Below are 461373 nucleotides of genomic sequence, written 5' to 3'. Positions count from 1 at the left end.
CCATGCCCGGCAACGGTCTTCTTTGATAGAAGTCGGGAAAGCCGCATAAATCAAGTGATTGACTGACGGAATTTGCATTTGCCTTTAACCTGGCAATCAGGATTCCCATTGCCGCATGCGCACCCGGCAGTGCTTCATGGCATTGACGATGTGCTTTTCCACCAGGCTGCGGGAGATGCCCAGCCGCTCGGCGATCTGCAGATGTGAAAGGCCTTCGATCTTGCGCAGCAGGAAGCATTCGCGGCAGGGGCCGGTCAGTTCGTCAAGCGCCCGCTGCATGAGGGCCAGGCGTTGGTTGAGCTGCAGTTCCTGCGCCAGCGCCGGCACATGCCCGCCCTCATCACTGTCGAGTATCTCAAGCGGTTCGGCCTGACGCACCCGATGGCGACGATGACGGTCGATCACCAGGTTCAGGGCGATACGGTACAGGAATGCGCGCGGATGCTCGATCTGCCCGTTGTCCGTTCGCTCCAGTACCCGCAGGTAGGCATCGTGGGCAACATCCTCTGCCGCCTGACGGTTACCCAAGCGCGCGGACAGGAAACTCACCAACTCACGATAGTAACGTTCCACAAACACACCTGGAATCGTCTGCACACCCACGCTGGGGCAGATGCAGAACTGAGTGATATCAGCGTGCGATCTTACAAAATATAATGATTCTCAGCAACGCACACCTGCGCTGTGCTTACCGTCAACCCGACGCCCGTACAACCTTGAGATTGCGGGCATACCAGGGGCGCTGCGGCACCCGTGGTTGCAGCCGGGCAAAGAGGTCTTCGTTGCCATAAATGATGCGCAACGCCAGCTTCATGGTTTCCGGGTCCATTTCGACGCTTCGACCGGGCCGCAAGCCCGGCACCGTCGAACAGCCATGGGTATCGGGACCCAGCCACGGGTCAGCCACCGCCACCCAACGCCCGGGTGCGAACCAGGGCACGCCGTTCACCTGCAAGCGGCGGATCTCACCCGGGTGGACCCGCTCATGGGCTCGGAACCAATCGTCGACTCGGTCGTCGATCCAGCCATGAAAATGCCAGAACACCGGGTTTACATGTGACGAGAACGGGTCGCCGAGAAAATCGTTGCGTGCTTCGAACCAGCGCTCAGCGAAATCACCCGGGGTACGTGCAGCAGGCACCGGCATACCGTTGGACGGGTCGCGCGGCACCGCCGCCCAACGCATGTGCAACCAGTCATGCAGGCCCAGCTCCAGTTCTGAGCCGAACTGCCCCAAGGTCAGCTTGCTCAGATATTGCGGATCACTGTAGCGCGACTCCCAGACCTGAAAGTTGCCGTGGAAGGTATCCGGGCTTTTGATGTCGCGTACCCACTGGGTGTACTCCTGGTCGTCATGGGCCAGCCAGGTCGGTGGCAAGGCATTGCCGTCGTGGTTGTCGAAGTAACGGGCAAAACCGATGCGGTCACGCTCGAGCTCCGGCTGAGGCAACGGGAACCGCGTCCACGAAGGCAGGTCCTGCAGGGCCCTGGCACTGCCGAGCATGTGCCGGTGCATGAACAGGAAGTCCTCTCCGGAACCGTTGCGATCCTTGTGCCGGCCACGCGCATCACGCTCCTGGCCACGCGGCCCGGGTTGCCAGCCCAAGCCACGCAGGGCGGATTGCTTGTCCTCTTCCAGCTTGTGCCACTTGTCCCGCGATGCGTGCCATAGCTGGTGGAACAGCCGATGCTCCGGCGAAATGAGCCAAGCCAGCAGCTGTGGCGACAGCGGCGTACGTTCGCGAGCCTCCGGGAAAGGCCGCTTCAAGGCCAGGAAGCCATTGTCCAGAACAGGCAGAGACAGGGCGCGGTCCAGGGCCGAGATACGACCATTGAGCGTTGCCGGCCCGGCATTGCCATAGGCGCCCCAGACCTCATCGAGCACCACATGGCATTCATAGCGCGCCTGCCCTGCACCGGGCTCGGTTGAAAACAGCCGCCAGCGCAACATCCCGGGCTTGTCCGTCAGCAAGTCACCCATGACCCGATAACGGGGTTCCTGCTCACTGCGCAGGCGTTCGGCGGTGTCCAGGTAACCTCGCAGCCCCCGGCCATTGCTGGCGACATCCAGAAACAATTCCAGCTCCCCGTCGGGCAAACCCAGCAGTTGGGCATCCTTGCCCTGTGCAGTCCAGCGCCAGATGCCCCGCAGGATGTCACCCAGCTGCTGCAGGCGGGTATCGGCCAACTCGACAACAGCCTCGCCAGGCGTTTCCGGAAACGCCTCGGCATCCCGCTGGCGCTGTATATACAGCGCTCCGGGTACCGCTACGCCCGTCAATGCCACAGCAGCGATGAACCCGCGTCGAGAAATCGTCATTGCAACTACCTGCGCCTTCATTGCGGCCATGGAGCACGGCCCGTCCAAGGCTAGAACGTTGTACCTGCACTGAAATTTAACGCCGCGGCCGGGGCGGCTAAATTTCCTCCGTGTCGACTCGTTCACCCCAGGTAGCGACGGCCTCTGTGCCCTCCCTCGACGGCGAACCTACCGAGACCAAGATGACGACACCACGCTGGAAAAAAGCCCTGTACATCAGCCTGGCTGCGGCAGTCGCCGCGGGTGCCGGTCTGGCTGCCTGGTACCATTTCGCGGCCCCTGGCGGCTACTCCCGGGAAGTCGTTCGTCAAGCCAACGACTTGCAGGAACGCATCATCTCGTTCGACAGCCATGTCACCTTGCCGCTGGACTTCGGCAACGAAGGCAGCGAGGCCGACAAGGACGGACCGGGCCGCTTCGACCTGGCCAAGGCTGCCCAAGGGCGGTTGTCTGGCGCGGCGCTGACCATCTTTGCCTGGCCCGAATCCTGGACGGGCGCAAACAGCCCGCATCGCCCCACGCCAGGTTTCGTCGAGGCCGCCCGCCACACCCAGGAAGTGCGCTACAACGCCATCACCGCAATGGTGCGCGACTTCCCCGAACGCGTCGCCATCGCCTACACCCCACAGGACATGCGGCGCCTGCACGGCGAAGGCAAGTTCGCGGTGTTCCTGAGCATGCTCAATGCGTATGCGCTGGGGGACGATATCGACCAGCTCGACCGCTGGGCGGCACGCGGGGTGCGCATGTTCGGCTTCAGCTACGTCGGCAACAACAGCTGGGCCGACTCGTCTCGCCCCTTACCGTTCTTCAATGACACTGTCGATGCGCTCGAGGGTCTGTCCCCCATCGGCAAGCGCGCCGTACAACGGCTCAATGACCTGGGTGTGATCATCGATGTCTCGCAGATGTCCAGCAAGGCGCTGAACCAGGTCATTCAGCTCAGCCGTACTCCGGTGGTGGCGTCGCACTCGGCACCACGGGCAATGGTCGATATCAACCGCAACCTGTCCGACAAGGAAATGCAGTTGATCAAGGAAAGCGGCGGGGTCGTGCAACTGGTCGCGTTCTCCAGCTACCTCAAGCCGCTCAGCGCGCAGACCCAGGAAAAGCTCAATGCCTTGCGTGCCCGCTACGCGCTGCCGCCACTGGCTGACCTGAACTACGCGCTGATGCCTGGCGACCCGGTCATAGCCGGCTGGCCCGAGCAGAAGGTCGGGCAATATGCCAACGAACTCTATGCAATCCTCGAACAGGAGCCGCCAGCGACCCTGAAGGACTACGGTGATGCCATCGATTACACCGTGCGCAAGCTCGGCATAGACCACGTAGGCATCAGCTCGGACTTCAACGAAGGCGGCGGCATCGACGGCTGGCACGACGCCAGCCAAGCACGCAACGTAACGGCCGAACTCATTACCCGCGGCTACTCCGAAGCCGACATCGCCAAGCTTTGGGGTGGCAACTTCCTGCGCGTCTGGGCACAGGTACAGAGCGCCGCCCGCGGTACCGACACTTCTCTGCGCTAAGCCATTGGGCACCTTTATGAACGACCGCCGCAATTTTCTCAAAAGGGCCGGCATCCTCGCCGCCGGCCTGCCCCTCGCCAGCCATCTGCTACCCGTTGCCGAGGCCGCCACGCCGATACCGAGCGCCGGCAACCAACGATGGGCCGATTTTCGCCGCCTGTTCGAACTCGACTCAAACTATGCGCACTTCGCCAACTTTCTGATCACCTCTCATCCAAGGCCGGTACGCGAAGCCATCGAGGCCCTGCGTGCACGTTTCGACCGTCACCCGGCGCTGATGGTCGACTGGGATGCCCAGTCGGAGTGGAAGCACGAGGCTGAGGTACGCCAATGGGCGGCACGCTACCTGGAGGTGGCGCCACGCCAGATTGCCCTGACGGGCAGCACTACCGAGGGCCTGGGTTTGATTTATGGCGGCATCAAGCTGGCGCCCGGCCAGGAAATCCTGACCACGGTGCACGAGCATTCCGCCGCACGGCAGACCATGAACTACCGCAGCGCCCGCGATGGCAACCCGGTACGCAGGCTACGCCTGTTCGAGCAACCCTGGCAGGTGAGCACCGACCAGGTGCTGGGTACCGTGCGGGCCGCCATTTCCCCACAAACGCGCGTGCTGGGCATGACCTGGGTACATTCGGGCAGCGGGGTGAAACTGCCGGTTGGCGAAATCGGTGCGCTCGTACGCGAGGTCAATCAGAACAGGGACGAACGCGACCATATCCTGTATGTCATCGACGGGGTTCACGGTTTTGGCGTCGAGGACATGCGCTTCGCCGACCTGAACTGCGACTACTTCATATCCGGGACCCACAAGTGGATGTTCGGCCCCCGCGGGACAGGCATCATCTGCGCCGCATCCTCGGCACTGGGGCAGCTGCAACCGAGCATCGCCACCTTCTCGGAAAACGAAGACTTCGCCACCATCATGAGCCCGGGTGGTTACCACGCCTTCGAGCACCGCTGGGCCCTGGGCAAGGCGTTCGAACTGCACCTGCAAACCGGCAAGGCTGCCGTGCAGGCACGCATCCACGCCCTCAACGACTACCTGAAGCAACAGCTGGAAAGCCTGCCTGCCATCGAACTGGTGACGCCGCGCAGCAGCACCCATTCGGCGGGCTTCACCTTCTTTCGCGGCAAAGGCCAGGATGCCGACGCGCTGGCCAGGTACCTGACTAGCCAACGCATCATCGTCGACGCCGTCTCGCGCGATGCCGGGCCAGTGGTGCGCACTGCGCCGGGTTTGCTGAATACCGAAGCGGAAATCGACCGCTTGGTCGACGTACTGCGCCAGCGCCCGCGCGCCTGACAACCCGGGCCCGACCACACGCGCCCATGCCAACCCCGAACAACGACAACCGACGAGGCTTACCGTGGACCTTCAGCGCATACTCGAAAAACTGTTCGTCAATGCCCATGCCGTCGGCATCGAAGGCGTGTTCCAGTTCGACTTCGGCCAGGGACTCGCCTACTGGTCCGAGGTATGCGACAACCCCTGCACGGGGGGTGGCCGGCATGAGGCTCCGGACGTCACGATCGAAGTGGCTCAAGATGACTTCCTCGGCATCATGGCGGGCGCTGTCGACGTAGAGGAGCTTTTCGCCAGTGGACGCCTGAAAATAACCGGCAACATGGGCCTGGCGACCCTGCTGCCGCAGGTTATCAGCAGCGCGCGGCAAGGCGCGACCACCAGCAAGGCAGCAATGAACCAGCGCTACCCCACGCCAGGACGCTACAGCGAGGAGGTCTCGGCAGCCCAACCCGTGCTGTATGAGGTACAACGCCTGTCACGGGCCGAAATGCCGCCGTCGCGGTTTCACCATGAACACCTTTCAACGGGCGTGCCGGTGGTGCTGAGCGATGCCCTTGGCGACTGGCCGCTGTTCACCATGGGCCGTGACGCTTCGCTGGCCCACTTTGCCGAGCTGCAGGGCATCACCCGGCATGGTGACTACGTGAAGAAGACCTTCTCTACCGACCGCGACTTCCGCGCCACCTCCATGGCCGACTTCATCGCTTCGCTCGACAAGCCGGCCAAGCCCGGCGAGCCGCCCGCCTACATGGGCAACAATATCGTGCCGGAAAAGCTGCAGGCTCTGATCCGCTACCCGGACTACTTCGATCGCCAGCGCTTCATTCCACCGCGCATCTGGATCGGTCCCAAAGGCACCCTTACACCCCTGCACCGGGATGACACCGACAACCTGTTCGCCCAGGTCTGGGGGCAGAAATCGTTCATTCTGGCAGCACCGCACCATCGCGCCGCACTGGGCACCTGGTCAACCAGCCCGAAGGGCGGCCTGGACGGCTGCGATTTCAACCCCGATGCCCCCGACTACGAGCGCTTCCCCGAAGCCCTTAAGGTGCCCTTCCTGCGTGTGGTATTGCAGGCCGGCGACTTGCTGTTCCTGCCCGAGGGCTGGTTCCACCAGGTAGAGTCAGTGTCCACGTCGCTGTCCGTGAACTTCTGGGTAGACTCCGGACGCGGCTGGTAACCGGCGTGACGGCAACCTGATCTTGATGGGCCATTGGCGCAGGCGATGGGCCGCAACGCGGCCCTGACAAAGGTTCAGACTGCCGCGATCAACGCCTCTGCAAAGCGCTGCGCCACGTCATCGATCTGCTCAGCGCTGATGATCAACGGCGGCAGGAAGCGCACCACCGCGCCATGCCGCCCGCCCAGTTCCAGGATCAACCCGCGCTTGAGGCACTCGCGCTGCACCTTGGCCGCCAGCTCTCGGTTGGCCTGTGGATACCCCAAGGCATCACGCTCGCCCTGCGGCTCCACCAGTTCGACCCCAAGCATCAAGCCACGCCCGCGTACATCACCCAATTGCGGATAGTCACGTTGCAATTGCTGCAAGTGCTGACGCAGTCGCAGCCCCATGGCCTCGGCATGCTCGGCCAGGCGATGCTCGACCAGGTAGTGGATCACCGCCGAACCCGCCGCCATGGCCATCTGGTTGCCACGGAAGGTACCGGCATGGGCGCCCGGCTTCCAGGTGTCCAGCCAGTCGCGATAGACGACTACCGCCAGCGGCAGGCTGCCACCGATGGCTTTGGACAAGGTGACCACATCGGGCACGATGCCGGCGTGCTCGAAGGCGAACATGCGCCCGGTACGGGCGAAGCCGCTCTGGATCTCATCGACGATCAACGCCACGCCCGCCTGCTCGGTAATGCGCCGCACGCCCTTGAGCCATTCGATGTCGGCCGGAATTACCCCGCCCTCACCCTGTACCACTTCGAGGATCACGGCGGCGGGCAGCGGCACGCCGCTTTCCGGATCGAGCAGCAGGTTTTCCAGGTAATGCAGGTTGGCCTTGACCCCGGCCTCACCACCCAGGCCGAACGGGCAGCGGTAGTCGTAGGGGTACGGCATGAACTGCACGCCGCTGCTCAGCAACGCACCCAGTGGCTGCTTGGGGCCAAGGCTACCCATCAGACTCAACGCGCCCTGGCTCATGCCATGGTAGGCGCCGTGGAAGGCCAGCACGGTGCTGCGCCCGGTTGCACCACGCACCAGTTTGAGCGCCGCTTCAACGGCGTCGGTACCGGTTGGGCCGCAGAACTGCACCTTTGCCTCGCGACGCAGCGCCTCGGGCAGGATGCCGAACAGGTCCTGGACGAAACGGTCCTTGACCGGTGTGGTCAGGTCGAGTGTATGCAGCGGCAGTTCGTCAGCCAGCACGCGCTGGATTGCCTCGACTACGACCGGGTGATTATGACCCAGCGCCAAGGTGCCAGCGCCGGCCAGGCAGTCGATGAACTGGCGGCCTTCGACGTCTTCGACATGGATGCCCCGGGCGCGCTTGAGCGCCAGCGGGATGCGCCGCGGGTAGCTGCGGGCGTTGGACTCTTGCTGTTGCTGGCGTTGCAGCAAAGGCGAATCGGTGAATTCGTACAAGGGTTGCGGCAAGCTGGCCGGTGCAACCTGGGCAAGGCTGGAAGCGGTGGACATGGGTGAATCCTCGCAAGCAAGCGGATGGGCGGTTATCGCTTTGGAAACGCTTGAGTGGGGGGAGGATTTAGCGGTTGTTACTGGATTTTATTTTTGTCTGTGCCGGCCCTTTCGCGGGTAAACCCGCTCCTACAAGGACCGCACCGCCCGTAAGAGCGGGTTCACCCGCGAAGAGGCCAGCACAGGCAAACCCGCCCCACAGACCGCACCCCCCGTAGGAGCGGGTTCACCCGCGAAGAGGCCAGCACAGGCAAACCCGCCCCACAGACCGCACCCCCGTAGGAGCGGGTTCACCCGCGAAGAGGCCAGCACAGGCAATAAACATCAATGCACCGGACGCGCCGGTACCCGCAACAAGACCCGCAAGCCGTCACTACGGCTGTCAAAGCGCAGGCTACCGGCACACCGCTGCACGATTGCCTGCACTATCGCCAGCCCCAATCCGCAACCACCACTCTGCCCATTACGCCAGAAGCGCTCGGTCAGGTGCTCCAGGTCCGCTTCGGCAATCCCTGGCCCATGGTCACGCACCATGAAGCCCACTTGGCCGTCTGCCATCTGCACGTCCAGCTCTACAGCTTCATCACCGCCATGACGCAAGGCGTTGTCCAGCAGGTTGCGCAGTGCTGCCACCGCCAACGGTGCCGGCATGCCCAGGTAGATTTGCGTAGCCTCCTCAGGCAGGCGCAGCACGATACGCCGGTTGTCGCCGCCGCCCGCATCCTGCATCGCCTGCCGCGCCACCTGCTCGGCGCTGCACTGCACGCCATCCTCGAACGACAGGCTGCCTTCTACCCGCGCCAGCATCAGCAACTGCTCAAGCGTGCGGTGCATGCGGTCGGTGCCCTGCTCGGCATGTTCCAGCGCCTGCTCGCGCACTGCACCGTCGGTCATGCGCGCCACCTGCAGGTGGGTCTTGATCGCGGTCAACGGGCTGCGCAGTTCATGCGCGGCATCGTCGGTCAGGCGCCGCTCACGCTCGAGGGTCTGAGCAATGCGCAGGAACAGCTGGTTCTGGGTCTCCAGCAACGGCTGTAACTCGCTGGGCATGCCCGCCACCTGCAGCGGCTCGACACTGTCCGCACGCCTGCGGCGCAAGGCATCACGCATGCGGTTGAGCGGCTCCAGGCCCTTGCCAAGGCCGATCCACAACAGCCCCAGGCTGCCAAGCAGGGCCATCAATACCGGCGCCGATGCCGCCAGCAGAATCGACTGGTTCAGCGCCTCGCGCTCCATGTGCCGGTCGGCCGTGGTGATGCGCACATCGCCGTGGTTGTAGGTAAAGGTGCGCCAAAGCGCATCGTCGATGGTCTGGTCACGGAACCCGCTGCGCTCGTCGTCCATGGCGCCATCGTGCTTGTGGTTGCTGGCGAGGATCTCGCCACGCAGCGAGCTGACCTGGCAGGCCATGCCGTCCGGTACGCTGAACTGGTCGGCGGAAAAATGCGCCTCCCCGCCCTTGGCAGTCAGCGGCTGCGGCAACTGGTCGATCAACCCGGCGACCATACGCGCCGACGCCACCAGGCGCTGGTCGAGGGAAAACATCATCTGCTGGCGCAGGTCACGCAGCATCCACGCCGCGGCCAGCGCCCAGATGATCACGAAGGCGCTGCCGAGGATCAGGCTCAGGCGCACCCGAAGGCTCATGATGCGGCCTCTTGCGGTGCCTGCGCCGGGCCCAGCCGGTAGCCCAGGCCACGCACGGTCTCGACAATGCCGTTACCCAGCTTGCGACGCAGGTGGTGGATGTGCACATTCAGGGCGTTGCTCTCGACCTCGTCGCTGAAACCGTATACGCAGTCCTTCAGTTGCTCGCTGGACAGCACGCGCCCGGGGTTCTGCAGCAGCGCCTGGAGCAGGGCCTGCTCACGGCGGGACAGGTCGACATGCTGGCCGGCCAGGGTCGCCTCGCAGCTACTCGGGTCATAGCGCAGCGGGCCGTGCTCGATCACGTTCACCGCCCGCCCGGCCACCCGCCGCAGCAAGGTATGCAGGCGTGCGGCCAGCTCGCGCAGATCGAAGGGCTTGAGCAGGTAATCGTCGGCACCGGCCTGCAGGCCATCGACACGATCAGTGACGGCATCGCGGGCGGTGAGCACCAGTACCGGCAGGGTCTCGCCTTTTTCGCGCAGGCGGCGCAGCAGCTTGAGGCCATCTTCGTCGGGCAGGCCGAGGTCGAGGATCATCACGTCGAACTGCGCGGCCTGCAGCATCGCCCGCGCAGCGGCGGCGTTGCCAACCCGGTCCACGGTCAAGCCCTGAGCGGTGAGGCCGGCGCAGATGCCGGCGGCGATCAGGTCGTCGTCCTCGCAGAGCAGAACGTGCATGGTGGGGCTCCCGGAGTGGTGTGGCTGGTATTGCACCTTGGGCGGATTAAGGGGGGATTATGGACCTTTTGGGGTGGGTTGGGGGGAGATCGAGCACCGCGCGGGTCGCCACCCTGCCCCTCGCAGCCTCAACCCCAATTCCCGAGCTTCTCGAACACTACAGAAACGAAGTCGCCTTTTCCTACAACTAACCCAGAAACCTCTGATCCGAATCCATGATGGGATTTCCCCCTGCACACGTTGTCAGGGAGACACCTCATGTACCTGGATTACCTCGTGCCCTCCTGGCACGAGATCGAGTCACGTGTCATCGCCATGGTGGGCTACCCAAGCGGTGGCCAGTTCCGCACCGGCCTCAAGGAAGAGGTCGCCTCGCTGGGCCTCAACCTGCGCCGGATCGAAGCTGTCCGCACAGCCTTCTACCACGCCGAATGGCAGGCGGCGCACCTGCTACGCCAGCGCTTCGCCGACCTCGACATCAACAGCATCGTCGACGAACTGCTGAGGGTCGTGCAGCAGATGGCGATGATCGTCGCCGGCAGCACCATTACCGGTGGTTTGCTTGGCGCGGGGGTAGGCGCATTCGCCGGCGGCGCCGGAACCATTCCGTTCGCTGGCGCAGGCGCGGCCATAGGCCTCAAGGTCAGCGGCTGGATCCTCGGTGCGCTGGGGCTGGCCTCCATCGCCGAGTTCTTCATCGACGGCTTGCCGCGGATCGGCGAGTACTACGTCGATGGCATCCGCTTCGCCTGGGAAGGCACCTGCGGCAATGAAGGCACCGGCCCGTTCTGCCGGGACGACCCCTATGCGATATCTCGGGCCGCGCATCAGATTGCCCAAGGCCATGTGGAAGTCGTGGTGCTGTTGTTGGGGGCGATCGTGTCATACCTCACCCGCGGACGCGGCGATGCCCGAGTGCTGGCCCAGGAGATGGCGGCCAGCCGCAAAGGCGCGCGGCTGGGGCAATGGATGCTCAAGCATGAAGAGGGGTTGAAGAAACGGCCGGATCTGCAAGTGCCGGAGCGGCGCAAAGGGACGATGGATGATCCGCAGCCAGTTCAGCCGAATCGGCAGGCGGGAAAAGACAAGGACCCTCGACAGCTAAGCCCGGTAGGATGCCGTTGCATACGGTGGCGTGTTTCAAGGCGGATAAATTGCCAGCGTCGAAGCATGGCGAGTTTGAGCGGCAGTTAAAGGAACAACAAGATGGACTCAATCGGCTGACGGTTGAAGAGTTCCTGGAAAATATTGCAAATCCCATAAAGCGAGATCCGAAAACCGCGAGAAAAGCAAGACAAAAACTGTATGACGACCTAAGGAAAAGAGCTTATAGAAAACTGCCCAAGGACATGAACCCAGTTGAAGCAAGAAAAATTTCAACGATGCAGGCTAAGGAAACGATGTCCTCTCTTGCTGCGCTGCACAATCCAGATCTAATCGCCGGCGGCAAGGATGTCATCTCTGACTTCGGGGATAGGCAAGTAAATTCCACTATAGGTCCCCAATGGAGAAGCAGGGTAGGAGAGCTGACAAGATCAGTCGAAGAGCAAGCCAAAGATGGCCGCGCATCAGGCTTTTTAAATATCAGACTGCACAAATGCTAACAAGATAAGGAGCGCGACAATGGACGAATTTTTCTCCCTCTTCATAGAAGAAATGGGCGAGCCGATTTTCAGGCAGGAGGTGCCACCTTCTAGCATCGAGCGCTACAGCGGTAAATTGCCGAAGAAACTGTTGGAATACTGGGCCGAGCACGGATGGTGCGGATATGGTGATGGAATATTCTGGACGGTCAATCCGCAAGACTACGAGGGCGTAGCCGCCTCCTTCATAGAAGGCACTGCGCTCGAAGGGCGAGATACCTATCATGTCATCGCTCGGGGCGCCTTTGGTGATCTCTATCTGTACGGAGAAAATTCCGGGTTTTCATTAGACATCGTAGCCCACACTTCACAATACTCCGGCAGAGTGAATGAACTTGATGCAGGCAACATGGACAAGGAGGTGCAAGATTTCTTTCTATTGATCGAACGGGAGTCCAACGACTTTGGCGATTTATTCGAGCCTGCATATAACAAATTAGGCAAACTCAATCATGATGAGATGTATGGTTTCGTTCCAGCCTTGGCATTCGGTGGCCCCTGCGATCTTGCTCACCTAAAAAAAGTCAAAGCTGTCGAGCACTTAATACTACTTGCACAGATCTCCACCCTCGAGCCCTATAGCTTTTCTGACTTCTAAACACAGTATTGGCCGTGAAAAGCGGCGGATGAGATGCACGGCTTCGTCCCGGCGCTGATGCTGGGCGTGTCTGCCAGCCTGGCCAATCTTCAGCGGCTGAAGGTCGACGTGCATCTGATTCTGCTAGCGTAGACGGGCGAACTGGGACCCTACGAACTCGATGAAAAGGAAGATGATTAGCACGCGCTTACAACGCTCACTGGCGCAGCGCATCGGGCGAATCGACATCCCGCAGCACACCGGCATCCTCGACATCCAGCCGGACGCAACGGTCCGCATGGGCCTTCAGCACCGAACGCGCCCCTTCATCACCCTTCAACCGGGCAAGCGCCGGCCAGAAATCGCGCCCGAACAACACCGGATGGCCCTGTCGTCCAGCATGACAAGGCAGGATTATCGTTGACCCACTGGCCTCGCGCGCAAGCAAATCCAGGGTCGCGGACGCCACCCAGGGCATATCACCCAACAGAATCGCTACTGCCTGCGCCTCGCTGTCAGCCAGCGAAGCGGCACCGGCCGCCAGGCTATGGCCCATGCCCAATGTGAAATCCGGACTGGAGACCACCCTGCACCGCGCAGGCAACCCCAGGTCCACGCCTCGCTCCCCTTCACGCAACACCACCCGCACATCATCGAACACTGCGCAGGCGCTCTCTACGCTGTGTACCAGCAAGCTTCGACCGTCAGCCAGCAGCGAACGGCGCTTGTCAGCGCCGAAACGCACACTGCTGCCTGCCGCCAATACCAACGCAACCACGCTCACAGCGTCGCCCGCTCGATGCCATTGCGCGCACGAAGGATATCGGCCAGTACCGCCAGGGCGATCTCGGCCGGGGTCTTGCTGCCCAGGTTCAGGCCAATCGGCGCATGGATGCGCGCCAGCTCGTCGCAACCCAGGCCACCAATTCGCTGCAAGCGTTCGCGACGCTTGTCGGAGGTGGCCTTGGAGCCCATCACGCCGATGTAGAACGCTTCGGTCCGCACGGCTTCAAGCATGGCCAGGTCATCGATTTTTGGATCATGGGTCAATGCAACCACTGCCGTATCGGCATGGCAACCGCCATTGGCGATGAATTCCGACGGCAGCTCGCGGCGCACCTCTATGCCATTCAGCACTACGCCGTCGAGTACTTCGTCACGCGGCTCGCAAAGGATGACCTCAAAACCCAGCCCCCTGCCGAATTCGGCGCAAAAATGCGCCACGCTGGAATAGCCGGCCAGCAGCAGCCGTTGGGCGGCGCCGACACGCAAGCGCACCCGGGCATTTTCCCGTTCGACCCGTGGCCCCTGACTATGGTCATCGAGCAGCTGGCGGGTACCCGTTGGCAGGCTCACCTCACGCAGTACCCGGCGCTGGCCCAGCAGCGCACGTTCCAACTCACGCAGATGCGCCTGCACCTCGCATTCAACCGGCAGGTTCTCCACCAGCACTTCCAGCACACCGCCACACGGCAGGCGAACGCGCGAACGCGGGTCGCTGCCGTCGCCATAACGCACGATGGCAACCGGCTCCGGGAATTCCCCGAGGGCCACGCGTTCGAGAAAGTCGTCTTCGACACAGCCACCGGACAGCGAGCCCAGCCACTGGCCGCTGGCGTTCACCGCCAGCAGCGAACCCGGCGCACGCGGCGCCGAGCCGTAGGTGGCGAGCACCGTGCACAACCATACCCGCTGGCCGTTGCAGGACCACTGCAAAGCCTGACGGACCACCTGGAGATCGAGATGCTGCACGCTTTACTCCGCCTTCAGCTCGGCGAGCTGCTGTAGGTTCAGGTCGCCGGGCAATCCACCCCAGGCCTGGCGCAAGTAGTTGACCATATCTATCACCTGTTGGTCATCAAGCTTGTCGGCAAAGCCCGGCATCGGCTGCATGCGCTCGAAGCCGGTGAACTGCTGTTCACGGATGCCCTCGAGGACCACCTTGACCAGATTGCGCGAGTCGGCCTGACGCAGCACGGTGTTGCCGCGCATGGCTACGGCGATGTGCGGCTTGCCCTCGCCGTCCACCCCATGGCAGCCGGCGCAGACGTTCAGGTACTGCTGGTGGCCCCGCTTGGCACTGTCGCTCATCCGCTCCAGGGCAACGGCATCGATAGCCTTGGCCGGCGGCGGCTGGTCGCCCAGCAGGTAGGTGGCCATTGCCGCAAGGTCTGCATCTTCAAGGTGCTGGGTGCTGTGGTGCACCACCGGGAACATCTCGTTGAACATGCTGCCTTGGGCGCTGATGCCGTGCTTGAGGAAGGTGGTCAGGTCCGGCTGGGTCCAGCCGCGCTCCGCCAGGTCCTGGGCCAGCAGGCTTGGCGCCAGGTAGCCACCCAGCAGGCCGCCGCTCAGGCGTTGGTCCTGCTGCAGCGCACCGATCGGGTTGCGCGGGGTATGGCATTCGCCACAATGGCCCATGACCTCGACCATGTACTGGCCGCGCTGCCAGGCCGGGCTTTTGCCCTCGGTCGGCTGCAGTTGCACGCTCTTGCCATACAGCATGTTCCAGCCGCTGAGCCCCATGCGCACATTGAACGGGAAGCGCAGCGCGGTCTGCGGTGCCGGGCGGTTGATCGGCGGTATGGTCATCAGGTAGGCGAGGATCGCGTCCGAATCTTCACGCTTGATCAGGTGGTACGAGGTGTAAGGCATCGCAGGATAAAGGTTGGCGCCGTCCTTGCGCTTGCCCTCGGTGACTGCGGCGAAGAACTCGTCGGCGCTGTAGTTGCCGATGCCATACTGTTTGTCCGGGGTGATATTGCTGCCATAAATGGTGCCGAACGGCGAATGGATCGGCAGGCCGCCCGCATACGGCGCGCCGCCTTCGGCGGTGTGGCAGGCCATGCAGTCGGCCGCGCGGGCCAGGTATTCACCGCGCTTGACCTGCGCATCGTCGGCCGCCAAGGCAAACGAACTGACAGCCAGCCCGAGGGCCAACGCCGAGGCGCTACGTACGAAGCCCATGTTCAACCCTCCTTGACCAGGCCGAGATCGTTGAGCACCTTGCGGGTGGCATCGTAGTAACGCACATAGCCTGTGCAGCGGCAGATGTGGTGACCGAGGCTGGCCTCGATGCGGTCTTCCACTTCGCTCTTCTTCAGCGGCTGGCGCTGGGCCGTTTCCACCAGCACGGTAGCGGCGTTGACGAAGCCTGGTGCGCAGTAGCTGCACTGGAAGGCGAACAGGTCGACGAACTTCTGCTGGATCGGGTTGAGCGTCAGGTTGCCGGCCTCGTCTTTCTTGGCATGGCCTTCGATGGTGCGAACCTTCTTGCCTTCGAAGTAATGCGCACCGGTGATGCAGGTGCGCACTTCTTCGCTGGTGCCGTCGGGGTTGTCGACGATCACCACGCAGGCGTGGCAGATGCCCTGGCCGCAACCCAGGCGCGAGCCGGTGAGGTTCTGGTGTTCGTGCAGGTAGTCGATCATCGCCAGGTCCGCGGGGACCTCGACCGGCCCGACCGGTTGACCGTTGAGCGTCAGTTGCAGTGGACGGTTAGCCATTGAGGGCCTCCTTGATACGGGCTGGGGTGATGGGGAGATCGCGCACGCGCTTGCCGATGGCATGCGCGACGGCATTGCCGATGGCACCGACGACCGGGATCATCACCACTTCGGCGATGCCCTTGGAGGGGTCGGTCGGTGACAGCGGCGGGAGGATTTCGCTGGTCTGCTGCCACACCGCCACATCGCGCGCATGCGGCAGGCGGTAGCGGTTGAAGTTCCAGTCGCCCTCCCCGGGCCCACCCTCGTACAACGGCATTTCTTCGGTCAGTGCATGGCCAATGCCCATGGCGATACCGCCTTCGAGCTGGCCCTTGACCAGTTCCGGCACCAGCACCCGGCCACACTCGACCCAACTGTGGTGGTTGAGCACCTGCGTCTCCAAGGTGCCTTTGTTGACCTTGACCTCGACGATGGTCGCCACCGGGCTGTAGTAGGTGACCATGGCGTTGTTCAGCTGGGTGTCGGGGTAGGCCGCATTCTGCCGGTCGAGCAGGTGATAGCCATGGCTGCCCATCTGCGCCTTCTTGGCATTCACCGCACCATCGCCGTACTTCACCGCCATGGCATCGAGCGGGAAGCGCTCGCGCACGCCATCGATGACAAAGTCGGCCTCGGCCCAGCTCCAGCGGTTGAAGCCGTGCACGCTCACGCCGGTAACCAGCCCCATGTCGTGGGCCTTCTGCGCCAGCTGGGCAAACGGAATCGGCGCCAGGCCGTTGCCGGTCAGCTCACCGTTGACCCACACCGCATTTTCACGGCGCACCACCAGCGGGTTGGCCTGGCCGCCGTGCGGGCCTTGGCTCCAGATCGCCATGGCCGCCGGCCACAACCCATGATTGAACAGCACACGCGCCGCTTCGCGGGTGGCATGGCTGAAGTAGAACGCCGAGTTGGTCGCCGACGATGGCGACGCCAGCTTGCCGACCCAGCGCGGGTTGCGCAGCGCGGCGTCCTGCTCCGGCTGGCTGATCAGGTACGGGTTTCCGCTGGTGCTCAATTGCAGCTCTGGCCATTCGGTGACTGCAGTCTTCACCTCGTCGGCCGAACGGCCGAGGAAATCGCTGACCACCAAAGCCTGGGAGGTGGACATGCCGGTGCCCAGCTCGGTGCCGATATGGCGCAGGCTGATGCGGCCATCGGCGCTGAACTCGACACTGGCCATCGGCGCCTCGGAACCTGTGCCGAAGTCCTTCTGGCAGATGGCGAAGCCGACGCCGTACCAGTGGTCCGGGTCCTTGGCGTCCATCTGTTGCTTGCGCGCATCGCGGTTGCGCCACCACTCGTGCACAGCGGCCTTGTCGAGGATCTCGTACAGGCGCAGGGCGCCGGCCGGGACCGCACCCTGGGTGTTCTTCATGCCCGACTTCAGCGCGTTGGCGCGGCGCAGGTCGATGGCATCGACGCCCAGGCGGCCGGCGATCTCATCCACCATCATCTCGGTGGCCGCCATGCTCTGCAGGGTGCCGTAACCGCGCATGGAGCCGGCCTCGACGCCACGGGAATAGTAGGCGGTCACCGACAGGTCGTTCTGTGGCATGTAGTAGATCGACTGCGCTGCCGTGGCGCCCACGGCTGCCACCGACGGGCTGTAGTTGATGCGCCCGCCGCCGTCGCAGCTCATGTCGGCGCGGAAGATCTTGAAGCTGTTGTCCTTCTTGTCCACCGCCAGCTGGTAGCGGATATCGAAGGCATGGCGCTTGATACCGCTCTGGAACTGCTCGTAACGGTCGTTGGCCAGGCGGATCGGCACGCCGGCGCCGTAAAGCGCAGCCACCGCGGCATAGAAGACGAAGATGTTGTTGTCTTTTGAGCCATAGCCCACGGTATAGCCCGGGTGCATGTTCAGCGTGTTCAGGGCAAAGCGCGACGGCTTGATCATGTGCACGCATTCCTGCGCCACTTCGAACGGGCACTGGGTGGCGACCACGAAGTGCAGCGTGCCCGTGGCCGGGTCATACCAGCCGTTACCGTTGTCCGGCTCCAGCGCGGCAGGTTCGATGGACGGCGTCTTGTAGCGCTCGTCGAACACCAGCCAGTCCTCGGGCGGGTTGTCCAGCTGCTCGGCCATACGCTTGGCGTAGAACAACCCCTGCTCGGTCAGGTCGCCGTGCTGGTTGGGCTGCTTCGACCACACCGGCTTGCGGTTGAGAATGGTGGGGAACAGCATGGCGTTCTTCAGGCTGGAGAACTCATCGTCGTCGAACGGCGTGGCGCCGCCCACCCGCACGAAGCGGAAGCTGCCATAAGGGTCGCGCTGGTACAGCGGCGCCTGGGCACCGTAACGGATCGCCTGCTGATTGAACTGCAGCTTGCGCTTGGCCTGGCGGAAGCGCTCGAAGTCGTGCCAGATCAGGATCGCCACCGGGTGGCCGATGAACATCGGCACCTTGCCGGGCGGCAGCAGCGGGTCGGGCGAATGGGCCTCGGGCCAGGCAATGCCGTCCTGTTCGAGGTCGGCGGCGGTGACGATGCGGTCCGGCTGCAGGTCGGTGCCGAGCAGGCTGAGGTCATGCCCGGCATAGATACGATCAACCGTGGTGGCCTTGAGCAGCAGCGCATGGCCCTGCTGCGCGGGCCACCCGGGCATGTCCTTGGCGCGGATGTCGCGGGCGAACACTTTGTCGCCGCAGACCTTGGACAAGGCATCGTTACGGAAACGCGCCTTGCCGTCGTGGTTCATCCACTTCTGCGGCGAAGTGGTAACGCGCTCCTCCATCAACGCGGCGAAGGCCTGGCTGCCAAGTGGCGCCATGGTCACGCCGACACCAGCGATCAGGCCGCCTTGCAGGAAGGCGCGCCGGGAAATATCACGGTTGGACATGCTTGATCCTCTGGGCAGTTGGGGCCTGCCCTTTCTTTTGATTCTTGGCCTGGCTTGATAAAAGCTGACCTTGGCGTCAATTTTACAGCAATTGGGTGGATATAGGCAAAGTCAAGCCGACAATGTGTCGCGGTGTGTATAGGGCAAGAGGCGGAATTCGCGCTTTGGCGGGTAGGTGTTTGGCGGGAGAGTTTCAGCGCCTGGTAGGTGTTCGCCGCGAGAGTTTCAGCGCCTGGTAGGTGTTCGCCGCGAGAGTTTCAGCGCCCGGTAGGTGTTCGCCGGGAGAGTTTCAGCGCCCGGTAGGTGTTCGCCGGGAGAGTTTCAGCGCCTGTGAGATCGAGCGCCGCCCGCGCGGCGCTTCGCGGGTAAACCCGCTCCTACGTTTGTTTCGGGCCAATTATTCCTGTGAGATTTGCGCGCGACCGCCTTGGCGCATGTCTCGATATCGCGTCGTACAAACAAGGCGGTCGCGCGCGACTGGTGCAGGAGGGACTGGCCCGAAACAAACGTAGGAGCGGGTTTACCCGCGAAGCGCCGCGCGGGCGGCGCTCGATCTCACAGGCGCTGAAAATCTCCCGGCAAACACCTCGAAATTCCAACGCCGCCCCCTCGAAAATCCAACAACGAAGACCCTGTAAATCCAGAACAAACTCTTACTACTCCTGATCCACCCCCCCAACCCCACCCCCACCCCCAACACCCGCGTTAACCTTCATTTAATCAACCCCAGCCAGCATGGCCCCATTCCCAGATCTGCCAAGGCGAAGACATGCGCGTTCTCCTGCTCTTCCTCACACTCCTACTGGCCGGCCCGTTGCAAGCCAACCCGTTCGATGTGAAACCAGACTTCCTGCCGGTTGACCAAGCCTTCGTGCTCACCCACGACCGCCAGGCCGACGGCCAGATGCGCCTGTACTTCCAGATCAAGCCGGGCTACTACCTGTACCAGAAGCGCCTGAAGTTCGATGGCCTGCCCACCGAGCAACACCCGCAACTGCCACCGGCACTCAACCATCACGACGAGTTCTTCGGCGACAGCGCGGTATACCGCGACCAGCTTGAACTGCTATTGCCTGCCAACGCCCAGGGTCAGTTGCGCCTGGGCTGGCAGGGCTGCGCCGACGCCGGCCTGTGCTACCCGCCGCAGACCACCTCGATCGACTTGGGTGGCAGCGTAACGCCCGCTGCCGAGCAAGCCAGCGACCAGGCCCTGGCCAGCGGCCTTCAGCAAGGCCACCTGGCCTGGAGCCTGCTGGCGTTCTTCGGCCTTGGCCTGCTGCTGGCCTTCACCCCCTGCTCGCTGCCGATGCTGCCGATCCTTGCCGGGCTGGTGCTGGGTAATGGCGCCAGTGCCCGGCGCGGCTGGCTGCTGGCCGGGGTCTATGTGCTGAGCATGGCCCTGGTGTACGCCGGGCTCGGGGTGGTTGCTGCCCTGCTGGGTGCCAGCCTACAAGCCTGGCTGCAGCAACCCTGGCTGCTGGGCAGCCTGGCGGGGCTGTTCGTGCTGCTGGCACTGCCGATGTTCGGCGCCTTCGAACTGCAACTGCCTGCCGCCCTGCGCGACCGCCTGGACCGCGCCGGGCAAGGTACCCGTGGCGGCAACCTGTATGGCGCGGCATTGCTCGGGGCGTTGTCCGGCCTGTTGCTCGGCCCGTGCATGACTGCGCCGTTGGCCGGTGCGCTGCTGTACATCGCGCAGAGCGGCGACGTGCTGCAAGGCGCGCTGGTGCTGTTCAGCCTCGGCCTGGGCATGGGCGTGCCGCTGCTGTTGCTGGTAACCCTGGGCAACCGTTATCTGCCGCGCCCGGGTGCGTGGATGAACCGGGTCAAGGGTGTGTTCGGTTTCGTGTTCCTGGCCATGGCGCTGTACACCGTGCGCAGCCTGCTGCCTGCGACCTTGCTGCTGGCACTGAGCGGCGCCTGGCTGATCGCCCTGGCCTGGGCTGCCTGGCCGGCCCTGCAGCGGCTGCCGGCATTGCGTGCAGTGCCGTTGCTCGGCGCGCTGTGGGGCGGCCTGTTGCTGGTCGGTGCGGCAGCAGGCGGCGACGACCTCTGGCAGCCACTAAGCCCGTTCGCCGGTGGCGTCGCCGCGACAGCCCCAAGCCAACACGCCGAAGACCGCTTCGTCACCGTCAGCCGCCCCGAAGACCTGCAACGTGAGCTGGATGCGGCCAAAGCCCGCGGCCAGTGGGTGATGCTCGACTACTATGCCGACTGGTGCGTGTCGTGCAAAGTCATGGAAAAACAGGTGTTCGCCCGCAGCGACGTGCAGACCGGCCTGGCCGGCGTGCACCTGCTGCGCCTGGACGTGACCGCCGACAGCCCGGCCAGCAAAGCCCTGCTGCAGCGCTACCAGGTACCCGGCCCGCCCAGCATCATCTGGATCGGCCCGGAAGGTGAAGAACGCCGCGCGCGGCGCATCACCGGTGAGGTGGACGCAGCAGCGTTCCAGCAACACTGGGGCCAGACCAGGAGCCAAGGCTGATGCTGACCGTAACACTCGGGCCACTGACCATGGCCCTCAACCATCTGCTGATGCTCACCGCCCTGGTGATCGCCAGCGTGGTCGGCTGGTGGGTCGCCCGACGTGGCGGCGAGAGCCCGGAATCGGCGCTGTTCAACCTGTTCCTGATCGGCCTGCTGTGTGCCCGCGCCGGCTTCGTGCTGGCCTACTGGCCGATGTATCAGGACGACCCGCTGCAAATCATCGACATCCGTGACGGCGGCTTCCTGTTCTGGTCGGGCCTTGCCGGCATCGTGCTCGGAGCCCTGTGGCAGGGCTGGCGCCACCCCGGCCTGCGCCGCCCGCTAGGCTGGGCTCTGTTCAGCGGCGCGCTGTTCTGGGGCCTGGCCAGCCTCGGCGGCCACCTGTACAGCAAAGGCACCGAGCTGCCCGAACTGAGCCTGCGCAGCGCCGGCGGCCAGGCCGTGGCATTGCACAGCTACCGCGGCAAGCCGCTGGTCATCAACATCTGGGCCACCTGGTGCCCGCCGTGTCGGCGTGAGATGCCAGTGCTGCAACAGGCACAAAGCGATTACCCGCACGTGACCTTCCTGTTCGTCAACCAGGGCGAGACCCCGGAAAACGTCAGCACCTTCCTCGCCACCACCGGCCTGAGCCTGACCCACGTGCTGTTCGACGGCACCGGCCTGCTGGCCCAGCGCGTCGGTTCCATGGCCTTGCCCACCACCCTGTTCTACGACGCCAACGGGCGGCTGGTTGGCAGCCACCTGGGCGAGCTGTCCCGGGCCAGCCTGCGCCACGCCCTGGAACCTTTCGACCGGGCCATTGCGCCCGCCCCTGCCGCACAAGGAAACTGACATGCGATTGACTGCACTGCTGCCCCTGTCCCTGGCCCTGCTGGCCGCCCCTGCCCTGCAGGCCGAAGAACTGCCCAAGGCGGTTCAGCAACTGCAAGCCAAAGGGGCCGTGATCAAGGGCAGCTTCGATGCGCCCAACGGCCTGCGCGGTTATGCCGCCGAGTACCAGAACAACGCCCTGGCCCTGTACCTGACCCCCGACGGCAAGCACGTGCTGGTCGGCAGCCTGTTCGACGAGCAGGGCAAGGACCTGAGCGCCGAGCCGCTGCAAAAGCTGGTATACGCGCCGATGAGCAAGGAAATCTGGGCGAAAATGGAAAAGACCGCGTGGATCGCCGATGGCAAGGCCGACGCGCCGCGCAAGGTGTACCTGTTCAGCGACCCGAACTGCCCCTACTGCAACATGTTCTGGGAACAGGCGCGGCCATGGGTGGAGTCGGGCAAGGTGCAGTTACGCCATATCATGGTCGGCATCATCCGCGAAGACAGCCCGGGCAAATCGGCGGCACTGCTGGCAGCGAAAGACCCGGTCAAGGCACTGCAACAGCATGAAAAGGCCGGCAAGGCCAGTACCCTGAAGGCGCTGGAACAGGTGCCAGAGGCTGTGCAACAGAAGCTGGCGGCGAACATGGCGTTGATGGAAGAGATGGGGTTGCAGGCGACCCCGGCCATTTTCTACCAGGATGAGCAAGGCAACCTGCAAAGCCAGCAAGGGGCACCACGGCCGGAGATGCTTGGGAAGATTCTGGGCAAGCGCTAGTGCATGTGGTGGGGCACAGATCGAGCGCCGCGAAGCAGGTGACGCGGGGCATGGCACCGGCTACGCCGGTGTTCGCGGGTGAACCCGCTCCTACGGGGCTCGCGCTAACGGCTGGGTTTTGCGCCAGGCTCGTGATCGCAAGGCCTGCGCGGTCGGGCGTAGGAGCGGGTTTACCCGCGAAAGGGCCGGACCTGCTGGCCAATTTCCACCAGCCGTTCACCGTTGCCGCCGCCACTGTATTCGCGGGTAAACCCGCTCCTACGCTGATCGGGGGTGGAGACACATTGGTGATTGGACGCAGGCCGTTCTTTCGCAAGCAGTAAATCTCCCGGCCCGGCAAATCTACCCCGCGCAGATTTCAATCTGCCACTCAACAAATCTAGCAACAATTATTCGGCACCCCCTGTCGTTAAACATCGTCTGCTTGCTTCCCTTACTCAAATCCCACACACACGCACAACAAAGAACACTCGGGCGCTCACAACAGAGCGTTCGAGCATCAAAAACAGAAACTTCTTACACAATTAGAAGAAAAAATAAGCCCCAAAAAACATTATCAGGTTTAAGTAAGACCCTTCTGAAGAATTTTCCCACAAAAATAGCTTTAAACCGAACACTCCAATATCACGTCCAACCACGCCATCCCCACCGAAAGATTGACTTGAAACAGCCGAACGCCTAAACCTCCATACCCATACATTTCAGACCACGCCAAAAACCAGGAGACACTCATGAAAAATCAATATGGCATTAGCCTCATGGCATTGGCTTCGACACTCACTGCGAAATCAAATAACACGCAACCATGACACCAAAATGGTCTACTCATGAATCCAAACCACTGTATCCGTAGCGCAAAAAAAATCACGACAATCACAAAAATCTTGACCACTGAGCACTTGAGGGAGCCCACATCGCTTCTTTGGTCAGCGCTGGCCCCTTGCATACTCTTCGTCATCACCCAGCCAACGTATGCAGCCTCGACCTATACCGCTTCAGCCGCCTGGTTCTACTCATACATCTCTGCCACCCTCGCGTTCTTTGGATTCAGTTTCTACCTCATCGGCAGGAGGGAAAGTGGCTTCACGCGGTCCTTCATCTACCAACACAGCGCAATCAAGCTATTCCTGACTGCCCACACACTCAGTTATTTTTTATTGAGCTCGCTTTACGCCACACTATTCTACCTCTTGACCAAACCCTTACGAGGTCACTACTCACTTCCTGAATACCTCTATCTGATGGCATGCTTTTACACCAGCTACCTCATGTTCACCTGTATCGGCCTGGGGATCGCTGCGCTGCCGATAAAATTCAGCACAGCCAGCACACTTTTCTCACTCATGTCATTTCTCATGCTGGTCTCCGGATACACCGGTGCCACGCTGGGGCACGATGCTTCGCATACGCTAACGCTGATCAACCCGCTCTTTCTAAGCGCGCAGATCTTCCATGGCGAAATGCCCCTTCTCAACAGTTTCCTGATTGCACTTTCGGCCTCTGCAGCCTCGACATACCTGACCGGAAGGTATTTCAGAATCCAACCCATATGGAGCCGATACTGATGGACATTTTAACTATAAACAACCTTCACTTCGGATACAGCGGAAACCCGCTGCTGAACGACATTGAACTCACTATAAAAGCGGGGGGACTGGTCGGCATTCTGGGCAACAACGGGGCCGGAAAGACAACCCTTTTCGACCTCATCTGCAAAATAAAAAAACCGGCAAAAGGTGCCATTTCCAATTTATCCAGGCGTCAGGCCTATTTGACCCAAATCCTTACACCGCCCCCATTACTGCGTATGAACGAAGCGGGCAAGCTTATCACCAGCCTAACCCCCAACGCTTCCCCAGATCACACAGAGATTCTCTCGAAACTAGCCAAATGGTCCCCATCACTGTCCAAGCGATATGCGGAAATCGCCAAGAAAAAGGCCGCCAATTGCAGCTACGGTGAAATTCGCAGCTACTTCACGCTGACCTTGCTGCTTTTAAACAGTGACTTGATCATTCTTGACGAGCCAACGGCTGGCGTAGACCCTGAATTTCGACATTATATATGGCTCGGTATAAAAAGCGCGTGCGCGGAAGGTGCGAGCGTGCTGATATCTTCTCATTACACAGAGGAAATCACGAAAAACTGCCAGCGCTTTTATATGCTCGCAAACAAACGACTGGAAGCATTTGACAGTGGTGGACAGTTCATGGAACGCCACCGTGCCAAATCGCTGGATGAAGCCTTTATCAATGCTTCGGTCTAAGTACCGTGGCCATCGAGAGGGGGCGCCAAGCGCCCCTGCCCATCACAACCCCTCCAGTTCCGCCATCAGGTCACTGAGCCGGTCGACCTTGTCATCATCCAGCGCACTGCCCTGCAGCCCCTGAACATACTCGGCCAACGCCTCCACCGTGCTGCACTCGAACATCGCCCGCAGCGGCACGTTCAGCTGTAGCTGCTTCTGCACCCGCGAAGCGATCTGCGTGGCCAGCAGCGAATGCCCGCCCAGCTCGAAGAAGTTGTCGTGCACCCCCACCCGCTCGGCTTTGAGCACATCGGCCCAGATGCCCGCCAACAGGTCCTCCAGGTCGTTACGTGGCGCCTGATAGGCCTGGCTATGCTGCACGCCGATGTCGATGGCTGGCAGGGCCTTGCGGTCGAGCTTGCCGTTGGCGTTGTGCGGCAAGCTGTCGAACCAGCCCCAGTGCAAGGGCACCATGTACTCCGGCAACTCGGCACGCAGTCGTTGCTTGACCTGCTCCAGCAACGCGGCATCGGCACTGACGCCTTGGTGCGCCACCAGGTAGCCAACCAGATGCTTGCCGTTCACACCCTCCTGCACCGCCACGGCAGCATCGCGAATTTCCGCCTGCTCATGCAGCCGGGCCTCGATTTCGCCCAGTTCGATGCGATAGCCGCGAATCTTCACCTGGTGGTCGATGCGACCGACATATTCCAGCACGCCGTCCGGGCGTTGCCGCGCCAGGTCACCGGTACGGTACAGGCGTTCGCCCGGCGCCCCGTAAGGGTGAGGGATGAACGCCAGCGCCGTGCGCACCGGGTCACCGACGTAGCCACGGCCTACACCCGTACCCGCCACGCACAGCTCGCCCACCGCACCCAGCGGCACCAGCGCCTGGTCCTCACCGAACAGGTACAGCCGGTTGTTATCGGTTGGCGTGCCGATTGGCAGGTAGCTGCCTTGGGTCGAGGCGGCATCGACGCGGAAGAACGCCACGTCATCCGAGCACTCCGCCGGGCCATAGGCATTGACCAGGCCGATCTGCGGGTAGCGCTGCAGCCACTGCGCCGCCAGCTCCGGTGGCATGGCCTCGCCGGTCGGCAGCATCCAGCGCAGGCCGTCGAGGGCCTGGTGGTCGCTGGCCAGCATGCCCTGGATCAGGGACGGCACGCTCTCCAGCACGGTGATGCCGGTGGCCTGCACGTGCGCCAGCAGGCCTTGCGGGTCGTGGGCGATGGCGTTAGGCACGATCTCAACCTTGGCGCCGAACAGCGGCGCAGCCAGGAACTGCCAGACCGAGATGTCGAAGCTTTGCGAGGCGGTCTGGGCAATCACGTCCTGCTCGCTCAGCGCCAGGTAAGGCACCTTGCTCAGCTGGTTGTTGAGCATGCCGCGCTGCTCGACCATCACCCCTTTCGGCAGACCGGTCGAGCCTGAGGTGTAGATCACGTAGGCGAGGTTGTCCGGGCCACTGTGGATACCCGGGTTGTGGCTTGCGATCGGGTTGGCCTGGACGTCTTCCCAGACCAGCAGTCGCGGCCGCAGTGCAGTCTCCAGCTCACCGAGCAACTGCCGCCCCTGCTCGGCGCAGGCCGCGCTGCACACCAACACTGGCGTGCGGCTGAGCTGGATGATGCTTTGCAGGCGCGCCGCCGGCAGGCCCGGGTCCAGCGGCAGGTAGCCGGCGCCGGCCTTGAAGCTGCCGACAATCATGCCCAGCAGCGGCAACCCACGCTCGGCAAGCAGTGCCACTGGCTGGTCCACGCAGACGCCGGCAGCCACCAGCGCATGGCCCAGGCGGTTGGCCGCCAGGTTCAGCCCGGCGTAATCATAGGATGCCTCCAGGCAGCGGGCCACGGTACGCTGTGGATGCGCCACGACCTGCGCTTCGAACTGCGCGATGTAGCTCTGTTCCAGCGGATAAACCCGCTCGGTCCGGTTGCAGTCCTCCAGCAGGAAGCCTTGCTCCTGGGCGCTCAGCAGCGCTAGCTCGCTCACCTCCCCTTCAAAACCTTGTACCAGCGCCAGCAGCAGGCGCTTGAACTCGGCCAGCAGGCGCTCGACGGTCGGGTAATCGAAGTAACGCTGGTCAAACGACAGGTGCAGGCCCAGGTCATCACCCGGGTAACACACCGCCGTCAGCGGGAAGTTGGTGTGGGTACGGCCCGAGTCGGAGCTGGCGTTCAGGTGCTGGGCGTGATCGAGCACGGCGGTTTCAACCGGCGCATTCTCGAACACGAACAGGCTGTCGAACAGCGGCTGGCCCTTGGGCAGCTCGCTGCACGCCTGGATCGCCACCAGCGGCAGGTATTCGTACTCGCGCAGCTCCATGTTGCTTTGCAGCAGGCCTTGCAGCCACTGGCGCACACTGCAGCGCTCACCCGCCGCGGGCAACTGCACGCGCAGGGCCACGCTGTTGATGAACAGGCCGACGGTGCGCTGCATCTGCGGCATGCTCACCGGGCGCCCGGCCACGGTTACGCCAAAGGCCACGTCGCGGTCGCCGCTGTAGCGCGACAGCACCAGGGCCCAGGCCGCCTGGGCGAAAGTGTTGACGGTGAGCTGATGGGCCTGGGCCAGTTCGCGCAGACGCACGCCATCATTCACCTCAAGGCGGGTATAACAATCGCCGACGACCATGCCGCTACCGGCGTGGTCATGGCGCAGCGGGCGGTCGCTCGGGATGGCTGTGGCACGTTCGAAGCCGGCCAGGTTGGCCTGCCACCAGGCGCGTGCGTCGTCCAGACCCTGGCGTTGCAGCCAACCGATGTAATCGCGGTAACGCGGTGGCACCGGCAGTTGGGCCTGACGGCCTTCGCCAAGGGCCTGGTAGACCTCGAAGAAATCGTTCATCAACAGCGAGCGGCACCAGGCATCGATAAGGATGTGGTGGTTGCTCATCATGAACCAGTAGCGTTCATCGGCCACGCGCACCAGGCGCAGGTGGAACGGTGCCTCGCTGAGCAAGGCAAAGCCGGCCTCGCGCTCCTGCTTGTGCAGGGCCTGCAGGCGCTGCTCCTGGGCATCGTCGGCCAGGCCGCGCCAGTCCTGGTAGTCCACCGCCAGGTTGCCCGGCTTGTGGATGATTTGCAGCATCGCCTCGCCGCTGTTCCAGCTGAACGAGGCGCGCAACGCTTCGTGGCGCGCCACCACGGCCTGCCAGGCCTGGGCGAAACGCTCGGGGTCGAGGGCGCTGTTGATGCGGTAGCGGTCCTGCATGTAGTACAGGCCAGTGCCCGGCTCCAGCAGGGTGTGCAGCAGCATGCCTTCCTGCATCGGCGTCAGCGGGTAAACGTCCTCGATCTGCGCGGCCGGGACCGGCAATGCGTCGATCTGCTCCTGAGTCAGGTGCGCCAGCGGGAAGTCCGATGGGGTGAAGCTGCCATTGCCATCGGCCAGGCAATGCGCGACCAGCGCCAGCAGCTCCTGACGATAGCCCTCAGCCAGACGCGCGATGGTCTGCTGGTCGTAGCGCTCGGCGCTGAAGGTCCAGCGCAGTTGCAGAGCACCGCCATACACCTGGCCATCGACGCTCAACCAGTTGGGCAACGGCGCATCGAGATCATGCGCCAACCCGGCCGGGGCTTCCAGGGGCTGGAACAAGGCCGCACTGTCGAACTGCTGGTCGAACTGGCCCAGGTAGTTGAAGGTGATGCGCGCCTGCGGCAAAGCCGCCATCTGCTCGCGCCCGGCGGCATCCGCCAGGTAGCGCAGTACGCCGTAGCCCAGGCCCTTGTGCGGTACATGGCGCAGTTGTTCCTTGATGCGCTTGATCGAACCGGCCCGCGCCGCGTCGTCTTCACCTGGCAGCGGACGCAGGCTCAGTGGGTAGGCATTGGTAAACCAGCCGACGCTGCGGGTCAGGTCCATGTCTTCGAACAACCCGTCACGGCCATGGCCTTCGAGCTGCACCAGCACTTCTTCATCGCCACTCCAGCGGCACAAGGCCCGTGCCAGTGCAGTCAACAGCAGGTCGTTGACCTGGGTGTGGTAAGCCGCCGGGGCCAGTTGCAACAGCTGCCGGGTTTGCTCCACGTCCAGGCCGATGGCCAGGGTTTGAGCGTGGCGATGCAAATTGCCGCCCTGCGGATGGTCGCACGGCAATTCGCGACGCACACCGCCCAGCTGGCCTTGCCACCAGGCCAGTTCGTCACGCAGCGAATCGCTGCCGGCGTAGCTGGCCAGGCGCGCCGCCCAGTCGCCGACGGCGTGGGTCTTGGCCGGCAGAGGCTGGCCACGGTACAGCGCCTGCAGGTCTTCCAGCAGCACCCGCCAGGACACGCCATCAACCACCAGGTGATGAATCGCCAGCAGCAACCGCTGGGTGCCCTGCCCGTCACGCACCAGCAAGGCGCGCAGCAGCGGCCCCTGTTGCAGGTCCAGGCTGCGCTGCACGTCAGTGTAGAGGGCCTGACAATCATTGAAATCGGCGACAGTGGCGCTCCACAGCAGTTGCTCGGCGCCAGGCTGCGCGTACTGTGCCTGCCAGCGGCCCTGGGCGTCGCTGAAGCGCAGGCGCAGGCTGTCATGGTGCTGCACCAGCGCAGCCAATGCCTGTTCAAGGGTGGCCTCAACCAAGGGTTGGCGCACCTCCAGCAGCACAGCCTGGTTCCAGTGTTGCGGCTGTGGCAGGTCACTGTCGAAGAACCAGTGCTGGATCGGCGTCAGCCCGGCCTGGCCCTGGCGCAGGCCTTGCTCGACGGTGCTCGCGGCTTCGCTGAGCTGAACCACAGTTGCCAGGGTCTGGATGGTCTGATGCTGGAACAGGTCGCGTGGGGTGAATTGCAAGCCGGCCTGCCGGGCGCGGCTGACCACCTGAATCGACAGGATCGAGTCGCCCCCCAGCTCGAAGAAGTTGTCCTGCACGCCGACCCGGGCAACGTTGAGCACATCGCGCCAGATCTGCGCCAACTGTGCTTCCACCTCATTGCCAGGGGACTGGTATTGCTGGCGCGCCTGCTCAAGGTCCGGCAGCGGCAGCGCACGGCGGTCGAGCTTGCCGTTGCCCATCAGCGGCAGGCTATCGAGCAGCACCAGGTGCGCAGGCACCATGTAGTCGGGCAGGTGCTGGCGGGCATCGGCTTTCACCGCTTCGCGCAGCAGTTGTTGCACGTCGTTACCGGCGGTGGCCTGCCTGCACACCAGATAGCCCACCAGTTGCTTGCCGCCCGGCAAGTCCAGCGCCAGCACGACGGCCTCGTCGACAGCCTCGTGCGCTTGCAGGCGGCTCTCGATTTCGCCCAGTTCGATGCGGAAGCCGCGGATCTTCACCTGCTGGTCGGCACGGCCGACATACTCCACCAGGCCATCGGTACCCAGACGTACCAGGTCGCCGGTACGGTACAGGCGCCCGCCTTCGGCACTGAACGGGTCGGCGACAAAGCGCTCGGCAGTGAGGCCTGGCCGGTCGTGGTAACCCTGGGCCAGGCCGGCACCGCCGACGTACAGTTCGCCAATACCGCCTTGCGGCAACAAGGCCAGATCCTCGTCGAGGATGTAGGCCGTACGGCTACCGATGACGCGGCCGATCGGTACGCTGCCAAGGTCTGCTGGCAAGGCCTCTGGGGCCAGGCACGCCAGCGGCATGACCACGGTTTCGGTCGGGCCGTAGGCATTGAAGCACTGCTGCGGCGCAAAGGCCTGGCGAATACGTTGCAGGTGCTCGCCGGTCAGCGCCTCGCCCCCGGTAATCACCAGGCGTACCGGCAATTGTTCGCCCCGCCCGCCCAGGTACTGCGCCAACTGGCTGCCGTAGCTGGGGGTAAAGCCCAGAATGCTCACCTGCTGCTCGCGCACCAACTGGCAGATGTCCTCGGCGCCCCACTGCCCCTGGGCGCGCAACACCACGCGCGCGCCACACAACAGCGGCACCCATAGGCGCTCGCTGGCAGCGTCGAAGTTGATGGAATAGAAGTGCAGCTCGCAGTCATCGCTGCGCATGCCGAATGCAGCGATCACCGCCTGGCAGTGCATGGCGAACTCGCCATGGCTGACCACCACGCCCTTGGGTTTGCCGGTAGAGCCTGAGGTGTAGATCAGGTAAGCCTGGTGCTGCGGCAGGCTGAGGTTGTCCAGCGGCGCATCGCTGTAGGCCGCCAGGCTGGCGGCATCGTCTTCCAGGCTCCAGCTGGCCACGCCTTCAGGCAGCTCGCCCAGGGTGCGCAGCAGCGCACGCTGGCTGAGCAGCAAGCCGATGCGGCTGTCTTCGATCATGTAGCGCAGGCGGTCGAGCGGGTACTCGGGGTCGAGCGGTACATAGGCGCCGCCGGCCTTGAGGATGGCCAGCAGGCCGACGACCATTTCCAGCGAGCGCTCCAGCGCCAGGCCCACCCGCACCTGCGGGCCGACACCTCGTTCGCGCAGGGCACGCGCCAGGCGGTTGGCCTGCTGGTCGAGCTCGGCGTAGGTCAAGTGCTGGCCGGCGAAGGTCAGCGCGCCAGCCTGTGGCGTGCGCGCGGCCTGGGCGGCGAACAGACCGTGGAGGGTCTGGCCAAGGACGAAATCGTGTTCGCCCTGCAATTGGCCTGTAAGCACTTGTTGCTCGGCACTGCTCAGCATCGGCAGTTCGCACAGGCGGTGTTGCGGGTTGTCGAGCAAACCGACCAGCAGTTGTTGCCAATGCTCGGCCATGCGCGCGATACGCGGCGCGTCGAACAGGTCGCGGCTGTAGGTCAGGCAGCAGCCCAGCCGGCCGTCCAGGTCGGTCACCTCCAGGTACAGGTCGAACTTGGTGGCGCTGGCATCGTTGACCAGATAGTCCACCTGCATGCCGGCCAGCGTGCGGCTTTGCTGGAAGGCCCAGCGCTGCACGTTGCACATCACCTGGAACAGCGGGTTGTAGGCACTGCTGCGTGGGGGCTGCAGGGCCTCTACCAGTTGGTCGAATGGCAGGTCCTGGTGCGATTGGCCTTCGATGGCAGCCTGGCGAATCTGCTCCAGCAGCGCGCTGGCGGTCATCTGGCCGTCCAGCTCGCAGCGCAGCACCTGGGTGTTGAGGAAAGCGCCGATCAGGCCTTCGCTTTCCGGGCGGATGCGATTGGCCACCGGCGCGCCGATACGCAGGTCGCGCTGGCCACTGTAACGGTGCAGCAAGGCGGCCAGGGTGGCGGTCATGGTCATGAACAGGGTCAGGCCGCGCTGGCTATTGAAAGCATGCACGCGGGCCACCAGTGCCGGATCGAGTTCGAAGCGGTACAGCGCGCCACGGTGGCTCTGGACTGCCGGACGCGGGCGGTCGGCAGGCAACGCCAGCACCGGGTGCTCGTCGCCCAGGCGGTGCTTCCAGTAGGCCAGTTGACGAGCGCCCTCGCCGCTTTCCAGCCATTGCCGTTGCCACACGCTGTAGTCCAGGTACTGCACCGGCAGCGGCGCCAGTGGCGATTCGCGGTCATCGACAAAGGCTTCGTACAGCTCGCCCAGCTCGCGGGCGAAGATGTCCATGGCCCAGCCTTCGGTGACGATGTGGTGCAGCGTCAGCACGAAGAAGTGCTCGCGCTCGTTTGCCTTGACCAGGCAGGCGCGCAGCAGCGGCCCCCGCTCCAGGTCGAAGGGCTGGTGCGCCTGGTCGTCGGCCAGTTGTTGCAAACGTTGCTGGCAGGCATCGTCTGACAAAGCGCTGAAGTCTTGCCAGTCCAGATGCAGGCCGCTGTCTTCGGCCACGCACTGGTACGGCACGCCGTCGATGCTGGGGAACGTGGTGCGCAAGGTTTCGTGGCGCACGATCAGCGCCTGCAGCGCACGCTCGAAGGCGTCCACATGCAGGGTGCCGCGCAGGCGTGCCATGCCGCCGACGTTGTACGCCGGGCTGTCCGGCTCCATCTGCCAGAGGAACCACATTCGCTGCTGCGAGTACGACAGCGGCACCGCCTGACGGCGGTCGACACGGGCGATTGCACCTTGCAGATTGCGCTCGCCGGCCGCGCGCAGGCGGGCGATCTCGGCACAGAAGGCGCCCAGCTCGCTGGTTTCGAACAGGGCCTTGAGCGGCAGCTCGACATCGCAGGCCTGACGGGTGCGCGAAACGATCTGAGTCGCCAGCAACGAGTGGCCACCGAGGGCGAAGAAGTCGTCCTGCAGGCCAATGCGCGGCAGATTCAACACGTCGCGCCAGATGGCTGCGACCTGTTGTTGCAGCTCGGTTCGTGGCTCGACATGCTCACGCTGCTGCCACACTGGGGCAGGCAGTGCCTTGCGGTCGACCTTGCCGCTGGGGCCCAGTGGCATCTGTGCCAAAGGGATGAGTTGCGCCGGCACCATGTAGGCTGGCAATTGCTCAGCCAGCACGGCCAGCACCTCGGCAGGCTGAGCGCTGCCACTGTAATAGCCGACCAGTTGCGCGCCAACGACGTCCTTGTGTATCAGCACCAGCGCCTGTTCCACACCCGCCTGTGCCAGCAGGCAGGCCTGCACTTCCTCGGGCTCGACGCGGAAACCACGCACCTTTACCTGCTGGTCGAGGCGGCCAAGGTATTCCAGGGCCTCCAGCTGAACCTGCCAGCGCGCGCGATCGCCACTGCGGTACAGACGCTGACCGTTGCCGTCGGCCTGGGGTACGAAGCGCTCGGCAGTGAGGCCGGGGCGGCCCAGGTAACCACGGGCCAGGCCCGCGCCACCGAGGTACAGCTCGCCCGGCACACCGGGGGCGCTCAGTTCCAGCTCATCGTCCAGCACGCGGCACAGCACATTGCCCAGCGGGCGGCCGATGGGCGAGCGCTCGCCGTCCGCCACCTGGCAGTGCCAGTGGGTGACGTTGATGGCGGTTTCGGTCGGGCCGTACCGGTTGTGCAGTTGCACCTGCGGCAGCACCTGCAGCAAGCGGTCACGCAGCGCGGCGGACAACGCTTCACCACCCGAGAACACCCGGCGCAAGCTACTGCAGGCACCTGCCTGCGGCTCCTGGACGAACACCTGCAACAGCGGCGGTACAAAGTGCAACGTAGTCACCCCATAAGCCTGCACCAGGGCAGCGATACGCTGTGGGTCGCGGTGTTCACCGGGGCCGGCGAGCACCAGCTTGCAGCCGGTGACCAACGGCCAGAAGCATTCCCACACCGAGACATCGAAACTGATCGGCGCCTTCTGCATCAGCACGTCGCTGTCATTCAGCGCATAGGTCGTCTGCATCCACTGCAGGCGCTCGGCCAGCGCCGCATGGGTATTGCCTACGCCCTTGGGCTGCCCGGTGGAGCCGGAGGTATAGATAACGTAGGCCAGGTTGTCGCCGTGCAGGTGCAGGCCGGGGGCATGGCTGGGCCAGCTGTCCAGGTGCAACTGGTCGAGGGCAATGGCGCTGACACCGTCGACCTGCGGCAGCTTGCCCAGCAGGCTGCTGTGGCTCAATAGCAAACGGGCGTCGCAGTCGGCCAGCATGTAGGCCAGGCGTTCGGCAGGGTAATCGACATCCAGCGGCACGTAGGCACCGCCAGCCTTGAGAATGGCTAGCAGGCCGACCAGCAATTGCGGTGAGCGCTCGATGGCAATGGCCACACAGGTATCGGGGCCGACGCCTTTGTCACGCAGGTAGTGGGCCAGGCGGTTGGCTTGCTGGTGCAGCCCGGCGTAATCCAGGCTGCCTCCGTCCCAAACCAGGGCGGTGCGTTGCGGCATCAGGCGTGCCTGCTCATTGAGTTGTTCGACCAACAGGTGCTGCGCTGCGGCGGCCGGTGCCTGGCCCCAACCCAGCAGTTGCGCACGGCCGGGCTCATCCAGCAGTTGCACGTCGCCCAGCGCCTGCTGCGGCGCGGCACACACCTGTTCCAGCAGCGCCAGCAGGTGATGGGCCAGACGTTCGACGGTGCTGGCTTCGAACAGCTCCGTGGCGTAGTCGAAGGCCAGGCTCAGGCGGCCCAGATGGTCCTCCTCACTGTGCAACTGCAAGTCGAACTTGGCTTCGCGGCTGTGCCACGCCAGCTCTTCGGCCAACAGCCCCGGCAGACGCCGCAGGGCTGACAGGTCGCGTTGCTGGTGGTTGAACATGACCTGGAACAGGCCCTGCTCGCGCGCATCGGGCAGGGCTTCGACAAGCTGTTCGAAGGGCAGGTCCTGATTAGCCTGGGCTTGCAACGTGGCCTGTCGTACCTGGGTCAGCAACTGGGTAAACGAGTGACGGCCATCGAATTGCGCGCGCAGCACCTGCGAATTGATGAAGAAACCGACCATGCCTTGGGTTTCCAGGCGCGGGCGGTTGGCGTTGGGCACGCCGACGCGGATATCGGCCTGGCCGCTGTAGCGCTGCAGCAGCGCCTGCCAACCTGCCAGCAGGACCATGAACAGGCTGGCCTGCTGCTGGTGGGCAAGGCCCTTGAGCGCTTCGCCAAGCCTGGTCGGCACCTTGAGGTTGAAGCGCGCAGCGCTGTGCTCGCGCTGGCTGGTGCGCGGATGGTCAGTGCACAGGTCGAGCGCCGGCAGCTCACCACCAAGGTGTGCCTTCCAGTACTGCAACTGGCGTTCGGCTTCACCGTCAGCCAGCCATTGCCGCTGCCAGCTGCCGTAGTCGGCGTAACCCAGGGGCAGCGGCGCCAGGTTGGCCTCCAGGCCTTGGCAGCGAGCGGCATACAGCTTGGCGAACTCTTCGAGCAGGATGTTCAGCGACCAGCCGTCGGCAACGATGTGGTGCAGGGTCACCCACAGCTGATGCTCTTCGTCGCCCAGGCGCACCAGGGTTACCCGCAACAGCGGCCCCTGGGTGAGGTCGAACGGCTGGCGGGCCTCGGTTTCACGCTGCGCGGCAACCTGCTCGGGCGAGTGCCCTTCAAGGTCCAGGCGGTGCAGGCTGAATGGCTGCTGCGGCAGGATACGCTGCAGCGCCTGACCGCGCTCTTCACTGAACACGGTACGCAGCGACTCGTGGCGCGCCACCAGCGCCTGGAAGGCGACTTGCAGAGCGTTGATATCCAGCTCGCCATGCAGGTGCAAGCCGGCAGGAATGTTGTAGGCCGCTGATTGCGGTTCCAGCTGCCACAGCAGCCACAAGCGGCTTTGCGCCAGCGACTGAGGCAACGCCTGGGCGCGATCCAGCGTGGTGATGGCCGTTGTGGCTGCAGCGCCATCGGCGATGATCTGTGCCACAGCCTTGCTGTAGTCGGCCAGTACCGGCGCCTCGAACAGGGTACGCAGGCTCAGGTCGATACCCAACTCATCGGCCAGGCGCGCTGTGGCCTGGGTGGCGGCGATGGAGTTACCGCCCAGCAGCAGGAAGTGGTCGTCCGCGGCCACCGCCTCTACCTTGAGGATGTCGCGCCACACAGCGGCGATGCGTGCTTGCAGGTCATCGCCAGCGGTTGCACGGGTACCGGCTTCGCTCACCTCAGGGAAACGGGCATAGCAGTCCAGGCTGCCATCGTCCATGCGCAGGCGGCAGGCAGAGCGCTGCAACTTGCCGCTGGAGGTCTTCGGCAGCGCGCCGGGGTTCAGCAGCAGGACCACGGCCGGGGCCTGTCGGCAGGCGTCGGCAATGACCTGGCGCAGGGTCTTGATCAGGTCCTGGGGCTTGAGTGCCTTTTGCACGTTGCGGCTGATCTCCACCGCGACACCGATGCCCTCCTCGCCTTGGTGCTCGACGGCGAACACCGCCACACGGCCTTTACGCAGCACCTGAACTTCGCGCTCGAGGTTTTTTTCCAGGTCCTGCGGGTACAGGTTCTGTCCGCGCACGATCAGCATGTCTTTCAGGCGCCCGGTAACGAACACCTCGCCCTCACGCATGAAACCCAGGTCGCCGGTACGCAGCCAGGTCTGGCCGTCCATTTCGACGAACGTACGGGCGCTGGCTTCAGGGTTGCGCCAGTAACCCAGCGCGATGCTCGGGCCACCGGCCCAGATTTCGCCGATCTGGTTGTCGCCCAGCACCTGCAAGTGCTGCGGCTCGACAATGCGTACCGCATGCCCGGGCTGCGGGTAGCCACAGCTCATCAGCACGCTGCCTTTGCCTGGCTCGGCGCGGTTGCCAGCGAAGGCTTCGGCGTCCAGCTCCAGTGCAGCGATGCCCTGGCCACGACGGCTGCCGCTGACGAACAGGGTGGCTTCGGCCAGGCCATAACTGGCAAAGAAGCTCTGCGGGTCGAAGCCGCAGGCCTGGAACTTGTCGGCAAAGGTGGCCAGGCTGTCCTGGCGGATCGGCTCGGAGCCGGAATAGGCGACGCGCCAGCGGCTCAGGTCGAGCCCGGCCAGCGAAGCCTCGCTGACCCGCTCGCTGCACAGGCGATAAGCGAAGTCGGGACCACCGCTGATGGTGCCACCGTATTCGCTGATGGCCTGCAACCAGCGCAATGGCCGGGCCAGGAAGTACCCCGGCGACATCAGCACGCAAGGCACGCCACTGAAGATTGGCTGCAGCAGGCCGCCGATCAGGCCCATGTCATGGTACAGCGGTAGCCAGCTGACGATCACGTCGTCGGGGTTGAGGTCGATGCCAAAGCCTTGGCGGATCAGCTGCTCGTTGGCCACCAGGTTGCCATGGCTGACCTGCACCCCCTTGGGCAGCGCGGTGGAGCCGGAGGTGTACTGCAGGAAGGCGATGTCATCGCGTTGGAGCTCGGGCGCGTGCCAGCTCGAGGCCAGCAACGGGTCCAGGCCATCCACGGCAAGCAGCTCGGGCGCGTTATCTGCCGCCAGTGCCTCCAGGCCGTTCAGGTTGTCGTGCAGTGCCGCCACGGTCAGCAGCAGGCGCGGCTCGGCATCGGCGATGATCGACAGCAAACGCGCCTGGTGATGCTGCCGCGCGGACTCCGGCGGGTAAGCCGGCACTGCGATCACGCCCGCATACAGGCAGCCAAAAAACGCCGCCACGTAGTCTGGCCCGCTAGGGAACAGCAACACGGCACGGTCACCGAAGCTGGCGCGCGCCTGCAAGGCAGCGGCGATGGTGCGTGCACGCTGGTCGAGGTCCCGGTAGCTGAGCACGGCCTGCTCGCCGGGGGTGTCGGCGAGAAAGCGCAGGGCAATCCTGTCCGGGGTCTGCGCGGCGCGTTGCGCCAGGGCCTGGACCAGCGAGAGCGGGAGTTCGAAGGCGTCCGTCATGGGGTGTTCCTGCCAGTGTCTGTTAGGGCGTGCCGGCTACGCCGCGAACATGGGCGGGCAGCGAGCGGCGACCGGGGATGTACACAGGGGAACGGATGGATGGGGGCAGAAATTAGCGGGGGTGAGGGTTTTGCGCTGCGTCAAGGTTGGGGGCATACCTTGAGGTATGCCCCCTTAGAACAGAAACACCCAATAATAATTTAGTTTCGCATTTGACAATCATTATCATTCTGAATAGCTTGTCGCACGTCGTAGGAAGCGACCCACCCCTGGGCGCCTCCTTTCCCCTCTGTGACAAGGTGATTTCCATGGCGGAACAACTATCCACAAGTAAGTGCGATTCACCATTACTGCAGGCCTTCGTCGACAACCGCAGCATCCTGGTCAAGATTGCTGCCCGCATCACTGGCTGCCGCTCCCGCGCCGAGGATGTGGTGCAAGACGCCTTCTTCCGGCTCGGCGCTGCCCCGCAGATCACTTCGTCGTTCAAGGCGCAACTAAGCTACCTGTTCCAGATCGTGCGCAACCTTGCGATCGACCACTACCGCAAGCAGACGATGGAGCTGAAGTACTCCGGCAGCGAGGAGGAAGGCCTGAATGTGGTTATCCAGAACGCCTCGCCCGAAGCCACCCATATCAACCTTGCCGCGCTGGACGACATTGCCGAAGCGCTGAACGAGCTGCCGCAACGTACCCGCTATGCGTTCGAGATGTACCGCCTGCATGGGGTACCGCAAAAGGACATTGCCAAGGAACTGGGGGTGTCGCCGACTTTGGTCAACTTCATGATCCGCGATGCACTGGTGCATTGCCGCAAGACCGCCAACCGGCAGGTCTGAGTCATTCTTCGAGAACATTGGCGAGGCCGTCGGGCGGGAATCAAGGCCTGCGCGTGCTGACTGTGATGCGGTAGGGCTCGAAAATCCGTGCCAGTTCACCGCTGTCACGCAGGCCACGCAGCAGTGCAGCGAACGTCTGCTCGCCGATAGGCGCCCCCGGGCGCAGCAAGGCGTAGTGGTGATAGACCTGGTCAATGCGTTGCGAAGGCACCAGCTGCGCCCTGCTCGCCGGGTTGCGTGCCAGGAAATCGCTGAGGTAGGAACGCGTGACCAGGGCGATATCGGCGCGGCCGGCCTGCACCATCAGCAGGTTGCTGTCGTGGGAATAGGTCAGGGTCGCGTTGTATGTCTTGCGCAGGTAATCGGGGTCAGCGTTGAAGCTGGCGAACGCATAGTGGTAGCCGTTGAACAAGGCCAGGCGTTTGCCGCGCAGGTCGTCGAAGTAACGCGGATCACTGCCGTTTGCCTTGCGGGAGACGAACACTTCGGCATCTTCCAGGCCCATGTCTACGGTCTGATGGGCAATCTGCTCCCAGCCCCATTGTGGGTTCTCGAAAATGGCCATGTCGGTGCGGCCCTGCTGGAAGTCACCGAAGCGCCGCTGGATAGACGTAGGTACCAGAACGAAGTGATAGTGCTGCTGCGCCCGGTTGAGTGCATCGACCAACTGCGGCAGCAAACCGGTATCGGCACCTTGCTCGGGGCGCACTGTGTAAGGCGGGAAATGGGCTGCGCCAATCTTCACTTCAACCGCTTCGCCAGCCCATACCGGTGCCGCCAACCAGAACACGGCCAGCAGCATCAGGGTGGACAAGGCCTTGAGGCCGGGCGCTGGAGTCAAGACGGACACTCATCACGGTTTATGCCTGTATGCGCTTAAGCTAGGCGTTTTCCAGGGGCGGCACAACTACTGGCGTCTGCTCTTTGTGCCAAAGCAGGCGGCAAAATGCCATAGGATGCCGTATGCCCGTACATTGGCTACGCTCTAGCAGGATCTGCATGGGAGCCTGGTATGGGCCATTGGTTGGTGATCGACCTGGAAGCCACCACCGACGATGGTGGGTGGCCGGTCACAGAGATGGAAATCATTGAAATCGGCGCAAGCCTGGTGACCCGCGAAGGCCGCGAGGTCGACCATTTCCAGCGTTTTGTAAAGCCACGGCGGCGGCCGCAGCTGACCCCGTTCTGCCGTGAGCTGACCCACATCAGCCAGGCCGACGTGGACAACGCCGCGCCGTTTCGCGAGGTGTGGGCAAGCTTCGAGCGCTGGCTGGGGCACCACCGCGGGCAGCTTCAGGCCTGGGTCAGCTGGGGCGACTACGACCGCCAGCAATTGCACCAGGAGTGGCAGCAGCACGGCCTCGACAGCCTGCTGCGCACATTGCCGCACATCAACCTCAAGCAACGCTTTGCCAAGGCCCGCCACCTGCAGCGCCCCACCGGCCTGAACGGCGCCCTGCAACTGGCCGGCATGCACTTTTGCGGGCAACAGCACAGGGCCCTGGAAGATGCGCGCAACACGGCGCGGCTATTACCGTTGACCCTGCCCGCCCACAGCCCCTGAAAGCAGATGACGAGGCCTGTGGCCTTGGGCATACTGGCCAGCCCTTTTTCAGCACCTCTTTTCAGGAGTCGCCCATGTTCCAGGTCAACGAGTACTTCAACGGCACCGTCAAGTCGATCGCATTCTCGGGCGAAGAAGGCCCGGCCACTGTCGGCGTCATGGCTCCGGGCGAATACGAATTCGGCACTGCCAAGCGTGAGATCATGCATGTGGTATCGGGCGCGCTGACCGTGAAACTGCCAGGTAGCGACAACTGGGAAACCTTCAACGCCGGTGACAAGTTCAACGTGCCGGCTGACAGCAAGTTCCAGCTGCAGGTGAAGGTGGATACCGCTTACCTGTGCGAATACCGCGACTAAGCGCCGGCCTGTTCCGGCCTCTTCGCGGGTAAACTGATCCTACAGGGTGCTGAGCCGACCTTCGATGGTGTGCGGTCCTTGTAGGTGCAGGTTTACCCGCGAAGAATCCACCACTAATCCTTCAGGAAATCAGCAACACGTTCAGCCGCCGCCTGCAAATGCTGCTCATGGCTGAACCCCGAAGCCTTCAACGGCTTCAGGTCATGGTCCCCCGCCACTAACCAGCTCACCTCGATCGCCGGCGACAACGCATACCCCGCCACCGCCTCGCGGTTACCCAGCGCATCCCGCTCGCCCTGCACGATCAACGTCGGTGTTTTCAACTCGGCCAGGTGCTCTACCCGTGGCTTCTCGGGTTTACCCACCGCGTAGAACGGATAGCCCAGGCACACCAGCGCATCCGCGCCCAGTTCGTCGGCCAGCAGGCTCGCCATGCGCCCGCCCATGGACTTGCCCCCGACGGCCAGCTTGCCCGCGACCAAAGGTCGCACTTGCCGGTACACCTCGCGCCAGCATTCAAGCAACACCTTCTGCGGGTTCGGCGGCCGCTTGCCACCGGTAACCCTGCGCTCGGCCATGTACGGGAACTCGAAGCGCACTACCGCTACCCCAAGCGCCGCAAGCCTTTGCGCCATTTCGTCCATGAACCCGCTGTCCATCGGCGCACCCGCGCCATGGGCCAGAATCAGGCACCCCTTGTAGTCATCCTGACCTGCAACCCGCGGAGGATCGCAGCGCAAGCCTGGGACATTTGCGACCTTCGCCCATTGATCCCCGTCAATACCGGCACTTTGCCCATTAATCATGCTTGCCTCGCTGTAAAGCCTGCCAAATAACCGTGGATGGGAACCCATACATGAACACAACCAGCAGTACCGCCTATAACTACAAGGTGGTCCGCCAATTCGCCATCATGACGGTGGTGTGGGGAATCGTCGGGATGGGGCTCGGCGTCTTCATCGCCGCCCAGCTCGCCTGGCCGTCCCTCAACTTCGACCTCCCCTGGACCAGTTTCGGCCGCCTGCGCCCCCTGCATACCAATGCGGTGATCTTCGCGTTCGGCGGCTGCGCACTGTTCGCCACCTCCTATTATTCGGTGCAACGCACCTGCCAGACCACCCTGTTCGCACCGGGCCTGGCCGCGTTCACGTTCTGGGGCTGGCAACTGGTTATCCTGCTGGCGGCCATCAGCCTGCCGCTGGGCTACACCAGCTCCAAGGAATACGCCGAACTGGAATGGCCGATCGACATTCTGATCACCATCGTCTGGGTGGGCTACGCCATCGTGTTCTTTGGCACGCTGATGAAGCGCAACACCAAACACATCTACGTCGGCAACTGGTTCTTCGGCGCCTTCATCCTGACCGTGGCGCTGCTGCACATCGTCAACAACCTGGAGCTGCCGGTCAGCCTGACCAAATCCTATTCGGTCTACGCAGGCGCCACCGATGCCATGGTGCAGTGGTGGTACGGCCATAACGCGGTGGGCTTCTTCCTGACCGCAGGCTTCCTGGGGATGATGTACTACTACGTGCCCAAGCAGGCCGAACGGCCGGTGTATTCGTATCGCTTGTCGATCGTGCACTTCTGGGCGCTGATCACCCTGTACATCTGGGCCGGCCCGCACCACCTGCACTACACCGCCCTGCCCGATTGGGCGCAGTCGCTGGGCATGGTGATGTCGCTGATCCTGCTGGCGCCAAGCTGGGGCGGCATGATCAACGGCATGATGACCCTGTCGGGCGCCTGGCACAAACTGCGCAGCGACCCGATCCTGCGCTTCCTGGTGGTGTCGCTGGCGTTCTACGGCATGTCCACCTTCGAAGGGCCAATGATGGCCATCAAGACGGTCAACGCCCTGTCCCACTACACCGACTGGACCATCGGCCACGTCCACGCCGGCGCCCTCGGCTGGGTAGCGATGATCTCGATCGGCGCGCTGTACCACACCATCCCCAAAGTGTTCGGCAAAGAACGCATGTACAGCCTCGGCCTGATCAATGCGCACTTCTGGCTGGCCACCATTGGTACCGTACTGTACATCGCCTCGATGTGGGTCAACGGCATCGCCCAGGGCCTGATGTGGCGCGCGGTCAACAGCGACGGCACGCTCACCTACTCGTTCGTGGAAACCTTGGTGGCCAGCCACCCAGGCTTCGTCGTGCGCTTCGTCGGCGGCGCGATCTTCCTCAGCGGCATGTTCCTGATGGCCTGGAACACCTGGCGCACCGTGCGTTCGCCAGCGCTTGACGTCGCCCCTGCGAACGCCCAGTTGGCTTGAGGAGAAACGCCTGATGAAACATGAAGTCATCGAGAAAAACGTCGGCCTGATGGCCCTGCTGATGGTATTTGCCGTCAGCATCGGCGGCCTGACCCAGATCGTCCCACTGTTCTTCCAGGACGTCACCAACAAACCGGTCGAAGGCATGAAGCCCTATACCGCGCTGCAACTGGAAGGCCGCGATGTCTACATCCGCGAAGGTTGCGTGGGCTGCCACTCGCAGATGATCCGCCCGTTCCGTGCCGAAACCGAGCGGTACGGCCACTACTCGGTGGCCGGTGAAAGCGTGTGGGACCACCCGTTCCTGTGGGGCTCCAAGCGCACCGGGCCGGACCTGGCCCGGGTCGGTGGCCGCTACTCGGACGACTGGCACCGTGCGCACCTGTACAACCCGCGCAACGTGGTACCGGAGTCGAAGATGCCGTCCTACCCGTGGCTGGTTGCCCAGCAGGTCGACAACAGCCACACCGACGTCAAGATGCGCACCCTGCGCACCCTGGGCGTGCCGTACACCGACGACGACATTGCCGGCGCCCGTGAAGCGGTCAAAGGCAAAACCGAGATGGACGCTCTGGTCGCCTACCTGCAGGTGCTCGGCACCGCGATCAAGAACAAGAGGTGAGTGCGATGGAAATGGACATCGGCATGATCCGCGGTGTGGGCACCCTGGTGGTGATGATTGCCTTTATCGGCCTCACCCTGTGGGTCTTCAACCGCCGCCGCGACCGTGATTTCGCCGAAGCGCGCCTGCTGCCCTTCGTCGACGACCGCCTGCCCCCTGCCGGGCAGGAGCCTGCTGCAAAAAGGAGTAACGGGCAATGACCACCTTCTGGAGTACGTACATCAGCGTACTGACCATCGGTAGCCTGATTGGCCTGACCTGGCTACTGCTCGCCACACGCAAGGGCCAGAGCAACAACACCACCGACGAAACCATGGGCCACAGCTTCGACGGCATCGAGGAGTACGACAACCCGCTGCCCAAGTGGTGGTTCTGGCTGTTCGTGGGCACCTTGGCGTTCTCGGTCGGCTACCTGATCCTCTACCCGGGCCTGGGCAACTGGAAAGGCATCCTGCCGGGCTATGAAAATGGCTGGACTGGCGCCAACGAATGGCAGAAGGAAATGGACAAGGCCGATGCCAGGTTCGGTCCGATCTTCGCCAAATACGCCGCCATGCCCGTAGAAGAAGTGGCGAAGGACCCGCAGGCGCTGAAAATGGGCAGCCGCCTGTTCGCCTCCAACTGCTCGGTGTGCCACGGTTCCGACGCCAAGGGCGCCTTCGGCTTCCCCAACCTCACCGACAATGACTGGCGCTGGGGCGGCGATCCGGACACCATCAAGACCACCATCATGAGCGGTCGCCATGGCGTGATGCCGGCCTGGGCCGAAGTGATCGGTGACCAGGGCGTGGCCGACGTGGCTGCGTTCGTGGTCAGCAAACTCGACGGCCGCACACTGCCTGAGGGGGCAAAGGCCGATGTGGAGAACGGGCAGAAGATCTTCGCAGCCAACTGCGTGGCCTGCCACGGGCCGGAAGGCAAAGGCACGCCCGCCATGGGCGCACCGAACCTGACCCACCCGCAGGCGTTCATCTACGGCTCGAGCTTTGCCCAGCTGCAGCAGACCATTCGTTATGGTCGCCAAGGGCAAATGCCGGCGCAGGCCGAGATCCAAGGGAATGACAAGGTGCACCTGCTGGCGGCTTATGTGTATAGCCTGTCGCAGGATGGTTCGGCTGAGACCGTGACGGCCAAGTGAGTTTGCCGAAAGGGATTTGCCGCCTGTGAGATCGAGCGCCGCGCGGGCGGCGCTCGATATCCGCCCCACCATAACCATCAAACCTTACACCCCCGCCCCACCATCCCCCTCAAACCATGCCCCCACCGCCGCCCCCCTTCCCTTGCACCCCCACCGAACAGAACTAAGCTTGTTGCCTCAGTGGGCTTCGCTCCGAAAGGACCGATGCAGACACGGCGCGTAGCCTGACGCCGCCCCGAAAAAGCTTGACCGATCGATCAGAAAAATATGAAAAACGGTACACATTACAAATATTTATTTGTGTACAATCGCCCAGACCCGATCCCTGCGGGACATCAGTGATCGGACCTGGACACGGGTCGGCGTACCAAAGTTGCGTTGCGGTAACCTTGCTGGTTATCAATACTGGCGCCGATTTTTCGACCAACAAGAACATCAAAACCGTGGAACCTTAGAATGAGCACAGCAATCAGTCCGACTGCTTATAACTATAAGGTCGTCCGCCAGTTCGCCATCATGACGGTGGTCTGGGGGATCCTTGGCATGGGCCTCGGCGTCTTCATCGCCTCGCAGCTGGTGTGGCCGCAGCTGAACCTGGACCTTCCCTGGACCAGCTTCGGCCGCCTGCGCCCGCTGCACACCAACCTGGTGATCTTCGCCTTCGGGGGCTGTGCGCTGTTCGGCACCAGCTACTACGTGGTGCAGCGCACCTGCCAGACCCGGCTGATCTCCGACAGCATGGCCGCCTTCACCTTCTGGGGTTGGCAAGCCGTGATCGTCGGCGCGCTGATCACCCTGCCGATGGGCTACACCACCACCAAGGAATACGCCGAGCTCGAGTGGCCGCTGGCGATCCTGCTGGCGATCGTCTGGGTTACCTACGGCCTGGTGTTCTTCGGCACCATCGTCAAGCGCAAGACCAAGCACATCTATGTCGGCAACTGGTTCTACGGTGCGTTCATCGTGGTCACCGCGATGCTGCACATCGTCAACCACATCTCGCTGCCGGTGAGCCTGTTCAAGTCGTACTCGGCCTACTCCGGCGCCACCGACGCGATGATCCAGTGGTGGTACGGCCACAACGCCGTGGGCTTCTTCCTCACCACCGGTTTCCTGGGGATGATGTACTACTTCGTGCCCAAGCAGGCCGAGCGGCCGATCTACTCGTATCGCTTGTCGATCGTGCACTTCTGGGCGCTGATCACCCTGTACATCTGGGCCGGCCCGCACCACCTGCACTACACCGCCCTGCCTGACTGGGCGCAGTCGTTGGGCATGGTGATGTCGATCATCCTGCTGGCGCCAAGCTGGGGCGGCATGATCAACGGCATGATGACCCTGTCGGGCGCCTGGCACAAACTGCGCACCGACCCGATCCTGCGCTTCCTGGTGGTGTCGCTGGCGTTCTACGGCATGTCCACCTTCGAAGGCCCGATGATGGCCATCAAGACCGTGAACTCACTGTCGCACTACACCGACTGGACCATCGGCCACGTCCACGCCGGCGCTCTCGGCTGGGTGGCAATGATTTCGATCGGCGCCGTGTACCACATGATCCCGAAACTCTACGGCCGCGAGCAGATGCACAGCATCGGCCTGATCAACGCGCACTTCTGGCTGGCCACCATCGGCACCGTACTGTACATCGCCTCGATGTGGGTCAACGGCATCACCCAGGGCCTGATGTGGCGCGCCATCAACGATGACGGCACCCTCACCTACTCCTTCGTCGAAGCCCTGCAGGCCAGCCACCCCGGCTACATCGTCCGCGCCCTGGGCGGTGCGTTCTTCGCCAGCGGCATGCTGCTGATGGCCTACAACGTGTTCCGTACCGTACGTGCCGCCAACCCGGCACAGGCTGAAGAGGCCGCCAAGATCGTCGTTGTGGGAGCGCACTGATGAAGCATGAAGCCGTCGAGAAGAACATAGGCCTGCTGGCCTTCTTCATGGTCATCGCCGTGAGCGTCGGTGGCCTGACCCAGATCGTCCCGCTGTTTTTCCAGGACGTCACCAACAAGCCGGTCGAGGGCATGAAGCCGCGCACCGCGCTGGAGCTGGAAGGCCGCGATATCTACATCCGCGAAGGCTGCGTAGGCTGTCACTCGCAGATGATCCGCCCGTTCCGTGCCGAAACCGAGCGGTACGGCCATTACTCGGTAGCCGGTGAAAGCGTGTGGGATCACCCGTTCCTGTGGGGCTCCAAGCGTACCGGGCCGGACTTGGCCCGCGTCGGCGGCCGCTACTCCGATGACTGGCACCGTGCGCACCTGTACAACCCGCGCAACGTGGTACCGGAATCGAAGATGCCGTCCTACCCGTGGCTGGTCGAGAACAAGCTCGACGGCAAAGACACCGCGAAGAAGATGGAAGTGCTGCGCACACTCGGCACCCCGTACACCGACGCCGACATTGCCGGCGCACGTGACGCGGTCAAGGGCAAGACCGAAATGGACGCCATCGTCGCGTACCTGCAGGGTCTTGGCACCATCATCAAGAGCAAACGGTGACGCTGATGGATATCGGGATGATTCGCGGCCTGGGCACCGTCGTGGTGATGGTGGCCTTCGTGGGCCTGGCGCTGTGGGTATTCAACCCACGGCGTAAAAAGGACTTCGACGAAGCGACCCAACTGCCCTTCGCGGATGACCCCGAGGCCACTCGGCACGTCGAGCAAGCAAAAGCTTCTAGGAGCAAACAACAATGACAACCTTCTGGAGTCTGTACGTTACCGTCCTGACCCTGGGCACCATCTTCTCGTTGACCTGGCTGCTGCTGTCGACCCGCAAGGGCCAGCGCGAAGAGGTTACCGACGAAACCGTCGGGCATGCCTTCGATGGCATCGAGGAATACGACAACCCGCTGCCGAAATGGTGGTTCTGGCTGTTCGTCGGCACCATCATCTTTGCCCTCGGCTACCTGGTGCTATACCCGGGCCTGGGCAACTGGAAAGGCGTCCTGCCGGGCTATTCGTACCTGGATAACGACAAGCAGACCGAGTTTTCCAACGGCCAGCCGGGCTGGACCGGCGTGCACGAATGGGAAAAGGAAATGGCCAAGGCCGACGCCCGCTTCGGGCCGATCTTCGCCAAGTTCGCGGCCATGCCGATCGAAGAAGTGGCCAAGGACCCACAGGCATTGAAAATGGGTGCGCGGCTGTTCGCCTCCAACTGTTCGGTGTGCCACGGCTCCGACGCCAAGGGCGCCTTCGGCTTCCCCAACCTGACCGACAACGACTGGCGCTGGGGCGGCGAACCGGACACCATCAAGACCACCATCATGGGCGGTCGTCATGGCGTGATGCCGGCCTGGGCCGAAGTGATCGGTGACCAGGGCGTGGCCGACGTGGCTGCGTTCGTGGTCAGCAAACTCGATGGCCGCACATTGCCTGAGGGGGCTAAGGCCGATGTGGAGAACGGGCAGAAGATCTTCGCAGCCAACTGCGTGGCCTGCCACGGGCCGGAAGGCAAAGGCACGCCCGCCATGGGCGCACCGAACCTGACCCACCCGCAGGCGTTCATCTACGGCTCGAGCTTTGCCCAGTTGCAGCAGACTATCCGTTATGGCCGCCAGGGGCAGATGCCGGCCCAGGAACAGCTGCAGGGCAACGACAAGGTGCACTTGCTGGCAGCTTATGTGTACAGCCTGTCGCACCAGGCTGAGCCGGCCAAGGCTGAGTAAGGCAGGCCTGGCCTGTTCGCGGGTAAACCCGCTCCTACACAGGATCCTTGTAGGAGCGGGTTTACCCGCGAAGAGGCCGGTACTGGCACAGCATTTCTCGCAGGCTGATGACCTGGATCAATTGACACCCGCCATAACACGTTTCATACCACGAACCCAACGCGACTAAAGGTCGCAGTGCGATCCCATGCTGCCCTCAGCGGCGTATCATGGACCGCAGAGCGCTAGCAGATTGCGCGAGACTGCGGCCCGCACGCACAGGCCGCGGCGTTTCTCCACTGCCGTGGGACTTGATGATGAGCAAGCAAATTCCGGTACATGATGTCACCCCGCCTGCCAGCAAAGGGAAGGATTCCGTCGACCTCTACGCTTCCCGGGAAAAGATCTACACCCGCGCCTTCACCGGCCTGTTCCGTCGTCTGCGCATGGTCGGGGGTGCCGCACTGTTCCTGCTGTACTTCGGCACCGTGTGGCTGAACTGGGGAGGGCACCAGGCCGTGTGGTGGAACCTGCCCGAACGCAAGTTCTACATCTTCGGCGCCACCATCTGGCCGCAAGACTTCATCCTGCTCTCGGGCATTCTCATCGTCGCCGCCTTCGGCCTGTTCTTCATCACTGTGTTCGCCGGCCGGGTGTGGTGTGGCTACACCTGCCCGCAAAGCGTGTGGACCTGGATTTTCATGTGGTGCGAAAAGGTCACCGAGGGTGACCGCAACCAGCGCATGAAGCTCGACAAAGCCCCCATGAGCGGCAACAAGTTCCTGCGCAAATTCACCAAGCACAGCCTGTGGCTGCTGATCGGCTTTGTCACCGGCATGACCTTTGTCGGCTACTTTTCGCCGATCCGTGAGCTGGTGGTCGAATTCTTCACGGGCCAGGCCGATGGCTGGGCCTACTTCTGGGTCGGTTTCTTCACCCTCGCCACCTACGGCAACGCCGGCTGGCTACGCGAACAGGTGTGCGTGTACATGTGCCCCTATGCCCGCTTCCAGAGCGTGATGTTCGACAAGGACACGCTGATCGTGTCCTACGACCCACGCCGTGGCGAAACCCGCGGCCCGCGCAAGAAAGATACCGACTACAAAGCCCAGGGCCTGGGTGACTGCATCGACTGCACCATGTGCGTGCAGGTCTGCCCGACCGGCATCGACATCCGTGACGGCCTGCAGATCGAGTGCATCGGCTGCGCCGCCTGTATCGACGCCTGCGACAGCATCATGGACAAGATGAACTACCCCAAAGGCCTGATCAGCTACACCACCGAACACAACCTGTCCGGGCAGAAGACCCACCTGCTGCGCCCGCGTCTGATCGGCTATGCCGTGGTACTGCTGGTGATGATGATCGGGCTGGCGACGGCCTTCGCCACCCGTTCGCTGGTCGGTTTCGACGTCAGCAAAGACCGCGTGCTGTACCGCGAAAACGCCCAGGGCCGGATCGAGAACGTGTACAGCCTGAAGGTAATGAACAAGGATCAGCGCGATCACGTCTACGTGCTGGACGCCGCCGGCCTGCCGGACCTCAAGCTTGAAGGCCAGCGCGAGATCCGCGTGGCCGCCGGTGACATCGTCAGCCTTCCCGTGCAGCTGTCGGTTGCCCCCGAGAAGCTGCCATCGACCACCAACGAAATCACCTTCATCCTCAAGAGCGCCGACGACAGCGACGCCCAGGTTGAAGCCAAGAGCCGTTTCATCGGCCCACAGATCCGCTAAGAGAGATAACGCACAATGCCTGCCGCCACCGCCGCCAGCCCCTGGTACAAGCACCTCTGGCCCTGGATCATCATCGGCATTCTCACCACCTCGGTGTGCCTGAGCCTGACCATGGTCAGCATCGCTGTGCACAACCCGGACAACCTGGTGAATGACAACTACTACGAGGCCGGCAAGGGCATCAACCGCTCGCTGGACCGCGAGCTGCTGGCGCAGCAGCTTGGCCTGAAAGCCAGCGTGCATCTGGACGAACTGACCGGCGAAGTGGACCTGCGCCTGACCGGTAGCAGTGGCCCGCAAAACCTGGAGCTGAACCTGATTTCGCCAACCCAGCCAGAGAAGGACCGCAAGGTGCTGCTGAGCCGTGTCGAAGCAGGACGCTATGTGGGACAACTGGAGGACAAGGTCGACGGGCGGCGCTTTGTGGAACTGCTGGGCAGCGAAGGGGGCCAGGTGTGGCGCCTGTTCGAAGAGGAAAAAGTGGCGCATGGTGTGACCTTGCAGTTGGGTGACGAAGCCCTGCAAGGCGCCGAACACCAACAGTAGCAACACCGCAAATCCCTGTGGGAGCGGGCACGCCCGCGAATGCGATAGCTCAGGCAAAGGTATTTTCAGGTCTGACGCATTCGCGGGCGCGCCCGCTCCCACAGGGTTTCCTATCTGCCTGAGCAGTGTCTGCCCTATGACCCAACCGACCCCCTGCTACCACTGCGCCCTGCCCGTCCCCACTGGCAGCCGCTTCACCGCCGTGGTCCTCGGCCAGCCGCGGCAGTTCTGCTGCCCCGGTTGCCAGGCGGTGGCTGAGTCGATCGTCGCGGGTGGCCTGGAACATTACTACCAGCACCGCAGCGACAACAGCGCCAACCCCGAAGCCCTGCCCAAGCAACTGCAGGACGAACTGGCCCTGTACGACCGCAGTGACGTGCAGCAAACCTTCGTCCGCCACCAGGGCGAGCTGGCCGAAACCACCTTGCTTGTCGAGGGCATCAGCTGCGCCGCCTGCGGCTGGCTGATCGAAAAGCACTTGCGCAACCTGCCCGGTGTCGCCGAAGCCCGTTTGAACCTGTCCAACCACCGCCTGGCGCTGAACTGGGACGACAAGCAACTGCCGCTGTCGCGCCTGCTCGCCGAACTTCGCCAGATCGGCTACGCCGCCCACCCCTACCAGCCTGACCAGGCCGCCGAGCAATTGGCCCGGGAAAACCGCAGCGCCCTACGCCGCCTGGGCGTGGCCGGGCTGCTGTGGTTCCAGGCGATGATGGCGACCATGGCCACTTGGCCGGAATTCAACATCGACCTGACACCCGAGTTACACACCATCCTGCGCTGGGTGGCGCTGTTCCTGACCATTCCCATCGTGTTCTACAGCTGCGCGCCCTTCTTCAAGGGCGCGGCGCGCGACTTGCGAACGCGCCACCTGACCATGGACGTTTCGGTGTCGCTGGCCATTGGCCTGGCGTTCGGCGCCGGCATCTGGACAGCCATCACTGGCAGCGGCGAGCTTTATTTCGACACGGTGGGCATGTTCGCCCTGTTCCTGCTGACCGGCCGCTACCTGGAGCGCCGCGCCCGCGAGCGCACAGCGGCGGCCACTGCGCAGCTGGTCAACCTGCTGCCCGCCTCATGCCTGCGCCTGGACGCCATCGGGCGCAGCGAACGCATCCTGCTCAGCGAGTTACAGTGCGGCGACACCGTGCAGGTGCTGCCCGGCGCGGTCATCCCTGCCGACGGGCGCATCGTCGAGGGCCGCTCCAGCGTCGACGAATCGCTGCTGACCGGCGAGTATCTGCCGCAACCACGCCGGGTGGGTGAGCGGGTCACTGGCGGTACGCTGAACGTTGAAAGCGCGCTGAATGTGGAAGTGGAAGCCCTCGGCCATGACTCACGCTTGTCGGCCATCGTCCGCCTGCTGGAACGCGCCCAGACTGAAAAACCGCGCCTGGCGGAAATTGCCGATCGCGCCTCGCAGTGGTTCCTGCTGTTCTCGCTGCTGGCCGCCGTTGCCATCGGCCTGTGGTGGTGGCACCTGGACCCGACAAGGGCGTTCTGGATCGTGCTGGCCATGCTCGTGGCCACCTGCCCTTGTGCCCTGTCTTTGGCTACGCCAACCGCACTGACCGCCGCCACCGGAACCCTGCACAAGCTTGGCCTGCTGGTGACCCGCGGCCATGTGCTGGAGGGCCTGAATCAGATCGACACGGTGATCTTCGACAAGACCGGCACACTGACCGAGGGCCGCCTGACCTTGCGCAGCATCCGCCCGCTCGGCAGCCAGGCCGCCGACCGCTGCCTGGCCCTGGCCGCGGCGCTGGAAAACCGCTCCGAACACCCCATCGCTCGCGCCTTTGGTCGTACCGCCACGCCTGCCGATGACGTACAGAGCGTACCCGGCCTGGGCCTGGAGGGGCTGGTCGACGGCCAGCGCCTGCGCATTGGTCAGGCTACCTTCGTCTGCGCCTTGAGTGGTGCGGAAATCCCCGCTGTGCCCGAGCCTCGCGGCCAGTGGCTGCTGCTGGGCGACCGCCAGGGCCCCATGGCCTGGTTCGGCCTGGATGACCGCCTGCGCGACGATGCCCCGGCCCTGCTCGCTGCCTGCAAGGCGCGGGGCTGGCACACCCTGCTGCTGTCGGGCGACAGCTCGCCGATGGTTGCCGAAGTGGCCGCGCAGCTGGGTATCGAGCAGGCCATAGGCGGCCTGCGCCCGGATGACAAACTGGACCGCCTGAAAGCCCTGCAGGCTGACGGGCGCAAGGTGCTGATGCTCGGCGACGGGGTCAACGATGTACCGGTACTGGCCGCCGCCGATATCAGCATCGCCATGGGCAGCGCCACCGACCTGGCCAAGACCAGTGCCGACGCCGTCTTGCTGTCCAACCGCCTGCAAGCGCTGGTGCAGGCGTTCGAGCTGGCCCGCCGCACCCGCCGCAACATCCTCGAGAACCTGCTGTGGGCGACCCTGTATAATGGCCTGATGTTGCCGTTCGCCGCGCTCGGCTGGATCACGCCGGTGTGGGCCGCCATCGGCATGTCGGTCAGCTCGCTGATCGTGGTGCTCAATGCCCTGCGCCTGACCCGGATGCCCGTGGCCTCGGGCCCGCTGCCCCACGAAGCCCCTTTACCCGGGAGGAAGTCGCCATGCCCGCCCTCTATGTCATGATCCCGGCAGCGCTGCTGCTGGTCGGCGTGGCCGTGTACATCTTCTTCTGGGCGGTCGACAGCGGTCAGTACGATGACCTTGAAGGCCCCGCCCACAGCATACTGTTCGACGATCAGGACCCGCGCCACCAGGCGGCAGTGAAGCCTGACGATGCCGCAGCCGACACCGACAAGGAACCACCACCCCGTGCCTGACCTGCTTGCGCTGCTGGGCTCGGCACTGGTCCTTGGCCTGCTAGGGGGCGGTCACTGCCTGGGCATGTGCGGCGGCCTGATGGGCGCACTGACCTTGGCCATCCCCCCCGAACAACGCGGCAAGCGCCTGCGCCTGTTGCTGGCGTACAACCTGGGGCGCATTTTCAGCTATGCCTGCGCCGGCCTGTTGCTGGGCCTGGCCGGCTGGGCCGTGGCCAGCAGCCCGGCAGCGCTGGCGCTGCGGGTGGCTGCAGCGCTGCTGCTGATTGCCATGGGCCTGTACCTGGCCGGCTGGTGGAGCGGGCTGACCCGTATCGAGGCGCTGGGCCGCGGGTTGTGGCGGCATATCCAGCCAGTGGCGTCGCGATTGCTGCCAGTGTCCAGCCTCCCTCGGGCATTGCTGCTGGGCGCCCTTTGGGGCTGGCTGCCGTGCGGGCTGGTGTACAGCACCCTGCTGTGGGCGGCCAGCCAGGGCAATGCCGGCTACAGCGCCGGGTTGATGCTGGCGTTCGGGGTGGGCACCTGGCCGGTGTTGCTGGCAACCGGGCTGGCTGCCGAACGGGTAAACGCCCTGTTGCGGCGACGCAGCGTGCGCGTGGCGGGCGGTGTGCTGGTGATGCTATTCGGTGTCTGGACCCTGCCGGGCCCACACCAGCACTGGCTGATGGGGCATTGACGGGGGCTGCAAAGCAGCCCCAATGCCCTTGATACAAATCAACACAGTTTCCTACAGACGGCCATAGACTCCGGTGCACTGCTGCTCTTTCCGGGGACTACCCTCATGCTCGACGACCTCCGTTGGGATACCGACCTGATCCGCCGCTACGATCTCGCCGGGCCACGCTACACCTCTTACCCAACCGCCGTGCAACTGCACAGCGAGGTGGGTTCGTTCGACCTGCTCAACGCCCTGCGCGAGAGCCGACGGGCCGTGCGCCCGCTGTCGCTGTACGTGCATGTGCCGTTCTGCGCCAACATCTGCTACTACTGCGCCTGCAACAAGGTCATCACCAAAGACCGTGCGCGCGCTGCGCCCTACCTGCAGCGCCTGGAGCAGGAAATCCAGCTGATCGCCTGCCACCTGGACCCTAAACAACGTGTTGAACAGCTGCATTTTGGCGGCGGCACACCGACCTTCCTCAGCCATGTGGAACTGCGCCAGCTGATGGCCACCCTGCGCCAGCACTTCCACCTGCTGGACGACGATTCCGGCGACTACGGCATCGAGATCGACCCTCGCGAAGCCGACTGGTCGACCATGGGCCTGCTTCGCGAACTGGGCTTCAACCGCGTCAGCCTGGGTGTACAGGACCTCGACCCGGCCGTGCAGCGCGCGATCAACCGCCTGCAGAGCCTGGAACAGACCCGCACCTTGATCGAGGCTGCGCGCACGCTGCAGTTTCGCTCGGTCAACCTCGACTTGATCTACGGCCTGCCCAAGCAAACCCCGGAAGGCTTTGCCCGCACCGTCGAAGAGGTGATCCGCCTGCAGCCCGACCGCCTGTCGGTGTTCAACTACGCTCACCTTCCCGAACGCTTCATGCCGCAACGGCGCATTGACAGCAACGATCTGCCCAGCGCGGCCGCCAAGCTGGAGATGCTGCACGCCACCATCGACCAACTGACCGCCGCCGGTTACCGCTACATCGGCATGGACCACTTCGCCCTGCCCGACGACGAACTGGCCATTGCCCAGGAAGAAGGCACCTTGCAGCGCAACTTCCAGGGCTACACCACCCACGGGCACTGCGACCTGATTGGCCTGGGCGTGTCGGCGATCAGCCAGATCGGCGACCTGTACTGCCAGAACAGCAGTGACCTCAACACCTACCAGGACAGCCTGTCCAACGCCCAGCTGGCCACCCAGCGCGGCTTGCTGTGCAACCACGACGACCGCATACGCCGGGCAGTGATCCAGCAACTGATCTGCCATTTCGAGCTGGATTTCGAACCCATCGAACAGGCTTTCACTCTGGATTTTCGCGGTTACTTCAACGACCTCTGGCCCGAGCTGCTGACCTTGCAGCGCGACGGCCTGATCAGCCTGGACGACAAGGGCATTCGCATCCTGCCCGCCGGCCGGCTGCTGGCGCGCTCGGTATGCATGGTGTTCGACGCCTATCTGGCGATGCACAACCGCCAGCGCTTCTCGCGAGTGATCTGAAAAACAAGGCGTTCAACCGCATGGACAAGCTTCCTTGTCAGGCACACTATGAGCACACAAGGACTCCCGGCAGGCCACCTGCCGGGGTTTCGCCAGCGCGCACCATCACCGCGCACACTGGCCTACACCCTGTGTCGTGAGTTACCCTTACGACTTATGTGTGCTTTCCCACAAGGATCGATTCAAATGTCCGAGCCAGTCAAACTGCGCCCACACAACCAGGCCCATTGCAAGGATTGCAGCCTGGCCCCTCTGTGCCTGCCTCTTTCGCTGAACCTGGAAGACATGGACGCGCTGGATGAAATCGTCAAACGCGGGCGGCCGCTCAAGAAAGGCGAGTTTCTGTTCCGCCAGGGTGACAGTTTTGGCTCGGTCTACGCAGTACGGTCCGGGGCCCTGAAAACCTTCAGCCTCAGCGACAGCGGCGAAGAGCAGATCACAGGCTTCCACCTGCCCAGCGAATTGGTCGGCCTGTCAGGCATGGATACCGAAGCCTACCCGGTATCGGCCCAGGCCCAGGAAACCACTTCGGTGTGTGAAATCCCCTTCGAGCGGCTGGACGAGCTATCGGTACAACTGCCACAGCTACGCCGCCAGCTGATGCGGGTAATGAGCCGTGAAATCCGCGACGACCAGCAAATGATGCTGCTGCTGTCGAAAAAGACCGCCGACGAGCGCATTGCCACCTTCCTGGTCAACCTGTCGGCGCGCTTCCGCGCCCGCGGCTATTCGGCCAATCAGTTCCGCCTGAGCATGTCGCGCAACGAAATCGGCAATTACCTTGGCCTGGCGGTAGAAACCGTGTCGCGGGTGTTCACCCGCTTCCAGCAGAACGGCCTGCTGCGCGCCGAGGGCAAGGAAGTGCACATCCTCGACCCGATCCAGCTGTGCGCGCTGGCCGGTGGTGCAATCGAGGCCTGACGCTGGTCTTTAGCGGGTATACTTGGGCATTCGTTTTCCCAGGATACCCGCAACAATGCACAGCGAAGCCTTCGACCTCAAAGCCCTGATCCGCCCGGTAGTGGACTTCCCCAAACCGGGTGTGATCTTCCGCGACATTACCCCGTTGTTCCAGTCGCCACGCGGGCTGCGCTATGTGGCCGACCAGTTCATCGAGCGCTATGTCGAGGCTGAATTCAGCCACATCGGCGCCATGGACGCGCGGGGTTTCCTGATCGGCTCGATCATCGCCCACCAGCTGAACAAGCCGCTGATCCTGTTCCGCAAGCAGGGCAAGCTGCCGGCCGACGTGTTGAGCGAGGGTTACCAGACCGAGTACGGCGAGGCCTTCCTGGAAGTGCATGCCGACAGCCTGTGTGAAGGCGACTCGGTGCTGATCTTCGATGACCTGATTGCTACTGGCGGTACGCTGCTGGCGGCGGCCAACCTGGTGCGTCGTACTGGGGCGCAGGTGTTCGAGGCGGCAGCGATCATCGACCTGCCGGAACTGGACGGGTCGCGCCGGTTGCAGGCGGCCGGGGTGCCTACCTTCTGCCTGACCGAGTTTTCCCTCAGCGAGTACTGAGCGGGCTGTTGGGGCTGCTTTGCAGCCCATCAGCGGGTAAACCCGCGCCTACAAAGGCCGCGCATTTTTTGTAGCCGCGGGTTTACCCGCGAATGGGCCGCCAAGCGGCCCCAATGAATCAGAGCGAAATGGGCCGGCGCCCTGCAAAGGCATGGGCCAAGGTACCACCGTCCACCATCTCCAGCTCACCGCCCAGCGGCACACCATGGGCAATGCGAGACGCCACCAAGCCTTTCTCGCTCAGCAACTGGGCAATGTAATGCGCCGTCGCCTCCCCCTCCACCGTCGGGTTGGTCGCCAGGATCACCTCGGTAAAGGTGCCCTGCTCTTCGATCCGCGCCATCAGCTGCGGAATACCGATCGCCTCAGGCCCCAGGCCATCCAGCGGCGACAGGTGCCCCTTGAGCACGAAGTAACGGCCACGGTAGCCCGTCTGCTCCACCGCATACACATCGGTCGGCCCCTCGACCACGCACAGCTGGGTGTCGTCACGGCGCGGGTCGGCGCACTGCGGGCACAGTTCCTGCTCGGTGAGGGTGCGACACTGGCGGCAATGCCCTACCCCTTCCATGGCCTGGGTCAAGGCCTGAGCCAGGCGCAGCCCGCCACTGCGGTCGCGCTCGAGCAGTTGCAGGGCCATGCGCTGGGCGGTTTTCTGGCCAACGCCTGGCAAGATGCGCAGGCCGTCGATCAGTTGGCGGATGAGAGGGCTGAAGCTCATGGGAAAGGCCTGACAATTCAATAAGAGGCGGTTTATACCCAGCGGGGGCGGTGGCGTCAAATCACCTCGCCCAAAGCCTGCAAGGTCTGCTTTTTTGTGGGAGCGGCCTTGTGTCGCGAAAGGGCTGCTAAGCAGCCCCGGCACTCTATGCTGCAAAGCTGGAATCCGGGGGCCGCTTCGCGCCCCTTTCGCGACACAAGGCCGCCTCCACATAAGGAGCAGACCGCAGCCGGGTGAAATCTACGCAAAAAAAAACGCCGCTGATATCAGCGGCGTTTTTGAGTACCTCAATGCCTTAGAACGGCATCTTGAAGCCTGGCGGCAGTTGCATGCCGGCGGTCATGCCGCCCATCTTTTCCTGGCTGCTTTGCTCAACCTTGCGCACGGCGTCGTTCAGCGCAGCGGCAATGAGGTCCTCCAGAACTTCCTTGTCGTCTTCATCAGTCGACATCAGGCTCTGGTCGATGCTGACGCGCTTGACGTCGTGACGACCGGTCATCACCACGCTCACCAGACCGCCACCGGACTGACCGGTGACTTCGGCGTTGGCCAGTTCTTCCTGCATCTTCTGCATTTTTTCCTGCATCTGCTGGGCCTGCTTCATCAGGCCGGCCATGCCACCTTTCATCATGGGGTATACCTCGATTGGGTCATGTGATGCGGCCCGGCACCGGGCCGGCCGCATGGTTATCCGTTACTGGCCCTGACTGGCCAGGGCTTCTACAGGCTCAATAGTATCCTGCCGCACCTTGGCGCCGAACAACTTGATCATCTGCTGGATCAACGGATCCTGCTCGATCGACGCGACGGCGTCCTGCTGGCGCTCGGCACGCTTGCGCGCTGCGGCCTGAGCCGGGGTTTCCTGCTCGGGCAGGATCAGCTCGATGCGCAGGTTCAGCGTGCGCCCCAAGTGCTGGTTGAGCGCTTCGTTCAGGCGCCGCTGCTGGGTGGCGTTGAACAACGCACCCTGGCCCGGGTCCAGATGCAGCAACCAGTCGTCGCCATCGGCGGCAATCAGCGTACAGTTTGCCGCGATGTTGCCTGTCATCCCGGACACAGGCAACTGTGGGAATAATTCCAGCCATTGCAGGGCCAGACCGGTGGCCGGTTTGGCTGCCGGCAACGGTTCGGCCGCCGGTTTGGACACGTCTTCCTGAACATGTTCGGCCAGCTCGTCCAGGTAGCTGAAGCCTGCCGGATCGCTTTCGCCGCCGTAATAGTCTTCGTCAAGCGGCGGCTCATCGTCGCGCTCCATCCCCACGGCAGCGTAGGCAGACGGGTCGAAAGGCGGCTCGTCGTGTGCCGGGGTGGCCTGTGGGGGCGCCACCGGGGCAACAGGCTCGGGCTCGGGCGCGGGTGCCGGTTCGGGCGCGAGTTCAGCCGCTAACGGCGCGGGCGCAACGGCAGGCTCTTCCCACGGCAAGTCGACCACTTCGGCAACAGGCTCAGGTACGGAGATGGCCTCGGCCTCGGCTTCGGCCTTCAGCTCAACATCTGCCTCGGCCTCCGGCTCATGATCAGCCGTCGCGGGTACAGGCACCTCCAGTTGCGGGGCTTGCGCTACAGGCTCCGCCGGCACAGCCGCGACAGGTGATGAAGGCTCGACCGGCGCCGCGGCTGCCACCTGCCCTGCAGGATCAGCTGTGGCCTGGCTGATCCCCGCTGGCTTTAGCACCGGCTTCGGTGCGTCGTCCGTGTCTGCCGGGCGGAACGCCAGCATGCGCAACAGCACCATCTCGAAGCCACCGCGCGGGTCCGGCGCAAGGGGCAGGTCACGGCGGCCTATCAGGCCCATCTGATAATAGAACTGCACATCCTCGGCCGGCAGCGCCGAAGCCAGCGCCAATACCCGCTCGCGATCACCCTGGCCGTTGTCTACCGCTTCGGGCAGCGCCTGGGCAATGGCTACACGGTGCAGCACATTGAGCATTTCGGCCAGAACGCCCGACCAGTCCGGCCCTTGCTCGGCCAGATTACGCACGGCCTCCAGCAAAGCTCTGGCATCGCCTTCGAGCAGTGCCTGCAAGACTCCATACACCTGGCCATGGTCGAGGCTACCCAACATGGCACGTACATCGGCAGCCAGTACCTTGCCTTCACCAAAGGCGATGGCTTGGTCGGTCAGGCTCATGGCATCACGCATGGAACCATCGGCCGCACGGCCCAGCAGCCACAGGGCATCTTCCTCGAACGGTACATTTTCGGCGGCCAGTACGTGGCTGAGGTGCTCCACCACCCGCTCCGGGCTCATGTTCTTCAACGAGAATTGCAGGCAGCGCGACAGGATAGTGGCCGGCAGCTTCTGCGGGTCGGTGGTGGCGAGGATGAACTTGACGTAGGGCGGTGGCTCTTCCAGCGTCTTGAGCAAGGCGTTGAACGAGTGGGTCGAGAGCATGTGCACTTCGTCGATCAGGTAGACCTTGAAGCGCCCACGGCTAGGGGCGTACTGCACGTTATCGAGCAGTTCGCGGGTGTCCTCGACCTTGGTACGGCTGGCGGCGTCGATCTCGATCAGGTCGACAAAACGGCCTTCGTCGATTTCCCGGCACACCGAACAGGTGCCACAGGGCGTGGAGGTGATGCCGGTTTCACAGTTCAGGCACTTGGCGATAATACGGGCGATGGTCGTCTTGCCCACGCCGCGGGTACCGGTGAACAGGTAGGCATGGTGCAGGCGCTGGTTGTCCAAGGCATTGATCAAGGCCTTGAGCACATGGGTCTGGCCGACCATTTCGCGGAACGAGCGCGGACGCCATTTTCGTGCAAGAACCTGATAACTCATCGAAAAACCATCGTAGCCTGATCGAGCGGAAGATCGCTAATGCTAGCGGAGCGGGGGCAAAATTGCACCCTGCGCAACTCGTCTAAGCTTGGAATGGCGCATTGTCCAGGGAGGATTGCCTTTGCGAAGACTGCTGGCCCTGTTACTGCTGTGGTCTACAAACAGCCTGGCTGACCAGCCGGTGCTGCGCTTTTCCGTAGCCGAGAGCTGGAGCATGCCGCTGGTACGCATCGAAGGCGATCAGCCAGTGGAGGGATTGCTTTACGACCTGATGCAAGCCGTTGCCAGGCAAGTGGGCGCTCGCCCCGAGTTCCACGTCATGGCCCGCCTGCGCCTGGAGGAGGCCATGAGCAACGGCGACATTGATGTCCGTTGCTACGTCAGTACCCAATGGCTCAACGACCGCCCAAGGGATTTTGTGTGGAGTATCCCGCTGATTCATCAGCGTGACGTACTGGTCGGCCGCGCCGGTGACAGCACCCCGATACCCCCCGAGCAACTGCCACCTCAGGCGATCGGCACGGTGCTGGGCTACACCTATTCAACCCTTCAACCGCTGCTGGACCACGGCCAGCTGCACCGTGAGGACAGCCGCAGCCAGTTGCTGGTGCTGCAAAAGCTGCAGGCAGGCCGGTATCGCCATGCGGTGAGCAACCAGTTGTCGTTGCAGTGGTTTAACCAAGGGTTGCCAGCGGAGCAGCAATTGCAGGCGCTGACAGTGCTGGAGGAACAGGATTTGGGGTGCATGGTGCGCAACGATCCGGCGATACCGACACAAGGGCTGTTGCGGGCGTTGGTAAGAATGAAGCAGTCGGGGGAGATCGAGCGGATTTTGCAGCGGTATGGAGGGACGGGCGACCCGGACAGTATGTCTGTGGCCCGGCCCGAAATACCCAGCAAAATGCCGGCACACAGCCAGCGCAACTAACGCCCTGCTCATTTCGCGAACGCTTGCGCAAACACTGTGGGAGCAACTGTCTTGCTCAATTTCTAAAAGCGATCCCTGTGGGAGCGGGCTTGCCCGCGAACACGGGCGAAGCCCGTGCCATCCACCGCGCTATATTCTTCGCGGGCATGCCCGCTCCCACAGCGTTGTGCGGCACACTCACAATCGCTATCACAAACTCAATGTCACCGGCCTTTACGTTCAAACGCCAAGCTGACAGCATCCGCCTGCCCCCAGGCAATCTGCATGGCCCGCAACCCATGCTCCAACAACTGCCTGGTTTCTTCGTCCTGAATGCGCTCAAGCGCCCGCCGGATATCGCTGTAGGCGAACATCAGGTAGTGGGAAACATTCATCAACGCGAACTCCATCGGGACGATGCCTTCGCTGATCGCGCGGGAAAGGGATTTGCCTTGGGGAAGATCAAAGACGTGGGGCGGATCGGGGACCAATTTTTTCATGAGCTCACCATACCGGGCTGAGAGCACCCTTTTGCTTCCACACTTAGGGTGACAGTTGTACGCGGGGTGGAAGACCAGGGGTATGGCAAACCCGGCAGGCCCGAAGGCCTCCCACGCACAACTGTCATATCGACAGCCGCCAAACCACCCAGGCTTCCACACCCGATCGCTGAACTGACAGCGACCGCGAAAGCCTAGTGGGCGAGGTTGACCGGGACAATCAGACGGGAGTCGACGGAACACGTAGGATAATTCGCTATGCCTGCCTGACGTGTAGGGGCTTTCCTAGACTGTTATCAGACCTATCTTAAAGTGGGCACTCTGATCATGTGCTTACTGTTATCGGGATCCCTGTCTTCACACCAAAGCCCGTAAATACGCACTCAAGAATAACCCCACACCAAACACAAAATGCGTGGCCAGGCTCTTCAGACAGTTCCGCGCAGGTGTCGGCGTTCTGGACGCAAAGAACCCTGCCCCCATCGCCGGCTGCATGAAGCACAGCGGCGCCACGACTGTACCCACACCCACAACTACCGCAGGTAAAAGAGTTGGCGATCGCAACCAGCCCTCCCCTACGATCACAAGCAGCAGCATCGCGAAAAGCACGCCGGTGGCGTAGTGAATCACCCATCCCCACGCCAACTCATTTCGCACCGGTTCCGCTTTGGAAATCGCTTGGTGCGAAACACGCCCACCTAGGGATGCTCCGATCAACTTGTCGTGCAGCCGCGGCAAGTTGCAATTTTCCAGGCACCTACAGCGTCATTGGACGAAAAGTGACCGAAAAATCATGTACGGAGAGCTTTTTCGACCGGTTCTCCGTGTTAAACGCGAACCTCACCCATACCCATGAGCTGTTTTCGAACCCTCCACAGGTTTGCCAGGGCGAACAGCGTGGTCAACTGAGCCGTGTTTTTCATCAGCCCACGAAAACGTATTTTCACGTAACCAAACTGCCGCTTGATCACGCGAAACGGATGCTCGACCTTGGCCCGTGTCTGAGCCTTGCAGAACTCGATCTTGCGCTTGGCTTTGTACAGTACGCTGCGCTGGTTCAGCTTGGAATAGGTGCTGCGACGCGCTGCAATCTGCCAGATCACCCCCCGATTTTCATGCTCTTCGCGCCTTTCGACACCGGTGTAACCGGCATCTGCATACACGGCGTTTTCTTCGCCATGCAGCAGTTCAGCCACCTGCGTGACATCGGCCACATTGGCAGCGGTGCCATGGACGTGATGCACCAGGCCGGACTCGACATCGGCACCGATGTGCGCCTTCATCCCGAAGAAATACTGACCGCCTTTCTTGGTCTGGTGCATCTCGGGATCACGCTTGCCTTCTTTATTTTTGGTCGAGCTGGGGGCATGAATAATGGTGGCATCGACGATGGTGCCTTGGCGCAGCGACAGGCCTTTTTCCTGCAGATAACCATTGATGACCGCAAGGATTGCCGGTGCGAGCTGATGCTTCTCCAGCAAGTGCCGGAAGTTCATGATCGTGGTGTCTTCGGGGATTGGCGCGCTCAGCGTCAGGCGTGCGAACTGGCGCATGGGCGTGATTTCGTAGAGCGCTTCCTCCATGGCCGGGTCGCTCAGGGAGAACCAGTTCTGCAACAGATGGATGCGCAGCATGGTTTCCAGAGGATAGGGTTTTCTACCGCCGCCGGCCTTGGGGTAGAACGGTTCGATCAGCTCCAGCAGGCCTGCCCAGGGCACCACCTGATCCATTTCGGCGAGGAAGCGCTCTCGGCGGGTTTGCTTGCGCTTGCCGGCGTACTCAAAGTCGGAAAAGCTCATCTGGCTCATGGGCGGCTCGGATCAGGTGTTGCGGGGATTCTCGCATAACTGAAGGCTTGTTCGGAGATTCCCTAGCAAGTGCCCCGCCCAACGCCCGACCATGGCAAAGTTCAGCGTTGCCACACCCAACCGCCTCAGCAGCAGCCCCCACAGGTCCATCACTACAGTGGCAGCTATGCCAATCGGCAATGCAGCTAAAAACATCGCAGTAAACGTCATTTGAACAAGCCCTCGAAGGTTGACGGTCATTACCATGCCGCGCAGCATAGAAGTTGAAGTCAACTTCAAGTCAAGGGCCCGAAATGGACATTGCCGACGTCGCCAAACGCACAGGCGTACCCGCATCGACACTGCGTTACTACGAGAAGAAAGGCTTGCTCAAGTCGCTTGCCGGGCACGGTCAGCGTCGACAGTTTGCAGCCGACGTGGCGGACAGGCTAGCGCTGATCGCCCTGGGGCAGGCTGCGGGGTTTTCGCTGGATGAAGTGGGGGCGATGCTGGTGGACCTGCAGGTCGACCGGCAGATGCTGATGGCCAAGGCGGACGAGCTGGATGCGCGGATCAAGCGGTTGCGGGCGATGAGCAAGGGGTTGCGGCATGCCGCACAGTGTCCTGAGAAAGATCATCTGGCATGCCCGAAATTCCAGCAGCTGATGAAGCTGTCGGCGGCAGGAGCATTGGGCGAAAAGCAGAAAAGAACGAAGACGTTCGTTACAGATTGAGGTTTTCCGACCCCAGAAATGGAGGCAGCCCCACCAGCCACACCCCGGCACTCGATGTTCCCGCTATGGCTGCTCCCTTCCGGGCCTGACCAGGTACGCATGCAAGCATGCTCGGGAATCAATGCGAGCCTTATGGGGCAAGGGTTTCAGGCTGATGAGGTAGATCGCCATCTACCCATGCAAACACCAAGTACGCTCGCTCAAGACTCGGGGTGTGACCAGAATTGTTCCACTCAATTGGTCCACTTTACTGGTCCACTCTGGTGTTCCCTCATGGCCTACATCGTCCGCCGCCAGTCCGTTTACTACCTCAACCTTCGACTGCCAAAGCACCTATTCCCCAACCGGCACACCCTGCGTATTTCCCTGCGAGTGCGAGAGCGGCAGGCAGCCTTGTACCTTGCAACCTCACTGGCTCAGCGAGTGAGCAGCCACTTGAACGAGCACCCCCTAACGCCTCCTGAAACGCTGCGTGTGCTTTGCGTGCAATGGCGCGACTCATCCCCCAGGCCATTACCCTGCACTGCATCAAAGCAAGCTGTGGCGCCCACAGCGAAGCCAGCAAGTAGCGGTCCTACCCTGGCAACCCTTTCCAAGCTTTATATAGAGGAAGGCAAACGCGGTGGTACATGGCGGCAAGGCAGTATCGACGATGTGGAACGTGCACTAGCCGACCTGTTCGAGCTGATGGGTGACATGCCTGCGGCAGCCTTCGATCCACAACAAGCTCGCCTACTAAAAGAGCGGCTGAGCCAGTGCCCCCAATACTTCGGGCTACGCCCCGAGTTCAAGGGGAAGACTCTGCGAGAAGTGGTCGAATCGGGTAGCAGTTACAAGACCATCACCGCCGTCACGGTGAACAACCGACTACGCAAGCTCACCGCCTTTGTGAACTGGTGCAAAGCGAACGGGTACGTTACTGACAACCCTCTGGCTGGCATGAAGGTCATGACGGGATCGGCAAAGGAAGCACGCCTGTCATTTGACCGCCACGACCTGGTAGCCCTACTGGATCATGAGGCATTGCGAAAAGAAGCCCGCAAGAATCCCTGGCGCTACTGGCTTCCGTTGCTGGGGAGAGCCACGGGGGCGCGATTGGAAGAACTCTGCCAATTGCGAGTCGATGACTTTATCGAACAACAGGGAATCCAGTGCATCCGCATTGATGACAACGGTGCGGGCCAAAACCTCAAAAACGCCAGCAGTCGTCGCGTGATTCCTTTACACCCTAGCCTGCTAGATATGGGCCTGCTCCAGCACATTGAATCGGTCAAGGCTACCGGTGCTGATCGGGTGTTTCCTGAACTGGAAGCCGTTCGAGGCAAGCTGGGCCATGCCCCATCAAAGTGGTTTGGTCGTTACAAGACCAAACAGGGCGTCACCGATGGTCGCAAGACGTTCCACAGCTTCCGCCATACCCTTATCGATGACCTACGGGATGCCGGGGTGCAGGATTCTCTAATCAAACGTATCGCTGGACACGAAGATGCAGCGGTGACGTTCAGCGTCTATGGGAGCCGTAACCCCATCAGGGCGATGCTGGAAGCGTTGTCGCATATCAGCTTGTAACGCTCACTGGCGTATGACATAGCGGTGGCGGCTTCCTAGCTGCGAATCCCGCTAGGTAAATGATGGGAAACCGCTGGCGCCGATACCAAGAACGTCGGCTTTTCTGGCTGCCCACAGCGGCGCTGCCGGTCCCAACCAGACAGAGATAAACCACCCCATGACAACACCAGAAATCTAATCACATGACACAACCAATGCAGCTAATCAGCCGTCAGAAAACCAATATAAACATTAAAGCCAGACTAAAGTAATAACTTTACATGTTCACATTCAGGCCGCAACTACACCATTAGATTCTTGTTGACGCCCAAAACCAAACCCGTATCATCAGCGCCAACAGGACTACCGCACTTAAGTCCCGCCCCACACTTAGATTCATTATTCACCCCATGCCCACCAGGCATTGCGGAAAGACTTCACCTAAAGAACACGTAAAACATATTACAGAACCACACGAAATCAGACGCACCCATACAATATGCAAGTCAAAAAAATCATTTACACCGCTATCGCAGCACCAGGCTCAGGCAAAACGCAAAAACTTCTCGACAACATCCCCAAACTAACCCTAGACGGAAAGCTGCTAGTCCTCGCACTACCTACCATCGCTTTAATCAAGGAAGTAGCATTTCGAGCATCTGACGCCGGGCTGTCATACCAAGCCATTTACCATGGTTGCGATACTCGCGTAGTTGATTGCCTAGAGCAGGCACTATGGGAAAAGAACGATTACCTTATCATATGCACACAAGAATCATTAAAAAAGGCGAACCCAAAGTTACTAGCTTGCTGGACGGTTATCATTGACGAACTTCCAAAGGTCGTCGAGTACCACGACTACCCCTTGGACCCTTTAGAGCTTAAACGCCTATTTGATTACCTTTACGAAAAAGGCGGACAATTATTTATCAAAGAGGGCGAGAAAGAGAAGGTGGAAAAGCAATTAGCGACAAACAGGTCAGACGCTAATGGCACAGACTGCTCGACACTTGGAAACTCAGGAGCACAAGTATTCCGCCTATTACTAATGGGTGTTGAAGTTTTCATTGATGAGATGCAGCACAATAAAAAGCGACATGTAAGGGCAGTGGAGGAAATTAAGTCCTGGTGGAGGATTTTCACATCAGCTAGAGAGAGTCACATTCTTGCCGCCAATGTATTGAAGACTGAGTTCCATGTGCTTGCCAAGGCCAATAACTTTGAATTTGCAGATTCGCCCCTCACACCCGACCATTTGCCCTACAAATGCAGGATTAAAATCTACCCCATTATGCGTAAGGGAGAAATTTTCAGCAAAGCCAAAATGCTTCACCCCCACAATGATGAGACGAAAATAAACATTGCACTCAAACTAATCATGAAACACGTCAAGTCCACCCCATTACTCTTAGCAAATAAATGGGCCAAACTAGAACACACACCCGATGTCTGCTACCTGCCCAAAGATTGCAGAGGCCTGAACCAGTATACACATGCCACAGAAGCAATCATCATGTTCGGAGGCAATCCAAGCCCATCGGACAGCAAAGGAATAGCATACCTGGAAACCAAATACGGAATTGAGTTCGAAAGTGCATTTATCACTACCAGACTGCTGGAGCCAGCTTTACAAGCAGCGGCTCGCTCAGCTGTACGCATTCCGAGCAACACCGATGAGATCACCTTTTACGTCCCTGATTACCGAGTTGCAGAATACTTTAAGTCCACTTACTTTCCAGGAGCCACTGTTGAATGGTCCCTAGCAGACTCGATACCCATGCAAAGTGACGGGAGAACACTCTGCAAGAAAAAAGAAGCAGAGGTTCAGAGGCGTCTGGAACTAAATGAAAGCGCCGTAGCAATCAACAAAGCAACTGGTGTTTCCAGGGCAAAAATTGCTCTAATAAAAACCGCCCTCGAAGCAGCGTGACCTGTAACATATCCTAAAAGACTTCTTAGGAAAGGTTACACCCCAAGCACTATCCAATTTTTATAGCCCCCATCTCAGCACATGGTCATACAGAGCATGGAGGGTGCCCCCTTCACCCTTGAAACTTACGAGTTTTATTTAACCATATGTAACACGCATGCCAAAATAAAACAAACCCGTGCCGAAGGCACGTTGAACAACTTTATATCCAGCAGGGGACGGAGGGCAGCACCCCTCCCTCACCTTAAAATAAAATCAATTTAACGTATTAACCGTAACGCACGTCACGACGAAGTTAACCTGTGCCGCAGGCACATCGCGTAACGTTACATTAAGCAGGGGAAGGAGGGTGATACCCCCTCCTCCACCTCAAGATTAACCCACTTAAACAAATTGATCCGTGACGCACTGCGTCACAATTAACATACTCAGATTTGCAATCCAGAAAGATGGTGGGGCTTTGGCTCCTGCCCCACACCCTCCAACACAAAGTTAATTTAATACTTAATGTGTACCCGCAACGGTACGTTGCAATTCAATCAGGGTGGGCGGACGTGCCCCAACCACCCCTACCATTCAACTTAGACTTTACACTGCATCCTCTACTAGAACATCCACTGGGAGGAAAACCAACTTATACCAGCCACCACTGCCATTGAGTAACCTACAACTTGAGTAGACTTCTTATTCTTGAACGGGCCTAGGTATCCCTTACCTGCCTTCGAAACTATGACCTTGTAGCCTAGCTTATTCAGCTTAGTTACATCCTCGAGGTTCAGGACGCCATGGTCATCTGGTGATGGAAGCAGCATGACATACCACCCCTTCTCCGACTCTGGCAAGACTTCTGCCCTGTACAACTCAATCGGTGACTTTGCACATAGGGGACTAACGTAATCAAAATTCTTATCATCCATAACCACCGCCTCCCAATCATCCCCATCCATTGGAAACGCAATATACGGAGTAAATCCAATGTAACCACCAGCGTAGTTTTTTACGTTTGCCTCACCGCATACAACACCCCATGGCTTCACCTGCTCGTTCCGGTATTGAGCGGACTGGGGGTCAGTCATCTGCGCCTCCAACGCAATACGCGCCTTGGAGGTTGAATCATCACAACCTGACAGCAGCAGTGCACCAACCACAAACACGCTTTGGAACGTCACTCTCATCGTTTACTTCCTGTGTATTGTCGAAGGCTCGCCAACGCTCGTTCCTGCCGTACCGTAAGGCACGAATGGAACGGTTTCGTCGTGAGCACGGGATGGGAATTAAGCCAGCAATGGCTTTGGCAATACTCCATTGCGGAGACGTCATAGCCACTGCTGGATACTGCTTATCTGACTACCCCATATTGCCGAGGCAAGTCAGGGTGCACTTATCAAACCCCGAACAAAAATCGGTGGTTGGCTAGAACCATTTTCAAAGTCTGGAAATCCGAGTCAGTGAATGCCGAATGGACTACGCATTTGAGAAATCCAAGCCGCAGTGCTTTTTCATCAACCGACTCCACCCAGCCGTACTCGATGAGGCTTGAGATTGCACGGTGCACCCGCTCCTCCCTGAACGTAAGAAAATCAGGTAGCAGCGTGGTGTCGACACTCACCGCACGGCTACTGTCCATACGCATAAGGAGAAGGAGCATCACTGCCACCTTATCCTCGTTCAGGGCGCTGTACGCCGCCAATGCCTCAAATGCGTATCGTGGAACACAAACCGTTTGGTCATTGGCTACATTTTGATCAGTCATGAGTCGTCCTCTGCTAAGCAGCTTGTTGAATAAGCATGGTTTTAGGTCTTGCGGGACTTGCTCAACTCGCTGGACTTGCCGACTAACTGGACTCGCTGACTTACCCGACGACTGCCTTTGACTGGGCATCGACGCCGTACACCGTGGACTGACTTAGAGGGTCCGTGTGGGGCACCGCTTTGGATGCCTAACTGACCTGCATGTCACGATTAGTGTGTTCACGATTAAAGCACACTCGCTGACCATTGGGGAATGCCTGCACCTCCCCCTTCACCAGCGCTCCAGAAGCAATTCGGCACCCGAGTCAGGGTGCTCCGCATGGCTATGGGCATGAGCCAGGAAGCGTTCGCAGATCGGTGCGGCTTCGCCCGAACCTACATGTCTCGCATCGAAACGGGTGGTGCCAACCCATCCATCAATGCCATCAAGGTGTTAGCTGACGCCCTGGGCGTGAGTATTTCAGCCCTTTTTGAAGGCCTGTGATTCGGTCAAAAACTAATTCGGTAACTACCAGTTAACTACCGTCGGTACTGGCAGCATGCGCCCCTACGACCAGCAATTTTCATCGCACGCCCTGAATTCATTGGCATTGCGGAGGATTGGGTTTAGCCATACCCCCCCCCCGCTAGCCTTTAACCACAGAAAAAACATGGTTATGCGGTACTTACTTGCTACTCTGCCCGCTGCTTTCAGAAGTCAGTCTTGGTAAAGGTTTGAGTAAGGCCTGTTTCAGACGAAGTTACATAGAGGGTTTCACCCGCCACCTGAAACGTTAGCGCAGCATCCCACTCACCTTCACGCCAACGCCCCCAACTGGCAGTGTCAGTAAAGAAGGCTGACCAGATGATCCGATCCCCGACTACCTTGCATCTGTAACGAAAACGATCACCATCAGGGCGACTATAGCTTATTTCGGGCATATCACCCCGTCGCATAGTTTTCATGGTGTCTGCTGGTCGGCCCATCTCCATCGCTATCGCTGCCTTGCAGAGTTGATCAGAGCTGAATCCACCCGCGTGGACATAGCCTGGTAGAGCGATGGCAACAGCTAGAAGTGCTTTATGCACATTCATGAGAATGCTTCCTTTCCTATTGCCAGGTTGATGCGTTCTAGCACATCCACGACCTACTGTTCACTGTGTGGTTTAGGGTGTGCTTCATGCACCACAAGCGAAGTGGCTGGAAACCCGCTCAAAGCATCCTTGAAATTGTGTCATTAAATACCTTTACCGACCTTATGTGACACAGTAGTATGTGACACACCCAAACTGTCACAGAGCAACCTACTATGTTCATCCGTGCTTATCTTCGGGCATCGACTTCCGAACAGGACGCGACACGGGCAAAGCAATCATTGATCGATTTCGCTGCTGAACAAGGTCATAAGATCGCAGCCTTCTACATCGAGAACGCTAGCGGCGCCAAACTTGAACGCCCACAGTTGTTCCGCCTTCTGGATGACAGCCACGAAGGTGACGTGCTGTTGATCGAAGGGGTAGATCGGTTATCCAGGCTGAGTCAGGATGATTGGGCACTTTTGAAGGCCAGAATAGCGGCCAAGAAGGTAACTGTAGTGTCCCTCGACCTAAGCACCAGTCACGCGGTCTTGAAGCCCGCCGATGGAATGGACGACTTCACGAAGGGGATGATTGCAGCTGTGAACGGCATGTTGCTGGACATACTAGCCGTAGTAGCACGCAAAGATTACGAAGACCGTCGCCGTCGTCAGGCCCAGGGCATCGCTACAGCCAAGGCAGAGGGTGCGTACAAAGGCCGCCCAGCTAACCTTGATCTGCACAAGCGGGTTAGTGAACTACTGGCAGACGGAAAGAGCATCCGGAAGGTGGCCGAGCTGTTGAAGTGCAGTACCACGACGGTACAGAAGGTTCGCCAGTTGAACGCCCTGGACGCAGCACACGAAGCGTTCAGAAAGGAATACGCAATCCTCGATGAGAAGATTGAGCAATCCCACATGCCCAACGGCCGTGATCTCACTGAGGCGGATTACCAATCCTGGATGGACAAGAAAGAGGCGCTGGAGAAGGCCGGCCAAGTACCCCAGGAGTAAGGGGGGTACATTCAAACACAACTGGAACAGGGTGCTGTAAACCCCTACGCTGCGGTATCAGCCCCAGAGTGAGCACACCATGGAAGACCGGGACGCAACAATAGCAAACACGTTGGAGTTGCTGCATATGAACCACACTGCCTTACGGGCAGCGATAGAGGAAGTCAGTACATGGGTTAGGCAGCGAGGTTCCGTGAATGTACACGACAGCACAATGACCCGCCTCCAGGCCCTTGATGACAACGCCGATGCCATCGCCACAGCGATAGAACGCCTTCGTAGCTAACCCCGTAACGGCGGGGTTTTCTTCGCCTCAGATATTTTGGATAAATAACCGATGCCAGTGAGTTGGTACGGGAATGGCTCTTAACCTCGACCGCCTGTTATACGGCTCTTTCAAAGGGCGCAATGGTAATCAGCAGAAGAAAAAATGATAAGGCCCCGCAGATTAGAATCTGCGGGGCCTAAGGGTGCATGGCTCATGCATTAAACGATTACGACAACCAGCCAACTGAAACATCCAGTTCTAGTCTGTGCGGTTAGCCAGCGGAAACTTGACTATGCACCCAAATCGTTTACATACTCCAAAACTTTCGAAAGCAAATATTGCTGAATGTGGCCGACAGTCATAGAGCTTTGCTGCTCGGGGATTTCTCCAACTATACCTACGCCAGTGGTACGCCAGGTAGGCTCAATACAAACCAACCTACCATCGGCAAGATCAATCATAATATCCGGCTGGAGATTACTTTTAGGATCAAGCTTCCGCTGCTCCGCAGTTACCACACCCCCAATACCGACATCTTCAAGGCCTCGCGCAATACATGCGGCAAGAGCTTTATTCATGGCCTTGTCTGACTTGGACGCTAGCTGTTGCACGCGCTTATATTCATCCGCGGTTTCAACAGATGCTGCCCTAATCGTTGCAGCATTCGATGACTGAGCACCAGTCAACAACTGAAAGAACCTGGCAACTTGAATAGCAGAACTAGCGTTAGCTGCGGATTCCTTTTTCTTATTCAGCTTATCAGTGATAGCAGCATCACCAAATGCACGAATGGCACTGACAGCTACGTTAGGAGTTAGCTCGAAAAGCCTCACATCCAAATGCCGCAGCAAAAATGCCACTTGATGACGTTTCTTTCGCCACTCACCCAGATAGCCAGTAGTCGAATCACCCGCATCAAGTACAGCAATCATGCGGTCAATATCAATTCTCTTTTCCGTCCCCTGGGTAAGGTTAGCAACCGTGAGGCTCAATTCACGGGTATCATCCCCACCCACGAGAATCCAGACACTTGGCAGCCGACGCTCTTTAAGAGTGTCCCCGAACTGGTTATTAAGCTCTTGCGATTTAGCTTCCAACAAGCTGTAAAACTGACTAATGGTGGCACTTCTCTGCAGCATGGGCTGAACAACCTCAACACCAAGCCCGAAAGCCTCGAGCCCCTGCCCAGAGTTCAATGAGCGAGCTGTAATATCAGCTACCTCAAAATAGGCAGACTTGGGCAAGCCTGTAAATTCGTAACGCCCACGAGACGCAAAGTCAACAATACTGTCACTGCCGACAGCCCAAGCAGTTGACTGGATCAATTCCGCTGAAGTTTCATCCGTTATTGGCCAAATTACAAGCACACGCCCTTCACGAGTCCTGAAAGTACGACGTAGCTCCTCGAAGAAGCTACGAAGCTCCGACTCTACCAGGTTTGGATTATCACGCTCCAGCATTACAAAAACTTGGCCAGAAACGGGTGAACTGCCAAGACTACGAATTTCGGCAGCTGCCTCAGCAAGAGAGAACTTGTCTGAAATGGGTGTTACATGTGCACCTGCATAGAACCGAGGCAGAGTACTCAAAAATGTTGTTTTGCCGGAGCCTGAGGGCCCGACAAATAGCTCAAATCGGCCAAGCCCGCCATTAGACACTTGCCGAAGAAGCTGCTCGATTCGAGCCGTAGCATCAGGCACTTTCCGAACGATTTGAGTGAGGTCAGCCTCTTTCTCGACGGCGGCATCCTGCAAGCTTTCATAGCGTTTGGGGAGAAGAAGGTTGGTAATCACTTAATCATCCTGAATCACGTGGGCTAATTCGTACGGAGCATTTGCTAGCTCGACTGTAACCCCTGATGCAACCGCAAGGCCGCCGGGGCAGCGTATCTTACCAAAAAATGCTCAGCATTCCTGCTTACGCATGATGAGCTGGCTACGTTGCGCAGCCCTAATGGCAAGGGGCTTGGAGTCAGAAGGCGCCGAAGATAACATAGGACTATTGTGCACCACTCCGGTGTACCTAAGCACTGTTCCACTTCGAGATTTTCAGCGAGAAAAGTCCTTTAAAATCAAGGACTTACGTAATGGAGGCGGCCCCACCAGCCACACCCCGGCACTCGATGTTCCCGCTATGGCTGCTCCCTTCCGGGCCTGACCAGGTTAACGGGTAATCAATGCGGGGGGACCGATGGGGCCACCACTACATGCCTCGCTGAGCAGCGAGTGGCGCCATTGTACCGGTCTTTGGGGCAGATACAACCACTGCGACAGAAAAAGTCATCATTTCTCAATGACTTGTCAGGGTCGAGACGGCCTGGACGGGCCTCTTCGCGGGTAAACCCGCTCCTACGGGCGACCGCGCAGGCTTTTCAAGTATTGAGCAAGACAGTTGCCCCCCACAGGGGGGCACGGATGCCTAGACCGCTATGCCCTGTTCGGCCAGGAATGTGACGAAGGCATCTTCGTCCAGTACCTTCACACCCAGCTCAGCAGCCTTGGCCAGCTTGGAACCTGCCCCCGGCCCTGCCACCACGCAGTGGGTCTTGCCGGAAACGGAACCGGCAACCTTGGCCCCCAGGCTTTCCAGCTTTTCCTTGGCAATGTCCCGGCTCATGCGCTCCAGCGTACCGGTCAGCACCCAGGTCTGGCCGGCCAGCGGCAAGCCTTCGGCCACCTTCTTCTCGCTGCTCCAGTGCATGCCGAACGCCAGCAACTGCGCTTCGATGTCCCGGGCCAGTTTCTGGTTTGCTTCATCCTTGAAGAACTCACGCACTGCGTCGGCCTGCTTGGCCGCCAGGGCTTGGCGCAGGTCAATGCCGTCGGCGGCGATGATCTTGTCCAGGCTGTCGAGCTTGGCCACCAACTTCTCGGCACCGGTCGGGCCGACGGAGGCAATGTCGAGCTTGGCGATCATCCCGGCCAAGGTGGTGCTGGCGGCAAATTCGGCAGCCAGCTCACCTTCGTCCTGCAACTGCATACCGCTGTCGAGCAGCTGCTGGATAACCTTCTGGTTGTGCTCGTCTTCAAAGAAATTGTGGATCTCGTAGGCCACTTCGAGACCAATGTCCGGCAAATAGGTCAGCACCTGCGGCAATGCCTGCTGCACGCGCGCCAGGCTGCCCAGCGAGCGGGCCAGCACCTTGGCAGTCTCCTCGCCGACATCCGGGATGCCCAGCGCGTAGATGAAGCGCGCCAGGCTCGGGCGCTTGCTGGCTTCGATGGCATCCAGCAGCTTCTGGGTCGACACCTCGGCAAAGCCTTCAAGGCCGACGACCTGCTCGAACTGCAGCTTGTACAGGTCAGCCGGCGAGCCGATCAGGCCCTCATCCACCAACTGCTCGACACTCTTCTCACCCAGGCCGTCGATGTCCATGGCACGGCGCGACACATAATGAATGATCGCCTGCTTGAGCTGCGCGCCACAGGCCAGGCGGCCGACGCAGCGGTACACCGCCCCTTCGCTGGTGGTTTCCTTGCCTTTGCTGCGTTTGACCAGCTGGGTGCGCTCGACCTGCGAACCACACACCGGGCACTCGCTTGGCACCTCTACCGGGCGGGCGTCTTGCGGACGACGCTCCAGCACCACCTGCATCACCTGCGGAATCACGTCGCCGGCCCTGCGAATGATCACCGTGTCGCCGATGCGCAGGCCCAGGCGGGCGATTTCGTCCATGTTGTGCAAGGTGGCGTTGGACACGGTCACACCGGCCACCTTGACCGGTTTCAGCCGCGCTACAGGCGTTACGGCACCCGTACGGCCAACCTGGAACTCAACGTCCAGCACCTCGGTCAGCTCTTCCATGGCCGGGAACTTGTGGGCAATCGCCCAGCGCGGCTCTCGGGCGCGGAAGCCCAGCTCGCGCTGGGCGGCCAGGCTGTTGACCTTGAACACTACACCGTCGATCTCATACGGCAGGCTGTTACGCCGCTCGCCAATGTCGCGGTAGTAGGCCAGGCATTCTTCGATGCCCGCCGCATGCTTGAGCTCGCGGCTGATCGGCAGGCCCCAGGCCTTGAGTTGCTCGAGTATGCCGATGTGGCTGTCGCCGATGCTTTCGGACAACTGGCCGACGCCATAGCAGCAGAACTCCAGCGGGCGGCTGGCGGTGATTTTCGAGTCCAGCTGGCGCAAGCTGCCAGCGGCGGCATTGCGCGGGTTGGCGAAGGTCTTGCCACCGGCCTCGGCCTGGGCGGCATTGAGCCGGTCGAAACCGGCCTTGCTCATGTACACCTCGCCGCGCACCTCCAGCACTGCCGGCCAGCCCTTACCCTGCAACTTGAGCGGGATGTTGCGCACGGTGCGTACGTTGGCGCTGATGTCTTCGCCAGTGGTGCCGTCGCCCCGGGTGGCGCCCTGCACCAGCTGTCCGTCGCGGTACAGCAGGCTCACGGCCAGGCCATCGAGCTTGGGTTCGCAGCTGTAGTCGACCGCACCCGGCTGATCGAGGCCTTCTACCACGCGGCGACCGAACTCACGCAAATCGGCTTCTTCGAAGGCGTTGCCCAGGCTGAGCATGGGCACTTCGTGGCGCACCTGGCTGAACGCAGCCAAGGCAGCGCCGCCAACGCGCTGGGTGGGCGAGTCGGGGGTTACCAGGTGCGGGTGTTCGGCTTCCAGCGCCTTGAGCTCGTTGAACAGGCGGTCGTATTCGGCATCAGGCACGCTGGGCTCGTCGAGCACGTAGTAGCGATAGTTATGCTGATCGAGCTCGGCACGCAGTTCGAGGATACGGGTTTCGGCGGTCATGGGATTTGTCTTCTCTTGCAAAGCAAAAGAGCAGCTTGGGGTGTGCGTGGAGTTTTAGGTGTCTATTGACTGTGCCGGCCTCTTCGCGGGTAAACCCGCTCCTACGAGGGCATCACATGCCTTTGTAGGAGCGGGTTTACCCGCGAAGAGGCCGGCACAGGCAACGACGATACCCGAACCGGCCAGCACGCCCTCAGGCTGCTCTTTCGTCTGGATCTGTCAGCGTTTCTGGGTCAGCGCACGGCGCTCGAACTCGACGATACGCTGGCGGTAGTGCTCGATGGTCTGGGCAGTTAGCACGCTGCGCTGGTCATCCTTGAGCTCACCGTTCAGTTCGTGGGCCAGCTTGCGTGCCGCGGCAACCATCACGTCGAAAGCCTGCTTCGGATGACGCGGGCCCGGCAAGCCGAGGAAGAAGCTCACAGCGCGAGTGCTGAAGTGATCGATGTCGTCCAGGTCGAACACGCCAGGCTTGACTGCGTTGGCCATCGAGAACAGCACCTCGCCGTGACCGGCCATGCTCTCGTGGCGGTGGAAGATGTCCATTTCGCCGAAGCGCAAGCCGCTTTCCAGGATGTTCTGCAGCAGCGCCGGGCCCTTGAAGCCACCCTCGTCGCGAGAGATCACGCTGATGACCAGCACCTCTTCGGCGGGTGGCAACTCCTTGACGCTGCTGCTGGCAGGCGCTGCGCCGCTGCTACGGTTGTTGTCGGCGGCAAAGTCGTCATCGCTGTCGGCAAACAGGTCGGGCTCGCGCTGCTCGGCGCTCAGGTTCAGGTCACCCTGCTGCACATCGGCAGCCGCACTGGCACGCTTGCCGCGCTTGCTGGCCTTGACCGGCTTGGGCTCACGCTCGCGATCACGCGCAGATGCGCTGAGCGACGGCAGGTCGCTTTCGTCCAGCTCAGGCTCCTTGTGGGTATCGAGCACGCGCGACGGGCCGAGCACTTCGGCACTGCCACCCTCTTCGTCCGGCAGGTTGGAATAACTGCGATCCAGACGGAATTTCAACTTGCCTTTCCCGCCGCGCATGCGGCGCCAGCCGTCGAAAAGAATCCCGGCGATAACAATGATGCCGATGAGGATCAGCCACTCGCGCAGACCGATTTCCATGTAATCCCGTGCCTCTATAAAAATATGCTTGAAAACAAAGGGTTCAAAGCCCTTTAACACGTGGCGCCAACTCTATGTTCTGACAGGCGTTTTACCCACGCAAAAAACGAGTGACATTAAGCTAGCACGACCAAAGACAACTTTACACCGTCTGTCGCACACGGCGGGGGCATTTCGCTGCAGAATGTGCCCCTATCGTCGTGCATCAAGCGTCGACCATGGCCATGGCCGCCTCCACATCAACTGCAACAAGGCGTGAACAACCCGGCTCATGCATGGTTACCCCCATCAATTGGTCCGCCATCTCCATGGCAATCTTGTTATGGGTGATGTAGATGAACTGCACGCTTTCACTCATTTCCTTGACCAGACGCGCGTAGCGCCCGACGTTGGCATCGTCCAGCGGTGCATCGACCTCGTCGAGCATGCAGAACGGTGCGGGGTTCAACTTGAAGATGGCAAACACCAGCGCCAAGGCGGTCAGTGCCTTCTCGCCGCCGGACAGCAGATGGATGGTGCTGTTCTTCTTGCCCGGCGGTCGCGCCATGATCGTTACCCCTGTATCGAGTAGATCTTCGCCCGTCAGTTCCAGATAAGCGCTGCCACCACCGAAAACTTTTGGGAAAAGTGCCTGTAATCCGGCATTTATCTGATCAAAGGTATCCTTGAAGCGGTTGCGGGTTTCCTTGTCGATTTTGCGGATGACGTTTTCGAGGGTCTCCAGCGCTTCGACCAGGTCGGCGTCCTGAGCGTCCAGGTATCGTTTGCGCTCGGACTGCTGCTCGTATTCTTCGATGGCCGCCAGGTTGATCGCCCCCAGGCGCTGGATGCGCGCTTCAAGCTGCTCCAGTTCCTGTTCGGTACCCTGCTCGCTGGCCTCGGTTTCCAGGGTGGCGAGCACGCCTTGCAGGTCATAGCCGTCGGCCAGCAACTGCTCTTGCAGGGTCTTGCGCCGCACATCCAGGCCCTGGCACTCCAGGCGCAGCTGCTCCAGTTGACCACGCAGCAGCTGGGCCTGCTGCTCGGCCTGGGTGCGGCGTTTTTCGGCATCGCGCAGTTCGCGGTCAGCTTCGTCCATGTGCAGGCGAGCCAGGCGCATTTCCTCGTCGACGCTCATGCGCCGCTCCAGCAGCTCCTCCAGCTTCAGGCGCAGTTCTTCCTGCGGGGCTTCACCCTCCTCCAGGTTCAGGCTTAGTTGTTCCTGGCGCTCGGTCAGGCGCGCAGCTTGCAGTTCCAGGCGCTCCAGCGCCTGGCGGGTAGAGTCGTGCTGGGCACGCAACGACCCCAGGCGCACCGCCAGCTGGTGAGCGTGGTCCTTGTGCTGGCGGGCCTCCTGACGCACCCGGTCAAGGCTTTCGCGCAGGGTGTCGCGGCGGGCCATCAACTGTTCGCGCTGCTCGGTGTCCTGGGCCATGAGCTCCAGAGCCTCTTGCAGCAGCAGGCGTGCTTCGCCCAGTTGCTCGTGTTCCAGGGCGCGCTGCTCTTCCAGCTCGCCCAGCTCTTCGTGCAGGCGGCGGCGGCGCAGCTCGACCTGCTCGGCGCGCGCGCGGCTGGCCGAAAGACTGGCCTTCAGCTCGCCGTGCAGGCGGTTTTCATCCTGTGTGCGGCGGCGCAACTGTTCGCGCTGCTCCTCCAGGTCCAGTTGCTGCTCGCGCAGGGCCTGCAACTGTTGATCGAGCTGTTCCAGCGCCGCTTCCTGCTCCAGTTGTTCCTGGCTCAGGCGTTCGATTTCCTGGCCGCGCGCCAGCACGCCGCCTTCGGCCTCGCCACCTCGGCGTACCCGCAGGAAGTGCCGGCCGACCCAGTAGCCATCACGACTGACCAGGCTCTGCCCTTCGCCGAGCGACGCGCGCTGCTCCAGTGCCTGAGCCAGGTCTTCCACAGGCCTGACCTGGCCCAGCCAGGGCGCCAGGTCGATACGGCCCTCAACCTTCTCCAGCAAGCTGCCGGGCAACGTCGCCCCCGCGCCGACGGCCAGCAGCAAACGCAGCTCACCCTGTTCCAGGCCCGCAAAATCGAGGTCGTTGAAATCGTCCACCAGCACAGCCTGCAGATCGGCGCCAAGCACCGTCTCTACCGCCAGCTCCCAACCCGGCTCCACCCGCAAGCCTTCGGCCAGCCGCGGCTGTTGCTCCAGCCCTTGGCCGTGCAGCCATTGCGCAGCACCTGCGCCCGGCTCCAGGGCGGCCTGCTGCAAGGCTTCAAGCGAGGCCAGGCGCCCGCCCAGGCGCTGCAGGTCGCCCTGTGCCTGCTGTTGCGTCCGGGTGGCCTGCTGCAGTTGCTCGCGCGCGCTTTCCAGGCGCTCGATCACCTGCTCTTCGCAGAGCTGCAGTTCTTCCAGCAGCATTTCGCTGCTGGCCAATTGCTCGGCCAGTTCGAACATGGCGGCATCCTGCGGGTCGCTGCCCAGTTGCTCGCGCTCCTCGACCAACTTGCGCTGGCGCTCGGCCTGGCGCTCAAGGCTGGTTTCCAGCTGCTGCAGGCGCGCTTGCTGCACTTCGGCCTGGCGGCGCGGTTCGGCGGAGCGGCTGTTGAAGCTGTCCCACTGCTCCTGCCAGCCGTGCATGCCCAGCTCGGCCTCTTCAAGCGCGGCAGCGGCTTCCTCGGCAGCCGCCAGGGTCATTTCCTGCTCGGGTTCGAGCATGACCAGCTCTTCGCCCAGGGTTGCCAGCAAAGTACGGTCGTGCCCCAGGTGCGATTCGGTTTCCAGGCGTGTGCGCTCGGCTTCCTTGAAGTCGTCCTGCAACTGCCGCAGGCGCTGCTGGCCATGCTGAATGCTCTGCTCGACCCGGGCGATGTCACCGGCCACCGAATAGAAACGGCCCTGCACCTGGTTGAAGCGTTCGGACAGTTCGTGATGACCGTCGCGCAGGCGTTCGATACTGGCATCGGCATTGCGCTGCTCGGCCACCAGTGCCTCATGAGAAACGCCCTGGTCGCCGATCACCGACTCGCGCTGGCGGACTTGTTCGTCCAGGCCTCGCCAGCGCAAGGCAGACAGGCGCGCTTTCATCTGCCGCTCCTGAGCCTTGTACTCACGGTACTTCTCGGCGGCCCGGGCCTGGCGATGCAGACGCTCCAGCTGGCGCTCGAGCTCTTCGCGCAGGTCGGTCAGGCGCGCCAGGTTTTCCTGGGTGCGGCGGATGCGGTTCTCGGTTTCGCGGCGGCGCTCCTTGTATTTGGAAATGCCCGCCGCTTCCTCGATGAAGTTGCGCAGCTCCTCGGGCTTGGCCTCGATCAGCTTGGAGATCATGCCCTGCTCGATGATCGAGTAGCTGCGCGGCCCCAGACCCGTCCCGAGGAAGATATCGGTGATGTCACGCCGGCGGCACTTGGTGCCGTTGAGGTAATAGCTGTTCTGCCCGTCGCGGGTAACCTTGCGGCGGATCGAAATCTCGGCGTAGGCGGCATACTCGCCGACCAGGGTGGTTTCGCTGTTGTCGAACACCAGTTCGATACTGGCCTGGCTGACCGGCTTGCGGCCACTGGAGCCGTTGAAGATGACGTCGGTCATCGACTCGCCGCGCAGGTTTTTCGCCGAACTTTCGCCCATCACCCAACGCACCGCGTCGATGATATTGGACTTGCCGCAGCCGTTTGGGCCGACCACGGCCGCCATGTTGCTGGGGAAGTTGACCGTGGTCGGGTCGACGAACGACTTGAACCCGGCCAGGCGAATGCACTTCAGGCGCATCGGTCAGCCTCTGGCCAGTGCCGCCAGCACCAGTTCGCAGCTGCGCTGGCCATAGGCGGTGAGCACCTCGCGAATGCGCGGCAGGTCGCGGGAGACCACGGCTTCGAGCAGGCGGGCGAACAGGTCGAGATAGTCGATCATGTTGGCCTGGCGCTGGTCCAGCGACAGGTAATAGGCACGGCTCATGGCCGGTTGCAGGTTTTCCACGGTTTCCTGCAGGAACGGGTTGTCGGCGAACGGATAGGCCGCACGCATGACCGCAAAACTGTCGGCGACGAAGGTCTTGATGTCGAGCTGGTCATGGGCACGCTGCAGCCGCTGCTGGATCTCCAGAAACGGGCGCAGGTCGGCTTCGGTGCGCCATTTTTGCGCAACCGCATTGCCCAGCAGGATGTAGAACTCGCCCATCAGCGAGCACAGGCTACGAACGCTGCGTTCGTCCAGTTCGGTGACATGGGCACCACGTCGCGGCAGGATCGCCACCAGATGGCGGCGTTCGAGGATCAGCAGTGCTTCGCGCACCGAGCCGCGGCTGACGTTGAGCGCCTGGGTAACCTTCTGCTCCTGGATACGTTCGCCCGGCGCCAGCTCGCCGCGGATGATGCGTTCGGCCAGGTAATCGGCAATCTGCTCGGAGAGGCTGTCCGGGGCCTTGAACGTCATGGTTTTCCTTCAAAATCATTGAACTGGGCACAAGGGGCGAATTGTAGCGTACTTGGGCGGTAATCGCGCAGAGGGGCCAGGTGGTTTATTTGACCTGTCAGACAGCCACGCGCTCGGCGCGATCTATGCTTGGAATAGAGGCAGTGTGTGCAGCTGGGCATGGATACGTGCATTTTCTTGACCTTTGAGTCAGAAAAATATTGACCTGCCAGACAGGTCTTGCTTAGAGTCCGCCCAACAACAATAAAACCATTGCGAGGCCATCCCCGTGATCCAGTTTCTCGTCAACCAGGAGCTGCGTAGTGAGCACGCCCTGGACCCTAACATGACAGTGCTGCAGTACCTGCGCGAGCACCTGGGCAAACCCGGCACAAAGGAGGGCTGCGCCAGTGGTGACTGCGGTGCGTGCACCGTGGTGGTCGGCGAACTGAGCCAGGACGACCAAGGCAACGACAGCCTGCGCTACCGCAGCCTCAATTCGTGCCTCACCTTTGTGTCGTCGCTGCACGGCAAGCAACTGATCAGCGTCGAGGGGCTCAAGCACCAAGGCCAACTGCACAGCGTGCAACAGGCCATGGCCGATTGCCATGGATCGCAGTGCGGCTTCTGCACCCCCGGCTTTGTCATGTCGTTGTTCGCCCTGCAAAAGAACAGCAGCGGCCCTGACCTGCACCAGGCCCAGGAAGCCCTGGCTGGCAACCTGTGCCGCTGCACCGGTTACCGGCCGATCCTCGACGCCGCCGAGCAGAGCTGCCGCCAGCCCTGCCGCGACCAGTTCGATGCCCAGCAGGCGCAAACCATCAGCCGCCTCAAGGCCATTGCCCCGACCCAGACCGGCGAGCTGAACAGCGGCGACAAGCGCTGCCTGGTGCCGCTGACCGTGGCGGATCTGGCCGACCTGTACAGCTCGCACCCCGAAGCGCGGCTGCTGGCCGGTGGTACCGACCTGGCGCTGGAAGTCACCCAGTTCCACAAGACCTTGCCCGTGATGATCTACGTCGGCCACGTGGCCGAGCTCAAGCGCATCGAGAAAACCGCCAGCCACCTGGAAATCGGCGCCGCCACCCCGCTCACCGACTGCTATGGCGCGCTTAACGAGGAGTATCCCGACTTCGGCGCCCTGCTGCACCGCTTTGCCTCACTGCAGATACGCAACCAGGGCACCCTCGGCGGCAACATCGGCAACGCCTCGCCAATCGGCGACTCGCCACCCCTGCTGATCGCCCTGGACGCGCAGGTGGTGCTGCGCCAGGGTGAACGCCAACGGGTGATGCCACTGGAAGACTACTTCATCGACTACCGCATCACGGCTCGCCAGGACAGCGAGTTCATCGAGAAGATCATCGTACCGCGCGCCTCCAGTGACTGGGCGTTCCGCGCCTATAAAGTGTCCAAACGCCTGGACGACGACATCTCCGCCGTGTGCGCAGCCTTCAACCTGAGCATCGAAGACGGTGTGGTCAGCGGTGTGCGGATCGCCTTCGGCGGCATGGCGGCGATACCCAAGCGCGCCCGTGCCTGCGAGGCAGCGTTGCGCGGCAAGCCGTGGAACCAGGCCGCCATCGAGCGCGCCTGCCAGGCCCTGGCCGAGGACTTCACCCCGCTCAGCGACTTCCGCGCCAGCAAGGAATACCGCCTGCTGACCGCGCAGAACCTGCTGCGCAAGTACTTCATCGAACAGCAAACGCCGCACATCGAAACCCGGGTGACCGCTTATGTCTAACCATCACGTAGCCAAGAGCCAGGCCGAGATGGCCGAACTGTTCAGCCAGGACCTGACCACCGGGGTCGGCCGCAGCGTCAAGCACGACAGCGCCGACAAGCATGTATCCGGCGAGGCTGTGTACATCGACGACCGCCTGGAATTCCCCAACCAGTTGCACGTCTACGCCCGCACCGCCGACCGCGCCCATGCGCGCATCCTGCGCATCGACACCACGCCGTGCTATGCCTTCGAGGGTGTGCGCATTGCCATCACCCACGAAGACATCCCCGGCCTGAAGGACATCGGCCCGGTGGTGGCCGGCGACCCATTGCTGGCCATCGACAAGGTCGAGTTCTTCGGCCAGCCGGTGCTCGCTGTCGCTGCCCGCGATCTTGAAACCGCACGTAAAGCGGCCATGGCCGCCATCGTCGAGTACGAAGACCTGGAGCCGGTGCTGGACGTGGTCGATGCACTGCGCAAGAAGCACTTCGTGCTCGACAGCCACACCCACCAGCGCGGCGATTCGGCTGCCGCCCTGGCCAGCGCCCCGCACCGCATTCAGGGCACCCTGCACATCGGCGGCCAGGAGCACTTCTACCTCGAAACGCAGATTTCCTCGGTCATGCCCACCGAAGACGGCGGCATGATCGTCTACTGCTCCACGCAGAACCCCACCGAAGTGCAGAAACTGGTCGCCGAAGTGCTCGACGTGCCGATGAACAAAGTGGTGCTGGACATGCGCCGCATGGGTGGCGGTTTTGGCGGCAAGGAAACCCAGGCCGCCAGCCCGGCATGCCTGTGCGCGGTAGTCGCGCGCCTGACCGGCCAGCCAACCAAGATGCGCCTGCCGCGGGTCGAAGACATGACCATGACCGGCAAGCGCCACCCGTTCTACGTCGAGTATGACGTGGGCTTCGACGACAACGGCCGGCTGCACGGTATCAATTTCGACCTGGCCGGCAACTGCGGCTATTCGCCCGACCTGTCCGGTTCGATCGTCGACCGCGCCATGTTCCACTCCGACAACGCTTACTACTTGGGCGATGCCACCGTCCACGGGCACCGCTGCAAGACCAATACCGCCTCCAACACCGCCTACCGCGGCTTTGGCGGCCCACAGGGTATGGTCGCCATCGAGCAGGTGATGGACCATATCGCCCGTCATCTGGGCTGTGACCCACTGGCCGTGCGCAAGGCCAACTATTACGGCAAGACCGAACGCAACGTCACCCACTACTACCAGACCGTCGAGCACAACATGCTCGAGGAGATGACCGCCGAACTGGAAGCCAGCAGCGACTACGCCGAACGCCGCGAGTCGATCCGCCGCTTCAACGCCAACAGCCCGATCCTGAAGAAAGGCCTGGCACTGACACCGGTCAAGTTCGGCATTTCGTTCACCGCCACCTTCCTCAACCAGGCCGGTGCACTGATCCATATCTACACCGACGGCAGCATTCACCTGAACCACGGCGGCACCGAAATGGGCCAGGGCCTGAACACCAAGGTGGCCCAGGTGGTGGCGCAGATCTTCCAGGTGGACTTCAGCCGCATCCAGATCACCGCCACCAACACCGACAAGGTACCCAACACCTCGCCAACCGCAGCGTCGAGTGGTGCCGACCTGAACGGCAAGGCGGCGCAGAACGCGGCCGAAATCCTCAAGCGGCGCCTGACCGAGTTTGCCGCACGGCACTATCAGGTGACCGAGGAAGACGTCGAATTCCGTAACGGCCATGTGCGGGTGCGCGACCAGATCGTCAGCTTTGAGCAACTGGTGCAGCAGGCTTACTTCGCTCAGGTGTCGCTGTCCAGCACCGGGTTCTACCGCACACCGAAGATCTTCTACGACCGCAGCCAGGCCCGCGGCCGGCCGTTCTACTACTTCGCCTTTGGCGCTGCCTGCGTGGAAGTGATCGTCGATACGCTGACCGGCGAATACAAGATGTTGCGCGCCGACATCCTGCACGACGTGGGCGATTCGCTGAACCCTGCGATCGACATCGGCCAAGTGGAAGGCGGTTTCATCCAGGGCATGGGCTGGCTGACCACCGAAGAACTGGTGTGGAACGCCAAAGGCAAGCTGATGACCAACGGCCCGGCCAGCTACAAGATCCCGGCCGTGGCCGACATGCCACTGGACTTGCGGGTGAAGCTGGTGGAAAACCGCAAGAACCCGGAGGACACCGTGTTCCACTCCAAGGCCGTGGGCGAGCCGCCGTTCATGCTCGGCATTGCCGCCTGGTGCGCGATCAAGGATGCCGTGGCCAGCCTCGCCAACTACCGCGTGCAGCCACAGGTGGACGCGCCGGCAACACCGGAGCGGGTGCTGTGGGGCTGTGAGCAGATGCGCAAGGCGGTGGCTGCCACTCAGTCCGCAGAACCGGAGCTGGAAACCGTCACCCAGTAACGCCGCGCTCCGCTTTTTCTGTGGGAGCGGCCTTGTGTCGCGAAAGGGCTGCGCAGCAGCCCCAAATATGTATGTTGCTTTAAATATTCTGGGGCCGCTTCGCGCCCCTATCGCGACACAAGGCCGCTCCCACAAAGAAGCGGACCGCGTTGACCTGAAGAGGATCTGCATCATGCACCAATGGATCAACGCCCTCGCCGACCACCAGTCCCGTGGCGAAGCCTGCGTGCTGGTGACCATCATCGAGGAACGCGGCTCGACACCGCGCAATGCCGGCTCGAAGATGGTGGTCAGCGCCAGCGGTCTGTTCGACACCATCGGCGGCGGCCACCTGGAATACAAGGCGCTGCACATCGCCCGGCAAATGCTCGAAGCGCAGCGCACCACGCCGCACCTTGAGCGCTTCAGCCTCGGCGCCAGCCTGGGCCAGTGCTGCGGCGGCGTGACCGTGCTGCTGTTCGAACCCATGGCCGCCGTGCAGGCTCAGATCGCCGTGTTCGGCGCGGGCCATGTCGGCAGGGCTCTGGTACCCTTGCTCGCGGCGCTCCCCTGCCGGGTGCGCTGGATCGACTCGCGTGAACAGGAATTCCCCGAGCTCATCCCCAACGGGGTGACCAAGGTGGTCAGTGAAGAGCCGGTCGACGAAGTCGCAGACCTGCCGCCCGGCAGCTACTGCATCGTCATGACCCACAACCACCAGCTCGACCTGGAACTGACCGCCGCCATTCTCAAGCGCAACGATTTCACCTGGTTCGGCCTGATCGGCTCGAAGACCAAACGGGTCAAGTTCGAGCACCGCCTGCGCGAGCGAGGCTTCGACGAGGCCGTCATGGCACGCATGCGCTGCCCGATGGGCCTGGCCGAGGTCAAGGGCAAGCTGCCCATCGAGATCGCCGTGTCTATCGCCGGTGAAATCATTGCCACTTACAACGCCTGCTTCGGCCAGCACGACGCTGCCGCCAATGCCGGCCCCATTGCCCAATTGCTGCCGCCCTCCCGCCGCAGCCAAGCCATTTGACGAGTGTGTTATGACCGTTACCCGCAAAGCCTACCGTGCCGCCATCCTGCACAGCATTGCCGACCCGGCCGAGGTGGGCCTGGAGGCTTCCCATGAATACTACGAAGACGGCCTGCTGGTGGTCGACGATGGCCGCATCAGCGCCGTTGGGCACGCCAGTGAACTGCTGCCGACGCTGGATGCCGGCATCCCGGTCGAGCACTACCAGGACGCGCTGATCACCCCGGGCTTCATCGATACCCACATCCACTTCCCGCAGACCGGCATGATCGGTTCGTACGGCGAGCAGTTGCTGGACTGGCTGAACACCTACACCTTCCCGTGCGAAAAGCAGTTCGCCGACAAAGGCCACGCCGACCAGGTGGCGAAGATCTTCCTCAAGGAACTGCTGCGCAACGGCACCACCACTGCGCTGGTATTCGGCAGCGTGCACCCGGAATCGGTCAACGCCCTGTTCGAAGAGGCCGAGCGCCTGGACCTACGCCTGATCGCCGGCAAAGTGATGATGGACCGCAATGCCCCAGACTACCTGACCGACACCGCCGAGTCCGGCTATGCCGAAAGCAAGGCACTGATCGAGCGCTGGCACGGCAAAGGCCGCCTGCACTATGCAGTCACCCCGCGCTTCGCCCCGACCAGCACGCCGCAACAGTTGACCCTGGCCGGCCAACTGCTCAAGGAGCACCCGGGCGTATACATGCACACGCACCTGTCGGAAAACCTCAAGGAAATCGACTGGGTCAAGTCGCTGTTCCCCGAGCAGAAGGGTTACCTGGACGTCTACGACCACTTCGAGCTGTTGGGCGAGCGCTCGGTGTTCGCCCACGGCGTGCACCTGTGCGACGACGAGTGCCAGCGCCTGGCCGAAACCGGCTCGGCCGTGGCCTTCTGCCCCACCTCCAACCTGTTCCTCGGCAGCGGCCTGTTCAACCTGCCCCAGGCCGAGCGGTTCAAGGTCAACGTGGGCCTGGGTACCGACGTGGGCGCCGGCACCAGCTTCTCTCTGCTGAACACGCTGAACGAGGCATACAAGGTGATGCAGCTGCAAGGCGCGCGCCTGCACCCGTACAAATCGCTGTACCTGGCCACCCTCGGCGGCGCTCGCGCGCTACGTCTGGACGACCGTATCGGCAGCCTGCGCCCGGGTAACGATGCCGACTTCGTGGTGCTGGACTACAAGGCCACGCCACTGCTGGACTATCGCATCCAGCAGTCCAACAGCATCGAAGAAACCTTGTTCGTGCTCACCACCCTGGGCGATGACCGTACCGTGCGTGAAACCTACGCCGCCGGGCGCTGCGTGCACCAGCGCTAAGGTTCTTTCGCCAGGCCCCGATACAGCGCGCCGCCGATTGCAGCACCGATCAGCGGCGCCACCCAGAACAGCCACAGCTGCTGCAGGGCCCAGCCACCGACGAACAAGGCCGGCCCCGTGCTACGCGCGGGGTTGACCGAGGTATTAGTCACCGGGATCGAGATCAGGTGGATCAGGGTTAGGGCCAGGCCGATGGCGATCGGTGCAAAACCTGCCGGTGCGCGGGCGTCGGTCGCCCCCATGATGACCACCAGGAACATCGCCGTCATCACCACTTCACTGACAAAACCCGCACCCAGCGTATAGCCACCGGGCGAATGGTCGGCGTAGCCGTTTGAAGCCAACCCCGAAGACAGCTCGAACCCGGCCTTGCCGCTGGCGATGAGGTAGATCACCCCGGCCGCCAGGATGGCACCGATCACCTGGGCGATCACATAAGGCAGCAGCTCTTTGGCCGGGAAGCGCCCGCCAACCACCAGCCCGAACGACACGGCAGGGTTTAGATGGCAACCCGAGATATGGCCGATGGCAAAGGCCATGGTCAGTACGGTGAGGCCGAAGGCGAAGGCGACACCGAGCACACCGATGCCGAGAGGGGAACTGGCTGCGAGTACCGCACTGCCACAGCCACCAAGGACCAGCCAGAAGGTGCCGATCAGTTCGGCACCCATGCGTTTACCGAGGGACATGCTCATGAATCCATTCCTCAAGAAGTTGAACGCAACGAATGCGCAAGCCCAACTGCTTGATGAAGGTTTGCTCACAAGAATTTAGCAGACCTTTGGGTTATGGCCAGTAGTGGCTAGGGGCTGATTTGCAGCCCCTCGATCACACCGGCAAACGTTCAACCCTTGACGGAAACCTTGGGCTTTTTCAGCAAATGCGAGAACACCGCATGCAAATCGTCGGAGGCGCTCTCCTCGTCCAGGTTCAGCTTGCTGTCGATGTGGTCCATGTGATGCATCATCAGGCTCACGGCCTGCTCGGCATCGCGCGCCTCGATGGCATCGATGAGCTGCATGTGCTCATCGTAAGAGCAGTGCGAGCGGTTGCCGCTTTCGTACTGGGCAATGATCAGCGAAGTCTGCGATACCAGGCTGCGCTGGAAACTTACCAGCGGTGCATTGCCCGCCGCTTCGGCCAGCTTGAGGTGGAACTCACCGGACAGGCGAATGCCGGCACCCCGGTCACCGCGCGAAAAGCTGTCGCGCTCCTCACGCACCATCTGCCGCAGCTCGTTAAGCTGATCGGGGGTGGCATGCTGCACCGCCAGCTCGGTGATGGCGCGTTCGACCATGCGCCGCGAGAAGAACACCTGGCGCGCCTCTTCTACAGTCGGGCTGGCCACCACCGCGCCGCGGTTCGGCCGCAGCAGCACCACGCTTTCGTGGGCCAGGCGCGACAAGGCGCGGCGGATGATGGTGCGGCTGACGCCAAAGATCTCGCCCAGCGCTTCCTCACTCAACTTGGTGCCCGGAGCCAGACGCTGCTCGAGGATCGCCTCGAAAATATGCGCGTAGACGATGTCGTCCTGGGTACCGCTGCGGCCGGCCTTGCCGACTCGTGCAGGTTTTTTCAGAGGTTGCAGCTGTTCGTTCATGGGCTCTCGAGGCACGAAGAGAAAGTATGGCGCCATTGTACACAGGCTGAGGCGATTCCGCAGGGGGCGTTTTACCTATATAGCCGTTGTACGACGCATTGCGCATACAAAACATAAAACATTATTTGCTTTATTTGTACACAAAAGCATAATCCACCGAGCAACTTCTTGACCCTTGAGTCAACAAAAAAGGTCAGACGTCTGCCTTCCCTCGCGGAGCCGCCAAGTGCATTGCGCAGGAAACTGGCTCCATAACAACAAGAAAGACTTGAGGAGTACCCGCTGTGGAAAGCCGCAAATCCGAAGCCCCTACGCTGGATCTCGCCCCGCCGCTCGAAACGAGCTGGCTGGAGCGGATTTTCAAACTCAAGCAACACGGCAGCACTGTCAAAACCGAAATGATCGCTGGGGTGACCACCTTCATCACCATGGCCTACATCATCTTCGTCAACCCCAACATCATGGCCGACGCCGGCATCGACCATGGTGCCGCTTTTGTCGCCACCTGCATCGCCGCCGCGCTGGGCTGCCTGCTGATGGGCCTGTACGCCAACTGGCCGGTGGGCCTGGCGCCGGGCATGGGGCTCAATGCTTTCTTTACCTACACCGTGGTCGGCACCATGGGCTACAACTGGGAAACGGCGCTCGGGGCGGTATTCGTCTCCGGCGTGTTGTTCATGTTCCTGACCTTGTCGAAAGTGCGCGAATGGCTGCTCAACAGCATCCCGGTCAGCCTGCGCCATGCCATGGGGGCCGGCGTCGGATTGTTTCTCGGGCTGATCGGCCTGAAGACCGCAGGCATCATCGTCGACAGCCCCGCCACCCTGATCAAGCTGGGCTCGTTGCATGAGCCGGGGCCGCTGCTGGCGGCCGTGTGCTTTCTGCTGATCGCCATCCTCAGCTACAAGCGGGTATTCGGCGCGATCCTGATCAGCATCATTGGTGTCACCCTGGCGGGCTGGGGCCTGGGCCTGGTCAAGTTTGGCGGGGTGATGTCGATGCCCCCAAGCCTGGCACCGACCTGGATGGCCATGGACGTGGCTGGCGTGTTCAATGTCAGCATGATCAGCGTGGTGCTGGCGTTCCTGTTCGTGCACATGTTCGACACTGCCGGCACGCTGATGGGGGTTGCCCAGCGAGCGAACCTGGTAGCGCCGGACGGGCGTATCGAAGGCCTGTCACGCGCCTTGAAGGCCGACAGTGCTTCCAGCGTATTCGGTGCTGTGGTCGGCGTGCCCCCAGTGACCAGTTATGTGGAGAGTGCCGCAGGTGTCGCCGCAGGTGGCCGTACCGGTTTGACGGCCGTGGTGGTCGGCTTGCTGTTCGTCGCAGCGATGTTCTTCGCCCCGCTGGCGGGGATGATCCCGGCCTACGCGACAGCAGGCGCACTGATCTACGTGGCAATGCTGATGATGGGCAGCATGGCGCACATCCATTGGGACGAAGCCACCGACAGCATTCCGGCGATTGTCACGGTCATCATGATGCCGCTGACCTTCTCCGTTGCCGATGGTATCGCGCTGGGTTTCATCACCTACGTCGCGTTGAAGGCAGGTACCGGCAAGTACAAGGAAATCTCGGCCAGCCTGTGGGTACTGTGCGCAATCTTCATTGCCAAGTTCGTGTTCCTCTGAGCAAGGGCGCTTGGCTTTAGATTTCCAGTGTTCTCGAAATCGAGCGCCGCACGCGCGGCGCATCGCGAGCAAGGTCGCTCCTACGCTTGTTCCGGCCCATTAATGCCTGCGAGGGACGCGCGAACGCCTTGTTGGGACGCCACGATATGGCGCCCTTGCTCAACATTTGAAAGGCCTGCGCGGTCGCCCGTAGGAGCGGGTTCACCCGCGAAAGGGCCGGGCCTGCTGGCCAATCTCCACCCGCCGTTCACCGTTGCCGCCGCTACCGTATTCGCGGGTAAACCCGCCCCTACACCTGATCGGGGGTGGACACACATCGGTGATTGGGCGCAGGCCGTCGTAGGAACGGGTTCACCCGCGAAGAGGCCGGCACAGGCCACACAAAAACAGCAGACGAAAAAAAGCCCGCCAGTGTGAGAGCGGGCCAAAGGACCTACGAAGATTCTTCTAGCGACCAACTAGCTTCCACGATAGGTCGAATAGCTGTACGGCGAAATCAGCAGCGGCACATGGTAGTGCTCCTGCGACTCGTCGATGCCAAAGCGCAGCACGACAACATCCAGAAACGCCTGGGCCGGCAATTGCACGCCACGGGCGCGGTAGTAATCCCCAGCGCTGAACTGCAACTGGTAAACGCCAGTGCGGTAATCGTCCCCCTGCAACAGCGGCGCGTCGACGCGGCCATCGCTGTTGGTCAGGGCGGTGTTCACCAGCTCCAGCTGCTGGCCTTCGACGCGGTACAGCTCGACCTTGATCGAGCTACCCGGGCAGCCATGCGCGGCATCCAGTACGTGTGTGGTCAAACGTCCCATTGCGTGTCGCCTCTTGTTCAATCTGTGGGCAAAAAATACTCAGCCATCGCACCAGCTTAGCGCCTGCGGCAGGCGGGAATGACGTTATTAAGACATTCCAGCCAAGGATTGTACACAATTTTTTGATCCCCTCTGTCACACCCTCCCTTTGCTGCCCATAAACGACCCATCGGTCGCAAATACACGCACCATAACGATGCCAACCTCATTAGCTGACCAAACAGGCAGGTTTCTTGCACTGTATTTCCAGGTCGCTGTCAGGCGACAAAAGGGAAGAAATGCGGAAAAACAGGCTTACAAAAGATTTCAGAAGTTGTATACAATCAGCCCATCCGGTGGTGCGACATACCGACGCGGCCCGCCCACCCCCCGCACTAACGCACAAGAAGGAAGACTGCAGTGAGCGCTGATTACCCTCGCGACCTGATCGGTTACGGCAACAACCCTCCTCACCCGCAATGGCCGGGCAACGCCCGCATCGCGCTGTCTTTCGTCCTCAATTACGAGGAAGGTGGCGAACGCAACATCCTGCACGGTGACAAGGAATCCGAAGCCTTCCTGTCCGAGATGGTCGCTGCCCAACCCCTGCAGGGCCAGCGCAACATGAGCATGGAGTCGCTGTATGAATACGGCAGCCGTGCCGGTGTATGGCGCCTGCTGAAGCTGTTCAAGGACAGCGGCGTGCCACTCACCGTCTTCGCCGTGGCCATGGCCGCCCAGCGCCACCCCGACGTGATCCGCGCCATGGTCGAAGCCGGCCACGAGATCTGCAGCCACGGCTACCGCTGGATCGACTACCAGAACATGGACGAGGCCCAGGAGCGCGAGCACATGCTCGAAGCCATCCGTATCCTCACCGAACTCACCGGCGAGCGCCCGCTGGGCTGGTACACCGGCCGTACCGGCCCGAACACCCGCCGCCTGGTGATGGAGGAAGGTGGTTTCCTCTATGACAGCGACACCTACGACGACGACCTGCCCTACTGGGAGCCGAACAACCCCACCGGCAAGCCGCACCTGGTGATCCCCTACACCCTGGACACCAACGACATGCGCTTCACCCAGGTACAGGGCTTCAACTGCGGCGAGCAGTTCTTCCAGTACCTGAAAGACGCCTTTGATGTGCTGTACGCCGAAGGCGCCGAAGCACCGAAAATGCTTTCCATCGGCCTGCACTGCCGCCTGGTCGGCCGCCCGGCACGCCTGGCTGCACTCAAGCGCTTCGTCGATTACGCAAAAAGTCATGACCAGGTCTGGTTCGCCCGTCGCGTGGATATCGCCCGCCACTGGCACACCACCCACCCGTACAAGAAAGAGAACGCCTGATGACCGCCTTCAATACCCTCAAACCATCCGCCCTCGACCGCGACGCCTTCGTCAAGGCCTTCGCCGACATCTACGAGCACTCGCCGTGGGTTGCCGAAAAAGCCTATGACCTGGGCCAACTGGGCGAGCTGGACGAGATCGAGGCGCTGCACCAGCGCATGAGCGACATCCTGCTCAGCGCCAACCACGCTGACCAGCTCGCGCTGATCAATGCTCACCCGGACCTGGCAGGCAAGGCCGCCATCCAGGGCGAACTGACCGAATCGAGCACCAACGAACAGGCCGGTGCCGGTATCCACCAGTGCACCGCCGAAGAGTTCGCCCGGTTCACCGAACTGAACGATGCCTACAAGGCCAAGTTCCAGTTCCCGTTCATCATGGCGGTGAAGGGCAGTAACCGGCACCAGATTCTCGCCGCCTTTGAAAAACGCATCCACAACGATGCCGATGCCGAATTCAAGGAAGCCCTGGCGCAGATCAACCTGATCGCCCTGTTCCGCCTGCTGCAGCTGTAAGCAACAGCCGAACCTTATTCAGAAAACGAACAATAGAAGAGATAACCGCATGCGCACCCTGATGATCGAGCCCTTGACCAAAGAAGCCTTCGCCCAGTTCGGAGACGTGATCGAAACCGACGGCAGCGACCACTTCATGATCAACAACGGCTCGACCATGCGCTTTCACAAGCTCGCCACGGTCGAAACCGCCGAGCCTGAAGACAAGGCGATCATCAGCATCTTCCGCGCCGACGCGCAGGACATGCCGCTGACCGTGCGCATGCTGGAACGCCATCCGCTGGGCAGCCAGGCTTTTATCCCGCTGCTCGGCAACCCCTTTCTGATCGTGGTCGCGCCCGTTGGCGATGCACCTGTATCAGGCTTGGTCCGAGCCTTCCGCAGTAATGGCAGGCAGGGCGTTAATTACCATCGCGGCGTCTGGCACCACCCGGTGCTGACGATCGAAAAGCGGGATGATTTCCTGGTGGTTGATCGCAGTGGTTCTGGCAACAACTGCGATGAGCATTACTTCACCGAGGAACAGATGCTGATCCTCAATCCCCACCAATAAGAAAAGGTCAGTCATCTTCTCGGTGACTGGCAGAGGTACATACTGTGGAAGCACACCTTCACGAATGGCTGAACCTGAGCATTCGCTGGGTTCACATGATCACCGGCGTCGCCTGGATCGGTGCATCGTTCTACTTCGTCTGGCTGGAGAACCACCTGAACCGAAGCAACCCGCGCGATGGGTTGTCAGGTGATCTCTGGGCGATTCACGGCGGTGGTATCTACCACCTGGAGAAATACAAGCTCGCCCCCCCGAAAATGCCCGAGAACCTGCACTGGTTCAAATGGGAAGCCTACTTTACCTGGATGTCCGGTATCGCCCTGCTGTGCGTGGTGTTCTACTGGAACCCGGCGCTGTACCTGCTGGCGCCTGGCAGCACCCTGAGCGGTGCCGAAGGCGTGGCTATCGGTATCGGTTCGCTGATCGCTGGCTGGTTCATCTACGATTTCCTGTGCGACTCGCCCTTGGGCAAGAAGCCAGCGCTGCTCGGTGGTGTGCTGTTCGTGCTGATCATCGCTGCCTGCTGGGGCTTCAGCCTGGTGTTCAGCGGCCGTGGTGCCTACCTGCACACCGGCGCGATCATCGGCACCATCATGGTCGGTAACGTGTTCCGCATCATCATGCCGGCCCAACGCCAGCTGGTGGCGGCGATCGAGAACAACCAGACGCCCGACCCGGTACTGCCGGCCAAGGGCCTGTTGCGCTCGCGTCACAACAACTACTTCACCCTGCCGGTGCTGTTCATCATGATCAGCAACCATTTCCCGAGCACCTACGGTAGCCAGTACAACTGGCTGATCCTGGCCGGTATCGCAGTAGCCGCGGTTCTGATCCGCCACTACTTCAACACCCGCCACGACAGCAACAAGTACGCCTGGACCCTGCCCGTCGGCGCCTTGGCGATGATCTGCCTGGCCTACGTTACCGGCCCGAAACCGATAGCCGTAAGCCCTGAGCAAGCCGCAGCGAAGATCGAGTACCAACCGCTGCCGGCAACTGCCGTAGGCGGCAAGACCGCTGCCGAGCAGCGTGCCGAGGACGCCGCCAAGGCTGCCGAAGCACCCGCCGCACCTGCGCAGGCACCGGCCCAGGCCGCTGCCCAGGCCGGTGGTGGCGACTTCGACAAGATCCACAATGTCATCCAGGAACGCTGCACCGTGTGCCACTCGTCCAAGCCGACCAGCCCACTGTTCAGCGCCGCTCCTGCCGGCGTGATGTTCGACACTCCGCAGCAGATCCAGGCCCAGGCCGCGCGCATTCAGGCGCAAGCGGTTGCCAGCCAGATCATGCCGCTGGGCAACATCACCCAGATGACCACCGAAGAGCGCAAGCTCGTCGGCGACTGGATCGCCAAAGGCGCCCAGGTCAACTGACAGCACCTCGCCAGGCAACCCGCCCCCCAAGGGAATCACCGTCCCCTGTAGGAGCGGGCTTGCCCGCGAAGAGGCCGGTAGCCCCGGCCTCAGGCTTCATGTGTAACGCAACAAGCAAGCATCGAGCGCGCAGGCATGAGGCCTGCCGCTTGGATCCGAGAATAAAAACAAAACTCGAGGTGCTGCATGTCCGAGTCACGCAAGGCGTATATCCCCATTGCGCCGCCGCGAGAACCCTTGCCCCTGTTCCAACTGTTCCTGGTTGGCCTGCAACACGTTCTGCTGATGTACGGTGGCGCGATCGCCGTGCCGTTGATCATCGGCCAGGCCGCCGGGTTGTCCCGTGAAGAAGTCGCTTTCCTGATCAACGCCGACCTGCTGGTCGCTGGCGTCGCTACCATCATCCAGTCGTTCGGTATCGGCCCGGTGGGCATCCGCATGCCGGTGATGATGGGTGCCAGTTTCGCTGCCGTCGGCAGCATGGTGGCCATGGCCGGCATGCCCGGCGTGGGCCTGCAGGGGATCTTCGGCGCGACCATCGCTGCCGGGTTCTTCGGCATGCTGATCGCGCCGTTCATGTCCAAGGTTGTCCGCTTCTTTCCCCCACTGGTCACCGGTACGGTGATCACCTCGATTGGCCTGTCGCTGTTCCCGGTGGCCGTCAACTGGGCCGGTGGCGGCCAAGACGCTCAAACGTTCGGCTCGCCGATCTACCTGCTGGTGGCCGGCCTGGTACTGGCCGTTATCCTGCTGATCAACCGCTTCATGCGCGGTTTCTGGGTCAACGTGTCGGTACTGGTGGGCATGGGCCTTGGCTACATCCTGGCCGGCTCCATCGGCATGGTCGACCTGTCGGGCCTGAATGAAGCACCGTGGTTGCAGGTGGTCACCCCGCTGCACTTCGGCATGCCGACCTTCAGCCTGGCGCCGATCCTGTCCATGTGCCTGGTAGTGGTGATCATCTTCGTCGAGTCCACCGGCATGTTCCTGGCCTTGGGCAAGGTGACCGATCGCGAAGTCACCCCTGGCATGTTGCGTCGCGGCCTGCTGTGCGATGCCGGTGCGTCGTTCATTGCGGGCTTCTTCAACACCTTCACCCACTCCTCGTTCGCCCAAAACATCGGCCTGGTGCAGATGACTGGGGTGCGCTGCCGCTATGTCACCATCGTGGCCGGTGCACTGCTGATCCTGCTCAGCCTGCTGCCCAAGGCGGCCTTCCTGATTGCCTCGATCCCGCCCGCAGTACTGGGCGGCGCGTCCATCGCCATGTTCGGCATGGTCACTGCCACCGGGATCAAGATTCTTCAGGAGGCGGACATCGGCGACCGCCGCAACCAGCTGTTGGTTGCCGTGAGCGTCGGCTTCGGGTTGATCCCCGTGGTGCGTCCGGAGTTCTTTGCCCAGATGCCACAGTGGATGGAACCCATCACCCACAGCGGTATCGCCATGGCCACGGTCTGTGCCCTGGTGTTGAACGTTCTGTTCAACATCCTTGGCGGTGCCGACCGCGCAATGCACAACGACGTCTGTCACCAGCATTGAGCCAAAAGGGGCGGTGCATGACCGCCCCTCATCACCTCTGCAGTAACCGCTACGCCGTCGACCCGCCGGAATGGGTCGCCCGGGGCGCCTGCGCGCCAAAAAAACCGCCAACAAAAACAATAAGTCCGGGAATCACAACATGAAGCGCATCACCACGTCCCTGTTGTTGGGCAGCAGCCTGCTGGCCACCCTACCCTCGCACGCAGGCGAATGGCTGCAATGGCACGGCGAAAGCCTGACCTACCTGTACGGCAAGGACTTCAAGGTCAACCCTGATATCCAGCAGACCATCACCTTCGAGCACGCCAACAAATGGAAGTACGGCGACACCTTCATGTTCGTCGACAAGATCTTCTACAACGGCAAGGCCGACCCCGGCAAAGGTGTGACCACCTACTACGGCGAGTTCAGCCCACGCCTGTCATTGGGCAAGATCTTCGACCGCAAGCTTGCCTTCGGTCCGATCAAGGACGTGCTGCTGGCCATGACCTACGAGCGCGGTGAAGGCGACAACGAGGCCTACCTGATCGGCCCAGGCTTTGACTTGAACATCCCCGGCTTCAACTATTTCACCCTCAATTTCTACGTGCGTAACACCGAAGGCAGCCGCCCCGGTGACAATGTCTGGCAGATTACCCCCGGCTGGTCGTACACCCTCCCTGTCGGCCGGTCAGATATTCTGATCGACGGTTACATGGACTGGGTTACCGACAATGACCAGACCCGCCGTGGCACCTATCACGCCAACCTGCACTTCAACCCGCAGGTCAAATACGACCTGGGCAAGGCGCTGAACCTGGGTGCCAAGCAGCTCTACGTCGGCTTTGAATACAGCTACTGGAAAGACAAGTACGGCATTGACAGCCGCGGCAACCTGGACAGCAACCAGAGCGTGGCCAGTGCGCTGATCAAGGTGCACTTCTAGGAAGTTGACCAAACGCACAAGTTTGAATCACCCCGCTCCAGGACGGAGCACTTGAGGCGCGGCGCGCAAGCCAGTAATCTGCGCGCCCCCTCGATCAGGGCAGAACGGATTCTGCCTGCGTTTACTGACCGCTCAGTCAATGAATACGGGCGGTTGGCCAACGTGTTGCCAGCCTGAAAGACCCTTTTCATCCGTTCAGAACGAAGTCGAGCAGGAAGGTTTTGCCAACCCGGAAAAGTTGGCTCGACCCTTGCCAAACAGCTGTGGCCTATCGAAAAAAGCTGACTCAAAAGACAAAAAAAGCGCCGACACCGAGCGCTGACAACAGATCAATCAAGGGAGCGACACTCGCAATGCGTACTATCAAGAGCCTGATCCTCGCCGGCGGCCTGCTGGCCTGCGGCACCACCTTCGGCGGCGACCTGCTGCAATGGCAGAACAACAGCCTGACCTACCTGTGGGGCAAGAACTTCAAGGTAAACCCGGCGATTCAGCAAACCGTCACCTTCGAGCACGCCGATGGCTGGAAGTACGGCGACAACTTCATTTTCGTCGACAAGATCTTCTACCAGGGCCAGAAAGACGCCGGCAACGGCCCGAACACCTACTACGGTGAGATCAGCCCACGCCTGTCGTTCGGCAAGATTTTCGACCAGAAGATCGAGTTTGGCCCGGTCAAGGACGTGCTGCTGGCGATGACCTACGAGTTTGGCGAGGGTGACACCGAGTCTTACCTGATCGGTCCGGGCTTCGACCTGGCCATCCCGGGCTTCGACTACTTCCAGCTGAACTTCTACAACCGCACCACCGACGGCAGCCGCGCTGGCGACAACGTGTGGCAGATCACCCCGGTGTGGTCGTACACCATTCCGGTCGGTGATTCCGACGTGCTGATCGACGGCTTCATGGACTGGGTGGTGGACAACGACGAGAACCGCCGCGGCACCTACCAGGCCAACCTGCACTTCAACCCGCAGATCAAGTATGACCTGGGCAAGGCGCTGCACCTGGGCGAGAAGCAGTTGTATGTGGGTGTGGAGTACGATTACTGGAAGAACAAGTACGGCATCAAGGACAGCGATGCTTTCACTACCGACCAGAACACCATGAGCTTCTTGGTCAAGGTTCACTTCTGACCTGAGTTAGCGGGGCCGCTTTGCGGCCCATTCGCGGGTAAACCCGCTCCTACAGGGGACGCGCCGGGTTCAAGGCAAACGCGGTACCTGGTAGGAGCGGGTTCACCCGCGAACCGGGGCAAAGCCCCGGCAAAGCGCCTCAATTGGCCGGCCGAACCGCCCGCCACAATTTCCCCGCAACGCTTACCACCGCCAGCACCACAGCACCTGCGAGGACTCCGACCCCGCCGTTGAGCAACGCGCCGGTCAACGCCCCGCCACGCCCTTCGCTGAACGCCTCGATGGCATGATGCAGCGGCTCGATGCCATGCACCAGGATCCCACCGCCCACCAGAAACATCGCCGCAGTACCAATCACCGACAGGCTTTTCATCATGTACGGCGCCGCCCGCAGGATGCCGTTACCCACTGCCTGAGTCAGCCTGGAGGTTTTGCGGGCCATCCACAGCCCAAGGTCGTCAAGCTTGACGATCCCGCCTACCAACCCATACACACCAATGGTCATGACCACCGCAATGCCCGACAGCACGATGATCTGCTGGGTCAGCGGCGAGTCAGCCACGATACCCAAGGTAATGGCGATGATTTCCGCCGACAGGATGAAGTCGGTACGCACCGCCCCCTTGATCTTGGCTTTTTCAAAAGCCACCAGGTCAACACTGGCATCGGCAACAGCCTCCTTGCGCGCCGCGTGCTGTGCCTCATCCTCATCCTTGCTGTGCAAGAACTTGTGCGCCAGCTTCTCGAAACCCTCGAAGCACAGGAACGCGCCACCCAGCATCAACAACGGCGTAACCGCCCACGGTATGAACGCACTGATCAGCAGCGCGGCCGGTACCAGGATCGCCTTGTTGACGAACGACCCCTTGGCCACCGCCCAGACGACCGGAAGTTCACGATCGGCGCGCACGCCGGTGACCTGCTGAGCATTCAGCGCCAGGTCGTCACCCAGCACACCCGCAGTCTTTTTCGCCGCGACTTTAGTCATTAGCGAGACGTCATCCAGCAACGTGGCGATGTCGTCGATCAGTACCAGTAGACTGCTTCCTGCCATGTTTGCTTGTATCCAAATAAGTCAATGTGCCGGATTCTAGCCCAAAGCCGCTGCCTTGAGCGCCCGTCGAGGCCGGTGCTACCATGCCCGATCCCCCTTAGAGGTGGCCAGACACGAGGAAGATCCCTGACCATGAGCACCATTCGCGAGCGCAACAAGGAATTGATCCTGCGCGCGGCCAGCGAGGAATTCGCCGACAAGGGCTTCGCCGCCACCAAGACCAGCGATATCGCGGCCAAGGCCGGCCTGCCCAAGCCGAACGTGTACTACTACTTCAAGTCCAAGGACAACCTTTACCGCGAGGTCCTGGAAAGCATCATCGCGCCGATCATGCAGGCATCCACGCCGTTCAATGCAGACGGCGACCCGAAGGAAGTGCTGAGTGCGTACATTCGTTCGAAAATTCGCATTTCGCGTGACCTGCCCCATGCGTCCAAGGTGTTCGCCAGCGAGATCATGCATGGCGCGCCGCACCTGTCACCGAACCAGGTCGAGCAGTTGAACGAGCAGGCCCGGCACAACATCGAGTGCATCCAGCGCTGGATCGACCGCGGGCAGATCGCCCATGTGGACGCGCACCACCTGATGTTCAGCATCTGGGCGGCGACCCAGACCTATGCGGACTTCGACTGGCAGATTTCTGCGGTGACCGGCAAGGCCAAGCTGGCCGACAGTGATTATGACGCGGCGGCCGAGACCATTATCCGCATGGTGCTCAAGGGTTGTGAGCCAGAGGTGGCCTGACATGGCCAATGGGGACCGCATTCCACTGGGGTCGCACGCCCCTGTGGGAGCAACTGTCTTGCTCAATTTCTGAAAGCTGGCGCGATCCGTGTGGGAGCGGCCTTGCGTCGCGAAAGGGCTGCACAGCAGCCCCGGGGTTTCAGCGTCGATGCAAATAATGCCGGGGCCGCTTCGCGGCCCTTTCGCGACACAAGGCCGCTCCCACAGGCCGGTGTTCAGCCTCAGCCCAGCGCAGTGTCGAGAAACATCATCACCGCAAACCCGCCCATCAACCCTGGGTAATGGAGCTGGGTGCAGCGCTGGGCATCAAGGTCGAGCCGGCGCTGGAAGCCCTGAAAGTCGCCGTACACATCTAAAGCCTGGCGCAGTCCTTGTGGGGCCTTGTGTCGCGAATGGGCCGCAAAGCGGCCCCAGCTGACTTGAGCCTTACGCCGCTACCCCGGCATCTGCCCGCAACCCCACCTCCTCGATCGCACTGATCGCACACTGCTCGTCGATATCCGACGTATCGCCGCTGATCCCCACGGCACCCAGCACCTTGCCGTCCTGATCACGAATCAGCACCCCACCTGGCGCCGGCACCACCGGCCGCTCACCCATCCCGTTCAACGCGGCAAAAAAAGCCGGCCGCTGCTGCGCATCCAGCGCCAGCAAGCGCGACCCCTTGCCCAGGGCAATCGCACCCCAGGCTTTGCCAGTGGCCACTTCAGGGCGAATCAGGCTCGCGCCATCCTCGCGCTGCAGCGCCAGCAGGTGCCCGCCGGCATCCAGCACCGCCACGGTCAGCGGCGCGGCATTGATCTTGCGGCCCGCCACCAGCGCGGCATTCACCAGGCTGACGGCGACTTTCAGGTTAAGAACGTTCATGGAAAGGTCCTCTTCTTGTTGTGAGAAGCCCTAAGGGCAGTTGAAAACCGATTGGACAAATAGAACACAACGAGAGATATTTTTGTATACAATATTTTGAAAAGATCGTATGCGATGGCGCAAACCCTCGTTTTCACGGGCGCTCTGACGAAAGCCAACTTACCCGATGAAAACCCATTGACCTAAACCATCAGGCGTGAATACACTCTGTCGCAAAGCAAGTTGTATACAATTACAAAATCGATGAGGCACAAACCATGAGCAAAATGAGAGCAATCGATGCAGCCGTTCTGGTCATGCGCCGTGAAGGTGTAGATACCGCGTTCGGCATCCCGGGGGCTGCCATCAACCCGTTGTATTCGGCCCTGAAGAAAGTCGGTGGCATCGATCACGTCCTCGCTCGTCACGTCGAAGGTGCCTCGCACATGGCCGAGGGCTACACCCGCGCCAACCCGGGCAACATCGGTGTGTGCATCGGCACTTCCGGCCCTGCCGGCACCGACATGGTCACCGGCCTGTACAGCGCCTCGGCCGACTCCATCCCGATTCTGTGCATCACTGGCCAGGCGCCACGTGCCCGCCTGCACAAGGAAGACTTCCAGGCTGTCGACATCACCAACATCGTCAAGCCAGTGACCAAGTGGGCGACCACCGTTCTGGAGCCAGGCCAGGTGCCTTACGCCTTCCAGAAGGCCTTCTATGAAATGCGTACCGGCCGCCCAGGCCCGGTGCTGATCGACCTGCCGTTCGACGTGCAGATGGCCGAAATCGAATTCGACATCGATGCCTACGAACCACTGGCAGTCAACAAGCCATCCGCCACCCGCGTACAGGCCGAGAAAGCCCTGGCCCTGCTCAATGACGCCGAGCGCCCACTGCTGGTAGCCGGTGGCGGCATCATCAACGCCGATGCCAGCGACAAGCTGGTCGAATTCGCCGAACTGACCGGCGTACCCGTGATCCCGACCCTGATGGGCTGGGGCACCATCCCGGACGACCACGCCCAGATGGTCGGCATGGTCGGCCTGCAGACCTCGCACCGCTATGGCAACGCAACCCTGCTGAAGTCCGACCTGGTATTCGGTATCGGTAACCGCTGGGCCAACCGCCACACCGGTTCCGTCGATGTCTACACCGAAGGCCGCAAGTTCGTGCATGTCGACATCGAACCGACCCAGATCGGCCGCGTGTTCACCCCGGACCTGGGCATCGTTTCCGATGCTGGCAAGGCACTGGACGTGTTCCTGGAAGTGGCCCGCGAGTGGAAAGCCGCCGGCAAGCTCAAGTGCCGCAAGGCCTGGCTGGAAGAGTGCCAGGAGCGCAAGTCGAGCCTGCAGCGCAAGACCCACTTCGACAACGTGCCGGTCAAGCCGCAGCGCGTCTACGAAGAAATGAACCAGGTATTCGGCAAAGACACCTGCTACGTCAGCACCATCGGCCTGTCGCAGATTGCCGGCGCGCAGTTCCTGCATGTGTACAAGCCTCGCCACTGGATCAACTGCGGCCAGGCCGGCCCGCTGGGCTGGACCATCCCTGCTGCGCTGGGCGTGGTCAAAGCCGATCCGAAGCGCAAGGTTGTGGCGCTGTCCGGTGACTACGACTTCCAGTTCATGATCGAAGAACTGGCGGTGGGTGCGCAGTTCAACCTGCCGTACGTGCACGTGCTGGTCAACAACGCCTACCTGGGCCTGATCCGTCAGGCGCAGCGTGGCTTCGACATGGATTACTGCGTACAACTGGCGTTCGAGAACATCAACTCGACCGACGCTGCCACCTACGGTGTCGACCACGTCGCCGTGGTCGAAGGCCTGGGTTGCAAGGCCATCCGTGTGTTCGAGCCAGCAGAAATCGCCCCTGCCCTGATCAAGGCACAGAAGATGGCCGAAGAGTTCCGCGTGCCGGTGGTGGTTGAAGTGATTCTCGAGCGTGTGACCAACATTTCCATGGGCACCGAGATCAACGCGGTCAACGAATTCGAAGACCTGGCCCTGGTCGGCAACGACGCGCCAACCGCCATCTCGCTGCTGGACTGATCGCCTGACGCCCCCAGGCACGCCCTGGGGGCCTTCATCGCAAGGAGACAACTCATGCCTCGCTTCGCTGCCAACCTGTCCATGCTGTTCACCGAACAGGACTTCCTGGCCCGCTTCAAGGCTGCCGCCGATGCTGGTTTCAGCGGCGTCGAATACCTGTTCCCGTACGACTTCAGCGCTGCCGACATCAAGCAGCAGCTGGAAGCCAACGGCCTGACCCAGGTGCTGTTCAACCTGCCTGCCGGCGACTGGGCCAAAGGTGAGCGCGGTATCACCTGCCACCCTGACCGCGTCGAGGAATTCCGCGCGGGTGTCGACAAGGCCATCGAATACGCCAAGGTGCTGGGCAACACCCAGGTCAACGCCCTGGCCGGCATTCGCCCACAAGGCCCGGACTGCGCCACTGTGCGCAAGACCTTCGTCGAGAACCTGCGCTACGCCGCTGACAAGCTCAAGGGCGCCGGTATTCGCCTGGTCATGGAAATGATCAACACCCGCGACATCCCAGGCTTCTACCTGAACACCACCCAGCAGGCCCTGGAAATCCAGGCCGAGGTGGGCAGCGACAACCTGTTCCTGCAATACGACATCTACCACATGCAGATCATGGAAGGTGACCTGGCTCGCACCATGGAAGCCAACCTGAAACTGATCAACCACATCCAGCTGGCCGACAACCCCGGCCGCAATGAACCAGGCACCGGCGAGATCAACTACCGCTTCCTGTTCGAACACCTGGACCGCATTGGCTACCAGGGCTGGGTGGGCGCGGAGTACAAGCCCAAGACCACCACCGAAGCAGGCCTGGGCTGGCTAAAAACCCACAACGCAATCTGAGGAACAACTCGGGACCCTGTGGGAGCGGGCTCGCCCGCGAACACCGGCAAAGCCGGTGCCATCCACCGAGTTGTCTGCTTCGCGGGCGAGCCCGCTCCCACAGGGGGCCAAAGCTTGCTTGAGATATCACAATTACAAAGAGGTAATCTCTCATGGCTAAAATCGGTTTCATCGGCACCGGCATCATGGGCAAGCCCATGGCCCAGAACCTGCAAAAAGCAGGTCACAGCATCTTCGTTTCCACCCACCACGACGCCGCGCCAGCCGACCTGATCGCCGCCGGTGCCGTGGCCCTGGCCAACCCGAAAGAAGTTGCCCAGGAAGCCGAATTCATCATCGTCATGGTTCCCGACACCCCGCAGGTCGAAAGCGTCCTGTTCGGTGAAAACGGCGTGGCCGAAGGCGTTGGCCCGAACAAGGTGGTGATCGACATGAGCTCGATCTCCCCTACCGCTACCAAAGCCTTCGCCGAAAAAATCAAGGCTACCGGTGCCGCCTACCTGGACGCCCCAGTGTCCGGTGGTGAAGTCGGCGCCAAGGCCGCGACCCTGAGCATCATGGTCGGTGGCTGCCCGAAAGCCTTCGAGCGCACCCTGCCGCTGTTCGAAGCCATGGGCAAGAACATTACCCGGGTCGGTGGCAACGGTGACGGCCAGACCGCCAAGGTCGCCAACCAGATCATTGTCGCCCTGAACATCCAGGCTGTGGCCGAAGCCCTGCTGTTCGCCGCCAAGAACGGCGCCGACCCTGCCAAGGTGCGTGAAGCACTGATGGGCGGCTTTGCTTCGTCGAAAATCCTCGAAGTGCACGCCGAGCGCATGATCAAGGGCACCTTCGACCCAGGCTTCCGCATCAACCTGCACCAGAAGGACCTGAACCTGGCCCTGCAAGGCGCCAAGGAACTGGGCATCAACCTGCCCAACACCTCCAATGCCCAGCAAGTGTTCAACACCTGCCAGGCACTGGGCGGCGGCAACTGGGACCACTCGGCGCTGATCAAAGGCCTGGAGCACATGGCCAACTTCTCGATCCGCGACGACAAATAAGTCGTTTTTAGCCTTCACTGGCCTCTTCGCGGGTAAACCCGCTCCTACCAAAGACCGCACAATCGCTCAGAGCTGTGCATGTAGGAGCGGGGCTTGTCCGCGAAGAAGCCAACGCCGTTGAACCTGCGACCACAGGCCCAATGGTGGCATCGAGCAACACCCGCCCCTGGTTCGGCCTGCACGGAGGCAGTTCCAGGGGCGTTTTTGATTCTGCAGAACAACAATAATTGGGAGCCTGCCATGTCGGTCGATCCGCAAAAACTTCTCCGCGAACTGTTCGACACAGCCATCGCCGCCGCCCACCCCCGTCAAGTCCTCGAACCCTACCTGCCCGCCGATCGCAGCGGCCGGGTTATCGTCATCGGCGCCGGCAAGGCCGCAGCTGCCATGGCCGAAGTGGTCGAGAAAAGCTGGCAGGGCGAAGTCTCCGGCCTGGTCGTGACCCGTTACGGCCACGGCGCCAACTGCCAGAAGATCGAGGTGGTCGAAGCCGCCCACCCGGTCCCGGACGCTGCCGGCCTGGCGGTGGCCAAGCGCGTGCTGGAACTGGTCAGCAACCTCAACGAAGAAGACCGCGTCATCTTCCTGCTGTCTGGCGGTGGCTCGGCGCTGCTGGCCCTGCCTGCCGAAGGCCTGACCCTGGCCGACAAGCAGCAGATCAACAAGGCGCTGCTGAAATCCGGCGCCACCATCGGCGAGATGAACTGCGTGCGCAAGCACCTCTCGGCGATCAAGGGCGGGCGCCTGGCCAAGGCCTGCTGGCCGGCCACGGTCTACACCTATGCCATTTCCGATGTACCGGGCGACCTCGCCACGGTCATCGCTTCCGGCCCCACCGTGGCCGACCCTAGCACCTCGGCCGACGCCCTGGCCATCCTCAAACGCTACAACATCGAAGCGCCCAAAGCGGTCATCGACTGGCTGAACAACCCGGCCTCGGAAACCGTCAAGGCCGATGACCCGGCCCTGGCCCGCAGCCACTTCCAGTTGATCGCCAAACCCCAGCAGTCGCTCGAGGCCGCCGCGGTCAAAGCCCGTCAGGCCGGTTTCAGCCCGCTGATCCTCGGCGACCTGGAAGGTGAATCGCGCGAAGTGGCCAAGGTGCATGCCGGTATCGCCCGGCAAATCGTTCAGCACGGCCAGCCGCTCAAAGCGCCCTGCGTGATCCTGTCGGGTGGCGAAACCACCGTGACCGTGCGCGGCAATGGCCGTGGCGGGCGTAACGCCGAGTTCCTGCTCAGCCTCACCGAAAGCCTCAAAGGCCTGCCGGGCGTGTACGCCCTGGCCGGTGACACCGACGGCATTGATGGCTCGGAAGAAAACGCCGGCGCCTTGATGACCCCAACCAGCTACGACCGCGCCGAAGCATTGGGCCTTTCGGCCAGCGACGAGCTGGACAACAACAACGGCTACGGCTACTTCGCCGCGCTGGATGCGCTGATCGTCACCGAACCGACCCGCACCAACGTCAACGACTTCCGCGCCATCCTGATCCTCGAGACTGCCCAATCATGACGCCTGATAAAAAAGTTAAGATCCTCGCCACCCTTGGCCCTGCGATCAACGGCATCGACGATATCCGCCAGCTGGTCGAAGCCGGGGTGAACATCTTTCGCCTCAACTTCAGCCATGGCGAGCATGCCGACCACGCCCTGCGCTACCAGTGGATCCGCGAAGTCGAGCAGCAACTGAACTACCCGCTGGGCATCCTCATGGACCTGCAAGGGCCGAAGCTGCGCGTTGGCCGCTTCGCCGAAGGCAAAGTGCAGTTGCAACGCGGGCAGGCCCTGCGCCTGGACCTGGACAAAACCCCGGGCGACAGCCGCCGGGTCAACCTGCCGCACCCCGAAATCATCGCCGCCCTCGAGCCCGGCATGGACCTGCTGCTGGACGACGGCAAACTGCGCCTGCGCGTGACCGCCAAGCACAGCGACGCGATTGACACCGAGGTGCTGAACGGTGGCGAGCTTTCCGACCGTAAGGGCGTCAACGTACCGCAAGCGGTGCTCGACCTCTCCCCACTCACCGAAAAAGACCGCCGCGACCTGGCCTTTGGCCTGGAGCTGGGTGTGGACTGGGTCGCCCTGTCGTTCGTGCAGCGCCCTGAGGACATCGTCGAAGCGCGCCAGCTGATTGGCGACCGCGCCTACCTGATGGCCAAGATCGAGAAACCATCGGCCGTCGAGCAACTGCAAGCCATCGCCGAGCTGGCAGACGCGATCATGGTGGCCCGTGGTGACCTGGGCGTGGAAGTACCGGCCGAGAGCGTGCCGCAGATCCAGAAGCGCATCATCGGCACCTGCCGCCAGCTGGGCAAACCCGTGGTGGTGGCCACGCAGATGCTCGAGTCGATGCGTTTCTCGCCAGCGCCAACCCGTGCCGAAGTCACCGACGTGGCCAACGCGGTGGCCGAAGGTGCCGATGCAGTGATGCTGTCGGCCGAAACCGCCTCGGGTGATTACCCGCTCGAAGCCGTGCAGATGATGAGCAAGATCATCCGCCAGGTGGAGAACGGCCCGGACTACCAGGCCCAGCTCGACGTCGGCCGGCCAAAGGCCGAAGCGACCGTGTCGGATGCCATCAGCTGCGCCATCCGCCGCATCAGCGGCATCCTGCCGGTGGCGGTGCTGGTCAACTACAGCGAGTCGGGTGCCTCGACCCTGCGCGCGGCACGCGAGCGGCCACGGGCACCGATCCTCAACCTGACGCCGAACCTGAACACCGCACGCCGCCTGAGCGTGGCTTGGGGTGTGCATTCGGTGGTCAACGACCGCCTGCGTCAGGTCGACGAGGTGGTTTCCACCGCCCTGGAGATTGCCCAGGCGCAAGGCATGGCCAGCCGTGGCGACACGCTGCTGATCACCGCTGGCGTGCCTTTCGGCAAGCCGGGTACGACTAACACACTGCGGATCGAGACTTTGATCTGAGATTGCCGGGGGCGCGTTGCGCCCCTTTCGCGACACAAGGCCGCTCCCACAGGGCCACGCTGGCACAAGGGAATGCGATCCCTGTGGGAGCGGCCTCGTGTCGCGATTGGAGGGCAAAGCCCTCCCCGAATACCGCTCTACCCGACCGCGGAAAACCGAGGCCCAAAGAGGCCCACCGCTCCCCCATCAACCTCACTGACTGCCCCATGTACACCAAAAATTTCGTCAACCCGTGCCCCGACTGGGCCACGGCGTTACTCAACGGTTTCAGCCAGGTGCTGCTGCTGCGCAACCCCCTGTGCGGCCTGTGCTGCCTGCTTGCCATCCTGCTGACGGCGCCCAACCTGGTCGGCGGCGCGCTGCTTGGCGCCCTGGCCGGCCTGCTCACCGCCCAGGCACGCGGCTATGACCGTGCCGACCGCCAGGCCGGGCTGTACTGCTACAACGGCGTGCTGATCGGCATCCTGATCAGCGCCGTGCTGCCCTGGTCGGTCATATTGCCCCCCCTGATCATCGCCGCCGGCGGCCTGTCCAGCATCATCACCCACCAGTGGCGCAAGCGCGGCGGCAAGTTGCTGGTCGCCTACACCGCGCCATTCGTGCTGCTGGGCTGGGGCACACTGCTAGTCGTCAGCCCCTCACCCAGCGGCTTCGTCGAAGCTGACCCGCTGTACGCGTTGGCCCGCGGCGTGGGCCAGATCTTCCTGCTCGACCAGCCCTTGGCCGGGTTGCTGATCATCGTCGGCATGTTCATCGCCAACCCCTATGCGGCGCTGTGGGCGGTGATCGGCTCGGCCATTGGTGGCGGCGTGGCGTTGCTCGCCGACCAGGCGCAGGCCGCCTGGTTAGGCCTGTACGGCTTCAATGGCGCACTGGCGGCACTGGCCTTCAGCAGGCAAGGTGAAAAGCCCTGGGTGACGGTGCTGGCCATTGCCCTGGCGCTGTTGCTACAACCGCTGCTCAACTTGATGCCCATTGCAGGGCTGACAGCGCCGTTCGTACTGGCCTGCTGGCTGATGCATTCGGGCAACCACTTCTGGCAGCTTCTGCTGCGTCGGAATATATGGCGTCTACATAACTGAAGGCCAAAACACATCGGATGTGCAGGACTCTGTCAGCCACGCTGTGCCACTTACCCATGACCAAAGGATGCCAGCGCCTGGATATCCAATACCTGGCGTGCGCCCTGCTCCCTGATAAACGCCATGGAGTGCTCGATATCGGCAATCTGAGTGTTCTGGGCCCGCTGATGATTGGGAATCATCTGGTCCAGACTCATTGGCTGAGTGCCCGGCCTGTGTTCCCAGTGCCAATGGTTATGCCAAGGCGCTCCAAGCTCATCGATAGTTGGCCCTTGTGACGGAACGCCTGCTACTGTCGCTACGGGACGTATCTTCACAGGCGCGCCACTGAAATCTTCGGTGGTGCCAGAGCCGCTAAAATCAACGACTTCACTCGAAACAGTGCGCGCAAGCTGATACTTGCCGGGACCATTTTTGAACGCCGGTGAAACTCGATCATCTATCGCTTTTACAGGACTGACCACGGCCACTCGCCTTGCCCGCCCCGGCAAACGTTTCAAAATGCCTGTTCCACCAGTCGGGTCCAAGCGATTGACCGGATCACCTTGGCAATAGGAATACGTGTTGACCCCACCCTTACCGAACGGACTCAACACGTCAGGGCTGAAAAAGCGCATAAGTGCAGGGCAATAGAACCGATACCCGTTGCCCAGAGCATAGCCTTGCAGCACCTCTTCCTTCCTCTCGCCATTGAACCCCAACGCAGTGCCCGACCCCTTCTGCAAAAAGCCGTAAGCGTTATATGACAGTGTTCGCCCAGCCAAGCCCCGTGGTTCAGTTACCCTTTTCATGACCATCTCACACACTTTCCCGTGCCTGACGCTATTCTGCGCCCACCACTCAGATACCTAGAACTGGCATTTTTGCCAGTTCAGCCTGTTGCAGGCCCGGACACTGACCTTTTAGGCTTGTTGCTTACGCATCCGGATCACAAGCCATGCAAACCCCGCAATCAATACGCGAGCGGCTCTTCGTCATCGTCTTCCAGACCGACACCGTAGCCGGTCGCCGCTTCGACAAGATCCTGTTGCTGATCATCCTGGCCAGTCTGGTCACGGTGATCCTCGACAGCATCGATGAGGTGCACCAGGGCTACGCGGGCCTGCTGGCCGGTATCGAGTGGGGCTTTACCGCGATCTTCCTGGCCGAATACATCACCCGCCTGTACTGCTCGCCCAAGCCACTGCGCTATGCCTTCAGTTTCTACGGCCTGGTCGATTTACTGGCGATCGTGCCGGGGATCCTCGCGCTGTACTACAGCGACGCCCAGTACCTGCTCATCATCCGGGTCATCCGGATGCTGCGGATCTTCCGTGTACTCAAGCTCAGCCCGTACCTCAAGCAGGCCCATTACCTGATGGAGGCGCTACGCGGCAGCAAGCAGAAGATCATCGTGTTCCTGGTGACGGTATCGACGCTGGTGACCGTGTTCGGCACGCTGATGTACGTGATCGAAGGGCCTGAGCATGGTTTTACCAGCATCCCCAAAGGCATCTACTGGGCTATCGTTACCCTGACCACCGTGGGCTTTGGCGACATCGTGCCGAAGACGCCGCTGGGGCAGGTGCTGTCGTCGCTGGTGATGATTACCGGTTACTCGATCATTGCCGTGCCGACCGGCATCTTTACCGCCGAGCTGGCCAATGCCATGCGTGGGGAGCAGCTGCAGCATGATTGCCCGACCTGCCACAAGAAGACCCACGAGCATGGGGCAGCGTTCTGTTCTCGCTGTGGGAATGGGTTGTTTCCCAAAGCGTGACAGCGCCTGCGCCGGCCTCTTCGCGGGTAAACCCGCCCCTACAACAGGCCCGGACCGTGCGCGGTCCCCGTAGGAGCGGGTTTACCCGCGAAGAGGCCGGCACAGGCAGAAGCATAACCAAAGCATTTTTTGTTCTTTAACCCGTATAAACCCACCCGCTATAGTCGCAGGCAATCTGCCCCAACACCCTTCAAGAACAAGGAAGCAACGTGAAAAAACTCTTCACCGCCTCGCTGCTCGCCGCAGGCCTGGCCCTGGGCAACCTCGCCCAGGCCGCCCCCACCCTGCTCAACGTTTCCTACGACGTGATGCGCGACTTCTACAAGGACTACAACCCGGCCTTCCAGAAGCACTGGGAAGCCGAGCACAACGAGAAGGTCAACGTGCAGATGTCCTTCGGCGGTTCGAGCAAGCAGGCCCGTGCGGTGATCGATGGCCTGCCGGCCGATGTCATCACCATGAACATGGCCACCGACATCAACGCCCTGGCAGACAACGGCAAGCTGGTGCCCGACAACTGGGTAACCCGCCTGCCGAACAACAGCGCGCCGTTCACCTCGGCCACTGTGTTCATCGTGCGCAAGGGCAACCCGAAAGCCCTGAAAGACTGGCCCGACCTGCTCAAGGACGGTGTCCAGGTGATCGTGCCCAACCCGAAAACCTCGGGTAATGGCCGCTATACCTACCTGTCGGCCTGGGGCTACGTACTCAAGCAAGGCGGCGATGAAAGCAAAGCCCGCGACTTCGTCGGCAAGCTGTTCAAACAGGCACCCGTGCTGGACACCGGTGGCCGTGCCGCCACCACCACGTTCATGACCAACCAGATCGGTGACGTGCTGGTCACCTTCGAGAACGAAGCCGAGATGATCGCCCGCGAGTTCGGCCGCGACCAGTTCGAAGTGGTCTACCCAAGCGTATCGGCCGAAGCCGAGCCACCGGTGACGGTGGTCGACAAGGTAGTGGACAGGAAAGGCACCCAGGCCGTGGCCGAGGAATACCTGAAGTACCTGTGGTCACCCGCAGCCCAGGAGATCGCCGCCAACAACTACCTGCGCCCGCGTGATGCGACGGTACTGGCCAAGTACACCGACCGCTTCCCGAAAGTGGACTTCCTGTCGGTGGAGAAAACCTTCGGTGACTGGCGTACCGTGCAGAAGACCCACTTCAATGACGGTGGGGTGTTTGACCAGATCTATACCGGTCAGTAACGCACAAGCAACATCAAACCCGGCGGAACACCAAGGCCTTCAGCCCCCCCGCCGGGTCAACGTCCGGAAACTCCGGCGGGTTTTCCAGGCGTTCGACATAAGCCAACGAAGGCGCCTGCTCTGCCATGCCTTCAATCAGAAACTCAGGCCCGATCCCCGGGTCGTTGACACACGCCAGCACCGTCCCGCCTTCGCTCAACAACTCAGGCAAACGCCGCAGGATCTTTGCGTAATCCTGGGTCAGCACAAAGCTGCCACGCTGGAAGGTTGGCGGGTCGATGATGATCAGGTCATAAGGCCCGTACTTGCGCACCTTGCCCCACGACTTGAACAGTTCATGCCCCAGGTACGCCACCCGTGATGCATCGTGGCCATTGAGGCGATGGTTGTCCCGGCCCCGCGACAGGGCCGACTTGGCCATGTCCAGGTTCACCACCTGCTCAGCGCCACCGGCAATCGCTGCCACGGAAAAGCCGCAGGTATAAGCGAACAGGTTCAGCACGCGCTTGCCCGCCGCCTGCTCGCGCACCCAACGGCGGCCATAGCGCATGTCGAGGAACAGGCCATTGTTTTGCCGCACGCCCAAGTCCAGCAGGTAGGTCAGGCCGTCCTCGATCACTTCGCGTTGCTGGCACGGCTCACCCAGCAGCCACTGGCCCGGGCTGTCGGGCAGGTAGCGGTGCTGGATGATGACCGCCTGCCCCGTCCACTGCGGACGCGCGGCCAAGCTGCGCAGCATGGCTTCCAGTTCGGCGAGCTGGCCTTCGGGCGGCTCACGGAACAAGGCGACCGACAGCACGCCCTGCAGCCAGTCGACGGTGACCTGCTCCAGGCCCTGCCAGCAGCGGCCACGGCCGTGAAACAGGCGGCGGGTTTCCTGTGGGGCAGGGTCGAGGGCGGCAAGCAGGTGTTGCTCAAGGGTGTCGATGGGCGAGGTCATGGCGGATCGCAGGCTGGCAAAAAGCGGCATTCTACCTTGCGGGCCTCTTCGCGGGTAAACCCGCGCCTACAGGATGCCGCGCCGAGCGGAACCACCACCCCTGCTGCATCCCCGCCGCCGCCAACAGGATCAACCCCACCCCCAGCCACTGCAGCGGCGCCAGGCGGTGCCCGAACGCCACCCAGTCCACAAGAATTGCCGCAATCGGGTAAATGAACGACAGCGCACCGGTCAAGGCCGTGGGCAAACGCTGGATGGCGCTGTACAACAGCACATACATCAGGCCGGTGTGCACCATGCCCAGTGTCAACAAGCTGGCCAACGCCGGCACTTCAACCGGCAACCCGCCAAGCGTGACCCATGGCGCTAGCAGCAACACACCCGTGGTTACCTGAATCAACGCAATCAGGTGCGGGGGCGTGCCACTCAGGCGCTTGATGATCAAGGCCGCGATCGCATACAGAAACGCCGCCCCCAGCGCCAGGGCAATCCCCAGCAGATAGTCCTCGCCATTACTTTGCCCAGCGCCATGGGCACTGACGATGGCCAGCATGCCGAGGAACGCCACACTCAGCCAGGTCACCTTGGCCAAGGTGATCTTTTCGCCCAGAAACAGCGCCGCCAGCCCCACCAGCATGAACGGCTGCACGTTGTACACCGCCGTGCCGATGGCAATCGACGCCCGTGCGTATGAAGCGAACAACAGCAGCCAGTTGCCGACAATGGCCACCCCGCTGGCAATCGCCAGCAAAAATGCCGTGCGGCTGATCACGCCCGGTCGCAGAAAGCCAAACGCGGCGCAAATCGCCAGCAAGGTCACGGCACCGAACACGCAGCGCCAGAACACCACATCCAGCACCGGCTGGCCGGACACCAGCACGAACCAGCCAATGGTCCCGGAAATCAGCATGGCGGTGACCATTTCCAGCGAGCCACGGCGCAATGAACTGTCCATCTCAAACCTCCTTTTGATAATGGCAACAGTATGCAAAGGCTGCAGGCTGGCCATCCAGCGGATAACCAAGGCATTTTCGCCAACCTGCCTTTACTATCAAGGCAGATAACACGAATTACCTGATGAGGTGAGCATGACCGATGCCATTGACCAATTATTGATCAACGCACTGATGGAGGACTCGCGCCGCTCGCTCAAGGCGCTGGCGCAGGTCAGCGGGCTGTCCGCACCTAGCGTCAGCGAGCGCCTGCGCCGGCTGGAGGAGCGTGGCGTGCTGCGCGGCTACACCGTGGAGGTCGACCCGCGCGCCTTTGGCTACCAGTTGCAGGCGATCGTACGCATCCGTCCGCTACCGGGGAAGCTGCAGGAGGTGGAGCGCCAGATCATTGCCATCCCTGAGTTCACCGAATGCGACAAGGTCATTGGCGAAGACTGCTTCGTCGCCCGACTGCATGTGCGCTCGATGGAGCAGCTGGACACCCTGCTCGACCTCATGAATGTGCTGGCCGAGACCAATACCGCGATCATCAAGAAGACCCCGGTCAAGCGGCGGTTGCCGCCAATGGATTGATTGGCTCCATGTGCTGGCCTCTTCGCAGGCGTGCCCGCGAAGAGGCCAGCACAGGAAAAGCTGACTATTTTTTGTACACAAAAACGTAACCATAGGTGCCATTTTTGTGTGCACTTTCTTCAGTGGCGCCCCAATTCGTTACACACTTTCCACCCGTTATTTTGACCAAATGATCAACTAATCAATCTTTCAAAAAATATAACTTGTTCATTTGGTCAACTTATATTCTCTGTATTTCATTAACTTACCTTTTAACAAGATAAGTTCGAAATGATCGCCTGATGAAACCTGCTCTTCCCTTGGCATGGAACTCGCTTTTGTGTGTTCGTGTTTTGTATACAACTTAAACAAAACATAGATACACAAGAATCCGCGACGCCGACCCAATGTCGGCCGCCGCGCCCACAACCCTGTGATGCCAACGCTGCACCGACGAGATGGCGAGCCCGTGCGCATGCCCGCTCATCGCAGTCCATGTGCATCAGGAGCCCGCCGGAATGGGTAGCAGCCTCGACCTTGCCCCTGAACTATCCGTCGCCAGCACACACCCCGCGTCCACGCTTGCCGGCCACCAGCCGGACCTTGTTCTCAGCCCGCGCCTGCATAACCGCGACCTGGCGCCCACGCGTATGGAAGGCCGTCGCTGGGGCGGCTACAGCATCTTCGCGCTGTGGACCAACGATGTGCACAATATCGCCAACTATTCGTTCGCCATGGGCTTGTTCGCCCTCGGCCTGGGCGGCTGGCAAATTCTGTTGTCGCTGGCCATCGGCGCGGTCCTGGTGTACTTCTTCATGAACCTGTCGGGTTACATGGGCCAGAAAACCGGGGTACCGTTCCCGGTCATCAGCCGCATTGCCTTCGGCATCCACGGCGCGCAGATCCCGGCGCTGATCCGTGCCGTCATCGCCATCGCCTGGTTCGGCATCCAGACCTACCTGGCATCGGTGGTGCTTCGGGTGCTGCTCACCGCCGTGTGGCCGCAAATGGCAGCCTACGACCACGACAGCATCCTCGGCCTGTCGAGCCTGGGCTGGGTGTGTTTCGTGTCGATCTGGCTGGTGCAGCTGGTGATCCTGGCCTACGGCATGGAGATGGTGCGCCGTTACGAGGCCTTTGCCGGCCCAGTGATCCTGCTGACCGTCGCCGCCCTGGCGGTGTTCATGTACTTCAAGGCCGACGCGCGCATTGCCTGGTCGGTGGCTACCCCGCTGACCGGCTACGAGATGTGGCGCAACATCTTCGCCGGCGGCGCACTGTGGCTGGCGATCTACGGCACCCTGGTGCTGAACTTCTGTGACTTCGCCCGCTCCTCGCCTTGCCGCAAGACCATCCGCGTCGGCAACTTCTGGGGCCTGCCGGTAAACATCCTGGTATTCGCCGTGATCACCGTGGTGCTGTGCGGCGCGCAATTCCAGATCAACGGCCACATCATCGACAGCCCTACGCAGATCGTCGCCGCCATACCCAGCACGCCATTCCTGGTGCTCGGCTGCCTGGCCTTCCTGATCGTCACCGTGGCGGTGAACATCATGGCCAACTTCGTCGCCCCGGCCTTCGTACTCAGCAACCTGGCACCGCGCCACCTGAACTTCCGCCGTGCCGGGCTGATCAGTGCCACCCTGGCGGTGCTGATCCTGCCGTGGAACCTGTACAACAGCCCGCTGGTGATCGTGTACTTCCTGTCGGGCCTGGGCGCCCTGCTCGGCCCGCTGTACGGCGTGATCATGTCCGACTACTGGTTGCTGCGCAAAGGCTGCATCAACGTGCCAGAGCTGTATACCGAGCACCCGGCCGGCGCCTATCACTACAGCAAGGGCATCAACCTGCGCGCCGTGGCCGCCTTCGTGCCGGCCGCACTGCTGGCCATCGTGCTGGCCCTGGTGCCCAACTTCCAGGGTATCGCGCCGTTCTCCTGGCTGATCGGTGCCGGCATCGCCGCCGCCCTGTACCTGCTGATCGCGCCACGTAACCGCCATTACCACGACGTCAGCGGCGAGTGCATCGCCGTCGATCACAGCAGCCATTAGTCAGGGAGGACTGCCCATGCGCATTCTGATCGCCAACGTCAACACCACCGAAGCCATCACCCACGCCATTGCCGAACAGGCCCGTGCGGTGGCCGCACCCGGTACCGAAATCGTCGGCCTCACACCCTGGTTCGGCGCCGAATCGGTGGAGGGCAACTTCGAAAGCTACCTGGCGGCCATCGCGGTGATGGACCGGGTCCTGGCCTTTGAAGGGCCCTACGATGCCGTGATCCAGGCCGGTTATGGCGAACATGGCCGCGAAGGCCTGCAGGAACTGCTCAACGTGCCTGTGGTGGACATTACTGATGCCGCCGCCAGCACGGCAATGTACCTGGGCCACGCCTATTCCGTAGTAACCACGCTTGACCGCACCGTGCCATTGATCGAGGACCGCCTGAAGCTCTCGGGCCTGTATGACCGCTGCGCCTCGGTGCGAGCCAGCGGGCTGGCGGTGCTGGAACTGGAAGCCGACCCGCTGCGGGCCGTGGAGGCGATTGTCGAGCAGGCCGAACGCGCCGTGCGTGACGACAAGGCCGAGGTGATTTGCCTGGGTTGTGGCGGCATGGCCGGGCTGGACGAGCAGATTCGCCAACGCACCGGCGTGCCGGTGGTGGATGGTGTGAGTGCAGCGGTGACCATTGCCGAATCGCTGGTGCGCATGGGTTTGAGCACGTCCAAAGTGCGCACCTATGCGACGCCACGGGCGAAGAAAGTGGTGGGCTGGCCGATGCGCTTCGGCCGCTAGACATCCTTCGCCTGTACCGGCCTCTTCGCGGCTAAAGCCGCTCCTACCGGTCCAGCGCAAGCCTGAATACCGTGGGGTCCTCGTAGGAGCGGCTTTAGCCGCGAAGAGGCCGGCCCGCTTAACACATCATCCTGGCCAAACGCTGCGCACTGCCACAGGCCAAGGTGAACCCCAACGCCCCATGCCCCAGGTTCAGCCACAGGTTGCGGTACACCGTCCCACCTATGATCGGCACCCCGGTAGGTGTCGCTGGTCGCATCCCCGCCCACTCCACCGCCTGGCCATAATCCGCCGCCCTCGGCAGCGTCTCCAGCGCCAGCCGCCGCATGCTCTGCAAACGGCGCATGTCCACCGACTCGTCGAAGCCGACAATGTCCACCATCGCCGCTACCCGCAGCTGCTGCCCCAGGCGTGCATAGACAATTTTGCGCTCATAGTCGGTAAGGCTCACCTCCGGGGGCAGGTGCCCGGCGCTGATCGGTGCGGTCAGGCTGTAGCCCTTCAGCGGGTAAACCGGTATCTGCACCCCCGGTAATGCCAAGCCTGGGCCGCGATGCCCGGCACACAGCACCAACTGCTCCACGTCCAGCTGCAGATCGCCCAATTGCAGTGCCACGACCTGGCCCTGGCGCTGAACCAATTGCGTCACTGGCCGGCCAAGCAGGAAACGGCACTGGCCCGACGCGCGCAACAGCGCCTCCAGCCGCAAGCAAAACACGTGGCAATCGCCAACCTCTTCGCCCGCCGTGAACACGCCCCCCACAAACGGTGCGCCATCCAGGGCAGGCTCCAGCCCGCGCAGCTCGGCAGCCGCCAGCACCTGCTGACTAGCCGGGTCCGTCAACTGTTCCCGGCCTTGGGCAAAGGCCCGTTCACTGCGAAAAGCCACCAGCTTGCCATTGCGCCGCCAGGCGAAATCCCCCAGGTTCTGGTGTTCGCGCCACTGCGCCAAAACGGCCTGGCTGTACAGCGCCAGCTCAAGCAAGTGCCCGGCATTACGGCGATTGACGCTACGCCTGCAAGCCAGGGTGAATGCCAGCAGCCAGCGCCACTGGGCCGGGTCCATGCGCAAGCGCAAGCGCAATGGCGACTCGCCCTGCAACAGCCAGCCCAGCGCCTGCCACGGCACCCCGGCATCAGCCAGCGGCGCCACATAGCGATAGGACAATTGCCCGCCATTGGCAAAGCTGGTGGCCGACGCCAGGCTGTCGCGGGCCTCGATCAGATCAACCGACCACCCTTCCCGAACCAGCGCGTAGGCCGTCGCCAGGCCCACCACTCCGCCACCGATCACCGTTACCCGCTGCTTCATCGCTCATCCCTGTTCCGGCTTCCTTGCCAAACAGTACCAGCGGATCAGGTCGGGCAGCTATGCGCACCGTCATTCAGGCCCTGGCGCACATTGCGGCTCAGCAGACTGGCCTTGCCATCGTGCCAGGTCAGGGTCAGTACGTAGAGGGTGTCGAAGTCTTCGCCGCTCCAGTCCTCGGTGATCACCCGCTCCTCCCCCAAGGCCTTGCCGGCCACCGTGTTGATCAGTTCCGGCAGGTAGCCGTGGGACCAGGCGGTATAGATGGTCGCATTGCGGTATTTGTCGCTCAGCAACTCATCGGCCAGTTCAGCGGTGTCGTTGGCGCCGTAGTCGATATTCACCGGTAAGCCGAGGCGGATGGCACTGGGGGTGATGGTCATCAATGGGCGGATGTAGCTGTAGCTTTCATCCCGGCTGCCTTCCTCGACATGCCGCGTGGGGTTGGCGGCAAACACATAGTCGGCCTTGCCGAAGCGCTCGGGCAGTACAGTGGCCAGGTCCAGCGCACGGTTGAGGCCCTGGCAATTCAACTGCCCGAGCCCCTCGCCCGGCTTCTCGCCATGACGCAGAAACACCAGGGTCTGGGTGCCATCCACCGGTTGCGCCCGGCTTTCGACAGCCTCCAGCGCCAACGGCGCGGCGATGGCAGTGAGCACCAGGCTCAGCAGCAAGTGACGGCGACGGCGAAAGAATGTTGGCAACTTCATCAAGGCAGGCTCGTGTGGCAGAGAAAATCGGGTTTACCCGCCACATCGCCACCCGTTAGAGGGCGTCCTAGTAGTGAATGCCATCCTTGGCACGAGTGAGGGTCAGAGTGCCCTGAACCCGTTTGGTTCCTCCCTGGAGGTGGATGCCGTTCCCTAGGCAAGGCCTAGATTAGGGGCTGGGTGTTGCGCAATTGTGTAAGGTGCAAGAACCTCGGGTTGCAACGCGAACACTCAATCATCCCGCGTGAGCACTTCCAGCAGTTCAATCTCGAAGGTCAGGTCCGAATTCGGCGGGATCGCCCCCACGCTGCGTTCGCCATACCCCAGGTGCGCCGGTACCAGCAGCTTGCGCTTGCCACCTACGCGCATGCCCATCAGGCCTTGATCCCACATTCTTTGAATGTGACCCTAAGAATGCTATGCTGCCCACCATCAAGGAGGGCACATGCCACAGGCTATCTCGTACGTCCGGTTCTCCAGCGTCCGCCAACATGGCGGAACCTCAGTTGAACGCCAAACAGCCATGATTGCCGACTGGCTAAAGAACAACCCCACCTTCTGGTTGAGCAGCCTGAAATTCCAGGACCTAGCGAAGTCCGGCTACCACGGCGACCACATCAAAGAAGGGGGTGGCTTCGCAAAGCTACTTGCAGCGGTCAAAGCTGGCGCCATTAAAGAAGGCGATGTTGTCCTGGTCGAAGCCATTGACCGGACAGGTCGAATGGACACAGTGGATATGCTCGGCATCCTTACCCCGATTCTTCAAGCGGGCGTATCCATCATCACCCTTAACGATGGCAACGTTTACAACCGCACCAGCGTCAACGGCTCTCACATCTATATGCTGGTGGCACAGATCCAAGCTGCTAATCAGTATTCTGAGAACCTATCCCGCCGAACCAAGGCGTCTTATCGCATACGTGAGGAAAGAGCAAAGTCGGGTGAACAAGTGAAGCGGTGGACACCTGTCTGGCTTACTACAGATGGGGCTGTTATTGAACGTATCGCCAAGCACGTTAAAGCCGCATTTGAGCTGTACACCGCAGGGGTGGGCAAGGCCACTATTGGCGTGAGGATGCGGGAGACTGGAGAACCTGAGTTGGCGACTTGTTCCGGCCCAACCGTGGAGGGTTGGCTCAGGAACAAAACTGCCATTGGATACTGGAACGATATCCCGAACGCTTACCCTCCGATCATTGAGCCGGAGCTTTTCATACTCGCGCAACAACGCGGTAAAGACGCAAAGACCAAGCGCCCCGCAAAGACTGCGAAACACTTCCTCGTCGGGCTAGTCAAATGCGGTCACTGCGGCGGTAACTACATTATGCAGAACAAGGAAGGGCGACCCCATAGCATGCGGTGCCTTAACCGGCAGCGGCTGAAAGATGCAGGGTGCGACAACACACGTACCATCCCGAAACCGGTTCTTGATCACATCCGCGTCAACACATCGCTAGCAGCGGTCGAAGCCGCGTTCCAGCGTCAGCAACTGACCGTAAATCAGAAACGAATACTCGCCATCCAAGGAGAACTGGATGCCGTTGGACAGAAGATCACCACACTGGTAAAGCTGGCCGATGCTGCGGGAGACTTGGACGAAATCACGGCTCAGCTCAAAGTCTTGAAAGCCGAGCGGGAAGCACTGAATGCCGAACTGATATTGATGGAGCGAACCGAGAGCCCGGTGGATACCCTCGGCGCCGTCAAGGTGGAAGATGACCTGCTAGAGAACGATTCAGTAAAACTAGCCGCCCTGCTTAAAGGGGTAGGCTACGCGATCAACGTGTTTGTCGATGGACGGATGACGGTAGACTGGCCGGACGAGGAAGGACTCGAATGGGCATATAAAGGAGTTGATCGGTCAACGGGACACTACCTGCTCCGAAACTATGACACTGGAGCTATGCCTGAGACCTACGACAAAGTAACCGGACTGCAAATCAAGCCCATGGACGAGATGATACGAGTCTTCCCGAAACCTCACCTTGTGCCGAAGGTCGTGACACCTATAGACGATGGGTTGGAGATTAGCCCCCTGCTTCCGTTCCTTAGAAGGAAGAATAAGCATCAACCGTGACGCCAGAATGGTCCAACTCGGGACCATTCCCCAGGGCCGGGCCTGCCTCACTTTTGAGGCAAAGTCTTGCCACCCTGGCGCCCCTGAATTTTCAAACGCGACCTCTGCCTTTCGTAAGCGGCATTGGCTCTGATGGGGCGCAAATATGCAGCGGGGCACTGGGCAACCGGCCAGAGTCGGCTAAGGGTGGGTCGGTGCCTAACGCCCTTAGCTACAGGAAGGGCCACCCGGCAGGATTTCGTAGAAATATGAGCAGGTACTAAAAAGCCGCCCCGAAGGCGGCTATGAGCGTAGGCGTTCTATTGCAGAGGCGATGCTGCTTGCCTGGAGGTCTAGCGCCTCCAGCGTGGTCATCACGTTATCGTGGACATTGACTGACCCCCGCTGCCTTATCCATGTACTGACCTCTTCAACCGCTGCCCTCAAGGCAGTCTGGTTCATATGCAGGGCTTCAAGGGCGTTCGCCATAGCATCGGCCTTATCGTCGTCCATACACCTAGCCTCCTAGTGACCACTATTACCTGGGCAAAGCCAGACTATGCACTGGCCTTCATTGCACGCTGCACGGTACTCAGGCTTACGCCAAGGCTCTCAGCAGCCTGACGGAATGACAAGCCCTTAGTTACCCCGTCACCAACGATTGCGGCACGGATAGCAGCGTCATCCACGGTCTTAGTACGGCCCTTGTAAACGCCTTTCTGCTTGGCCTTGGCGATGCCTTCCCGTTGACGTTCCTTAATCATCGCACGCTCAAACTGGGCCACTGCCCCCATCATCGAGAGCATAAGGTGCTGGGTCGGGTTGTCCTCGCCAGTGAACTCAAGTTGTTCCTTGTTGAAGCGGATATGGACGCCCCGCTTGGTCAGGTCTTCCACCAACTTGAGCAGGTCGGCCAGGGAACGGGCAAGGCGGTCAATCGAGTGGACAACAATCGTGTCACCCTCTCGCACGTATTCAAGCATCGCCTGGAGCTGGGGGCGGTCAGTCGTGGCACCGCTTACCTTCTCGGTGAAAACCTTGTCCAGGGCGATGCCATCAATGTCATTTTCAGAAGGTGACTGCACGGAATATCAAGAGTCGGCTGCACAGTCTTTTCTGATCTGTGGTCGTCTCAGAAAACGGAAAATAAAGCACGCTAAGCTGTGGAAGCCCCTGCCAAGCTCGTTCCACCTTGCAACGACGCAATCAGCGGACACGAAACATTCCCCTGCCGCGAATGGCAGGCGCACACCAGGTCAGACAGCACAGCCTCCATGCGCGCCAAATCGGCCATCTTCTCGCGCACGTCTTGGAGCTTGTGCTCGGCCAGGCTGCTGGCCTCCTCGCAGTGGGTGCCATCGTCGAGCCGCAACAGCTCGGCAATCTCGTCCAGACTGAACCCCAGCCGCTGTGCCGATTTCACGAATTTCACCCGAACCACGTCCGCCTCCCCATAGCGGCGGATGCTGCCGTAAGGCTTGTCCGGTTCCGGCAACAGGCCCTTGCGCTGATAGAAGCGGATTGTCTCCACGTTGACCCCGGCCGCCTTGGCAAAAACGCCAATGGTCAGGTTTTCCAAATTATTTTCCATATCGCTTGACTCCGTACATGAGTACGGAAGTAAGGTTACGCTATCCAATCCAAATTCAAAAGGGCCAACGTATGTCTGAACCACAAAACGGGCGCGGTGCGCTCTTCGCCGGCGGGCTGGCCGCCATTCTTGCATCGACCTGCTGCCTGGGGCCGCTAGTACTGGTCGCCCTGGGCTTCTCCGGTGCTTGGATCGGCAACCTGACGGTGCTGGAACCCTATCGACCGTTGTTCATCGGCGCGGCGCTAGTGGCGCTGTTCTTCGCCTGGAAGCGGATTTACCGGCCCGTGCAGGCATGCAAGCCAGGTGAGGTCTGCGCGATTCCGCAGGTGCGCGCCACCTACAAGCTGATTTTCTGGATCGTGGCCGTGCTGGTCCTGGTCGCGCTTGGATTTCCCTATGTCGTTCCATTTTTCTATTAACCAGGAGTTCATCATGAAGAAACTGTTTGCCTCCCTTGCCCTCGCCGCCGCTGTTGCCCCGGTGTGGGCCGCCACGCAGACGGTCACCTTGGCCGTTCCTGGCATGACCTGCGCGACTTGTCCTATCACCATTAAAAAGGCCTTGAGCAAGGTCGACGGTGTTAGCAAGACCGAGGTCGACTTCTCAACCAAGCTTGCCGTCGTAACGTTTGACGATGCGAAGACCAACGTCCAGGCGCTTAGCAAGGCGACGACGGATGTAGGCTACCCATCTGAGCTGAAGAAGTAAGGCAACAAATAACGGCAGCATCGCTAGAACCACGGCAGAGATGCCGCTCAGGCGATTCTGCCGGTCGTCATCGCGTGAGCAGCCTGTAAACGACCCACGGAGCCTGTTCCCTGAAGCGCACAACCGATTCAGTGACCGAGGCGTCGTACTAGTTGGCTTGGGCACAACGGATAAAAGAGAGAGCGGAATGCAAGAGTTAAACGAAGTTGGTTTGAGCGTGGCGGGAATGACTTGCCCAAGTTGTACAAGGCACGTTGAGGACGCGCTGCTGGCGGTCCCCGGCGTAACGCGAGCGGCTGTCGATTATCCATCGAACAAGGCGCAAGTCACAGGCAATAGGCTTGACGTGTCCGCGCTCGTAGCAGCAGTGGGCGCCCTTGGTTACGGTGCTACGCCTACAGACGAATTTGAAAGCAAAGAGCGCAGTGTTGAACAGCCAGGACTCCTTGGCAAAGCCGCCCAGTGGCTGAGCGGCGAGCGCGCGGTGGAGAAACCGGCAGGTCAGCTGCATGTGGCGATCATCGGTACTGGCGGCGCCGCTGTGGCAGCAGCGCTGAAGGCAGCTGAAAACGGTGCCCGTGTCACCCTGATCGAGCGGGGAACTATCGGCGGCACCTGCGTCAACGTGGGCTGCGTCCCTTCTAAGATCATGATTCGGGCAGCGCATATCGCTCATCTGCGACGCGAAAGTCCTTTTGACGTGGGACTGTCGGCAACGCCCCCAGTTGTCCTGCGTGACCGTCTGCTGGCGCAACAGCAGGCCCGTGTGGACGAGCTGCGTCATGCTAAATATGAAAGCATCCTCGAAAGCAATCCGTCGATCAATCTGGTGCGAGGCAGCGCCCGATTCAAGGATGGCCAAACGCTTATCGTGGAAGCGGCAGAAGGTGACACTCGCGAAGTGGCCTTCGATCGCTGTCTCATTGCCACTGGTGCAAGCGCTGCCATCCCGCCGTTGCCTGGTCTTGCAGGAACGCCATATTGGACGTCCACCGAAGCCCTGGTTAGCGAAGCCATTCCTAAACGGCTGGCAGTAATTGGCGCCTCGGTCGTAGCACTGGAACTGGCACAAGCGTTTGCGCGCTTGGGCAGCGAGGTGACGGTCCTGGCCCGGCGCACCTTGTTTGCCAGTGACGACCCTGCCATTGGCGAGGCCGTGACTGCAGCTTTCCGTGCGGAAGGCATCACGGTGCTGACACAGACGCAGGCGAGTGCCGTGACCTATTGCGACCGCCAATTCATCCTGACGACCGCGCAGGGCGAGTTAAAGGTGGATCAATTGCTTGTTGCCACCGGCCGCACGCCAAATACCGCAAGCCTGAATCTCGAGCGCGCAGGTGTGACGTTTGACTCGCAACATCGCATCCTGATCGATCAAGGCATGCGCACGAGTGCTTCGAACATTTACGCAGCTGGCGACTGCACTGACCAGCCTCAGTACGTCTACGTTGCAGCCGCGGCTGGTACCCGGGCTGGCATTAATATGACCGGCGGCGACGTAAAGCTCGATCTCGACGCCATGCCGGCAGTCGTGTTCACCGATCCGCAAGTTGCCACGGTAGGCTACAGTGAAGCAGAGGCCCAGCGCATTGGTCTGCAAACCGAAAGCCGTACGCTCACGCTCGACAATGTGCCGCGTGCACTCGCCAACTTCGACACCCGCGGCTTTATCAAGCTTGTTGCTGAGGCAGGGTCCGGACGCATTCTCGGAGTCCAGGCTGTGACACCGGAAGCAGGCGAAATCATCCAGACTGCCGCGATTGCCATCCGGGCCCGCATGACCGTCCAGGATCTGGCTAACCAGCTTTTCCCTTACCTCACCATGGTTGAAGGTCTCAAACTGGTGGCACAGACTTTTTCGAAGGATGTGACACAGCTATCGTGCTGTGCCGGCTAAACCTTGGGCACCAAAACAGGGACAGAGGAGTTTTTATGTTTTGTGACATCAGACTTAAATTACGCCGTGTACGCGCGTGCTTGACGATCGTACTGGCAAGTACCGCAACGTTAGGCATGCCAAACCAAGCGTTGGCGGCTTATGATTTTTCTAAGCTCGGCGCCGCGATTGAAACATTGTCGCCAGAGACCGTCAGTGATTGGGAAAAGAAGGCCAGGGCTGGCGATGCCATGGCTCAGAACATCATGGGTCTTGCGTACAAATGCGGTATGGGCGTAAAGCAAAACCACGCGGCATCGATCCAGTGGTTCCGCAGGGCGGCCGAGCAGGGTGAAGCCGATGCACAGTTCAACCTCGGGCGCCTCTACGGAAGTGAAGTCGACGGTATGTATAAGAATGGGCGTGCGGCTCCTGCCAACGATGCAGAGGCTTTCAAGTGGTACCGCCTCGCTGCCGAGCAGGGACACACGCAGGCTCAAGTCAGGCTGGCCCAGCTGTTTGCAAAGGGTCTTACCGACATCGCGCCCGACCAGGTGCAGGCATACCAGTGGATGAGTCTGGCCGCAGCGTCGGGAGAACCGACAGCAGCAAAAGTCGTTGCAGACTATGCAGCTCAAATGAAGCCCGAACAGTTACAGCAAGCCCAGCTGCTGGCCGAGGAATGGCAACGCCGGCAAGGCACAAAGTAATTCGTCTTTGTTAAGCGCAGGACGTAACCGCCGAGTAAGGTTTATCCCGGTTGATCGCTGCCCGATATAACAGGTGGAAAATGGACAAGACTATTTATTCCAAAAAGATTGCCGAAAGCCTTTCATCTGGCAATCATCCTAAAGAGTTCGCAACGCTCTTTGTCGCGCTGCTCCGACAGCTAGCGATGGGGGGACCTGTATCACGCGAAAAGCTCGCCGGCGCACTCGGATGGTCTGGAGCGAGAGTTGCAACGGTACTTGAGCAGGCACCTGGTACGGAATATGACGACGAGGCCAATATCATTGGACTGGGGCTGACACTACGTGAAACCTCTCACGTTTTTGAGGTGGATGGCCGTCATTTGTACACATGGTGTGCGCTGGACACCTTGATGTTTCCCGCCTTGACCGGCAAGATTGCCCGTGTCACTTCCCGCTGCGCCGCCACCGGTAGGCCGATCACTCTCACCGTTGCACCAGAAGCAGTGCTTCATGTCGAACCGGCAGAAGCAATGGTTTCACTGCGAACTCCGGATACTTCGCCCGACATTCGTTGTTCGTTTTGCTGTCATGTGCATTTCTTTGCGTCTCCGTCTATTGCAAATTCGTGGGCTTCGACCCACCAAGGGATTGAGGTCGTGCCTGTCGAGAGTGCGTTCGACCTTGGTCATGATGTCGCGCTTAAGCTGCTAGAGGACTGCGAGGAAAGCCCAGTATGAATGCGTACTCGATATCGAAGCTGGCTGATGATGCTTGCGTCAGCGTGCATGTCGTGCGCGACTACATGATACGCGGCTTGTTGCACCCTGCTCGGCGAACCGAAAGTGGCTAGAACATTTTCGATGACAAAACACTCGGAAGGCTGCGGTTTCTCCGCGCAGCCTTCGAGTCCGGAATTGGGCTCGACGAACTGGCGCGACTTTGCAAAGCATTGGACGCAGACGATAGCGAAAGCCTGGACCGATGCGTCGAGCGCGTGCGATGGAAGATCGACGTGCGTCGAACAGTTTTGACTGTCGTCGAGGCCTCTTTGAATGAAATGGCGGCCGGTGCAGCTACTTGAGGTCCGGCCGGTAAAAGCGTTGGAATTAGCCACTTCGTATATAATATATTGATTAATATAGCTTTTTCGATGAATGTTTGACTAAAGCCTTTATCGCGACAGTGACTCCTGAAGCTGCTTAAACTGCCCCTGAATCACCGCTTTTTCCTGAAGAATCAACTTGTTCTCATCGGACAGAACTTCCGCTCTATTCTGAGAGGCTTTCAGATCCGTTTTGGTGACCTCTAATGCTTGGGATAGTACGGCCACCTGCTTATCGGCATCTGCTTTCTGGCTTGCGAGTGCGGCAATATTATCCGCCAATTGTTTGCTTTCATGCTTCCGCTCCCGGTTTTTTGCCGAGGCGTCGTTAAGTTGATGCTCCAAGTTCTGGATATCGGCCACTTGCCTATCCAAGGTGCTTTTGTGCATCGCATTGGCCTGTTCGAGCTCATGCGTTTGTCGTTGTAATTGCGCATTAGTGTCTATCAGCTCGGACGCTCTTGACTCGGCTTGGATGAGCCGGTTTTGCAGGTCTTGAATCTGGTCTTTCAGGCCCCGGTTAACCATCTGGAATTGCTCGCGCTCCTGCTGCCGGTCTTCGGCGGTGCGTTGCTGGTAGGGGGCACCTCAGAAAACGGAAAATAAAGCACGCTAAGCTGTGGAAGCCCCTGCCAAGCTCGTTCCACCTTGCAACGACGCAATCAGCGGACACGAAACATTCCCCTGCCGCGAATGGCAGGCGCACACCAGGTCAGACAGCACAGCCTCCATGCGCGCCAAATCGGCCATCTTCTCGCGCACGTCTTGGAGCTTGTGCTCGGCCAGGCTGCTGGCCTCCTCGCAGTGGGTGCCATCGTCGAGCCGCAGCAACTCGGCGATTTCATCCAGGCTGAAGCCCAACCGCTGGGCCGATTTCACGAATCGCACCCGTGTCACGTCCGCCGCGCCATAGCGGCGAATGCTGCCATAGGGCTTGTCCGGCTCGGGCAACAAGCCCTTGCGCTGATAGAACCGGATGGTCTCCACGTTGACGCCGGCTGCCTTGGCAAAAACGCCAATGGTCAGGTTCTCCAAATTATTTTCCATACCGCTTGACTCCGTACATGAGTACGGAAGTAAGGTTACGCTATCCAATTCAAATAGGAGATGGAACCATGAAGCTCGCCCCATATATTTTAGAACGTCTCACCCCGACCAACCGGCCCAAAGGTTTTGCGGAGTTCTTGGTCGCGCTACTGGGTGAACTTGCCAAGGGACGCCCGATTTCGCGAACTACGCTTGCCAGGACTCTTGGCTGGCCCGCTGAGCAAGTGGCGGCTGTGCTCGAACAAGCCACCAGTACCGAATACGACAACGATGGGAACATCATCGGCTATGTCCTCACCTTGCGCGAGACGTCGCATGTCTTGGAAATTGACAACCGCCGGCTGTATGCCTGGTGCGCGCTGGACACCCTGATGCTCCCGGCGTTAATCGGCCGTACAGCTCGCGTCTCGTCGCATTGCGCTGCAACTGGAGCACCCGTTTCGCTTACGGTTTCACCCAGCGAGATACAGGCTGTCGAACCTGCCGGCATGGCGGTGTCCTTGGTATTGCCGCAGGAAGCAGCCGACGTTCGTCAGTCCTTCTGTTGCCATGTACATTTCTTTGCATCTGTCCCGACGGCGGAAGACTGGGCCTCCAAGCATCAAGGATTGGAAGGATTGGCGATCGTCAGTGTCCACGAGGCTTTCGGCTTGGGCCAGGAGTTTAATCGACATCTGTTGCAGACCATGTCATCTAGGACACCGTGATCGGATATCGACCCAATGTTCTACGGCACCGGCATCGGATTCGCAGCGCGCGGATTGAACTCGGCGAAACGGTATATGCATTGCCGTGAACCGACCAAAAGGAGGTGTTCGATGAACGCCTACACGGTGTCCCGGCTGGCCCTTGATGCCGGGGTGAGCGTGCATATCGTGCGCGACTACCTGCTGCGCGGATTGCTGCGGCCAGTCGCCTGCACCACGGGTGGCTACGGCCTGTTCGATGACGCCGCCTTGCAGCGACTGTGCTTCGTGCGGGCCGCCTTCGAGGCGGGCATCGGCCTCGGCGCATTGGCGCGGCTGTGCCGGGCGCTGGATGCGGCGAACTGCGATGAAACTGCCGCGCAGCTTGCTGTGCTGCGTCAGTTCGTCGAACGCCGGCGCGAAGCGTTGGCCAATCTGGAAGTGCAGTTGGCCGCCATGCCGACCGCGCCGGCACAGCATGCGGAGAGTTTGCCATGAACAGCCCCGAGCGCATGCCGGCCGAGACGCACAAACCGTTCACCGGCTACCTGTGGGGCACGCTGGCCGTGCTGACTTGCCCCTGCCACCTGTCCATCCTCGCTGCCGTGCTGGCCGGCACAACCGCCGGTGCATTCCTTGTCGAGTATTGGGTCATCACGGCGCTCGGTTTGACCGGCCTGTTTCTTCTGTCACTGGCGCGGGCGTTGCGGGCATTCAGGGAAAGATCATGAGCGCTTCCCGGCCGGATGGATGGACTACGGCGGAGGGCCCAAGCGTTCGAGCGCGGGCAAGGCTTTCTGTTCGCAAAGCCGATGCCGGCGGCGGCATTCGCCGTCTTCGTCAGTCAATGGAGGGGTGCCACCATGAATGCAAATGATCCGACCGCCACCAGTTGCTGCGTGTGCTGCAAGGAAATTCCGCTCGATGCCGCCTTCACACCGGAAGGCGCGGAGTACGTCGAGCACTTCTGCGGGCTGGAGTGTTATCAACGTTTCCAGGCGCGGGCCAGCACTGCGACCGAAACGAGCGGCGAACCGAACGCTTGCGGTTCGCCGCCGTCAAATTGAGACAAACCACGCTTTCGCTACGTCGCCTCATGTCGGCATCAAATTCGGCTGAGTAGCTTCTCGCCATCTGGACGTAGCTCGCCCTTGGGTGAAATATGCCGATACAGGGTCTGCCGCGTGATGCCAAGTTCCTGGCACAGGTCGCCGACCTTGGTCTCTGACTGCCCCATTGCCGCCATCGCCAGCCGCAGCTTGGCGGCGGTCATCTTGAACGGCCGGCCGCCTTTCCGGCCGCGTGCCCGTGCTGAGGCCAGGCCCGCCACGGTGCGCTCGGCGATCAACTCGCGCTCGAACTCGGCCAGCGCGGCGAAGATACCGAAGACCAGCTTGCCGGCGGCGGTCGTGGTGTCAATGGCCGCGCCGTGCCCGGTCAGCACCTTGAGGCCGATGCCGCGTCCGGTCAGGTCATGGACGGTATTGATCAGATGGCGCAGGTCGCGCCCGAGCCGATCCAGTTTCCAAACGACCAACGTGTCGCCTGGCCGTAGTGCCTTCAGACAGCTCGCCAGACCGGGACGATCCTCGCGTTTTCCGGACGCTTGGTCTTCATAGAGATGCGCCGGATCAACACCGGCCGCGACCAGCGCATCGCGCTGCAAGTCCGTCGCCTGGGAGCCATCCGCCTTCGATACTCGCATGTAGCCAATCAGCATCTTGTACCTGTCACATATACGTTCGATTATGTGACAGTTTGCATCGGGAAGCTCTGCACGTCAAAATTTGTCACTTAACCCGTCATTCTGTCTAAGGCATGCAAAGGGTAGGCTAGGCTCATAATGTGACAGAAATTCCGGGGGGATGCCTTCCTTCGCGAAGGTGGCGCGCAACTGTTCCAAGGAAGCGGGGTCGCGCCGACCATAGGAAGCCAACGCGAACAGCGAGCGTGCCGTCTCGGGGTTGTGTCGTGCTTCAATGATGGCCTCATCAATGGCCTGGATTGCACGCTGCCAGTGATCGACGGGTTCGGGCTTCGGCGCTTTCGCCGGCAGGCCACTGGTGAACCCGGTTTGGGGCTCGGACCAGAATAGCTTTGCGTGCTCGCCTGGCGGGCTTATATCCCTCACCTCAATCAAGCTGATTGCCGTTGCCGCCGCCTCCAGCATCTGCAACCGTACTGCCGGGTTCAGGGTTTCATACGGTCGCCACAGACTTTGCCCAGCACGCAGCGGATGCCCGCAGCATTCCCAGATTTGGCGGAGATACCCCGCGTAGGTGCCGCACGTCGAAAGCGGGGTGTTCAGCTCATCGAGCAGCGTGCGTAGCAGCCTAAACCACAATCCGGCGTGGATGCGTCGGCGCGGCAACTCCACGTGGCCGGTCGTCAGTGCCTGCCAGGTACGCTGGTCCATCGCCGCAATCGCGTCGCTGGCAGTGCGCGGTTCGGCGTCGGCGTTCTCCCAGCCGAGAAACCGCCCTGGCACGCCCCAATAGGATTCCAGCCAGCAGCCATGCAGTGGGCAGCTCAGCATCAGGGGCAGCTTCCACGCGAGCAGTACGGCTTGGTTCTCCGGATCGTTCAGACAGAGCGGGCAGGCGCGATGTATCGGCTGGCTGGGCAGCCAGGCACGCCAGCTCGTGATGGATCGCGTCCTACGGCGGAGTTTCGGCAGCAGCACCGAGAGCTGGAACGCATAGGTTTCCAATGCATCTGGAATCTGATCATCAAGGCTGTCCAGTAGCCAAGGCACCCAGCCGGCGAAACTCATGCAACGCAGCCGGTCCGGCTCGATGCCGCTCCGCTGGGAGAGCATCGCCAGCAGCGCCAGTGGTGGCGCGGTGTCCAGGTCATCAACCTGGCCGTGACCAAGATCGTGCTCCAGCAGCTCGGACACCTCCATGTGATAGCAAAGGGCCACGCGGTTGAGCCACGAAGACAAGGCTTCGCCTTCCCTGGGAGCCGGATGCAGTGGCCAGTGTGGCGCTGGCTTCACATCAGTTCCCGCTCGAATTGCCGCCGCCGCTCGCTGGGACCGGTGTAATCGGCCATGCTGAGCGTGCGATGGTTGATCGCTTCCTCACCGCTCTCCACGGCAGCGACGGCCGCCGCCATCAACAGGTGCGCCAGCTCGCCGATGGTGCCCTCGCTGCGCGTGAGCAGGTAGCGGGCCATATCCAGCGTGGCAATCGACGAGGGTCGCCGCAGCGGGAGCGAAGCCGCGAAGCTGGCCAGCAGTGAGCAGCAATCGTCGTTGGCCTCCCACACCGGCAGCATCATCGGCTCGAAGCGGTTTTCCAACTGGTCGTCCGAGCGGATCGCCAAGTAGGCATCGCGTGTGCCGACCCCGACCAGCGGGATGCGCAGCTCGTTGCCGAGGAAACGCAGCAGGTTGAGGAATTCCCGGCGGTTGACGCTGTTGCCGGCCAGGACGTTGTGCAATTCGTCGATCACCAGCATGCGCACGCCGACCTTGCGTAGCAGTGCCAGCGCCAATTGCTCCATTTCCGGCAGCCGTGGGCGCGGGCGCAATGGCGCGCCCATCGCGGCAAGTAGCGCGACGTAGAAGCGGATTACCGACGGTTCGGATGGCATCTGCACGACCAGTACCGGAATGTGCTCCTGGTCGGCGTCGGAGCTGGCCGGGTGGGTGCGGCGGAATTTCTCGACGATCATCGACTTGCCGTTGTTGGTTGGACCGACCAACAGCAGGTTGGGCATGCGTTGTTTGTTCGGCCACGCATACAGGGCTTCCAGCCGATTCAGCGCCTCGACTGCTCGCGGATAGCCGATCCAGCGGTCAGCGCGAAGGCGATGGATGCGTTCGTCCGCCGGAAGACGGGCCAAGCCCTGGGCCACCGGCATCAGGTGGGACAAGTCGATGATGGGATATTCTTCCACGGCTACCACTCCTCAATCTGGTCGAACGGTTTGGCAGGTGGCTGGTTGTCTGCCTGCGGGTCAGCCATGTCCGCGTCCGGTGGTGGCGTGGTTTTGAAAAGAACTGCCGTTGCCTTGAGATGCTGGCGTCGATCCGCGTCGCGCCGCGCCTTGCGCGTAGCTTTCTGCGCGGTGGACACGATTTCGCGCATCTGGCCGATCATGCGAAACAGCGCCGACTCATCCACCTGTTCGCGCCCTTGCTGCCGCAATTTCGCCAGCGCCTGTCGTTGTTCCCAGAGGGTGACAGCCGGGTGCGACAAGGTGCGGTATGGAATTTCCAGATAGTGCTGCCCCTCCGGCTCCAGCACCCAAATGCGGCTGATGTCGCGCGGGTCGCGCCGGATCAGGAACGCAGGCAAGCGGTCGCGCCGAGCTATCCACGGCTTGAGCGCATCGGCGTAGTAATGGATGTGGTCGATGACGAAGCCGGTGCGGGTCAGCGTGCGGCGGATGATGGGCAGAAAATCGACCAGAAAAGCCGTGGTGCGAGTGATGACGGTTGGCACGCCGGTCCGCGCGATAGCTTCGGCCCAGCGCGCTGCCGGCGGCTGGAGCAGGCCGTTGTGCACGGAGCCGTGGTAGGTGCCGACCGCCAATGTGAGCCAGCGCTCCAGCTCACGCAGCGTCAGGGCGGCCTTGTTTTCGGAATCGTAGTCGCCGCGCTGGTCAGGGTTGGAGAAGGTCGTCCCTGGCAATTCGTCGTGGATCATCTGCATCGCCGTGCCGATGATCCGTTCCACGATGCCGCCGTAGTGCGGCTGCCCGAGCGGGCGATAGTCAAGCCGGATGCCATGCTGCTCGCAGCCTCGGCGTAGCGCTTCGCTCTTGAACTCGGCCGCGTTGTCCAGGTAGAGCAGCCTGGGCTTGCCGCTCATCGGCCACTCCATTTCTATGTTCAGACCCTCCAGCCAGGGACGCTTGTCGCAGGCGACATGCACAAGGCACAGGCCGACCGAAACAGATGACGGCGCTTCCAGCGTGACGACCATGCCGAGCACGCAGCGGGTAAACACGTCGATGGCGATGGTCAGATACGGACGGCCAATCGGTTGCCGGTCGCGCTCGTCCACCACGATCAGGTCGATGACCGTGTGATCAATCTGCACTTGTTCCAGTGGCGCGGTCACGGCGGGAGGCTCACCACCGACACCTTGCAGGCTGCGGGACGCATCCTGACCTTCCCGGCGGCGAGTGGCCTTGAGCGGATCGAGGCCGGCGATCCGCAGAGCCACGGTGTTGCGCGCCGGCGCCCGCAGCTTTTGCGCTTTGCAAGCCTGCGCGACCTCGCGGTGGAACGCTGCCAGGCTACGCTTCTGCTTGGTCAGGAAGCGCTTTTGCAGCAACTCGCGGATGATGCGCTCAACTGATTCCGGCAAGCGTCCCTTGCCTTTTCCGCCGCCGGATCGGCTGCGAGCCAGGTCCGTCACAAGCCCAGCACCTTGCCGGGCACGGCGGATTAGGACATACACCTGCCGCCTGGACAGGCCAAGCGCGTGAGCAGCGGCATCGGCGGCTTCATGCCCGACCACATCAAGCGCTGCCAGCGGCCCGATGATTTCCGCCCGTTGCCGGGCCTGCGCCCAAGCCGCATCGGGCAGGGTGGCCACGCCTTGCTCGGCAATCAATGATGTGTCTGACGCCATGCTCACACCTCGCTTTGGTGCACACGAGTATTGAGCATAGTCGAGATTGGTGCAGATGACTTCTGATATTGCGTTGTCAGGAGTCGCCTGCACATCTGGCGTTACGCCCCGTCAATTGGTGCAGTCGTCTTCTGAAAATGACAATCAAGTTGACGTTCGGTGTTCTGGTCAACGGAGCTAACGCGAATGTATCCGACCTTTGCCATTTCCCCGCCCTCTGTATTCATTTACCTCTAGATGCAGAGAGTATAGGTGTATTCAATATCAAAAGCAAGCCTAATGAATACGGAATTCTGAAGGGTTTTGTATTCACCAACTTGTAGCCGCTGGCGTTTACCTCATTGAATACGGGTAGGGCCGCTCTGCCTGCTCCCCTCCCGCCCCACCGGCTGCTTTCCACCGCTAACAAGAAAGCCCGCACAGAGGCGGGCTGAATGACATAGCCCTACCAATGGCAAGGCCGGAATAATGGCTTAGAAGCCCAAATACTGGCCCCTATCGGTTGTCGGCACTGAACCCAAGTTTGGAGCGAGCAACGGTAAGCAGAATCCAAGGTATTGCGTTGCAAAGGCTTACTACTCCCCCAGTGGGGGAAGCCCAGGCACGCTGGCGCGAGAACTCCACGGAATTGCGAGAGATAAGGCCGTGTGGCGTCATCGGCTTAGACTGCCTGTAATGGAGGCCCCGTAAATGGGGGCTCCCACGGGTGTGAGGGTATGCCAGCACTGGCGTTGGTGCCCGTAAGATAGTGGATAGTGGATAGTTCTGCGATTAGTTACGGGAGATGGCTCATAGCTGATCCACCTATGCCACCAGCGGTTCGACCATCTCACAACCGCCCGCCTGCAACAAGTCAACAAAGATCGGCGGGTATTCCAGATGCGCAGGGTAGCCCTTCCAGTGCCATCGCACTGTGTACTGGTACTGGTTCCGGTAATGGTAACGTGCATCTTCAATCGACTCTTGCAGGCTCCAGAGCAGCCCTGTACGTGCTTCGTCAATCTGCTCGGGTGTGCAAAGGTCCAGGGTTAGCAGTGACTGCCACACGGACTCTGCATTCGCATATAAACCATCGATGAACTTCTCCCAGGAGCCAACCTCTGCGTATTGCCATCCAGTTGGCGCAAGCACTGTTGGCACCAGTGTGGCCACATCCAGCCGCTTCAGCAGGCGAGCACGTAGCAAACCCTTGGGAATGTCTGCACCTGATAGTGCGTGGTAGCAGTGGTCGGTGATGCTCTCGATCAGCAGGCTGTGGTCAGCGTCTATAAGCTGCTGGTTGGGCTTGCCCCACGGCTGTTGCCAGTTCAGGTAAGTTAGCGGCTGCCATCTGAAAGCATCCTGCGGTAGGAAGCTTCTGTGGTCACTGTCCACCCGACTTTCGCCCTGTGCGATGTAGATGCCAAGCACCCGTACCAGACCAAGCATAAAAGTGCAGTTATCGCGGTGGCGCTGTGATGGTGATACCGCTGCCATCCGCTCTAACTCATCTGCATACACACACAGGGAAGCACGGGTGTGCTTATCGGACTTAAACCTAGTGTACGAACCTTTGCCACGCTGGTAGGCATCCATCAGCTCTAGCTGCTCAAGCGGTAGCTGTTCAAGCTGGCCAAGCGTATAGCGGTCTTCCAATTCCCGCACGGCTGTGCCCTTCTGCTGCCGGTTGTAGATTTGCCGGGCAAGGGTGTGCAGCGTGTCCAGCTTCAAAGCACCGGACTGGGCCAGATATTCAACGAACTCTTCGCCCAGCAACGCACGTACCTTCTTCGCTACCTGCTTGTTGGTATCGCCTACGCCTACTTGCCACTTCTTTAGCAGCTTGTGGGCAGGAATGCTCAGCCCCGTATCTGCTGAAATGAACTTGTTACCGGCTTGCTGGTTAAGCAGCGATAGACCGATGAACAGGTTAAGTGGGTGTAACGCACCTACTGATCCATCTACGCCAATACGGGCTTGGATGTGGCAGCGGTGGTACACAGACTTCCGCTCATCAGGGTTGAAGCCATAGCACTTGTAGTACCGGTTATGGAACTGCTCTAGCTCGAATAGCGAAGCAGTGGTGTGGCCCGTCATGATACAGACGGTGTTTGCCTTGATGCACTCCCTGACAATCCACTGCCCGAAGCTGTTCTTACAGAACCGGGTGAACTGTTCTTCTATGCGAGACTGCCGCTTTGTTGCTTTATCAGCGCCCCTAGACTTGGCCTTTCTACAGCTATCTTTGCAGAAGCGCTTGGTCTTGTCCGCCTGCTCTCGGCGTCCTGTGTACGGGCTGCTGCAGGTAACGCAGGTGTAACTGTAGTTACGGGTGTTGTTCTTCTTGGTCTTGCTTGGTGACATTCGTTCCACTCTCTAGGGAATCAAGCCGCATGGCAGCTTCAACAATCAATTGCTCAATTAGTCGGGTTGGGTTAATGACGCCTGTGTACTCCATTAAGCGAAGCAACTTCGCTTGATGTTCAGGCCGGTATACTGAGATTCGCATGTAGGTTCCTACTGGAATTGTGCATAGCTGATTGGGCTGGAGTCCTAGTGCCATGCAGGTTTGAACGATTAAGGCGGACAGAATCTATACTACCTGCCGCCTTCAAGTACTTACGCAAGGGGCCAGTTAGGCCACCTCGGCAGGCTCCGCGTAGGCGCGGCGAAGGTCGGCCAGGGCGGCTGCTTCTTCACTTGCTTGCTGTGCGGCCAGTACTGCTGCTTGCTCTGCTGCCGCCTTGGCTTCTGCTTTACGACGCTGCATTGAGATGGTGATTTCTACTTGGCGGGCAGTCTCGACGACATTACGCTCATAGCGACTCTGGTCGTATTCGGCACGCACCAGCTCTTCTAACTTTCGCAGGTCTGCTTTAATCGTCTTCTCTGGCTTCCGGAGAATGGCCTTTAAGAATAGTGCTTCGACATTGAGCTTAACGATCCTGTAGCCCTGCACTATCTCATCTTGCATTTCGATCATGGACATCTCAAGTGGCTTGTGGCGCACAAAGTCAACATTGCCTGCTAGCCCCTTGTAGCCCAGCCCCTCTGAGTTGCTGTTGTACCGGGCAACTCGCTGGTCAAGTAGTTGCTGTAGTTCTGTGTCGTCGTGCTTGAAGAATTCTACGACCTTATCGCCGTAGGCATGTGTAGCGTCCGTCATTATTGCTTTCCTTATTTATGTGATCGGTTAATCTGTTTAAAGCCCGCCATAAATTCTGACTTGGTGAGCTTCTTGGTTATCTTCTGCTTATTGCCACTGGACTTTGTAGCACTCTCCGCAGGCTTCTGTGAGGGCTTCTTATTCGACCCTGTGGGTAGGATTGCGACTTTCTTCTTCGCCGCTTGTAGACGCTCTCTATGGCCCACAAGGTCATCTAGAGTGGCTACCATTCCCGCCGAGAATATAAAGTCTTCCAAAGCATTGAGGTATAGCAGTTCGTCCTTAGTTGCCTGGACATAATCCACTATTGCAGATGGTGCTTCAGGCTTCTCCAGGAAGTACGACAAGATGGCTCCGTTGTCCTTGCGAACTTCGAGCCAGATATTATTACTGGTCATTAAGCGGCTTCCGTATCTTGCTGGGCTGCCTTCTCTGCTTCCTGGGCAAGGTACTCTTGCTCTAGTTGCTCTTGGCTAGCGGTGTTGTTCTTCTTCCATGTACGTGACTGGCAAGTTGAGTTGCAGAATCGACTTAGTGGACTGCGAGAGTAGAAGGTGCGGGAGCAACCTTCACACTTGTGACGGCGTAGCGGTCGTTGTTTCATATTGTTTACCTTATGAATTGGTTGTGAACAGCGGGCAAAAGGAACCCGTCGCCCGTTAGAGGCTGGGGGGTAAGTTACGCTGAACGGTAGTTGGGTGTTGCGGGTGCACTCTGATGTGCGATTTACCCCGTTGCGGGGCGAGTCTATAAAAGAGTGGCCAGTTGCGTTGCTCTCCTGGCCGGAGAATACCTCTAAGTTAAGGCTCCTGAAGCGCACTTAACCATCCGGTACAACTATTGCGACCCTATGCAATTCGTCCCGATCATGCTGCCCTGGATCGGTAACAGGCAAGAGAATACGCAGACACGGCCTTTCCGTTCCGGTCGTCGTATTAGCAGGGGGGTATGGGGGGTTATAGCGAAAGGATCGAGTGGGGTCTTCCACTGAAGATCATTACCTTACCACGGACCGTCGAAATTGTCAAGCATAATTCAGTCAGTAATGCAACTATTTTATCTGGCTATTGGATGAACGGTCGGTAAGTGCGGGAAACCTTGCCCATTTATAAACCTACATATGAAATAGCTGCTCCCAGCCTTTGATTACCCTGCCGGTACCGATCACGCACTGGAACGGCTTACCGCGCGACCAGGACGAGTCGAACTCGCTGCCATCGGCCAGCCAGCCGGTGTACTGGGTGGTGATCAGGGCACCTTTGACGGCGGCTTTGCCGTCACCCTCGACCAGGTCGATGATCTGCAGTTCTTGGCTCACGGGTACACTCCAAACGCTGAAAAACAAAACCGCCCTTTTCTCAGGAATGCACCGGTTTGGCAAGTTCACGCAGAAATGTCCGGAGGCATTCGCCGACGGAATGCCTCCGTACAGACATGACGTTGAATCAGCTGTTCTGCTCGAACACCTCTTGGCCGGACAGCTCCTTGGTCTGATTGGCGAAGCAGTACCACGCGGGTTTCTCTTCGACGAAGATCTGCAGGTCGAAATCCCAGGCTTGGTCGCCATCGAGCAGGCCGACCGGCACGGCATGGAAGTCGTTGGCCTTGAGCCGGTAGTACAGGTGCGTACCACAGCGGCCACAGAAAGCACGCTGGGCCCAGTCGGACGAATCATAGACGCTGGGCGCACGCCCTTCGATCAGCGGAGGCTTGCTGCAGTGCACCACCAGCAGCGGGCCGCCGGTCCACTTGCGGCACATGCTGCAATGACAAGCGCTGATATGGGTATTGTCGACGGTGACCGTCAGCCGCGTGTCGCCGCACAGGCAGGTGCCTTGTTTTTCCAGGGCCATGGGTGGCTCCTCGAATGCAAAGATGGGCCTGCAATTATAGAAGCCCGCCGCGAAAGCCGCTTGCTTGCTGCTTTTGTACTCTGCGAGACAGCGCAGCCCAAAAGGGCTGGCTGTCTGCTACAGGGCATCGCACTCACGGCTAGATGTACGCAGTACCACGCAGGTACAACGCCGCCCGCCCACTGATGATTACGCGGCCATTGCCCGGCACTTCGCACTGCAACTGCCCTTTGCGTGCCCCGCCCTGCTCGCAGCTCAGCACGTTCTTGCCCAGCCTCTGGGCCCATACCGGTGCCAGCGAAGTGTGCGCCGAGCCGGTTACCGGGTCTTCATTCACACCAACCCGCGGGCCGAACCAGCGGGTGACGACGTCAAAGCCACGCCCTGCCGCGGTCACGGCAATGCCACGGACGTCGAAGGCCGACAGCGCAACAAAGTCGGGTTTCAACGTTTCGAGCAGCATGGCGTCATCGATCACCACCACATAATCGTCGCTACGGTACACCGCCTTCGCCTGGCTCAAGCCCAGCGCCTGCAGCAGGCCCGCCGGCGTGTCCACCGCTACGGGTTGTTTGGCCGGGAAGTCCATGGCCAGCAGGCCATCAGTGCTGCGGCTGACACGCAGCTCGCCACTGCGGGTGTTGAAGCGCAGTACTTGCGCCTGCTCACCCAGTTGCTCGAACAGCACGTAAGCCGAGGCCAAGGTAGCATGGCCGCACAGGTCGACTTCCACGGTGGGGGTGAACCAACGCAGGTCGAACGTTTCGCCTTTGCGCACGAAGTAGGCTGTTTCTGACAGGTTGTTTTCTTCAGCGATGCGCTGCAGCACATCGTCCGGCAGCCAGCTGTCCAGCGGGATCACTGCGGCCGGGTTGCCACCGAACGGTTCAGTTGAAAAGGCATCGACCTGGAAGATTTCGAGTTGCATGCACACACTCCTTGTTACCTGGGCGCTGCCAGGCAGATATCTGGAAAAGGGCTACGGGCGTACCGGGGTCAAAACTGGCTCACCGGCAAAGAACGCCTGCAGGTTGCGCAGCACCAAGGCCACCGTGTCGCGCGCGGCTTCTGGCGATTGGCCAGCCACGTGGGGTGTGAGCACAGTGTTGGGCAAGGCCTTGAGTGCATCGGGCACTGCTGGCTCGTCATCGAAAACATCCAGCGCGGCGCCAGCCAGCTGGCCACGCTGCAATACGGCAATCAGGGCCTGCGTGTCGACCACGCTGGCACGGGCGATGTTCACCAGATAGCCTTCAGCGCCCAGGGCCTGAAGGACGTGGGCATCGACCAGATGCCGGGTGTTGGCGCCACCGGGGGTGGCCACCACCAGGATGTCGACGGCTTCAGCCAAGTGCCGAGGGCTGTCGTACCAGGCATAGGGCACATCCTGGCGTGGTGTGCGGCTGTGGTAGCTGACGGGCATGTCGAAGCCCAAGTGGGCCCGCTTGGCGATCGCCAGCCCCACTGCGCCGAGGCCGAGAATGCCCAGGCGTTTGCCACTCACGGAGGGGCTGATCACCCGGTTCCATTCACCGCGCCGCGTGCTGGCATCGGCACGAGGAATGTCGCGCAGCAGCGCCAGCAGCAGGGCCAGGGTGTGGTCGGCGACGGCTGCGGCATTGGCCCCGGCGCCATTGGTGACGGTTATGCCGCGTGCGGCGGCGGCGGCCAGGTCGACCTGCTCGTAGCCGGCGCCGATCACGCAGATGATCTGCAATCTGGGTAATGCATCAATTTCGGTGGCGGATAGCCCCAGCGGCCCACGGGTGAGTACCGCATCGATTTCTTCGGCGTGGCGATGAATGGCATCGGCGCGCAGTTGCGGCGAAGGGGCACGGATCAGGTGGTAACCGGCCTGCTCCAGCATGGGCAGGTAATCGTCGACGGTTTCCACCAGTACCAGGACTGTCTTGCTCATGCCACCTCCGGGTGAATTCGAGGCGTCATTATGCGGAGTCACCGGCCGGTACAGTCAATGGAAATAACAAGGCAAAACTGTACTGTGCTGTTGCTGTTGCTGTTGCTGTTGCTGTTGCTGTTGCTGTTGATCTTGATCTTGATCTTGATCTTGATCTTGATCTTCGCGACTTCAGGAGGCCGAACGCAGGCCTTGCGGAGGGAGGTGACGGGCATGGATGCCCGTCAAGCGCTGGGCCCCAGGATGGGGCCTGCAGCGCGGTCCTCCCGGGAGCGAGGCCGGAGAGAGGGGACCCCGGAGCGCAGCGCAGGGGCCGGATGATGGGAGCGCAGCGTTTTTTGGTTACTTTTTGTCGCGTTTGACAAAAAGTGACTCGCCGTAAGGGCGAAAAGGTGAGTCAGCGTCGCCATCGCGAATGGACTGTTCGCTGAGTCAAAACAGACGAATTTGCTTCTTGCTTCTTGCTTCTTGCTTCTTGCTTCTTGGATGTGGGCATTCACATCGAGTAGGTATTCATTCGCGCAGGTGGCGCACAGTCACCTTTCCGCCCTTACGGCGGGTCACTTTTTGTCAAACGCGACAAAAAGTAACCAAAAAACGCTGGCTCCTATCATCCGGCCCCTGCGCTACGCTCCGGGGTTCCCTCGCTACGGTCTTGCTCCCGGGAGTACGCGCTGCAGGCCCCATCCATGGGGCCTCAGCGCTTGACGGGCATCCATGCCCGTCACCTCCCTTCGCAAGCCCTGCGCTCGGCCTCCTGAAGTCGCAATCTGCGTCGCCTGAACTACCGCGCGCTTACAAGCAAAAGCAGAAGCAGAATAAGCAGATACAGAAACAGCGTTACTGCGCGAACGCGCGCCCTAACCCACCGGGTACACCACTGCTGTCAGTTTCCTGCCAAGGCCCATTCGGGCTCAACGACCAGCTCCAGCCGTTATCAAACCGATAGTAGGTACGCTGCCGGTAGAAGGTATTGGGCTGCTTCTCCAACACATATACACCCAGCTTGGGATCCCAGTGACTTGCCCCGCCAGGCGGTGGCGCAAAGCTGGCCGAGGTGCGCGGCATGGGCTTGGGTATCGCCGCCGGCTTGCTCGGCTGAGTGGAAGGCTGCCTGCCCGGCAAGGGCTTGACCACCGGCCCCGAAGGCGGCACACGCTCGATCGGTGGCGCGGGCTGCTCGTACGGCTCATGCACCGTACACGCAGACAAACCCAGGGCCAAGGTAATCAGGGTCAGGCGGACGGTGCTGTGCATGGCATTGCTCTCTTACTGGTCTGGAGTGTCGATGGTCAGGCGCTGGGTAGCCTGGGTGGCGCTAGACAACGGCGCCCCCTGGCCAATCCACTCACCCTGGGTAGGCTGACCCGCGCGTGAAACACGTGCAACCAGTTGGACTTCGGCATACTGCGACAGTTTCATCTGCGGCATCATCGCATCTGCATCAGACAACTCCACCTCGATCGGCAACTGCGCCACGGTCACCCGCTTGGCCGCCAGCGGCATCGGCGGGCCATTGCTGGCGCGAGCGAAGATAAACACCGTGTCGTCCGGCTGAACCTTGTCCTTCAAGGCAGCCGCCAGTTCCACCCGCACTTTCAGGCGAGCCGCCACAGGTGCAGGCTCGGTAGCCTGCACTGGCGCGCCACCCAAGCGCTCGGCGGCGCGGTCGATCCCCCCCTGCAGGGCCCCTCGCGATGCATCACCTTCTGGCAACTGCGCCAGCAAGCGCTTCCAGTAGTCGATGGCTTCCTGATAGCGCTCGCCTTCAAACGCGGCAATACCGCGCAGGCCCAGGCTGGTCACCTCGTTGGGGTCCGCCTTCAGCGCTTCGTCAGTCAGCGCCTGCAATTGCGGGCTCCACTGCTTGTTGGCGGCAAAGTACAGCGACTGCGCCCACTGCCCCAGCAGCTCGGGCTGACGACCAGCCAAGGCCACGGCCCGTTCGAACGTACGCGCGGCATCGGCCGGGCGCTGCTCGGCCATGTAGGCCCGGCCAAGGAAATACATGGCCTCGGCCGAATCCGGCTGGGCCTGCACCACGCGTTCAAGGCGCGTGGTCATTTCTTCCATCGACTTGGGAGCCTCGGCAAACTCCTGGGTCAGCGCCACCTTGTCGGCCGCCCCAAAATGCAGGTACAGCCCCAGCGCCATCAGCGGTACCAGTACCGCAGCCAGCAGCGGCAGGGCCTTGCCCAAATGCCCCTGGCGCGGGGCCTCGGCGCCTTCGGTATCGGCCAGCAGCTCGCGGGCAGCCTCGTCCCGGCCCTTGGCCATCTGCGCCTCATCGAGCACACCGGCGGCTTGTTGGGCCGCCAGTTCGGCGACACGTTCCTGGTAAAGGGCCACGTTCAAGGCCGTGCGGTCTTCTTCCTGCTGGCGACGGCGGCCACGCAGGATCGGGAGCAGCAAAAAGCTGAGGGCAGCGAGCAGCAGAAGGCCCGCGCTAAGCCAGAATTCAATCATGGGTCTGTTCTTTTTCCAGCAGTTTGGCGAGACGCTCGCGTTCTTCGGCAGACAACTCATCGGCGCCCTGCACGGCCGTAGCACGGCGCCGGCGTACGATCACCGCCAGCACCACGAAGCCACCGGCCAGCAAGATCCCCGGGCCAAACCACAGCAGCCAGGTACGCCCGCTGAGCGCCGGCTTGTAGCGCACGAAGTCGCCATAGCGGTCGACCATGAAGTCGATGATCTGCTGGTTGCTCTGGCCTTCGCCAAGCATGCGGAAGATTTCTCGGCGCAGGTCGGCAGCAATCGGCGCGTTGGAGTCGGCAATATCCTGGTTCTGACACTTGGGGCAGCGCAGTTCCTTGGTCAACTCTTGGTAACGCTCGCGCTCTGCCTCGTCGCGAAACTGGTAGGTGTCGATAGCCGCCTTGGCCACACCGGCCAGGCTCATGCCCAGCACCGCAGCTGCCAGCCAACGCCTCATGGCTTGGCCTCGTCAATCAGGCCCTGGTACAACGGCGCCAGCTGTTCACGCCAGACCGTGGCATCGACGATGCCGACGTGCTTGTAGCGGATGATGCCCTTGGCATCGATCAGGAAGGTTTCCGGCGCCCCATACACCCCAAGGTCCAGGCCCAGGCTGCCCTGTTCGTCACGAATATCCAGCTGATAGGGGTTGTGGAACTCGGCCAACCACTTCTGCGCGGCGGCGTTGTCATCCTTGTAGTTGACCCCATGGATCACCACCCCCTGCTGTGCCAGCTGGTTCAGGTACGGGTGCTCGACCTTGCACGACGGGCACCAGGTGGCCCACACGTTGACCAGTGCCGGGCGCCCCTGCAAGTCGGCCTGAGTCAGGGTGCGGTCCCCCTGTGTCGACGCCAGGGAAAATACCGGGAACGGTTTGCCGATCATTGCCGAAGGCAGCTCGTCGGGCTTGAGGAAAAGCCCCTTGTAGAGGAAGACCGCCACCAGCAGGAACACTGCAAGGGGCACTACCATGATCCAACGCTTCATGCAGCTGCTCCAGACACGCCCAGGACATCACGCACCCGGGTCTTGACCTTGACGCGGTAGCGCCGGTCGAGGGCCGCCAGCAACCCGCCCAGGCCGGTCAGCAGACCGCCCAGCCAGATCCAGCGGACGTAAGGCTTAATATGTACGCGCACAGCCCAGGCGCCATTCTCCAGTGGCTCGCCAAGCGCGACGTACAGGTCGCGGGTAAAGCCGGCGTCGATGCCCGCTTCGGTCATCATCGACTGTTGCACGGTGTACAGGCGCTTCTCCGGGTACAGTGTGGTCACTTCACGGCCATCGCGGCTGACCACGATGGTGCCCTTGTCAGAGATGAAGTTCGGCCCCTCGAAGTGCTTGGCGCCCTGGAACAGGAAGTGATAGCCACCCAGCTCCACGCTTTCGCCCGGCGCCATGCGCAGGTCGCGCTCGGCGCTGTTGTTGCTGGACAGCACCACGCCCAGCGCACACACCGCCAGGCCCAGGTGCGCCAGTTGCATGCCCCAGTAGCTGCGGCCCAGGCCCGGCAGGCCTTTGACCAGGCCCTTGTGGCGGGTCTTGTCGAAAATGTCACGCAGCCCGCCAAGCACTACCCAGGCGGCCAGGGCGAAGGCCGTCAGCGTCGGCCAGTCGAAGTCGTCGACGATAAAGCCGGCAACCGGGGCAAGGATGGCACTGCCGATCAATACCGGGGTCATCATGCTGACCAACCATTTGCCCGGGGTGTCCTTCCAGCGCACCACCACGCCCACGCTCAGCACCACCATCAGCAGCGCCATCAGTGGCAGGAACAAGGCGTCGAAATAGGGCGGACCGACCGACAGCTTGGCCCCGGTCAGGGCATCGAGCACCAATGGGTACAGGGTACCGAGCAGAATCATCGACGCCGCGACCACCAGCACCAGGTTGTTGGCCAGCAGCAGCGTTTCACGCGACCACAGGGCGAAACCGACCTGGCTCTTGACCACCGGTGCGCGCAGGGCGAACAGGGTGAGCGACCCGCCGACCACGAACAGCAGGAAAAACAGGATGAAAATACCCCGCGACGGGTCGGCGGCAAACGCGTGCACCGAGGTCAGCACCCCGGAACGCACCAGGAAGGTACCCAGCAGGCTCAGCGAGAATGCGGCAATTGCCAGCAGCACCGTCCAGCTCTTGAATACCCCGCGTTTCTCGGTCACCGCCAGCGAGTGGATCAGTGCGGTGCCCACCAGCCAAGGCATGAACGAGGCGTTTTCCACCGGGTCCCAGAACCACCAGCCACCCCAGCCCAGTTCGTAGTAGGCCCACCATGACCCCAAGGTGATGCCAACACCCAGGAAAGCCCAGGCGACGATGGTCCACGGCCGCGACCAGCGCGCCCAGGCAGCGTCCAGCCGGCCGCCGAGCAAGGCGGCAATGGCGAACGCGAAGGCCACTGAGAAGCCCACATAGCCCATGTAGAGCATGGGTGGGTGAACGATCAGGCCAAAGTCCTGCAGCAGCGGGTTGAGGTCACGGCCATCGGTCGGCACCTGCGGCAGCAGGCGCTGGAACGGGTTGGAAGTAATGATCAGGAAGCTCAGGAAGCCCACGCTGATCATGCCCATTACCGCCAGCACGCGGGCCAGCATCACCTGCGGCAACTGCCGGGAGAACACCGACACGGCAAAGGTCCAGCCGCCGAGGATCAGCGCCCAAAGCAGCAACGAACCCTCATGGGCGCCCCACACCGCACTGAACTTGTAGTACCAGGGCAAGGCGCTGTTGGAGTTGCTGGCCACATAGGCGACCGAGAAATTGTCTGTCATGAAGGCATGGGTCAGGCAGGCAAAGGCAAACGCCAGGAAGGCGAACTGCCCCCACGCTGCCGGCCGCGCCAGGCTCATCCACAGGCTGTCGCCACGCCACGCGCCAAGCAACGGCACACTGGCCTGCACGACGGCAAAGCAGATGGCCAGAATCATCGCCAACTGGCCCAGTTCGGGGACTACCAGTGCTGCGTTCATGGCTTCGTCTCCCCGCCGGCAGCGGCCTGGCCGCTTTCCTTCAGGGCCTTGGTGACTTCGGGCGGCATGTATTTCTCGTCGTGCTTGGCCAGCACTTCATCGGCCACCACCACACCGTCGGCATTGAGCTTGCCAAGGGCGACGATGCCCTGCCCTTCGCGGAACAGGTCGGGGAGGATGCCGCGGTAGGTGATGGGTACCGACTTGTTGAAGTCGGTTACCACGAAACGCACGTCCAGCGAGTCGGCCGAGCGCTGCACCGAGCCTTTCTCCACCATGCCGCCGGCGCGGATGCGCGTGTCCAGCGGGGCTTCGCCGTTGGCGATCTGGGTCGGCGTATAGAACAGGTTGATGTTCTGCTGCAATGCGCTCAAGGCAAAGCCGACGGCAACCCCGACGCCGACCAGCAGGCCGACGATGAGCAACAGGCGTTTCTTGCGCTGCGGATTCACTGGTTGTTCTCCCGGCGCAAACGGCGCGCCTCTTCTTGCAAATAGCGACGACGAGCCAGCAGTGGCGCACCGACATTCAGCGCCAGCACCGCCAGGCAGATGCCATAGGCCGACCACACGTACAGGCCATGGTGGCCCATGGCGAGAAAGTCACCGAAGGTGGCAAAGCTCATTGTGTGGCCCTCCGCCCCAGGCTGTTCAATACTTCGTCCCTGACCCAACTGGCGCGTGCTTCGCGCTTGAGCACTTCAAGGCGCATACGCAGCAGCAGTACGGCGCCGAAGAAACAGTAGAAACCCAGCGCCGTGCACAACAGCGGCAGCCACATTTCGGCCGGCATCGCCGGCTTTTCGGTAAGGGTGAAGGTGGCGCCCTGGTGCAGGGTGTTCCACCACTCCACTGAATACTTGATGATCGGGATATTCACCACACCGACAATCGCAAGCACCGCACAGGCCTTGGCTGCACTGTCACGATTACTGATCGCCTGGCCCAGCGCAATAATGCCGAAGTACAGGAACAGCAGGATGAGCATGGACGTAAGGCGGGCATCCCACACCCACCAGCTGCCCCAGGTCGGCTTGCCCCAGATGGCGCCGGTAACCAGGGCCACGGCGGTCATCCAGGCGCCAATGGGCGCGGCACATTGCAGGGCGACGTCGGCCAGTTTCATCTTCCACACCAGCCCCACCACCCCGGCCACCGCCAGCAACACATAGCAGGACTGCGCCAGCATCGCCGCCGGCACATGGATATAGATGATGCGGAAGCTGTTGCCCTGCTGGTAGTCCTGGGGGGCGAAGGCCAGGCCCCAGGTGATGCCGACCAGCAGCAGGAGCACGGCAGCACCGGCCAGCCACGGCAGCATGCGGCCGCTGATGGCATAGAACCATTTCGGGGAGCCCAGCTTGTGGAACCACGTCCAGCTTATTTTCATCAGGGTACATCCAGGGTATTTGCCGGGCTTGAGAGCCCGGGACTCGTTATTCGCCGACGCTGATCTTCAGGCCGGCCGCTATCGCAAAGGGTGCCAGGGTAACGGCCAGGGCCGTCAGGCTGGCGAGCCAGAGCAGATGGCCGGTTGCCGGCATATTTTGCAACGCCGCTTGCAACGCACCACTGCCCAGGATCAATACAGGGATATACAACGGCAGAATCAGCAACGCCAGTAACAAACCTCCGCGTTTAAGGCCGACTGTCAGTGCCGCACCTACCGCGCCCAGCAAGCTCAATACCGGCGTACCCAGCAGCAGCGAACCGAGCAGCACCGGCAGGCAATGGCTTGGCAGCCCCAGCATCAGTGCCAGCAGTGGCGCCAACAATACCAGCGCCAGCCCGGAAAAGATCCAGTGCGCCAGCACCTTGGCCAGCACCAGCAGTGCCAGTGGGTGCGGCGACAGCACCCATTGCTCCAGCGAGCCGTCTTCGAAATCGCTGCGGAACAGGCCGTCCAGCGACAACAACACGGCCAGCAACGCTGCCACCCAGACCAGGCCCGGCGACAAGGTTTGCAACAATTGGCTTTCCGGGCCGACCGCCAGCGGGAACATGGCCACGACAATGGCGAAGAACACCAACGGGTTGGCCAGTTCGGCCGGGCGACGGAACAGCAGGCGCGCTTCGCGGCGCAGTAACAAAATGAATACGCTCATGCAGCCCATTGCCCCAGGTTCAGTTCTCGGTAACCGGAGGGCTTGCGTTCCAGTGTGTGGTGAGTCGTCAGCACCACCGTGCCGCCCTGCTCGCAGTGGGCTGCCAGGTGCGCTTCAAGCTGCGCCACGCCTTGCTTGTCGAGCGCGGTGAACGGCTCGTCGAGAATCCATAGCGGCGGGCAAGCCAGGTGCAACCGAGCCAGCGCCACGCGGCGCTGCTGGCCGGCCGACAGGGTATGGCAGGGGACGTCTTCGAAACCGCGCAGGCCGACAGCCTCCAGCGCCGCCCAGATCGCCTCGCGGCTGGCCGGATGGTGCAAGGCGCACAGCCAGGTGAGATTCTCCTCGGCAGTGAGCAAGTCCTTGATGCCGGCGGCGTGGCCAATCCACAGCAGGGCGCTGGCCAGGGCATGACGCTGCTCTGCCAGTGGCTTGCCACCCAGCAGAATCTGCCCGGCCGTCGGCTGCATCAGCCCGGCCAACAGGCGCAACAGGCTGGTCTTGCCACTGCCGTTGGGGCCACTGATCTGCAGCATGTCACCGGCGCCCAGCTCGAAATCGAGCTGTTCGAACAGCAGGCGCCAGTCGCGCTCGCAGGCCAGGCCCGCGGCTTGGAGGTGAAGGGTCACGGTTTCGCCTTATCTTCAGTAGGGCTTTGAAGCAGCCAACACCGCTCCAGAACCCTTGTGTCTCAAGTCGCCCCGCGCGCTGCCGTTATACTGGCAACCACGGGCGCTCGGCATTATTACACGCGCCGCCGCGCTGCCAAGAGGCCGGGCTCGACAGGTTGTATACAATCATGACTGAAATCAATAGTCTCGGCGCACAAACCGCGATCAACAGCCAAGCCATGAAGGCGGGCACGACCGGCGAACTGCTGCGCCTTATCCAGGCGCAGCCCGGGCTGCTGGCCCCCGGCGAAACCGCGCAAGCCGAGGTTTTATCGTTGCGCCAGGCGGGCCAGGACTTTCAGCTGGTGCTAAGGCTGATGCAGGCCAACGGCGTGCAGACCCAATTACAGGCCAACGCCAGCCAGCCGCTGCCCCAAGGCAGCCAGATCACCGTCAGCCAGACCGAAAGCAATCGCCTGGCGATCATGTTGCAACAGGCCAGCGCCAGCCAGGTCGCCACCCTCACCCAGCTGGACACCAGCAAGGTGCCGGTCGGCACCTTGCTGCAAGGCAAGGTCCTGACCAACCAGCCGCTGGCCCAGGCACCCGGCCAACCGGCCGTGTACCGGGCGCTGGTCAGCTTGCTCAACAGCACCCAGGCCGGTGCCACGCTGAGCATCGACAGCCCGCGCCCGCTGGCCATTGGCAGCCTGCTCAGCGCCCTGGTGCAGGGTGATCAGTCATTGCGCTTCGTGCCGCTCAGCGGCAGGCAGGACCAACTCAGCATTGCCCAACAGCTGCTGACACAGCAAAACCGTCAAGCCTCGCTGCCCGGCCTGCTCAACACCCTGCAACAGCTCACCCGCGACTCAGGCGTCGATGGCGAGCTGCGCGCCAGCGCCGAACGCCTGCTGGCCGGCCTGCCGGACGCCCGACAACTGGGCGACGCCAAGGCAGTGGCCCAGGCCCTGAACAACAGCGGCAGCTTTCTCGAAGCGAAGCTGCTGAATGGGTCCACCGCCAGCGTCGACACCGACCTCAAAGCACATTTACTGCGGCTGATGGCCCAGGCCCCTGCCCTCCCGGCAGGGGCCACCACTCTGAGCCCCGCCAGCCTGGCCCTGACCATGCCGATACTGGCGCGCAGCGCGCTGGGCATGCTCGAGCGGGTCAGCCCCAAGCCGCAGCCGGGCGCGTTCCCATTACCGTCGCGCCTGCTCAAGGCCCTGGAAGAGGAAGGCGACCTGCAACAGCTGCTGCGCCTGGCTGCCGCTGCCATTTCACGTTTGCAGAGCCACGCCATGAGCAGCCTGCAACAAACCGGCACGCTGGAAAACGGCAACCTGCAGACCACCTGGCAAACCGAAGTGCCCATCCGTCACGGCCAGGACTTCATCCCGCTGCAAGTCAAACTGCAGCGCGAAGAAACCCCACAACAACAGGCCGACCGCCAACATGAAGCCCAAAACCCTCGGCAAGCCCTGTGGCGCATCGAGCTGGCCTTCGACTTGTCCCCGCTCGGCCCCCTGCAAGTGCAGGCGCAACTGAGCGAGGGCCGCCTGAGCGGGCAGCTATGGGCGGAGCGCGAGCAGACCGCGCGGTTGATCGACGCCCAGCTTGGCGCGCTGCGCGCGCGCCTGGTGGCCCGGGGCCTGGAAGTCGGCGACCTGGAGTGCCACCCGGGCATCCCGCCGCAGGGGCCACGCACACGGATGGAACAACGCTGGGTGGACGAAACCGCATGAACGATACGACACCACGCCAAGCCATAGCGCTGAACTACGACGGCCATCAGGCACCGACCCTCACCGCCAAGGGCGACGAGGACCTGGCCGAGGCCATCCTTGCGCTCGCCCGCGAACACGAAGTGCCGATCTACGAAAACGCCGAGCTGGTGCGCCTGCTGGCGCGGCTGGAGCTGGGCGATCAAATACCCGAAGCGCTGTACCTGACCATTGCCGAAATCATCGCCTTCGCCTGGCAACTGCGCGGCAAGGTACCCGCCGGCTTCGATGATCCGCGCCCGACAGAACGCGATATCACCCCACCATTGCCCCCGCTGCCCGGCACTGGCCAGTAACTATCTACCACCCCCTCCCCCACCATGCGCCCAACCTTGTCGGCCTCCCACGTACAAGGTGACCGTCATGATCGACAGCAGAATCAACGCCAAGGGCGTGCAGTTCGTAGTAGACCATCTGGCCAACATCCCACGCCCGGACCGCGAAGCCAATCGCTTGATCCGGCAGTGGCTTGCCGGGCAAGGTGTGCATATCGACCCCGATCGCGTCGATGTGGTCACCCTGCACTACCGGCCGGATGACCAAGGGTATGTGGCAGCGGTCCAGCAGACCCAGAGCATGACCCAGGCGCTGCTGGGCAACTGGCAAGGGGAGTCCGATAACAACCTCATCGGCGCGCTGTTCGCCAACCCTTGGGCAGGCACCTTCCCCCAAGGGCCGGTGAGGCTGGTCGATCGCCTGCCAGCGCTGGGCTTTGGCCATCAGGGCGCAGCCTTCGAAGTGTACAACGGCCTGTTCCAGCGATCGTCCCCTGCCCGTTACGATGCCTCGACCCACGTTCAGGTACCGGCTGAAGCTTTCCAGCGTTTCATAGACGCGCTGGATTTTCACAGGCCGTTCAAAGCCATGCTCGACACGTACTGGCAGGAGCATCAGGACAGTCACCGCCTGGCCAGCAAGCTCAATTTCATCGCCGCCTGCAACGCCCAGGTCAGCCAGGGGCGCCTGAGTGATGCCGCCAGGGAGCTGGCATGGCAAGCCGCCGGCATGATGCCGCAGCGTTTCAAGATACGGGTGAGCACGCTGAGCATCTATGGCTATGCGGCCACCGACCTGCTGTACATCAATGCCCCCCACAGCGATCTGACCCTGCTGTACATGCCAGGTAACAGCTCGCCCTTGCTCGAATTCGCCAGCGAGAACCTGCTCAAGGACTGGGTGGGCGATCAGTGCAAGGACCCCGCCCGACGCGAGGCACTCAAACAACACTTCAGGCTTGCCGACCGCCCTCAGGGCCTCGATTTCAGCGGCCTGGACACCGCGCTCGAGGGCCTTGGCGACTATCCGGTTCGGCACCGGCTGCCGCCTGAACATGGTTATTTCAACGATGATGGCGTCTGGCCCCCCAGAACCTACGTGAACTACAAACCTGGCAAGTACAACCCCAAACTGACCGGGGATATGTTCGCAGCCCTGACCGAGCGCCAGCGCCAGCGCAGCTACGACGATGCCGATTTTGTCATCACCACCGATAGCCAGGTTACCAAAGCCAAATGGCGAGGCTACCTCACCAATACGCTCAACCTGCTAGCGCCATTGTGCCTGGTGGTGCCGGGGCTGGCGCCACTGCTGGCGCTCGGTGGCATTGCCCAGTTGGGTCTGGGCCTGGATCAGGTGATCAACGGCCACAGCCTGAAAGCCAAACAGGATGGGGTGGACGACATCGCCTGGGGGCTGTTCAACGCCGTACCGCTGGCAACGGAGGGCACAGCAGGCATCAAGGCCCTGTTCGAGTTCAAAAGCGATGGTTTTGTCATGCCGCGCGAGGTCAACGGGCAGCTCGGCTATCCGTTGAGCCCGACCAGCCCACCGCGGCTTCCAGAGCCAGAAGGCGCGGAGTACTTCCACAACCACGAGCCCATTGCCCCCCTTGATGACGGCGACCCGGAGGTTGCCGGCGCGGTGATACGGTTGCCCCACTACGATGGCGAACTGGACGACCTGGAATGCAGCATCGAAACCTACAACGCGCGGGTGGTCTATGACATGGAGCGGAATGCGTTCATCCTCAAGGACGACGTCAACGAGGTCGATCCGCAAGCCTACGTGGCAGTCCCCGGCAGCCGTGACCTGGTGGCGCTCGACATGCCTCGGCCGGTAACCGACGCCATGCGCACGCGCACTTTGCGCGCCTTGGGTGTCGACCTGCCCCTGCCGGTGCAAATACCGACACGGGCGCCGGACAGCGCACCTATCCCAACACTCATATCCAGCCTCTGGGTCGGCAACAACGTCCTTGGCGAGCCATTGCTGGCCAACCTTGCCGCCAACGCAGCGCGCCTGAGCGACAGTGAATACAGCATGCGCCTGTTTCTGTCGAAGGCTTCGCCTACCGCCTACGAACAGAACGCAAGGCTATTGGCAGCCCGGGCGCCAGGGCTTCAGGTATTGCCGCTTGAAGAGCAAGGTTTCTTCCGGGCCTTCCGCCAGAGCCGCTATTACGCACAGTACGATGCAGCACTGGATGGCAACGGTGGCATCGCCACCAATTACGCGTCGGCGACGGATGTGCTGCGCTACCGAATGCTGCACCATGAGGGTGGGCTGTACATGGACGTAGACGATTTCCTGCTGCCGGACGGCAAGGGCGAAACGATCGACCAGGTCGAGCTGCACACCCCGCCCGATGGGCTGCTGCTGCCACCGCCGATGTGCAACGAAAAAATGAGCATGAATTGCCTGTACAACACCAGCCTCATAGGTAGCCACCCAGGCAACCCGGTGCTGGATGCGATCTCCGATGAAATGCTCGCACGCTACCAGACCCATGCAAACTTTTACGACAGCCGACCGAGCCTGGAACAGGACCCTGGCAATTTCTACCGCTATGCCAACAAGCTCAGCTACCTCACCGGCCCGGCGCTGCTCACCGAGATGGTCGATCGCCATCTACCCGGGCTGCGGACCCTGCGCCAGATCATCAACTTGCACATCATGCCACGCGTCAACACCTACCCATTCATCGACGCCTCACAGGCCAATGCTGCCCTGAAGCAATTGCTGCCCCTGAACCGTTTTGCCGGCGTCGGCGGCAATCACTCCTGGGTTCGCAACTGAAATGCATGGGGAACTGAACGGGCCTGGCGGCGCCCTTCAGATCGAGCGACGCATGGGCGCCGCTCGATGTCCCAGGTGACGAGCCTGCTAACGAGGCTACCTGCCAGCCCCCGTCAAGGAGCCCGATGCACCTTGCTCATCAACTCCGCCTCGGCCTGGGTCAGGCCGCAGCTCTGGGTCAACTCATCGACACTCGCCCCCATCCCCACCAGCTTGGCCGCCTGGCTAAAGGTAACGTTGCTGGGGTCGCGCTGCTCGAGGCGCTCCAGCCGGTCTGGCAGGGTAGCCACCGTCGCACGCAGCTCATGGATGGCCTCACCCATGCGCACAGTGCCGTTCTGGTAGTCATCCAGACGCTTGGCCAAGTCCTTGATGCGCTGGTCACGCAGCGCATCGCCCTCGGCCTGCTGCGCTGCCAGCTCGCGCTGGCGCTTGCTGTAGTTGAGGAAAAACCACAGGCTCAGCGCCCAGGCCAGCGCCAGGAAGATGACAGCAACCTCTAGGATCAACTCAGATGTTCTCCAGCTCGGACCACTCTTCCTCGGTCATCATCTTGTCCAGTTCGACCAGGATCAGCAGTTCGCCATTCTTGTTGCACACGCCCTGAATGAACTTGGCCGACTCTTCGTTACCCACGTTCGGCGCAGTCTCGATTTCGGACTGGCGCAGGTAAACCACTTCGGCCACGCTGTCGACCAGAATGCCGACCACTTGCTTGTCGGCTTCGATGATGACGATACGGGTGTTGTCGGTCACTTCGGTCGGCATCAGGCCAAAACGCTGACGCGTGTCGATCACCGTCACCACGTTACCGCGCAAGTTGATGATGCCCAGCACGTAGCTCGGCGCACCCGGCACCGGGGCAATCTCGGTGTAGCGCAGGACTTCCTGCACCTGCATCACATTGATGCCGTAGGACTCGTTGTCCAGACGGAAGGTAACCCACTGCAGGATCGGATCTTCGGAACCTTGTGCAGACGACTTTTTCATTCCCCTACCCTCAAAATCCGCCGTTGGCGGTATGTTCTGTGTCATTTCTGTTTGGCGTGCATCTGCTTGACCGCACCGCTGGCGATCAGCTCGGCCAGTGCGGCGACGTCGAGCAGTGCGCACATGTGTTCGATTACGGTGCCGGCCAGCCACGGGCGCTGGCCACGCTGGCTGCGCCACTTGATCTCCGACGGGTCCAGGCGCAGCGAGCGGCTGACCTGATGCACCGCCAGCCCCCATTCGTAGCCCTGCACCGAAATCACGTATTGCAGGCCCTGGCGAAAATCATCGCGGTAGCGGTCGGGCATTACCCAACGCGCAGTGTCCAGCACCTTCAGGTTGCCGGCCTGGCAGGTCAGGATGCCGAGGAACCAGTCGGGCTGGCCGAACAGTGGCGTCAGCTCCTGGCCAGCCAGGGTGTAGATCGAGCCCAGGCACACCAACGGCACCGCCAGGGTCAGGCCGGCAACGTCGAACAGCAGGCATTCGAACGGCTCGGCCGCCCACACCGGACGACCGTCGACAGTGGCCGGGGGCACGGGCAGGTTGGGTGCCGGCAGATGCACATCGACCAGTGGCACAGCCGGTTCCACGGTTTGTTCTTCGACCAGTACCGGGATGCTGGCTTCGGCCACGACCTCCTGCTCGACCACCGTCACCACCGGGGCTTCCACCGGCATCACGCTGGGCAGTACCGCCACACGGGGTTCGGCGAACGGCCGCGGGGCAAAGCTGGCGGCGGCGGCTTCGGCGGGCTCAGGCCGGGCTGGCTGCCGGGCATCGCGTGCCTGCTCCTCGCGCACCGCCTCGGCGAACTCATCCGCCACTGCCGGCTGCTCGCTCAGGTCTTCGGCCTCGGTGGCCTCCTGCAGCAGGCCGTCCAGGTACGATTGCAGGGCCATCTGGGGCCGGGTGCTGGTTTGCCGGGTTTGAGTCATCAGGCCACCTGCACTGCGGTCTTGTAGGTGAGCAGGTGCTTGAGCAGCGCCCGGTAGGCGATCAACCCACGGCTCTTGCTGTCGAACTGCGAAGGCGTGACGCCCTTGCGACTGGCATCACGCAGGCGCGTATCCACCGGAATGTAGCCCTGCCACACATGCTGCCCGTAGGTGTCACGCAGCAACTTGAGGGTGCCCAGCGACGCCTGGGTACGACGGTCGAACAGGGTCGGTACGATCTGGTACGGCAGCGCCTGCTTGCGCGAACGGTTGACCATGGCCAAGGTGCCGACCATGCGCTCCAGGCCCTTCACGGCGAGGAACTCGGTTTGTACCGGGATCACCAGCTGCTGGCTGGCGGCCAGGGCATTGACCATCAGCACACCCAGCAAGGGTGGGCTGTCGATCAGGGCATAGTCGAAATCCTGCCACAGCTGCGCCAGACTCTTGGCGATTACCAGGCCCAGGCCATTCTGCCCTGGCGACTGGCGCTCCAGCACTGCCAGGGCGGTACTCGACGGCAGCAGCGAAATGCGCTCATCGCTGGTGGGCAGCAGCAGTTGCCCGGGCAAGCCTTCGGGCACCGTGCCCTTGTGCAGGAACAGGTCGTAGCAGCTGTGTTCCAGGGCATCCGGGTTGTGCCCGAAGTAGCTGGTCATCGAGCCGTGCGGGTCGAGGTCGACGACAACCACGCGCTTGCCGGCCTCGGCCAGCAGGCCGGCCAGGGCAATGGTAGTGGTGGTCTTGCCGACACCACCTTTTTGATTGGCTACTGCCCAGACTCTCATCAAGCAAACTCTATCTATTGATTTGGCAGGGACACTGTAGAAACAACCGTCATGCGCAAAACTTCAAAGCTCGCACGCCCCTCTGTGGGAGCGGGCAAGCCCGCGAACACCGGCGTAGCCGGTGCCATTCACCGAGTCGCTGGCTTCGCGGGCATGCCCGCTGCCACAGGGGGCGGCGGCACATTCAAAATCGTGTTCGTATCAGCGACGGGGAATTGACGTATCACGGCCTCGCTACCGTTGCTTGTATTGCCGGTGCACTTTGTGTGCCAGCACGGCGCAATGCGGCATCCGGTGTGGCATTGGCGCTGCCCGAGCCTGTCAGGCTGCGGCGCACTTCCAGGTTACGGGAAATCACCAGCACCACCCGGCGGTTGCGTGCGCGCCCTTCGGCGGTATCGTTGCTGGCCACCGGCTGGTACTCGCCGTAGCCCACCGAAGCCATGCGTGCCGGGTTGACGCCCTCCATGGCCAGCAGCCGCACGATGCTGGCCGCGCGCGCCGAGGACAACTCCCAGTTGGTGGGGTACTGCGCGGTGCGGATCGGCAGGTTGTCGGTGAAGCCTTCGACGTGCACCGGGTTGGCAAACGGCTTGAGGATGTTGGCCACCTTCTCGATGATCGCAAACGCCTTGTCACTGGGCATCGCGTCACCACTGCCAAACAGCAGCGACGAGTTGAGCTCGATCTCGATCCACAGCTCGTTGCCGCGCACGGTCATCTGGTCGCTGTTGATCAGGTCGCCGAAGGCATCGCGCACGTCATCGCTGATGGTTTTCAACGGGTCGACATTGGTCGCCGCCAGGCCCGCTTCGGTCTGCTCGCTGTCTTTGACCAGCGGTTCGGCCGGGCGCACGCTCAGCGGCTGCTCATCGCCAATCGGGATCGGCTTCATGCTGCGCTCGGGGTCGTTGAATACCCCGAGCAAGGCCTGGGAAATAACCTTGTACTTGCCCTCGTTGATCGAGGAAATCGAATACATCACCACGAAAAAGGCGAACAGCAACGTGATGAAGTCGGCGTACGACACCAGCCAGCGCTCGTGGTTTTCGTGTTCCTCGGTATGACGACGGCGACGCATGGGTTACTCCATGAAGCCTTGCAGCTTCAGCTCGATCGAGCGCGGGTTTTCACCTTCGGCAATCGACAGCAGGCCTTCGAGCAGCATTTCACGGTAGCGCGACTGGCGCATGACGATGGCCTTGAGCTTGCTGGCGACCGGCAATAGCACAAGGTTGGCACTGGCCACACCGTAAATGGTGGCGACAAAGGCCACGGCAATGCCATTGCCCAGTTGCGACGGGTCGGCCAGATTGCCCATCACATGGATAAGGCCCATGACCGCCCCGATGATGCCGATGGTCGGCGCATAGCCGCCCATGCTTTCGAATACCTTGGCTGCCTGGATGTCACGGCCTTCCTGGGTAAGGAAGTCGACCTCAAGGATGCTGCGGATCGCTTCAGGCTCGGCGCCGTCCACCAGCAGTTGCAGGCCCTTGCGCGCATAGGGGTCGGGCTCGCTGTCCGCTACCCCTTCCAGGCCCAGCAGGCCTTCTTTGCGAGCGGTCAGGCTCCAGTTCACCACGCGGTCGATGCCGCCCGCCAGGTCAACCCGCGGAGGAAACAGGATCCAACGCAAAATCTGCAAGGCGCGCTTGAACGACGACAGCGGCGACTGCAACAACGCCGCCGCCAGGGTGCCTCCCAGCACGATCAGAGCCGCCGGGCCATTGACCAGAGCACCGACATGACCGCCTTCAAGGAAGTTGCCACCGACGATGGCAACGAAAGCCAGGATCAGACCGATCAGGCTAAGGACGTCCATCAGACGCACGCCTCCACCAGGTGCTTGCCGATTTCGTCAAGGCTGTACACGGCATCCGCCAGGTTGGCCTTGACGATCGCCATGGGCATGCCATAAATCACGCAGCTGGCTTCATCCTGGGCCCACACCGTGCTGCCCCCCTGCTTGAGCAGGCGCGCGCCCTCGCGGCCATCGGCGCCCATGCCGGTGAGCACCACCGACAACACCTTGTCACCGTACGACTTGGCCGCCGAACCGAAGGTGATGTCCACGCACGGCTTGTAGTTCAGGCGCTCGTCGCCGGGCAGGATCTTCACTGTGCCACGGCCATCGATCATCATCTGCTTGCCACCGGGGGCCAGCAGGGCAAGGCCCGGGCGCAGCATGTCGCCGTCTTCGGCTTCCTTGACGCTGATGCGGCACAGCTTGTCCAGGCGTTCGGCAAACGCTTTGGTGAACGCCGCCGGCATGTGCTGGATCAACACGATCGGCGCCGGGAAATTGGCCGGCAGCTGGGTCAGTACCCGCTGCAGCGCCACCGGCCCCCCCGTGGAGGTACCGATGGCCACCAGTTTGTAGGGTTTGCGCTTGGGTGCCGGCGACTGCGAGGCTGCCGGTGTCGGGGCCGCTGCACGGGCAGGCGCTGCCGGGCGCGTCTGCGCCTGGCTGGCGAAAGTGCTGGCGGGCGCTGGCGCGGCGACCGGCGCCGTTCTGGCATAGCTGCCGATCCTGCGGTTGCTGCGCGAAATGGTGTGCACCTTCTCGCACAGCAACTGCTTGACCTTGTCAGGGTTGCGCGAGATGTCCTCGAAGTTTTTCGGCAGGTAGTCCACTGCGCCGGCATCCAGCGCGTCGAGGGTGACGCGGGCGCCTTCATGGGTCAGCGACGAGAACATCAATACGGGCGTCGGGCAGCGCTGCATGATGTGCCGCACGGCGGTAATGCCATCCATCATGGGCATTTCGTAGTCCATGGTGATCACATCGGGCTTGAGCGCCAGCGCCTGGTCGATTGCTTCCTTGCCGTTGGTCGCGGTACCCACTACCTGGATCGTTGGATCCGCCGAGAGGATTTCCGAGACACGGCGGCGGAAGAAACCAGAATCATCCACCACCAGGACCTTGACTGCCATAAACACTCCATTAGGCGGCGCAACCCGCCAGGGCGCGCCACCGAAATCAAATACGCCGCGCGGCGTAACGCTTGAGCATGCTCGGGACGTCGAGAATCAACGCGATGCGACCGTCGCCGGTAATGGTGGCCCCGGACATGCCCGGGGTGCCTTGCAGCATCTTGCCCAGCGGCTTGATGACCACTTCTTCCTGGCCCACCAGCTGGTCAACGACAAAACCGATGCGCTGGGTGCCGACCGACAGAATGACCACGTGGCCCTCGTGCTGCTCTTCGTGCACCTGGCCCTGGACCAGCCAGCGCTTGAGGTAGAACAGCGGCAGCGCCTTGTCGCGCACGATCACCACTTCCTGGCCGTCCACCACGTTGGTGCGCGACAGGTCGAGGTGGAAGATCTCGTTGACGTTTACCAGCGGGAAGGCGAACGCCTGGTTGCCCAACATCACCATCAGGGTGGGCATGATCGCCAGGGTCAGCGGCACCTTGATGACGATCTTGGAGCCTTGGCCCTTGGCCGAGAAAATGTTGATCGAGCCGTTGAGCTGGGAGATCTTGGTTTTCACCACATCCATGCCCACGCCACGCCCGGACACATCGGAAATCTCGGTCTTGGTCGAGAAGCCAGGTGCGAAGATCAGGTTGTAGCAGTCCGACTCGCTCAGGCGCTCGGCGGCGTCCTTGTCCATCAGGCCCTTTTCCACGGCCTTGGCGCGCAGGATGTTCGGGTCCATGCCCTTGCCATCGTCCGAGATCGACAGCAGGATGTGGTCGCCTTCCTGTTCGGCCGACAGCACTACGCGGCCGGTACGTGCCTTGCCAGACGTTTCACGCTCCTCGGGCATCTCGATACCGTGGTCGACCGCATTGCGCACCAAGTGCACCAGCGGGTCGGCCAAGGCTTCTACGAGGTTCTTGTCAAGGTCGGTCTCTTCGCCGACCAGCTCCAGATTGATCTCTTTCTTCAACTGGCGCGCCAGGTCGCGGACCAGGCGCGGGAAGCGGCCGAAGACTTTCTTGATCGGCTGCATACGGGTTTTCATCACCGCGGTCTGCAGGTCGGCGGTGACCACGTCAAGGTTGGACACGGCCTTGGACATGGCCTCGTCGCCGCTGTTCAGGCCCAGGCGCACCAGACGGTTACGCACCAGCACCAGTTCGCCGACCATGTTCATGATCTCGTCCAGGCGCGCGGTATCGACGCGTACCGTGGTTTCCGCTTCGCTGGCGGCATGCTTTTCAGCGGCCGGGGCCGGCGCGCGAGGCGCCGCGGCAGGTTTGCTGGCCGGCGAAGGCGCTGGCGCTGGCGCGGCAGCGGGCTTGGTCACTGGCGGGCTTTCGGCCTTGGCGGCAGCCGGCGCTTGCGCCTGGACAGCAGCCGGGGCCTCTACAGCGGCAACATCGCCACCGAACTTGCCCTTGCCGTGCAACTGGTCCAGCAGGGCTTCGAACTCGTGCTCGCTGATTTCATCGCTGGCGGCACTGTTGTCGGGTGCGGCAGGCGCTGGTGCCTGGGCGGCTGGCAAGGCGCCAGCCTGGAAGGTGCCCTTGCCATGCAGCTGGTCGAGCAGCGATTCGAATTCGGCGTCGGTGATCTCATCACTGACCGCTTCGCTGCTGACGGCCACCGGCGGCGCGGCAACCTCGGCATTGAACTGGCCCTTGCCGTGCAACTGGTCGAGCAGCGATTCGAACTCGGCGTCGGTGATTTCATCACCCGCACCGCTGACAGTCTCGCCCTGCATCTGCTCGTCGGCCGCCGCTTGCGCCTTGATCGCATCGAGCGAATCGAGCAACTGCTCGAATTCACTGTCAGTGATGTCCTGGTGTTGCTCCTCGGCCTCGGCCGGCGCGGCAACCGACACGTCGGCAACCGGCGCCGGTGCAGGCGCTGCAACAGTTTCGGCTGCGCCAGGTTCGGCCAGGCGCGACAACGCTGCCAGCAGTGCGGGGGTGGCCGGTGTCACTTCGGCACGCTCGCGCACCTGGCCAAACATGCTGTTGACCGTATCCAGTGCCTCGAGCACCACATCCATCAGTTCCGCATCGACCCGGCGCTCACCTTTGCGCAGGACGTCGAACACGTTCTCGGCGATATGGCAGCACTCCACCAGCTCGTTCAGCTGGAGGAAGCCGGCGCCCCCTTTTACAGTGTGGAAACCGCGAAAGATCGCATTGAGCAGGTCGGCATCGTCAGGTCGGCTTTCCAGCTCGACCAGTTGCTCGGACAATTGCTCAAGAATTTCGCCGGCTTCTACCAGGAAATCCTGGAGGATTTCTTCATCGGCGCCGAAGCTCATCAAACGTGCTCCTTAAAAACCAAGGCTGGACAGCAGATCATCGACATCGTCCTGACCGGACACGACGTCTTCACGCTTATCGGCATGAATCTGCGGACCTTCACCCCGAGTCGGATGTTTTTCTCGATCTTTTTCTGCACGCAATTGATCGTGGTCATGTTTTATACCGGCAAAGCGGTCGACCTGGCTGGCCATCAGCACCAGCTTGAGCAGGTTGCTTTCCACCTCGGTCACCAGTGCGGTGACGCGCTTGATCACCTGGCCGGTCAGGTCCTGATAGTCCTGGGCCAGCAAAATGTCATTGAGGTGCCCGGAAACCTTGCGGTTACCCTCGGCGCTGTGCGTCAGGAAACTGTCGACTCGCTTGACCAGATCACGGAATTCCGGCGCAGCCACTTCGCGGCGCATGAAGCGCTGCCAGTCGGTACTCAGGGCCTTGGCCTCGCTGGCCAGCTCATTGAGCACCGGTGTGCTTTCCTCGACCAGGTCCATGGTGCGGTTGGCCGCGCCCTCGGTCAGCTTGACCACATATGACAGGCGCTCGGTGGCGTCGGTAATTTGCGACACCTCTTCTGCCTGCGGCATGGTGGGGTCGATCTGGAAACTGACGATGGCACTGTGCAGCTCGCGAGTCAGCTTGCCGACTTCCTGGTACAGGCCGCGGTCGCGGGTCTGGTTCAGTTCGTGAATCAACTGCACCGCCTCGCCGAAACGGCCCCGCTCCAGGCTTTCGACCAACTCCTGAGCATGCTTCTTCAGGGTCGACTCGAACTCGCCCAAAGACGTTTGTGATGAATCCATGACGCGCCCCCCCCTGACGTGACTCAGCCGTTGACGCGTTCGAAGATCTTCTCGATCTTCTCTTTGAGCACCTGAGCGGTGAACGGCTTGACCACGTAACCATTGACGCCGGCCTGTGCCGCTTCAATGATCTGGTCGCGCTTGGCTTCAGCGGTCACCATCAAGACCGGCATGCTTTTCAGCTTGTCGCTGGCACGCACTTTACGCAGCAGGTCGATGCCGGACATGCCCGGCATGTTCCAGTCGGTCACCAGGAAGTCGTAGTGACCGTTTTCCAGCATCGGCAACGCCGTGGTGCCGTCATCGGCTTCGTCGGTGTTGGTGAAACCCAGGTCACGCAACAGGTTCTTGATGATCCGCCGCATCGTCGAAAAGTCGTCAACGATGAGGATTTTCATGTTCTTGTCCAATTAGACCTCCAAGCAGTCTCAAACGCGCTCGGCCTACCGAGCACGCACTCATTCAATTCGGTACAACGTGGAAAACGACTGCAACGACAGTGGGCTCAACGCGCCCGCCATTCCCCCAGGCGGCTGCGCAGGCGCGCGGCACATTGGCTGTGCAACTGGCTGACCCGCGACTCGCTGACACCCAGCACCTCACCGATTTCCTTGAGGTTCAGCTCTTCGTCGTAGTACAGCGCCAGCACCAGGCGCTCACGCTCCGGCAGGTTGGCGATAGCCTCGGTCAGGGCAGCCTGGAAGCGCTCCTCCTCCAGGCCGCGCGCAGGTTCGACCTGGCCACTGGCGCCATCCTCATGCAGCCCTTCGTGCTCGCCGTCCTGCAACAGGTCGTCGAAGCTGAACAGGCGGCTGCCCAGGGTATCGTTCAAGATCCCGTAGTAATCATCGAGACTCAATTGGAGTTCGGCAGCAACTTCATGATCTTTAGCGTCACGGCCTGTTCTGGCCTCAACTGCACGCATGGCATCACTGACCATACGGGTGTTGCGGTGTACCGAACGCGGTGCCCAATCGCCTTTGCGCACTTCGTCCAGCATGGCCCCGCGGATGCGGATGCCGGCGTAGGTCTCAAAGCTGGCGCCCTTGCTGGCGTCGTATTTGTTGGCCACTTCCAGCAGGCCGATCATGCCGGCCTGGATCAGGTCCTCGACTTGCACGTTGGCCGGCAACCGCGCCAACAGGTGGTACGCGATGCGCTTGACCAGCGGGGCGTAGCGTTCGATCAGCTCGTACTGGGCGTCCTTCGCCGCCCGGCTGTACATCTTGAAGCCGCTGGCGTTCATAGTACGGGTCCCGCGCTGGTGGGTTGCACCAAGCGCTCGACAAAGAACTCCAGATGGCCGCGCGGATTGGCCGGCAGCGGCCAGCTGTCGACCTTCTGGGCAATCGCCTTGAAGGCCAGCGCACACTTGGAGCGAGGGAAGGCTTCGTAGACGGCACGCTGCTTCTGCACCGCCTTGCGCACGCACTCGTCGTACGGCACGGCACCCACGTACTGCAGGGCCACGTCAAGGAAGCGGTCGGTGACCTTGGTCAGCTTGGCAAACAGGTTGCGCCCTTCCTGCGGGCTCTGCGCCATGTTGGCCAACACACGGAAACGGTTCATGCCATAGTCGCGATTGAGCAGCTTGATCAACGCGTAGGCGTCGGTAATCGAGGTAGGTTCATCACACACCACCAGCAGCACTTCCTGGGCGGCGCGAACGAAGCTGACCACCGAGTCACCGATACCCGCAGCGGTATCGATCACCAACACATCGAGGTTGTCGCCGATCTCGCTGAACGCCTGGATCAGCCCGGCATGCTGGGCCGGGGCCAGATGCACCATGCTCTGGGTGCCCGAGGCTGCCGGTACGATGCGCACACCGCCGGGGCCCTGCAGCATCACGTCACGCAGCTCGCAACGCCCTTCAATCACATCGGCGAGGGTACGTTTGGGGGTAAGGCCCAGCAACACGTCGACATTGGCCAGGCCCAGGTCGGCGTCCAGCAGCATGACCCTGCGGCCAAGCTCGGCCAGCGCCAGGGACAAGTTCACTGAAACGTTAGTCTTGCCGACGCCACCTTTGCCACCGGTCACGGCGATCACCTGTACGGGATGCATGCTACCCATGTCTGTTCTTTACCTTGTCTCGCTGGGACTCAGGCCACACGTAGGGCAATTCTGCGTGCCCCTTGGCATAGCGACTTTGCACACGCTTCATGGTCAACCCGCTCGCCGTGGGTTGTGATAGAGATCAGCGAACATGTCGGCCATGGCCTCTTCGCTGGGCTCGTCCTGCTGCTGCACATTCACCGCCCGCGTGACCAACTGGTGGCCCCTTGGCAGGTGCAGGTCGTCAGGAATGCGTGGGCCATCGGTAAGATAGGCCACTGGCAGTTCATGACTGATGGCAAGGCTCAACACATCGCCAAGGCTTGCCGTTTCATCGAGTTTGGTCAGGATGCAGCCGGCCAGGCCACAGCGCTTGTAGCTGTGGTAGGCGGCGGTCAGCACCTGCTTCTGGCTGGTGGTGGCCAGCACCAGGTAGTTCTTCGCGGCAATGCCACGCCCGGCCAAGGTTTCCAGCTGCATGCGCAGCGCAGGGTCGCTGGCCTGCAGGCCGGCAGTATCGATCAGCACCACGCGCTTGCGCAGCAGTGGCTCCAGCGCTGCTGCCAGCGACTGGCCCGGGTCGACGTAAGTCACCGGCACGTTGAGGATGCGGCCCAGGGTCTTGAGCTGCTCCTGGGCGCCGATACGGAAGCTGTCCATGCTCACCAGCGCCAGGTTCTGCGCGCCGTACTTGAGCACGTAGCGCGCGGCCAGCTTGGCCAGGGTGGTGGTCTTGCCCATGCCCGCCGGGCCGACCATGGCGATCACCCCGCCCTCTTCGATCGGCTCGATTTCAGGTACTTCGATCATCCGCGCCAAGTGAGCCAGCAGCATGCGCCAGGCCTGGCGCGGTTCCTCGATCTCGGCGGTCAGGTCCAGCAGCTCGCGGGCGATCGGCCCGGACAGGCCGATGCGCTGCAGGCGGCGCCAAAGGTTGGCCTGCTGCGGCTTGCTGCCCTGCAGCTGATTCCAGGCCAGCGAGCCGAGTTGCACTTCCAGCAGCTCGCGCAGGCCCGACAGCTCCGAGCGCATGGCATCGAACAGGCGCGGGTCAACCGGCGCAGCAGCCGGTACGGCGGCGGCCTCAGGGGCATCGACGTGCGGCTCGATCAACGGTTCGGCAGCGGTCAAAGATTGCCCGGCGAACAATTGGCGGTTGTTGTCGCTGCTGTCCTGACGCTGGTCCAGCTCGGCCTGGGCAGTGGCAATGCGCGTGTGGGTCTTGCGCAGCTCTTCTTCCAGCTCGGCGTTGGGCACACGCGGGGCCAGGGCGGACAGCTTGTAGTCCAGCGCGGCCGTCAGCTCGACACCACCGGCAATGCGGCGGTTGCCAATGATTGCGGCATCGGCGCCCAGCTCGTCACGGACCAGTTTCATGGCCTGACGCATATCGGCGGCGAAAAATCGCTTAACTTGCATTATCCCCTACCTCAGCCGTTAGGGCCCACGGTGGCAACGATGGTGACTTGCTTGTTGTCCGGTATTTCCTGATACGCCAGAACATGCAAATTCGGTACAGCCAGGCGACCGAAACGCGACAACATGGCGCGGATCGGGCCGGCGACCAGCAGGATGGCCGGCTGACCCTGCATTTCCTGGCGCTGGGCCGCCTCGATCAGCGAACGTTGCAGCTTCTCGGCCATGCTAGGCTCCAGAAGAACACCATCTTCCTGACCCTGCCCGGCCCTTTGCAGACTATTCAGCAAAATCTGTTCCAACCTTGGCTCCAGGGTAATCACTGGAAGCTCCGACTCAACGCCGACAATGCTTTGCACGATGGCGCGACACAATCCGACGCGCACCACCGCCACCAGTGCGGCGGTATCTTGACTCTTGCCGGCGTTGTTCGCGATAGCCTCGGCAATACTGCGAATATCGCGCACTGGCACCTGTTCCGACAACAGGGCTTGCAGCACCTTGAGCAGCCCCGACAAGGAAATGACACCCGGCACCAGCTCTTCTGCAAGTTTAGGCGATGCCTTGGCAAGCACCTGCAGCAGTTGCTGAACCTCTTCGTGGCCGATCAGCTCGTGGCAATGTTTCTGCAGGATCTGGTTGAGGTGGGTGGCCACCACGGTGCTGGCATCGACCACGGTGTAACCCAGCGACTGCGCCTGTGAGCGCTGGCCGACGTCGATCCACACCGCTTCCAGGCCAAACGCCGGGTCGCGCGCGGCAATACCGTTGAGGGTGCCAAACACCTGCCCAGGGTTGATCGCCAGTTCGCGGTCCGGGTAGATCTCCGCCTCGGCCAGAATCACCCCCATCAGGGTCAGGCGATAGGCGCTGGGCTGCAGGTCGAGGTTGTCACGAATGTGCACGGTGGGCATCAGGAAGCCCAGGTCCTGCGACAGCTTCTTGCGCACGCCCTTGATCCGCGCCAGCAACTGGCCGCCCTGGTTGCGATCGACCAGCGGGATCAGCCGATAGCCGACCTCCAGGCCGATCATGTCGATGGGGGTGACGTCGTCCCAACCCAGCTCCTTGGTTTCCAGCGCGCGCTGTGGCGAGGGCAGCAGGTCCTGCTGACGCTGCGCCTCTTGCTGGGCTTTGACCTTGGCCTGTTGCTGTTTCTTCCACACCAGGTAGGCGCCGCCGGCCGCCATCAGGCCGAGGCTGAGGAAGGCAATGTGCGGCATGCCCGGCACCAGGCCCATGACGATCATCAGCCCCGCCGACACCGCCAGCGCCTTGGGCGAATCGAACATCTGCCGATTGATCAGCTTGCCCATGTCTTCAGAGCCTGAAGCACGGGTGACCATGATCGCGGCGGCGGTGGACAGCAGCAGTGATGGCAATTGCGCCACCAAACCGTCACCAATGGTCAGCAGGGCATAGACCTTGCCGGCCTCGCTGAACGACATATTGTGCTGCAGCATGCCGATGAGCATGCCACCGATCAGGTTGATGAACAGGATCAGCAAGCCGGCGATGGCGTCGCCGCGCACGAACTTGCTGGCACCGTCCATCGAACCGTAGAACTCGGCCTCCTGCGCCACCTCGGCACGGCGGTGCTTGGCCTGAGCCTGGTCGATCAGGCCGGCATTGAGGTCGGCGTCGATGGCCATCTGCTTGCCGGGCATGGCGTCGAGGGTGAAACGCGCACTCACTTCCGAGATACGCCCGGCACCCTTGGTCACCACCACGAAGTTGATGATCATGAGGATGGCGAACACCACGGCACCGACCACGTAGTTACCGCCGATCACCACCTCACCGAAGGCCTGGATCACTTTACCGGCAGCGCCGTGGCCCTCCTGGCCATGCAGCATGACCACACGGGTGGACGCCACGTTCAGGGCCAGGCGCAACAACGTGGCCACCAGCAGGATGGTGGGGAACGCGGCAAAGTCGAGCGGGCGCAAGGCGTATACACAGACCAGCAGCACCACGATCGACAGGGCGATGTTGAACGTGAAGAACACGTCGAGCAGGAACGGCGGTATTGGCAACATCATCATTGCCAACATCACCAGCAGCAACAGCGGCACCCCCAGGTTGCCCCGGCCGAGCCCGGCCAGGTTGTTGCGGGCGTTGCTGATTAACTGAGTGCGATCCACCGCGAGTCCTCTTGATGCAAAACTTTGACGCCCAGGGGGCGCCTGGGCGTGGCTCTGCAAGAAGCTTTCCAACTTTGGCTGACACCCACACGAAAAGATGAACCGGGCGAACTCCATCGCGTTGGCTGATGGCTCATCAGCAGGCAATCACCGAGAGAAACGAGACCTCCCGCCCCACTCGCCTCAACGGCAAAGGCCCAAGGCTGAACCTCTTGAAAAGCCAAAGAGAGGGAGGCCCACTGCAAAAAAATTCTGAGCGACTTGATCATGCAAAAGCTCATGGTTTCTATGCGGATGTAGGGAGCCAATGACTGCTCAAAGGCATGAACATCATGCCAATTACTCGATTGGTAGCTCTAGTGAGTCTGTGATACCTTCGCCAGCGCTTTTGACTACATCGCTTGACCCGGAGAACATGGTGGCAAACTCTCTCGATAGCTTTATCGTTCCTGACAAACATCGCCATAAAACCGCGATGGATTATGTAGTCGAGTCGCTACGCGAAGGCATACTTTCTGGCGCAATAGCCGAAGGTACGGCTTTGCGCCAAGAAGAGCTAGCCTCAAAATTCGGTTTGAGTCGAATGCCGATAAGGGACGCCATAAGGCAGTTGGAGGCCGAAGGGCTTGTTACCTACGAAGTCCATAAAGGGGCCTCTGTAGCGATCATGACGATTGAAGACATTGTCGAGATCTATGATATGCGGATCATGGCAGAATGCACCGCCTTGGACTTTGGTTTTGACAACATCGTAGAAAATGATCTGGCGCAGATGTACGAACTCATATCTGCCATGGAGCATGCCACCGACCCGCACCACCTTAGCGAACTCAATGAAAAATTCCATCACTTTCTTTATTCAAAAGCAAAGCGCCCCAGGTTACTTGCATTAATTAAGTCCCTTCATGACTCGGTGGATCGCCATCTTCGTTTTTTGTTGACAAATCTCGACTATCACAAGAAATCGCAACAGGATCATAAAAGCATTTTGAGCGCTTGCGCCAAGGGTGATCGCGAAGCCGCCAAGCAATTTTTAGCCGAGCACCTTGCCGAGGGACGAGATGCAATCGTTACGTTTCTTGAGAAGCGGCGTCGGCAGGACGTGTCATAAACGTTCTTTAGATGCTGATGAGAGCCCATATTCGACTAGCGCTCCTACCAACTTCGGCGGAGGGTAACCGGAGCACTCAAACATCTTCGGGTACATACTGGCACTCGTAAATCCGGGTAAGGTATTGATCTCATTGAGAATAATCTCACCCTCTTCTGTCAAGAAAAAATCCACCCTGGCGTACCCCTTCAGTTCAAGGCATCTAAACGCCTGGACAGATAAAGCCTGGATGCGCGCGACAATGTCAGGTGGCAACAAGCTTGGCACACGAAGACCTGTCACACTGTTGGAATCGTATTTCGCCTGATAATCGTAATAGGCGTGCCCTTCCTTTTTGATTATTTCACCCACCACCGAGGCCATCAAACCCTCCTCAAGCTCGAGCACACCACACTCTATCTCTCTTCCACAGACAGCAGCCTCCACCAGCACCTTTGTGTCTTCTCGTGCTGCAATAGCAAATGCCGCAGCATATTCCAAGGCGTTGGAGACCCTAGACACACCAATCGATGAGCCCGAAGTAGCGGGCTTTACGAAGAGCGTGCTGCTACCCAGGCACTCAACCAGTTCCTCCCAAGGACGCATGGAGTTCATGGCCAGCCAAGGCCCCACAACAAGCCCGGCAGACTGGACCATTCTCTTTGTGACATCTTTATCCATGGCCATTGCCGAACCTAGCACCCCGGAGCCCACACACGGCAAACCGCACATCGCTGCCAATCCTTGAATTGTTCCATCCTCCCCCCACCGACCATGCAGTGCCGGGAAAAGCAAATCGATCCCAATCTCCACCGTGCCGCTCTCTTGAGTTGTGTATGAGAGCGAGCGATGGCCTGGACGAATTGAAATCAACGGAGCCGACCGATCAACCGCACCAGGGAACTGGCACGGCTCTCCTTGATACCTCCAGTTGCCCTCACGATCTATCCCTACACAGTGCACCCTGTGACCGAGAGCCATCAGCGCCGCGTGGATTGTAGCGGCGGAGCGTAGCGCCACTGAATGCTCTGAGCTCCGCCCCCCAAAAACCAGTGCGATCACATTTTGTTTCATTTCGACAGGCCTCAGTCAGGAGATTTTGGCTACTGTATCCAATATCCAAAAAAAATAACAACGGCATTTGCCGATATTCAGGAATGGAAGAGCATGCCTTTGCAAATCACTAAGGGGGCGACCCTGGGCGAGCGGTCGTCCGCCCCCAAAATCGTCACGCCTCATCTACAGATTCGAGCGATCGCGGTCTCGGCGCCGGAATGCATCAGCGGCCACAAATCAGGCAGGGCTTTGAACAGCACTGACCCTGTCAGCCTCTTTAACGCATGCCGCTATGCGGCAAGCCTCGCTAAACATAGGAAAGGTGCTTGGGGAAACAGCAACTGGGGGCGACTCGACAAAAAGTTGAGAGAGCATTTTTTGCTCATGTACTCACTGGATGACATGCATCGCTATGAAAATTTAATACAAGCATCTCGACCCAACATTCTATTCATTGGCGCCATGACGCTCTGCATGCCTGGCGCAGTGGAATGTGCAAAAGTCGCTAGAAAAATGTTCGGCGATAGATTACTCATCGTACTGGGTGGGCGGCACGTTAATGAAACGATATACCTTGCTGACGAAAGAAAGAGGCTACCCTCCCTCGTCAAACACCATAGAGCCTCGCCGGGGCGCCTTATCAGAGAGTGTGAAATCCCTCCACTATTTGACGTCATAATTTCCGGAGAGGCGGAAAAATTGATTGCAGAGATTGGCGAGCTTTTTAGTCGCTGCAATCAAAGCCCAGCGACGTTCATTGCAGAAAACCTGGATATGAAAACTGAAGGGCGATGGATCGCTGACTTCCCACGCATCGATAACACACTTGTAAGTGATGGCGTACCTCTGAAGCGCGACGAATTACCCTCAGCGGTCGGTACATTTGGGGTCACCGCTTCATTTGATGTTTTCGAGGGGCGCATGACCTCACATATATTCAGCGATACTGGGCCTGGGTGTATCTATGATTGTAATTTTTGCAGTGAACGCCGCAGCATTGCCGGAAACATCCAGGACATACAAGGCGCCCCACGACGACTCTACAATCAACTCAACGAGACAGTTAGCGCAGTAATGCAAGATCACCCCAGCAAGGGGGCAAGCGCATTCGTCGAAGATTCGATATTCCTTAGCGGTAGCCCAGTCGCAATCACACAGTTGTGTCAATTACTTGAGAAAGCCCCTTTAGAAGTCATTTTCGGAGGCCAATTCACGATCGATCAGATTCTTAGAAAAAAGGACGTTATTCAAAGGCTAGCCAAATGTGGCCTTAGGTATATATTCATCGGACTCGAAACGCTTGAACCACAAGAAATTGGGGGCATGAGCAAAGACGTTGATGGCAATAAACAAACGTGGAAAGACCGATTCTTACAAGCTCTGGACTTTATGGCTGCAAATCATATCGATTGCGGGTGCGCATTACTTTTTGGCTTGGGTGAAGCACATATCAGTCGCCGAAACTTGCTTAATGGACTCATAAAGCTTAAGCAGGAGACAGGACAGCCTATTACCTTAAGTGCAAACTGGGCGGTCCAGCACCCACTGCGGAGTAGCCGCGAAAGCGAGAATGAAAATTACCTGCGCTGGGGCACTCCCGAAGGTGAACTGCTGGAGTATTTCCATAGATTCGGTGAAGCCTCCCTCGAATATCCCTTACCCAATGTCTGTGCACCTCAGGTTGGCGAAGTTAAAGAAATAATCCTTCTTCTCAATGAGTTCGAGGCAAGCGATGCCTGAGATGACACGTAGTAAACTGGCCCAGGTTGGCCTCTTCCCCACAGGAGGAATCCAATCCACACAAACGCCAGCCATGGAGTGCACCAGCTATTTAGTCGACACCTTTGATCAGCTGCCACCCATCAATGAAGAAAGCCTAGCAGACATAGACAATGATCTTTTCAGTGGTCTGTACTATGGCGGCGTTGACACACCAACGACTCGACAACTTTCTCAGCGGGTAGCCGACCTCGAGAAGGGCAAGTTCGCAGTCTTAACACCTTCCGGGCAGTCCGCCTTCAACCTGTTGCTGACAACATTCGTGAAACCAGGTGATCACGTACTTGCTGGAGACACCATCGTTTACTCCACACGATGGCTGCTGAATCACTTTGAAAATATTGGTGTAAAAATTGAATACTTCACACCTAGCGAAGCCGCGACTCTAAAAAATAAACTAACTCTAAAGACAAAATTAATCATATTTGAAAACCCAGGCGCATTCACGTACGAGGTCATGAATATTAGTGCGATCGTCGAATCAAGACACGACCACCCAGCGCTGATTGTGGCCGACAACACATGGGCAGCATCACTATTTCACCACCCCTTATCACTCGGCGCGGACATCAGCTTGATTTCAATGAGCAAATACCACGGGGCTGTAGAGGGCATCTCTCTCGGAGCACTAATAACCAAGCGAAAAGATCTGTATGTAAACCTTAAAACCACCTCCGCATTAACGGGCAACCATGTGAGCTCACACGCCTGCTCAGCAGCAATTCGATCAATCAGCACGCTCGGCGCTCGCCTATCATTTCAAATGAGTACGACTCGCAAGGTACTTAGAAGCCTCAAGCCACTGCCTCTTTTAAAACAGGCAATACATCCCATTCTCCAAAACACTGAGCTCCACCTACAAAACTCGATGATCTATGGATTCAACAGCCTTTTCACCGCTGAATTTTCATGCTCTCGCAACGAACTGATATCTCGCCTGAACCGACTAAACCTAATAAAGATCGGCTATGGATGGGGCGGCACGACAAGCCTCGTCAATCTTATTGATACTCGCGACATGCCCTCAGCAAAAAGACTAGGCATTAACAGTGAGTGCGCAAGGATATATCTCGGACTTGAAGACCCAGACGAATTAACTCGCGATCTTACCAATGCATTTACTCAATAACCCTCACCCCAAAACTACCCGCAAGGATAAATTATGAAAAAAATAACAACACATGAAAGCTTTGCATTTACAGAAGCCGAGCTAAAAAGTCGCATTTTCAACTTCATGGATGCCGAACCCTTGAATGCCGCTCACATCATGGCCGGCCACCTCATGCTATTTTATGACAAACAGAGCGATCGACTGGCACCAGGAGTCTTTGAGGACATACAAGACCCTACATTAAAAGCACAAATCAAGGAGCGAGTGGGCATATTTCCCACCTATTCTTGGAAGTTAGCTATAGAATTCGCAGAGCACCATATAGTCAAGAATAACCAAAGCGGAAACCTACTCCTTTTGATCAACGATTGGCAATACGTCCCAAGCGACAAAATCACTCAAGACTATAGGGCCGAATTTTACAACCACTTCAAGCAACTTCCAACAAGCTACCTCACGCACCTTAACTCATCCTCAATCGTCACTACAAAAAATATCACACCCAGTCGCAAACATACACTTTGTTTCCCCGAGACATGGTTGAAAAATCGCTTTCAAAATGAGGCTTCTCGACTGGTGAAGCAAGGAAAACTCGAGAAACGATGTATTCCAGATCAACCAGAAATGTCCGAGATTTCATTCACTGACTCTTCGGGCACACCTTTACCACTGGTCAGTTGCGGCATGACCGGTTGCGCAGGTGAAATAACAGAAATGATTTCCGAAGCCTACAGAGCAGGCGCTCGGCTTTTGATTCTCCTCGCCCCAAATGAATGCCATGCTCCAATTAGAAAGGGAGTTGAGATCGCCCTCTCACTTTACGAGTTCGATCCTGTAAGCATATTGGTGGCAGATCTGGGAGGGAGCGGGGAGCTCACGACCGAAGAAATATACAGCAAAGGCATCCATATCGTCACCTATAGAACTTGAGAGGCCAGCCATGCAACCAGACTCGGTAATCTATCTAGATGCTGCAGCCACTACTCCGTGCGCTGATGACGTCATAAAGGAAATGGCGAAATATGACAACATCAACTACGGAAACCCCTCATCTGCGCACATTCTAGGCCGTCTTGCACGGAGTGCTGTCTTTGAAAGTGCTTCACATATTTCTGAGCTACTAGGCTGCACACCGGCTGAAATAGTTTTCACATCTGGCGCCACGGAAAGCAATAACATTGCGATTCTTGGAAGCGCCACCACCGCAAGAAGCAATATAATTATATACCCTATCGACCACAAATCCAGTCTTTTAGCCGCAGAAGAATTAGAAAAACGCAACATAGAGATTCGACGAATGAAAATCGATTCAGACGGACGAGTCAATCTAACGCATCTAAACAGCCTACTGGATGAAAACACATCACTGCTCTCTATTTCTTATGTGAATTCCGAAATAGGCACATTTCAAAACCTTCTAGAAATCAAAAAGGCATTAGAAAACTCAAATGCACTTTTCCATATCGATGCCGCTCAAGCGTTGGGCAAGCTACCTATCAACGTCAAAGAACTTGGCGTAGATTGCGCTTCGATTTCAGCCCATAAAATCGAAGGGCCAAAGGGCATCGGCGCCCTCTATGTTTCTTCCTCCAGCTTTTCTCGTTTGCGTCCTCTCACATTTGGCGGCGGTCAATCTTCACTCCGTAGCGGCACACTTCCCACTCAACTGATCGCCGGATTCGGCGCTGCGGCACGTCGACTAAAGAACAAGGATTACCCTGCCTCATGGTCCGCTGCGAAACAACTGAGGAATGCAATACTTGAAACACTAAACAAGCATGACATCGCGTTCCTAATTAATTCTCCAGACGCTGTTTCGACACCTCACATCTTGAATATTTCCATTCTTGGGATGCGCTCAGAAACCTTGATTAGTTGCTTGAGAAACGTCTGCATCTCTTCCGGATCAGCCTGCAACTCTAACAATCTTTCCCCCTCTTACGTCATCACCGGGATTGGGCACAGCGCAATGAGGGCCAACAGTGCGATCCGCTTATCCTTTACCAGCGACATGGACATCAAAACCGTTCGAGCAGGTGCAGAATCGCTTTCACAAAAGGTGCTTCAGCTTATCCACTTAAATCATAGGGGGCAAATGAAATGATTGAAAATATTGCAATTATAACGGGTGGAAACTCCTCGGAGCGGGAGGTCTCCCTTCAAACTTCCGAAGCTGTCTCACAATCGTTGAAAACCCTCCAAATCAGCCATGAGATTTTCACCATTTCGGACTATAGAGAACTGCTTAGTCTGGACCTCGCTAAATTCACCAGAGTCTTTTTGGCGCTTCATGGCGGTTTCGCTGAAAACGGGATGGCACAAGCATATTTAGAAGGACTAGGGATCCCATATAATGGCCCTTCTCCTCAGGCCAGCGCAATCTGCATGGACAAGCTTCTAACGAAGCATATTGCAAGAGGACTTGGAATAAATGTCGCAAACTATCTTTACTCGAAAAACGGTGATGACGTTTGTTTTGAAGAAATCAGTGAACGTCTAGGAACACCCTGCATCGTCAAACCTAACCGTGAAGGATGTAGCTTCGGTGTGTCTCTGGTCCGCGACCTCAAAGCTGACCTCCAGCCTGCTATAAACGCAGCAGCAAAATTTCACACTGGAATTCTAATAGAAGAATTTATAAGTGGGCCCGAGTTATCCGTATGCTATTTAAACAAATCCACGCTACCCATCTATACAGTTGAATTTGAGAGTGATTTCTTCTCTTATGATGCGAAATTCATATCCACCAAGACGAATGCCACCCTCACCATCCTAGACAGGAGCACCCATCAACTAGTCACCAACTACTGCTCTGCTATCGCTGAGGCACTTGAGCTTGATTACTTTAGAGCAGACTTCATCGTCCACAACACAGAGCCGTACCTTATTGAGCTTAACACCCTTCCCGGGCTTACAAGCCATAGTCTTTTTCCGAAAGCATGCCAGCAACATGGTATCGAATTTGACAAACTGGTACTTATCTTAAACAACTTGGATCCTAGCCAATACTGCTGACCGAACAACAAGTATAATTCGTACCATCAGGCTATTGGATGTCGTTGGTGTTTTTCGGATGGTAATTTATTGATCACCCAATTGAGATTAAGCGCCGCTCAAACGGCGCTCGATCTTGAGCAATCCCAGAAACGGTCAAGAAACTTTCAACTGTCACGCCGCAAATCCGGCGGAATCGGAAAGCAGAATGGTCGGGAACGCCGCAAAGTCGAGCGGACGCAGGGCGTATACACAGACCAGCAGCACCACGATCGACAGGGCGATGTTGAAGGTGAAGAACACGTCGAGCAGGAACGGCGGTATCGGCAACATCATCATTGCCAACATCACCAGCAGTAACAGCGGCACACCCAGGTTGCCCCGGCCGAGCCCGGCCAGGTTGTTGCGGGCGTTGCTGATTAACTGAGTGCGATCCACCGCGAGTCCTCTTGATGCAAAACTTTGACGCCCAGGGGGCGCCTGGGCGTGGCTTTGCAAGAAGCCTTCCAACTTTGCTCGACGGGAGATTTATGTTGCTGGTGCCGGCCCTTTCGCGGGTGAACCCGCTCCTACACGACGGCCTGTGCCCAACCACCGACAGGTGTCCACCACCAATCTGTGTAGGAGCGGGTTTACCCGCGAATACGGTAGCGGCAACAACGGTGAACGGCGGGTGGGGATTGGCCAGCAGGCCCGGCCCTTTCGCGGGTGAACCCGCTCCTACACGACGGCCTGCGCCCAACCACCGACAGGTGTTCACCACCGTGGTAGGAGCGGGTTTACCCGCGAATACGGTAGCCGCGGCAACGGTGAACGGCGGGTGGAGATTGGCCAGCAGGTCCGGCCTCTTCGCGGGTAAACCCGCTCCTACGACGGGCTGTGCCCAACCGCCGAGATGTGTCCAACACCGTGGTAGGAGCGGGTTTACCCGCGAAAGGGCAAGAAGCCGTGATACAAGGTCAACTGTCGCGGCGCAGGTCCGGCGGGATCGGCAGGTCGTCTTTCAGCGGCTCTGGGCGCTTGCCTTTGCCGGATCGGTATTGGCGAATCTGGAACACATACGCCAACACCTGGGCCACCGCCAGGTACAGGCCAGCAGGGATTTCCTGCTCAATTTCGGTGGAGTAATAGATCGCCCGCGCCAGCGCTGGCGACTCGAGAATCTGGACCTTGTGCTCCACGCCAATCTCGCGGATCTTCAAGGCAATGAAGTCGGTGCCCTTGGCCAGCAACAGAGGCGCCACCCCACCCTTCTCCGGGTCGTATTGCAAGGCCACCGCATAATGCGTCGGGTTGGTGATGATCACGTCTGCATCAGGCACCGCCGCCATCATGCGCCGCTGCGAAGCCTCGCGCTGCAGCTGGCGAATACGCTGTTTGACCTCGGGCTTGCCTTCGCTGTCCTTGTACTCGTCACGCACTTCCTGCTTGGTCATCTTGAGTTTTTGCTGGGTCTGCCACAGCTGAAACGGCACGTCTACTGCCGCAATCAGCAATAGCCCTGCCGCCATCCACAAGGCACTCCAACCCACCACCTGTACAGCATGGATGATCGCTTGCTCCAAAGGCTCGTTGGCGATCGCCAGCAACGCCTGCCGATCATGGCTCAATACCACCAGCGCCACGACCAAAATCACGAAAAATTTGGCAACCGCTTTTAGCAGTTCAGTCACTGAATTAAGCGAAAACATCCGCTTGATGCCAGACAACGGGCTCATGCGGCTAAACTTGGGTTGCAGCAGACTGCCCGAGAACAGAAACCCACCCAAGGCCACGGGACCGATGAGTGCAAGCACGAACAGCAGCCCCAGCACCGGCTGCACCGCCCAAATCGCCATCTTGCCAGACGCCAGCAAGAAAGCGCCCATTGCCCGCTCGTCGACGATCACATCCCGGGTGAGGCTAAAATTCATGCGCATCAATGTCAGCAAGGTCTCGGCCAGATGCCCGCCGAATGTCAACAATGCACCTGCCCCCCCCAGGGTCAATACGACGGTGTTCAGCTCTTTTGAACGGGCAATCTCTCCTTTTTCACGCGCATCGCGCTTGCGTTTGTCGGTGGGGTCTTCTGTCTTGTCCTGACCGCTCTCGCTTTCTGCCATGCTTAGCGCGCCCTTGCCAGCTCACGCAGCCACTGCAGCGCCTCGCTGGCCAATGCCTGGTAATGTGAAAGGATATCGGCCAAGCCAATCCAGAAGATCAGCATGCCCATGACCAAGGTCAACGGGAAGCCAATGGAAAAAATGTTCAGTTGTGGCGCAGCGCGCGTCATTACGCCAAAGGCAACGTTCACCACCAGCAGCGCGGCGATAGCCGGCAAAATCAATAACAAGCCGGCACCGAATACCCAGCTCAACCGCCCAGCGATCTCCCAGAAATGATTGATCATCAGGGCATTGCCCACCGGCAATGTGGTGAAGCTCTCCGTAAGAACCTCGAACATCACCAGATGCCCATTCATCAGCAGGAACAGCACACTGACCAGCATGCTCATGAACTGACTGATCACGGCGACGTTTACGCCGTTGGCAGGGTCGACCATCGACGCGAACGCCATACCCATTTGTATCGCCACGATTTGCCCGGCCAGCACAAATACCTGGAACAGCAACTGCAGCGACAACCCGAACAACGTGCCAACAATGATCTGCTCGGCGCACAACAACAGGCCCTGCACGCTCAGTGGGTCGAACTCCGGCAAGGGCGGCAAGCCTGGCACGATTACAACGGTTATCGCTACCGCCGCGTACAGGCGAACCCGAGATGGCAGCATCCGAGTGCCAAGAATCGGCATGACCATCATCATCGCAACCACCCTGAACAGCGGCAGCATGAACGTGGCGACCCAGGTGCCGATCTGTGCGTCAGTCAACTCCAGCATGGGCGCCTCAACCGATCAAGTGCGGGATGCTGGAGTAGAGTCCTGTCATGTACTCCATGAACTTCTGCACCAACCAAGGCCCGCCAACAATCAAGGTAATCAGCATCACCAGCAAGCGCGGCAAGAAGCTCAGGGTCTGTTCGTTGATCTGCGTTGCGGCTTGGAAAATCGCCACCAGCAACCCCACCAACAGACTTGGTACCACCAGCACCGCCACCATCAGGGTTGTCAGCCACAGCGCGCTGCGAAACAGGTCGACGGCAACTTCGGGGGTCATGTACAGCTCTCCTTCACGGCTTCACACTCCACCAAAACTGCTGGCCAGGGTACCCATGATCAGCGCCCAGCCATCCACCAGCACGAACAGCATGATCTTGAACGGCAGCGAGATGATCAGCGGCGACAGCATCATCATACCCATGGCCATCAGCACACTGGCCACGACCATGTCGATGATCAGGAACGGGATGAAGATCATGAACCCGATCTGGAACGCGGTCTTGAGCTCCGACGTGACGAATGCCGGCACCAGGATCGTCAGCGGCACCTGGTCGGGGCCGGCGATGTCGGTGCGCTTGGACAGGCGCATGAACAAGTCAAGGTCGCTCTGCCGGGTTTGCGCCAGCATGAAGTCCTTGAGCGGGCCCTGGGCCTTGTCGATCGCCTGCTGGGCAGTCATCTGCTCCTTCAGGTACGGCTGCAGCGCGTCCTGGTTCACCCGATCGAACACCGGCGCCATGATGAACATGGTCAGAAACAGCGCCATGCCGGTCAACAGCTGGTTCGACGGCGTCTGCTGCAGGCCCAGGGCCTGGCGCAAAATCGAAAACACGATGATGATGCGGGTAAAGCTGGTCATCAGAATGACGAACGCCGGGATGAAGCTCAGCGCGGTCATGATCAGCAGGATTTGCAAGCTGACCGAATATTCCTGTTGCCCGTCCGGGGTGTTGGACAGGGTGATGGCCGGGATCGACAGCGGGTCGGCGGCCAGGGCCAGCGGCGCAGCCAGCAGCAGCGCCAGAGTCAACAACGTACGCAGCGCGCCGCTCATCACTTGTTGTCCTTAGGGTCCTTGCCCATCAGCTCCATCAGCCGCTGGGCAAACTCCGGCGTCGCCTGACGGACGCTTGCCGGCACTTCCACGGGTTCGGCCAGTACGTGCAGGGCCTCGATGGTGCCGGGGGTATGGCCTATCAGGATCTGCTCCTTGCCCACCTGCACCAGCAGCAGGCGGTCACGCGGGCCGATGGCACGGCTGCCGACAATCTCGATCACCTGCCCACCCTTCACAGCAGTGCTCTGCAGGCGCCGCAGCAGCCAGGCCAGGAAGAAGATCAGGCCCACCACCAGCAGCAGGCCCAAGACCATCTGCGCCAGCTGCCCGCCGAGACTGCCAGGTTGAGCCGCCGGGGTGGCCGCTGGCGTGGCCGCAGCCAGGCAGGCGTGGCTGGCGAACAGCACCGCTGCCACGGCGATAGCGCGCATCGTGCCCTTCACTCAGCGCAGCTTCTTGATACGTTCGCTGGGGCTGATCACGTCGGTCAGGCGGATGCCGAACTTTTCGTTGACCACGACCACTTCGCCATGGGCGATCAGCGTACCGTTGACCAGCACGTCGAGCGGCTCCCCGGCCAGGCGGTCGAGCTCGATCACCGAGCCCTGGTTGAGCTGCAGCAGGTTGCGGATGTTGATCTCGGTGCTGCCCACCTCCATGGAAATGTTCACCGGGATGTCCAGGATCACGTCCAGGTTCGGGCCTTCGAGGCTGACATTTTCGTTCGGCTTCGGCGAGCTGGCGAATTCTTCCATCGGCAGGCGGCCCGGGCCGCTGCTGCCGGTGTCCCCGCCCAGCAGTGCATCGATGTCGGCCTGGCCGGCAGAACCGGTTTCTTCCAACGCTGCGGCCCACTCATCGGCCAGTGCCTGGTCCTCTGGGGAGGTGATCTCGTTTTCGTTAGCCATGATTTCCTCGACAGGCATTCAATTCGTTGTAAGCGACCGGCACACCGTCAGCGGCGTTCGATCGGGTCAATGATCTGCAGGGCCAGGTTGCCCTTGTGCGAGCCCAGCCGCGCCTTGAACGCTGGTACCCCGTTAGCGCGCAGCACCAGGTGCTCCGGCAGCTCCACCGGGATCACGTCACCCGGCTGCATGTGCAGGATGTCGCGCAGCTTCAGCTGGCGTCGGGCGACCGTGGCGGTCATTGGCACGGCCACGTCCAGCACGTCCTCGCGCAGGGCCTTGACCCAGCGCTCGTCCTGGTCGTCCAGGTCCGACTGGAAACCGGCGTCGAGCATTTCCCGCACCGGCTCGATCATCGAGTACGGCATGGTCACGTGCAGATCGCCGCCGCCACCGTCCAGTTCGATGTGGAAGGTGGACACCACCACCGCCTCGCTGGGGCCGACAATGTTGGCCATGGCCGGGTTGACCTCGGAGTTCATGTACTCGAAGCTGACCGGCATGATCGCCTGCCAGGCTTCCTTGAGGTCGACGAAACACTGGTCCAGCACCATGCGCACCACACGCAGTTCGGTCGGGGTGAACTCACGCCCTTCGATCTTGGCGTGGCGGCCATCGCCGCCAAAAAAGTTGTCCACCAGCTTGAACACCAGCTTGGCGTCGAGGATGAACAGCGAAGTGCCGCGCAGCGGCTTGATCTTGACCAGGTTGAGGCTGGTGGGCACGTACAGCGAGTGCACGTATTCGCCGAACTTCATGACCTGCACGCCACCCACGGCCACGTCTGCGGAGCGGCGCAGCAGGTTGAACATGCTGATACGGGTATAGCGGGCGAAGCGCTCGTTGATCATTTCCAGGGTCGGCATGCGACCCCGCACGATACGGTCCTGACTGGTCAGGTCGTAGCTTTTGATACTGCCAGGCTCGGATGCACTCTCGGTCTGCACCAGCCCGTCGTCGACACCGTGCAACAGGGCATCGATTTCATCCTGGGACAGCAGGTCCTGTACGGCCATTGCGGACTCCTACTGCAATACGAAATTGGTGAACAGCAACTGGTCGATGACCGGCTTGCCGACTTCCTTCTGCGCCACTTCCTGGACCACCGCAGTGGCCTTCTGACGCAGCATCTCCTGCCCTACCGGGCTGCTGGCGAGGGTGTCGAACCCTTGCCCGGAGAACATCATCACCAGGTTGTTGCGGATCACCGGCATGTGCACCTTGAGGGCATCCAGGTCGGCCTGGTTACGCGCCTGCAGGGTGATGCTCAGCTGCATGTAGCGCTGGCGGCCGTTCTGGTTGAAGTTGACCACGAAGGCCGGGGTCAGCGCCTCGTAGATCGCCGCTGGCTTGACGTTGCTGGCCGCGGCCTCGGCGGCCGGAGCGGGCTCGCTCTTGTGCATGATGAACCAGGTAGCGCCCACCGAAAGGCCGATCGCCAGCAGCAGGCCGACGACGGCCAGCAGGATCAGCTTGAGTTTGCCTTTAGTGGCGGGGTCTTTGACTGCTTCGCTCTTCGCCATGCCAATAATCCGTCGTCCATCGGGGGGTTCAAGGGAGGATGGCTTGGCTTGAGCAAGTGTTATGCCAGATTTTGCAGGGGATGGATTCCAGCAGGTTTTGCGGTGCTGGCTCCTTCGCGGGCACGCCCGCGAAGGAGCCAGCCCAGGCCAACCGTTATCAGGCGTAGTAATCGACCGCACTGTCGCCGACAACCACCTGCTGCTCCAAAGGCCGGACGCCATCGACCGCCTCGCCCCCACCCTGCTCGGCCCGGCGCGCCGCCACCCCGGAAAGGTTGCTGCCCTGCGCCTGCCCCTGCTGTTGTTGCTGCCCGCGCGACTGGTCAGCCACGTTGACATCCGGCTGCGCCAACCCCTGCTGGGCAAACAGTTCGCGCAGGCGATGCACCTGGCTGTCGAGGGCATCACGTACGCCGGCGTGGCCGCTGATGAAGGTGACCTGGGTGGCCTGGTCCGCCGCAACATTGACGCGAATGTCGAGGCGACCGAGTTCTGCTGGCTCCAGTTGGATATCAGCCGACTTGAGGTTCTGGCTGGACAGGTACATGACCCGGTTGACCAGGCCTTCTGCCCAAGCGTTCTGGTTCATTGGCAATGGCTGATGCAGCGGGTTCGCATTGGCCGGCACGGCATTGGCGGTCTTGGCCGTGGCCGCCTGGGTCAGGCTGGCCAGGCGGTTGGCAAAATCATCGATGCGGGTGTCGCTGCTGGCACTCTTGGTGTCTTTCAGGCCGTCCTCAAGCAAGCTGCCAAAGGCCTTGTCACCGGATTCGGCGCTTTCGCCATCGGTATTCTCGACCAAATTCGCCAAGGTATTGACGGCCGCCTGCCCTTCCTCGCCCTGAGCCTGGGCAGCATCGAGGGCATGTGCCGAGGTGCCACCCTTGGCCTGGGCACTGTGCTCCAGCGCGAAGCGCAGGGTTGGCAGGTTGGCCAGGGGGTCAGCATCCGGATCGAAGGCCTCCTCGGCGGACGGCTCTTCAGGCAGTGCCGCGGCGACCTGGGTTTGCGCCGTGGCCGCCTGCAGCACCGGCGCCACCGCCTCGGCCTGAGCCTGGATCAGTTGCGCGCCGGGCTGGGCATCAGTGACCTGACCGGCCACCAGGCTGGCATCACGCACACCCGTATCGGCCTGGGCCGAATCCTCTTCTGGCAACTTGTTGCCGTCATCGGCAACTGCAGCTTTGCCAGCCGGGTCTTTCTTGCCGCCGGCTGCCGCATCAGGTTTGTCCTTGGGCTTGGCTTGAGCGACCTTGTCGTCCTGCCCGGTAACCTTGTCGCGGCCCTGCTTGGCCATCACCTGGCCAAAGGCATCGCCCTTGTCGCCCAGCGCCTGCAGCGGCTTGTCCGCCTGCACGGTGGCCGAACGCGAGGTTTTGGCAATGGCATTGGCTTGCAACAAAGGGTTGGGTGCGACAGGCATCGAGCGGTCTCCGCGCCAGAAACAAAAATCATCAGGGCAGAGACAGGCAAGACTCGCGCCAACTCACGTATCAGCCTGCGGAAATACGTTGCTGCTCACCACGGTAAAAGTGCTGCACCACGACGAACTCCATGTCGATGCGGCTGATCAAGTCTTCAATACCGTACAACGGGGGCCGCCGCGCGCGCTCTTCGAGCTGCTGACACAGGCTGGCCAAGGCCACCGCGCCCATGTTGCTGCTGCTGCCCTTGAAACTGTGGGCTGCCGCGCCAAGCTCCTCGGCGCTTTTGGCCGCGTGCAACTGCCCAAGACGCCGCTCCGAGTCGTCCAGAAAAGTCTGCACCAACTGCAGGTAGCCATCTTCCATGACCTCACGCAGGTCACTGAGTACCTTGTGGTCAATATGCATGTCAGTCACTTGTTCACTCCTTGATCAAGCCAGATTATGCCCGAGCCAACCCGTGGCTCACCATACGAACTCCACATGCGCGCAACGCCCGCCTTCACTCCAGCGCGCGTCACTGGCCAACTGCCGCACCAGATTCAGACCGCGACCGCTCAGCCCCTGATCCAGCGAAGGCCGCGCAAGCACTTGCTGCACGTCGAAGCCGGCACCGCTGTCGCGCACCTCGATCATCAGACGCCCACCGCCGCCATGCGGTTCAACCTTGAAATCGATGCTTACAAAGCCTTCGGTCAGCGAGCCCAGGCGCCGGGCGCGCTCCTGGTAATAGTCGGTAAAGCCTTGCACATCGCGCTTGAGCTGTGAGTCCAGGCCCAGCACACCATGCTCAAGCGCATTGGCATACAACTCGCTAAGCACACTGTGCAAGTTGCCGGTACGCGCGCGCAGGCCATGAATTTCTTGCAACAACTGCACCAGGTAAGGCACAGGGTTGAAGCGCTTGAGGCTTTCGCCCCGCACTTCGAAGCTCAGCGACCAGTCCAGCGGGCTGGAGCGGCCACTATCAGAGTAGATCATCGGTGCCGGCACCCGCTCCTCGGCAGTGAACATGCGAATGTCGCACAAGCTGATGTCATCGCGTGGCTGCCCACCAAAACGCTCCAGGGCCAGCATCAGCTCATCGAACAACTGCACAGGGTCGCGGTTGTCGGCCAGCACCGCTCGCAGGCGCTGTACGCCAAACAGGCGCTCCTGGTCGTCGGCGGTATCGAGCACACCGTCTGACAGCAGCAACAGGCGCTCGCCCGGTGCCAGCGGCAACACCTCTGTGCTGTCATCGAAGCGCTCAGCGGCCAGAATGCCCAGCGGCAGGTGCCGCGAACTCAGTGCCGACAGCACCTGGCCATCCACCGACAGGCGATAGCCATCAGGCATACCGCCATTCCACACCTCCACCGAGCCGCGCTGCATGCTGAGGTTGAGCAGCAGCGCACAGCAGAACATGTCCACCGGCAGGATGCGCTTGAGCTTGGCATTCATCTCGCGCAGGATCTGCGCCATGCCGTAGCCCTTGGCGGTCATGCCGTAGAACACCTCAGCCATCGGCATGGCGCCGACCGCCGCCGGCAGGCCGTGACCGGTGAAATCGCCAAGCAGCACACGCATGTCGCCGGCCGGGGTAAATGCCGCCAGCATCAGGTCGCCATTGAACAGCGCGTAAGGCGATTGCAGGTAGCGAATGTTGGGTGCAGAAAGGCAACCCGAGTGGGCCACCTTGTCGAACACCGCCTTGGCGACCCGCTGCTCGTTAAGCAGGTGATGGTGATGCCGGGTGATCTGGTCACGCTGTTCCAGTACCGTTGCCTGCAAGCGACGCAGACGGTCCATGGCGCGAATCTTGGCAGCGAGGATCACCGCACTGTAGGGCTTGGCCATGAAATCATCGCCCCCCGCCTCCAGGCAACGCACCAGGCCTTCTTCTTCATTCAGCGACGTCAGGAAAATGATCGGCACCAGCGCCTCGCCAGCCAATGCCTTGATCTGCCGCGCCGCCTCGAAGCCATCCATGACCGGCATCAGGGCGTCCAGCAGCACCAGTTGCGGGCGCCGCTCGAGGTACAGCGCTACCGCCTGCTCGCCGTTCTCCGCAGTGAATACCTGATGCCCCTGGCGGCGCACGATCTGCGCAAGCAGAAGGCGATCGACAGCACTGTCTTCGGCGACCAGCACGGTTAACGCCTGTTCGGCCGGCATGTCGGCGCTCAACTACTGATATCGAAGAGTTTTTCGAAATTGGAGATGGCGAGGATCTTGCGCACGTCGGAGCTGGCATGCACTACCCGCACATCCGACTCGTCGCCGCCGGCGTGGTCGCGCAGCAACAGCAGCATGCCGAGCGCGGAGCTGTCGAGGTAGGTGGTGTCCTTCAGGTCGACGACCACCGAATCCGGCCGCCTGGGCTGGCGTTCGTAGGCGTCGCGAAACTCCTGATGCTTGCCGAAATCGAAGCGCCCCTTGATCTTGATGGTCAGCTTTTTCCCGTCCTGCGAAAAATCAGTCTCGACTGCCATGCTAGCGATTCCTTCGATGATGGCGGATCCAACTGCTTTAAGGTTTAGCAGGCGATGGTGGGGGAGGCAAGCGGATGCAGGCTCATGGCTTTGATGGCCTGTACCGGCCTCTTCGCGGGTGAACCCGCTCCTACAATCAATCGGTGGTGTCGCCCAATACCGTGGTAGGAGAGGGTTCACCCGCGAATAGGCCGGACCTGCCAGCCAACATACCCGGTCATACACCGTCGCAGCCGCCACCGCATTCGCGGGCAAGACCTCGCATTTGTTTCGGGCCAATTATTCCGCTGCAAGGCCTGCGGCGAACACCTATAGATGGTTTTGCCGCGGTAGGCGCTGCGACAGCTCATCCAGCAAGCGCTGCTCACGCTTGTCTTCAGCGCGCCGGGCCTCGTCCTGGTAGCGCTGTACCAGCTTGCGCAAACCTTCCACCCGGGCATAGGCCTGCTGCCAGGTACCCCGGGCGTTATTGAGGTTGTTCTGGTGCCAGACCAGGCTTTGCCGCTGCTGGGTCATGGCCGTTTCCAGCTGCCCCAGAAAACGCTGATAATTGACCAGCCAGCTGCCATTGACCCCTTGCCCGCCGCGGTTGATCCACTGCAGCTGGTAATCCTCGCGAAAGCGCTCCAGCTCGGCCAGCTTGGCCTGGGCCGTGGCCACCTGCTGCTGGAAATGACCAAGGCGCTGAGCCGCCTTGCGCTCGGCCTCTTCGGCCATGTCCACCACCGGCGCCAGGCGCGCGGCACGTCCGGGCAGCGCCATGGCTCATCAACCTGCCGGGGGCGTGAAAATCGCCCCCAGCTGTTCGCGGCTCTGCGCCATGCCCACATTCTCGCCCAGGCCTTGGCGCAGGAACTCAACCAGCTTCGATTGCAAGGCAATGGCCAGGTCGGTCTCCGGATCACCGCCGGCCACATAAGCCCCCACGCTGATCAGGTCGCGGCTTTGCGACAGACGCGACCACAGTTGCTTGAACTTCTGCGCCTGGCGCAAGTGGTCGGCATCGACCACTTGGGGCATGACCCGGCTGATCGACGCTTCGATGTCGATGGCCGGGTAATGGCCCTCCTCAGCCAGCCGACGCGACAGCACAAAGTGGCCGTCTAGCACGCCCCGCGCCGAGTCGGCGATCGGGTCTTGCTGATCGTCGCCTTCAGACAGCACGGTATAGAACGCAGTGATCGAACCACCGCCAGGTTCGCCATTGCCTGCCCGCTCCACCAGCTTGGGCAGCTTGGCGAACACCGATGGCGGGTAACCCCGGGTGGCCGGTGGCTCGCCGATGGCCAGGGCAATTTCCCGCTGGGCCTGGGCGAAACGGGTCAACGAGTCCATCAGCAGCAGCACATTCTTGCCTTTGTCGCGGAAGTATTCGGCAATGCGTGTGCAATACATGGCGGCGCGCAGGCGCATCAGCGGTGCATCGTCGGCCGGCGACGCCACCACCACCGAGCGCTTGAGCCCCTCTTCACCGAGGATGTGCTCGATGAACTCCTTCACCTCGCGCCCCCGCTCGCCGATCAGGCCGACCACGATGATTTCGGCTTCGGTGAAGCGGGTCATCATGCCCAGCAGCACCGATTTACCCACCCCGGTACCGGCAAACAGGCCTAGCCGCTGGCCACGGCCGACGGTAAGCAGGCCGTTGATACTGCGAATGCCCACATCCAACGGCTTGCTGATAGGGTCGCGGTTGAGCGGGTTGATCACCGGGCCGTCCATCGGCACCCAGTCCTCGGCCTTCATCCCGCCCTTGCCATCCAGCGCACGGCCGGCGCCGTCGAGCACCCGGCCCAGCATGCTCATGCCCATGGGCAGGCGGCCGCCGTCATCCAGCGGCACTACCCGGGCCCCCGGCGCGATGCCGACGATACTGCCCACCGGCATCAGAAACACCTTGGGCCCGGCAAAGCCCATGACTTCGGCTTCGACCTGCACCGGGTGATAACTGTCATCGTTGATCACCAGGCAGCGGCTGCCGACTGCTGCGCGCAGGCCTTCGGCTTCCAGGGTGAGGCCAACCATACGCAGCAAGCGGCCTTCGACGATGGGCTGGGCCGGCAGCGCGATGGCCTCAGCGTAAGAGCCGAGGCGCTTGCCGAAACTGGTGCGTTCAAGGTGCATCTGGGCTGTCCACGGCACGCTCGGCCGGCGCGTCCAGGTCTATCGTCATGTCTGGCGCCGCCGGGTGCAGGGAATGGTCGTGCAACTGGTCGAACAGCTGCGCCACCGCTTTTTCGATACGCGTTTCCATGGTGGCATCGATACGGCTGTGGGCCGTCTCGATGCGGCAACCACCCGGTAGCAGCGCACTGTCTTCCAACAGCCGCCAGTTCTCCTCATGGCGTTCGCGCAGGGCCTTGGCCAGCTCGAAATCCTGCGGGTTGAGGTGGATGCGGATATTGTCCGCGCCCATGGGCAGCAGCTTGAGCGCTTCGCGCAGCACCTGAGTGATCTGGCTGGAATCGTTGCGCAGCTCGCGGCCAATCACCTGACGGCTCATGTGCGCGATCAGGTGCACCAGGCTTTTCTCGATCTGCGTGTCCTGCTCGGCGATCGGCTCCATCAGGTTGGCCATCAGCCGCTCGAGGCTTTCCAGCTTGGCCTTCAGGGCCTCTTCGGCCTCCTGGCGGACTTTGAGCTGAGTGCTGTGGAAGCCCTCGCGTTCCCCGGTGGCGAAGCCCTCGTTGTAGGCCTCCTGACGGATGGCTTCGAGCTCTTCCAGGGTCAGTGGCTGGACTTCTTCCAGCGGCACTTCCTCGACTTCTTCCGCGATGACCTCGGGTTCCGGCTCTGGCTCGGGCGCAGGCTCCGGTTCCGGGTCGAAGCTGGGCAGCGTCCACACGTCCACGCCCTCGAGGTCGCGGGCGCGGATCAGGTCGCTGGGGTGGTGTTCTTTGGTGGGCATGCTGTCATGTTCTCAAACCATGTTCGGCCGACACGGTCCCTTGTAGGAGCGGGTTCACCCGCGAATGCGTCGGCAGCGACAACCTCGATTGCCAGGGCCGACGCCTTCGCGGGTAAACCCGCGCCTACAAAAGGCGGCGTCGGCCATGGGATCGCGAATACCTTAGATCATTTCCTCGGCGCCCTTGCCGCCAAGCACGATCTCGCCGGCCTCGGCCATACGCCGGGCAATGGTGAGGATTTCTTTCTGCGCGGTTTCCACGTCGCTGACCCGTACCGGCCCTTTGGCCTCCAGATCGTCGCGCAGCAACTCCGAAGCACGTTTGGACATGTTCTTGAAGATCTTGTCCTTGACCCGCTCGTCAGCGCCCTTGAGCGACACCACCAACACGTCGGAGGACACTTCGCGCAACAGCGCCTGGATGCCCCGGTCGTCGACGTCGGCCAGGTTGTTGAAGACGAACATCAGGTCTTCGATCTGCTCCGACAGGTCGCTGTCGATTTCGCGGATCGCGTCCATCAGTGCGCCTTCCACCGAGCTGTCGAGGAAGTTCATGATGTCGGCCGCCCGCTTGATGCCCCCCAGGGTGGTACGCGCGGCGTTGGAGTTGCCCGAGAACTGCTTCTCGAGAATCTGGTTCAACTCCTTCAGCGCCGCGGGTTGCACGGTGTTCAGCGATGACACGCGCAGGACGATGTCCAGGCGCACCTTGTGGTCGAAGTTGCTCAGCACTTCACCGGCCTGGTCCGGATCGAGGTAGGCGACCACGATGGCCTGGATCTGTGGGTGCTCATAGCGGATCACGTCGGCCACGGCACGCGGCTCCATCCACTTGAGGCTGTCCAGGCCGCTGGTATTGCCGCCGAGCAGGATGCGGTCGACCAGGCCGTTGGCCTTGTCCTCGCCCAGGGCCTGGTTGAGCATCTTGCGGATGTACGCATCAGAACCGACGCCCAGGCTGGTCTGGTCGCCGACGATGTCGACGAACTCGCTCATCACCTGTTCGACCTGGTCACGGTGCACATTGCCCATCTGCGCCATGGCCACCCCCACCCGCTGCACTTCCTTCGGGCCCATGTGCCGCAGCACCTGGGCCGCATCGGTCTCACCCAGCGAGAGCAGGAGGATCGCCGCCTTGTCGACGCGGCTCAGCTTGGCGGTAACGGCTCGGTTATCACTCATCGGCGTTGATCCAGTCTTTCACGACCTGAGCCACACGGCCCGGGTCTTCGGCCACCAGGCCTTTGATTGCGTTGAGCTGTGCCTCGTAACCCTCGCTCGGGCTAGGCAGCAGAATGCTTGTCGGGCCACCTAGGCTGACGCGGTCGTTGGCCAGTTCGCCATCCAGACCCATCATGCCGCCCAGCTCCATGTCGCTGTCCGGGGCAGCCTGCTTGCCGCCCCCGGTAATGTTGTTCAGCACTGGCCGCAGCACGCCGAACACCAGCACCAGGATGAACACCACGCCCAGCACCTGTTTGACGATATCCCAGAACCACGGCTGCTGGTAGAAGGCGATATCGGCGATTTCCTCGCCACGGTCGGCGGCGAACGGCACGTTGATCACCGTCACGCTGTCGCCACGGCTGGCATCGAAGCCGACTGCGTCCTGCACCAGGCGGGTAAAGCGCGCCAGGTCCTCGGCACCCCATGGCGCCCGCGTGGTATCGCCAGTGGCCGGGTCGATCTTGACCTGGTCGTCCACCACCACCGCTACCGACAGGCGGGTCATGCGCCCCTGCTGCTGGCGGGTGTGGCTGATGGAACGGTCCAGCTCGAAGTTCTTGGTGCTTTGCTGACGTTTGTCTGACGGGTACGGCGCGAGCATCGGCTGACCGGTGGCCGGGTCCATGATCTGCTGACCATTGGCATCCACCAGCGGTTGGCCAGGCTGAATGGCAGCAGCCGGGGTAGCCGCGCCACCAGTGGTCTGCGGTGCCGAAGCGGCGCCGGGCGGCTGGTTGCTCAGCGCGCCAGGCACGCCTTGCGGGCCTTGGCTGCTGGCACGTTGTTCGTCGACCGACTGCTCGCTGCGCAACGCCGGCTGGTCGGGGTTGAACTGTTCGGAGGTGGACTCGACCGCGCTGAAGTCGAGGTCGGCGGACACTTCGGCCTTGTAGCGGTCATTGCCCAACACCGGCTGTAGAATGTTGTGCACACGCTGGGTGAGCATGCCTTCCACCCGGCGGCTGTAGTCGAACTGCTTGCCGGCCTGGGTCAGCGCGGAATCCTGAATCTGTTCGGACAGCAGGTTGCCTTTCTGGTCGACGACGGTGACCTGGGATTTGTCCAGTTCCGGCACGCTGGTGGCGACCAGGTTGACGATGGCCATCACCTGCCCGGCTTCCAGTGCACGGCCTGGGTATAGCTCGACCAGTACCGAGGCGCTGGGCTTGCGTTCATCACGCACGAACACCGAACTTTTCGGGATGGCCAGGTGCACGCGCGCGGCCTTGACGTTATTGAGGCTGGAAACGGTACGGGCCAGTTCGCCTTCCAGGCTGCGGCGGTAGCGGGTGGCTTCCATGAACTGGCTGGTGCCCAGGCCCTGCTCCTTGTCGAGCAGCTCGAAGCCGACATTGCCGTCACTCGGCGCCACGCCGGCGGCTGCCAGTTTCAGGCGCGCACGGGAGAGGTCGTCGGCCTTGACCAGCAGGGCGCCCGAGTTGGGCTCCACGTTATAGGGGATGTCAGCAGCAGCCAGGGTGTCCATGACCTGCTTGGTGTCCATGCCCGACAGGCTGCCGTACAACGGACGGTAATCGGGTTGTTGCGACCACAGCACCACGGCAAAGCCGATGGCCACGCTGGCCGCCAGGCCGACCATGAGGCCGATCTGGCGCAGCATGGGCATCTGCGAGATGTTTTCCAGAAACGCCATGCCAAACAGCGGCGGCTTGGCCGCTGGCGAGCCAGCTTTGGCGGGGGCGTTTTCGACGACTGCTTCAGCCATGGGTTACATCCGTCCTCAAACCGGCATCTGCATGATGTCCTGGTACGCCTGGACCAGCTTGTTGCGTACCTGGGTCATGGCTTGCATCGACACGCTGGCCTTTTGCGAAGCGATCATCACGTCAGTCAGGTCGACGCCGCTCTTGCCGATTTCGAACGCGTTGGCCAGTTGGGTCGAGGCCTGCTGCGTCTCATGCACCTTGCCGATGGCCTGGCCGAGCATGTCGGCGAAGGTGCTTTGCCCCGGCGCCAGCTCGGGGGCGGCAGTTACCTTGGGCAGCGACATGGCATCGGCCTGCATGGCCCGCATGTCCAACATCAGACGATTGAATTCAACACCTTGGCTCATGACCCTTCTCTCTCCTGCGGCCGCATTTTTTTGACACTCATGCGGCGAATGACCTACCTAAAGCAACAAAGGTGCCAGCCTTCGCGACTCATTTCCCAGGGCTCACACAATTCCTGTGGGAGCGGCCTTGCGTCGCGATAGGGGCGCGAAGCGGCCCCAGGACTTCAGCTCCGCCGCAAAGATCACCGGGGCCGCTTTGCGGCCCTATCGCGACGCAAGGCCGCTCCCACAGAGGTCCGCGCCAGTTGCAGATGATTGGCCTGTCAGCCGAACAGGCTGGCCTCGACGTCAAACCCGGCATCGCGCATCTGCGCCAGCTTGTAGCGTAACGTCCGCGGACTGATCCCCAGGCGTTCGGCCGCCTCTTTGCGGCGGCCGCGCTCGGCGCGCAGGGTGTCGATGATCATCTGGTACTCGTGGCGACGCATGTCATCCCCCAGGCCGCCGGCATCAGCAAACACCTCGAGAGATGGCTCGGTGCCAGCTGACAATGGAATGGCGCCTGCCAGACAAAAATCCGCCGACTCGATCACGCCACCCTGCTGCAGAATCAACGCCCGCTGCAGGGCGTTGTCCAGCTCGCGCACGTTGCCCGGCCAGGCATAGGCTTGCAGGCAGGCCCGCGCCGCTGGCGAGAGGCGCACCGGGGCGTGCTTCATCTTGGCCACATGGCGCGCCAGCAAGCGCTCAGCCAGCTGCAGGATATCGCCCGGCCGCTCACGCAGCGGGCGCCAGGCCAGCGGAAACACTGACAGGCGGTAGTACAGGTCTTCGCGGAAGCGCCCGGCTGCCACTTCGCCGGCCAGGTCGCGGTTGGTGGTGGCCAGCACCCGAATGTCCAGGCTGATCGGCTTGCGCCCGCCTACCCGCTCCACCTCGCGCTCCTGCAGCACACGCAGCAGCTTGGCCTGCAAGGCCATGGGCATTTCCGAGATTTCGTCGAGCAGCAGGGTGCCGCCTTCGGCCTGCTCGAACTTGCCCGCCTGAGCCGCAATAGCGCCGGTGAAGGCACCCTTCTCGTGGCCGAAAAGGGTGGCCTCGAGCATGTTGTCGGGGATCGCCGCGCAGTTGATCGCCACGAAGGGCTGCGCCGCGCGCGGCGACTGCTGGTGAATGTAGCGCGCCAGCACTTCCTTGCCAGTACCGGACTCGCCGGAAATCAGCACGGTCGAGTCACTGCGCGCCACACGGGCCGCCAGTTCCAGCAATTGGCGGCTGGCCGGCTCGCAGGCCACCGGCCCCTCTTCGCCGGTCACACGCCCGGCGGCATGCCGCTCCACGAGGCTGAGCAGCGCCTTGGGCTCGAACGGTTTGACCAGGTAGTCGACGGCGCCTTGGCGCATGGCCTCGACCGCACGCTCGACGGCAGCGTGCGCCGTCATCAACAGTACCGGCAACTGTGGCTGCTGGCGGCGCAGCTGGCTCAGCAACTGGTGCCCGTCCATACCGGGCATGTTGACGTCACTGACCACCAGGCTGAACGCGTCATCCAGTACGGCCTCCAGCGCTTCTTCGGCACTGCCCACGGCCTGGTAGGCGAAACCGCCGATTTCCAGGGTATCGCCCAGCGCCTGGCGCAATACGCGGTCATCCTCGACCAGCAGCACCTTGATTGCCATTACACCCCCTCCGCCAATTGCCCGTCGATCAATGGCAGCTCTACCCGCACGCAGGTACCACGGCCGACCTTCGAGCGCAGGTTGATCGTGCCCTGGTGCGCACGCACCACCGCCTTGACCACGGCCAGGCCCAGGCCGGTGCCGGTGGCCTTGGTGGTGAGGAACGGCTCGCCCAAACGGCCGAGCAAGCCTGCATCGATGCCACTGCCGGCATCGCTGACGCACAGGTGCAAGCTACGTTCGCGGCGGTACAGGTGCACCTTCAGCCGTGCCGGGCCATCGCTGGCCTGCAGGGCATTTTCAATCAGGTTGAGCAAGGCACCGACCAGGGTGTCGCGGTTGCACAGCAGCTCACCCAGATGACTGTCGCACTGCCAGCGCACGGCGTGCCCCTGCACATGCGCCTGGGCCGCCTGTTGCAGGGCCTGGAACAGCGCTTTCGGGGTCACCCGGTCCCCCAGTGGCAACTCGCCACGGGCAAACACCAGCATGTCGCGCACCTGGTGTTCCAGTTCGTGCAGGCGCTCCTTCAAGGTCGCGGCGAAGCGCTGACGGGTTTGCGCGCTCAGCGCTTGCTCGTTGTCGGCCAGGTGGCCGGCATACAGCATGGCTGCCGACAGTGGCGTGCGGATCTGGTGGGCCAGCGAGGCAACCATGCGCCCCAACGACGACAGCCGCTCGTGGCGAGCCAGCTGGTCCTGGAGGCGACGGGTTTCAGTCAGGTCGTTGAGCAGCACCAACTGGCCAGGCTCGGCATCCAGTGAGCGGGTGGCGATCGACAGGCGGCGACCGTCGCGCAGCGAGACTTCGTGGCCGTCGTCCTTGCGCGGGGCAAAGCTACGGGCGATCACCTGGCGCCACAATTGGCCGATCAGAGGCTCGCCGAGCAACTCGCAGGCAGCCGGGTTGGCTTCGCGCACAAGGCCCTGGCCATCGATCACGATCACCCCGCCAGGCAGCAAGTCGAGCAGGTTCTGCAGGCGGTTGGCCAGGCGTTCCTTTTCACTCAGTTCGTCGATGCGCTGGGCGCTGACCACGGCCAGCTCACCTTTGAGTTCACTGACCCGGGCTTCAAGCAGGCTGTAGGACTGGCTCAGCTGGCTGGACACCTGATTGAACAGGGCAAAGGCTTGCGCGATACCCTGGCCGCTGTCCTGCGCGACCGGGGTTTGCCCCTGCTGATCGGGGGCTCGGGATACGTGGGCGGCCTGGGGCATCGTGCTCTCTCGCGTGGCTGACCGTCATAAAAACGGTGTGTTGCCAGCGGTGTAGCAATAGCCGTGCCGGAGATAGGGATTTGTGCCGGCCTCTTCGCGGGCACGCCCGCTCCCACAGGGATATCACTGAATTGAAGATGTGTATCGATCCTGTGGGAGCGGGCGTGCCCGCGAAGAAGCCATCATAGGCAACCGCCAGGCTTCAATCTTCCGCCTGTTCCTCGCCACCTTGGCGGCTCATGCCGTACTTGCGCATTTTCTCGACCAGGGTGGTACGGCGAATACGCAAACGTTCAGCCGCGCGCGCAACGATACCGTTGGCATCGTCCAGCGCCTGCTGGATCAGCCCCTGCTCCAGACTACCCAGGTAGTCCTTGAGGTCCAGGCCTTCGGGCGGCAGCATGGCGTGGTTGCTGAAGTTGGGTGTGTGGCCATTGATCGCCACGCGCTCTTCCAGGTCACTGCGCAGGCTGTCGACCATCTGCTCGTCTTCGTCATCGACATAGCGGAATTTCTTCGGCAGTTCCGACACGCCAATGACCCCGTACGGGTGCATGATCGCCATGCGCTCGACCAGGTTGGCCAGCTCGCGCACGTTGCCCGGCCAGCCGTGACGGCACAGCGACATGATCGAGGCGGAATTGAAGCGAATGGAACCGCGCTTCTCGTGCTCCATGCGCGAGATCAGCTCGTTCATCAGCAACGGGATGTCTTCCACCCGCTCACGCAACGGCGCCATTTCGATAGGGAACACGTTCAGGCGGTAGTACAGGTCTTCGCGGAAGGTGCCGTCCTCGATCATGGTTTCGAGGTTCTTGTGCGTCGCAGCGATGATCCGCACGTCGATGCTCTGGGTCTTGTTGCTGCCCACGCGCTCGAAGGTACGCTCCTGCAGCACACGCAGCAGCTTGACCTGCATCGGCAACGGCATGTCGCCGATTTCGTCGAGGAACAGGGTACCGCCGTTGGCCAGCTCGAAACGCCCGGCACGGCTGGTGATGGCCCCGGTAAAGGCGCCCTTCTCGTGGCCGAACAGTTCGCTCTCCAGCAGCTCGGCCGGGATCGCGCCACAGTTGACCGGCACGAACGGCGCTTCACGCCGCTTGGAATGGTAGTGCAGGTTGCGCGCCACCACTTCCTTGCCGGTGCCTGACTCACCCAGGATCAGCACGCTGGCGTCGGTATCCGCCACTTGCTGCATCATTTGCCGCACGTGCTGAATGGCACGACTGGTGCCGACCAGGCTACGGAACAGATTGGGCTCGCGCTGGCGACCGCGCTCGCGCGCCTGGTCATACATTTCGCGGTAAACCTGAGCACGGTGCAGCGAATCCAGCAGCTGGCTGTAGCTTGGCGGCATTTCCAGGTTGGACAGCACCCGGCGGCGAAGGTCTTCCGGCAGCTCGGCAGAAGAAATTTCACCTAAAAGCAGAACCGGAAGGAACTCATCCCAGGTAGCCACTGTCTTAAGCAGCCCAAGCAGATTGCCCGGAGCATTCACGGTGCCGATGAGCACGCACAGCACTTCGCGGCTCGAGGACAATGGCTCGACCGCCTGCTGCCAGTCATGGCTGGCACATGCGAGGTTTTCTTCGCCGAGGAAGTTCAGCACCACCGCAAGGTCGCGGCGGCGCGCGCTGTCGTCATCGATCAGCAGAATCTTGGTTTCACGCCACATGCAATAGCAACTTCCCTAGTCATATCGGCGCCCTGCAGGGGCGTGCTCGACATCATTCCGACTGAATGGTCAGTGTTCGGACGTCTGAAATTCGAAAACAGCCACTAGTAAAGTCAAAAAACACCGATCAGTCAAATTAATGGCGCACGGCTTTTTGCAACATCGGTGGTCAGGTGAACAAATGGTATACCTTTGCGGCGTTCTTCGCCTGACGGATTTTCGTCATTTCATTGACCAACGATTGACGCTCGCCACTTGCAACCTCGATTAGTTGACGGTACACGACCAGCAATTCCTCGAGACTGGCACTCACGTCCGCCTCATTTCCTTTGGCTTCGGACACCATGTCACCGATGCGCAAACGGCATTCCAGGTCCAACTCCCCCACCGCCTCCCAGTCACGATCAGCCAGCGCCGCCAACAGCATGTCGCGGGTCTGTTCGATTCGGGTGATTACTTCGCTCATGTCATGCTCCTTTATCAGGAGGCCGACGACTGATCGCCGATTGCGTCCCAGCCTTCCTTTACAGTGATCAGCAGGCGCGCGACCTCGTCGATGATGGTCGGGTCTGCGCTGACGTTGGCTTCGACAAGGCGGCGACTCATGTAGGTGTACAGACTGTCCAGTTCGCCCAGGCTATCGGCGTGATTCTCCAGATCAAGGCCTTCGCGCAGACCACCAATGATGTCAATGGCCTTGCCGATCAAGATACCTCGCTGCGCGATGTCATTGCGCGCGATGGCACCTTTGGCCTGAGCCATGCGGTCAAGACCGCCCTGCATGAGCATCTGTACCAGGCGGTGTGGGCTGGCTTCGGACGTCTGCGCCGCGCCGTTGACTTTCTGGTACTGACGAAGGGCCAACATCGGGTTCATGGATCTGCCTCGTTGCTGCGGTAAAAAGTAGCTTGTACCTACTGTATCGCCTTTACGTCAAAAAACTTTAAGGAAAAAGCAGAAAGCCCGGGGCACCTCACGGATGCCCCGGGCTTTTGGCAAGCTCAGCTAATCAAGATTTCTTGGCCTGGGCATTGATGGCATCGAAGATCGAAGTAATTTGCTCCGCCTGGGCCTTCATCTTGCCCAGAGCGGTGTCCAGCGCGACGAACTTCTTGGTCAGTGACTCGGTCAGAGACTCAGTGCGGCGATCCAAGGCAGCCTGCTGGTCGGACAGATTCTTGGCGGCCTTGTCGAGATTGGCCTTACGCGTAGCCAAGCTGCCGTCAGTGTTGTTATAGGGATCGATGGCTTTGTTCATTCGCTCGAAGATACCATTGGTACCCGTGAACAACTCCTGCATTTCGGCACCCAGCTTCTTGTCGTCCATCGCCGCACTGAACTTGACGCTGTTGAACTCGAGCGTGCCATCCTGCATCGTGTTGACCCCCAACTGACCCAAAGTGGTCAGTTTGTCGCCCGCCCCCACCTCGGCCAGCACCTTGCGTATATCCGCCAGTAAAGAACGAGTGGTCGGATCGTTGGTCAGCGGACCTAGCGACTCCACTGTACCGTCGCTGTTCTTGGTCGGCGCGGTCAGACTAGAGATTGCCTTCTGCATGGTGTTGTAGGCATCGACAAAACTCTGGACCGATTTTTTCAGGCCATCATTGGCAGCAGTGACCGTCAGCGCCGTTGGCAAAGCATTGTTGCTGGCATCTTTGGCACTTACGCCCGCAAGCTCCAAGGTCAAGCCACTGATGGCCCCCTCGACTTTGTTGGACGCGCTCGTCACAGTCAAACCGTCGATGGTCAGCGCTGCATCCTGAGCCTTGGCCGTGATGAAGCCCGCGCCATCGCCCGACATCTTAATACCGCCATCGATGACGAGTTCGGGAATGCCGGAAACGGAAATGTCGGTACCCGCGCCAGTGGTTGAAGAGCTCAAGACCAACCTGGAACCACCACCGTCCTCGTTAATGATGTTGGCGGTGATGCCATTCGCACCCAACTCCTTGTTAATCTGATCGCGAACACTTTGTAGCGTGGCGCCGTCGGCAATATCGACTTTGTAGGTTTTGCCGCCAGCACCTTGACTGATAACCATCTGGCCCGCGGTGATCGGTGTAGTAGCACCGCCCGCCTGCCGAGCACTGGCGACCTTGGAGGCAGTGGCAAGCTGGCTCACCACAATGTCGTAGCTACCGGCCACCGCGCTGTTGCCGGAAGTAACCTTGACCACCGACTCATTCGCCGATTTGGCGGCGAAGGCATTGAAGGAGGGTGCATTGCTGTCGTTGAGCTTTTTCATGGCGTCCTGGAACGCCGTGAGTGCACTGCGCAGCGAGCCAATACCTGAAATCATCGCGCTATTGTTGCTGGTCTGACGGGTGATTTGGGCCTGCTTGGCGGCAGTATCGGCACCAACGAGTACCTTGACCATCGCACCAATGTCGAGACCAGAACCCAGACCTACGCTGGACGTAATCGGGCTTGCCATGCTGTTATCCCTCTCGATCAACGCGTCGATCCCACTCCTGCAAGATCAACATGATTCACATCTGGTAAGCTCGCCGCCAATCAAACCTTGGCGTCGAACAGAACACTCTTGACATCGCTCAAGCTGTGGGCGATTCGCAGGGCTTCTTCCGAAGGGATCTGACGAATCAGCTCACCACTGTCACTGGCAATGACTTTCACCACGATTTTGCCGGATTCTTCGTCCGTAAAAAACTCCAGGTTGCGCCGGGTTTCCTTCAAGAACTTCTCGATTTCCACGACGGCACTCTTCACATCGTCAACCTCTTGCGGGCTTACCGAGTCGTCCTTCTTCGCGTCATCGGAAAAACCTCTCGACTCGACAATCGATTTTTCAGCAACCTGCTCGGATTGGCGCGCAGCCTGATAGGACAGGTTCAGCTTGATGCTCATGTCCATATTCACCACCTCACAATGAAAAAGCGGGGAAGCGCCATACATGCACTCCCCCGCCGGCAACTGTCAGACAGATTAGCCCAGCAGCTTCAGAACCGCAGACGGCAGCTGGTTGGCCTGGGCCAAAACAGAAGTCGAAGCTTGCTGCAGGGTCTGCTGCTTGGTCAGCTGGGCAGTTTCAGCAGCGAAGTCAGTGTCCTGCACGCGACCACGAGCAGCTTCGGCGTTCTCGTTGATGTTTTGCAGGTTGTTGATGGTGCTGGTCAGACGGTTCTGAGCGGCACCCAGGTCGGCACGAGTGGTACCGATAGTTGCCAGAGCGCTGTCGATAGCCGACATGGCGTTTGCGAAGTTGGCCTCGGCAGCAGAGCTGCTAGCACCAACGATGGTCTTGCCAGCCAGAGCAGACAGGCCACCACCGGTGCTCATTGCGGAGCTCAGGGTGACGGTGATCTGGTTGTTGCCATTGGCCTCGGACCCCACCTGGAAGACCATCGCACCAGCGGAGCCGTCCAGCAGGTTCTTACCGTTCAGCTGGGTGCTGTTGGCGATACGGTCGATTTCCAGCAGCATTTTCTGGAATTCGCCGTCCAGTGCATCCCGGTTCTCAGGGCTGTTGGAGTCGTTACGCGACTGCAGGGCCAGCTCACGCATACGCTGCAGGATGTTGGCCTGCTCTTGCATCGCACCTTCAGCGGTCTGGGCGATGGAAATACCGTCGTTGGCGTTTTTGATAGCCATGGTCTGACCACGAATCTGCGAGGTCATTTTGGTAGCGATCTGCAGGCCAGCGGCGTCGTCTTTGGCGCTGTTGATTTTCAGACCGGAGGACAGACGGCTCATCGAGGTGGCCAGTGCATCGGACGCACGGTTCAGGTTCTTCTGAACGCCCAGGGAGGTAGTATTGGTGTTTACAGTCAAAGCCATGACGAATTCCTCGTTGATTGGGTACTACGGCTTCCGGCCTTGGCATTCGCCCGGGGGTGGCACAGAGAACCTTCGTAATAGTTATCGTCATCAGGGCTCGTTGCTTTAGTTCTTTTTTCGAAAAAATTGCTGGCATCCTGCCAGCCCAATCAAATCAACAACTTGACGCCAAAAACCAGGCGCGATCATTCCTGCTCTCACACCCTCATCAGATGGCACGCAGGATGGAATTTCCGTCGCCACGCAAACCCCAACCCGGGCTAGCATGGGCGCCATCCTGGAACGGCCCGAGCAACCGCTCGAGCACCACCAACACAGCACCCATACCGCCTCTTCAAAGCCGGGCAACCCGTATGCCATTGAACTCAGAGACGCTGCAACACGTAGCTGTTCTCAAACCCAGGTAGCGTAGCGATCACGTTGACCCCCTTGAAGTAGCCGCCAGCGCTGAGCAGATCAACCGCCGGGCCGACCTCGAAATAGCGCCCAATCAGCTCCCAGACCTGAGCCTTACTTTGATTCAGCTCTGGCGAGCCGATGAATTCCTTGATTTCCTGAAGAGTCGTCCTCTCAACCCTGAATGTAATTTGGAGGTCGAGATCGACTGGCACCTGTCCCTGCGAGCAGGCATGCCCACACTCAATTCGCCCCAGCACTCCGCCACATCAAAATCAATGGCAAAAATTGAAACGCCGCCAGAAAATGGCGGCGTTCTTTACTAGAGCACATGAGTTCTCAGTTGTGGCGCTCGATGATTGCCGAGCCCCAAGACAACCCCACACCAAAGCCACTAATGGCAACACGTTTGCACTGCGAGCCGAGTACGTGCTTTTCCAGCAACAGTGGGATGCTCGACGACACAGTGTTACCGGTCTCAAGCATGTCTTTGACGAACCTGGCCCGATGTTCACCCTCGTCAAAACGCTGAGAGACTGCATCGACGATCGCCGCACTCCCCTGATGCAGGCAATACAGATCGATGTCTTCAGGCTGCAAATGGCTGGCTTCGAGCAGCTGCTTCAGGTGTGCTGGCACCTTGACTAGCGCAAAATTGTAGACTTGGCGCCCATTCATGAAAAACTTGCCGTCGGTCGTGCGCAAATGTTCGGCACCGGACCCGTCGCTGCCAAACAACGACTTACCCAACTGCCAGTCTGCGCCTTCACCCATCCAGGTGACAGTTGCCGCATCACCAAACAACATGGTGGTGTTACGATCCTCAGGGTCGACGATCTTCGAATAGGGATCAGCAGTGATCAGCAGGCCGTTTTTCAAGCCCGCCGCCTCCATGAAGCCCTTCATCGCATACAAGCCATAAACATAGCCCGAACATCCCAACGAAACATCGAAGGCAGCGACATGGGTCGACAAACCCAGTTTGTGCTGGACTATAGCGGCCGTGTGCGGCAGCCCTTCGGCGTCACCATTCTGCGTCACGACAATTACGGCGTCGATGGACGCCGGATCCAGCGATGGGTTACTCGCGAACAATACCCTGACCGCTTCGACGCACAGGTCGGAGGTTTCCTGAGCGGCCTCCTTGCGCGGCAAGAAGGTTGAACCGATCTTGCCGAAGATAAAATCTTGATCCTTACCGAATTTCGCACCTTGGGCGTAGTTGTCAACGCCTTCGACAGGTACGTAACTGGCGATGCTTTTGATGCCAATCATTGTGGCTTCCCGATGGAAATGGCGAAAAATCGCGGGCACAGGGGCCGAAGCCACACGCCTTGCAGGTCACATCGATGTGGCTGCCCGCGAAGTCAATAGATTAAAGATGCACGTTTCGACTGCCAAGTCACTGTTGCAACAAATACGCGACCGCCTTTGCGACACAACAGCCCGTGACCGCGTCGAAACGCAGGGCACGGGCCATTCCCCGAAGGTATGTCACATGGCTTTCCGGGGCTGTGTCAATTCGCCAGCCAAGCCTCGCGCCAGCGCAACAGGTGGTCACCATCAAGCATCCAGTCACGCATCACTCGCGCCTGCAGTTCGTCTCCCAGGCACGCCGTCGCGTCCAGATCGCTCAGGTGCATCCGAATCGCAGCCAGCCAATCCCCAAGGTTATTTTGCACACGCGTCACGGGCAAGTCGCCCCGATGGCAGGCCAAGTCGCTACAAATCACCGGGAAGCCACAAGCTCCGTATTCCAACAAACGCAAATTGCTCTTGCACTCGTTGATCAAGGTCTGCTCCATAGGCGCCAGAGCCAGGTCAAGGTCGAGTCGTGCCAGATTCGCCGCATAGTCGTCAATCGCTACGACCGGGTGATATTCGTCGATGTAGGGTCGCAACGCATCCGGGCAAATGCCGAAATAGACCCACTCCACCTCACTGCTCAGTGCTTTGACGACCTCCACCACGACCTGTGGATCGCTGGCATGACCGAGGCCTCCAACCCAACCTACCCGCGGCTTGACAGAACGACGACGACGGCTTGACAGGCCAGCCCACCAGCGAGGATCAAGCCGGCTGGGTACTACACGAATCTGGTCGTGCCCCCCCACCAGTATCTCTGCCATTGCTTCGGTAGAGACTACAAGGCGATCCGCATAGGTCAGTGCCCCGCCAAAATGACGAGACACGTCCTCGATCATCAAAGGCCGAGAGGAACTCCCTCCCGATACAGCCGATAGGCTCCCATCCAGGTCAAACACCTTGAATACACGGGAGAACTCCTGCATACGGCGCATACGCTCAAGCTGCGCCTCACTGACCTCGCACTGCAAAACAATGCTGTCCGGTGCAAAACGCACCAGTTCGACCAGCGACAATTGCGTATTAATCAGCGTGCCATCGACCAGCCCCGCACTGTTGAGTTGCTCCAACGGCTGGATAACCCGATATTGCCCACTCCCCCGCTGTAGCGCAGCATGAGCCAGCACAGAAGGGACGGGCTGCCAGGACGACAGCGGTTTCCAGCTCAGCTTGCTTGGGCTGATGCAGAACTCATCTCCGGAGCCCAACGAGAAGCTCGGGTTGTATGTCGGATCATGAGCCAGCAATGGGAGCCAGCGAGCATACAGGGCATCAGCCTGCTCAGCCGTGACAGTCGGCTCGGGCACTTCATTAATCAGCAGCGAGGCTCTCGGCGTCCAGACATTAAGATAACCCGCACTGTGCAGGCGCAGGCACAAGTCAACATCGGCCCACGGCACCAGCTCCTGACTTTCATCGAAGCCTCCCGCCTCACGAAACACTGAAGCCTTGACCATGAGGCACTTGCCACTGATCGCAGCATGGTTCTGGTCCACCAGCAACCGGTGCAGATAGCCGGCTGCTCCCATGGCCTGACCAGCGAAAACCCGCCCAACCGGACCATTGAGCCCTAGGACCAAACCTCCATGACGCACGGTGCAGTCGCCCGCCAGCAGTTTGGCACCTACCGCGCCCACTTCCTGACGGCAGGCATGGTTGACCAGTTGGTGCAACCAGTCAGGCTCCAGCACCGCAACACCCACATCCAGCCACAACAGCAACTCGCCACGCGCTTGCTGCGCGGCCTGGTTGCGTACTTGCGCCTGCGACCAATGGGCTGGGAATCGAACCACGCGCAAGGACTCCGAACCCAATTGCTCAAGGCCTTCCAACCACGTCTGAAGAGCAGGGTCATCATCGCACTGATCCAGCAATAATACCTCGTAGGCTCGGTAGGCCGTCTTTTCGAGGATGGTTTCCATGCAGCGATGAGCTCGGGCCAACCCACCCAAGGTAGAAACCAGAATACTCACCAGCGCACCATCACCTGCGCCATAGTCGAGCTCGTAGTGACCTGGCAGGGAGCTCTCCACAGTCGCGCTCTGGAACCCGCGCGCCTGCATATGACGAAGGATGGCATGGCGTTCATCCGGGCAATCGCGCAATAACGCCGGCGCCCGAATCAACAGTGGCTCGCTGATGTGGCCCAAGCCCTCCAAACCCTTGTCCTCGATCAGGCGTAGAATGAAGTCCAACTCGAATGCGCGCCCTGCCTCACTGCGAAAGCCACCTAACGCCAACCAAACATCACGGTTGAACAACCAATGGCTGGCCATTTTGCCGGGCAGGCTGAGCAACATGTCCAGGTTCAGATCCGGACGCAGTACCAGTTCCAGCGGGTTACCCTCTGAACCAACGGCTTCGTCCCCATAAACCGCGCGCAAGCCCGCTGCACCGAGTAAATCCAAGGCAGCGATCAACAGGCCACTGACCGTGAAAACACTCCCCGCCTCCACCAGCATGAACCAATCGAAACTACCCTCGCGCACCGCTTGCTCGATACCCGGCAAGGGGTTACCACCCTCGATACGCACGAAGCGCAGTGGACCTTGCGGTCCGCTCATACCCGGCAGTATTCGCGGTGTCAACGCGACGACGTTAATGCCGGAGTAGAGGTTGCGATCCTGACTCAGGCTTTGCAGCGTTGCCATCAAGTGGTCGGAACGCCCTTCACGGTCCAGCACCAAGACCCCAAAGGTAGGTGCCGCCCGGGTAGAAAGACGCTCGGTAATCATGCGATGCTGCGCTTCACTTGGAATACGCTGCGCAAGCCATTCGGCAACATCCGTTGACAATGCCTGCGCCCGGACATTATGCAAAGCGGCCTTGATTTGCTCTGCAACAGGCCGAACGTTCCCCCCGAGCTCTGCAATTTGTTTAGCGTAGGTGGTGCGGAAGATTTTTTCTCTCAGAGCCTCATATGCCACGCGATCTTCATGCCTGTCCCTTTCGCACAACCGGGTTTTCAAGTGGTTAAGCTGAATGCAGTCTTCGTTGACAGGCCTGTTCAGCGCTGCCAGTTTCAAAGAGTCGTACGCCTGTACGCGCCACTGTGACTCGGTGGCCAGTATCAAGGACAGCAACCGCTCCATCACGAAAACCTTGCACTCATACCCCTTTTCGCCACGGTGCAGGGTGGCTTCGTTCAGCGCGGCACCATAGGACGTTGGCCGCTCCGCAGCACGGGCTTGTTCCGCCGCCTGAAAAATCGTTTCCGCTTTACTAAACCAATGCCGCCAAAAGCGCGGTTTGGCCATGAAGAAATTACAAAACTGTGAACGACGCGCATCCATAACCAAGGTTTCAAGATTCACGCCTGGACTGAGCTGGCGCGCCATTTCGACAAACGCAGGCCAAATATTGGGGTGGCATACCAACCCCTGAATGAACGTGTTCTCATAAAACGCAAGTTCGTCGAAGAACATGGGGAACAGCAAAACATCGACATCGCCCGGGGCCGACTTTACAAAATCCAGCACCTGCCCTGAGTCGAGGCCAGTCTTTTGTTTGAAGCGAGGGGAAAGCACGCCGTAAAAAGCATTCTCGTCCAGGTCTTTGTTCAACAAGAGGTTGCGAATTGGCCAATACTCCGCCCAGTCGGGCCGCTGACCACTGTTGTCGAGCGGGATGAAGCCTGGCTCCAGCATGGCGCGGGTTTCTGCGGAATAGAAGATCTGGTAGACATGAGCATCACTCGAGCCTACAGCCGTGCCTGCGGTATTGAGCGCCATGATCGCTTGCTGCTGCTCATGCGCAAGCCGTACTCCCTCCTCCCTGAAACGTTGGCGAAGCGGGAACAAGTGCCAATCGTCCGGGCACCCAGCCAACGGACGGCAGCGCACCTGTCCATCCGGCTGCGGGCGATATAGCCCCATTTCACGGATCTGCGATGTGAACACGTGTATGTACTGGCGATACAGATCCTGTATATCGGACTGTTGTTGACGCTGCTCGTCGTGCCGGCGGAAGCAGGACAGCGGCTCGCACAGATACGCCAAGTGGCCATGACGCAAAATGTTGACGTACATGGCCAGGTCGTTGATCGCACGTACCGTATGGCCGTTCAGGCATGAAATGTTTGGTTTGATGTCCGCCAGGTGCGCACGGCGGAACAAGACGGTACTGGGCTCGCCAATGAAGTTGATTGGTTCATCGACCAAATAGGCGGTCAGGTCCGCCCCTTGAATAACAGCGTCTTCGGTAAAGGGGCTGCAGGTGGCAAGAATATCGGCTGTCGGCACCCCTAAGGTATCGATCAGCACACGTCGACTTGTGACCAAGCTGATATCGGGGTTGGCCTGGAACACCTCGACCATACGCTCGATACAATCCACCATCAAAATATCGTCGTCATTCAAAATCTTGACGAACTCACCACGCGCCTCGACTACACACTGGGTGTAATTCATCAACCCGCCTAACCCTGGGCGATTGTGAATTACCCGAATTTCACGACGACCTCGAGACACATAGCGCCTCAGAATTCGCTGGATCGCATCCGTCGGGCAATCATCACTGATCAGGATTTCCAGGTGTGCATAGCTTTGCGCCATGGCACTGAGCAAGGCACTTTCAAAATGCCGCGGCTTGTAAGTCGGAATAGCAATCGTAACCAGCGGTGTGAGACTCACGTGGTGCGCTCCCAATCAGAAAGCGGCTGTCAAAGGAGTACACAGCCGCCCTCGCATATAACGTTGGCGTTAGGCTGAAAAGGCTTCAAGCCCATGGTCACTCACCGACTGCGGGATTTCATCGCGAATGAGTGGGCCTGAAGCGACTTCCCATGAATCCAATACGGATTTGTCTTTGGCATACGACCAGGGTCATGATCCTGTCGCTAATGGCAAAACAACACCGAAAGCAATATCCAGGCCAACACCATCGATCAACTGTCGACTTCTGAAAATGCCAGCACTGCGAACGGCTACCGAGAGTGTTGGCACCAGTGCAGGTGCAAACCCTATTCGCGCATGGAGGCCAGCGGGCCAGAAAACCTTGGAACCAGGTTTTCTGGCCGGCTTTTTGCTCACGCTTCACTAAAGCGTTCGAAGTGTCAGAAAACCGGCTAGCGGCCAGCTGACACTTCGGCAAATGAGGCGAGGCTCACGTCAACAAGGCGAAACCCGACATCGCACCGCCAAGCATCATCCCGCTCTCGATCGAGCACGGTCACCCCGTGACGTTGTCAAGTACATCATTCCAGAGCGCTGATCGATGGGGGGAGTACACCAGGGTGCGCGAGGTATCCAACCTTGAGCGAACAAAGCGGTCGGTGGCCGTTGCCAAGCCATAATCTATGAGGGGCGACAATGGATTCCATTTATAAACAGTACCCGAGCGCTATGGCGCCTGGAGACTTCTGGCGCCAAATAAAGCGCACCGTCAACGGCGAGCCCGTATCGGATGAGCAGATTTCCATGATTGTCTCCGCCATCCGCGATGCCCTGGCGTTTTCTCCTGAAGACCAATTACTTGACTTGGCATGTGGTAACGGAGCGCTGTCACAGTACTTTTTCGATGAGTGCGAAAATTTCTTGGGCGTGGATGTTTCCGAGATTCTGATTGACGTCGCCAAGCGTTATTTCGAACAACCAAAGCGCCAGTTTGTGCTAGCGGATGTGGGAGAATACATTTTATCAGAGCCCAATCCTCAGCGTTTTACCAAAGTTTTGTGCTACGGCAGTTTTTCCTATTTTCCGGAGCATACGGCACGCAGGGTGCTGACTCGCCTGAGTGAAGACTTTACCAATGTTGACCGTATTTTCATTGGCAACCTCCCTGACCTGGATCTCCACGAGGCTTTCTATACCGACGGCAGGACCCATGATCACGAACTGAAGAAGGCTGACTCCTTGATTGGTATATGGCGCAGTCCTTCTGAGTTCAAGGCCTTGGCCGAGGAGTGCGGCTGGCATTCCACGATTCAAAGGATGCCCAGCGATTTTTATGCAGGTCATTATCGCTATGATGTTCTGCTGGCGCGTGATGTATAGGGCACGACAATTGAAAAAAACCAAGCACACCATCACGGACCTTGCCATTTTTGGGGCGAGCCCACTATTCGACACACCACGCTCAACTTCAAGCCTGGTAGCTCCCGACTTCGATCGCTTTCTGAGCTATTCTCGAATTTTCTACGAGGCGCATCAATACACTAACAATGGACCGGTCGTGCAGATGCTTGAGCGGCGCTTGGCCGAGTTTCATCGAACCCGCTATTGCGTTACTTTCTGCAGTGGTTTTTGGGCCTTGGTTTTGACCATCCGTGCTCTAGCACTGCCTGGGCGAAAAGAACTGCTGATGCCCTCTTTAACTTACCGCCGTATGGCTGATGTCGCTGCGTGGGCTGGTTTGACGCCACGCTTTTGCGATGTAGATGCCGACACCCTGGCCATCAGTGCGCAGGCGGCGCGCGCACATATCAATGATGATACGGCGCTAATACTGGGGGTACACCCGATAGTAAACTGCTGTGACGTGATATCCCTTGAACAACTTTCCGAAGACAGCGGCATACCGTTGTTCATAGATGCTGTCGAGTCTGTTTATGAGACTTTTAATGGAAGAAAAGTTGGAGGCTTCGGCGTAGCGGAATGTTTCTCTTTGCACGCAAGCAAACTGCTGAACGGTTTTGAGGGCGGGTACATCACAACCAACGATGCCGCGCTGGCAAAACGCTTGCTGGCCATGCGGGGGTTTGGATTCTATACCCCCGACAATGTCGTCGAGCTCGGCATGAATGCCAAACTCAATGAGGTACACGCCGCAATGGCCCTGGCAGGGCTCGACAACCTGGAACAGCAAGTCGCGGATAATCGACAGCGCTACAGGATCTATCAAAGAGAACTGGAAGGGCTTGTTGGCATACGCTTGGTGGCCTTTGAGGAAAATGAGCACTGCGGATTCAAAAATATTCTGATCGAGCTGCTGGACGACTGGCCTCTACCCCGTGAGCTGACTATGCGTTTGCTAAACGCCGAACAGGTACTGGCAAGGGCCTATTACTCCCCTCCGCTGCACATGAAAACCGCTGGCTATACTGCCCTGGCAGGACCGTTGCCACAAACCGAATATCTCGCTGAGCGCTATCTTCTACTGCCATGCGGGCATTTCGTGAACGAAGATGACATTATCGAAGTGTGTCGCTTGATGCGCTTCATATTTGAGCAGGCCAAGGCCATTCAAGAGATGCCGACTGTATGAGCAATCACAAGCTTACCCTACTGGGAGGTGAACCTGCATTTTCAACGCCTCTGCCGGTGGGGCAACTTTACTTCCCCGGCTGGGACGACTATGTGGAGGCCATGCGTGGGATTTTTGAGCGACAGTACTATACCAACCAGGGGCCACTGGTACAGCAACTGGAGGCTGAACTGCAACAGCGCCTAGGCGTTCGTCATGCCATCTGCGTGGCCAATGCCACCATCGGCTTGATGATGGCAGCCGACGCACTGGCACTTAAAGGGAAGGTCATCACTCCTGCCTATACCTTTATTGCAACTGCACAATCGCTAACTTGGTCTGGCGCGGAGCCACTGTTTTGTGACGTCGACCCTCTAACCCATCAGCTTGATCCGCTTCATGTTGAGCGCCTGATTGAAGATGAGCAGGTGAGCGCAGTGCTAGCCGTAAACCTCTGGGGGGATGTCTGTGATCAGCAGGCTCTGCTTGAGCTATGCAAGCAGCGAGGTATCGGGTTGTACTTCGATTCGGCTCATGCTTTTGGCTGCGAGATCCAGGGCGTGCCAGTGGGAGGATCAGGTGAGTTGGAGGTCTTCTCTTTCCATGCCACGAAAGTATTCAGTGCCGCCGAGGGTGGCTGTATTTGTACCAACAACGACGAACTGGCAGTACGCTTGCGTAACATTCGCAGTAGTTACGGGGCAGGGCGCCCAGTGCCTGTCGATCGCACAGCCAATGGACGCATGTCCGAGGCCCAGGCTGCCATCGCCCTATTGAGCCTGAAAAATTTTCCGCAAATTCTTCAGCGTAACCAACAGTTGTTCGAGGTCTATCGACGAGGATTGGCTGACGTACCGGGTATTCGTTTGCTACAACCTCAACGGGTCAGCCGCACCAACTACCAATATGTGGTTTGTGAGGTGGATACTGCCACGTTTGGATTGACGCGGAACGAACTGAAAAGCGTACTGCATGCCGAGAACGTGTTGGCCAGACGCTACTTCTCGCCGGGCGTGCACAATTGCCCTCCCTATGTAGACTCTACCTTGCAACCTGACTTACCGGTAACCGATGCTCTGTGCGAGCGGACCCTGCAATTGCCTATTGGGCAACCCTTGGACGTGGACGGTGCTGAACGCTTGGTTGAAGTGATTTCCCAAGCCCATCGACATGCTCAGAAACTGGCCGAACTTTTGAGGAAGTCAGCGTGAGGCTGGGTATCATGCAGCCCTATTTTTTCCCTTATCTGGGGCATTTTGCACTGATCGCCCATACCGACCAGTGGATTGTGTTCGATGTCACACAGTACACACCACGCTCGTGGATGAATCGTAACAGGGTACTGCATCCACAAACAGGCTGGAACTACATCAGTGCACCATTGATCCAGTCATCGACCACGTTGCTGACACATGAAGCTCAAGTTAACGACCTCAAGGCCACCCAACGCAGCGTTTTAGGAAAACTCAGTCACTATCGTCGCAAGGCGCCCTATTACGAGACTGTCATTGATCTGGTTTCACAGACATTTTCACGTACCACGAGTAATTCATTGGTGCACCTCAACATTGCGGGTCTGGTATCGGTGTGTGAGTATCTCGGATTACCATTTAACTACCGTGTGTGCTCGGCGCTGGATCTGGACTTACGCACCGTCAACACACCTGGCGGATGGGCGCCAGAAATCTGTCGACAACTGGGCGCAAAGTCTTACCTCAATCCAGTTGGCGGGCGAGCGCTATTTGATGCTCAGGATTTTTCGCGGCTGGGTATCCAACTTCAATTCATGCAATTTTCAGGCTTCGAGTACGATACAAACCCTTATACATTCGAGCCTGGCTTGTCGATTGTGGATGTAATGATGTGGAACGAACCTCAGCGGATCGCCCAGTTACTCTGCAGCCATACTAAAATACTAGCTTGAGGCTAGCTTAGTTTTTCTGCTCATAACCAAGATAGCTCATCCGGGCTCTCGAATACCTGAGCGGCTCGAGCTTTAAGGAGAAACTACAAGTACACGGTACCCACTAAAATCAGGTGGGCACCGGAACTTATGGTTCTTTGACCTTAAACTTCACCGTATTTGAGCCGGTAACGGTGCAGGCTTTCACGCCAGGCCGGTGAACCGAACGCCCCCCCGCTTTCATGAACCACACTCAGTGGCCAAGTACCCATGCTAAGGCCGCTGCGTTCGGCCTGCCGACAAAAATCCATATCATAAAAGTGGAACGGAAACTGCTCATCGAAACGCACACCGGCTTGCAACAGGCGCTCACTGTCCGCCGCCAGAAACACTCCATCGAGCAACTTGCACGATAGAGGCGCAGGCCCGAAGTTCGAGATCGCACAAGGAAAACCCTTGCCATGCCCAACACGGCCAGTGAGGTTGCTCCGCTCATCCCAGGTGAAACGATCATCGACGAACAACCAGGCCACCTGCCCCATCACACGCCGAACATTACCCGCCAAACCGATGATGTCGAAGGTATTCAGCCCTTCGCGCAAACGATCAGGCCAGAAGAAGTCGCACAGATGTACATCGTCGTGAACGAACACGAGGATGGCAGGGTCATCCCGGACCTCCTCAAGGGCTTGGTTATAAATCGTCGAAAGCCCCTGCGTGTTCTCGGCAAATAAACGGATCTCGACAGGGCAAGCGTCGTAGTTGGACACAAGCGAACGCCCTAACGCGCTTTGCGTTGCGAAATCCTGCTTGGAAAGACGGGTTCCACAAACGATTCGAATCGGCTTCATAAAGGCACTCTAACTGCCAGGAAAATTAAAGGGTCGAGGCGCTAGGCCGGGCACGGGAAGGCATCACAGGGTGCTCAACCATGCTAATCCTGCCTTCCCATCCAACGGCTCGTCATAGGCTCGCTCACTGAAAGCCTGCGGCCAACGCTCAGTCAACGATTGGCCCGCGTCGACATCGGTAAGCGGCATCCCATGCAAATGTGCTAACGGCGCCCAAACCACTGACAACCCCGCTCGACGCACACGCAAACACAACTCTATATCCGCCCCCGACACTGCCTGCATCCCCTCACATTGCTCAAAGAGCGCTTTACTCACCATCATGCAAGCGCCCGACACTGCGGTGCAGCCATGTACAGCATGCTGCCATCGCCCCCCAACACCCAGCCAGGCAGAATAAACCTGCGCCCCTTTGAGCAGTTGAAAACCGGCATGCGTCACTGTTGCATCTGCGGCGTACAGTCCGGCCCCCACAACCCCGACCTCTGGGCGCTGAGCCTCGTTGAGCAAGCTTTCAAGCCATGCGGGTGTAATCACTTCGCACCGTTCAGAGAGCAGCACCAGGTATTCACCTTGGGCCTGGCTGGCCGCCAGGTTCAACATCGCATTGCGTGATGCACCTGGTTCACAGGTCAGTAGCCGTACTCGGTTGCTCAAGCGCTGCCCGACACCACTGTCATCTCCTTGCTTTTGCCCGGCACAAACCAGCAGGACTTCGTAACGGGGATAACGAGTGCGTTGCAAGACGCTAGCCAGGCAGGCCTGGACGGAAGAGGCATTGTCGCTGACCAGCAGGATGCTGACCAAGGGCGTGGTGGTATGTCGGTAGTCCACATGCAAACCGGCATCACCCCGGTCACTGACCTGAGCCTGATAGCCCAGTTGCCCCAAATGCCGTTCGAGCGCCCTGACCGCTTGTGCGGTCAGGGCCTCGGTGGCTTGCTCACCCAATATCAGAAAATCGTCCAAGTGGCCCAGGCAACTCATACCTTGCGCCTCGACCAAGCGTAGCAATAGGTCGAACTCCAGCGCGTGCGGACAGCTTTCGCCATACCCCCCCAAATCGAGCACAGCCTGGCGACGTAACAGCCAGTGTCGCGACATCATCCCAGGCCGGGCACGGAGCAGATCCAAATCAGCACCTGGGCGTACCACCGAGTGCAAGCATCCTTGCTCATCACGCTGCACTTCATTGGCACAAATGGCTTGGCAGCCAGACGCCTGGCCCAGCTCCGTCGAGAGGTGCAACAGCCCTCCGGTGAGCAGTTGCTCACCAGCCTGCAACAACATCAACCATTCACTAGGAAGCTGACGCACGGCCTGGTTCAGGTGGGCAACCCAGTTGTCAGCTGTCACTGGGATAAAATGCAAGGTGTCACGCGCAGTAGTGATTATCGGTGGTTTGCCAACCTTCAGTACGAGCAGCTTGAAATGACGTATGCCACTGGCCAGCAAGCTGTCAAAGGTAGCCTGCAGGGCCAGATCATCGCCCACCAGGTCGAGCACGACGAACGCGATCTGGGGTACTCCTACGCTCTCCAGATGTTCCAACACCTGCTGGTGAGCCGCCGAGGGTAGAGTTATCGCTTCGAGCATCGCCAGCACCTGGCCAGATGCAGTGGACGCCAACCCCTGCTCCAGCCCCACAGCCGGCACCTCAGCCAAACGCAACAGCCAGTCCGTCAGTTCCCGTACTGCGTCCGCATCAATGACTGGGTCGAGCGCACCCACCAGGCACTGACACACCTCACGGTTGAACAGCCCCAACCCCAGGGCTTGCCAGTACCGCTGCAGTGCACTGTCCCGCGTATCGTTCGGGCAGGCCTGCAACAGCGCGCGCTGACGCACCCAATTCCCCTCCAGTGCCCGAAACTGCCGCTCGCCAGTCGGCCAGGCATGACAGAGGAACTCCAGCGCCGACAGCTTATTGAAAACCGCCGCATTGTAGTACGGCAGCTCGACGAACTGATGCGGCCCGAACACGCGCCTGGGTTGATCGAGGACACTCGCCCAAAGCGAAGTGAACAGCAGTGGCTGCTCGACCACTTCATAGGTGTTGCGGACAAAATCATTGAGCAAGCTGAAGTCATCGCTACACAGGTTCGTCCCTGCCGCATCCCACTGACGCAGCACACGCACCGTATGGGCCAGCTGTTCTTCGCAACGAACGACAGACGTCATGCAGGCTGGGTACTCGCATACCACGTCGGTTTGCTCAAGGCGTGCGATCCTCCCTTGCGCCAACAGCGCATAGGAGAGCGCCACCCGCCACCCGGCAAAGTCCAGTGCCAGCGTATCGGGCAGCAGCGACAATACAGCCTGCAAAACAGGCACACGCAACACGGCACGCCAGGCCTGTTGAGACGCCGCGCCATACTGTCGCACACGGGCCTGGGCGCTATCCTCTACTTGCGGCGTCAATGCCGAACCCAGCTTGTGATATGCCACCTTCGCATCACCAATGGCATAGCCCAGCGCATAGCCTTGGGCACCCAGCACTTGGGAATCCCCCAGCAGGTGAACAGCAGCATTACCCAGGGCGCAAGGCAGTATGAAGTCAGCGTCCAAGGCTAGAACCACAAAAGGGGTTTCCACACGCTGCAATGCCTGGGCCAAGCGCTCGCAACAAAGCGAAGCGCTGCTATCGGCCTGTAACGGTGCCAGTGCCACGCAAGGAACACCGGCCCGCTGGTAATAATATTGCGCCCGCTCACGATGATCGGCCTGCTCATGACCGAGCAAGATGACCGTTACATCACTGCTGTAGCTGTTGGCGGTTATGTTCATTTAACACCTGCATCAAATAAGGGGGTCAGCGCCAACTCCGCCATACGCGAAGGTTCAGTCTGCCAACCAGGCATTGGCCCAGTGCTGCACATGGTGCGGCGTCAGGACATAGTCACGCAGCACCGCCTCACGCAGGGCATCGCCCTGGCGATAACTCGCCTGCGGGTCGGCCAGATGCATGCGGATCGCCGCCAGCCATTGCTCGGTGGTGTTGTCCTTAACCCGGGTGCAAGGTAAGTACCCTGCATACGCCTTGATATCCGTGCAGATCACCGGATAACCACACACGCCATACTCCAGAAGGCGCAAGTTACTTTTACATTCGTTGAACAGGTTCTGCTCCAGCGGTGCCAGCGCCAGATCCAAATTGAGACTGGCCAACTGCTGCGGATACTCCACCATTGGCACGTTGGGGTAGAACTCTTTGATGTAGGGCCGCAACACCGACGGGCACATACCGAAGAACACCCAGTCAACCTGGCCGGCCAAGGCCTGGACAACCCCCAGCATCAGTTCCAGATCGCCCCGATGGCTGGTGCCTCCCGCCCAGCCTACTCGCGGCCTTGCACTCGTCTGGCGGGCACTGCACAGCCCCTCCCACAAAGAGGCGGCCAGCATGTTGGGCACCACACGAATATCGGGATGGAAACTCGATAACGCATCAGCCAAAGGCTCGGTAGATACGACCAGCCGATCGCACAATCCAATAGCCTGACCGAGCAATTCACGCACATTGCCGGGCTGGTTGCGCGCATGGTCGTTTTTCTTCGGTGGGTCGATCGCATAGTCATCCAGCTCGAAGATCAAGCGCGTGTCACACAACTGCTTGAGCTCTGCCATGCGCTTGATGTCACTTGGCGAATAGCGGTACTGCACGATCAAGGTATCCGCTTTTTCCCGCGCCAACTCGACCGGACTCGGCAGCTTGAACGTCAGGCGCCCCTGGACATAACTGGCGCGCTCAAGTTCGCTGAACGGCTGTATAACCCGATAATGACCTACACCCGAGGTATTGCGCGCCACCGCCATCACCGAGTGCGCTGCTTTGGCAATGAACGGGTCCCACCCACCGCGTACACCCGGCTCCAGGTTGAAACCAATCAGATTCAGGCTCAGGTTATGGTTATAGGCCGGATCGTTGGCCGCCTTGCTCAGCCATCGCTGGTAGAACGCTTGCTGGTCCAGCGCCTGCGCGTCCTCGTCCACCTCAGCCGGAGTGCGGGGCGGGACACTTGCAAGTTTGGCGTAGGGCGTCCAGACCACCAGGTAGCCCTGTTCACGCGCCCGAAGGCACAGGTCGGCATCACTCCAGGCATGGGGCATGGCTTGTGCTTCCAGGCCGTTCAGCACCTCAAACAGCTCACGCCTTACCAGCAGACAATCAAGGCTCAAGGCGCTGAAATTCTGCACTTGGTGCAACCGGTTCAAATCATTGCTCGAAGCCGCCGCGCCCCACTGAAAGGGGTTGCCAGCCGGCCCATGGAAGCCGAGAACCAAGGCACCAGCGGCGATACTCCCATCCTGCCCAAACAGCTTTGGCCCGACCATCCCAACCTCAGGACGCTGCGCATGAAGCATGAGTTCGTGCAGCCACGGGCCGTCGAATGCTACGCAGCCGACATCAAGCAGTAACAGGTACTCGCCACGGGCGTACTTGCTGGCCTGATTCAGAGCCTCCGCCCGCCCCTGAGCCTGCACTTCCACTAGCCGTAGCGAAGTGCCACCTAATGCACCTATCTTGTGTAGCCATTCTTGTACCTCGGCCGGCTCGTTGCCAGTGGCAATCAGCAGGACCTCGTAGGCATCGTAGCGCGTGTGTTCAAACAGTGACTCCACGCAATGTTGCAACGCCAATATGTCAGCACCCGCACAAATCAGAATCGACACACCCGCCGGGTGCACATTTTCATAGTGCACGCGCGACATCATCCCACCGGGAATGGCCTCCACCCGGGCGGCCATCCCCAACCGTTGCAGGTGCGCCTCCACCACTACAGAGGCCTCGGCCTGGCCTTGCGGATCCGCCAGCCAGTCGCGATAGGTGTACTGGCACTGCACCAGCAACTCGGCGACATGCTCCACCACGTGTACGCCATAAACCTCGACCATGCGCCACAGCAGGTCATGAGGAGCAAGGCGCACGAACCGCTCGTCGAAACCGCCCAGCCGACGCACTGGGTCGCACTTGAACGCCAAGAGACGCCCGACATAGGGCTGGCTGCGCATCAGGTCGAGGTTGAAATCTGGTTTGAACACCGGATCGGTAGAGACACGCCCGTCGTAAGCCCCTTCATCGGTATAGATACAGAGGCTATCCGCACGCAACGCCATACGCTCAGCCATGAGCAACAAAGCCTGTGGATGCAGTCGATCGCCCGCCCGCAAGAGGAAGATCCAGTCGGAGCGCTCCTCATCGGTCACCAACTCATTGAGCACCGCGACGCCCTGGTCCTGCGAGCTCAGGTACTCGACGCCAGGCAGTGGCGCCCCCACTGAGGTAGCACCCACTACGCAAATACGGCCAGCAGCAAAGGACTGGGTCGCCAGGCTATCCAGAGTGGTGGCCAAGGCGAGCTCACCACCGCCCTCCCCGAGCACTACCACCAGGATACGTGGCCGGTATGGCCACTGCTCGATCCGCCTGTCTAGCAACCCTGCCTGCCCTTGAGACAGGGTCCGGCACTCAAGCCATTCCGAATAGAGTTCAGCGAAGCTTAGGCTGTCGGTACCGACCTGCAGCTTGAAGTCATCCATCTGCTCGGCGAAGGCGCTGCGCAGGTTCATTTCTTCCCAGAGGCACTCAGGCCCAGGGCCATAGCCCTGCAACGGCAGATACCTCACCCAGCCTTTGGCCGGTGCTACCTCGCCAGTACGCGCTTGCAGCATTTGCAGCAACCAGGTGCTTTCCGCCTTGGCGGCCTCGGTCATGGAAATGTGATGGCTCAAGCGCCCCGGATGTACCCGTTCCAAGCTCAATATCTGGGCCAGGCTGCACAGATGTCCTCGTCGCAACAGACATACATACAGCGCCATGTCCACACGAGCGCAGAAACTTCCCTCCTGCACCAGAGGCGTCAAATACGTTTCTACCTGAGCCCGGCGAAACAGGGCATGACTGATGCCACCAAACAGATTGATTGCATTGTCGCTCACGCAATCGAGCAAATCGGTTCCGTGGAGCACCGCGCTGCTGGAGGAAATCAGCCAGTTGAGCATACGCGAGGGCAGAAGCACGCCATCCGCATCGCATAGCAACCGCTGGTTGCTCACCACGCTGACCGAATCGTGCTCAATCAGGACTTGGGACTGTTGCGTGATGCAGGTGGCGAGCAGACTATCGTCATCGCAAAGAAATTTGATCAGTTCGCCACGAGCATGCGCCAGGCACGCCAGCAGGTTGTTGGCGAACCCCAGGGTCCGAGGGTTACGTATATAACGCAGGGGCACCGCTGTGGTATCGGCAAGTGCCTCGCAGATCACCTCAATATCGCCCTTGGCGCTATCGTCACAGATGACGATTTCCAGGTTCGGGTAGTCTTGGGCAAGAGCACTGGCAAGAGCTCCGTGGAAAAACTCACTGCTGAATGCCGGGATGGCGATAGTGACGAGAGGATGTGCCTTCACGCGCGCTCACTTAGCGGGGTGACCGCTCGGCTAAAGGCTCACCCCTCTCAAAAACAGAAATTTGCGGTTAGATCAGATGTAGTTGACCAACGACAGCCCCGCGATTTTGGCATACGACTGCAGGGACGCCTGCAACATGTTGGTCTGCATCTGCAAGCGCAACATGACTTCAGCCGGATCGCTTTCCCGGATAGAACTCTGAGTCTTGGAATTCTCGATGCCCAGCGCTTCGTTGGTTTCGGCCTGCACATCCAACGCCTGCCCACGACCACCGATAGCGCTGACCGACGAGGAGACCTGGCTGATGGCACTGGCCACATTACCAACGGCTGAATCCAACGATGCCAGGAAGTTCTGCCGGGCAACCGGATCACTGTCCATCGGCGTCGTCAGCGCCGTACGCAACTTGCTGATGGTATCGAGCATATTCTGAGTCTGGTGGGTATTCACCTTCACCCCAAACGAGTCACCCGCGCTCGGCGCCCCCGAGAGCTCGAAACTCACGCCCGCGGCTGTTGCAGTCGTACCGTTTGGGCCACCTAGCGAGCCCTTGGCCACCGGTCGGCTATCGTCAGTAACAGGCGACGCGTATAGCTCGAACGTCGAACTGCTGGTGAACTTGAGCACTGCACCGCCCGCCGGGAAGGCTGCCTTGTAGGCATCCTGGTCGGTGATGGTCGCACCTGTCACCTGCTCGGAGGAGGTATTGCCCGGGCTGCGGGAGCCAGAGACTTCATCGGCTTTGGAGCTCAGATTGAACGTATGCCCTGCGATAGCAGCATCTTCATTGCCCTTGTCGCTGTCCTTGAAGGTGACATCCAAGCGCAGGTCGACACCGCGGAAGCTAATAGTGGTGTTATCGCCATTGGGGTCGAACTTGCCACCTTGGCTGGCCTCGAGCGTCACGTCATTGCCGTCGGCGTCGGTGATTTTGTATTCGGTGCTGCTGAGAAACTCGATCGTGTACGGCTCGCCGCTACGGAACCGATCATTGTAGGTAGAGCTACCAGCAACCTGACCATTGGACAGGTTGATACGCCCATCATCGACCGCCGGCGCAGTCAGCTGAGTCTGGGTCCGACTAGTATTGAGCGCCTGTTCGAAAGCATCATAACCAGTTTCGTTGGCAGCCAGGCTGAGCATGTCGCCCACTTGCAGGTTCAACTTGCCTTGATCGCCTTGGTAGCTGTAGGTGCCGTCCGCATTGCGAACGTAAGGCGGCGTATCCCCCTTGGAGCCCGAGAAGATGTACTTGCCACTTTCATCCCGGCTATTCATCAGGTTGAACAGCTGATCTTCCAACGAAGCCAGTTCATCAGCATTGGCCTTTCGATCAGCATCTGTGAACGCACCGTTACCGGAGCTAATGGCCAACTCATTCACACGCTGCAGTACGTTACCAATCGAAGTCAGGGTACTTTCCGCAGTCCCCAGCGCGTTACGCACATTGACGGTATTGGTCGAATACTGGCTCAACATGCTCTGCTGCTGCTCCAGCTGCAACAAACGTGCGGCGCCCACCGGGTCGTCCTTGCCGGAGCGCACACGAATGCCATCGCTGGCCTCCTGCTGGCTCTTCACGCTATTGGCGAAGGTGCGCTGATAGTTGGCACTGCTGGTGTTGTAAAACTGCGAAGTAGAAATGCGTACGCTCACGATCTACGGCTCCTTAAAGACTGTTGATCAGGGTGGCGAAGGTTTCCTGGGCCGCCTTGATGATCTGCGACGACGCGGTGTAGTACTGCTGGAACTTGACCAGATTGCCGACCTCTTCGTCCACCGACACGCCCGACAGGCCGTTGCGGCTGTCCAGCGCCGAGGTGTGCAATGCGTTGGTGGCATCACTGTCCATTTGCGCCTGGCCGGCCTTGCCACCGACGTTGGACACCAGCTTGGCGTAGGCATCGGTGAAGCTGATGCCCTTGCCATTGGCACCCACTTCGATCGTGGACTTGGTCTGCAGGTCAATGATCGCCTGAGCATTGCGGTTGTCTGACGAGCCTGCGCCGGTCAGGCCCACGGTATAGCTGTCGCCGTTCTGTGGCGCGCCGGAAACGCTCATTTCAAAGGTGAAGTTGCCGCCCAGCGAGTTGCCATTGCCATCCACCATCGGCACCGACAATTGCAGCTTGTTCTCCTGGCCCGGCACGATGGTGCCGCTGCCGATCTCAGTGCCCTTGGCGTCGTACATCTTGTAAGCCTGGGGCGAAGTGGTGTTGTCACCGAACACCAGCTTGACCGGAGTCGAATAGGTCAGCCCCGTCTGCAGCTGCGAACGCTGGGCAGCATCATAGATGTCAAGTTTCGATGTCAGCGTGGGCTGGGAGATCACGCCGGTGCCTTTGTTGCCCGAGCCACTGGTGGCGGTAAGCGGTGACGACAGCGCCAAGCCTTTGGGGTCGGTAAGGACAGTTTCGATGTCTGCAGCGGCATTGCGAGTCGGGGTAATCTTGAAGCTGTCGCCGGCAGCCAAGCCGCCACCGTTGAGCGACAAGGTGAAACCGTCGATCACAGGTGCGGGGTCATCACTGAGGTCATAGCGGCCCATCTCGGTACCTTCCGGCAGCTTACGCACGCTGTAGCCCGTGGCACTTGTGAAGGTTACCTGGTAATCGCTGGTAGACAGCTTGCCGGGGTCTTTGATGGTGACGTCCAGGTTGCCGGAGCCAGCGCTGTTGGTCGACTTGGCGATGCTGCGCTCACTAATGGCCTTGGCACTGTTGATATCACCGAACAACGTGGCGCCGAAGTTGCCGTTCTTGTCGACACCCTGGGCCAGCTGACTGTTGATGGCATCGGCCACTGCCAGCGCCACGCGCCCCAGCTCATTGAGGGCCGGGTCGAGGGTATCGGTACGGTAGCGGATCAAGCCCCCCAGCTCGCCACCCGTGGCGCTACTGGTAATGTCCATCTTGGTCGAGCCGCGGTTGAGGATCAGGTTCGAACGGGTCGGGTCGGCCGCGCTCGGCTCCACGCCCAAGGTCTGGGTGGCCTTACCCAGTACCAGCGCCTGCCCGTTCTTCAGGTAAACATCGTAGTTGCCTTCACGCTCGACCACGTCGGTGCCAATCAGCTTGTTAAGCTCACGCACCGCACCATCTCGCTGGTCAAGCAGATCGTTGGGCTGGCCGGCAGTAGCACTGACCCGCGTGATCTGAGTGTTCAGTTCTGCGATGGTCTTGGTCAGGTTGTTGACCTGATCGGCAATCCCAGCCATGTTGCTGTTTACGTTGCTCAACTGCTGATTGAGCTGTGACGACAAGGTGTTGAAACGCTTGGCCAGGGACTGTGCGCTGGACAACAGCAATTGGCGCGAAGAGTCTTCCGCCGGCTTGGCCGCCGCATCCTGCATGGCAGTGAAGAATGTTTTCAGCGCGGCGGTAATACCGGTATCGCTACTGGACAGCGAGGTATCCAGCGGCGTGATCTGATCCAGGTACGAGGACGCCTCACTGCTCAGCGAGGTGGTCGTGCGCAGCTGGTTCTCGATGAACGCGTTGTACACCCGGCGCACGTCCGCCAGGGTGGTGCCACTGCCGATGAAAACCTGGCCGACCTGCTGGCCGCCCTTGGTCTTCTGCACGTTCTGCTGGCGCGAGTAGCTTTCGACATCGGCGTTGGCGATGTTGTTACCGAGGGTGTACATCCCCGATTGCGCGGCACCCAGCCCCGACATACCAATGTTGATCAGACTCGCCATGGTTCCATGCCCTTAAAGTTTCGTTGCAGTACCGAGCATTGCGTAGTGCTCGTACGACTTCATCTGTCTTGCGATCTGCGAGATCTTGCTGGCGTAATTCGGGTCGGTAGCGTACCCGGCCTTTTGCAACTCTTGCACGAACTGCTCTGGTTTATCGGCGGCCTTCACCGCATCTTGATAGCGCGAATTGTTCTGCAACAGGCTCACCAGGTCGTGGAAGCTGTCCTGGTAGGAATCGTACGAACGGAACGCCGCCGTCTCCTTGACGAACTGGCCATCACGGTACTCGCTGGTAATCGCCCTCGCCTCACCGCCGTCCCAGTTGCCAGTGGCTTTGATGCCGAACAGGTTGTGGCTGCTGCTGCCATCGGTGTTGCGCATGACCGACTTGCCCCACCCGGTTTCCAGTGCAGCCTGGGCCACCAGGTAGCGTGGATCGATACCAATGCGCTTGGCCGCCTGTTCGGCCATCGGCAGCATGGTGGCGACGAATTCATCGCTGTCGCCAAAGGCCTTGTTCGGTGCAAGCGGCGGCTGGGCCACGGCGCGGCCGACAATGCGCAGGCCGTTGTCCGGCACGGCGAAGGCCTTGGCCACTTGCTGGCCGTCACGGGCAGGCACAGTGGCGGTATTTGCAGTGGCCGCCGATGGCACGATGCCGGCCAGCAGGCGATCGGTGAGTTTGCTCGGCAGCGCCAGACGACGCGCGTTGAGTGCAGCGACGTCGTTGCGGGTGGCGGTCGACTGGGTGGCATGCACGGGCTCGGCCACCTTGTTGCCCCACAGCGCCGGGGCGTTGCCCTCGGTACGTGGAAACGGGCTGGTGCTGGCCTGGCTGGCCTTGTTCTTCGACAGCTGGCGCACCAGCACATCCTGCAGCCCGATACCACCACCTTCGCGTGACATGCTCACAGCCAGTTGCTGGTCATACATGTCACGGTACTGCTTGACCGTTTCGGTGTTCATCGGGTTGTCGTCGGCCAGTACGTCGCTTGCCTTGCGCGAGGCCTTGAGCATTTCGCTGATGAACAGCGACTCGAACTCCTGGGCTACCTTGCGCACGTTGGCATCGCTGTCGCGGTCGCCATGCTTGAGCGAACTCAGGCGATTGAGATCGGTGTAGGCACCGCTGTCGGCACTGCCGGAAACCAGGCTTTTGCTGTTCATCCGCGCCGTCCTCAGATCACGATCAGGTCGGCCTGCAAGGCGCCGGCCTGCTTCAAGGCTTCGAGGATCGCCATCAGGTCGCCGGGCGCTGCGCCCACCTGGTTCACCGCGCGGACGATTTCATCCAGCGTGGTGCCTGGGCCGAACTTGAACATCGGCTTGGCTTCCTGCTCGGCATTGACCCGCGAGCGTGGCACCACGGCAGTCTGGCCATTGGAGAAGGCCCCCGGCTGGCTGACGATCGGGTCTTCGGTGATGGTCACGGTCAGGCTGCCGTGGGTTACCGCCGCCGGCGACACCTTGACGTTCTGGCCGATGACAATGGTACCGGTACGCGAGTTGATGATGACCTTGGCCACCGCCTGGCCCGGGTCGATTTCGAGGTTTTCGAGGATCGACAGATAATCCACGCGCTGGCTTGGGTCCATCGGCGCACTGACTCGCACCGAACCACCATCCACGGCCTGGGCCACGCCGGGGCCGAGCAGGTCGTTGACCTTGTCCACGATGCGCTTGGCGGTCGTGAAGTCGGGGCGATTGAGGTTCAGGGTCAGGGTATTGCCCTGGTTGAAGCCACTCGGCACCGCACGCTCGACACTGGCACCACCCGGAATACGACCGGCCGACGGAACATTGACAGTGATCTTCGAGCCGTCACGACCTTCGGCATCAAAGCCGCCCACGACCAGGTTGCCTTGGGCAATGGCGTAGACATTGCCGTCGATACCCTTGAGCGGGGTCATCAACAGGCTGCCGCCGCGCAGGCTTTTCGAGTTACCGATCGACGACACGGTGATGTCCACCACCTGGCCCGGCTTGGCGAACGGTGGCAGGTCGGCATGCACCGACACTGCGGCAACGTTCTTCAGCTGTACGTTGCCGGAACCGGCCGGCACCTTGATGCCGAATTGCGACAGCATGTTGTTGAAGGTTTGCAGGGTGAACGGCGTCTGGGTGGTCTGGTCACCCGTGCCATTGAGGCCCACCACCAGGCCGTAACCAATCAACTGGTTGGAACGTACGCCAGAGATGCTGGCAATGTCCTTCAGACGCTCGGCCTGGGCAGCGAAGGCGCAGGACAAAAGCAGGGTTGTGGCAATCAGCTGCCTTACGTTGAACATGGTCATCCGTACTCAGAAAGGCCAAAGCGGGCTGATGAAGAAGCGGTCCAGCCACCCGGGCTGGCTGGCATCGGCGAACGAACCGGTGCCGGAGTAGGTGATGCGCGCGTCGGCCACACGGGTGGACGGCACGGTGTTGTCGGTGGCGATATCGTCAGCGCGGATCATGCCGGCAATGCGCACCAGCTCTTCGCCGGTGTTCAGGGTCAGCCACTTCTCGCCGCGCACGGCGATAATGCCGTTGGGCAGCACCTCGGCCACGGTGACGGTGATCGAACCGGTCAGCGTGTTGCCTTGGGTGGCCTTGCTGTCGCCCTTGGTGGCGCGATCGCCGCTGTAACCGGCCTCCAGCGAAAGGTCGCCGCCACCGAACGGATTATTGGTGTTGGGCGTGGTACCAAACAGCGAAGTCAGGCCGATGTCGGTCTTGCTGGTCTTGGCGATCTGCGAGCCCGCGTTCTTGCTGGCGGACGTGCGCTCATTGAGCGTGATGGTGATGATGTCACCCACCCGGAACGCCTTGCGGTCGCTGTACAGGTTCTGCTCGAAACCGGCCTGGTAGATAGAACCGTTGTTGGCCGCTGCCGGCAACGGGGTGCGCGGCAACACCGGCGCATAGTACGGGTCGTTGGGCTTGGGCGTCGGTGCGACGCAACCTGCCAGCAACACCGCCCCCCCCAGGGCGAACACGGACAACAGACGATTCATGATGCAAACCTCACGGGTGTAACAAAGCGACAGGGCTTAGAGCTGCTGAGTAACGAACGACAGCATCTGGTCGGCGGTGGAGATGACCTTGGAGTTCATCTCGTAGGCGCGCTGGGTGGTGATCATGTTCACCAGCTCTTCCACCGTGCTGACGTTGGAGTTTTCCAGCGTCTGCTGAAGGGTAGTGCCGAAGCCATTGAGGCCCGGAGTGCCGACCTGCGGTGCACCACTGGCAGCGGTTTCCAGGAACAGGTTGTTACCCATCGCCTGCAGGCCAGCCGGGTTGATGAAGTCGGCGGTCTGAATGTTGCCGATAACCTGCGCAGCCGGGTTGCCGGCGGTGGTGATCGACACGGTGCCGTCCTGCCCGACGGTGAAGGTCTGGGCGTCGTTCGGGACCACGATGGCAGGCTCGAGCGCCAAGCCATCGGCGTTGACGATCTGGCCATCGGAGTTCAGGTGGAACGTACCGTCGCGGGTGTAGGAGACGGTGCCGTCAGGCTGCAGGATCTGGAAGAAACCACGGCCATTGACAGCCATATCCAGCGGGTTTTCCGTGGTCTGCAAGCTACCGGTCTGGAAGTTTTTCTGCGTGCCGACAATGCGCACACCGGTACCGACCTGCAGGCCCGACGGCAGTTCGCTGTCCTGGGTAGACTGCGCGCCTGGCTGACGCTTGATCTGGTACAGCAGGTCCTGGAACTCGGCACGATCACGCTTGAAGCCGGTGGTCGAGACGTTGGCCAGGTTGTTGGAGATGACCGTCAGGTTGGTGTCCTGTGCGGACAGGCCGGTTTTAGCGACCCAGAGAGCCGGAAGCATTTAGTGTTCTCCTCGTGCGCCTGAATTACGGCACCCGTTCAAATGTGGTTAGCCGAGTTGCAAAACACGCGCCATGGCTTCGTCGCCTTCCTTGGCTGCGTTCATCATCTTGACGTGCAGTTCGAACTGGCGGGACAGCGCCAGTACAGAGGTCATTTCCTCGACAGCATTGACGTTGCTGCCCTGCAGAAAACCTGAAACCACCCGCACGTTGACGTCGGCATCCGCGGGTTGGCCGGACGAGGTGTGAATCAGCCCGTCCTGGCCCTTGGTCAGGCCTTTGGTGTCGGGGTTGACCAGCTTGATGCGGTCGACTTCCGCCATCACGCGCGGGTCTTCACCCATGGAACGGATGCTGATGGTGCCATCGGAGCCGACTTCGACCTTCTGCTCGGGCGGGATGGCAATCGGGCCGCCGTTGCCAAGCACAGGCATACCGTTGCCGGTACGCAATACCCCGAGAGCATCGATGTTCAGACTACCGGTACGCACATACGCTTCGCTGCCATCTGGTGCCTGCACGGCGATAAAACCGTTACCGCTCACAGTCACATCCAGGTCACGGCCGGTTTCCACCATCGGGCCTTCACTGAAGTCGGTGCCTGGGCGCTCGGTCATGGCAAAGGCACGCGCCGGAAAGCTGTCACCGAACACCGGCATCGAGCGCGCCTGCTCCAGGTCACGCTGAAAACCATTGGTCGAAATGTTGGCCAGGTTGTTGGCATGAGCCTTCTGCGCCAGCGCGTTCTGGCTGGCCCCGGTCATGGCCACATAAAGCATCTTGTCCACAATCATCCTCCATTGCACTGGCGGCCGTTTGCCGTTCGCCGTTGCTCTACAGGGGCTAAAGCAAGTTCCGAACCAACTTGCCAAAAGCAGGAAAAAGCCCATGAATATGGGCAGTTGAGAAAGCCCGCGCAGCGACGGCCGCCGGTTATCCGGCGCTGTTTTGCCGCTGGCGGCAAAAAGGCTTCATTTGCAGGCAAACCTGTGCCTACGGCAGGTCACGGCAACGCGCATTGTTGTAGGGCCCGGCAAAGCGTCTCCAGCCTTCACCTGGCGACCACTGCGAACACACCAGACGCCCATCTACCAGGCTTTCCCATCGCCAGTATGGCGCTGGCGCCGCCTGCACCTGCCCAAGACAGCAGGCGAGCAGCATTCCGACAAACAGCCTTTTCATCACCCCTCCTGCAAAAACAACGAACCCCTTCACGAGAAAGGGGTTCGCCTGCACTCACTCGAACGATGACGATCAAGTCATCTGAATGATGGTCTGCATCACGGTGCTTTCGGTCGAAATGGTCTTGGCATTCGCCTGGTAGTAGCTTTGCGCCTTGATCAGATCAACCAGTTCCTGCGTCAGGTTGACGTTGGAACCTTCCAGGGAGTTGGACTCGATCGCACCCAAAGTACCGGTTTTCGGCGAATCGATACCCGGAATGCCAGAGTTGTAGGTCTCGGTCCAACGGGTACTGCCGATTTGCTGCAGCCCCTGCTCGTTGGCAAAACTCGCCAGCGCTACCTGGCCAATGGCGCGCGACTGGCCATTGCTGAAGGAGGCGAACAATACACCTGTCGCGTCGATGCTCAGGTTGGACAGGATGCCCGTGGCATAACCGTCCTGAGACTGGGACATGCGCGCAGTTTCAGTGTTGTAGGAGGTGGTGCTGGCCATCGACATTTTCATGCCGGCAGCATCGCCCACCGCGCCATTGGCACTCCAGTTACCTGAAGCATCTTCGGCTGCCGGCACCCAGCCAATCATGCTGAAGGTATTGTTGACGACCGTGAACGAGGTGCCCACCGGATGCCCCGTATTGTCGGCTGTCATCGAGTTGACCGAACCATCACTGTTGAATGCGATCGTGCCCACCAGTGGCTCCGTACTCCCCGGATTGAACGGGTTGCGCCCATCAACGAGCGTGTACATGGTCCACTCGTTGGTGCCCGTCTTACGGTAGAACTGCTCCATGGTGTGTTCGTTGCCCTGGCTGTCATACACCTTGGTCGGGAACGAGCGGGTATAGGTCGAATCGTCAGAAGGGTCGAACGGCTTGTTCGCCACCAAGGCAGGCGAGGTAACACCCAGCGCCTGGTCAGTACCTGCCGCGCCACTGGCAACCCAGTCGCCATTCGCATCCTGAGCGGCCGGCACCCAGCCGGTCATGGCAAATGCACCATTGCTGACAGTGAACGACGCCCCACTTGGCACACCCGTGGTGTCGGCCAGCATGGAGCTGATGGTGCCATCACTGTTGTAGTTGATGGTGCCGGCCAGCGGGGTGGTACTGGCTGGATCGAACGGGTTTCGACCATCGACCAGCGTGTACATGGTCCATTCATTGGTATCGGTCTTGCGGTAGTACTGCTGCACTTCGTGCTCTACGCCGTCAGCATCCAGCACGGTACTGGTGCTAGAGCGCTGATAAGTGCTTGGGTCCGCAGGGTCGAATGCAGCCATGGCTGGCGGCTTGGTGTTGTCATACACCTGGAAAGGAATCGAGGCCGCCGAGGAGTTCAGGTTGATACCCTGATCGATCAACGAGGTCGGCTTGGGCTGCAATGCCGATGTGTCGATTTTCAGGTCGGTCAGGCCGCTTTTCTGGATCTTGCCGGTGGCATCCGCCATGTAACCTTGCAGGCGCAGGCCATCGGAGGTCTCGACGAAGTTGTCCTTGCTGGGCTGGAAAGAACCCGCCCGCGTGTAAACCTTCGAGCCGTTGTCAGACAGCACGAAGAAGCCCTGACCCTGGATACCCATGTCCAGCGCGTTGCCCGTGGTGTTTACATCACCCTGGGTGAATTGCTGGGAAATGGCTGCCAGCCGCACACCATTGCCCACCTGGTTCTTGCCCACACCCAGACGGTTGGCGCCCGCGTAAACATCCGCGAACTCGGCACGCGAGGCCTTGAACCCCGTGGTATTGACGTTGGCGATGTTGTTGCCGGTGACATCCAGTTGTTTGTTGGCTGCGTACAGACCGCTAAGGCCGATATTGAAAGACATGAATTCGCTCCTTTTGCCGCGCTAGCGGGCCTTAGATACCGATGGTTTGCACGTCGGAGAGGGAGACCTTGCCTACACCGGCAAGGTTGAGCACCATTTCTCCTGAGGCACTGAAGCTGACGCTGGTTACCTTGGCCGGCAACAGCGTGCTCATTTGCACCGCCTCGCCATCGACTGTGGTGCTAGCGGTGAAGGTGTAAGTGCCCGGGTCGACTTTCTCGCCACTGTTGTTGGTACCGTCCCAGATGAAGTCGGCGTAACCGGCTTTCTGCTCACCCAACTCGATGGTCTTGACTGTGTTGCCATCCTTGTCCTTGATAGTGATCTTCGCTTCACTGATGGCTTGGGGCACAACGAACTGGGCATTGAAGCTTTCAGCGGTATCAACCACAGCCTTGTCGTTCTGAACCACCACCGACCGCCCTACCAGCGACGACGCCTGAAGCGCCTGGGACGAGGCCATTGCACTGGTGATGGAGCTGACAGAATCGTTCAGCGAGGTAATACCTTCCAGGCTGCTGAACTGCGCCAACTGGGCAACGAACTCGCTGTTATCCTGCGGGTCCAGCGGGTTCTGGTGTTGCATCTGGGTGACCAGCAGCTGCAGAAAGGCATCTTTGCCAAGCGAATCGTTGCCGGTCTTGGATGCAGTGTCCGTGGTCTTTTTGGTGCTGGTGCCCACGCCCGACGCCGACAGCACGTCATTGAGGTTTACACCGTTAGTATCGATTGCCATGGTCTGAATTCCTTATCACTGCCCCAGGGTCAGCACTTTCTGCATCATGCTCTTGGCCGTATTCATCAGTTCGGCGTTGGTCTGAAACGCGCGACTGGCGGAGATCATGTCAGCCATCTCCTCGACCACATTGACGTTCGGGTAGTAGACGTAGCCGTCCTTGTTCGCCGCCGGGTGGTTCGGCTCGTAGCGTGCTTCCAGCGTGCTCTGGTCTTCGACGATGCCTTTTACCTGCACGCCCTGCCCTGCCTCGCCCTGGTCTTCGAACAGCGACTGGCTGCTGCCGGCCTGTGCATTCTGGAAAGTGGTGGCGAACACCGGGTGACGGGCGCGGTACGTCTGGTCGATGCTCGAAGACACGGTCTCGGCGTTGGCGATGTTGGACGCCACGGTGTTCAGACGCGTGTTCTGTGCGCTCATGCCGCTACCGGCAATGTTGAAGACACTGGAAAGGGACATGGTCATTCTCCCCGCAGGGCGGAAACCAGCCCTTTGAATTTACTGTTGAGCAAGGTGAAGCTTGCCTGGAAGCCAATCGCGTTTTCGGTGTAGTTCGATTGCTCGATCTGCGCGTCCACGGTGTTCTGGTCGATCGACGGCTGCAGCGGTGTACGGTACTTGAGGGTATCGTCAGCCGCGATGGCGAGGCCTTCGGCTTCGATGTGCCGGCTGTTGGTACGGTCCATGGCGAAGCGGCCGCCTTGCTGCTTGCTGGTCTCGGCGGCGAGCACCGAAGAAAAGTCCATGTCACGCGCCTTGTAATTGGGCGTGTCGGCGTTGGCGATATTGTTGGCCAGCACCTCGGCGCGCTGAGCGCGGAAGCCCAGGGCCTTTTCGTGGATACCAAGCGCCTTGTCGAAACTGATGCTCATGTCGGGGAAACCTTCAGAGGTTGACCGGAATTTCGTTGAGCTTGGTTTAGCAAGGGCTGTGCCAACCACGAAGAAGCCCATGTTCATGGGGCTTGGCGGAATCGTACTGTCAGACTGATGCCAGAAAAGCGGCAAAGGCCTTCCGCCTGAGGTGACAAAAGCGGCAATTGATGGGCGGCAAAAGCGGCAAAACAAAAAATTGACGTCAGTGTTTTCCTGAGCGGGCCTCTTCGCGGGTAAACCCGCTCCTACAGCGGCCTGTGCCCAACACCCGATGTGTGTTCACCACCGACCTGTGTAGGAGCGGGTTTACCCGCGAATACGGTGGCGGCGACAACGCTGAACGGCGGGTGGAAATTGGCCAGCAGGGCCGGCCTCTTCGCGGGTAAACCCGCTCCTACGGGGAGCTCGGCAGGAACAGCGGATAGGCAAATAAAAAGACCGGCATCTCTCGATACCGGCCTTCGTGCTTACTTGGCCTGGTAGATGATCCCCGGGCTGCACTGCACCATCTGGTAATGGTCCGGCAAGCCGTTCAGCGCTTCCGAGGCGCCGAGGAACAGGTAGCCACCTGGCTTGAGGGTACTGTGAATGCGCAGCAGGATGTCCTTCTTCACCTGCGCCGAGAAATAGATCAGCACATTGCGGCAGAACACGATGTCGAACTTGCCCAGACTGGCATAGCTGTCGAGCAGGTTGAACGAGCGAAACTCGACACGGCTGCGAATCGCTGGCTTGACCGCCCAACGCCCCGGCCCCTTGGGGTCGAAGTAGCGCTGCAGGCGCTCCTGGGACAGGCCGCGGGCAATCGCCAGGCTATCGTATTCGCCGGTCTTGCAGTTGGTCAGCATGGTGCCGGAGAGGTCGGTGGCGACGATCTGCGCCCCCATCTTCAACTGGCCGAGGTTGCTGCGCTCGAACTCGTCGATCGCCATCGAGATGGAATACGGCTCCTGCCCCGACGAACAGGCCGCCGACCACATGCGCAGGCGCTGGCCGGGGTTGTTGCGAATGAACTCGGGGATCACCTTGTTCTTCAACACCTCAAAGGGGTAGGTGTCGCGAAACCACAGGGTCTCGTTGGTGGTCATGGCATCGACCACCTGCTCGCGCAAACCGCCGCGCGGCTGGGCCTGAATGCGCTGCACCAGCTCACCCAGGCTCTTGATGCCCTGTTGTTCCATCAGCTTGTTGAGACGGCTGGAAACCAGATACTGCTTATTCTCGCCCAGCAGGATGCCACAGGCTTTCTCCAGGAAGACCCGGAACTGTTCGAAATCCAAATTACCCGTAGACACTACTGCCGCCTCTTTTCAATCACTGGTGCCGGGGGCATGCCCCCGGCTGCTTCAATGCGCTGCCTTGATCCGGTCGACCACCCGTTGGGCCAAGTCGTCCGGCTTGAACTTGGCCAGGAAGTCATCGGCGCCGACCTTCTTGACCATTGCCTGGTTGAACACCCCGGAAAGCGAAGTATGCAGGCAGATGTGCAATTTTTGCATGCGCGGATCGCTGCGAATCTCCGCGGTTAGCGTATATCCGTCCATTTCCGGCATTTCAATGTCCGAGATCATCATCAGGAACTCTTCTTCCGGCTTTTTGCCCTCATCCACCAGCTGACGCAGGTAGTTCAGCGCCTGACGGCCATCATTGAGCGCCACCACCTCGACCCCAACGGTCTGCAGGCAACGGCTGACCTGCTTGCGCGCCACTGACGAGTCGTCGACGGTCAGCACCCGCATCAACACCGCCTTGTCCTGCACTTCGGCATCGATCACACCGGCCGATACCGACTCGGACGACGGCGATACTTCGGCCAGCACCTTCTCCACGTCAATGATCTCGACCATGCGGTTGTCCACCCGGGTGACCGCGGTGAGGTAGTGATCACGGCCGGTACCCTTGGGTGGCGGATGGATCTCTTCCCAGTTCATGTTGACGATGCGCTCCACCGAATGCACCAGGAAGCCTTGGGTCTTGGTGTTGTACTCGGTGATGATCACGAAGCTGTTGCGTGTGTCTTCCTGCAGCGGCCGCAACCCGGTGGCCATCGACAAGTCGAGGATCGGGATGGTCGCCCCGCGAATATTGGCAACGCCACGCACCACAGGGTGCGCCTTGGGCAGCAGGGTCAGCGCAGGGCATTGCAGTACTTCCCTGACCTTGAACACATTGATGCCGTAAAGCTGTTCGCCATTGAGGCGGAACAGCAGCAATTCCAGGCGATTCTGCCCCACCAGCTGCGTGCGCTGGTTGACCGAATCCATAACACCCGCCATGCCAGACTCCTTAACGTTTCAGCCTTTCGTTGCAACTCAGGTAGCGAGTCGGCACGGGCTTTGCTTTTTTGAGTGTCATGCACACGAAAACGACATTTTCCCGACGATTGACACGCCTGCTGACTGGCCCGCTGGCCACGCTGTGCCTGCTGATGCCCGGCGTTCGCACGGTGGCGAACGCGTTCACCTTGCCTGAACAGCTTATCGGTGTCACCCAAGGGTTTCTTGAATTCACCGTTGAAGATTATCTGTCCACCACCCAGACTGCCGGCCGCTATGAAATCCAGGTCAACCCGCTGGACCCACGCCTGCGCATGCCGTTGTGCAGCCAGCAGCTGGACGCCTCACTGGAAAGCCCGGCCCAGCCGCTGGGCCGGGTGACGGTACGGGTACGTTGCAACGGCGCAGCACCGTGGACGGTATTTGTGCCGGCCACCGTGCGACTTTTCCGCGACGTGGTGGTGGTGACCCGCCCGCTCAAGCGCGACAACACGGTCGGCGAAGGTGACGTGGCCCTGCGCGAGCGCGATGTCGGCACCCTGGGCCAGGGCTTTCTGACCGAGCTGGACCAGGCGGTGGGCATGAAGATGCTGCGCCCCACGGTGATCGACCAAGTGCTCACCCCGCAACACCTGGAACAGGCCGAGGTGGTGCGCAAGGGTGACCAGGTGGTGATCATTGCCCGCAGTGGCAGCCTGAGTGTGCGCATGCCGGGCGAAGCCCTGAGCAAGGGCGGCCTGAGCGAGCAGATCCGGGTACGCAACCTCAATTCAAAACGCGTGGTCAAGGCCAGGGTGACCGGCCCGGGCCAGGTCGAGGTCAGTATGTAGGCTGACCACCAGATTGCGCTGGCAGTGAGGAACCGCTTTTCCTAAACTGTGTCAGAACACGGGTTCGCGGGCTTGCCGACAGGCGGCAATGCATTTGTGCCTAAAGTTTATATCGGGTTGGCCGAAAACAAGGCAAGCGTCCAAATACCCAGAGGTTTCTGATCATGGTCATCGACTTCAGTCGTTTAAATAACTCTCCGTCCGTCACGGGCGGCGTGCGCGGCAACACCGCGTCCGGCAGCGCCGAAAAACCGGCAGCCAGCCAGGAAGCGGTGAAAGACACCAGCGCCAGCGGAGAGGCGGTACACCTCAGCCAAGAGGCACAGCAGTTGCAGAAGATCAGCGACAAGCTGCGCGACGAGCCCGTGGTCAACAGCGCCCGTGTGGCCCAGTTGAAGCAGGCAATCGCCGACGGCAGCTACCAGGTCGATGCCGGCCGGGTCGCCAGCAAACTGCTCGATTTCGAAGCCCAGCGCTGACCGTACGGCGCGCTGACTTCACGGACGCCTGAAAAGCCAAGAGTTAGCCATGCACGACACCACCTTGCTGCAACTGATCGAAGATGACATTGCCCCGATGCAGGAACTGCTCGACCTTCTGCAGAAGGAGTCGGTAGCCCTGCATGGCCGCGATATGGCGCCACTGGAAAATATCCTGGCCCGCAAGCAGTCTTTGATCGTGTTGCTGGAGCAGCAAGGCCTGCGGCGCAACAACCTGCTCACCAGCCTTGGCCTGAGCGCGGATCGCGCCGGCGTGGAGGCTGTGGCGGCCCAATCGCCTAACGGTGAATTGATCCTGCAACAACTGGACGTGATCAGCCAGTTGATGCAAGCCTGCCAACAGCTTAACGAAACCAATGGCCGGATCATCCAGGTGCAGCAACACGTCACCAACAACCAGATCCGGATCCTCATGGGCGGCGACTCGCCTTCGCTCTACGACAGCCGTGGCAGCACCTCGCCTCTGGCCAAGCCGCGCGCGCTCAGCCAAGTGTGATTTTTCTATCAAGGCACAGAACATAGTGGCAAAATGCCGTTACTTGCGTGTGTCGCTTTTGCCTGGAGAACGATAAGCTGTGTTCAATGAATCCGATGCCCCGCAACCACCCAAGGTGTTGAGCACCCCCTTGGAGATTGCGGCCAACTTGCGGCAGCTGCAGGAAAGCCACGACCCCCTGATCATCACCTTCCACGACCGCAGCCAGCGCTTCCAGAGCTATGTGGTACACGTGGACCGCGAAAGCAACACCCTGGCACTGGATGAGATGATCCCCCGTGACGGCGAGAAATTCATCGAGAACGGCGAGCACTTCCGTGTCGAAGGCTTCCACGATGGTGTACGCATCGCCTGGGAATGCGATCACGCACTGAAAATCAGCGAAGTCGACGGCCACCGTTGCTACAGCGGCGCCCTGCCGCAAGAGATGACCTATCACCAGCGCCGCAACGCCTTCCGCGCCGCACTGAAGCTATCGCAACTGGTCGATATCATCCTCGACGGTGCTCACCTCAAAGGCAACGGCGCCATGCGAGGCAAGCTGCTGGATATCTCGGCCACCGGCTGCAAACTGCGCTTCGAAGGCAATGTCGAAGACCGCTTGCAACTGGGCCAGGTGTATGAGCGTTTCAAGGCAGGCAACCCACTGGGCCTGGTGGACACCATGGTCGAGCTGCGTCATCTGCACTATGAAGAGCGCATCAACACCACCTTTGCCGGCGTGCGCTTCCACAACCTGAGCGGGCAGGCTCAACGCAAGATCGAGAGTTTCGTGTACCAGCTGCAGCGTGAGGCGCGGCGGTTCGACAAGGACGATTATTGATCGTCGGTCGGTAAAACAGAAAACGCCACCTGCTGAGGTGGCGTTTTCATTTGTGTTTCTGCTGGGCTGGCCTCTTCGCGGGTAAACCCGCTCCTACACCGACTTGCTGACCTCTTCAGGCGCCTGTTGCTGCGCGCCCTTCTCTTCATCCTCGGTGTCTTCAGCCGCCACCGGCGCCTGCATCACGTCCTGCACCGTCTGCTCATCCACTCGCGGGTCCAGCGCCGCCGACAATGGCGAACCGGCCGCCGGCATCGCCACGTGGCCCAGCGGTGCGTCCTGCACCTGATGCAGGCCGGTAACCGCTTTCGGCCGAATGCGCCAGACCAGCACCAGGGCAAAGAACACGAAGAAGGCATACAGCATCTGCGCGCCCAGCACTTTCATCAGAACGCCTGCCGCCAGCGGGCCGACGCATGCACCCACACCGTAGGTCACCAACAGCATCGCCGTCAGCGATACCCGGCGCTCGCTTTCCACGTGGTCATTGGAAAACGCAACCGCCAGCGGGTACAGGCAGAACTGCAGCAGCGAGATCAGGAAGCCGATACCGAACAGCAACTCCAGCGGCACACTGGGCAGTATTGCCAATGGCGCAGCAGCCAGCGCCAGCCCCACTGCCACACTCCGAATCAGCACCGCCCGGTCATAACGGTCAGACAACCAGCCCAGCGGCCACTGCACCAGCAGGCCGGCAAAAATGCAGCTACCCATGAACAGACCGATCTGCTCGGTACTCATCCCCTGGCTTGACGCATATAAAGGCGCCAGACCGTAGAACGAGCCGACAATCAGCCCCGAGCCCAAAACCGTACTGAGCGACTGCGGCACGCGCTTGATGAAAAACTTCGGCTCCATCGGTGCCGGGCGCAAGGGCGCCGGGTGAATACGCCGGGTCATCGCCACGGGCACCAGGCACAGGGCAAAGCACATCGCCACCAGCATCAGCAGCTCAGGGCCGAGCTGCGGGTGCACCACCAGAATCAACTGGCCAAGCACCAGCCCCAGGTACGAGGCAATCATGTAGCCGCTGAACACCGCGCCCCGGTGTTTCACATCGGCCTGCTCATTGAGCCAGCTCTCGATGACCATGTATTGGCACATCATCCCCAGGCCGACGATCACGCGCAGCCCGACCCAGGCCGGCAGCCAGCTGGTCAGGCCATGCCCGAGCACCGCAGCGCCGACGATACCGGCACAGGTGGCATAGGCGCGTATGTGCCCTACCCGTCCGATCAGCCGGTGGCCAACCTTGCCGCCAACCGCCAGACCAAAGTAGTTGGCCGCCATCAACGCACCCACCCACAGGCTGTCGACGTGGTCGGCAGCCAGGCGCAGGGCCAGGTAGGTGCTGAGCAGGCCCGAGCCGATCAACATCATCAGCGCGGCGAAATACAACGACTGAAACGGCTTCCATACATTTCGCATACGTCCCGTGGAGCTCCCTGGTCAGGTGGCAGTTTTGGGTGCTAGCAGCATAAAGGCAAAAACCGCCTGGCGCAGGCCCCCCGACAGCTATTTGGCATTGCGGGGGCGTGCCCGGTGCAGGTTGTGTCGCGCTCAGGCCTGTGCCGCCAGGACCCGGCGCTCCCACGGCGTGATCTCGTCGAAGAAATCGCTCAGCTCAAGCGTCTTGCTGGCAATGTAGCCTTCGATGAACTCGCTGCCGAACAGTTCCCGCGCCAGCGCGCTGCGCTTGAGCCTTTCAAGGGCCGCGTGCAGCGTGCACGGCAGGCTCAGGTGCTCGGGCACTTCGAATTCGCCCTGGATGGCCGGCGATGGTTGCAAGCGCTGCTCGATGCCATGCAGCCCGGCGGCCAGGCTGGCAGCAATGGCCAGGTACGGGTTGGCATCGGCGCCTGGCAGGCGGTTCTCCACCCGTCGGGCGACCGGTGCACTGGCCGGAATGCGCAAGCCAGCAGCGCGATTGTCCTCGGACCAGCACGCATTGTTCGGCGAGGCATAGGGGTGGCACAGGCGCTGGTAGGAATTGACGTTGGGCGCGAACAGGGCGGTGAAGTCGGCCATGCACGCCTGTAACCCACCGATGAAGTGGTGGAAGGTGTCTGTCGGCAGGCCCTGCTCGTCACTGAACACGTTACGCCCGCTGCCGGCCTCGACCAGGCTCTGGTGAATGTGCATGGAACTGCCGGGCGTATGCGCCAGCGGCTTGGCCATGCAGACCACCGTCAGCCCGTGCTTGAGCGCCACTTCCTTGAGCAGGTGCTTGAACAGGAAGGTCTGGTCGGCCAACAGCAGCGGGTCGCCGTGCAGCAGGTTGATCTCGAACTGGCTGACACCCATTTCGTGCATGAAGGTGTCACGTGGCAGGCCGAGCGCGGCCATGCAGTGGTACACCTCCTTGAAGAACGGGCGCAGGCCGTTGTTGGAACTGACACTGAACGCCGAATGGCCCAGCTCGCGGCGGCCATCGCTGCCTACAGGCGGCAGGAACGGTTGCTGCGGGTCGGTGTTGGGGGCGAAGACGAAGAACTCCAGCTCGGTTGCCACTACCGGCGCCAAGCCCAGTGCCGCATAGCGGGCTATCACGGCTTTTAGCTGGCCCCGGGTGGACAGTGCCGAGGGCCGGCCATCCAGCTCGTTGGCATCGCAGATGGCCAAGGCACGGCCGTCGTTGCTCCAGGGCAGGCGGTGGACCTGACTGGGTTCGGCCACCAGTGCCAGGTCGCCGTCATCACTGCCGTAGAACTTCGCCGCTGGGTAGCCACCCATGATGCACTGCAGCAGCACACCCCGGGCCATCTGCAGGCGACGGCCTTCGAGGAAGCCGTCGGCGGTCATCACCTTGCCGCGCGGGACGCCGTTGAGGTCGGGGGTGACGCATTCGATTTCATCGATGCCCTGGAGCTGAGCGGTGCTCATGACGCTTGTCCTTGTTGTTGTAGGCTGACAACAACATAGGCTGCGGGTGTTTAAAATATCAAGCAGCCTATATAGGTGCCTGTGTCGGCCTCTTCGCGGGTGACCCCGCGCCTACAGGTGGGTGCGCCCCGTGTAGGAGCGGGTTCACCCGCGAAGAGGCCGGCACAGCCCCCTACTCCCGCAAGGTCATGCCATTGGCCGGCAACGGCAACGCCGTCTTGTAGCGCACCTGCTTCAGGGCAAAACTCGAACGAATATTGGCCACCCCCGGCAAGCGCGTCAGGTAATCGAGAAACCGCTCCAGCGCCTGGATGCTCGGCAGCAGCACCCGCAACAGGTAATCCGGGTCCCCGGTCATCAGGTAGCACTCCATCACCTCGGGCCGCTCGGCGATCTCTTCTTCAAACCGATGCAACGACTGCTCCACCTGTTTTTCCAGGCTGACATGGATAAACACATTCACATCCAGCCCCAGCACCTCAGGCGACAGCAAGGTCACCTGCTGGCGGATCACCCCCAGCTCTTCCATGGCCCGCACCCGGTTGAAACAAGGCGTGGGCGACAGGTTCACCGAGCGTGCCAGCTCGGCATTGGTGATGCGGGCGTTCTCTTGCAGGCTGTTGAGAATGCCGATATCAGTACGATCGAGTTTGCGCATAAGACAAAATCACCGGTTTTTTGTGTTTATGCGGAATGTTTATCTGCCCCGCTCAGCAAAGGCAATCAACTTGAGAGAAAAATTCTCCTGCCGGGCCACTAAGATGTAGGTGACGCTGACTTACCAGTCACAAGCCGGTACTCAGCGGCGGCCGCTTCAGAGCTCACAAAAACAAATACCCGAGCGAGCGTAAAAAGCATGAACGAGTACGCCCCCCTGCGTTTGCATGTGCCCGAGCCCACCGGCCGGCCAGGCTGCCAGACCGATTTTTCCTACCTGCGCCTCAACGATGCAGGTCAAGCCCGTAAACCCGCGATCGATGTCGATGCTGCCGACACTGCCGACCTGTCCTACAGCCTGGTCCGCGTGCTCGACGAGCAAGGCGACGCGCAAGGCCCCTGGGCCGAAGACATTGACCCGCAGATCCTTCGTCAAGGCATGCGCGCCATGCTCAAGACGCGGATCTTCGACAGCCGCATGGTGGTTGCCCAGCGCCAGAAGAAGATGTCCTTCTACATGCAAAGCCTGGGCGAAGAAGCCATCGGCAGCGGCCAGGCGCTGGCGCTGAACCGCACCGACATGTGCTTCCCGACCTACCGCCAGCAAAGCATCCTGATGGCCCGCGACGTGTCGCTGGTCGAGATGATCTGCCAACTGCTGTCCAACGAGCGCGACCCCCTCAAGGGCCGCCAGTTGCCGATCATGTACTCGGTGCGCGAAGCCGGCTTCTTCACCATCAGCGGCAACCTGGCGACCCAGTTCGTGCAGGCGGTCGGCTGGGCCATGGCATCGGCGATCAAGGGCGATACCAAGATCGCCTCGGCGTGGATCGGTGACGGCGCTACTGCCGAGTCAGACTTCCACACCGCCCTTACCTTTGCCCACGTATACCGCGCCCCGGTCATCCTCAACGTGGTCAACAACCAGTGGGCCATTTCCACCTTCCAGGCCATCGCCGGTGGCGAGTCGACCACCTTTGCCGGCCGTGGCGTGGGTTGCGGTATTGCTTCGCTGCGGGTTGACGGCAACGACTTCGTCGCCGTGTACGCCGCCTCGCGCTGGGCTGCCGAGCGCGCCCGCCGCGGCCTGGGCCCAAGCCTGATCGAGTGGGTCACCTACCGTGCCGGCCCGCACTCGACGTCGGACGACCCCTCCAAGTACCGCCCTGCCGATGACTGGAGCCACTTCCCGCTGGGTGACCCGATCGCCCGCCTGAAGCAGCACCTGATCAAGATCGGCCACTGGTCCGAAGAAGAACACCAGGCCGTCACGGCCGAGCTCGAAGCTGCGGTGATTGCCGCACAGAAAGAAGCCGAGCAGTACGGCACCCTGGCTAACGGGCACATCCCGAGCGCCGCCTCGATGTTCGAGGATGTGTACAAGGAGATGCCCGAACACCTGCGCCGTCAACGCCAGGAACTGGGGGTTTGAGATGAACGACCACAACAACAGCATCAACCCGGAAACCGCCATGGCCACCACTACCATGACCATGATCCAGGCCCTGCGCTCGGCCATGGATGTCATGCTTGAGCGCGACGACAATGTGGTGGTGTACGGCCAGGACGTCGGTTACTTCGGCGGCGTGTTCCGCTGCACCGAAGGCCTGCAGAACAAGTACGGCAAATCGCGCGTGTTCGACGCGCCCATCTCCGAGAGCGGCATCGTCGGTACCGCCGTGGGCATGGGTGCCTATGGCCTGCGCCCGGTGGTGGAGATCCAGTTCGCCGACTACTTCTACCCGGCCTCCGACCAGATCGTCTCCGAGCTGGCCCGCCTGCGTTACCGGTCGGCCGGCGAGTTCATTGCCCCGCTGACCCTGCGCATGCCTTGCGGCGGCGGCATCTATGGCGGCCAGACTCACAGCCAGAGCCCGGAAGCGATGTTCACCCAGGTCTGCGGCCTGCGCACCGTGATGCCGTCCAACCCTTATGACGCCAAAGGCCTGCTGATTGCCTCGATCGAATGCGACGACCCGGTAATCTTCCTGGAGCCCAAACGCCTGTACAACGGCCCGTTCGATGGCCACCACGACCGCCCTGTAACCCCGTGGTCGAAGCACCCGCACAGCGCCGTGCCCGACGGCTATTACACCGTACCGCTGGACAAGGCCGCCATTACCCGCCCTGGCAATGACGTGACCGTACTGACTTACGGCACCACGGTGTACGTGGCCCAGGTGGCCGCCGAAGAAAGCGGCGTCGATGCCGAAGTGATCGACCTGCGCAGCCTGTGGCCGCTGGACCTGGACACCATCGTCGAGTCGGTGAAAAAGACCGGCCGTTGCGTGGTGGTGCACGAGGCCACCCGCACCTGCGGCTTCGGTGCCGAGCTGGTGGCGCTGGTGCAGGAGCACTGCTTCCACCACCTGGAGGCGCCGATCGAGCGCGTCACCGGCTGGGACACCCCCTACCCTCACGCACAGGAATGGGCTTACTTCCCCGGCCCTTCGCGGGTAGGTGCGGCACTGAAAAAGGTCATGGAGGTCTGAATGGGCACGCATGTCATCAAGATGCCGGACATTGGCGAAGGCATCGCGCAGGTCGAGTTGGTGGAATGGTTCGTCAAGGTCGGCGACATCATCGCCGAGGACCAGGTGGTGGCCGACGTCATGACCGACAAGGCCACTGTGGAAATCCCCTCGCCGGTCAGCGGCAAGGTGTTGGCCCTGGGTGGCCAGCCCGGGGAAGTGATGGCGGTCGGTAGCGAACTGATCCGCATCGAAGTGGAAGGCAGCGGCAACCATGTGGACGTGCCTCAGCCAAAACCGGTAGAGGCCCCGGCCGCCCCGATTGCAGCCAAGCCGGAACCGCAGAAAGACGTAAAACCCGCCGTGTACCAGGCGCCCGCCAACCACGAAGCTGCGCCCATCGTGCCGCGCCAGCCGGGCGACAAGCCGCTGGCCTCGCCGGCCGTGCGCAAACGCGCACTGGACGCCGGTATCGAACTGCGTTATGTGCATGGTAGCGGCCCGGCCGGGCGCATTCTGCACGAAGACCTCGACGCCTTCATGAGCAAGCCGCAAAGCAATGCCGGGCAAGCACCTGATGGTTATGCCAAGCGCACCGACAGCGAGCAGGTGCCGGTGATCGGCCTGCGCCGCAAGATCGCCCAGCGCATGCAGGACGCCAAACGCCGGGTCGCGCACTTCAGTTATGTCGAGGAAATCGACGTCACCGCCCTGGAGGCCCTGCGCCAGCAACTCAACAGCAAGCACGGCGACAGCCGTGGCAAGCTGACCTTGCTGCCATTCCTGGTGCGCGCCCTCGTCGTGGCGCTGCGTGACTTCCCGCAGATCAACGCGACCTACGACGACGAAGCGCAGATCATCACCCGCCATGGCGCGGTGCATGTGGGCATTGCCACCCAAGGTGACAACGGCCTGATGGTGCCCGTGTTGCGCCACGCCGAAGCGGGCAGCCTGTGGGCCAATGCCGGCGAGATTTCGCGCCTGGCCAACGCTGCACGTAACAACAAGGCCAGCCGCGAGGAGCTGTCCGGTTCGACCATCACCCTGACCAGCCTCGGCGCCTTGGGTGGCATTGTCAGCACGCCGGTGGTCAACACCCCGGAAGTGGCAATCGTCGGGGTCAACCGCATGGTCGAACGGCCAGTGGTGATCGACGGCCAGATCGTCGTGCGCAAGATGATGAACCTGTCCAGCTCGTTCGACCATCGCGTGGTCGATGGCATGGACGCCGCCCTGTTCATCCAGGCCGTGCGTGGCCTGCTCGAACAACCCGCCTGCCTGTTCGTGGAGTGAGCATGCAACAGATTATCCAGACTACCCTGTTGATCATCGGCGGCGGCCCTGGCGGCTATGTAGCAGCCATCCGCGCCGGGCAACTGGGCATTCCTACCGTACTGGTGGAAGGCCAGGCACTGGGCGGCACCTGCCTGAACATCGGCTGCATCCCGTCCAAGGCGCTGATCCACGTGGCCGAGCAGTTTCACCAGGCCTCGCGCTTTACCGAACCCTCGCCGCTGGGCATCAGCGTGGCTTCGCCGCGCCTGGACATCGGCCAGAGCGTCACCTGGAAGGACGGCATTGTCGACCGTCTGACCACCGGTGTTGCCGCCTTGCTGAAAAAGCACGGGGTAAAAGTGATGCATGGCTGGGCCAAGGTACTGGACGGCAAGCAGGTCGAGGTCGATGGCCAGCGTATCCAGTGCGAGCATCTGTTGCTGGCGACCGGTTCCAGCAGTGTCGAACTGCCGATGCTGCCGCTGGGTGGCCCGGTGATTTCCTCGACCGAAGCTCTGGCGCCGAAAGCCCTGCCGCAACACCTGGTAGTGGTTGGCGGTGGCTATATCGGCCTGGAGCTGGGCATTGCCTATCGCAAGCTGGGTGCACAGGTGAGTGTGGTGGAAGCACGTGAGCGCATCCTGCCGACCTACGACAGCGAATTGACCGCCCCGGTGGCCGAGTCGCTGAAGAAACTGGGCATCGCGTTGCACCTGGGCCACAGCGTCGAGGGCTACGAAAATGGCTGCCTGCTGGCCAGCGACGGCAAGGGTGGGCAACTGCGCCTGGAGGCCGACCAGGTACTGGTGGCCGTTGGCCGCCGGCCACGCACCAAGGGCTTCAACCTGGAATGCCTGGACCTGAAGATGAACGGCGCCGCCATTGCCATCGACGAGCGCTGTCATACCAGCATGCACAACGTCTGGGCCATCGGCGACGTCGCTGGCGAACCAATGCTGGCGCACCGGGCCATGGCCCAGGGCGAGATGGTCGCCGAAATCATCGCCGGCAAGGCCCGACGCTTCGAGCCGGCAGCGATTGCCGCCGTGTGCTTTACCGACCCGGAAGTGGTGGTGGTCGGCAAAACCCCGGAACAAGCCAGCCAGCAGGGCCTGGACTGCATCGTCGCGCAGTTCCCGTTTGCCGCCAATGGCCGGGCCATGAGCCTGGAGTCGAAAAGCGGTTTCGTGCGGGTGGTGGCGCGCCGTGACAACCACCTGATCGTGGGTTGGCAGGCGGTTGGCGTGGCGGTCTCCGAGCTATCCACCGCGTTTGCCCAATCGCTGGAGATGGGCGCGTGCCTGGAAGATGTGGCCGGCACCATTCATGCCCACCCCACGTTGGGTGAAGCGGTGCAAGAAGCCGCCCTGCGCGCGTTGGGCCACGCCTTGCATATCTGACACTGAAGCGGCCGAGGCCGATTTGGCCCGCTGCGCCGAGAGGCGCTGCGGGTCTTTTTTCATTCAGGCCATCCAAGCCTCCAGAAAACAGCGCGCTCTTTGAGGGGCTAGTGTGGTGTTTTGCAAATACGGCCAATAATTCGCGGCGCTTTTTGCGCTCATGCGGCGTTGTCGCTCCTCGCCGTAGCTGGGCTACGACTCGTCGCGACGCCTTGCCTGAGCGCAAAAAGCGCCGCGAATTATGGTCGTTATTTGTGAAACACCACACTAGCTACTCGGCAATTGCGTTCTTGCCTGTCCCCTTGGCCCTGTAGAGTGCCTTGTCGGCACGCGCCAGCAGCGCGTGCTGGTCCTCCCCTTCCAGCCATTGCACCACGCCATAGCTCATGGTCAGCCGGCAATCACCCACCGGCTCCACCTGCTCCAGCACCTGACGCAAGCGCGCCGCCACATCCAGCGCCTCCCCCAGCGCGGTCTGCGGCAGCACGATGACGAACTCGTCGCCGCCCCAGCGCGCCAGCAGGTCCAGTTCGCGCAAGCAGGTGCGCAGGCTTTCGGCCACCCGGACCAGCGCCGCATCGCCACGGGCGTGACCGTAGCGGTCATTGATCGGTTTGAAATCATCCATGTCCATGGCGATCAGCGACAACGGCTGGCGGAAGCGCTGGGCGCGCTGGCACTCCCGCTGCAACGCGCTCTCCAGCCGGTAACGGTTGGCAACACGGGTCAACGCATCGCGTTCGGCCAACTCACGGTTTTCGTCCAGTTGCCGCTGCAACTGCTGGTTCACCCAGGACAACTCACGGGTGCGCTCGGCCACCTGAAATTCCAGCGACTGGTTCTTCTGTTCCAGTTGCGTCACCAAGCGCTTGCCAGCGTCGATATTGCGATGCGCACCCAGCATGCGTGCCACGGAACCGTCCTCGTTATGCGCGATGACGTAGCCGCTGTCTTCGATCCAGATGTAGCTGCCGTCCTGACAACGGCAACGGTATTCAATGCGGTAGCGCTCGTTGCGCTGATTGATATAGGCCTCGAAATGGGCCATTACCCGGGGGTAGTCTTCGGGATGGATCACGCTTTCCCAGGTAAATACCGAGTTGGCCATGGAGTGGCTGGCATAACCCAGCATGTTGTACCAGCCCGGGTTGCGATAAACGTAGCCGGTATTGGCATTCCAGTCCCAGATGCCATCGCTGATCAAATCGAACAAGGTGTGCAACTGCTGTTCACTGAAGCCGGCAGGTACCGGCCTGGTGTCTTGACTCATGGACGCTCTCCCTGATGCCCAGCAACTGCGCTCCGATCAAGGGGCTGCCGACAGTGGTGTTGATTGCCGCGAGCGGCAAGATGATGCCTATCACGGGCAAGCATATGCCCACCCGCGTGCAACCGAAATAGTGCCAACGCCCTGATTTCGACCGGCACAGCGCTGGCATGGCTTTTGCGCTTGGTACCTGCCAACGAGATTTCCAAGGAGGAAACATGATAATCGCCCCTAACGGCGTCAGCTGGCAGCCCACGCTCCATCAGCCTCGGTCCACCAGCGATGAGCAGGCAGTGGCCCAGATTGCACCGGTCCGCACGCCAATATCCACCGCCAACACGGCGAGCCAACAGCAGAATGGAGGCAGCACCGCTCAGCAAAACGCAGAGGATGCTCGTGCAGAAGCCTTTGCCAAATTCAAGGTGATGCTGCAAAACCTGAGTTCTGCGACCACCGAGCCGGTCATCGGAGAACCCCTGCCGTCCAAGACTGCCCGGCAGGAATTTCACGACTTCATGTCCAAGTCGCCCGGCGAGATGATCAAGGAAAAACTGCTGCGTGAAATAGGCTTGACCGAAGAAGAGTACGACGCCCTGCCGCCCGAAATGAAAGCAAAGGTCGACGAGTTGATCGCCCAGCGCATGAAAGAAGACATCAAGCGCAAGATCGAGGAGAAAGCGCAAGAGCAGGTCGCCAAGGTGGACGGCGGCGTGGATGAAGAGCAACAAGCGGCAAGCCCGGTGTGAGGGAATGCCAGCGGCCGGTAAGGAGAGCGCCGCGGTTCGTCCAAGGCGCCCCAGCCTGAGCGGTTTGAAGGCGTGCAGTGGCGTCGATGTTCAGGTGGTGCATGGCTTCGTCAACTGCAACGCTAACGGGGCCATCACCGGTCTCAGGAAAAATCGGCAGGATGTTGTGCAGAGAATTCGTTTGAGGTCCTTGGCCTTATTGTCCAGGGTGGCAGGCTGGTAGCTATTTGCCACGCGTGGACGCAGGCGCATGACGATGCCTGCGTAGGGGGACGATGTCGGATCCCTCCTAAAATAAGAGAGGACAAGGAAATGCAATCACACGGTTTGAAGCAAAGCCTCAAGCAGCGGCATATCACCATGATCGCGCTGGGTGGGGTGATCGGTGCAGGGCTGTTCATGGGCTCGGGCTCACTGATCGCATCGGCAGGGCCCGCGGCCATACTGTCGTATTTCATTGGTGGCCTGGTGGTCACCCTGGTCATGTTCATGCTGGGCGAAATGGCCTGCCGCAACCCGGATGCAGGGTCGTTCTCGACCTACGCCAACACCTACCTCGGTGACTGGGCAGGGTTTGCGGTCGGCTGGCTGTACTGGTTCAAGTCGATGATGACCATCACCCTGGAAGCGGTACTGCTGGGCGCCATCCTGCATGACTTCCTGCCCTGGCTACCGATCTGGGCAGGTGCCTTCCTGATGCTGGTGACACTCATGGCCAGCAACGCCTACTCGGTGCGTTCGTTTGCCGAAGTCGAGTATTGGCTGGCCGCGATGAAGGTCGCCACCATCCTCATCTTCATGCTGCTGGGCGTCTCGATCCTGCTCGGCCTGCACAGTGAGATTCCCGCCCCCGGCCTGATCAACCTCACCGCCCATGACGGCTTCATGCCCAACGGCCTGTCACCGGTGATGGCCGGCGTTATCGTGGTGATTTTCTCCCTGGGCGGCAGCGAAATTGCCGCTGTGGCCGCGGGTGAGTCAGAGAACCCGCGACAGAACGTGATCCGTGCGATCAAGAGCGTGATCCTGCGGGTGATGCTGTTCTACGTAGGCTCTGTGTCGATCCTGATCCTTTGCCTGCCCTGGACCGACAAGGCCAACCTGGCCTCGCCCTATGTTTCGCTGTTCAGCCTGGCCGGGTTCGGTGGTGCTGCAGTGGCCATGAAACTGGTGCTGTTCGTCTCGTTCATGTCGGTGATGAACTCGTTCATGTTCTCCAACTCGCGCATGCTGTTCTCGCTGAGCCAGCGCGGTCACGCGCCCAAGCTGTTCTCACGCACCAGTGCCAAGGGCGTACCGATCAATGCACTGCTGCTGAGCCTGTCGATCTGCACGATGATCCTGACCGTGCACTTTGTCAGTGGCGGCGACCTGTTCATGACCTTGGCCAAGAGTACCGGCAGCCTGGTCATGGTCGTATGGATCTTCATCATCATCGCCCACGTGGCCATGCGCAGGAAAACCCGCCACGAAGCGGTCGCCCCAAACGCCTTCCGTGCCTGGCTGTTCCCCTACACCAATATCATTGCGCTGTTCGCCTTGCTGGCAGTCATCGGCACCCAGGCGTTCGACCCGGCATCGCGTTTCCAATTCTGGTTCACGGTGCTGACGGTACTGCTGGTGGTGGCGGGGTACTTCCTGATGCGCCAGCGGCTGGCCCCAAGCGCGGCGTTATGCCACGAACGTGATGCATGACAGCGCTGGCCAAGCGCAGGTGCTGTCAACAGCAGCACGACGGCGACAAAGGCAACGGAGACAATAATGGGAATGACGAGAATGGCGTCCCAGGCAGGAATTGAACCTTTATCTGTGGTCAAGCAATAAAAATCCGCCAACAAACTCAGTAACAAATTGTTTTCATTGGACAAATTTAGATTTGGTTATCCGCACCTGGGTGCGAATAAGGCAATGGGCTGACCCTGTGCCAGCTCATCTGTCTGAGAGCACGCGTCCTTCCTCAGAAAGCGGTGGCGCCCCCAGGGTGCATTTTTTCTAAGAAAAGTTAATCGAAGCTGACCGCTCAGCCCTAGAAATCAACGCGGAGTTCCTGGCTCGACATGCCCGCGCCACGCGTCTTATCTTGCCCCACAGGTGCCTCACGCACGGGTGTTGAGCATCAACATGATCCAAGCTGACCGATACCCTGAGGCTCCACGATCCATGCTGTGGGGCTTGTTTGTGCTTTTCTGCTTCAGTCAAAATGGAGAGCATTTTTGTTAACCTAATTTCTCCACCGGAGCAGGAATCCAGCGACAGAACGATCTTCGCGGGCTAAAGCTCAACCATGTCAGGCTTAACGCTACGTGGTGTCGAGTGTGTTCGCACGTCCGAATGCCAAAAAATGGCTGGGCTGCTGCGATCTAGCTGCCATGGAGGAGAGACCTGAGCATGGATCAAGATGAGGCAAGGCTGGATGGATACCAAAATACTAGGGAGAAGTCCTATTGGGCACAGCACCAAGCTTCCGGGCCCCTGCCTCAATCCAATCCTCCGATGCCCCAATGGGCTGAGCTTAAGCGCACCGCAGAAGAGCTAACTGTTTTGGCACTCGCGAAATTTGAATTTGGGCACGACCGGAGCGCCAATTGTTAAAACTGACTGCATCAGAAATCCACGATGGACTGGAGCCCAACTCTCATCACAGATCTATCTACGCACCGTTTGGAGACATGCCCAGCTCCGATAATGGCTGCCAGCAAACTAATTCCATAATCTGCAACCGTGCTAGAGAAAATGTTTACCTTCCACAAACCCGCTACTACGGAAGTAAACGGCGACTTACTCACTGGATCATCAGAGAACTCGACAAATATAAATTCAATACAGCTTTAGACGTTTTTGGAGGAACGTCAACTATTTCATTGGCATTGAAGCATCTTGGAAAGAAAGTCACCTACAACGACATCCTTGAGTCAAATAGAACTATCGCCACTGCTCTTCTCCCGAATCAACCAAGCAAGTTAACACCTTCAGAGCTGGCTGAATTCATGGAAAACGTAAATCCTGTAGAGGGTTTCATACACCATCAATATCAAGGGATTTACTACACCAACGTTGAAAACTGCTGGCTGGATGGTGCGATCCAATCGCTTGCGAGCATTAGAGACAATCAGAAAAAATCTGAAATCCTCTATTGCTTAATGCAAGCATGCTTACAAAAACGACCATTTAACCTTTTCCACAGAAAAAATCTTCACCTACGCGAAAACAACAAAAAAGACACTAAGTTTGGAAATTGGGCAACCTGGGAGAAGCCGTTTTCACTACTGATGAATCGCGCGCTCTCAGAGATCCATAAAACAAGATGGTGCTCCGAACACGAGCCAATAATACTTCCATGCACCGACGCCGGTGACATTCAGGATGGATATGACCTTGTCTATCTAGACCCGCCATATGTGCCGGAAAAGAAAAGAGATATTTCTTACATGGATAGATATCATTTTCTTGAGGGCCTATGCACTCCTGACACTTGGGGAGGCAGGATTGATCGCTCAAGGTTAAATCAACCCATCCCTACCCCTGACTGCATGCTAAGGTGGACCGACAAAAAAACATTCAAAGATAACTTGTTTGATCTAATCGACAGACATCATAAGTCTATTGTCTGCCTCTCTTATGTCCATGATGCGTTCCCGTCAATTGACGAAATAAGTAGATTCTTCTCAACAAGATTTAAAGACACTGTCGTTTTGGAACACGAAATGCCGCATGCGCTTAGCAAAAAACCAAAAAAGGAAGTTCTAATCATAGGAAGACCAAGATGAACATGCTTAAGCAAAATATTGTTATTCAGGCTCCACGACTATACTTAGCAGCCTTAATTGCAATAGCTATAATATTAGCAGTTAGCTTATATTTAACGGACCCTAATTCCGATGCTAGATGGATTAGTGTTTTAAGCGGCTTCGTTTCAGGTTTAGCAATTGCTTCTTTTCAGTTTCTCACTCAATACTTAGAGCAAAAAGCATTAGCTGAGTACAAGAAGCACGGATTGGTTGAGTTTCTTCCAAATAGGAAAAACCCTGACTACTACCGGTCCCTAATCAAGAACACTCAAGTAGGCGATAAAATCGTGGTAGTAGGAGTAACCTGCAACAGGTTGCTAGACGACTTCGCGAACCCAAAGGTTTCTAACTCTCAAGATCTGATTGAAGCTATGGCACGTGGAGTGGAAGTCACATTACTGCTACCAAAATCGAAATATTTGAATAAAGAAGATAAATCTGACTTTATTAACAAGACGTTACCAAAGTCTGAGGAAATCCTCAAAAGCCATAAAGATAAATTTAAATTACGTTATTACGACTTCGAACCATCGCACAGCATATTTTTGGCGGGCAACACCTGCTTAGTCGGACCTATATTTAAAAATAAAAAAAGCAAAGACACGCCAGCAATCAACCTTGACAGATCAGGATTATTTACAAAACCATACCTTGACTATCTTTCCGAAATTATAGATGAGTCATCAACTAGCCATGAATAAAACGATACGGATATCTGCACCAGGGCGAATTCATGTCAATTTATTTGATATGAGCGAAACTGGGTACAGGCAGAACGGAGGTGTAGGATTCAGCATTAATAGCTTCGATACAATATTTGAATTCGAACCTTCTGATCAGCTGAAAGTCATTGATCAACGCCAGGTTGGGTACTCGCTCTCCGAACAAGCGTCTTTATTAGACTTCCTTAATAAACTTTTTCATGATAACGGCTATCGTACAAAATTTATCATAAAAATTTTATCTGGCCCACCGCCACACAGCGGCTTTGGAACAGGGACTATAACGAAGTTAGCCTGCGCAGAGGCTGCAAGCTTAATTAATGATGCAGCTACCGACGCCATGAACTTGGTCAAATCATCTGGCCGCGGAGGAACATCTGGCGTCGGGATAAACACATATTTCAAAGGCGGAATGAGTATCGATCTTGGAATAAAGTCCCAAGGACTAATGTTCGCCCCGTCTTCAGCCCGGCAACGACCCAAAAGCACTCCCCTTCAAATATTACACTTTGACCTGCCAACGGAATGGAGATTTGGAATCGTACTGTCTCCAAATGAAAACAAAATATCGGCTGCCGAAGAAATAGCCTTTTTTAACAGAACCTGTCCGATCCAACCCTCCTCGGTACACGAGTCGATATACCATGCAGTTTCAGGTATGGCATGCGCTGCGATCGAAAATGACTACCTCACATTTGCAGCATCGATTGCAGCAACCCAGGAATCGGAGTGGAAAAAAGCCGAATGGATGGCACAATCTAATAATATTAATGCTTTAAGAAGCGAAATCCAAAGTCGAGGAGTCGAGTGTGTTGGGCTTTCCAGTTTAGGCTCTACCATTTATTTTATGGCAAACAATATAGAAGAACAAATTAAAGCCTTAGGACCCTCACCAGAACTATCAGCATCAGTAGCATCCCCGAATAATAGCGGGAGAACACTAGAAATTGATTAAGCTAGTATTTCTATCGTCCAACCTCACAAAAATCTCGCACTTCGAATTTTTGTTAAGGGAGCAACCCATTCTTTTGCTCCCCCCTCCGAACTATGGAAAACCATATCATGAGCCGCGAATCGAGGATAGAGATGAACTTTTAAAGAAAAGCATTCAAAGTGCAAATCTAAAGCTTGCAAAAAGCATTGGCAGTAACGAACTTCAAAAACCATTTTTTAACAACAGCGATTACCAAAATACTGCGCTACTAGCAGGTTACGCCTCTAAACATCAGCATAAGATATTTTTTATAGAAGATACATCCATTGCTATCGAGGCACTTAGCAAAGAAAAAGAATTTCCTGGCGTCAATGTAAAATATTGGATGAGAGAGACTAATTTTGCTGATCTTGATAAACGCCTTAAAGAGTTAGGAAATAACAGAAAAGTAACCGTCCGCTCCGACATCGTTCTGTATCTCCCACCGGACCTCAGGAAGTCCACCGAAGAAACATATAAGGTATTTGTAGGAGAAACAGAGGGGACCATAGTTGACGAGGAGGCTTCGTTTGAAACCAACAAAATTTACCCTTGGCTTGACAATCGAACCTTCAATAAGTGGTTTGTGCCGAAGGGCGCCAAAAAGCCAATTAGTCAATTACCTATAAACTCAGCCTTGAAGTATGACTTCAGAAACAAAGCACTTCAAAAACTGATTAGATTCCTGAAATCCAAGGATCTACTAGAGACAAAGCACATCTTAGAGACACCAAAACAAGGAGAATTATTCCCTAGGAAAAACTTTATCATATGCGGTGCAACATGCGCCGGCAAAACAGTGCTTGCGTCCGCACTAACCAGGCTTCATGCCTATAGACACATTGAAGCCAGTGACTTCATGCGATGCGCACTCTATACTCGCCATGGATATTCAAGCCAAGTAGTTATTCAAGACTTCGCAAAAGATGCGCTCAAAAAAGACCCCGGAATTGTTGCCAGACAGATTTCCGACTATATCCGAAGCACCTCAGAAAAAGGCATAGTAATAACAGGCTTTAGATCACCTCAAGAAATAAGCATCCTGCAAGAAGAACTTAGCGGTGTGGAACTGGAGACACTGTACATAGAGAGCAGCCTGCCAGTACGATTCGAAAGAAACAAGAGCAGAAATAGATCAGATGCTCCGATAAGCTTTGCCGCATTTGAAAAGAAAAATGACACCCAGAACTCAATGGGATTATCTGAAATTAGAGAATCCGCGAAAAATATCAGTAATGAAGCATCACTTTGCAGCTACATCAGAACGACATTGAAGACATTAACAAATGATGCGCATGCCATACCATTCATCTGCGAGATTTCAGATATAGTAGATTTCTTGCCACTTGAGCAAGCTCTACTGATTTCGATGCTCATTGATCATAAAAACGGTGTGCTGCCATTAACGACTACTCAAATCGCCAGGAACGCTGAGACGAACATCCCAAAGCTCCGCCAGAAAGGCGATAAAAATATACCTATAGATAAGAACAATGTAAGTAGATTTTTCAACCAAAGATTCAGCCCGCACTTTGAGGCTCACGTCAAAAACGAGAAGATTCATTATAGCCTCTCGCAAACTGGCATAAGCGCGGCCATATCACTAATTAGAAAAATTACAAATGAAAATCTTTAACTCCGGTTAAAAATAATAGCATGTGCGATTTAATTGCTAAACCTACCACTTATGACAACTGCGGATTCTATCATCTTAACAGAGGAGCTAAAGGCTCAAATGGAGAAATCTACTGACTGGTATGTTTTTCAAGAGGCGATTGCAGAGCACTTTAGAAGTCTTGGAGCAGTTGCGTCCACAAACGTGACAATCGAAGGAGTTCGAACGAAGCATGAGGTAGACGTACTAGTCCTTACTAAATTTCTAGGCAGTGATATAAAATGGATTGTAGAAGCAAAAGCCTGGAACAGCAAAGTACCTAAAGAAAAGGTCTTTGCACTGAGAACTATTGTTGAAGACGTAGGAGCCGACAAAGGCTTTTTGATTTCTCACAAGGGATTCCAAAGCGGAGCTATAGAGTCAGCTACTAAAAGCAATATTGAATTATTGACATTCGAAGACCTTAAGCACCGAACACGAAAACTCGTTCAAGCGGAGATGCTCAACGCCTATGAGAAACGGGCAGACCAGCTCGCAATCAGATACTTCTCTCATCCCAAGCGCCTTCGGATAAAATATGGTTTGAGGGATGACATAGAGAACATGGAGTTGCGGTTCAGCGGCCAGTTATTCATAGGATTTATATTCGCGACAATTGAGAAGGCAAAACATAATAATTATCCAATGAGTGTACAGTCCTTGCTCAAGGTTAGAGCAGGCGAAAAAACAGTTGAGAGCTTTATCGAACTAATCAATTGGCTGAATATAAACCTTAATATGTTCGATGAAATGCTTCTAAAAGCCGAGTATGAAATGATCAAAAATAAAGAATTTCAGCCAGACTTAGAGGACATAGATAGCCCTGAATACAAGCAACATGTAGACATCATGAGGCAAATGTACAAGGCGATTGGCAAGGGCGTGATCCTTGACATCGAAGAATAGCTACTCCGTTGAGCCAATGTCATTTGGCACCTAGTAAATCATGGCGCCATGCTTGGTACCGGCCGAGCATTTCTCGTGTAGCAATAACTTTTCTCATTGAGTCATTTGTAACTAACTCTCCTCCTTCTACTCGCAAAAAATCCTGAAATTCTTTTAAAAGATTTTCTACGAACACATAAGCATCAGAAGTTTGCACTGCTAAATCTCTGCCTGACGCGGTTTTTTTTAGGCTTGCGAATTCTTTGAACTGCGCCTCAGCAAAATTTAAGCGATCTTTGAGTTGATGAATAGTAGTACATGCATCAGCGTACTTTAAAAAATACTCATGCTCAGCTTGATTAATAGAAGCACTCGAAGAATTACCAGACCACCACTCATCAAGCATTCGACGATAAGGCCCATCTTTCCGCAGGAATGTCTGATAGCATACAGACTTACTACGCACGGTGATATTTGGCAAGTTGGCTAGCTCACTCAAAGCTCTTGAACCTGCGAACTCACGATCCGTCACCATTGATGCAACAAATTTTGCAAGATCGCTGAAGTATTCAAAATTCATGCGAAGGTCTGTAGCCTGCTGCAACGCAGCAGAGACTAGCACTGCCCGCTTAGCAACCGACTCCTTTCTAGCTCTGTAATTCCTACTCATATCCAAGCAAATCCGCAGCAAAAGCTTCATCAATTGAGTCTTGAGACCGCTGCTCAGTTACGACTTGACTCCATTCAAAATCAGACAGGTTCACAAATGTAATAAGCTTATCTAGGTCTACATTGTTAAAGTTCGCTTTTTCTCGAACCAAAGCAGCCAAGTGTATTTCCGGAGAGACGGTAGATTTAGCAGTAACAGCTGCATAGGCATTTCCACGCTCCATTAGCAAGTATCGAACGGCCCTATTGACTTTATCTCGAAAGTCTTCAGACATGGTCAAAGGATTATTACAAACTTGCTCTAATCGATAAACAAAAGCTTCTGCACTACCTTTTTGAACGGAATGGAGTTTTACCTGCGAAAAGAATAGATCTTTATTTTTGGCAACATAGCTTGGCGATGTCATATCGGACTTCTTGTTTTTTAGCAACATGTCCAACGTTTTTTCAACGATGTACCACCCCAAGACATCTTCCGCCATTACCTTGGTTTGTAATCTCAAGTTATTTATCTCATCATCGCTTACACGATTATCGCTCTTGTAGCTTTCCAGTTTGCGCATGACTCTGCTCAATTCCTCTGCAAGGAAATGGCGATGAGCTGAAACTTCGAAGATTAGATGCAGTGAAAAAATAGCATACGGGCACCAAGAGCATCGGAATTTACCACCAAGATTTTTTACGACATCAGGGCTGCACTGCATACCTAGTGCGCACAGGTGAGTGTTAGCTATTCCCAGATTTGATGAGCGCTCTCGTGCAATGATCGACACACCTTCCATCCCAGTCTTGGAAGGCTCCGGATGGGGGAGCGAGAATAAAGAATATCCCTCCACCAATTGATTCACTGAACAGCTAGTCTGTGCCTCAGAAATAGCGGTTGCGATGCTCTTCGCAGTATCACGTGGCATCGTGGGACCAGTTAACTGCCAACCTGAGTCTAGCGAATTGAGCACATTGCTCAATTTTTTGGCTACCTCTACCTCGCCACGATCATAGTACTCAGTGGTAGCTGAGGCTTGCCCTGTTGTCAGGCACACAGTTTCACCGTCCGCCTTCTGTCGTAGTAGAGTCAAATGTGTCGCACGCCCAGCATGGGGTGTATACATTGACCTGAGACGTATAGGGCAATAAGATGCCGCCCCAGATTCGTAAACTTTCACCTCGGTCTTTACACTTTCCGGGGGAAAATCTTTACGCTCCCAGTCGTCCCAACCGAACGAGTTATGGAATTTATTATTTCCAATTTTAATTGGCATGAATGCAACCAACGTGTCTTCAGACAAATTGTTTTCCACCAGCCATCTTTGAAAATCCAATAGCGTATAAGACCATAACCGACTATAGACCTGATCGCTGATTGGGGCGCCAGTATCTACATCATTTGCAAACAAACAAAAAATTTTGCCCCACTTTGTCCCACGCTTATTGTCATAGTCAAAGTTTTTCGCAAAGCCATTACAGCCGAGATCTATTAGCTTTTGACGCCATTTGCATTGAATGTCTAGCATGTCCATGACTGCGGGTCGTACATAAGCGCTGAACGCCTGGGGTTGGATTTTATCAGTATTGACCCAGCACCAATCAAACTCCCGAGTGTGTCTCGTCTCTGAGTCTGATAGACGGCTATACGTATTGGCGTCAAGCCACTGAATATTTTGACCTCGAAATCCGGCCCTGATCAGACAGAAAGGGAAGACGTAAGTGGCCGGATTAAAATATACTTGCTTATTGAAAACCGTGAAAAGCAGCGAACGAATATCGAATTTAGAAACACTGTATAAAAGGCCGCCGTGCTCGATAACTCCATGCCCGCCATATTGAGCCAATTCGATATCATGCACATGTCGCCCTTTCCCATAGCGCACACGCTGGATGTGGCTCCAGATGTCCTCTGCATTATCCTGGATTATGATTTCCAGGGACTGCTTCGCGAGTAAGTACTTACAAAATAGCTGTTCAAGGTTGCGTGGCATCGCGCGCTTTGTAGTTTTATCTCTTTTTTCACTTGGAGGTTTTGAGCCAACAGGCTGAAGTATTGGTAAGCCGTCACCAATGAATGACTGCATACGTTTCAGATAATCGAAATATGTTTCGATATTAGTCGCCATAGAGTAACTGTAAATAAAATCACAGTACTCGAAGAACTCCACCAGGGTTAGTGGCTTTGAAGGTGAAAGGGGTAATTCCGTAGCATAGAATAAAGGGCCAATAAATTTTGACGGAACATCGGGATAACACAACTGAGAATCGGGATGATGCTTAAACCAAAGCGGCAGATAAATTAGAATATATATATTCATTCGACCAAATAAAGTACCCCATGCTTTCTCACTCACATATTTCTGGTGGATCATGAATAATTTTTGAGACTCTAGCCAGCATGCGTAGGCACTGCCTACATCAATACCTATTTTCGCAAGAGCTTGTGGTATTTGATAGTCATCAATTTTATTAGCGGAAAAAGAAGATATTCCTCGCAACGGCGCCCCTAGCAATTCATCAATAACGTCTAAAGGCATATAGTTCTCCTCCAATATTCTTGGCAGGAACTGATCGACTGAGTAGGGTACAGCGCGAAGACTAGTGTTGATTTCCAACCTTAGTCTTTCAATATTGAATCCTAAACGTGTAGCGAAAGCGGTCTCAAAAAGTTCAAGAATTGCACCCAACGGTACTGGACTTGTACGGTGCATCTTCCCGTCTCGGTCAACGACCTCTTGAAGGTCGCGCCAAGCTAAGAGATCTTCTGCGGTAAGATCCTCAGCGCTGACCCAACTAGAAGCAAGGGCCAGTTTTGTCCCAAGGCTAAATAAAAGCCTATTGCTTTTTTCCGCAGGCGAGTACGTATTAGAGGTACTCAAGCCCGTCCACGGAGTATTATCGAGATCACGGAAAATCTTCACCACCTCAGAATAGCAACTGAGATCATCCTCTAGGTCGTTGACCCAGGTAGCTTGAGATCTGGAGAAGTCATATGGTAAAAGCACTGCCCCAAGCTTATGCATGAAGCATAACCAGTACTTGATCGCTGGAAGCAAGGACTTCAACGTCTCCCTAGAAGGCTTCTTTACACCCATAAAATTGAATAATGCTATTGCTCCGCTATCAGATGAACGACCATCTAGAGAAAAAGCTAATAGGGTATTCAAAAAAAGCTCTGTTTTATCCGACCTAATGATCAGTCCATTGAAATATTTGAGAAATGGATGCTTGCGACCACGAGTCGCGGTAGCAGGCACTGCACGCAGCGTAGCCTTGAGCGACTTCAGCATATCTTGGAAGACACCTTGGGTATCTTTGCGCAGCACTATTTTATTGCCAGTATTAATCATCAATATTCATCCCAGACTGGGTGCTTGGCTTTTTATTCTCGTCCTTCTCTTTTGCAACAGCATCCAATGTGGCTTGATACTCTCTTTTCAGAAAACCTAGTTTGTGCTCATTGAAACTTTTCTGGGAGTGGTAATCTGCGTCAACAAAGGCGAAAGCTACTTTCAGCTCGACCAGCCATCTTTTCATTAACGCGTATCGCTCTACCGCTTTATCCGTTTTCTGCCCAGTAAGCGCCTTTATTTCGCTATTACGAAGACCCACACCTTCGGTATGCTCTACAAAATTCTTAAAAAACACGCAGAAGCTATGCCGTAACGAGTGCGGTGAGTAGCTAATATCAGAGTACTCAGTCTCTGAGAGCACTTTATTAGCGCCAACTCTGAAGGGCACATAAATCACACTACTGTAATCCGAGAAGCATAGAGGATCACCATCAGCAGTCTGGAAAAGAAAATTATGATATGAAGCTTGATACTCATGCTTTCTGTATAGGTCCATATACTCAAAAAACATTGAGCCATATGGTTCAAGGAGCAGTGTATGCTTAGTGGTACGTCCCTTCCATGAGAGTTTATTGAGACTCACCTCATCAATCCCCCGATAGGAGGATGATCGCCTTCTAGTTTTTGGGTCGACAGCGTAAACCTTTCGATTTTTGAAATCGATGTCTTCTAGCAGTATTTGCAAGGCCTCGGAGACTCTTAACGAAGTAGCGGCCATCAATGACCACAATGCTGCATTTCGATAATTTGTCGCCGACCGAATCAGTGACGAGATATGTTGAAGAGGGAAAAAACTATCTCGCTCAATAGGCTTGTCGCTGTTATCAATAGTTGGAACATGCCCTAAGTAATTGACCCTGGGCTTCCGCCGCAGATAGCTTCCTGATTGGAGCCCCTCCAGTTCAATAGACGACTTAGCTGCAATCTCAGATACAAACCCTAAATTCTCGGCTATGAAAGGCTCTACTCTTCTAGCAACTGATATACCCTTACTTTCGAAGAGGTCATCCTCAATTTGATGATATCTAACACTTAGAATAAATTTATTAATTGCCAGATGATAAATTTTTGCTGATACCGCCTGTATGGTTTTACGGGGCTTCAATTCAAGTATGTTTCTCACATAGCCACTACTGGACTCATTACCACTAAACAAATAGCTGTAATAAGCTCGCAGCAAAGCTTCGGCCTTGACTGCTGAAACCTCCCCTAGAACAGAAAACCCAACGAGCAAATAATCTAAAAACTGGGCGACTGGATAGGCATAGGATTTTATCGTGTTGAATTTATATCCATTTTTAACCAACGCTTGCATAAATGATCGAAACGCAATGCACTCGCTCCCCGTGGCCTTCTCGACAAGAACATAGATCTCTTGACCAAGGTAGACGGACTTAAACATTGAGTAGCGAATCAAGCTGTCCTTTCTCATAACGACGCCCACAGTTGCGAACTGCCGTTCTATATCAACACTCAACTCAAAGTCAATTAACCCTCCATCCGAAAGATAAGCCAAAGCGAAATATATTAAATCAAAAAACATGACACAAAACACTTGAACATAATGACGCCACATGTAAACGTGACTTACATTATTTTTGTAATTGCATTATCGCCCCATGAATACGACGGGATTCAAATCGCCTAGGCTTAATTTTTTGCATAATATTAGGTTACTAGGCGTCAACCAGATAAACATCTAGTTTCGTAGAAACTTCAATCACCGATCATAGAGATCTAAATAATTCGCTTAAGCACACTAAACGGTCTAAGTGATTGATGCCCATTTTGTCATCAATGGGCTCTGGGTAGCATGCAGATCGCGGTGGCAGCGACAGAAACACATAGGTCCATGGGTGCTGGACTGCCGCATAGGTGGTTCATAGACGTCTTGCCATCTCGTCTTGTGTGGCTGTCGACGGAATATGGGTGGCATCAGATTCCATAAATTCACTGCGTGCTATGTCGTCGCGTAATTGCAATCACATGGCTACGCGTTGCATTCACCTGATCAATCCCTTGCACCCGATCTGACCAGTTGAAAGCGGTAATCCACCACTGCGTGGTACAGGGAGTCCGTCAGTAGTCTGAGGCGTCCTACCTCCTCAGAAAATGTCCCTCGATCCTGAGCGCTTCGATGTGCCCTTATCGCTTCAAGGGCTTCTCGTAGCAGAGGTTCGTCAGCTTTAGCCATGCCTTCCAAGGTTCGATTCTTGCTCTGATGTCTGCACTGGGTAGAACTAATATAGGGCTAGCAAGGAGGTGGATGACACGAAGCAATGACTTTGAAGGCTATCCCTCATGAAAGACTTTGATAGTCATGCACTACAAATAGAAATGGAGCCTAACCACTCAGCTGCCGTCACCTATACATACGAGCATCAAGTTTAGCCTGAGCATCACCACCACAAAATGAATTTGAAATCGCATCAATCAGAGAGAACACTTGCAATTCGATCTCATAAAAATCTTTTTTTGGCATAAATTGCAGATCAAAGCCTATCAAAGCTAGCACCTCAATCATCCGCGACTGATGGTCTTTATATATAAATGGACCTTTGCTAGCTTTGAATGACCTAAAGTTCGACTCACCTATGACCGCATTCACTGAACCGATAAAAGAAAAATAGGCACCCGAAACAGACATATCGCCACTTCGCGAACCTCCGTAGATAAGTCCGTAAATCTTGTGAACATCGAAAGAAGATAAAGCCAGCAAGTCACGCTTGCGGATTTCTTCCACAAAGAACCCCTGGAACAATGTCAAATGTGACACATGGTTTGTGAAATGCGATGACCGCAAGGCGGACAAATAACTTAACAAACCGACAAAAATCGCACCTACAGTCGCCACAACACCTATCAAGTCAAGTGTAGATTTGGCAACAGTGAAAGCAGAGCTAAAATACTCATAGAATCGCAGAAAACATTTATTGGAAAAGCAGATAGACAGTTTATAAATTTCATCCGCAAAAACTATAGAGCCTGCAATCACAGCAGACACTAAGAATCCAACCCCAGCTATAAGTGCGAGAAGATAGATCAAATACTTAAAATACGGATGCACACGCGAAAATTTATCTCGTAAAACCTCACACCGCTCGCACCTTTGAAAAATCGCGTTCACCTTAATCCTCAAATCCAGGTCTCAATGCCCGCAGCTTCATCCTCAACTGGTCAGTCGCCTTATCATAGATTCGGCCCAGCACAGTTAGCCTCTCCATAACACGATAATATCTAGATCTATACCAATAGGTTGATCTCTTTGAGGTAAAATCCCTCTCTAACCGAGCTACCATGTCCTTAGCCCTGTTAACGTCTCGACGGGAAGGAAGGGGCCTGATTTCATTTAAGCGTTTCAAAAGTGGTATATGCTGCTTGTGCTTTACCCGATGGAGCTTATTAACGCGCCCCATACACCTATTGTAATCATGTCTATAGTCGTGGGTCGTTCTATAGCCAGGCTCAGCCGCAAGGGACTCTAAATTCTTAACGGCAGCTCGTATTCTTCTCACTTCATCCGAAGGCAACCTTGGACTGTCAAAACTCACCCTAAGTCCATGTACAGTCAAAGGCTCAGTTGAAGTTCTGAAAACTCGCGTCTTCCCCTCATTGATTGGCAGGTCTTTATCGACCAACATGTCGCCAACCACTTTCAATGCATATGTAAAATCTGTGCCTAAAGTTTTAGATGAGATTGTTATATCATCTACCAACCTTGTATACGTCAACCCCTTCCTATTCAACCGCTCAACTACTCGCCCCTCTACATCGTAAAGACAAAGGGACGCAATGTAGCTTGAGGTGAGGCCACCTTGCACCAAGTGGCCATTGTGACAGCATATGTCCGCAAGAATAATTGATACTTCTTCGCTATAGCTAAGAAAGTCTTTAAATATAGCGTAAACAATGTCTTGATGGACATTGTCAAAAAAACTAGAAACATCAATCTTCAACAAACTCTTGGCACCACAATGCCTTCCAGCGCAAGAGACGTAATCCTTACTGTCATACCCGTCGTTATTTTTCTGATTTGGGATGGACCCATAAATATAGTGCGGCCACTTCACGACGTATCTATTAGAAAATATCGCGACATTAATACGCTTTTGCAGCTTTCGCAAAAAACGGTGTGGATTATAAATTGGCCGTTCCACCCCACCAGCTTTCATGACGCTATTCTTTCTAGAATATCGCTCATCTTGGCTAAGAGCTAAGACCGAGGTTAGGAACTCATCAGAAACGCGAAGAAGCTTGCATAAGCTTTCTCGGTTAGAGATAGAATTTTTAGACACCTTCTGGGGATTCGAAAGCATCGCACCCATCCATAGGAAATAAATGTGGGCCACACCAACCCATGACATAGGGTATAGAGAAAGATGTTGCATTCATCGAAACCATCCGCTGAAAACCACCATCTTTCTCATGGTAGGCCCACCGTGAAGCACTCCAGCGGGACGCGGGGTCGGAGACTGCCGAGGCCTCCTCATCAGTTCAATACTGAAACGTATTGAATGCTCATTACTGAGCTAACCAGCGGATGTTTCGTTTCGATTGCAGCAAGTGAGCGGTACGCTCACGCAAAGCCAAAATACACCATTTCGGATCTGAAGCAACACCTTTGTGATGCTAAGTGGCCACTTCCTCAGAAGCGCACACACGACAGGAGTTTCACGTGCGCTTCTGATGCGAAATCAAAGCCTCAACCGCCTTCGTTCATGGGTTTCGAGGTGGCGGTTTCGGCTGGCTCTGAGCGGCAGGCTTAACCGTATCTTGAGCCAAAACAGGCTTTGCTGAAGGCTGATAGCCATTGGTTTGCAGCTTCGGCTCGCGCTTTTGCTCCTCAGACATTCTGAAATCCTCTTAGGGACGTATTTTGACGATGGTCAAGGATTTTTAGGTGGCGGCACGGGAGCCCTTTCACTCGTAGGGGTCGGCGCGTAGCCTCCTTTAACAGGGCTGGAATCACTCTTGCTGGGTTGGTAGCCATATTTCTCGGACGAGTCACTTCGCTTGCTCACAATTTTCATCCTCTTCTGGGAAGTCAACATGGTACAGCTCTAGGGTAACAATATCCTTTGCGAGAATGATGACTCCCGCCGTGTTCGATCTCTCGCGGTCAAAGCCACCACCCTCTCCTATAACCCAGCACTTCTCTAGATATATCTGCTCAGGTGACGGATTGCTGGAAGCAAATGAGTGCCTCCCATAGTAACCGCCGATCTGCCGCCCGTCATTCAGGGTCACCACGATCCAATAGCACACTCGTTTGCTGAATACAAAGTCCCAAGGTTTGCCGGTCGGATGTGCGATTGAGCGCTGTAAAATCTCTGTTTTCCGTAACCACAAAAAGCCGCAAGCCCAAAGCACTGGAGCTATAAGAAGCACGAACGTGTAGAAAAAGACGTAGAGAACGGGATGGCCAGCCCTCACGCCGTACGATTCGACCAGGTACATGGGCACCAGCAGCAATGCGTAATTCACTGAGCTGTACGCCACAGCATCGATCACTTGCTGAGAGCTATCCCGAACCTGGGTCGGCTGGAGCAGCGCGTAGGTCTTCAGACTGATAAAACCTGGAACCACGAACGCGATGAAAAATATCAGCTTATTGGCTTCCCAGATGTCCATACCTGCTCCTGAAGTGGCTGAAGGCAGATGTTGCCTACTCTTCTTTGCCAATGGAAGCTAGGTGTCACTACCGGAGTGGACCTCGCTTGAGGCAAGGCGCCAACCATAAGAATGGTCAATAAACGACCACCGCATGGATTCTGGTCACGCTCTATAATCACTCTATAATTTCCTATAAAGCCTTATAAACTGTGCCAGCCTGCATGCACACTTGTGGCAATCCATACTCCCTTTGTCTCAGGCCAAGCTTTTGCCTAGGCATCGATTCAGGCTAGCCCTACGACCAGCCTGAACAATCGCTTAGATCAATTTTTTGACTTCTGAATAGCCCAGGTTAACTCGGTATGTGCTCATGCAGTTTCTGCATGAGAACCGCTTCCACACGTCTTCAACTGGCACAGGCATGAGGGCATCGCACTGACATTTGAAAAAAATGGTTTTAGCTGCCTGCAACACCTTATCGCCATCAGCTAGGGTAGCTTTATGCCAATAGCGGCCACAGTTCTTATTTGAGCATCGCGCAAGCTCGCCGTCCTCATATTCGTTTTCACCTATGAAAATTTCTTGGCCGCAGTCACAGGTTGCATTGATAGTTTTATGCATTGCGAGAATAATAGTTGCTGACATAACATCTTCGATGTCGGCAATCATTACACGGAGTTTTTCTCTATTTATCGGCTTTGGCGCACTGCCGTCAGCTTTAGGCATCGGAGCATGCAGATAAGATCCCAGAGTTTGATAATGCCGTCTAAAGGTTCTCCAGGGAATGGCCTTGGATTCACCGACGGTAGCCCAAGCCGTGGGAATTTCATCAGGTGAGTTTTGCAGCCCTACACTCAGTATTCCGCCTTGCTCGCTTGCAGGATCGAAAGAAGCAAGGAGCCTGATAATTTGATCGGGCTTCCACTGCCCGACGACTGAACCAGGAATTTTTTCTCCATACTGCTGCAATTGCCGATATGCTATAAGCTCGAAGCAAAAACGAAGCTCCAAGCACGCATACCTCAACTGGCACTCATCATCTTTTTGGAATAACTCTTTAGCCCGATCGACTAGTGGTTTGACACCGTAAAGGTCCATTATTGATTCCTGCATTCCTCATTCAGGAAATATACCGCTTGAGATAACGGGAACACAATTACCAGCGCAATCAATGTGCCATCACAGCTTTCCATATCCCACACAGTCTCCTCACAGCGCGCCCTCCAGAGACAGGCACCACCGCTGACTTGTGGTAGAGGAGAACAAATGTACTCCACGCTTATGGACGATACCGCCAAATGACATGACGAAAGGTCGTCTGACTTCTGTGACCGATTAGGCTAGGGTGAGCGAATGAGCGCACTCGCCAACCCTGGCCTTAGCGCATAGCACAAGGCACGTCCCGAGGCGTCAAAGGTGAAAATTTTTATTGCCCCGCTTCCCCCGGACGACCCACTGATGAAGCAAGCTTTGGATGCGCTAAGGACTTATCACGAAGCGGTAGATGCAGGCGCGCCGGCGGATCTAATACAGCAGTACAAAAATCAAGCTGAACAGCTTTTCCAAGCCGTTTCTGACTACTACCAGCGCTCGATGGCTGGTCACTACGGCACGCTGCACTAACCTCAGATTGACACACCCACTGTGCTTGCTATGCGCTTTCCTTGGAGACGGCAATTTCCATGGCTTATAGATCCAACGAAGACGGATCGAAAGGCCCGACTTGGATTCGGCTCATGGTGGCGTTCGTAAAGTGGAACTCATCGACCAATTCAACCTTGTCCCTCATCTCCGCGCAAGCCTCCTGCGAAACGCCGTAGCTGCGCTGCGCGTGATTACCGAGCATGCTGTGCTCTGAGCTACAAAAACCAGGCCGCTCAAATCGAGCTTGCGGACGTAGTCATCCGACAGTCTAGGGCTTGAGACTAATACCTCAGGTACATAACTTTGTGGGGCGGGTCGTCTGATCAATCAGGAGTCATAAACTCTTCGTTCCCAGAAAAATTCAACTCTATATTCTGAGAGCAAATTTCTTAGTGCTCCGCACAAACGGGGCTCCTCCAGCAACTCTGAGTCGGTGTAGCTAACCGCAACAGCAAGCCTCATCTGTTCGGATGATAAACTACGAGGATCGTATGGCCAGATTTGGACTTTACTTACACTCGAATCTCTGAAATGGAAAGAGTCGACCTCCACATATAGCTCACGCACCACTTCCCAATCGCTCATTGTGATTGCATATGTTTTCTGGAGTGAGTCAGCGAGATTTGTATGAAGATCCAGGAATGAGTCTCCCGCCAAAATCGACTCACTACCTAGAAAATCCTTCAGGTAGACATCGAAAAGCCTTGGAGAGGAAATCAGAGATTTCAGCTCATGAACTGGAACACTTTGTCCGTCTTCGTACAGTGAAAAGAGCTGCTTTGCGAGCGCAACAGAATTTGAAGAGTTAGCCATTACCATCTTAGTAGAGACAAGCAAATTCAGCATACTGCCCCCTCGCGCTATGCATTTCGCTTATAAATTAATACCTGAGGACCTCGCTCCCAAGTCCCATCCGGTTTTTCCGAATAATAAAGCCCCTCCTCGTTATCAACCGTGTAAATGTAATGCCGCTTTTCAGCCAATGCGGCAGAGACCACTTCATTGATTTCGATTAATGGAGCCATTGACCAGTCATCAGTCCCGCTCATAACCGGGGGAATGACCAATGCAATTTTATAGGTGTATGAGCCAGTAAATTTTTTAGAAAAAAACCTCTTCAACTTATCCACATCATCAATCATGACTTCACCTTTTGACACATCACCACTGCCAGATTTCATGTAGTGCTGTGTAATATAAAACCAAGCTGTCTGAAGTCGTTGCGACACGTAATCAATTACGAGCAGCTGCTCATTTGGTAGTTCAGAAGAAACTGAGATGGCTTCTGCATGGGTTTCGAACATTGCCTTACCTATAGATACATTATGAAATCCGTTTTAGAGCCTGCGCTTCGCAAGGCTCACATAAGGTCTTAACCCAGTCGGACTGCAACCTTTTTCTAGAACCTGGCTGACCACACCACTCGCATGTCTTAATTGATATTTGCAAAGCCTTGCTTACTAGTGCAGAAACATATTCATCCGCACAAATACAGGAAACCCTCAGCTCCCCAAATTTTTCTTTTATGTAAGAAAACCTAACCTGCTCAACATTCTGTTCATCAACATATGATTGAATCTCAGAGCACAGCGTGTTCAGGATCTCTGCCCACCCATCATCGCATTCAATACCCCAAACCTCTGAAAACCGACGACGGCCCTCAGTACCGAACAACAGCGGATACTTAATAACCAGATCTCGCTCTGCGGCGTCATTCACATTTACGCTCCAAATTCTTGGGTACTGAGTGGCTGAGGGTCTGCTACCAACGCGCGATCCATAACGTAACAGTTTAAGATATATCGTAGCATCGCCTATCGTTGATTCCAATCTAACGCTATGCTTCGTCTAATGCCAGCTGTTTTCTACAGCAGGCATCAGCATGGGGTTCGAAGCGGCGCTGGGCGCGGTCTTGAGGGAAATGCGGCTACAGCGAGGCTGGACGCAGGCGCATTTTGATGGAGTGGTATCACCCCAATATCTCAGCGACATAGAGTTCGGGAAGAGGAGCCCATCATTGGCGGTACTGCGAGGAATATGCGCTCACCTGGGGGTCGAGCTGAGCAGTGTGCTTGTCCTTACCGCACTGTCTCAGGATGAGTTATGCGATTTGGAGGGAATCCTTAAGCGCGTAGAGGAGGAGGTACAGAGTTTCGCCACATGGCGCTTGGCTGGTCGGGTCATAACCTAATCCAGCTCTCGCTTAAAGAATGTCCCGAACGCTTGTTAGCGCTAGGAGGGGGGCCAACCGCAGTCGATCCAGCAGGCGTGGGCACCTACTAGCTCTTCGGAGCTTGGCTGAAGAATTTAGTAATGAGACAAAATCGTGTCCGACCTCTGTGGCTATGCGCCCGTCGTCAGTGAGGAGGCTCTGCGTACGTCGCTCCTGCTTTAGATTTGTAACCGCCTGAAGAAGAAGCCTTCACAGAGATGGAACTCGTAGCGCTCCGTCATGCTTGCTGCCATCCCACCAGTGGGCTTGTAGTGTCCCAAACTGAAGCCCGCCGCTCGACATGCGAGTGGTAAGTTGACAGGTATCGCAAAACGTCGGTGACGCCCTGAATCTCGACCTTGACCACAACATTCATCACGCCCCCCCTAAACGACCTTGCTAGCGCCCAGTCAGGGCTTCAGGATACAGCCATGCTGCTGGACCGGAAGTAAGCGTCCGGCGAATTCACCTTCCGAACTTCAGCTTTAGGGCGATGGTGTCCGCGTATTTTCAAGCGGACGCGCTCGCCCTTATCGCCAGGATTTCCATGCGCCAATTGCGTTCCAGGCGGCGGCCCCGGTATCGATATCAGACCTCGCTATATCCAGGGATCTGGGAGCAGGATCTCCTCTCTTCCTCCATCAATTTCCATGCTCAACACAGCTCCCAGAGTGTTAGCCACCGTCTCCCAATGCGCAGCTTTAGCCTTGTACTGCTCAACGTCAGTCCAGCCGCCTCGCTCTGCGCTCAGTGCGGCAACAGCGCATTTGGATGATCTTTCACAAGCAGCTCCGTATGCGGCTAGCAAATGGCGATTCTGGGGAGTGTCCGGCCACTGCTGATTCTGTTCAAAGTCCGACCTGCTGATTGCATGAGTACATCCTGCCAAGGATAAGGTCGACATCTCATTACTCCTTCCATGATGGAGTGTGCTTTGGGACGGCTCTCAATGCCTATCCTTATAGCCAAGTACACGACTCCAGAATTTCTAGCGCCACCTGTCACTGCGGCAGCAGGTGAGGTAATTTCCTTATGTTTGGTAGGTGGGTTCGCCGGACGTAAGCGAAGCGCGAACACAGCGCGATGCTGGCAATCGACACCTCAGGTTGCAGGCATTCCCGAACGACTTGAGTTCTGAAGGGTTTTGGATAACAGGTGCGCTGACGTATGGTGAACCTTGCGATAAGGGCGATGGTATCCACGTATTTTGAGGTGGACACCATCGCCCTTGATGCTGGGATTTGAAGTTGTGTTTGCTGGCTGCTTACAGAGAAACCATGCTGACAGACCGGAAATTAGCGTCGGCATGAATCAGGTGGACCTGCATTGGCCGAGGTCTCGGAAGATCTGTTGTACGTACGGAGACAGAGTGGAAGTTGATCAGTGCAGGGTAGCGCTAACCAACATAGCCGCACCAGGACAGGGCAGCCTTGAAGGGGATGAATAGCTTTACAGAAGTCGACTAAGCCACGCATCAAGCCTGTTGCTGAAACACAAAAAAACTGGAGGGGATTCGCTTCCTGCTGGAGTCGAACCAGCATCTAACCCTTAGGAGGGGCTTGTTCTATCCATTAAACTAAGGAAGCATCGATAGCAATTTTCTAACGTTTCCTTCTCAGAATCAAGGGCTTGGCTATAGCACCCCGGGAGAAGCTTGTCTCTACCTTCATTACACGCCCATCCCTCGAACCAGATACGACCCAGTATTTGACCCTTGGGACCCGTTCTATCCATTGAACTCAAGGAGCAGAGGCGGGGTGACATCTTGCTATCTTCGATCTAGTCGATCAAGCATTTTCTGGCTTATCAGGAGCTTACAAGCTCCGCTTTCACTCTTCTCGTTAGCAAGCTGTGAGCATCACTTACGCACCAACGAGCAAACAAAATTGGCGTCCCCTGCTGGATTCGAACCAGCATCATCCGCTTAGAAGGCGGGTGCTCTATCCCTTGAGCTAAGAGGACTGAACATCATCAGTTGGGTATTTCTGTGCGCAGAGGGGGTTAACCGCACCTACGACGTACCACAGATAAGAACCTGCAACCTTCCCCTTAGGAGGGGGATGCTCTATCCAATTGAGCTACTGAGACGCTACGACCGGCAGCGAGCGCTGCACAGCGGGATGGCCAGCATGTTAACCAGCATGCTGGCGTTTGTCATGCCTCAACTGGGCTTTTTCGCGTAATCCTTTTCTGCCGCTGCTATCCCCGTGGTAGGACGCCCTGATGGCGAAGCAGCGAAACGAATGCGGCGACCGCCGCCTCCAGTGTGGAAGAATTATCCAGCACATGCACCGACGGGTCGGCTGCAGCTTGCAAGCGTGCGCTGCGCGCCAGGCGCTGCTCCACTTCTTCTGCAGTTTCCCGGCCCCGGGCCAGCAAGCGCTGGCGCAGCACCTCAGGCTTGACCTCGACCAACACGGCCAACAAATCCGGGTAGCGCTGACGGGCTTCTGGCAGATAAGCCCGCGAGCCATTCACCAGCACTGCCCTCCCCGCCGCCAACCACTGGTCCACCTGCCGGGGTATGCCATAGTCCAGGCCATTGGCCCGCCAGTGCATGGCAAACGCACCCTGCGCACGCAAGGTATCAAACTGCTCAGGCGTGACCCCTTGGGCAGCTTCGCCTTTGGCTTCGGCCGAACGGGTGATGACCCGGCGGGCAATTTCTACCCCGGCGAGGGCCAGTTGCTCACGCGAAGCGTCGATCAGGGAGTCTTTCCCGGAACCCGACGGCCCAACCAGAAATATCAACCGGCCCGTCCCTGATCGGCGGTCGCTTGCGTCATGTTGCATAGCCACTATGCTCTATGGAGAGAACCGGCGCATTCTAGGGCTTTTCTGGGCATTTTTCTGCGTTTTACCGATTATTGACGGCAAAAGACTGACGGCCAGGCTAGCCAGAGCATGTAAAACTTTTCAAACCAGTGCTCATTTCTGATAATTGGTACTGGCATAAAGCCTTTATCCGGCTCACTATTTGTCACATAATTGACGCCAAGCAAACGGCGACCATGAGGCAAGATGAGCATCCATTTTTCACTGGCGGTTGAACATTTTGTCGTCGCCACGGTCGTACTTCCATCCCGTGCGGCCAATTTGAGAACCGCTTCCCCTGAACCAAACTCTGGTCAATTTATATGCGCCCAATGAAACAGGCTATTTATTCGAGCCGCACCGCTGACAAGTTCGTCGTCCGCCTGCCAGACGGAATGCGTGAGCGCATTGCCGAGGTAGCGCGCAACCACCACCGCAGCATGAACTCCGAGATCATTGCACGCCTGGAGCAGAGCCTTATCCAGGAAGGTGCGCTGGGTGATGAACTGAGCATGCGCCTGGACAGCCCCGAGCTGTCCCTGCATGAGCGCGAGTTGCTGCAGCGTTTCCGCCAACTGTCCCACCGCCAGCAAAACGCCCTGGTCGCCCTCATCGCTCACGATGTGGAAATGGCCGCAGACGCTTCCTGAGGCCTGCAGCGAACACAAAAAAGCCAGCGTAAGCTGGCTTTTTTGTGGATGACTGATTGGCAGCAAAGGCATTTCCCTGCGGGACGCTCCCACAGGGAGGATCGGCTTACAACAGGAACAGCGTCGCCAGCCCCAGGAAGATGAAGAAACCACCGCTGTCGGTCACAGCAGTGATCATCACGCTCGCCCCCATCGCAGGGTCGCGCCCCAGGCGGGCCAATGTCATCGGGATCAGCACGCCCATCAGCGCTGCCAACAACAAGTTCAAGGTCATCGCTGCAGTCATCACCACCCCCAGCGACCAGCTGCCATACAGCCAGAAAGCCACCGCACCAATCACTCCGCCCCAAACCAGGCCGTTGATCAGCGACACCGCCAATTCCTTGCGCATCAAGCGGCTGGTATTGCCTGGCGACACTTGGTCCAGGGCCATGGCGCGGACGATCATGGTGATGGTCTGGTTACCAGAGTTGCCACCAATACCCGCAACGATCGGCATCAGCGCAGCCAACGCCACCAGCTTTTCAATCGAACCTTCGAACAACCCGATCACTCGCGAAGCAACGAACGCGGTAATCAGGTTGATGGCCAGCCACGCCCAACGGTTGCGGAACGAACGCCAGACCGAGGCGAAAATATCTTCCTCTTCACGCAGACCCGCCATGTTGAGGACTTCGCTCTCGCTTTCCTCACGGATCAGGTCAACCATTTCGTCGATGGTCAGACGGCCGATCAGGCGTTCGCTCTTGTCCACCACCGGGGCGGATACCAGGTCATAACGCTCGAAAGCCTGCGCTGCATCGTAGGCATCTTCCTCGGGCTGGAAGGAGACAGGGTCGGTCGCCATGACCTCCGCCACCTTCTTCTCCGGGTCGTTGACCAGCAGGCGCTTGATCGGCAATACCCCCTTGAGGATGCCGTCGTAATCGACCACGAACAATTTGTCGGTGTGGTTCGGCAATTCTTTCAGGCGGCGCAGGTAGCGCAGCACCACTTCCAGGCTGACGTCTTCGCGGATGGTGACCATCTCGAAGTCCATCAGCGCACCGACCTGCTCCTCGTCATAGCTCAGCGCCGAACGCACCCGCTCGCGTTGCTGGGCATCGAGGGTTTCCATCAGCTCGTGAACAACGTCACGCGGCAGCTCTGGGGCGAGGTCGGCCAGTTCGTCGGCGTCCATCTCCTTGGCGGCAGCCAGCAGCTCGTGATCGTCCATGTCGGCGATCAGCGATTGGCGAACCGAATCGGAAACTTCCAGCAGGATGTCGCCATCGCGCTCCGAGCGCACCAGCTGCCAGACCGTCAGGCGATCTTCCAGGGGCAAGGCTTCGAGGATGTAGGCGATGTCGGCGGGGTGCAGGTCATCGAGCTTGCGCTGCAGCTCGACGAGGTTCTGGCGGTGGACCAGGTTTTCCACCAGGTCATTGTGCGCGCCTTCCTGGCGATGGGTCAGGTCTTCGACCATGCGCTGACGCTGCAGCAGTTCGACCACCTGGGCCAGGCGATCCTGCAGGCTTTCTTGCGCTTTTTTAACTTCTACTTCGGTCATAGGCGAACTCCACTCCCAGCAGCGGAGCACGCCGAGGGAATCAATCGGTCAGATCTTTCTGTATGAATCGTGTTAGCGAGTAACTACTGGGTAAGTCCATGGTGGTTTTCCACAAGCCCCGGCGGGGCTGACGGGCGCAATCATACACTGCTAAAGCTGTCAGATCGCTTAAATTTTTGGCCAGAACAATCGTTTGCGTGATAAAGCTGGGACAACGCTCGAAGCTATCAGTGCGACGGTTGTTGTGGATGAGAAAGCACATTTGATTTTTGAGGCCGCTCAGCGGCTCAAGACTACACCGCAATCATTACAGAAGAGCGTAGATCGACAGGCTCAAGAATTCATTGGCGCACAAACAAAAAGCCCGCTCTATTGAGCGGGCTTTTTGATGGGGTATGGCGGACTCAGCAGGATTCGAACCTGCGACCGCTCGGTTCGTAGCCGAGTACTCTATCCAGCTGAGCTATGAGTCCGTGATGGTAGTTTTAGACCAGGTTACCACTGGTTGACTGAAATGGCTTTGCAAGCAGAACCACTTCGAGAAAGTGGCGGACTCAGCAGGATTCGAACCTGCGACCGCTCGGTTCGTAGCCGAGTACTCTATCCAGCTGAGCTATGAGTCCGCGATTGGCAGTTTTAAACCAGATTACCGCTGGTTGACTGAAATGGCTTTGCAAGCAGAACCACTTCAAGAAAGTGGCGGACTCAGCAGGATTCGAACCTGCGACCGCTCGGTTCGTAGCCGAGTACTCTATCCAGCTGAGCTATGAGTCCGCGATTGGCAGTTTTAGACCAGATACCGCTGGTTGATTGAAGCAGCCTTGCAAACAAAGCCACTTCAAAAGTGGCGGACTCAGCAGGATTCGAACCTGCGACCGCTCGGTTCGTAGCCGAGTACTCTATCCAGCTGAGCTATGAGTCCGTATCTTGCCGCGCATTATAGGTCGCTGAAACTTTTTTGCAAGAAGCTTTTCGTTATAAAACAACTACTTAGCGTTCCTACCGTTTACAGCGCCCTACGCAAATAATGGCGGTGAAGGGGGGATTCGAACCCCCGATACCCTTATGAGGTATACTCCCTTAGCAGGGGAGCGCCTTCGGCCACTCGGCCACCTCACCGCAACACGAGGCGAATATTAAAGAACCTCTTTCACCTTTGCAACCCTTTTTTTGAAAAAAACTTCAAAAAAATTAAAGGCTTGGCTCTTCATCCTTCTCCTTCTTGATCCGCAGGTAGATTTCCTCGCGGTGAACTGCCACTTCTTTCGGGGCGCTCACGCCAATACGCACCTGGTTGCCTTTGACGCCAAGCACCGTCACGGTGATCTCGCCGTCTCCAATGATCAGGCTCTCGGCGCACCGACGAGTCAGAATCAACATAGCTTTCTCCTTACGCAAAACATTCAGGGGTAACAGTCTTGGATATCGGGCCGGGTCGCGGACGACGACCATGGCCCCGGTTACTCGCCGCACAGGGCAGGACAGGGCCTGCGCGGCGAGCAGAAACGCGAAGGGCGCGGCAAGCCGCGCCCTTCCAGGCAGCGCCTTACTCGCCCTGTCGGGCAGGAGCATCCAGATCGAACGCGGTATGCAGCGCGCGCACGGCCAGCTCCAGGTACTTCTCTTCGAGCACCACCGAAACCTTGATCTCGGAAGTGGAGATCATCTGGATGTTGATGCTCTCCTTGGCCAGGGCTTCGAACATGCAGCTGGCAACACCGGCGTGCGAACGCATGCCGACGCCAACGATCGAGACCTTGGCGATCTTGGTGTCGCCGATCACTTCACGGGCACCGATTTCGCGCGCAGTGTTTTCCAGCACGCTCTGCGCCTTCTCGTACTCATTGCGGTGCACGGTGAAGGTGAAGTCGGTGGTGTTATCGTGAGCAACGTTCTGCACGATCATGTCGACTTCGATGTTCGAAGCGCTGATCGGGCCGAGGATCTTGAAGGCCACGCCCGGGGTATCCGGCACGCCGCGAATGGTCAGCTTTGCTTCATCACGGTTGAAGGCGATACCGGAAATGATCGGCTGTTCCATGGGTTCCTCTTCATCAATGGTAATGAGGGTACCCGGACCCTCCTTGAAGCTGTGCAGCACGCGCAGCGGAACGTTGTACTTGCCGGCGAACTCCACCGAACGGATCTGCAGCACCTTGGAACCGAGGCTGGCCATTTCCAGCATCTCTTCGAAGGTGATCTTCTCCAGGCGACGAGCCTGTGGCACGACGCGCGGGTCGGTGGTGTAGACGCCATCAACATCAGTGTAGATCTGGCACTCATCAGCCTTCAGCGCTGCCGCCAGGGCCACGCCGGTGGTATCAGAGCCACCACGACCCAGGGTAGTGATGCTGCCGTGCTCGTCGACACCCTGGAAGCCTGCAACCACGACCACGCGACCTTCCTTGAGGTCGGCACGAATCTTCTGGTCGTCGATTTGCAGAATGCGCGCCTTGTTGTGCGAGCTGTCGGTGAGAATACGCACCTGGTTGCCGGTGTAGGACACCGCTGGCACACCACGCTTGATCAAGGCCATGGTCAGCAGGGCAATGGTGACCTGCTCACCCGTCGACACGATCACGTCCAGTTCACGAGGAACCGGCTGATCGGTGATCTGCTTGGCCAAGTCGATCAGGCGATTGGTTTCACCGCTCATGGCCGACAGCACAACCACCAGGTCGTCGCCCGCTTCACGGTGTTTCTTGACCTTTTCGGCTACCTGCTCGATCCGCTCGATGGAACCGACAGAGGTGCCGCCAAATTTCTGTACGATCAACGCCATTTCAATGGTGCCTCAGCCCATACAGGGCCCCAAAAAACAATCCAACATGAAGGGGTGGACGGGAGTGGCCTGTGTGGCCACTAGACCCTCCACCCCCTCATCTCAAAGTCCCTGCTCTGCGAATGGCACGGCCAGCGCCAGGGCCTGGTCCAGGGCAGCGACGTCGACGCCACCACCCTGGGCCATGTCCGGACGGCCGCCGCCCTTGCCACCCACCGCCGCAGCGGCTTGTTTCATCAGATCGCCAGCCTTGAGTTGGCTGGAGAGGTCCTTGGTCACGCCGGCCACCAGCACAACCTTGCCCTCATGCTCGCTGCCCAGCAGGATCACTGCGTGGCCGAGCTTGTTCTTCAGCTGATCGACCAGGGCCAGCAGGGCCTTGCCATCCTGCCCATCCAGGCGGGCGGCGAGGACCTTGGCACCCTTGACCTCAACGGCCGCGTTGGAGAGATCGTCCCCGGCGGCGCTGGCGGCCTTGGCCTGCAGCTGCTCCAGCTGCTTCTCCAGCTGGCGGTTGCGCTCGAGCACAGCCGACAGCTTGTCGATCAGGTTGTCGCGGTTACCCTTGACCAGTTGTGCGGCTTCCTTGACCTGCTCTTCGGCAGCGTTCAGGTAAGCCAGCGCAGCGGCACCGGTTACGGCTTCGATACGGCGCACGCCAGAGGCTACGCCGCCTTCGCTGATGATCTTGAACAGGCTGATGTCACCGGTGCGCTTGGCGTGGATACCGCCGCACAATTCCACCGAAAAATCACCGCCCATGCTCAGCACACGCACGGTGTCGCCGTATTTCTCGCCGAACAGCGCCATTGCGCCTTTGGCCTTGGCAGTTTCGATGTCGGTCAGTTCGGTTTCAACCGGGGTGTTCTTGCGAATCTCGCGGTTGACGATGTCTTCCAGCTGCTTGATCTGCTCCGGCTTCACCGCTTCGAAGTGGCTGAAGTCGAAACGCAGGCGCTGGCTGTCGACCAGCGAGCCCTTCTGCTGTACATGCTCGCCCAGTACCTGGCGCAATGCTTCGTGCAGCAGGTGGGTGGCGGAGTGATTCAACGAGGTGGCGTGCTGTACGTCGGCATCGACCTTGGCCTCGACGGGCGAACCGATCAGCAGCGCACCGCTGGCCACCACGCCGTGGTGCAGGAAGGCGCCGCCGGTCTTGGTGGTATCACGCACGTCGAAGCGTGCAGCACCCGCCTGCAGGAAGCCGCTGTCACCGACCTGGCCACCGGACTCGGCGTAGAACGGCGTGCGGTCGAGCACCACAACGCCCTGCTCGCCTTCACCCAGCTGGTCAACGGATTGGCCGTCCTTGTACAGGGCGATGATCTTGCCCTGGCCCTCGGTGGTGTCGTAACCGAGGAACTCGGTGGCGCTGTCGACCTTGACCAGGCTGTTGTAATCCATGCCGAAGGCGCTGGCGGAACGGGCACGCTCACGCTGGGCGTCCATTTCACGCTCGAAGCCGGCTTCGTCGATAGTCAGTTCACGCTCACGGGCGATGTCGGCAGTCAGGTCCATCGGGAAGCCATAGGTGTCATACAGCTTGAACACCACGTCGCCCGGTACCACGTCGCCTTTCAGCTGGGCCAGGTCTTGCTCGAGGATGCGCAGGCCCTGCTCCAGGGTCTTGGCGAACTGCTCTTCTTCGGCCTTGAGCACGCGCTCGATGTGCGCTTGCTGGCTCTTCAGCTCCGGGAAGGCTTCGCCCATTTCAGCGGCCAGTGCGGCAACGATCTGGTAGAAGAAGCTGCCCTTGGCGCCCAGCTTGTTGCCGTGACGGCAAGCGCGGCGAATGATGCGGCGCAGCACGTAGCCACGGCCTTCGTTGGACGGCAGCACGCCGTCGGCAATCAGGAAGCCGCACGAACGGATGTGGTCGGCGACCACTTTCAGCGAGGCCTGGCCGTCATTGCTGCAACCGATGGCCTGGGCTGCGGCAGCCAGCAGGTTCTGGAACAGGTCGATCTCGTAGTTCGAATGCACGTGCTGCAGCACGGCGCTGACGCGCTCCAGGCCCATGCCGGTGTCCACCGACGGCGCTGGCAGCGGGTGCAACACACCGTCGGCTGTGCGGTTGAACTGCATGAAGACGTTGTTCCAGATCTCGATGTAACGGTCACCGTCTTCTTCTGGCGAGCCAGGTGGGCCACCCCAGATATCCGGGCCGTGATCGTAGAAAATCTCGGTGCATGGGCCGCACGGGCCGGTATCGCCCATGGTCCAGAAGTTGTCGGAGGCGTACGGGGCGCCCTTGTTATCGCCGATGCGCACCATGCGCTCGGCCGGCACGCCGACTTCCTTGGTCCAGATGTCGTAGGCTTCGTCGTCGGTGGCGTAGACGGTGACCCAGAGCTTTTCCTTGGGCAGGTTCAGCCACTGCTCAGACGTCAGGAAGGTCCAGGCAAAGGTAATGGCGTCGCGCTTGAAATAGTCGCCGAAGCTGAAGTTGCCCAGCATTTCGAAGAAGGTATGGTGACGCGCGGTGTAACCGACGTTTTCCAGGTCGTTGTGCTTGCCACCGGCACGCACGCACTTCTGGCTGCTGACAGCACGCGTGTAGGCGCGCTTCTCCGCACCGAGGAAGCAGTCCTTGAACTGGTTCATGCCTGCGTTGGTGAACAGCAGGGTCGGGTCGTTGTTCGGGATCAGCGAACTGGAGGCGACTCGGGTATGTCCCTGCTCTTCGAAGAAGCGAAGGAAGGCTTCACGGATTTCTGCGCTTTTCATAGGTTCTTCCACGGAAACGGCGGCCCTGTTGGGCAAACGCGTCGACGAAACGACGGCAAAGGGCCGCATTATATCGGTCCTGCAGTCTTGATGCAGTGTGTTTATACGATAGAAGCCATCGTTTGGACGGTTTTTCGGGCTATGCAAACGAAAACGACATGACCGGATGCTAAATCCTGTGTTTCGCCACTGGCAAGCCAATTACCGCTTAAGGGAGGGGAAAAGGGAACAGGCGGTGAATTAAAAGGTTTTCATCATGGATAGGATCCGAAACTGTGTCGCCTGGTTCGCGGGTAAACCCGCTCCTACAAGGTATGTGCAAGGCCTTAATGTGGCGCCGTGCCCGTAGGAGCGGGTTCACCCGCGAAACAGGCGACACCGCTCTCACCCCAGCCGCTGCCCCGAATCCGGCACGATCAGAATGCCGGCGCGCAGGCCGTTCCTGACCTTGGGATTGGGGAAGATGATGCGCGCACCCTCCTCCTCAACCACCCAGCGCATCTCGGCCAGGTCTTCAGCCAGCAGGTAACCCTTGCTCAGCTCGGAGAAGTTTTCGATGTCCGCCGGCAGGTGCAGGTGGAAGCTGTCGCTGTGCTTGATGATTTCGCGGGAAACACTGAACAGCTGCAGGCCATCCAGCGAACTTTCGTTTTCGGGCTCGGTAGCCTCGATGATGCGGATCAGCCGCTCTTCGAGCTTGTCGAGGTTCACCTGCTCGTTCTGGCCGAACGGGCGGGCCTTGCCCAACTCCAGGGTGAAAGCTTCAGCCTCAAGCTGTTCGTAGGTGAAAGCACTGAAGGTGATGGACGACTTGCTTTGCAGCAGCACCGCCTCCATACCTGCCGCCGCCAGGCGCGCCAGCTCACGACGGGAGTGCTTGCGCCCCTCTTTATAAGGGTACAAGGCGAATTGCTCGATCTTCGAACCGCGGATGGCAGTATGCAGGTCGTAATGCAGGCGGTTGCGCCCCGGCTTGCTGAAGAACACCCGGGCGAACTGTTCAAGCTCGGCAGCACGCAGTGCTTCGAACCCGCTGGACAGCTCATGGCGACCATTGAACAAGCGGTTGATGTCCTGTTCGATAAAGCGCTCGCCCTTGCGGATCGCCGCCGGGTTGCCGAACAGGAACAGCACCCGTGCCCTGGGTTTGATCTTGCCGTTGGCCACGCCGTGCAGCAGCCGTTCGAGCAATTCGATCGGCGCTGTTTCGTTGCCATGAATGCCGGCGGACAACAGCAAGTCCAGCCCGCAATCTTCGCTTTCGGCCGGACGCACTTCGAGCGCGCCCTCCCCCAGCCATCGCAAACGCGCGCCCCCGGGTGTCACTTGGGTCTTCTCAGCCGGTTCGTGAGCGGTGAGGGTCAGCTCAAGCAATTTGCCAAGGGCGAGCATAGGTGCTTCCTTAGTGGTGGTGACCGCAGTCAGGGCCATGAACGTGATCGTCGTCTTCGCCAAGTTCTGCCGGTTCCATTTCCAGCTGCAGGCTGACCAGATTGGTGGCCATCGGGCGCAGCAGCAAGTTGGCATACTCGGTGTCGTCTTCCTCGACATCCACGCCGATCAGCAACTGGCCACGGCCATCCTGCTGAATCCACACTTCCTTGCCTTGCCAGACCACAGCAAAGCGGGTGCAGGAAGTTTCCAGCTGGGTGCCGTCTTCATCTTCGAGGATCAGGCGCAAGGCGTCGGTCATTACAGAGTCTCTCTTCAAGGTTGGCGTTGGAACGGATACACCGAGCCCAACTTCAGGATCTGGGTCAATTCGTCCAGTGCCGTACGGCATTCCACCAGCAGTTGCGGGTCAGCCAGGTCTGCTTCGCCAAGGCGATCGCGGTAGTGCCTGTCGACCCACTGCAGCAGCGTGTCATACAGCGGGGCCGTCATGATAACGCCTTGGTTGACGGCTGCCAGTTCCGCTTCTTTCAAAGCCACGCGCAAACGCAGGCAGGCGGGGCCGCCGCCGTTTTGCATGCTTTGCTTGAGGTCGAATACCTTGACCTCCTTCACCGGGCCTCCCTGGCTGGTCAGCTGGCCCAGATAGGCCCAGACCCGCTCGTTGTTGCGGCACTCTTCCGGCACGACCAGCAGCATGGAACCATCGTCGCGGCTGAGCAGCTGGCTGTTGAACAGGTAGGAACGCACCGCGTCCTCCACCGCCACCGCGGCCCTGGGCACGCAGATGGCCTGGAAGTTGCCACCCTTGCTGGCCAGTTTAGCTCGCAGTTGCCCAAGTACCGCGTCGGTCTCGAGAAACGCGTCCTCGTGGTAGAACAGCACCTCGCCGTTACCGACCGAAATCACATCATTGTGGAACACACCCTGGTCGATCACCGCCGGGTTCTGTTGAGCGTAGACCACACCGTCATCGCTCAGGCCGTGCAGCCGGGCCACAGCTTGCGAGGCCTCCAGGGTTTGTCGGGCCGGGTACTTCTGTGGCGCGGGGTAACGGCTGTCGAAGGCACTGCGGCCGTAGACAAAAAATTCCACGCCAGCCTCGCCATAGGCGCGGCAGAAGCGCGTGTGGTTGGCCGCGCCCTCGTCACCGAACTGTGCCACGGCAGGCAGCGCAGCGTGGTGGGCAAAGTGTTTCTCGTTGTTGAACATGGCGCCCAGCACGCGGCTGGTGGTCGGGTGTTCGATGCTACGGTGATATTTGCAGTTGAGGTTGGCGGCAGTGAAGTGCACGCGACCGTCAGCAGTGTCGGCACTCGGGCTGACTGTCGCGGCGTTGGCCACCCACATGCTCGAGGCCGAGCAACTGGCCACCAGCAACGGCATGGCCTCGCGGGCGGCGCGCTGGATAACGTCGGCATCGCTACCACTGAACCCCAGGCGGCGCAGCGCCGCCACGTCCGGGCGCTCTTGTGGCGCCAGAACACCCTGCTTGAAGCCCATGTCGGCCAGCGCTTTCATCTTCGCCAGGCCCTGGCGCGCGGCCTCACGCGGGTTGGACGCCTGCTGGCTGTTGCTCTGCGAAGCCACGTTACCGTAAGACAGGCCGCCATAGTTGTGGGTAGGCCCCACCAGGCCATCAAAATTCACTTCATAGGATTTCATCGGCTAGGCTCCGTGACCTGTTGTTATAGGGTGACGCCCGGCGTCAGGGTCGCCGGCAAGGCAAGGCTGGCGGTCTCCAGCGAAGCCACGGGGTAAGCGCAGTAGTCGGCCGCGTAATAGGCGCTGGCGCGATGGTTGCCACTGGCACCCACACCACCGAACGGCGCGCTGCTGGCAGCCCCCGTCAGCTGCTTGTTCCAGTTGACGATGCCAGCGCGACTGCGCAACCAGAAGTACTGGTAGCGGGCCCGCGAATCAGACAGTAAGCCGGCGGCCAGGCCATACTGGGTGTTATTGGCTTCATCGATGGCAGCATCGAAGTCGGCGTAGCGGATCACCTGCAACAGCGGGCCGAAAAACTCTTCGTCCGGGCGGTCAGCCACGGCGGTGACATCGACAATGCCCGGGGTCAGCAGTGCGGCATCGGCCTGCGGCTGAGTCATTTCCAGCAGTTTCACGCCACCTTTGGCGGCCAGTTCAACCTGGGCGGCAAGCAGCGCCCGAGCCGCCTGCAGCGAAATCACCGACCCCATGAAAGGCGCCGGCTGTTCATCGAACGCCCCCACCGTGATGGTTTTGCACACTTCGACCAGGCGCGCGATCAGCGCATCACCCCAGGCGCCTTGCGGCACCAGCAGGCGCCGCGCGCAGGTGCAACGCTGGCCGGCGGAAATGAACGCCGACTGGACAATGGTATACACCGCCGCATCGAGGTCCTTGACCTCGTCCACCACCAGCGGGTTGTTACCCCCCATTTCCAGGGCCAGGATCTTGTCTGGGCGGCCTGCGAACTGTTGATGCAGCAGGTTGCCGGTGCGGCTGGAGCCGGTGAAGAACAGGCCATCGATACCTGGGTTGGCGGCCAGCGCCACACCGGTTTCACGTGCGCCCTGCACCAGGTTCAGCACACCCGCCGGCAGGCCGGCAGCAATCCAGCAGTTGACGGTAAGCTCAGCGACCTTGGGGGTGAGCTCGCTGGGCTTGAACACCACGCAGTTGCCTGCCAGCAGCGCCGGCACGATATGGCCATTGGGCAGGTGCCCGGGGAAGTTGTAAGGGCCGAACACCGCCACGACGCCGTGAGGCTTGTGCCGCAGAACAGCCGTGGCATCGGCCAGCGGACCACTCTTTTCGCCGGTGCGCTCGCGGTAGCTCTGTACTGAAATCGCCACCTTGTTGATCATACTGGTGACTTCAGTCGCAGATTCCCACAGCGGCTTCCCAGTTTCCTCGCCAATGCACTGGGCCATGGCTTCGGCATGCACTTTCAGCTGCGCGGCAAACTTCTCCAGCACATCGATACGTGCCTCCAGGCTCAATTGCGCCCAGGCCGGAAAGGCCTGCCGCGCGGCCTGCACGGCAGCGTCGACCTGGCTGGCGTCAGCGCCCTGCCCTTGCCAGATCACGGCCTGGGTCACCGGGTTGAGCGACTGCAGGGTTTCGCCCTGGCCGGCCTGCCAATTGCCTGCGATGTAATGCGTGGTCATTTACTGGGCCTCCCGGCTGGCCGACAGCGGCACCGCGCGGACATTGTCGCCGACGCCCATGCGCAGGCGCTTGGCGGTCAACGGGTCGACCACCAGGGTGCCGGCGGCCAACCGTGCAGGTGCAGCAGTGATGCGGCAATCGTCGCGCTTGCGGTTGTGGATGATGAAAGGGGTCGCGTCATCGCCTGGCGTACCTACCGCCAGCACCAGGGTCTGGCTCTCGCGCACGGCGCGGATCTTGGCAGTGTCACACTCGATGGCCGGGCCGGCATCGAAGATGTCGACGTAGCCCTGGTAGTTGAAGCCTTCCTGCTTGAGCATGGCCAGCGCCGGCTCGGTGTCTTTGTGCACACGGCCGATCACACTGCGCGCCGCTTCGGACAGGAAGCAGGTGTACAGCGGGAACTTGGGCATCAGTTCGGCGATGAACGACTTGTTGCCCACGCCGGTGAGGTAATCGGCCTGGCTGAACTCCATCTTGAAAAAATGCCGGCCCAGGCTTTCCCAGAACGGCGAACGGCCCTGCTCGTCAGACATGCCGCGCATTTCGGCAATGATCTTCTTGCCGAACAGCTCGGGGAACTCGGCAATGAACAGCATGCGCGCACGCGACAGCAGGCGGCCATTGAGGCCCGAGCGGTAGTCGCTACGCAGGAACAGCGAGCACAGCTCGGAGTTGCCGGTCAGGTCGTTGGCCAGGAACAGCGTCGGGATTTCGCGGTAGATCTTCAGCTCCTGCGAGGCGCTGACAGTCAGGCCGACCCGGTAGTTGTACCAAGGCTCACGCAGGCCGACGGCGCCGGCGATGGCACTGATACCCACCACCAGACCTTCGTCGTTTTCCAGCACGAACAGGTAATCGGTGTCGCCACGCTCGGCTTCGCCACGAAAGCTTTTTTCCGCCCAACCAACGCGATGCCCCAGGCGCTCTTCGTTGGCCGGCAGCGTGGTCAGCCCGGTGGTGCCGGTGCTGCGTGCCAATTCGATCAACGCAGGCAAATCGCTGCTGCGTACAGGACGAACGATCATGCTATCTCCTTGTGCGGCGGCATCGGCCGGCGCGAAACTCTGCTAACGCATCAATCCCGAAACGTCTGTTGCCAGACCTCAAACCGCGACCAGGCGCACGCTGGCGCCCTCGCCCACGCCCAGCGCGTCGGCTGCTGCCACGCTCAGGCTGACCGGCTTGCCAGGCACCCAGTCCAGGTCCAGCAACACCGCGCGGTAGTCCTGCAACAGGCCGTTGCACACCAGGTACGGGCGACCGCCTTTGGCCGGGGCCTCTTCGATCTTCACCGGCACCACCCGGCTCTGGGCGATCGAGCGGATGCCAGAGGTGCGCGCATGCAGGGTCGGGCCGCCGTCGAAGATGTCGATGTAGTGCTCGGTCTCGAAGCCTTCGCGCATGAGTATGTCGAAGGTGATCTGCGCCCGCGGATGTACCTGGCCCATGGCTTCCTGCGCCAGGTCTGGCAACAACGGCACGTAGATCGGGTAGTGGGGCATCAGCTCGGCGAGAAAGGTACGGCTCTTCAGGCCGCACAGGCGCTCGGCGTCGGCATAGTTGAGGTCGAAGAAGTTGCGGCCGATGGCATCCCAGAACGGCGATTCACCCTGCTCGTCGCTGAAGCCGACGATTTCGGTCACCACCGAATCGGCAAAGCGCTCCGGGTGCGCCGCCATGAACAGCAGTCGGCCGCGCGAGTTGAGCTCGGCCCAGCCACTGTTCACCAACTCCGGCGCCACATAGAAGCTGGTCAGCAGGCTGTTGCCGGTCAGATCGTGGCACAGCGACAGCACATGGATCTTGTTGTGTATCTTCAGCTCGCGTGAGGCGTGCACGAATGTTTCGTTACGAAAACTGTAGAACGGCTCGGAGTACCCGGCCGAAGCGACGATGGCCGAGCAGCCGGCCAACTTGCCTGTTTCACTGTCTTCGAGCACGAAAAAGTAACTCTCTTCACCGTTGAAGCTGACCTCGGCGGCGAAGGATGTCTCAGAGGCGGCAATCTTGTCGCCCAGACGAGCAGTGTCGTCCGGCAGCGAGGTGACACCAATGGGGCTGTCTGCAGCCATGCGCTGCACGTCGTTCAGATCAGCCATTTGCGCGGGGCGCATCACCAGCATGGTGTCACTCCTTTGGAATACGGGCCATTCACGTCGGCACGGAAAAACGGCAGGCACCCAGGCACCTGCACTGGAATCGGGTATCGCCGGCCCGGCGTAGCCTCGGGTTGAGGCTGCGCCGGGACCGGCGAAAGGACCGCTGGCGGATCAGCCTTTGGTCAGTGTGGCCACAGCGCGTTCGAAGCGGTCCAGGCCTTCGTCGATGTCAGCGTCTTCAACCACCAGGCTTGGCGCGAAGCGGACCACGTCCGGGCCGGCCTGCAGCACCATCACGCCTTCTTTCTCGGCAGCATTGAGCACGTCCTTGGCCTTGCCTTGCCAGGCCTCGGTCAAGACACAGCCCAGCAGCAAGCCGACGCCACGCACCTGGCTGAACAGGTTGTACTGCTGGCCGATCTGTTCCAGGCGGGTTTTGAAGCGCTCGTGCTTAGCCTTGATACCGGCCAGGGTTTCCGGGGTATTGACCACATCCAGCACCGCGCAGGCAACGGCGCAGCCCAGCGGGTTGCCGCCATAGGTGGTGCCGTGGGTGCCAACGGCCAGGTGCTTGGCCAGCTCGGTGGTGGTCAGCATGGCGCCAATCGGGAAGCCGCCGCCCAGGCTCTTGGCACTGGTCAGAATGTCCGGGGTCACGCCGTAGTGCTGGTAGGCATACAGCGAGCCGGTACGGCCCACGCCAGTCTGCACTTCGTCGAAGATCAGCAGCGCATTGTGCTCGTCACACAGCTTGCGCGCGCCTTCCAGGTAGGCCTTGTCGGCTGGCACCACGCCGCTCTCGCCCTGGATCGGCTCGATCACCACGGCGCAGGTCTTGTCGGAAATCTGTGCCTTCAACGCTTCCAGGTCGTTGTACGGCACATGGCTGATACCGGTGATCTTCGGGCCAAAGCCATCGGAGTACTTCGGCTGGCCACCCACGCTGACGGTAAACAGGGTGCGACCGTGGAAGCTGTTCACGGTGGCGATGATTTCGTGCTTTTGCGGACCGAAGCGGTCATGAGCCACACGACGGGCCAGCTTGAAAGCGGCCTCGTTGGACTCGGCGCCGGAGTTGCAGAAGAACGCGCGGTCGGCAAAGGTGGCGTCCACCAGCTTGTGGGCCAGGCGCAGGGCCGGCTCGTTGGTGAACACGTTGGAGACGTGCCAGAGGGTGTTGGCCTGTTCAGTCAGGGCCTTGACCAGTGCCGGGTGGCAGTGGCCCAGGGCATTGACCGCGATGCCGCCGGCAAAGTCGATCAACTCGCGACCCGACTGGTCCCAGACGCGGGAACCCTCGCCTCGCACAGGAATGAAGGCCGCCGGAGAATAGTTGGGGACCATCACCTGGTCGAAATCGGCACGTTGCACCGGGGCTTGCTCAACGGACATCTGAGTCTCCTGAAGAGGAACGCTGGCCTGGAAGTGGCGAGCGATGGGGGGATTGTAAGGACTGATCCGCGCCTGTCCTTGCGGCCAAGCGACAACTTGTTACAGCGCAAAACCCAGTTTTGACAAGGCTTTCGGCAATGCGACAAACACTGTCGCAATCGCGCAGTGTACGGGAGAGAGGGGGCAGGGTGAACGGGTGTTCACATAGGTTTGTGAGGGGGCAGGATGTACGGCGATGTTGAGGTGTTGGCGGGGAGATCGAGCGCCGCCCGCGCGGCGCTTCGCGGGTAAACCCGCTCCTACGTTTGTTTCGGGCCAGTCCCTCCTGTGCCTGGCGCGCGCGACCGCCTTGTTTGTTCGACGGGATATCGAGGTGTGCGCCAAGGCGTTCGCGCGCAAATGCCACAGGCATAACTGGCCCGAAACAAACGTAGGAGCGGGTTTACCCGCGAAGCGCCGCGTGGGCCGCGCTCGATTTGCACTCCAACATCAACCCCAAGGCATACACCCCGAACCCAACCGAAATCTCAGCCCTTTTCAGCCGGCGCCGAGCTCAATTCAAACGGGCTGCTGCTGCGACGCTGGTTCCGGTCTTCCCGCGGCGTTGCACCAAAGAAGTTACGGTAGGCACTGGAAAAATGCGGCCCCGAGGAGAAGCCACAGGACAGCCCGATCTGGATGATCGACTTGCTGGTCTGCATCAGCATCTGCCGCGCCTTGTTCAACCGCAACTCCAGGTAGTACTGGCTGGGCACACGGTTCAGGTACTGCTTGAAGATACGCTCCAACTGCCGACGTGACACGCACACATGCTGAGCGATTTCGTCGGTGGTCAGCGGCTCTTCGATGTTGGCTTCCATCAGCAACACGGCCTGAGTCAGCTTGGGGTGACTCGAGCCCAGGCGGTTCTGCAGCGGAATACGCTGGCGCTCGCCACCCTCGCGGATGCGTTCTACCACCAGCTCTTCCGATACCGCCCCGGCCAGCTCCGCCCCGTGATCGCGCGCCAGCACCGCCAGCAGCAGGTCGGTCACGGCCATACCGCCGCAGGCGGTCAGTCGGTCGCGATCCCAGTCGAACAGGTGGCTGGTGGCAATCACCTTGGGGAAGCGTTCGGCAAAGTCATCCTGCCAGCGCCAGTGCACGGCTGCCCGGTACCCATCGAGCAGGCCCAGCATGGCCAGCGGATACACACCGGCCGACAAGCCACCGATCAGGCAACCACTGCGCGCCAGTTGCTTGAGCGCCGCTGAAAAGGCAGCCCCCATCGCCGCAGGCGGCTCGTCGGCCAGCAGAAAGAGCTTGTGGCAGCCCTCCAGGCGGCCGGTCCACGGCTCGCCCGGCAGCCGCCAGGCGCCGTCCTGCGCAGGCTCGGCCTGCAGGAAGACCAACTCGTAGACCACATCCGGATGCACACGCTGCGCCACCAGCAACACTTCCTCGGCCAACGCCAGGGTCAAAGGCCTGGTGCTGGGCCAGATGAGAAAACCGATTCGCTGGGTGGTCATAGGGTACGGTCCGAAACCTGAGGTCGTTCGAGTCTGTGCGCCGGGTCAGGCTGCGCTCGCCGCGCAGCATGCCCTATTCTGGTGCAAAAATGCAGCTTTTACTTCAGGCTGCCGGAGAGGAACTGCTGCAGGCGCTCCGACTGCGGATTGGCCAGCACTTCACGCGGGCAGCCGGTTTCTTCCACCAGGCCTTTGTGCAGAAACACCAGCTGGTTGGACACCTCGCGGGCAAAGCCCATTTCGTGGGTCACCACCACCATGGTCCGACCTTCCTGGGCCAGCGCCTGCATCACCTTCAGCACATCACCCACCAGCTCAGGGTCAAGCGCCGAGGTCGGCTCGTCGAACAGCATGACCTCCGGCTCCATGGCCAATGCCCGGGCAATTGCCACACGTTGTTGCTCACCTCCCGACATATGCCCGGGGAAGGCATCCTTGCGATGGGCAACCCCCACCTTGGCCAGGTAGTGCTCGGCCTTTTCCAGGGCTTCCTTCTTGTTCACGCCCAGCACGTGCACTGGCGCTTCGATGATGTTCTCAAGCGCAGTCATGTGCGACCACAGGTTGAAGTGCTGGAACACCATCGACAGGCGTGAGCGCATACGCTGCAATTGACGCGGGTCGGCGGCCTTCAACGCACCATCCTTGCCGGCCACCAGCTTCAGCTCTTCGTTGTTGAGCAGGATCTTGCCGGCGTGCGGCTGCTCCAGCAGGTTGATGCAGCGCAGGAAGGTCGACTTGCCCGAACCGCTGGAGCCGATGATGCTGATGACGTCGCCGGCCTTGGCCGCCAGTGACACGCCCTTGAGCACTTCGTGGCTGCCGTAGCGCTTGTGCAGGTCTTGGACTTCGAGTTTGTACATGCTGTCGATTCTCACAAAGCGGTCAGTGCTTGCGCGGCGCCAGGTAGCCGAGCCAGCGGCGTTCGGCCATCTTGAACAGGCGCACCAGGATGAAGGTCAGGCACAGGTAGAACACGCCCGCCGTGATATAGGCCTCGAAAGGCAGGTAGTACTGGGCATTGACCGTGCGCGCAGCACCGGTGATGTCGATCAGGGTGACGATCGACGCCAGGCTGGTGGTCTGCAGCATCATGATCACTTCATTGCTGTACTGCGGCAGTGCCCGACGCAGTGCCGAAGGCAGCAGGATGCGGCGGTACATTTTCATGCGCGACATCCCCATGGCCTTGGCAGCTTCGATCTCGCCATGCGGCGTCGCCTTGAGGCTGCCGGCAATGATTTCGGCGGTATAGGCACTGGTATTGATGCCGAACGCCAGGCAGGCGCAGAAGGTAGCGCTGGACAGCAGCGGCCAGAAGATACTCTCGCGCACCGCCTCGAACTGGGCCAGGCCGTAGTAGATCAGGAACAGCTGCACCAGCATCGGCGTGCCACGGATGACGTAGGTGTACAGCCATGCAGCAAGGTTGACCACCGGCTGCCTGGATACCCGCATCAGGCCCAGCGGAATGGCTGCCAACAGGCCGAAGAAAAGCGAAATCGCCAGAAGTTTCAGGGTGGTCAGCAGGCCGCCGAAGTACATCGGCAGCGCTTCCCAGACGACGTTGTAGTCGAAGATCATAGTTCAGCCACCTTGACGCCCACCGAGTAGCGGCGCTCCAGATACTTCAGGGCCAGCAGCGAAACACTGGTCAGCACCAGGTACAGCGCCGCCACTGCCAGGAAGAAGGTGAAGGGTTCGCGGGTGGCGTCAGCCGCCTGCTTGGCCTTGAACATCATGTCCTGCAGGCCGACGACCGAAATCAGCGCAGTAGCCTTGGTCAGCACCAGCCAGTTGTTGGTGAAGCCCGGAATGGCCAGGCGAATCATTTGCGGCACCTGGATGCGGAAGAACACTTGGCGGGGGCTCATGCCATACGCCACGCCCGCCTCAGCCTGGCCTTTGGGAATGCCCAAGAAGGCCCCACGGAAGGTTTCCGAGAGGTAGGCGCCAAAGATGAAGCCCAGGGTACCGATACCCGCAACCAGCGGATTCAGATCGATATAGTCTTCATAGCCGAGCAGCGGCGCCACCCGGTTGATGATGTCTTGCCCGCCGTAGAAGATCAGCAGGATCAGGACCAGGTCCGGAATACCACGGATCACCGTGGAATACAGATCGCCCAGCCAGGCCAGCCAGCGCACTGGCGACAAACGCAGCGCCACACCGATCAGGCCGAGCACGATGGCCAGGGCCATCGACGACAGGGCGAGCTGTAGCGTCAGCCACGCCCCGTCGAGGATGACTGCCCCGTAGCCTTTCAACATGATGAGGTCCTCGACCTAGAGAATGAAAAATGGTGCAAACCTCAGAGCCTCTGCTGTTTGCACCATTGCACAGGTGAAACCCGACGTCTTACTTCGAGTCTGGACCGTAGATGTCGAAATTGAAGTACTTACTTTCGATTTCTTTGTACTTGCCGTTGGCACGGATGGCGTCGATCGCCGCGTTGATGCGGTCGACATTGGCCTTGTCACCCTTGCGTACGGCAATACCGATACCGTCACCGAAGTACTTGGCGTCGGTGAAGGCCGGGCCTACGAACGCGAAGCCCTTGCCGGCGTCAGTCTTGAGGAAGCCGTCTTCCAGCAGGGTGGCGTCAGCCACGGTGCCGTCGAGGCGGCCAGCTGCGACGTCCAGGTAGATTTCGTTCTGGGTGCCGTAAGGCACCACGGTGGCACCTTTGGCGCCCAGCACTTCCTTGGCGAAGCGGTCGTGAATGGAGCCGCGCTGCACGCCGATCTTCTTGCCTTTCAGTTCGTCCAGGCTGTCGCTGACGGTGGTGCCGTCCTTCATGACCAGGCGCGCCGGAGTCAGGTAGTAGCGTTTGGTGAAGTCGACCGACTTCTTGCGGTCATCGGTGATCGACATGGACGACAGGATGGCGTCGATCTTGCGCACTTTCAGCGCCGGGATCAGGCCGTCGAACTCCTGCTCGACCCAGGTACACTTGGTTTTCATCTCTTCGCACAGCGCGTTGCCGATATCGTAGTCAAAGCCGGCAATGCTGCCGTCAGGTTGCTTGAAGGCGAAGGGTGGGTAGGCCGCTTCGATGCCGATTTTCAGCGGTTTTTCAGCAGCCTGCGACACCAGGGAAAACACAGACAGCGCCAGGGCGCCAAGCAGTGCGAGCTTCTTCATCAGGTAACTCCATCGGTACGGGGCAATACAAGGCAGGTAACGGCTGCCCGATATGCGAATGAGTACAACGCGAGCCGCGCAGGGTTCGACCAAGGCCGCATACCACGAGCGAGTGAGTGGCATTTTAACGACAGCCCGGTAGTCGATATTTCTTCAAAGCGACAACTACTTATAGAAGCGCTTGAAACCGCCGCGGGCGATGTTGACAGCCAGTGCAGAATATGCAATGGCGCAAGAAATAGAACCTATAGACCTAGCAATTCCTGGGCCTATTATTGGCAAACCCTTGTACGACGGCAAGTGCAGCGTGCCTTGATACACAAAATGCTGTCCCCGATGCACCGAAACGGGCCGGAATTGTTTCCTGGCGCCCCGAACCTGTGCGGGGCCGGTGACAGAACAGTAACCGATGATTGTCGGGTAACAATGCAAGAGCGGGCTTGCCCGCGAATGCATGAGGTCAGGAGACAGCTTAGCCTGAACTGACGCATTCGCGGGCAAGCCCGCTCCTACAGGGGGTATTGCCGGGGAGGGAATTAGGCCGAAGCCAGGTTCATCGCCTTGTGGGTATCGATCAGGTGCTGCACCACACCTGGGTCGGCCAAGGTCGAGATATCGCCCAGGGCGTCGTATTCACCGGTCGCAATCTTGCGCAGGATGCGGCGCATGATCTTGCCCGAGCGGGTCTTCGGCAGCCCTGGCGCCCACTGGATCACATCCGGCGAGGCAATCGGGCCAATCTCCTTGCGTACCCAGTTCTTCAGCTCCAGGCGCAATTGCTCGCTGGCCTCGATGCCGGCATTGAGGGTGACATACACATAAATGCCCTGCCCTTTGATGTCATGCGGCACGCCAACCACTGCGGCCTCGGCAACCTTCGAATGCGCAACCATGGCGCTTTCGATCTCGGCAGTACCCATGCGGTGGCCGGACACGTTGAGCACGTCATCCACACGGCCGGTGATCCAGTAGTAGCCGTCCTCGTCGCGGCGCGCACCGTCGCCGGTGAAATACATGCCACGGAAGGTCTTGAAGTAGGTGTCGACGAAGCGGTCATGGTCGCCGTACAACGAACGCGACTGACCCGGCCAGGAATCGAGGATTACCAGGTTGCCTTCGGCAGCACCGTCGATCAGGTTGCCCAGGTTATCGACCAGGGCAGGCACCACACCGAAGAACGGACGGGTTGCCGAACCCGGCTTGAGGCCGGTGGCGCCAGGCAGCGGGCTGATCAGGATGCCGCCGGTCTCGGTCTGCCACCAGGTGTCGACGATCGGGCAACGCTCCTTGCCGACGGTCTTGTAGTACCAGTTCCAGGCCTCAGGGTTGATCGGCTCACCCACCGACCCCAGCAGACGCAGGCTGGAACCGTCGGCGCCCTCAACAGCTGCCTGCCCTTCAGCCATCATGGCGCGAATGGCAGTTGGCGCTGTGTAGAGGATGTTGACCTTGTGCTTGTCGACGATCTTCGATACGCGGGTAATGTCCGGGTAGTTCGGCACGCCCTCGAACAGCAAGGTGGTAGCGCCGTTGGCCAGCGGGCCGTAGACGATATAGCTGTGGCCTGTGACCCAACCGACGTCGGCGGTGCACCAGTACACCTCGCCCGGGCGGTAATCGAATACGCGTTCATGGGTCAGCGCGGCGTAAACCAGGTAACCGCCCGTGGTGTGCAGCACGCCCTTCGGCTTGCCGGTGGAGCCGGAGGTATAAAGGATGAACAGCGCCTCTTCAGCGCCCATTTCCTTGGGTGCGCAGTGGCTGGAGGCGACTTTCATCAGGTCTTCGTACCAGATGTCGCGGTGCTGGTGCCAGGCAATGTCGCCACCGGTGCGCTTGCACACGATGATTTTCTGCACGCTGCTGGTTTCAGGGTTGGTCAGCGCCAGGTCGACGTTGGCCTTGAGCGGTGTGCGGCGGCCACCACGCACGCCTTCGTCGGCCGTGATCACCACCTTGGACTTGCAGTCGATGATACGGCCAGCCAGCGCCTCGGGCGAGAAGCCGCCGAACACCACCGAGTGAATCGCACCAATGCGTGCACAGGCCAGCATGGCGACCACCGCTTCGGGGATCATCGGCATATAGATGGTGACCACGTCACCGCGGTGCACATCCTGGCCACGCAGGGCGTTGGCGAACTTGCAGACCTGCTCGTGCAACTCGCGGTAAGTGATGTTGCGGTGCTCGGAAGGGTCGTCACCTTCCCAGATGATGGCCAACTGGTCACCGCGCTCTTCAAGGTGGCGGTCCAGGCAGTTGGAGGAAACGTTCAGAGTGCCGTCGGCGAACCATTTGATATCGACATGGTGGTCGTCGAAGGAGGTCTGCTTGACCTTGGTGAACGGCTTGATCCAGTCGATACGCTGGGCCTGCTCGCGCCAGAAGCCGTCCGGGTTGATCACCGATTGCTGGTACATGGCCTTGTAGGTGGCCTCGTCGGTCAGGGTAGTGGCCGCAACCTCGGGACGAACGGGATACAGTGGAGCCGCACTCATCTGTGTTACCTCGGTGTAATAGTTGTTTTTGTATGGAACCGTTTGTAACTGTACCAGAGCGACAAAAGCCATTCGACGTTGGTAGTAATTTGGCACACCCGTTCCGGCAAAACGCTCTGGCGCGGGCATTACAGCCTTGCCGACGAAAAAACGAGGGGTTTGCCACAGGATTGTTACAGATTCTGTCAAAACACTTTATCAAAACACCCACTGTTTCAGCATTGGCCACCGCCATAAAATTCACCTCGCCAGCAACGGCAAGGCGATTAACAACTGGTAACAGCCCCCACGAAGGCAAACGTTAATCCCCCTCTAATCCCGATAGTTAACACTCGCTGTACTCGCGGCGCCATAAGCGCCGCGTGCCCCCTCACGACCTTAGACAGGTAAATAGAAAATGAAAGCTTTACTGGTATTGGTACTTGGCAGTCTTTGCGGCGCGGCAATGGCCGGCGAAGCCAAAGATGCCGAGCAGATTCCGGTTGAACAGTACAGTTACTCGCAGCACCTGGACATTGCTCGCGTCATTTCCATGAGCGAAGTGCCCAATGTGTGCGAAGTCGTGCCCGCCCGCATGACCTACGAGGACTCCCAGGGCCAGAAGCACATTCTCGAATACCGCGTGATGGGGAACGGCTGCTCTAACGGCTGATACCCTGGAATCGGGGGCCCTGCGGGCCCCTATCGCGACACAAGGCCGCTCCCACAGGTAATGCGCCCAGCCAGAGCACAGCGTATTACCTGTGGGAGCGGCCTTGTGTCGCGAAAGGACTGCAACGCAGTCCCAGGTTCTTTGCCCAACAACTAATCCGCCGACTTGTTAAGCGAGTAATCCCTCAACTTGTTGGCAATTGTCGTGTGCGAAACACCCAATCTTTTCCCCAAAGCCCGACTACTCGAAAACTCCCCCATCAAACTTTCCAGCACCGCCTTTTCAAAGCGCCCTACTATCTGCGAAAGATCCCCTTCCAGCGAAAACTCGCCCAACGGTTGCCGCACGCCATAATCCGGCAAGCGGATATGCTCGCTTTTAACCACGCCGCCGTCACATAACGAAACCGCTTGGAACAACACGTTTTCCAACTGCCTTACATTACCTGGCCAGTGGTACTGCCCAAGTTTGTCCATTGCCGCCGGTGCCAGGCGCGGCATGGCGCAGCCAATCTGTCGACTGGCCTGATCGAGAAAATGCTGCACCAACCCCTCCAGACCATCCATGCATTCGCGCAAAGGCGGAATGTGCAGCGACAGTACATTGAGCCGGTGATACAGGTCCTGGCGAAACTCGCCACGGGCACACAACTCGGACAAATCCACCTGGGTTGCACAAATCACCCGCACATCCAGGTAGACCTCTTCATCGCTACCCACCCGACGGAAGCAGCCGTCCTGCAGAAAGCGCAGCAGCTTTACCTGCAGGCGCGGGCTCATCTCCCCTACCCCGTCAAGGAACAGCGTGCCGCCTGCAGTCAACTCCAGCAGCCCCAGCTTGCCTTCGGCCCGTGCCCCTTCGAATGCCCCAGGGCCGTAACCGAACAGCTCGGTCTCGGCCATCGACTCGGGCAACCCGGCGCAGTTGAGCGCCATCAGCGGCGACTGTCCACGCGGGCTGGCCAGGTGGCAGGCACGCGCCAGCAACTCCTTGCCGGTACCGGTTTCGCCCTCGATCAGCAACGGTGCATCCAGCGGCGCCATGCGCCGCGCTTCACGCACCACGGCAGCCATCACCCGCGAGCTCTGGAAGATGCTGTCGAAGCCACGCAGCTCTTGCTTGCGCACATTGTAGATACGCTCGCCGATTCGGTCGGCGCGGTGCAGGGTAAGCACCGCGCCGGCCAGCGCCTCGCTGTCATCGTGCTCGGACTGCAGCGGTGCGATATCGGCCAGGAACACATCGCCTTTGACTTTGATGCGCAAGCCGTTGATGCGTGACTTGTTGGCCCGCACCAGCTCCGGTAGATCGAAGTCTTCTACGTAGCGCGCCAGCGGCATGCCCGGCACCTCATCAACCCGCACGCCAAGCAACTGCGCGGCGGCACGGTTGGCCGCAACGATGCTGCCGCCCATGTCGATCGACAGCACCGGGAAGTCCAGCGCCCCCAGCAACGCATTCAGCTCCATGTGCCGGCGTTCGCTGGGCATCAGGCCCACACGCTTTACGCCGAACACCCCGGCAATCGCCTCGAACTTCGGCCGCAGGGCCTGAAATTGCAGGTTGATCAGGTTCGGGCAGTGCAGGTAGATGGCGTTGCCATGGTCACCGCCAACCTCACCGCGCAGCACGTTGATGCCGTACTCCACCAGCAGGTTGAGGATGTCGCGCAGGATGCCAATGCGGTTCTGGCAATGGACTTTGATACGCATGAGGGCTCTCGAAGCGCTGATGTTTTTCAACACCGCGCGGAAAAGTCGTAAAGATAAGCTGACAAAAACCGGGTTTCTATCAACCAGATGCCTCGAATTTTCCGACACTTGCCGCGTTTTGTAAAATTATCGTTACGAAAACCCACGTCAGCACCCTTCGCGGCCGAGGCCCACCCCCGTGCAAAACCGCTGGCGAAGGGATATTCCTTTAGGCATGTCCTGCACATAACAAGAAAAGCCCTCACCAGGAGAGCCTCATGAAACAGACGCAATACGTGGCACGCGAGCCCGATGCGCATGGTTTTATCGATTACCCGCAGCAAGAGCATGCGGTGTGGAACACCCTGATCACCCGCCAGCTGAAAGTGATCGAAGGCCGTGCGTGCCAGGAATACCTGGACGGCATCGACCAGCTGAAATTGCCGCATGACCGCATTCCGCAATTGGGCGAGATCAACAAGGTGCTGGGTGCCACCACCGGCTGGCAGGTTGCCCGGGTACCGGCGCTGATCCCCTTCCAGACCTTCTTCGAATTGCTGGCCAGTAAGCGCTTTCCGGTCGCCACTTTCATCCGCACCCCGGAAGAGCTGGACTACCTGCAAGAGCCGGATATCTTCCACGAGATCTTCGGCCACTGCCCGCTGCTGACCAATCCCTGGTTCGCCGAGTTCACCCACACCTACGGCAAGCTCGGCCTCGCCGCGACCAAGGAACAACGTGTGTACCTGGCGCGCTTGTACTGGATGACCATCGAGTTTGGCCTGATGGAAACCGCGCAAGGCCGCAAAATCTATGGTGGCGGCATCCTCTCGTCGCCGAAAGAGACCGTCTACAGTCTGTCTGACGAGCCTGAGCACCAAGCCTTCGACCCGATCGAGGCCATGCGTACGCCCTACCGCATCGACATTCTGCAACCGGTGTATTTCGTGCTGCCGAACATGAAGCGCCTGTTCGACCTGGCCCACGAGGACATCATGGGCATGGTCCATAAAGCCATGCAGCTGGGTCTGCACGCACCGAAATTTCCACCCAAGGTCGCTGCCTGAGCGACCTTGCCGATAACAACTCGAACCGGAAAACACCTCATGAATGCCTTGAACCAAGCCCATTGCGAAGCCTGCCGCGCCGACGCACCGAAAGTCACCGACGAAGAGCTGGCTGAGCTGATCCGCGAAATCCCGGACTGGAACATCGAAGTACGTGACGGCCACATGGAGCTGGAGCGCGTGTTCCTGTTCAAGAACTTCAAGCACGCCCTGGCATTCACCAATGCCGTGGGCGAAATCGCCGAGGCCGAAGGCCACCACCCAGGGCTGCTGACTGAATGGGGCAAGGTCACCGTGACCTGGTGGAGCCACTCGATCAAAGGCCTGCACCGCAACGACTTCATCATGTGCGCACGCACTGACAAGGTGGCGGAAACGGCTGAAGGCCGGAAGTAATCACCAGAACGAAGGGGCCAGAGGCCCCTTTTTTCATGGGGCATATGTGCGCTGTTCGCCCGCAAAACCGACAAACGACCGGGAAAAAAACCAAACTGTCATCCAGACTTGTGTATCCTGCCCGAGCTTTTTGAAGCCACAAACGCGCCTGGCGCAGACTTTTCACTCACACTTGCGAGGAACGACGAGATGCATGAAATCCCGAATCTTCCCTTCCCAAGCCTGAACCCAGAAGAGCCATCCGTGACCGTTCACGCCGAACCGGCAGCTGCCGCCGAGCAGGATGGTGACGATCAATCCAGCGCTGACCAGGAATAACTGCGCATCCCCGACTGTGTGAAAACGGCTGACCTGCGGGCTACCCCCGTCATCACGTTTTCACACCGTCTAAAATCAACGTTGTAACAACCCACTACCACCTGCCCCGCCCCTGCCCTACACAGACTCGTGCCTCCAACCGCAAAGAGGCAGAGCCATGTCATCTATCACTGACGCCGCCGACCTACTCGCCCGGATAGACACCCTGGACGCCGAAAGCGTGCGCCTGCACAGCGACCTGTCCGGTCCAATGGACCTGGCCACATCGCTGCGCGAACATTTCAACCAGGCACTGGGCTTCACAGACCTGTTCCCCGTCGACCTGAGCGATCATGACCTGCACCAGCAGCTGACCGAAGCTTTCGCCCGTGAACCGGCGCGTGAGCACTTCAACCGCACCCTGCGACGCCCCGCCGGCAGCCAAGTAGAGGCGAACCTGGTGGCGACCTTGCAGACAAAACTGGCCCATATCGTGATCACGGCAACCGATGCCTCACTGATCGCCGGGTTGAACGAAGGCCTGCCCAATCCATGGCCCTATGCCAGTTGCAGCCTTGCCCAGGCACTCTGGGCTCGGCGGGTGTGCCTGACCCAGCGTGACTGCTTCGTAGCGGCCGCCCTGCTGCTGTACCCCAGTTTGCCAACTACCCCCCGGCCCCCACGATCGGCCTCCCGTCCACTGGTGCTGGACAACTACCTGGACCTCCCCACACTGGCCAGACACCTGCTGAAGCCTCCAGCCGGTGTTCACCTTGCCGTCCACCTGTTCAACGCCCTCGGTGCGACAGTCTATGCACAAGGCAGGCGTTACCGCCCGCCCACTGCCCGCGAACGAGCGTCGGGTGTAACACCTGATCAGCATGGAAAGGCGTTTCTCCCAGGCCCGGCATTGAATGTGCCAGCCGCTCAAGCGCTCGACGCCGTGCTGCATTCGTCCATGTTCACCCGATGGGCCGGCGAACTGGCCGCCTCGGCAGAATGGGATGCCAGCTCCGATCACTTGGCCTTGGCCGAACAAACCTTGATCGACGTGTTGTACCCACCCGATGACCGCCAGCCGGGGCAGATCATGGCTTTCGAGCTGTTCAGCCCGGACAATGCCACGCTCCCCGTCGAGGAAATCCGCCTTGACCTGATCAACAGTGTGCAAATCCGTCTCGCCTGCACCCCGGCGATTGCGCAACTGGCCGGTGAACTGCTGATGCGCCGCTTCGCGCCCGAACTACTGCTCAGTGGCTACCCGGCCGATTTCAGCTTCGAGCCCGACCTGCGCTGGGCCAGCATCCGCCAGGGAGCCCTGATACTCAGCGCCCGCCAGCAACCGATGACCTTCGACAACGCAGAACAGGTCATGCGCCAGGCCCTGCACGAGGATGACCCCGCTCCCGAAGAAGCACTGCGCCAGACGCTGGCGGTGTGGGCCCCCTTGCGCGGATCATTCGAACTCCCCCCGCCCTGGTCGCACCAGCAATGGCAATTGGCGTTGCATCGCTACCTGGCGGTCAGGGACGTTGAAAGCCTCAATGATCTCCCGGACCGCTTCGAGGAGGCGCGTCGTCAGTTGCTCCAGAGCCGGATAGCGCCCGAGTCGCGCAACGCGGATGGCCAAGTGCACCTGCTGATGTACCTTGACCATGGCGCAGGCTACCGAAGCAATCCCCGCCTGCCGGACGTGACCGCCTGGTATGAAGTGGCCTTCGGCGCTTGGGAACAGCGTGCCACCAACGTCTATCAAGCTATCCTGCACCGCTGCTTGAGCCACCTGCCGGAAGATATCAAGGACCGCCTGCGTGATGGCCCCTGGACCGCCTATGCCGTGACCTGGCCGATCTACGTGGGCCCCGATAACCGACCTGAGTACGGCTCCAGCCCCAGAGCGGACTGGCACATGCAGACGGCCACCCAGGGTTTCGTCGTACATGCCCCGGGCACAGAGGGCGATTGGCTTTACGAGCTGTTCCCCGAACGGCTGCACTGGCAAGCGCACTTCATTGCCCACACAGCGCCGACGCGCCTGGCCGAGCAATTGACGCTGCTCTACAGCGAATACAACCAATCACAACTGCCGTGGATCGCTGCCGACTTTCCCGCCTTGCGACAAGTGCTCATCGCCCCCACGCAAGATCGCCTCGACTCACTGGCCAGGCATTACGCCAGCGATATCGCCTTGGGCAATCGGGATGCTTTGCATGCACTGGGCAAAGGCGCTACCCCGCATGAACAATTCCTGGCCAGGCGCCAGTCCGTGAGCACTGGGCGCTACTTGCAACGGTTGTTTTCCAACCTGATACCGGGCTTGAGTTGCCTGAACCCAGAGGATGGCAGCGATGCACTGGCTTGTGTCCTGGACATCGCCGCGCTGAAAGGCGCGGCAGTCACGCTTGGTGGACGGGCCTTCAAACCATTGGCCAAGCTTCCCGGCGTGCTGGGCCAAAGCGCCAACACCGCACGCCTGAACGCCGCGCGCGCCGCCCGACGCTGGAGCAGCATCCCCGTCACGCCCGACTTCAGCGAGCGCCTTACCCCGCCCAAGCGCTGGCGCAGCGCGCCCGAACTGACGACGGTCGCCCCCGAATCCCGGGAACTCATGACGCAGCGAAGGGTACTGCCGGGCCAGACGCCCGATGCCGTGCTACTTGACCAGATACCCGACAGCCATGGTCCGGTGCCACGCGAGCTACCCGAAACAGCCACACTGATCCCCCGCGACAATGCCACGGTCGATGCAATCATTCATGGCGCCGCCTATCGCCTTCAAACACCGAACACCTCGGGGCTGCTACGTCGGGTTGCGCATGAGCCGCTACTCGGCCAGCCACCCACCGAGGTGCCGCCGCCTTACACCGGCGGCGAAGCGCAAATGGCCCTGAACTTCTCGCCCTTGCCCAATGACGCCGGCACACCCGTATTCGGACAACACGTCAGTCACGCCTTCCAAACCGTGCGGATCGAGCCGGTACCGATTCGTTATCGCCCCCAGCACACACGCTTCGACATCTGGGCGCAGGTCATGGTGCGCGAGGGCAAGGTCGTCGTACACGCCCCTAATCACCCCAGGCGATTGAAAGCCTTGCCCGTCGAAGAAACCCAGTTACGCCTTGGCGTCATCTCGCCTCCCGTGTACCACAGGCGCATCGTGGTCGACCCATCGCCTGAACTACGCTTTGGCTTGCCTGCGGACATGCCGATCGAGCAAGTCAGGCAGATTACCGACTACTGCCCTCCCGTGCGCCTGGGCGGGCTGGCACGGACCATCCCCGACCGCCGCACCCTGCGCGGCGCATTGATCGACTGGCGCGGTGAGCAGTGGTTGATCGTCGAGGCCGATCTGGGGATTTTTTATGGCGCCCCCCATCAGCCCTGGGCATGGCAGACAAGGCTGCTGGATGCCCCGGCACTGCCAGCTTCGCTGCCACATCCGCCCAGAGGGCTGCGTCGCAGGTTCGAGAGAATCACCGACCACGAGGCCATCGAGCGGTACCTGGAAATCAGCGAAACCTACCGCATCGTCGCCGAACGCCCCAACCTGCAGCGCGATGTCGATAACGTGGTCAGATTGCTGCGCGACTGGATAGAACAAGGGCGAACATGGCAACTCCGCCACCCCTCGCGATTCCTGCAGTTCATCGAAGCCATGGAGTCGCGCCTGCTCCCGGAATACGCGCGCAACATCCTCACGCAGAGCGCGGCCCAGGACGCTTTGGCGGGCCCCGCCAGTCGCGGCATCGCAGCATTGAACCGGGAGATAATCCCGATCTGGAGGCAATTCCACGGCACCAGCGCCGCAGACCGCCAACACATGCTAGGCATACTGGACGATCTGCTACCCGCGCGCGGCGCCACTCACCCTTACACACCGACAGCAGGTGCACAGTCGCTGGACGACAACGCGATGGCCGCCTTGCGTCAGCACCTGTATCCAGTCAACCTGGCCTTTGCCAGTGTCACGCTAAGGGACCATAGCCGCGTGGTGTTCTTCGCCCTGTCAGGCAGCCCTGGCCGGCGCGCATTGCATATCATCCCGACGCCCCGCCTCACACCGGCAGTGGACTACGTCGATGCACGCCAGGTTAACCAGTTTTTCCCACCAGACCCGCGGTTTACCGAGCTGCCAATCCTGCGGCGCGCAGATTTCCTGTGGACGCGCGTCCATAAGCGACATCTCGATGCCGAACGACACATCGCCAGCGCGCTGAACCGCAGACTGCTTCACCGCCACACCGAGGTCGAGCGCATCGATGTCTTCACACTGCTCGACTCCTGTCGCTCCTGTGGCGGCTTCGTCCTGCCGCGCTTGCGGCTGGATTACCCGAAAGCCGAGTTCAGTGTGACCTGGATGCTCGATTACACCAACTGACTACAGCCTGACAGCTTCGCCCGCAAACACCCTTGCTGTGGTTAAGATGGCGGCACACACTGCCATCCTTACCGCAGCAACGGATCCCCAATGCCAGCACGCAGTCCCACATCCCTTGCCGTCACTGGGCAAGTCGTCTCCATCGTCCTGTTCACCTTCATCGGCTACCTGAACATCGGCATCCCCTTGGCCGTGTTGCCCGGCTATGTGCACAACGACCTGGGTTTCAGTGCCGTGGTCGCCGGCCTGGTGATCAGCGTGCAGTACCTCGCGACGCTGCTCAGCCGCCCTGGCGCCAGCCGCATCATCGACAACCACGGCAGCAAGAAGGCGGTCATGTACGGACTGGCTGGCTGCGGGCTCAGCGGGGTATTCATGCTGGCCTGTGCCTTCCTCACTCACCTACCTTGGTTGAGCCTGGCTTGCCTGCTGGTCGGTCGCCTGGTGCTGGGCAGCGCCGAAAGCCTGGTAGGCTCGGGTGCGATCGGCTGGGGCATTGGCCGGGTGGGTGCCGCAAACACGGCCAAGGTCATCTCCTGGAACGGCATCGCCAGCTATGGTGCGCTGGCCATCGGCGCCCCACTGGGCGTGCTGATGGTCAAAGGCCTCGGGCTGTGGAGCATGGGTGTGAGCATCATCCTGCTGTGCATACTCGGTTTGCTACTGGCGTGGCCCAAGCAAGCCGCCCCCATCGTCAGCGGTGTACGCCTGCCGTTCCTGCGGGTGCTGGGCAAGGTATTCCCCCATGGCTCGGGGCTTGCCCTGGGCTCGATCGGCTTTGGCACCATCGCCACCTTCATCACCCTTTACTACGCAAGCCGTGGCTGGGCCAATGCGGCGCTGACCCTGAGCCTGTTCGGCGCCAGTTTCATCAGCGCACGGCTGCTCTTTGGCAACCTGATCAATCGCATCGGTGGCTTCAGGGTGGCGATCGCCTGCCTGTCGGTGGAAACGCTCGGGCTGTTGATGCTGTGGCTGGCACCCAACGCCGAACTGGCCTTGGCGGGGGCTGCATTGAGCGGGTTTGGTTTCTCGCTGGTGTTTCCGGCATTGGGCGTGGAGGCGGTGAACCAGGTGTCGGCAGCTAACCGTGGGGCAGCGGTGGGAGCGTATTCGCTGTTCATCGACTTGTCACTGGGGGTGACCGGGCCATTGGTCGGTGCGGTGGCGGCGGGGTTCGGCTTCGCTTCGATGTTTCTGTTCGCGGCGGCTGCGGCAGCGTGTGGGTTGGTATTGAGCCTCTATTTGTACCGCCAGGGGCGTCGGGACAGGGACCGTACAACAGCAGCCTGAAAGCCGGTGCCGGCCTCTTCGCGGCCCACCCCGCCCCTGCAGGGTTGACGCGCCAGCCTGGCGTGCACGATCCCCCCGTAGGAGCGGGTTCACCCGCGAAGGGCTGCAAAGCAGCCCCAAAAGGCCTCAAACTTAGCGCTGAGCGTACTGCAACACCACCTCAAGCGGGTGGCGCATCTTCCGCTCGGTCATGCGCTTGACCTGGCTACGGCACGAGTAACCGGTCGCCAGCGGCTCCCCTTCCTTGTCCAGCTTGGTCGCCCAGCTCTGCTCGAATATGGCCCGCGAGGTTTCCTGGTTGCGGGCTTCGTGCCCATAGGTACCGGACATACCGCAGCAACCCGTGGCCTCGGTCACCAGCTTCAGCCCCAGACGGGCGAACACCTGCTCCCACTGCCGGGTGCTGGCCGGCACGTTGGTCTTCTCGGTGCAGTGCGCCATCAGGCGGAAGCTGCCCGGTGCGGTAGGCGCCTGCTCGGGCAGTACATCCATCAACCATTCCTGCGGCAGCAACACCTGCGGACAACCCTCCAGGCCTGGCACCTTCTGGTACTCCTGGCGATACACCAGCGTCATCGCCGGGTCCAGCCCCACCAGCGGCACACCGCAATCGGCCAGGGCCTTGAGCTGCGTGGCGTTGCGGATCGCTGCCTTGGCAAACGCGCCAAGGAAACCCTGTACGTGCAACGGCTTGCCGTTGGCGCTGTACGGCGCCAGAAATACCCGGTGACCCAGGCGGTGGGCAAGGTCGATGAAGGCCGACAGCAGCGGTGTTTCGAAGTAGCGGGTGAAGGCGTCCTGCACCAGCACGATGCTGCGCTCGCGCTGGGCCGGGGTCAGCTCGCGCAGGGCCGGCACCGTGGCCATGCCAACGCGGCAACGGGTCAGGGTAGCCTGGAAGTTGAAGCGGCTGATCAGCGGGCTGTCGACCATGCCCACCTTGTCGGCCAGCAGTTGGCTCACCCACTTCGAACCCATCACCGCGTTGTACAGCCCCGGTGCGTGCGCCAGGTAGGGGATGGTGAACTCGAGCGAGCCGATCAGGTAGTCACGCAGCGGGCGCTGGTAGCGACCGTGGTACAGCTCGAGGAAGCGCGAGCGGAAGTCCGGCACATTGACCTTGATCGGGCACTGCCCGGCGCACGACTTGCACGCCAGGCAGCCGGCCATGGCGTCATACACTTCATGGGAGAAGTCCTCCTGGCCCTGGTTGCGCGCGCGGTTGTTGCGCAGACGCGCCGGCAGGCCCTTGAGCCACGACACCTTGTTGCGCGCCGCAGCCAGCACATCGATATTCGCCTCGCCCTGCAGGCGCAGCCACTCGCGCATCAGCGAGGCGCGGCCCTTGGGCGAATGCTGGCGTTCGCGGGTAGCCTTCCACGACGGGCACATGGCGTCGTTGGGGTCATAGTTGTAACAGGCGCCATTGCCGTTGCAGTGCACGGCGTTGGGGAAGTCCTGCCATACGCGCTCGTCAATGGTACGGTCAAGGTCGCCGCGCAGGGTCACGCCATCGACCGGGGTCAGGCCCTCGGCGCTGCCCAGTGGCGTGCAGATCTTGCCCGGGTTGAGCTGGTTGTGCGGGTCAAAGGCGCCCTTCAGGCGCTGCAACGCCGGGTACAGCTCGCCGAAGTACTCAGGCACGTATTCCGAGCGCAGGCCCTTGCCGTGCTCACCCCACAGCAGGCCGCCATAACGCTTGGTCAGCGCGGCAACAGCGTCGGAAATCGGCTTGACCAGCGCGGCCTGCGCCGGGTCTTTCATGTCCAGTGCCGGGCGCACGTGCAGCACGCCGGCATCGACGTGGCCAAACATGCCGTAGGCCAGGCCGTAGCCATCGAGCAGTGCACGGAAATCGGCGATGTAGTCGGCCAACTGCTCTGGCGGTACCGCGGTGTCCTCCACGAACGGCTGCGGGCGCACTTCGCCTTCGACGTTGCCCAGCAGGCCCACCGAACGCTTGCGCATGGTATAGACGCGGGTGACTGCCTCGGCGCCTTCGGCCAAGGTGTGGCCCAGGCGCTCGACGCTGGTGTCGCTTTGCAGGTGCTGGATGAACGCCTGCACCTTGGCGTTGACCTCGGCCGGCTCGTCGCCGCAGAACTCCACCAGGTTGATGCCCAGCGTGGGGCGCTCGGGGTCCGCCGGGAAATACTCGGCAACGCTGTGCCAAACGATGTCTTTCATCGCCAGCATCAGCACCTTGGAGTCGACGGTCTCGATCGACAGCGGCTTGTGCGCCATCAGCGCGTTGGCATCACGCAGCGCATCCATGAAGCTGGTGTAGCGTACGTTGACCAGCACCGCATATTTGGGAATCGGCAGCACGTTGAGCTTGGCTTCGACCACGTAGCCCAGCGAGCCCTCGGCGCCGCACAGCACGCTGTTGAGGTTGAAGCGGCCCTGCTCGTCGCGCAGGTGCGCCAGGTCGTAGCCGGTCAGGCAACGGTTGAGCTTGGGAAAGGTGGTTTCAATCAGTTCGGCCTGGGTTTCCTGAATTTCCCGGGCCATGCGGTACACCTCGCCGACCCGGCCCGGCGCGGCGCAGGCCTGCTCCAGCGCAGCATCGTCGATCGGCAGGCTGTGCAGGCGTTCGCCACCGAGCAGCACGCTGTGCAGCTCCAGCACATGGTCGCGGGTTTTGCCGTAGGTGCAACTGCCCTGGCCACTGGCATCCGTGTTGATCATGCCGCCGACCGTGGCGCGGTTGGAGGTGGACAGCTCAGGGGCGAAGAACAGCCCGTGCGGCTTGAGCGCAGCATTGAGCTGGTCCTTGACCGTGCCGGCCTGTACCCGCACCCAGCGCTCTTGCACGTTGATTTCGAGAATGTTGTTCATGTGCCGCGACAGGTCGACGACGATACCGTCGGTCAGCGACTGGCCGTTGGTGCCGGTGCCACCACCGCGGGGGGTCAGCTTGACCTGCTGGAAGCGCGGTTCACCCATTAGCGTGGCGACCCGCGCCACATCGTCGGCATCCAGCGGGAACACCGCCGCCTGCGGCAAGCGCTGGTAGATCGAGTTGTCGGTGGCCAGTACCGTGCGGGTTGCGTAGTCGGCACTGATCTGGCCACGGAAGCCGCTGTTGCGCAGGGCTTCGAGGAATTCGGGGTAATTGGCGCTCGGTGCAACGGTGGACAGCTGGGCGATCATCGAAGGATGGCCTCTTGATATTGGCTAAATCACGGGATCCCTGTCGCCCCGGCATGGGTTGAGGCATGCAGGGATGACGTATAGGCCAATGTTCCTGTAGTTTCGCGTCAGGGGCAAACGGATAATCCTGCCGCTATCAATGACTTTTATGAATGAATTACCGCCACCTGACCCCATCCATGTCACTGCTGCTGGCTTTCGAGGCCGCCGCCCGGCATGAAAGCTACACCCGCGCCGCCGCCGAACTGTCGCTGACCCAAAGCGCGGTCAGCCGCCAGGTGCAAGCCCTGGAGCAGCAGTTGGGCCTGACCCTGTTCCGCCGCGAGGGGCGCCAGGTGCAGCTGACCGATGTCGGCCGCCTGTACCAGCGCGAGCTGAGCGAGGCACTGGGGCGCATCCGCAGCGCCACCTTGCAGGCACTGGCCTATCAGTCGGGGGTAGGCACCTTGCGCCTGGCTACCCTGCCAACCTTCGGCTCGAAATGGCTGTTGCCGAGGCTGCATGCGTTCTACAGCGCTCACCCAGGCATGCTGGTGCACATTCATTCACGCATTGAAACCATCAACTTCGACACCAGCGAAATCGATGCCGCCATCGGCGTGGCCAGCCACGACTTGCCGGGGCTTGTCTGCCATCGCCTGCATGCCGAGGAGCTGGTGGTGATCTTGCCGCCGGAGGCCGACGTCGGCAGCCAAGGCTGGAGCCCGGCGCGGATCAGTGAAGAGGTGCTGCTGAATGTGGCCAACAACCCGCATGCGTGGGGCGAGTGGTTTTCCCATCATGGCTTGCCGCATCGGGCGATGCGGCTGGGGCCGAGTTTCGAGCTGACCTCGCACCTGATCCAGGCGGTACGTGCCGGGATCGGGATCGGGCTGGTGCCGCGCATATTGGTGGAGGAGGAACTGGCCAAGGGCGAGCTGTACAGCCCGGGTGTGGCGTTTGCCAGCCAGCGTAGTTATTACCTGATCTACCCGCCGAGGAATGAGGCACTGCCGTCGCTGCGGGCATTCAGGGGGTGGTTGCTGGAGCAGATCTGATTGTTGGCGGGATCACCTGACCTGAGGGCAACGCTGTACCTGTAGGAGCGGGTTCACCCGCGAAGAGGCCCGCACAGGCAACAAAAAACCCGAAGCCAGCCACCTGACTCCGGGTTTTCGCATACCGCTTATGGCGCCTTACTTGGCCACAGTCTCAACGGCACCGCCCGCATTCACCTGGCGACGCGACTTGACCATGTACACCGCCAACATCGCAAGCAGCCACACCGGGATCGCATACACCGACACCTGGATGCCCGGGATCATCAGCATGATGCCCAGAATCAGCACCACGAAAGCCAGCACCACATAGTTGCCGTACGGGTACCACAGCGCCTTGAACAGCGGCTTCTGGCCGGTACGGTCGAGGTGCTGACGGAACTTCAGGTGCGAGTAGCTGATCATCGCCCAGTTGATCACCAGGGTGGCCACGACCAGCGACATCAGCAGTTCCAGCGCGTTTTGCGGCATCAGGTAGTTCAGCAGCACGGCGACGAAGGTCACGGCAGCCGACACCAGGATCGAACGCACTGGCACGCCCCGCTTGTCGACCTTGGCCAGCGACGCCGGGGCATCGCCCTGCTCGGCCATACCCAGCAGCATGCGGGCGTTGCAGTAGGTGCCACTGTTGTACACCGACAGCGCCGCAGTCAGCACCACGAAGTTCAGCAGGTTGGCAGCCACGTCACTGCCCAGCAGCGAGAACACTTGCACGAACGGGCTGCTGCCGTAGCTGCCACCCGAGGCGTCGATGCTGGCGACCAGGTTGTCCCACGGGGTCAGCGACAGCAGCACCACCAGGGCACCGACATAGAAGATCAGGATGCGGTAGATGACCTGGTTGATCGCTTTGGGGATCACGGTCTTTGGCTTGTCGGCCTCGGCGGCGGTGAAGCCGAGCATTTCCAGGCCACCAAAGGAAAACATGATGAAAGCCAAGGCCATTACCAGCCCGCTGACGCCGTTGGGGAAGAAACCGCCATGTGACCACAGGTTGGCCACGGTGGCTTCAGGGCCGCCGCTGCCGCTGGTCAGCAGGTAGGCACCCAGGCCGATCATGCTGACGATGGCGACCACTTTGATGATGGCGAACCAGAATTCGGCTTCACCGAAGAACTTCACGTTCATCAGGTTGATGGCGTTGATCAGCACGAAGAAGGCTGCCGCGGTGACCCAGGTGGGGATCTCCGGCCACCAGTAGTGAACATACTTGCCGACCGCCGAAAGCTCCGACATACCCACCAGGATATACAGCACCCAGCAGTTCCAGCCCGACAGGAAGCCGGCGAAACCACCCCAGTAGGTGTGGGCGAAATGGCTGAACGAGCCGGCCACCGGCTCTTCGACGATCATTTCACCCAGCTGGCGCATGATCATGAAGGCGATGAAGCCGCAGATGGCGTAGCCAAGAATCATCGACGGGCCGGCGGATTTCATCACGCCAGCCGAGCCGAGGAACAGGCCGGTACCAATCGCACCGCCGAGGGCGATCAACTGGATATGGCGGTTCTTCAGGCCCCGCTTTAGCTCGCCTGAATGCATGTTTTGTCCACTCATGAACGAAGTCACCTGCATTGTTTTTATCTGTGACGGAATCGGACCCACCGCGCTCGTGGCGCAGCGGAATGGGCAAGGTGGTTACCTTGGGTTTCTTGACCTCAGGTGCCGCCGGAGCAGGTCAACCAGGCGTGATCAAGAGTGCGCGGTACGCAAGAGGGTCACAGGTAAAACGCGGCGCACTGTATACCCCTGCAAACGCGCAGGCGTCAACGCGTTGCATCGTTTCCTCGGGAAAAAAAGCAGCGTTCCTGTGGTTCAGGCCTTCAAAGGCGAAGTGATCGGCGTACATGGCGCCTCCATTTGTTGTTTTGTCAGCCCGGCTCTTTGGACGGGCTCCTGCACAAGGCAATGGCGGCTATAACACCGTGGGGACGGGGGTTTGGGCAAGGGTGGCTGGCGCCATGGCGACGGCTTTGGCACAGGGGCGCCGGCAAGGTTTGTTTACACGATCGGGCTTGATCTGAAATGCGGACTGAAAACGGCCACATTCGTACAGATTTCTTTACAAGGCGGTTCAAGAACTTGCCAGTCGTCCGAAAAATTCTTTTTGTTCAATATCTTGGGCTTGGTCCACATTCGCGCAGGCATAAAAAAACCAGCCCGAAGGCTGGTTCCTTGATGACCACACTGGCTTATCAGCCACGCGGCTTGCCGCGACCACGGCCTGCCGGCTTGTCGCCATCAGGCTTGCCCGGACGCTTGCGCATCTCGCTCGGGCGCTCAGCCACCGTGCTGCCACGGGTGGGTTTACGCGGCGCTTCTTCACGCGGCTGACGCGCAGGGCGTTCGCCAGTAGCGGCACCTTCGTGGGCCGGGCGCAGGTTGCGCACGCGCTCGCCACGGCCCAGCGGGCGGGTCGACTTGCGCTGCAGGCGCTCCATCTTGTCCTTGGCCTTGAGCTTCATGGCTGGCAGCGCGACCGGCTGCAGGCCCACTTCGGCGGCGAGGATGTCGATTTCGCCCTGGGTCATTTCGCGCCAGCGGCCCATCGGCAGGTCCGAATTGAGGAACACCGGGCCGAAACGCACACGCTTCAGGCGGCTGACCACCATGCCCTGGGATTCCCACAGGCGACGCACCTCACGGTTACGACCTTCCATCACCACGCAGTGGTACCAGTGGTTGAAGCCTTCGCCACCCGGTGCCTTCTGGATATCGGTGAACTTGGCCGGGCCGTCTTCCAGCATTACGCCGGCTTTCAGGCGCTCGATCATCTCGTCGTCGACTTCACCGCGCACACGTACCGCGTACTCGCGGTCCATCTCGTAGGACGGGTGCATCAGGCGGTTGGCCAGCTCACCGTCGGTGGTGAACAGCAGCAAGCCAGTGGTGTTGATGTCGAGGCGGCCGATGTTGATCCAACGGCCTTCTTTTGGCCGTGGCAAACGGTCAAACACGGTCGGGCGCCCTTCCGGGTCGTCACGGGTGCAGATTTCGCCGTCGGGCTTGTTGTACATGATCACCCGGCGGGTGGCCTCGGCGGCCTCCTCGCGCTTGATCAGCTTGCCGTCGACGGCGATGGCGTCGTGCAGGTCGACGCGCTGGCCAAGGGTGGCCTCGACGCCGTTGACCTTGATGCGACCCTGGCTGATCCAGGCCTCGACATCACGCCGCGAGCCCACGCCAATGCGCGCCAGCACTTTCTGCAGCTTTTCGCCGGATGGCGGGGTGATTTCGGTTTCTTTCAGGTCTTGCTCACTCATCTGGGCACCTCCCGGTGTAGGAATGAAAACAGGTTTCTGGCGACGAACGCGCCAAAAGGCCGCGCATCATACGCGGTTCATCAGGGGAACGCACTGGAGGGTAGAGGGTTTTGTGGGGCTGGGCATGATTTTCTGCCCAATGGGCTTTGTGCTGGCCGCTTCGCGGGCAGCACAGGCAGCAGATCAATCAGGGCTGCGCCTTGTTCTCTTCCTCCACCGGAGGCTCAGGCTCTTCTCCCCGCAAATCATCAAAATCGGTTTTCAAACCGTCTTCCATGGCATCCAGCTCCACCAACAGGCTACGGAAACTGGTCTCCTCTCTCGGCTCACCAACCTCCTCTTCCCCAAGGCTGGCATCCGCCAACGCCTGCAGGTGCGCAGGCACCGGCGCATCATCCGGGTCAAGTTGCGGCGCTGGTTCCATTTCGCGCAGCTCGGCCAAGGCCGGCAGGTCCTCAAGGCTCTTGAGGTTGAAATGATCGAGAAACGCCTTGGTGGTGGCGAACATCGCCGGCCGCCCGGGCACTTCGCGGTAGCCGACCACGCGAATCCACTCGCGCTCCATCATGGTCTTGATGATATTGCTGTTCACCGCAACGCCCCGCACGTCCTCGATTTCACCACGGGTGATCGGCTGGCGGTAGGCAATCAGGGCCAGTGTCTCAAGCAGCGCTCGCGAATAGCGCTGCGGGCGCTCTTCCCAGAGGCGCCCGACCCACGGGGCATAATCCTCGCGAATCTGCAGGCGATAGCCGCTGGCCACCTCCTTGAGCTCGAACGCACGCCCATCGCACGACTTGCCCAGCACCTCCAGGGCCTGCCTGAACACCTTGGGCTCGGGGCGCTCGGCTTCCTCGAACAGCTCGTACAGGCGCTCAAGGGATTGCGGCTTGCCCGAAGCGAGCAAGAAGGCTTCGATCAGCGACGCCAGGTCGCGGGGTTCATTCAGGTTCATCGGGTTCTTCAACTGGCGCCGGGCGAAGCCGCACGTGAATGGCGGCGAAAGGTTCATTCTGCACAAGTTCGATCAGCGATTCTTTCACCAGTTCGAGAATGGCCATGAAGGTCACCACCACGCCCAGCTTGCCCTCCTCGGCAGCAAACAACGCGATGAACGGCACAAAGGCACCGCCCTTGAGACGCTCCAGCACCTGGCTCATGCGCTCGCGGGTGGACAAGGTCTCACGGGTGATCTGATGGCTTTCGAACAGGTCGTTGCGGCGCATCACCTCGGCCATGGACATCAGCAGCTCTTCCAGGCTGACCTGAGGCAACAGCTTGCGCACCTTGGCCTGCGGCGCTTCCAGGCGCGGCACCACCACCTCGCGCCCGACCCGTGGCAATTCGTCGATGCCCTCAGCGGCGGCCTTGAAGCGCTCGTACTCCTGCAGGCGGCGGATGAGCTCGGCGCGAGGGTCACCCTCCTCCTCCTCGACGTCGGCGGAACGCGGCAGCAGCATGCGTGACTTGATCTCGGCCAGCATGGCAGCCATCACCAGGTATTCGGCAGCCAGTTCAAGGCGCACGCTTTTCATCAGCTCCACATAGCCCATGTACTGCCGGGTGATCTCGGCCACAGGGATGTCGAGGATGTCGATATTCTGCTTGCGGATCAGGTACAGCAACAGGTCCAGCGGGCCTTCGAACGCTTCGAGGATGACTTCAAGGGCGTCCGGCGGGATGTACAGGTCCAGCGGCAGCTCGGTCAGGGCTTCGCCATAGACCAGCGCCAACTGCAGTTGCCGAGGCGCTTCGACCCGTTCGGCCGGCGCCTCAGGCGCTTCCAGCTGGCTCACGCGTTGACCAGGAACGGCGTGGGGTCGCCACAACCTTCGCGGATCAGTTCCGGCTCGTCGCCGGACAGGTCGATGATGGTCGACGCCTTGAGGTCGCCGAACCCGCCATCGATCACCAGGTCAACATGGTGCTCCAGCCGTTCACGGATCTCGTAAGGGTCGGTCATCGGCTCGCTGTCGCCCGGCAGGATCAGGCTGACGCTCATCAGTGGCTCGCCCAACTCGGCCAGCAAGGCCAGGGTGATGGCGTGGTCCGGTACACGCAGCCCGATGGTGCGACGCTTATCGTGCAACAGCAGACGCGGCACTTCACGCGTGCCGTTTAGAATGAAGGTGTAAGGCCCCGGTACATGCGCCTTCAGCATGCGGAAGGTGCCGGTGTCGACCTTGGCATACAACCCCAGTTGCGACATGTCGCAGCACATCAGGGTGAAGTTGTGCGTCTTGTCCAGCCCGCGCAGGCGCCGCACCCGCTCGATTGCCGACTTGTCGCCTATCTGGCAACCCAGCGCATAGGCCGAGTCCGTCGGATACACCACCACGCCCCCCTTGCGGATGATCTCGACGGCCTGTTTTATCAGGCGCGCCTGTGGGTTCTCCGGATGAATCTGGAAAAATTGGCTCACGTAATCGTCCTGTTCATAGCGCCAAAGGCTGTTCATGGCTGAATCGACGCCACAAAGGTGGCAGATCCTCGGGCAAAGGCCGATAGGCACCGATCTCGCCCCAGGTGCCGGGGCCGTGGAAGTCACTGCCAGCGCTTGCCAGCAGGCCGAACTCACGGGCAAGAATGGACATAGTGCCCACTTGCTCGGCAGGCATCATCCCGTTGACCACTTCAAGCGCCTGCCCTCCTGCCTGAATATAGTCGGCAATCAGCCGCCTGCGCTTGCTGCGGGTCAGGTCGTAGTGCATGGGATGCGCCAGGCTCACCCAGGCGTTGGACTGCCTCAGCGTGGCAACGGTTTCGTCGAGCGTCGGCCAGTGCTGCTTGACGTCGCCCAGCTTGCCGGCGCCCAGCCACTTGCGAAACGCTTCACCACGGTCCTTGACGTGCCCGGCACGCACCAGATATTCGGCAAAATGCGGGCGCGCCGGGGCGTTGCCGCTGTCACCCAGCTCGTGCTGCACGGCGCGCGCGCCTTCAAGCGTGCCGGGCATGCCCTTGGCCGCCAGCCGTTTGTCGATTTCTTCGGCACGCAGCCAGCGGCCGCGGTGCAACGCTTGAATCGCCGCCAGCAATGGCGGTGCGTCGAGCGGGAAGTCATAGCCCAGCACGTGGATGGTCGCGCCGCCCCACGTGCAAGACAGCTCCACACCGCTGACCCAGCGCATACCCAGGTCAACGCAGGCCTGGCGCGCTTCGGGCAGGCCTTCGAGGGTGTCATGGTCGGTCAGCGCCAGCGCTTGCACCCCGTGTTCATGGGCCCGGGCAACCAGTACCGAAGGCGACAGGGCGCCGTCGGAGGCCGTGCTGTGACAGTGCAGATCAACATTCATGGAGGAGCGCTTTCGCTGGAATCGATGTTTGTTATTATGCCGTCACATCCCGATTCTGGCTGCCATTGTGAAACAATTCATCGATTTCATCCCGCTGCTGCTGTTCTTCATCGTCTACAAGCTCGACCCGCGCCCCATGGAAGTCGCCGGCCATCACTTCGAATTTGGCGGCATCTACAGCGCCACAGCCATGCTGATCATCAGCTCGCTGGTCGTGTACGGCGTATTGTTCCTGCGCCAGCGCAAGCTGGAAAAGGGCCAGTGGCTGACGCTGATCGCCTGCCTGGTGTTCGGTGGCCTGACCCTGACCTTTCACAGCGAGACCTTTCTCAAGTGGAAGGCTCCTGTCGTGAACTGGCTGTTCGCCCTGGGTTTTGCCGGCAGCCACTTCATCGGCGATCGGGTGCTGATCAAGCGCATCATGGGCCACGCCCTGACCCTGCCTGATGCCATCTGGACGCGCCTGAACCTGGCCTGGATCGCTTTCTTCCTGTTCTGCGGCGCGGCCAACCTGTTCGTCGCCTTTACCTTCCAGGACTTCTGGGTGGACTTCAAGGTGTTCGGCAGCCTGGGCATGACCGTGATCTTCCTGGTGGCGCAAGGCGTGTACCTGTCGCGCCACCTGCACGATGACCCTTCTACCTCCAAACCCAAGGATTGACATGCTCTACGCCATTATCGCCAGCGACGTCGCAAACTCCCTGGAAAAGCGCCTGGCTGCCCGCCCGGCGCACATCGAACGCCTGCAGCAGCTCAAGGCCGAAGGCCGCGTGGTGCTGGCGGGCCCACACCCGGCCATCGACAGCAACGACCCGGGCGAAGCGGGTTTCAGCGGTAGCCTGATCGTTGCCGAATTCGAATCGCTGGCGGCGGCGCAGACCTGGGCCGATGCCGACCCGTACATCGCAGCCGGCGTGTACGACAAGGTTGTGGTCAAGCCGTTCAAGCAAGTGCTGCCTTGACCTGAGACGGCACGGCCTTCTTCGCTACTCAAACCTTCGGATCTGTGCCATCGCCCGTAGGAGCGGGTTCACCCGCGAAGAGGCCGGGCCTGCCGGCCAATCTCCACCCGCCGTTCACCGTTGCCGCCGCTACCGTATTCGCGGGTAAACCCGCTCCTACACAGATTTGGTGGTGGACACACGTCGGTGGTCGGACACAGCCCGCTGTAGGAGCGGGTTTACCCGCGAAGAGGGCCACGCGGTACCAGCAGTTATACTCAGGCCATCAGTCTGCGGTATCTTTGCCACTGGCGGGCCGAATAACCGCCGTCAATGGTTGAATTGAGTGAGTCATGAGCGAGCTGTTACTGATTGATGATGACCAGGAACTGTGCGAGCTGCTCGGCAGCTGGCTGACCCAGGAAGGGTTTTCCGTGCGTGCCTGCCACGATGGGCAGAGCGCACGCCTGGCCCTGGCCGAGCATGCCCCTGCTGCCGTGGTACTGGATGTGATGTTGCCCGACGGCAGTGGCCTGGAGCTTCTCAAGCAGCTGCGCAGCGAGCATGCCGAGCTACCGGTGCTGATGCTGTCAGCCCGCGGCGAGCCGCTGGACCGCATTCTCGGCCTGGAACTGGGTGCCGACGACTACCTGGCCAAACCCTGCGACCCGCGCGAGCTCACTGCCCGCCTGCGCGCGGTGCTGCGCCGCAGCCACCCCACCGCCACAACCAGCCAGATGGAGCTGGGTGACCTGGTCTACAGCCCTGCGCGGGGCGTGGCCAGCATCGATGGCCGCGAAATGACCCTGACCCTGTCCGAAAGCCGTATTCTTGAAGCGCTGCTGCGCCAGCCCGGCGAGCCGCTGGACAAACAGGAACTGGCGCAGATCGGCCTGGGCCGCAAGCTGACCCTGTACGACCGCAGCCTGGACATGCATGTCAGCAACCTGCGCAAGAAGATCGGCCCCCACGCCGATGGCCGGCCACGCATTGTGGCGTTGCGTAGCCGTGGCTATTACTACTGCCTGTAAAAACGCCGGGGCCGCTGCGCGCCCCATTGGCGGCACAAGGCGGGGCCTGCACGGGCCAATCATCTTTACTTTGCCTTTACCATCCCCTGACTGCGCTTGACGGTGATCTCCCTAGACTGTGCTCATCCGGTAATCACCGGCCTATGAAAGGAGAGACACCATGCGCAAGACCCTTATCGCCCTGATGTTCGCTGCCGCTTTGCCGACCGTAGCCATGGCCATGCCTGACGGCGGCCCGCGCCACGACGGCCCGCATCATCGCGGTGATGCGCCTTTCCACCAACTGGACCTGAGCCGCGATCAGCGCCAGCAGATCGGCAAGCTGATGGGCGAGCAAATGCAGCAGCGCCGCGACATTACCGAGCGCTACCTGTCCAAGCTGCCGGCCGCCGACCAGAAAGCCATGAAGGATGAACTGCAAGCCAACCGCGACAAGACCGACAGCGCAGTGCGCAAGTTGCTCACGGCTGACCAGCAGAAGAAGTTTGACGAACTGCAAAAAGAACGCGCCGCCAAGAAAGCCGAGTGGCAGGAGTTCCAGGCCTGGAAAGCTGAAAAAGGCGCCAAGGCCCAGTAAGCTGTCCGCCCCGTGCCCGGCCCGCATCACTGCGGGCCGGGCTTTTCCCGTTTAGGAGGTGCACTTGCGTTCACTGTTCTGGCGCATCCTGGCCAGTTTCTGGCTGGCCATCACCCTGGTCGCAGGCCTGTCGATCCTGCTGGGGCACATGCTCAACCAGGACGCCTGGATCCTCAGCCGCCACCCGGGCCTGAATACCCTGGCCAGCAAGTGGGCCAAGCACTATGAGCAGGAAGGCCTGGAGGCGGCCCAGCACTTTCTGGAACGACGCAAGGACCGCTACAAGATCGACGTGCAGGTGCTCGACGATAGCGGTGAGGCCGTGGTGCCCGGTACCTTTCCACGCCGTGCGGCAGCCTTCGAAGCGCGCCAGCACAACGACCAGCGGCGCTTGCCATGGCGCCGGCTGACCGAGGAATACACCAGCCCCGACACCGGCGAAACCTACTTGCTGATCTACCGCATCCCCCACCCGGCGCTGGATGCCTGGCACCGTGAAAGCCTGCTGTGGCCACTCAGCGCCCTGGGCATTGCCTTGGTCGTGCTGACCCTGTTCAGCCTGCTGGTGACGCTGTCCATCACCCGCCCGTTAAGCCGCCTGCGCAGCGCCGTACACGATCTGGGCCAGACCACCTATCAGCAGAACAGCCTGGCACGGCTGGCAGCGCGGCGCGACGAGTTTGGCGTGCTGGCCAAGGACTTCAACAAGATGGGCGCGCGCCTGCAAAGCACCATTGGCAGCCAGCGCCAGCTGCTACGCGATGTGTCCCACGAACTGCGCTCGCCGCTGGCCAGGCTGCGTATTGCCCTGGCCCTGGCCGAACGCGCCGAGCCTGAGCAGCGGCAAGCGCTGTGGCCACGCCTGACCCGCGAGTGCGACCGCCTGGAAGACCTGATCAGCGAAATCCTCGCCCTGGCCCGAGTGGATGCCGAACAGGCTCATGCCGAACCCGTCGACATCAATGCCTTGCTCGGCAGCGTACGCAAGGACGCCCTGCTGAGCGCGCCGGAGCAGGAAGTGCGCCTGGAGGCGCAGCCGGGGTTGAGCTTGCAGGGTTGGCCAACGCTGATCGAGCGTGCCGTGGACAACCTGCTGCGCAATGCCCTGCGCTTCAACCCGGCGGGCCAGCCGGTCGAGGTCAGCGCCGCACGCGAGCAGGACCGCATCGTGATCAGCGTGCGTGACCATGGGCCTGGGGCGGCAGCGGAGCACCTGGCGCAACTGGGTGAGCCGTTCTTCCGCGCGCCGGGGCAAGAAGCACCGGGGCATGGCCTGGGGCTGGCGATTGCGCGCAAGGCCGCGGAGCGCCATGGCGGTAGCCTGGTGCTGGAGAATCATCCACAGGGTGGGTTTGTGGCCAGGCTGGAGTTGCCCCTGGCTGAAGCGACAGGCAGTTGATGGGGTGTAAAGGTACCTGGCCTCTTCGCGGGTAAACCCGCTCCTACAGGGGATGTGGATGCCGTTGTAGGAGCGGCTTCACCCGCGAAGAGGCCGGAAGCCTTGATACCTGAATCAGCCCAAGGCCAGGTTACTCACCCCAGCCACTGACGAAATCAGCCGTTTCCAGCACCGGCGCTGTCCGCGGCTCGGTCAGCGGCGTGCCGACGTACAGGTAGCCGATCAGCTCCTCGTTCTCGGCCAACCCCAACCCCTTGTGCACATGGGCATCGAAGGCCATGTCACCGGTACGCCACACCGCGCCGATCCCCTGCGCGTGCGCAGCAATCAGAATACCGTGCGCCGCACAGCCCGCCGCCAGGCGCTGCTCGGACTTGGGCACCTTGAAGTGGTCCTGCAACCTGGCCACCACCACGATCAGCAACGGCGCCCGCAGCGGCATCGCACGGGCCTTGTCCAGTGCAGCCTGGCTGGCATCGCCCTTGTGCTGCACGGCTTCGGCGAACAGCTCACCCAGCTTCTCGCGGCCCTGGCCTTCGATGGTAAGAAAACGCCACGGCCGCAGCTGGCCGTGATCCGGGGCGCGCAGGGCAGCCTGGAACAGCGCCTCGCGCTGGGCGGCATTGGGCGCCGGGTCGGTCAGGCGTGGCACGGAAACACGGTTGAGCAATGCGTCGAGAGCCTCCATCGGCTACCCTCCTGGCAGTTGAATGTGCGGCCATTCTAGCGTTTACATCACCAGACCCATAGGTAGAATGGCGCCCTTCCGTTTCGAGTCTGAGCAGATCACATGGCGTTGCCGACCTTAAGGATCATTGGTTTCATCATCGGCATCTTCCTGATTACCCTGGCCGTCGGCATGGCCGTGCCCATGGCGACCCTGGTGATCTTCGAGCGCACCGGTGACATGCCGTCGTTTCTCTGGTCGAGCCTGATCACCTTCATCGCCGGCCTGGCCCTGGTGGTGCAGGGGCGCCCGGAGCATGTACACCTGCGCCCACGCGACATGTACCTGCTGACCGTCAGCAGCTGGCTGGTGGTGTGCGTATTCGCCGCGCTACCGTTCCTGCTGACCCAGCACATCAGCTACACCGACGCCTTCTTCGAAAGCATGTCAGGCATCACCGCCACTGGCGCTACCGTACTCAGCGGGCTCGATAACATGTCACCGGGCATCCTCATGTGGCGCTCGATGCTGCACTGGCTCGGCGGTATCGGTTTCATCGCCATGGCGGTGGCGATCCTGCCGCTGCTGCGCATCGGCGGCATGCGCCTGTTCCAGACCGAATCGTCCGACCGCTCGGAAAAAGTCATGCCGCGCTCGCACATGGTCGCCAAGTCGATCGTGGCGGTTTACGTCGGTTTCTCCATCCTTGGTGCGTTGGCCTTCTGGTGGGCAGGCATGAGCCCGTTCGATGCGATCAACCACGCCATGTCGGCTATCTCTACGGGTGGGTTCTCCACCTCCGACCAGTCGTTGGCAAAATGGGATATCCCGGCCGTGCACTGGGTGGCGGTGGTGGTGATGATCATGGGCAGCCTGCCGTTCACCCTTTACGTAGCCACCCTGCGCGGCAACCGCAAGGCGCTGATTCGTGACCAGCAGGTACAAGGCTTGCTGGGCATGCTGGTGGTCACCTGGCTGGTACTGGGCACCTGGTACTGGTACAGCACCAACCTGCACTGGCTCGACGCCCTGCGCCATGTGGCGCTGAATGTGACCTCTGTGGTCACCACCACCGGTTTCGCCCTGGGGGACTACAGCCTGTGGGGCAACTTCTCGCTGATGCTGTTCTTCTACCTGGGCTTCGTTGGCGGCTGCTCTGGCTCGACCGCCGGCGGTATCAAGATTTTCCGCTTCCAGGTGGCCTACATCCTGCTGAAGGCCAGCCTCAACCAGCTGATTCACCCGCGCGCGGTGATCAAGCAAAAATACAACGGTCATCGCCTCGATGAAGACATCGTGCGTTCGATCCTGACGTTCTCGTTCTTCTTCGCCATCACCATTTGTGTCTTGGCGCTGCTGCTGTCGCTGCTGGGCGTGGACTGGATGACTGCGCTGACCGGTGCCGCCGGCACGGTTTCGGGTGTAGGCCCAGGCCTGGGTGAAGTGATCGGCCCGTCGGGCAACTACGCCACGCTGCCTGACGCGGCCAAATGGATTCTGGCGGCCGGCATGCTGCTGGGTCGCCTGGAAATCATCACGGTGTTGGTGTTGTGCATGCCGGCGTTCTGGCGTCACTGAGCACTTCGCCTTCCGCGCCCAGGCGGGCGCGGTACTCGCTGGGCGTGGCATCGAACCAGCGGCGGAACGCCCGATAGAAGTTGCTGGGGTCGGCAAAGCCCAGCAGGTAGGCGGTTTCCAGCAAGGTCATGCCCGGCTGGGCCAGGTATTGTTCGGCCAGTTCGCGGCGGGTGTCGTCAAGCAAGGTCTGGAAGCTGGTGCCTTCCTCCTGCAGCCGCCGTTGCAAGGTGCGCTGCGACAGGTGCAGGGCCTGGGCCAGGGTTTCGCGCTTGGGCTCACCCTGCGGCAGGATGCGGCACAACACCTGGCGTACGCGGTGGCTAACCCGGCTTTCGGAGAAGCGTGCCAGGTACTCGCCGGCAAACCGGTCGTGCAGCACCGCCATGGCCTCGTTCGCGGTCGGCAGCGGCGCCTCCATGTCGGCCCGCTCGAACACCAGTGCATCATGTGGGGCGCCGAACACCAGCGGCGAATGGAACGCCACCTTGTAAGGCTCGACATTCTTCGGCTGCGGCCCCTGCACCAGTACCCGCCGCGGCTGGACCGGCCGGCCACTGAGCCATTTGCACAGCGCCAACGCACAGGCCAGCGACGCTTCGGCGCTGTGCCGGGTTGGCGGCAGGTGGTCACCGTGCACGGTCAGAATCAGCGAATAACCCTCGGGACCGAGGACGAAACTGAGGTCGGAGCTTTCGGCGATGATGCGCTGGTAGCGCACCAGGCGCTCGAAGCCCTCGGCCAGGGTGCGGCTGGACATCAACGCATAGCCCACCACATGGAACGACGCCGGGCGGACCACCCGTGCCATGTTCAGGCCGATGGCCTCATTGCCCGACAGCTCCACCGCCAGCTGCCAGAGGCGGGTCATGGAGTCTTGCGGAAAACGTGCATCGGGGTCGTCGAGGGCGGCAAAGTCCAACCCCAATTGCTTGAACATGGCTCTGCAATCCAGCCCTTCCAGTTCAAGTGCCTTCACGATCCCTGATGCCCAACTGGCTGACGTTGTTCTTTCGCTCATGACAGGCTTCTTTTACCAACCGCTCCTGCGGTGAACCCCAAGGATACTCATTTGGCGCCTATTGTCACTGGTAGGCCCCGTCAGTCACTCTAGACTCGAATCAGGCTCCACGCCGTGTATCTTGTCCAGAAGTATTAATCCCGGAGCACTGCCATGAACAGCACAGCGCAGTTTCGCAGTTTTGCCGAGTTCTATCCGTACTATCTGGGGGAGCACAGCAACCCCACCTGCCGCCGCCTGCACTTCGTCGGCACCAGCCTGGTGATAGCGCTGCTGGCCTACACCATTGGCAGTGGCAAATGGTTGCTGCTGCTGGCCGTGCCGGTGTTCGGCTATGGCTTTGCCTGGGTTGGGCACTTTTTTTTCGAGAAGAATCGGCCAGCGACCTTTACCTATCCGCTGTACAGCCTGGCCGGGGATTTCGTGATGTTCCGGGATATCCTGCTGGGCAAGCTCAGGCTGTAAGCGTCCGAGGCCGCTTGGCGGCACTCTGCCCTCGGCCCCTAAGCCGGCTCGCGCAACGCCGCCACGGCCTGCGCTTCGGCCAGCCGATACAGTTCGACGCTGCCGTCCCAATGCTCGATCAGGGCCGTGCACGACTCCACCCAGTCCCCGCAATTGAGGTAGTCCACCTCACCCACCTTGCGGATCTCGGCATGATGGATATGCCCGCACACCACTCCATGAAACCCACGACGGGTGCATTCATGGGCAATGGCATTCTCGAAGTCGCTGATGAAGTTCACCGCGCCTTTCACCTTGTGCTTGAGGTACGCCGACAGCGACCAGTAACCATAGCCATACCGCGCTCGCCAGTGGTTGAGCCAGCGGTTGAGCACCAAGGTGAATTCGTAGGCGCGATCACCCAGAAACGCCAGCCAGCGGTGGTAACGGGTAATCACATCGAACTGATCGCCATGGACCACCAGCAGTCGGCGGCCATCGGCTGTCAGGTGCTCGGCCTCGTCTACCAGCTGAATGTTGCCCAGAATCAACTTTGAGTAGCGGCGCAGGAATTCGTCATGGTTGCCGGTGACGTAGATCACCTCGGTACCGCGCTTGCTCATGGTCAGCAGCCGGCGGATCACGTTGGTGTGAGCTTGCGGCCAATAGATCCCGCCGCGCAGTTTCCAGCCATCGATGATATCGCCCACCAGGTAGACGCGGTCAGCCTGGTAGCCCTTGAGGAATTGCGACAGGTGTTCGGCCTGGCAGTCGCGGGTACCCAGGTGCACGTCGGAGATCCACAGGGTACGCACGCGTTGCTTGCGCGAGGGGCGGGACAGTTCGGCATGGCTCATGGGCAGGCTCCGGCGCAGTTTGCTGGAGACTGGCAGGCGTGCATGACAGCGCCATGGCAAAACAGTGACGAGTGATGGCGTGCAGGGATTGAGGCACAATGGGCGCCTGCCCTGCGAGGAAGCCCCCATGACCGCCGGCCCGATCCTCTCGCTGCGCCATTACCGCGACAGCCTGATCGCCCACAGCCACGAACACCCGCAACTGGTGTTCGGCCTGCGCGGCCGCCTGGAGTTCGAGGTCCAGGGGCATGGCGCCGGCATCGATCGTCAGGGGCTGATCGTGGTCCCGGCGGGTGCTCATCACACGTGCGCCAGCGATGCCGGCAGTGATTGCCTGGTGCTTGATGTGCCAGGGGAACCTTGGCTGCGCGAGCACCTGGGCGAGCATGCCGATGCCAGCCGCCGCCTGCTCGACCGCCCCGCCGCCGTAAGCCTGGATGAGCGCCAGCAGCAACTGGTGGACTGGCTGGCGAGCAGCCCCGTGCACGACCCGCTGATTGCCCGTCAAGGCGCGGCACTGCTGCTGGCCAGCCTCAACGCCACGGCGGCAGCCAGCGTGCACGCCAGCCAGCGCCTGCCCTACAGCGCCTTCGATGCGCATATCGAGCAGCATGCGGCTTACCCGCTGCAGGTAGCTGACCTGGCGCGCATCGCCGGGCTGTCCAGTGCCCGGCTGCATGCGCGCTTTACCACTGAGTGCGGGATGACTCCGATGGACTACATTCGCCAGCGGCGTTTGCTCAAGGCGCGGCGGCTAATCGTGCAGACCGTGCTGCCGATGGGCGAAATTGCGGCGCAGGTGGGGTATAGCTCGCAAAGTGCCTTTTCAGCGGCGATGCTACGGGCGTTCGGGTGTACACCTTTGGCTTTGCGGCGAGAGTCTGGCGATAACTGACAGCAGTCTTGCGACAGAACGTGTTCGCCTGAGGCTTTAGACTTTGCCTTTACCGGCCCTTTCGCGGGTAAACCCGCTCCTACAGGATGCCCCCGCCTGAAGGTTGTGCAAAACCTGTAGGAGCGGGTTTACCCGCAAAAGGGCCGGCACAACCTGTGGGAGCGGGTTTACCCGCGAAAGGGCCGGCACTGCCTGTAGAGATCTTCATCAAGGACCCATCATGAACCACCGCACCGCCCTCGGCGCACTGCACATTGGCGCGCTGTTCTTCGGCCTTACCGGCGTCTTCGGCAAACTGGCCGCCAGCGCCAGCCCGGCGATCATTGTCTTCGGTCGCGCCGCCTTCGCCGTACTCGCCCTGGCCCTGTTCGCCAGCCTGGCCGGCCCGGGCTGGCAACGCCTGAGCCGCCAGGATACGCGCCGCCTGCTGCTCGGTGGTGTGCTGCTGGCCGGCCACTGGGTCAGCTTCTTCATCGCCGTCAAAGTGGGCGGCGTAGCCATCGCCACCCTCGGGTTCGCCAGCTTCCCGGCCTTTACGGTGATCCTCGAAAGCCTGCTGTTCCGCGAGCGTATCCACCGTAACGAAGCCGTCTTGGTCGTGCTGGTCAGCATTGGCCTGATACTGGTCACACCGGCATTCGACCTGGCCAGCGAAGCCACCGGCGGCCTGCTCTGGGCACTGCTCTCGGGCCTGCTGTTCTCGCTGCTGTCACTGACCAACCGGGCCGGCTCCGGACGTTTGCCTGCAGTGCAGGCCGCACTGTGGCAAAACCTGGTGGTGGGCCTGTGCCTGCTACCGTTCGCGGCGCCCGGCCTGGCCGACGTTGCGGCCCTGGACTGGCTATGGATCGCCCTGCTCGGCATTTTCTGCACGGGGGTGGCGCACAGCCTGTTCGTCGCCAGCCTGGCAGTGATCAAGGCGCGCACCGCTGCGGTCGTGTTCGGCATGGAGCCGGTCTACGGCATTGCCGTGGCCTGGGCAGTGTTCGCCGAAACCCCTACCGTGCGCATGCTGCTGGGCGGCGCGCTGATCATCTTCGCCATCGTGCTGTCCAGCCGCCTGGCTGCCGAGCAGCCGCCCAGGCAGCGGCCACTGACCGAGGGCGCCTGATCAGCGGTCGTTGTGACCAAGGTCACGCTGCGGGTCAACCAGGTCGCGCACCCGCTGCTTCAGTGCCTTCGCCTCGGGGAAACCGCCGTCGGCCTTGCGCTCCCAGATCTGCACGCCATTGCAGGTGATGCGGAAGACACCCCCGGTGCCCGGCTCCAGCGCAACCCGGCCTAGGTCGTCGGCAAAGGTGCTGAGCAGTTCCTGAGCCAGCCAGGCCGCACGCAGCAGCCACTGGCACTGGGTGCAATAGGTGATGACGATTTCCGGCTTGTTGTCAGCCATGGTGAAACATCTCCAGGTAAGGGGCCGCTTATACTAGCGGTCTTTAGCCCACGGTTTGAGAGTCACGATGCGCCGTCTGCTGTTCTGTTTTCTGCTCGCACTCACCTCGCTTACGGCAATCGCTGCGGAACCCGCCAGGCCCAAGGTCGGCCTGGTGTTGTCTGGCGGTGCTGCCCGTGGCCTGGCCCACATCGGCGTGCTCAAAGCACTGGAGGAACAGGGTGTGCGCATCGACGCCATCGCCGGCACCAGCATGGGCGCGGTGGTCGGCGGCCTGTACGCCTCGGGCTACAGTGTCGAAGAGCTGGAAAAACTCGCGACCACCCTTGACTGGCAACAGGCGCTCTCCGATGCCCCGCCGCGCAAGGATGTGCCGTTCCGGCGCAAGCAGGATGACCGTGACTTCCTGGTCAAGCAGAAGCTCAGCTTTCGCGACGACGGCAGCATGGGCCTGCCGCTGGGTGTGATTCAGGGCCAGAACTTGTCACTGCTACTGGAAAGCAAACTGGCGCATACCGCCGACACCCGCGACTTCGATAAGCTGCCCATTCCTTTCCGCGCCGTGGCTACCGACATCGCCAGTGGCGAAAAAGTCGTGTTCCGCCGGGGTCACCTGCCCCAGGTAATCCGCGCCAGCATGTCGATCCCCGCCGTGTTCGCCCCGGTCGAACTGGACGGCCGCCTGCTGGTGGACGGCGGGATGGTCGACAACATTCCGGTGGATGTGGCCCGCGAAATGGGCGTGGACCTGGCCATCGTGGTCGACATCGGCACCCCGCTGCGCGATCGCAAGCAATTACTGACGGTGGTCGACGTGCTGAATCAGTCGATCACTTTGATGACCCGACGCAACTCCGAAGAACAACTGGCCAGTCTGCACCGCGACGACATCCTCATCCAGCCATCGCTGACCGCCTTCGGCGTGACTGACTTCGGCCGTGCCCGCGACATGATCGACGCCGGTTACCGCGCCACTCGCCTGCTTGACCCACGCCTGGCCACCCTGCGCCAGCTCGAGGGCGACGCCAGCCTGGCCGTGGCCCGCTCGCCGCGCCAGCGCACGCCGGTAATCACCGCAATCCGGATCGAAAACGACTCCAAGGTCAGCGATGATGTAATCCGCTCGTACATCCGCCAGCCAATCGACGCGCCGCTGGAACTGGGCCGCCTGCAGACCGACATGGGTACGCTGTATGGCCTGGACTACTTCGACAGGGTGCAGTACCGCGTGGTGCACAAGGGCAACGACAATACCCTGGTGATCAACGCCCGGGGCCGACGCGGCGGCACGGACTACCTGCGCCTGGGCCTGAACCTGTCCGATGACCTGCGCGGCGACAGCGCTTTCAACCTGGGCGCCAGCTACCGGGTCAACGGCATCAACAGCCTTGGCGCCGAATGGCTGACCCGCGGCCAGATCGGTGACCAGCAAGCGCTGTACAGCGAGTTCTACCAACCCCTGGATGTGGGCTCACGCTACTTCATCGCGCCGTACCTGGACCTGGGCTCGCAGAACATCGAAGCCACCCTGGACAACGACCCGGTCGCCGAGTATCGCCTGGAACGCTATGGCTTTGGCCTGAACGTAGGCCGGCAGATCGGCAACAGCGGTGAAGTGCGCCTGGGCGTGGGCAAGGACTGGGGCGAAGCCGAGGTGCGCATCGGCGACCAGGACCTGCCCAAAGTCAGTTTCAACGAAGGTTTCTACGAGCTGAAGTACTCGTTCGACACCCTCGATAACGTGTACTTCCCGCACCATGGCGAGGACATCGGCCTGACTTTGCGCAAATACGACAAGTCGCTGGACTCCGACCAGGATTACCGGCAGTGGCTGTTCACCCTGGACAAGGCCATCAGCAGCGGGCCGAACACGTTCGTACTGGGTGGGCGCTACGGGCGCACGCTGGACGACACCGAAGTAGTGACGTCGAGCTTTGTGATGGGCGGGGCGCGAGAGCTGTCAGGCTTCCGCCAGGACTCGGTATCGGGGCAGAACGTGAGCCTGCTGCGCATGGTCTATTACCGCCGGCTGACGCCACGGGCCTATGTGCCGCTGGACTTCCCGCTGTACATCGGCGGCTCGCTGGAGCGAGGGCGGGCGTGGAACAATGACAACGAATTCGACAGTGGGTACATCAATGCGGCGAGCATCTTCCTGGGGCTGGAGACGCCTCTAGGGCCGCTGAACTTCAGCTACGGCGCCAACAGTGCGCATGAGCAGGCGGTGTACCTGAACCTTGGGCACACCTTCTGAGGCTTGCACTGCACCTGCAACGATGGGGGGAGCTCAGGACTTTTCGAGGTTGGCCAGGATCTTGGCATGCACGCGCATGCAGACCTGCAAGTCCGCCTCGTCCACGCCGGTAAACAGCTCTACCCGCAGTTGGTTGGCGATGGTCTCGATCTGATCGATCAACGGCTTGGCCGGCGGGCACAGGACAATCTTCTTCGCCCGCCGATCCTCCAGCACCGCCTGCCGGCGCACCAGCCCTTGCGCTTCCAGGCTGTCGAGCAGACGCGCCAGGGTCGGGCCCTCGACACCTACGCTCTGGGCCAGCTCACGCTGGGTCGGGGCGTCTTCGAAGCGCGCCAGGTGCAGCAACACCAGCCAGCGCGCCTGGGACAGGTTGAGCCCGGCCAAGCGGCGGTCCAGCTCGGCACGCCAACCTCGGGACATCTGGGCCAGTTGCATGCCAAAGCGGTGTTGGTTGTCGTTCAGGGGCATAAGGAACTCATTGGAGTAGATCTAATTATTAGGCAGCTAACCATGCCCTGCCCCACGAGGCAAGGCTCGGCCATGGTTACGCGTTCGATAATCGTCAAAAAGCATGACAAAGGTCAGCAGATGGCGCTTCTGCCTTCGATCCTGCATGCGTTTACAATTCGAATTCCGCCGCCAGCGCTGCGCGCACGCAATAAAGTACGCCCTCCGGCACCCGCGCCCCGAACTGCGGGGCAATGGCCGACACCGGTGGCAGCTCACCCTCGCCATCAAGAAAGGCGTCCTGCACCTCCATCATCAGGTCTTCCGGCAAGTCGATGGCCTGGTCCAGACTCAGCTCCTGGCGGCCCAGCGCCTCGGCCAGCAGGCTATACACATTCTTCTCGCTGCAGTTGAGCTGCCCGGCGATCTGCGCCGGGGTCATGCCGGCACGGGCCAGGCTGACCAGTTCGTGGCGCAGGTCGAGCACCACTTTCGGTGCCTCGTCGGTGCCACCGCTGCTGTTCAGCACTTCGAGGAACGCCTGGCCGTAGCGCTCCAGCTTGCGCGCCCCCACACCGCTGACCTGGGCCATGTCGCTGAGGCTGACCGGCTGGCTGCGCAGCATCTCCAGCAGTGTCGAGTCGGGGAAGATGACGTAGGGTGGCACACTGTGTTCTTCGGCCAGCTTGCGGCGCAGGGTACGCAGCGCTTCCCACAGATCGCGCTCTTCGGCACGCACCAGCTGGCTGGCCGGGCTGCCGCCGCTGGACGACGAGGTTTTGGCCGTGGTCTGCGGTTTGAGATCACGGCGCAGTTGCAAGGTCACCTCGCCGCGCAGCAGCGGCCGACAGCTGTCGGACAAGCGCAGACCGCCGTAGCCTTCCAGGTCGATATCGACCAGGCCGCGCGCCACCAGCTGACGGAACAGTGAACGCCACTCGACCTCGGCCAAGCCTTTGCCAACGCCGAATACCGACAGCTTCTCGTGGCCGAAATTGCGCACCTTCTCGGTGTCCTTGCCCAACAGCACATCGACCAGGTGGCCAACACCATAGCGCTGGCCGGTGCGGAACACCGCCGACAGCGCCTGGCGGGCCGGCTCGGTGGCGTCCCAGGTCTGGATGTTGTCGACACAGTTGTCGCAGTGCCCGCACGGTTGTTCGAGGGTTTCGTCGAAGTAGGCCAGCAGCGACTGGCGGCGGCAGCGCGTTTCTTCGCACAGCGCCAGCATGGCGTCCAGCTTGTGCTGCTCGATGCGCTTGTGGCGCTCGTCGCCTTCAGAGTTCTGCAGCATCTGCTTGAGCATCACCATGTCCTGCAGCCCGTAGGCCATCCAGGCATCGGAGGGCAGGCCGTCACGGCCGGCCCGGCCGGTTTCCTGGTAGTAGGCCTCAAGCGATTTGGGCAGGTCGAGGTGAGCAACGAAGCGCACGTTGGGCTTGTCGATACCCATGCCGAAAGCAATGGTAGCGACCATGATCAGCCCTTCCTCGTTGAGAAAGCGGTGCTGGTTGGCCGCACGTGTCTCGGCGGCCAGGCCGGCGTGATACGGCAGCGCAGGGAACCCCTGACTGCAGAGGAAGGCGGCGGTTTCGTCGACCTTCTTGCGCGACAGACAGTAGACGATGCCAGCGTTGCCACGACGCAAGCCGAGAAAGGCCATCAACTGCTTGCGCGGTGCCTCCTTGGGCACGATGCGGTAGAAGATGTTGGGCCGGTCGAAACTCGACAGGAAGCGCTCGGCGCCCTGCAGGTGCAGGCGCTGAACGATCTCCTCGCGGGTTCGCATGTCGGCCGTAGCGGTAAGCGCAATGCGCGGCACATGCGGAAACAGTTCGGCCAGCTGACCCAGCTGCAGGTACTCGGGGCGGAAATCGTGACCCCATTGCGAAACGCAGTGGGCCTCGTCAATGGCGAACAGCGAGATGTCCAGATCGCGCAGGAAGTCGAGCATGCGCGGCTGCACCAGGCGTTCCGGCGCCAGGTACAGCATCTTGACTTCACCACGGCGCAGGCGCCCGGCCAGTTCACGCTGCTGCTCCGCCGTCAGGGTAGAGTTCAGGGCGGCCGCAGACACACCCAGCTCGTCAAGGGTGGCGACCTGGTCGTCCATCAGCGCGATCAGTGGCGATACCACCACCGTCAAGCCCGGGCGCAGCAGCCCCGGCACCTGGAAACACAGCGATTTGCCGCCACCGGTGGGCATCAGTACCAAGGCATCGCCGCCATTGGCCACGCATTCGATGATCGCTGCCTGGCGCCCACGGAAACTGTCGTAGCCGAAGATGTCCTTGAGAACGCGCTGAGCCTGTTCGAGCATGTGCAACTCCAAATCGCCGTACCATCCTGGATAAAGGCTGGACGAAAAACCCGCCCCGCACACGCCAAATGCGTAAGCGGTTTTTGCCAGGCAGCCGTTAAAACCTGCCCCTGGATGAAAAATCGCGGAGTATACCGCAGCACCGCGCTGCACATGCACCGCGGCGATAGACGTTCCCTTTGCCCCGCTGCCGCTGCAAGGTGCTAGAATTCGTTATCGTTTATTCCCCAAGGTAGCCCTGTAATGTCCTTCGCCGAGCAACTGACCCGCCTGCAAGCCTTCCTCGACGCCGACGAGCTGCACGAAGAAGCGCTGGACTATGTCGCCGCACACGGCTACCTCACCGCTCTTTCGATCAACGCCGAGGACGTGCCCGAGCGCGAGTGGATCGACGCCCTGTTCGCCGAGGAGCCGCACTACGCCAGCGAAGCCCAGCGCACCGAGATCGAGGCCACCCTGGTGGCGCTCAAGGCGCACATTGCCCGCCAGCTGGCCAGCGACGAAGAATTCGACCTGCCCTGCGAGCTCGACCTGACCGATGAGCCGGACGATTCCGACCTGCGCGGCTGGTGCATCGGCTTCATGGAAGGCGTGTTCCTGCGGGAAGAGGCGTGGTTCGAAAACGCCGAGGAAGAAGTCAGCGAAATGCTGCTGCCGATCATGGTGGGTTCGGGGTTGTTTGACGAACAGCCAGAGTTCGCCGATATCGCCAGCAACGCCAACCTGCAGGATGACATGATCGTGCAGATCCCCGAGGCACTGAGCGCACTGTTCCTGCTGCTGCACGCCCCTGACGAAAAACCGGCGCTGCTCAAGCCACGCCACCACTGAGCAACCTGTGCGCTACCTGCTGCTGGCCACTGGCTGGCTCAGCGTCGCGCTGGGGGTGCTGGGGATATTCCTGCCGGTCTTGCCCACCACCCCATTCCTGCTTTTGGCGGCGGCCTGCTTTGCCCGCAGCTCGCCGCGCTTTCACCACTGGCTGGTCCATCATCCCAAGCTGGGACCATGGATCCGTGACTACCTCAGTGGTGAAGGCATCCCCCTCAAGGGCAAGGTCTACGCCATCGGCCTGATGTGGGCCAGCATTGGCCTGTCGTGCTATCTGGTGCCGCTATTCTGGGCGCGCACCTTCATGTTGACCAGTGCCGTATTGGTCACCTTGTACATTCTCAGCCTGAAAACCCTGCACAAGCCAAGGTGACAATATTTTGTCGCCAAATATCGCTTTCGCCTAATCGATACCCTCTTTATCCGAATTAGTTCTGGAACTGCGTATAGACCTTGTATCCATTGGTTTTCAAGGCATTCTTCCCGTTCATTCCGTGCCCTTGAATGCACACTTATTAGACAATAAAGATCTTATATGGCAATTTGATATGAATAAATCTTCTTATCTATCGCGTTGAATGTACTTAGCTGTGTTGTTAAAAACCTGCAACACTATACGCGATACGTTTATCGTCATTTTTTTGGCGAACAGCAGGATCAATTCCAGGATCAGGGAGATGTACCATGCGCGTTTTGAACCCCATCACCAGTGCTTTACTGTTGGCCCTGGCGAGTGCCAACGTACAGGCGATGTCGATTACCGAGGCTGTCCAAAGCGCCGTGGACTACCACCCACAAGTCAGCTCCAACCGTAACAGCAAGCTGTCGGCCGATGAAGACGTGAAGTTCGCGCGTGGTGGCTACTACCCTTCCGTGGACCTGGTTGCCGGTTACGGCCGCCAGCGCTCGGACAACACCACGACCCGTGCCGAGGGTAACCACAACAAGGAAACCCTCAACTACACCCAGTCCGAACTGCGCCTGCGGCAGATGATCTTCGACGGCTTCAACACCGCGAATGAAGTAGGCCGCACCGAGGCGGTCTCTACCTCGCGCGCCTATTACACCCAGGCCGTTGCCCAGGATGTCGCCCTGCGTGCAGTCGAGGTCTACCTGGAAGTGCTCAAACGCCGTGAACTGGTGACGCTGGCCAAGAACAACCTGCAAGCTCACCTGCGCGTCAACGACCAGATTGGCCTGCGCAACGAGCGCGGCGTCGGCAGCACCGCCGACCTCGACCAGTCCCGCGCACGTCGCGCCCTGGCGGAAAACAACCTGGACACCGCCGAAGTCGACCTGGCCGATGCCGAGGCCAATTTCTTCAGCGTGATCGGTCGCGCCCCGGACGAGCTGGAAAGCCCGCAGAGCATCAAGGGCGAGGTGCCAGGCACCCTCGACGAAGCCCGCGACGGCATGCGCCAGAATAACCCGTACATCAAGTCTGCCCAGGCTGACGTCAACGCCGCCGAGCAGCAGTACGAAGTGGGCAAGTCGACCTTCTACCCGCGCTTCGACGCCATTCTGGCAACCGGTGCCAACAACAACACCGGCGGCGAGAAAGGCCACAACAACAACGACTGGCAAGCTGGCGTGGAGATGAACTACAACCTGTTCCGCGGTGGCAGCGACAAGGCTCGCCTGCAGTCCGACGCGCACAAGATCAACCAGGCACTGGACATTCGCAACAACGCCCTGCGTGAGTTGACCGAGAACCTGAGCCTGGCGTGGAACGCCATGAACAACGCCAGCAAGCAGCTGCCGACCGCGCGTGAATACGCCGAGACCACCAAACGTGTGCGCGCGGCCTACCAGGACCAGTTCGGCCTGGGCCAGCGCACCCTGCTGGACGTCCTCGACAGTGAGAACGAGCTGTACAACGCAGACCGCCGCTACACCGAGGTGCGTTATACCGAAGAGTTCTCGCGCTACCGCGTACTGGCGACCATGGGTGAATTGCTGAGCAAACAGCATATTTCGTTGCCACCAGAGGCGCTGGCGACCACCGAAGTCCGCACCGAGGCGCGTCTGCCTGAGATGCGTTGAGCGGGTTTTAGGTAGCGGGGCTGCTTTGTGCTGCGAATGGGCTGCAAAGCAGCCCCCAACCCTCATTCGCGGCCATGATTACGCTGAAAAGTCTCTACGCCCATGGCCCTGATCTGCCCCTCGATCAACGCCTCGAACGGCGCCAGCAGTGCATCGAAGCAGGCCGGTTGCTCCAGCGTGTTCAATGCCCCGACCACCGCCTCGATCGTCGACAATGCACCCGCCTCCGGCGCTTTGCGCAACCGATAGCGTGAAGCGGCCACCTGCCCCAGCGTCACCCGTGGCAGCCCCCCCAGCAACGGGTTCAGGTACAGCAGCTTGCGCGCCTTGCGCCAGGTACCGTCGGGTACGATGAGCAGCAAAGGTTTGTCGCCCGCCTCGCCATAAGCTGTGAGCACCTGGGCGTCATCACCCGGGAACAGCAGCACCGGGTGGTATCCGGGGGTGGCGAGCAGGTCATGCAGGTCATCGAACACCTCTCCAATCCGCAACTCGGCATTGTTCAGGCCAAGGGCAGCCAGGCGCGCGGTGTTCAGGGCATGGGCAGTTTCACTGGGGTGCTGCAGCAGGATCACACGGGTGCGGCTGTCGAGCGCGGGGATCAGTGGGCATAGGCAATGGTCGAGCGGGCGCTGGCAGCGCTCGCAGCGGGGTCTGGGCATGGCGGTCTCCTTGGCGGGGACAGTTTGCCACATAACCGGGGCCCGCTTTGCGGGCCCCGCGATTTCAGCGGTTGAACCTTTCAGCCAGGCTATGCAGGTACTCCGCCATGCGCTCGAGGTCCTGGCTGATTTCCGCGCCTTGCCTGGCTTGCCCGGCACTCTGGTCGCACAGCTGGGCAATTCTCACGATCTGCTGGTTGATGTCTTCAGCCACATGGCTCTGTTGCTCCGATGCCGTGGCCATCTGCTGGCTCATGCCAGTGATGCGGCTGACCGCCAGGGCAATCCCGCTCAGTGCCGCCTGCACCGCCTCGACACTGTGCACACTGTCCCGGGAAATCTGCTCGCCCCGGCTGGCAGTGCTCACCGCTCGCTCCGCCCCGGCCCTCAACGAGGCAATGATATGGTGGATCTCTTCGGTCGACGCGCGGGTACGCTGCGCCAATGACCGCACCTCATCAGCCACCACGGCGAACCCCCGCCCTTGCTCACCGGCGCGCGCCGCTTCAATGGCGGCGTTAAGCGCCAGCAGGTTGGTCTGCTCGGCAATCGAAGTGATCACGTCGACCACGCTGCCAATCGACTGGGTCTGCTCGGCCAAGGCGTTGACCGCCTGACCAATGTCATTGACCGCGTCGCTCATGCTGCCCATGGCTTGCAGGCTCTTCAGGGCCAGCTCGCTGCCCTGCTGCGCCAGTTGGTCGGCATCACCTGCCGCGTGTGCCGTGCTCTGCACGTTGTGGGTGACCTGCTGGATGGTTGCCGCCATCTGCGCGATCGCCGTGGCGGACTGGTCAGTCTCGCTGCGCTGCCGGTCGAGCATCTGCGCCTGGGCATCGGACAAGTCGGAAGATTGCGCCGCCCGCGACTTTACCCCGACCCCGGCATCCACCAGGCGGGTCAGGGCCGTTTGCAGGCGGGCTTCTTCGCTGATGATGGCCAGGTCGAGCTGGCCCTTCAGGCCTGGGTTGTCGCTGTAGGTCAGCGCCACCAACGGACTGGTAAAGGCCTTGGGATGCTCAGCCAACGTGCGGCGAATGGCCTGGTTCTGCCGGTGCTCGACCCAGTACCAAGCCAGCAGCAGACTTGCCATCAGCACCGCGAGCGCCGCATAGGGGGGCAGCCAAAGGTAACCCGCCGCCGACAGCAGGCCTGCGCCGATCAGTGGCCAGCCATGGCCCAGGCCGTGCCCCAGGCGAGCAGCCCACGGCACTGGGCCGCGACCATCACGCAAACGCGCATACAGTGCCTCGGCACGGCGGATCTGCTCGCGCGTGGGCACCGAGCGCACCGACTCGTAGCCACTGATCCGGCCTTGTTCGTATATCGCCGTGACATAGGCGCTTACCCAATAGTAATCGCCGTTCTTCGCCCGGTTCTTGACGATGCCCATCCAAGGTTTGCCCTGCTTGATGGTCTCCCACATGTGGCCAAACACCGCAGGCGGCATGTCCGGGTGGCGCACCAGGTTGTGCGGTTGGCCGACCAGCTCGTCATAGGTAAAGCCGCTGATTGCCACAAAGGCGTCGTTGCAGTAGGTGATTCGGCTGCCGAGGTCAGTCGTGGAAATAAGGCGTTGATCGCCGGGGAAGGTTCTTTCGTGCTCAGTGACGGGCAAATTCATGCGCATCTTGGGCGATCCTTGCAGGATGAAATAAGGGGAAATCATCAGCGCAAGTTGATATGTAGCAGAGCGCTATCAGGTTAGCGGCCAGCGTTTAGCGGAATTTAACCCGCTCCCGACGGAATGCATGAATGCGTCGCATCTCAGCCCACGTTGAGCTGGCTTTTCAGCAGGTCACGGAAGGTCTGGATCAGCGGTTCGCGGCTGCGCCCGCGGCGAATGATCAGCGAGAACGGGGCCTGGTAACCAAAGGTCGACGGCGACAGTACACGCAAGTCACCTTTGTCGACCCAGGCCTGGGCGTAGTGTTCAGGCAAGTAGCCGATATAGGCCCCGGAAAGGATCAGGATCAGCTGCGCCTCCATGCTTTCAACCGTCGCCGCACTGTGCTTGAAGCCATGCCGGGCCAGTTCGGCCTGGCTCCAATAACCACGGCCGACCATGCGCTGCTGGGTCACCACCTGCTCGGGAATGCGCCGCTCGGCATACAACGGGTGGCGGCTGCTGCAGTACAGCCAGTGCTGTTCGCGGTACAACGGCTGGTAGAGCAGGCCGCTCATCCGCGAAGAAAACGCACCGATGGCCAGGTCCAGGCGGTTGTCCTGCACACCTAATTGCAGCTCGTAGGGGCTGGACACCGACAGGTGCAGGTGCACCGCCGGGTGCTCCTGGCTGTAGGCACCGATGGCTTCGGCCAGCGGCAAGGCGCGGTCACCGACCGTGGAGTCGATCACGCCAAGGTTGAGGGTGCCACGCAGTTCGCCCTTGAGGGCGGCGGCATACTGCTCGAAACCGTCCAGCTCGGCCAGCAGGCGCAGGGTTTCCTGATGGAACAGCTCGCCCTTGCTGGTCAGGCTGAAGCCACCCCGACCCCGGTGGCACAGCACGATACCCAAGGCGCCCTCCAGCTGGCTCATGTAGGTACTGATGGCCGAGGTCGACAGGTTCAGCTCGCGCTGGGCGTTGGCAAAGCCCTGGTGGCGCACCACGCTGATGAAGATGCGCAGCAGTTTCAGGTCGGGCAAGGTCGAGGCCATGGTGCAACGGTTCCACAAGGGTATGTGCGCGCAGTCTAACTGCTCTACCCGCCTTTAGTTCAGAAAATCCTGAACTAAGTATTTGTCGGTAGCGATTCTTCCCCGGTACTCCCTTGAGCAGACTTGGCCGAAATGTCCCTGCCCGCCGGCAAACCAAACGTGAATGGCGCGCGGCGGCACAGGTTCGAACAAACACAACAATCGACCGACTGATGAGGCCCACCGTGGACAAGACTCTCCACCAACCACTGGGCGGCAACGAAATGCCGCGTTTCGGCGGCATCGCCACCATGCTCCGCCTCCCCCACCTGCAAAGCGCCGAAGGCCTGGATGCTGCCTTCATTGGCGTACCGCTGGATATCGGTACCTCGCTACGCTCCGGCACCCGCTTCGGCCCGCGGCAGATCCGCGCCGAATCGGTGATGATCCGCCCGTACAACATGGCGACCGGTGCCGCCCCGTTCGACTCGCTGTCGGTCGCCGATATCGGCGATGTGGCAATCAACACCTTCAATCTGCTGGACGCCGTGCGCATCATCGAAGAAGCGTATGACGAGATCGTCGAGCACAACGTCATCCCCATGACCCTGGGGGGCGATCACACCATCACCCTGCCGATCCTGCGTGCGCTGCACAAGAAACACGGCAAGATCGGCCTGGTACACATCGATGCCCACGCCGACGTCAACGACCACATGTTCGGCGAGAAGATCGCCCACGGCACCACCTTCCGCCGTGCCGTGGAAGAAGGCCTGCTCGACTGTGACCGCGTGGTGCAGATCGGCCTGCGCGCCCAGGGCTACACCGCCGATGACTTCAACTGGAGCCGTCGCCAGGGCTTCCGCGTGGTCCAGGCCGAAGAGTGCTGGCACAAGTCACTGGAGCCACTGATGGCCGAAGTGCGGGAAAAAGTCGGCGGTGGCCCGGTTTACCTGTCTTTCGACATCGATGGCATCGACCCGGCCTGGGCGCCCGGTACCGGAACCCCGGAGATCGGCGGCTTGACCACCATCCAGGCGATGGAGATCATTCGCGGCTGCCACGGCCTGGACCTGATCGGCTGTGACCTTGTCGAAGTCTCCCCGCCTTACGACACCACCGGCAACACCTCGCTGCTCGGTGCCAACCTGCTGTTCGAGATGCTCTGCGTGCTACCGGGCGTGGTGCGTCGCTAATACCGCTCTACCCCGGCAGGAGCCATGAGGGAGGGCCACTGAGGCCCGCCAACACAAGAAAAGACCGCCGGGCGCCGTGCAAACGCCCGCGCGGTCGATCTCGCCATAATAAAGATAATCGGGAGACCCCCAATGGCCTTGGACATCATTGTTGTAATGATCTACACCGCCGGCATGCTCGGGCTTGGCTGGTATGGCATGCGCCGCGCAAAAACCCATGAAGACTACCTGGTAGCCGGGCGCAACCTCGGCCCGGTGCTGTACATGGGCACCATGGCCACCACCGTACTCGGTGGCGCTTCCACGGTCGGCACCGTACGCCTGGGCTACGTCCACGGCATTTCCGGCTTCTGGCTGTGCGCAGCCCTGGGCCTGGGCATCATCGCCATCAACCTGTTCCTCGCCAAACCGCTGCTGCGCCTGCGCATCTTCACCGTGACCCAGGTACTGGAACAGCGCTACAACCCGACCGCACGCCAGGCCAGCGCCGTCATCATGCTGGCTTACGCGCTGATGATCGGGGTCACCTCGACCCTGGCCATGGCCACCGTCCTCCAGGTGCTGCTGGACCTGCCGTTCTGGGCTTCGCTGATGCTCGGCGGCGGCGTGGTAGTGCTGTACTCGACCATCGGCGGCATGTGGTCGCTGACCCTGACCGATATCGTCCAGTTCGTGATCAAGACCGTCGGCCTGATGTTCATCCTGCTGCCAGTGTGCCTGTACAAGGCCGGTGGTTGGGACACCCTGGTGGCCAAACTGCCAGCGGCCAGCTTCCAGCTGACTACCATTGGCTGGGACACCATCATCACTTACTTCCTGATCTACTTCTTCGGCATCCTCATCGGCCAGGACATCTGGCAGCGAGTGTTCACCGCCCGTGACGAAAAGGTCTGTCAGCGAGCCGGCACCACCGCCGGTGTGTATTGCGTGCTGTATGGCCTGGCCTGTGCGGCGATCGGCATGGCTGCGCATGTGCTGATGCCCGACCTGGCCAACCCGAACAACGCCTTTGCCGAGATGATCAAGACCACCCTGCCCGATGGCATCCGTGGCCTGCTGATGGCCGCGGCCCTGGCGGCCATGATGTCCACCGCCAGCGCCGGTCTGCTGGCTGCCTCGACCACCGTGACCGAAGACCTGCTGCCCAAGCTGCGTGGCGGCAAGCAGTCGAGCCTGGGTACCAGCCGCCTGTTCACCCTGCTCACCGGCCTGGTGGTGCTGGGCATCGCGCTGATGGTGAATGATGTGATCAACGCCCTGACCCTGGCTTACAACCTGCTGGTCGGCGGCATGCTGATCCCGCTGATCGGGGCGATCTTCTGGAAACGTGCGACCACCGCAGGCGCGATTGCCAGCATGTCGCTGGGCTTTGCCACCGCCCTGCTGTTCATGTTCCTGGACGGGCTGGAGGCTAATACGCCGATCTACTACAGCCTGGCAGTAGGGCTGGTGAGCTTTGTGGGCGTGAGCCTGGTGTCGCGCAAGTCGGTGGCGGCGGTGAAGCTGGCCTGACTGCTGTACCGGCCCTTTCGTTTGTAGCAGGCTTGCACGCGCGAAAGGGCCAGTACACGCAATAGACAATCAGCAGACACAAAAAGGCCGCTGCACCCACCTGGGTGAAGCGGCCTTTGTCGTTAATCAGCGCCGACGCGGTTGACGTTTGCGCTGCTCTTCATCAGTCGGGATCGGCACCGGCTGCAAGGGTGGTGGAATCAGCCCCAAGGCGACGGCCAGGTCGTGGAGCCAGTTTGACAGTGGTTTATTCATAATGCCCCCTTGACGGGTCAGCCTCACGGCAAATCAATCCTGCAATGTTTCATACAGATCATAGCCCTATGTCCTGTATTACGCATGCCTCTGTTCCTACAGATAAGGGCGATTTTGACTCGGATCAAGCCGTGGCGGCGCATTCCGACGACTGGTTAATCGTTTCGCTTTGTTGCAGGTCGATCCATGCCTGCAGATTAGCCCCGCGCATACCCTGGCGCCACATCAGCCAGGTGACCGCCTGATCGAAAGGTGCCTGCAGCGGGTGCACCCTCACCCGATCACGTCCAGGCAGGCTGTCGAGCATCGACTGGGCCATCATCGCCACACCCGCACCCGCGATCACACAGGCCAGCATGCTCTGGTACGACTCGATCTCCATCACCCGCCCCATCGGCGTATGGGCATGGGCATACCAGGCCTCCAGGCGCATGCGGTACGAGCAGCCCTGGCGGAAGGTGAACACCGCCTTGCCCGCCACGTCCTTGGCGGTGAGGACCGCCGGGTGCTCGGGGCTGGTGATCAGTACCAGTTGCTCATCGCACAGCGGCACGCCATCCAACCCGGCAAGGCTCGGTGGCCCGTCCACAAGAGCAGCATCCAGGGAGTGGTTCAACAGCCCTTCAAGCAACTCGCCGCTGGGTGCTGCACGCACTTGCAGGTTCACCTGCGGGTAAGCCTGGTGATAGCGCGCCAGCAACGTCGGCAAGTGGGTCGCCGCCGTGCTGTACATGGTCCCCAGCACGAAGTCCCCAGCCGGCTGACCGCCACGCACGGCGCCCAGCGCTTCGTCGCGCAAGGCGGACATACGGTTGGCATAGTCCAGCAGCACCTTGCCTGCTGGCGACAGTTGCAGGCGCTGACGTTCGCGCAGGAACAGTTCGACGCCCAGTTGCTCCTCGAGTTGGCGCAGGCGCGTGGAGAGGTTTGATGGCACCCGGTGCAGGCGCTCTGCGGCGCGGGTAACCGAGCCTTCCTCGGCCACGGCCTGAAAGATACGCAGTTGGCTGAATTCCACGGCATTCTCCAAAACAGAACAACTTGATCATCATTATTCAATTTTATTGAAAATAAAAGCACCCTAACCTGCCAGCCATCACTTACATCCGCGCAGGAGACCTGTCATGTCGCCACTCATTCAACTGCTCGCCAGCGCCGTGGCGCTGATGATGGCCATGGGCATCGGTCGTTTCGCCCTCACCCCGCAACTGCCACAACTGATTGCCGAAGGCCAGTTCGACCTGACAGTCGCCGGGCTGGTCGCGGCGGCCAATTACCTGGGCTATTTCGTGGGTGCGGTGGACGCCATGTTCGCCCGCTCGCCAGGCCAGGTACGGCTGCGCCTGCACGGGGGGCTGTGGCTGTGTGTGCTGCTGACCCTGGCCTCCTGGGCTGCCAACGGCTTTTGGGGCCACCTGCTGCTGCGCTTCGGCACAGGCGTAGCCAGCGCCTGGGTGCTGGTGATGATCACCAGCCTCAGCCAGCAAGTAGCCACTGCCCACAACCGCCAGCGCCTGGGAGCGCTGGTTTTCGCCGGACCCGGCCTGGGTATTGCCGTGACCGGGCTACTGGCACTGGCCGCGCATGTGCAGGGGTTGGGCTCGGCTGCACTGTGGCTGATCTATGCCGTGGCTGCCTTGGTGATGCTGCTGGCCGTGCGGCCGTGGTTGCCACGGGCACTGCAAGCGGCACCGGCTCAGCCGCCAGTGCGACAAGGCCCGACGCGCAGTGTCGGCACTGGCCGCCTGGGGTTGGTGTATGGCTTGTATGGCATGGGCTACATCCTGCCAGCCACCTTTCTGTCACAGATGGCCAATCAGCAGTTTCGCGGGCAGTGGCTGGCTGACCTGTTCTGGCCGGCGTTTGGCCTGGCGGCGGCGCTGGGTGTTTTGCTGGTGAGCGTGCGCCGTGGTGGCCGCACCTCGACCTGGTTGACCACCACCCTGTGGTTGCAAGGGCTGGGTGTGCTGGCCTGCCTGATGGGTGGGGGTATCGGGCTGGTGCTGGGTGTTGCGCTGTGTGGCGGGCCGTTCCTGGCCTGCATGCAACTGGTCATGCAGCGCTCGCGCGAGTTGGCGCCACAGGCCACACAGCGCAATGCCGGGCTGCTGACCGCGTGCTTTGCCTTGGGGCAGTTGAGTGGGCCGCTGCTGGCGGCGCTCAGCAGCCATTACAGTGGCGGGCTGCAACCGGCATTGATGCTGGCGGCGGGCGGGTTGGCGGTGGCGGGCGTACTGGTCCAGTTGCCGGGTAACGCACAGCAGGGAAGCGCCTGTCAGGCCAAGGCTGCATCCTGAGTCGATGTAGCCTGTTCCGGCCGCCCGCGAAGGGGCCGGTACAGGCTATCCATCACCCTACCAACCGCCGCAATTGTTGTTTCACCCAAGGCTCGGCACTGACCAGGATCACACCCAACAACACCATCAACGCCCCCACCACGAAATTCGCACTGAGCGGCTCATCCAGCAGCAAAACGCCAAAGGTCACCCCAAACAACGGAGTAATGAAGGAAAACACCGCGAGGTTCGACGCCAGGTATTTGCGCAGCAACCAGAACCAGGTGAGGTAGCTGATAAACGACACCACAATCCCCTGGAACAATACACTGCCCATCGCCAGCGGCGTCAGCGACACCGCGCCGATCTGCCCGCTGAGCAGGGCGATCAGCAGCAGCCCGGCAAAACCGACCGCCAGCTGATAGAACAGGGTCAAGGTCGCCGGCGCCTCCGATAGCCGTGAACAACGCACCACCACCGTGGTCGCGCCCCAGGCCAGCCCGGCGATCACGCCAAAGGCATCTCCCAGCAAGGTGCGGCTGTCCATGTGCTCGAACGAAGTGCCACCGGCAAAGGCCATGGCAATGCCGCCGAAGGCCAGCAGAATGCCCAGCCACTGCAGCAGCCGCAAGCGTTCACTGGGTAGACGAAAATGCAGGCCCAAGGCGGTAAATACCGGCGCGGTATAGAGGAACACCGACATGTGCGCCGCCGAGGTCAGTTTCAGCCCTTCGGCAATGAACAGAAACTCCACCCCGAACAGCCCGCCCGCCACCAACCCTGCGCGCCAGGTGCTGCCGACCTGCTCCCAGCCACCCCGCCAGCACAGCATCAGGCCTACCAGCACAGCGGCAATGCCATTGCGCAGTGCTGCCTGCATCACCGGGGCGATGTCGACGGCGGCGGTCTTGATCAGTACCTGCTGGCAGCCCCAGATCAGGCAAAGGCCCAGCATTACCTGGAAGGCAAAGGCGTCAGGGTTCTTGCGGACCGCGCTCATAAGCGGGCCTCTGGGGTGATCGTAGGCATGGGCAAGGCTCGGCAGCGTTCAGAAGCTACCGATTATCGGGTTTTGAACGCTGCACTTGCCAGCCTTAAAACGACCTCAAGCAATCTGAGCCTTCGCAGATACCTGTTCGAACGTCGTTTCGTCCAGCGCATCCTCCTGCTCATCCAGCACCTGGCGCGGGTGCTCGAAGCCGGGGATGCTGCTGTCGATCAGGCTCATCAAGCGCGAGCCGCGTTCGGTCAGGACGAAGTTTTCGCCATTGCCGCCGTCCTCTTCAGGCCGGCATTCAATGAATCCGCGCTCAAATAGCAGCTTTTCATACTCGCATGCACGGGTTTTCAGGTGATCCACGTCACCCACCGGCTCACCCTTGGCGGCCAGTGCAGCAGCATGCTGTTCGGCATAAGGGCGGGGTGTGAAGCTGTGACCGGCGCCATTCTGCACTTCGTGCAGCAAGCGTTCGATCAGGTCCCAGTCGTAGGCGATGCTCATGGCTACGGGCTCCTGCTGTGGACGAAAGGGGTACACAGGTTGGGACCCGCCAAGGTTGCCAAGCGTTCCGAAGCGCTTAGCGCTGGCGTTGTTGCGCTTGCATGTATTGGCGCAGCAACTGATTGATGCGGGTCTGGTAGCCGCTGCCCTGCTCCTTGAACCAGGCGAGGACATCTGAGTCCAGTCGAATGGTCACCGTCTGCTTGGCGGGAACGCGCAGCTCGGCCTGGCGGAAAAAGTCCTGGTCCAGTTCAGGGATATCTGATGTGTCGATATCCTTGTCGTCCTGCCGGGCCAGGCGGCTCCAGTCAGTTCTCGATGATTTGGTCATAGTACCTGGCCTCCCGTTTGGTGGCTTTTCTTGCAGAAATGATGCGTATCACCTCACCCCGCCTCTCCGTGTACACGACGACACCTATCAGCGCCTTTAGCCATCCTAGGCTGACCCAACGTTCTTCAGCACATTCCACATCCTCATCACGCCGGATCAGCATGGGATGGTTGAACATGTCAGGAACGTCGGCAAAGTCGATGCCGTGCTTGCGGATATTGCTCTGGTTTTTCCCTTCGTCCCATTCAAAGAACATGGGACGACCTGTATTTACAGCTGTACATACAATACCCCCTCTTTTCCTTCGAGACTAGAGCGATGTAGCGTGCTGCTCAACGGCGCTGGAGGGATACGGGAGCGTTTCAGAAACGGACTACCACCACCAAAGAAATCTTCCATCGGTCGCAAGCCCTGAACTTCCCTGCCCCCGCAGCCCTCCACCGGGCATCACCACCGCCGGAGGTTGGAAGGATGAAACCGCTACTGCCCATAGCCTGTGCCGCTGCCCTGCTCTGCGCCCTGCCCGCTTGGGCCTGCACACCTGAAGAAGCAACGCAGAAACGTGAGGAGCTGGCCGGGCTGGTTACTCAGTTGACCGAGCAGAACCCGCAAAAGGCCAAGGAGATCAATGATGAGCTTCAGGGGATGGATCTGGGGACGGCGAGCAAGGACTTGCCCGACAAGTGTCAGCTGATCGACCAGCGGATCAAGGAGTTGAAGCAGGCAGAGAAAAAGGCGGAGTGATGGTTCGTCGCCTGCGCACGCCCTTCGCAGAAGCAAGCTTGTGTCGCTTCTGCAAAGGGCCTGCGTGAGTCTTATTCAGCAGCAGGCTTGCGCTTCTTCAGTGGCGCCAGGCCATCTGCACTGGCCAGAGGCGCGTTGGCCTTCGGCTTGGCAGTAGGCTTGCGCTTGGCGGCAGCTTTCTTGTCGCCGGTCTTCTTCTCGACCTTTTTCTTCTTGCTGCCGGCCGCCTTGCCCGAGGCCTTGACCTTCTTCGGCCCGTTGTAGGTGCCCTTCACTTCCTTGATGACCCGGCGCTCGAACTGCTGCTTGAGGTAGCGCTCGATGCTCGACATCAGGTTCCAGTCGTTGTGGGTGATCAGCGAGATCGCCAGACCTTCGCCACCGGCACGGCCGGTACGGCCCACACGGTGGACGTACTCGTCACCGCTGCGTGGCATGTCGAAGTTGATCACCAGGTCCAGGCCGTCGATATCCAGGCCACGGGCTGCCACGTCGGTCGCCACCAGCACTTTGGAGCTGCCCTGCTTGAAGCGCTCGATGGCCAGCTTGCGGTCCTTCTGGTCCTTTTCGCCATGCAGCACGAAAGCCTTCACGTCCTTGGCCACCAGGTGACCGTAGATGCGGTCGGCCATGGCGCGGGTGTTGGTGAAGATGATCGCCTTGTCGAAGGTTTCGTTGGCCAGCAACCACTGCGCGATCTGCTCTTTATGCTGGTCGTGGTCGGCGGTGATGATCTGCTGGCGGGTGCCTTCAGCCAGTTGCGAGACACTGTTGAGCATCAGGTGCTCAGGGTCTTTCAGCACCTTGCCGATGATGTCGCGCAGGGCCGCGCCACCGGTGGTAGCCGAGAACAGCAAGGTCTGCTCGCGGTTCTCGCACTCTTTGCACAGGCGCTCCATGTCTTCGGCAAAGCCCATGTCGAGCATGCGGTCGGCTTCGTCCAGGATCAGGACCTGCACGTGGGACAGGTCGAGGTTGCCGGCATTGAGCTGCTCGAGCAGGCGACCCGGGGTGCCGATCAGCACGTCGGGCACCTTGCGCAGCATGGCGGCCTGTTCCTTGAAGTCTTCGCCGCCAGTCACCAGGCCCGACTTGATGTAGGTGAACTGCGAGAACAGCTGCACCTGCTTGAGGGTTTGCTGGGCCAGCTCACGGGTCGGCAGCAGGATCAACGCGCGAATCTCGACACGCGGACCGCTGAGGTCGACCAGACGGTTGAGCAGTGGCAGTACGAAGGCCGCCGTCTTGCCGCTGCCGGTCTGCGCAGTCACACGCAGATCCCGCCCTTGCAGGGCCAGGGGGATGGCCGCGGCCTGCACCGGGGTTGGCTCGACAAATTTAAGCTCGGCCACGGCTTTAAGCAGGCGTTCATGCAGGGCGAATTGGGAGAACACGGAGGTAACCTCAGACAAGTGCGGGAAATTCAGTTGCATAGGGTAACGTTTTCTGCAGCCTTAGCCGAATTTCTTTTGGCAACTTTGTCGCTATCCGCGCTCTAATACGGCTTCGTTTCGCAACAAGACTGTATGCAAGCCCATGGATATCCAACGAATCTGGCGTGACTCCCTCGACCTGTGGGGCACCCTCGACCAACATCCCATGCTGCACGCTGCCATCGGTCTGGCAGTACTGCTGCTCATCTCCCTGGCAGTCGGCCGCCTGGCGCGCTTCCTGATACTGCACGGCGCGCGCCTGCTGGCCCGCCAGCCTGCACTGAAGTGGCTGGACGACCTGCGCCACAACAAGGTGTTCCACCGCCTGGCACAAACGACCCCGTCCCTGGTGCTGCAGTTCGGCCTGAAGCTGGTGCCTGAGCTGTCCGACACCGCTCAGCACTTCCTTGGCAATGTCGCCCTGGCCTTCACCCTGTTGTTCATGACCATGGCGCTGTCATGCCTGCTGGATGCCCTGCTCGACATCTATGCCCGCACCGAACACGCCCGCACCCGCTCGATCAAGGGCTACGTGCAACTGGCCAAGATGATGTTGTGGATCTTCGCCTCGATCATCATCGTCGCCACCCTGATCGACCGCTCGCCGCTGTTGCTGCTGTCCGGCCTGGGTGCGATGTCGGCGGTATTGCTGTTGGTGTACAAGGACACCCTGCTGTCATTCGTCGCCAGCGTGCAACTGACCAGCAACGACATGCTGCATGTCGGGGACTGGATCGAAATGCCGCAGGTGGGCGCCGATGGCGACGTGGTGGACATCACCTTGCACACGGTGAAAGTGCAGAACTTCGACAAGACCCTCGTTTCCATCCCCACCTGGCGCCTGATGAGCGAGTCATTCCGCAATTACCGCGGCATGCAGCAGTCCGGTGGCCGGCGCATCAAGCGCAGCCTGTTCATCGACGCCGCCGGCGTGCGCTTCCTCACCCGCGAAGAAGAACAGCGCCTGAGCCAGGTGCAGCTACTGAGTGACTACCTGGCAGGCAAGCGCCAGGAACTGCAAAACTGGAACGAGGCGCTGGGGCCGGTGGCGGACCTGTCGGCCAACCGCCGCAAGCTGACCAACATCGGCACCTTCCGCGCGTTTGCCCTGGCCTATCTGAAGAACCACCCCAACGTGCACCCGAACATGACCTGCATGGTGCGGCAGATGCAGGCCACCGCCGAAGGCGTGCCGCTGGAGATCTACTGCTTCACCACCACCACGGTGTGGGCGGATTACGAGCGCATCCAGGGGGATATCTTCGACTACCTGCTGGCGGTGTTGCCGGAGTTCGGCTTGAGCCTGTATCAGCAGCCGAGTGGCAATGATATGCGCGTGGGTTTGGCGGGGCGTTCAGCCCAAGAGCCATTGCCTCGTCGCCTGGAAGAAATGAGCGAGGCTTGAGATTGCCGGGGCTGCCCTGCAGCCCATTCGCGGGTCAACCCGCTCCTACAGGGACCTCACAGCACCAGCCGTGCTGCCATCCTGTGGGAGCGGGTTGACCCGCGAATGGGCCGGCAGCTACTCCGCATAACCCAGCAGGTACAACAACCCCGTCAAGGTCACCAGCGAGGCCATGGGGGACAACAGGATCGTCCGCGAAATCAACCCCGCCTCAAGGTTGGAATACTCCGCCAGCATGAACGGCCCGGTGCCGGTCGGCAGGCTGAATACCTTGTATGCCAGCACCCAGGTCAGCGCCGGCTGCCCCACCAGCTTCAAGCCCACCAGTGGTCAAAAGTTCCTCCCGCGCAGCCATTCTCAGCAAGCGCTTGCCCCGAAATTGAGTGCCGGGAACGAACGTGACGTCATTGGCGTATTCGTCTTGATTGCAATCCGTGTTGATGCTCATCCATCTGCATTCTTACAACTATTCATAACGTGCTTGCTTCAAGAAAACACCTCTCATACAAATACGTATCGATTTTTTTGATGTTTTAAACCATTAACATCGTGAAACCATCTAAATTTAAGATCCAAAAACCAGACTGAACACCCTTATACTGAATACGCATCATTACGTGATGCACTTACTTATCATTTACATGGAGTGTTTATGAAAATCGACTATTCAAATCCCTTGTCTTTTGTATAAAAGCGAATTGATGATAGGCGCACTATGCAAAGACAGCCCAGCTCCAAGCTTGCATTCTAATAGCTATTTCCCCCTTAGAACTACCACCCCCACGTTGATGCTTAGCGATCTCACGTCCCAAGACTTATTATTTCTCAATCCTGATCACTACAACATCAAACAAATAGGGTTTTGGGACTCGTTCATAAATAAATTCAGCCCCTATGATGGCAAGGGCTTCACAGGCAAGCAGCTCGCTCAAGCAAAAGCTTTGAGGAACGCTTACGCAAAAACCAGAATGAAAAACACTGTAGCCTTAGTCATATGAGCGCCTCGATTGCTTTATGTACCTTGCTCGCATCAGGAATTAATTGAGCATGAAAGACAGAAGCTTTGTTCTTGCTATTTTTTTTGCTGTTGCACAGCAAACCCTACTTGCATTTTCCACGTACTTCATTGCCAAGGCCGGGACTACGCTAGCCGATGGTAATTTAATGCTGATTTTACGCTACATTTCTCTTTTTTTTGGATTTGCGCTTGCTGCGTATATGGTGAGCTCCATGTCTTCAATATATGTTACTAAAGCGGCAAACGCCATATGGCTTAACTACACGAAGTCTGTGCTACGTGAAGCCTCTAGTGACATGCGATACGCATCAGATAAAAACAAAAAAAGTCTAGCGCAGTGGATCAGCGGGGAGGCGTCTTCTACTATTACACATGCTTGTGGTTTTTACGTTGGATTAATATCGACATGCCTGAATGTGATCATGACGCTAGCTGTGTTTTATTTCACGACCGGTTTAGAGATTACAATAGCCATTTCGATCTCACTTTTAATATCTGCCGCATTAGTGAGCATCTTAAAGAACAGAATCAAGCATACTGCCGGAAACATGCAGCGAAAGCGACTTGATGCGCTATTGTCCATTGAGCTCACTTGGGACTCAGCGACCTTAGGCAGCCGAAAAATGAAAGCAGATAGCTTTGAGTCTTTAGAAAAAAAAGCGCGTTCGTATTTTGGCGAAGTAAATAGATACGTTTTACTAGAACAGTTCATTGCATGTTTGCCTATTGCTCTTGCAACCATTATTGTAGCCGCGACCATTCAGACTCCAAACATCATCACTGCCGCAAACATAGGCGCTTTGGTGGCAATGCTACCAAGAAGCTTGCAGGTATTCGGGAACATTCACTCCTTGAGCATTTATTTTAGTCAACTCCTCTTGGTTCGTACTAAAATGAGAAATCTTTACCGTTTCGCTTCCGAACTTGAAAAGCATGAAAACCTTTCTTCCATGAACTTGAGCAACATCAAGATTGAAGAATGCAACTCCTCTCAGAGCATCACGCCTTCCGAACTGTTAGACCAACTAAAAAACGGTTCAACAACAGTGGGTCGCTATCTACTTAGCGGAAATAACGGATCAGGAAAATCCTCCTACCTTAAACGAATTAAAGCTGCTGTACATGACGCTCTCCTGATGACGCCCGAGGCGCAATTTGTTAAGCTGGAAAACAATCTTTCCACGGGTGAGCGAAGGCTGTTACAAATTGAGAAAGTTTTGTCCGCACCACCGCCAATCGTAATGCTAGACGAATGGGATGCCAACTTAGATTTAGATAACATTAGCCGCTTCAATGCTATTCTGGATTCGGCGGCAAAGAATATTGTGGTTATTGAGGCCAGGCATAGACGCTAAACTTCAGCTCCCATGGAGATTGCATCCAAAAACAAATGTGTAAAGCCAGCACCCTTTTTTCAGCGTGTTCACAGCGATGTTTCTACTGCTTCACCACCACCACGGTGTGGGCGGATTACGAACGGATCCAGGGGGATATCTTCGACCACCTGCTGGCGGTGTTGCCGGAGTTCGGCTTGAGCCTGTATCAGCAGCCTAGTGGCAATGATATGCGGGTGGGGTTGGCGGGGCTTACAGCGACAGAGCCGATGCCGCGTCGCATTGAAGATATGAGCGAGGCTTGAGATTGCCGGGGCTGCCCTGCAGCCCCGGATCAACGGGCGCGTCAGGCCTTGCCGGCCAGCGGTGCTTGCGCGCGACCACCCAGGCGGCTCAGCCACACCGACGCCAGGATGATCCCCCCGCCGATGAACAGCCGCCCTAGCGGCTCGTGCTGGTTCCAGATCAGCAGGTTCAGCAGCAGCCCTACCGGCACATGCAGGTTGTTCATCACCGCCAGCGTACCGCCAGAAACCAGGCATGCACCTTTGTTCCACCAGTACAGCCCCAGCGCCGTCGGACACAGCCCCAGGAACAACAGCACCAGCCATTGCACATCAGTGCTCGGCAGGTGCTGAGTGTTGCCGAACAGCAGGAAGGCCGGAAGCACCACCAGCAACGCGCCGAGGTAAAAGTACCCAAAGCGCGCGTAGTGTGGCAGGTCGCTGGGATAGCGAGCGACCAGGTGACGATACAGCACCTGGCCGGCAGCGTAGGTGAAGTTGGCCAGTTGCAGCAGCAGGAAGCCGATGAAAAACTCGCCGCTGATGCTGTCGAAACGGATCACCGCAGCACCGGCCACGGCGACCAGCGCAGCCACTAGCGCCCAAGCGTTGAAGCGCCGGTTCAGGGCATCTTCGATCAAGGTCACGTGTAGCGGCGTGAGGATCGTGAACAGCAGCACCTCCGGTACGGTAAGCACGCGGAAGCTCAGGTACAGGCAGACATAGGTGATGCCGTACTGCAGCGCGCCAATCAGCAGCATGGAACGCATGAAGCGTGGCTCGACCTGGCGCCAGCGGGTCAGCGGCAGGAACACCAGGCCGGCCAGCAGCACCCTGGCGAGCACTGCGAAATAGCTGTCGACGTGCCCGGCCAGGTACTCGCCGATCAAGCTGAAGGAAAACGCCTGGATCAGCGCGACGATTATCAGGTAGCCCATGGTTGCCTCTCGTGAATCAAGGCCGCGACCTTAGCGGGTTGCAGCGAATGAGTTCAACCATGAGGAATGTAGGGGCTGTACCGGCCTCTTCGCGGCTCGCCTGCGCGCAGTTATCTGCAATGGCCTTTGTAGGAGCGGGTTTACCCGCGAAGAGGCCGGCACTGACCACCTAAAAACCCCAGGCATAAAAAAGGTTCTTCACGGATTGCCGGGAAAGTCATTCTTGATCTTCATGAAAAAGAATTCGCTGCCCCGGTAGCCGTAAGCCATCCGCTTGATCACCTTGATCCGGTTGTTGATGCCTTCCAGCTGGCCCGTATGCATTGGCCATCGCACCCTGCTCAAGATGCCGCGCCAGTATCCCTTCAGGCGTTTAGCAAACTGCTTCAGTGCCGGTATCGCGCTTTCATCAGCCAGACGCAGCCACTGCTTCCAGGCTGATCGCCAACCCCAGGCGGTGGTGGGCGACCACAGCGCTTTTAACTCTGCTTTCATCAGATAAACCGTCATCAGCGATTGGTTAGCCGACAGCAGATCCCTCAGGTGCACCTGTTGATCTTCTCGCTTGAGATTTTCCGGATTACGCAGCAGTAGCCAGCGTGCTTGCTTGATCACCCTGCGCGCGGGTTTGTCATGGCGCAGACGGTTGGCTTCGTCGACCCGTACCCGGTCAATCACCTCGCGCCCATACTTGGCGACTACATGAAACAGGTCGTAGACCACGCGTGCCTGAGGGCAGTGTTGGCGTACCTCTAGGTCAAATGCGGTGTTCATGTCCATCGCCACTGCTTCGATCCGCACACAGCCTTCTGGCCCCAGCTCTTCAAAGAAGGGCCTGATAGCCGTTCTGCTACGTCCTTCACCAATCCACAGCACCCGGCGGGTATCGGCGTCCAGCACCACGCTGGCGTAGCGATGGCCTTTGAACAGGGCGAACTCGTCCATCACCAGGCGCCTGGGCTGGGCCTTTGGTAGCTTCTCTAGAGCGGCTTGTAGAGCTCGTCGTTCCAGCAAGCGCACACTGTCCCAATGCAAGTCAAACAGCTCGGCGACGTGCAGGGTAGGCAGCCGCTGGCAAGCCTGGATCACGGCCTCGGCCAAGCGCTGGGTCATACGCGAATAGCGATCAAGCCAGCTGACTGACTCCATCCGCTTGCCGCATGCGCGACACCCAACGCGCCGCAGTTCCACATTCAACCGTACCGCATGGCCAAGAATGGGGAGATCACGGATCGAGCGCTGGCAGTATTCGTGGATGGCGGTGCTGGGCTGATGGCAGCCGCTGCAGGTGGGGAACCTAGTGGGCTGCGGAATCAGGTCGATCAGCAGATCGTCGCCGTCAGGCCTGATGGCAATGACAGAAAAGCCCTCCCAAAAGGGCAGAAACGTATTAATATCGTGCACAAGAACGCCGGTTTGTTGATGTGTTTGCTCGCACGAACATCATCCATCAAACCGGCGTTCTTGTTTCTGTCTTTCCCGGGATTCCGTGAAGAACCATAAAAAAGCCCGGCCATACAAGCCGGGCAGGTACACCCAAAGGAGCAAAAACAGGTGTCAGGTTTGGGAATTCGTGAAGCCTCAGGCCACCGCTGCCAACTTGGCCTTGGCCTGGTTGACGCCCTTCTCGTGGAACTCGCCGCTCATGTTCAGGCCTTCGGCATGGATGAAGTCGACATCGTGGATGCCGATGAAAGCCATGACCTGGCGCAGGTACGGTTCCTGATGGTCACTGCTGGCACCCGCATGGATGCCGCCGCGGGCAGTCAGGACGATGGCGCGCTTGCCGGTCAGCAGGCCTTGCGGGCCGGTCGGGGTGTATTTGAAGGTGATGCCGGCACGCAGCACATGGTCCAGCCAGGCTTTCAGGGTGCTGGGGATGGTGAAGTTGTACATGGGCGCAGCCATCACCAGCACGTCGGCAGCCAACAACTCATCCGTCAGTTCGTTGGAACGGGCCAAGGCCTCCAGTTCGGCGGCGCTGCGCTGTTCTTCGGGTTTCATCCAGCCGCCCAGCAGGTTCGCGTCCAGGTGGGGTACCGGGCTTACTGCCAGGTCGCGCACAGTGATCTGATCGGCCGGGTGGGCAGCCTGCCATTGCTGGATGAAGTCCTTGGTCAGCTGACGGGAAACGGAATCCTGCTGGCGGGCGCTGCTTTCGATGATCAGTACGCGGGACATGGGGTGCCTCCATCGGCAAAAAAGGGTGCGATTCGATGGAGGTGAGATTAAGGCTTGACCTATCGATAAAAAAGCGTAAAAAGTGGGTCCAATCTATCGATTAATCAGTTTATTCCGCACTGCAGTTCAAGGCGATCCGCAGTTTGATGATTTGCCGATTGAATTTGGCAGTGACATCGACGCTTTTACCTGCCGGTACGTTCACACGGCGCACCCGCGGTGCCTCCGGGCCATTGCGGAAGGTCACCTTGCATGCAGCCGGGACCTGCCCATAGTTGTTGAGGGTGATGGCGCCAATGTCATAGGCCGTGTCATAGGCGGTGTAGTCGAGCTTGACCCCGGTCAGCTCCTTCTCCACATCGATGGGATAAGCCATGGCCCCGAGGGGCAGGCACATCAGTATTGCCGCACAACATTTCTTCATGGGCCGCTCTCCTTGAAAGAGCGCAGCTTAGGACAACAGGAGCGAAAGATGAAAGCGCCGCGCGTAACCCTTGACCAGTGGCGAACCCTGCAAGCAGTGGTCGATCACGGCGGGTTTGCCCAGGCCGCCGAGGCCTTGCACCGCTCGCAGTCATCGGTCAGCTACACCGTGGCCCGCATGCAGGAGCAGCTGGGCGTCCCGCTGTTGCGCATCGATGGCCGCAAGGCGGTGCTGACCGAGGCCGGCAATGTGCTGCTGCGCCGCTCGCGCCACCTGGTCAAGCAGGCCAGCCAGCTCGAAGACCTGGCCCACCACATGGAACAAGGCTGGGAAGCCGAGGTGCGCCTGGTGGTCGATGCCGCCTACCCCAGCGCCCGTCTGGTACGCGCGCTGGCTGCATTCATGCCACAAAGCCGCGGCTGCCGGGTGCGCCTGCGTGAAGAAGTGCTGTCTGGCGTGGAGGAAGTGATGCACGAAGGCATCGCCGACCTGGCCATCAGCAGCTACAGCATCGGCGGCTACCTGGGCGCCGAATTGAGCGCAGTGGAATTCATCGCCGTCGCTCACCCCGAGCACAGCCTGCACCGCCTGGGACGCGAACTGACCTTCCAGGACCTGGAAAGCCAGCTGCAGGTGGTGATCCGCGACTCCGGCCGCGCCCAACCGCGCGACGTCGGCTGGCTGGGCGCAGAGCAGCGCTGGACCGTCGGCAGCCTGGGCACCGCCGCCACCTTCGTCAGCAGCGGCCTGGGTTTTGCCTGGCTGCCCCGTCACATGATCGAGCGCGAACTGCGCGAAGGCGTGCTCAGGCCATTGCCGCTGGATCAGGGTGGCAGCCGCCACCCACTGTTCTACCTTTACTCGAGCAAAGAGAAGACCCTGGGCCCGGCCACGCAGATTCTCATCGACCTGCTGCGCAATTTCGACACCGCGCCACTGGACGTGCCCTTCGCAGCCCCCCCACAAGCCTGAGAGGACCGCGCCCATGGCCTATTTCGAACACGAAGGATGCACGCTGCATTACGAGGAATATGGCCAGGGCGAACCCCTGGTGTTGCTGCACGGCCTGGGCTCCAGCTGCCAGGATTGGGAGTTGCAGGTGCCGCTGTTCAGCCGCCACTACCGGGTGATACTCATGGACATCCGCGGCCACGGTCGCTCCGACAAACCCGCTGACGGTTACCAGATCGCCACCTTCAGTGCCGACCTGCTGGCCCTGCTCGAACACTTGCACACAGGCCCGGTGCACTTCGTCGGCCTGTCCATGGGCGGCATGGTCGGCTTCCAGTTTGCCGTCGACCACCCTCAATGGTTGCGCAGCCTGTGCATCGTCAACAGCGCCCCTGAGGTCAAGCGCCGCACCCGCAGTGACTGGGCGTGGTGGCTCAAGCGCTGGAGCCTGGCGCGCATCCTCAGTGTCGAAACCGTCGGCAAGGGGCTGGCCGAGCGGCTGTTCCCCAAACCACAACAAGCAGACCTGCGACAGAAGATGGCCCAGCGCTGGGCGCGCAACGACAAGCGCGCCTACCTGAAAAGCTTCGACGCCATCGTCGACTGGGGCGTGCAGGAACGCATCGGGCAGATTCACTGTCCTACCCTGGTGATCGCCGCCGACCACGATTACACGCCGATACAACTGAAACAGCGCTATGTCGCCCTCATACCCAACGCCAGGCTGGTCGTCGTCGACGATTCCCGGCACGCTACACCCCTCGATCAACCCGAGGTCTTCAACCAGACCCTGCTGCAGTTCCTCGCAGCCGCTTCCACCTCTCAAGGATCTTTGAGCCCATGCTGAAAAAACTCCTGCTCACCGCCTGCTCGGTCGCCTTTGCCACCAGTGTCATGGCGTCCGACAAGACCCCGCACGTCCTGCTGGACACCAGCTTCGGCCAGGTCGAAATCGAGCTGAACGCCGAGAAGGCACCGCTCAGTACCAAGAACTTCCTGGAGTACGTCGACAGCGGCTTCTACAACAACACCATCTTCCACCGCGTGATCCCGGGGTTCATGGTCCAGGGCGGTGGGTTCACTGACCAGATGGTGCAAAAAGATACCAAGGCCCCGATCAAGAACGAGGCCAGCAACGGCCTGCAGAACACCCGCGGCACCCTGTCGATGGCGCGCACGTCCAACCCGAACTCGGCCACCAGCCAGTTCTTCATCAACGTCGCCGACAACGACTTCCTCAACCCAGGCCGCGACGCCGGTTATGCCGTGTTCGGCAAGGTGACCAAAGGCATGGAAGTGGTCGATCAGATCGTCAACTCGCCGACCACCATCAAAAAAGGCATGCGCGACGTACCGGCCGATCCGGTCTATATCAAGTCCGCCAAACGTATCGACTGACCGCAGGCTTCACAAGGATGTGAAACCGCCTGAAGGTCGGACGAACAGGAGTGTTGTCGCCCATGCTGTACCGCCGTTTCGAAAGACTGATCGATATTTTCCGCGAGGCACCGAGCGAAGCCCCCCCGAGCACGGTGTGGCCGTTCTACCTGTATTACCTGCGCCAGGTGTGGCCCAGCTTCGTGGCCCTGCTGGTGGTCGGCCTGGTCGCCTCGCTGATCGAGGTGGCGATGTTCAGCTACCTCAGCCGGATCATCGACCTGGCCCAAGGTACGCCCAATGCCAACTTCTTCAGCGAGCACAGCGGCGAGCTGATCTGGATGCTGGTGGTGATTCTGCTGCTGCGGCCATTGTTCTTCGGCCTGCACGACCTGCTGGTGCACCAGACCATCAACCCCGGCATGACCAGCCTGATCCGCTGGCAAAACCATACCTATGTGCTCAAGCAGAGCCTGAACTTCTTTCAGAGCGACTTCGCCGGGCGTATTGCCCAGCGCATCATGCAGACCGGCAACTCGCTGCGCGATTCCGCCGTGCAGGCGGTGGACGCGCTATGGCATGTGCTGATCTACGCCATCACCTCGCTGGTGTTGTTCGCCGAGGCCGACTGGCGCCTGATGCTGCCGCTGCTGGCGTGGATCGTCAGCTACATTGCAGCGCTGTTCTACTTCGTGCCACGGGTCAAGGAGCGCTCGGTGGTGTCTTCGGACGCACGTTCCAAGCTGATGGGGCGTATCGTCGACGGCTACACCAACATCGCAACGCTGAAGCTGTTTGCCCATACCGACTACGAACAGCAGTATGCGCGTGAGGCAATCCGCGAGCAGACCGAGAAAACTCAGCTGGCCTCCCGGGTGATCACCAGCATGGACGTGGTCATCACCACCCTCAATGGCTTGCTGGTGGTCGCCACCACCGGCCTTGCCCTGTGGCTGTGGAGTCAATCGCTGATCACCGTGGGCGCCATCGCCCTGGCCACTGGCCTGGTGATCCGCATCGTCAACATGTCGGGCTGGATCATGTGGGTGGTCAACGGCATTTTCGAGAACATCGGCATGGTGCAGGACGGCCTGCAGACCATAGCCCAGCCAGTCACCGTCACCGACCTGCCCAATGCGCCGGCACTGAAGGTCAGCCGCGGCGCGGTGCGTTTCGATGAGGTCGACTTCCATTACGGCAAGGCCACCAATGTCATAGAAGGGCTCAACCTGGACATCCGCCCGGGCGAGAAAATCGGTTTGATCGGCCCGTCCGGGGCAGGCAAGTCGACCCTGGTCAACCTGCTGTTGCGCCTGTACGACGTGCAGGGTGGGCGCATCCTCATCGACGGCCAGGACATTGCCAAGGTGAGCCAGGCCAGCCTGCGTGCACAGATCGGCATGATCACCCAGGATACGTCGCTGCTGCACCGTTCGATCCGCGAAAACCTGCTGTACGGCCGGCCCGGTGCCAGCGATGCAGAACTGCACGAAGCTGTGCGCCGCGCGCGGGCTGACGAGTTCATCCCACAGCTTTCGGATGCCCAGGGCCGCACCGGTTTCGATGCCCATGTGGGCGAACGCGGGGTCAAGCTGTCGGGTGGCCAGCGCCAGCGTATCGCCATTGCACGGGTGCTGCTGAAGAACGCGCCGATCCTGATCATGGACGAGGCCACCTCGGCGCTGGATTCGGAAGTAGAAGCGGCGATCCAGGAAAGCCTGGAGACGCTGATGCAGGGCAAGACGGTAATCGCCATTGCCCACCGGCTTTCCACCATTGCCCGTATGGACCGGCTGGTGGTGCTGGACAAGGGGCGAATTGTGGAGAGTGGCAGCCACAGTGAGTTGCTGGAGCAGCAAGGGCTGTATGCCCGGTTGTGGCACCACCAGACCGGAGGTTTTGTCGGGGTCGATTGACACCTGTGCGGCCTTTTCGCGGGTAAACCCGCTCCTACACAGGTTCGCTATCGTTGTAGGAGCGGGTTTACCCGCGAAAAGGCCGGCACAGGCAACACAGATCTCTCAGTCCCGGCGGTAGGGCAACATCCCCCGCGCCTCCTCGGCATACCCCTTGACCCCTTCCCGTTCCTGCAGCAGAAAATCCTCCACCGCCCGCCGCAACCCCGGGTGCAGCAGGTAATGCCACGACCGCGTCAACACCGGCTCGAACCCGCGTATCAATTTGTGCTCGCCCTGTGCCCCGGCATCGAAACGCTGGTAACCCTCGGCAATGGCAAAGTCCATGCCCTGGTAGAAACACGTCTCGAAATGCAGCCGGTCGAACTCATCCAGGCAGCCCCAGTAGCGGCCAAACAGGCTGTCGCCGCCCACCAGGCTCAAGGCCATGGCCACATCACGCCCACCCTGGCGGGCCATCACCACGCGCACCGCCTCGGGCATCCGCTCGGCCAGCAGACTGAAAAATTCGCGCGTCAGGTAGGGGGCACGACGGCGCACCGCATAGGTGTTGGCATAGCACAGAAAGACGAAATCCCACTGTGCCTCGTCCAGTTCATCACCGCGGTACCAGCGGAAGTCGATACCCTGCCCCGCCACCTGCTCGCGCTCCTTGCGCATCTGCTTGCGCTTGCGCGAGCTGAGGCTGTCGAGAAAGTCCTGGAAGTCGCGATACCCCCGGTTTTGCCAGTGAAACTGGCAACCCAGGCGTTCCATCCACCCAGGCAGGCCCGCCAACTGCGCGTCCAGCGCCGGGTCGGTGAAGTTGATGTGCGCTCCGGACAGCCCACCCTTGCCCAGATACTCCGGCAGGGCCTGCAGCATCAACAAGCCGTCAGCCGGATCGGCCGCCAGCAGCCGTGGGCCGCTGACCGGACTGAACGGCACAGCGCCAAGCAGTTTTGGGTAGTAGGCGATACCGGCCCGCTCACACGCATCGGCCCAACCATGATCGAACACATACTCGCCAAACGAGTGCCATTTGCGGTACGCGGGCAACAGCGCCCGCACCTGCCCGCCTCGCTCCAGCACCAGGTGCTCGGCGGCCCAGCCAGTGTTGCGCGCCACGCTGCCGCTGTCCTCCATTGCACTGAGAAAAGCATGGCGCAGGAAGGGCTGGCCGGCTGGCACAAGGGCATCCCAGGTGGCCGTCGGCAGATCACGCAGGTGGGCAAGGCTGTACAGGCTGGTCACGTTTTCGGCTCGCTCTCTGAAGACCGTCAGTATCCCCAAGGAAGGCCCGTCGCTCAAATGACGAACGCCGGGTGGGCCCTTTAATTCTCAATTACTTAACAACAGTGCCACTAATCAGACATTAATCTGTCATTGGCCCCCGCAATACTTGCGCCTGTTTTCCGGAACCCTAGAACCTGTCTATTCAGGCCCTTTCCGAAGACATGCCAACGCAGGGGCAGGCGCTTGAGCCTCCCCCATTTTTTTCAGTAGGGAGAACCTTATGCGTCTTGTTTCCACACTTACCGGAGTAAGCCTCACCGGCATGATGCTGGCCCTGAGTGCCCCGGCCAGTGCTGCTGTCGACGCCAAGCTGCTCGAAATGCTCCGCGCCAATGGCTCGATCAACCAGGCGCAGTACAACGAACTGCAGGGCGACCTGGCAAAAGAAACCAAGGAAAAGGCCGACCAGAAAGCTCAGTCCGAACGTATGAGCTCCTTTGAACAAAAAGTGGCATGGGCCGCCAAGACCCAGATCAAGGGTGACGTGCGCCTGCGTTACGAAGACGTCAACGTCGACGATCCGAACAGCAGCAGCGGCAACCAGGACCGCCAGCGAGTACGTGCCCGTGTCGGCTTCTACAGCGAGATCAACCCGCAGGTTGACGCTGGGGTTCGTATCGCCACTGGCAGCAGCGCTGACCGACGTTCGACCAACCAGAGCTTCGACAACTACTTCGACAAGAAGTCGCTGTGGGTCGACCTGGCCTACCTCGACTGGCACCCGACTGCAGTCCCTAACCTGCACCTGATTGGCGGCAAGATGCAACAGCCTTGGGTGAGCATGGGCGACATCATCTGGGATAGCGACATCAACCCGGAAGGTGTAGCGGCCACCTACAAGGCTGACCTGGGCGGGGCCGAAGTGTTTGCCAGCGCCGGTCAGTACACCTTGAAGGACAACGTCGATGGTGACGGCGTCCAGTACAAGCACGATGCACAGGTCTACCACGGCCAGTTGGGCGCCAAGTTCGCGCCGGCCGACGTGCTCAAGCTCACCGTGGGTGCCAGCATCTATGGTTACGACAACGACAAGGAAGCCGCCATCCTGCAGTCGTTCGGCAACACCACTAACGAGTTCAATCTGGTGGAAGGCTTTGGCCAGATCGACTTCACTGGCTTGGCCATTCCGTTGTCGGCCTATGGCCAGTACGTGAAGAACACCGACAGCACCGACGGCGAAGATCAGGCCTGGCTGGCTGGCCTGAAAACCAAAATGGGTGCCTGGAGCCTGGACTACAACTACCGCGATGTGCAGCGTAACGCGGTAGTCAGCCTGTTCACCGATTCGGACTTCGGCAACGGCTACACCGGTTCGCGCGGTCACAAGTTCAAGGTCGGTTACGAAATCGACAAGAACTTCTCCCTGGGTGCTGCCTACCTGATGGCCAAGACCGACCTGTCGCAGCTGCCGAACAGCAATGCTGACGTCGACACCCTGCAGGTAGACCTGGAAGCCAAGTTCTAAGCAACACCCTGCTCTGCTTCACTTGAAGCGGGAAACGCCGACCCCATCCGGCGTTTCCCGCTTCTTTTTGCCTGTGTGAAATGCGCCGGCCCCTTCGCGGGCTTGCCCGCTCCCACAGAATCACCACAGACCTTGAGAACTGTGCTGTACCTGTGGGAGCGGGCAAGCCCGCGAAGAGGCCGTAACAGGCGCCTGATGAATCAGCGCTTGCGCAGAATCACACTACCAATCGAATACCCCGCACCAAACGAGCTCAACACGCCCAACGAGCCTTTGGCCAGGTCATCCTGGTACAGGTGGAAGGCAATCACCGACCCCGCCGAGCTGGTATTGGCGTAACGGTCCAGAATCACCGGTGCCTCTTCCTCGGCCACTTCACGCCCCAACAGTTTCTTGACGATCAACTGGTTCATGCTGAGGTTGGCCTGGTGCAGCCAGAAGCGCTTCACGTCGCCCGGTTGCAGCCCATTCTCCTGCAGGTGTTCCCCGATCAGCTCGGCCACCTTCGGGCACACCTCGCGGAACACCTTGCGGCCTTCCTGGATGAACAGCTTGTCCGCAGCGCCTTCACCCTCTTCCGCCGCACGGTTGAGGAAGCCGAAGTTGTTGCGGATGTTGTTGGAGAACTCAGTCCAGAGCTTGCTGCTGACGATGTCGAACTGGTGCGCCGAAGTGGCCTGGTCGGCACGCTCCAGCAACACGGCGGTGGCGGCATCGCCAAAAATGAAATGGCTGTCGCGGTCACGGAAGTTGAGGTGGCCGGTGCACACTTCGGGGTTGACCATCAGCACCGCCCGCGCCTGGCCCAGCGCTACGCTGTTGGCGGCGGTCTGGATACCGAAGGTGGCCGACGAGCAGGCCACGTTCATGTCGAAGGCAAAGCCCTGGACACCCAGTGCCTGTTGCACTTCGATGGCGATGGCCGGGTACGGGCGCTGCAAGTTGGAGCAGGCGACGATCACCCCGTCGACATCGGCCGCCGTTCGGCCTGCGCGCTCCAGGGCCTGGCGGGCAGCGGCCACGGCCATTTCACACAGCATCGACGGTTCATCGTTGCTGCGCTCGGGCAAGCGCGGCTTCATGCGCTGCGGGTCGAGGATACCGGCCTTGTCCATGACAAAGCGGCTCTTGATGCCCGAAGCCTTTTCGATAAACGCCGCGTCGGAGAGCGGCGCCGCCTCGACTTCACCGCGCTCGATGGCGGCAGCGTTGTCCTGGTTGAACTGCTGCGACCAGGCGTTGAAGGAAGCCACCAGCTCTTCGTTGGAAATGCTCTGGGCCGGGGTGTACAGGCCGGTGCCGCTGATCACGACGTTATGCACGGTCGTTCCTCTGGTCAAAGGCCACCGCCACAGGGCGCTGGCTGGAAACATGACAGGTTAATGGCACTTTAGTGCCAATTCAGGGGCCTACGTTTACCCCCGCAAGGCGGGCTCACCCGCCAAGGGCCGCAAAGCGGCCCCAAACGCCCCAAAGTTTGCCACAAATAATAGAGGTTAGCCTTCCACCTGACTCCATTGTTTGCTCAATCGCTTGTCAGAAATCGGCACCTTGGTCCCCAACTGCTGGGCGAACAGCGACACGCGATATTCTTCCAGCCACCAACGGTACACAGTCAGTTGCTCATCGCGCTTGCCTTCCTGGGCATGCTTGTCGGCACGGGCCTTGTACTGCGCCCACAAATTGGCCAGCTCGCCGCTCCACACCCGGTCCTTCTGTACTTGCGAGCCGAGTTTCTCGAGGCGCAACTCAACCGCCTTGAGGTAACGCGGCAACTCCTTGAACCACACCCCAGGCGTTTCGCGCACGAAGCCCGGGTACACCAGGTTGCCCAGCTGCTGCTTGATGTCGTTCAGCGCCACCGCTTGGCTCAGGTCGATCTTGCCCTTGAAGCGCTTCTGCAGCCCATGCCACAGCTTCAGCACTTCCAGGGTCTGCCTTGCCAGGCGCTCGGCATGCTCGGCCCAGCTGCCGCGCTTGCGTTCAGCCAGCGCGGCCAAGGCCGCGCCATCACGTGGCAACGGTTGTTCGCCTTCAAGGATGCAACTGTCCAGGCTGGCCAGCAGAATGTCTTCGACCAGCGCCTCGACCCGCCCCATTTCGCGGTACAGCAGGCCCAGCTCGGTCAGCCCCGGCAGCTTGCCGCGCAGGAACTTGGCCGGCTCGGCCAGTTGCTGCAGCAACAGCCGTTGCAAGGCGCGGCGGTGCTGAAACTCGGCTTCGGCCTGGGTCGAGAAACGCCCCTCACGCACAGTGCCGTTGTCTTCCACCAGCGCCGGGTACACGGTCATCGACAGGCCGGCGATCTTCTGCTGGGCGGTCTGCTTCACTTCGCTGAAGGCCTTGGCCTGCACCGGCTGCTCACCCTTGGCGTCACGCGGCACGGCCAGGGCAGCCTGGCTGGCGGCAGCAAAGCGCGCGGTCAGTTCCGCCAGGTCGCGGCCTTCGCCAAGGAACTTGCCCTGGCCATCGACCACTTCGATGTTCATGCGCAGGTGGCCTTCGACCTGGTTGACCGACTCGTCCCAGGCCTCATCCGACACACGTGCACCGGTCATGCGCAGCAGCTCCTGGCCCAGGGCCTGCGGGAGCGCCCCTTGGCCGAAGGTCATGCGCGCCAGCGAAGCCTTGACGAAGTCAGGTACCGGGACAAAGTTCTTGCGCAGGACCTTGGGCAGGTTGCGCACCAGCGCCACGCACTTGGCCTCCAGCAGGCCCGGCACCAGCCACTCCAGGCGCTCGCCCGGCAGGCTCGGCAACAGCGGCGCCGGCACCCGCACCGTCACACCATCGCGGGGGTGGCCGGGCTCGAAGTGGTAGCTCAGCGGCAGGCGCAAATCGCCCACCTGCATACTGTCGGGGTACTGTGCGGCGGTCACTTCGCTGGCCTCGCGGGCCAGCACGTCCTCCTCGCGCATGATCAGCAGGTTGGCGTCCTTCTGGCTGCCCATGCGGTACCAACTGTCGAAGGTCGCCGTCTGGTGGATTTCCGCCGGCAGGCGCGCTTCGTAGAAAGCGTACAGCGTTTCTTCGTCAGCCAGAATGTCACGCCGGCGAGCCTTGGCTTCCAGCTCGTCCAGCGCTTCAAGCAGGCGTTTGTTGGCCGCCAGGCACTTGGCCCGCGACTGGATTTCGCCACCCACCAGGCCTTCACGGATAAACAGCTCGCGCGAGGTCGCCGGGTCGATCGGGCCGTAGTGCACCGGCCGACGGCCGACCAGGATCAGCCCGTAGAGCGTGATCTGCTCGTAGGCCACCACCTGCCCGCGCTTCTTCTCCCAGTGCGGCTCGAAATGGTTTTTCTTGATCAGGTGACCGGCCAGCGGCTCGATCCAGTCCGGCTCGATCTTGGCCACCATGCGCGCATACAGCTTGGTGGTTTCGACCAGCTCGGCAGCCATGACCCACTGCGGGCGCTTGCGTCCCAGGCCCGACGATGGATGCACCCAGAAGCGCCGCTGGCGGGCGCCCTGGTAGTCGCCCTCTTCGGTCTTCTGGCCAATCTGGCTGAGCAGCCCGCTGAGGATTGCCTTGTGCATCTTCTGGTAATCAGTCGGTTCCTTGTTCACCGTCAGCTGCAGGTCACGGCAAATCAGCGCCAACTGACGATGAGCATCGCGCCACTCGCGCAGCCGCAAGTAGTTCAGGAACTGCTTGCGGCACCAGTTGCGCAGCGGGTTGGCAGTCAGCGCCTGGCGTTGTTCCTCGAAGCCGCGCCACAGGTTGACCAGCGCAGCGAAGTCCGAGTCCACGTCCTTCCACTGTGCGTGCGCCTGGTCGGCGGCCTGCTGGCGTTCTGGAGGGCGTTCACGCGGGTCCTGCACCGACAGCGCACTGGTGACAATCAGCACTTCCTGCAGGCTGCCCAGGCGCGCGCCTTCAAGCAGCATGCGGCCCAGCCGCGGGTCGATCGGCAAGCGCGCCAGCTGGCGGCCAATTGGCGTCAGCTGGTTCTCGCGGTTAACCGCCGAAAGCTCCTGCAACAGGTTGAAGCCGTCGCTGATGGCTTTGCCATCCGGCGGCTCGATGAACGGGAAGGCATCGATTGCGCCCAGGCGCAGGTGCAACATCTGCAGGATCACCGCCGCCAGGTTGGTGCGCAGAATCTCCGGGTCGGTAAACGCTGGCCGGCTGTTGAAGTCCTCTTCGCTGTAGAGACGCACGCAAATGCCCGGCTCGACCCGGCCGCAACGGCCTTTACGCTGGTTGGCACTGGCCTGTGACACCGCCTCGATCGGCAGGCGCTGGACCTTGGCGCGGTAGCTGTAGCGGCTGATGCGAGCGGTACCGGTGTCGATCACATAGCGGATGCCAGGCACGGTCAGCGAGGTTTCGGCGACGTTGGTGGCCAGCACCACGCGGCGCCCGGTGTGCGGTTGGAAGATACGCTGCTGCTCGGCCGGCGACAGGCGCGCGTACAGCGGCAAAATCTCGGTATGGCGCAGTTGCGCCTTGCGCAGGATCTCGGCGGCATCACGGATTTCCCGCTCGCCCGGCAGGAAGATCAGCACATCGCCCGGCCCCTTGCCCTCGCTACGCTCGTGCTGCGCCAGCTCGTCGAGGGTGGCAAGGATGGCCTGATCGACGGTGAGGTCATCCTCGATCTGGTTGCCTTCCTCGTCCTGTTCGCTGGTCAGCGGGCGGTACCAGGTGTCCACCGGGAAGGTGCGCCCGGACACCTCGATGATCGGCGCACCGTCGAAGTGCCTGGAGAAGCGCTCCAGGTCGATGGTGGCCGAGGTGATGATCAGCTTCAGGTCCGGTCGACGATGCAGCAACGTTTTCAGGTAGCCGAGCAGGAAGTCGATGTTCAGGCTGCGCTCGTGCGCTTCGTCGACGATGATCGTGTCGTAGCGTTCAAGGAAACGGTCGTGCTGGGTTTCGGCCAGGAGGATGCCGTCGGTCATCAGCTTGACCAAGGTATTGGAATCGCTCTGGTCTTCGAAACGCACCTGGTAGCCGACCAGCGCGCCCAAGGGCGTGCCCAGCTCTTCGGCGACTCGCGCGGCCACGCTACGCGCTGCGATCCTGCGTGGCTGGGTATGGGCGATCAACCCATGGCTGCCACGGCCAAGTTCCAGGCAGATTTTCGGCAACTGGGTCGTCTTGCCAGAGCCGGTCTCGCCGGCGATCACCAACACCTGGTTTTCGGCCAGGGCCTTCTTGATTTCGTCACGCTTGGCGGCGATGGGCAGGTTGTCGTCGTAGCGTACGGTCGGCACGCTCTGCTGACGCGCGGTGACCTGAGCGCAGGAGGCCTGGACCTTCTCCACCCACTGCGCCAGCTTCGCCTCATCGGGGCGCTTGCGCAGTTCGTGCAGTTGCCGGCGCAGGCGATGGCGGTCGGCAATCATGGCGTGGTCGAGGTTTTGCAGCAGTTTGTCGATGGCGTGGTCAGTCATGGGGCTTTTTAGTGATGCAGGTGAGCCTGCTTTTTCATGATCGGCATTCGGAAAGTCGGGCGATTGTCGCAGATTTGCGGATTCTCTGCTGCCTGCACGCTCCCTGTGGGAGCGGCCTTGTGTCGCGATAGGGCCGCAAAGCGGCCCAGCAATTTCTGCGTGATCGCTGATGGCCGGGGCCCGCTACGCAGCCCTTTCGCGACGCAAGGCCACTCCACATTGACCGTGGTGCTTTCACCACGAATGTTTAGCCAAGTGCGATGTAAAGGTTGCCATTCACTGCTTTAATCAACCTTACGCCGCATGTGAGTATCAAAGGCATGACTCCCGCCCAGCCTATCGCCCCACCGTCGTCCCGCCCTTCGCTACCGAAGGCCCGGAGCCGTGCCGGGGAAAATCCGCTGGTCCATATCATCCTCGCCTTCTGGGCCTTGTGGCACTGCCGTCACGCGCGCCCACCGGACACCTCGCTCACGCCATTGTGACCAAACCCGGCCACCGTCTGGCCGTTTGACTCAACTGGGCCACCTGCTTGCGCGGTGGCCCTGCGCGCCTATGAGCGAATTGATCATGCACTTTGCCCCTGTAGAGCAGGCTACCCGTTTTCTGGCCGACAACCCCGATATCGAGCTGTTCGAACTGTTCATCCTTGACGCCAACGGTGTGCCACGCGGCAAGCTGTTGCACCGCGAGGAACTGCTGGCCGTGTACCAGACAGGCCGGCCACTGCCCAGCACCATCCTTGGCCTGACCCTCAATGGCGACGACGTGGAAAACTCCGGCCTGGTGTGGGACGTAGGCGATATCGACTGCCGTGCCTACCCGCTGGACGGCAGCCTGGTGCGGCTGCCCTGGCGCCGGGTGCCAACCGCTGCAGTGCAGGTAAGCATGCACCCCAGCGAGGGGCTGCCGGCCAGCATCGCTGACCCACGCCATGTGCTGCTGCGCACCATCGAAGCGTTGAAGGCCGATGGTTACCACCCGGTGATGGCCTGCGAGCTGGAGTTCTACCTGCTTGACCAGCAGCGTGATGCCCAGGGCCGCCCACAACCGGCACTGGACAACGATGGCGGTCGCCCACGCAGCACCCAGGTCTATGGCCTGCGCGAACTGGAGCAGATCGAACCGTTCCTCGCCGACCTGTACGCTGCCTGCAAGGCCCAAGGCATCCCGGCGCGCACGGCCATTTCCGAGTACGCCCCCGGCCAGGTGGAAATCACCCTGGAGCACGGCGATGCGCTGCAGGCGATGGACCAGGCGGTGCGCTACAAGCGCCTGGTAAAAGGTGTGGCCCATGCCCACGGCATGCAGGCCTGCTTCATGGCCAAGCCATTTGCCCAACTGGCCGGCACCGGCATGCACATGCACCTGAGCCTGGCCGACAGCGCCGGCAGCAACCTGTTCGCCAGCGAAGACAAGGCCGGCACCCCGCTGCTGCGCCAGGCCGTGGCCGGCATGCTGCGCCACCTGCGCGACTCGCTGCTGCTGTTCTGCCCCAACGCCAACTCGTACCGACGTTTCCAGGCCAACAGCTATGCGCCCCTGGCGCCAACCTGGGGCGTGGACAACCGCACCGTGAGCCTGCGTGTGCCAGGAGGCCCTGCCAACAGTCGCCATGTGGAGCACCGCATCTGTGGCGCGGATGCCAACCCTTACCTGGCTGCAGCGGCGATCCTTGCTGCCAGCCACCGCGGCATCCGCGAACAGCTTGACCCAGGTGCCCCCGTTGAAGGCAACGGTTACGCTCAGGCCACCGAACACCTGCCCACCGACTGGCTGACCACCCTCGACGCCCTGCAACATTCCGAATGGGCCCGTGAAGCACTGGGCGAAGACTTCCTTGGCGTGTACCTGAAGGTCAAGCGCGCCGAGTACCGCCAGTTCATGGCTGAAGTCAGCGAACAGGACTGGCGCTGGTACCTGCACCAGGCCTGAGCCCCTACAAAACAAGGAACACCCATGAACGCAGCATTGAACAACGGCCCGGCGCAGCGCGCGCCGTCCTATTACAGCGCCACCCTCAACGACCACAGCGAGTACCCGCAACTCAAAGGCACGGTGCAGGTGGATGTGGCAATCATCGGCGGTGGCTTTACGGGCGTGGCCACAGCGGTTGAACTGGCCGAGCGCGGCCTGAAGGTCGCCATCGTCGAAACCAACCGTATCGGCTGGGGCGCCAGCGGTCGCAACGGCGGCCAGGTCACCGGCAGCCTGTCGGGCGACGAGGCCATGCGCTCGCAGATGCGCAACCACCTGGGCGCCGAAGTGGACGATTTCATCTGGCACTTGCGCTGGCGCGGGCACCAGGTGATCGAACAGCGCGTGGCGCGCTATGGCATCGATTGCGACCTCAAGCGTGGCCATTTGCATGCCGCGATGAAACCTTCGCACATGAACGAACTGCGTGCATTCGAGGCCGAAGCACAGCGCCGCGGCATGGGCGAGCAGGTGCAACTGCTCGACCGCGCTGCAGTGGCGGAGCATCTGCAAAGCCCGCTTTATCTGGGTGCGTTGAAGAACCTGCGCAACCTGCACCTGCACCCACTCAACCTGTGCCTGGGTGAAGCCCGTGCCGCACATGGCCTGGGTGCACTGATATTCGAAAATTCCGAAGTGCTGGACATCGTCCATGGCCCGCGCCCGGCGGTGGTTACCGCCCACGGCCGGGTGGAGGCACGCCAGGTGATGTTGGCCGGCGATGTGTATCACAAGCTGGAAAAGCGCCAGCTCAAGGGCAAGATCTTCCCGGCCATGGGCGGTATCGTCACCACCGCGCCGCTGGGTGAACTGGCCGAGCAGATCAACCCGCAGGACCTGGCGGTGTACGACTGCCGCTTCGTCCTCGACTACTACCGCCTGACGGCCGACAAGCGCCTGCTGTTCGGCGGCGGCGCCAACTACTCAGGCAAGGATTCACGCGACATCGAAGGCGAATTGCGCCCCTGCATCGAACGCACCTTCCCGGCATTGAAGGGGGTGCCGATCGAGTTCCAGTGGAGCTGCGCCATGGGCATCGTGGTCAACCGCATCCCGCAGCTGGGCAAGCTGTCGGACAACGTGTGGTACTGCCAGGGTTACTCGGGGCACGGCATTGCCACCAGCCACATCATGGGCGAGATCATGGCCGAAGCGCTGACCGGCACGCTGGAGAAGTTCGACACCTTTGCCCAGTGCAAGCATGTGCGAGTGCCGATGGGGGACTTGCTGGGGAACCCGCTGCTGGCGGCGGGGATGTGGTACTACCAGATGCTCGAGAAGCTGCGCTGAGTTGCGCGGATGTAGGCGCGGGTTTACCGCGAAAGGGCCGGCCCTGCTGACCCTTCTCCACCCGCCGTTCACCGTTGTCGCCACTACCGCATTCGCGGGTAAACCCGCTCCTACAGGGGCTCACAGTGTCTGAAGACGGCGCCGCATCTTATTGTGGGGCCTTGTGTCGCGAAAGGGGCGCAGAGCGCCCCCAGCCATTGTTGCATCGCCGCCGAAACCCCAGGGCCGCTTCGCGGCCCTTTCGCGACACCAGGCCGCTCCCACACTGAGCGTGCAGGCTTATGGTCAGGCGATCTTCTTCAAGCCTTGCTTCTTGAGCTCTTCATCACGCAGTTCGCGGCGCAGGATCTTGCCCACGTTGGTGGTAGGCAGCGAATCGCGGAACTCGATGTGGCGCGGTACCTTGTAACCGGTGACGTTGGCACGCATGTGCTCCATCACCTGCTCCTTGGTCACGGTCATGCCCGGCTTGACCACGATGAAGACCTTGATCACTTCACCCGACTTCTCGTCCGGCACACCGATGGCAGCGCACTGCAGCACGCCCGGCAAGGCCGCCAACACGTCTTCCAGCTCGTTGGGGTACACGTTGAAGCCCGAGACCAGGATCATGTCTTTCTTGCGGTCGACGATGCGCATGTAGCCGTCCGCCTGGATCACGGCGATGTCACCGGTCTTCAGCCAGCCTTCGCTGTCGAGAATCTCGGCCGTGGCATCTTCACGCTGCCAGTAGCCCTTCATCACCTGCGGGCCCTTGACACACAGCTCGCCCACTTCGCCAAGCGGCAGCTCATTGCCGGCGTCGTCGATGACCTTGCACAAGGTCGACGGCACCGGAATACCGATGGTGCCCACCTGGTTCGCTTCCGACGGGTTCACCGCCGCCACCGGGCTGGTTTCGGTCATGCCGTAGCCTTCGCAGATGGCGCAACCGGTAACGGCCTTCCAGCGCTCGGCCACGCTTAGCTGCAAGGCCATGCCGCCCGACAGGGTGATTTTCAGCGCCGAGAAATCCAGGGCTCGGAACGCCTCGTTATTGCACAAGGCGACGAACAGGGTGTTAAGGCCCACAAAGCCGCTGAACTTCCACTTGCCCAGTTCCTTGACCATCGCCGGCAAGTCTCGCGGGTTGCTGATCAGCACGTTGTGGTTGCCGATCAGCATCATCGCCATGCAATGGAAGGTAAACGCATAGATGTGGTAAAGCGGCAGCGGAGTGATGAGGATTTCGCAGCCTTCGTGCAGGTTGGCGCCCATCAGTGCCCGGCACTGCAGCATGTTGGCCACCAGGTTGCGATGGGTCAGCATGGCGCCTTTGGCCACGCCGGTGGTACCGCCGGTGTATTGCAGCACCGCCACGTCGTTGGCCTGCGGGTTGGCCTCGGTCACTGGCTGGCCCTTGCCCAGCGCCAGGGCGTCATTGAAACGCACGGCCTGCGGCAGGTTGTAGGCCGGCACCATCTTCTTCACGTACTTGATCACGCTGTTGATCAGCAGGCGCTTGAGTGGCGGCAGCAGGTCGGCCACTTCGGTGACGATAACGTGCCTGACCTGGGTTTTGGGCACCACTTTTTCGGCCAGGTGGGCCATGTTGGCCAGGCACACCAGGGCCTTGGCACCCGAGTCGTTGAACTGGTGTTCCATCTCCCGCGCGGTGTACAGCGGGTTGGTGTTGACCACGATCAGCCCGGCACGCATGGCACCGAAGACCGCGACCGGGTATTGCAGGACATTGGGCAGTTGCACGGCAATGCGGTCACCCGGCTTGAGGTCGGTATGCTGCTGCAGCCAGGCGGCAAACGCCCCCGACAACGCATACAACTCGCCATAAGTGATAGTCTTGCCCAGGTTGCTAAAGGCCGGTTTGTCGGCAAAGCGTTGGCAGGATTGCTTGAGTACCGCCTGGATATTGGGGAATTCGTCAGGATTGATTTCCGCCGTAATCCCGGCTGGGTACTTATCCTTCCAAAAATTTTCGATCATGGAAGCCCACTCCTTCAGCAACAGCGAAGTTCGATTCACGCGTCGATGCGCTTATTATTGATATGAGATGACGGTTCGTTGCAAACCGGATCATCTGGAAGCGGGCCGAGAGTAACAGCTTTGTCTGGGGTCGCCTAGAGGCCAAAACAGGCCTTGCGGTCACAAAAATGACTCAATGAACAATACAGGTCATTTTTAGAGTAATTATCCAAAATGTCGCAGATAAGGCTGTATATGGCCTTTTAGAGCGGTTTAGAGGCATTCGCGGGTAAACCCGCTCCTACATTGGCGGTGTAGGAGCGGGTTTACCCGCGAAGAAGCCATCCCGGTATCACGCTATATCGCGCAACTCCCGCCGCAAAATCTTGCCCACCGGCGTCATGGGCAACGATTCGCGCAGCACGATGTGCTTGGGTACTTTGTAGCCGGTGAAGTTGGCCTTGCAGTAGGCCTTCAGCTCATCAACGCTCAGCCCCCCCTCGCGCGGCACCACGAACAGCTTGACCGCCTCGCCGGAACGCTCGTCCGGCACGCCGATAGCCGCACAGTTGGCGACCTTGGGGTGCCCCATCACCACATCCTCGATTTCGTTGGGGTATACGTTAAAGCCCGAGACGATGATCATGTCCTTCTTGCGGTCGACGATGCGGGTGAAGCCGTCCGGGTCGATCACCGCGATATCACCGGTCTTGAACCAGCCTTCTGCATCCAGTGCCTGGGCCGTTGCCTCGGGCTGCTGCCAGTAACCCTTCATGACCTGCGGGCCTTTGATGCAAAGCTCGCCCCGCTCGCCCAGCGGCAGTTCGTTGCCATCATCATCGATGACCTTGAACGCAGTACCCGCCACGGGGATGCCCACCGTACCCAGACGCGCCAGCTGGCCGTAGGGGTTGGTGCTGGCCACCGGCGAGGTCTCTGTCAGGCCATAGCCTTCTACGATGCGGCACCCGGTAAGGTCTTCCCAGCGCTCGGCGGTGGCCTTGACCAGCGCTGTGCCACCAGAGTTGGTGACCTTCAGCGCCGAGAAGTCCAGCTGACGGAAGCCCGGGTGGTCCATCAGTGCGACAAACAAGGTATTGAGGCCCAGCAAGGCAGAGAAACGCCACTTGCCCAGCTCCTTGATGAAGCCGGGAATATCCCGCGGGTTGGTAATCAGCACGTTATGGTTGCCGGTGACCATCATGCACATGCAGTTCGCGGTGAAGGCATAGATGTGGTACAGCGGCAGCGGCGCGATCATCACCTCCTGGCCGTCCTTCAGCAGCTTCTGCCCATCGGGGCCGTGCTGCGAGAAGCAGGCCAGCACCTGCAGCATGTTGGCCACCAGGTTGCCATGGGTGAGCATGGCGCCCTTGGCCAGGCCGGTGGTGCCGCCGGTGTACTGCAGCACCGCGATGTCATCGAGGTTCAGCGACACCGGTTTGGGCGACAGCCCGCGGCCCTCGCGCAGCACCTGCTTGAACGGCACCGCCTGGGGCAACCGGTAGGCCGGCACCATCTTCTTCAACTTGTCGACCACGGTGTTGACCAGCCAGCCCTTGGCGGCCGGCAGCAGGTCGCCCATCTTTGCCTCGATCAGGTACTCGATACCGGTATCGGGCAGCACCTCCTGCACGCGCTTGCCGAACATGTTCAGGTACACCAGCGCACGCGCGCCACTGTCCTTGAACTGGTGGCGCATCTCGCGCTCGGTGTACAGCGGGTTGGTATTGACCACGATCAGCCCGGCGCGCATGGCACCGAATACGGCGATGGGGTACTGCAGCACATTGGGCATCTGCACGGCGATGCGCTCACCCGGTTTGAGGTCAGTGTGCTGCTGCAACCAGGCAGCGAAGGCTGCCGAATGGCGCTCCAGTTCCGCGTAGCTGAGGGTCACGCCCAGGTTGCTGAACGCCGGGCGGTCGGCAAAACGCTTGCAGGAGCGCTCGAACACCTCGACCACCGAGGCGTAGGCATTGATGTCGATGGTGGAAGGCACGCCTGCCGGGCGCTTGTCATTCCAGAAGTCGGCTTGCATTTATTATTGTTCCTCTGCCTGGACCTGCACTGCGTCCTTTAGTCCTTTACCTGACCGCCTGCCGGCGAAAAGGCGTTGATTCGACGTTAGCAGGTAAACCCAAGGTGGCATATACGCCAAGTGCCGCCATTAACATTGTGAATCTTATTTGTGCCCCTCCTGCAATCCGGCCGGTTGTGCATACACTGTTCGGGTAACCGCGCGCACAAGGACCCGCCATGCCTCACGACGCCTTCTGGCTGCCCGCCAGTGAGCACTGCAGCCTGTACGTACACCAATGGCTGCCGGCCACACCGGTAAAGGCCGTGGTGCTGCTGGCCCATGGCATGGCCGAGCATGCCGGGCGCTACCAGCGCCTGGGCCAGGCCCTGAGCGAGGCCGGCTTTGCCCTGTTCGCTGCCGATCAGCGTGGCCACGGGCGCACTGCCGAACTGGGCAACCTCGGCCTGTTCGCCCGCCATCATGGCTGGAATGCCGTGGTCAACGACCTGGGATGTGTGGCCCAGCATATCGGCCAGCAGTACCCGTGCACGCCGCTGTTCCTGTTCGGCCACAGCATGGGAAGCTATATCGCCCAGGCGTACCTGCTGCATCACAGTGGCAGCCTGCACGGGGCGATCCTCAGCGGTTCCAACTACCAACCGGCCGTGCTGTACCGCTTTGCGCGGCTGATTGCCCGGCTGGAATCCTGGCGCCAGGGGCCACTGGGCAAGAGTGCACTGATCGAATGGTTGTCCTTCGGTTCGTTCAACAGCGCCTTCAAGCCCAATCGCACAGCCTTCGACTGGCTCAGCCGCGACCCGGGCGAGGTCGATCAGTACGTGAACGACCCGTTGTGCGGCTTTCGCTGCACCAACCAGTTGTGGCTCGACCTGCTGCAAGGCTTGGCGCAGATCAGTCAGCCGGGTAACCTCGCGCAGATCGATCCCAACCTGCCGATGCTGGTGATTGGCGGTGAATGTGATCCGGTCAGTGCCGGCAAGCGTCTCACCCATCTGGCCGACGCCCTGCGCGCGACCGGCAACCGACATGTACAGCTGCGCGTCTACCCGGAGGCGCGGCATGAAGTACTCAACGAAATCAACCGTGGCGAGGTCATCGCCGATATTCTCTGCTGGCTTGAGCAGGCGCTGGCCCTTGGCCGCCCTGCGCGCAGTGAATGATAGCCGCCCTCGCCCAACGCTTAAGGAAGCATCGATGTCCCAGGTCACCAACACGCCTTACGAAGCCCTCGAAGTCGGCCAGACGGCCGAGTACAAGAAGTCCGTTGAAGAACGCGACATCCAGCTGTTCGCTGCGATGTCCGGTGACCACAACCCGGTTCACCTGGATGCCGAATTCGCCGCCAAGAGCATGTTCCGCGAACGTATTGCCCATGGCATGTTCAGCGGCGCGCTGATCAGTGCTGCAGTGGCCTGCACACTGCCTGGCCCTGGCACCATCTACCTGGGCCAACAGATGAGCTTCCAGAAGCCGGTGAAAATTGGCGACACCCTGACCGTGCGCCTGGAGATCCTCGAGAAGCTGCCCAAGTTCAAGGTGCGCATCGCCACCAACGTCTACAACCAGAACGACGAGCTGGTGGTCGCGGGTGAAGCCGAGATCCTGGCGCCGCGCAAGCAGCAGACCGTCGAGCTGGTGTCGCCGCCGAATTTTGTGGCGAGCTGAAGTGTGATGCCGCCAGCACCTACTTCAAGGCTGCTGTCCTGGGTAACCCGCTAATTCGTTGATTTAGCGGGCAGCCTGTGGGATATGGGCTGGCCCGCAAAGAGCCGGCACACCCCACATCATTCGATAGCCTGCAAACGCCGCTCGATATGCCGCCGCTCAGGCGCCTGCCGGGTCAAGGCCAGCGCCTGCTGCCAGGCCGCTCGCGCCTCTTCTACCTGCCCCAGTTGGCAATGCAACTCGGCGCGCGCCGCATGTGCCAGGTGATAGTCCAGCAACTCCCCCCGCGCCAGGATCCCTTCGACTTCCCGCAAGCCAACCTCCGGCCCATCCCGCTTCGCCAGTGCCACCGCGCGGTTCAGCGCCACCACCGCTGATGGCCAATACCGCTGCAACACGTCATACAGGCCGACGATCTCTCCCCAGTCCGTTTCTTCAGCCGTCGCCGCTTCGGCATGCACGGCAGCAATCGCCGCCTGGACGGTATAGGCACCGAACGCACGGCTCTGCAGGGCCAGGCGCACCAGTTCACAGCCTTCGGCAATGAACTGCCGGTCCCACAGGCTACGATCCTGCTGCTCCAGAACCACCAAATCGCCTTGGCCATCGATGCGCGCCCGCTGCCGGGACGCCTGCAGCAGCATCAACGCCAGCAGGCCGACCGCCTCCGGGTCGGGCAGCAACTGCACCAGCAACCGCGCCAGGCGAATGGCTTCATCGCTCAGTTCCTGCTGCAGCAGTGTTTCGCCCGATGACGCCGAATAGCCCTCATTGAACACCAGGTAGATCACCCGCAACACGCTTTCCAGGCGCTCGGGCAGCTCATTGAGCTCGGGTACCTGGTACGGTATGCCCGCGTCACGGATCTTGGCCTTGGCACGCACGATCCGCTGGGCGATGGTTGTCGGGCTTTGCAGAAAGGCGCGGGCGATCTGCTCGGTGGTCAGGTCGCAGACTTCGCGAAGCGTCAATGGCACCTGAGCGTCGGCCGACAGGGCCGGATGGCAACAGGTGAAGATCAGCCGCAGGCGGTCATCCGCCAGCAGTTCTTCTTCACTGGGGTCCTGCGCCTGACCATCCAGCAGCATGCTCAAGTCCGCCTGGGAGCGGTCGAAGCGGACGCGCCGGCGCAGCGCGTCGATGGCCTTGAAGCGCCCGACAGAGACCAGCCACGCTCGCGGGTTGGCGGGTATACCGTCGCGTTGCCAGCGCTCGACGGCAATGAAGAAGGCGTCATGCATGGCCTCCTCGGCCAGGTCGAAATCACCCAGCAAGCGGATCAGTGTCGCCAGTATGCGCCGCGACTCCTGCCGGTACACGGCCTCGACTTCGGCGCTCACCTGGGCCAGTGCTGCCATCAGTCGGGCATCCGCTGGGTCACCACCTCCACCAGGCGGTCCAGGCTTTCTCCCCAGCCTTGGTGGAAGCCCATTTCTTCATGGGCACGGCAGTCGGTGGCATTCCAGTGCCAGGCACGGGCGGTGTAGCGGGTTTTGCCCTGTTCCTCGTCAAAGCTGATCACGGCGGTCATGAAGGCCTTGTCCGACGGCACCCAACCGGGGCCGAAGGCATCGGTGAACACCAGCCGGCGTGGCGCGGCAATTTCCAGGAAAACGCCCTGGTTCGGGTACTCGCTGCCATCCGGCGCGCGCATCAGGGTGCGAAACAGGCCACCGGCCCACAACTGCATCTCACACTCCGGGGTGGTCATGCCGCGCGGCCCCCACCACTGCATCAGCCACTGGGGTTCGGTCCAGGCGCGAAATACCTTGGCCGGTGGGGCGTCGATCAGGCGGTTGATGGACAACTCGTGTTGCGCCTGGGCAATGGGGGCAAGGCTCATGCTAATTGTTCTCCTTGGCTGTCAGGGTTGCAGCTCGCGCACCGGTCGCACCTCGACACTGCCGACCCGCGCAGCAGGGATGCCCTTGGCGATATTCAGCGCTTCGTTGAGGTCGCGGGCCTCCACCAGGTAAAAGCCCGCCAGTTGCTCCTTGGTTTCGGCGAACGGGCCGTCGGTCAGGCTCATGCGCCCGTTACGCATACGCACCGTGGTGGCCGTCTGCACCGACTTCAGCGCCTCGGCCGCCAGCATGCGCCCGGAACCGTGAATGGCTTCGGCGTAGGCCATGCATTCAGCGTCTGCCGGGCTGTCGGGCAGGCTGTGCAACAGCCCCTCGTCACAATAGACCAGGCACAGGTATTTCATGGTCGCCTCCAAGGCATTGGCAAAGTGCGTTTGGCGATAAAGGCTCAGGGCTTGAGATCGAACAGGGCCTTTTGCGTTTCCATGTCGAAAGGCGCCGACCAGTGTTCGTGGATGACCTGCCACTGGCCGCCTTTACGACGATAGCCCACCGTGGCGCGCATGAAGCCGCACTGGCTTTCGTCGTCGCCCGGGCCGCAGCGGTTCAGCCAATGGGCCAGGGCCAGATCGCCAGCGGCGTACACGGTAAGTTGGGCAAGTTCGAACACCATGGGGCCGGTGCACATGCCCATGCACATTTCCCAGTGCGCCGTGTAGGCGGACTTGCCTTTGAATTGCAGGGCCTGGATGGCATCGAAGGCGACGATATCGTCGGCATAGGGGGCGATGATGCCCGGGATGTCGCGATCGCGCACGGCTTGCATCCAGCGCTCGATCAATTGGCGGATTTCGGATTCGGCTGCGGTGCTCATCGGGGGTACCTCCGACAGATCATAGGGGGCACGGTGTGTGACGCGTGCCTTCAGCTATGGTCGAACGGGAAGCGGAGGATTCGACAGGCGAGGACATTATTCTGTATTGGCGGAGCACCTGGGTGATCGCATCAGGGCCAGCAAGTGCCCGCCACAGCGTTTTCAGCCCCTGTGGCGGGCACCGCCAGTCAACCCTGCTGGCAACCTTCTCCCATGGCACGGTACTGGATGGTGTGCACCTGGCCCTGATGGTCTTCATAGGTCATGGTCGCAGGTACCACTTCGCAGACATTGGGGATGGTCGACAGGTTGATCACCCGCTTGATGTCCAGGTTCATCGAGTAGTCGTACTGCTGAGCCACAGGCTCGCTGGAGACGGGTTTGGCCTCATCGGCGAGGGCGAACGAGGACATACCGACCAATGCAAGAATCAGTAATGGTTTCATGTGGTTTTGCCTTTAGAGCGTTCAAGCTGATCGATTGACTTCTATTGCCGTATCCGGCGCGGAGAAGTTGTCATCTAGGGTCTAGATGGCACGAAGTACCGATCCCGCTTCGTACTGCCAGGGGGGATGAAGAAAATTCTACTCCCGGCCAGTAATAGTTGAACCCCGGAGTCGGATATTCACCCTTGCCGGTTTTGCAACAATCTGCGACAAAGTGGCCGCAAATCATCAGGCCAGAGCCTCTGGCCACGTTTCAGGGTAGGACTCACCATTTCTGAAAAATTGTCCTGTTCGACGCTTTCGGACACAGAACGCCGTTTGCTGGACCACTTCTACCGCCAGCACAGCTCACGCATGCGCGCTGCAAGCGACGCCGAACTGTGGGTAGCGCGGGACCCTGGCATCATCGCCGGGCTGAGCCTGAGTGCGGTGGGTGAGGGATTCTGGCTGACGGGCCTGTTCGTCGCCCCGCAGCGACGCAACCAAGGGGTGGCCGCGCAGTTGATGGAGGCAGCACTGTCGCAGGTTGACGGGCCCGTCTGGCTGTTCTGTCATCCCGACCTGACGCCCTTCTACCAGCGCCTGGGTTTCGACCTGGCCCAACAGCTGCCAGAAGCCCTGGCCAGCCGCCTGCTTCGCTATCAGCGCAACAAACGCCTGGTAGCCCTGCAGCGAGGTCAGTCGTCGCTGACCTCAAGCCCAGGGAACAGCACCTCGGTGTAGCCGAACCTGGCAAAGTCCTGGATGCGCGAGGGGTATAGCCGGCCGATCAGGTGGTCGCACTCGTGCTGCACCACCCGCGCATGGAAGCCATCGGCAAAGCGGTTGATCGGGTTGCCCTGGGGGTCGATGCCCTGGTAGCCGATATGCTTGAAGCGCGGCACCACGCCGCGCAAGCCAGGCACCGACAGACAACCTTCCCAGCCGTCCTCGATCTCGCTTGAGGTCGGGGTGATGACCGGATTCAGCAGAATGGTCTGCGGCACCGCCTCGGCATCGGGGTATCGCTCGCTGCGCTCGAAGCCGAAGATCACCAACTGCAGGTCGATGCCGATCTGCGGGGCGGCCAGGCCCACACCGCCTACGTGACGCATGGTTTCGAACATGTCGTCGATCAGTTGCTGCAGTTCGGCACTGCCAAGCATGTGCTCGGGCACTGGCGGAGCGATGCGCAGCAGGCGTTCGTCGCCCATCTTGAGAATGTCACGGATCATCAGGGGTTCGGCTCGACGCTATGAGGCTTGCTCGGGTTCGGGTGCTCGTGACCCAGTACAGTCAAGGTTTCCTTGGGCTTTTCCCCGTCGAAGTCCTTCTCGCCCGGGTTCTTGCCTTCGGCTGACATGTGCTCGATCACCGCATTCATTTCGGCGCCGAGCAGCAGCACGGCAGCCGAAATATAGAAATACAGCAACAGCACGATGATTGCACCAATGCTGCCGTACATGGCGTTGTAGTCGGCAAAGGTCTTCACGTAGTAGGCAAAGCCCAGTGAGGCCACGATCCACACCACAACCGCCAGCACCGAACCCGGGGTGATGAAGCGAAACTGCTGTTTCACATCAGGCATCACGTAATAGATCAGGGCCACTGCCACCATCAGCAGAATGATGATCACCGGCCAGCGCAGGATGGTCCACAGTGTGACGATGAACTCCTGCATGCCGATCTGGGCGGCTATCCATTCCATCACCTGCGGGCCCAGCACCATCAGCGCTGCGGCCGCCAGCAGCATGCCAGCCAGGCCCACGGTGTAGAAAATGGAAAGCGGGATACGCTTCCACACCGGGCGCCCTTCGGGCACATCGTAAGCGGCGTTCATGGCGCTCATCATCAGGCGCACGCCGGCGGAGGCGGTCCACAGGGCGATCACGATACCCACCGACAGCAGCCCGCCCTTGGATTGTTGCAGCTGGTCGATCACCGGGTTCACCTGCTCCAGCGCCTGGGGCGGCAACACCAGTTCCGATTGCAGACGCAGCCAGGAGAAAAAGTCCGGCAAATGCAGGAAACCGATCAGGGCAATCAGGAACAACAGGAAGGGGAATAGCGAGAACAGCGCCTGGTAGGCCAGCGCTGAGGCATAGGTGGACATCTCGTCGTCGAGGAATTCCTTGACGGTGCGAACCAGCACGCGGTGCAGGGGCAAGCCGCGCAGGTCGGGGAAAATCATAGCGTCTCCTTTCGCCGCTTGATCGTTACACAGGCAAGTCTAATAGACCGTGCCCGTGCTGTGCTGCTCCCGGCCGTGATTGAAGAATTTGCTTACGTAGAGTGCCGGCCTCTTCGCGGCATTACCCGCCAGAGGCCGGCACAGGCCGCCTCAAGTCAAGGCTTCTTCACCGCATCCTTCACATTGCCCTTGACCTGTTGCGCCTCGCCTTTAAGCTCCTGCGCCTTGCCTTCGGCCCGCAGCTTGTCGTTGTCGGTCACCTTGCCAACACCCTGTTTCACGTTGCCGATCGCTTCGTTGGCCAAGCCTTTCGCTTTGTCTTTAGTACCGCTCATGGCAAAACTCCTGCAAATGGAGACACGTGAACCGTGTCGACAGTAGGTTGACCCAACGCCTGGGCCAGGAGTTTCAACGGATTTTCCGGCCAGAAGCCGAACGGTAAAACGGCAGGCGAATACCGCCCAAGCCCGCGAAGAGGCCGGCACAGGCACCGCAAGTCACAAACCTTGCCCCGCCCCGTGCCACCCCTCACAATGCAGGCCTTCATAGCGTCAACTCGCAGGAACCTGCATGAAACTCGACAAACCCGCCGCCATCGCCCGGCGCAACGAAGCACTGGCCCGGCCGGTGCTGACCAGCAGCAATACCCTGTTCGCCATCCTGGACAACAAACGCAACCTGTGGTGGTTCGAAGTGCCAGTGGCACTGCTGGGCAAGGGCCAGGCCGACTGGGTCAACCTGCTGCTGCACACGCCAGAAAGCGATGAACTGCAGCACCTGAAGGTGCCCACCAATTTCCTCAAGGCTCACCTGGAGCAAATGGAAGTGCGCAAGCCTGGCAAGCGCCGCTCCACCATCAGCCTGGCCCTCAGCGCCGACCGTGACTCGCTGCTGCGCGACACCCGTCCGGGTGGCGAGCAGCTGGACTTCCGCAACTTCGTACAGGCGTAAGGCCGTCAGGCTTTCTCGATGCGATCGTCATGGATGACGATCAGGCCCTGCTTGAACAACCCGCCAATGGCCTTCTTGAAGTTGCCCTTGCTGACGTTGAATAGCTTGCTGATCAACGCAGGGTCACTCTTGTCGCACACCCCCAACACCCCGCCTTCGGCTTCCAGGCGCGCCATGATCTGCTCTTGCAGGGTGTCCGACAGGGCGGCGCCTACCGGCTGCAGGCTCAGTGAAAGCTTGCCGTCCTGGCGCACTTCCTTGATGAAACCCTTCTCGTGCATGCCCGAGCGCAAGAACTTGAACACCTCGTTCTTGTGGATCAGGCCCCAGTGGCGGTTGTTGATGATGGCCTTGAAACCCATCGGCGTTTCGCCGGCCACCAGCAGCTCGACCGGCTGGCCAACCTTGTAGTCGGCCGGGGTGACATCGAGGTAGCGGTCCAGGCGCGACGTGGCAGTGATCCGGCGGGTGCGCTTGTCGAGGTACACGTGCACCACGCAGTAATCACCGATCTTCAGCGGCCGAGCCTCTTCCGAGTACGGCATCAGCAAGTCCTTGGACAGGCCCCAGTCCAGGAAGATACCGGCACCGTTGATGTCCTTGACCTTCAGGCTGGCGAACTCGCCAACCTGCACCTTGGGCTTCTCGGTAGTGGCGATCAGCTGGTCTTCGCTGTCCAGGTAGATGAACACGTTCAACCAGTCATCGACCTCGGTCTCGGCGTTTTTCGGGATGTAGCGCCCGGGCAGCAGGATTTCGCCATCGGCGCCGCCGTCCAGGTACAGACCGAAGTCCACGTGTTTCACGATTTGCAAACTGTTGTAACGCCCAAGCAGAGCCATTTCCGATGATCCTCAAGACAAGGCGGCTATTCTACACCTGAAGCCACCACATGGCCCGACCACTCATGCAGTGGAACCGCCAGGCCGCACTTGCATCTACCTTCTGGCCAGCCTGAGGAAGGAACAGCACATGCCGCTACGCCTGCCCAAAGCCCTGCTTATCGCCATCGGCTTCGCCCTGGCCTTGGCCGCCTGCAGCCGCATCGACCTGGCCTATCGCAACCTCGACCGCCTGGTGCCGTGGTCGCTGAGCGACTACCTGGACATGAACCGCGAGCAAAGGGCGCTGCTGGACGATCGGTTGCGCGAGCACCTGGCCTGGCATTGCAAGACTCAACTGCCCGGCTACCTCGACTGGCTCGACCGGCTACGTGACATGGTCGCCGACGACCAGGTCACCGACCAGGCCCTGCAGCAAAGCACCCGGGAGGTCCGTGAGGCAATTGGTCGGGTGGCCGAGGAAATCACCCCTTCGGCCACCGAACTGCTGCGCGGCATGAGCGACGACCAGGTAGCGCAGATGCGTGAAGCCTTCCGCGATGACATCAGTGAGCGGCAAAAGCAGTATGTGGATACGCCATTGCCGAAGCAGATGGCCCGCCGTAGCGAGCGCATGGAAAAACGCCTGACGCCATGGTTTGGCGAGTTGACGGCGGTACAGAAGCAACGCATCCAGACCTGGTCTCAAGCGCTGGGTGACCAGAACCGTGAATGGATCGCCAACCGTGCCCACTGGCAACAGCAACTGCTGTTGGCGATGAACCAGCGCAACGACTCCAGCTTCGAGCCGCGCCTGGCGACCTTGTTGCAGCGCAAGGAGAGTTTGTGGACACCCGAGTACCGGGCGGCGTATCAGAATACCGAGCGACAGGCGCGCAGCCTGCTGGTGGACCTGGTGCGGCAAAGCACCCCGCAACAGCGGCGGTTCCTGCAGGAACGGCTGAGCAAGGTGCGTACCCATTTGAGCGAGATGAAGTGTTTGAAGGCGTGACAGGTCTGTTCGACCTGATTCACCGGGCCTTGCGCCGATACGGAAACACATCGATCACTTTCCCCTCACGTATCGCCGCCTGCAGCCCCTTCCAGTAATCCGCGTCATACAGTTCCCCATGCAAGCGGCTGAACAACCGCCGCTGGCCCATATCGGCAAACAGAAACGGCGGAAACTCTTCGGGGAACACATCATGCGGCCCGATCGAGTACCACGGCTCGCCCGACATTTCGTCCTCCGGGTAACGCGGTGGCGGAATGTGGCGGAAATTCACCTCGGTCAGGAAGCTGATTTCGTCATAGTCGTAGAACACTACCCGGCCATGGCGGGTCACGCCGAAGTTCTTCAGCAACATGTCGCCGGGGAAGATGTTCGCCGCCGCCAACTGCTTGATGGCCAGGCCGTAGTCCTCCAGTGCCTCCAGCACCTGGCCCTCGGTGGCATGCTCCAGGTACAGGTTCAACGGCGTCATGCGCCGCTCGGTCCAACAGTGGCGGATCAGCACCGTGTCGCCCTCCAGCGCCACCGTCGACGGTGCCACCTCCAGCAACTCGGCCAGGCAATCCGGCTCGAACTTGCTGCGCGGAAAGCGAAAATCGGCAAACTCCTGGGTGTCGGCCATACGCCCCACCCGGTCGACGCTCTTCACCAGCCGGTACTTGTCGATCACCGTGGCGCGGTCCACGGTTTTCGATGGCGAGAAGCGGTCCTTGATGATCTTGAACACCGTATTGAAGCCGGGCAAGGTGAACACGCTCATGACCATGCCCCGTACCCCTGGCGCCATGACAAAGCGGTCATCACTGCTGGCCAGGTGGTTGATCAGCGCGCGGTAGAACTCCGACTTGCCCTGCTTGTAGAACCCGATCGAGGTGTATAGCTCGGCAATGTGCTTGCCCGGCAGGATGCGCTTGAGGAAATTGACGAACTCGGCGGGCACCGGGACATCGGCCATGAAGTAAGAGCGGGTAAACGAAAAGATGATCGACACCTCGGCCTCGTCGGTGATCAGTGCATCGGCCTCGATACCGTGGCCCTCGCGGTGCAACAAGGGAATCACCAACGGCCACTGCTCATCGCTGTTGTACAGGCGGCCGACCAGATAGGCCCCCTTGTTGCGGTAAAGCACGGGTACAAACAGCTCCACGGCCAGCGCCGGGTCCTTGCACACCCAGTCGGGCAGGCATTCGCGCAGTTGTTCTTCCAGCCGCGCCAGGTCGCCTTCCAGGTCGCCATAGGGCATGTCGAACGGGTAATCGGCGAACACCGCGCGCAGCAAGTTCCTGAGACTGCCATCAAGCCGATAGGTACGGGTTTGCGCGGCGCGCTCGCGGCCGCGCATGGAAGGCCGGGTCGTGTGGATGAACATGCAGCCGTCGCTGATCAGGTCATGGCTGAACAGGCTGCAAAACAGCGAGTTGTACCAGGTCTCTGCCAGCTCGTCGTCCAGGCGGGGGTCAATCAGGTGGATATAGGCGTTTTTCACCAGCGGCCACTGTTCCACGTCCAGCAACACCTCTGCGGCAAAGGCCTGGCGCAGCCAGCCATTGACTTCGGCGACTTTCTCTTCGTAGAGATTGATGCGGGCGGCGGCGGCCTGCTGAATATCCTGCCAGCGCGCCTGCTCGAAGCGCTGGCGAGCACCCAGGGTGATGCGCTGGAAATGATCGCGGTAGTCGTCGAAGCCGGCGAGGATCATCCGGGCGATTTCGACAGCGGGCCAGGGCTGGGACATGCGTGGGGCCTCGGAACTGGGATTGAGTACAGAGCTTAGCCGCCCTTGGCTTCATGGGTTACTGCCATTGAAGGCCCGAGCTGTAGTTGCAGCTGCCTTGCCCAGAGCCCCGCAGCCCAAGAGGAATTACACAGCAAGAAAGCACAAGAATCCCCCCGCCCCGTGGCGTACACTCGCGCCCCTGCCTTACCTCCGGAGACCGTTGTGAGCCCCATCGCCCTAGCCCGCCTGCTGACCCTTGCCGCCGTCTGGGGAGCGAGTTTCCTGTTCATGCGCATCATCGCCCCCGAACTGGGCACGGTGCTGACCGCGTTCTTCCGGGTTTCCATCGCCTGCCTGGGCCTGATCGTGCTTCTGGCCGCCGCCCGCGTGCGCTGGGACTTCCAGGGCAAGCTCGGTGCGTGCCTGGTGCTGGGCATGATCAACTCCGGCATCCCCGCCACCTTCTACTCGGTGGCGGCCCAGGTGCTGCCGGCCGGCTATTCGGCGATCTTCAACGCCACCACCCCGCTGATGGGTGTGCTGGTCGGCGTACTGTTCTTCCGCGAGCCAATGACCCTGGCCAAACTCTGCGGCATCTTCCTTGGCCTGTTCGGCGTCGGCATCCTCAGCGGCGCCGGCCCGGTGGCACTGGACATGGCCCTGCTGCAAGGCGCCCTCGCCTGCCTGGCGGCCACCACCTGCTACGGCTTTGCCGGGTTCCTCGCCCGCCGCTGGATCAGTGGCCTGGACAGCCGTCTTTCCGCGCTGGGCAGCATGCTCGGCGCAACGCTCATGCTGACCCCGCTGTTCGGCTGGAGCGCACTTACCCAACCGCCCGCCAGCTGGGGGGGCTGGGAGGTGTGGTTGTCGTTGCTGGGGCTGGGTTTGCTGTGCACCGCCTTTGCCTACATCCTGTACTTCCGCCTGCTCGAGGAAATCGGCCCGGTAAAAGCCAGCACCGTGACCTTCCTGATCCCGGTATTCGGCGTATTGTGGGGGGCATGGCTGCTGAATGAGCCGTTGTCGATGGCGCACCTATACGGCGGCCTGCTGATTGGCCTGGCCTTGTGGCTGGTGCTGCGCCCGGCGCGCAGCTGAAGCGGAGTACGGCATGAACAGCGCGTACAAGAAGGTCCTGTTCCGCCTGGAACAGGACGAGAACGGCTACCCACCAGCCTCGGTCGAGGGCCTGTGGGCCAAGGCCGTGGAAGGCGGCTATGCCATCGACAACATCCCCTTCCATGTCTATGGCATCGCCCCAGGCGACGTGATCGACACCCGCGAGGAAGCAGGCGAAACCTGGTTCGCAGCGCTGCGCCACAGCAGCGGCAGCTCGGTGTTCCGGGTGGTCGTCAAACCACCGGAAACCCTCGACCAGGTGCGCGCAGCATTGCTGGATTTCGGCTGCGCCTGTGAAACCGAGCAAGCAGTGAAGATGTTGGCGGTCGAGGTCCCACCGCAACGCTCGCTCGATACCCTGCTCTACTACCTGCTCACCCAGCGCGAAGCCGGCCTGCTGGACTTCGAGGAAGGCGTGTTGCGCCACGCCATCCCCGAAGAATTCCGCTAGGGCCTACGCCTCGGCCAGGCGCGCGGCAGGCTTGCGAAACACGAACAGCAGCCCTACCACGATCAGCCCCATGCCCAACAGGCTGAGCGGTGCCAGGCGGTTACCGAAGATCAGCAAGTCCATTACCGCAGTCACTGCCGGCACCAGGTAGAACAGGCTGGTGACATTGACCAGGTTGCCCTTGGCGATCAGCCGGTACAGCAGCAAGGTTGCCAGCAGCGAGACCACCAGGCCCATCCACAGCAGCGCACCGACGAAGCTGCCGGTCCACTCGACATGAAGCGGTTGCAGAGGTGCGAACAGCGCGCACATGGCAAAGCCGGCCAGGTACTGCAGCGGCAGTGTGCCCATGGGGTTGTCGGTAATGCGCTTCTGCAGGATCGAACCAAAGGTCATGCTGACCAACGCCAGCAGGGCGAACAGCATGCCCGCCAGCGATACCCCGCCCAGGTTGATGCCCTGGTAGACCACCATGATCAAGCCACCCAACCCCAAACTCAGGCCGAACAAACGGCTCCAGGAACGCTGGCGTTCCATCAGCACCACGGTGAGGATCGGTTGTACCCCCATCACCGTGGCCATGACGCCGGGGGTGACATGGGTATCAAGTGCCAACAGATAGAAAATCTGATAGGCACCGAGCAGCACACAACCGGTACCCAGGGCGCGCAGAATGCTCCCGCGAGTACGCGGCCAGCGCAGCCCTAGCAACGGGCCGATCAGCAACAGGCCGGCCAGGGCCAGCGCCGAGCGCAACAGCAGAAAGGCAAACGGGCTGGCATGCGCCAGGCCGAGCTTGGAGACGATCGCCCCGCTGCTCCACAGCAGGACGAACAGGCAGGTAGTGGCCGCCGAGGCCACGGACGTTTTGGTAAAGACAGACATGAATTGCCACCTGATAGTAGGCAGATAAGCCAAACGGACGGCGTGCGCTTCAACGTGAGCAGTAGCCGACCGTGTTCAGTACGTTGCGCGTGCGAAGGGTTGCGGCACGAAGCCGATCAGCCCAGCACAACCACGCAATGAGGCGGAGCTACGCCGCCTACGACGCCACTGACAGGTGGTGGGGAGTGACAGATCATGACCGGCTGCTGGCTACCACGCACGACCAAGCCCGCGACTGGCGCGATGGCAAAGCGTGTGGTGGAAGGGATGGCTGGCATGAACGCGGTCTTTGAGAAAGTGAATGTTCTGGAATATAGCGAGTGATTCTTCGCGGCACAACCCCGCTGCCACAAGCGCACCCTCGTCCTTGAAGGATGAGGCGCACCGGTGGCAGCGGGCTTGCCCCGCAAAGGGGCCGGTTAGCGCAGAAAAAATCAGAACAACCAGCGATACAACAGATACGCCACCACCACCGCCAGTACCGGCCGCAGCACGCGGTAAGCCTTGGGGTTGGCGCGCTTGAACTGCTTGACGTGGTTGCTGATCCTGTTGCTGAAGCGCTTGCTCCAGGCGTACGCCTGGTTGATCCCGCCCACGCGCTCGTCGTCGGTGTTCTGCGGCGCGGTGGCGCGGCCGAGGAAGGCACTGACCTTACGGTTGATGCGCGTCATCAGCGGGCTACTCAGCGGGCGCTCGATGTCACAGAACAGGATCACGCGGGTAACGTCGGTTTCGTTCTTGACCCAGTGCACGTAGGTTTCGTCGAACATCACGTCTTCGCCATCACGCCAGGCGTACTGCTCACCGTCCACGTAGATGCGGCATGCGTCGGAGTTGGGCGTGGACAGCCCCAGGTGATAACGCAGCGAGCCTGCGAACGGGTCGCGGTGCGGGTTCAGGTGGCTGCCGCCGGGCAGCAGGGCAAACATTGCGCCTTTGACATTGGGGATGCGGCTGACCAGCTCGACAGTGCGCGGGCACAGGGTTTGCGCCGAAGGCAGGGGTTTGTCGTACCACTTCAGGTAAAAGCGCTTCCAGCCTTTCTTGAAGAACGAACCGAAGCCGGCGTCGTTATCTTTCTCAGCGGCACGGATATAGCCTTCGTCGAACAGGCGCATGGCCTCTTCGCGGATTTCCTGCCAGTTGTCCTTCAACACGTCCAGCTCGGGGAAGCGCTGGCGATCCAGGTAGGGCTTGGACGGCACGCCGGAAAACAGGTACATCAACGCGTTGTAGGGGGCGAACAGCGCCGAATGGTTGACGAACTGGCGCAACACCGGCAGGCGGGCCTTGCCGCGCAAGTGCACGAACAGCACGCTGCCGAAAAACACCAGCAAGACACCCGCCTTGGCTGCAAAGGAAAAGGTCATGCTTTCACTCCTTGAGGAAGAGTCAGGGCTGCGCTGCCTGCTCTCCAGAAAATCATCCTGCCATCATAAACCGATCCCGCCGCGGTAAAAACAACCCGGGCGGGATCGCATTCATGAAGATTTTGCAATAAACCAGGCCGCCGATCGTTGCGCCGGATCAGCGGGAAGGCCGATTACTGCTGGTTTTCCTGCTCGCTGAACATGTCGCTGAACAGCATGCTCGACAAATATCGCTCGCCCGAATCGGGCAGGATTACGACGATGGTCTTACCCTGCATTTCCGGTTTTTCGGCCAGGCGCACCGCTGCCGCCATTGCCGCACCGCAGGAAATACCACAAAGGATGCCCTCTTCCTGCATCAGACGAATCGCCATGGCCTTGGACTCTTCGTCGGTCACCGTCACCACTTGGTCGACGATCGACAGGTCGAGGTTTTTCGGCACGAAGCCGGCGCCGATGCCCTGGATTTTGTGCGGGCTTGGCTTCAGTTCTTCGCCGGCCAGGGTCTGGCTGATCAGCGGCGATGCCACGGGCTCCACTGCCACCGACAGGATGGCCTTACCCTGGGTATGTTTGATGTAACGCGACACGCCGGTGATGGTGCCGCCAGTGCCCACGCCTGCCACCAGCACGTCGATGGCGCCGTCCGTGTCGTTCCAGATCTCAGGGCCGGTGGTTTTCTCGTGAATGGCCGGGTTGGCCGGGTTTTCGAACTGGCCCGGCAGGAAGTACTGCTCCGGGTCGGAGGCGACGATTTCGTTGGCCTTCTCGATGGCGCCCTTCATGCCCTTGGCCGGATCGGTCAATACCAGCTCGGCGCCCAGTGCCTTCAGCACCTTGCGGCGCTCCAGGCTCATCGAGGCGGGCATGGTCAGCATCAGCTTGTAGCCGCGGGCGGCGGCGACGAAGGCCAGGCCGATACCGGTGTTGCCCGAGGTGGGCTCGACGATGGTCATGCCCGGTTTGAGCTTGCCGCTGCTCTCGGCGTCCCAGACCATGTTCGCGCCGATGCGGCATTTGACCGAGTACCCGGGGTTGCGCCCTTCGATCTTGGCCAGGATGGTCACGCCGCGCGGGGCGATGCGGTTGATCTGCACCAGCGGCGTGTTACCGATGGAGTGGGCGTTGTCTGCAAAGATACGGCTCATGGCAGGGGTCCTTGGCATGAAAAAGCAGGGAAATGCCTCAAGGGTAAGCCTGCTGCGGTGGCCCGTAAAGCCTGTTCGAACTCAGCCCGGCACGTTGCGGTCAACCGCACATCCCGCCTTGGAGACAGCCTCATGAAAGCCCGCTATCGCTGGCCGCTGGTCGGCCTGGCCAGCCTGATCGTGCTGCTGGTGGCGCTGCACCTGGCCCTGCCCTACCTGGTGCGCGACTACCTCAACGACAAGCTGGCCGACATGGGTGACTACCGCGGCCAGGTAGCCGATGTGGACCTGGCCTGGTGGCGCGGTGCCTATCAGATAAACGGGCTGAAAATCGTCAAGACCACCGGCAAGGTGCCCGTACCGTTTCTCGACGCCCCACTGATCGACCTCTCGGTGAGCTGGCATGCGTTGTGGTACGACAAGGCAGTGGTGGCGGAGGTGACCTTCGTGCATCCCGAGCTGAACTTTGTCGACGGTGGTAGCAAACAGGCGTCGCAGACCGGCCAAGGTACCGACTGGCGCCAGCAGCTGGAAAAACTCCTGCCCATCACCCTCAACGAAGTGCGTATCGACAATGGCGTGCTGACGTTCCGCAACTTCAATTCCAAGCCACCAGTCGACCTCAAGGCCACCCGGTTGAACGCCAGCATCCGCAACCTGACCAACGTGCGCGACCAGAAAGGCCGTCGCGACGCAAGTTTCGAAGGCACGGCGCTCATCGCGGGGGATGCGAACGTAGAAAGCCGTGCCACCTTCGACCCTTTCAGTGATTTCGACGACTTCGAATTCAGGCTTCGCGCCACCGGCATCGAGCTGCGCAAACTGAATGACTTTGCCAGCGCCTACGGCAAATTCGACTTCAATGCCGGGCACGGTGACGTGGTCATCGAGGCCCAGGCAGAAAACGGCCGGCTGAACGGCTATATAAAACCGCTGCTGCGTGATGTCGACGTGTTCGACTGGCAACAGGACGTCGAGGAAAAGGACAAGGGTTTCTTCCGCTCGGTGTGGGAGGCCTTGGTGGGGGCGACCGAGACGGTGCTGAAGAACCAGCCGAAAAACCAGTTCGCTACCCGGGTGGAACTCAGCGGCAGTGTGCGCAAGCAGGATGTCAGTGCCTTCGAGGCGTTCCTGCAGATCCTGCGCAACGGGTTTGTCCAGGCATTCAATGCGCGCTATGAGCAACCAGCGCCGAAGTCTGACTGAGACAGCGTGACGGGGCATTCAGGGACTGAATACCCGGTCTGCGTTTGCAGCCGCCTGGCCCCGCGTTATAGTCGGAAACAAATCCGGATTATGTGCTGCCTGTTCGGGCCGCTTCGCGGGTAAACCCGCACCTTCAACCCTGTACCGCGAAAAGGCCCGCACAGCCCTAAACAGAGGACAACCCCCCATGAAGTTCGAAGGCACCCGCGACTACGTCGCCACAGACGACCTGAAACTGGCGGTAAACGCGGCCATTACCCTCGAACGCCCGCTGTTGGTCAAGGGCGAACCGGGCACCGGCAAAACCATGCTCGCCGAGCAGTTGGCGGCCTCGTTCGGGGCGCGCCTGATCACCTGGCACATCAAATCCACCACCAAGGCCCACCAAGGCCTCTACGAGTACGACGCGGTCAGCCGCCTGCGCGACTCGCAGCTGGGCGTGGACAAGGTGCACGATGTGCGCAACTACCTGAAAAAGGGCAAGCTCTGGGAGGCCTTCGAGGCCGACGAGCGGGTCATCCTGCTGATCGACGAAATCGACAAGGCCGATATCGAATTCCCCAACGACCTGCTGCAAGAACTCGACAAGATGGAGTTCTACGTCTACGAAATCGACGAGACCATCAAGGCCAAACAGCGTCCGATCATCATCATTACCTCGAACAACGAAAAAGAGCTGCCGGACGCCTTCCTGCGCCGCTGCTTCTTCCACTACATCGCCTTCCCCGACCGCACGACCCTGCAGCAGATTGTCGACGTGCACTACCCGAACATCAGCCAGTCGTTGGTCAGCGAGGCGCTGGACGTGTTCTTCGACGTACGCAAGGTGCCGGGCCTGAAGAAAAAGCCGTCCACCTCCGAGCTGGTCGACTGGCTCAAGCTGCTGATGGCCGACAACATCGGTGAAGCGGTGTTGCGCGAACGCGACCCGACCAAGGCCATCCCGCCGCTGGCCGGTGCGCTGGTAAAAAACGAGCAGGATGTACAACTGCTCGAGCGCCTGGCCTTCATGAGCCGGCGCGGCAACCGCTGACAGGAGCAGGGCCATGCTGCTCAATCTGTTCAATGAGATGCGTGCGGCCAAGGTGCCGGTTTCGGTGCGTGAACTGCTCGACCTGCACCAGGCCTTGCAAAAGCGCGTGGTGTTCGCCGACATGGACGAGTTTTACTACCTCGCCCGCGCCATCCTGGTGAAGGACGAACGCCACTTCGACAAGTTCGACCGTGCCTTCGCAGCCTACTTCAAGGGCCTGGAAAACCTCGACCGGCACATCGAGGCGCTGATCCCCGAAGACTGGCTGCGCAAGGAATTCGAGCGCTCGCTGACCGATGAAGAACGCGCGCAGATCCAGTCGCTGGGCGGCCTGGACAAGCTTATCGAGGCCTTCAAGCAGCGCCTCGAAGAGCAGAAGGAACGCCACGCTGGCGGCAACAAGTGGATTGGCACCGGCGGCACCAGCCCATTCGGCTCGGGTGGCTTCAACCCCGAGGGCATCCGCGTCGGTGACGCCGGCAAGCGCCAGGGCAAAGCGGTAAAAGTCTGGGACCAACGCGAGTACAAAAACCTCGACGACCAGGTCGAGCTTGGCACCCGCAACATCAAGCTGGCCCTGCGCCGGCTACGCAAGTTCGCCCGCGAAGGCGCCGCCGAAGAGCTCGACATCGACGGCACCATCGACCACACCGCGCGTGATGCCGGGTTGCTGAATATCCAGATGCGCCCCGAGCGGCGCAACACCGTGAAGCTGCTGTTGCTGCTCGACATTGGCGGTTCGATGGATGCCCACGTCAAAGTCTGCGAAGAGCTGTTCTCGGCCTGCAAGACCGAGTTCAAGCACTTGGAGTATTACTACTTCCACAATTGCGTTTATGAGTCGGTGTGGAAGAACAACCTGCGCCGCACGTCCGAACGTTTTTCCACCTTCGACCTGCTGCACAAGTACGGCGATGACTACAAGGTGGTGTTCGTCGGTGACGCGGCCATGGCGCCCTACGAGATCACCCAGCCGGGTGGCAGTGTAGAGCACTGGAACGAAGAAGCCGGGTATGTGTGGATCCAGCGTTTCATGGAAAAATTCAGGAAGGTCATCTGGATCAACCCGTACCCCAAGCAGGCCTGGGAGTACACCGCCTCGACCCATCTGGTGCGCGACCTGATCGAGGACAAGATGTATCCGCTGACCCTGCAAGGGTTGGAGGACGGGATGCGCTACCTGTCCAAGTGAGGTTGCCTGCACCGGCCCTTTCGCGGGCTCGCCCGCTCCCACAGCCCCACATTCACAACCTTCAAATGCAGTGCTATCCCTGTGGGAGCGGGCAAGCCCGCGAAAGGGCCAGCAGCCTTACGACCAACGCCCCAGGTAAAGCTGCTGCTCCCGCCAGGCCTCGTCCTGCACCACCGCCCTGAACCGTACCACCGCCCCCGGCATGCACTGCGCCAGTTGCGCCAGCGCCAGCGGCGTCAGCGCGCCCAGCCGCGGGTAACCACCAATGGTCTGCCGGTCATTGAGCAACACGATCGGCTGCCCGTCCGGCGGCACCTGTACCGCTCCCAGCGGGATCCCTTCGGAGATCATCGGCGCCCCTTGGTACACCAGCTGCGGCCCCAACAACCGGATGCCCATGCGGTCGGCCCGGCTGTCCAGCGTCCATTCCCGGTTGAATGCCTCGAACAGGCTGGTACCGCTGAATTCACCGATCTGCGCGCCCATCACCAGGTCGAGCACCGGCTTTGGGGCGAACTGTGGGCACAACGCGTGCGGCACTTCGCGCAGGGGTGCACTGCTACCGGTAAAAGCCAATGCCTGGTGTTTAGCCAGCGCCCCCCCCTGGCCATCGATGCCACCCAGTGCTTCACGTACCACGGTGGCACAACTGCCCAGCACCTCCTCACCCAGGAGCCCACCCGGTGCCGCCAGATACGCCCGCACACCCACTTTGGGCTGCTTCAGGGTCAAGCGCTGCCCCTTGGCCAGGGCAAAGCTGCGCCATGGCGCCAGCGGCTGATCATCGACACACGCATCCAGGTCGGCACCGGCCAGGGCCAACACGCAATCCTGTTCAGCCACCACGCAAAAACCACCCAGCGCCACCTCGACCACCGGCGCCCCCAACGGGTTGCCCAACAACCAGTTGGCCCAGTGCATCGCCACCCAGTCCAGCGCCCCGCCCTGGGTCACGCCAAGGTGGCGCACGCCGAAGCGCCCGGCATCCTGTAACTGGCACAACGGCGTACTGGCCTCAATCATCAACTGCTTCATCCCTGCGCCTCCACATCACCACCCATGGCCAGGAATTCGCTGCGCGAAACCGGCACGAAGCGCACCCGGTCACCGGGTTGCAAAAGGCTGTAACCCTCACGCTCACGGTCGAACAACCGCACCGGGGTGCGCCCGATCAGGTTCCAGCCACCCGGCGATACTGCCGGGTAGGCCGCCGTCTGGCGCTCGGCAATACCCACGCTGCCCGCCGCCACGCGCTTGCGCGGGGTACTCAGACGAGGGCTGGCCAGGCGCTCGTCGACCAGGCCCATAAAGCCGAAACCAGGCGCGAAGCCCAGGGCAAACACCGGGTAATCACGTTCGCCGTGCAACCGAACAATCTCCGCTTCACTCAAGCCGCTGCGGGCCGCCAGCACAGGCAGCTCGGGGCCGACACTGGCGTCGTACCACACCGGGATCTCGTGTCGGCGGCCGCCACTGCCGGTGTCAGGCTGCAAGCCGTCCAGCGCCTGAGCGATTCGCGCCCTGGCCTCGCCCGGCGGCAGGGCAGACTGCACCATCAGCGTGGTGTAGGACGGCACCAGGTCCAGCAGGTGCTCGCCGAACGCCGCGCTCAAGCGCCGGCTGGCGGCGAGCATCCATGGCATGTTGGCCTCATCGATACGGTCGAACAGGCGTACCATCAGGCTATCGATGGCGACCACTTCAATTCGCGGTTTCATCACGCCTCCAGCCCATCGAGGGCCTGGCGAATCTGCCGCACCGCCGCCACCGAACTGTCGTTGTCGCCATGCACGCAGAGGGTGCGGGCGGCAAGCTGCAAGGCACTGCCATCGTCAGCCAACAGCGTTTCGCCTCGGGCCAGACGCACCGCCTGCTCCACCACCCGCGCCGGGTCGTGATACACCGCGCCCGGCAGGCGCCGCGACAGCAGATGGCCGCTGGCGGTGTAGGCGCGGTCTGCGAACGCCTCGAACCACAGCGGCACGCCGATTTCATCGCCCAGTGCCTGGGCGGCACGGTTGTCGGCGGTGGCCATCAGCATCAATGGCAGGTTGCTGTCATAGGCCGCTACGGCCTCCAGCACGGTACGCAGCTTGAGCGGGTCGGCCATCATGTCGTTGTACAGCGCGCCATGGGGCTTCACATAGGCCACACGACCACCCAGCACTTTGCAGATGCCATCCAGCGCACCGATCTGGTAATGCAGCAGGTCGCGGATTTCTTCCGGGCTGCAGGCCATGGAACGGCGGCCGAAGCCGACCAGGTCCGGGTAGGCCGGATGCGCGCCGATAATCACCCCGTGCTCCAGCGCCAACGTCACCGTGCGACGCATGATACCGGGGTCGCCAGCGTGGTAGCCGCAGGCGATATTGGCGCAATCGATGTAAGGCATGACCTCGGCGTCCAGGCCCATGCGCCAGCTGCCGAAACTCTCACCCATGTCGCAATTGAGTAGCAGGCGTTCCACCACGCGGTCTCCCTTGTCGTTGTGCATAGGCCTACCTTACCGCGCCTGCAGCTGTTTGCCGCGGGTTTCAGGCAAGCTCAAGGCCGCCACGATCACAATGCCGTAGGACACCGCAGAAAACACGCCGATACCCAGGCCCAGCGGAACATTCTGGCCGAGCATGCCGATCATCAACGGAAACAGCGCGGCAATGACCTTGCCGATGTTGTAACAGAAGCCCTGCCCCGAACCCCGAATGCGCGTGGGGAACAGTTCGGTCAGAAACGCCCCCATGCCGCTGAAGATACCCGAGGCGAAGAAGCCCAACGGGAGGCCCAGCCACAGCATCACGCCATCGCTGACCGGCATCTGCGTGTACAACAGCACAATGACGAAAGAGCCCACGGCGAACAGGATGAAGTTCTTCTTGCGCCCCAGCAGATCGGACAGATAAGCACTGACCACATAACCCATGTACGAGCCGACGATCACCATGGCCAGATAGCCCCCCGTGCCCAGCACACTCAGGCCGCGTTCGTTCTTCAGGAAGGTTGGCAGCCACGAGGTGATGGCGTAGTAACCGCCGAGCGCGCCGGTGGTCAGCAGGGATGCCCGCACGGTGGTCCAGAGCATCCCCGGCGCGAAGATTTCGTAGAAGCGCGAGGGTGCCTCGGCGTTTTCCACTGCCTTGGCCTTACGATAGACCTCAGGGTCCTTGACCAGGCGGCGAACGAAGATAACGAAGATTGCCGGTACCAGCCCCAGCAGGAACAACGCACGCCAGGCCTGCTCTGCCGGCAGCCAAGAGAACAGCAGCGCATAGAGGATGGCTGTGAGGCCCCAGCCGATTGCCCAGCCGGACTGCACCATGCCCACCGCCTTGCCGCGGTCCTGGGCGCGGATCACCTCGCCGATCAACACCGCGCCGGCGGTCCACTCGCCACCGAAGCCAAAGCCCATCAGGGTTCGGGCAATCAGCAATTGCTCGTAGTTCTGAGCGAAGCCGCACAGGAAGGTGAAGAAGGCGAACCACAACACCGTCAGTTGCAGGGTACGCACCCGGCCGATGCGGTCGGAGAGGATACCGGCCACCCAGCCTCCTACAGCCGAGGCGATCAGCGTGCTGGTGTGGATCAAACCGGCTTCGGTGGTGGTGATACCCCACAGCATGATCAGCGTAGGGATGACGAAACTGAGCATCTGTGTGTCCATGCCGTCCAGGCCATAGCCAATCTTGCAGCTCCAGAAGGTACGTCGTTGCTGTTTGTCGATGTCACGGTACCAGGCGAAAGGCCCGGACGAAGGGAGGGTACTGACCTGCTGCTGCACGCCGGTGGGGTTCATGGATGCCTCGGCTTGTTGGTATTGTTTTATGGGCGACATGAAGCGTCGCGGCCTGGGCGTCATTGTTCAGAGGCCGCCTCGCCTGCGTCCAACGAAAAAAACCGCCGGTCTGGAACAAGAAAAACTGATCATGAACCTTCGCTTCCTCGAAACCTTCGTCTGGGTCGCCCGGCTCAAGAGCTTCCGCCTGACGGCAGAAAAGCTGTTCACCACCCAGGCTTCGGTATCCAGCCGTATTGCCGCACTGGAGGCTGACCTGGGCGTGAAGCTGCTGCTGCGCGACTCCCGCGGCGTCAGCCTGACCCCGGAGGGCGGCAAGGTACTGGAATACGCCGAACGCATGCTGGAAACCGCCAAGGCCATGAAGCAGTCGCTGGACAGCGACCGGGCCAAGGTCGGGCGCATTCGCATCGGGGTAATGGACACGGTGATCCACACCTGGATGAGCGCACTGGTGGCGGAGCTGACCGAGCGCTACCCGCAGGTGGAAATCGAACTGGTGGCCGACACCGCGCTGAACTTGCGCGAGCAGCTGCAGAAGGGCTTTCTTGACGTGATCTTGCAGACCGACTTGCTGCGCGAGCAATCGATCCGCAGCCTCGACCTGGCGCGCTACCCAATGGGCTGGGTGGTGGCCGCAGGCGCCCACCAGCACCGGGACTATGCGTCGCTGGCCGAACTTGGGCGCGAGCGCATCATCACCTTCTCGAAGAATTCACGGCCGCACCAAGAGGTGCTGAGCTTGCTGCAGGCTGCGGGGGCAGAGGCGCCTCGGTTGAATTGTGTGAACTCGGTGGCGGCGATTACCCGGCTGTTGCGCGACGGTTTTGGCATTGGCGCGCTACCGCCGGCGCTGGTGGATGCCGAGTTGGGCCGGGGCGAGCTGGTGCTGCTGGAAGGGTTGCAGCCGCCGCCGAGCCTTGAGCTGGTGGTGGCGTGGCAGACCGGGGTGGCGTTGGTCGATGAGGTGGTTGGGGTTTGCCGGCAGGTGTTGGAGCGGTATGCCCGGGATGTGGGGGGGCAGCGGATCGTACTGGTCTGAACAACAGTCTCTGCCTGTACCGGCCCTTTCGCGGGCTCGCCCGCTCCCACAGGTACAACCTGGCCCGCCAGGCCTGTGATGATCCTGTGGGAGCGGGCTTGCCCGCGAAAGGGCCGGTACAGGTACAGCAGAACTTAGCGCCAGCTCTCTTTCACTACCCTGCGCCGCCCGCCCAGGATCAGCCAGCCAATCCCCAGCAACAGGCTTTCGACCACAAAGGCCAGCACAAAACCGGCACCCACACCCCAGCCAATCGCCTCGGGCACCAGCAGAATCTGGTAGCTGTAGCCATTGAGGGTTTCTTCACGCAACTGCGGGTCGGCCTGTACCAGCACATGCCAGGTACGCTCAGCCCATGACCCTTGCAGCACCTGCCATTCGTTTTCCAGCAGTTCGTTGCGGATCATCAGGCTTTCGATGCTGTTGGCATCACTGTTGAATACCGGGTCGTCGCTGCTGCGGTAGTGCTGCAGCAGTGCCTGCAAGTCGCCCTTGAAAAAGCGCTCGGCCGTTTGCCGGAACCCATCGAGTGCCTCGCGCGATTCGAACAGGTGCGCCTCGACCCGCTGGCTATAGTCCTTGACCAGCCCCGGGACCTGGATACCGGCCAGCAGGCCGAAGGTGAACAACAGCAATCGCAGGTAACTTCTGAACATGCAGCGTCCTTAGCTCTGGCCGTGCGCCACGCACTCGCCGTGCCGCCACAGGGCCCACTGACCCGGCGCGTAGCGGTGCCAGGTCTCGTTCTCGGTCAGGGCCTCGGTGGCAATCACCGTGACCACGTCGTTGGGGGTGGTTTCGGTATGAAAATCGACGATCAGGTCGACATCCTTCAACCGTGCGGCACCAAATGGCGCACGGCGGGTAATGTGCACCAGCTTGGTCGAGCAAAAGCAGAACAACCAGTCGCCGTCGCTGAGCATGCAGTTGAACACGCCCTGACCACGGTAGCCGGCACAGGCTTCGACCAACACTGGCAGCAGCTGCTCCACCGGCACCGGTTCGGGGAAAGCGCTGCGGATGCGGTTGAGCAGGTCGCAGAAGGCCGCTTCGCTGTCGGTGTCGCCCACTGGCCGGTAGAAACTGGCCAGGCCCTTGAAGTCACCCAGCTGGCCGTTGTGCGCGAAGCACCAGTTGCGGCCCCACATTTCCCGTACGAACGGGTGGGTGTTGGACAGGCACACCCTGCCGACGTTGGCCTGACGGATATGACCGATCACCACTTCACTTTTGATCGGGTAGCGCTGCACGAGGTTGGCCACTTCCGACTCGCTGCTCGCGGCCGGGTCCTGGAACAGGCGCAGGCCGCGGCCTTCGTAAAAGCCTATCCCCCAGCCGTCACGGTGCGGGCCGGTACGCCCGCCCCGCTGCATCAGGCCGGTGAAGCTGAAAACAATGTCGGTAGGGACGTTGGCACTCATGCCCAGCAGTTCGCACATAGGCGTGTCTCCGTTTACAGACGAGGCTCGACCCGGCCTGCGCCACGCGTAGCGGCTGGCGGCAAGTCGTCACGGTAACGGTCGCTGCGCTCGGCAGCCAGCGGCGCCTGGGTGCCGAGCTGGTCATCCTCGGCCCGCTGACGCCTGGCGGCGGCTTCGGCCTGCTCACGGCGTGCGTGCGCGCGCTTTTCCAGCGGCCAGCGCAGCAGCACGAAGAGGAAGTACAGGCCGAAGGCGATCATGCCATACATGGCGAAGTCGGACACAGCGCGCCAGGCGTTGTTACCGACCTTGAAAGCGACATCCAGCGCAGTGATGGCGATTGCAGGGGCGAAGCTGTCCTTGACCGGGTCGACGATGGTCGGGGTCAGCAGCAGCACCGCCAGCACCACCCGTAGCGGTTCGCGCAGCCAGCGCCACATCCAGCCGGTGAGCTTGAAGCCCACCAGCAGGCACCCTAAGGCGGCTACTGCGTACAAGCCCCAGGCGAAGGTGTAGTCGTTCTCGGTCATGGTGTTCGTGCAAGCCAGGCAAAGAGATGCCTATGATAAACACTTTTCCGGGCGCAGACAGTGTTTGCCTGTGCCGGCCTCTTCGCGGGTAAACCCGCTCCGACCTCGGTGCGATCCCTGTAGGAGCGGGTTTACCCGCGAAGAGGCCGGCACAGGCAACCCCAATCAAGAGATCTTCAATGCCAGCCAAGCCCCAACCCCCGATTGCCCAAGCCGACCAGGCCACCGACCCGTATGCCTGGTTGCAACAGCGCGATACCCCCGAGGTACTCGCTTACCTGCACGCTGAAAACGCCTACCAGGAAGCCTGCCTGGCCGACCAGGCACCGTTGCGTGAGCAACTGTTCGAAGAGATCAAAGGCCGCATCCTGGAGACCGACCTCTCGTTGCCGGCGCCCTGGGGCCCCTACCTGTACTACACCCGCACCACCGCCGGCGACGAATACCCGCGTCACTACCGCTGCCCACGCCCGACCGACGACTCGAACACCGTCGATGAAAGCCAGGAGCAACTGCTGCTCGACCCCAACGTCCTGGCCAACGGCGGTTTCCTCTCCCTCGGCGCGTTCAACATCAGCCCCGACCACCGTCTGCTGGCCTACAGCCTCGACACCAGCGGCGACGAAATCTATACCCTGTACGTCAAAGACCTGGCCAGTGGCCGTGTCACTGCCCTGCCCTTCGACAACTGCGACGGTAGCCTGACCTGGGCCAACGACAGCCAGACGCTATTCTTCGCTGAGCTGGACGACACCCACCGCCCATGGCGCCTGCGTCGCCACACCTTGGGCACCGACGCCGCGCACACCGTGTTCGAAGAGCCAGACGGGCGTTTCTTCCTGCACTGCTACCGCACCAGCTCCGAGCGCCAGCTGGTGCTGCTGCTGAACAGCAAGACCACCAGCGAGGCCTGGGTGCTGGACGCCGAAACCCCGCAGGCGCCGTTCACCTGCCTGGCGCCGCGCGTCGAAGGCCACGAATACTTCCCCGACCACGGCCAACTCGACGGCCAGTGGCGCTGGTTCATCCGCACCAACCAGGATGGCATCAACTTCGCCCTGTACCACGCGCCAGTCGCACCAGTGCCAAGCCGCGAACAGTGGCAGGTGCTGGTGGCGCACCGCGACGCGGTCATGCTCGAAGGCCTCAGCCTGAACGCCGGTGCCCTCACCCTGAGCCTGCGCGAAGGCGGCCTGCCGATCATCGAAGTACGCCCACAGGGCCTGCCGGCCTACCGCGTCGAACTGCCAGACGCCGCCTACAGCCTGTACGTGCAGGACAGCCTGGAATTTGCCAGCACTCGCATACGCTTGCGCTACGAAGCACTCAACCGCCCGGCCCAGGTGCGCCAGCTGGCGTTGTCCACGGGCGCCCAGGTGGTGCTCAAGCAAACCCCGGTGCTCGGTGCATTCGATGCCGATGACTATGTCAGTGAGCGCCTGTGGGCAACCGCAGCGGACGGCACCCAGGTGCCGATCAGCCTGGTACGCCGCCGCCAGGACCTGGGCAAGACCGTGCCACTGTACCTGTACGGCTATGGTGCCTATGGCGAAAGCCTCGACCCCTGGTTCTCACATGCGCGCCTGAGCCTGCTGGAGCGCGGCGTGGCCTTTGCCATCGCCCATGTGCGAGGTGGTGGTGAACTGGGGGAAGCCTGGTACCGTGCCGGCAAGCAGGAGTACAAGCACAACACGTTCAGCGACTTCATCGCCTGCGCCGAGCACCTGATCAGCCAGGGCGTGACGGCCGCCGAGCGCCTGGCCATCAGTGGTGGCAGCGCTGGCGGCCTGCTGATCGGCGCGGTGCTCAACCTGCGCCCTGAGCTGTTCCGCTGCGCCATTGCCGAAGTGCCCTTCGTCGACGTGCTCAACACCATGCTCGACCCGGAGCTGCCGCTGACCGTGACCGAGTACGATGAATGGGGCAACCCTGAGGAGCCGGAGGTGTATGAACGGATCAAGGCTTATGCGCCGTACGAGAACCTGAAAGCGCAGGCCTACCCGGCGATGCTGGTGGTGGCGGGCTACAACGACAGCCGCGTGCAGTATTGGGAGGCGGCCAAATGGGTGGCGAAGTTGCGCACACTCAAGACCGACAGCAACCTGCTGCTGCTCAAGACCGAGATGGGGGCTGGGCATGGCGGGATGAGCGGGCGGTACCAAGGGTTGAAGGATGTGGCCCTGGAGTATGCGTTCGTGTTTGGCGAGCTGGGTATCCTTTGAGAGAGCGGGGGGCGCGTTGCGCCCCTTTCGCGACACAAGGCCGCTCCCACAGGACAGTGGACTGCACCCCAGATGTTGGACATCTGTCCATCTTCTGAGGTGCAGTCCACAGCGCGGAATCCAGTCCAACCTGTGGGAGCAACTGTCTTGCTCAATTTCCAAAAGCTGGCGCGATCCGTGTGGGAGCGGCCTTGTGTCGCGATGGGCTGCAAAGCAGCCCCAGACGCCCTCAGCTCCCGCCCGTCAATCATCCTCCACAACCGGCTTTGGCGGGTCCTGTCGCAACCCGGGCAATGGCTGATCCTTCGGCGGGCCGGGCACTGGCATCGGCGGCAACAAGGGCGCCCCCGGCTGGCTGTCATAAGCCTTGGGCGGCGTACTCGGGGTAATCTGCGGGTATGGCGTAGGCGTCGGCGTACCGGGCGCGCCGGGTACTGGCGGCGTGAGCCTGGGTGGCGTACTGGCAGCTTCTGCCAAGGGCAGGCCAGCCATCAACAGCGCGGCGAGGATCGCGTGAAACATCAGCAACCTCCTGTCGGGAACCTTTCTACAGGCTACGCCTAATTCAACGCTTTCGCCTGTCCGCCTGACCTGCAAGCGCGCTAGACTCAATGGCATAACCGTCACTTGCCTGATCAGAACAAAGGAAACACCATGAGCTCCACCTCTTCTGCCGCCGCCACCGCGCGCCTCGACCGCATCCTGGCCGATGCCAAGCGCGACAAGGAAATGGGCTACCGCGACAAGGCCCTGAGAATGTACCCGCACGTGTGCGGCCGCTGCGCCCGCGAGTTCGCCGGCAAGCGCCTGAGCGAGCTGACCGTGCATCACCGTGACCACAACCACGACAACAATCCTCAGGACGGCTCCAACTGGGAGCTGCTGTGCCTGTACTGCCACGACAACGAGCACTCGCGCTACACCGACCAGCAGTACTTCAGCGAAGGCTCCACCAGCACCCCGAGCATTGCCAAGGCTACGCACAACCCGTTTGCCGGGCTGGCGGGCATGCTGAAGAAAGACTGACCATCGATTCGCCCCCCGCTGCTACCGGGCAGCCCGTATAATCGCGCTTTTTTCGCGAAGGGCCCCGGTACGTGGCAAACAAACGATACAGCTGCATCGGCCTGTTCAACCCCAAATCGGCAGAAAACGTCGGCTCTGTGATGCGCGCAGCGGGCTGCTATGGCGTCAATTCGGTGTTCTACACAGGCAAACGCTATGAACGCGCACGTGACTTCGTCACTGACACCAAGCGCGTGCACTACGACATCCCGCTGATCGGCATCGACGACCTGCAGCGCATTATCCCGCTGGGCTGCACGCCAGTGGCGGTAGAACTGGTGGAGGGTGCGCGGCCATTGCCGGATTACACCCATCCGGACCGGGCCATTTACATCTTCGGGCCAGAGGATGGCTCGTTGAGCGAAGAGGTGCGGGGATGGTGTGAAGAGACTATCTACATCCCGACCGAGGGCTGCATGAACCTGGCGGCAACGGTGAATGTGGTGCTGTACGACCGCTTGGCCAAGGGGCTGAATACCCGCTCGGGGCCCAAGTTCAAATAAAAAGGCCGCCACTGCGGCGGCAGGACAGACCTGCCAACACAGGGCGACCGAGTGCTGAGCTCCGTCAGAACAGCACCGAAACCGGGCCGAACATTGCCTCGACAAACCATGGGTTGTCGCGATCAACGCTGCCGACGATGGTTGGCTGCACGCTCCCCAACCTCGGTTTCGCCCCGTGAACAATGCTGAGTTTCTGCTCGACGGTGTATTCCAGGTACGACTTGATACGCTTGAAATGCGACTTGCAGACGATGCCGTCCTGCCGATTGTCAGGCGCAGGGATGCCTAGTGCAGCACCTTGCTCTGCAGCACATCGGAACGCCGCCCCAGCACGTTCTCGCTGATCTGCACAAAGTCTTCGGTACTGACGCTGGGCAGGCGCATCAGCCCCCGCACCACATCGTCCAACGAACGTTTGGCCTGGGTGTGAATGCGGATTTCCTTGTCCAGCGCCTGCAACAGCATCACGCCGCGGGCCACCTGGGCCGGGCTTGCGCGTTCACCCTTGAGCCGGTTGACCTTGGCGCCCTGCTTGCTCAGACGCGCCTGCCAGACCTGGTAACGGTCATCACTCATCCCGCCCGAGCGGCGTAGCAACTCGTTGGCGTAATAATCGGTCAGGCTCTCTACCAGCCAGTCACTGCCGTCACGCCCGTGAATCTGCGCGAACAGTTGCACCAATTCGCGCAGCAACGGGCTATTGCCGTTTTCGCTGACCATGGGCCGGGCACTGTTCAGGTACAACGAGCCCTGCGCAGCCATAGCCCCTCGCCACATGCCGTCACGCGCCCCGACCAACAGCAGCTTGGGCGGGTTACGCGGGAACACAGCTTGTAGTTGTGGCCAGACGAATGTGAGCAAGGTCAGGCTGTCCATGCGCCGCATACCCTGCCCCACCGGCGCGGCCACGGTCACTTCGGTCTCGCCCAGGCGAGCGCGGCGGCTGCCCAGGTCGCCGGCAAGCATCCAGCCGGTCGGGCGATCGAACAGGCGCGACACGTTGTCGATGCGAAACTTCCCCTTGCCGATACGCGGCCAGGACGTTTCGATGCTCTTCCAGCCCTCGGGCAGGTCGAAAGCCAGGCGCGCCACCAGCTCGGTACCATCCTGCTGGTCGAGGCGCGCAGGGGGTATCAGCTGGTCGCCGAGGAACAGCGCCCAGTGCGGGGTGATGCGTGATGAATAGGCGCCGCTGGCCAGCTTCTGGTCCAGCTGCACACGGTAGCTGAGGCTGGTCTTGCCGGCCGCTGGCTGCCAGATACCACGCTGCCCCTTCAGCTGCCATTGCCCATCGGCCTGGAAGCCGCTGTAGGCCCCAGCCTTGCCCAAGTCGAAGTCCAGGCTGCGCACGGCGCTGCCTTCGGCCAATGTCACGCGGACCTCGGCCTGGCCGCTGGCAGGCAGCAAGCGCACCTGGTAGTGGAGGTCGACCTTCTTCGCCCAGGCCGGCGAACTGGCCATCAGGCCCAACAGCAACAACAGCTGGCAACGCATACAGAAACTCCTTGTTTCCCCGAGGCAGCGGGCCGCGCCGGTCAGCTGGCGCGAAAGATCAGGTGGTCTTCCCAGTCGTCTTCGTGCACATCGTGTTCACTGAGCATACGCCCCGACTGGGAAATGCGCTGTTCATGAACCTGTTGCCGGTCGCCACAGACCAGGTGATGCCAAGCCGGCAAGTCCTTGCCCTCACTGACCAGACGGTAACCGCAGGTACTCGGCAGCCACTTGAACTGGTCGGCCTTGCCCGGGGTCAGCTGGATGCAGTCTGGCACGTGGGCGAAGCGGTTGGGGTAGTCGCTGCACTGGCACGTATCCAGGTCCAGCAATTTGCAGGCGATGCGCGTGTAATAGACGCTGTTGTCGTCTTCGTCCTCGAGCTTTTGCAGGCAGCACAGGCCGCAGCCATCGCACAGCGACTCCCACTCTTGCTGGCTGAGCTCTTCGAGGGTCTTGCGCCGCCAGAACGGCGCGTTTTCAGCGATCATCACACAGGGTTCCTGCCTTCATCTTGGGGGCCACGGCGCGCGGCGGCGCCAGTCTAGAGCCTGGCCTTCGGCAAAGCCAGACCGCTTGTCAGTCGCGACGGCACGCAGTAGCGTGCGCTTTTCCCGTCCGTTTGCAGGAGCCGCCATGAGCGCCAACCCCCGCATTGCCGATTACGCCATCAACGAGCAGTTCATCAACCGCTGGTCGCCACGCGCCTTCACCGCCGAGCCGATCAGCGAAGAAACCCTGCTGAGCTTCCTCGAGGCCGCCCGCTGGGCACCGTCGGCCTATAATTCGCAGCCTTGGCGCTTCCTTTATGCCCGCCGCGACACGCCGAACTGGGAGCGTTACCTGAGCCTGCTGGTGCCATTCAATCGCAGCTGGGCGCAACAAGCGTCGGCGCTGGTGCTGGTCATTTCGAAGACTACCTTCGCGGCCCCGGGCGCTACGGAAGAAAAACCGGCCCTGTGGCACACCTTCGACACGGGCTCTGCCTGGGGGCACCTGGCCCTGCAGGCCAGCATCAGCGGCTGGCATACCCATGGCATGGCCGGCTTCGATCAGGACCTGGCACGTCAGGAACTGAAGATTCCCGAAGGTTACGCACTGCATGCCATGGTGGCGATCGGCAAGCTGGGGGACAAGGCCAGCCTGGATGAAGCCCTGCAGGCGCGTGAAGTGCCAAGCCCGCGCAAGCCGCTGAGCGAGCTGGCTGCTGAAGGCGATTTCAGCCTGTAAGGTTTGTGTTGGCCGTGCTGGCCTCTTCGCGGGCAAGCCCGCTCCTACGGGGATATCACCACCCTGTGCTGGAGGGGTTTACCCGCGAAGAGGCCGGTACAGGCCACAGCAATCAGTAGCCCCGGGCGAAATCGACTTCGCCACGCAACCCCTGCCCCGCCGCATACGCTCGCACATTCTCCGCAAACAAGCGCACCATCGCCGCCGGCGAGGTGGGCGCCGAGCTGTGCCCGGTCAGCAGCAAGCCCCAGGCGGTCCAGAACGGGTGTTGCTTGGGCAGCGGCTCCTGGCGGCACACATCGATCACCGCACCGGCCAGATGGCCCTCCTTCAACGCCTCGACCAGGTCGGCATCAACCACCGCCACACCACGTCCGGCATTGATGAACAAGGCCGAGGGCTGGAAGCACTTGAACAGCGCTGCGTCATACAGGTCATGAGTCGCCGGGGTATCCGGCAGCAGGTTCAGCACGTAGTCGACCTGGCCAACCAAGCGCGGCAGGTCGGCCAGCGCCGCCACCTCGACGAACGGCGCCTGCTCACGGGCGCTGCTGGCAACGCCGTACAGCGCCACACCAAACGGCTGCAGGAACTCGGCCACACGCTGACCAATGTCGCCTACACCCACAATGAGGACCTTGCGCCCTTCCAGGCTGCGCCCCGGGCGGTCATCCCACCGCCGCTCGACCTGGCTGACCAGGCGCGACAGCACCTCACGCTCATGGCCTAGCATATAGGTGAGCATGTACTCGGCCATCACCTGCCCGAAGATGCCTACTGCGCGGCTCAGGCGGTAATCACGCGGCAGGCCGTCGGCCAGCAACGGCGTGATACCCGCCCATGTCGACTGTATCCAGCCAGGCTTGTGGCCTTGGCGCAGCAGACTGGCCAGCAAGTCCGGCTGGCCCAGCCACACCGGGCACTGCGGTGCCTGGCGGGCCAGTTCGGCAGAGTCGCCGCTGGTCAACACTTCCACTTCTGGCGCGGCGGCGCGCAAAAGCCCGGCGTATCGAGCATGGTCATGCTCAGCGATCAGTACACGCATGGTCAGACGGGGTCGTTTCGGCGCAGCAGCTCTTCGGGCAGGTGCTCGATGTACTCATCTTCCAGCGGCGGCATCTGCAGGTGGTAGCCTTGGCTTTCGAGGTTCTCCAGCACCTTGGTGATGTCCTCGCGGGCCAGCTTGCGCTCAGGGCTGAGCACCAGGTCAAAAGCGTGCACGGGGGTGCCGAAGAACGGCAGCAGGCCTTCAGGCACGCGCTCCAGGCCGTCAGCCTTGAGTACGTACAGGTACATTTCGTTCTTGCGTGGGCTCTTGTAGATCGAGCAAATACGTTTCATCGGGTTTCTCCGGCACCTGCCAGGTTGTCCAGCAGGGCCTGGCCCATGCGCTCACGGCGCCAGCCGCGCAGCGAATCGGGCAGTTGATAAGGGCCATTGGGGTATCCGCTCTTGAGCAGCGCCTCCAGGGCTTTCTTGCGCAGCATCAACTCGGGCGCAATCCCCAGGCGCTCGCCTTCGGCCTGGCCGATGGCACGCAGCTGCTTGAGAAGGCCCGCAGCCTCGATCGGCAGCGGCTCGGGCAAGGGCGCCGGCCATTGCTCGGCAGGCAGGCTGGCGGCGCGCTTGATCAGCTGGATGAGGCACTCGCCGTCCTGACGAATGGTGCGTGGGTGCATCTCGTCGATCTTGGCCAGGGCCGACAGGTTGTTCGGCTGGCTTTTGGCCATGGGCCAGAGCGAGTGCTCCTTGAGGATACGATTACGCGGCACATCGCGGTTGCGCGCTTCGCGCTCGCGCCAGGCGCACAGCTCACGTAGCACTGCCAGTTGTTGAGGCGCCAGCTTCCAGGCCAGCTTGACGTCGCGGTACAGGCTTTCAGGCTCGACTTCACGGCGCAACGCAGCCACCAACTCGGCGCCGTCTTCCAGCACCCAGGCATACTTGTCGTCACTCAGCCGCGGGCGCAGCACGGTGAACAGCTCGGCCAGGTGCACGGCATCTTCGGCAGCGTAGCTGACCTGGGTTTCCGAGAGCGGGCGTTGCAGCCAGTCGGAGCGGGTTTCGCCTTTGGGCAATTCGATGCCCAGCACTTCCTGCACCAGCCGCGAATAGCCCATGGAGAAGCCCAGGTTCAGGTAACCGGCGGCCAGCTGAGTGTCGAACAGCGGCTGAGGCAGCTTGCCGGTCAGGCGCAGCAGCACTTCAAGGTCTTCGCTGCAGGCGTGCAGCACCTTGACCACACCGCTGTCTTCCAGCAGGTCGGCCAAGGGTTGCCAGTTGCCGATCAGCAGCGGGTCGATCAGAAAGGCGCGTTGGCCGTCGCCGATCTGAATCAGCCCGGCTTTCGGGTAGAAGGTGTCGACCCGCATGAATTCGGTGTCGACGGCGACGAAGGGCAGCAGGTGCCAGTCGCGGCAGTGTTCGGCCAGGCTCTGGTCGTCACGGATCCAGTGAATTTCGATGGCCACAAGGCTCTCCCACTAACATTGGCGCGCAGTATATACGGCGCGGGCACTGCGGGTGAAACTGTCCCGCTTTTCGGGGGCAGTCCACCCTGTGGGAGCGGGCGCACCCGCGAATGAAGGCAACACGGTGTATGGCCCGGGCTTGCCCGCTCCCACAGGGATCGCCCAAGCTTGCATGAAACGCGACTGGCTTCAGCGCTTGGCCGCCAGCCAGGGCCGGCAACTGGCGAACATGTCCAGCGACTGTTGGTAGAGCTCGGTATGCACCTGCAACAGGCCAAGCATCGAGTGGAACAGGTTGTCCTGGGACAGCGGGGCATCGCTGAGCCGTGCCAGGCAGTCGGTATCGACGCCGAAGTCCTCCTTGTAGCTGTCGGAGAACCAGGTCAGCAGCGGCACGTGCTTCTGCGGCTCGGGAGCGATGGCGTAGGGCGTGCCGTGCAGGAACAGGTTGTACTCGCCCAGCGACTCGCCGTGGTCGGACAGGTAGATCATCGCCGTGTCGACCTTGTCTTGCTTGCTGCGCAGGGTATCGATCAGCGAGGCCAGCACCTTGTCGGTATAGGCCAGGGTGTTGTCGTATCCGTTGATGATTTGCTCCTTGCTGCACTGGTTCAACGCGTTGCTCTGGCACACCGGTGTGAAGCGCTCGCCATCACTGGGGTAGCGCTTGAAGTACTCGGGGCCGTGGCTGCCCATCTGGTGCAGCACCAGCACGGTGTCCTTGTCGAGGTTGTCGATCAACGCGTCCAGGCCTTGCAGCAGGATCTGGTCATGGCATTCGCCATCGGCGCACAGCTGCGTGTCCTTGAGGTTGCTGACGTCGATGAACTGCACGCGATCGCAGGTGCCTTTGCAGCCCGACTGGTTGTCACGCCACTGCACGGCCAGACCGGCACGCTGCAGGATGTCCAACAGCCCTTCACGGTTCTTCGCTACGCGGGCATCGTAGTCCCTGCGCTTCATGCCCGAGAACATGCAAGGCACCGAAACCGCCGTTTCCGTACCACACGAGTGCACGTCGGAAAACGCCAGCAGGCCCTGCTCCTTGGCAAGATTGGGCGTGGTATCGCGGTCATAGCCCAGCACGCCGAAATGGTCTGCCCGGGCACTTTCCCCGACCACCAGCACGGTCAGCGACTTGCGCTCATGTTTTTGCCAGGCCGCATCACGCTTGGCATCTTCGCCATAATGCTGGAACGGGCGCGAGGCCGTACCGACACGCTCGCCGACATAACCAATGGAGGCCCCGACGATATTGCTGGGGGTGAGCATCAGGCGCAATTCATGGTGATTGCGGAACAGCGACGACAGCCCTTGATAATTGACCAACGCGACCGAGCCAATGGTCACCACACAGGCACCACTGACCACCAACTTGCCCAGCAACTCGCGGTGCCAGGGGCGGTAGGCGATCTGCGCCTTCCACAGCAGCACCGATGGCAGCACGCCCAGCAGCAGGATATACGCGACAAACTTGAACGACATCAAGTCGCGCACTTCCGCAACATTGGTCTCGGCCATATTGCGGAACATCGCGGCGTCAATAAGTACGCCGTACTGGTTCATGAAGTAAGCCACGCCCGCGCCACTGATGAACAACACAATAAGTACCGGCTTCAATACATACCGGAAGGCAAGTAACGTGAGTATGAGATTGAAGGCGAACAGCATCAGCACAGCAAACGCCAGACTCAGCCACAACCCCGACAGGCCGGCAGGAACCGCCGCTTGCAGATGCTCCCAGAGGAACATGTTGAAGCCGATCAGCAGGTAAAGACTGGCCAGCAGCGTGACCCATTCAGTCCGCAGGGATTTGAAGTTGAGCATTAGCGTTCGCAATCAAGAGTGATTATCACCCCCAGGCCAGATGGCACTGTGGGAAAGTTGGGCGAACTCTAGAAAGCACGTCATCAATTTTTTGTGAAAAAGTCGGTAACAATTTCGTGAGGGTGCGTCTTTTACCAATTATCTCAAAACCATTCAGCTGCCATTCAGCCTGAACCGCCGTCACAAGCCTGCGCAAAGACAGCTATCCTCAATGGTCAGGACCTTACCGACAACCCTGACAGAGGTGAAGAAATGCCAGTTCCGCACGATCTGCTCGCTGACCTGCACGTTACCGCTGATGCATTCCAGGCACTCATAGAGAAGGATCAGGACCTGCACAAACTGCACAAGGAGTACAACGCCAAGGACAAGGAGGTGGTAGCCGCCGAAGGCAACGGCACCAACGACGAGGCCGTCAACCGCCTGCGCAAGGAAAGGTTGCTGATCAAGGACAAGATCGAACGGATCATTCATCCGCCCAAATCCTGACAGGCATTTATTGAATCCACCGGCCTCTTCGCGGGCAAGCCCGCTCCTACACCGATGTGCAGACCGTCGTAGGAGCGGGTTCACCCGCGAAAGGGCCGGGCCTGCTGGCCAATGCCCCTGGCCGTTCACCGTTGCCGTCGCCTCCGTATTCGCGGGTAAACCCGCTCCTACCACCTGCAGGAGCGGGCGAGCCCGCGAAGAGGCCGGCAGCCCTACACAGCAACCAGCGCTTTCAACGCCCCATCCAGGTCCTCGACCAGGTCACGGTAATCCTCGATACCTACCGACAACCGCAACAGGTTCTCGCTGATCCCCATCACCCCTTTCTGCTCTGGGCTCAGCGAGCAGTGCGACATGCTCCAGGAATGGTTGATCATGCTTTCCACCCCACCCAGCGAGTCGGCCAGGACAAAGATCTGCAGCGCCTCCACCAGGCGGTTGAGCGCGGCGCGGTCGCCTTTCACTTTCATCGCCACCACCGCCCCGCCACTGCGCATCTGGCGTTTGCACAGCTCATACTGAGGGTGGCTTTCCAGCCCTGGGTAATACACCTGCTCGACCTGCGCGTGACCTTCCAGGAAGCGCGCCACCTGCAGGGCATTGGCACACTGGCGCTCCATGCGCACATCCAGGGTCTTCAGACCGCGCAGGGCCAGGTAGCAGTCGAACGGCCCCTGCACCGCCCCTATCGCCATGCTGATACGGCGCAGGCGCGCCAGCAACGCATCATTGGCCGCCACCACCACACCGCCGGTGAGGTCGGAGTGGCCACCGATGTACTTGCTGGCCGAGTGCATCACCAGGTCCACACCCAGGGTGATCGGACGCTGGTTCCACGGCGAGCAGAAGGTGTTGTCGATGCAGGTGAGGATGCCCTTGGCCTTGGCCAGGTCGCACACCGCCTTGATGTCGACCAGGTGCAGCAACGGGTTGGTCGGCGACTCGATCCAGATCAGCTGGGTTTGCGGCGTGATCGCAGCCGCTACGGCTTCAATGTCGTTGAGATCGACATAGGTGGTGGTCAGCCCGGAGGTGCGGCTGCGGTAATCTTCCATGATGCGGAACGTGCCACCGTACACGCCGTTCATCACCACCACGTGGGCATCCTTGGGCAGCAGCTCAAGCACGGTTGCGGTGGCATTGACCCCCGAGGCGCAGGCCACAGCGCCCACGCCTTCTTCCAGGGCAGCGACACAGGTTTCGTAGGCATGCCGGGTGGGGTTGCCGACGCGGCTGTAGGAATATTCCGGTTTATCGTCCAGGCTGCGCTTGGTGAACGAACTGGCGGTGACGATGGCCGGAAAAATGGCGTTATCGGCAACGCTGAACTGCTCGCCGGCGTGAATGGTACGGGTGGCGAAATTGCGCGGCTTGTCGGACATGGTCAGGCCCATTGGCAGAGTGAAAGCTGCAACTATCGCACAACCCAAATCATCTGGCCTTGGGGTAATCTGTGAAATATTTTTCTGCACGGCCAGCGCGCGATATGGACAGTTTCGACCAGCACATTCTTACCCTGCTACAGCGTGATGCCTCAATCTCGCTGAAGGACCTGGCCGAGGCCGTCAACCTGTCCACCACACCGTGCTGGAAGCGGGTCAAGCGCCTGGAGGAAGACGGCTACATCCTCGGCCGCGTCGCCCTGCTGGACCCCGAACGGCTGGGGTTGGGGCTTACCGTGTTCGTCCAGCTCAAGACCCAGCGCCATGACAGCGCATGGCTGGAGCAGTTTGCTGCGACGGTGACCGGGTTCGAGGAAGTGATGGAGTGCTACCGCATGTCCGGGGACTGGGACTACATGCTGCGGGTGGTGGTGGGTGATATTGCAGCGTATGACCGGTTCTACAAAAAGCTGATTACCCGTACCGATGGCCTATCGAACATCACCTCCAGTTTTGCCATGGAGCAGATGAAGTACACCACGGCTTACCCGGTGCATCGCGCCTGACCGGTGCTGGATTCTTCGCGGGCAACCTCACAGGATCACCTCAACCTCAAGCGCTGTGGGGTCCCGTAGGAGCGGGTTCACCCGCGAAGAGGCCAGCACAGGCACCCCATCAATCCGAGGCCAGCACCGCCGCAATGCGGTTCCCCGCCTTGGCTTTCACGACCTTGATCGCCACGAATTTCGAGGTCGGGGTATAGGTCCCCTCACCATAACTTTCCAGCGGTACCAACGGGTTGGTTTCCGGGTAATACGCCGCCGCCTGCCCCTCGGGCACGTCATACGCCACCAGGCGGAACCCGGACACCCGCCGCTCCACGCCATCCTCCCACAACGACACAAGGTCTACCTGCTCACCCGGTTCGAAGCCCAGGCGACGGATGTCCGCCTCATTGACGAACACCACTTCACGCAGGCCGAACACCCCACGGTAACGGTCGTCCAGGCCATACAGGGTGGTGTTGTACTGGTCGTGCGAACGCAGGGTCTGCAAAATCAGGTCGGGCTTGTCACCACGGGCCAGTACCTTGGCGTTGACCAGTTCCTCGGGCAGCGCGTGGGGCATGAAGCGGGCTTTGCCCGTGGCCGTGCGGAAGTTGCGATCGGCGGCATTGTTGCCAAGGTGGAACCCGCCGGGGCTGTTCAAGCGTTCATTGAAACCGGTAAAGCCCGGAATCACGTCAGCGATCATGTCGCGAATGCGGTTGTAATCGGCCACCGCGTGCTCCCAGTCGATCGGCTGGTTGCCCAGCGTGGCCTTGGCCATGCCGGCAATGATCCACGGTTCCGAGCGCATATGCGGCGAGCGCGGGCGCAACTGGCCGTGGGAGATGTGCACCATGCTGAAGGTGTCCTCCACGGTCACGCCTTGCGGCCCTTCGGCCTGCAGGTCGATTTCGGTACGGCCCAGGCACGGCAGGATCAGCGCATCGCGGCCGGTGACCAGGTGCGAGCGGTTGAGCTTGGTGGAAATCTGCACGGTCAACGCGCAGTTCTGCAGCGCCGCGTGGGTGCGCGCGGTGTCCGGGGTGGCTTGGGCAAAGTTGCCGCCCAGGCCGATGAACACCTTGGCCCGCCCCTCTTCCATAGCCTTGATCGCCAACACTGCGTTGTGCCCATGGGTACGCGGCACACTGAACTGGAAACGTTGTTCGATGGCATCGAGTAGCGCCGCCGAGGGTTTCTCGTCAATGCCCATGGTACGGTCACCCTGCACGTTACTGTGGCCACGCACCGGCGACAGGCCTGCGCCGGGCTTGCCGACGTTGCCACGCAGCAGCTGCAGGTTGACGATTTCCTGCACGGTCGGCACCGAATGGCGGTGCTGGGTGACGCCCATGGCCCAGCACATGATGACCCGCTCGGCCTTGCGGTACATGCGGGCGGCCAGCTCGATCTCGGCCAGGGTCAAGCCGGACTGTTTGACGATGTGCTCCCAGGACGTGGCGTCCACCGCCGCCAGGTAATCGTCGACGCCGCTGGTGTGCTCGGCGATGAAGGCATGGTCGAACACCGCCGGCTCGCCCTTGGCCTGCGCCTCGCGCTCCCATTGCAACAAGTACTTGGCAATACCGCGCATTGCCGCCATGTCCCCACCCAAGGCCGGGCGGAAGTAGGCGCTGGAGGTCGGCTCGGAGCCGTTGCTGAGCATTTCGAACGGGTGCTGCGGGTGCTGGAAGCGCTCAAGGCCACGCTCTTTCAGCGGGTTGAAGCAGACGACCTGGGCGCCACGCTTGACCGCTTCGCGCAGGGGTTCGAGCATGCGCGGGTGGTTGGTGCCGGGGTTCTGCCCGATGACGAATATCGCGTCGGCCAGCTCCAGATCGTGGAACACCACGGTGCCCTTGCCCACCCCGAGGGTTTCCGACATGCCCGCGCCGCTGGCTTCGTGGCACATGTTCGAGCAATCCGGGAAGTTGTTGGTGCCGTAGGCACGCACGAACAGCTGGTAAAGGAACGCCGCTTCGTTGCTGGCCCGGCCCGAGGTGTAGAATTCGGCTTCATCCGGCGACTGCAGCGCACGCAGGTGCCTGGCGACCAGCTCGAAGGCCTCCTGCCAGGTGGTTTCGACATAGTGGTCGGTGGCGGCGTCGTAGCGCATCGGGTGGGTGAGGCGGCCCTGGTATTCAAGCCAGTAGTCGGTCTGCTCCTTCAGCGCGCTGACGCTGTATTTGGCGAAGAAAGCCGGGTCGACCGAGCGGCCGGTGGCTTCCCAGTTGACCGCCTTGGCGCCGTTTTCGCAGAACTTGACCATGTCGCTTTCCGGCGACTCGCCCCAGGCACAGCCGGGGCAGTCGAAACCGCCGTTCTGGTTGGTCTTGAGCATGGCCCGCAGGTTCTTGAAGGCGTTGTCGCTGCCCAGCCAGCTCTTGGTCACGCTTTTGAGCGCCCCCCAGCCGGCAGCGGCGCCCTTGTAGTCCCTGATGTGTTCGTCCTGGCTCATGCGATGAATCCTCACGCTTCGATGCTTTTTTCCAGCCTATGGAGCGTGGGAAGGGGCGTCCAATCGAAAGATCTTACGGCGTGATAAGCGGTTTCGATCATGACCGGCCAGATGCCATACCAAGCGATAGAGGCCATCGATCAACCGGTCAGGCAAAGCAATTTGACGGCCTTGCGGCCAGGTTATAGCTTGGAGTCATGTCCCAACCCATTCGAGTGCGAACGTGGAACAGAACAGCCGGGCCCTGATCGACGGCTTCAACCGGAAAATCGACTACCTGCGGATGTCGGTCACCGACCGCTGTGACTTCCGTTGCGTGTACTGCATGGCCGAAGACATGCAGTTTCTGCCGCGCCAGCAAATCCTCAGCCTCGAAGAACTGTTCCAGGTGGCCGAACGCTTCGTCGCGCTGGGCACCCGAAAGATCCGCCTGACGGGTGGCGAGCCACTGGTACGCCAGGGCATCGTCGACCTGTGCGGGCGCATCGCCGCCCTGCCCGGCCTGCGCGAGCTGTGCCTGACCAGCAACGGCTCGCAACTCGGGCGCCTGGCTCAGCCGCTGTTCGACGCCGGGGTGACACGCCTGAACATCAGCCTGGATAGCCTGGATGCCGACCGTTTCAAGCAGCTGACCCGCACCGGCGACCTAGCCCAGGTAATCGCCGGCATCGACGCCGCACGCCAGGCCGGTTTCAAACGCACCAAGCTCAACTGCGTGGTACTCAAAGGCCGCAACGACCATGAACTGGTCGATCTGGTGCGCTTTGCCATCGAACGCGAGCTGGACATCACCTTCATCGAGGAAATGCCGCTGGGGGTGATAAGCGAGCATGAACGTGGCGAATCGTTCTGCTCCAGCGATGAAGTACGGGCACGCCTGGCCGAGCAGTTCACGCTGGTCGAATCGACCGAGTCGTCCATGGGGCCGGCCCGCTACTGGCGCCTGGCCGAAGCCGCGAACACCCGGGTCGGCTTCATTTCCCCGCACAGCCACAACTTCTGCGCCACCTGCAACCGCGTGCGCCTTACCGTCGAAGGCCGCCTGCTGCTGTGCCTGGGCAACGAACACTCGGTAGACCTCAAGCACGTGCTGCGCGCCCACCCTGGCAACCCCGAACGCCTGGAAAAGGCCATTCGCGACTCGCTGCACCTCAAGCCCTATCGCCATCATTTCGAAGTCGGTGGCGATGTGCAGATCCTGCGCTTCATGAATATGACCGGCGGCTGAGCAGCCGTCTCTGGACTTCCATGATCGTCCCACCCTCCACCGATGTGTTGCGCGTGTTGTTCACCCTCAAGGGGTCGATCGTCAAACGCATTGCCCTGCGTTGCCTGATGGTGACACTGCTGGCCGCGCTGATCGTGCTGGTCGAGCGGCATTATCCGGCGTATTTCTACCCGGTCAGCGCCACGCCGTTCACCTTGCTGGGCCTGTCGCTGTCGATCTTCATGAGCTTTCGAAACAATGCGTGCTACGACCGTTGGTGGGAGGGGCGCAAGGCCTGGGGCAAACTGATTATCGAAACCCGCTCGTTCGTGCGGGAAAGCGTGGCGATTACCGACGAAACACTGCGCGCCGAACTGCTGCGCAACCTGTGTGGTTTCGCCCATGCACTCAATGCCCGGCTGCGTAACGAGGACGAACGGGCAGCTGCCAGGCCGTGGCTGGCCAGGGCCGATGCGATCAGCCCGCACAATGTGTGCGACGGCATCCTGCGTGAAATCGGCGAACACTGTTCACGGTTGGCCGCACAGCAACAGATCAGCGAATGGCGCTACAACCTGCTGGAGCAGCGCCTGGTGGGCCTGACCGAAGTGCAGGCCACCTGTGAGCGGATCAAGGGCACACCCTTGCCGTTCCCCTACACGCTGCTGCTGCACCGTACTATCTACATTTTCTGCCTGCTGCTGCCGTTTGCCCTGGCCGAGCCACTGGGCTGGCTGGCACCGCTGTTCACCACCATCGTGGGGTACACGTTCTTCGGGCTGGATGCGATCGGCAACGAGCTGGAAGACCCGTTCGGGCGCGATGAGAACGATCTGCCGACCGATGCCATGGTGCGGACTGTGGAGCGCGATGTGCTGGCCGGGCTGGGGGAGCAGCAGCTACCTCCCGCCTTGTTGCCGGTGGGGTATGTGTTGAGCTGACCGTGGGTGGTTGCCTGTTCTGGCCTCTTCGCGGGTAAACCCGCTCCTACATCGGCAACAGGTGTTTGACGAAGTTGCAGGGCCGGTGCCGTGCATCCAGCTGCTCGACCAGAATCCCTTCCCAGGCGGTGCGGCAGGCTCCGGTCGAGCCCGGCAGGCAGCACACCAACGTGCGGTTGGACAACCCGGCCAACGCCCGGCTCTGCACGGTCGAGCTGCCAATATCGAGAATGGACAATGCCCGGAACAACTCGCCAAACCCATCGATACGCTTGTCCAGCAGGCACTCGACCGCTTCGGGTGTGCTGTCGCGCCCGGTAAAGCCGGTACCGCCGGTGATCAGCACCACCTGCACCTGTTCATCGGCAATCCAGCTGGCCACCTGAGCGCGGATCTTGTACAGGTCATCCTTGAGCAGCACTCGCGCCACCAGCCGGTGACCGACCTCGACCGAGCGGTTGGCCAGCAGCGCGCCGGAAGTATCGTTGTCGTAGGTACGGGTGTCGCTGACAGTCAGCACGGCGATGTTCAGCGGTACGAAGACCGCATCAAGTTGGACGCGCACGGTGAAGCTCCTTGAAGGGCATTTTCACCACGCTAGAGGCATACACCCAAAGGCGTCCAATCGATATGACGTACCGGCCGATCAATGACATCTATCGCAGACGTGGGTTAAGGTCTGCATAACCAGACGCCAGGCACTTCCATGGACATCAAGCAGCTCAAGTTCCTCATCGCCCTCGACCAGACCCGCCACTTCGGCCAGGCGGCGGCGCTGTGCCATATCACCCAACCGACGCTGTCCATGCGCCTGCGCAACCTGGAAGACGAACTGGACCTGGTGCTGGTCAAGCGGGGCCAGCGCTTCGAAGGTTTCACCGAGGCCGGCGAGCGCATCCTGGCCTGGGCCCGTACCCTGCTCGCCGCCCATGACGGCCTGCAGGCCGAGGCTGCCAGTTGCCGTGGCCAGGTGGTCGGCAGCCTGCGCCTGGGCACGGTGCCGCTGGCCAGTTTCAACCCCATGCACCTGCTGCTGCCCCTGCGCGAAAAATACCCCGAACTGCACTTTCAGCTCAGCTCGCTGAGTTCGGAACAGGTCATCGACGGCCTCAGCCGCAACCAGCTCGACCTGGGTATCTGCTACCTGGACCAGGTCAACACCAGCTTCTTCGAAGTGATCGAACTCGGCACCACCACCATGGGCCTGCTGCACGATACACGGCACTTCCAGTTCGCCAGCGACCGGCTGCGCTGGGACGAGCTTGGCGATATTCCGCTGGGGCTGCTGAGCAAAGGCATGCACTACCGCCAGTCGCTGGACCTGAGCTTCCGCAGCCGTGGCCTGGAGCCCAATGCGGTGCTTGAGAGCGACTCGAGCTTCCAGCTTATCCAGGCCATCAACACCGGCATATGTTGCGCGATCATGCCACTGGACTGCGGCCTGGAAGACCTCAGCGAGCACCTGCGCATCGTACCGGTGGCCGACGCCGCCATCCACAGCCCGGTCGGCCTGCTGCTGCGCCGCAGCGAGCCGCGCTCGGCAATTGCCGAGCAATGCTTTGCCGAGGCCCGTGCACTGTTCGCCCATTCTTGAGTGCGGCACTGATAATCACGAAATCTCCTACAGAAGACTCAGAACTTTCTCTAACGACAGGTCATCTTAAGCGCTTTTATCATCGTCGCCTTATCGGAACCGCCGGGCTACAGCACAAGTAAAAGGCCCGCTTACATCGTTAATGGAGCTGACATGACCACTGCCAACAATCTGGCCTCAACATTCTGGAGCGTAGAAACGTTCGTCCCATTGGCCGGCATCGGCGGGCCAATACTGCTGTTGCTGCTGGTGTGGTTCATCTACAGACGTGCCGGTTCGCTGTACTTTCTTCGCGACCTTATCTGGCGCATCTTTGGTGGCACCACCGAGTTCCACACCCACTCGCAGTTGAACAAACTGCGCAAGGAACTGCGGGAAATCGAGTATTTTCGCTATGAATTCAATATCCCCGCCAAGAACCTGCATGAAGCCAGCCTGGCCCACCGCTGGATCGTCGACAATGGCTTTACGCCCGGCGATCTGAGCCGTAGCCGCGCCTACATCGACTGGAGCGATTTCAGCGCCCCGAGGTTCGCTACCGCACGGCTCTCCCAGAATCGCTTCAAGAGATTATTCGCCCTCTTGGCCGTATTGGGTGCGCTGATGTTTCCCCTGTCGATGGCAAACCAGTCGGAATACATGATGGTATGGCTGAAAAATGACCCAAAATCACCGGCTTTCTACCTGTCGCAGCAGGACATCAAGTTTGAAATGTGGTTTCCGGATGAAAAGCTGACACTGGACAAGTGCCGGTCTTCTAATAGCCTGGCACCCTTTACCCGCTACCTGCCCGAAGAAAAGCTTGACACCATCTGCTCGTTCTTCATGGACCCCGACTACGCAGCGCAAGTTGAAAAAGGCCTGAAGGGTCAGCGTGGGCTTCTGACAGGTTTGGCCGCGATAATGTTCGTCGGCCTGGTGCTGGTCGTGCTCAAACTGTCGCGCATGGAGCGCGCGCAAAAGCTCTACAAACGCTGGCAGGCAAACATCACCACACCCGCGGCGTCTTCGCCTACAGCGCCGTAGCCTGGCGGTACTGGCGTGGCGTAAAGCCGGTCAGTTGCTTGAACTGGCGGCTGAAAGCGCTGTGGTCAGTGTAGCCGCAGCGCATCGCCACTTCAGTGATCGGCAGCTCCGAATGCAGCAGGCGATGGGCATGCTCCAGGCGCGCCTTGTGGATCATCTGCCGGGGCGTGAGGTGGAACACCCGCTTGCAATAGCGCTCCAGCTGGGCCACGGAAATACCGGCGATGCGGGTCAGCTCGCCCATGCTGATCGGCTGGTGAAAATGCTGGCGAATGTGCTCGTCCACCGCAGCCAGGCGCTGGTAAGCGGGGTGGCTGTCGGCGGCTGACTGCAGGTCGACCGAAATACCAACCAGGCCGATGATCTCGCCCGCCTGGTTGTACAGCGGGCGCTTGTGGGTCAGGCACCAGCCGGGTTCACGGCTGCCGTACAGGTGCAGCTCCAGTTGGTCCTCCAGCACCATCCCTTCCTTGAGCACCCGGCGGTCCTGCTCGGTGTACCCGGGGCCCAGCTGTGCCGGGAACACTTCGGCGCTGGTCTTGCCCAGCAGCGGTTGCAAGCGCTTGAGGCCGCAGCGCTGGACCAAGGTGTTGTTGGCCAGCACGTAGCGGGCGGCCGGGTCCTTGATGAAGATTGCGGCGTTGGGGATGGCGTCGAGCATCGGCAGCAACAGCGATACACCGGCGAGCAGGGCCTCGAGGGTGGCGGGGCGGTGCTGGTCGAGGGACTGGTAGAGGGTTGCCAGGGGGGCGTCGGTCATCTGTCGGTTCTCTGCTGGCTGGGCCGGCCTCTTCGCGGGTGAACCCGCTCCTACAGGGCCCCCACAGATTTTGAATTCTGCGCCGTACCTGTAGGAGCGGGTTCACCCGCGAAAGGGCCGGCACTAGCACTGCATCTCTCAAACCCTTATCCGGTATGGCTTTGAGCCTATCCTCCCGCTTTGCGCCTTACCACTGTTTTTCTGCAACTGTGCCGATTTCGTCATCCCCCTTGCAGAAAACCATCAAGAACCGCCGCCCCGACCGGTTCACTCTATGCCCCACGCAAGCCGCCCAAGTCCTACAAGAGCGCGGCCCAAAAAGCCGCATCTCGTGACATCAGACCTGCCTATCCAATAACCAACAAAAAGGCGAACCCATGTCAGGCAAATTCAAAAAACAGTTATCACTGCTGGACCTCACCTTCATCGGCCTAGGGGCCATTTTCGGCTCCGGCTGGCTGTTCGCCGCCAGCCACGTGTCGGCCATCGCCGGCCCGGCCGGCATCCTCTCCTGGTTTCTCGGCGGGTTCGCCGTACTGCTGCTGGGTATCGTCTACTGCGAGCTGGGCGCCGCGCTGCCACGTGCCGGCGGCGTGGTGCGCTACCCGGTTTACTCGCACGGCCCACTGCTCGGCTACCTGATGGGTTTCATCACCCTGATCGCCTTTTCCAGCCTGATCGCCATCGAAGTGGTCGCCTCACGCCAATACGCCGCCGCCTGGTTCCCCGGGCTGACCAAGGCCGGCTCCAGCGACCCAACCGTGCTCGGCTGGCTGGTGCAGTTCGCCCTGTTGGGGCTGTTCTTCTTCCTCAACTACCGCAGCGTGAAAACCTTCGCCAAGGCCAACAACCTGGTCAGCGTGTTCAAGTTCATCGTGCCGCTGCTGGTGATCGGCGTGCTGTTCACCTTCTTCAAGCCAGAAAACTTCGAGGTCCAGGGCTTTGCCCCGTTCGGCCTGTCCGGGGTGGAAATGGCCGTATCCGCCGGCGGCATCATCTTCGCCTACCTGGGCCTGACGCCGATCATTTCGGTGGCCAGCGAGGTCAAGAACCCGCAGCGCACCATCCCGATTGCGCTGATTCTTTCGGTGTTGCTGTCCACCGCGATCTACGCTTTGCTGCAACTGGCCTTCCTCGGCAGCGTGCCGACCGAAATGTTGGCCAACGGCTGGGCCAGCGTGACCAAGGAACTGGCCCTGCCCTACCGTGACATCGCCCTGGCGCTGGGTGTGGGCTGGCTGGCCTACCTGGTGGTGGCCGACGCAGTGATCTCGCCAAGCGGCTGCGGCAACATCTACATGAACGCCACCCCGCGCGTGATCTATGGCTGGGCGCAGACCGGCACCTTCTTCAAGTACTTCACCCGCATCGATGCAGAGTCCGGCATCCCGCGCCCGGCCCTGTGGCTGACATTTGGCCTGTCGGTGTTCTGGACCCTGCCCTTCCCGTCGTGGGAAGCGCTGATCAACGTGGTATCCGCCGCTCTGGTACTGAGCTACGCCGTGGCCCCGGTCAGCGTCGCCGCCCTGCGCCGCAATGCACCACACATGCCGCGCCCGTTCCGGGTCAAGGGCATGGCTGTGCTCGGCCCGCTGTCGTTCATCATCGCCGCGCTGATCGTGTACTGGTCGGGCTGGAACACCGTGTCGTGGCTGCTGGCCCTGCAGATCGTGATGTTCGTGCTGTACCTGCTGTGCAGCCGCTTCGTGCCCACCCAGCACCTTTCGCTGGCCCAGCAAGTTCGCTCGTCGGCGTGGCTGATCGGGTTCTATGCGCTGACCATCCTGCTGTCGTGGCTGGGCAGCTTCGGCGGCCTGGGGGTAATCGGCCACCCGCTCGACACCGTGGCCGTGGCTGCCTGCGCGCTGGGTATCTACTACTGGGGCGCGGCCACTGGCGTGCCTGCCCACCTGGTGCGCCTGGAAGGCGAGGACGAAAGCGAAGCCTGCGCTGAAACCTATACCGGCCGCCCTGCTGCCGTCGCTTCCTGATCTTTTACGCAAGGGACAAGCCCATGAAACAGATTCACGTCATCGACTCCCACACTGGCGGCGAACCAACCCGCCTGGTGATGAAGGGCTTTCCGCAACTGCACGGCCGCAGCATGGCCGAACAGCGCGACGAACTGCGCGAGCTGCACGACCGGTGGCGCCGCGCCTGCCTGCTGGAGCCACGCGGCAACGATGTGCTGGTTGGCGCACTGTACTGCCCGCCAGTGTCGGCCGACGCCACCTGCGGGGTGATCTTCTTCAACAACGCCGGCTACCTGAACATGTGCGGTCACGGCACCATCGGCCTGGTCGCCTCGCTACAGCACCTGGGCCTGATCGCACCGGGTGTGCACAAGATCGACACCCCGGTCGGCCAGGTCAGCGCCACCCTGCATGAAGACGGCGCCATCACCGTCGCCAACGTGCCCTCCTACCGCTACCGCCAGCATGTGGCGGTGAATGTGCCCGGCCATGGCGTGGTGCACGGCGACATCGCCTGGGGCGGCAACTGGTTCTTCCTCGTTGCCGAACACGGCCAGCGCATCGAGCTGGATAACCGCGAGGTGTTGACCGAGTACACCTGGGCCATGCTCAAGGCGCTCGAAGCCCAAGGCATCACCGGCGAAAACGGCGCGCCCATCGACCATGTCGAGCTGTTCGCCGACGACGCCAACGCCGACAGCCGCAACTTCGTGATGTGCCCCGGCAAGGCCTACGACCGCTCCCCATGCGGCACAGGCACCAGCGCCAAGCTGGCCTGCCTGGCCGCCGACGGCACGCTTGCCGAAGGCCAGACCTGGGTGCAGGCCAGCATCACCGGCAGCCAGTTTCACGGCCGTTACGAGCGCGACGGCGAGCGTATTCGACCGTTCATCACCGGCCGTGCCCACATGACCGCCGACAGCACCCTGCTGATCGACGAACAGGACCCGTTCGCCTGGGGCATCTGAGCCCCAGGCCTTTTGACCAAACCCAATTTCGCCAGGAGTAACAACAATGACCAACAACATTTTCACCGGCACCATGCCCGCCCTGATGACCCCATGCACCGCCGAGCGCAAGCCGGACTTCGACGCCTTGGTGCGCAAGGGCCGCGAACTGATCGAAGCCGGCATGAGCGCGGTGGTGTACTGCGGCTCGATGGGTGACTGGCCGCTGCTGACCGAGGCCGAGCGCCAGGAAGGCGTGGCGCGCCTGGTGGCGGCCGGTATCCCGACCATCGTCGGCACGGGCGCAGTCAACACCCGTGAGGCAGTGTCGCATGCCGCCCACGCCGCCAAGGTCGGTGCCGCCGGCCTGATGGTCATCCCTCGCGTGCTCAGCCGCGGCGCCTCGCTGATCGCCCAGAAGCATCACTTCTCGGCCATTCTGGCTGCCGCGCCGAAGCTGCCGGCGGTGATCTACAACAGCCCCTACTACGGCTTTGCCACCCGCGCCGACCTGTTCTTCGAACTGCGTAGCGCGTTCCCCAACCTGATCGGTTTCAAGGAGTTCGGCGGTGGCGCCGACCTGCGCTATGCCGCCGAGCACATCACCTCCAAGGATGACGATGTCACCCTGATGGTCGGTGTCGACACCCAGGTGGTGCATGGCTTCGTCAACTGCAACGCCACCGGCGCCATCACCGGCATCGGCAATGCGCTGCCGCGCGAAGTGCTGCAACTGGTGAGCCTGAGCAAACAGGCTGCCAAAGGCGACGCCCGGGCCCGGCGCCTGGCGCGCGAGCTGGAAGCGGCGCTGGCGGTACTGTCGTCGTTCGACGAGGGCTGCGACCTGGTGTTGTATTACAAGCACTTGATGGTGCTCAACGGCGACACCGAGTACAGCCTGCACTTCAACGAGACCGACGTACTGACCGACGCTCAGCGCAACTATGCCAAACAGCAGTACGCGCTGTTCCGCAGCTGGTATGCCAGCTGGTCGGCTGAGCAGAACATCGCCTGAGCAGCCACTGCTCTCCCTGTGGGAGCGGGCGTGCCCGCGAATCAGGCGACCCCGTGCATGGCACCGGCTTCGCCGGTGTTCGCGGGTGAACCCGCTCCTACAGAGGTCGTAATCCCCCCATGCATCTGCATTAGATTTCCAAGGAGGCTACATGCCCCTCACAGGCAACCTGCTGATCGGCCAGAGGCCGGTAACCGGCAGCCGCGACGCCATCCGTGCCATCGACCCAACCACCGGTCAGACGTTGGAGCCGGCCTACCTCGGCGGCACAGGCGAACACGTGGCCCAGGCCTGCGCGCTGGCCTGGGCGGCATTCGACGCCTACCGCGAAACCTCGCTCGAACAACGAGCAGACTTCCTTGAAGCCATCGCCACACAGATCGAGGCCCTCGGCGATGCCCTGATCGACCGCGCCGTGGCCGAAACCGGCCTGCCCAAGGCGCGCATTCAGGGCGAGCGTGGTCGTACCTGCACCCAGCTACGCACCTTTGCCCGTGTAGTGCGGGCCGGCGAATGGCTGGACGTGCGGGTCGACAGCGCCCTGCCTGAGCGCCAGCCCCTTCCCCGCGCTGATTTGCGCCAGCGCCAGGTGGCCCTGGGGCCAGTCGCCGTGTTCGGCGCCAGCAATTTCCCGCTGGCCTTCTCGGTGGCCGGTGGTGACACCGCGTCGGCATTGGCCGCTGGCTGCCCCGTGGTGGTCAAGGCCCACAGTGCCCACCCCGGCACCAGTGAGCTGGTCGGCCAGGCAGTGGCGCAAGCAGTGAAGCAGTGCGCGTTACCGAACGGTGTGTTCTCGCTGCTTTATGGCTCGGGCCGTGAAGTGGGCATTGCCCTGGTCAGCGACCCGCGTATCAAGGCCGTTGGTTTCACCGGCTCGCGCAGCGGTGGCATGGCGCTGTGCCAAGCCGCCCAGGCGCGCCCGGAGCCCATCCCGGTGTATGCAGAAATGAGTTCGATCAACCCGGTGTTCCTGTTCGACGCCGCCCTGCAAGCCCGTGCCGAAGCACTGGCACAAGGTTTCGTCGCCTCGCTGACCCAGGGCGCCGGCCAGTTCTGCACCAACCCTGGCCTGGTAATCGCCCGGCAGGGGCCGGCCCTGCAGCGGTTCATCACTGCAGCCGCCGGTTACGTGCAGCAGGCCGCCGCCCAAACCATGCTCACCCCTGGCATTTTCAGTGCCTACCAGGCCGGTATCGCAGCCCTGGCAGACAACCCCCATGCCCAAACCATCGCCAGTGGCCAAACCGATCAGGGCCCCAACCAGTGCCAGGCACAGTTGTTCGTGACCCAGGCCGAAGCGTTTCTCGCCGACCCGGCGTTGCAGGCTGAAGTGTTCGGTGCAGCGTCGCTGGTCGTTGCCTGCACCGACGATGAGCAGGTCCGCCAGGTAGCCGAACACCTGGAAGGTCAGCTGACCGCTACCCTGCAACTGGACGAGGCCGACATCGACAGCGCTCGCGCCCTGCTCCCCACCCTTGAGCGCAAGGCCGGGCGCATTCTGGTCAATGGCTGGCCGACGGGCGTCGAGGTGTGCGATGCCATGGTCCACGGCGGGCCGTTCCCGGCCACTTCCGATGCCCGCACCACCTCGGTGGGCACCGCGGCGATCCTGCGTTTCCTGCGCCCGGTTTGCTATCAGGACTTCCCCGATGCGCTGCTGCCGCAGGCATTGAAACACGGCAACCCGCTGCAACTGCGGCGCCTGCTAGATGGCAAACGGGAAGGCTGAGCATGCTCGAAACCGCTGAAACCGATATTGCCGTGGTCGGCGCAGGCATCGTCGGCGTCGCCTGTGCCTTGCAACTGGCCCGCCAGGGCCGTCGGGTAACCCTGGTCGACCGCCAGGCACCCGGCCTTGGCGCGTCCTTCGGCAATGCCGGGCACCTGGCAACCGAGCAAGTGTTCCCGATTGCCGACCTGTCGATCCTCAAGCGCCTGCCTCGCATGCTGCTCGACCCGATGGGCCCGCTGCGCCTGGACTGGAAATACCTGCCCAAAGCCATGCCGTGGTTCACCCGGCTGCTGCTCAACCTGCGCCCGGCGCCGTTCCAGCGCAGCGTGGCGGGCATCCGCACGTTGAACGAAGGCAGCCTGGGCGCCTGGCAACGGCTGTTGGGCTCGATCGGGCGCAGCGAGTTGTTTCAAGAGGATGGTTCGTTGCTGGTGTTCGAGAAGCCTGAGTCACGCCAGGCGTTGGAGGCGTTGTGCACACGCATGCAACAGCAGGCGGTGCCGGTGGACTTCTGGTCGGCCGAAACCGTGCGCGAAGCGGCGCCGCAACTCAGCCCGTCACTGTTGGGCGGGCTGTTCTTCCCGCGCACCGGGCACTTCATCGACCCTTATCGGGTGGTGTGCGAATTGTTCGAAGCGGCCAAGGCCAGTGGGGTGCGCTTTGTCCAGGCGCAGGTCGATGGCGGGCAGTTGCACAGTGCCGGCGTGAGCCTTGCCAGCGACCAAGGCATGCTCAATGCCCGCCAGGTGCTTGTCAGCTGTGGCGCCCATTCTGCAAAACTGACTGCCGCGCTGACAGGCACGCGGGTGCCGCTGGATACCGAACGCGGCTACCACCTGATGTTGCCGGGTGAGCACCAGCGCCTGCCGTTTGCAGTCACCTCGCTTGAACGCAAATTCATCATGACGCCCATGGCCGAAGGCTTGCGCCTGGCGGGCACAGTGGAGTTTGCCGGGCTGCAGGCACCGCCGAGCATGCAGCGGGCGTGGCAGTTGCACCGGTTGAGCAAGGGGTTGTTCCGGCACGACTTGAGCGTCGAAGGGGCAACGCCGTGGATGGGTTTCAGGCCTTCGTTGCCGGACTCATTGCCCGTGATCGACAGGGTGTGCGATGGGCGGGTGCTGTTGGCGTTTGGGCATCAGCACCTGGGGTTGACCCAGGCGGCGGTGACGGCGGAATGGGTGGGGCGGTTGGCTGAGCAGGCTGATGGGCCTGAGATGGGCGCATACCGACTGGACCGGTTTTAGCCTCTACCGGCCCATTCGCGGGCAAGCCCACTCCCACAGGGAGGGTGCAGTATCTGAAACCTGCGGTGTCTCTGTGGGTGCGGGCTTGCCCGCGAATGGGCTGCAAAGCAGCCCCTCCAAGGCTCAGCGGTAACGCTCGAGCCAGTGCGCATAAGGCGCTGGCAAGGTCCAGGACGCTTTTTCCACCCCCAGCTCCTTGGCCGCGAAGTAAGCCCAGTGCGGGTCGGCCAGGTGCGCGCGCCCTACCGAAACCAGATCCAGCTGGTTGGCCTGCAATGCGGCCTCCGCCAACTGCGGCGTACCAAAGCCCCACGCCGACGTCACGGGCAGCTTCGCTTCGCGGCGCACGCGCTCGGCAATCGGCCCCATGAACGCTGGCCCCCAGGGGATGTGGGTGTCGGGAATGGTGAAGCCGACACTCACGCTCAGCAGGTCGAGCCCACCGGCCTTGAAGCGACGGGCCAGTTCGATCGACTCTTCCAGGGTCTGCTCATCGCGGCCATCGTATTCCAACACACCAAAGCGCGCGGTCAGCGGCAGGTTCTCCGGCCACACTTCGCGCACGGCGGCCAGTGTTTCCAGCAGGAAGCGGCTGCGATTTTCGAAGCTGCCACCGTAGGCATCGGTGCGCTTGTTGGAGTGCTCGGAGAAGAAGCTCTGGCCCAGGTAGCCATGGGCAAAGTGCAGTTCTATCCACTCGAAGCCGGCATCACGCGCACGGCGGGCGGCATCGACGAAGTCCTGCTTGACCCGGGCGATATCGTCCAGCGTCATTTCGCGTGGCACTTTCGGCAGGTGCGCGCCAAAGGCAATGGCAGACGGGGCAATGGTCTCCCAGCCGCGCGCGTCGTCGGCGGCAATGTGGTCATCACCCTCCCACGGGCGGTTGGCGCTGGCCTTGCGCCCGGCGTGGGCGATCTGGATACCCGGCACGGAGCCGGCAGCCTTGATGGCCTGCACCACCGGTACGAACGCCTGAGCGTGGGCATCGCTCCAGATACCGGCGCAACCCGGGGTGATACGCCCTTCCGGCGCCACAGCAGTGGCCTCGACCACCAGCAAACCGGCACCACCACGGGCCAAGCCGGCCAGGTGAACGTGGTGCCAGTCGTTGATCATGCCGTCTTCGGCCATGTACTGGCACATCGGCGGAATGGCGATACGGTTACGCAGGGTGACGTCTTTGAGGGTGTAGGGTTCGAACAGTGCGGACATGGGAAACTCCGGGTTCAATTGAATACTGTTGTTCGATCATAATCGAACTATGGCAATTAATGAAACCCCCGTTATCATGTCAACCATGCGAGCCTATAAACATCCCAACCCCGACGACCTCATCCTTGAACGCCTGCTCTATGCGCTCAGCGACCCCGTGCGCCTGGAAATCGTCCGCCACCTGGCCGGCGTGGCCGAGGCCAGCTGTGGCGAGCTGGATGGAGGTCGGCCGAAGTCGAGCATGTCCCACCACTTCCGTGTGTTGCGTGATGCAGGGCTGGTGCAAACCCGCAATGTGGGGACTACCCATATGAATTCGCTGCGTAGCGAGATGCTGGGCGAGCGGTTTCCCGGGCTGCTGGAGTGCATCCTGCGCCAGCAGTGATACCTGTGCAGGCCTCTTCGCGGGTGAACCCGCTCCTACCAGGGATGGCGATAAGCCTGAGGGTTGCGCTGGGCTTGGCAACAAAAAAGCCACGAGGTCTCCCCCGTGGCTTTCTTTCACAACAATGGCCGGTTACAGCGCCATGTCGTTCTCAGGCTTGCTCTCAACCGGCTTGCTTGCCGCGCCACCGAATTCAACGCTGGCGTCGATCACAGGCGGTTTACCCAGTTGCAGCACTTCAGCGGTGTAGTTCCACTCTTTCTGGGTGGCCGCTGCCGAATCGTTCAGCTTGGTGCCGTAGCTCGGCACGATTTCCTTGATCTTGGCCTGCCACTCCGGGGTAGCGACCTTGTCCTTGAACACGGTTTCCAGCACGTTCAGCATGATCGGCGCAGCGGTCGAAGCACCTGGCGAGGCACCCAGCAGACCCGCGATGGTGCGGTCTTCGGAAGCCACCACTTCGGTACCCAGCTTCAGCACGCCGCCCTTGTCGGCATCACGCTTGATGATCTGCACACGCTGGCCGGCCTGCCACAGGCGCCAGTCTTCCTTCTTGGCATTCGGGAAGTAGGTGCGCAGGGCTTCGAAGCGGTCATCGTCAGACAGCATCAGCTGGCCAGCGAGGTACTCGACCAGCGGATACTGGTCGATACCCACCTTGGTCATCGGCCACACGTTGTGGGTGGTGGTGCTGCTCAGCAGGTCCAGGTAAGAACCGTTCTTCAGGAACTTGGTCGAGAAGGTAGCGAACGGGCCAAACAGGATGACGCGCTTGCCGTCCAGCACGCGGGTGTCCAGGTGCGGGACCGACATGGGTGGCGCACCGGTCGAGGCAATGCCATAGGCCTTGGCCATGTGCTGCATGGCCACGGTCGGGTTCTCGGTCACCAGGAACGAGCCACCCACCGGGAAGCCTGCGTATTCCTTGGCTTCCGGGATGCCCGACTTCTGCAGCAGCTTCAGCGCGCCGCCGCCGGCACCGATGAACAGGAACTTGGCGTCGGTGGCCGACTCGGTACCGTCCTTCAGGTTCTTGTACTCGACGTGCCAGGAGCCGTCCTTGTTGCGGGTGATGTCCTGCACTTCGCTGGACAGCTTCAGCTCGAAGCCTTTCTGGGTCTGCAGGTGGCCAACGAACTGGCGGGTGATCTCGCCAAAGTTGACGTCGGTGCCGATCGGCGTCCAGGTCACGGCCAGCTTCTGGTTCGGGTCGCGGCCTTCCATCATCAGCGGGACCCACTTGGCGATCTGCGCGTGGTCCTCGGAGTACTGCATCGGACGGAACAGCGGGCTGGCCTGCAGCGCGTCGTAACGCTTCTTGAGGAACTTGATGTTGTCATCGCCCCACACGAAGCTCATGTGCGGGGTGGTGTTGATGAACGAGTGCGGGTTCTTCAGCACGCCCTGGCGTACCTGCCACGACCAGAACTGGCGGGAAATCTGGAAGGCTTCGTTGATTTCGATGGCCTTGGAGATGTTGACGTTGCCGTCCTTGTCTTCCGGGGTGTAGTTCAGCTCGGCCAGCGCGGAGTGGCCGGTACCGGCGTTGTTCCAGCCGTTGGAGCTTTCTTCGGCCACGCCATCCAGGCGCTCGACCATTTCCATCGACCAGCTTGGCTCCAACTCGTGCAGCCACACGGCCAGGGTGGAGCTCATGATGCCGCCGCCGACCAGCAGCACGTCTACTTTCTTGGTTTCTGCAGCGTGCGCTTGCATGACGCTTGCAGCGACCGCCAGACCCAGCAAGGTCTTGCCAGCTTTCTTGAACATTGATCAATTCCAGTCAGGAGAACAGAGGGAGGGCCTGTGGCTGGCCCCGGTAAAGCGTGTTCTTCAGCGCAGGCTTTTTGTTGATCATTGTTCAGCAGCCAGAGAACCAGAAAACGGCTCGGCCTTTGGTCGAATTGACCGACAAGGCTGAATCGTTTTTCCGATTGTATCTGAAATGCCAGCACAAACAAATTGCAGGCAGACGCGTCAAGGCGACCGGTTGCCCCAGCGGCAGTTTGTCACGTCAAAAACAAAAACCCCCGGCCATGTGCATGACCGGGGGCCTTGGATCACGCCGCAAGCGTCGCGATCAGGGTACCGCCAAGATTACTGCTGCTGAGGCAGTTTATCGATCGGGCCGCAGCCACCGATGATCTTGGAGATGGAAACCGAAGGGTGGAACAGGTAGTCGTAGGTGCAGTTTTTTGGTTGGTTGTAAACTTGGCCAGTGCAACCCGACAGCAGGGCAACACCCGAAACGACAGCAACGGCAACGGTGGCCTTGAACAGCTTTTTCATTACTCAGTCCTTTAAATGAATCATCTTCGACCATCGTCTGATGGCCGCGGAATCATACAGACTCCAGGCATTGGATCCAAGCCGCACTTGGCACAGGTTCTTTGCAACTGTGCAACAACAGGTTGAAAAGCGCGCCGTTGGCGACGATAGTTCAGCGCACTGCCTTCGCAATGCCCAACAGGAACTCACCATGCTTGGCGTCACCGACTACGGCGCATTCGTCATCGCCTTCCTCATTCTTCTGGCCATCCCCGGCCCGGGCAATTTCGCCCTGATCACCGCCACCGGCAAGGGCGGTATCAAGGCAGGCCTGGCCGCGACCTGTGGCGTTATCGTGGGTGACCAGGTGCTGCTGTGGCTGGCGGTAGCCGGCGTCGCCACCCTGCTGGCCACCTACCCTGCCGCCTTTCATATGGTGCAGTGGGCGGGGGCTGCATACCTGGCCTACCTGGGCCTGCGCATGCTGCTGAGCAAACCCGGTGGTGCAGCACACACCTGCCGCATGGACAACGGCCAGTACCTGCGCCAGACCATGATGATCACCCTGCTCAACCCCAAGGCGATCATGTTCTACATGGCGTTTTTCCCACTGTTCGTCGACCCGGTGAAGCACCAAGGGCTGGTGACGTTCGGTTTCATGGCGGCAACAGTGGCAGTGGTGACCTTCCTGTATGGGCTGATTGCCGTGGTGCTGACCCATCAACTGGCCGAGCGCATGCGCGCCAACCCGCGAATTGCCAATATGTTCGAGCGGCTGGCGGGGGCTTGCCTGGTGGGATTCGGCATCAAACTGGCGGCGATGCGCTGATCCCAAGCCCGACAGGGTCCGGGCACACCTGACAGCAAAAAAAGCCCCCGGCAACTCAGGGTTCCCGGGGGCTTGTTCACTCAGCCATTACCCAGTCAATTGGTTTCCAGCTGATACGCCTTGCTCACGAACAACGCCGCAAACAGGCTCTTGCCTTCCTTGAAGGTGTACTGCTCTTCGAAACTGCCGTCTTCGACCAGCTTCTGCCCGATGGCGCATTCCGAATCGCTGTGGTTCTTGGCCTTGGCGCCAAAGTCACTGCTCCACGACGACAGCCCAACCTCCTGGCAGAAGGCTGCGAACTTTGCCTTGGGGACTTGCTGCTGGTAATCGCTGAAAGCCTCTTTCAGCGATTTGAAGCCACTGTAGCTCACCGAGTAGTTCTCGACCTTGGCCTTGCGGGCAAAGCCGCTGACCGCTTCAGCCAACACCGCCTGGCCGGTGTACGGGCTGTACGCGCCAATCAGCATCGCGCTCAGGGCACTCTTGAGCTGGGTTTCGACATCGTCCAGTTCCGGCAGCGACTGGAAGTCGGCCTTGCGCACGATCTCCCCCACCTTGGAGCCGTCGTTGCGGTGGGTGACCACGAACGCCATCGAGCCTTCGCCATCGCTGGAGCGCTTGATGGTGAAGTCCAGGTCGACCGTGGTACCAAAGTCACCGGTGCTGCTGACCAGAAACGCGCCGGTTACTGGCTGGCGCACCGCCATGTTGGCGCCCCAGGTGAAGTTCGACGGGGCGGCCCGACCATTGGCGGCCAGCTCGGCACGTGGCTGGACTTCGTCGCTGACATCCGCCACCAGCACGACTTCAGCCCCCTTGCTGGCAACGTAAGGGTTGGCCATCTGCATGCCCAGCAACTGGATATGAATGCTGCCATCCTTGCTGTCTCCGTCATGGGCCAGCTTCAGCGCATCAGCCTTCAGGTACACCCCGGCCACATTGCGGCTGACATTGAGCTGGTACTTGGCCCAGCCCGCCAGGCCTTCCTCAGCCGAACCACCCTGTACGGACTCCATCAAGCCCGACAGGCCGCGCATGAACTGCTGGGCGCCATTGGTCTGCGCCGCCGCCACGCGGATCTCCGGGTCGGCTACCGTCAGGTTGCCGGAAAACGCCGAGTAGGAAATGTCCCCCTCCGACAGCACATCCTCAAGGAAATAGCGCTCCTTGAAGTCGTCGTAGTAGGCCAGCGCAGCCTTCTTGCCCGAGCTGGCGACCATCGCATAGCCACCACCGAGCACCAGCACCGCTGCGGCCACACCGCCAATCAGCAGCTGCTTCTTGTTCATCTGTTTGATCATGGTGTTTGCCTCACTGGACCATGGCGGAAGCGTTGTTCCAGTCGTTCACGTACTGTTGGGAGACCTCGGGGGTCCAGCTGAAATCGATACCGGCGTTGGGGAATTCCTTGGCCAGCACGGCGCCGAACGACACGCGGTCGGCACAGTGGTCCTGTTTGCAGGCCTCGGGTTCACCGGCGCTGTAGGCACGGTAGGTAGGCACGGCGCGGCCGTCGTCCAGCGGGTAGTACGGCGTGGCGTTGGCCACCTGGGTCACGTACCAGCCTTCGCTGTATTCCTCGTCCGCAACCAGGCGGCCGTTGCTCGGGAAGTCGATGCTGTAGAAGTCACCTTTCTTGCCGGTAACGTGCACCATCATCGGCACTACGCTGGCCGAGGTCGCAGGGTTTTGCTGCTCCAGTGGCGAAGCGAAGCGCACCTTGATACCGGCCATCTGCGCCAACGCCTCGGTTTCGCGCCCCTTGAAGTCGCTCATGCCGTCCTGCAACTGCTGGTAACGTTCCAGCACACGGGTGTGCACGCGGGCCAGCTCCTGTTGGCGCTGACGCTGCTCACGCACACGCTGCTGCTCGCGCTGTACCGCCCAGTTGGCACCGTCGCGCACATCGAAGAACAGGCCTTGGCGGTTGATGCCGATGCGGTTGCGGGTGATTTTCTGCGCGTCGTTGCCCCAGATGTTGTTCGAGATCGCCGACAGGTCTTTGACGATGAACAGGTTGGCCACATCGGTGGTGGTCGGCGAGGTGGTCTTGATCAGGTCGAAGATTTCCAGCGCAGCTTCCTTGTACTTGGTCGCGTCCAGGGCAAACGACTCGTCCGGGGTGACCGCGACGTAGTAAGGGTCGCTGCCGAACGGGCGGAGCACCCCGTAGCTGGAGCGGGTGAACGTCAGGTACACCTTCATCTGCCGGCCGGGGATCTCACCGACCAGGAACGCGGCCTGGTCAGCTTGCGGCGTGAGATAAGAAACGGCCTTGTCCTTTACCGCAGGCTCAAGGTGCTTGTTGAAGATCAAACCACTCGGGTGAGCATAGACGCGGGTCCAGTTATCACCCCGGTAGGTACCCACAGCCTTCCAGCTGATTTTGTCGAAGCTGCCTTCACCAAAGCCGGACGCCGGGCACGGCATGGCCGGGGTGGTGCCGAACGACAGGGTGTCGCCATCGCCGATGATCGAGGTACTGAGCACCCATTTGCAGCCGGTGCCGTCCGTTACCTGCATCAGGTTGCGGTTTTCCAGGACCACCGAGCGACCGAAGTCCGAAGTGGGGGCTGCGGCGACTGCTGTGGCAGGTGCCGGAGCGGGCGGCACAACAGGGGCTGCTGCCGGGGCTTCGGGGGTTGGGGCTGGCTCTGCAGCTACGGCTGGCGCGGGCGCGGGGGCCGGAGCGGGTTTTGCCTGCGCAGGTGCGGCTTCGACCACTGCCGGGGCCGCTGCAGCAGCAGGGGCTGGGGCTGGGGCCGGAGCAGGTGCCGGTGTCGGTGTCGGTGCAGCAGCAGCCGGTGCTTCTGGCTGCGCAGGTGCCGGAGCGGGGGCAGCTGCTGCAGCCGGCGCCGGGGCGGCAGCGGCAGGTGCAGGTGCAGGCGCAGGCGCAGGCGCAGGCGCAGCAGCCAGTGTCACCAGCCCGAGGTTGCTGGCATTGCCCGAGCCGCTGGCGTACAGGTTGCCCTTGGCATCGACCGCCTTCCAGCTCACCTTGGCGGTCGAGCAGTCCTTGGCGAACACGAACGGCAGCTTGGTCAGCAGGCCTGACAGCAGTTCCTGGTTATCCCAGGCCGGGCGGGTAATGGTCAGGTCGACCTGGGGTTTGCACCAGGTGGTGGCATCCCCGGGCACTTCGACCTTGATGTTGTCTTTCTTGGAAAAGGCCAGCTCGTGGGCGAACGCCTGCGGTACCAGACCACAAGCGCCGATCACAGCCAGCGCGAGCGCGTGCTTTTTCATGGAGTTCCTCAGATCAGTTCCCAGGTGCCGTTGGCTTGTTTGCAGAAGGTGTTCTGCTCTTGTTCGGTCTGGCCGCTTTGCGATTTCAGGCTGACGGTGACCGGGCGGCAGGCCGCTTCGGCGGCAACTGTCTGGGTTGGCAGCGACTGCACCGAGTCCAGGTCGAAGCCTTGGGTTTCCTTGCTGGCGGCAACGTCCAGCTCGTCCAGGTTGACGGCTGGCGTTACACGCTTGGCAACCGCTTGCGCCTTGGGCTCGACGTAGTTCTTGTGCACATAGCCCACGGTCACACCCTTGCGGCCGACCAGAATCCAGTCACCGGTGGAGCCCACGGCGGTGAATTCGGTGTGGTTCTTCAGGCTGCCGACTTTCTCGCCAGCCTGGTTAGGCGCGGCGCGCACGTTGAGGTTGTCGCTGATGGTCACATACGGCTCGTTGATCAGCTTCATCGACGGCACCGCCTGGATCTTCGGCGCGCGCTTGACCTCGACCTGCTTGGTCTTGGTGTATTCCTTGCCCGGCACGATCTGCGCGGTGGCGCCGGAGTGGTCGGACTTCCAGGTCACTGGCTGGGCACTGGCAGTGGTTTGCTGCTGGCTCAGCACTTCCTGCGTACGCAGCGCCAGGGCTTGCTGGTCCTTTTCATCGAGCATGTGGCCGATGCGGTTGCCCACGTAGGCGCCAATGCCACCTGCGATCAGCGCGGCGGCGATCTTGCCGTTGCCACTGCCCATGGTCGAGCCGATGGCCACACCGGCCAGGCCACCGATCACGGTGCCCGCTTGCTCTTTGCTGATCCCGAGCTGTGCACAGGCCGTGGTAGAGGCGATGGCGACCGCCAGAAGGGACGCGACGAATTTCTTACGCAAGTGGAGCACTCCATTTTCGGTGGGGCGCACAGCCGCGTACCGCAGCCAATGGTTGGCGGCAGCATTCGAGTTTGTGCGGGGTTTTCAGAAAGTGTGCAGCACTGGCCGCAGACGACAATTCAGCCGTCCAGCGAGGGGCGCAGGGGGAGACCAGTACGGCGCAAAGCATCCAACGAATCCATGTCAGGAAGAGTTCATCGCCCAGCGCGCGTAATCATTACGGCGTGTGGCCTGGGCGTGAGTGGCGTATCAGAGCGCCGCATTGTAGCCCAAGGTGCCATTGTCAGTTCAAGACAAAATGTTGCAGGAAGCCTGTCTGATTGATTAGTAGAAATCCGTCCTACAACTTCTACTCAGAATTATCCCCTTCCTTGTAGGGCGTTTCCCAAACATACTGCCAACCCGCTCAAACGGTTGCGACGGATTCGGTCGCGCTCTAGTCTCGGCTCGTCGTTGTGAAATCAGCGACCGGCTTTGACAGGCCGACTACTCAAGTTTCCGTTGCAGCGCTTAATGGCAGCTGTGCATGGGGCACATTCGTGTGCGCCGGGTCCTTGGGTACCGGTCTGTCAACCCATGTATAGCTGCCTCCATTCGTTTGACAGCGTTGCCAGGCGGCTCCACTACCCAAGGAGCTTACATGCGCAAGACAGTCCCCGATCCACCCTACTCCCCCCATTCCACCCAGATCCTGCAAGACACCCTGGTCCAGTCCTCAGAGTACGTACTCTGCGCCCTGTCCGTGGCCCGCCAATCCGTGCAACTCAAACCCACCGCCCACAGCTCGATCGTGATGCAGGCCGTGATCCATGAAATGGAAGCGGTACAGGGGCTGGTCGAGTCGGCGTTGATGCAGTTGCAGATGCGGCCGCATTTACCCACAGAGCCTCACACCTTGCATTAGCAGGTCAGGCCTCTTCGCGGGCACGCCCGCTCCCACAGGTCACCACAGCCGTCACGCACTGCACAGTACCTGTGGGAGCGGGCGTGCCCGCGAAGAGGCCAGCCCAGGCAACCCAGAATCCAGGGAAACAAAACAATGCCCACCGACAACACAACAGAACCCACCACAGTCGGCAAGACCTGCTTCTACCAAGGCGAAAACAACACCCACCCGCTGTTCCGCATCGAACCCGGCATCCCCTGCCAGGACGCCCGCGAACAGGCCTCCGAACTGATGGGTTACGTGCGCGACCTGATCATCACCGGCCTGATGGACGGCGACCAGAAACTGATCTGGGCCTCGCATTACCTGAGCGCGATGGCCAAGGCGCTGCTGGATGATGCTGAGTTGGGGATGATGAAAAAGTAAGACGCAACGAAAAAGCCCCCGGAAGCTTTCGCTTCCAGGGGCTTGATCTTGTATGGCGGAGAGATAGGGATTTGAACCCGCCCGCAACGCCCGCTAGGCCGCACCAGACCCTATTTTACTGGAGGACACATAGAGCAAAATGACCTTAAGCGCCCCTAGGCGGCCCCAGATTTGCCCTAAAATTGCCCTAAGCTGTCGCAGCAGAGACTAAGATTCGTCTGTAGCGCTCAAGCCAGAAAATCCTTGGTTGGACGGTCTTTCGTTGACCGACGCAAATGCTCCTGACGCTTTGAAACTGCCTGTAAGTAGCACTGATCGCAACATGCATCCTCGGCAGAACTGACTATGGCCGAGCTGCTCCGCATGGAGTAACGACCACAGACACACCGACATACCCAACGCCCTTTTTTGTCGGCCGAAAGTCCCATGACCGTGAAACGTCCAAATCGGTCCCCGGTGTAATTTCTGAAAGACGGGTTGGCTCTAGCAGCATCCGGGACTGATTTGATAGCCAGGGGCAGATCGGAATCCAGACTGGTAGCGTTTGCCTGGTATTCAAACTGCTCACCTTTTGCGACAACCCGTGCCGCTACCGCGTCAATTGGTTTCTCGTGACCAGCTTTCATTGAGGGCTTCCATGCGTGGGTTCGAAGTCGATGCTAGCGCAATCGTCGCGTCTTCGGCAGGGTGTAAACTCCGAAGGTGCTGGCGCAATGACAACGAGGGCCTCGCCTCGACGAGTCGAGCCTTGGGTCAGAAACGACTGCTCTCTTATGCCGATGATGGATCGGGCATGGTCTCCCCGCAACCCAGTAGACACAACGCAGCGAAGCAACCCAAGCCTGTACCATTTTTGTACCAATCCGGTGCCAGCGCGTATATGCTATGCCTGACATTAAACGAACACTACTCGGACGCCTCCCAAGCGCTAAACTTCTAGTCGCGCTACGTCCTTTCTGATAGTTTCTGAATCTATCGAAAGTAAAGTGCGCTCGATGCATATAATGGCCGCACACCGTAGATAATGACCCACTGCTCTCACATGAGCACACACTTAGTTAACGCATTAAATATTCATACCAACAATACGCACCCAGCGTGCTTTAACATCTAAGCCCTAGCTCCATGAGGAGGAACTCAAAAAATGCTTATATATCGATATAGACCTTCTGGCCTCCTATCACAAAAAGGGCTGCTATATGACGAATGGTACTTTGCATCGCGCGAAGAGCTAAATGACCCTATAGAGATGCAATCAAAATTCGAATTCCATGGAAACTCTCTTGAAACTTGGAATTTGATATCAACGAAAATTTGGGAAGATGCGAATGAAGCTCAAATTATAGCAACCTATATTGCAAACCTGTGCCCCATATCATATGAACAACTGCTACAAGACTTCGAAAAACACAAACAAATAATCATAACCACAACCTTCAAAGACAAAACCACAACATTCAAAGAGCTTCTTGAGTTTCGAAATAAACTCGATACTCTAGAGTCAACCTTGTCACTTTACTCTCCCGGATCTGGCTATTCCGTCTCGTTATCAAAAAACCCTAGCGACATGCTTATGTGGTCACACTATGCAAGCAGCCATCAAGGCTACTGCATTGTCTACCGCCCCATAGATGGCTATCTCCATCAATGCCCCAACAGAACAAAACAATCACTTCAAATCTCAAATGCGCACAGTGCACATATTGGACATCGCTTCAAAGTAAATGAAGTGCACTATAGGGATCAACTGGACGCAATTGATGCATTTAGTTTACTCCCCTGCCACTTTACTGGCTATCCCCATTTGCCAGAGCCGGACCGACTTCAGTACCACTCAACCATTCAAAACCAACTCTTAACAAAGAACAAATGCTGGGAATATGAAAAAGAGTGCAGACTCTTGCTCCCCCAACCAAGCAAATACATATCCGGAGAATCAACCTACAGCAACTTACAAAGGCTTTTTTATTATGATTTTAGTCAAATTGTAGGCATAATTTTTGGCGCAAGAATGTCTGAGCACGAAAAGGAAACAATACGAGAAATCGTAAACCTAAAACTTAAAAATCGCTTCGCAAATTTTGGCGCACCTGATAAAAAAACTTATGTTTTTGACTTCCTCTTCCAAGAAGTTGACATTTGCGCTTCATCTCGGACCGTCAACATAAGGGACTTGGAGCTTAATTCTATGGGCTCAACACTATCTCCCGGATCCGAATACTATGCCCGGCAGCTGAAGAAATGGAAAGAATTCAAAGGAATGACAATAGAGTCAGGAACCTTCATGGACGAGTCTATCCCTTTATAATCAGGCTGCCGCATTTCGCAGAATATGAATGGTAATCTCGGCCGTGAGCGCGGTGCCCACGGGGCGAGACAGGGCGGGCTATGACCGCTCAACCCTACTTTGCCATCAGAGCAGCACTGGAGGAGCTGTTCCTCTGGCTAAGTCAACGCCGCTTGATCCACATCCACGACAATGTCATGGCGGTCCAGATGACGCTGGACAATCACACGGAAGTAATCTCCATCGGGATCGAGCGTCCACGCGCTTGAATCAAATCTGCCCACTGCCTCCTATGCTACTAGAGGCGGGGCCAGACCCTGCTGCGGGACAGCACTACAGATTGATTTACACAGGCTCTGAGGGTTTGATGAAGCTAGCTGTCGGTGAGCTTTCTGGAAGCTAGGGCTGACACTGTTAGCTAGCGAGTCGAGAAGTAGTATTTAGCCACTACAAGATCGGCAAATATGCTCCATAAGCCCAAAGAATGGTACCAAACACGGTCAGCCCTATACCGGTCAATTCTGACCTCAACTCAAGTGCCAGACGCTGACGAGTTGCCTCCTGACTCCGCGCCGCGATAATTTCGGAATCCGCCTGAGAAACTGGAGGGCCAGTCATTCCAGTGCTGTTTACAATTAATTCTTCTCGCTTAAGATATTTCTCGATAGTTGTGAACTTTACAGTCGATAGCAATCCAATAATCGTAATCGGGCCTCCTGCCGCTGCAAACAACGCAATGTCGTTCTTAAGAAACATGAGTATGAAAGAGGCGACCAGCAGCAACAGCACCAACACCACATTTACTGGAAACGAGGTCAACCACAAGATGAACAAGCAAAACTTCTCTAATACATCTGCATCTTTTCTGCGACTCCGCTCACCCTTGAAAAACTCGCTCCCCCAACGATTAGCAAGGACGAGGGCAAAAGTAGTGAGCACTGTCCACACCAATAGCTCAACCTCGGAACCTGGTAGCGCATATTTATTTGTAAAATCTTCGACATCCTTGCTCATAAAGCCACTCATGTGGCGAATCATAAAACCCGCCAGAATTTGAGTCGTGTTAAAGGTCACACTTATGCACACCAGAGACACAACAAAAATATTTACTGCATGCGCCACCGCATCACTTCGAAGCCTTTTCGAGAGATAGATCCCAAACACAACGGAAGCCGCAGCTGCTAAGTATGCAATAAACCCCGCAAAAAACTCATACTTAAAGGTAACCAATACAATCACAGCGCCTAGAATCGAAGCAATAAATATTGAAAGCACATCAAGCAGTGTAGGTTTCAAAGCCCTTCTCAGCGCATCCATTTAAAAATCTATCCTTTATCATCGTACAGGTTAAATAATCGGCCCAATTAGCGAACAGTCTTCCGATTACGCATTAAATATTTACTGAGCGATCTCTATCACAAAATCTTGTTCTGCCCCCCTACACACCCAGTGCTCCATTGCACTTAGGATTCTTAATGCTATGGGAACATCCGCAAATGGATTGTATATCATTGCTGACGTATACTCGCCTGCTAGAATGCTCTGCTCGGTGAGAACAACACCCAAAACTGCACTTATGCTTTTATTCTCTTTAGCAAAAAAACTATTAGCAGGAACAGACGCCCCGGAGTGATTCAAAATAGATGGACGACACTCAAAATCCTGACCAACAACATCACCAGTATACCTATCAATTACAAATTGCTTCGCCCCTACTCCAAACAAAATCTCAACCGGTACGGGCAGCGTGCTGATCCCAGTGAAATCTGGAAATCCTCTCCGATTTAGCAAACTGGAATTAATGGCAATCACACACTTATCGGAGATACCCACAACCCCATCAGCAATATACTTATCAAACTGCCTTTTCTTTTGAGCAAACGCCGATGTCCACCGCAAACTCAACTCCGTATGAGGTACATTAAAGACCCTCCCAGGAAGGAAGTCGAAATACTCACTAGGCACCCTTGCAGGCTCTGGCGTATGCAACTCAATCCAGATTGACTCGCCGTCTTTTTCTGCAAAAAAATCAGGGCCTATTGCTTTGCTGCGCAACTTAAATCCATCTCGCCACAAGTAATCAGCAAGCAGCATTTCGCCGACTCGCTGAGAGTACGCGGCGGCTGGCCCTCTGCAAAGTTGGGTTTCGAAATGCCCATCGGCAAGTCCTGCCTCTTTGAATCTGTCGTAAAGATCTGTCAATTTCTCTACTGCGTCAGCTCCTGTTGAGGGGCGAGCACGCGACCAGCTATCTATGAACTTCTTGATCACACACTCTCTCAAAGGATGCTGCATCATGACTTCTTCCGATCCTCGTAAACTGACGATGACAATCTGTCTGTTAGGTCGCCCCCAACCCCAAGCGTCCTAAGCATACCCGAGCACACCCCAATTGCCCCCGGCTTGGTGTTACCTGCTGAAGCCCAGAAGCGACTCCGCCAGGTTCTCGAATAGATTGAGGCCGCCACCAGCCCTGTCAATTGCCTGATCGCGCACGCGACCGCCGAGGGTGTCTTCATAGGCCTAGAAATGGGACACCGCCTTCACTCCGCCATCGACCGCATGGATATCCTGGTCGACAACGTCGCCTGCCAGCGATTGGCCGAGCAAGCCGGCGACGCACAGCTCTAACCTATCCGGCTAATCTAGGCTGCTGCAGAGCCTCAGAACAAGCCACCCAGCGAGGAAGGCTGCCAGTTCATGATCACCAGCTCGTTGGTCACCTCCGCCTTGCACTGCCGCTGGTTCGTGTTGCTATAGCGGATATCCAAGTACTCGAAGTGAAAGCCGTCGAAGGCGCGCCTGATTTCCGGGTGGTCATTGATGCTGACCATCACCTTGCCTTTGCACCCATGCATGAACTCGGCCATGCGCTCATACTCCTCGAATGGGAAATCCACGCCATAGCCTGCGGTCTGCCAGTACGGTGGGTCCATGTAGAAGAATGTGTGCGCTCGATCGTAGCGCTCGGCGCAGGCGAGCCAGGACAGATTTTCGACGTAAGTGCCGGCGAGACGCTGCCAGGCGGCGGACAGGTTCTCCTCGATGCGCAGCAGGTTGATGGCCGGCCCAGTGGTGGCGGTGCCGAACGTCTGCCCGGTGACCTTGCCGCCGAACGCGTGCTGCTGCAGGTAGAAGAATCGGGCGGCGCGCTGGATATCGGTCAGGGTCTCGGGGCGGGTCATCTTCTGCCACTCGAAGATCTGCCGGGAGCTGAGCGCCCACTTGAACTGGCGCACGAACTCCTCCAGGTGGTTCTGCACAACACGGTAGAGGGTGACCAAGTCACCGTTGAGATCGTTCAGCACCTCCACCGGAGCGGGCTGGGGACGCATGAAGAATAATGCGGCACCGCCGGCGAAGACTTCGACATAGCATTCATGAGGGGGAAAGAGTGGGATTAGGCGGTCGGCCAGGCGGCGTTTGCCACCCATCCAGGGAATGATAGGAGAGGTCATATATATGCAAGTCTTTACTGTATGGATAAACAGGTGTTAGGCTCGCCGCGCTTTGTGCACAAGGCAGAGGCTACGGCTGGACTTGCAGGAAGGGTCTGCGGGTTCGGCGGGCCGGGCTGGATGTTGGCGCATCTACCCGGCTCGCCTCTTTTCATTTGGTGACTTCGCGGACGTAGGCCTGGCAGGCCTGCAGTGCGATCAGTCCCCGATCACCGGTGTCGGTGATGCCGATAATTCGTTGAGCATGCGCTGGGTCAAGTCGGGCGCGTACGGCGCCATGAACCACGCTTCCGGCGCCGGCGGCTTCTCGCACCCCACCGTCACCACCCGGGGCGGCAAAGGCTCCGGCGTCGACAAGGACTGACAGCCGCAAGTCAGCAGTAGCCAGCCGGTCACGCAGGCGATCTTGAATCTGTTGTGCATCGTTCATCTCCTGCCAATGTGTTTTGCCCTGCTCCTGCAGGCGATCCTCCAGGTCTTTGCGCTGACTTTTCTGTTCAGCCAACTGCTCCAGGGCAGCAGTTGCAGCTTCCTCACGCTCACGACCGTAAGCCCGATCCTTATCCGCCAGCTGCTGGACATAATCTGCAGCCTGATCAGCAAGTTGCCTGCCGTACTCGCTGGCCTGCCAAACCCAGACGCCCCGGCCGCCGGCATAGAGCCCGACCGCAGCGGCCAGCAAGGCGATACGCCAATTCAGCGACATTACTGCAGCACCTCAAGCGCTCGCTTATAGAGCGCCTGGCGATCTTTCAACCCATTCAGGCCACCATTGATGCGGCGGGTGATCGACTCGAACACCGAGTCATCGGCCTGCAGCACCTTGTCCGCGAGGCTATTGAGTCCTGCCCGCTGCCAGTACCAACCGGCCGACAGCGACGCGTAGACAGGCTGCTCGAGCAGGTCGGGGGTGTTGAGCAAGCGACTGTCACCGAACAGCGCTTCGCTGCAGGCCTCATAGTTGTCGCGGCCGGTGACCTGAATGAGCCCACGGCCACGGTACCGCTGACCATCGCCATCAGCCGCCGGGGTGTTGCCGAGTCGTTCCGCCAGCCGCCCGGTGTCGTACTTGGCCAGGTAGGCATCGTTACCAAGCTCTCGCACATACACAAGCTGGCCCGACTCATGGCCCACTTGTGCAAGGAACGCGGCCATACGCCGAGGGGTGATGATCGAGTACTTGCCCATTGTTGCGTTGAGGCCGGGAACAAAAACGCCGGCTTTAGAGCCGGCGTTCGGGTAGATCTTCTGAAGTTGTTGAACCGAGATAGCCATTGATTTCTCCAGTAATGATGACCGTGTGCGGCCGAGGGGTTACAGCTGCTCGACCTTGAGCGGCTTGCTGTCTTTCTTTTTCTTGCCAGAGGCCTTGGCCTTGCCCTTCTTGCCGCCATTGCACTCGACAGTCGTGGTCCAGCCGGATTGGGTGAAGACCTGCTCTACCCCATCCACCAGGTACTCGCCATCGAGACCCGGCTTGAAGCCCTGGGCGTTGATCGAGCGCTCTGCGAACAGGTCGGTGCGACCGGCCATTTCCAGGCGCACGCCGGCCGTGCTGCGGTTGAACGCAGCCAGACGCGCCTTGGCGGCCTGTTGGGCGGCGGTTTTGTTGGGGTAGACGTGACGGTCTGTGTGCACCGGCGGCAGGCCGTCCGGCGACTCGTCGTTGGCCAGCTCGACCACCTGCAACTTGCCGGTCTTGGGGTCTTGGTGCTGGGTCTTCACGGCCTTCTGCGAGTTGCGGTCGCCGAGGCGGAACTGGTAGCGGGAAACGTCCGTCTTGTTGATGGTGATGATCGACAGCGCCTTGCCGGTAGTGCTCTGCCCGCCTTGCCGAGGCATCACCAGAAGCTTGCTCTCGGCTACCTTGGCGGTGCAGTCGTACTGCTTGGCCAGGCGGGTGACAAAGTTGTAATCCGACTCGTTGCGCTGGTCGATGCGCTCGACCTTGGTGTCGACCGGGCAAGACACCTCCCAGCCATTTCGCTTGGCAATTTCGCCGACGATCTGCGACAGCGGCACGTTCTCCCAGCTGCCGCTGCGCACGGTCTTGCCGCTGCCGCGCATGTCGCTGGCCTTGCCGCGAATGACGATGGTGTCGGGCGGGCCGCTCAGCTCCACCTCGTCGACGGTGTAGGCCCCCAGGCGGGTCAATCCTTGGCCCTCATAGCCCATCATGACCACCACGTTGCTACCGCGCGCCGGCAGCGCAACGGCCTGGTCGCGGTCGTCAATGCGCAGCTCGAACTCGTCCGACTCCATGCCGGGTTTGTCCGAGGTGCGCAGCAGCAACAGGCGGTCATTGATCAGCGCGGTGATGTCGTTGCCATCCGCGACGATTTGATACGTGGGTTTCATGCTTGCTCCAGGAACGAAAAACCCCGCACAGGGCGGGGTTCGTTACGCGTAACGCGGATTAGCCGAACAGCTGCAGCAGCTCGACGGCCGGGGCCGGAAGGTCCGGCAGCTGGATAAGCAGACCGGCGCGGTACGGCTGCGCCTGCCTGGCCAGATCCGGGTTGGCATCGAGCACGGCCTCGACCGTGCCGTTGAGGTGCCCGTAATGGTGCTGACAGATCACATCGAGCAGATCACCGTCAGATGTTCTGCAGGTCGTTGCCATAGCTCACAAACTCCAGGGTGAAGCCTTGTTTTCGGGGGATACCGCCGGCCAGCAGGTGGCTTTGTTCCTCCTCGATGCTGACCAGGCACCAGTCGCCCAGCACCTCGCCGTAGCCCGTCACCAGGTTCAATGCCCGCAGGTTGCGGCCTATGGAGCGCAGGGTGTTGAGCTGCTTGAGCCCGGCTTTGTGGTTCGGGAAGATCGCACCCTTGAGCGTGATCTTTTCCTCACCCAGGCCCACGGCCTGCTGCGCCACGCTGCGGCGCAAACGCTCTTGACCCGCCCAACGAAACGACACCTGCCGGCGCAGCTCGTCAAACGCAGCCGTACCGAGGTTGAAGTAATACGGCTGGGCGTTGGGCTCATGCGGCTGGATGATCAGCAGATGCGGGAACGGCGCCACAGCCTCCGGCGTCGGCGTAGCCGAGCCCAGCAGCCCGCCACTGGGCAGGATGTTGGACAGTGAGGGGCTGAGCTTGCCAGCCACTCGGCTGACCTCCGACGACACCTTGCTGGCCATCTGCTTGAACGTACCGAGACGCTCCTGCACTTGGCTAACGCCCGATACCGCCCGGCTATAGGCCGACGTTATCTGTCCCACCCGCGCCTGCGCCACACCGATACTGCGCACCAGCCGGCCCGCCTTGGCGCCCAGCTCGGGCGGCAGAAACGGGATGCTCTCCAGTTCAGACGCGGCACCAGTAATGCTGCTGATAGCGCCGTTGAGCGGGACCAGCATGCCGTCGGCGCTTTTCCGGCCAGCCTCCCCCGCTGCCACCAGGCTGGACAGGGAAGATTCCAGCTGCTCCATGTAGGGCATAGGCCCTCCTTAAAAGTGGGGTTGATCGAACAGCTGCGCCGAGGACATGCGCGCAGCGACTTCGCGCTGGAACGTCTCGAACATACTGCGCAAAGGCGCTTCCATTTCACGCACCAGCTGGGCCGGATCTTTCACATCGCCTTGCACGTCGACCTTGATGGTTGGCGAGAATGAAAACTCCTGATCCACCTTCGGCGCCGGTGGCGGCCCTGCCGTCTTGGTAGGTTGAACCACCTCCGGCAGCTTGGGCGCCGGCGGCGCCGCCTTGGCCATTTCGCGCACCACATCGCCAAGCCCGGCCGGCGGCTGGGCTTGAGGTTGCGGCCGCACAAGATCGGCACCGGGGAACCGCACCTTGTTGGCCGCCAGGGCCGGTACCAGGAACGGGTCCTTCGATGCCGGGTCGCGCGGGTCATACGACACCTCGGGCTTGGCCGGTACCGGGACGGGTGCCGGTGCTGCTTGCCGCACCGCAGCCCCGAGTTTGGGCGCCGGTGGCCCGCGCTCTGGCTCTGGTTCAGCCTGCGGCCGCACCAGGCCAGCACCAGGGACCCGCACCTTGTTGGCCGTCAACGCCGGCAACAGGAACGGGTCTTTCGACGCGGGGTCGTGCGGGTCATACGACACCGTCGGTTCCGCCGGCGCCGGGGTAACCGCCTCCCGTACCGTGCCGCCCAACTTCGGAGCAGGTGCTTCGGGTAGCGCCTCGGGAACTGCTGGGGGCTCTGATTGAGGCTGCGGCCGCACCAGACCAGCGCCGGGGAACCGCACCTTGCCAGCCGTCAACGCCGGCAGCAGGAACGGATCTTTCGACTCGGGGTCGCGAGGGTCGTACGAAACCGCTGGCTCCATCGGCGCCGGGGTGGCCACTTCCCTCACCGTGTCGCCCAGTTTGGGCATCGCAGGCTCGGATTGTGCCTTCGTCGCCGACAGCGGCTCAGGGTTGGCCGGAGCCGTAACGGGCTCGGGATCGACTTCCTTGGCCGGCAGAATCGATACACGGAACGCTTCACCCAGTGCCGGTGGTGATTCCGGCTCGGTTTGGCCGTCGCCCGGCTCATCACCGAACCAGCGCTTGCCCAGCCAGCCACCAAACGACTCTCCCCCCATGCCGCCCAGGACGGCGCCGACAGCACCACCCACAGCGGTACCGATCACCGGCACCACTGAGCCTATGGCGGCCCCGGCTGCTGCTCCGGCGAGAGTGCCCGCCAGGCTGCCGGCGGCGCCACCATAACCCTCGGCCTTTTCGTCCTTGGTCTCAGCGTTCAGCGCGACATCGATCGCAGCCGCACCGGCATCGATAATGTTGCCACCTGGCAGATTCTTTGCCAGACGCGAGACACCGCGCACCGAGCGTGCCACCTTGCCCAAGTCATCGGCGGCGGTGAGGGCCGACAACGCTGCAGGCAGCGTCCGAGCCTTGCCCACTGCGGCCTTAGGCGCTTTGGGGGCCTCGACAGCCGGCGCCGGCCGCGCCGGGACACCCTGCCGGGCAGCGCGCCGACGCTCCCGGCGCCGACTTCTGCGACTCCCCCTAGCAGGCCCTGCACGGCCGCTACTTGCAACGCTGCCGCCGATCCCGCCGAAGGCATCGGCGTTGACCACAAACACGCGCTGGGTGTCGTTGGCGACTGCTCCCGGCTCATCGGCTTGGCCAGGCACTTTCGAGCCCGCCGAAAACACCTTGCCCAGCAACCCTAGGCCGGTGTCGACCACCTTGTTTCCTGTCTTAGGCAGCTCAACAGGTGCGCGATCAGCGCGCCCCACGCGCCCCGCCATCCTTTCCAGGCCTCGGCCGCGCGCGATATTGAACACCCCACGGCCGATCCGCAGGGCGCTACGTGCACTCAGGAATGCAATCACCGCCGCCGTGATCCCGCCAATCCCCATCGCTATCGACGGGAACTGATCCGACAGCGAGGTGATGCCACGGGCAACCTTGGTCAGCCCCTGCGCGGCCAGGTCGGTGGCCGGGCGGATGGCATCGCCAATGCTGCGCATGGAGTCGTCCACCGCCTGCCCCAGCTCGGCCCACTGCTGCGCCGAGGTCTCGCGGCGCTCAGCCAGGTTCTTGTCGAGGATGCCCGAGGCCTTCTTGGAGTCGGCCTTGAGTTCTTCGTAAAGCCCCCGATTCTGCCCGTAGGCGGTGAGCGCGGCCTTGACCTGCATGTCGGCGAAGATATCGCCGGTGCGCAGGGTTTTCTCCAGGGCTTCCAGCGCCGCTTTGGCTTTCTCCGGGTCGACCTCCTTGTCGATCTTGGCCTGGGCGTCCTTGATCTGCTTGGCCTTGGCCGGGTCGGTCTTCTCGACATAGCGCATGGCCAGGGCCATGGACGCCTCAATGACGTTCATGCCCTTCTGCAGGCCGGTATTCAGTGACGCCTGATAATCAATGCCCACATCGCTGTAGGCCTTCTTGATATCGCCGGCGCCGATCTTCTCCATCCAGTTCTTGAAGTTGTTCGCCGCTTCGTCGGAACTGCCGGCGGTCTTCATCTGGACCTGCAGCATGGAGCCCAACGAGGTCACCGCATCCAGCCCGGTGATGCCGTTTTTCTCCATGCCGGCCAGCAGTTGCGGGAACCACTTGGCCATGTCGCTGGCCTCGAAGCTGCCCGCCTGGCCTTGGTAGGCGATAGCCTCCAGCGCCTGCTGCATGACCTTGGGGTCGCTGATCTTGGCGTTTTGCTCCAGCGCCTGGATCATCGACGCGGTGTCGACGCCCGAGGCGCCTTGACCCACCGCGAACTTGGCCGCGACCGGCGCATACGACAGCGCCTTGTCCAGCTCCATGCCGGCGCCGACCAGCTGGTTGACCAGGTCGGCCACGTCATTGCGTGACATGCCGGTGTCTTTGGCCGTGTCGATCACCGTCCGGCTAAGCTGCTGCTCCTCGGGCTTATTGGCGATATCGGCCTTGATCGCAATGTCACGGATGACCGCTTGATAGTTCGCGCTGATCATCGTCGGCACAGCGGCGGCGCCCGTGGCCACCACCGCCCTACCGATATTCGACTTGAGCGATTCCTTGCCCGACTGCAGCTGCTGGTGGCCCTTGAGCTGCAGATCGGCGGCCTTCGCCTCGCGCCCCAGGCGCTGGTACTCGCGGCCGAGCTTGCCGACCTCGATCCCCTGCTTGCGCAACGCATCCAGGTTGCCGTCCAGCTTGCGCAGCAGCTTGTCGGCACCGGCCGCGCCGCTGTCATGCGCCCGCTTCCATTCCTCGCGCAGCTTGATGGTTTCGCCAATGGTGCTTTTCAGCACCTTGGCCTTGTTGCCCTTGGCTTCCAGCTTCTGGATGCCGTTTTCGGCGGTCTTGAACGCAGCACCGAGTGACGACGCGACGGCGCCGCCGATCACCAGCGATAACGCTACCTTGCTTGCCATCGGTTACCCCCTGTGCAAGCTCAATCGGTAAGCCACCAAACCATGTCGGCATACGACATGGTCATGATTTCAGCGGCCGAGAAATGCAGCTCGGCCGCGAGACGCTTGGCGGCGTGCTTGAGCGACTGGGGATTACAGTTCGTCGTCTTGCACCAGAAAGTTGTAACCGGTGGCGACGCGGTTGTAGTCCTTGTAGGTGAGGCCTTCCAGGTCCTTGACGCCGACCTCGGCCAGGGACGCGAACAGGTTCATTTCGCGCTGCGCATCGTCGCCGTCAGAGGTCTGCCCAGCGGCGCGGATGTCCTTTACGGTCGGCGCGCGCAGGGTGATGGTGGCCTGATCAATGCCATTGAGGGTGGTGGGCTTGGACAGGCGAACGGTGACGTTTTCAGCGGTCAGGGTCAGGAACTTAGGGGCTGGCTTGCTCATAAAAGGGTGTCCTTGATTCGGAAAGGGTTGCGAGAGGAATGGGGATTACACGCCGAGGTCGGCGCGCTGGCTCGCCAGTTGGTCGGTGCCGTTGATGACACGCTTCATGCCGACTGGATCAATCTCGTAGATGACCTCGCCGCCGACTTCGAGCTTGTAGTAGGTGACGGCAATGCCGTGCTTGAGCTCGGCCTTGTCGCCGGCCTTCCAGTCGCCCATGTCCAGCTCTTTCAGGGTGCCGCGCAGGGTGACCACGACCGCGAGGGTTTCGCCCTTCTGGATCTTGAACGAGCCACGGAAAACGCCGTTGAAGGCGTTACCGTCAGCCAGGCCGAAGAACCTGAGCGAATCCTTGCGCACGCCGGTGGTGGTGAAGTTGGCTTCCATCTTCTCCATGCCCACGTCCATCTCAATCGGCATATCCATGCCGCCTGGGCGGTACTCCTCCATCTTGAGGGCGAGCTTGGGCAGGGTCAGGCTGGGTACATCGCCTTGGAAGCTTTTGCCATCCACAAACAGGTTGGTGTTGGCGAGAATTTGAGGAATGAATGCCATGTCGGGGGCTCCTTAGGCGGCAGCGTTGAGGACTTCGGTCAGCCATTGGTTGGTGACATCGAAACGGAAATTGGGGTTTTCGGCTGGCGGCACATCGGTGAGACGGATGTTCCAGTACACCTTGCCCTGCTCCAGCTGGCTGGCAGTGTTGAGCACCGGGTCGGCATACACTTCGAAGTTGACAATGGCGCCCTGATTCTTGAGGTCGCGCATGAACGCCTGCAGCCCCTCCGTCACGTCCTTGACGTAGGTCGCGGTAATCGAGCGATCGACTGCCCACTTATGCCCGTACATGATCGCGTCCATCACAATGTCGAGCGTTCGAACGCGGGTGACAAAGGCCCACTTCGCATCACTCGACAGTGTGCGGTTGCCCCACAGGCGGAAGCCGTCGTCGCGAATGATGGTCGCGATATTGGCGTTGTTCAGCAGGTTGGCCCGACAGGTGTCGTCGCCGTCCAAGAATTCCACCGAACGGGTGGTGCCAGTGATGCCGACGAATTCCTTGTTGGACGGCGAGGCCCAGAAGCCGTATTCGGTATCGGTCCAGGCAAACAGGCCAGCCGTCCAGGCCGAAGCCGGCATATCGACGGTGCCGTTGCTGGTGGTGTCCCACTGCTGCACGCCGGGGTCGACCATGAAGATGCGCTTAGAACCGAAGTTCTTGGCGTAGAGCATGGCGGCCTCATCAGTGGTGCCGGGACCGTCAACGATGGCAATGGCACGCAGCTTGGCTGCCAAGGCATCCATGGCAGTGGCCACCGCCTGGGTCGCGCTGTGCTTAGGCGCTACGATCAGCCGCGGCTGGGCGTTGAAACGGCTCTTGCCATCCAGCAGAGCCTGCAGGCCGGTACGCTTGCCGTTGGCCAGCACGCCGCCAATGATCGAGGACGTTTGTGCCGCCGCGTCGACCGCCTTTGCCACACCGCAGCAGACGATCACCGCCTTGGCACGGGTGTAAATAGCCCGGCAGGCCTTGGTGATGGCCGAGGTTTCACCGAACGCGGCGACCGCCTCACGCTCGTTGGTGATCAGCACCAGGTCGTTGTACTTCGCCGTGGCGCCTGCGCCTTCGGTAAAGGTGTCGACCAAGCCAATGATCGAGGAGGACGGCAGCGCGATATTGCGCGCACCGGTGTCAACGAGCGTTACGGTAACGCCGTGAAAGAATCCAGCCATGGGGAATGCTCCAGAAAGCACCAGGCCGCGACAGTGCGCGGCCCGGACACAAAAAAAGCCGCTTAGCGGCCTCGGGGGTAACGGTGTTGCCTGGGAGGGGTCAGGCGGGGTTGTAAGCCTTGGAGATCGCACGAATCGCGTCGATTGCAGTGTCGGCGTAGCCTTCGGCCTCGGCGTGAGTCGTGGCCTTGAGCATGGCCTGCTTGCCCATGAGGCGCGCCGCGCGAATCTCGCACAGGGCGCCCCGCCAGGCCGCCGACTCGGACAGGATCAGCTCGGTTGCAGCCTGAGGCGTCACCTCCGAGGCATCCACCACCGCCTGTACGGTCGCCGGCACTTCGCCGTCGAAACCGGCCACCATGAACGCCTTGGCGTCGGCTTCGGCCATCTGGTACTCCACCGCACGCAGGGGATCGCCCAGCACCGCCGCACGCGCCTGGTCGGCCGCTTGCTCGATCTGCTGGGCGGCTACCAGCAAGGCCGCGCCGACCGGGAGGTTGCCGAACTCGAAACCGATGTAGTTGTTGTCGCCAAAGACGACGTTCAGAGAACTCTTTTGCATGCTGACCTCAGAGGGTAGGAACGTTGGTGATGACGTGCGGCAGGGTCTTGCTTTCGGTGCCGGCGGCCACGTTGGTGACGATGCGGCCCGCCAACGCCGATGGCAGAGTGGTACCGGTCAGGCCCAGGGCAACCATTGGCGAATCCGGGCCGAGAATGCGGCCTCGGAACGTGCCGCGCAGCTCGAACGCGATGTTGTGCAAGCGCAGTTGCAGAATGTTCGGCGCGGTGGAACCACTGGAGAACGTCAGTGCGTTATAGGCACTGAGGTCACCGGCAGCGGATGCCGGCAAGCTCAGGGTCAAGTTACTGAGGTCCAGCGACGAGCCATAGCTCTGCCAGAACGAGCCCATGCGCGGCAGCGGGTCGCCATCACGCAGGAACTCATTGATGACCAGGCGGGTGCCGGCGCCGATTTCCCCGCGCACAGCGACCTCGCGACCCTCATGGCGAACATGGGAGTCGAGAACGTAGTGGCTCATCAACCAGGCCTCGCAACGACCACCCTTGGGCGTGGAGTCGACCGCGCGCTGGATGGTGCGGAACGGGCTCGCCTTGGTACCCAAGTTGGTGTCCAGACCCAGTTCAGGGTCCACATAGAATTCGCGGAAGATGGCTGGAGCGGCAGCTACCGCCGCCGACACAGCGGCATTGATGGCAGCGATTTTGCCGTCGAATACGGTAACGAGCTTGCTATTGACGCTTACCAACTCGGCGATTTGAGATTCGAGACTCATAGGGGGTTATGCTCCGTGAATGTGCTTCATGACAATGGTTTGGAGGGAGGTGGTAGCAATTGCGCTGGCCACGGCCGCGCTCAATAGCCCATCCCGCGCCTCGGTGTGGGCCTGCTCCGCCGAAGACATGCGCCCCATCAGCAGGGCAATCTGGTTGCCTGCCACCGTCTGCCGGCGCTCCTCCTCCGTCAGGCGATCACCTTGTTGCAGGTTGCGCAACTGCTCCGCGATCATGGCCGTGGCCATCGCTGCCATCGGCTCGGCCATGGTTAGGTTGAGCCCGGCCGAGGTGGTGTTGATGGTCACGCTGTCGGCCGGTAGCGCTTCCAACGACAGGTCGTAGGCCAGCAGCAGCTCGGTGTTGGCCGACTTGTAGGTCAGCGCCTCAGTGGCATGCGACCAGACTGCGAGCAATGTGCCGTTGCTCAAGTAAAAGCCGACTTCCCGCACCCAGAACGCGGCTGCGTCGTCGGCGACCGCAGTCAAGTGAATCAGCGTGCTGCTCAGCTTCTCGCCGCCCGAAATGGGGTACTTGACCACCTGGGCGCGCAAGGTCTTCTGGTCAGCGCTGGGCGTGTAGCCCGCAGAGCCCAGGCCGATGTGGGAAATCTCGGCCGACAGGCCGGTGCTGGTGGCGTTCCAGATCGCGGCCAGCCCGGCCTTGGTTATCTGGGGTTGCAAAGCGGTACTCATAGGACTGCCTCCATCGTGACGCGCACGACAGTACGGTTGCTGACGCCATTAGCCGCCAACAGCACCGTTTCGTTGTGGATCGGTACGCTTTGCGTCTTGGCGGGCCACCGAGAGACACAGCGTATGTGGGTTGCGTTGGCCGCCTGCAGGGCCTGCTCGGACAAGGGCATGGGCACTGCCTGGGCATCCGCCGGGCGCCGCTGGACCAGCCGCAGACGCGAAGCGTTGACCAGACCCAGGCCTTGCTCAGAGGGCGGCATGGGGATCGGCTGCGCTTCGGCCGAGCGGCGCGTGCGCTGACGCAGGTGCGAGGCATTGGCCGCCACCAGGCCGTCATCGAAGCGCGCACCGAGGCGGAAGGTGTAGTGGCTGCGCTCGTTCTTCGTCGCGTCGACCAGTGCGCGCAGACGCTCCTCCAGCTGCGGCGAAATGATCGAGCCCTCACCGGGCCGGTTATCGTTGGCCCATGCCGTGATTTGGAACGTGTACGGCGCAGCGTTGGGGATCTCGCGCCATTCCTTGTAATCCGCGTTAACCCGAACCGCCTTGAGCACGCGCCGGATTGCGCCGACCGTGCCCTTGGTCTTGTGGACGGGAATCGCCTCGCGGATCAGCGCGCGGCGCTGCTCGTCGGTATATGCCGACTCCCAGCCCTCGACCTTCCACGACCAAGCCAGCCAAGGCAGGAAGTTGGGCGGACAGCGCGCCGAGTCGGCCACGCCCCGGATAATGTCCGGGTCCAGGCCAAGGTCGGCAGCCGCCTCCAGGGCGCGCTCCAGCTGGGTGGCGTTGTGCGGTAACAGGCTCATGCCACCACCTTCGTCGTCAGCGTGACCGACGTGCAGTTGGGGTAATGCCGCTTGTCACACACCAACCCCTCCACAGGCTTAAGCAGGTCTACGCGGGTAATGCCCGTTACGTGTAACGCCGCGTAGACCGACGACAAAGAGAGTTGGCCCGAGAGCCGGCGTGCCCCGGCAATCGCAAGATCCAAGCTTTTACGGGCTGCTTTGGCGACTACGTCAGGATCGGGGCCATCTTCCACCCACAGCACCGCCTCCACGCTCGTGTCAGCGGGCACACCAAGCTGCGCACGCGGCCGATCAGTGATGGGACGAACGTCCTCGGACGACAGCTTTTTAAGCACACCCGCCACCAGCTGCTCAGGCGGTGTCGTACTGGCCAGCGTAGGCAATACAGCCAGCGAGACGTCGCCCGGCAGCGGGTTGGCTAGGCCGGCGTCATAGTCGCAGACAAGGACGATGGCACCCGGTGGCAACTGAGCCCTTAGGGCCGGCGCCACTTCGACCCCGGAGAATCTCGGCGAGTCGACCGACACCTGGGCGACCTCCGCCGAAGAACTGAGCCCGTGATACTCATATGCCCCGCTACTACCGGCAACCGACAGAGCTTCAAGCGAGAGCCGAGTGCGGTACAGCAGTGCATCGTCGTCCTCCATCACCGCTTCGACCGGGGGCACTGCATCCAGATCCTCGGCGCGTAGCGTCAAGCGCGTCACGCCATAGTCTGCTGCTCGGTTGTCCAGATCCTTACCGCGCGCGAAGGCCAACAGGCTTGCCTTGGCCGCAGCGTTGACCCGCGCTCGTACCAACATTTCCCGGTAGGCCATGACCTCCATCAGCTTGACCACCGGGTCGGACTCCAGCGCCGCCGTCCATTGGTCCTTCATGAACTCGCGGAAAATGCCCAGTACGTCCTGATACAACTCCTCGAAATCCACGCTTTCCACCACATCGGGCGGAGGCAGCAGGGAAAGGTCGATCATGCGGTTACCTCCATGACGGCAGCACTGCCCAGGTACTCGCCGGTCAGCGTCATGCCGATCTGCCCGTCAAGCACCGAGGTGACCACCACCCGCTCCAGCCTCAAGCGCGGTTCCCAGCGGCCCAAGGCGCGGGCCACCTCGGCCTGTACCGCGCTTTTCCACCCATCGTTGACCGGCATGTCGACGTAACGCCGCAGCTTGCTGCCGTACTCCGGCCGCATGCGGCGGCTGCCGAGTGGCGTGGTCAAAATGTCTTCGATGGATTGGCGCAGGTGATCAAGGCCCGAGATTGATTCGCCGGTGCGGCGATCCAGGCCAATCATGGTCAGCCGTCCAGGCGCTGGAGCTCAGGGTGATCAGCCAGGAAGGCCACCGCCTCGGCGTCGTCGGCCGGCACGCTGACGCGCTTGGCCACCACCTTGAACTCGCGCAGGTCCTCGCCCTTGGCCAGGTACAGCGAGCGCGAGGTGTAGACGGTGTCGGCGAAAGTGACTTGTGCCACGGCTTCGCCCGCCTCCGGTGCGGATGCAACGGCGGCGTCGGTAGTGTCCGAGGCGATTGCCTCGTCAGTTGAAACAGTTTTCTTTACAGCCATAAGGCGTCCTCCAGATAAGACAAAGCCCGCGAATGCGGGCTGTCAGTGCTTGTGATTTGCCGTGTTGCCGGCGGTGTCGATGATCTTCCCGCCGCCGTTGATATCGCCCGTTACGCGTAACGCGCCCTTGATCAGCACGTTACCCTCCAGGGTGATCGACGGCGCCTTGACCGTGGCGGCCTGCGCCTCGGCCGTCATCGTCGTGGTTTTGGCGTTGATCGTGTCGTCGGTGATGACCGCCTTACTGCCGCCGACCTCAATGGTGACCGTGCCCGTGGGCAGCTTGATGGTGTAGCTATTGGCTTCCCAGTCGTAGACCAGCGAGCCGCCATCATCGAAACGCCACACCTCGACATGGTCGCGGTTGTCAGGCTGGGGGCCGGCGTTGCCGTACAGCCCCGGCACGAACGTGCCTTGGGCAGGGTCACCGCTCGGGCTGATCAGAGCGCCCTGCTCGCCCAAGCTGGGCGACCGCCAATGGCGGGCCTTGCCGGCGGCCAGTGCATGCCACTTCACCCAGGCACTGACCCAGTCGCTACCGTCCGACATGCGCAGCCTGCCGGCCACCAAGTCCACGGCCACCACATACCCCTTGATCACCTGGTCGGAAATCATCCGGTCATGCTGCGCGGTCGGATAGCTCATTCCATGGCCTCCGGATGCTGGTAGTGCTGTTCCTTCCCCTCCCCGCTGTCCGGGTCGAAGGCGAACAGCACCGGGCCGGGCTCTCGGGGCCACGGCCACTCTTCCTCGCCCAGGTAGATGACTTGCGTCCACTCCACTACCCAAGCGGCCAGACCATCCAATTCTGGCCGGCTCCAGTCTGGCTCTGCGCGTACCAGTTGTGCTGGCTCAACTGCCAAGCCCCAGTACTGCATCCGCAACAACACCGCTAGTTGCGCAGCTATGAATGCCACCACATGCAGGTGGTCGTCGCGCTCGGTACCCACAATTGCCCGAGCCTCAAAACGCGCGTCAATCGCCACCTCGCCTGTGCCAGGGTCATGCTCTGCAGGCTCGAAACCGGCGAATTCCAGCACAACAGCTGGCACCGCGACCGTTTCCAGCATCCCAGGCATGGTGCCAACGTAGTTAAGCCCTGGGATTGTGCGGGCAATGGTTTCCTCCATTGCAGCGTAAATCCCCGCAAGGGGGATCGGATCGTCACCCATTACTGGTTCTCCGTGAGAGTTTGTGCAGTTCGAAGTTGAGCTCTTGCTCCATTACCTCCAGCAGCCGCTGGTGAGCCTTTTGCGTCCATGACTCGAAGTGAGGTCTGACCTCCTCAAGGGAGATTTTTGCCTTGGCCAGAGGGAAGCGCCCGATACTGGTTGATTCAGCAATCCACCCCGACCGCCCCTTTTTACGGGTAGTAACCGTACTGTCTGGGTAGTCTTCCGCGGTGAAGTGCTTGCTGCCGGCACGGATCCAGATGTCTGGTCCATTGCCGCACACTTTTCGATAGAAAGCGCCTTGGTACCGCCTGCCCGCAACGGAAACCCCCGAACGAGTCTGTCTGGCTCGCCCCGCTCGACTGGCTTCGATGGGACTGATGCCAAACCAGAGCTTGCCTTGCCCGTTGCTGTCCATTGGATATGCAAGCAGTCGTTGACGCACCGCAGCG

General features: G+C 60.5%; 418 protein-coding genes, 7 tRNA genes, 2 other RNA genes and 10 pseudogenes (1 of these 437 only partly in view). 172 read left to right on the top strand and 265 right to left on the bottom strand.

Features of this window, described 5'->3' with window-relative positions; genetic code table 11:
- Window positions 1–96 precede the first annotated feature (96 nt).
- Together REH59_RS08665 and REH59_RS08660 are read right to left on the bottom strand one after the other, a co-directional pair.
- On the bottom strand, window positions 97–573 hold the full coding sequence (locus tag REH59_RS08665) for a sigma-70 family RNA polymerase sigma factor (RefSeq protein ID WP_014859270.1): 477 nt from the start codon (window positions 571–573) through the stop codon (window positions 97–99).
- Between the two features lie 121 nt (window positions 574–694).
- On the bottom strand, window positions 695–2320 hold the full coding sequence (locus tag REH59_RS08660; RefSeq protein ID WP_128573561.1) for a twin-arginine translocation signal domain-containing protein: 1626 nt from the start codon (window positions 2318–2320) through the stop codon (window positions 695–697).
- Between the two features lie 182 nt (window positions 2321–2502).
- Between REH59_RS08660 and REH59_RS08655 the strand changes: the two genes are divergently transcribed.
- From REH59_RS08655 to REH59_RS08645, 3 genes are all read left to right on the top strand, one after another.
- Window positions 2503–3849 (top strand): dipeptidase, encoded by a 1347-nt coding sequence (locus tag REH59_RS08655; RefSeq protein ID WP_004573661.1) that lies wholly within the window; start codon window positions 2503–2505, stop codon window positions 3847–3849.
- Between the two features lie 16 nt (window positions 3850–3865).
- A complete protein-coding gene (locus tag REH59_RS08650) occupies window positions 3866–5155 on the top strand; it encodes an aminotransferase class V-fold PLP-dependent enzyme (protein ID WP_014859272.1) in 1290 nt (429 codons plus the stop codon).
- 64 nt (window positions 5156–5219) lie between these two features.
- Window positions 5220–6341 (top strand): cupin-like domain-containing protein, encoded by a 1122-nt coding sequence (locus tag REH59_RS08645; RefSeq protein ID WP_014859273.1) that lies wholly within the window; start codon window positions 5220–5222, stop codon window positions 6339–6341.
- A 74-nt stretch (window positions 6342–6415) separates the two neighbouring features.
- Here the strand turns inward: REH59_RS08645 and REH59_RS08640 are convergent, their stop codons facing one another.
- From REH59_RS08640 to REH59_RS08630, 3 genes are all read right to left on the bottom strand, one after another.
- Complete coding sequence (locus tag REH59_RS08640) at window positions 6416–7807, bottom strand: aspartate aminotransferase family protein (RefSeq protein WP_014859274.1); 1392 nt, start codon at window positions 7805–7807, stop codon at window positions 6416–6418.
- A gap of 324 nt (window positions 7808–8131) precedes the next feature.
- Complete coding sequence (locus REH59_RS08635) at window positions 8132–9454, bottom strand: ATP-binding protein (protein WP_003254253.1); 1323 nt, start codon at window positions 9452–9454, stop codon at window positions 8132–8134.
- A complete protein-coding gene (locus REH59_RS08630) occupies window positions 9451–10134 on the bottom strand; it encodes a response regulator (RefSeq protein ID WP_004576176.1) in 684 nt (227 codons plus the stop codon). The genes REH59_RS08635 and REH59_RS08630 overlap by 4 nt, the downstream gene beginning before the upstream one ends.
- A 258-nt stretch (window positions 10135–10392) precedes the next feature.
- Here REH59_RS08630 and REH59_RS08625 point away from each other — a divergent pair.
- The 3 genes and pseudogenes from REH59_RS08625 to REH59_RS08615 all read left to right on the top strand — a co-directional run bounded on the left by REH59_RS08625 (window position 10393) and on the right by REH59_RS08615 (window position 12507).
- Window positions 10393–11738: pseudogene (locus tag REH59_RS08625) on the top strand (DUF6861 domain-containing protein).
- 19 nt (window positions 11739–11757) lie between these two features.
- Window positions 11758–12375 (top strand): GAD-like domain-containing protein, encoded by a 618-nt coding sequence (locus REH59_RS08620; protein WP_014859276.1) that lies wholly within the window; start codon window positions 11758–11760, stop codon window positions 12373–12375.
- A gap of 33 nt (window positions 12376–12408) precedes the next feature.
- Window positions 12409–12507 (top strand): T6SS immunity protein Tdi1 domain-containing protein, encoded by a 99-nt coding sequence (locus REH59_RS08615; protein WP_128573562.1) that lies wholly within the window; start codon window positions 12409–12411, stop codon window positions 12505–12507.
- Between the two features lie 64 nt (window positions 12508–12571).
- Here the strand turns inward: REH59_RS08615 and REH59_RS08610 are convergent, their stop codons facing one another.
- The 5 genes from REH59_RS08610 to REH59_RS08590 are packed head-to-tail and all read right to left on the bottom strand — an operon-like array spanning window position 12572 to window position 18684.
- A complete protein-coding gene (locus REH59_RS08610) occupies window positions 12572–13138 on the bottom strand; it encodes a nucleotidyltransferase family protein (RefSeq protein ID WP_014859277.1) in 567 nt (188 codons plus the stop codon).
- A complete protein-coding gene (locus REH59_RS08605; RefSeq protein ID WP_014859278.1) occupies window positions 13135–14106 on the bottom strand; it encodes an XdhC family protein in 972 nt (323 codons plus the stop codon). Before REH59_RS08605 ends, REH59_RS08610 begins: the two co-directional genes overlap by 4 nt.
- A 3-nt stretch (window positions 14107–14109) precedes the next feature.
- On the bottom strand, window positions 14110–15321 hold the full coding sequence (locus REH59_RS08600; RefSeq protein WP_014859279.1) for a cytochrome c: 1212 nt from the start codon (window positions 15319–15321) through the stop codon (window positions 14110–14112).
- Between the two features lie 2 nt (window positions 15322–15323).
- Complete coding sequence (locus REH59_RS08595; RefSeq protein WP_003254265.1) at window positions 15324–15860, bottom strand: (2Fe-2S)-binding protein; 537 nt, start codon at window positions 15858–15860, stop codon at window positions 15324–15326.
- Window positions 15853–18684: a xanthine dehydrogenase family protein molybdopterin-binding subunit gene (locus tag REH59_RS08590; RefSeq protein WP_014859280.1), complete on the bottom strand. Its 2832-nt coding sequence runs from the start codon at window positions 18682–18684 to the stop codon at window positions 15853–15855. The genes REH59_RS08595 and REH59_RS08590 overlap by 8 nt, the downstream gene beginning before the upstream one ends.
- 769 nt (window positions 18685–19453) lie before the next feature.
- Between REH59_RS08590 and dsbD the strand changes: the two genes are divergently transcribed.
- The 5 genes from dsbD to REH59_RS08565 all read left to right on the top strand — a co-directional run bounded on the left by dsbD (window position 19454) and on the right by REH59_RS08565 (window position 25031).
- A complete protein-coding gene (dsbD, locus tag REH59_RS08585; RefSeq protein WP_014861739.1) occupies window positions 19454–21169 on the top strand; it encodes a protein-disulfide reductase DsbD in 1716 nt (571 codons plus the stop codon).
- Window positions 21169–22005: a TlpA disulfide reductase family protein gene (locus REH59_RS08580; RefSeq protein WP_012051703.1), complete on the top strand. Its 837-nt coding sequence runs from the start codon at window positions 21169–21171 to the stop codon at window positions 22003–22005. The genes dsbD and REH59_RS08580 overlap by 1 nt, the downstream gene beginning before the upstream one ends.
- 1 nt (window position 22006) lies before the next feature.
- The gene (gene dsbG / locus REH59_RS08575) at window positions 22007–22765 is read left to right on the top strand and encodes a thiol:disulfide interchange protein DsbG (protein ID WP_014861740.1); all 759 of its coding nucleotides are present in this window, start codon (window positions 22007–22009) and stop codon (window positions 22763–22765) included.
- Window positions 22766–23592: 827 nt separating this feature from the next.
- Window positions 23593–24330: a hypothetical protein gene (locus tag REH59_RS08570; RefSeq protein WP_014755853.1), complete on the top strand. Its 738-nt coding sequence runs from the start codon at window positions 23593–23595 to the stop codon at window positions 24328–24330.
- Window positions 24330–25031, top strand: a complete 702-nt coding sequence (locus REH59_RS08565) for an ATP-binding cassette domain-containing protein (RefSeq protein ID WP_014859401.1) — start codon at window positions 24330–24332, stop codon at window positions 25029–25031. Before REH59_RS08570 ends, REH59_RS08565 begins: the two co-directional genes overlap by 1 nt.
- A 42-nt stretch (window positions 25032–25073) precedes the next feature.
- On the opposite strand, the gene REH59_RS08560 is transcribed toward REH59_RS08565, so the two are convergent.
- Window positions 25074–38027, bottom strand: coding sequence for a non-ribosomal peptide synthetase (locus tag REH59_RS08560; protein ID WP_265536621.1), 12954 nt, complete (start codon window positions 38025–38027; stop codon window positions 25074–25076).
- A 308-nt stretch (window positions 38028–38335) separates the two neighbouring features.
- On the opposite strand from REH59_RS08560, the gene REH59_RS08555 reads away from it, so the two are divergent.
- Complete coding sequence (locus tag REH59_RS08555) at window positions 38336–38866, top strand: RNA polymerase factor sigma-70 (RefSeq protein WP_003254275.1); 531 nt, start codon at window positions 38336–38338, stop codon at window positions 38864–38866.
- A gap of 40 nt (window positions 38867–38906) precedes the next feature.
- Here the strand turns inward: REH59_RS08555 and REH59_RS08550 are convergent, their stop codons facing one another.
- The gene (locus REH59_RS08550) at window positions 38907–39707 is read right to left on the bottom strand and encodes a substrate-binding periplasmic protein (protein ID WP_014859403.1); all 801 of its coding nucleotides are present in this window, start codon (window positions 39705–39707) and stop codon (window positions 38907–38909) included.
- Window positions 39708–39878: 171 nt separating this feature from the next.
- Here REH59_RS08550 and REH59_RS08545 point away from each other — a divergent pair, with 171 nt between their 5' ends.
- Both REH59_RS08545 and REH59_RS08540 read left to right on the top strand, forming a co-directional pair.
- On the top strand, window positions 39879–40430 hold the full coding sequence (locus REH59_RS08545) for an exonuclease domain-containing protein (RefSeq protein WP_003254277.1): 552 nt from the start codon (window positions 39879–39881) through the stop codon (window positions 40428–40430).
- A gap of 74 nt (window positions 40431–40504) precedes the next feature.
- Window positions 40505–40789, top strand: coding sequence for a pyrimidine/purine nucleoside phosphorylase (locus REH59_RS08540; RefSeq protein ID WP_003254278.1), 285 nt, complete (start codon window positions 40505–40507; stop codon window positions 40787–40789).
- A 113-nt stretch (window positions 40790–40902) separates the two neighbouring features.
- Here REH59_RS08540 and REH59_RS08535 read toward each other — a convergent pair whose 3' ends face one another.
- A complete protein-coding gene (locus REH59_RS08535; protein WP_010955001.1) occupies window positions 40903–41595 on the bottom strand; it encodes an alpha/beta family hydrolase in 693 nt (230 codons plus the stop codon).
- Between the two features lie 50 nt (window positions 41596–41645).
- Between REH59_RS08535 and ccoN (REH59_RS08530) the strand changes: the two genes are divergently transcribed.
- From ccoN (REH59_RS08530) to REH59_RS08455, 16 genes are all read left to right on the top strand, one after another.
- On the top strand, window positions 41646–43070 hold the full coding sequence (gene ccoN / locus REH59_RS08530; RefSeq protein ID WP_003254280.1) for a cytochrome-c oxidase, cbb3-type subunit I: 1425 nt from the start codon (window positions 41646–41648) through the stop codon (window positions 43068–43070).
- Between the two features lie 13 nt (window positions 43071–43083).
- Window positions 43084–43692 carry a cytochrome-c oxidase, cbb3-type subunit II gene (gene ccoO, locus REH59_RS08525; RefSeq protein ID WP_003254281.1) on the top strand — a complete coding sequence of 203 codons (609 nt, stop codon included), beginning with the start codon at window positions 43084–43086 and terminating at the stop codon, window positions 43690–43692.
- A 5-nt stretch (window positions 43693–43697) separates the two neighbouring features.
- Window positions 43698–43892, top strand: a complete 195-nt coding sequence (locus REH59_RS08520) for a cbb3-type cytochrome oxidase subunit 3 (protein WP_003254282.1) — start codon at window positions 43698–43700, stop codon at window positions 43890–43892.
- Window positions 43889–44830, top strand: a complete 942-nt coding sequence (ccoP, locus tag REH59_RS08515; protein ID WP_014859405.1) for a cytochrome-c oxidase, cbb3-type subunit III — start codon at window positions 43889–43891, stop codon at window positions 44828–44830. The genes REH59_RS08520 and ccoP (REH59_RS08515) overlap by 4 nt, the downstream gene beginning before the upstream one ends.
- Window positions 44831–45286: 456 nt before the next feature.
- The gene (ccoN, locus tag REH59_RS08510) at window positions 45287–46729 is read left to right on the top strand and encodes a cytochrome-c oxidase, cbb3-type subunit I (RefSeq protein WP_003254284.1); all 1443 of its coding nucleotides are present in this window, start codon (window positions 45287–45289) and stop codon (window positions 46727–46729) included.
- Window positions 46729–47337 (top strand): cytochrome-c oxidase, cbb3-type subunit II, encoded by a 609-nt coding sequence (ccoO, locus tag REH59_RS08505; protein ID WP_003254286.1) that lies wholly within the window; start codon window positions 46729–46731, stop codon window positions 47335–47337. The genes ccoN (REH59_RS08510) and ccoO (REH59_RS08505) overlap by 1 nt, the downstream gene beginning before the upstream one ends.
- Window positions 47338–47342: 5 nt before the next feature.
- A complete protein-coding gene (locus REH59_RS08500) occupies window positions 47343–47534 on the top strand; it encodes a cbb3-type cytochrome oxidase subunit 3 (RefSeq protein WP_128573906.1) in 192 nt (63 codons plus the stop codon).
- A complete protein-coding gene (ccoP, locus tag REH59_RS08495) occupies window positions 47531–48508 on the top strand; it encodes a cytochrome-c oxidase, cbb3-type subunit III (protein ID WP_014859407.1) in 978 nt (325 codons plus the stop codon). The genes REH59_RS08500 and ccoP (REH59_RS08495) overlap by 4 nt, the downstream gene beginning before the upstream one ends.
- 296 nt (window positions 48509–48804) lie before the next feature.
- Window positions 48805–50220: a cytochrome c oxidase accessory protein CcoG gene (gene ccoG / locus REH59_RS08490; RefSeq protein WP_004577070.1), complete on the top strand. Its 1416-nt coding sequence runs from the start codon at window positions 48805–48807 to the stop codon at window positions 50218–50220.
- 15 nt (window positions 50221–50235) lie between these two features.
- Window positions 50236–50766, top strand: a complete 531-nt coding sequence (locus REH59_RS08485; RefSeq protein ID WP_010955009.1) for a FixH family protein — start codon at window positions 50236–50238, stop codon at window positions 50764–50766.
- 136 nt (window positions 50767–50902) lie between these two features.
- Window positions 50903–53377, top strand: a complete 2475-nt coding sequence (locus REH59_RS08480; protein WP_014859408.1) for a heavy metal translocating P-type ATPase — start codon at window positions 50903–50905, stop codon at window positions 53375–53377.
- The gene (gene ccoS / locus REH59_RS08475; RefSeq protein WP_010955011.1) at window positions 53356–53571 is read left to right on the top strand and encodes a cbb3-type cytochrome oxidase assembly protein CcoS; all 216 of its coding nucleotides are present in this window, start codon (window positions 53356–53358) and stop codon (window positions 53569–53571) included. The genes REH59_RS08480 and ccoS overlap by 22 nt, the downstream gene beginning before the upstream one ends.
- Window positions 53528–54247 carry a sulfite exporter TauE/SafE family protein gene (locus REH59_RS08470; RefSeq protein ID WP_405124441.1) on the top strand — a complete coding sequence of 240 codons (720 nt, stop codon included), beginning with the start codon at window positions 53528–53530 and terminating at the stop codon, window positions 54245–54247. Before ccoS ends, REH59_RS08470 begins: the two co-directional genes overlap by 44 nt.
- 105 nt (window positions 54248–54352) lie before the next feature.
- The gene (gene hemN, locus REH59_RS08465) at window positions 54353–55735 is read left to right on the top strand and encodes an oxygen-independent coproporphyrinogen III oxidase (RefSeq protein ID WP_014755840.1); all 1383 of its coding nucleotides are present in this window, start codon (window positions 54353–54355) and stop codon (window positions 55733–55735) included.
- Between the two features lie 186 nt (window positions 55736–55921).
- Window positions 55922–56656, top strand: coding sequence for a Crp/Fnr family transcriptional regulator FnrA (gene fnrA, locus REH59_RS08460; RefSeq protein WP_003254301.1), 735 nt, complete (start codon window positions 55922–55924; stop codon window positions 56654–56656).
- A 55-nt stretch (window positions 56657–56711) separates the two neighbouring features.
- Entirely contained in the window at window positions 56712–57260 is a 549-nt protein-coding gene (locus tag REH59_RS08455; RefSeq protein ID WP_003254303.1) for an adenine phosphoribosyltransferase, read from the top strand.
- 118 nt (window positions 57261–57378) lie between these two features.
- Here the strand turns inward: REH59_RS08455 and recR are convergent, their stop codons facing one another.
- The 3 genes from recR to dnaX all read right to left on the bottom strand — a co-directional run bounded on the left by recR (window position 57379) and on the right by dnaX (window position 60763).
- On the bottom strand, window positions 57379–57981 hold the full coding sequence (gene recR, locus REH59_RS08450) for a recombination mediator RecR (RefSeq protein WP_003254304.1): 603 nt from the start codon (window positions 57979–57981) through the stop codon (window positions 57379–57381).
- 295 nt (window positions 57982–58276) lie between these two features.
- Window positions 58277–58612: a YbaB/EbfC family nucleoid-associated protein gene (locus REH59_RS08445; RefSeq protein ID WP_003254305.1), complete on the bottom strand. Its 336-nt coding sequence runs from the start codon at window positions 58610–58612 to the stop codon at window positions 58277–58279.
- A gap of 63 nt (window positions 58613–58675) precedes the next feature.
- Entirely contained in the window at window positions 58676–60763 is a 2088-nt protein-coding gene (gene dnaX / locus REH59_RS08440; protein WP_014859410.1) for a DNA polymerase III subunit gamma/tau, read from the bottom strand.
- Between the two features lie 121 nt (window positions 60764–60884).
- Here dnaX and REH59_RS08435 point away from each other — a divergent pair, with 121 nt between their 5' ends.
- Window positions 60885–61691 (top strand): substrate-binding periplasmic protein, encoded by an 807-nt coding sequence (locus REH59_RS08435; RefSeq protein ID WP_014859411.1) that lies wholly within the window; start codon window positions 60885–60887, stop codon window positions 61689–61691.
- A 203-nt stretch (window positions 61692–61894) separates the two neighbouring features.
- On the opposite strand, the gene REH59_RS08430 is transcribed toward REH59_RS08435, so the two are convergent.
- From REH59_RS08430 to REH59_RS08415, 4 genes and pseudogenes are all read right to left on the bottom strand, one after another.
- Window positions 61895–62170 carry a hypothetical protein gene (locus tag REH59_RS08430; protein ID WP_128573572.1) on the bottom strand — a complete coding sequence of 92 codons (276 nt, stop codon included), beginning with the start codon at window positions 62168–62170 and terminating at the stop codon, window positions 61895–61897.
- Between the two features lie 357 nt (window positions 62171–62527).
- Window positions 62528–62908 carry a DUF2938 family protein gene (locus REH59_RS08425; RefSeq protein WP_320450482.1) on the bottom strand — a complete coding sequence of 127 codons (381 nt, stop codon included), beginning with the start codon at window positions 62906–62908 and terminating at the stop codon, window positions 62528–62530.
- An 89-nt stretch (window positions 62909–62997) separates the two neighbouring features.
- A complete protein-coding gene (locus REH59_RS08420) occupies window positions 62998–63978 on the bottom strand; it encodes an IS5-like element ISPa41 family transposase (protein WP_003117291.1) in 981 nt (326 codons plus the stop codon).
- Between the two features lie 60 nt (window positions 63979–64038).
- A pseudogene (locus REH59_RS08415) lies at window positions 64039–64188 on the bottom strand (DUF2938 family protein); the annotation flags it as partial.
- 83 nt (window positions 64189–64271) lie between these two features.
- Between REH59_RS08415 and REH59_RS08410 the strand changes: the two are divergent.
- A complete protein-coding gene (locus tag REH59_RS08410; RefSeq protein ID WP_014859413.1) occupies window positions 64272–64691 on the top strand; it encodes a helix-turn-helix domain-containing protein in 420 nt (139 codons plus the stop codon).
- A gap of 35 nt (window positions 64692–64726) precedes the next feature.
- Here REH59_RS08410 and ffs (REH59_RS08405) read toward each other — a convergent pair.
- Window positions 64727–64812: signal recognition particle sRNA small type (ffs, locus tag REH59_RS08405), an RNA gene on the bottom strand.
- 152 nt (window positions 64813–64964) lie between these two features.
- Here ffs (REH59_RS08405) and REH59_RS08400 point away from each other — a divergent pair.
- Window positions 64965–66260 carry a site-specific integrase gene (locus REH59_RS08400; protein WP_230064980.1) on the top strand — a complete coding sequence of 432 codons (1296 nt, stop codon included), beginning with the start codon at window positions 64965–64967 and terminating at the stop codon, window positions 66258–66260.
- Window positions 66261–66738: 478 nt separating this feature from the next.
- A complete protein-coding gene (locus tag REH59_RS08395) occupies window positions 66739–68169 on the top strand; it encodes a hypothetical protein (RefSeq protein ID WP_320450481.1) in 1431 nt (476 codons plus the stop codon).
- A gap of 605 nt (window positions 68170–68774) precedes the next feature.
- Here the strand turns inward: REH59_RS08395 and REH59_RS08390 are convergent.
- Window positions 68775–69344, bottom strand: a complete 570-nt coding sequence (locus REH59_RS08390) for a hypothetical protein (protein WP_320450480.1) — start codon at window positions 69342–69344, stop codon at window positions 68775–68777.
- 209 nt (window positions 69345–69553) lie between these two features.
- Window positions 69554–69922: a hypothetical protein gene (locus tag REH59_RS08385; protein ID WP_320450479.1), complete on the bottom strand. Its 369-nt coding sequence runs from the start codon at window positions 69920–69922 to the stop codon at window positions 69554–69556.
- A 318-nt stretch (window positions 69923–70240) separates the two neighbouring features.
- Here REH59_RS08385 and REH59_RS08380 point away from each other — a divergent pair, with 318 nt between their 5' ends.
- Window positions 70241–70405, top strand: a complete 165-nt coding sequence (locus REH59_RS08380; protein ID WP_320450478.1) for a helix-turn-helix domain-containing protein — start codon at window positions 70241–70243, stop codon at window positions 70403–70405.
- A 206-nt stretch (window positions 70406–70611) separates the two neighbouring features.
- On the opposite strand, the gene REH59_RS08375 is transcribed toward REH59_RS08380, so the two are convergent.
- The gene (locus REH59_RS08375) at window positions 70612–70995 is read right to left on the bottom strand and encodes a hypothetical protein (RefSeq protein WP_320450477.1); all 384 of its coding nucleotides are present in this window, start codon (window positions 70993–70995) and stop codon (window positions 70612–70614) included.
- 215 nt (window positions 70996–71210) lie between these two features.
- On the opposite strand from REH59_RS08375, the pseudogene REH59_RS08370 reads away from it, so the two are divergent.
- Window positions 71211–71813 (top strand): annotated as a pseudogene (locus REH59_RS08370) (recombinase family protein); the annotation flags it as partial.
- Between the two features lie 735 nt (window positions 71814–72548).
- Here REH59_RS08370 and REH59_RS08365 read toward each other — a convergent pair.
- From REH59_RS08365 to REH59_RS08340, 6 genes are all read right to left on the bottom strand, one after another.
- Window positions 72549–74051 (bottom strand): ATP-binding protein, encoded by a 1503-nt coding sequence (locus REH59_RS08365; protein WP_320450476.1) that lies wholly within the window; start codon window positions 74049–74051, stop codon window positions 72549–72551.
- Window positions 74052–74354: 303 nt separating this feature from the next.
- An RNA gene (gene ffs, locus REH59_RS08360) (signal recognition particle sRNA small type) lies at window positions 74355–74451 on the bottom strand.
- A 225-nt stretch (window positions 74452–74676) separates the two neighbouring features.
- Complete coding sequence (ligA, locus tag REH59_RS08355) at window positions 74677–77007, bottom strand: NAD-dependent DNA ligase LigA (protein ID WP_014859414.1); 2331 nt, start codon at window positions 77005–77007, stop codon at window positions 74677–74679.
- Between the two features lie 219 nt (window positions 77008–77226).
- Window positions 77227–78120: a cell division protein ZipA gene (zipA, locus tag REH59_RS08350; protein ID WP_003254313.1), complete on the bottom strand. Its 894-nt coding sequence runs from the start codon at window positions 78118–78120 to the stop codon at window positions 77227–77229.
- Window positions 78121–78325: 205 nt separating this feature from the next.
- Window positions 78326–81814 (bottom strand): chromosome segregation protein SMC, encoded by a 3489-nt coding sequence (gene smc / locus REH59_RS08345; protein WP_320450475.1) that lies wholly within the window; start codon window positions 81812–81814, stop codon window positions 78326–78328.
- Window positions 81815–81817: 3 nt separating this feature from the next.
- On the bottom strand, window positions 81818–82477 hold the full coding sequence (locus REH59_RS08340) for a GntR family transcriptional regulator (RefSeq protein ID WP_003254317.1): 660 nt from the start codon (window positions 82475–82477) through the stop codon (window positions 81818–81820).
- 268 nt (window positions 82478–82745) lie between these two features.
- Here REH59_RS08340 and xdhA point away from each other — a divergent pair, with 268 nt between their 5' ends.
- From xdhA to guaD, 4 genes are all read left to right on the top strand, one after another.
- The gene (gene xdhA, locus REH59_RS08335; protein WP_003254319.1) at window positions 82746–84200 is read left to right on the top strand and encodes a xanthine dehydrogenase small subunit; all 1455 of its coding nucleotides are present in this window, start codon (window positions 82746–82748) and stop codon (window positions 84198–84200) included.
- Window positions 84193–86592 (top strand): xanthine dehydrogenase molybdopterin binding subunit, encoded by a 2400-nt coding sequence (gene xdhB / locus REH59_RS08330; RefSeq protein WP_014859416.1) that lies wholly within the window; start codon window positions 84193–84195, stop codon window positions 86590–86592. The genes xdhA and xdhB overlap by 8 nt, the downstream gene beginning before the upstream one ends.
- Before the next feature lie 172 nt (window positions 86593–86764).
- Entirely contained in the window at window positions 86765–87610 is an 846-nt protein-coding gene (xdhC, locus tag REH59_RS08325; RefSeq protein WP_003254321.1) for a xanthine dehydrogenase accessory protein XdhC, read from the top strand.
- 10 nt (window positions 87611–87620) lie between these two features.
- Window positions 87621–88925 carry a guanine deaminase gene (guaD, locus tag REH59_RS08320; RefSeq protein WP_003254322.1) on the top strand — a complete coding sequence of 435 codons (1305 nt, stop codon included), beginning with the start codon at window positions 87621–87623 and terminating at the stop codon, window positions 88923–88925.
- On the opposite strand, the gene aqpZ is transcribed toward guaD, so the two are convergent.
- Window positions 88922–89620 (bottom strand): aquaporin Z, encoded by a 699-nt coding sequence (gene aqpZ, locus REH59_RS08315; RefSeq protein ID WP_014860254.1) that lies wholly within the window; start codon window positions 89618–89620, stop codon window positions 88922–88924. The two genes, guaD and aqpZ, sit on opposite strands and share 4 nt — an antisense overlap.
- Before the next feature lie 149 nt (window positions 89621–89769).
- The gene (locus REH59_RS08310) at window positions 89770–90525 is read right to left on the bottom strand and encodes a GntR family transcriptional regulator (RefSeq protein WP_004577063.1); all 756 of its coding nucleotides are present in this window, start codon (window positions 90523–90525) and stop codon (window positions 89770–89772) included.
- A gap of 284 nt (window positions 90526–90809) precedes the next feature.
- On the opposite strand from REH59_RS08310, the gene REH59_RS08305 reads away from it, so the two are divergent.
- A complete protein-coding gene (locus REH59_RS08305; protein WP_004577064.1) occupies window positions 90810–92159 on the top strand; it encodes an NCS2 family permease in 1350 nt (449 codons plus the stop codon).
- A 458-nt stretch (window positions 92160–92617) separates the two neighbouring features.
- Here the strand turns inward: REH59_RS08305 and uraH are convergent, their stop codons facing one another.
- Window positions 92618–92971, bottom strand: a complete 354-nt coding sequence (gene uraH, locus REH59_RS08300) for a hydroxyisourate hydrolase (RefSeq protein ID WP_003254328.1) — start codon at window positions 92969–92971, stop codon at window positions 92618–92620.
- A gap of 399 nt (window positions 92972–93370) precedes the next feature.
- Here uraH and puuE point away from each other — a divergent pair, with 399 nt between their 5' ends.
- From puuE to REH59_RS08265, 7 genes are all read left to right on the top strand, one after another.
- On the top strand, window positions 93371–94297 hold the full coding sequence (gene puuE, locus REH59_RS08295) for an allantoinase PuuE (RefSeq protein ID WP_003254330.1): 927 nt from the start codon (window positions 93371–93373) through the stop codon (window positions 94295–94297).
- On the top strand, window positions 94297–94812 hold the full coding sequence (uraD, locus tag REH59_RS08290; RefSeq protein ID WP_004576924.1) for a 2-oxo-4-hydroxy-4-carboxy-5-ureidoimidazoline decarboxylase: 516 nt from the start codon (window positions 94297–94299) through the stop codon (window positions 94810–94812). Before puuE ends, uraD begins: the two co-directional genes overlap by 1 nt.
- A gap of 49 nt (window positions 94813–94861) precedes the next feature.
- Entirely contained in the window at window positions 94862–95365 is a 504-nt protein-coding gene (locus REH59_RS08285) for an ureidoglycolate lyase (RefSeq protein WP_003254333.1), read from the top strand.
- 44 nt (window positions 95366–95409) lie between these two features.
- On the top strand, window positions 95410–96738 hold the full coding sequence (locus tag REH59_RS08280) for a urate hydroxylase PuuD (protein WP_014859066.1): 1329 nt from the start codon (window positions 95410–95412) through the stop codon (window positions 96736–96738).
- 186 nt (window positions 96739–96924) lie between these two features.
- Window positions 96925–98280: a nucleobase:cation symporter-2 family protein gene (locus REH59_RS08275; protein ID WP_003254336.1), complete on the top strand. Its 1356-nt coding sequence runs from the start codon at window positions 96925–96927 to the stop codon at window positions 98278–98280.
- Window positions 98281–98419: 139 nt separating this feature from the next.
- Entirely contained in the window at window positions 98420–99205 is a 786-nt protein-coding gene (locus REH59_RS08270) for an outer membrane protein OmpK (RefSeq protein WP_003254337.1), read from the top strand.
- A gap of 353 nt (window positions 99206–99558) precedes the next feature.
- Window positions 99559–100341, top strand: coding sequence for an outer membrane protein OmpK (locus tag REH59_RS08265; protein ID WP_003254339.1), 783 nt, complete (start codon window positions 99559–99561; stop codon window positions 100339–100341).
- A gap of 139 nt (window positions 100342–100480) precedes the next feature.
- Here REH59_RS08265 and REH59_RS08260 read toward each other — a convergent pair whose 3' ends face one another.
- Window positions 100481–101395, bottom strand: coding sequence for a DUF808 domain-containing protein (locus REH59_RS08260; RefSeq protein WP_014859065.1), 915 nt, complete (start codon window positions 101393–101395; stop codon window positions 100481–100483).
- A 132-nt stretch (window positions 101396–101527) separates the two neighbouring features.
- Between REH59_RS08260 and REH59_RS08255 the strand changes: the two genes are divergently transcribed.
- Complete coding sequence (locus REH59_RS08255; protein WP_014590197.1) at window positions 101528–102139, top strand: TetR/AcrR family transcriptional regulator; 612 nt, start codon at window positions 101528–101530, stop codon at window positions 102137–102139.
- Window positions 102140–102360: 221 nt separating this feature from the next.
- On the opposite strand, the gene REH59_RS08250 is transcribed toward REH59_RS08255, so the two are convergent.
- Both REH59_RS08250 and REH59_RS08245 read right to left on the bottom strand, forming a co-directional pair.
- The gene (locus REH59_RS08250) at window positions 102361–102489 is read right to left on the bottom strand and encodes a hypothetical protein (protein WP_014754328.1); all 129 of its coding nucleotides are present in this window, start codon (window positions 102487–102489) and stop codon (window positions 102361–102363) included.
- Between the two features lie 76 nt (window positions 102490–102565).
- Complete coding sequence (locus REH59_RS08245; RefSeq protein ID WP_010955037.1) at window positions 102566–103006, bottom strand: GlcG/HbpS family heme-binding protein; 441 nt, start codon at window positions 103004–103006, stop codon at window positions 102566–102568.
- Between the two features lie 257 nt (window positions 103007–103263).
- Between REH59_RS08245 and gcl the strand changes: the two genes are divergently transcribed.
- The 6 genes from gcl to REH59_RS08215 all read left to right on the top strand — a co-directional run bounded on the left by gcl (window position 103264) and on the right by REH59_RS08215 (window position 110931).
- The gene (gene gcl / locus REH59_RS08240) at window positions 103264–105039 is read left to right on the top strand and encodes a glyoxylate carboligase (RefSeq protein WP_003254345.1); all 1776 of its coding nucleotides are present in this window, start codon (window positions 103264–103266) and stop codon (window positions 105037–105039) included.
- 54 nt (window positions 105040–105093) lie between these two features.
- Window positions 105094–105876, top strand: a complete 783-nt coding sequence (gene hyi, locus REH59_RS08235; protein WP_012051673.1) for a hydroxypyruvate isomerase — start codon at window positions 105094–105096, stop codon at window positions 105874–105876.
- 152 nt (window positions 105877–106028) lie between these two features.
- Window positions 106029–106922, top strand: coding sequence for a 2-hydroxy-3-oxopropionate reductase (locus tag REH59_RS08230; RefSeq protein ID WP_003254347.1), 894 nt, complete (start codon window positions 106029–106031; stop codon window positions 106920–106922).
- Between the two features lie 240 nt (window positions 106923–107162).
- Complete coding sequence (locus REH59_RS08225) at window positions 107163–108437, top strand: glycerate kinase type-2 family protein (protein WP_014590193.1); 1275 nt, start codon at window positions 107163–107165, stop codon at window positions 108435–108437.
- Entirely contained in the window at window positions 108434–109849 is a 1416-nt protein-coding gene (gene pyk / locus REH59_RS08220; protein WP_003254349.1) for a pyruvate kinase, read from the top strand. The genes REH59_RS08225 and pyk overlap by 4 nt, the downstream gene beginning before the upstream one ends.
- Before the next feature lie 206 nt (window positions 109850–110055).
- Window positions 110056–110931, top strand: coding sequence for an urea transporter (locus REH59_RS08215; protein WP_014860670.1), 876 nt, complete (start codon window positions 110056–110058; stop codon window positions 110929–110931).
- Between the two features lie 50 nt (window positions 110932–110981).
- On the opposite strand, the gene REH59_RS08210 is transcribed toward REH59_RS08215, so the two are convergent.
- The gene (locus REH59_RS08210) at window positions 110982–111722 is read right to left on the bottom strand and encodes an RHS repeat-associated core domain-containing protein (protein ID WP_128573924.1); all 741 of its coding nucleotides are present in this window, start codon (window positions 111720–111722) and stop codon (window positions 110982–110984) included.
- A 146-nt stretch (window positions 111723–111868) separates the two neighbouring features.
- Between REH59_RS08210 and REH59_RS08205 the strand changes: the two genes are divergently transcribed.
- Window positions 111869–112690, top strand: a complete 822-nt coding sequence (locus tag REH59_RS08205) for an ion transporter (protein ID WP_014860673.1) — start codon at window positions 111869–111871, stop codon at window positions 112688–112690.
- A gap of 209 nt (window positions 112691–112899) precedes the next feature.
- Window positions 112900–113898 (top strand): sulfate ABC transporter substrate-binding protein, encoded by a 999-nt coding sequence (locus REH59_RS08200; protein ID WP_003254353.1) that lies wholly within the window; start codon window positions 112900–112902, stop codon window positions 113896–113898.
- Between the two features lie 13 nt (window positions 113899–113911).
- On the opposite strand, the gene REH59_RS08195 is transcribed toward REH59_RS08200, so the two are convergent.
- Both REH59_RS08195 and REH59_RS08190 read right to left on the bottom strand, forming a co-directional pair.
- On the bottom strand, window positions 113912–114838 hold the full coding sequence (locus REH59_RS08195) for a class I SAM-dependent methyltransferase (RefSeq protein ID WP_405124443.1): 927 nt from the start codon (window positions 114836–114838) through the stop codon (window positions 113912–113914).
- A 31-nt stretch (window positions 114839–114869) separates the two neighbouring features.
- Window positions 114870–115793, bottom strand: a complete 924-nt coding sequence (locus tag REH59_RS08190; protein ID WP_014860675.1) for a DMT family transporter — start codon at window positions 115791–115793, stop codon at window positions 114870–114872.
- A 133-nt stretch (window positions 115794–115926) separates the two neighbouring features.
- On the opposite strand from REH59_RS08190, the gene REH59_RS08185 reads away from it, so the two are divergent.
- From REH59_RS08185 to REH59_RS08175, 3 genes are all read left to right on the top strand, one after another.
- Window positions 115927–116364 (top strand): Lrp/AsnC family transcriptional regulator, encoded by a 438-nt coding sequence (locus tag REH59_RS08185; protein WP_003254357.1) that lies wholly within the window; start codon window positions 115927–115929, stop codon window positions 116362–116364.
- A 497-nt stretch (window positions 116365–116861) separates the two neighbouring features.
- Window positions 116862–118394, top strand: coding sequence for an NCS1 family nucleobase:cation symporter-1 (locus REH59_RS08180; RefSeq protein WP_320450474.1), 1533 nt, complete (start codon window positions 116862–116864; stop codon window positions 118392–118394).
- Window positions 118395–118410: 16 nt separating this feature from the next.
- Window positions 118411–119139, top strand: a complete 729-nt coding sequence (locus tag REH59_RS08175; RefSeq protein ID WP_010955048.1) for an aspartate/glutamate racemase family protein — start codon at window positions 118411–118413, stop codon at window positions 119137–119139.
- Window positions 119140–119257: 118 nt separating this feature from the next.
- Here the strand turns inward: REH59_RS08175 and REH59_RS08170 are convergent, their stop codons facing one another.
- From REH59_RS08170 to REH59_RS08160, 3 genes and pseudogenes are all read right to left on the bottom strand, one after another.
- On the bottom strand, window positions 119258–120451 hold the full coding sequence (locus REH59_RS08170) for a D-amino acid dehydrogenase (protein WP_014860677.1): 1194 nt from the start codon (window positions 120449–120451) through the stop codon (window positions 119258–119260).
- Between the two features lie 44 nt (window positions 120452–120495).
- Window positions 120496–121158 (bottom strand): histidine phosphatase family protein, encoded by a 663-nt coding sequence (locus REH59_RS08165; RefSeq protein WP_014860678.1) that lies wholly within the window; start codon window positions 121156–121158, stop codon window positions 120496–120498.
- Between the two features lie 231 nt (window positions 121159–121389).
- Window positions 121390–121551, bottom strand: a pseudogene (locus tag REH59_RS08160) (FKBP-type peptidyl-prolyl cis-trans isomerase); the annotation flags it as partial.
- A 52-nt stretch (window positions 121552–121603) separates the two neighbouring features.
- Here REH59_RS08160 and REH59_RS08155 point away from each other — a divergent pair.
- Window positions 121604–123235: a recombinase family protein gene (locus REH59_RS08155; RefSeq protein ID WP_320450473.1), complete on the top strand. Its 1632-nt coding sequence runs from the start codon at window positions 121604–121606 to the stop codon at window positions 123233–123235.
- A gap of 282 nt (window positions 123236–123517) precedes the next feature.
- On the opposite strand, the gene REH59_RS08150 is transcribed toward REH59_RS08155, so the two are convergent.
- The 3 genes from REH59_RS08150 to REH59_RS08140 form a co-directional block, all read right to left on the bottom strand.
- Entirely contained in the window at window positions 123518–123727 is a 210-nt protein-coding gene (locus REH59_RS08150; RefSeq protein WP_320450472.1) for a hypothetical protein, read from the bottom strand.
- A 44-nt stretch (window positions 123728–123771) separates the two neighbouring features.
- A complete protein-coding gene (locus tag REH59_RS08145) occupies window positions 123772–124299 on the bottom strand; it encodes a recombinase family protein (RefSeq protein ID WP_320450471.1) in 528 nt (175 codons plus the stop codon).
- Between the two features lie 71 nt (window positions 124300–124370).
- Window positions 124371–124805 carry a mercury resistance transcriptional regulator MerR gene (locus REH59_RS08140; protein WP_032490487.1) on the bottom strand — a complete coding sequence of 145 codons (435 nt, stop codon included), beginning with the start codon at window positions 124803–124805 and terminating at the stop codon, window positions 124371–124373.
- A 71-nt stretch (window positions 124806–124876) separates the two neighbouring features.
- On the opposite strand from REH59_RS08140, the gene REH59_RS08135 reads away from it, so the two are divergent.
- From REH59_RS08135 to merD (REH59_RS08110), 6 genes and pseudogenes are all read left to right on the top strand, one after another.
- The gene (locus tag REH59_RS08135) at window positions 124877–125227 is read left to right on the top strand and encodes a mercuric transport protein MerT (RefSeq protein ID WP_001294663.1); all 351 of its coding nucleotides are present in this window, start codon (window positions 124877–124879) and stop codon (window positions 125225–125227) included.
- Between the two features lie 13 nt (window positions 125228–125240).
- A complete protein-coding gene (gene merP / locus REH59_RS08130; RefSeq protein ID WP_011405607.1) occupies window positions 125241–125516 on the top strand; it encodes a mercury resistance system periplasmic binding protein MerP in 276 nt (91 codons plus the stop codon).
- A gap of 187 nt (window positions 125517–125703) precedes the next feature.
- A complete protein-coding gene (gene merA, locus REH59_RS08125; protein WP_011405608.1) occupies window positions 125704–127413 on the top strand; it encodes a mercury(II) reductase in 1710 nt (569 codons plus the stop codon).
- An 80-nt stretch (window positions 127414–127493) separates the two neighbouring features.
- Entirely contained in the window at window positions 127494–128102 is a 609-nt protein-coding gene (gene merG / locus REH59_RS08120) for a phenylmercury resistance protein MerG (RefSeq protein ID WP_231990915.1), read from the top strand.
- A gap of 80 nt (window positions 128103–128182) precedes the next feature.
- The gene (gene merB / locus REH59_RS08115) at window positions 128183–128821 is read left to right on the top strand and encodes an organomercurial lyase MerB (RefSeq protein WP_011405610.1); all 639 of its coding nucleotides are present in this window, start codon (window positions 128183–128185) and stop codon (window positions 128819–128821) included.
- Window positions 128818–129165, top strand: a pseudogene (gene merD / locus REH59_RS08110) (mercuric resistance transcriptional repressor MerD). Before merB (REH59_RS08115) ends, merD (REH59_RS08110) begins: the two are co-directional and overlap by 4 nt.
- Window positions 129166–129255: 90 nt before the next feature.
- On the opposite strand, the gene REH59_RS08105 reads toward merD (REH59_RS08110), so the two are convergent.
- On the bottom strand, window positions 129256–129714 hold the full coding sequence (locus REH59_RS08105; protein WP_011405611.1) for a hypothetical protein: 459 nt from the start codon (window positions 129712–129714) through the stop codon (window positions 129256–129258).
- A gap of 84 nt (window positions 129715–129798) precedes the next feature.
- The gene (locus REH59_RS08100; protein ID WP_010981353.1) at window positions 129799–130233 is read right to left on the bottom strand and encodes a mercury resistance transcriptional regulator MerR; all 435 of its coding nucleotides are present in this window, start codon (window positions 130231–130233) and stop codon (window positions 129799–129801) included.
- A gap of 68 nt (window positions 130234–130301) precedes the next feature.
- Here REH59_RS08100 and merB (REH59_RS08095) point away from each other — a divergent pair, with 68 nt between their 5' ends.
- The 4 genes and pseudogenes from merB (REH59_RS08095) to REH59_RS08080 form a co-directional block, all read left to right on the top strand.
- Window positions 130302–130940 (top strand): organomercurial lyase MerB, encoded by a 639-nt coding sequence (gene merB, locus REH59_RS08095; protein WP_011405612.1) that lies wholly within the window; start codon window positions 130302–130304, stop codon window positions 130938–130940.
- Window positions 130941–131051: 111 nt separating this feature from the next.
- Window positions 131052–131417, top strand: a complete 366-nt coding sequence (merD, locus tag REH59_RS08090) for a mercury resistance co-regulator MerD (RefSeq protein WP_000995361.1) — start codon at window positions 131052–131054, stop codon at window positions 131415–131417.
- On the top strand, window positions 131414–131650 hold the full coding sequence (gene merE, locus REH59_RS08085) for a broad-spectrum mercury transporter MerE (RefSeq protein ID WP_005413392.1): 237 nt from the start codon (window positions 131414–131416) through the stop codon (window positions 131648–131650). The genes merD (REH59_RS08090) and merE overlap by 4 nt, the downstream gene beginning before the upstream one ends.
- Window positions 131651–131698: 48 nt before the next feature.
- Window positions 131699–131986: pseudogene (locus REH59_RS08080) on the top strand (DUF3330 domain-containing protein); the annotation flags it as partial.
- 38 nt (window positions 131987–132024) lie between these two features.
- Here REH59_RS08080 and REH59_RS08075 read toward each other — a convergent pair.
- The 22 genes and pseudogenes from REH59_RS08075 to ccmA form a co-directional block, all read right to left on the bottom strand.
- A complete protein-coding gene (locus tag REH59_RS08075; protein ID WP_010981357.1) occupies window positions 132025–132639 on the bottom strand; it encodes a recombinase family protein in 615 nt (204 codons plus the stop codon).
- Between the two features lie 60 nt (window positions 132640–132699).
- Window positions 132700–133917, bottom strand: a complete 1218-nt coding sequence (locus REH59_RS08070) for a TniQ family protein (protein WP_011405615.1) — start codon at window positions 133915–133917, stop codon at window positions 132700–132702.
- Window positions 133914–134822, bottom strand: a complete 909-nt coding sequence (locus REH59_RS08065) for a TniB family NTP-binding protein (RefSeq protein WP_000393453.1) — start codon at window positions 134820–134822, stop codon at window positions 133914–133916. The genes REH59_RS08070 and REH59_RS08065 overlap by 4 nt, the downstream gene beginning before the upstream one ends.
- 2 nt (window positions 134823–134824) lie before the next feature.
- Window positions 134825–136507: a Mu transposase C-terminal domain-containing protein gene (locus REH59_RS08060; protein WP_010791757.1), complete on the bottom strand. Its 1683-nt coding sequence runs from the start codon at window positions 136505–136507 to the stop codon at window positions 134825–134827.
- Window positions 136508–137311: 804 nt separating this feature from the next.
- Window positions 137312–138850 carry a hypothetical protein gene (locus REH59_RS08055; RefSeq protein ID WP_320450470.1) on the bottom strand — a complete coding sequence of 513 codons (1539 nt, stop codon included), beginning with the start codon at window positions 138848–138850 and terminating at the stop codon, window positions 137312–137314.
- A 271-nt stretch (window positions 138851–139121) separates the two neighbouring features.
- Window positions 139122–139652, bottom strand: a complete 531-nt coding sequence (locus tag REH59_RS08050; RefSeq protein WP_320450469.1) for a hypothetical protein — start codon at window positions 139650–139652, stop codon at window positions 139122–139124.
- Between the two features lie 11 nt (window positions 139653–139663).
- Window positions 139664–140050: a hypothetical protein gene (locus REH59_RS08045; protein ID WP_320450468.1), complete on the bottom strand. Its 387-nt coding sequence runs from the start codon at window positions 140048–140050 to the stop codon at window positions 139664–139666.
- 731 nt (window positions 140051–140781) lie between these two features.
- Window positions 140782–140970, bottom strand: a pseudogene (locus tag REH59_RS08040) (FKBP-type peptidyl-prolyl cis-trans isomerase); the annotation flags it as partial.
- A gap of 127 nt (window positions 140971–141097) precedes the next feature.
- The gene (locus REH59_RS08035) at window positions 141098–141505 is read right to left on the bottom strand and encodes a GFA family protein (RefSeq protein ID WP_014860679.1); all 408 of its coding nucleotides are present in this window, start codon (window positions 141503–141505) and stop codon (window positions 141098–141100) included.
- Between the two features lie 139 nt (window positions 141506–141644).
- On the bottom strand, window positions 141645–142433 hold the full coding sequence (locus REH59_RS08030; protein WP_014860680.1) for a PhzF family phenazine biosynthesis protein: 789 nt from the start codon (window positions 142431–142433) through the stop codon (window positions 141645–141647).
- A gap of 51 nt (window positions 142434–142484) precedes the next feature.
- Window positions 142485–143423 (bottom strand): 2-hydroxyacid dehydrogenase, encoded by a 939-nt coding sequence (locus tag REH59_RS08025; RefSeq protein ID WP_014860681.1) that lies wholly within the window; start codon window positions 143421–143423, stop codon window positions 142485–142487.
- 38 nt (window positions 143424–143461) lie between these two features.
- The gene (locus tag REH59_RS08020; protein ID WP_320450467.1) at window positions 143462–143638 is read right to left on the bottom strand and encodes a hypothetical protein; all 177 of its coding nucleotides are present in this window, start codon (window positions 143636–143638) and stop codon (window positions 143462–143464) included.
- 625 nt (window positions 143639–144263) lie between these two features.
- On the bottom strand, window positions 144264–144680 hold the full coding sequence (locus REH59_RS08015) for a hypothetical protein (RefSeq protein WP_004577461.1): 417 nt from the start codon (window positions 144678–144680) through the stop codon (window positions 144264–144266).
- A gap of 12 nt (window positions 144681–144692) precedes the next feature.
- On the bottom strand, window positions 144693–145889 hold the full coding sequence (gene ccmI, locus REH59_RS08010; RefSeq protein ID WP_014860171.1) for a c-type cytochrome biogenesis protein CcmI: 1197 nt from the start codon (window positions 145887–145889) through the stop codon (window positions 144693–144695).
- Window positions 145882–146358 carry a cytochrome c-type biogenesis protein gene (locus REH59_RS08005; protein ID WP_014860172.1) on the bottom strand — a complete coding sequence of 159 codons (477 nt, stop codon included), beginning with the start codon at window positions 146356–146358 and terminating at the stop codon, window positions 145882–145884. Before REH59_RS08005 ends, ccmI begins: the two co-directional genes overlap by 8 nt.
- On the bottom strand, window positions 146355–146891 hold the full coding sequence (locus tag REH59_RS08000) for a DsbE family thiol:disulfide interchange protein (RefSeq protein ID WP_003254377.1): 537 nt from the start codon (window positions 146889–146891) through the stop codon (window positions 146355–146357). The genes REH59_RS08005 and REH59_RS08000 overlap by 4 nt, the downstream gene beginning before the upstream one ends.
- Window positions 146888–148876, bottom strand: a complete 1989-nt coding sequence (locus tag REH59_RS07995; RefSeq protein WP_003254378.1) for a heme lyase CcmF/NrfE family subunit — start codon at window positions 148874–148876, stop codon at window positions 146888–146890. The genes REH59_RS08000 and REH59_RS07995 overlap by 4 nt, the downstream gene beginning before the upstream one ends.
- Window positions 148873–149328, bottom strand: a complete 456-nt coding sequence (ccmE, locus tag REH59_RS07990) for a cytochrome c maturation protein CcmE (RefSeq protein ID WP_003254379.1) — start codon at window positions 149326–149328, stop codon at window positions 148873–148875. Before ccmE ends, REH59_RS07995 begins: the two co-directional genes overlap by 4 nt.
- Entirely contained in the window at window positions 149325–149501 is a 177-nt protein-coding gene (gene ccmD / locus REH59_RS07985; RefSeq protein WP_003254380.1) for a heme exporter protein CcmD, read from the bottom strand. The genes ccmE and ccmD overlap by 4 nt, the downstream gene beginning before the upstream one ends.
- Entirely contained in the window at window positions 149498–150265 is a 768-nt protein-coding gene (locus tag REH59_RS07980) for a heme ABC transporter permease (RefSeq protein ID WP_012051654.1), read from the bottom strand. The genes ccmD and REH59_RS07980 overlap by 4 nt, the downstream gene beginning before the upstream one ends.
- A gap of 46 nt (window positions 150266–150311) precedes the next feature.
- A complete protein-coding gene (ccmB, locus tag REH59_RS07975; RefSeq protein ID WP_012051653.1) occupies window positions 150312–150980 on the bottom strand; it encodes a heme exporter protein CcmB in 669 nt (222 codons plus the stop codon).
- Window positions 150977–151609, bottom strand: coding sequence for a cytochrome c biogenesis heme-transporting ATPase CcmA (ccmA, locus tag REH59_RS07970; protein ID WP_014860173.1), 633 nt, complete (start codon window positions 151607–151609; stop codon window positions 150977–150979). The genes ccmB and ccmA overlap by 4 nt, the downstream gene beginning before the upstream one ends.
- 170 nt (window positions 151610–151779) lie before the next feature.
- Between ccmA and REH59_RS07965 the strand changes: the two genes are divergently transcribed.
- From REH59_RS07965 to REH59_RS07955, 3 genes are all read left to right on the top strand, one after another.
- Window positions 151780–153336 (top strand): flagellar hook-length control protein FliK, encoded by a 1557-nt coding sequence (locus REH59_RS07965; protein ID WP_014860174.1) that lies wholly within the window; start codon window positions 151780–151782, stop codon window positions 153334–153336.
- Window positions 153333–153671 (top strand): EscU/YscU/HrcU family type III secretion system export apparatus switch protein, encoded by a 339-nt coding sequence (locus REH59_RS07960; RefSeq protein WP_004577455.1) that lies wholly within the window; start codon window positions 153333–153335, stop codon window positions 153669–153671. The genes REH59_RS07965 and REH59_RS07960 overlap by 4 nt, the downstream gene beginning before the upstream one ends.
- Before the next feature lie 67 nt (window positions 153672–153738).
- Window positions 153739–156450: a dermonecrotic toxin domain-containing protein gene (locus REH59_RS07955; RefSeq protein ID WP_014860175.1), complete on the top strand. Its 2712-nt coding sequence runs from the start codon at window positions 153739–153741 to the stop codon at window positions 156448–156450.
- Between the two features lie 113 nt (window positions 156451–156563).
- Here the strand turns inward: REH59_RS07955 and REH59_RS07950 are convergent, their stop codons facing one another.
- From REH59_RS07950 to flhA, 14 genes are all read right to left on the bottom strand, one after another.
- Entirely contained in the window at window positions 156564–156959 is a 396-nt protein-coding gene (locus REH59_RS07950) for a DUF2802 domain-containing protein (protein WP_003254391.1), read from the bottom strand.
- A gap of 1 nt (window position 156960) precedes the next feature.
- The gene (locus REH59_RS07945) at window positions 156961–157440 is read right to left on the bottom strand and encodes a chemotaxis protein CheW (protein ID WP_003254393.1); all 480 of its coding nucleotides are present in this window, start codon (window positions 157438–157440) and stop codon (window positions 156961–156963) included.
- 41 nt (window positions 157441–157481) lie between these two features.
- On the bottom strand, window positions 157482–158378 hold the full coding sequence (locus REH59_RS07940; protein ID WP_019750744.1) for a CheW domain-containing protein: 897 nt from the start codon (window positions 158376–158378) through the stop codon (window positions 157482–157484).
- On the bottom strand, window positions 158378–159166 hold the full coding sequence (locus REH59_RS07935) for a ParA family protein (protein WP_003254396.1): 789 nt from the start codon (window positions 159164–159166) through the stop codon (window positions 158378–158380). The genes REH59_RS07940 and REH59_RS07935 overlap by 1 nt, the downstream gene beginning before the upstream one ends.
- 223 nt (window positions 159167–159389) lie before the next feature.
- On the bottom strand, window positions 159390–160247 hold the full coding sequence (gene motD / locus REH59_RS07930) for a flagellar motor protein MotD (protein ID WP_014755793.1): 858 nt from the start codon (window positions 160245–160247) through the stop codon (window positions 159390–159392).
- 3 nt (window positions 160248–160250) lie between these two features.
- The gene (locus REH59_RS07925) at window positions 160251–160991 is read right to left on the bottom strand and encodes a flagellar motor protein (RefSeq protein ID WP_003254399.1); all 741 of its coding nucleotides are present in this window, start codon (window positions 160989–160991) and stop codon (window positions 160251–160253) included.
- Window positions 160991–162103, bottom strand: a complete 1113-nt coding sequence (locus REH59_RS07920) for a protein-glutamate methylesterase/protein-glutamine glutaminase (protein WP_003254400.1) — start codon at window positions 162101–162103, stop codon at window positions 160991–160993. The genes REH59_RS07925 and REH59_RS07920 overlap by 1 nt, the downstream gene beginning before the upstream one ends.
- 46 nt (window positions 162104–162149) lie before the next feature.
- A complete protein-coding gene (locus tag REH59_RS07915) occupies window positions 162150–164399 on the bottom strand; it encodes a chemotaxis protein CheA (RefSeq protein WP_265536619.1) in 2250 nt (749 codons plus the stop codon).
- Between the two features lie 12 nt (window positions 164400–164411).
- Window positions 164412–165200, bottom strand: a complete 789-nt coding sequence (locus REH59_RS07910) for a protein phosphatase CheZ (protein WP_003254403.1) — start codon at window positions 165198–165200, stop codon at window positions 164412–164414.
- Between the two features lie 23 nt (window positions 165201–165223).
- Complete coding sequence (locus tag REH59_RS07905) at window positions 165224–165598, bottom strand: chemotaxis response regulator CheY (protein WP_010955070.1); 375 nt, start codon at window positions 165596–165598, stop codon at window positions 165224–165226.
- 107 nt (window positions 165599–165705) lie between these two features.
- Window positions 165706–166446: an RNA polymerase sigma factor FliA gene (gene fliA, locus REH59_RS07900; RefSeq protein ID WP_003254406.1), complete on the bottom strand. Its 741-nt coding sequence runs from the start codon at window positions 166444–166446 to the stop codon at window positions 165706–165708.
- Entirely contained in the window at window positions 166443–167276 is an 834-nt protein-coding gene (gene fleN / locus REH59_RS07895; protein ID WP_003254408.1) for a flagellar synthesis regulator FleN, read from the bottom strand. The genes fliA and fleN overlap by 4 nt, the downstream gene beginning before the upstream one ends.
- Before the next feature lie 93 nt (window positions 167277–167369).
- Window positions 167370–168677, bottom strand: coding sequence for a flagellar biosynthesis protein FlhF (gene flhF, locus REH59_RS07890; RefSeq protein WP_003254409.1), 1308 nt, complete (start codon window positions 168675–168677; stop codon window positions 167370–167372).
- Window positions 168678–168688: 11 nt separating this feature from the next.
- Window positions 168689–170818 (bottom strand): flagellar biosynthesis protein FlhA, encoded by a 2130-nt coding sequence (gene flhA / locus REH59_RS07885; RefSeq protein ID WP_003254410.1) that lies wholly within the window; start codon window positions 170816–170818, stop codon window positions 168689–168691.
- A 415-nt stretch (window positions 170819–171233) separates the two neighbouring features.
- Between flhA and REH59_RS07880 the strand changes: the two genes are divergently transcribed.
- Window positions 171234–171929 carry a GntR family transcriptional regulator gene (locus REH59_RS07880; protein WP_017148172.1) on the top strand — a complete coding sequence of 232 codons (696 nt, stop codon included), beginning with the start codon at window positions 171234–171236 and terminating at the stop codon, window positions 171927–171929.
- Here the strand turns inward: REH59_RS07880 and REH59_RS07875 are convergent.
- The gene (locus REH59_RS07875) at window positions 171924–172982 is read right to left on the bottom strand and encodes a D-alanine--D-alanine ligase family protein (protein ID WP_128573665.1); all 1059 of its coding nucleotides are present in this window, start codon (window positions 172980–172982) and stop codon (window positions 171924–171926) included. The genes REH59_RS07880 and REH59_RS07875 overlap by 6 nt on opposite strands.
- Before the next feature lie 93 nt (window positions 172983–173075).
- Here REH59_RS07875 and REH59_RS07870 point away from each other — a divergent pair, with 93 nt between their 5' ends.
- From REH59_RS07870 to REH59_RS07850, 5 genes are read left to right on the top strand one after another with little or no spacing between them, the layout of a single operon-like run.
- On the top strand, window positions 173076–174704 hold the full coding sequence (locus REH59_RS07870) for a B12-binding domain/radical SAM domain-containing protein (RefSeq protein WP_014860328.1): 1629 nt from the start codon (window positions 173076–173078) through the stop codon (window positions 174702–174704).
- A 1-nt stretch (window position 174705) separates the two neighbouring features.
- Window positions 174706–175872 carry a PLP-dependent transferase gene (locus tag REH59_RS07865; RefSeq protein WP_014860327.1) on the top strand — a complete coding sequence of 389 codons (1167 nt, stop codon included), beginning with the start codon at window positions 174706–174708 and terminating at the stop codon, window positions 175870–175872.
- 33 nt (window positions 175873–175905) lie between these two features.
- The gene (locus REH59_RS07860; RefSeq protein WP_320450466.1) at window positions 175906–176784 is read left to right on the top strand and encodes an LPD16 domain-containing protein; all 879 of its coding nucleotides are present in this window, start codon (window positions 175906–175908) and stop codon (window positions 176782–176784) included.
- Between the two features lie 10 nt (window positions 176785–176794).
- The gene (locus tag REH59_RS07855) at window positions 176795–177958 is read left to right on the top strand and encodes a cysteine desulfurase family protein (protein WP_014860326.1); all 1164 of its coding nucleotides are present in this window, start codon (window positions 176795–176797) and stop codon (window positions 177956–177958) included.
- Complete coding sequence (locus REH59_RS07850) at window positions 177955–178869, top strand: D-alanine--D-alanine ligase family protein (RefSeq protein WP_128573664.1); 915 nt, start codon at window positions 177955–177957, stop codon at window positions 178867–178869. The genes REH59_RS07855 and REH59_RS07850 overlap by 4 nt, the downstream gene beginning before the upstream one ends.
- A 180-nt stretch (window positions 178870–179049) precedes the next feature.
- Here the strand turns inward: REH59_RS07850 and REH59_RS07845 are convergent.
- The 30 genes and pseudogenes from REH59_RS07845 to REH59_RS07700 all read right to left on the bottom strand — a co-directional run.
- Window positions 179050–179286: pseudogene (locus tag REH59_RS07845) on the bottom strand (FHIPEP family type III secretion protein); the annotation flags it as partial.
- A 521-nt stretch (window positions 179287–179807) separates the two neighbouring features.
- Window positions 179808–180950, bottom strand: coding sequence for a flagellar biosynthesis protein FlhB (gene flhB / locus REH59_RS07840; RefSeq protein WP_265536618.1), 1143 nt, complete (start codon window positions 180948–180950; stop codon window positions 179808–179810).
- A gap of 2 nt (window positions 180951–180952) precedes the next feature.
- Entirely contained in the window at window positions 180953–181729 is a 777-nt protein-coding gene (gene fliR / locus REH59_RS07835) for a flagellar biosynthetic protein FliR (protein ID WP_014860284.1), read from the bottom strand.
- 7 nt (window positions 181730–181736) lie between these two features.
- A complete protein-coding gene (gene fliQ / locus REH59_RS07830) occupies window positions 181737–182006 on the bottom strand; it encodes a flagellar biosynthesis protein FliQ (RefSeq protein ID WP_014860285.1) in 270 nt (89 codons plus the stop codon).
- Between the two features lie 21 nt (window positions 182007–182027).
- The gene (gene fliP / locus REH59_RS07825) at window positions 182028–182783 is read right to left on the bottom strand and encodes a flagellar type III secretion system pore protein FliP (protein ID WP_003254415.1); all 756 of its coding nucleotides are present in this window, start codon (window positions 182781–182783) and stop codon (window positions 182028–182030) included.
- Window positions 182783–183217: a flagellar biosynthetic protein FliO gene (fliO, locus tag REH59_RS07820; RefSeq protein WP_014860286.1), complete on the bottom strand. Its 435-nt coding sequence runs from the start codon at window positions 183215–183217 to the stop codon at window positions 182783–182785. The genes fliP and fliO overlap by 1 nt, the downstream gene beginning before the upstream one ends.
- 12 nt (window positions 183218–183229) lie before the next feature.
- A complete protein-coding gene (fliN, locus tag REH59_RS07815; protein ID WP_003254417.1) occupies window positions 183230–183694 on the bottom strand; it encodes a flagellar motor switch protein FliN in 465 nt (154 codons plus the stop codon).
- Between the two features lie 47 nt (window positions 183695–183741).
- Window positions 183742–184710 carry a flagellar motor switch protein FliM gene (fliM, locus tag REH59_RS07810; RefSeq protein ID WP_003254418.1) on the bottom strand — a complete coding sequence of 323 codons (969 nt, stop codon included), beginning with the start codon at window positions 184708–184710 and terminating at the stop codon, window positions 183742–183744.
- A 9-nt stretch (window positions 184711–184719) separates the two neighbouring features.
- Window positions 184720–185217, bottom strand: coding sequence for a flagellar basal body-associated protein FliL (gene fliL / locus REH59_RS07805; RefSeq protein WP_003254419.1), 498 nt, complete (start codon window positions 185215–185217; stop codon window positions 184720–184722).
- 157 nt (window positions 185218–185374) lie between these two features.
- Window positions 185375–186640, bottom strand: a complete 1266-nt coding sequence (locus REH59_RS07800) for a flagellar hook-length control protein FliK (protein ID WP_014860288.1) — start codon at window positions 186638–186640, stop codon at window positions 185375–185377.
- 70 nt (window positions 186641–186710) lie between these two features.
- Window positions 186711–187058: an Hpt domain-containing protein gene (locus tag REH59_RS07795; protein ID WP_004577674.1), complete on the bottom strand. Its 348-nt coding sequence runs from the start codon at window positions 187056–187058 to the stop codon at window positions 186711–186713.
- Window positions 187059–187106: 48 nt separating this feature from the next.
- Window positions 187107–188798: a fused response regulator/phosphatase gene (locus REH59_RS07790; RefSeq protein ID WP_003254425.1), complete on the bottom strand. Its 1692-nt coding sequence runs from the start codon at window positions 188796–188798 to the stop codon at window positions 187107–187109.
- An 8-nt stretch (window positions 188799–188806) separates the two neighbouring features.
- Window positions 188807–189115, bottom strand: coding sequence for an STAS domain-containing protein (locus REH59_RS07785; protein ID WP_014860289.1), 309 nt, complete (start codon window positions 189113–189115; stop codon window positions 188807–188809).
- Window positions 189116–189424: 309 nt separating this feature from the next.
- Entirely contained in the window at window positions 189425–189877 is a 453-nt protein-coding gene (gene fliJ, locus REH59_RS07780) for a flagellar export protein FliJ (RefSeq protein WP_003254427.1), read from the bottom strand.
- Window positions 189878–189883: 6 nt separating this feature from the next.
- Window positions 189884–191239, bottom strand: coding sequence for a flagellar protein export ATPase FliI (gene fliI / locus REH59_RS07775; RefSeq protein ID WP_012051628.1), 1356 nt, complete (start codon window positions 191237–191239; stop codon window positions 189884–189886).
- Complete coding sequence (gene fliH / locus REH59_RS07770; RefSeq protein WP_014860290.1) at window positions 191229–192023, bottom strand: flagellar assembly protein FliH; 795 nt, start codon at window positions 192021–192023, stop codon at window positions 191229–191231. Before fliH ends, fliI begins: the two co-directional genes overlap by 11 nt.
- 162 nt (window positions 192024–192185) lie before the next feature.
- The gene (gene fliG, locus REH59_RS07765) at window positions 192186–193205 is read right to left on the bottom strand and encodes a flagellar motor switch protein FliG (protein ID WP_003254434.1); all 1020 of its coding nucleotides are present in this window, start codon (window positions 193203–193205) and stop codon (window positions 192186–192188) included.
- Window positions 193198–194976, bottom strand: coding sequence for a flagellar basal-body MS-ring/collar protein FliF (gene fliF / locus REH59_RS07760; RefSeq protein WP_004577671.1), 1779 nt, complete (start codon window positions 194974–194976; stop codon window positions 193198–193200). Before fliF ends, fliG begins: the two co-directional genes overlap by 8 nt.
- A gap of 15 nt (window positions 194977–194991) precedes the next feature.
- Window positions 194992–195324 carry a flagellar hook-basal body complex protein FliE gene (gene fliE, locus REH59_RS07755; RefSeq protein WP_003254438.1) on the bottom strand — a complete coding sequence of 111 codons (333 nt, stop codon included), beginning with the start codon at window positions 195322–195324 and terminating at the stop codon, window positions 194992–194994.
- Between the two features lie 263 nt (window positions 195325–195587).
- On the bottom strand, window positions 195588–196943 hold the full coding sequence (locus REH59_RS07750; RefSeq protein WP_320450465.1) for a sigma-54-dependent transcriptional regulator: 1356 nt from the start codon (window positions 196941–196943) through the stop codon (window positions 195588–195590).
- Window positions 196943–198160, bottom strand: a complete 1218-nt coding sequence (locus REH59_RS07745; protein ID WP_010955092.1) for a sensor histidine kinase — start codon at window positions 198158–198160, stop codon at window positions 196943–196945. Before REH59_RS07745 ends, REH59_RS07750 begins: the two co-directional genes overlap by 1 nt.
- 202 nt (window positions 198161–198362) lie before the next feature.
- Window positions 198363–199838 carry a transcriptional regulator FleQ gene (gene fleQ / locus REH59_RS07740; RefSeq protein WP_003254443.1) on the bottom strand — a complete coding sequence of 492 codons (1476 nt, stop codon included), beginning with the start codon at window positions 199836–199838 and terminating at the stop codon, window positions 198363–198365.
- Between the two features lie 169 nt (window positions 199839–200007).
- Window positions 200008–200304 carry a hypothetical protein gene (locus REH59_RS07735; RefSeq protein ID WP_012051623.1) on the bottom strand — a complete coding sequence of 99 codons (297 nt, stop codon included), beginning with the start codon at window positions 200302–200304 and terminating at the stop codon, window positions 200008–200010.
- 14 nt (window positions 200305–200318) lie between these two features.
- Window positions 200319–200714: a flagellar export chaperone FliS gene (gene fliS, locus REH59_RS07730; protein ID WP_014860292.1), complete on the bottom strand. Its 396-nt coding sequence runs from the start codon at window positions 200712–200714 to the stop codon at window positions 200319–200321.
- A gap of 133 nt (window positions 200715–200847) precedes the next feature.
- Window positions 200848–202275 (bottom strand): flagellar filament capping protein FliD, encoded by a 1428-nt coding sequence (gene fliD, locus REH59_RS07725; protein WP_014860293.1) that lies wholly within the window; start codon window positions 202273–202275, stop codon window positions 200848–200850.
- Window positions 202276–202355: 80 nt separating this feature from the next.
- Window positions 202356–202712: a flagellar protein FlaG gene (locus tag REH59_RS07720; protein WP_014860294.1), complete on the bottom strand. Its 357-nt coding sequence runs from the start codon at window positions 202710–202712 to the stop codon at window positions 202356–202358.
- Window positions 202713–202784: 72 nt separating this feature from the next.
- On the bottom strand, window positions 202785–203636 hold the full coding sequence (locus tag REH59_RS07715; RefSeq protein ID WP_014860295.1) for a flagellin domain-containing protein: 852 nt from the start codon (window positions 203634–203636) through the stop codon (window positions 202785–202787).
- A gap of 365 nt (window positions 203637–204001) precedes the next feature.
- Window positions 204002–204247, bottom strand: a complete 246-nt coding sequence (locus tag REH59_RS07710; protein ID WP_014860296.1) for a hypothetical protein — start codon at window positions 204245–204247, stop codon at window positions 204002–204004.
- Between the two features lie 124 nt (window positions 204248–204371).
- On the bottom strand, window positions 204372–205307 hold the full coding sequence (locus REH59_RS07705; protein ID WP_014860297.1) for a ketoacyl-ACP synthase III: 936 nt from the start codon (window positions 205305–205307) through the stop codon (window positions 204372–204374).
- Window positions 205308–205549: 242 nt separating this feature from the next.
- Window positions 205550–210028, bottom strand: coding sequence for a glycosyltransferase (locus REH59_RS07700; RefSeq protein ID WP_014860298.1), 4479 nt, complete (start codon window positions 210026–210028; stop codon window positions 205550–205552).
- A 678-nt stretch (window positions 210029–210706) separates the two neighbouring features.
- On the opposite strand from REH59_RS07700, the gene REH59_RS07695 reads away from it, so the two are divergent.
- From REH59_RS07695 to REH59_RS07680, 4 genes are read left to right on the top strand one after another with little or no spacing between them, the layout of a single operon-like run.
- On the top strand, window positions 210707–211390 hold the full coding sequence (locus REH59_RS07695; RefSeq protein WP_128573662.1) for a class I SAM-dependent methyltransferase: 684 nt from the start codon (window positions 210707–210709) through the stop codon (window positions 211388–211390).
- The gene (locus REH59_RS07690) at window positions 211344–212600 is read left to right on the top strand and encodes an aminotransferase class I/II-fold pyridoxal phosphate-dependent enzyme (RefSeq protein WP_209019175.1); all 1257 of its coding nucleotides are present in this window, start codon (window positions 211344–211346) and stop codon (window positions 212598–212600) included. Before REH59_RS07695 ends, REH59_RS07690 begins: the two co-directional genes overlap by 47 nt.
- A complete protein-coding gene (locus tag REH59_RS07685) occupies window positions 212597–213790 on the top strand; it encodes a DegT/DnrJ/EryC1/StrS family aminotransferase (RefSeq protein ID WP_014860301.1) in 1194 nt (397 codons plus the stop codon). Before REH59_RS07690 ends, REH59_RS07685 begins: the two co-directional genes overlap by 4 nt.
- Window positions 213787–214503, top strand: a complete 717-nt coding sequence (locus REH59_RS07680; RefSeq protein WP_135007150.1) for a WbqC family protein — start codon at window positions 213787–213789, stop codon at window positions 214501–214503. The genes REH59_RS07685 and REH59_RS07680 overlap by 4 nt, the downstream gene beginning before the upstream one ends.
- 143 nt (window positions 214504–214646) lie before the next feature.
- On the opposite strand, the gene REH59_RS07675 is transcribed toward REH59_RS07680, so the two are convergent.
- From REH59_RS07675 to REH59_RS07595, 17 genes are all read right to left on the bottom strand, one after another.
- A complete protein-coding gene (locus REH59_RS07675; protein WP_320450464.1) occupies window positions 214647–215333 on the bottom strand; it encodes a glycosyltransferase in 687 nt (228 codons plus the stop codon).
- Window positions 215334–215396: 63 nt separating this feature from the next.
- Window positions 215397–218120: a glycosyltransferase gene (locus tag REH59_RS07670; RefSeq protein ID WP_014860304.1), complete on the bottom strand. Its 2724-nt coding sequence runs from the start codon at window positions 218118–218120 to the stop codon at window positions 215397–215399.
- A 54-nt stretch (window positions 218121–218174) separates the two neighbouring features.
- Window positions 218175–221744, bottom strand: a complete 3570-nt coding sequence (locus tag REH59_RS07665; protein WP_014860305.1) for a glycosyltransferase — start codon at window positions 221742–221744, stop codon at window positions 218175–218177.
- Between the two features lie 72 nt (window positions 221745–221816).
- Window positions 221817–223400 carry a flagellar hook-associated protein 3 gene (locus REH59_RS07660; RefSeq protein ID WP_014860306.1) on the bottom strand — a complete coding sequence of 528 codons (1584 nt, stop codon included), beginning with the start codon at window positions 223398–223400 and terminating at the stop codon, window positions 221817–221819.
- Between the two features lie 13 nt (window positions 223401–223413).
- The gene (gene flgK, locus REH59_RS07655; protein WP_014860307.1) at window positions 223414–225444 is read right to left on the bottom strand and encodes a flagellar hook-associated protein FlgK; all 2031 of its coding nucleotides are present in this window, start codon (window positions 225442–225444) and stop codon (window positions 223414–223416) included.
- 12 nt (window positions 225445–225456) lie between these two features.
- On the bottom strand, window positions 225457–226611 hold the full coding sequence (gene flgJ / locus REH59_RS07650) for a flagellar assembly peptidoglycan hydrolase FlgJ (protein WP_047604194.1): 1155 nt from the start codon (window positions 226609–226611) through the stop codon (window positions 225457–225459).
- A gap of 11 nt (window positions 226612–226622) precedes the next feature.
- The gene (locus REH59_RS07645; protein WP_004575771.1) at window positions 226623–227732 is read right to left on the bottom strand and encodes a flagellar basal body P-ring protein FlgI; all 1110 of its coding nucleotides are present in this window, start codon (window positions 227730–227732) and stop codon (window positions 226623–226625) included.
- A gap of 12 nt (window positions 227733–227744) precedes the next feature.
- A complete protein-coding gene (gene flgH, locus REH59_RS07640) occupies window positions 227745–228440 on the bottom strand; it encodes a flagellar basal body L-ring protein FlgH (RefSeq protein ID WP_012051602.1) in 696 nt (231 codons plus the stop codon).
- Window positions 228441–228476: 36 nt separating this feature from the next.
- A complete protein-coding gene (gene flgG / locus REH59_RS07635) occupies window positions 228477–229262 on the bottom strand; it encodes a flagellar basal-body rod protein FlgG (protein ID WP_012051601.1) in 786 nt (261 codons plus the stop codon).
- A gap of 48 nt (window positions 229263–229310) precedes the next feature.
- Window positions 229311–230051, bottom strand: coding sequence for a flagellar basal body rod protein FlgF (locus REH59_RS07630; protein WP_012051600.1), 741 nt, complete (start codon window positions 230049–230051; stop codon window positions 229311–229313).
- Window positions 230052–230256: 205 nt separating this feature from the next.
- Entirely contained in the window at window positions 230257–230445 is a 189-nt protein-coding gene (locus tag REH59_RS07625; protein ID WP_012051599.1) for a hypothetical protein, read from the bottom strand.
- A gap of 72 nt (window positions 230446–230517) precedes the next feature.
- Window positions 230518–232272, bottom strand: a complete 1755-nt coding sequence (locus REH59_RS07620; RefSeq protein ID WP_014860309.1) for a flagellar hook-basal body complex protein — start codon at window positions 232270–232272, stop codon at window positions 230518–230520.
- 31 nt (window positions 232273–232303) lie between these two features.
- Entirely contained in the window at window positions 232304–233008 is a 705-nt protein-coding gene (flgD, locus tag REH59_RS07615) for a flagellar hook assembly protein FlgD (protein WP_012051597.1), read from the bottom strand.
- Window positions 233009–233023: 15 nt separating this feature from the next.
- Complete coding sequence (flgC, locus tag REH59_RS07610) at window positions 233024–233467, bottom strand: flagellar basal body rod protein FlgC (RefSeq protein ID WP_012051596.1); 444 nt, start codon at window positions 233465–233467, stop codon at window positions 233024–233026.
- 2 nt (window positions 233468–233469) lie between these two features.
- A complete protein-coding gene (flgB, locus tag REH59_RS07605) occupies window positions 233470–233880 on the bottom strand; it encodes a flagellar basal body rod protein FlgB (RefSeq protein WP_012051595.1) in 411 nt (136 codons plus the stop codon).
- Window positions 233881–234350: 470 nt separating this feature from the next.
- A complete protein-coding gene (cheR, locus tag REH59_RS07600) occupies window positions 234351–235178 on the bottom strand; it encodes a protein-glutamate O-methyltransferase CheR (protein WP_004575768.1) in 828 nt (275 codons plus the stop codon).
- A gap of 51 nt (window positions 235179–235229) precedes the next feature.
- Entirely contained in the window at window positions 235230–236159 is a 930-nt protein-coding gene (locus REH59_RS07595; protein ID WP_010955104.1) for a chemotaxis protein CheV, read from the bottom strand.
- A gap of 77 nt (window positions 236160–236236) precedes the next feature.
- On the opposite strand from REH59_RS07595, the gene flgA reads away from it, so the two are divergent.
- From flgA to REH59_RS07575, 4 genes are all read left to right on the top strand, one after another.
- A complete protein-coding gene (flgA, locus tag REH59_RS07590) occupies window positions 236237–236989 on the top strand; it encodes a flagellar basal body P-ring formation chaperone FlgA (RefSeq protein WP_003254477.1) in 753 nt (250 codons plus the stop codon).
- 164 nt (window positions 236990–237153) lie between these two features.
- Entirely contained in the window at window positions 237154–237468 is a 315-nt protein-coding gene (gene flgM / locus REH59_RS07585) for a flagellar biosynthesis anti-sigma factor FlgM (protein ID WP_003254479.1), read from the top strand.
- Window positions 237469–237517: 49 nt separating this feature from the next.
- The gene (locus tag REH59_RS07580) at window positions 237518–237985 is read left to right on the top strand and encodes a flagella synthesis protein FlgN (protein ID WP_012051592.1); all 468 of its coding nucleotides are present in this window, start codon (window positions 237518–237520) and stop codon (window positions 237983–237985) included.
- A gap of 79 nt (window positions 237986–238064) precedes the next feature.
- Window positions 238065–238808, top strand: coding sequence for a flagellar brake protein (locus REH59_RS07575; protein WP_012051591.1), 744 nt, complete (start codon window positions 238065–238067; stop codon window positions 238806–238808).
- Window positions 238809–238901: 93 nt separating this feature from the next.
- Here REH59_RS07575 and REH59_RS07570 read toward each other — a convergent pair whose 3' ends face one another.
- The 3 genes from REH59_RS07570 to bkdR form a co-directional block, all read right to left on the bottom strand.
- Entirely contained in the window at window positions 238902–240236 is a 1335-nt protein-coding gene (locus REH59_RS07570; RefSeq protein ID WP_010955108.1) for an MFS transporter, read from the bottom strand.
- Between the two features lie 132 nt (window positions 240237–240368).
- Complete coding sequence (locus REH59_RS07565) at window positions 240369–241610, bottom strand: glutamine synthetase family protein (protein WP_167551151.1); 1242 nt, start codon at window positions 241608–241610, stop codon at window positions 240369–240371.
- A gap of 253 nt (window positions 241611–241863) precedes the next feature.
- Entirely contained in the window at window positions 241864–242349 is a 486-nt protein-coding gene (bkdR, locus tag REH59_RS07560) for a Bkd operon transcriptional regulator BkdR (protein WP_003254485.1), read from the bottom strand.
- Window positions 242350–242547: 198 nt separating this feature from the next.
- Between bkdR and REH59_RS07555 the strand changes: the two genes are divergently transcribed.
- Genes REH59_RS07555 through lpdA form a run of 4 tightly spaced genes read left to right on the top strand, consistent with a single transcriptional unit; the run spans window position 242548 to window position 247494 of the window.
- Window positions 242548–243780: a 3-methyl-2-oxobutanoate dehydrogenase (2-methylpropanoyl-transferring) subunit alpha gene (locus tag REH59_RS07555; protein WP_003254486.1), complete on the top strand. Its 1233-nt coding sequence runs from the start codon at window positions 242548–242550 to the stop codon at window positions 243778–243780.
- Window position 243781: 1 nt separating this feature from the next.
- On the top strand, window positions 243782–244840 hold the full coding sequence (locus REH59_RS07550; RefSeq protein ID WP_003254487.1) for an alpha-ketoacid dehydrogenase subunit beta: 1059 nt from the start codon (window positions 243782–243784) through the stop codon (window positions 244838–244840).
- Window positions 244841–246112: a dihydrolipoamide acetyltransferase family protein gene (locus tag REH59_RS07545; RefSeq protein ID WP_010955112.1), complete on the top strand. Its 1272-nt coding sequence runs from the start codon at window positions 244841–244843 to the stop codon at window positions 246110–246112. It begins immediately after the preceding gene.
- 2 nt (window positions 246113–246114) lie between these two features.
- Window positions 246115–247494 carry a dihydrolipoyl dehydrogenase gene (lpdA, locus tag REH59_RS07540; protein ID WP_003254489.1) on the top strand — a complete coding sequence of 460 codons (1380 nt, stop codon included), beginning with the start codon at window positions 246115–246117 and terminating at the stop codon, window positions 247492–247494.
- 271 nt (window positions 247495–247765) lie between these two features.
- On the opposite strand, the gene REH59_RS07535 is transcribed toward lpdA, so the two are convergent.
- Entirely contained in the window at window positions 247766–248764 is a 999-nt protein-coding gene (locus REH59_RS07535) for a sensor domain-containing diguanylate cyclase (RefSeq protein WP_014861695.1), read from the bottom strand.
- 215 nt (window positions 248765–248979) lie between these two features.
- Between REH59_RS07535 and REH59_RS07530 the strand changes: the two genes are divergently transcribed.
- From REH59_RS07530 to REH59_RS07500, 7 genes are all read left to right on the top strand, one after another.
- On the top strand, window positions 248980–249507 hold the full coding sequence (locus REH59_RS07530) for a hypothetical protein (protein ID WP_003254492.1): 528 nt from the start codon (window positions 248980–248982) through the stop codon (window positions 249505–249507).
- Window positions 249508–249819: 312 nt separating this feature from the next.
- Entirely contained in the window at window positions 249820–251202 is a 1383-nt protein-coding gene (locus REH59_RS07525; RefSeq protein WP_108192216.1) for an amino acid permease, read from the top strand.
- An 890-nt stretch (window positions 251203–252092) separates the two neighbouring features.
- Complete coding sequence (locus REH59_RS07520) at window positions 252093–253274, top strand: DNA adenine methylase (protein ID WP_320450463.1); 1182 nt, start codon at window positions 252093–252095, stop codon at window positions 253272–253274.
- The gene (locus REH59_RS07515) at window positions 253271–253996 is read left to right on the top strand and encodes a hypothetical protein (protein WP_320450462.1); all 726 of its coding nucleotides are present in this window, start codon (window positions 253271–253273) and stop codon (window positions 253994–253996) included. The genes REH59_RS07520 and REH59_RS07515 overlap by 4 nt, the downstream gene beginning before the upstream one ends.
- Window positions 253989–254972, top strand: coding sequence for a beta-ribofuranosylaminobenzene 5'-phosphate synthase family protein (locus tag REH59_RS07510; RefSeq protein ID WP_320450461.1), 984 nt, complete (start codon window positions 253989–253991; stop codon window positions 254970–254972). Before REH59_RS07515 ends, REH59_RS07510 begins: the two co-directional genes overlap by 8 nt.
- Window positions 254965–256626 (top strand): non-canonical purine NTP pyrophosphatase, encoded by a 1662-nt coding sequence (locus REH59_RS07505; protein WP_320450460.1) that lies wholly within the window; start codon window positions 254965–254967, stop codon window positions 256624–256626. Before REH59_RS07510 ends, REH59_RS07505 begins: the two co-directional genes overlap by 8 nt.
- Window positions 256627–256725: 99 nt before the next feature.
- Entirely contained in the window at window positions 256726–257550 is an 825-nt protein-coding gene (locus REH59_RS07500) for a restriction endonuclease (protein ID WP_320450459.1), read from the top strand.
- Window positions 257551–257569: 19 nt separating this feature from the next.
- On the opposite strand, the gene REH59_RS07495 is transcribed toward REH59_RS07500, so the two are convergent.
- From REH59_RS07495 to REH59_RS07470, 7 genes are all read right to left on the bottom strand, one after another.
- Window positions 257570–258229: a hypothetical protein gene (locus REH59_RS07495; protein ID WP_320450458.1), complete on the bottom strand. Its 660-nt coding sequence runs from the start codon at window positions 258227–258229 to the stop codon at window positions 257570–257572.
- On the bottom strand, window positions 258192–261533 hold the full coding sequence (locus tag REH59_RS07490; RefSeq protein WP_320450457.1) for a hypothetical protein: 3342 nt from the start codon (window positions 261531–261533) through the stop codon (window positions 258192–258194). Before REH59_RS07490 ends, REH59_RS07495 begins: the two co-directional genes overlap by 38 nt.
- Window positions 261526–263079 (bottom strand): site-specific integrase, encoded by a 1554-nt coding sequence (locus REH59_RS07485; protein ID WP_320450456.1) that lies wholly within the window; start codon window positions 263077–263079, stop codon window positions 261526–261528. The genes REH59_RS07490 and REH59_RS07485 overlap by 8 nt, the downstream gene beginning before the upstream one ends.
- 819 nt (window positions 263080–263898) lie before the next feature.
- Window positions 263899–264540, bottom strand: a complete 642-nt coding sequence (locus REH59_RS07480) for a retron Ec48 family effector membrane protein (RefSeq protein WP_320450455.1) — start codon at window positions 264538–264540, stop codon at window positions 263899–263901.
- 124 nt (window positions 264541–264664) lie between these two features.
- The gene (locus tag REH59_RS28740) at window positions 264665–265708 is read right to left on the bottom strand and encodes a reverse transcriptase family protein (protein WP_420715416.1); all 1044 of its coding nucleotides are present in this window, start codon (window positions 265706–265708) and stop codon (window positions 264665–264667) included.
- An 832-nt stretch (window positions 265709–266540) separates the two neighbouring features.
- Window positions 266541–267167: a DUF6338 family protein gene (locus REH59_RS07475; protein ID WP_320450454.1), complete on the bottom strand. Its 627-nt coding sequence runs from the start codon at window positions 267165–267167 to the stop codon at window positions 266541–266543.
- Between the two features lie 300 nt (window positions 267168–267467).
- Window positions 267468–268247, bottom strand: a complete 780-nt coding sequence (locus tag REH59_RS07470; RefSeq protein ID WP_320450453.1) for a hypothetical protein — start codon at window positions 268245–268247, stop codon at window positions 267468–267470.
- A gap of 318 nt (window positions 268248–268565) precedes the next feature.
- Here REH59_RS07470 and REH59_RS07465 point away from each other — a divergent pair, with 318 nt between their 5' ends.
- Window positions 268566–268772: a hypothetical protein gene (locus REH59_RS07465; protein WP_320450452.1), complete on the top strand. Its 207-nt coding sequence runs from the start codon at window positions 268566–268568 to the stop codon at window positions 268770–268772.
- Between the two features lie 348 nt (window positions 268773–269120).
- On the opposite strand, the gene REH59_RS07460 is transcribed toward REH59_RS07465, so the two are convergent.
- Genes REH59_RS07460 through REH59_RS07450 form a run of 3 tightly spaced genes read right to left on the bottom strand, consistent with a single transcriptional unit; the run spans window position 269121 to window position 270512 of the window.
- A complete protein-coding gene (locus tag REH59_RS07460; RefSeq protein WP_320450451.1) occupies window positions 269121–269639 on the bottom strand; it encodes a hypothetical protein in 519 nt (172 codons plus the stop codon).
- Between the two features lie 14 nt (window positions 269640–269653).
- Window positions 269654–270097, bottom strand: a complete 444-nt coding sequence (locus REH59_RS07455; RefSeq protein WP_320450450.1) for a hypothetical protein — start codon at window positions 270095–270097, stop codon at window positions 269654–269656.
- A gap of 19 nt (window positions 270098–270116) precedes the next feature.
- The gene (locus REH59_RS07450; RefSeq protein ID WP_320450449.1) at window positions 270117–270512 is read right to left on the bottom strand and encodes a hypothetical protein; all 396 of its coding nucleotides are present in this window, start codon (window positions 270510–270512) and stop codon (window positions 270117–270119) included.
- Window positions 270513–270675: 163 nt separating this feature from the next.
- On the opposite strand from REH59_RS07450, the gene REH59_RS28735 reads away from it, so the two are divergent.
- Window positions 270676–270984: a helix-turn-helix domain-containing protein gene (locus tag REH59_RS28735; protein ID WP_420715405.1), complete on the top strand. Its 309-nt coding sequence runs from the start codon at window positions 270676–270678 to the stop codon at window positions 270982–270984.
- A gap of 1535 nt (window positions 270985–272519) precedes the next feature.
- Here the strand turns inward: REH59_RS28735 and REH59_RS07445 are convergent.
- From REH59_RS07445 to REH59_RS07430, 4 genes are all read right to left on the bottom strand, one after another.
- Window positions 272520–272591: transfer RNA gene (locus REH59_RS07445), tRNA-Arg, on the bottom strand.
- A gap of 301 nt (window positions 272592–272892) precedes the next feature.
- Window positions 272893–272967: transfer RNA gene (locus REH59_RS07440), tRNA-Arg, on the bottom strand.
- Window positions 272968–273204: 237 nt separating this feature from the next.
- Window positions 273205–273798, bottom strand: a complete 594-nt coding sequence (gene phnN / locus REH59_RS07435; protein WP_054888707.1) for a phosphonate metabolism protein/1,5-bisphosphokinase (PRPP-forming) PhnN — start codon at window positions 273796–273798, stop codon at window positions 273205–273207.
- 71 nt (window positions 273799–273869) lie between these two features.
- Complete coding sequence (locus REH59_RS07430; protein WP_014755754.1) at window positions 273870–274073, bottom strand: hypothetical protein; 204 nt, start codon at window positions 274071–274073, stop codon at window positions 273870–273872.
- A 69-nt stretch (window positions 274074–274142) separates the two neighbouring features.
- Between REH59_RS07430 and REH59_RS07425 the strand changes: the two genes are divergently transcribed.
- Entirely contained in the window at window positions 274143–274469 is a 327-nt protein-coding gene (locus REH59_RS07425) for an Arc family DNA-binding protein (RefSeq protein WP_003254499.1), read from the top strand.
- 106 nt (window positions 274470–274575) lie between these two features.
- Here REH59_RS07425 and mgtE read toward each other — a convergent pair whose 3' ends face one another.
- Window positions 274576–276018 carry a magnesium transporter gene (gene mgtE / locus REH59_RS07420; protein ID WP_003254500.1) on the bottom strand — a complete coding sequence of 481 codons (1443 nt, stop codon included), beginning with the start codon at window positions 276016–276018 and terminating at the stop codon, window positions 274576–274578.
- A gap of 193 nt (window positions 276019–276211) precedes the next feature.
- On the opposite strand from mgtE, the gene REH59_RS07415 reads away from it, so the two are divergent.
- Entirely contained in the window at window positions 276212–276394 is a 183-nt protein-coding gene (locus REH59_RS07415; protein WP_127644222.1) for a hypothetical protein, read from the top strand.
- 20 nt (window positions 276395–276414) lie between these two features.
- On the opposite strand, the gene REH59_RS07410 is transcribed toward REH59_RS07415, so the two are convergent.
- The 21 genes from REH59_RS07410 to acs form a co-directional block, all read right to left on the bottom strand.
- Window positions 276415–276491, bottom strand: a tRNA-Arg gene (locus tag REH59_RS07410).
- A gap of 73 nt (window positions 276492–276564) precedes the next feature.
- Window positions 276565–276641: transfer RNA gene (locus tag REH59_RS07405), tRNA-Arg, on the bottom strand.
- 74 nt (window positions 276642–276715) lie between these two features.
- Window positions 276716–276792, bottom strand: a tRNA-Arg gene (locus REH59_RS07400).
- 71 nt (window positions 276793–276863) lie between these two features.
- Window positions 276864–276940, bottom strand: a tRNA-Arg gene (locus REH59_RS07395).
- A 106-nt stretch (window positions 276941–277046) separates the two neighbouring features.
- Window positions 277047–277137, bottom strand: a tRNA-Ser gene (locus tag REH59_RS07390).
- Window positions 277138–277209: 72 nt separating this feature from the next.
- Window positions 277210–277398, bottom strand: a complete 189-nt coding sequence (gene csrA, locus REH59_RS07385) for a carbon storage regulator CsrA (protein ID WP_003254503.1) — start codon at window positions 277396–277398, stop codon at window positions 277210–277212.
- A gap of 166 nt (window positions 277399–277564) precedes the next feature.
- Window positions 277565–278800, bottom strand: a complete 1236-nt coding sequence (locus REH59_RS07380) for an aspartate kinase (RefSeq protein WP_014860323.1) — start codon at window positions 278798–278800, stop codon at window positions 277565–277567.
- A 102-nt stretch (window positions 278801–278902) separates the two neighbouring features.
- Window positions 278903–281527, bottom strand: coding sequence for an alanine--tRNA ligase (gene alaS / locus REH59_RS07375; RefSeq protein WP_003254505.1), 2625 nt, complete (start codon window positions 281525–281527; stop codon window positions 278903–278905).
- 384 nt (window positions 281528–281911) lie between these two features.
- On the bottom strand, window positions 281912–282919 hold the full coding sequence (astE, locus tag REH59_RS07370; RefSeq protein ID WP_003254507.1) for a succinylglutamate desuccinylase: 1008 nt from the start codon (window positions 282917–282919) through the stop codon (window positions 281912–281914).
- 10 nt (window positions 282920–282929) lie between these two features.
- Window positions 282930–283220, bottom strand: coding sequence for a topoisomerase II (locus REH59_RS07365; protein WP_003254508.1), 291 nt, complete (start codon window positions 283218–283220; stop codon window positions 282930–282932).
- Window positions 283221–283234: 14 nt separating this feature from the next.
- Window positions 283235–284584: an N-succinylarginine dihydrolase gene (gene astB, locus REH59_RS07360; protein WP_004577068.1), complete on the bottom strand. Its 1350-nt coding sequence runs from the start codon at window positions 284582–284584 to the stop codon at window positions 283235–283237.
- 23 nt (window positions 284585–284607) lie between these two features.
- A complete protein-coding gene (gene astD / locus REH59_RS07355; RefSeq protein ID WP_004577069.1) occupies window positions 284608–286071 on the bottom strand; it encodes a succinylglutamate-semialdehyde dehydrogenase in 1464 nt (487 codons plus the stop codon).
- Window positions 286072–287100, bottom strand: coding sequence for an arginine N-succinyltransferase (astA, locus tag REH59_RS07350; protein ID WP_003254513.1), 1029 nt, complete (start codon window positions 287098–287100; stop codon window positions 286072–286074).
- 78 nt (window positions 287101–287178) lie between these two features.
- Window positions 287179–288198: an arginine/ornithine succinyltransferase subunit alpha gene (gene aruF, locus REH59_RS07345; RefSeq protein ID WP_012051578.1), complete on the bottom strand. Its 1020-nt coding sequence runs from the start codon at window positions 288196–288198 to the stop codon at window positions 287179–287181.
- A 147-nt stretch (window positions 288199–288345) separates the two neighbouring features.
- Window positions 288346–289566: an aspartate aminotransferase family protein gene (locus REH59_RS07340; RefSeq protein ID WP_003254516.1), complete on the bottom strand. Its 1221-nt coding sequence runs from the start codon at window positions 289564–289566 to the stop codon at window positions 288346–288348.
- A 527-nt stretch (window positions 289567–290093) separates the two neighbouring features.
- The gene (gene argR / locus REH59_RS07335) at window positions 290094–291074 is read right to left on the bottom strand and encodes a transcriptional regulator ArgR (RefSeq protein WP_014861200.1); all 981 of its coding nucleotides are present in this window, start codon (window positions 291072–291074) and stop codon (window positions 290094–290096) included.
- A 98-nt stretch (window positions 291075–291172) separates the two neighbouring features.
- Entirely contained in the window at window positions 291173–291937 is a 765-nt protein-coding gene (locus REH59_RS07330; protein ID WP_003254518.1) for an ABC transporter ATP-binding protein, read from the bottom strand.
- A 22-nt stretch (window positions 291938–291959) separates the two neighbouring features.
- Entirely contained in the window at window positions 291960–292658 is a 699-nt protein-coding gene (locus REH59_RS07325) for an ABC transporter permease (protein ID WP_003254520.1), read from the bottom strand.
- Window positions 292655–293344 carry an ABC transporter permease gene (locus REH59_RS07320; RefSeq protein ID WP_014861201.1) on the bottom strand — a complete coding sequence of 230 codons (690 nt, stop codon included), beginning with the start codon at window positions 293342–293344 and terminating at the stop codon, window positions 292655–292657. Before REH59_RS07320 ends, REH59_RS07325 begins: the two co-directional genes overlap by 4 nt.
- An 88-nt stretch (window positions 293345–293432) precedes the next feature.
- Window positions 293433–294218, bottom strand: a complete 786-nt coding sequence (locus REH59_RS07315; RefSeq protein ID WP_003254524.1) for an ABC transporter substrate-binding protein — start codon at window positions 294216–294218, stop codon at window positions 293433–293435.
- 536 nt (window positions 294219–294754) lie between these two features.
- Window positions 294755–296716, bottom strand: coding sequence for an acetate--CoA ligase (acs, locus tag REH59_RS07310; protein WP_003254525.1), 1962 nt, complete (start codon window positions 296714–296716; stop codon window positions 294755–294757).
- A gap of 397 nt (window positions 296717–297113) precedes the next feature.
- Between acs and REH59_RS07305 the strand changes: the two genes are divergently transcribed.
- Entirely contained in the window at window positions 297114–297368 is a 255-nt protein-coding gene (locus tag REH59_RS07305) for a DUF2790 domain-containing protein (protein WP_003254526.1), read from the top strand.
- Between the two features lie 152 nt (window positions 297369–297520).
- On the opposite strand, the gene REH59_RS07300 is transcribed toward REH59_RS07305, so the two are convergent.
- On the bottom strand, window positions 297521–299080 hold the full coding sequence (locus REH59_RS07300) for a sigma-54-dependent transcriptional regulator (RefSeq protein ID WP_014861204.1): 1560 nt from the start codon (window positions 299078–299080) through the stop codon (window positions 297521–297523).
- A 257-nt stretch (window positions 299081–299337) separates the two neighbouring features.
- Here REH59_RS07300 and phhA point away from each other — a divergent pair, with 257 nt between their 5' ends.
- From phhA to REH59_RS07275, 5 genes are all read left to right on the top strand, one after another.
- Entirely contained in the window at window positions 299338–300126 is a 789-nt protein-coding gene (gene phhA, locus REH59_RS07295; RefSeq protein ID WP_003254528.1) for a phenylalanine 4-monooxygenase, read from the top strand.
- A 39-nt stretch (window positions 300127–300165) separates the two neighbouring features.
- Complete coding sequence (locus REH59_RS07290; RefSeq protein ID WP_003254532.1) at window positions 300166–300522, top strand: 4a-hydroxytetrahydrobiopterin dehydratase; 357 nt, start codon at window positions 300166–300168, stop codon at window positions 300520–300522.
- Between the two features lie 189 nt (window positions 300523–300711).
- Window positions 300712–300840, top strand: a complete 129-nt coding sequence (locus REH59_RS07285) for a hypothetical protein (RefSeq protein ID WP_003254533.1) — start codon at window positions 300712–300714, stop codon at window positions 300838–300840.
- Between the two features lie 157 nt (window positions 300841–300997).
- The gene (locus REH59_RS07280; protein ID WP_014861206.1) at window positions 300998–305197 is read left to right on the top strand and encodes a deaminase domain-containing protein; all 4200 of its coding nucleotides are present in this window, start codon (window positions 300998–301000) and stop codon (window positions 305195–305197) included.
- A 90-nt stretch (window positions 305198–305287) separates the two neighbouring features.
- Window positions 305288–306490 (top strand): MFS transporter, encoded by a 1203-nt coding sequence (locus tag REH59_RS07275; protein ID WP_003254535.1) that lies wholly within the window; start codon window positions 305288–305290, stop codon window positions 306488–306490.
- A gap of 132 nt (window positions 306491–306622) precedes the next feature.
- Here REH59_RS07275 and REH59_RS07270 read toward each other — a convergent pair whose 3' ends face one another.
- Complete coding sequence (locus REH59_RS07270; protein WP_014861207.1) at window positions 306623–309643, bottom strand: D-2-hydroxyglutarate dehydrogenase YdiJ; 3021 nt, start codon at window positions 309641–309643, stop codon at window positions 306623–306625.
- A 152-nt stretch (window positions 309644–309795) separates the two neighbouring features.
- On the opposite strand from REH59_RS07270, the gene REH59_RS07265 reads away from it, so the two are divergent.
- Complete coding sequence (locus REH59_RS07265; protein WP_014861208.1) at window positions 309796–310680, top strand: LysR substrate-binding domain-containing protein; 885 nt, start codon at window positions 309796–309798, stop codon at window positions 310678–310680.
- Between the two features lie 138 nt (window positions 310681–310818).
- On the opposite strand, the gene REH59_RS07260 is transcribed toward REH59_RS07265, so the two are convergent.
- The 6 genes from REH59_RS07260 to REH59_RS07235 form a co-directional block, all read right to left on the bottom strand.
- Window positions 310819–312237 carry an amino acid permease gene (locus tag REH59_RS07260; protein WP_003254538.1) on the bottom strand — a complete coding sequence of 473 codons (1419 nt, stop codon included), beginning with the start codon at window positions 312235–312237 and terminating at the stop codon, window positions 310819–310821.
- A 638-nt stretch (window positions 312238–312875) separates the two neighbouring features.
- Window positions 312876–313943, bottom strand: coding sequence for a 23S rRNA pseudouridine(2605) synthase RluB (gene rluB / locus REH59_RS07255; RefSeq protein WP_003254539.1), 1068 nt, complete (start codon window positions 313941–313943; stop codon window positions 312876–312878).
- Window positions 313944–314130: 187 nt separating this feature from the next.
- Window positions 314131–314898 carry an SMC-Scp complex subunit ScpB gene (scpB, locus tag REH59_RS07250; RefSeq protein WP_014861210.1) on the bottom strand — a complete coding sequence of 256 codons (768 nt, stop codon included), beginning with the start codon at window positions 314896–314898 and terminating at the stop codon, window positions 314131–314133.
- The gene (locus REH59_RS07245) at window positions 314885–315625 is read right to left on the bottom strand and encodes a segregation and condensation protein A (protein ID WP_162470266.1); all 741 of its coding nucleotides are present in this window, start codon (window positions 315623–315625) and stop codon (window positions 314885–314887) included. The genes scpB and REH59_RS07245 overlap by 14 nt, the downstream gene beginning before the upstream one ends.
- 110 nt (window positions 315626–315735) lie before the next feature.
- Entirely contained in the window at window positions 315736–316365 is a 630-nt protein-coding gene (locus tag REH59_RS07240) for an L-threonylcarbamoyladenylate synthase (protein ID WP_003254544.1), read from the bottom strand.
- A gap of 13 nt (window positions 316366–316378) precedes the next feature.
- Entirely contained in the window at window positions 316379–317239 is an 861-nt protein-coding gene (locus tag REH59_RS07235; protein WP_003254545.1) for a PHP domain-containing protein, read from the bottom strand.
- 67 nt (window positions 317240–317306) lie between these two features.
- Between REH59_RS07235 and REH59_RS07230 the strand changes: the two genes are divergently transcribed.
- The 5 genes from REH59_RS07230 (at window position 317307) to REH59_RS07210 (ending at window position 321187) form a co-directional block, all read left to right on the top strand.
- Window positions 317307–317900 (top strand): septation protein A, encoded by a 594-nt coding sequence (locus REH59_RS07230; RefSeq protein WP_003254547.1) that lies wholly within the window; start codon window positions 317307–317309, stop codon window positions 317898–317900.
- 1 nt (window position 317901) lies between these two features.
- Complete coding sequence (locus REH59_RS07225; RefSeq protein WP_003254549.1) at window positions 317902–318201, top strand: YciI family protein; 300 nt, start codon at window positions 317902–317904, stop codon at window positions 318199–318201.
- Window positions 318202–318533: 332 nt separating this feature from the next.
- On the top strand, window positions 318534–319211 hold the full coding sequence (locus REH59_RS07220) for a response regulator transcription factor (protein WP_003254551.1): 678 nt from the start codon (window positions 318534–318536) through the stop codon (window positions 319209–319211).
- 160 nt (window positions 319212–319371) lie between these two features.
- Window positions 319372–319788: a Spy/CpxP family protein refolding chaperone gene (locus REH59_RS07215; protein WP_003254553.1), complete on the top strand. Its 417-nt coding sequence runs from the start codon at window positions 319372–319374 to the stop codon at window positions 319786–319788.
- Window positions 319789–319846: 58 nt separating this feature from the next.
- Window positions 319847–321187: a sensor histidine kinase gene (locus REH59_RS07210; protein ID WP_128573783.1), complete on the top strand. Its 1341-nt coding sequence runs from the start codon at window positions 319847–319849 to the stop codon at window positions 321185–321187.
- 130 nt (window positions 321188–321317) lie between these two features.
- On the opposite strand, the gene REH59_RS07205 is transcribed toward REH59_RS07210, so the two are convergent.
- Window positions 321318–321875 carry an NAD(P)H nitroreductase gene (locus REH59_RS07205; protein WP_003254557.1) on the bottom strand — a complete coding sequence of 186 codons (558 nt, stop codon included), beginning with the start codon at window positions 321873–321875 and terminating at the stop codon, window positions 321318–321320.
- A gap of 102 nt (window positions 321876–321977) precedes the next feature.
- Here REH59_RS07205 and REH59_RS07200 point away from each other — a divergent pair, with 102 nt between their 5' ends.
- A complete protein-coding gene (locus REH59_RS07200; RefSeq protein ID WP_004576878.1) occupies window positions 321978–323432 on the top strand; it encodes a TrkH family potassium uptake protein in 1455 nt (484 codons plus the stop codon).
- Here the strand turns inward: REH59_RS07200 and REH59_RS07195 are convergent.
- Window positions 323389–324450, bottom strand: coding sequence for an AraC family transcriptional regulator (locus REH59_RS07195; RefSeq protein WP_010955193.1), 1062 nt, complete (start codon window positions 324448–324450; stop codon window positions 323389–323391). The two genes, REH59_RS07200 and REH59_RS07195, sit on opposite strands and share 44 nt — an antisense overlap.
- A 153-nt stretch (window positions 324451–324603) precedes the next feature.
- Between REH59_RS07195 and REH59_RS07190 the strand changes: the two genes are divergently transcribed.
- Window positions 324604–324915, top strand: a complete 312-nt coding sequence (locus REH59_RS07190; protein ID WP_003254563.1) for a DUF962 domain-containing protein — start codon at window positions 324604–324606, stop codon at window positions 324913–324915.
- 38 nt (window positions 324916–324953) lie between these two features.
- On the opposite strand, the gene REH59_RS07185 is transcribed toward REH59_RS07190, so the two are convergent.
- On the bottom strand, window positions 324954–325751 hold the full coding sequence (locus REH59_RS07185; RefSeq protein ID WP_003254566.1) for a UDP-2,3-diacylglucosamine diphosphatase: 798 nt from the start codon (window positions 325749–325751) through the stop codon (window positions 324954–324956).
- 127 nt (window positions 325752–325878) lie between these two features.
- On the opposite strand from REH59_RS07185, the gene REH59_RS07180 reads away from it, so the two are divergent.
- Both REH59_RS07180 and REH59_RS07175 read left to right on the top strand, forming a co-directional pair.
- Entirely contained in the window at window positions 325879–326646 is a 768-nt protein-coding gene (locus REH59_RS07180) for a helix-turn-helix transcriptional regulator (RefSeq protein ID WP_014861214.1), read from the top strand.
- A gap of 220 nt (window positions 326647–326866) precedes the next feature.
- Entirely contained in the window at window positions 326867–327757 is an 891-nt protein-coding gene (locus REH59_RS07175; RefSeq protein ID WP_014861215.1) for a DMT family transporter, read from the top strand.
- Here REH59_RS07175 and REH59_RS07170 read toward each other — a convergent pair whose 3' ends face one another.
- Window positions 327758–328039 (bottom strand): SelT/SelW/SelH family protein, encoded by a 282-nt coding sequence (locus REH59_RS07170; RefSeq protein WP_003254571.1) that lies wholly within the window; start codon window positions 328037–328039, stop codon window positions 327758–327760.
- A gap of 67 nt (window positions 328040–328106) precedes the next feature.
- On the opposite strand from REH59_RS07170, the gene REH59_RS07165 reads away from it, so the two are divergent.
- On the top strand, window positions 328107–330293 hold the full coding sequence (locus REH59_RS07165; RefSeq protein WP_014861216.1) for a patatin-like phospholipase family protein: 2187 nt from the start codon (window positions 328107–328109) through the stop codon (window positions 330291–330293).
- 33 nt (window positions 330294–330326) lie between these two features.
- On the opposite strand, the gene REH59_RS07160 is transcribed toward REH59_RS07165, so the two are convergent.
- Together REH59_RS07160 and recQ are read right to left on the bottom strand one after the other, a co-directional pair.
- Window positions 330327–330764 carry a MarR family transcriptional regulator gene (locus tag REH59_RS07160; protein ID WP_003254575.1) on the bottom strand — a complete coding sequence of 146 codons (438 nt, stop codon included), beginning with the start codon at window positions 330762–330764 and terminating at the stop codon, window positions 330327–330329.
- Between the two features lie 151 nt (window positions 330765–330915).
- Complete coding sequence (gene recQ / locus REH59_RS07155; RefSeq protein WP_128573784.1) at window positions 330916–333063, bottom strand: DNA helicase RecQ; 2148 nt, start codon at window positions 333061–333063, stop codon at window positions 330916–330918.
- 243 nt (window positions 333064–333306) lie between these two features.
- Here recQ and REH59_RS07150 point away from each other — a divergent pair, with 243 nt between their 5' ends.
- The 3 genes from REH59_RS07150 to REH59_RS07140 all read left to right on the top strand — a co-directional run bounded on the left by REH59_RS07150 (window position 333307) and on the right by REH59_RS07140 (window position 335937).
- On the top strand, window positions 333307–333894 hold the full coding sequence (locus REH59_RS07150; RefSeq protein WP_003254577.1) for a YecA family protein: 588 nt from the start codon (window positions 333307–333309) through the stop codon (window positions 333892–333894).
- Between the two features lie 7 nt (window positions 333895–333901).
- Complete coding sequence (locus REH59_RS07145; protein ID WP_014590077.1) at window positions 333902–334267, top strand: YbaN family protein; 366 nt, start codon at window positions 333902–333904, stop codon at window positions 334265–334267.
- A 311-nt stretch (window positions 334268–334578) separates the two neighbouring features.
- Complete coding sequence (locus REH59_RS07140) at window positions 334579–335937, top strand: TolC family outer membrane protein (RefSeq protein WP_014861219.1); 1359 nt, start codon at window positions 334579–334581, stop codon at window positions 335935–335937.
- A gap of 62 nt (window positions 335938–335999) precedes the next feature.
- Here REH59_RS07140 and REH59_RS07135 read toward each other — a convergent pair whose 3' ends face one another.
- The 3 genes from REH59_RS07135 to REH59_RS07125 form a co-directional block, all read right to left on the bottom strand.
- On the bottom strand, window positions 336000–336599 hold the full coding sequence (locus tag REH59_RS07135) for a tRNA-uridine aminocarboxypropyltransferase (protein ID WP_003254580.1): 600 nt from the start codon (window positions 336597–336599) through the stop codon (window positions 336000–336002).
- 64 nt (window positions 336600–336663) lie between these two features.
- The gene (locus REH59_RS07130) at window positions 336664–338229 is read right to left on the bottom strand and encodes a methyl-accepting chemotaxis protein (RefSeq protein WP_121783041.1); all 1566 of its coding nucleotides are present in this window, start codon (window positions 338227–338229) and stop codon (window positions 336664–336666) included.
- Window positions 338230–338366: 137 nt separating this feature from the next.
- Complete coding sequence (locus tag REH59_RS07125) at window positions 338367–339260, bottom strand: LysR family transcriptional regulator (protein WP_003254585.1); 894 nt, start codon at window positions 339258–339260, stop codon at window positions 338367–338369.
- Window positions 339261–339484: 224 nt separating this feature from the next.
- Between REH59_RS07125 and speB the strand changes: the two genes are divergently transcribed.
- The gene (speB, locus tag REH59_RS07120; RefSeq protein WP_003254586.1) at window positions 339485–340435 is read left to right on the top strand and encodes an agmatinase; all 951 of its coding nucleotides are present in this window, start codon (window positions 339485–339487) and stop codon (window positions 340433–340435) included.
- A gap of 132 nt (window positions 340436–340567) precedes the next feature.
- Window positions 340568–341947, top strand: a complete 1380-nt coding sequence (locus REH59_RS07115; RefSeq protein ID WP_012051556.1) for a sodium:solute symporter — start codon at window positions 340568–340570, stop codon at window positions 341945–341947.
- Window positions 341948–342073: 126 nt separating this feature from the next.
- On the opposite strand, the gene REH59_RS07110 is transcribed toward REH59_RS07115, so the two are convergent.
- Window positions 342074–342202: a PA1414 family protein gene (locus tag REH59_RS07110; RefSeq protein WP_009683677.1), complete on the bottom strand. Its 129-nt coding sequence runs from the start codon at window positions 342200–342202 to the stop codon at window positions 342074–342076.
- A gap of 124 nt (window positions 342203–342326) precedes the next feature.
- Window positions 342327–343220 (bottom strand): putrescine utilization regulator PtrR, encoded by an 894-nt coding sequence (gene ptrR, locus REH59_RS07105; RefSeq protein ID WP_265536615.1) that lies wholly within the window; start codon window positions 343218–343220, stop codon window positions 342327–342329.
- A 106-nt stretch (window positions 343221–343326) separates the two neighbouring features.
- Here ptrR and REH59_RS07100 point away from each other — a divergent pair, with 106 nt between their 5' ends.
- Complete coding sequence (locus tag REH59_RS07100; RefSeq protein ID WP_014861224.1) at window positions 343327–344499, top strand: MFS transporter; 1173 nt, start codon at window positions 343327–343329, stop codon at window positions 344497–344499.
- Between the two features lie 52 nt (window positions 344500–344551).
- Here the strand turns inward: REH59_RS07100 and REH59_RS07095 are convergent, their stop codons facing one another.
- The 4 genes from REH59_RS07095 to REH59_RS07080 form a co-directional block, all read right to left on the bottom strand.
- Window positions 344552–345478: a DMT family transporter gene (locus tag REH59_RS07095; protein ID WP_014755720.1), complete on the bottom strand. Its 927-nt coding sequence runs from the start codon at window positions 345476–345478 to the stop codon at window positions 344552–344554.
- A gap of 105 nt (window positions 345479–345583) precedes the next feature.
- Window positions 345584–345979, bottom strand: a complete 396-nt coding sequence (locus REH59_RS07090) for a hypothetical protein (RefSeq protein WP_003254595.1) — start codon at window positions 345977–345979, stop codon at window positions 345584–345586.
- 76 nt (window positions 345980–346055) lie between these two features.
- Window positions 346056–346310, bottom strand: coding sequence for a BrnA antitoxin family protein (locus tag REH59_RS07085; protein ID WP_004576871.1), 255 nt, complete (start codon window positions 346308–346310; stop codon window positions 346056–346058).
- Window positions 346288–346566, bottom strand: a complete 279-nt coding sequence (locus REH59_RS07080; protein WP_010955211.1) for a BrnT family toxin — start codon at window positions 346564–346566, stop codon at window positions 346288–346290. Before REH59_RS07080 ends, REH59_RS07085 begins: the two co-directional genes overlap by 23 nt.
- A gap of 215 nt (window positions 346567–346781) precedes the next feature.
- Between REH59_RS07080 and REH59_RS07075 the strand changes: the two genes are divergently transcribed.
- Window positions 346782–347054 (top strand): hypothetical protein, encoded by a 273-nt coding sequence (locus tag REH59_RS07075; RefSeq protein WP_003254599.1) that lies wholly within the window; start codon window positions 346782–346784, stop codon window positions 347052–347054.
- A gap of 71 nt (window positions 347055–347125) precedes the next feature.
- Here REH59_RS07075 and REH59_RS07070 read toward each other — a convergent pair whose 3' ends face one another.
- Window positions 347126–348487: a DEAD/DEAH box helicase gene (locus REH59_RS07070; protein WP_012051553.1), complete on the bottom strand. Its 1362-nt coding sequence runs from the start codon at window positions 348485–348487 to the stop codon at window positions 347126–347128.
- 103 nt (window positions 348488–348590) lie between these two features.
- On the opposite strand from REH59_RS07070, the gene REH59_RS07065 reads away from it, so the two are divergent.
- Window positions 348591–349892 carry a mechanosensitive ion channel family protein gene (locus REH59_RS07065; RefSeq protein ID WP_144000364.1) on the top strand — a complete coding sequence of 434 codons (1302 nt, stop codon included), beginning with the start codon at window positions 348591–348593 and terminating at the stop codon, window positions 349890–349892.
- 117 nt (window positions 349893–350009) lie between these two features.
- On the opposite strand, the pseudogene REH59_RS07060 reads toward REH59_RS07065, so the two are convergent.
- Window positions 350010–350222, bottom strand: a pseudogene (locus REH59_RS07060) (AEC family transporter); the annotation flags it as partial.
- Window positions 350223–350593: 371 nt separating this feature from the next.
- On the opposite strand from REH59_RS07060, the gene REH59_RS28665 reads away from it, so the two are divergent.
- The 3 genes and pseudogenes from REH59_RS28665 to REH59_RS07050 all read left to right on the top strand — a co-directional run.
- Window positions 350594–350890 carry a hypothetical protein gene (locus tag REH59_RS28665; protein ID WP_324292721.1) on the top strand — a complete coding sequence of 99 codons (297 nt, stop codon included), beginning with the start codon at window positions 350594–350596 and terminating at the stop codon, window positions 350888–350890.
- A 49-nt stretch (window positions 350891–350939) separates the two neighbouring features.
- Window positions 350940–352265 carry an ABC transporter ATP-binding protein gene (locus REH59_RS07055; RefSeq protein WP_265536614.1) on the top strand — a complete coding sequence of 442 codons (1326 nt, stop codon included), beginning with the start codon at window positions 350940–350942 and terminating at the stop codon, window positions 352263–352265.
- Between the two features lie 83 nt (window positions 352266–352348).
- Window positions 352349–352549: pseudogene (locus tag REH59_RS07050) on the top strand (mechanosensitive ion channel protein MscS); the annotation flags it as partial.
- Window positions 352550–352590: 41 nt separating this feature from the next.
- Here the strand turns inward: REH59_RS07050 and REH59_RS07045 are convergent.
- Together REH59_RS07045 and REH59_RS07040 are read right to left on the bottom strand one after the other, a co-directional pair.
- On the bottom strand, window positions 352591–353466 hold the full coding sequence (locus tag REH59_RS07045) for a carboxylate/amino acid/amine transporter (RefSeq protein WP_014861230.1): 876 nt from the start codon (window positions 353464–353466) through the stop codon (window positions 352591–352593).
- 198 nt (window positions 353467–353664) lie between these two features.
- A complete protein-coding gene (locus REH59_RS07040) occupies window positions 353665–354822 on the bottom strand; it encodes an ISL3 family transposase (protein ID WP_420715415.1) in 1158 nt (385 codons plus the stop codon).
- Between REH59_RS07040 and REH59_RS07035 the strand changes: the two genes are divergently transcribed.
- Window positions 354718–354969: a hypothetical protein gene (locus REH59_RS07035; protein ID WP_420170616.1), complete on the top strand. Its 252-nt coding sequence runs from the start codon at window positions 354718–354720 to the stop codon at window positions 354967–354969. The two genes, REH59_RS07040 and REH59_RS07035, sit on opposite strands and share 105 nt — an antisense overlap.
- A gap of 78 nt (window positions 354970–355047) precedes the next feature.
- Here REH59_RS07035 and REH59_RS07030 read toward each other — a convergent pair whose 3' ends face one another.
- Entirely contained in the window at window positions 355048–355647 is a 600-nt protein-coding gene (locus REH59_RS07030; RefSeq protein WP_003254608.1) for an FMN-dependent NADH-azoreductase, read from the bottom strand.
- Between the two features lie 109 nt (window positions 355648–355756).
- The gene (locus REH59_RS07025) at window positions 355757–356071 is read right to left on the bottom strand and encodes a hypothetical protein (RefSeq protein ID WP_012051530.1); all 315 of its coding nucleotides are present in this window, start codon (window positions 356069–356071) and stop codon (window positions 355757–355759) included.
- Between the two features lie 48 nt (window positions 356072–356119).
- Between REH59_RS07025 and REH59_RS07020 the strand changes: the two genes are divergently transcribed.
- The 4 genes from REH59_RS07020 to REH59_RS07005 all read left to right on the top strand — a co-directional run bounded on the left by REH59_RS07020 (window position 356120) and on the right by REH59_RS07005 (window position 360315).
- Complete coding sequence (locus REH59_RS07020) at window positions 356120–357043, top strand: LysR family transcriptional regulator (RefSeq protein ID WP_014859467.1); 924 nt, start codon at window positions 356120–356122, stop codon at window positions 357041–357043.
- Window positions 357044–357056: 13 nt separating this feature from the next.
- Complete coding sequence (locus REH59_RS07015; RefSeq protein ID WP_003254611.1) at window positions 357057–357869, top strand: alpha/beta fold hydrolase; 813 nt, start codon at window positions 357057–357059, stop codon at window positions 357867–357869.
- Window positions 357863–358420 (top strand): peptidylprolyl isomerase, encoded by a 558-nt coding sequence (locus tag REH59_RS07010; RefSeq protein ID WP_003254612.1) that lies wholly within the window; start codon window positions 357863–357865, stop codon window positions 358418–358420. Before REH59_RS07015 ends, REH59_RS07010 begins: the two co-directional genes overlap by 7 nt.
- Before the next feature lie 62 nt (window positions 358421–358482).
- Complete coding sequence (locus tag REH59_RS07005) at window positions 358483–360315, top strand: ABC transporter ATP-binding protein (protein WP_003254613.1); 1833 nt, start codon at window positions 358483–358485, stop codon at window positions 360313–360315.
- 105 nt (window positions 360316–360420) lie between these two features.
- Here REH59_RS07005 and REH59_RS07000 read toward each other — a convergent pair whose 3' ends face one another.
- The gene (locus tag REH59_RS07000; RefSeq protein ID WP_014859466.1) at window positions 360421–361548 is read right to left on the bottom strand and encodes a GNAT family N-acetyltransferase; all 1128 of its coding nucleotides are present in this window, start codon (window positions 361546–361548) and stop codon (window positions 360421–360423) included.
- Window positions 361549–361810: 262 nt separating this feature from the next.
- Between REH59_RS07000 and REH59_RS06995 the strand changes: the two genes are divergently transcribed.
- The gene (locus tag REH59_RS06995; RefSeq protein WP_003254615.1) at window positions 361811–363055 is read left to right on the top strand and encodes a putative porin; all 1245 of its coding nucleotides are present in this window, start codon (window positions 361811–361813) and stop codon (window positions 363053–363055) included.
- A 200-nt stretch (window positions 363056–363255) separates the two neighbouring features.
- Here REH59_RS06995 and REH59_RS06990 read toward each other — a convergent pair whose 3' ends face one another.
- Window positions 363256–364377 carry a beta-ketoacyl-ACP synthase III gene (locus REH59_RS06990; protein ID WP_014859465.1) on the bottom strand — a complete coding sequence of 374 codons (1122 nt, stop codon included), beginning with the start codon at window positions 364375–364377 and terminating at the stop codon, window positions 363256–363258.
- A gap of 174 nt (window positions 364378–364551) precedes the next feature.
- Window positions 364552–368457 (bottom strand): ATP-dependent RNA helicase HrpA, encoded by a 3906-nt coding sequence (gene hrpA, locus REH59_RS06985; RefSeq protein WP_014859464.1) that lies wholly within the window; start codon window positions 368455–368457, stop codon window positions 364552–364554.
- 570 nt (window positions 368458–369027) lie between these two features.
- Here hrpA and REH59_RS06980 point away from each other — a divergent pair.
- The gene (locus tag REH59_RS06980; protein WP_121784239.1) at window positions 369028–370392 is read left to right on the top strand and encodes a glutamine synthetase family protein; all 1365 of its coding nucleotides are present in this window, start codon (window positions 369028–369030) and stop codon (window positions 370390–370392) included.
- 24 nt (window positions 370393–370416) lie between these two features.
- Window positions 370417–371724 carry an NAD(P)/FAD-dependent oxidoreductase gene (locus REH59_RS06975; RefSeq protein WP_003254619.1) on the top strand — a complete coding sequence of 436 codons (1308 nt, stop codon included), beginning with the start codon at window positions 370417–370419 and terminating at the stop codon, window positions 371722–371724.
- Window positions 371725–372009: 285 nt separating this feature from the next.
- Here the strand turns inward: REH59_RS06975 and fadD1 are convergent, their stop codons facing one another.
- Both fadD1 and fadD2 read right to left on the bottom strand, forming a co-directional pair.
- Window positions 372010–373707 carry a long-chain-fatty-acid--CoA ligase FadD1 gene (gene fadD1, locus REH59_RS06970; RefSeq protein ID WP_003254620.1) on the bottom strand — a complete coding sequence of 566 codons (1698 nt, stop codon included), beginning with the start codon at window positions 373705–373707 and terminating at the stop codon, window positions 372010–372012.
- A 331-nt stretch (window positions 373708–374038) separates the two neighbouring features.
- Complete coding sequence (gene fadD2, locus REH59_RS06965; protein WP_010955224.1) at window positions 374039–375727, bottom strand: long-chain-fatty-acid--CoA ligase FadD2; 1689 nt, start codon at window positions 375725–375727, stop codon at window positions 374039–374041.
- Window positions 375728–375945: 218 nt separating this feature from the next.
- Between fadD2 and REH59_RS06960 the strand changes: the two genes are divergently transcribed.
- Both REH59_RS06960 and REH59_RS06955 read left to right on the top strand, forming a co-directional pair.
- A complete protein-coding gene (locus REH59_RS06960) occupies window positions 375946–376890 on the top strand; it encodes an alpha/beta hydrolase (protein ID WP_014860682.1) in 945 nt (314 codons plus the stop codon).
- A gap of 34 nt (window positions 376891–376924) precedes the next feature.
- Window positions 376925–377395 carry a MaoC family dehydratase gene (locus REH59_RS06955; protein WP_014755701.1) on the top strand — a complete coding sequence of 157 codons (471 nt, stop codon included), beginning with the start codon at window positions 376925–376927 and terminating at the stop codon, window positions 377393–377395.
- Between the two features lie 119 nt (window positions 377396–377514).
- On the opposite strand, the gene REH59_RS06950 is transcribed toward REH59_RS06955, so the two are convergent.
- From REH59_RS06950 to REH59_RS06930, 5 genes are all read right to left on the bottom strand, one after another.
- Entirely contained in the window at window positions 377515–378753 is a 1239-nt protein-coding gene (locus REH59_RS06950) for an RNA polymerase sigma factor (RefSeq protein ID WP_014860683.1), read from the bottom strand.
- Window positions 378753–379238, bottom strand: a complete 486-nt coding sequence (locus REH59_RS06945; protein WP_003254626.1) for an SRPBCC family protein — start codon at window positions 379236–379238, stop codon at window positions 378753–378755. Before REH59_RS06945 ends, REH59_RS06950 begins: the two co-directional genes overlap by 1 nt.
- A gap of 21 nt (window positions 379239–379259) precedes the next feature.
- Window positions 379260–379604, bottom strand: coding sequence for a YciI family protein (locus tag REH59_RS06940; RefSeq protein ID WP_014860684.1), 345 nt, complete (start codon window positions 379602–379604; stop codon window positions 379260–379262).
- A gap of 44 nt (window positions 379605–379648) precedes the next feature.
- Entirely contained in the window at window positions 379649–380074 is a 426-nt protein-coding gene (locus REH59_RS06935) for a YybH family protein (RefSeq protein WP_014860685.1), read from the bottom strand.
- A gap of 188 nt (window positions 380075–380262) precedes the next feature.
- Complete coding sequence (locus REH59_RS06930) at window positions 380263–380520, bottom strand: DUF2790 domain-containing protein (protein ID WP_003254632.1); 258 nt, start codon at window positions 380518–380520, stop codon at window positions 380263–380265.
- 354 nt (window positions 380521–380874) lie between these two features.
- On the opposite strand from REH59_RS06930, the gene REH59_RS06925 reads away from it, so the two are divergent.
- The gene (locus REH59_RS06925) at window positions 380875–381243 is read left to right on the top strand and encodes a GNAT family N-acetyltransferase (RefSeq protein WP_240459591.1); all 369 of its coding nucleotides are present in this window, start codon (window positions 380875–380877) and stop codon (window positions 381241–381243) included.
- Here the strand turns inward: REH59_RS06925 and def are convergent.
- The 3 genes from def to REH59_RS06910 form a co-directional block, all read right to left on the bottom strand.
- Window positions 381198–381734 carry a peptide deformylase gene (gene def / locus REH59_RS06920; protein WP_003254635.1) on the bottom strand — a complete coding sequence of 179 codons (537 nt, stop codon included), beginning with the start codon at window positions 381732–381734 and terminating at the stop codon, window positions 381198–381200. The genes REH59_RS06925 and def overlap by 46 nt on opposite strands.
- Window positions 381734–382690: a YihY/virulence factor BrkB family protein gene (locus REH59_RS06915; RefSeq protein ID WP_003254637.1), complete on the bottom strand. Its 957-nt coding sequence runs from the start codon at window positions 382688–382690 to the stop codon at window positions 381734–381736. The genes def and REH59_RS06915 overlap by 1 nt, the downstream gene beginning before the upstream one ends.
- Window positions 382691–382845: 155 nt before the next feature.
- On the bottom strand, window positions 382846–383025 hold the full coding sequence (locus REH59_RS06910) for a CsbD family protein (protein ID WP_012051514.1): 180 nt from the start codon (window positions 383023–383025) through the stop codon (window positions 382846–382848).
- A 235-nt stretch (window positions 383026–383260) separates the two neighbouring features.
- Between REH59_RS06910 and REH59_RS06905 the strand changes: the two genes are divergently transcribed.
- Complete coding sequence (locus tag REH59_RS06905) at window positions 383261–383641, top strand: hypothetical protein (protein ID WP_003254641.1); 381 nt, start codon at window positions 383261–383263, stop codon at window positions 383639–383641.
- Window positions 383642–383646: 5 nt separating this feature from the next.
- On the opposite strand, the gene REH59_RS06900 is transcribed toward REH59_RS06905, so the two are convergent.
- Complete coding sequence (locus REH59_RS06900; protein WP_320450448.1) at window positions 383647–384483, bottom strand: S1 RNA-binding domain-containing protein; 837 nt, start codon at window positions 384481–384483, stop codon at window positions 383647–383649.
- A 130-nt stretch (window positions 384484–384613) separates the two neighbouring features.
- On the opposite strand from REH59_RS06900, the gene REH59_RS06895 reads away from it, so the two are divergent.
- On the top strand, window positions 384614–385474 hold the full coding sequence (locus tag REH59_RS06895) for a DUF6279 family lipoprotein (RefSeq protein WP_003254646.1): 861 nt from the start codon (window positions 384614–384616) through the stop codon (window positions 385472–385474).
- A 19-nt stretch (window positions 385475–385493) separates the two neighbouring features.
- On the opposite strand, the gene aceK is transcribed toward REH59_RS06895, so the two are convergent.
- Window positions 385494–387209 (bottom strand): bifunctional isocitrate dehydrogenase kinase/phosphatase, encoded by a 1716-nt coding sequence (gene aceK / locus REH59_RS06890; RefSeq protein ID WP_003254647.1) that lies wholly within the window; start codon window positions 387207–387209, stop codon window positions 385494–385496.
- 204 nt (window positions 387210–387413) lie between these two features.
- Here aceK and REH59_RS06885 point away from each other — a divergent pair, with 204 nt between their 5' ends.
- Window positions 387414–388289 (top strand): DMT family transporter, encoded by an 876-nt coding sequence (locus tag REH59_RS06885; RefSeq protein ID WP_014860686.1) that lies wholly within the window; start codon window positions 387414–387416, stop codon window positions 388287–388289.
- A gap of 13 nt (window positions 388290–388302) precedes the next feature.
- Window positions 388303–388761 (top strand): DUF4265 domain-containing protein, encoded by a 459-nt coding sequence (locus REH59_RS06880; protein WP_004576044.1) that lies wholly within the window; start codon window positions 388303–388305, stop codon window positions 388759–388761.
- Between the two features lie 3 nt (window positions 388762–388764).
- On the opposite strand, the gene REH59_RS06875 is transcribed toward REH59_RS06880, so the two are convergent.
- Window positions 388765–389646, bottom strand: a complete 882-nt coding sequence (locus tag REH59_RS06875; RefSeq protein WP_012051511.1) for a DMT family transporter — start codon at window positions 389644–389646, stop codon at window positions 388765–388767.
- A 195-nt stretch (window positions 389647–389841) separates the two neighbouring features.
- On the opposite strand from REH59_RS06875, the gene REH59_RS06870 reads away from it, so the two are divergent.
- Window positions 389842–389970 (top strand): hypothetical protein, encoded by a 129-nt coding sequence (locus tag REH59_RS06870; protein ID WP_003254652.1) that lies wholly within the window; start codon window positions 389842–389844, stop codon window positions 389968–389970.
- A gap of 110 nt (window positions 389971–390080) precedes the next feature.
- Here the strand turns inward: REH59_RS06870 and REH59_RS06865 are convergent, their stop codons facing one another.
- Both REH59_RS06865 and cysK read right to left on the bottom strand, forming a co-directional pair.
- Window positions 390081–391016: an aspartyl/asparaginyl beta-hydroxylase domain-containing protein gene (locus REH59_RS06865; RefSeq protein WP_014590045.1), complete on the bottom strand. Its 936-nt coding sequence runs from the start codon at window positions 391014–391016 to the stop codon at window positions 390081–390083.
- A 173-nt stretch (window positions 391017–391189) separates the two neighbouring features.
- Window positions 391190–392164 carry a cysteine synthase A gene (gene cysK / locus REH59_RS06860; RefSeq protein WP_003254654.1) on the bottom strand — a complete coding sequence of 325 codons (975 nt, stop codon included), beginning with the start codon at window positions 392162–392164 and terminating at the stop codon, window positions 391190–391192.
- Window positions 392165–392296: 132 nt separating this feature from the next.
- On the opposite strand from cysK, the gene REH59_RS06855 reads away from it, so the two are divergent.
- The 3 genes from REH59_RS06855 (at window position 392297) to REH59_RS06845 (ending at window position 395595) form a co-directional block, all read left to right on the top strand.
- On the top strand, window positions 392297–393370 hold the full coding sequence (locus REH59_RS06855) for a DUF748 domain-containing protein (RefSeq protein WP_004576042.1): 1074 nt from the start codon (window positions 392297–392299) through the stop codon (window positions 393368–393370).
- A gap of 187 nt (window positions 393371–393557) precedes the next feature.
- The gene (locus REH59_RS06850; protein WP_003254658.1) at window positions 393558–394403 is read left to right on the top strand and encodes an AAA family ATPase; all 846 of its coding nucleotides are present in this window, start codon (window positions 393558–393560) and stop codon (window positions 394401–394403) included.
- Between the two features lie 13 nt (window positions 394404–394416).
- A complete protein-coding gene (locus REH59_RS06845; RefSeq protein ID WP_014860687.1) occupies window positions 394417–395595 on the top strand; it encodes a vWA domain-containing protein in 1179 nt (392 codons plus the stop codon).
- Window positions 395596–395712: 117 nt separating this feature from the next.
- Here the strand turns inward: REH59_RS06845 and REH59_RS06840 are convergent, their stop codons facing one another.
- Genes REH59_RS06840 through REH59_RS06825 form a run of 4 tightly spaced genes read right to left on the bottom strand, consistent with a single transcriptional unit; the run spans window position 395713 to window position 399385 of the window.
- On the bottom strand, window positions 395713–396630 hold the full coding sequence (locus REH59_RS06840; protein ID WP_014860688.1) for a biotin-dependent carboxyltransferase family protein: 918 nt from the start codon (window positions 396628–396630) through the stop codon (window positions 395713–395715).
- Window positions 396627–397313 carry a 5-oxoprolinase subunit PxpB gene (gene pxpB, locus REH59_RS06835; protein ID WP_003254664.1) on the bottom strand — a complete coding sequence of 229 codons (687 nt, stop codon included), beginning with the start codon at window positions 397311–397313 and terminating at the stop codon, window positions 396627–396629. The genes REH59_RS06840 and pxpB overlap by 4 nt, the downstream gene beginning before the upstream one ends.
- Window positions 397313–398089, bottom strand: coding sequence for a 5-oxoprolinase subunit PxpA (locus REH59_RS06830; RefSeq protein WP_014860689.1), 777 nt, complete (start codon window positions 398087–398089; stop codon window positions 397313–397315). The genes pxpB and REH59_RS06830 overlap by 1 nt, the downstream gene beginning before the upstream one ends.
- A 9-nt stretch (window positions 398090–398098) precedes the next feature.
- Window positions 398099–399385, bottom strand: a complete 1287-nt coding sequence (locus tag REH59_RS06825) for an MFS transporter (RefSeq protein ID WP_010955247.1) — start codon at window positions 399383–399385, stop codon at window positions 398099–398101.
- Window positions 399386–399515: 130 nt separating this feature from the next.
- On the opposite strand from REH59_RS06825, the gene REH59_RS06820 reads away from it, so the two are divergent.
- Window positions 399516–400427, top strand: coding sequence for a LysR family transcriptional regulator (locus REH59_RS06820; protein ID WP_003254668.1), 912 nt, complete (start codon window positions 399516–399518; stop codon window positions 400425–400427).
- Between the two features lie 134 nt (window positions 400428–400561).
- On the opposite strand, the gene REH59_RS06815 is transcribed toward REH59_RS06820, so the two are convergent.
- Genes REH59_RS06815 through REH59_RS06805 form a run of 3 tightly spaced genes read right to left on the bottom strand, consistent with a single transcriptional unit; the run spans window position 400562 to window position 402378 of the window.
- On the bottom strand, window positions 400562–401083 hold the full coding sequence (locus REH59_RS06815) for a DUF2937 family protein (protein WP_003254669.1): 522 nt from the start codon (window positions 401081–401083) through the stop codon (window positions 400562–400564).
- 9 nt (window positions 401084–401092) lie between these two features.
- Window positions 401093–401866: a class II glutamine amidotransferase gene (locus tag REH59_RS06810; protein ID WP_003254671.1), complete on the bottom strand. Its 774-nt coding sequence runs from the start codon at window positions 401864–401866 to the stop codon at window positions 401093–401095.
- A gap of 14 nt (window positions 401867–401880) precedes the next feature.
- Window positions 401881–402378, bottom strand: coding sequence for a hypothetical protein (locus REH59_RS06805; protein ID WP_003254673.1), 498 nt, complete (start codon window positions 402376–402378; stop codon window positions 401881–401883).
- Between the two features lie 179 nt (window positions 402379–402557).
- Between REH59_RS06805 and REH59_RS06800 the strand changes: the two genes are divergently transcribed.
- A complete protein-coding gene (locus REH59_RS06800) occupies window positions 402558–404600 on the top strand; it encodes a S9 family peptidase (protein WP_014860691.1) in 2043 nt (680 codons plus the stop codon).
- 243 nt (window positions 404601–404843) lie between these two features.
- Here the strand turns inward: REH59_RS06800 and REH59_RS06795 are convergent, their stop codons facing one another.
- The gene (locus REH59_RS06795; protein ID WP_003254675.1) at window positions 404844–405122 is read right to left on the bottom strand and encodes a hypothetical protein; all 279 of its coding nucleotides are present in this window, start codon (window positions 405120–405122) and stop codon (window positions 404844–404846) included.
- Between the two features lie 132 nt (window positions 405123–405254).
- Here REH59_RS06795 and REH59_RS06790 point away from each other — a divergent pair, with 132 nt between their 5' ends.
- Complete coding sequence (locus REH59_RS06790; protein WP_003254676.1) at window positions 405255–405626, top strand: YajD family HNH nuclease; 372 nt, start codon at window positions 405255–405257, stop codon at window positions 405624–405626.
- Between the two features lie 71 nt (window positions 405627–405697).
- Entirely contained in the window at window positions 405698–406168 is a 471-nt protein-coding gene (locus tag REH59_RS06785) for an RNA methyltransferase (protein WP_003254677.1), read from the top strand.
- A 64-nt stretch (window positions 406169–406232) separates the two neighbouring features.
- Here the strand turns inward: REH59_RS06785 and REH59_RS06780 are convergent, their stop codons facing one another.
- The 3 genes from REH59_RS06780 to REH59_RS06770 form a co-directional block, all read right to left on the bottom strand.
- On the bottom strand, window positions 406233–406382 hold the full coding sequence (locus REH59_RS06780; protein WP_240459590.1) for a hypothetical protein: 150 nt from the start codon (window positions 406380–406382) through the stop codon (window positions 406233–406235).
- 71 nt (window positions 406383–406453) lie between these two features.
- Window positions 406454–407662: a hypothetical protein gene (locus REH59_RS06775; RefSeq protein ID WP_003254679.1), complete on the bottom strand. Its 1209-nt coding sequence runs from the start codon at window positions 407660–407662 to the stop codon at window positions 406454–406456.
- Window positions 407663–407703: 41 nt separating this feature from the next.
- The gene (locus REH59_RS06770) at window positions 407704–408153 is read right to left on the bottom strand and encodes a YcgN family cysteine cluster protein (RefSeq protein WP_003254680.1); all 450 of its coding nucleotides are present in this window, start codon (window positions 408151–408153) and stop codon (window positions 407704–407706) included.
- A 145-nt stretch (window positions 408154–408298) separates the two neighbouring features.
- Between REH59_RS06770 and REH59_RS06765 the strand changes: the two genes are divergently transcribed.
- Window positions 408299–408892 carry a nitroreductase family protein gene (locus REH59_RS06765; RefSeq protein ID WP_003254681.1) on the top strand — a complete coding sequence of 198 codons (594 nt, stop codon included), beginning with the start codon at window positions 408299–408301 and terminating at the stop codon, window positions 408890–408892.
- Window positions 408893–409004: 112 nt separating this feature from the next.
- On the opposite strand, the gene REH59_RS06760 is transcribed toward REH59_RS06765, so the two are convergent.
- The 4 genes from REH59_RS06760 to REH59_RS06745 form a co-directional block, all read right to left on the bottom strand.
- A complete protein-coding gene (locus REH59_RS06760) occupies window positions 409005–409937 on the bottom strand; it encodes a D-2-hydroxyacid dehydrogenase (RefSeq protein ID WP_004575888.1) in 933 nt (310 codons plus the stop codon).
- A gap of 2 nt (window positions 409938–409939) precedes the next feature.
- Window positions 409940–410233: a YcgL domain-containing protein gene (locus tag REH59_RS06755; RefSeq protein WP_003254683.1), complete on the bottom strand. Its 294-nt coding sequence runs from the start codon at window positions 410231–410233 to the stop codon at window positions 409940–409942.
- Window positions 410230–411363, bottom strand: coding sequence for a ribonuclease D (gene rnd / locus REH59_RS06750; RefSeq protein ID WP_004575887.1), 1134 nt, complete (start codon window positions 411361–411363; stop codon window positions 410230–410232). The genes REH59_RS06755 and rnd overlap by 4 nt, the downstream gene beginning before the upstream one ends.
- Before the next feature lie 189 nt (window positions 411364–411552).
- Complete coding sequence (locus REH59_RS06745) at window positions 411553–413190, bottom strand: phosphoethanolamine transferase (protein ID WP_014860693.1); 1638 nt, start codon at window positions 413188–413190, stop codon at window positions 411553–411555.
- 252 nt (window positions 413191–413442) lie between these two features.
- Between REH59_RS06745 and REH59_RS06740 the strand changes: the two genes are divergently transcribed.
- The gene (locus REH59_RS06740; RefSeq protein WP_003254689.1) at window positions 413443–413679 is read left to right on the top strand and encodes a YdcH family protein; all 237 of its coding nucleotides are present in this window, start codon (window positions 413443–413445) and stop codon (window positions 413677–413679) included.
- 212 nt (window positions 413680–413891) lie between these two features.
- On the opposite strand, the gene REH59_RS06735 is transcribed toward REH59_RS06740, so the two are convergent.
- Window positions 413892–415073: a trans-sulfuration enzyme family protein gene (locus REH59_RS06735; protein ID WP_128573712.1), complete on the bottom strand. Its 1182-nt coding sequence runs from the start codon at window positions 415071–415073 to the stop codon at window positions 413892–413894.
- 92 nt (window positions 415074–415165) lie between these two features.
- On the opposite strand from REH59_RS06735, the gene REH59_RS06730 reads away from it, so the two are divergent.
- Window positions 415166–415627, top strand: coding sequence for an Lrp/AsnC family transcriptional regulator (locus REH59_RS06730; protein WP_003254691.1), 462 nt, complete (start codon window positions 415166–415168; stop codon window positions 415625–415627).
- Between the two features lie 109 nt (window positions 415628–415736).
- Here REH59_RS06730 and REH59_RS06725 read toward each other — a convergent pair whose 3' ends face one another.
- Window positions 415737–418067, bottom strand: coding sequence for an FdhF/YdeP family oxidoreductase (locus REH59_RS06725; RefSeq protein WP_014860695.1), 2331 nt, complete (start codon window positions 418065–418067; stop codon window positions 415737–415739).
- 223 nt (window positions 418068–418290) lie between these two features.
- Here REH59_RS06725 and moaA point away from each other — a divergent pair, with 223 nt between their 5' ends.
- Together moaA and REH59_RS06715 are read left to right on the top strand one after the other, a co-directional pair.
- The gene (gene moaA, locus REH59_RS06720) at window positions 418291–419295 is read left to right on the top strand and encodes a GTP 3',8-cyclase MoaA (RefSeq protein WP_003254695.1); all 1005 of its coding nucleotides are present in this window, start codon (window positions 418291–418293) and stop codon (window positions 419293–419295) included.
- Window positions 419296–419315: 20 nt separating this feature from the next.
- Window positions 419316–420215 (top strand): bestrophin family protein, encoded by a 900-nt coding sequence (locus tag REH59_RS06715; RefSeq protein WP_014860696.1) that lies wholly within the window; start codon window positions 419316–419318, stop codon window positions 420213–420215.
- Window positions 420216–420261: 46 nt separating this feature from the next.
- On the opposite strand, the gene moaB is transcribed toward REH59_RS06715, so the two are convergent.
- Window positions 420262–420780: a molybdenum cofactor biosynthesis protein B gene (gene moaB, locus REH59_RS06710; protein WP_014860697.1), complete on the bottom strand. Its 519-nt coding sequence runs from the start codon at window positions 420778–420780 to the stop codon at window positions 420262–420264.
- A gap of 141 nt (window positions 420781–420921) precedes the next feature.
- On the opposite strand from moaB, the gene REH59_RS06705 reads away from it, so the two are divergent.
- Together REH59_RS06705 and REH59_RS06700 are read left to right on the top strand one after the other, a co-directional pair.
- Window positions 420922–421809: a LysR family transcriptional regulator gene (locus REH59_RS06705; protein WP_014860698.1), complete on the top strand. Its 888-nt coding sequence runs from the start codon at window positions 420922–420924 to the stop codon at window positions 421807–421809.
- 153 nt (window positions 421810–421962) lie between these two features.
- On the top strand, window positions 421963–422835 hold the full coding sequence (locus REH59_RS06700; RefSeq protein WP_014860699.1) for a DUF6216 family protein: 873 nt from the start codon (window positions 421963–421965) through the stop codon (window positions 422833–422835).
- Here REH59_RS06700 and REH59_RS06695 read toward each other — a convergent pair.
- A complete protein-coding gene (locus REH59_RS06695) occupies window positions 422822–423595 on the bottom strand; it encodes an AraC family transcriptional regulator (RefSeq protein ID WP_014860700.1) in 774 nt (257 codons plus the stop codon). The two genes, REH59_RS06700 and REH59_RS06695, sit on opposite strands and share 14 nt — an antisense overlap.
- 377 nt (window positions 423596–423972) lie before the next feature.
- Between REH59_RS06695 and REH59_RS06690 the strand changes: the two genes are divergently transcribed.
- The 5 genes from REH59_RS06690 to REH59_RS06670 all read left to right on the top strand — a co-directional run bounded on the left by REH59_RS06690 (window position 423973) and on the right by REH59_RS06670 (window position 430509).
- Entirely contained in the window at window positions 423973–425586 is a 1614-nt protein-coding gene (locus tag REH59_RS06690; RefSeq protein WP_014860701.1) for an APC family permease, read from the top strand.
- Window positions 425587–425609: 23 nt separating this feature from the next.
- Window positions 425610–426536, top strand: coding sequence for a 4-hydroxyproline epimerase (locus tag REH59_RS06685; RefSeq protein ID WP_014860702.1), 927 nt, complete (start codon window positions 425610–425612; stop codon window positions 426534–426536).
- A gap of 46 nt (window positions 426537–426582) precedes the next feature.
- On the top strand, window positions 426583–427530 hold the full coding sequence (locus REH59_RS06680) for a dihydrodipicolinate synthase family protein (protein ID WP_014860703.1): 948 nt from the start codon (window positions 426583–426585) through the stop codon (window positions 427528–427530).
- A 151-nt stretch (window positions 427531–427681) separates the two neighbouring features.
- Window positions 427682–429259 carry an aldehyde dehydrogenase (NADP(+)) gene (locus REH59_RS06675; RefSeq protein WP_014860704.1) on the top strand — a complete coding sequence of 526 codons (1578 nt, stop codon included), beginning with the start codon at window positions 427682–427684 and terminating at the stop codon, window positions 429257–429259.
- Between the two features lie 2 nt (window positions 429260–429261).
- On the top strand, window positions 429262–430509 hold the full coding sequence (locus REH59_RS06670) for an NAD(P)/FAD-dependent oxidoreductase (RefSeq protein ID WP_014860705.1): 1248 nt from the start codon (window positions 429262–429264) through the stop codon (window positions 430507–430509).
- A gap of 123 nt (window positions 430510–430632) precedes the next feature.
- On the opposite strand, the gene xenA is transcribed toward REH59_RS06670, so the two are convergent.
- Complete coding sequence (xenA, locus tag REH59_RS06665; RefSeq protein WP_012051488.1) at window positions 430633–431724, bottom strand: xenobiotic reductase XenA; 1092 nt, start codon at window positions 431722–431724, stop codon at window positions 430633–430635.
- Between the two features lie 49 nt (window positions 431725–431773).
- On the opposite strand from xenA, the gene REH59_RS06660 reads away from it, so the two are divergent.
- Entirely contained in the window at window positions 431774–432109 is a 336-nt protein-coding gene (locus REH59_RS06660; RefSeq protein WP_003254716.1) for an ArsR/SmtB family transcription factor, read from the top strand.
- 132 nt (window positions 432110–432241) lie between these two features.
- Here the strand turns inward: REH59_RS06660 and mqo are convergent, their stop codons facing one another.
- Together mqo and REH59_RS06650 are read right to left on the bottom strand one after the other, a co-directional pair.
- Window positions 432242–433879 carry a malate dehydrogenase (quinone) gene (mqo, locus tag REH59_RS06655; RefSeq protein WP_003254718.1) on the bottom strand — a complete coding sequence of 546 codons (1638 nt, stop codon included), beginning with the start codon at window positions 433877–433879 and terminating at the stop codon, window positions 432242–432244.
- 327 nt (window positions 433880–434206) lie between these two features.
- Complete coding sequence (locus tag REH59_RS06650; protein ID WP_003254720.1) at window positions 434207–434398, bottom strand: YhfL family protein; 192 nt, start codon at window positions 434396–434398, stop codon at window positions 434207–434209.
- 190 nt (window positions 434399–434588) lie between these two features.
- On the opposite strand from REH59_RS06650, the gene REH59_RS06645 reads away from it, so the two are divergent.
- A complete protein-coding gene (locus REH59_RS06645; protein WP_003254721.1) occupies window positions 434589–435206 on the top strand; it encodes a LysE family transporter in 618 nt (205 codons plus the stop codon).
- A gap of 95 nt (window positions 435207–435301) precedes the next feature.
- Here the strand turns inward: REH59_RS06645 and REH59_RS06640 are convergent, their stop codons facing one another.
- The 3 genes from REH59_RS06640 to REH59_RS06630 are packed head-to-tail and all read right to left on the bottom strand — an operon-like array spanning window position 435302 to window position 439324.
- Window positions 435302–436510 (bottom strand): hypothetical protein, encoded by a 1209-nt coding sequence (locus REH59_RS06640; RefSeq protein WP_004575731.1) that lies wholly within the window; start codon window positions 436508–436510, stop codon window positions 435302–435304.
- A gap of 10 nt (window positions 436511–436520) precedes the next feature.
- The gene (locus tag REH59_RS06635) at window positions 436521–438455 is read right to left on the bottom strand and encodes a hypothetical protein (RefSeq protein ID WP_265536612.1); all 1935 of its coding nucleotides are present in this window, start codon (window positions 438453–438455) and stop codon (window positions 436521–436523) included.
- Between the two features lie 8 nt (window positions 438456–438463).
- The gene (locus tag REH59_RS06630) at window positions 438464–439324 is read right to left on the bottom strand and encodes an SH3 domain-containing protein (RefSeq protein WP_003254727.1); all 861 of its coding nucleotides are present in this window, start codon (window positions 439322–439324) and stop codon (window positions 438464–438466) included.
- 640 nt (window positions 439325–439964) lie between these two features.
- Between REH59_RS06630 and REH59_RS06625 the strand changes: the two genes are divergently transcribed.
- From REH59_RS06625 to REH59_RS06610, 4 genes are all read left to right on the top strand, one after another.
- Window positions 439965–440228 (top strand): hypothetical protein, encoded by a 264-nt coding sequence (locus REH59_RS06625; protein WP_003254728.1) that lies wholly within the window; start codon window positions 439965–439967, stop codon window positions 440226–440228.
- Between the two features lie 135 nt (window positions 440229–440363).
- Window positions 440364–440636 carry a DUF3077 domain-containing protein gene (locus tag REH59_RS06620; RefSeq protein ID WP_012051485.1) on the top strand — a complete coding sequence of 91 codons (273 nt, stop codon included), beginning with the start codon at window positions 440364–440366 and terminating at the stop codon, window positions 440634–440636.
- A 1144-nt stretch (window positions 440637–441780) separates the two neighbouring features.
- Entirely contained in the window at window positions 441781–442944 is a 1164-nt protein-coding gene (locus tag REH59_RS06615; protein WP_320450447.1) for a DUF2971 domain-containing protein, read from the top strand.
- Between the two features lie 80 nt (window positions 442945–443024).
- Window positions 443025–443192, top strand: coding sequence for a hypothetical protein (locus REH59_RS06610; protein ID WP_320450446.1), 168 nt, complete (start codon window positions 443025–443027; stop codon window positions 443190–443192).
- 178 nt (window positions 443193–443370) lie between these two features.
- Here the strand turns inward: REH59_RS06610 and REH59_RS06605 are convergent, their stop codons facing one another.
- The 22 genes from REH59_RS06605 to REH59_RS06500 all read right to left on the bottom strand — a co-directional run.
- Window positions 443371–444240: a hypothetical protein gene (locus REH59_RS06605; RefSeq protein ID WP_320450445.1), complete on the bottom strand. Its 870-nt coding sequence runs from the start codon at window positions 444238–444240 to the stop codon at window positions 443371–443373.
- Window positions 444241–444321: 81 nt separating this feature from the next.
- On the bottom strand, window positions 444322–445221 hold the full coding sequence (locus REH59_RS06600) for a hypothetical protein (protein ID WP_064590535.1): 900 nt from the start codon (window positions 445219–445221) through the stop codon (window positions 444322–444324).
- Between the two features lie 365 nt (window positions 445222–445586).
- Window positions 445587–446381 (bottom strand): DNA adenine methylase, encoded by a 795-nt coding sequence (locus REH59_RS06595; RefSeq protein ID WP_041167295.1) that lies wholly within the window; start codon window positions 446379–446381, stop codon window positions 445587–445589.
- Window positions 446382–446532: 151 nt separating this feature from the next.
- Window positions 446533–447087, bottom strand: coding sequence for a lysis system i-spanin subunit Rz (locus REH59_RS06590; protein ID WP_320450444.1), 555 nt, complete (start codon window positions 447085–447087; stop codon window positions 446533–446535).
- Entirely contained in the window at window positions 447087–447656 is a 570-nt protein-coding gene (locus REH59_RS06585; protein ID WP_014755647.1) for a glycoside hydrolase family 19 protein, read from the bottom strand. Before REH59_RS06585 ends, REH59_RS06590 begins: the two co-directional genes overlap by 1 nt.
- 39 nt (window positions 447657–447695) lie before the next feature.
- Window positions 447696–448739: a phage late control D family protein gene (locus tag REH59_RS06580; protein WP_320450443.1), complete on the bottom strand. Its 1044-nt coding sequence runs from the start codon at window positions 448737–448739 to the stop codon at window positions 447696–447698.
- Between the two features lie 58 nt (window positions 448740–448797).
- On the bottom strand, window positions 448798–449004 hold the full coding sequence (locus REH59_RS06575) for a tail protein X (RefSeq protein WP_060494983.1): 207 nt from the start codon (window positions 449002–449004) through the stop codon (window positions 448798–448800).
- Window positions 448979–449824 carry a phage tail protein gene (locus REH59_RS06570; protein ID WP_320450442.1) on the bottom strand — a complete coding sequence of 282 codons (846 nt, stop codon included), beginning with the start codon at window positions 449822–449824 and terminating at the stop codon, window positions 448979–448981. The genes REH59_RS06575 and REH59_RS06570 overlap by 26 nt, the downstream gene beginning before the upstream one ends.
- 9 nt (window positions 449825–449833) lie before the next feature.
- Window positions 449834–453214, bottom strand: coding sequence for a phage tail tape measure protein (locus tag REH59_RS06565; protein WP_320450441.1), 3381 nt, complete (start codon window positions 453212–453214; stop codon window positions 449834–449836).
- Between the two features lie 132 nt (window positions 453215–453346).
- Window positions 453347–453643 carry a phage tail assembly protein gene (locus REH59_RS06560; protein ID WP_320450440.1) on the bottom strand — a complete coding sequence of 99 codons (297 nt, stop codon included), beginning with the start codon at window positions 453641–453643 and terminating at the stop codon, window positions 453347–453349.
- A gap of 45 nt (window positions 453644–453688) precedes the next feature.
- Window positions 453689–454198 (bottom strand): phage major tail tube protein, encoded by a 510-nt coding sequence (locus REH59_RS06555; protein ID WP_320450439.1) that lies wholly within the window; start codon window positions 454196–454198, stop codon window positions 453689–453691.
- A gap of 12 nt (window positions 454199–454210) precedes the next feature.
- The gene (locus tag REH59_RS06550) at window positions 454211–455377 is read right to left on the bottom strand and encodes a phage tail sheath family protein (protein ID WP_320450438.1); all 1167 of its coding nucleotides are present in this window, start codon (window positions 455375–455377) and stop codon (window positions 454211–454213) included.
- A gap of 100 nt (window positions 455378–455477) precedes the next feature.
- The gene (locus tag REH59_RS06545) at window positions 455478–455939 is read right to left on the bottom strand and encodes a hypothetical protein (protein WP_320450437.1); all 462 of its coding nucleotides are present in this window, start codon (window positions 455937–455939) and stop codon (window positions 455478–455480) included.
- A 7-nt stretch (window positions 455940–455946) separates the two neighbouring features.
- Window positions 455947–456675, bottom strand: a complete 729-nt coding sequence (locus REH59_RS06540; RefSeq protein ID WP_320450436.1) for a hypothetical protein — start codon at window positions 456673–456675, stop codon at window positions 455947–455949.
- A 6-nt stretch (window positions 456676–456681) separates the two neighbouring features.
- On the bottom strand, window positions 456682–457368 hold the full coding sequence (locus tag REH59_RS06535) for a phage tail protein (protein WP_320450435.1): 687 nt from the start codon (window positions 457366–457368) through the stop codon (window positions 456682–456684).
- Window positions 457365–458177: a phage tail protein I gene (locus tag REH59_RS06530; RefSeq protein WP_320450434.1), complete on the bottom strand. Its 813-nt coding sequence runs from the start codon at window positions 458175–458177 to the stop codon at window positions 457365–457367. The genes REH59_RS06535 and REH59_RS06530 overlap by 4 nt, the downstream gene beginning before the upstream one ends.
- The gene (locus REH59_RS06525) at window positions 458174–459154 is read right to left on the bottom strand and encodes a baseplate assembly protein (protein WP_320450433.1); all 981 of its coding nucleotides are present in this window, start codon (window positions 459152–459154) and stop codon (window positions 458174–458176) included. The genes REH59_RS06530 and REH59_RS06525 overlap by 4 nt, the downstream gene beginning before the upstream one ends.
- Window positions 459151–459477 (bottom strand): GPW/gp25 family protein, encoded by a 327-nt coding sequence (locus tag REH59_RS06520; protein WP_320450432.1) that lies wholly within the window; start codon window positions 459475–459477, stop codon window positions 459151–459153. Before REH59_RS06520 ends, REH59_RS06525 begins: the two co-directional genes overlap by 4 nt.
- A gap of 2 nt (window positions 459478–459479) precedes the next feature.
- The gene (locus REH59_RS06515) at window positions 459480–459749 is read right to left on the bottom strand and encodes a hypothetical protein (protein ID WP_320450431.1); all 270 of its coding nucleotides are present in this window, start codon (window positions 459747–459749) and stop codon (window positions 459480–459482) included.
- Between the two features lie 42 nt (window positions 459750–459791).
- Window positions 459792–460394: a phage baseplate assembly protein V gene (locus tag REH59_RS06510; protein ID WP_320450430.1), complete on the bottom strand. Its 603-nt coding sequence runs from the start codon at window positions 460392–460394 to the stop codon at window positions 459792–459794.
- Window positions 460391–460921 (bottom strand): hypothetical protein, encoded by a 531-nt coding sequence (locus tag REH59_RS06505; protein WP_061203465.1) that lies wholly within the window; start codon window positions 460919–460921, stop codon window positions 460391–460393. The genes REH59_RS06510 and REH59_RS06505 overlap by 4 nt, the downstream gene beginning before the upstream one ends.
- Window positions 460914–461373 carry the 3' portion of a phage tail protein gene (locus REH59_RS06500; RefSeq protein ID WP_320450429.1) on the bottom strand. Its footprint extends 209 nt past the window's final position, so 460 of the gene's 669 nt are visible here — the last part of the coding sequence; the start codon falls outside the window, past its right edge — the gene reads right to left on this strand; it ends in the stop codon at window positions 460914–460916. Before REH59_RS06500 ends, REH59_RS06505 begins: the two co-directional genes overlap by 8 nt.

This window comes from Pseudomonas sp. BO3-4, from assembly GCF_034044115.1.
Taxonomy (GTDB): Bacteria; Pseudomonadota; Gammaproteobacteria; order Pseudomonadales; family Pseudomonadaceae; genus Aquipseudomonas; species Aquipseudomonas alloputida.
This window is presented reverse-complemented; position numbering and strand designations above follow the sequence as displayed.

Coding starts and splice junctions, on each gene's coding strand:
- REH59_RS08260 (WP_014859065.1), bottom strand. CDS start 101,395: ATGGCAGGAAGCAGTCTACTGGTACTGATCGACGACATCGCCACGTTG.
- REH59_RS08555 (WP_003254275.1), top strand. CDS start 38,336: ATGGCGGAACAACTATCCACAAGTAAGTGCGATTCACCATTACTGCAG.
- fleN (WP_003254408.1), bottom strand. CDS start 167,276: ATGGGTAGCATGCATCCCGTACAGGTGATCGCCGTGACCGGTGGCAAA.
- REH59_RS07940 (WP_019750744.1), bottom strand. CDS start 158,378: ATGACTCAAACCCGGCAAACCAGCACCCGGCCCCAGATGGCCCTGCAA.
- REH59_RS08175 (WP_010955048.1), top strand. CDS start 118,411: ATGCGCATTCTGATCGCCAACGTCAACACCACCGAAGCCATCACCCAC.
- REH59_RS08030 (WP_014860680.1), bottom strand. CDS start 142,433: ATGCAACTCGAAATCTTCCAGGTCGATGCCTTTTCAACTGAACCGTTC.
- REH59_RS08015 (WP_004577461.1), bottom strand. CDS start 144,680: ATGCACAGCACCGTCCGCCTGACCCTGATTACCTTGGCCCTGGGTTTG.
- REH59_RS07150 (WP_003254577.1), top strand. CDS start 333,307: ATGTCCTTCGCCGAGCAACTGACCCGCCTGCAAGCCTTCCTCGACGCC.
- REH59_RS06825 (WP_010955247.1), bottom strand. CDS start 399,385: ATGAACCCCACCGGCGTGCAGCAGCAGGTCAGTACCCTCCCTTCGTCC.
- REH59_RS07015 (WP_003254611.1), top strand. CDS start 357,057: ATGGCCTATTTCGAACACGAAGGATGCACGCTGCATTACGAGGAATAT.
- REH59_RS08375 (WP_320450477.1), bottom strand. CDS start 70,995: ATGAATGTGCATAAAGCACTTCTAGCTGTTGCCATCGCTCTACCAGGC.
- REH59_RS07125 (WP_003254585.1), bottom strand. CDS start 339,260: ATGGCCTCGACCTTGCCCGACCTGAAACTGCTGCGCATCTTCATCAGC.
- REH59_RS08155 (WP_320450473.1), top strand. CDS start 121,604: ATGCCACAGGCTATCTCGTACGTCCGGTTCTCCAGCGTCCGCCAACAT.
- REH59_RS06550 (WP_320450438.1), bottom strand. CDS start 455,377: ATGGCTGGATTCTTTCACGGCGTTACCGTAACGCTCGTTGACACCGGT.
- flgA (WP_003254477.1), top strand. CDS start 236,237: ATGCACACGAAAACGACATTTTCCCGACGATTGACACGCCTGCTGACT.
- ccmI (WP_014860171.1), bottom strand. CDS start 145,889: ATGATTGAATTCTGGCTTAGCGCGGGCCTTCTGCTGCTCGCTGCCCTC.
- REH59_RS07330 (WP_003254518.1), bottom strand. CDS start 291,937: ATGTACAAACTCGAAGTCCAAGACCTGCACAAGCGCTACGGCAGCCAC.
- REH59_RS08050 (WP_320450469.1), bottom strand. CDS start 139,652: ATGACGGACGCTACACATGCCTACGGCGATAAGGTCGTAGAATTCTTC.
- REH59_RS07200 (WP_004576878.1), top strand. CDS start 321,978: ATGGCGTTGCCGACCTTAAGGATCATTGGTTTCATCATCGGCATCTTC.
- REH59_RS06615 (WP_320450447.1), top strand. CDS start 441,781: ATGCTTATATATCGATATAGACCTTCTGGCCTCCTATCACAAAAAGGG.
- ccoG (WP_004577070.1), top strand. CDS start 48,805: ATGAGCAAGCAAATTCCGGTACATGATGTCACCCCGCCTGCCAGCAAA.
- REH59_RS07645 (WP_004575771.1), bottom strand. CDS start 227,732: ATGTTCAACGTAAGGCAGCTGATTGCCACAACCCTGCTTTTGTCCTGC.
- ccoN (WP_003254284.1), top strand. CDS start 45,287: ATGAGCACAGCAATCAGTCCGACTGCTTATAACTATAAGGTCGTCCGC.
- REH59_RS06645 (WP_003254721.1), top strand. CDS start 434,589: ATGCTTGGCGTCACCGACTACGGCGCATTCGTCATCGCCTTCCTCATT.
- REH59_RS08245 (WP_010955037.1), bottom strand. CDS start 103,006: ATGAACGTTCTTAACCTGAAAGTCGCCGTCAGCCTGGTGAATGCCGCG.
- astB (WP_004577068.1), bottom strand. CDS start 284,584: ATGAAATCCTATGAAGTGAATTTTGATGGCCTGGTGGGGCCTACCCAC.
- REH59_RS08205 (WP_014860673.1), top strand. CDS start 111,869: ATGCAAACCCCGCAATCAATACGCGAGCGGCTCTTCGTCATCGTCTTC.
- REH59_RS07935 (WP_003254396.1), bottom strand. CDS start 159,166: ATGAGAGTCTGGGCAGTAGCCAATCAAAAAGGTGGTGTCGGCAAGACC.
- fliF (WP_004577671.1), bottom strand. CDS start 194,976: ATGGCTGAAGCAGTCGTCGAAAACGCCCCCGCCAAAGCTGGCTCGCCA.
- REH59_RS06875 (WP_012051511.1), bottom strand. CDS start 389,646: ATGTCTGTCTTTACCAAAACGTCCGTGGCCTCGGCGGCCACTACCTGC.
- REH59_RS08275 (WP_003254336.1), top strand. CDS start 96,925: ATGTCCGAGTCACGCAAGGCGTATATCCCCATTGCGCCGCCGCGAGAA.
- REH59_RS06520 (WP_320450432.1), bottom strand. CDS start 459,477: ATGATTGGCCTGGATCGCCGCACCGGCGAATCAATCTCGGGCCTTGAT.
- dsbD (WP_014861739.1), top strand. CDS start 19,454: ATGCGCGTTCTCCTGCTCTTCCTCACACTCCTACTGGCCGGCCCGTTG.
- REH59_RS06770 (WP_003254680.1), bottom strand. CDS start 408,153: ATGATCGCTGAAAACGCGCCGTTCTGGCGGCGCAAGACCCTCGAAGAG.
- REH59_RS07510 (WP_320450461.1), top strand. CDS start 253,989: ATGAATAAAACGATACGGATATCTGCACCAGGGCGAATTCATGTCAAT.
- REH59_RS06980 (WP_121784239.1), top strand. CDS start 369,028: ATGCACTTTGCCCCTGTAGAGCAGGCTACCCGTTTTCTGGCCGACAAC.
- REH59_RS08410 (WP_014859413.1), top strand. CDS start 64,272: ATGGACATTGCCGACGTCGCCAAACGCACAGGCGTACCCGCATCGACA.
- REH59_RS08140 (WP_032490487.1), bottom strand. CDS start 124,805: ATGGAAAATAATTTGGAAAACCTGACCATTGGCGTTTTTGCCAAGGCG.
- REH59_RS06810 (WP_003254671.1), bottom strand. CDS start 401,866: ATGTGCGAACTGCTGGGCATGAGTGCCAACGTCCCTACCGACATTGTT.
- REH59_RS07945 (WP_003254393.1), bottom strand. CDS start 157,440: ATGAAAAAGTCGTCTGCACAAGGTTCCGAAGATCCGATCCTGCAGTGG.
- REH59_RS07160 (WP_003254575.1), bottom strand. CDS start 330,764: ATGCCCCTGAACGACAACCAACACCGCTTTGGCATGCAACTGGCCCAG.
- REH59_RS08540 (WP_003254278.1), top strand. CDS start 40,505: ATGTTCCAGGTCAACGAGTACTTCAACGGCACCGTCAAGTCGATCGCA.
- alaS (WP_003254505.1), bottom strand. CDS start 281,527: ATGAAAAGCGCAGAAATCCGTGAAGCCTTCCTTCGCTTCTTCGAAGAG.
- REH59_RS06915 (WP_003254637.1), bottom strand. CDS start 382,690: ATGATTTTCCCCGACCTGCGCGGCTTGCCCCTGCACCGCGTGCTGGTT.
- REH59_RS07905 (WP_010955070.1), bottom strand. CDS start 165,598: ATGAAAATCCTCATCGTTGACGACTTTTCGACGATGCGGCGGATCATC.
- phhA (WP_003254528.1), top strand. CDS start 299,338: ATGAAACAGACGCAATACGTGGCACGCGAGCCCGATGCGCATGGTTTT.
- def (WP_003254635.1), bottom strand. CDS start 381,734: ATGATCCGTGACATTCTCAAGATGGGCGACGAACGCCTGCTGCGCATC.
- REH59_RS06850 (WP_003254658.1), top strand. CDS start 393,558: ATGAAGTTCGAAGGCACCCGCGACTACGTCGCCACAGACGACCTGAAA.
- REH59_RS08100 (WP_010981353.1), bottom strand. CDS start 130,233: ATGGAAAATAATTTGGAGAACCTGACCATTGGCGTTTTTGCCAAGGCA.
- REH59_RS07720 (WP_014860294.1), bottom strand. CDS start 202,712: ATGGACATGAGCATCAAGCTGAACCTGTCCTATCAGGCTGCGCGCCAA.
- REH59_RS07915 (WP_265536619.1), bottom strand. CDS start 164,399: ATGAGCTTCGGCGCCGATGAAGAAATCCTCCAGGATTTCCTGGTAGAA.
- REH59_RS07525 (WP_108192216.1), top strand. CDS start 249,820: ATGCAATCACACGGTTTGAAGCAAAGCCTCAAGCAGCGGCATATCACC.
- REH59_RS07095 (WP_014755720.1), bottom strand. CDS start 345,478: ATGAGCGCGGTCCGCAAGAACCCTGACGCCTTTGCCTTCCAGGTAATG.
- REH59_RS07735 (WP_012051623.1), bottom strand. CDS start 200,304: ATGAGCGAAGTAATCACCCGAATCGAACAGACCCGCGACATGCTGTTG.
- REH59_RS08035 (WP_014860679.1), bottom strand. CDS start 141,505: ATGGCCCTGGAAAAACAAGGCACCTGCCTGTGCGGCGACACGCGGCTG.
- REH59_RS07865 (WP_014860327.1), top strand. CDS start 174,706: ATGACACGTAGTAAACTGGCCCAGGTTGGCCTCTTCCCCACAGGAGGA.
- flgM (WP_003254479.1), top strand. CDS start 237,154: ATGGTCATCGACTTCAGTCGTTTAAATAACTCTCCGTCCGTCACGGGC.
- REH59_RS06620 (WP_012051485.1), top strand. CDS start 440,364: ATGCCCACCGACAACACAACAGAACCCACCACAGTCGGCAAGACCTGC.
- REH59_RS06730 (WP_003254691.1), top strand. CDS start 415,166: ATGGACAGTTTCGACCAGCACATTCTTACCCTGCTACAGCGTGATGCC.
- REH59_RS07800 (WP_014860288.1), bottom strand. CDS start 186,640: ATGCCTGTCGCACCCAACCCTTTGTTGCAAGCCAATGCCATTGCCAAA.
- fliA (WP_003254406.1), bottom strand. CDS start 166,446: ATGAACGCCAGCGGCTTCAAGATGTACAGCCGGGCGGCGAAGGACGCC.
- flgD (WP_012051597.1), bottom strand. CDS start 233,008: ATGGCAATCGATACTAACGGTGTAAACCTCAATGACGTGCTGTCGGCG.
- REH59_RS07285 (WP_003254533.1), top strand. CDS start 300,712: ATGCATGAAATCCCGAATCTTCCCTTCCCAAGCCTGAACCCAGAAGAG.
- REH59_RS08150 (WP_320450472.1), bottom strand. CDS start 123,727: ATGGACGACGATAAGGCCGATGCTATGGCGAACGCCCTTGAAGCCCTG.
- REH59_RS07745 (WP_010955092.1), bottom strand. CDS start 198,160: ATGCCCCAGGCCGCCCACGTATCCCGAGCCCCCGATCAGCAGGGGCAA.
- ccoP (WP_014859407.1), top strand. CDS start 47,531: ATGACAACCTTCTGGAGTCTGTACGTTACCGTCCTGACCCTGGGCACC.
- REH59_RS07100 (WP_014861224.1), top strand. CDS start 343,327: ATGTCGCCACTCATTCAACTGCTCGCCAGCGCCGTGGCGCTGATGATG.
- REH59_RS07910 (WP_003254403.1), bottom strand. CDS start 165,200: ATGGATTCATCACAAACGTCTTTGGGCGAGTTCGAGTCGACCCTGAAG.
- REH59_RS06775 (WP_003254679.1), bottom strand. CDS start 407,662: ATGCGTTGCCAGCTGTTGTTGCTGTTGGGCCTGATGGCCAGTTCGCCG.
- REH59_RS06505 (WP_061203465.1), bottom strand. CDS start 460,921: ATGGGTGACGATCCGATCCCCCTTGCGGGGATTTACGCTGCAATGGAG.
- REH59_RS07185 (WP_003254566.1), bottom strand. CDS start 325,751: ATGAGCCATGCCGAACTGTCCCGCCCCTCGCGCAAGCAACGCGTGCGT.
- REH59_RS06705 (WP_014860698.1), top strand. CDS start 420,922: ATGGACATCAAGCAGCTCAAGTTCCTCATCGCCCTCGACCAGACCCGC.
- REH59_RS07955 (WP_014860175.1), top strand. CDS start 153,739: ATGATCGACAGCAGAATCAACGCCAAGGGCGTGCAGTTCGTAGTAGAC.
- REH59_RS07690 (WP_209019175.1), top strand. CDS start 211,344: ATGCAGGTCATTATCGCTATGATGTTCTGCTGGCGCGTGATGTATAGG.
- recQ (WP_128573784.1), bottom strand. CDS start 333,063: ATGCTCGAACAGGCTCAGCGCGTTCTCAAGGACATCTTCGGCTACGAC.
- REH59_RS07620 (WP_014860309.1), bottom strand. CDS start 232,272: ATGTCTTTCAATATCGGCCTTAGCGGTCTGTACGCAGCCAACAAACAA.
- REH59_RS07625 (WP_012051599.1), bottom strand. CDS start 230,445: ATGAAAAGGCTGTTTGTCGGAATGCTGCTCGCCTGCTGTCTTGGGCAG.
- REH59_RS08655 (WP_004573661.1), top strand. CDS start 2,503: ATGACGACACCACGCTGGAAAAAAGCCCTGTACATCAGCCTGGCTGCG.
- REH59_RS07175 (WP_014861215.1), top strand. CDS start 326,867: ATGAACCACCGCACCGCCCTCGGCGCACTGCACATTGGCGCGCTGTTC.
- astE (WP_003254507.1), bottom strand. CDS start 282,919: ATGCTCGCCCTTGGCAAATTGCTTGAGCTGACCCTCACCGCTCACGAA.
- REH59_RS08520 (WP_003254282.1), top strand. CDS start 43,698: ATGGAAATGGACATCGGCATGATCCGCGGTGTGGGCACCCTGGTGGTG.
- pyk (WP_003254349.1), top strand. CDS start 108,434: ATGACGCCTGATAAAAAAGTTAAGATCCTCGCCACCCTTGGCCCTGCG.
- REH59_RS07455 (WP_320450450.1), bottom strand. CDS start 270,097: ATGTTCGAAACCCATGCAGAAGCCATCTCAGTTTCTTCTGAACTACCA.
- REH59_RS07220 (WP_003254551.1), top strand. CDS start 318,534: ATGAGCGAGCTGTTACTGATTGATGATGACCAGGAACTGTGCGAGCTG.
- acs (WP_003254525.1), bottom strand. CDS start 296,716: ATGAGTGCGGCTCCACTGTATCCCGTTCGTCCCGAGGTTGCGGCCACT.
- REH59_RS07075 (WP_003254599.1), top strand. CDS start 346,782: ATGAAACCGCTACTGCCCATAGCCTGTGCCGCTGCCCTGCTCTGCGCC.
- mgtE (WP_003254500.1), bottom strand. CDS start 276,018: ATGACCGAAGTAGAAGTTAAAAAAGCGCAAGAAAGCCTGCAGGATCGC.
- REH59_RS08400 (WP_230064980.1), top strand. CDS start 64,965: ATGGCCTACATCGTCCGCCGCCAGTCCGTTTACTACCTCAACCTTCGA.
- REH59_RS06680 (WP_014860703.1), top strand. CDS start 426,583: ATGACCAACAACATTTTCACCGGCACCATGCCCGCCCTGATGACCCCA.
- ligA (WP_014859414.1), bottom strand. CDS start 77,007: ATGACCGCCGAAACCCGTATCCTCGAACTGCGTGCCGAGCTCGATCAG.
- REH59_RS08340 (WP_003254317.1), bottom strand. CDS start 82,477: ATGACGTTCAAGGCCCCGGACAGCCTCTCCGAGCAGATTGCCGATTAC.
- REH59_RS07920 (WP_003254400.1), bottom strand. CDS start 162,103: ATGGCAGTCAAGGTCCTGGTGGTGGATGATTCTGGTTTCTTCCGCCGC.
- REH59_RS07705 (WP_014860297.1), bottom strand. CDS start 205,307: ATGATTGGCATCAAAAGCATCGCCAGTTACGTACCTGTCGAAGGCGTT.
- REH59_RS06635 (WP_265536612.1), bottom strand. CDS start 438,455: ATGAAAAAGCACGCGCTCGCGCTGGCTGTGATCGGCGCTTGTGGTCTG.
- REH59_RS06640 (WP_004575731.1), bottom strand. CDS start 436,510: ATGATCAAACAGATGAACAAGAAGCAGCTGCTGATTGGCGGTGTGGCC.
- hemN (WP_014755840.1), top strand. CDS start 54,353: ATGCTCGACGACCTCCGTTGGGATACCGACCTGATCCGCCGCTACGAT.
- REH59_RS07115 (WP_012051556.1), top strand. CDS start 340,568: ATGGCCTTGGACATCATTGTTGTAATGATCTACACCGCCGGCATGCTC.
- REH59_RS08620 (WP_014859276.1), top strand. CDS start 11,758: ATGGACGAATTTTTCTCCCTCTTCATAGAAGAAATGGGCGAGCCGATT.
- aceK (WP_003254647.1), bottom strand. CDS start 387,209: ATGTCCCAGCCCTGGCCCGCTGTCGAAATCGCCCGGATGATCCTCGCC.
- fnrA (WP_003254301.1), top strand. CDS start 55,922: ATGTCCGAGCCAGTCAAACTGCGCCCACACAACCAGGCCCATTGCAAG.
- REH59_RS07870 (WP_014860328.1), top strand. CDS start 173,076: ATGCCTTTGCAAATCACTAAGGGGGCGACCCTGGGCGAGCGGTCGTCC.
- xdhC (WP_003254321.1), top strand. CDS start 86,765: ATGCACCAATGGATCAACGCCCTCGCCGACCACCAGTCCCGTGGCGAA.
- REH59_RS06545 (WP_320450437.1), bottom strand. CDS start 455,939: ATGCAAAAGAGTTCTCTGAACGTCGTCTTTGGCGACAACAACTACATC.
- xdhB (WP_014859416.1), top strand. CDS start 84,193: ATGTCTAACCATCACGTAGCCAAGAGCCAGGCCGAGATGGCCGAACTG.
- xenA (WP_012051488.1), bottom strand. CDS start 431,724: ATGTCCGCACTGTTCGAACCCTACACCCTCAAAGACGTCACCCTGCGT.
- REH59_RS07960 (WP_004577455.1), top strand. CDS start 153,333: ATGAACGATACGACACCACGCCAAGCCATAGCGCTGAACTACGACGGC.
- REH59_RS07275 (WP_003254535.1), top strand. CDS start 305,288: ATGCCAGCACGCAGTCCCACATCCCTTGCCGTCACTGGGCAAGTCGTC.
- REH59_RS06660 (WP_003254716.1), top strand. CDS start 431,774: ATGGCAATTAATGAAACCCCCGTTATCATGTCAACCATGCGAGCCTAT.
- REH59_RS06740 (WP_003254689.1), top strand. CDS start 413,443: ATGCCAGTTCCGCACGATCTGCTCGCTGACCTGCACGTTACCGCTGAT.
- REH59_RS07580 (WP_012051592.1), top strand. CDS start 237,518: ATGCACGACACCACCTTGCTGCAACTGATCGAAGATGACATTGCCCCG.
- REH59_RS07380 (WP_014860323.1), bottom strand. CDS start 278,800: ATGGCGTTGATCGTACAGAAATTTGGCGGCACCTCTGTCGGTTCCATC.
- REH59_RS07470 (WP_320450453.1), bottom strand. CDS start 268,247: ATGGACCTTTACGGTGTCAAACCACTAGTCGATCGGGCTAAAGAGTTA.
- bkdR (WP_003254485.1), bottom strand. CDS start 242,349: ATGCGCAAACTCGATCGTACTGATATCGGCATTCTCAACAGCCTGCAA.
- astA (WP_003254513.1), bottom strand. CDS start 287,100: ATGATCGTTCGTCCTGTACGCAGCAGCGATTTGCCTGCGTTGATCGAA.
- REH59_RS08390 (WP_320450480.1), bottom strand. CDS start 69,344: ATGAGAGTGACGTTCCAAAGCGTGTTTGTGGTTGGTGCACTGCTGCTG.
- REH59_RS06595 (WP_041167295.1), bottom strand. CDS start 446,381: ATGACCTCTCCTATCATTCCCTGGATGGGTGGCAAACGCCGCCTGGCC.
- REH59_RS07550 (WP_003254487.1), top strand. CDS start 243,782: ATGAACGACCACAACAACAGCATCAACCCGGAAACCGCCATGGCCACC.
- REH59_RS08020 (WP_320450467.1), bottom strand. CDS start 143,638: ATGCCCGTCACCTCCCTCCGCAAGGCCTGCGTTCGGCCTCCTGAAGTC.
- REH59_RS06560 (WP_320450440.1), bottom strand. CDS start 453,643: ATGAGCAAGCCAGCCCCTAAGTTCCTGACCCTGACCGCTGAAAACGTC.
- REH59_RS07785 (WP_014860289.1), bottom strand. CDS start 189,115: ATGGCAGTCGAGACTGATTTTTCGCAGGACGGGAAAAAGCTGACCATC.
- REH59_RS07140 (WP_014861219.1), top strand. CDS start 334,579: ATGCGCGTTTTGAACCCCATCACCAGTGCTTTACTGTTGGCCCTGGCG.
- REH59_RS06765 (WP_003254681.1), top strand. CDS start 408,299: ATGAGCGCCAACCCCCGCATTGCCGATTACGCCATCAACGAGCAGTTC.
- ccoN (WP_003254280.1), top strand. CDS start 41,646: ATGAACACAACCAGCAGTACCGCCTATAACTACAAGGTGGTCCGCCAA.
- REH59_RS06570 (WP_320450442.1), bottom strand. CDS start 449,824: ATGCCCTACATGGAGCAGCTGGAATCTTCCCTGTCCAGCCTGGTGGCA.
- REH59_RS07305 (WP_003254526.1), top strand. CDS start 297,114: ATGAAAGCTTTACTGGTATTGGTACTTGGCAGTCTTTGCGGCGCGGCA.
- REH59_RS06895 (WP_003254646.1), top strand. CDS start 384,614: ATGCCGCTACGCCTGCCCAAAGCCCTGCTTATCGCCATCGGCTTCGCC.
- REH59_RS07265 (WP_014861208.1), top strand. CDS start 309,796: ATGAATTACCGCCACCTGACCCCATCCATGTCACTGCTGCTGGCTTTC.
- REH59_RS07670 (WP_014860304.1), bottom strand. CDS start 218,120: ATGAACATAACCGCCAACAGCTACAGCAGTGATGTAACGGTCATCTTG.
- REH59_RS06880 (WP_004576044.1), top strand. CDS start 388,303: ATGAACAGCGCGTACAAGAAGGTCCTGTTCCGCCTGGAACAGGACGAG.
- REH59_RS08265 (WP_003254339.1), top strand. CDS start 99,559: ATGCGTACTATCAAGAGCCTGATCCTCGCCGGCGGCCTGCTGGCCTGC.
- fliN (WP_003254417.1), bottom strand. CDS start 183,694: ATGGCTAACGAAAACGAGATCACCTCCCCAGAGGACCAGGCACTGGCC.
- REH59_RS07030 (WP_003254608.1), bottom strand. CDS start 355,647: ATGTCCCGCGTACTGATCATCGAAAGCAGCGCCCGCCAGCAGGATTCC.
- REH59_RS07925 (WP_003254399.1), bottom strand. CDS start 160,991: ATGGACGTCCTTAGCCTGATCGGTCTGATCCTGGCTTTCGTTGCCATC.
- REH59_RS07045 (WP_014861230.1), bottom strand. CDS start 353,466: ATGGGCTACCTGATAATCGTCGCGCTGATCCAGGCGTTTTCCTTCAGC.
- REH59_RS06790 (WP_003254676.1), top strand. CDS start 405,255: ATGAGCTCCACCTCTTCTGCCGCCGCCACCGCGCGCCTCGACCGCATC.
- REH59_RS07005 (WP_003254613.1), top strand. CDS start 358,483: ATGCTGTACCGCCGTTTCGAAAGACTGATCGATATTTTCCGCGAGGCA.
- REH59_RS08135 (WP_001294663.1), top strand. CDS start 124,877: ATGTCTGAACCACAAAACGGGCGCGGTGCGCTCTTCGCCGGCGGGCTG.
- fliL (WP_003254419.1), bottom strand. CDS start 185,217: ATGGCGAAGAGCGAAGCAGTCAAAGACCCCGCCACTAAAGGCAAACTC.
- REH59_RS07025 (WP_012051530.1), bottom strand. CDS start 356,071: ATGAAGAAATGTTGTGCGGCAATACTGATGTGCCTGCCCCTCGGGGCC.
- REH59_RS08000 (WP_003254377.1), bottom strand. CDS start 146,891: ATGAAGCGTTGGATCATGGTAGTGCCCCTTGCAGTGTTCCTGCTGGTG.
- phnN (WP_054888707.1), bottom strand. CDS start 273,798: ATGCAACATGACGCAAGCGACCGCCGATCAGGGACGGGCCGGTTGATA.
- flgB (WP_012051595.1), bottom strand. CDS start 233,880: ATGAGCATCAGTTTCGACAAGGCGCTTGGTATCCACGAAAAGGCCCTG.
- hrpA (WP_014859464.1), bottom strand. CDS start 368,457: ATGACTGACCACGCCATCGACAAACTGCTGCAAAACCTCGACCACGCC.
- flgJ (WP_047604194.1), bottom strand. CDS start 226,611: ATGAACAGCAAAAGCCTGGTTTCCGGCAGTGCCGACAGCGGTGCCTAC.
- REH59_RS08185 (WP_003254357.1), top strand. CDS start 115,927: ATGACCGATGCCATTGACCAATTATTGATCAACGCACTGATGGAGGAC.
- REH59_RS07535 (WP_014861695.1), bottom strand. CDS start 248,764: ATGAGTCAAGACACCAGGCCGGTACCTGCCGGCTTCAGTGAACAGCAG.
- REH59_RS07545 (WP_010955112.1), top strand. CDS start 244,841: ATGGGCACGCATGTCATCAAGATGCCGGACATTGGCGAAGGCATCGCG.
- REH59_RS06795 (WP_003254675.1), bottom strand. CDS start 405,122: ATGTTTCACGCGATCCTCGCCGCGCTGTTGATGGCTGGCCTGCCCTTG.
- REH59_RS08195 (WP_405124443.1), bottom strand. CDS start 114,838: ATGACCTCGCCCATCGACACCCTTGAGCAACACCTGCTTGCCGCCCTC.
- REH59_RS06755 (WP_003254683.1), bottom strand. CDS start 410,233: ATGAAACGTATTTGCTCGATCTACAAGAGCCCACGCAAGAACGAAATG.
- csrA (WP_003254503.1), bottom strand. CDS start 277,398: ATGTTGATTCTGACTCGTCGGTGCGCCGAGAGCCTGATCATTGGAGAC.
- REH59_RS06745 (WP_014860693.1), bottom strand. CDS start 413,190: ATGCTCAACTTCAAATCCCTGCGGACTGAATGGGTCACGCTGCTGGCC.
- REH59_RS07325 (WP_003254520.1), bottom strand. CDS start 292,658: ATGATCTTCGACTACAACGTCGTCTGGGAAGCGCTGCCGATGTACTTC.
- REH59_RS06945 (WP_003254626.1), bottom strand. CDS start 379,238: ATGAGCCTTGCCCCCATTGCCCAGGCGCAACACGAGTTGTCCATCAAC.
- REH59_RS06510 (WP_320450430.1), bottom strand. CDS start 460,394: ATGAGCTATCCGACCGCGCAGCATGACCGGATGATTTCCGACCAGGTG.
- REH59_RS06525 (WP_320450433.1), bottom strand. CDS start 459,154: ATGATCGACCTTTCCCTGCTGCCTCCGCCCGATGTGGTGGAAAGCGTG.
- REH59_RS06845 (WP_014860687.1), top strand. CDS start 394,417: ATGCTGCTCAATCTGTTCAATGAGATGCGTGCGGCCAAGGTGCCGGTT.
- smc (WP_320450475.1), bottom strand. CDS start 81,814: ATGCGCCTGAAGTGCATTCGCCTGGCCGGGTTCAAGTCGTTCGTCGAC.
- REH59_RS07065 (WP_144000364.1), top strand. CDS start 348,591: ATGGATATCCAACGAATCTGGCGTGACTCCCTCGACCTGTGGGGCACC.
- aruF (WP_012051578.1), bottom strand. CDS start 288,198: ATGCTGGTGATGCGCCCCGCGCAAATGGCTGATCTGAACGACGTGCAG.
- REH59_RS06650 (WP_003254720.1), bottom strand. CDS start 434,398: ATGAAAAAGCTGTTCAAGGCCACCGTTGCCGTTGCTGTCGTTTCGGGT.
- fliD (WP_014860293.1), bottom strand. CDS start 202,275: ATGGCAAGCCCGATTACGTCCAGCGTAGGTCTGGGTTCTGGTCTCGAC.
- REH59_RS06975 (WP_003254619.1), top strand. CDS start 370,417: ATGAACGCAGCATTGAACAACGGCCCGGCGCAGCGCGCGCCGTCCTAT.
- fliQ (WP_014860285.1), bottom strand. CDS start 182,006: ATGACCCCCGAAGTTGCCGTCGACCTGTTTCGCAGCGCGCTGTGGCTG.
- mqo (WP_003254718.1), bottom strand. CDS start 433,879: ATGTTCAAGAAAGCTGGCAAGACCTTGCTGGGTCTGGCGGTCGCTGCA.
- REH59_RS06725 (WP_014860695.1), bottom strand. CDS start 418,067: ATGAGCCAGGACGAACACATCAGGGACTACAAGGGCGCCGCTGCCGGC.
- REH59_RS07080 (WP_010955211.1), bottom strand. CDS start 346,566: ATGTTCTTTGAATGGGACGAAGGGAAAAACCAGAGCAATATCCGCAAG.
- REH59_RS08190 (WP_014860675.1), bottom strand. CDS start 115,793: ATGGACAGTTCATTGCGCCGTGGCTCGCTGGAAATGGTCACCGCCATG.
- REH59_RS06870 (WP_003254652.1), top strand. CDS start 389,842: ATGACCGGCTGCTGGCTACCACGCACGACCAAGCCCGCGACTGGCGCG.
- REH59_RS07685 (WP_014860301.1), top strand. CDS start 212,597: ATGAGCAATCACAAGCTTACCCTACTGGGAGGTGAACCTGCATTTTCA.
- pxpB (WP_003254664.1), bottom strand. CDS start 397,313: ATGAAACCGCGAATTGAAGTGGTCGCCATCGATAGCCTGATGGTACGC.
- fliO (WP_014860286.1), bottom strand. CDS start 183,217: ATGCGCGCTATCGCCGTGGCAGCGGTGCTGTTCGCCAGCCACGCCTGC.
- REH59_RS08430 (WP_128573572.1), bottom strand. CDS start 62,170: ATGAAAAAATTGGTCCCCGATCCGCCCCACGTCTTTGATCTTCCCCAA.
- REH59_RS08270 (WP_003254337.1), top strand. CDS start 98,420: ATGAAGCGCATCACCACGTCCCTGTTGTTGGGCAGCAGCCTGCTGGCC.
- REH59_RS08470 (WP_405124441.1), top strand. CDS start 53,528: ATGCCGCAGCCGACACCGACAAGGAACCACCACCCCGTGCCTGACCTG.
- REH59_RS08485 (WP_010955009.1), top strand. CDS start 50,236: ATGCCTGCCGCCACCGCCGCCAGCCCCTGGTACAAGCACCTCTGGCCC.
- REH59_RS07340 (WP_003254516.1), bottom strand. CDS start 289,566: ATGTCCGTTGAGCAAGCCCCGGTGCAACGTGCCGATTTCGACCAGGTG.
- REH59_RS07570 (WP_010955108.1), bottom strand. CDS start 240,236: ATGCGAAATGTATGGAAGCCGTTTCAGTCGTTGTATTTCGCCGCGCTG.
- REH59_RS08060 (WP_010791757.1), bottom strand. CDS start 136,507: ATGGCGTCAGACACATCATTGATTGCCGAGCAAGGCGTGGCCACCCTG.
- REH59_RS06900 (WP_320450448.1), bottom strand. CDS start 384,483: ATGGCTCTGCTTGGGCGTTACAACAGTTTGCAAATCGTGAAACACGTG.
- REH59_RS07190 (WP_003254563.1), top strand. CDS start 324,604: ATGAACAGCACAGCGCAGTTTCGCAGTTTTGCCGAGTTCTATCCGTAC.
- fliP (WP_003254415.1), bottom strand. CDS start 182,783: ATGAGCGGCGCGCTGCGTACGTTGTTGACTCTGGCGCTGCTGCTGGCT.
- REH59_RS08650 (WP_014859272.1), top strand. CDS start 3,866: ATGAACGACCGCCGCAATTTTCTCAAAAGGGCCGGCATCCTCGCCGCC.
- REH59_RS06565 (WP_320450441.1), bottom strand. CDS start 453,214: ATGGCAAGCAAGGTAGCGTTATCGCTGGTGATCGGCGGCGCCGTCGCG.
- REH59_RS06690 (WP_014860701.1), top strand. CDS start 423,973: ATGTCAGGCAAATTCAAAAAACAGTTATCACTGCTGGACCTCACCTTC.
- REH59_RS07850 (WP_128573664.1), top strand. CDS start 177,955: ATGATTGAAAATATTGCAATTATAACGGGTGGAAACTCCTCGGAGCGG.
- ccoP (WP_014859405.1), top strand. CDS start 43,889: ATGACCACCTTCTGGAGTACGTACATCAGCGTACTGACCATCGGTAGC.
- REH59_RS08210 (WP_128573924.1), bottom strand. CDS start 111,722: ATGAAAAGGGTAACTGAACCACGGGGCTTGGCTGGGCGAACACTGTCA.
- REH59_RS08480 (WP_014859408.1), top strand. CDS start 50,903: ATGACCCAACCGACCCCCTGCTACCACTGCGCCCTGCCCGTCCCCACT.
- REH59_RS07085 (WP_004576871.1), bottom strand. CDS start 346,310: ATGACCAAATCATCGAGAACTGACTGGAGCCGCCTGGCCCGGCAGGAC.
- merE (WP_005413392.1), top strand. CDS start 131,414: ATGAACAGCCCCGAGCGCATGCCGGCCGAGACGCACAAACCGTTCACC.
- REH59_RS08580 (WP_012051703.1), top strand. CDS start 21,169: ATGCTGACCGTAACACTCGGGCCACTGACCATGGCCCTCAACCATCTG.
- REH59_RS08420 (WP_003117291.1), bottom strand. CDS start 63,978: ATGAGCCAGATGAGCTTTTCCGACTTTGAGTACGCCGGCAAGCGCAAG.
- ccmD (WP_003254380.1), bottom strand. CDS start 149,501: ATGAGCTTTGCCACCTTCGGTGACTTTCTCGCCATGGGCCACCATGGC.
- REH59_RS08660 (WP_128573561.1), bottom strand. CDS start 2,320: ATGACGATTTCTCGACGCGGGTTCATCGCTGCTGTGGCATTGACGGGC.
- REH59_RS06540 (WP_320450436.1), bottom strand. CDS start 456,675: ATGAGTCTCGAATCTCAAATCGCCGAGTTGGTAAGCGTCAATAGCAAG.
- REH59_RS08255 (WP_014590197.1), top strand. CDS start 101,528: ATGAGCACCATTCGCGAGCGCAACAAGGAATTGATCCTGCGCGCGGCC.
- REH59_RS28735 (WP_420715405.1), top strand. CDS start 270,676: ATGGGGTTCGAAGCGGCGCTGGGCGCGGTCTTGAGGGAAATGCGGCTA.
- REH59_RS07695 (WP_128573662.1), top strand. CDS start 210,707: ATGGATTCCATTTATAAACAGTACCCGAGCGCTATGGCGCCTGGAGAC.
- REH59_RS06955 (WP_014755701.1), top strand. CDS start 376,925: ATGTCCCAGGTCACCAACACGCCTTACGAAGCCCTCGAAGTCGGCCAG.
- REH59_RS07315 (WP_003254524.1), bottom strand. CDS start 294,218: ATGAAGAAGCTCGCACTGCTTGGCGCCCTGGCGCTGTCTGTGTTTTCC.
- REH59_RS08455 (WP_003254303.1), top strand. CDS start 56,712: ATGCACAGCGAAGCCTTCGACCTCAAAGCCCTGATCCGCCCGGTAGTG.
- REH59_RS06675 (WP_014860704.1), top strand. CDS start 427,682: ATGCCCCTCACAGGCAACCTGCTGATCGGCCAGAGGCCGGTAACCGGC.
- REH59_RS08385 (WP_320450479.1), bottom strand. CDS start 69,922: ATGACTGATCAAAATGTAGCCAATGACCAAACGGTTTGTGTTCCACGA.
- ccoS (WP_010955011.1), top strand. CDS start 53,356: ATGCCCGCCCTCTATGTCATGATCCCGGCAGCGCTGCTGCTGGTCGGC.
- fadD1 (WP_003254620.1), bottom strand. CDS start 373,707: ATGATCGAAAATTTTTGGAAGGATAAGTACCCAGCCGGGATTACGGCG.
- fadD2 (WP_010955224.1), bottom strand. CDS start 375,727: ATGCAAGCCGACTTCTGGAATGACAAGCGCCCGGCAGGCGTGCCTTCC.
- REH59_RS08565 (WP_014859401.1), top strand. CDS start 24,330: ATGGACATTTTAACTATAAACAACCTTCACTTCGGATACAGCGGAAAC.
- REH59_RS07595 (WP_010955104.1), bottom strand. CDS start 236,159: ATGGCGGGTGTTATGGATTCGGTCAACCAGCGCACGCAGCTGGTGGGG.
- REH59_RS07180 (WP_014861214.1), top strand. CDS start 325,879: ATGACCGCCGGCCCGATCCTCTCGCTGCGCCATTACCGCGACAGCCTG.
- REH59_RS07555 (WP_003254486.1), top strand. CDS start 242,548: ATGAACGAGTACGCCCCCCTGCGTTTGCATGTGCCCGAGCCCACCGGC.
- REH59_RS06585 (WP_014755647.1), bottom strand. CDS start 447,656: ATGGCTATCTCGGTTCAACAACTTCAGAAGATCTACCCGAACGCCGGC.
- REH59_RS06685 (WP_014860702.1), top strand. CDS start 425,610: ATGAAACAGATTCACGTCATCGACTCCCACACTGGCGGCGAACCAACC.
- zipA (WP_003254313.1), bottom strand. CDS start 78,120: ATGGAAATCGGTCTGCGCGAGTGGCTGATCCTCATCGGCATCATTGTT.
- REH59_RS08045 (WP_320450468.1), bottom strand. CDS start 140,050: ATGACCAGTAATAATATCTGGCTCGAAGTTCGCAAGGACAACGGAGCC.
- REH59_RS07235 (WP_003254545.1), bottom strand. CDS start 317,239: ATGAATGTTGATCTGCACTGTCACAGCACGGCCTCCGACGGCGCCCTG.
- lpdA (WP_003254489.1), top strand. CDS start 246,115: ATGCAACAGATTATCCAGACTACCCTGTTGATCATCGGCGGCGGCCCT.
- REH59_RS07485 (WP_320450456.1), bottom strand. CDS start 263,079: ATGTTTTTTGATTTAATATATTTCGCTTTGGCTTATCTTTCGGATGGA.
- REH59_RS06820 (WP_003254668.1), top strand. CDS start 399,516: ATGAACCTTCGCTTCCTCGAAACCTTCGTCTGGGTCGCCCGGCTCAAG.
- REH59_RS07135 (WP_003254580.1), bottom strand. CDS start 336,599: ATGCCCAGACCCCGCTGCGAGCGCTGCCAGCGCCCGCTCGACCATTGC.
- REH59_RS07995 (WP_003254378.1), bottom strand. CDS start 148,876: ATGAACGCAGCACTGGTAGTCCCCGAACTGGGCCAGTTGGCGATGATT.
- fleQ (WP_003254443.1), bottom strand. CDS start 199,838: ATGTGGCGTGAAACCAAGATTCTGCTGATCGATGACGACAGCGCGCGC.
- gcl (WP_003254345.1), top strand. CDS start 103,264: ATGAGCAAAATGAGAGCAATCGATGCAGCCGTTCTGGTCATGCGCCGT.
- REH59_RS06805 (WP_003254673.1), bottom strand. CDS start 402,378: ATGACCGAGAACGACTACACCTTCGCCTGGGGCTTGTACGCAGTAGCC.
- REH59_RS08600 (WP_014859279.1), bottom strand. CDS start 15,321: ATGGGCTTCGTACGTAGCGCCTCGGCGTTGGCCCTCGGGCTGGCTGTC.
- dnaX (WP_014859410.1), bottom strand. CDS start 60,763: ATGAGTTATCAGGTTCTTGCACGAAAATGGCGTCCGCGCTCGTTCCGC.
- REH59_RS07260 (WP_003254538.1), bottom strand. CDS start 312,237: ATGAGTGGACAAAACATGCATTCAGGCGAGCTAAAGCGGGGCCTGAAG.
- REH59_RS07490 (WP_320450457.1), bottom strand. CDS start 261,533: ATGATTAATACTGGCAATAAAATAGTGCTGCGCAAAGATACCCAAGGT.
- REH59_RS08545 (WP_003254277.1), top strand. CDS start 39,879: ATGGGCCATTGGTTGGTGATCGACCTGGAAGCCACCACCGACGATGGT.
- REH59_RS06625 (WP_003254728.1), top strand. CDS start 439,965: ATGCGCAAGACAGTCCCCGATCCACCCTACTCCCCCCATTCCACCCAG.
- REH59_RS08165 (WP_014860678.1), bottom strand. CDS start 121,158: ATGAAGTTGCCAACATTCTTTCGCCGTCGCCGTCACTTGCTGCTGAGC.
- REH59_RS08005 (WP_014860172.1), bottom strand. CDS start 146,358: ATGAGGCGTTGGCTGGCAGCTGCGGTGCTGGGCATGAGCCTGGCCGGT.
- REH59_RS08560 (WP_265536621.1), bottom strand. CDS start 38,027: ATGACGGACGCCTTCGAACTCCCGCTCTCGCTGGTCCAGGCCCTGGCG.
- ccoO (WP_003254286.1), top strand. CDS start 46,729: ATGAAGCATGAAGCCGTCGAGAAGAACATAGGCCTGCTGGCCTTCTTC.
- merB (WP_011405612.1), top strand. CDS start 130,302: ATGAAGCTCGCCCCATATATTTTAGAACGTCTCACCCCGACCAACCGG.
- REH59_RS07070 (WP_012051553.1), bottom strand. CDS start 348,487: ATGCAACTGAATTTCCCGCACTTGTCTGAGGTTACCTCCGTGTTCTCC.
- ccmB (WP_012051653.1), bottom strand. CDS start 150,980: ATGAGCGTATTCATTTTGTTACTGCGCCGCGAAGCGCGCCTGCTGTTC.
- REH59_RS07365 (WP_003254508.1), bottom strand. CDS start 283,220: ATGACCGACGCCTTGCGCCTGATCCTCGAAGATGAAGACGGCACCCAG.
- astD (WP_004577069.1), bottom strand. CDS start 286,071: ATGACCACGCATTACATCGCAGGCAATTGGCAGGCCGGCCAGGGCGAA.
- REH59_RS07675 (WP_320450464.1), bottom strand. CDS start 215,333: ATGAAGCCGATTCGAATCGTTTGTGGAACCCGTCTTTCCAAGCAGGAT.
- merA (WP_011405608.1), top strand. CDS start 125,704: ATGCAAGAGTTAAACGAAGTTGGTTTGAGCGTGGCGGGAATGACTTGC.
- fliR (WP_014860284.1), bottom strand. CDS start 181,729: ATGCTGGAGTTGACTGACGCACAGATCGGCACCTGGGTCGCCACGTTC.
- REH59_RS06925 (WP_240459591.1), top strand. CDS start 380,875: ATGCGCGCTGCAAGCGACGCCGAACTGTGGGTAGCGCGGGACCCTGGC.
- REH59_RS07020 (WP_014859467.1), top strand. CDS start 356,120: ATGAAAGCGCCGCGCGTAACCCTTGACCAGTGGCGAACCCTGCAAGCA.
- merP (WP_011405607.1), top strand. CDS start 125,241: ATGAAGAAACTGTTTGCCTCCCTTGCCCTCGCCGCCGCTGTTGCCCCG.
- REH59_RS28740 (WP_420715416.1), bottom strand. CDS start 265,708: ATGAAAGCTGGTGGGGTGGAACGGCCAATTTATAATCCACACCGTTTT.
- REH59_RS06535 (WP_320450435.1), bottom strand. CDS start 457,368: ATGAGTACCGCTTTGCAACCCCAGATAACCAAGGCCGGGCTGGCCGCG.
- REH59_RS07195 (WP_010955193.1), bottom strand. CDS start 324,450: ATGAGCGAAAGAACAACGTCAGCCAGTTGGGCATCAGGGATCGTGAAG.
- fliI (WP_012051628.1), bottom strand. CDS start 191,239: ATGCACCTTGAACGCACCAGTTTCGGCAAGCGCCTCGGCTCTTACGCT.
- REH59_RS07280 (WP_014861206.1), top strand. CDS start 300,998: ATGTCATCTATCACTGACGCCGCCGACCTACTCGCCCGGATAGACACC.
- REH59_RS08225 (WP_014590193.1), top strand. CDS start 107,163: ATGTCGGTCGATCCGCAAAAACTTCTCCGCGAACTGTTCGACACAGCC.
- REH59_RS08395 (WP_320450481.1), top strand. CDS start 66,739: ATGCAAGTCAAAAAAATCATTTACACCGCTATCGCAGCACCAGGCTCA.
- REH59_RS06515 (WP_320450431.1), bottom strand. CDS start 459,749: ATGGCTGTAAAGAAAACTGTTTCAACTGACGAGGCAATCGCCTCGGAC.
- REH59_RS06600 (WP_064590535.1), bottom strand. CDS start 445,221: ATGATGCAGCATCCTTTGAGAGAGTGTGTGATCAAGAAGTTCATAGAT.
- REH59_RS07530 (WP_003254492.1), top strand. CDS start 248,980: ATGATAATCGCCCCTAACGGCGTCAGCTGGCAGCCCACGCTCCATCAG.
- REH59_RS06995 (WP_003254615.1), top strand. CDS start 361,811: ATGCGTCTTGTTTCCACACTTACCGGAGTAAGCCTCACCGGCATGATG.
- uraD (WP_004576924.1), top strand. CDS start 94,297: ATGACCGCCTTCAATACCCTCAAACCATCCGCCCTCGACCGCGACGCC.
- REH59_RS06855 (WP_004576042.1), top strand. CDS start 392,297: ATGAAAGCCCGCTATCGCTGGCCGCTGGTCGGCCTGGCCAGCCTGATC.
- REH59_RS08595 (WP_003254265.1), bottom strand. CDS start 15,860: ATGGCTAACCGTCCACTGCAACTGACGCTCAACGGTCAACCGGTCGGG.
- REH59_RS07270 (WP_014861207.1), bottom strand. CDS start 309,643: ATGATCGCCCAGCTGTCCACCGTTGCACCGAGCGCCAATTACCCCGAA.
- REH59_RS08445 (WP_003254305.1), bottom strand. CDS start 58,612: ATGATGAAAGGTGGCATGGCCGGCCTGATGAAGCAGGCCCAGCAGATG.
- flgK (WP_014860307.1), bottom strand. CDS start 225,444: ATGGCGAGTCTGATCAACATTGGTATGTCGGGGCTGGGTGCCGCGCAA.
- cysK (WP_003254654.1), bottom strand. CDS start 392,164: ATGAGCCGTATCTTTGCAGACAACGCCCACTCCATCGGTAACACGCCG.
- REH59_RS06815 (WP_003254669.1), bottom strand. CDS start 401,083: ATGTTCAGAAGTTACCTGCGATTGCTGTTGTTCACCTTCGGCCTGCTG.
- flgH (WP_012051602.1), bottom strand. CDS start 228,440: ATGAATCGTCTGTTGTCCGTGTTCGCCCTGGGGGGGGCGGTGTTGCTG.
- REH59_RS06940 (WP_014860684.1), bottom strand. CDS start 379,604: ATGAAATACCTGTGCCTGGTCTATTGTGACGAGGGGCTGTTGCACAGC.
- fliE (WP_003254438.1), bottom strand. CDS start 195,324: ATGAGCCAAGGTGTTGAATTCAATCGTCTGATGTTGGACATGCGGGCC.
- REH59_RS07320 (WP_014861201.1), bottom strand. CDS start 293,344: ATGTTGAAAGGCTACGGGGCAGTCATCCTCGACGGGGCGTGGCTGACG.
- REH59_RS06590 (WP_320450444.1), bottom strand. CDS start 447,087: ATGTCGCTGAATTGGCGTATCGCCTTGCTGGCCGCTGCGGTCGGGCTC.
- REH59_RS06610 (WP_320450446.1), top strand. CDS start 443,025: ATGACCGCTCAACCCTACTTTGCCATCAGAGCAGCACTGGAGGAGCTG.
- REH59_RS08055 (WP_320450470.1), bottom strand. CDS start 138,850: ATGTCACCAAGCAAGACCAAGAAGAACAACACCCGTAACTACAGTTAC.
- REH59_RS06715 (WP_014860696.1), top strand. CDS start 419,316: ATGATCGTCCCACCCTCCACCGATGTGTTGCGCGTGTTGTTCACCCTC.
- REH59_RS06960 (WP_014860682.1), top strand. CDS start 375,946: ATGCCTCACGACGCCTTCTGGCTGCCCGCCAGTGAGCACTGCAGCCTG.
- REH59_RS06605 (WP_320450445.1), bottom strand. CDS start 444,240: ATGGATGCGCTGAGAAGGGCTTTGAAACCTACACTGCTTGATGTGCTT.
- flhF (WP_003254409.1), bottom strand. CDS start 168,677: ATGCAAGTTAAGCGATTTTTCGCCGCCGATATGCGTCAGGCCATGAAA.
- REH59_RS08570 (WP_014755853.1), top strand. CDS start 23,593: ATGAATCCAAACCACTGTATCCGTAGCGCAAAAAAAATCACGACAATC.
- REH59_RS28665 (WP_324292721.1), top strand. CDS start 350,594: ATGATAGGCGCACTATGCAAAGACAGCCCAGCTCCAAGCTTGCATTCT.
- REH59_RS08380 (WP_320450478.1), top strand. CDS start 70,241: ATGGCTATGGGCATGAGCCAGGAAGCGTTCGCAGATCGGTGCGGCTTC.
- REH59_RS08590 (WP_014859280.1), bottom strand. CDS start 18,684: ATGTCCAACCGTGATATTTCCCGGCGCGCCTTCCTGCAAGGCGGCCTG.
- recR (WP_003254304.1), bottom strand. CDS start 57,981: ATGAGCTTCAGCCCTCTCATCCGCCAACTGATCGACGGCCTGCGCATC.
- flhB (WP_265536618.1), bottom strand. CDS start 180,950: ATGGCAGAAAGCGAGAGCGGTCAGGACAAGACAGAAGACCCCACCGAC.
- REH59_RS06865 (WP_014590045.1), bottom strand. CDS start 391,016: ATGACCTTTTCCTTTGCAGCCAAGGCGGGTGTCTTGCTGGTGTTTTTC.
- REH59_RS06735 (WP_128573712.1), bottom strand. CDS start 415,073: ATGGGCCTGACCATGTCCGACAAGCCGCGCAATTTCGCCACCCGTACC.
- REH59_RS08635 (WP_003254253.1), bottom strand. CDS start 9,454: ATGAGCCTTCGGGTGCGCCTGAGCCTGATCCTCGGCAGCGCCTTCGTG.
- REH59_RS07495 (WP_320450458.1), bottom strand. CDS start 258,229: ATGAAGCTTTTGCTGCGGATTTGCTTGGATATGAGTAGGAATTACAGA.
- REH59_RS07750 (WP_320450465.1), bottom strand. CDS start 196,943: ATGGCAATCAAGGTGCTGCTGGTCGAGGATGACCGCGTATTGCGCCAG.
- REH59_RS07880 (WP_017148172.1), top strand. CDS start 171,234: ATGGTGGCAAACTCTCTCGATAGCTTTATCGTTCCTGACAAACATCGC.
- scpB (WP_014861210.1), bottom strand. CDS start 314,898: ATGAACCTGAATGAACCCCGCGACCTGGCGTCGCTGATCGAAGCCTTC.
- REH59_RS08285 (WP_003254333.1), top strand. CDS start 94,862: ATGCGCACCCTGATGATCGAGCCCTTGACCAAAGAAGCCTTCGCCCAG.
- REH59_RS08180 (WP_320450474.1), top strand. CDS start 116,862: ATGGGTAGCAGCCTCGACCTTGCCCCTGAACTATCCGTCGCCAGCACA.
- fliS (WP_014860292.1), bottom strand. CDS start 200,714: ATGAACCCGATGTTGGCCCTTCGTCAGTACCAGAAAGTCAACGGCGCG.
- REH59_RS07565 (WP_167551151.1), bottom strand. CDS start 241,610: ATGACCGCCGACGGCTTCCTCGAAGGCCGTCGCCTGCAGATGGCCCGG.
- REH59_RS07715 (WP_014860295.1), bottom strand. CDS start 203,636: ATGGCTTTGACTGTAAACACCAATACTACCTCCCTGGGCGTTCAGAAG.
- REH59_RS08630 (WP_004576176.1), bottom strand. CDS start 10,134: ATGCACGTTCTGCTCTGCGAGGACGACGACCTGATCGCCGCCGGCATC.
- guaD (WP_003254322.1), top strand. CDS start 87,621: ATGACCGTTACCCGCAAAGCCTACCGTGCCGCCATCCTGCACAGCATT.
- REH59_RS06580 (WP_320450443.1), bottom strand. CDS start 448,739: ATGAAACCCACGTATCAAATCGTCGCGGATGGCAACGACATCACCGCG.
- REH59_RS06575 (WP_060494983.1), bottom strand. CDS start 449,004: ATGGCAACGACCTGCAGAACATCTGACGGTGATCTGCTCGATGTGATC.
- fliH (WP_014860290.1), bottom strand. CDS start 192,023: ATGCCCACCAAAGAACACCACCCCAGCGACCTGATCCGCGCCCGCGAC.
- REH59_RS06950 (WP_014860683.1), bottom strand. CDS start 378,753: ATGGCAGCACTGGCCCAGGTGAGCGCCGAAGTCGAGGCCGTGTACCGG.
- REH59_RS06800 (WP_014860691.1), top strand. CDS start 402,558: ATGCCAGCCAAGCCCCAACCCCCGATTGCCCAAGCCGACCAGGCCACC.
- merD (WP_000995361.1), top strand. CDS start 131,052: ATGAACGCCTACACGGTGTCCCGGCTGGCCCTTGATGCCGGGGTGAGC.
- REH59_RS06530 (WP_320450434.1), bottom strand. CDS start 458,177: ATGAGCCTGTTACCGCACAACGCCACCCAGCTGGAGCGCGCCCTGGAG.
- REH59_RS07225 (WP_003254549.1), top strand. CDS start 317,902: ATGCTCTACGCCATTATCGCCAGCGACGTCGCAAACTCCCTGGAAAAG.
- REH59_RS08215 (WP_014860670.1), top strand. CDS start 110,056: ATGTACACCAAAAATTTCGTCAACCCGTGCCCCGACTGGGCCACGGCG.
- REH59_RS08500 (WP_128573906.1), top strand. CDS start 47,343: ATGGATATCGGGATGATTCGCGGCCTGGGCACCGTCGTGGTGATGGTG.
- REH59_RS06695 (WP_014860700.1), bottom strand. CDS start 423,595: ATGACCGACGCCCCCCTGGCAACCCTCTACCAGTCCCTCGACCAGCAC.
- merB (WP_011405610.1), top strand. CDS start 128,183: ATGGACAAGACTATTTATTCCAAAAAGATTGCCGAAAGCCTTTCATCT.
- REH59_RS06935 (WP_014860685.1), bottom strand. CDS start 380,074: ATGAGCACCGCAGCCGAATCCGAAATCCGCCAATTGATCGAGCGCTGG.
- REH59_RS07965 (WP_014860174.1), top strand. CDS start 151,780: ATGACTGAAATCAATAGTCTCGGCGCACAAACCGCGATCAACAGCCAA.
- REH59_RS07515 (WP_320450462.1), top strand. CDS start 253,271: ATGAACATGCTTAAGCAAAATATTGTTATTCAGGCTCCACGACTATAC.
- fliJ (WP_003254427.1), bottom strand. CDS start 189,877: ATGGCGCTGCCCGGACGTGCCGCGCGCCTGGCGCCGGTGGTGGACATG.
- REH59_RS07130 (WP_121783041.1), bottom strand. CDS start 338,229: ATGCGCATGAATTTGCCCGTCACTGAGCACGAAAGAACCTTCCCCGGC.
- REH59_RS08310 (WP_004577063.1), bottom strand. CDS start 90,525: ATGAACGAACAGCTGCAACCTCTGAAAAAACCTGCACGAGTCGGCAAG.
- REH59_RS06700 (WP_014860699.1), top strand. CDS start 421,963: ATGACCACTGCCAACAATCTGGCCTCAACATTCTGGAGCGTAGAAACG.
- ccoO (WP_003254281.1), top strand. CDS start 43,084: ATGAAACATGAAGTCATCGAGAAAAACGTCGGCCTGATGGCCCTGCTG.
- REH59_RS08105 (WP_011405611.1), bottom strand. CDS start 129,714: ATGGTTAACCGGGGCCTGAAAGACCAGATTCAAGACCTGCAAAACCGG.
- REH59_RS08535 (WP_010955001.1), bottom strand. CDS start 41,595: ATGATTAATGGGCAAAGTGCCGGTATTGACGGGGATCAATGGGCGAAG.
- REH59_RS07875 (WP_128573665.1), bottom strand. CDS start 172,982: ATGAAACAAAATGTGATCGCACTGGTTTTTGGGGGGCGGAGCTCAGAG.
- REH59_RS06905 (WP_003254641.1), top strand. CDS start 383,261: ATGAAACTCGACAAACCCGCCGCCATCGCCCGGCGCAACGAAGCACTG.
- fliM (WP_003254418.1), bottom strand. CDS start 184,710: ATGGCCGTACAGGACCTGCTGTCCCAGGATGAAATCGATGCCCTGTTG.
- REH59_RS08615 (WP_128573562.1), top strand. CDS start 12,409: ATGCACGGCTTCGTCCCGGCGCTGATGCTGGGCGTGTCTGCCAGCCTG.
- REH59_RS08075 (WP_010981357.1), bottom strand. CDS start 132,639: ATGCTGATTGGCTACATGCGAGTATCGAAGGCGGATGGCTCCCAGGCG.
- REH59_RS07170 (WP_003254571.1), bottom strand. CDS start 328,039: ATGGCTGACAACAAGCCGGAAATCGTCATCACCTATTGCACCCAGTGC.
- REH59_RS07055 (WP_265536614.1), top strand. CDS start 350,940: ATGAAAGACAGAAGCTTTGTTCTTGCTATTTTTTTTGCTGTTGCACAG.
- REH59_RS06840 (WP_014860688.1), bottom strand. CDS start 396,630: ATGAAGCAGTTGATGATTGAGGCCAGTACGCCGTTGTGCCAGTTACAG.
- REH59_RS08230 (WP_003254347.1), top strand. CDS start 106,029: ATGGCTAAAATCGGTTTCATCGGCACCGGCATCATGGGCAAGCCCATG.
- REH59_RS07855 (WP_014860326.1), top strand. CDS start 176,795: ATGCAACCAGACTCGGTAATCTATCTAGATGCTGCAGCCACTACTCCG.
- motD (WP_014755793.1), bottom strand. CDS start 160,247: ATGCGTCGCCGTCGTCATACCGAGGAACACGAAAACCACGAGCGCTGG.
- flgG (WP_012051601.1), bottom strand. CDS start 229,262: ATGCTTCCGGCTCTCTGGGTCGCTAAAACCGGCCTGTCCGCACAGGAC.
- REH59_RS07475 (WP_320450454.1), bottom strand. CDS start 267,167: ATGGACATCTGGGAAGCCAATAAGCTGATATTTTTCATCGCGTTCGTG.
- dsbG (WP_014861740.1), top strand. CDS start 22,007: ATGCGATTGACTGCACTGCTGCCCCTGTCCCTGGCCCTGCTGGCCGCC.
- rluB (WP_003254539.1), bottom strand. CDS start 313,943: ATGAGTGAGCAAGACCTGAAAGAAACCGAAATCACCCCGCCATCCGGC.
- aqpZ (WP_014860254.1), bottom strand. CDS start 89,620: ATGAGCATGTCCCTCGGTAAACGCATGGGTGCCGAACTGATCGGCACC.
- REH59_RS06760 (WP_004575888.1), bottom strand. CDS start 409,937: ATGCGTGTACTGATCGCTGAGCATGACCATGCTCGATACGCCGGGCTT.
- REH59_RS07860 (WP_320450466.1), top strand. CDS start 175,906: ATGAAAAAAATAACAACACATGAAAGCTTTGCATTTACAGAAGCCGAG.
- REH59_RS06930 (WP_003254632.1), bottom strand. CDS start 380,520: ATGAAACCATTACTGATTCTTGCATTGGTCGGTATGTCCTCGTTCGCC.
- REH59_RS07110 (WP_009683677.1), bottom strand. CDS start 342,202: ATGAATAAACCACTGTCAAACTGGCTCCACGACCTGGCCGTCGCCTTG.
- uraH (WP_003254328.1), bottom strand. CDS start 92,971: ATGGGACGTTTGACCACACACGTACTGGATGCCGCGCATGGCTGCCCG.
- REH59_RS06910 (WP_012051514.1), bottom strand. CDS start 383,025: ATGAGCGGTACTAAAGACAAAGCGAAAGGCTTGGCCAACGAAGCGATC.
- REH59_RS07205 (WP_003254557.1), bottom strand. CDS start 321,875: ATGGAGGCTCTCGACGCATTGCTCAACCGTGTTTCCGTGCCACGCCTG.
- REH59_RS06830 (WP_014860689.1), bottom strand. CDS start 398,089: ATGCACAACGACAAGGGAGACCGCGTGGTGGAACGCCTGCTACTCAAT.
- REH59_RS07290 (WP_003254532.1), top strand. CDS start 300,166: ATGAATGCCTTGAACCAAGCCCATTGCGAAGCCTGCCGCGCCGACGCA.
- REH59_RS07010 (WP_003254612.1), top strand. CDS start 357,863: ATGCTGAAAAAACTCCTGCTCACCGCCTGCTCGGTCGCCTTTGCCACC.
- fliG (WP_003254434.1), bottom strand. CDS start 193,205: ATGAGTGATAACCGAGCCGTTACCGCCAAGCTGAGCCGCGTCGACAAG.
- REH59_RS07460 (WP_320450451.1), bottom strand. CDS start 269,639: ATGCTGAATTTGCTTGTCTCTACTAAGATGGTAATGGCTAACTCTTCA.
- REH59_RS08640 (WP_014859274.1), bottom strand. CDS start 7,807: ATGTCCACCGCTTCCAGCCTTGCCCAGGTTGCACCGGCCAGCTTGCCG.
- argR (WP_014861200.1), bottom strand. CDS start 291,074: ATGACCACCCAGCGAATCGGTTTTCTCATCTGGCCCAGCACCAGGCCT.
- REH59_RS08025 (WP_014860681.1), bottom strand. CDS start 143,423: ATGAGCAAGACAGTCCTGGTACTGGTGGAAACCGTCGACGATTACCTG.
- REH59_RS06555 (WP_320450439.1), bottom strand. CDS start 454,198: ATGGCATTCATTCCTCAAATTCTCGCCAACACCAACCTGTTTGTGGAT.
- REH59_RS07980 (WP_012051654.1), bottom strand. CDS start 150,265: ATGAAAATAAGCTGGACGTGGTTCCACAAGCTGGGCTCCCCGAAATGG.
- REH59_RS07425 (WP_003254499.1), top strand. CDS start 274,143: ATGCGCCCAATGAAACAGGCTATTTATTCGAGCCGCACCGCTGACAAG.
- REH59_RS06670 (WP_014860705.1), top strand. CDS start 429,262: ATGCTCGAAACCGCTGAAACCGATATTGCCGTGGTCGGCGCAGGCATC.
- REH59_RS07090 (WP_003254595.1), bottom strand. CDS start 345,979: ATGAGCATCGCCTACGACTGGGACCTGATCGAACGCTTGCTGCACGAA.
- REH59_RS07215 (WP_003254553.1), top strand. CDS start 319,372: ATGCGCAAGACCCTTATCGCCCTGATGTTCGCTGCCGCTTTGCCGACC.
- REH59_RS07790 (WP_003254425.1), bottom strand. CDS start 188,798: ATGCCGGCCGAACAGGCGTTAACCGTGCTGGTCGCCGAAGACAGTGCT.
- hyi (WP_012051673.1), top strand. CDS start 105,094: ATGCCTCGCTTCGCTGCCAACCTGTCCATGCTGTTCACCGAACAGGAC.
- REH59_RS08170 (WP_014860677.1), bottom strand. CDS start 120,451: ATGAAGCAGCGGGTAACGGTGATCGGTGGCGGAGTGGTGGGCCTGGCG.
- flgC (WP_012051596.1), bottom strand. CDS start 233,467: ATGTCCCTTTCCAGTGTCTTCAACATTGCCGGTAGCGGCATGAGCGCA.
- REH59_RS07300 (WP_014861204.1), bottom strand. CDS start 299,080: ATGCGTATCAAAGTCCATTGCCAGAACCGCATTGGCATCCTGCGCGAC.
- REH59_RS07165 (WP_014861216.1), top strand. CDS start 328,107: ATGCGCCGTCTGCTGTTCTGTTTTCTGCTCGCACTCACCTCGCTTACG.
- REH59_RS07500 (WP_320450459.1), top strand. CDS start 256,726: ATGGAGAAATCTACTGACTGGTATGTTTTTCAAGAGGCGATTGCAGAG.